The organism is Candidatus Azobacteroides pseudotrichonymphae genomovar. CFP2 (assembly GCF_000010645.1).
GTDB lineage: Bacteria > Bacteroidota > Bacteroidia > Bacteroidales > Azobacteroidaceae > Azobacteroides > Azobacteroides pseudotrichonymphae.
Map to the genome: position 1 here is coordinate 1 of NC_011565.1, position 461,373 is coordinate 461,373.

The window sequence follows — 461,373 nt, forward strand, 5'->3', positions numbered from 1 at the left end:
ATGGAATCACATATCAGAATATGGCATCAATGCTTAAAGATAATAGAGGATAATATTACAGAAAATACTTTCCATACATGGTTTTCACCTATAGTCCCATTAAAATACGAGGATAACAATTTTACGATTCAAACCCCGAACCAATTCTTTTATGAATATTTAGAAGAGAAATATGCTAAACTTATTCTTCAGTCTTTATTTCAAGTAACAGGCAAACAAATAATTCTAACCTATCAAATTATTATTAATAATGATTTCGATAGGAATAAGAAGAAATACACTACATCACAAAGAGATTGCTCTACATCTTTTAATGAAAGTCAGAAAACAACATTGATTAAAGATTGGAATTCCAATCTGAACAATCGTCAAACATTTCGCAATTTTTTTGAAAGTGATAATAACAAAGTAGCATATGTTATTGCACAAAAAGTCGCTCAAGAACCTGGAAAAGATTTCAATCCTTATTTCATTTATGGAGGACCAGGAGTAGGAAAAACACATTTGTGCCATGCTATCGGGAATAAAGTAACAGAATTCCACTTCCAAAAAAGAGTAATTTATATTCCTGCTCATTTATTTCAAATTCAATATACAGATTCTATACGCAAACATGAACCCAATGAGTTTATTCATTTCTACCAAGGAATAGATATTTTGATATTGGACGATATTCATGAGTTATCAGGCAAAGAGAAAACCTTACAAGCATATTTTCATATTTTTAACCATCTTCACCAATTAGGAAGACAAATTATTCTAACAGCAGATAAAATTCCTGCAGAAATAATAGGGTTAGAAGAGCGCCTTACTAGCCGACTCAAATGGGGATTAACCATAGAACTACAAAAGCCAGATTTAGAGTTAAGAAAAAAAATTCTCAATTACAGAATAAGACAAAGAAGATTGAGTGTTCCTGAAGAAGTTATTGATTATATCGCAGAAAATGTACCTGAGAATGCAAGAGATTTAGAAGGAATCGTTACTTCGCTTATTGCATATTCATTGGTTGATAATTGTGAGATAAATTTAGAATCAGCTCAAAAAATCGTGGGTAAAATTGTTCGAAAAAAAAAGAAACAAATTACATTAGAGAAAATTCAAAATATAGTAAGCTCTTACTTCAAAGTAAATATTGACCAAATTCATTCCAAATCTCGAAAGCGAGAAATTGTACAAGCACGCCAAATAGCGATGTTTTTATCAAAAAAACATACAGATCATTCTTATTCCCTTATTGGGGAACAGATAGGGAAACGTGATCGCACAACAGTATTACATGCATGTAAGTCTGTTCAAAATAATTTGGATCTCAGTAAAAGATTTCGTTCAACAATGAGAGATATTGAAGTCTTTTTATTGAATTAAAGGAATATCCTATTTGTATAATGTTAAGGGAAGTTGTTGAAAACTCAAATTTTGTTTCCATTTGTCGACAAATTGGTTGAATTACCAAGTAATTTACCATACCCTATATGGCCACTTATTCCCTCGTCTCTATTAACGAGTAGTAGTGTTTGCTTTTCTCAAAAAAAAAATGGAACACCTTATCCTAATTGTAAAACTAAAATTACTCTCTAACTCACCAGAATAGTTTTTATTTTATTTTCTTGATATAAAGAAAATCCCACTCAACAAAAATAATTATATTGCCATAACAAAAGAGTAATTTTCTCTTTTCTCTCAATAAAGATTTTTTAAAATAATTATATGAATATTCAAGAGTTAATTCAAAAAGATTTAAAACGTTTATATGCTAGAGAAATTCCTGAATCTTCTATACAATTACAAAAGACAAAAAAGGAATTCGAAGGAAATTTGACATTGATTATTTTTCCTCTATTGAAGATATCAAAAAAGGATATAGAACAAACAGCAATGGAAATTGGAGAATACTTGCTCAAAAATCAATCTATTATTATTGGATACAATGCAATCAAAGGATTTCTAAATCTTACGCTTTCATCAACATATTGGATTAATTCTTTAAATACTATACATAGAACGAAAAATTATGGTATGAAAAAAATCACAAACAACTCTCCATTAATAATGATAGAATATTCATCTCCTAATACCAATAAACCACTCCATTTAGGCCATATCCGTAATATCTTATTAGGATATAGTATTTCCGAAATATTGAAAGCAACCGGGAATCAAATAGTCAAAACAAATATTGTAAATGATCGAGGAATTCATATTTGCAAATCTATGTTAGCATGGAAAAAATGGGGAAATGGAGAAACTCCAAATTCTTCTGGGAAAAAAGGGGACCATTTAATTGGAGAATATTACGTCAAATTTAACCAAGAGTATAAAAAGGAAATATTAACAATGGAAGCTTCCGGATTAACTCCAAAAGAAGCAGAAGAAAAATCATTACTAATGTTTGAAGCTCGTGAAATGCTCCGAAAATGGGAAACTGGGGATCCAGAAACTATACATCTATGGAAAATAACAAACAACTGGGTGCATATCGGTTTCAAAGAAACATACAAAACTTTAGGTGTCGATTTCGATAAAATTTATTATGAATCACAAACCTATTTAGAAGGGAAAAAGAAAATATTAGAAGGATTTGAAAAAGGGATTTTTTACAAAAAAGAAGACGGCTCAATTTGGGCAAATCTAGCCTCTAATGGATTAGGCGAAAAATTGTTACTTCGTTCTGATGGTACTTCTGTCTATATAACTCAAGACATTGGAACAGCAAAATTAAGATTTGATGATTATTCTATTAACAAAATGATTTACATAGCAGGTAATGAGCAAAATTATCACTTTCAAGCACTTTCTCTATTACTAGATAAATTAGGATTTGAATTTAGTAAAAACTTAATACACTTTTCTTATGGAATGGTTGAACTTCCGGAAGGGAAAATGAAATCTCGAGAAGGTACAGTTGTAGATGCAGATGACCTAATTGAAGAAATGATACAAACAGCAAAAGAAATTTCTAATAAACTGGGAAAATTAGGCAAATGTACTGATAAAGAAACAAACGAAGTATATAAAATCATAAGTATGGGAGCTTTAAAATATTTCATACTAAAAGTAGATCCACGTAAAAATATGACTTTTAACCCAAAGGAATCCATAGACTTTAATGGTAATACAGGACCATTCATCCAATACACCTATGCACGTATTAAGTCTATTTTAAAAAAATCAAATATTAAAATACAGTGTATTAAATCTATATCGACAAATATTTTTCTCAATGAAAAAGAAAAAAATATTATTCAATTACTATCAGATTTTCCAACCATTGTTCAAGAAGCAGCTGATAACTTCGATCCTTCCATAATCGCCAACTATACCTTTTGCATAGCAAAAGAATACAATCAATTTTATCACAACTATTCAATATTAAAAGAAGAAAATGAAGACATACAAAAATTCCGTTTGATACTGTCTTATAATACAAGCAAAATCATTAAGATGAGCTTCAAGCTATTAGGAATCAATGTCCCTGAAAGAATGTAGTGCAAAATCAAAAAAAGATAATTTCAAATTATTCATTCATAGAAAGTAGAAATTCTTCATTATTTAATGTATTTTCCATCTTTCCTTTCACAAATTCTATGGCTTCCATGCTATTCATATCTGACAGATATTTACGTAAAATCCACATACGATTGATAGTATCATTATCTTGCAATAAATCATCACGGCGAGTACTGGAAGCTAAAATATCTACAGCCGGGTAAATACGCTTGTTAGATAATTTACGATCCAATTGTAATTCCATATTACCTGTCCCTTTAAATTCTTCAAAAATTACATCATCCATTTTAGAGCCTGTTTCCGTTAGAGCAGTGGCAATAATTGTCAATGAACCACCATTTTCAATCTTGCGAGCAGCTCCAAAAAATCGTTTGGGTCTTTGTAAAGCATTGGCATCTACCCCACCCGATAATACTCTCCCAGAAGCTGGTTGTATTGTATTATATGCTCGTGCCAGGCGTGTAATAGAATCTAACAAAATAACCACATCATGTCTACACTCCACCATTCTTTTGGCTTTATTTAAAACAATTTCAGCAATTTTTACATGACGTTCTGCTGGTTCATCAAATGTAGAAGCAATAACTTCAGCATCCACACTTCGCTGCATATCAGTTACTTCCTCGGGACGTTCGTCAATCAACAACACAATCATATAAACTTCAGGATGGTTCCACGCAATAGAATTAGCAATATTTTTCAAAAGAATAGTCTTACCTGTTTTAGGTTGTGCCACTATAAGACCTCGTTGTCCTTTACCTATCGGAGTAAACAAATCCACTACACGAGATGAAAGCTTATCCGTAACTTTAGGACTTATACTACGAACTAAATTAAATTTTTCTTCGGGAAATAAAGGAACAAGATGATCAAATGGCAAACGATCTCGCACTTTTTCTGGACACAACCCATTGATTAATTCTATCTTAATCAATGCAAAAAACTTTTCTCCTTCCCGAGGTGGTCGAACAGATCCAGCTACTACATCTCCTGTTTTTAACCCAAATAATCGAATCTGCCCTGACGAAAGATATATATCATCTGGTGATGAAAAATAATTATAATCTGCCGAACGTAGAAATCCATAACCCTCCTGACCAACTTCTAATACGCCCGAACCTTGTAACATATTTTCCAAATCAGAATTTACATTGTTACTCTGACTAACAATATTGCTATTTTGTAACTGATCCTGATTTAGATTATTTTTTGAATATAAAACTGGTTGCTGATTTTGTTCAGAGAGAGACAAAACTTGTTCCGTTTTATTTTCTACCTTATATTTAGCTACGTTTGAAACATTTTGCTCTTGTTTTTTACCAAATTGTTCTTTTTTTATTCGTTTTGATCCAACATTTGTCTCTCTATTGAGAGATGTAATAATCGGTATATTTTTATCTATTCCCCTCAATTTAGAATTAGACTGACTTACCTTATCAAACCTCTTTTGCTTATTGTTTTTCTCCGTCAATCCTGAATTGTCCATTGTCGTATTATTCTCTCCAGATTTCACTTCAATATTTTCAACTGTTTTCTCCATTTGAAATTTTCGTGGACGCCCCCGCTTTCTTCTTTCATCGGACGCCGTTATTGAAACAGTTTGTGTAGCTGCATTAATAAGAGCTTGTTGATCTAAAATCTGATAAATAAGTTCAATATCCTCTAATTTATCAATACCTTTTAATCCAAGTTCTTTTGCTACAAGAATTAAATCGTCCCGATTCATTTTTTGCAAAAAAAGAATATTATAATGTTGCATATAAAAATAATTATGAAATGAAATAAAATAATACAAACAAAAGTTTTTCTTAAAAAAATATCAATTATATATAAACATATATAACCTAATATTAGACCATAAATTTTCCCTTTACTCTCTTTAATAATTATTGTTCCAAAGACTCAAAAATAATCACCCTTCTTGTTGTTGAACTTACCCGATAACGATTATCTATTCGTTTTCCAACAATCCAAACTATATCATCTCTTGAACAAAGCAACCATGTATTTTTTTTTTCCAGCTTGCTAAATTTGTGGTTATTAAAATAATCGCTTAATTTTTGAAAGTTTCGCATTCCAAAAGGAACAAACCTATCTCCTCTTTCCCATTTTCGCAATTGTAATGGAAATTGCAATTTTTTTACGTCCAAAAAAGCAATATTGGGATTGCATTTTATTTGAAAATTATCTCCTCCTATGTCCTTATAACGCATTCTTATTGGTAACGGAACTATCATTTCTCGATCATCTTTATCTATTTCATAAATTTTATTTTTACTGCTTTCCTCACGAGGAATAAGTAAAAACCGCTCTCTATCTTTTATCAAGATATACTGCAATGAGTAAAATTCTTTACTTGACAAACTTTTCATTGCACGGGTTATATTGTATATAACATCCCGACCGAAGCCATAAGTTTTTAAAATTTCAAATAATATCGATTCAGGAGAGGGAAATTTCTGCAATTCAATAATATTTATCATCCCTATATCCGGATTAAATACTTTATTTCTTGCTTCTTCAATGTGAGAATCATAAATCTTTATAACTTCTGCCAAATTTTCTATCGTATGAAGTAACACCTGTTCAACAGACGGATTCAATGTTTTTAATAAAGGAAGCAATTTAAAACGGATTTTATTTCGTATATGCTTTTCCTCAAAATTACTTGAATCGTCTACATAGACTATCCGGTTATCTTTAGCAAATTGCACTATTTCTTGTCTTGTAATGTCTAATAGTGGACGAATTATCTTTCCATGCTTTGGTCTGATCCCCTTCAGACCTCTAATACCAGTCCCACGCACTAAATTTAAAAGTAAAGTTTCTATATTATCTCCTTTATGATGAGCTACAGCAATTACCTCCGCATTTTGTTCTTGACGTAAATATTCGAACCATTTATAACGTAGGACACGAGCTGCCATTTCTATGGATATCTTGTTTCGTTGAGCAAGATATTGAGTATTAAAGTCTTTTTTAAAAAAAACCAGATTCATAGAAGAAGCTAATAAAGCAGCATGCTTTTCATCTCTACATGATTCATCTCCTCTTAAATGAAAATTACAATGAGCCGCTTGACATTTATAGCCTAGATGATGCAAAATATAAAGTAAAACAGACGAGTCGACGCCTCCACTCACCCCAACAACAATCTTCGCCTGACATTGCGGCAACAAACCATTTTTATGGATATATTGTGCAACTTTCTTTATTAATACATCATTCAAACTAAAACAGGAGATTGTATTTTTTTAAACTATTCCATAGTAGTCTCTACCATGATTTTATCATATTCCTTTAACCCAGTACCTGCAGGAATCAAACGACCACAAATTACATTCTCTTTCATACCTACCAATTTATCTACTTTCCCCTTAATGGCAGCTTCATTCAATACTTTAGCTGTTTCTTGGAAAGAGGCAGCTGAAATAAAACTAGATGTTTGTAAGGAAGCTCGTGTAATTCCTTGTAAAATCTGCATTACCGTGGCTGGGATAGAATCACGTACCTCTATCAATCTTAGATCTCGTCTTTTTAAAATAGAATTTTCTTCACGTAGTTTACGCATTGTTATTATTTGTCCTTGCTTTACATTGGAAGAATCACCAACATTAACAACGACTTTTTTATCCCAAATATGATCATTTTCTTCACTTACTTCGTCTCTATCCACTAATTGTCTTGCTACAAATTTCGTATCGCCAGCTTCTATAATTTCAACTTTACGCATCATCTGACGAACAATTACTTCAAAATGTTTATCATTGATTTTCACGCCTTGTAAACGATACACATCTTGAATTTCATTCACAATATACTCCTGCACAGCTGTCGGTCCATTAACTGCCAAAATATCCGACGGAGCGATAATTCCATCAGACAAAGGCATTCCGGCACGAATGTAATCATTCTCTTGAACAAGAATCTGCTTAGACAACGAAACAAGATAAGTCCTATAATCCCCATTCTTAGAAGTTACTATTACTTCACGACTTCCCCGTTTAACTTTACCAAAAGAAATTTCTCCATCAATTTCAGATACAACTGCCGGATTAGAAGGATTACGAGCTTCAAACAATTCAGTCACACGAGGAAGCCCACCCGTAATATCACCTGTTTTCCCAACAGTACGAGGAATTTTAACAAGTACTTCTCCTACTCGTATTACATCTTTTTCTTCTTTTGTAATATGAGCACCTAAAGGTAAATTATATATTCTCCTTATTTCACCATTTTCATCCAAAATATGAATAACAGGAATTTTTGTTTTATCACGCGATTCTATAATAACTTTTTCTTTTAAACCAGTCTGTTCATCATATTCATTCTTATACGTGATATTTTCAATCACATTTTCCAAATGAAATCTACCAGCTACCTCTGACACAATACTCGCATTGAAAGCATCCCATTCAAAAAGCAAATCCCCTTTTTTAATTTCATCTCTATCATTGAAAAATAGCTTGGAGGCATAAGGAATATTATATGTTGCCAAAACAATCTTTGTTCGAGTATCTATAATACGCATTTCAGCAAGACGACTAACAACTATTAAATGCCTATTGTTTATTTCATCAACCACTTCTACCGTACGAAGTTCATCAATCTCTAAGATACCATCATATTTAGAAACTACACTACTTTCAGTAGCAATATTAGACGCAATACCACCCACATGAAAAGTACGTAAAGTTAATTGTGTTCCGGGTTCTCCAATAGATTGAGCAGCAATAACTCCTACTGCTTCTCCAATTTGAACTATACTACCAGTTGCCAAATTACGTCCATAACATTTTACACAAACACCTTTTTTGGACTCGCAAGTTAATACAGAACGTATCTCAACACGTTCTATAGACGAATTTTGAATAGCCAACGCTTTGTCTTCTGAAATCTCCTCGCCTGCATAAACAATGATTTTTCTACTCTCTGGATGTTGAACATCACATACAGAAACACGTCCCAAGATACGTTCATAAAGAGAAACTACTACATCCTCATTTTTTCTCAATTCAGTTGCAATTAACCCACGCAATGTCCCACAATCTTCTTCATTAATAATTACATTATGAGATACATCTACCAAACGACGAGTTAAATATCCTGCATCCGCAGTTTTTAAAGCCGTATCTGCCAAACCTTTACGTGCACCATGAGTAGAAATAAAATATTCCAGTACGGATAATCCCTCTTTAAAATTAGAAAGAATCGGATTTTCAATAATCTGTCCTCCTCCCATTACACTTTTCTGTGGTTTTGCCATTAGACCACGCATACCAGACAATTGACGAATCTGTTCTTTACTCCCTCGTGCTCCCGATTCCAACATCATAAAAACAGGATTAAACCCTTGATCATCTTCTCTCAATTGTTTCATTAGAGCATCGGATAATCGAGAATTAACATGCGTCCATGTATCAATAATTTGATTATAACGTTCATTGTACGTGATTATCCCCATATTATAGTTAGCCAGGATTTCCTCTATTTCTTTATAGCCTTCTTGTACAAATGTTTCTTTTTCTTTTGGAACAATAACATTGTCCAAATTGAATGACAAACATCCTTTAAAAGCCATCATATAACCTAAATCCTTAATGTCATCAAGAAATTGAGCAGTACGTGACACCCCACAAGTTTTAATCACATCACTAATAACACTTCTCAAGGATTTTTTAGATAATTCTTCATTGACAAAACCTACAGCTTTCGGGACAAACCCATTAACTATCACACGACCTACAGAAGTCTCAATTATATGATTAATAGGGGTTCCATTCTCATCAATATCATCTACATAAACTTTAACAAATGCATGAATATCTACTTTTCCCTCATTATAAGCAATTATCGCCTCCTCTGTACCATAGAATTTTAAACCTTCTCCCTTAGCACCTCTACGCATCTTAGTAATATAAAATAATCCTAAAACCATATCTTGAGAAGGAATGGTAATAGGAGTACCATTAGCTGGATTCAATATATTATGAGAAGCTAGCATTAACATCTGTGCTTCTAAAATAGCCTCGTTTCCCAAAGGGAGATGGACAGCCATCTGATCGCCATCAAAATCAGCATTAAAAGCCGTACAAGAGAGTGGATGCAATTGAATAGCTTTACCCTCTATCAACTTAGGTTGAAATGCTTGAATGCTCAAACGATGTAGAGTTGGAGCGCGATTTAATAATACAGGATGACCCTTCATTACATACTCCAATATATCCCAAATAATTGGGTCCCTCCCATCTACAAGTTTTTTTGCTGATTTTACTGTTTTAACAACACCACGGTCCATCAATTTACGGATAATAAACGGTTTATAAAGTTCAGCAGCTATACCTTTGGGCAATCCACATTCATGCATTTTTAATTCAGGCCCAACAACAATTACTGAACGAGCAGAATAATCTACACGCTTACCCAATAGGTTCTGCCTGAAACGACCTTGCTTCCCTTTCAAACTATCAGATAATGATTTTAATGGACGATTAGCATCAGTCTTAACTGCACTTGATTTACGCGAATTATCGAATAACGAATCCACTGCTTCTTGCAACATACGTTTTTCATTTCGCAAAATTACATCAGGTGCATCTATATCAATTAACCGTTTCAAACGATTGTTACGAATAATTACTCTACGATATAAGTCATTCACATCAGAAGCAGCAAAACGTCCACCATCTAATGGAATCAAGGGGCGCAATTCAGGCGGAATAACTGGAATCACCCCAATAACCATCCATTCTGGCCGATTCTTATTTTTAGAAGAGCGAAAAGATTCAATTACTTGTAAACGTTTCAATGCATCAATTTTCCTTTGTTGCGAAGTATCATTATCAATCTTATGACGTAATTCGTAAGAAAGGGAATCTAATTCCAAACGAGACAAAAGATCATAAATTGCCTCTCCTCCCATTTTTGCAATGAATTTATCTGGATTAATATCATCCAATCGCTGATTCTCTACCGGAAGACCATCCAAAACTTCTAAATATTCTTCTTCCGAAAGCAAATCACAAACTTTCTTATCCGTAATCCCTGGTTGAATTACAACAAAACGTTCATAATAAATAATTGCATCCAATTTTTTCGACGACAACCCTAGCAAATAACCTATTTTATTTGGTAATGAACGAAAATACCAAATATGAACTACAGGAACAACTAATTGAATATGACCCATTCGTTCTCGACGTACTCTTTTTTCAGTCACTTCCACTCCACAACGGTCACATACAACACCTTTATAACGAATGCGTTTGTATTTACCACAATGACATTCGTAATCCTTTATTGGGCCAAAAATACGTTCGCAAAATAATCCATCACGTTCGGGCCTATAAGTGCGATAATTAATCGTTTCTGGCTTTAATACTTCACCACTAGATTGTGCCAATATATTGTCAGAAGAGGCCAAACTAATAAATATTCTAGTAAAGCTCTTCACCTTATTTTCTTTTCTGAAAGCCATATATATTTTTCAATAAAGAAATTAAAATAGACCAGTTAATTTTTTTTAGGGAAAACTCCGAAATTTATTGATTTTATTCTATTTTTTACTCTAAAATAATATTCAAAGCCAAACCTCTCATCTCATATAATAATACATTCAATGATTCAGGGATACCTGGATCCGGTATAGGATTCCCCTTTACGATTGCTTCATAAGTCATTGCACGACCTATTACATCATCAGATTTAATAGTAAGTATTTCTTGCAAAATAAAAGAAGCACCAAATGCTTCAAGTGCCCATACTTCCATCTCTCCAAAACGCTGTCCACCAACTTGTGCTTTACCTCCCAATGGCTGCTGTGTGATTAAAGAATAAGGACCTACAGAACGAGCATGCATTTTATCATCTACCATGTGTCCTAATTTTAACATATAAATAACACCAACAGTCGCCGGTTGATCAAAACGTTCTCCTGTTCCCCCATCGTAAAGATAAGTTTTACCATAACGAGGAAGTCCAGCTTTATCTGTCCATTTATCTAAATCCTTTAACGAAGCGCCATCAAAAATAGGTGTTGCAAATCTTACCCCCAATTTTTCGCCGGACCAACCCAATACAGTTTCAAAAATTTGACCCAAATTCATACGGGAAGGCACACCCAATGGATTCAACACAATATCTATAATTGTTCCATCCTCTAAAAATGGCATATCCTCATCCCGTACAATGCGAGAAACGATACCCTTATTCCCGTGACGACCAGCCATTTTATCACCCACCTGTAATTTGCGCTTCTTAGCAACATATACTTTCGCCATCTGAAGAACTCCAGAAGGCAATTCATCACCAATTGCACAGTTAAATTCTTTTCTTTTTAATTCGGCACTCAGTTGCTTATATTTTTTTATATAATTAGCAATTAAATTGCTAATCATAGTATTCTTTCGAGAATCAGCTGTCCATTTAGAAATCTGAACGGAAGTATAATCTATTTTTCTTAAATCCCCTTCAGAAAACTTAGCACCTTTAGAAATCAATTCTATGCCCATAAAATCTTTTACTCCCTGAGAAATCTCATCTTTAACTAGGGATAAAAGCTTTTTAACTAAAATAGATTCAAGTTCATTTACTTTTATCTCATATTCCTTGTTTAATTGAATAAGATTTGATTTGCTATCCTGTCTCGATTTATCTCTTTTAATAGCTCTAGAAAAGAGATTCCTTTCAATAACTATTCCATTCAACGACGGAGAGGCCTTCAACGAAACATCTTTTACATCTCCCGCTTTTTCCCCAAAAATAGCTCGAAGAAGCTTCTCTTCCGGCGAAGGATCAGATTCGCCTTTAGGAGTAACCTTACCAATCAATATATCTCCCGGTTCTATTCTTGCTCCCAAACGAACAATACCATTTTCATCCAAATTTCTCGTTGCCTCTTCGCTTACATTAGGGATATCACTAGTTAATTCTTCTGCCCCACGTTTGGTTTCACGTACATCCAATATATATTCGTCTATATGAATAGAAGTAAAAATATCTTCGCGTACTACTCTTTCACTAATTATTATAGCATCTTCGAAATTATATCCCTTCCAAGGCATAAACGCTACTTTTAAATTCTTCCCTAACGCTAATTCTCCATTTTCACTGGCATAACCCTCAGTCAAAATTTGACCTCTTTCCACTCTATCTCCTTTTTTAACAATAGGATGTAAATCTATCGAAGTATTTTGATTTGTTTTTTTATACTTAGGAATAGCATAAGTTTTCACTGCCGATTCAAAACTGACAAACTCCTCCTCCTCGGTTCGATCATATTTAATATCAATCCTTGTTGAATCAACAAACACCACCTCTCCTGCACCTTCTGACATAATCTGTGTACGAGAATCACTTATAATCCGGCCTTCTAATCCAGTTCCTACAATCGGAACCTCAGAATTTAGCAATGGAACTGCTTGTCTCATCATATTAGAACCCATTAATGCACGATTGGCATCATTATGCTCTAAAAAAGGAATCAATGCAGCCGCAATAGAAGCGATCTGCGTGGGAGATACATCCATTAATTCGACTTCACTCGGAGTTACCACTGGATAATCTGCATCCTTACGGGCTTTAATACGATCATCGACAAATGTTCCATCATCATTTACTAGAGCGTCCCCCTGTGCAATGATTTTCCCTTCCTCTTCTTCTGCTACTAAATAAACAATTCCTCCAGAAGAATTATCAACCTTCGAATTACTTACTTTGCGATAAGGAGTTTCAACAAAACCCATATTACTAATTTTTGCATACACACAAAGAGAAGAAATCAAACCAATATTTGGACCTTCCGGAGTCTCAATCGGACACAAACGCCCATAATGCGTATAATGCACATCTCGCACTTCAAATCCAGCACGTTCACGCGACAAGCCACCAGGTCCCAAAGCTGACATACGACGTTTATGTGTAATTTCTGCTAATGGATTAGTTTGATCCATAAATTGAGACAAAGCATTCGTTCCAAAAAATGTGTTTATAACAGAAGAAACAGTCTTTGCATTAATCAAATCAATTGGAGTAAACACCTCATTATCTCGCACATTCATACGTTCACGGACAATACGTGCCATACGTGCTAAAGCAACGCCAAATTGATTAGACAATTGTTCCCCGACAGTACGAACACGCCGATTGCTCAAATGGTCAATATCATCCACGTCAGCCTTTGAATTAGCTAACTCAATCAAATATTTAATGATTTCGGTAACATCTTCTTTCGTAAGAACCCTTACATCTATAGGCAATGATAAATTCAACTTTTTATTGATCCGATAACGCCCTACTTCGCCCAAATCATACCTTTTATTTGAAAAAAACAAATTTTGAACAGTTTCTCTTGCACTAATGTCATCAGTAGGATCCATGTTACGAAGTTGACGATATATATATATTACAGCATCTTGTTCTGAATTACTCGGATCCTTCAACAAAGTATTGTATATAATCGCATAATCAGAAAGATTCTTATCTTCACGATGTAACAAAATTATTTTAGCTCCACATTCTATAATTTTATCTATGTAAATCTCTTGTAATATCATTTCGCGATCTATAACAACTTCATTTCGCTCAATAGAAACCACCTCACCAGTATCTTCATCTACAAAATCTTCTACCCAAACTTTTAATACGCGAGCGGCTAGTTTTCGTCCAATCACCTTTTTCAAATTATCTTCACTTACATCGATTTCTTCTGCTATATCGAATATATCTAAAATATCCTTATCGCGCCCAAAGCCAATAGCTCTCAAAAGTGTCGTAATAGGCAATTTCTTTCTACGGTCAATATAAGCATACATTACATTATTTATATCTGTCGCAAATTCAATCCACGAACCTTTAGTGGGAATAATACGTGCTGAATATAATTTTGTGCCATTTGAATGTAAACTTTGCCCAAAAAACACACCCGCAGAACGATGTAATTGAGAAACTACAACACGCTCCGCTCCATTGATAACAAAAGTCCCTTTCTCCGTCATATAAGGAATTGTACCCAAATACACATCTTGAATAACAGTATCAAAATCCTCATGATCACTATCAGTACAATACAGCTTTAATCTAGCTTTTAAGGGGACACTATAAGTCAATCCTTTTTCTATACATTCTTTAAAAGAATAACGCGGAGAATCGATATAATAATCCAAAAAATCAAGTACAAAACTATTACGAATATCTGTAATAGGAAAATTTTCTTTACATATCTTATACAATCCCTCATTTTTTCTTTTTTCTAAAGGAGTATCCAATTGCAAGAAGTCCTGGAAAGATTTTAATTGTACTTCTAAAAAATCCGGATATTCAACAGGTCTTTTTATTGACCCAAAGCTAATTCTTTGATCGTTTTTTTTCATCTACAGAAAACAACAGTAAAACAATCATCCAAAAATTGGACAACTAACATAATAAAAAACTACTCTCCCAAATTTACTATCTCATAACTCTCAGCCACATCTCTCTTGCAAACAAAAAGCACATATTGGACACAACAACCAATATTGTTTGGACAATTCAAAAATTTTTCAACTATTTAGTTTACCTAATATCGATTTCCGCTCCTGCTTCCTCCAAAGATTTTTTCAATGTTTCAGCTTCATTTCTTGTAATACCTTCCTTCAACGGAGCAGGTGCATTATCTACAATACCCTTTGCTTCTTTCAAGCCAAGTCCTGTTAGTTCTTTCACTAATTTAACAATTGCTAACTTATTAGTACCCACTCCCTTAAGAATTAAATCGAAAGATGTTTTTTCTTCTCTTACCTCAACAACACTAGTGCTAACACCTGTAGCAACTGAGCTAGACGTAGCTAGCTCAATCCCATACTCGGTTTTAAGAATTTCAGTAAGTTCACTTACTTCCTTTATAGTCAAATTTACTAATTGCTCAGCAAAAGCTTTTAAATCTGCCATATTGTATAATCTTTAATTTATTTTTTAATTGTCTATAAATTTTATAACCCAAAATCTTCTCTAGCCATTTCCTTTTTTTTCAAAAAAGTTTTTAAAATCCTATGAATAGTCTGTCTCCCAAAATCAAGAGTTAAAACAATTTTTTTAGCAGATGATTGCAATAAAGTGATAACATCACCAACGAGTTCATCTTTGCTTTTAACAGAAACAAGCAAATCTAAATTTTCAGACCCCAAATAGAACTCTTCCTGAACATAAGCTGCTTTCAATTTAAGAACACCCATTCCTTCAGAAAATGTTTTTATCAATCTTGCAGGCCTATTGGCACTATTAGAAAACATAATTGCCGTATTCCCTTTCAATGCAGCATCTAATATAGAGAAATCTTCTTCCATTCGTTCCCATGCTCTTTTCAAGAGAGTGTTCTTTACAACCACTAACTTAATCCCTTGCTTATTACACTCTCTTCTTAAACTACTTGTAATTGATGCATTCAACATAGCAACATCCACTAAGTAGAAATTTAAGTACTCTCCTATAATGGTAGCGATTTGTTTAATAACAACAATTTTATCTTTCTTTCTCATAAATGACACTTTTAATCTCCATCCACTGATTTAGAATCAACTCTAAGGCTTGGACTCATTGTACTCGAAAGATAAACACTTTTAATATATATCCCTCTTACAACAGCTGGTCTTACTTTAAGTAAAGTAGCCATAAACTCTTTAGCATTATCACAAATTTGTTCAGGAGTAAATGATATTCTACCAATAGAAGTATGAACAATACCCCCTTTATCTACTCTAAAATCAATTTTCCCCTGTTTCACTTCTTTTACAGCAGTACTCACATCATTAGCAACTGTACCACTTTTAGGATTAGGCATTAAGCCACGCGGACCCAGTATTTTACCCAAAATACCAACTCTACCCATAACAGAGGGATGAGCAATAATTACATCAACATCTGTCCATCCATTCTTAATCTTTTCTATATATTCGTTAAGTCCAACATAGTCGGCACCCGCATTCCTTGCAAAACCCTCTTGATCAGGAGTCACCAGTGCAAGAACCCTAACTCGCTTACCCAGACCGTGTGGCAATGAAACTACTCCTCTTATCATCTGATTGGCCTTACGAGGATCAATACCTAAACGAACATCCATATCTACAGAAGCATCAAACATCGTGGTTGTAATTTCCTTAATTACAACAGATGCTTCCTTAAAAGTATACATCCTCCCCACTTCAATCTTACTTAAAACTAATTTTTGATTTTTTGTAAGTTTACCCATAAAATCTCCCTTAAGAGTTTAATTGTTTTTCAGAGAAATCTCTTTTAACGTGTATCCCCATGCTTTTTGCCGTACCTATAACCATCTGTATAGCTTTTTCGACAGAAAAGCAATTCAAATCAGCCATTTTATATTCTGCGATAGCTTTGACTTGTTCCCATGTAATTTCAGCTATTTTTTTACGGTTTGGTTCTGCAGAACCACTTTTCAATTTAACTATTTCTAACAACTGAACAGCTACTGGTGGATTTTTTATGACAAAATCAAAAGATTTATCAACATAATAGGTAACTACGACAGGTAACAGTTTCCCTATTCTATCTTGAGTTTTAGCATTAAATTGCTTACAAAACTCCATAATATTAACACCTTTAGAACCCAACGCAGGTCCCACGGGGGGAGAAGGATTTGCTGCCCCCCCCCTAATCTGCAGTCTTAATTTTCCAGCAACTTCTTTTGCCATCACTTAAATATTTTCCAAAATCAACGTATGACCTAGATTGAGTAAAGAACTTAATTCCTCACTCAATCTACAAACAACCTTAAACAAAACCAAAAAGATTTCTAGATTACTATCTAATCTATACTTTTTGAAAAAGTATAAACCCTACACAACAAACCTCCATCTATAACCCACACAACTCACCCTCTACATGAAAATTTCCTCCAAATTCGAAAGTTTATCCTCAAAAATATAAATCTCATAAACTATTCCTTCTCCACCTGTAAATATCCTAATTCTAAGGGACTTTTTCGTCCAAAGATCTTAACCATCACTTTAAGCCTCTTCTTATCAGGATGAACCTCCTCTATTTCACCATAAAACCCCGTAAAAGGGCCAAAAGTGATTTTGACAGTTTCTCCCACGTTATAATTCACATCAAATTCTTCAGTTCGGTTTTGCATTTCATCTACTTGCCCCAAAATCCGACTTACTTCAACAGGACGCAAAGGCACAGGCCTATTCCCTCCCAAAAAACCAGATACAAAATTAATACTTTTTATAAAGTGAACTACTTCACTCTTCAGCACAGCTTCAATAACAACATACCCTGGAAGGAAAGCACGCTCTTTCCTATAGTTTTTCCCTCTAATATTCCGGACTACCCTTTCTGTCGGAACAATGACTTGCAGAATGCAATCCCGCAAATTACTGTTTTTTCTGATCTCTGATTCAAGACATTCTTTTACCTTGCTTTCCTTACCATTTACAGCCCGTAAAACATAGAATCTCCTTTCCATCCCCGATATTATCTATACCTATTTCTTACTTTATTTATACAAAACCCTTGATCCTTGGTATATGTACGTACAACATCCTAAAAATTAAAAAAACAATACCAATTCTATATAAAAGATAAAAGCTTTATTTAATATTTTTATAAAAGAACATCATAACATTTTCAAAACTAAAATCAATTAGAAACACCACTAATGCCATAACAAGAGAAGCCATCATAACAACAATTGTACTATTAGACAACTCCTGCTTCGTAGGCCAAGAAACCTTATACATAAGGTCATCATAAATCTCTTTTACATTCCTAAATATAATTATCAACCATTTTTCTCCATACATTATTACCATCGGCTTTATTATTCATACATAATACATACAAGATTAGTTGATTGCACGGGGCGAGAGACTCGAACTCCCGACGCTCGGTTTTGGAGACCGATACTCTACCAACTGAGCTAGCCCCGTATAACTACAATAGAATTATAACAGCACCATCCCACTCTTTACTATGATGTAATAATAGTTTTTTGAGTTATCAAACTTATTTTCTACTCTATAATTTCAGTAATTTGCCCTGCACCTACAGTACGCCCTCCTTCGCGGATAGCAAACCGAAGTCCCTCATTACACGCAACAGGATAAATTAATTCAATAGTTATCGTGACATTATCTCCCGGCATTACCATTTCAGTGCCTTCTGGAAGAGTAATTTCACCTGTCACATCTAATGTGCGAACATAGAATTGAGGACGATACTTATTATGAAATGGAGTATGACGCCCACCTTCCTCTTTCTTCAAAATATATACTTCCGCCTTTACTTTAGTATGAGGCTTTACCTTATTCGGATGAGTAATAACCATACCCCGCTTCACTTCATCCTTATCTACACCGCGAAGTAATAACCCCACATTGTCTCCTGCTTGACCTTCATCTAAAATCTTACGAAACATTTCTACCCCTGTAACCACCGATTTTTTGCCATTAGCATCTAAACCGATAATTTGAACTTCATCTCCTGTCCTAACAAGACCTGTTTCAATACGCCCCGTAGCAACTGTGCCACGACCTGTAATAGAAAACACATCCTCAACAGGCATAAGAAATGACTTATCGATATCGCGCTGAGGCAATGGTATCCAATTATCTATGGCATCCATCAGTTCCATGATTTTAGCCTCCCACTTTGGATCTCCGTTTGCTCCACCCAAAGCAGACCCTCGTATAATAGGAGTATTGGTACCATCAAACTGATAAAAATCAAGTAACTCCCGCATTTCCATTTCAACCAATTCCAACATTTCAGGATCGTCTACAATATCCACCTTATTCATAAAAACAACTAACTTCGGAACATTTACTTGACGGGCCAAAAGAATATGTTCGCGAGTTTGAGGCATAGGACCATCAGTTGCAGCAACCACAATAATAGCACCATCCATTTGAGCCGCACCTGTTACCATGTTTTTAACATAGTCAGCGTGACCCGGACAATCCACATGAGCATAATGTCGAGTTTCTGTCTCATACTCTACATGAGCAGTATTAATAGTGATACCCCTTTCTTTTTCCTCAGGAGCATTATCAATCTGATCAAATGATTTCACTTCCGAAAGACCCTTTTTTGCTAAAACTGCAGTAATGGCAGCAGTTAAGGTTGTCTTACCATGATCTACATGACCAATTGTCCCAATATTAACATGTGGTTTTGACCGATTAAATTTTTCTTTTGCCATAATTTATTTACGTGTATATAATATTCTAAAATAGTTCTAAAACTATAGAATTCGATCTTAGATCTTAATTATTTCGAGCCAGTGCCGAGATTTGAACCCGGGACCTCTTCCTTACCAAGGAAGCGCTCTACCGCTGAGCTACACAGGCGAAGTTAAGAAGAAAAAATAAATATGCAAATATATCATTCAACTTTTTCTTCACATGAAGAACTTTTGTAACAAAAAATTTGTAACAAAAAAAAGGAAGAGGAGAAGCACAAAACACAATTTTCACAATAACAAATTATGAACTTATCATTACCAATAATAACCTATAACAATCAATCCTCTCAAAAACTTAATCTCAAGACTACAACCATATAAATAATTATATGATCAAACTATAATTTTTATGAAAATCTTAAAATGTTCCCTAAAAACTACGAATATTTCCCTAATCTTTTATCAATGCAAACGCGAAACACTAACCGTAGTAATTATCATAACCGTAGTAATTATCATTTGAAAATGATAATTATGCCTTTCGTTTGCGAAGAAGAAAAACTCTCTGGCTCCTATATGGATCCTCCCTAAAATATCTCCTCCTATGACAAATTTATTCAATTAGCATTTGAATTGGCAATTCAAATGCTAATTATCCTACAAAGCAAATCTTGCGACTTCTTGAGCATACTATGAAATAAAACACATATGCTGATAGAAAAAACCAAAAGCAAGAATTTGCCTTTTATATCGCGTTCTTAGTAAGAACTAATATAAAAAAGTAGTTTTTCTAATAGCACAATCTTGTTACGCTCAAATTACCTGTAAGAGATGATCAAAGTCCATACGCATGGTACATGGATTTCACCAAAGTATTGGTGAATTGTTTTCTTCCCATGATATACACACCCCACCCCCAATGGGCAATGTTACACATTCACTTTGTCGCAAATCGAAGAAAGTAAAGCACATATCCTAATATGTGCCAACAGAATATCCATAACTGCGTCGTACAATTGTACAAGAATTGTTCCCATAATGCAAATTTAAACAACAGTAATCTCTTATTTACAACATAATTCTTTACCACGGAAAGAGTCATCAAAACGTCCATCGTCATAAACTAAATGTCCATTAACAAAGGTTTTAACTACTTTATGAGAAAAAGTCTCCCCTTCTAAGGGTGACCATCTACATTTATACAATAAATTCTCTTTAGCAACTGTCCAACGATATTTAGGATCCACCAATACCAAATCAGCATAATATCCTTTACGGATATAACCTCTATCTCTCAAATTGAACAATCGTGCTGGAGCATGGGACATCTTTTCCACTATAAGTGGCAAAGTAAAAACATTTTGCCGACACAATTCAAGCATCAAAATCAAAGCATGCTGAACCATCGGGGCACCAGGAGCAGCTTGGAAACATCCTCCCTGTTTTTCTTCCCAAGTATGTGGAGAATGATCTGTCGCTATTATATCTATTTTCCCATCTATAAGAGCTTGCCTCAATGCCTCACGGTCAGCAAAAGTTTTAATTGACGGGTTCCATTTTATACGATTACCCAAACGAGAATAATCTTTATCTGAAAACCACAAATGATGAACACAAACTTCTGCTGTAATTCGTTTTTCTTGTAAAGGTTCCAATGTTAATAATTCAATTTCCCGAGCAGTAGATAAATGAAGCAAATGCAAATGAGAACAATATTTCTTCGCCAACCGAACAGCTTCACTTGAAGAAATATAACAAGCTTTCGCACTACGTATCTTTGGATGAAAAGAAATCCCTAAACATTTTCCAAACTTCCTTATGTATTTCGCCCTGTTAGTTTGTATAACCGTTTCGCTCTCACAATGGGTAGCAATGATATGGTTGGACAAAGTAAAAATTCGTTCTAAAGCTAATGGATTATCTACTAGCATATTCCCACTAGATGAACCCATAAACACTTTTACGCCTATCGCACGATTAGCTCCTGGTCGGATAAGTTCCTCAAAATTATCATTCGTAGCACCTATAAAAAAAGAATAATTAGATAAACTATCCTGTGATGCTTTTTTAAACTTATCATTCAAATCCTTGACCGTAATTGTTTGAGGCAGAGTATTAGGCATATCCATAAATGAAGTAATTCCTCCAGCTACTGCTGCGTGCGATTCACTGTAAATATCCCCTTTGTGAGTTAAACCAGGTTCACGAAAATGAACCTGATCATCAATAACTCCTGGAAGTAATAAAAGATCTGAAGCATCAATAACTGTCGTTGTATTTTGTAAATCATCTTTATTTTCCCGTTCCATAGATAAGTAATAAGGAACAATGTTTTTTATTCTTTCTCCTTTTATCCATACTGACCCTTTATAAACAGTACCCTCGTTAACAATATTTGCATTCCATATGAGAATCATTACTTATCAATGATCTTTTTTTGAGGGTATTTATGAAAAATGCTATATAATTTAAGCCAGATGACGCCAAAGAAAGCTTCATTGAATACGCTTCCATTCATTTTAGATATACCCTCTGTGCGATTAATAAAAATAATAGGAATTTCCTTTAGTCTAAACCCACTTTTCCAAGCAACATATTTCATTTCTATTTGAAAAGCATAGCCTTTAAATCGAATCTTATCAAGAGGAATTGTTTCCAACACTTCCCTACGATAACATTTAAACCCTGCAGTAGTATCGTTTATTTTTAATCCAGAAATAAACTGTACATATTTAGATGCTATGTAAGAAAGTAAAACTCTCGAAACAGGCCAATTTATGACATTTACACCTGATACGTAACGAGAACCAATAGCAACATCTACCTCATCTTCTGAACATGCTCTGTACAATCTAAGTAAATCATCAGGATTATGGGAAAAATCTGCATCCATCTCAAAAATATAATCATAATCACGTTGCAGAACCCACTTAAATCCATTAACATAAGCTGTTCCCAAGCCCTGTCTCCCTAATCTCTCTATCAAATGCAAACGAAAAGAAAACTCTACCTGTAAGATTTTTACAATTGCAGCAGTAGCATCAGGAGAACAATCATCTATTACCAAAATATCAAAAGACTTGGACAAAGAAAAAATCCGACGAATAATCTTTTCAATATTTTCTTTCTCATTATAAGTAGGAATAATAACAATACTATCACTCATAGTAGTTTTCTGTAATATCTATGCACAGAAGAATTTGGTAATAAATCAGGATGAAATAAGCTTATCATTTCCTTTAATATCCAATCAGGATGGAGTAATAGCTCTTGATAATAAGATTTTTTCAAAGTATTACAAACGTAGATGTTTCGACTTTTATAAGCATCAAATAAAGCATAATTTGGACACTTTTTGAATAATTGCTCGTAAGTAAGTTCTTGGGGACTATAATATTTAATTAACCAATAGTCTGCTTTTTCAGCTTTACTCAAAACCGTTTCAAAAGATAATGATACAGATCCAGTATTAGGATCATCTTTTAAAATATAGTTTGCACCAGCATCATATAACATGTGAGCTAAATAACTTTTACCTCCAGGCATATACCAAATGTTACCATATTTCATTTCTGTGAAAACAGCAGGACGAAAAACAACATTTGTCACCAATTTTTTGAGCTCATTATATGAATGCATAATCTCAAAAAATAGAGAATCAGCAAATTCTTTTTTATCAAACAATAACCCGATAAAACGAATCCATTCGGCTTGACCCAAAGGATGATTCTCCATATAATCAGTACAACAAATAACAGGAATATTTAATTTATCCAACACATCAGTCTTAGTGTTGATAGGATTGATAAAAATTACTTCCGGGTTAATAAACATCAATTTCTCTATATTAGGATTAACCGAAAAACCAATATCTTGTATTGTCCCAGAACTAATTCCTTCAGTCACAAACGGAAGATTGATATACTGCGGCTCCGTTACACCTATCAAAACATCCAAAACACCCAAAGCATCAAATATTCCACAAATAGCAGATGAAAAACAAACTGCTCGTTTCACAGGCGTGCGAATTAAGACTCCTTCGGGAAGCGATTTGGGAAGTTTTTTTGACCGAGGAACCAAAACATATTTTTGCAAAAAACGTGTCTTATTCCAAGGATTTTGAATTCTCACAAGTGTATAACTGGCATATGTTTCTATTTTAAATGTTCGTGCATAACAAACACTACCATTTGAGAAATTTTTTCCTGTACTTAAACTGTTATTTTCTCCACAAGAAAATAGAAACACCCACCACAACAATAGAGAGAAGTTGTTTATACGCATTTCCTTTCCTAGCTATTATATTAGGGAACTCTTAGGAGACAGTATCGTCATCGCATCCACTCTTGCCTTCCTATGTCAAAAAAATTGTGTGGACTTGGAGGGATTCGAACCCTCGTCCAAACGAGGAACCAATTTGATTTCTACATGTTTATCCCTATTTTATTTTTTGGACTCAGCACAGGACTAAGGAATCCCTCAATTGTTGAGCCTATCCTTTTTAATTCATCTGAAGCACAAGGATTACTCCAAACTATCTCCGATATTGGACAGCACCACTTTTTCAGATTGCTTCGAAGACAGAGCTTCTGAGTGATGTCTCGTTCCGGTCTCCTTGAGACGGAATAAAGCTTAGACCTACTATAACTTCTGCTAAGCAGCAAGAGCGTAAAAATTTTCGCCAGTTAATATAATTATCATCCGAGATTAAAGTGCCGAACAACGACGCACTACATGCTTACAAATCATTTCTACCCGATGTCAAAGCCAGTCAAGCCCATAATTCTCATAGAGTACGAAGATATAAAAATATTGTTTTTATAAAAAAAAAAATTAATTTCGCGCAACTGCAGTTTATAAGCAGCAAAAAAATATTTTTCTTATTTAGAAGATAAGAAGTCCAATCTTCTATTTTTTCCTTTTACTTTGCATTACAAACAATAGATTCTTATGAACAATTATGAAGCTGTTTTTATTTTGACTCCTGTTTTATCCGATGAACAAGTGAAGGAAACTGTTAATAAATTCAAAGATATTCTCATTGCTGAGGAAGCAGAAATCATAAATGAAGAAAATTGGGGCTTACGTAAACTAAGTTATCCAATTCAAAGAAAGACAACTGGATTTTATTTCTTATTAGAATTTAAATCGGATTCTACCATTATTTCTAAATTGGAAACACAATTTCGGCGCGATGAAAAAGTACTCCGTTTCTTAACTTTCCGTCAAAACAAAGTCTTTATGGAATACGCACTTAAAAGAAGAAACAAACTCAAAGAAACTAAGTAAAGAAACTTAATATTATGGCAACATACAACAATAATTCAGAAATCCGTTACTTAACACCTCAAGTTTCCGATACGAAAAACAGAAAGAAATATTGTCGTTTTAAAAAAAATGGCATTAAGTTCATCGATTACAAAGATCCTGAATTTTTAAAAAAATTCTTAAATGAGCAAGGCAAAATTCTCCCTAGGCGTATTACAGGCACCTCGGCAAAGTTTCAGCACCGTGTTGCTCAAGCAGTGAAACGTGCTCGTCACTTAGCACTGCTTCCGTATGTAACTGATTTGATGAAATGAACAAAAATAAAGGAAAAACTTATGCAAGTAATTCTATTAGAAAATGTTGATAAGCTTGGTTACAAAGATGATATTGTCACTGTAAAAAATGGTTATGGAAGAAATTTTTTGATCCCTAAAAAAAAGGCCATTTTCGCTTCTAAAACAGCAAAGAAAGTATTAGCTGAAAACCTTCGCCAACAAGTTCGCAAATTGGAAAAAATCAAAAAAGACGCCCAGACATTAGCAAATAAATTAATGAATATTTCTCTTACCATTGGAGCAAAAACAAGCTCCAACGGCATAATTTTTGGATCGATTACTAACATCCAAATCGCAGATGAACTGGCAAAAAAAGGGGTTCAAATCGAACGAAAACTAATCTCTATCAAAGAGCATATAAAAGAAATCGGCTCTTACAAAGCTACTCTAAGACTTCACAAAGATATTGTAATAGACATACCTTTCGAAGTAATAGCAGAATAACAAAACAATCCTTAAATTTGGACTACGGAAATTCAATAAGTGTTTCTCTACTACTCCCGTTTGAGTATCCGATTCAACGCTTATGCTTACTTGCATAAGCAAGCCCCTACATGACATGAAACAGGGACAACGAAAGTGGTAAACCTCTCTATACCTCACTCAAAAACCCACTGATTGATTTGCAATAAATTAACCAGTAGATTGAATAAAAAGTACCTCTCTCATCACGCCAGATATAAATACATACCGGGGACTATCCTTACACAGGGTCTATTTTAAAACAAAAAAATCCCACTCTAAACCAATCACACCATTTTTTAACAAAATTTTTAGTTTAAAATTCGTTCTGCTACATCAATAGCTGCTTTTAAAGCTCCTAACTTATTATTCACTTCCTGTAATTCGGACTCATCACTAGATTGTGAAACAATTCCAGCTCCAGCTTGGTAATACAATACATTATTTTTGCTGAGAAAGGAACGAATTGTAATTGCCTGATTTAAATCCCCGTTTAATCCAATATACCCTATACACCCACCATAAACTCCTCTCCTATATGGTTCTATATCACTTATCAGTTCTATTGCTCTAATTTTAGGTGCCCCAGAGAGTGTTCCTGCTGGGAAGGTATCGGCAAACACTTTAATAGTATTGATACCTTTTTCTACACATCCCACTACTCTAGAACCTAAATGAATTACATGAGAATAATATTGCACTTTTTTATAGAAATCTAAATACACATTGCGAGTATTTTTACTCAAATCATTACGGGCCAAATCTACTAGCATGACATGTTCAGCATTTTCTTTTGGATCTTCCAACAAATCTTGAGCCAACCGTTCATCTTTTTCGTCGTTTCCAGTACGACGAAAAGTCCCTGCAATAGGATCTATATAAGCTCTCCCTTTCGTTATTCGGCAATGAGTTTCGGGACTAGAACCAAAAATACGAAACGAACCAAAATCAAAATAAAACAAATAAGGTGAAGGATTAATAGAACGCAAAGCACGATACACCTTAAAATCATCACCTAAAAAAGTCTGAGAAAAACAACGAGAAAGTACTATTTGAAATACATCACCTCTTTTACAATGTTTAATACCCCTCCGTACCATTTCTTTATAAACATCATCAGTAATTATAGAAATTTCATTGCCTTTAGTGGTAAAATTATAAGAAGCATAGTTACGATTACTCAAAATGGCTAACACTTCATCCATCTTGCTTTTTTCTCCCTTGATAATATTTTCTACAATAGTCATTTCATTTTTAAAATGATTAATGACAAGAATGTACCGATAGAAAATATAAATTATGTCAGGAACATTTTCTACAATCATTTTCTTTTCTTCCACATAAACATCTTCAAAATATTTTATAGCATCAAAGGCCGTATATCCGAAAAAACCATTATACTTTACGACATTTTCATTATCGCTTATCTTAAAGGAAGAAATAAACTGGTTCAATTGCTCAACAACAGGAGACGACTCATCTATCGTAATGACAGATACAGACTGATTTGGATAAGTCATCTTAACTTTGCTATCTTTTATTTCAAAACGAGCTATCGGATTAAATCCAATAAAAGAAACAGAATTTTCATTTCCATGGAAATCCGAAGATTCCAATAATACCGATTCAGGAAAAATATCTCTTATTTTCAAGTAGATACTAACCGGAGTTTGTAAATCCGCCAAAACTGTTCTGCATCGTGTATTGACAATAGTCATAATTCTAAGTATACTACGAATTAGTAGTGAAATTCTTATTTTTGAATGACACATGAACACAAAAGGGACATAATTCAATGATGTCTACAATAGTCATAATCAATCATATAAGCCACCCACGCTTCATTCATTCCAGAAAATATTTGCATAGAAACGATACCCTTTCATTTGCTTGTGGAGATCTTTCGTTCTTCATACTCGATTTGTTTTGGATGCGGAAAATTCTCATCAAAATCAACTAAAAGTTCATATAGCTACTTGGTTATATATGCCCTTTCATTGTCATTAAATACAAATGATTTTCCTTTGCCATGAAACAGCCATTACAAATCATTTTTTCCTATTTTTATAACGATTCATAAACTTATCTACACGTCCAGCTGTATCCACCAATTTTTGCTTCCCCGTATAAAATGGATGAGAAGTATTAGAAATTTCCAGTTTAATCAAAGGATAAACAATACCTTCTATTTTAATAGTTTCTTTTGTATCGATCGTACTGCGTACAATAAATGTATCATTGTTAGATACATCTTTGAATGCAACCGGACGATAATTGGTCGGATGAATCCCTATTTTCATTTTTTATAATTATATTCTCCTACTTTTGTACTTTTTCACAAAAGTACAAACATACTTCTAATAAGCCTACAAATATTTAAATATATTTTTTGAGTATTTAGGTAATGTTTAGAAGTCAGAAATATTTATGCAAAAAACACCATGATACCTATAGACATTATAAAAAAATATTACGAAGAAAAAAGTGAACTTTATGATATTCTGGTTACACATAGTCTATCGGTAACCAATAAGGCTCTTGAAATAATACAAATACATTCTGAATGGAAAATAGACAAAGCATTTATTCTAGAAGCATCTTTACTACACGATATAGGAATTTACCTGACAAATGCTCCTGCTATACAGTGCTTTGGCAATTTTCCTTATATCTGTCATGGTTATTTAGGATCAAAAATTCTTCAAAAAGAAAATCTCCATAGGCACGCTTTAGTTTGCGAAAGACATACAGGGACAGGATTGACAAAAGAAGACATAATACGAAACAATATTCCTCTTCATCACAAAAATTCATTACCGGAAACATTAGAAGAAAAGCTTATCTGTTTTGCTGATAAATTTTATTCCAAAACCCAATTATGCAGAATAAAAACAATAGACCAAATAAAAAAATCACTCTCAAAACATGGAAGAGATTCTGTCCTACGATTTGAAGATATGCTAAAATTATTTTTAGGATAAATGGTTACTAAAATCCACAATTCCCTCATCCCTCAAAAGATGATAATAATTAATTTTTTACTATAAAACTACTTCTATCTTGCAATAATAACTGAGTGATTTTTTATTTTGACTTAAAAAATTTTTTTTGATAAATCAATATTTCATTCAATCCTTTCAACACTAAATGTTTATCCACGAATAAAGTGCCTTTTAATCGTTTCTCGAAATAAATAGTATTGCCTCCTGTAAGAAAAGTTAAAGCATTTTCTTTCTTTTCATATTCTTCTATATATGACCCTAATTCATGTACTATACCTTCCATTACACCACTTCGTATAGCTGTCTCCGTATCGTAGCCTCGAATTGGTATATTCCCATTCTCACTTATCAGTGGCAATGAGTTGGTGAAATAATGCAAAGCATTCAACCTCATAGCAGGTCCTAGTGAAATATTCCCTCCTTTATATATTCCCTTTCTATTAACAAAATCAATCGTAATCGCCGTACCAATATCTATTATCAGAAGATTATTGTTGAGTTTTTGATACCAAGCTCCTACTGCTGCAGCTAATCGGTCTGTCCCCAGAGTTCGTGGTGTTTGATAATCTATTGATAGGGGAAGAGGCAGATTATTTTTAAACTCATAAAAGTAGGATAAGCTCTCTCTAAGTAAAGAGAGTAAAGATTCACTTACTTCTCGTGTACTGCACAATATACCTGCTTGTGGTTGATAAGTTTTTAGAATAGAATAAAACCATTCCTGTTTTACTTCCTTTGTTTGGAAGGTTTTTATTACTGCTTTCCCCTCAAATAGTCCTATTTTAAGTATTGTATTCCCTTGATCAATAACTATGTACATAATTCGAATCGTATTTATACTATGTATAAAATTAATAAAATTAAAATGTTGTTTGCATTTGTCTGGTGATTTAATTCTTTAAAAAATATACTATTGTGTGTAATTTTGCTTAAAAAATGGAAATCGATTTAAGATTTAAGATTAAAAAAGTGAGATATTTTATCTTCTTCCTTTTATGTGTATCAACACTTTATACCTCTAAAGCTAGTAAAACAGACGATTTACAAGTGAGTTTGTTGACTGTTATGCCTTATAGTAATAAAGTATATACTATTTACGGACACAGTGTTTTGCGAATCCATAATTTGAAACAGAATACGGATATTGTTTTTAATTGGGGAACTTTTGGTTTTGATACCCGTTACTTTTTATATCATTTTCTCAAAGGAGAAATTAGTTATTCTCTTAGTAAAACTGACTACTATCAATTTCTTCAATGTTACGATCTATTAAAAACTACTATAATAGAACAAATCTTATATCTCTCACCCGAAAGTAAAGAATATCTTTTACAAATGCTTTCTGTTAATTTACATCCCAAAAATCGAGCATATCATTACAATTTTTTGAAAGACAATTGTACTACTCATATCCGAAATTCTATCGAAAAAACAATAGGGGCTCCTTTAGATATTGCCGATAATACTCATTTAAAGACTATTCGCCAATTGATACATTCCTATACTTATCCTTATCCTTGGATGACCTTTGGTATTGATCTATTAGTTGGAAGCGAAGCGGATAAACCTATCCGCAAACGAGAATCACTATTCCTCCCTATGCAATTAAAAAAAGTAGTAGATAATTTTACATATAATTCGGGTGATTCCCTTGTTGTTTCATCTCTTCTAATTTCACAATCTAATGATAGAAAAAACATTCGTTCATCATTCTGGCATTCTCCAATACAAATTGGTTGGCTAATTTTGTGTATATACGGAACTATGATTAGTGCAACAACTATAGGTATTTGCAAATACCAAAAGTCAAGAATTGCTTCTGATATATTCAGAATTACAAAAGTATGTTTTGCATTTCTATTTCTCTCAGCTGCTGGAGTCGGAAGTTTAATCCTGTTTCTTGTTTTGTTTTCTTATCATCCTTGTACATCCTCTAATTGGAATCTATTTTGGGTACATCCATTCCATTTTATTGCTTTTATTGGTTTTTTTGTTAAAAAACCTTCCTATTGGAAAACTATATATCTGTATCACTGGTTCAATCTAGTATTATTATTTGCATTATTATTAGGATTAAGGAAATCTTGGTTACCACAAAATTTAAATCCGGCTATAGTCCCCTATGCACTTTGTTTGATGTTAGCATCTTTGTCTTATTTGATATACAAATACAAAAAAATGTTGAAGTAAGTAATAGAGAGGGTTCAAACGATTGATAAATAAATTCAAGAAGTTATACATTTATACGGCGATGAAAATTATATGTGATTTTTCCTTAATAGAAGAATCAACTACTGCAACGGTGGGTTTCTTTGATGGAGTCCATCTTGGACATCGATATCTTATCAAACTATTAAAAGAATATGCAAAGAAGTCAAAATTAAAAACTGCAATTATTACTTTTCCAATTCACCCATGCAAAATATTACAAAAAGACTATCAACCCTTTCTTCTTAATACTTTTGAAGAAAAAGTTAGACGGCTATCTCTTACTGAAATTGATTATTGTTATGTTATTAACTTTACTCAAGAGTTCTCAAAAATCACCGCACAAGATTTTATACAACAAATATTACATAAACAATTGCGAATAAAAGAGCTTTTGGTTGGATATGATAATAGATTCGGAAAGGGAAGAATATACGGATATAAACAATATGTACAATATGGGAAAAGCTGTGGAATGTCAGTAAGACAAATAGACAAATTACCTGAAAAAGAAGATATTCATAATAGTTCCACTTCTATTCGTCAATTGCTTATGGAAGGCAAAGTAAAAAAAGCAGCCGATAAGCTGTCTTATTACTATTCTTTGGAAGGTAAAGTGGTACAGGGTAACCAATTGGGAAGAACCATTGATTACCCCACTGCCAATATTTCTCTATACGACAAAGAAAAAGTTATTCCTTGCAAAGGAATATACGCTACTTATGTATTCATTAAAGGAGACAAACATATTGGAATGACTTATATTGGTAAGAGACCAACTATTACCTTCGATGAGGATAATAGAATCGAAGTAAATATTTTTGATTTTGATAAAAATATTTACGGCAAAAGAATTCGAATAGAATTCTTACAATTTATCCGTCCTGATATTTACTTTCATAATTTGAAAGAACTACAAAAACAATTGGGAAAAGACAAAGCAAAGGTGAAAAAAATTATTCCCCTTACCTGGTAAAAAATAACTTTTATGAAAAAACTCACATTGGCGAAAGTTTTTTTCTATCTAACCCAATTCTCTACTCTCTTACAATTTACCTATTCTTTCATAACTTGAACTTGAAGGATTTAAAGGATTTATTCCCCCTATTTCATCCATCTCTTTGTTATTTCTCCTCAATTTTTATCAATTGAATTTCATCGGCCAATCTCGTTAAAATCGCAAAAAAATTACTGATAAATATAATCCAACTATATCTGAATGACATTTTTACATTACACACTTCATTGAAAATATTTCTTTGCACAACTAGAACTAGTTAACCAATAAAAATACTAAACATCAATATTAGCGTAAATAGCATTATCTTCGATAAACTCACGGCGAGGAGTTACATCTTCACCCATAAGTATAGCAAACACTCGATCCGCTTCTGCTGCATTTTCAATGGTAACTCGTTTTAATGTACGAACCTCAGGATTCATTGTAGTATCCCATAATTGCTGAGCATTCATTTCTCCTAACCCTTTATATCGTTGTGTATGAACCTGTTTTTCATCTCCCCTAGCATATTTATCTATAAATGCCTGACGTTGTTGGTCTGTCCAACAATATTCCTCTACTTTCCCTTTCTTCAAAAGATAAAGTGGAGGAGTGGCAATATAGACATATCCCTTTTCAATCATTAGACGCATATGTCGAAAAAAAAATGTAAGAATCAATGTGGCAATATGACTTCCATCTACATCAGCATCAGTCATAATAACCACTTTGTGATATCTTAATTTGTCTATATTCAATCCTTTACTGTCTTCGGTTGTTCCAATAGTAACTCCTAAAGCAGTAAAAATGTTGCGAATTTCCGAATTTTCCAACACTTTATAAGGCATAGCTTTTTCTACATTCAATATTTTACCTCTCAATGGCAAGATTGCCTGATATTTTCTTTCTCGTCCTTGCTTAGCAGTACCTCCGGCAGAATCTCCTTCTACAAGAAATATTTCACATTTTTCTGGATTTCTATCTGAACAGTCTGCCAATTTTCCAGGCAATCCACCTCCTGCGAGAGGAGATTTGCGTTGAACCATCTCTCTTGCATTACGAGCAGCATGACGTGCCATCGCAGCCAAAACAACCTTGTCTACAATAGTTTTTGCTTCCTTCGGGTGTTCTTCTAAATAAACACTCAACGCTGTGCCTACAGCTTGATCTACAGCTCCAATCGCCTCATTGTTCCCTAATTTGGTCTTAGTTTGTCCCTCAAATTGAGGTTCTTGTACTTTGATAGATATTACTGCTGTCAACCCCTCACGAAAATCATCTGGACTTATTTCAATCTTTATCTTTTCCAATAATTTGGAATCTACAGCATATTTTTTCAATGTACGAGTTAATGCTCGACGGAATCCTGCCACGTGTGTTCCATGCTCTATAGTATTGATATTATTGACATAAGAAGAAATACTTTCGTTATAAGAAGTATTATAAGTCATTGCTATTTCTACCGGAATACCTTGCTTTTCGGTAATAATATGAATAATATCATTGCCAATTAAAGGCTGTTTAGCAGAATCAATAAATCTAACAAATTCACTCAATCCTTCTGATGAGTAGAAAATTTCATGTTTAAAAGTACCGTTAACAAATGAAACACGTTTATCTGTCAACTCCAACCTTACACCTGCATTAAGAAATGACAGTTCACGTAAACGGCTTGCTAAAATATCATACTTATATTCTGTAACAATAAATATAGAACTATCCGGTTTGAAAGTGATAGTAGTACCTCTATCATTCGTCTCTCCAATAATTGTTAGTTCATTGGTAACTTTCCCACAAGAAAACTCTTGAGCATATATCTTTCCATCACGCCGAACTTCCGCTCTCAAGTAAGCTGACAGGGCATTTACACAAGAAACTCCCACTCCGTGCAAACCACCAGAAACTTTGTAAGAATTCTTATCGAATTTACCTCCTGCATGTAATACAGTAAGCACGACTTCTAATGCCGACCTTTTTTCTTTTTCATGAAAATCAACTGGAATACCACGTCCGTCATCTTTAACCGTAACTGAATTATCATCATTGATAAATACCTGTATATTTTTGCAATAACCAGCTAAAGTTTCGTCAATTGAATTATCCACTACTTCATATACTAAATGATGCAATCCTTTTTGACCAATATCACCAATATACATTGCCGGTCTTTTTCGGACAGCTTCTATCCCCTCCAGTACTTGAATGTTATCTGCTTTATACTCCCCCAATCTCCATCCCCCCTTTCTTACACTATTATTTTGTTTAAATCCTTATCTTTACTTATATGTCTCTCTTTACTTATATGTCTCTATGATATCAAATATCAAACTCTACTTTTCGCTATCTGCATTTCCGCTATCTGCAGAAATACGAATAATTTAACTCGATTCCAATTTAGCTAATTTTTTACCTAAAAATTTTGTGATTATCATTAATTTTTATTTTAAATTCGTATTTAATTAATTGTTAATGATCTTAAATCTTATACAAGATGGCTTACGTTATTACAGAAGATTGTATTGCTTGCGGTACTTGTATCGATGAATGTCCAGTTGAAGCTATCTCGGAAGGAGATATTTATTCAATTGATGCGAATAATTGCACTGAATGTGGTTCATGTGCTAGTGTTTGCCCTTCTGAAGCAATTACTAAAGGATAATTTTCCTTGAAAAGATTCTTAAAAAGAAGAGGTACTGTCCAATATCTAAATATATAAAAGATATCTCTTCTTTTATTCTCTCTTAAATTCCAAATAGTTTGTTAGTTTGTCTTACTGTTTACTGTCTAACCGAAGTTGATTTGTTGGTTCTTTTCTGCTCGGTGTGCTTTGCAACACGTATTCATAAATAAATTATGAATAAATATGGCTTGAGTTAGTAAAAAACAAACGTTTGATACTACTATATTTAATTATGATTTAATCATGAACTATAATTTTATAGGTAAAATAACCATAGGATTATCATGGATTTGGGAAAAATTGATAAAAATGCAAGAATTTATGATTAAATATTTCTTGTCTCGCTGAATTTTTGAAAAGTTACTAATCTCTGTTTACAACAATTGCTTGAACATTGCTCTTTATCCGAAGTACGCAAATAAACAAAGTAAGAAAAAACATCTATAATTTACCTTGTGGATATCAAACAAAGATTTTACTTTTACATAACTTTGTCCTGGTTAGCTTAATAGGGAGTGGTTTTTGGTTTAGGTGGTTTTGCTGTTTGATTTCTTTTTGCAAAAGAAAGAACGGAGTGAAGACAATTTTGATACTCAGTTTAATCAACAAAAATCTGTAAATCTGTAATAAAGAAAAAATAACATTAACTGAAAGTATGTATATGTTGTATACAGTTTCGTTCGTTATTCCAAATTCTAAACAATAAGAGTTTTTTAATTAAAAAGTTATGAAAAACTACTTGTTTTATCATTCGATTTAGTTCTACCAAATATGTAAGTTACAATGTAAGTTACATTGTTGAGTCTTATTTATACATATTGATAGAATGGGAACCGTAGTTCTTCGCAGTGATTTAAATAAAAAAAAGAGATGCTTTATCAAAAAAGTATCTAAAAGTGTAGAATTATAAAGAAATTATGTGATTATGCTGTCACAGACAGATATTAAACAAATTGAAAGTAGGGGTATATCCATTCGTCAAATTAACGAACAATTAGAATATTTCTATAAAGGATTCCCTTGTTTATCTATTGTTGAATCGGCTTCTACAAATAAAGGAATAAAGTCCTTATCTGATAAAGAACAGCAAATCTATATAAACAAGTGGTTTTCTTATCTAGATCAGGACAAAATAATAGTCAAATTTGTCCCTGCTTCTGGGGCTGCTAGTAGGATGTTTAAAGATTTATTTGAATTCCTTTCAGCTAACTATACTGTTCCAACTACCAATTTTGAACAGATCTTTTTTTCCAAAATTCATCGATTCGCTTTTTATAAAGATTTAGATCAAATTTGTATTACTAATGAAAAAAAATCTATCAATAAGCTGATAGCCGACAACAATTACAAAACGATAGTTGAAAATCTGCTTCTTGAACGGGGACTCAATTATGGTCAGCTTCCTAAAGGGTTAATACTGTTTCATACTAATCCAAATGGTTACCGTACGGCAATGGAAGAACACTTAGTAGAAGGTGCTTTCTACGCAGGTAACAAAGTTAGGGAAGTAAGAATACATTTTACTATCTCACCCGAATACAGATCTTGTTTTGAATCTTTCCTTAAAGAAAAAATTGATATTTATACTCGCCTATTTAACGTGAAATATCATGTAGATTTTAGTGAGCAAAACCCATCTACCGATACTTTAGCTTTGGACAAGGAAAACCGCCCTTTTCGTGATAAAAATAATTTAGTATTCCGTCCAGGTGGACATGGAGCATTAATAGAAAATTTAAACAATATTATTGCTGACATAGTTTTTATAAAAAATATAGATAATGTTGTCCCTGATTCTTTTAAAGCAAAAACCATTCGATATAAACAATTGCTTGCAGGTGTGCTAGTGACTTATCAAGAAAGAATATTCGATTATCTAAATCTGATTGATTCTGGAAAATATATACATGAAAACTTGTTGGAAATGTTACTTTTTCTCCAAAACGACCTATGTATCAAAAATCCGGAAATCAAACATTTGGAAGATGGAGAACTAGTATTGTATATCAAATCTAAATTAAATCGCCCCTTACGAGTTTGTGGAATGGTACGCAATGAGGGAGAACCTGGAGGCGGTCCATTTTTGACAGTCAATCCAGACGGTACAACTTCTTTACAAATATTAGAAAGTTCTCAAATCGATTTGAAAGATCCTGAAAAAAGAGCTTTATTCAAAAATGGGACACACTTCAATTCCGTAGACTTAGTTTGTACTCTAAAAAATTACAAGGGAGAGAAATTTGACTTATTCAAACATGTAAATAAGAACACCGGATTTATCTCTTTAAAATCAAAAAATGGGAAACAGCTCAAAGCATTAGAACTACCGGGTCTATGGAATGGAGCTATGTCAGATTGGAATACAATATTTGTAGAGGTACCGATAGAAACTTTCAATCCTGTAAAAACAGTTAATGACTTATTGCGTCCGGAACATCAATAAAGCTTTTTTTATTCTCTCATATGTCGCTTCTAATACAGGTACTAAAGGTAAACGAAGTTTATTTTCAATAAAACCCATCACATTTAACATACCTTTCACCCCTGCAGGATTACCTTCTATAAATAATAACTCAAACAGTTCTGCAAATTGGCCATGAATAATACGAGCATTATCGCTATCTCCATTTAAAGCAAGACGTATCATTTTTCCAAATTCTTTAGGAAAAACATTCCCGATAACAGAAATTACACCCACCGCTCCTATCCCTATTAAAGATAATGAAAGTTCATCATCCCCAGAAAGCACCTGAAAGCCGCTAGGTTTATTTTCGATAATTACACCTATCTGATCTATATTCCCGGAAGCTTCTTTTATAGCAACTATATTCTCAAAATCATTAGCAAGAAGTAAACTGGTTTCAGCGGTCATATTTACACCTGTTCTACTAGGGACATTATAAAGGATGATTGGCAAAGACGTAGCTTGTGCAATATATTTAAAATGTTGGTATATCCCGTCCTGAGTAGGTTTATTGTAATACGGAACTACTGAAAGAATAGCATCAATTTTACCGAAATCTTCTGTATTAAGCTTATGAATTACAGCTTGTGTATTATTTCCCCCTACACCTACAACGATAGGAATACGTTCTCTAACTATAGAGACAACCAATCGAACAATTTCTTTTTGTTCCTCATAAGAAAGTGTAGGAGTTTCTGCTGTTGTACCCAAAACAATCAAATAATCGATACCATTCTGCAACTGGTAGTCCACTAAGTAAGACAAAGCCGGATAGTCGACAGTACCATCACATTTAAACGGAGTAATAAGAGCTACTCCCATTCCTCGAAGAACAATTTGCCTCATTCAGTTAAAAAAATGAACAATAAGCAAAGTTAAAATATTTTAAATACAAAATCGATTACATTAGAACCAAATTCTCTATCTTTTATGCTCAAAAACCGGACTAAATAAAAATTGTTTTGCTAATAAATACTGTATATATTTGCACATACAGTTATCCTTCAAATCATAAGTTTTATTTAAATCTGTTATCATACAGATATTACCACATCTTTCTTTCAAAAAAGCAGTTTCTCCTTTTATCTCTTCTACTTAAATAAAAAAATGAGGAGAAATTAAAATAATAATAGATTTTGTTTATGATTATGATCCTTTAACACCATACAAAACACAAATATCATATGAACTTGACAATTCATGGCAGAAAAACAGAATACAGACCGACCTATAATCCTAATTTATTAGAAATTTTTTCTAACAAGCATCCTGAAAACGATTATTGGATGAAATTTAACTGTCCAGAATTTACTAGTATATGTCCTATTACAGGACAACCGAATTTTGCGACAATTACTATAGGATAGGACACATCCCCAACACCAAAATGGTAGAGAGCAAAAGCTTGGAATTGTATTTACTTAGCTTTCACAATCGTGGGGCCTTTCATTGGGACTGTGCAAATATGATAATATGATTATGAAAGATTTGATTGTATCAATGTCGCCTAAATACACTGAAGTCGCCGGATTACTCACTCCATGCGATTGGATTAGCATCTTTCCTTATCCCAACTATGGGAAACCAAAAAGTGAATCTGAACAATTGGCAAAAACAAGACTTTTTTCTCACAATGGTATAAAACAATAAAATTTGTTCATTTATTTTACCTTTTTTTGAAAACTTTACAAATGAAGACCACAAATAAAAATATTAATTTATAAAAGTCTGAATTCTTTTATAACTTTTGCAAGAGAGTTTCTCAAAAAATAGTGACATATTCCCTTTTTCTTTGCTGTAAAATTTATTACTCAGGTACTTCTCTAGAAGATATGAGTATAGATAGAGTATGGGAAAAAAGGGCAACCAATAAAATTAAAGTAAGATGCCCGCTCTATTGGGAGAGGATATTCAACATTTTGATCAATTAAAAATTGTGATAATGGCTTACTATTATTACATTATGCTGTTATTACATTAGTTTTACATAAACGTCACAAAAAAGCACGACGATGTTTTGGTTAAATCTGTTGGTCAGTTAATGTAATGGATTATGTGTTCCGTATGAACATTTACCAATGTCATAAATAAATGAAGTACAACTCTCTAGAGAGAGAGAGCTGCTTTGATCTGTGTAGAAAAAGAGAAGGGGGGGGGGGGAGATATAGGCTTTTAATGACTATGAGGACATAAGCACAAAGGTAAGTGCATAACGGAGAGTATGTTAGGGAACATATATGGAACGAAAAGATTTCTCCCTCTTGAAATTTTTTATCACAATCAAAGCTAATGAGATGCGTGTTTCTTGGCAAGGCTAACAATAAATGCCATTTGAAAAGTGGTGATGAACCAATGCTTTAGAAGCAATGTTAGTTAGTTAGTTAGTCAGTCAGGTAGCATAATAAAAATTAGAAAAACAATCAAACAAAAAATAATTATGAACAAGGACACGAAATTCATCTTCATCCGGTTTCCTATCAGCCCTTACTTTTGCGAATCAGTTACTCTCCAACCATCATGGCCGATTAATATACTCTCATAAAGATTATGGGAAGAAAAAGAAGAAAACTATAAATCCAATTGTAGTATGCTACTAATTACAATCCCAAATTCCCAAATTAAAGAAAGAAAATTTTTTGATATTACGGGTATTATGAAAGATGTGTATAAACGATAATCGTCATAATTTTCTATATCAATAAATAGCGAATTAAAATAATTTATCTCTCAAAAAATATATTAAAATAAAAACCATGTTGCGAATTGCAATTCAAACAAAAGGTCGGATGCACGAAAAAACAGCTGTTTTACTCAATGAAGTCGGTATTAGACTCCCAGCAGCAAAAAGAACATTGTTGATACAATCAAATACATTTCCGGCAGAGATTCTTTTCCTTAGAGACGACGATATTCCCCAAGCAGTTGCTAACGGAGTAGCTGATGTGGGAATTGTTGGTGAAAACGAATTCCATGAAAAAAAACAAGAAGCAATCGTAATAAAACAATTAGGATTTAGTCATTGTCGTCTTTCATTAGCTATTCCCAAAGAAGAAGAATATCCAGGCTTACACTGGTTTTTTAAAAAAAAAATAGCAACCTCTTACCCAAAAATTTTATCGGCTTTTTTAAAAAAAAATGCTATTGAAGCAGATATCCATTTTATAAATGGATCAGTAGAAATTTCGCCTGGAATAGGATTATCTGATGCAATATTTGATATTGTCAGTTCAGGAAGTACTTTGATCAGTAATCATTTAAAAGAAGTTGAGATAGTAATGTATTCTGAAGCAATACTGATTAGCAACAAAAAGCTGGATGAAAAGAAGAATAAAATACTACAGGAATTGATCTTCCGCATAGATGCTGTTCAAACTGCCAATGATAAAAAATACATTCTTTTAAACGCTCCGAATGATAGTTTGCAAGAAATATTTCAAATTCTTCCCGGTATGAAAAGTCCAACAATTTTTCCTTTAGCCAAAAAGGGATGGAGTTCCATTCATTCCGTAATTAGTGAGAAACAATCTTGGGAAATTATTAATAAGCTAAAAAATGCCGGTGCTGAAGGAATCCTTATTGTCCCTATTGAAAAAATGATTTTATAATCTCTATCATCGATGAAAATATTAAAACACCCTCATAAAAAACAATGGGATAGAATCATCCACCGTCCCTTAACCGATAATACTCAATTATTCAAAGTTGTACAAGATATTTTGAACGATATAAAACAACGAGGAGATAAAGCAATAAAAGAATATGAACTAAAATTTGATAATGTACAACTTGATAAATTAGAAGTTTCAGTGGAAGAAAAAAATCTCGCCGAACAGTCAATTCCTGACCAACTCAGACGAGCTATTCTTACTTCAAAAAAGAATATAGAAAAATTTCATTCTGCACAAAAAATTCTTCTGCCAAAAATAGAAACATCTGCAGGCATAGTTTGTTGGCAAAAGGTAACTCCTATTGAAAAAGTGGGTTTATATGTTCCTGGCGGAACAGCTCCACTTTTTTCTACTGTTTTAATGTTAGCTATCCCAGCAAAAATAGCTTGTTGCAAAGAAATTATTCTTTGTACTCCACCCAATTCCGATGGGAATATTCACCCTGCAATTCTTTTTGCAGCAAAAGAAACAAAAGTGGATAGAATATTTAAAATAGGAGGCATTCAAGCAATCGGTGCAATGGCTTATGGGACACACTCTATTCCTCAAGTTTATAAAATATTAGGACCAGGTAATCAGTATGTAACCGCTGCCAAGCAATTAGTTTCTCTCAATGGAATTGCTATTGACATGCCAGCAGGTCCTTCTGAAATAGAAGTTATTGCAGATGAAACAGCCAATCCTATTTTTGTCGCTGCTGATCTACTATCGCAAGCAGAACACGGTGTAGACAGTCAGGCTATTTTGTTAACTCTCTCTGAAAAATTTGCAAAACAAGTTCTTTGGGAACTTACCCAACAACTACAAACACTTCCTCGCAAAACAATAGCCCAAAAAGCATTACTAAACAGCAAAATTATTATTCTCCAAAATCAGCAAGAAATTATAGAATTAACTAATCAATATGCTCCAGAACATTTAATCATTGAAACTAGTAATTATAAAGATCTGGCGGAACAAATTATCAATGCTGGCTCTGTATTTTTAGGACACTATACTCCCGAAAGTGCAGGAGATTATGTTTCTGGCACTAATCATACTCTTCCAACCAACAGTTATGCCAAATCTTATAGTGGAGTTAATCTTGATAGTTTTACAAAAAAAATAACCTTTCAAGAAATCACTAAAGAAGGAATAAAACAATCAGCCCCTACAATAGAAATCATGGCAGAAAACGAACAATTGCAAGCACATAAAAATGCAGTAACTTTCAGAAAATTAACTATCGATAATATTTAATTAATTTTTTAAATATTATCCATCAAAAAAATATAATATACCTTTTGCTATATAAATTATGGAACTAGAATCTTTAATTAGAAAGAACATTCTTAATCTTATCCCATATTCTTGTGCAAGGAGTGAATTCAATGGAGAGGCTTCTGTCTATTTGGATGCTAACGAAAATCCATATAACCGACCATACAACCGCTATCCTGACCCTTTACAACGATCCCTCAAAGAAAAAATAGCAAAGCTTAAAAAGATACAGCCTTGTCAAATTATGATAGGTAATGGTAGCGATGAACCCATAGATTTAGTCTTCCGCATTTTTTGTGAACCTCAACAAAATAATGTGGTCTCTATTGATCCTACTTATGGAATGTATCAAGTTGCCGCAAATATTAATCACATAGAATACAAAAAAGTTTTGTTAGACGAAAATTATCAGTTAAATGCTGAGAGACTTTTAAATGCAACTGACAAATACACAAAAGTGATCTTCCTTTGCTCACCCAATAATCCAAGTGGAAATTTGTTAAATAAATTGGAAATAATGAAAGTTATTTCTTTTTTTCAGGGAATTGTAGTTATAGATGAAGCATATATTGACTTTTCCAACCACGCTTCTTGGTTAGTCAATCTGGATAAATATCCAAATCTGATTGTTTTACAAACTTTTTCAAAAGCATGGGGAATGGCTTCTGCTCGTTGTGGATTAGCTTTTGCTTCCAAAAAGATTATTAATTTTTTCAATAAGATAAAGTATCCCTATAATATTAATTTTTTCACTCAAAATTTCATCAGTAAGTGCTTAAATAAAGAAAATAAAAAAAACGAATGGGTAAAAATGATTTTGTCACAACGACAATTACTTACCAAAACATTGCAAACATTAAATAATATTGTTGAAAAAGTTTATCATTCCGATACCAATTTTCTTTTAGTAAAAGTAAAAAATGCCACTAATACATATAACGAATTAATACAAAAAGGTATTATCGTTCGTAACCGTAATTCCATTTCACTATGCAACAATTGTCTACGAATTACGGTGGGTACTGAGAATGAAAACAGAAAGTTAATCGAAGCATTAAAAAAATCAAATGAAAAAAAGAGTTTTATTTATAGATAGAGATGGGACTCTAATTATAGAGCCACCTATAACTTTCCAAGTAAATAATTTGGAAGAATTAGAATTTCTTCCAGGCGTGATTCGTAATTTATACTTTATTCGCAAACATTTAAATTTTGAACTTGTAATGGTCACTAACCAAGATGGTTTAGGAACACCGATCTATCCACAAAACAATTTTGATATAGTTCAAAAGAAAATGTTGAATATTTTTCAAAATGAAGGAATTTTTTTTGATAATATTTTTATTGATAAATCTTTTCCGCAAGATAATTTATCAACTCGCAAGCCCAATACAGCAATGCTCACCCAATACTTCTCCGATGACTATGATCTAAGAAGTTCATATGTTATTGGTGATCGCTTAACAGATATAGAATTAGCTAAAAACTTAGGATGTAAAGCTATTTTGTTAAGTCCCAAAACAAATTTCATTCCAAATACTGCTCTAATAACAATTAATTGGGACAAAATCAGCGAATTTCTGGTTGTTGGAGAAAGAAAAGCTATTGTTCAACGAACAACTAAAGAAACAAACATTCATGTGGAAATCAACATAGACGGGAAAGGTAAAACTGATATTTCTACAGGACTTGGTTTTTTTAACCATCTACTGGCACAAATTGGTAAACATTCTGGCATAGATCTGATTGTGAAAATGAAAGGTGATCTAAATGTGGATGAACATCATACAATAGAAGATACAGGTATTGCTTTGGGAAGTGCTTTATCTCAAGTCTTAACCGATAAACGAGGAATAGAAAGATATGGTTTTTGCTTGCCAATGGATGATTGTTTATGTTTGGCTGCCGTAGATTTTGGAGGCCGTGCTTGGTTTGTATGGGAAACAGAATTCCATAGAGAAAAAATAGGAGATATGCCAACAGAAATGTTTCCCCATTTTTTCAAATCTCTGAGTGATGCAGCTAAAATAAACTTGATTATCAAAGCAAAAGGACAAAATGAACATCATAAAATAGAAGGAATATTCAAATCTTTTGCTCGTGCTATCAAAATGGCTATACGACGTGACATTTTCAATTATGAATTACCAAGTACAAAAGGCATATTATAAAATTCTGCCAGTATTTTATCTCCTTATTTTTGAAAAATTATTATTCATTTCTTATCTTTGCACTCAGAATTTCTTCTCATGACAAAAGAGGAAAGTGAACTACTATCTGTTTTTGAAAGTCATTTACGCCGATTAATGTTTCTCTGCGATGAATTGAAAGTTCAGAAAAAAACTTTGCAAGAGTTATGTGAGAAATTAGAACAAGAAAACAAAACATGGAGGAACAAGTATGATAATCTTAAAATGGCACGAATTATTTCTGTAAAACAGGATGATTTTGAAGGTGCTAAAAACAAATTGGCACAATTGATAAAAAAAGTTGATAAATGTATTGCACTGTTAAACACATAAAATAGCTTGTGGAAGAGGATTTTTTCAAAATACAATTAAAGTTACTCGACAAATATTATCCTTACACTTGTAAACGTTCTGAAGAAGAAGATATAAGAAAAGCAGCGGCAAATCTTACCGAAAAGTTTTTAACCTATAGTTCTCGTTACACTTCTTTAGAAAAAGTTGATTTGCTCACTCTGATAGGTTTTCACTTTGCTTTAGAAGTTTTGAATAATAAGAATCAACAGGATAAATCGCCAATTTTTAATAAAATTGAGCAACTAAATAAAGAATTGGAGGAATACATGAAGATTCCTGAATGATTTTTTTTTAAAGCATTTTTCGCACCAATTATCTGTTTAAGTTTTGATTCATCTTAAAAGCGAGTTGGTGTTTTTAATAAAAAAGTTTAGACAAATATTTGAATATATGACATCAACAATAATATTTATATCAATAGCAGCAGTGTTCCTTGTAATGGGAGGATATTCTGCATGGTGGAAAATTAATTCAATATGTGAGATAAGAAATAAAAAAATATTTAATGAAGCAAAAAAGGAATTGGAGTCAGCTAAAAAAATTGAGATTTTAGAAATGAAAGAGAAATTTAGTTCTATGAAAGCTAATATAGAGCGTCAAGTAAACGAACGCAATGCTAAACTCCAACTGCATGAAGTTGATTTGAAACAAAGGGAATCAATTGTTAAAAAAAAACAAGAAGAACTTTACAAGAAAAATAATGAACTAGAAGTTATTCGTGAAAATCTGGCCAGTCAATTAGAAATTATAGGAAAGAAAAAACAAGAAATGGATAAAATCCATAGGATGGAGATAGAACGATTGGAATCTCTTTCTGGACTATCCGCAGAAGAAGTCAGAGAACGTTTAGCACAATCTTTAAAAGAAGAAGCAAAAACTGCTGCTGCCGCTTACATCAATGAAACAATAGAGGAAGCTAAAATGACAGCGAATAAAGAAGCTAAAAAGATTGTTATTCAATCCATACAACGAATAGCAACAGAGACTGCTATTGAAAATTCAGTTACTGTTTTCCAAATTGATTCGGATGAAATAAAGGGGAGAATCATAGGTCGCGAAGGACGAAATATACGTACATTAGAAGCATCTACAGGTGTAGAAATTATTGTAGACGATACACCTGAAGCAATCGTTCTCACTGGGTTCGACCCAGTGAGGCGAGAAGTTGCTCGCTTAGCATTACATCACTTAATCCAAGATGGACGTATTCATCCAGCGCGTATAGAAGAGACAGTAGAAAAAATGCGTAAGCAAGTAGAGGACGAAATAATAGAAATTGGCAAACGTACAACTATTGATTTAGGTATTCACGGATTACATCCTGAATTGATTCGTATGATAGGTCGTATGAAATATCGCTCTTCCTATGGACAAAATCTATTGCAACACTCCCGTGAGACAGCCAATCTATGCGCAATTATGGCGTCAGAACTAAAGTTAAACCCTAAGAGGGCTAAAAGAGCAGGATTGCTACACGACATTGGCAAAGTTCCAGACGACGAACCCGAGCTTCCACATGCTTTACTAGGCATGAAACTCGCCGAGAAATACAAAGAAAAATCTGATATATGCAATGCAATTGGTGCCCATCATGATGAAATAGAAATGGAAACTTTATTAGCTCCAATTGTTCAAGTTTGTGATGCAATTTCCGGTTCAAGACCAGGAGCAAGAAGAGAAATTATAGAATCCTACATTAAAAGGTTAAATGATTTGGAACAACTAGCACTTTCTTACCCTGGTGTAGTCAAAACTTATGCTATTCAAGCTGGCAGAGAATTACGAGTCATTGTAGGAGCAGACCAAATTAACGACGTCGAAACTGAAAAATTATCTAATGAAATAGCACGTAAAATACAAGATGAGATAACTTATCCAGGACAAGTAAAAATCACAGTCATACGAGAAACTAGAGCTGTAGCATTTGCCAAATAATAATGTATAATACATTAAGAAAAGAATTATTTTTTGTTATCCTCTTTAAAATTATGAATGTTGCAATTGTAAAATACAATGCAGGTAATATTTATTCAATCCATTATGCACTCAAACGTCTGGGAGTTGAACCAATTATTACCGCTGAAAAAGAATTATTGCAAAAGGCTGATAAAATAGTTTTTCCCGGACAAGGAGAGGCAGTTAAGACCATGCAATATCTGAAAAGACATCGTTTGAACGAATTAATAAAAGAACTAAAGCAACCTGTTTTAGGTATTTGCATCGGCATGCAACTAATGTGTCGTTGCTCTGAAGAAGGAAATGTAAATTGCTTAGGCATTTTCGATACTCCAGTATTGAAATTTCAGCCTGAAAAACACGAAGACAAAATCCCACATATGGGGTGGAATACACTCACAAATCTTAAAAATTACCTATACGAAGGAATTAAAGAAGAATCATTCGTTTATTTTGTGCATAGTTTTTATGTCCCTGCAAGTAAATATACAATTGCAATAACAAATTACATACAGCCTTTCAGTGCGTCTTTGCAAAAAGACAACTTTTATGCAACCCAGTTTCATCCAGAAAAAAGTGGAAAGGTTGGCGAAAAAATATTAAGTAATTTCCTTTCTTTATAAAAAATCCTCATTTGCTTACTTTTTACTTTAATTGTACAAAATTATGATAGAAATCATTCTCGCTATCGATATTATAGAAGGCAAAGCTGTTCGCTTAACACAGGGCGATTATAAACAAAAAAAAATTTACAATCAAGATCCTTTGGAAGTAGCTAAAAAATTTGAAGACTATGGAATTCGCCGGCTTCACTTAGTAGATCTAGATGGTGCAAAAGCTAATTTTATAGTTAATTATAAAATACTTGAAAGAATAGCTTCTCATACATCTCTTATTATTGATTTTAGTGGAGGATTAAAATCAGATTCCGACTTGAAAATTGCTTTCAATAGTGGAGCAAAAATGGTCACAGGAGGTAGCATTGCTGTAAAAAATCCGAAAATTTTTAAAAACTGGATCAATAAATTTGGAGCAAACTGTATCCTACTAGGAGCTGATTGCAGAAATAATAAAATTGCAGTAAATGGTTGGACGGAAGAAACTAATGAAGAAATACTCCCATTTATTAAAAAATGGCGTAAATATGGCATTACAAAAGTTATCTGTACAGATATAAGCAAAGATGGAATGCTAAAAGGCACAAGCACAGAGCTGTATAAAACCATTAAAAAAGAAGATACAAGCATATATTTAATAGCTAGTGGAGGAGTAAGTTGTATCTATGACATAGACATGTTACAAGAAGCTGGATTATCTGGCGTAATTATTGGAAAAGCTATCTACGAAAGCAAAATACAATTGAAAGAACTAAAAAAATATGCTTGCTAAAAGAATTATTCCTTGTCTTGATGTAAAGGATGGGAAAACTGTCAAAGGAATTAATTTTATTAATTTTCGTGATGCAGGTGATGCTGTTGAATTAGGAAGGCAATATAGTAAACAAGGTGCTGACGAATTAGTTTATTTGGACATCATTGCTTCACATGAAGAACGTAAAACCTTTATTGAATTAGTAAAAAAGGTAGCAGCAAATATTAATATCCCTTTTACTGTAGGTGGAGGCATTAATGAAATGCAAGATGTAGACAGGTTGCTAAATGCTGGTGCTGACAAAATATCAGTAAACTCTGCCGCTTTACGTAATCCATCTTTAATTGAAGACATTGCAAAAAATTTTGGCAGTCAAGTGTGTGTGGTGGCTATTGATGCCAAACTTGAAGCCGATGGACAATGGCTTTGTTACCTAAATGGCGGACGTATTCCCACAAACCAATATTTATTTAAATGGGCTAATGAAGTAGAAAGTCGCGGTGCAGGTGAAATACTATTCACCAGTATTACACATGATGGAGTAAAAAATGGTTATGCCAATGAAGTTCTTTCTGCTCTCACAGGCTCATTACATATTCCCATTATTGCCTCTGGCGGAGCTGGTAAACAAGAACATTTTCGAGATGCTTTTATCATTGGAAAGGCCGATGCTGCTCTTGCTGCAAGTGTCTTTCATTTTGGAGAAATGAATATTAAAGTACTAAAAAACTACCTCTGGAGGAAAGGCATTTCCATAAGAAATTAGCAATAGTAATAAGAATTATAAAAATCTATTTATATAATTCTTTCGCTTCTAACTACAATATTTCATTCAATTCTTATTCTGCTTTTGGGTTTTTTGTTCCACATAATTGGAGCAAAAATAAATTTTCAATTAGTACAATCCAGAATATTGTCTAGATTTTTTTCGCAAATCCGAGCAGCATTGACAATACTAGAAAACAAATTCACCAAATTCATTTTCTATCTTATCTCTATCCATCTAGTTTATTTCATTTTCTAATTTAGATCCTCCTAACTTTCTTCCAAATATCATCTTCTATCCCAATCTAAACACCAGCATTACCACTGGTATTACCTTAAATATAGTAAGCTTTTACTAAAAAAAAATAAAAGAAAGGAGAGAAATACCTCTAAGTATTGTATGTTGAACACCTCCCTCTTAAGCCTAAATTGTTCCCAATTCTGCGATACTTATATAGCACCACCAATTTCATACTTCTAAAAATATGTAAACACCTAAAAAAACTTTTTGAAAAACGATTGACATGTATTTGCATACATCAAATTGTTATTTCCCTTCTGAAATCTTTGAGTAAAAAATAATCTACAAAAGTGTATCGCTAATGTTCTTTTTTATTTCCAAAATATCATCGAATATTGACTTAGTGATTGATCTTTTCCTTAATGGAAGCCTACACTCGCTGTAAAATATTCGAAATTATTTCAGTATTGGATTGATAGAATATCAAAAAATTAAATTTTCAAATATTTCATGACACAACATTATATAATGTTATTTTACGATAACCTCTCAAATATGCCTCTCCTTCAATTTTATAAATTCATCCCATATCGTTTTGACTCATTAGCAACGATCAAACTTCCATTTCTCTGAAAAATAGACATATTAAGAACATTTCTATAAGGGATATACCTTTTAAGGTACTACTATTCCCAAGACATTTTTGTAACCTAGCTCTTAGGTTCCCACAGGTGTATTTGCTCTCATTTTACTTTTTTCAAAATTTAATAACTGTTCATACATAAATTCGCTTAAAGCTTCATTTAATATTATTTTTTAGTCAATAAAAGCCTTGATTTTTACTTTCGTTACATTTTAATATCACTATTTATCATAAATTTTTCTATTTCTATAAAAAAAAGGAAAGTCTTCATAAATTTGATGCCATTATGCGAATAGATATTATTAGTGTATTACCTAAAATTATAGAAAGTCCCTTCAAACACTCTATTTTAAAAAGGGCCCAGGAAAAAAGATTAGTTGAAATATATATTCATTCCCTTAGAGAATACTCAACAGACAAACATCACCGAGTGGATGATTATCCCTTTGGAGGAGGATCTGGTATGGTTTTACAATGCGAACCTATTGATCGTGCCATCTCTTCATTACAATTACAAAGAAATTACGATGAAATAATTTATACTTCTCCTGACGGTGAAACTTTCAATCAACAAATAGCCAATGATCTCTCCATATGTTACAACTTAATCATTCTTTGCGGTCATTATAAGGGCATAGACTATCGTATTCGTGAACATCTAATTACACGAGAAATTTCTATCGGCGATTATGTTTTAACCGGTGGAGAACTAGCAGCGGTTGTAATATGTGATACTATCGTTCGATTAATCCCAGGTGTAATTAATGACGAACAATCAGCTCTCTCTGACTCTTTTCAAGACAATCTATTAGCTCCACCCATTTACACTCGCCCTTCTAATTATAAAGGTTGGATCGTTCCCGATATTTTACTTTCAGGACATAAAGCCAAAATCAAAGATTGGGAATTACAACAATCTATTGATAGAACCAAACGTCTGCGTCCAGATTTATAGTTTTTACTATTTCTTAAAATCAAATAACATATAATACGATTTATCACAAGATAAGAAATACATCCTAATTAACCTTTCACTTATTTTCCCATAAACAGTGTAGTGCTATTATGCAATTTTCCATCAATCACAAAGTAAATCCTCAATAACCATTCTTATACTCTTAAAATTATTAAACCTTAAATCCGATCAAAGTATAATTATTATTTTAACTTCTTTTCGTACCTTTAAAAAAGGATCCTCATAGGAGAAGGCTATAGGTACAATCCCAAACGTTACAATATTTAAGTTTCATGAAAGAAAAACTGACGAATAATACTTTTCAAGTTAATGAGAAGGGCTACTATGGTAAATTTGGTGGTGCTTTCATTCCTGAAATTCTTCACGAAAACATAAATAGATTACAAAAAGCATACAAATCCATCATAGAAAGTCAAGAATTCATAGAACAATATTACAAACTTTTGCATGACTATGCAGGTCGACCCTCACCCCTATATTTTGCAAAACGATTATCAGATAAACACAAGTGCCGTATTTATATAAAAAGAGAGGATCTCAACCATACAGGTTCACATAAAATTAACAATACTCTCGGACAAATTTTATTGTCTCGCAAAATGGGTAAAACCCGAATAATAGCAGAGACAGGAGCAGGCCAGCACGGTGTAGCTTCAGCTACAGTATGTGCATTGATGGATATGAAGTGTGTTGTATACATGGGCAAAACTGATATAAATAGACAAAATCTAAATGTACGGAAAATGGAAATGTTAGGTGCAACAGTCATACCGGTTACAAGCGGCAACATGACACTAAAAGATGCAACTAATGAGGCCATACGCGATTGGTGTTCCAATCCTGATGACACACATTATATTATTGGTTCAACAGTAGGGCCACACCCATACCCTGATATGGTAGCACGTTTTCAATCGATTATAAGTAAAGAAATTAAATCACAATTACCAGAAAAAGAAAATCGTAACTACCCTGATTATCTCATTGCATGTATCGGTGGAGGAAGCAATGCAGCAGGTACAATCTATGAATATCTGTATGACAATCGTGTAAAGATTATTCTTGCTGAAGCAGCTGGTCAAGGAATACATTCTGGGCACTCTGCTGCTACTATTCACCTGGGCAAAATTGGAATAATACATGGTTCTAAAACATTAATAATGCAAACAAGCGATGGCCAAATAGAAGAGCCATATTCTATTTCCGCAGGATTAGATTATCCAGGAATTGGTCCTATGCATGCCCATATAGCAAAGCAAGGACGTAGCGAAATACTAGCCATCGATGATAATGAAGCTCTATCGGCAGCTATGGAACTAACACGTTTGGAAGGAATCATCCCAGCATTGGAATCTGCTCATGCTTTGGGTATTTTCCAAAAAAAGCAATTCAAAACAAATGATGTTATTGTCGTTTGTCTATCTGGAAGAGGTGATAAGGATATGGAGACTTATTATAAATAGATAATATATAAACAATTTCTTCTTTTAACCCTAAACAAAACATGTATTCCAAAGATGATAATACAATAATAAAAGGACAAATAACACCTAATGCGGATAGATTAGAAGCTCTACGAATAGCAACAGACAAAATAGAAAAGAATTTTGGCAAAGGTTCTATTATGAAAATGGGAGATAATGCAATAGAAGAAATATCAGTTATTCCGACAGGATCTATATCATTAAATATTGCATTAGGTGTAGGCGGGTATCCTCGTGGTAGAATTATTGAAATTTATGGTCCAGAATCATCTGGAAAAACGACTTTGGCTATTCATGCCATTGCTGAAGCACAAAAAACCGGAGGTATTGCAGCTTTTATAGATGCAGAACATGCTTTTGATCGTTTTTATGCAGAAAAACTAGGTGTAGATATTAATAATCTTTGGATATCTCAGCCAGATTCTGGTGAACAAGCACTAGAAATAGGCGAACAATTGATTCGCTCTTCAGCAATAGATATTATCGTTATTGATTCTGTTGCCGCATTAACTCCTAAAGCTGAATTGGAGGGAGAAATGGGAGAATCCAAAATGGGATTACAGGCTCGTCTGATGTCTCAAGCATTGCGGAAGTTAACTTCAACTATTAGTAAAACTAATACTACTTGTATCTTTATTAACCAATTACGCGATAAAATTGGGGTAATATTCGGTAATCCTGAAACAACTACAGGAGGGAATGCATTAAAATTTTATTCTTCCGTTCGTCTTGATATTCGTAAGGCTTCAGCCATCAAAGACGGAGATGAAGTAAAAGGTAATCAAACAAAAGTAAAGGTGGTAAAAAATAAAGTAGCTCCACCTTTTCGTAAAGCTGAGTTTGATATTATGTTTAAAGAAGGTATTTCCAAAACTGGCGAATTAATAGATCTAGGTACAGAGTGGGAAATTATCAAAAAAAGTGGTAGTTGGTATAGTTATAATGACGTTAAGCTTGGGCAAGGACGTGAAGCCTCTAAAGACTACCTAAAGAATAAGCCAGAGTTAATGGAAAAAATTGAAATACAAATTATTGAAAAATCAAAATCAAATAACGAAAAGATTGCTAATTCTAAATACCCGCCCGTAATATAATGCAAGAAGTACAAAATTGCTTTGATAATATTATTCAATCAATTGAACAGTATAAATTGAAGCCGGCTTTCGATTTACTTGAAGAGCTAATTTCTAGAGTCCAAGACTGGCAATTACAAGAGCAGTTAAACTCATTGAAAAATACTTACAAGAGTATGCTGTATTATTTAGCAAAAAACATTAAAGACTGTGAAAGAGAAAAAATACATCAGACTTTACTACGTTCCCTGTACCAAATAGCAGACATTGCATTATGGCAAATTAAATCTGCTAACGACAATTCTCTATTTTATGAACAAAGAAGAACTTACTATTTTAGTGTATCTGAAACATCTGAAGAACTCATCAATGCACTAAAAAACATATCCGAAAACAATCTCTTATTAAACCCATACAAGGATGAAAAAGAAAAAGTATTAGAGAAAGAAAATCTAAATTGCAAAATCTTTCGAAAAGTTTGGTTGAGTAACCACTGGACAATAGAAGAGAAAAGTAGATGGACAAAAATTATATATCAGTCTTATGAAAAAACAATTTCTTGTCTTATTGTTACTGCTCTTACCCTCAATCTTTTAGAAACATTTGACGAGAAAAAAGCTATTTTATTACTGGAAGCTGCTCAAAATGAGTATAATGGAATCAGTGAACGTGCTTTAGTGGGCATTGTTTTATTTCTTCGGAAATATAATTATCGCCTGCATCTATACACAGAAATAACTGAACGCCTAAACAATTTGGCAGAAAATCCAAAATTTATAAGGAAAATTCGCCACACTCTTCTTCAGTTCATCTCAAGTAAAGAAACAGAAAAAATTACCCGAAAAATAACTGACGAATTGATTCCGGAAATAATACAAAAAGTAGGAACAAAAGTTGGCAATAAACTTAGAATATCAAGCTCTTTAAATGAGAATGAAATAGAGGATAAAAACCCTGAATGGCATAATTTGATTGAGACATCAAATATAGGAGAAAAATTACAAGAAATCTCTGAATGGCAAATAGAGGGTGCGGATGTAATGCATTCGTCATTTATCCATCTAAAAAATTATCCTTTTTTTAAAGAGATTAGCAATTGGTTTATTCCCTTTACTACTCCAAGTGAGGCCATTGATAATCAAAAGTTAATGCGGTTGGTTAATATTTTAAAGACATCTACATTTTTGTGCAATTCGGATAAATATTCTTTCTATCTGAGTGTTTCTCAAATGCCTGAAAATGCTCGCAAAATAATGATTAAACAATTTGCTTCCGAAACAACAAATACTATGAGAGAAGATTCTTTCAACATATCTCAAACAATAAATCACTTTACAAAGCAGTATGTACAAGATTTATACCGATTTTATAAACTTTATCCCCAAAAGCAAAATTTTGAAGATATTTTCGAAATCCAACCGGAATTCTACAAAGTTCCCATTATCTATCAATTAATTGGGAATGAGCAAAACTTATCTGCTATTGGAGAATACTATTTTAATAAAAACTTCTTTGAAGAAGCAGCAGACATTTACGATAAACTTTTACAAATTAATCCTAATAATGATGTTCTATATCAAAAGAAAGGTTATTGTTTACAAATGATGGGACAACTCCATGAATCTCTAAATACTTATCAAAAGGCTGAATTATTAAATGCCAATCATTCGTGGACAATTAAAAAATTGGCATATTTATATCGTATATTAAAAAATCCAAAGGAAGCACTGTATTTTTATAAAAAAGCACAACAATTAAATCCTGAAAACTTATCTATCCAACTAAATATAGGACATTGTTATTTAGAAATAGGAGAATTTGAACAAGCTTTAAAGTATTATTTCAAAGTAGAATATCTAACAGAAAATAAAGAAAGGATATGGAGGTATATCGCATGGTGTTCACTCTTAACTAATCGTTACCAACAGGCAATAAATTTTTTTAATAAAATTATAGAAAAAAACCCAACTATGACAGATTACCTCAATGCTGGACACGCACAACTGGCAATAGAAAATATTGAAGAGGCAATTCGCTCATATAAGCTAGCAATCGAAAAAGGGAATTATTCTTATGAAGAATTTGCGAGAATTTTTTCCCAGGATGTCCCTCAGTTAATCAAAGTTGGAATAAAAGAGAAAAACATCTATCTCATAATAGATACCTGTTACCTATTATAACTATTTTTAGTAGCAGGGGAACCATAACCTGATTTGGTTTCGCTTACACGAAATGAGATCCGATAGCTCAGCTGGATAGAGCAACAGCCTTCTAAGCTGTGGGACGTGGGTTCGAATCCCTCTCGGATCACTATGATTGCTCTTAAAAACTTCTTAATTAAGATCTTAAAAGTCTTTCTTTATTTAAAAAATAAAGAATTTAGCAATCTTTATTCTACACTTTCAGTCATCATAGAGTCAATAATAATTCTCCCACAATGTTCACAGGGAATTATTTTCTTTCTCATTTTGATTTCCATTTGTCTTTGTGGTGGTATTTTATTAAAACACCCACCACAAGCACCACGCTGAATATGAACAACCGCCAGTCCATTTTTCGCTCTTTTACGAATACGCTCAAAAGACATTAATATACGATGATCATCAATAATCATTTCAATCTGCTTAGCCTTTTCCATTAATTGTTCTTCTTGAATCTTCGTTTCAGAAATGATTTTATTTAGTTCCTCTTTCTTAAAATTCAGGTTTACTTGTTGTTCTTCACAGAGTTGTTTACTCTTTTTAATTTCCTCTTCAATAAACTTAATTTTTTCCGTAAACTCTCGAATGTATTTTTCAGCCAACTGCATATCTAACTCTTGACCTGCAATTTCTTTGGAAAGGCTATCATATTCACGATTGTTACGTACATTGTCTATTTGCTGCATATATTTTGCTATTAAAGCATTAGCATTAATAATCCTAATCTTCTCTTGACTAATTTTCTTTTCAAAATCAAGCAAAGATTTTTGAAAATTCTCAATACGAAGATGAAGACCAGCTACCTCATCTTCCAAGTCTTGTACCTCAAAAGGGAGTTCTCCACGCAATGTCCTTATTTTATCTATTTCCGATAACACCAATTGAAGACGATAAAGACTTACCAATTTATCTTCGATAAATAACTTGTCATTATTCCCTGAACTCATTATTGAAGCATCTACCTCTACACCACATTTAGATCCTTTTTTTTTACTCTTCAAATATTTACCATTTGATACTACCATAACTACATATAATTTACAGGGTTTGTATCTGTATCTGAAAGATACAGCGCAATATTAGGTATTTTTTTCGATATAATATCGAAAAAAATACCTTTCGCGCAATATTCTGATTCATAATGCCCTATAATTGCCAACAAAATTTTGTTTTCCACTTCGTAAAAATCGTTATATTTAGCTTCTCCCGTTAAAAAAACATCAGCTTTGCAAGCGATAGCATCTTGTATCAAAAAGGCACCACTACCTCCACAAAGAGCAACTTTACGAATAGTTTTTCCTATAAAAGAGGAATATTCTAAAGTTTTTAAATGAAAAATAGCTTTTATTTTTTTTAAAAATGATTTTTCGTTCTCTTCAGTAATTAATTCACCAATCACACCCGTCCCCGCACCATCCCAAGAATTAAGTAATGGATAAAAATCATAAACTGGTTCTTCATACGGATGCGACGCCAATAAAGCATTCAATACCTCTCTCTTTTTTAAGGAAGGAAAAACAGTTTCCATTCGAATTTCTTTTTCTACATGAAATTTTCCACATTCTCCCACAAATGGATGAGAATTTTCCCCTGCTCGAAAAGTTCCCTCGCCGATAGAATTAAAACTACAAAAATCATAATCGCCAATATTTCCTGCTCCAGCATCAAACAAAGCATTTCTAACCGTTTCTACTTGTTTCAATGGAACAAAAGTAACCAATTTCAACAATTCTCCCCTTCTATGCCTTAATACTTTAATATTCCGCAGTCCAATTTTTTCTGCTAAACGAAAATTAAGTCCCCCTACAGCATTATCTAAATTTGTATGGGCAGAATAAATAGTTATATCATTTTTGCAAGCTTTTACGATACATCGTTCTACATAGGTTTGTCCTACAATCTTTTTCAAGGGATTAAACAAAAGTGGATGGTGAGAAATAATCAAGTTACAAGTTTGTTCAATAGCCTCATCTATCACTTTCTCTGTTATATCCAGACATAAAAGAATACCTTTTACTTCCCCAAAAACATTACCGATTTGTAATCCGGAATTATCAAAACTATCCTGCAATTCCAAAGGAGCAAATGTTTCAATAAATTTTATTATTTCAAATATTTTCACCCTTCATATTTTTACTGAAATAATCACAGAACTCTTTTAATCCACAATTATAACAGTGGGGTTTTCGAGCAATGCAAATATATCGTCCATGTAAAATTAGCCAATGATGAGCTTTTGTCCAGAGTTTTTTTGGTATATGTTTGGTTAATACATACTCAGTTTGTATTGGCGTTTGAGTATGATTAGTTAATCCAATTCGATTGGAAACACGAAATACATGAGTATCTACTGCAATTGCTGGAATACCAAACGCAATGGAAGCAACTACATTTGCAGTTTTCCGTCCCACACCCGGTAATTTCATTAGTTCTTTTATATTGGAAGGTACTTGCCCCGCATAGCTAGCAACTAACATTTTTGCCATTGCTAACAAAAACTTTGACTTATTCTTGGGATAAGAAATACTCTTGATATATTCATATATTACGTCTTCGTTAGAAGAAGCCAATATTTCTGGTGTAGGAAAAGCATTAAACAGTGTCGGAGTAATTAAGTTAACACGCTTATCTGTACATTGTGCAGCTAATACCACAGCTATTAATAATTGGAAAGGATCTGTATAACACAACTCCGTTTCAGCTCGAGACATATTCTTTTCAAACCAATCAATTACCTTGGCACATCGTTCTTTTATCCCCATTACATAGTACTTTCTATACAGCCATTTCGAACTGTCTTAAAAATCTTATATCGTTCTCAGAAAACAAACGAAGATCTTTTACCTGATATTTGAGACTAGTAATTCGTTCAACTCCCATTCCTAATGCATACCCAGAATAGGTCTTGCTATCAATATTACAATTGTCCAAGACATTAGGATCTATCATTCCACAGCCTAAAATTTCCACCCATCCAGTAAATTTACAAAATGAACAACCTTTCCCTCTACATAAATTACACATAATATCCATCTCTGCACTTGGTTCTGTAAATGGGAAAAAAGAAGGACGCAAACGGGTGTTTATCCCCGAATCAAACATCTCCTTAGCAAAAAACACTAAAACTTGCCTTAAATCGGCAAAAGAAACATTTCTATTGATATAAAACGCTTCCACTTGATGAAAAAAACAATGAGCACGAGCAGATATGGCCTCATTACGATAAACCCTTCCTGGACAAAGGATACGAATAGGTGGCTGTGTTTTTTCCATTGTTCGTATCTGAACCGACGACGTATGAGTCCTTAACAAAATATTTTTATCATATTTGATAAAAAACGTATCTTGCATGTCTCGAGCGGGATGATCGAAGGCAAAATTTAAAGCAGAAAAAACATGCCAATCATCTTCTATCTCAGGACCTTCTGCTATTGAGAATCCTAGCTTAAAAAAAATATTGCAAATTCTCTTTTGTACAATAGAAATTGGATGACGGGTACCTACCCGATAGGGATAAGCTGTTCTTGTCAAATCAATTAAATTTTCAGATAAATCTTGACATCCAAGAGTTTCTTTTAACTGATCTATTTTAGTTTGTATTTTTACTTTTAACGAATTTAACTTCTGGCCAATTTCGCGTTTTTGATTAGCCTCAACATTACGAAAACCACTCATCAAAGAAGCAATTTCTCCTTTTTTCCCTAAAAAACGAATACGTAAAGTTTCTAATTCTTTACTGTTATTAACGTTCAAATTATCAATTTCATCCCAAAGGGTTTCTATTTTACCAATCATAAACTTTACAATAACATTTACCTTTTAGTTAGTGCCTCCCCTCCACCAATACTCTTTTGCCTAGAGCCTCAATATTATTCAAATTTTGAATTACCCGTTGTTTATCTGTCTTTTTCACTTCAAAAAAAGTAAATTTTCTCATCAAATCTATTTTCCCAACATTAACCTTACGTCCTGATATATTATCATTTAATAACCCAATTAATTTTGATGGGATTAAACCATCTACTCTGCCAAGATTAATAAATAACCACATATACCCTTCTGAAGGCAAATTCCTATTATCCTTTTTAAAAGTACAAATAGTTTTTGCTTCCAGACGACGTTTGTTTCTTATATCTTTCTCTTTTGGGATTTTTATTTCATTCACATCTTGATAATAATCTATCAAACGATTAAACTCATTTGAAATAATACGCTTAACGATATCTTCTTTACTCAACCAATCCAATTTATAGTAAATAGAAGGAAAAATATCTTTTATTTCTCCTTCATTCACTTCAACTCCTTCCAATTTATCTATAAAATGGAAAAGTCTCTTTTTACAAATTTCTTTCCCAGACGGAATAATCCCTTTTTCAAATGTTTTATTAATGCATCTTTCTATTGCTCTTATTTTAAATTTTTCCTTTAAATGGATAATTGCAATAGAAGTCCCTGTTTTCCCAGCTCTTCCTGTACGTCCACTCCGATGTATATAAGATTCTATATCGCTAGGTAGCCCATAATTAATAATATGACTTAACCCATCTACATCTAGCCCACGCGACGCCACATCAGTCGCTACTAAAAGCTGAATATTATGTAAACGAAATTTTTGCATTATATAATCTCGTTGGGATTGCGATAAATCACCATGTAAAGCATCAACATTATACCCGTCTCTTATTAAAAAATTAGCTATTTCCTGTGTCTCATTTTTTGTGCGACAAAACACAATACCATAAATATTAGGGTGATAATCCACTAATCTTTTCAACAAAAAATACCTATCTGAAACAGATACCATGTAGTATACATGTCGCACAGTTCTTCCTCCTGAATTCTTTTTTCCAATGACAATTTCGTGCGGATTACGCATATATTTTTTTGTAATCCAAGAAATTTCTAGCGGCATTGTTGCTGAAAAAAGAAGCATATTTCTATCTTCAGGAATATGACGTAATATCTCATCAATGCTTTCAGAAAATCCCACACTCAACATTTCATCTGCTTCATCCAAGACAACATTTCTCACATACTGCAAATCTACCGCTCCACGCTTAATCAAATCTATTAAACGCCCCGATGTAGCCACAACAATATGAACACCTCCCCGCAATGCTTTTATCTGACTTTCAATATTTGAACCGCCGTATATAGGCAATATTTTTAGTTTTTTCAAATATTTAGAATAATTATTAATGTCATTAGCTATTTGTAAACACAATTCCCGTGTTGGACAAAGAACTACTGCTTGAGGGTGTTCATGATGTATTTGGATTTGCTGAAGAATAGGGAGTCCAAACGCTGCAGTTTTACCTGTTCCTGTTTCTGCTAATGCAATAACCTCGTTGCCTTTACCAAGTAAATATGGTATTACCTTTTCTTGTATTGGCATAGGATTTTCATACCCTATTTCTGTAATTGCTTTCAGTATATCGGGGATGATGCCTAACTCTTCAAAAGTTTTCAAAACAAATAATTACTATTCATAGGATTATAAAAGTAGAAAAATTAATCGAATTCTATAGAATGTTAAATTTCTTCAACTAAGAAAACATAATACATAATTTTTTGTTATGCTATATTTTATAGTAAACAATTGACAATTTTTAGTTAGCGTTTCATAAGCTGTAAAATTGGTACATTCACCAATTACTGGCTCAAAAGGATTAATATGAAATTGTGTTTTAAATTCTACTTTTCCCCCCCCAAAAAATTTGCACAAAGTTTCCTTTGCTGACCAATGTAAAAGCATATGAACAAGCGGATTTTTTTGAGAAAGATTATTTTTTTCCATTTTATTCATAAATCGGTCTTGTATCTTTTCTATACGAGACGATATATATTCAATATCAATGGATACCGGCTTTTCTTCATTTAATATAACTGCCGCATATCCTCTCGTATGACTAATTCCTATATAAAATTGCTTATCCCTAAAATAGGGCTTCCCAGAATTTGTATAAATAATTTCTTTCTCTTCTCCTATAAGCTTTTTCAACAAAACTCGAGTAGCAAGCCATTCCTGCTTACGCATCTCTCTCATTCGTCGAAGCTTTCGACAATACCAATCCCAATTCTCCAATTCAGCAAGCAATTCATTAGACATTTTATCTATAGAAATGACTCCAATCCGGCACTTGCTATTATCAGTAGGCATTATATGTATCATATAATTAAAATTCAAAAATAAAAAAAATAAATAGAGAAAAATCTTAGCAAAGATAAAAAGAAAATCATTTTTAATCAATGTTTTATATTTTTGTAGGTTGGATACTGAGATCTAGATTTGACATTATTTAGAATAAATAATAGCTTTATGACCGGCTTTGCGAAAGCCATGGCATTATTTTGATCTTTGAAATTTTTCCATAATTTACGTAGTACAAGCTTCGAGGTATTTCTTTCGAAATAATTAAGGAATATCCGGAGGGGATTTTTTGTCGAATATCGTTTAGTTGATAAGGAGCATGAGAATTAAAAGTAAAAAAATTAACAAAGAAGAGTTTGATCCTGGCTCAGGATGAACGCTAGCGATAGGCTTAACACATGCAAGTCGAGGGGTAACAGATCTTCGGATGCTGACGACCGGCGAACGGGTGAGTAACACGTATGCAACTTACCCATAACTCGGGAATAGCCCAAAGAAATTTGGATTAATACCCAATAATACAGGCGTACCGCATGGTATTCTTCGTTAAAGAATAATCGGTTATGGATAGGCATGCGTTCTATTAGGTAGTTGGTGAGGTAACGGCTCACCAAGCCGACGATGGATAGGGGAACTGAGAGGTTGTCCCCCCACACTGGTACTGAGACACGGACCAGACTCCTACGGGAGGCAGCAGTGAGGAATATTGGTCAATGGACGAAAGTCTGAACCAGCCAAATCGCGTGAAGGAAGAAGGTATTATGTATCGTAAACTTCTTTTGTAAGAGAGTAAAGTGCACTACGTGTAGTGTATTGCAAGTACCTTACGAATAAGCATCGGCTAATTCCGTGCCAGCAGCCGCGGTAATACGGAAGATGCAAGTGTTATCCGGATTTATTGGGTTTAAAGGGTGCGTAGGTGGTCTAATAAGTCAGTGGTGAAATCTCTTTGCTTAACAAGGAAATTGCCATTGAAACTGTTAGACTTGAGAATGGACGAGGTAGGCGGAATTCGTAGTGTAGCGGTGAAATGCATAGATATTACGAAGAACTCCAATAGTGTAGACTGCTTACCAGACCATATCTGACACTAAGGCACGAAAGTGTGGGTATCAAACAGGATTAGATACCCTGGTAGTCCACACAGTAAACGATGAATACTAACTGTTTGCGATATACAGCAAGTGGTCGAGCGAAAGCGTTAAGTATTCCACCTGGGAAGTATGCCGGCAACGGTGAAACTCAAAGGAATTGACGGGGGCCCGCACAAGCGGAGGAACATGTGGTTTAATTCGATAATACGCGAGGAACCTTACCCGGGCTCGAACGATATTTGAATACATCCGAAAAGATGTAGCTAGCAATAGCAAATACCGAGGTGCTGCATGGTTGTCGTCAGCTCGTGCCGTGAGGTGTCGACTTAAGTGTCATAACGAGCGCAACCCTTACCGATAGTTACCATCAGATAATGCTGGGGACTCTATTGGGACTGCCACCGTAAGGTGTGAGGAAGGAGAGGATGACGTCAAATCAGCACGGCCCTTATGTCCGGGGCGACACACGTGTTACAATGGGAGAAACAAAGGGTCGCTACCTGGCAACAGGATGCTAATCTCGAAAATCTCTCTCAGTTCGGATTGGAGTCTGCAACTCGACTCCATGAAGCTGGATTCGCTAGTAATCGCACATCAGCCATGGTGCGGTGAATACGTTCCCGGGCCTTGTACACACCGCCCGTCAAGCCATGGAAGCTGGAAGTACCTGAAGTATGTAACTGAAAAGAGCGTCCTAAGGTAAAATCAGTAACTGGGGCTAAGTCGTAACAAGGTAGCCGTACCGGAAGGTGTGGCTGGAACACCTCCTTTCTGGAGCAAGTTATCAACATAACAAAAACAATACAGAGGATCTCCATTTGTACTACAAATTATGGAACTTTCTATAGCAATTGAAAACAAGTATCTTAAAAAAAACCAGTGAAGCAAAACTACAAAACCCAAAAATAGTCCTATAGCTCAGTCGGTTAGAGCACTTCTCTGATAAGGAAGGGGTCGGCAGTTCAACTCTGTCTGGGACTACTGCCAAAAAGGGGAATTAGCTCAGTGTAGGTTTGGTGTCTATATATTCGGTATTTATATAATATAATAAACAATACTATCAATTTTTATTGTCTTTCGATTTGATTTGGATAGAGAATATCTCTCTTTCACTATAGTAACTTGCAATGGATGTGCTAACAAAGTTTTGTAGTTAACGTACAAATCCATCAACGGAATATGCGGGAATTACGGGATAAACACAGTGAAAAATCTCTTCTGTGTCGCGACAGTATCATCTCCGTAATGATTTACAAACTGATTTCTTCCTTGTAATCAAGAGCTCATCGTAACAATTATAATAAACACGTTTTGTATCCATCACAAAACGTAAATCTACAATACTCCTGCCGATTAATACACAAAATTCTTTCGTACTATTACTAATAATTGATCAGAAAAATTATATGAATTTAAGTTTTTACCAAAAGATTATTAACGATTGTTAGCGACAATTCCCACTCATCCACTCTCCCAGATAATAATATTTGCTAACAAAAGAAAGATATGTACTCTTACAATTTTATTTTTAGAAAAAACCTACCTTTTTTCTCTGAAATTTCATATTGCATTTTTAATTTGCTTTTTAATAAACGTTTCCACCTAATATTCATATCTAAATCATCATCACTAAATTTTCCAATCTCTACTTAACCGTTATAAAAGCCCTTCTGGTATAAATACAGACATCTTCCCCCCGCAAATTAAAATACAATTTTGAACACTCTATACCTATTTGAACTATAAAACACATATATCTTTAACAACTCAATATGAATGATACACATAAATCAACTTACACTATATGAAAAAAGCTAAAACCGATAGTATTTCTCATTCCATATGATGACATTATGACAAGCACTGGAAAAAATGGCTAAATGAAGCATTCTTCGCGAATGTCCATTTTTTTTAGGTGAAGGGGGGACAACAAGAACTACACTAATCACTTATTCTTTTTAGAGCGCTTTTATTGGAACACTCCATTACTCTAGCTCTCTATAGAGAGCTATTAATAACAAGTTAGAGGAGTAAACTTTAAAAAATCATGCAAGTCTTAAATATTTTTTCGTTACATCCACTATTTTCAATGAAAATGCTTCTGCGTATTAAAACCTATTCAATAATAGAAATCCTCTGGAATTAACTTTAAATCTCAAAAAAAATTAAATAAAAACGAAACAACACATCAACAAATTCTTCACAAAACTTTTTTTTGTAGTCCATAGGGGAATCGAACCCCTCTTTCAAGAATGAAAATCTTGCGTCCTGACCGATAGACGAATGGACCCCACTCAAATCCTAATGTATAAAAATAATGTTTATTTTTCAGATTTTCAAAATACACTCTATCTTTTCCAAAATTCTTCGCTTGCAATTTGTTAAATTTACCCTTAACAAACCCAACATAAGATGCTATATAAAACAAAAGCTATCACTCTATATAATATCAATTACAACGATAATTATTCCATCGTCCATGTTCTTACTGAAGAATTTGGTCCTGTATCTTATCTAACAGCCAAATTTAAAAAGCAAAAAACACATTTGTCCAAATCATTTTTTCATCCTTTATCCCTAGTAGAATTGGAAGTAGAACACAAAAATTTACGAGAAATTCAATACATCAAAGAAGCGAAAACTTATATCCCACTAGTCTCTCTCTTAAACAATCCTATAAAAAGTAGCATCTGCATCTTTTTAGCTGAATTTATCAGTAAGGCATTGAAGGAAAAACAATCAGACAAACTATTATTTAACTATATTCTCCAGTCTATCCAAGTTTTAGAATTTATAGAAAAAAACTATTCAAATTTTCATTTAGTATTCACAATTCGCTTAAGTCAGTTTCTCGGATTTTATCCCAATAATACAGACTATAGTAAAGGAATGTATTTTGATATGCAGAATGGCATTTTTGTACAACAACAACCTCCTCATACCCACTTCGTCCATTCAGATGATAGTTGGATAGTTGCCAAGCTATTACAAATGAATTATGAAAATATGTTTCATTTCCAATTTACCAGAAATGAAAGAAAAAAGATTATTTCCCAAATTTTAGAATACTATTACCTACATTTAGGTGGATTTTCGAAAATAAAATCCTTGGCAATCCTCCATTCGGTTTTTGACTGATTCTTTTGCAAAATGCCACCTTTATGCAAAGAAGCACTGGTATTGCCTCTGTAGTTCAATGGACAGAACAAAAGTTTCCTAAACTTTAGATTTGGGTTCGATCCCCGACAGAGGTACATGTGCTCCATATCCTCAACTTCCAACTCTTCGATCGATAATTCCTATTTTCTCCTCAATAAGAGTTAATGAAGATTTGAGATTAACAATCTTATTTTGTATCTCCCGAATAAGTGTATCACCCTTTTTTGAAGATGCAGACACAAACCCAATATTGTTTTCATAGGTTTGAATATCGTTTTTTATTCTTGAGTGTTTTCGAATCAATTGATCTAGCTCTCCTAAGGATTTATTCTTAGTACTCCCCCCTGTACTCACAGCCAATATTGTATTCAAATCAGATCCATACGATTGCAATTCTTTTTCAGATTTACTTGCTTTCAAACGTTCAAAAAAACTATCGATTGCTTCGCAATATTTATCATAAATTTTCCTTTTTTCACCAAAAGGGACAAATCCTACATTATTAAAATGCATTATATGTTCACGAAACAGAGTCAGCACCTCACCTATCGGAAGAGAAACATCAATAGTTTGAATATTAGATATAATTTCTTTCTTATTTTTTAAATTCACCACTTCTTCCTTCCTTCGAGAAAGGAAATAAGCATTCTTACGTTCAAAAAAACAATCACAAGCATCGACAAAACGAACCCATATTTCCTTCGAATGTTTATGAGCTACACTTCCTACAGATCTCCATTCCTTTTGAAGAGCAATTAACTTGTCCGTTGTTTCCTTCCATGCTTGGCTGTCTTTCAATGATTCAGCCTCTATACAAAGTGCTTCCTTCTTTTTCAAATTAGCACTTAAAGTTGCATTCATCCCCTCAAGAAAACTATTTTTTGCACGAAAAAAATTATCACACGCCACGTTAAAACGATCCAACAATTGTCTTATATGTTGTCTACGCACAAAACCAATTGACTTCCATTTGTTTTGAATTTCCAAAACACATTTAGTTTGTTTATCCCATTCTTTAAACGAGACTAGTACAGAATAATCTATATTTTCCACTTCTTCACAAAGAACGGTTTTCTCTTTCAATTTTTTTTGCTCACATTCCTTTAATTTTTCAAAATGTTGTTGGTATTTTTGATTGATAACAGACATTGCCCGTTTAAAACATTCCCAAACATCTTTACGACATTCACGAGCAACAGGGCCTATTTCTTTCCATTTATGATAGAATCGATGCATTTGATGAAAAGCAGAAATCACATCAGGTTCCCTATCTAAATGCTCTACTGCTGCACAAAGTTCTTGCTTCAATTCTAAATTTTTTTTAAAATCATAATCTCGCATCACATCGTTAAGCTTGACTAAATCATAAAACTGATTACTAAAATAGCGATACTCCTTCCACAAAGCATTCGTGAAATTTTGCGGTACTCGTGCAATCTCCTTCCACTGGTACTGCAATTCTTTAAATTCATCAAATATTTCACGAAAATTCCTTTGTTTATCTTGATCAGCAATAAGCCTCTTGATTCCTTCTATAATATTTCTTCCATCAACAAGATCTTGTTTTTTATCTTTCTTAATCCCGACAGCCAACCTTTTTTTTTTATCACGAAATCTAACTAATAGCTCTCTTAGTTTTTCTTCAATTGTATCTTTTTCTTTTTGAAATTCTTCAGTTCCATTCCCTGCCATCTCAGTTCCATTCCCTGCCATCATAAATACTTTTATAGATGCCTCTGCTTCAATCTTTTTTAATTTGTAGAATGCTTGCTTTAAAATTTCTACTTTATTTCTAACAAAATTATCTACTGGTTGTTCTATAACAAGAGCTAACTGTTCAACTATTTCTTCCTTTTTATTCAATTTACTTATAGCCATAGAAAACTTTTCTATACTATTTTCTTGTCCTATTTCGATAATAGACTTACCAACATTTTTTATTGTAGAAATAGCGTAGTTTCCTTCATCCATTGTATCTTTATTTAAAGTATTTACTTCGCACAGGACTCGCAGAATATATGCCAACTTAAAACAGGTACAGCAAATTGCCACTGCAATTTGCAAAGTTATATTTTTTCGCAAAAAAATTATATCGAAACAAAAAATCTCAACAATGAATCTATTTTAAATTAAAATAGCTATGGATTAGATAAGTAATAAATACAGTTTCAAAACCTCTCGATTGCAACTTATAGCCTTCAAAAACAGATAAAAGAAAAATTGAAAAACTATTATATGAATAGTTTAGTTTTAAACTAAATAAAGTAGTATGTTTGCAACAAAATAAGAGAAGAGAGAGGATTCCTCTCTCTCTTTTATTTTGTAAAATATGTTTATAAAAACAACAAATCGTAGAAAATCTCTTGAAAAATACCAATAAAAGGAGCGATTTAAAATAAAAACATTGAAAATTAATTATAAAAGAAATCCGAACGTAATTATAACCTGACTCAATTCTTAGATACTTTACTTATGGTGAAAAAAAAAGTGAAACCAAACATGATTGAAGCGTTTGCAAACTTCAAATCAAATAAGAATATAGATAGAACAACTTTAATCAGTGTATTGGAAGAAACATTTCGCAATGCTATCAACAAAATGTTTGGTTCAGACAAAAACTATAATATTATTGTCAATCCGGACAAAGGTGATTTTGAAATTTGGAGAAATAGAGAAGTGGTTCCAGATGACAAATTAGAAAACCCTAACTTGCAAATAACATTATCGGAAGCTCGAAAGATAGATCCTGATTACGAAAGTGGCGAGGAAATAAGCGATGCTGTAAACTTTTCTTCCTTTGGAAGACGTACAGTTTTAAATCTTCGTCAAATATTAACCTCCAAAATACTAGAATTACAAAACAATTCGCTTTATAACAAATATAAAGACAAAATAGGGCACATTGTTACCGGAGAAGTGTATCAAATTTGGAAAAAAGAAATACTCCTATTAGATGACGAAGGGAATGAATTAATCCTCCCAAAGTCAGAACAAATCCCCAATGATTTTTTTCGTAAAAACGAATCTTGTCGTGCAGTAGTACTAAGAGTAGATAATAATTATAGTAATCCAAAAATAATTCTTTCCCGTACATCTAATTCATTTATGCAACAATTATTTGAACTAGAAGTTCCCGAAATTCAAGACGGATTAATTACCATTAAGCATATAGCTCGAATACCTGGCGAAAGAGCTAAGATCGCCGTTGAATCATACAATGAACGTATTGACCCTATAGGTACATGTGTAGGAATGAAAGGTATGCGTATTCATGGGATTGTTCGTGAACTACGTAATGAAAATATAGATATAATCAATTATACATCAAATATTTCTTTATTTATCCAAAGAGCATTAAGCCCCGCCAAAATTTCTTCTATTAAAATCCATGAAAAAGAGAAAAAAGCGGAAGTTTTTCTTCGTCCTGAGGAAGTTTCATTAGCAATAGGGAAAAGTGGATTAAACATTAAATTAGCTAGTATCCTAACAGGATATACTATTGATGTGTTTCGTGAAGGAGAAAATGATGATGAAGATATTTATCTAGATGAATTTAAAGATGAAATAGAAGAATGGATAATTGAAGCATTAAAAAACATTGGTTGTTATACTGCTAAAAGCGTTTTGACAAAAAACAAAGAAGAAATCGTACGTCAAACCGATTTAGAAGAAAATACGGTAGATGAGATTTTAAAGATACTCAAGACCGAATTTGAAGAAGAATAATTAATTATGGCTATTAGACTTAATAAAGTAACAAAACTTCTGAATGTAGGACTTTCAACAATAGTCAAATTTCTACAAAGTAGAGGTTATTTACGAGAAGAAAATCCAAATACAAAAATTAGTCCTGAAGAATATGAAATCCTTAACCAAGAATTTCATAAAGATAAACATGTGAAACTTGATTCAGAAAAACTTAGTAAAGAACGTTTTCAAAAGGAAAACTATGATAAAGATAAACTGAAACAAATAGAAGAAATAAAAATGGGAATCCCTAGATCAAATGAATTTCAGTTACTTTTAACAAGTAAATTGGACCTTGACACTTTGCCACAAGACAAATCACAAACTACTATTGAGATCAAAAAAACTATTAAAACGTCTGAAATCAAAGAAATTAAACGTGAAAATAAAACTGACATTCTTAAAGAAAGAAAACAAATTGAAGAAATAAAAAATTCTTATTTGAACAAACAACAAAAGAAATCCAATTTGCTCAGCTCTACGGACTCGACAATCAATTTTACCATTACTGGCAAAATCGATTTAACAACTATCAACAATGCTACCCGTCCTAAACGAAAAACAAAAGAAGAAAAACAAAAAGAAAGAGAAGAACGAAATAAAAAAATAGTCAATATTAAAACAGAGAAAACAACTCAAGTAAATGCAGGGAAAAAATCAATCGCTTCCACACAAACAAACATAGAAATACTTAAAAGGAAAAAACGGAACCGAATCAAACATGAAAAAGTAAACATTGAACAACAAAATATTTCTACAATTCCTAATCCTAAAAACAAACACTTTAAATTTCACAAACCGACATATAAAAATGAAGTAAGTGAAGAAGATGTTCAAAAACAAATCAAAGAAACTTTAGCAAAACTAACCAATAGTAGTCTGAAGAAAGGAACAAAATATCGTAAAGAAAAACGAGATACACTATTGCAGTTAAAGAATGAGCAGTATAAGATAAAGACACAAGAAAATAAAACAATCAAAATCACAGAATTTGTCACTGCTAACGATTTATCGAAAATGATGAACGTACCTGTAGTTCAGGTTATTTCTACTTGTATGTCCATTGGTATTATGGTATCCATTAATCAACGTTTGGATTCTGAAACAATCGACATTGTTGCCGATGAATTCGGATACAAAACAGAATATGTAAGTGCGGAAGCTATTGAAACCATTATTGATGATGAAAACGAAAATCAAGAAAAAGAATTAGTATTGCGCCCACCTATCGTAACAATAATGGGTCACGTAGATCATGGTAAAACATCCCTGCTTGACAACATCCGCAACACTAATGTTATTGCAGGCGAAGCTGGAGGTATTACTCAACATATCGGTGCTTATAACGTAAAATTAGATGATGGTCGTAAAATTACATTTCTGGATACCCCCGGACACGAAGCATTTACAGCTATGCGAGCTCGAGGAGCCAAAATAACCGATATTGCTATCATTATTATTGCATCTGATGATAATATAATGCCCCAAACAATTGAAGCAATTAACCATGCTGTAGCTGCAGGAGTTCCTATCATATTTGCTATTAACAAAATAGATAAACATGGAGCAAACCCTGAGAAAATCAAGGAAACACTTGCCTCCATGAATTATTTAGTAGAAGATTGGGGAGGGAAATATCAATCTCAGGATATTTCTGCAAAAAAAGGTATCGGAATACAAGAATTATTAGAAAAAGTATTATTGGAAGCAGAACTTTTGGATTTAAAAGCTAATCCTAAGAGATATGCCATAGGTTCGATTATAGAATCTTCCTTAGACAAGGGAAGGGGTTACATAGCAACTATGCTGATACAGAACGGTACACTCAAATTAGGAGATATTGTTTTAGCAGGAATATATTTTGGTCGTGTAAAAGCAATGTTCAATGAAAGAAATCTAAAAATAAAAGAAGCGGGTCCTTCCCAAGCAGTACTAGTTTTGGGATTAAATGGTGCCCCTCAGGCAGGTGACACCATACGAGTAGTGAAAACTGAACAAGAAGCCAGAGAAATTGCCGCAAAACGGGAACAATTGCAACGAGAACAAAGTTTGCGTACCCAAAAATTACTAACGTTAGACGATATCAGTCGACGTATTGCTGTCAAAAATTTTCATAAACTGAATATAATTGTCAAAGGAGACGTAGATGGTTCCGTAGAAGCTCTTTCCGATTCGTTAATTAGACTTTCTACTGAACAAATTCAAATAAATGTTATACACAAAGGAGTAGGACAAATATCTGAATCAGATGTCATTTTAGCCACCGCTTCCAATGCTTTCATTATTGGATTTCAGGTTCGTCCTTCTCTATTAACACGCAAATTGGCAGAAAAAGAAGGAGTGGAAATTCGTTTATATTCAATTATTTATAATGCTATAGAAGAAGTAAAATCTGCTATGGAAGGTATGCTTATTCCTAAAACTAAGGAGGAAATTACCTCTAATGTAGAAATACGAGAAGTATATAAGATTACTAAAGTAGGTTCCGTTGCTGGTTGTATAGTCAAAGAAGGAAAAATTAAACAAGGAGACAAAATTCGCTTAATACGTAATGGAGTTGTAATTTACACCGGCGAATTAGGCTCATTAAAACGTTATAAGGACTATGCAAAAGAAGTTACACAAGGGTGCGAATGTGGACTCAATATTCACAATTTTAACGATATTAAAGTAGGTGATATTATTGAAACATTCGAAAATATAGAGACAAAACAAAAACTATAAACCTAGAAAATATTACAAATATGCAAAAATGACAAAAATAGCTTTTACTTGCTCACAATGTGGTAATAATTCTCCAAAATGGATAGGTAAATGTCCTATTTGCAATAAATGGAATACCTATAAAGAAAAATTTGTCAATAAACCTGTTTCTACTCAAAATTTATCAGAGTCGTCTTATCTCAATAGATTTCAATCTAATCCACTGTTATTAAAAAATATTCAAAAAGATAATGAGATCCGAATGAATATGATAGATCAAGAATTCAATCGTGTTCTAGGAGAAGGATTGGTCCCTGGCTCATTAGTTTTGATTGGAGGGGAACCCGGCATTGGTAAATCTACTTTTGTTTTACAAACAATATTAAAATTAAAATACAAAACATTATATATATCAGGTGAAGAAAGTACAAAGCAATTGAAATTAAGAGCAGAAAGATTAAATATAGAAAATGAAAACTGTTTTATCGTATGTGAAACTAATTTGGAGACTATTCTTGATCATATCAATCATATACGACCTAATCTAGTAGTAATTGATTCCATTCAAACGCTCTTTACAGAACGAATTAAATCCAGTCCTGGAACTATATCCCAGATTCGAGAAAATGCATCTATCTTATTGACATTTGCAAAAAAAAACGATATCTCTTTTTTACTTATTGGACATATAAATAAAGAAGGAAATATTGCAGGACCCAAAATATTAGAACACATTGTAGATACAGTTTTGCAATTTGAAGGGGACAAAAGCCATATGTATCGTATTTTACGAAACATAAAAAACCGTTTCGGAAATACTGCAGAACTAGGAATTTACGAAATGAGACAAAATGGATTACGAGAAGTCAGTAACCCCTCAGAATTATTATTAAGTCAAAATTACGAAGGGCTAAGTGGAATAGCTATTGCTGCTGTTATAGAAGGTATAAGAGCATTTCTAATTGAAACACAAGCATTAGTGAGTAAAGCTGCGTACGGAGGAGTACCTCAAAGAAGTTCTACGGGTTTTGATATCTATCGAATGAATATGCTATTAGCTGTTTTAGAAAAAAAAGTTGGATTTAAATTAAGCCAAAAAGACGTATTTTTAAACATTGTCGGTGGATTACGCATCATTGACCCCGCAATAGACTTATCAGTAGTGTCTGCTATTCTTTCATCAAATTTAGATATATCTATCAAACAAGAAACATGTATGTGTGGGGAAATTGGACTATCAGGCGAAATTCGTCCCGTCAGCCGAATCGAATCAAGAATATCCGAAGCAGAAAAACTCGGATTTCAAAGAATAATCATACCAACAAATAACCTTAAAGAATTTAATTGTAAGCAATTAAACATCACCATCAAACCCGTAAAAAAAGTAGAAGAAGCATTCAAAGAATTATTCAAGTAAAAATCCATTAATCTCTTTCCCAAAGATTTTTCATCTGTTTTTGCATTCTCAATTCCTTTGGATTTTTTTGAGCAAACCAAAACTTTTTATCTTTAATCTCCTGAGGTAAAAAATCTTGTTGAACAAAATTATTTTCATAATCATGAGCATATTTGTAACCATTCCCATAATTTAAGTCTTTCATCAATTGAGTCGATGCATTTCGCAAATGCGAAGGAACAAAAAGACTACCTGAACGAGTAACTTCTTCCAAAGCATTTTCTATTGCTTCATAAGCTGAATTACTTTTTGGACAAGTTGCCAAATAAATTGTCGTTTCGGCTAAAACAATCCTACTTTCAGGCATTCCAATTTTATTAACAGCATCAAAACAAGCATTAGCCAATAATAAAGCAAAAGGATTAGCAAGTCCAATGTCTTCCGAAGCAGTGATAATCAAACGGCGAGCAATAAATTTGGGATCTTCGCCTCCAGCAATCATTCTCGCCAACCAGTAAACAGCAGCATCCGGATCGCTTCCTCTAATAGACTTAATAAATGCAGAAATAATATCATAATGTATCTCTTTCCCTTTATCATAAGCCACAAAATTTTCTTGCAAATAGTTTCCAACTATAGAATTAGTAATAATAATACTAGATTCTTCTACTCTACCCTTTTCTACCTCAACAACTAATTCCAGAATATTCAACAACTTACGAGCATCTCCATTTGCAAAATGTAACAATGCTGTAGTCTCAGCTACTTCTATCCTATATTTCCGCAATTGGTTATCTTCTTTCAAAGCTTTATGCATCAATGCAAGCAAATCTTCATTTTGAAGATTCTTCAATACATATACTTGACAACGAGAAAGTAATGGACGAATAACCTCAAAAGAAGGATTTTCAGTTGTTGCCCCAATCAAAATAATAGTCCTATCTTCTACAGCAGTCAAAAGGAAATCCTGCTGAGATTTACTAAAACGATGTATTTCATCAATAAAAAGAATAGGACGAACCCCATTAAAAAATCGAACATCCTTCGCCTTATCGATAACTTTTCCTATGTCTTTTAATCCAGAATTAACGGCACTTAACATAAAAAATGGAATATTCATTTGATTAGAAATAATCCGTGCCAAAGTTGTTTTACCTACGCCAGGTGGTCCCCATAGAATAAATGATGAAATATATTCTCCTTCTATCATTCTTCGTAGAATACTTCCCTCCCCAACTAAATGTTTTTGTCCAAAAAAATCGTTAAGAGATTGAGGACGCATTCGTTCAGCTAAAGATCTATTCATTACTTGAGCCATACGAAAATAAGTATAAAATAGGCACATAATATTTCTATTATAATAAGAGTATACAAACTCCCCATAAAAGTCCTATACAAACTATCTATAAAATTCTTTTGTATTTCCACAACATACCTTTTAGTATCTCCCATAAAATCACTAACTATTTATTTTTTATTCAAATGTATCAATCCATAAATCATTCGAGCCATTTTTATCAGAGAGCCTTCTTTTTTTTAATTCCTTGTACATAGGCAAAAAAATACAACAAGTAGAAAGAGTAAAATAAATTATACAGATGACAAAAACAATTTTTACAGAAAAGTTTCTCCATACTTCAAATACTTAGTGAATAATTTCCTCGACCTAAAGATAAAGAATAATCAAGAAACATCAATTTTACTAAAAAAGTAAAAATAAACTGTATTTTTGTTCCAACATAGAGATATACTATGCAATTTTTAGAATTAAAAGAGATGGTCTTCCATGCCCACCATGGAGTAATGGAACAAGAAAGAAAAGTAGGCAATACATACGTCCTTGATTTGAAAATCCACTTTGACTTTTATAAAGCTGTTAATACCGATAATCTAAATGATAGTATCAATTACATTTCTATCTATGAACTAGTAAAAAAAGAAATGGCTGTTCCTTCTCATTTGATCGAAAATATAGCTGGTAGAATCATTCGCCGTATTCAAATAGATTTTCCGAAAATAAAACAGATAGAATTACGCTTAGCAAAAAAAAATCCTCCTTTTGGAGGAGGAGATATCAAGGAAGTTGCTGTATTTATCAGAAAATAATATCTGACATCTAACACTTTCGGGTTTCTGATTTCAAAATATTTTTCACATTTTTTATCTTTATACTATCATGATTGATAATTGTTCATCAATTCACAAACATCTACTAATTTTTTTCTTATTTCAGTCTTACAGATTTTAAAGAAAATGAGTTTTTAATTTAATTGAATTTCCTCCTATTTAAAGAAAGTAAATAGCATATACAATGGCCAATCCAGCTATTTCATAGAATAGCTAAGGTCTTACAAAGAATGATTACCAAAATCAATCATACTCTATATGGCACATATCACTTTTAATCTTTTTAAGAAAACTTATATAAATAATTTCTAAACAGCTATTTGTTATCAGTAGGATAGAGGAAGAAAATACTGAAAACATCATTTATACACTCAAAAGTAAATAGTGCGTTTCCACTGAGATAAACTAATACTTTCCATTTTTTTATCCTTTTATCCCGCACCTACAATTAACTACTATAAACTCCTCTTGATTTGTACAAATCATTTCTGCGTCAGAAATACTTCCTTTTTTCGAAATGACTTTAACTTTTCTATAATTTCCAAAATCTATTGCTACTTCATATATTTCAAGTTCCTATCACTACGCAAACATGTTTTTGTAATAACAAAAACTAGTTTTCAACTATTTATTTTTGTAATACTCCAAAGCTTATTGTTTCAATATACTCATAAATGGCACTTAAAAATCCAATAACAAAAATTCCTATCGTGCAAATCACCATACTAATCCGATTATAATTATCTATTCCGATCTTTTCTAATACAACTTCCCCTCTTTTTTCTATAAACATCGCTTTAACAATAAGCAAATAATAATAGAGAGACATCACAGTATTCAACAAAGCAATAAAAACTAAAATATATTGTTTTTGCTCAGCTGCTGCCATAAAAATAAAAAATTTACTAAAAAATCCAGCAAAAGGAGGAATACCTCCCAATGAAAATACAGCTAACATCATTACAAAAGCCAATCCAGGATTAGATCGATATAAACCATTAAAAGATACTATTCGTGTATCTCCATTTGTTTGGTATTCTACAGAAGCAATTACTCCAAAAGCTGCCAAATTAGAGAATAAATAAACAAGCGTATAAAAAATAGTAGATGTCATTCCTTGTGCCGTTCCAGCAATAATCCCCAAAAGAATATATCCCGCTTGAGAAATAGAAGAAAAAGCAAAAAATCGCTTAATATTTTGCTGACGAATAGCAAATAAATTACCCAAGACAATTGTGGCAAGCAATAACCAACACAAAATATTATTCCAAATCAGTTCAATTCGTCCAAATACCTTGTACAATACAAAAATCAGAGCAAATGTTGCTGCTCCTTTTGAAACTACAGACAAATAAGCTGTAACACTAGTAGGAGCCCCTTCGTATACATCCGCCGTCCATAAATGGAAAGGCACTAAAGATAATTTAAAACCCAAACCACCAAAGAAAAATACAAATCCTAATTTCACCAAGGGTGAACTAACAATATTCAAAGCTATATCAGAATAATAAAAGCTTCCCAAACTTCCATATAAGAAAGACAACCCAAACAACATGACTCCTGAAGATAAAGCCGATGTCAAAATATACTTTACAGCCGCCTCTGCCGATTTTTCTTGATATTTATCAAATGCAACCAAACAAGCCAAAGGCAAAGAAGCTGTCTCCATGCCAATATATAACATTACGAAATTTTCAGCAGAAATCATAAAATACATTCCTAACAATGAAATCAACATAATAACATAGAATTCTCCTTGCCTAAGAAGCATTTTTTCTGATGATAGCCATTTATTGGCTTGTAAAAAAACAAGAAATGTAGCTACATTGAGAATACTTTTCATAAAAAAAGTGAGCTGAGAGCTGATATGAATTCCTCCAAAAGCTTCACCGTACATTGTAAAATAAGGGGGAAACTCACTAATAATTACAATAGCAAACCCAACAATTGCTATATTTTGAAAATATTTTTTCCATTCTTTGGAACAAAAAGTATCATATAAAAACAAGATCACTAACAAAGCGATTAATTTTAGCTCTTGCTCTATGCATAAAAAGTTACTAAAATCCATGATAGATTATCATTTAGTAAGTTTAACCTTTGATTAAAAAGTTAGTTTTGCAACAATAGACCCCAAACTATTACTAACTATTTCAGATACCCCTAATGGATACATACCAATAAAAGAAATAGCAATAATCAAACAGATTATAGACACCTTTTCATACCACACTGCATCTGATAAACCAATATGATGTCGATTTTGAATAGTTCCGTAAAAAACTTTGCCTATCGTCCGAAGGATATAAACAGCAGTAATTACAATAGAACAACAAGTAATAACTGTCAATATTCTATGAAATAAATCCGAATGCTGAAATGAACCGACAAAAATAGTTATTTCTGCCACAAATCCACTCAATCCAGGAAGTCCTAATGAAGCTAAACCAGCAATTACGTAACACGCTGATACAAACGGCATAATCTTCATCAAACCTCCCATCTCTCGAATATCACGAGTATGTGTCTGACCATAAATTAATCCAATCAAAGCAAAAAATAATGCAGTCATCAAACCATGAGATAACATTTGCATAATTGCACCAGTCATAGCTGTCCGATTCATCATTAAAATAGCAAACAATACTAGTCCACAATGACTTACAGAAGAATATGCATTGATATATTTCAAATCTGTTTGAACAATTGCACTAAAAGCTCCATAAACAACACTAATACCAGTCAATACTAAAAATATCCAACCTAATTTGTAAGCAGCTTCTGGCATCAGATAAATAGCCACACGCAAACACCCATACCCTCCAAGCTTCATTAATACCCCCGCATGGAGCATAGAAACTGCAGTTGGTGCGGAAGCATGACCATCCGGTGACCATGTATGAAAAGGGAACAAAGCTCCCAAAACTCCAAATCCTAGAAAAGTAGCAGGGAAAAACCAGAGTTGATACTCTATTGGAATATGCAGTTTTACTATTTCCAAAATATTCATTGTTGTTGCTCCAGACGAATAATAAATACCGATAATTCCTACCATCAGAAATGCTGAACCTCCCATTAACATTAAGGTTAATTTCATCGCCGAATATTCTTTTCTCCCTGTTCCCCACAACCCTATCAATAAATACATAGGGATCAAAGCAACTTCATAAAACAAAACCATAGAGAATAAATCAATGGAAATAAAAAATCCAAATACTCCAACCGATAATAAACAATACCATAGGAAATATTCTTGTGCCATATTAACATTCCAAGAAGAAAAAACTCCTGCAAACACAATAAGAACAGAAAGCACTAACATTACCATGGATATTCCATCTACGCCTACCGTATAGGAAATATTTAAAGGAGCATACCATTTAATACTCGATACAAACAACATTTCAGCATCAGAAACAGCTCTCTCTCGAAAAAACAAAACCGCTAATGCAGCAACTGACACGGCTAAAGCAGATACACCAGTCACCATTACAATTCGAAAAGATTTTATTCCTTTACACAAAAACAACGCAATAATCATCAGTACTGGAATAACTACAAATAAAGACAAAATATTCATTATAACTTATTATTAAATATTCGTATGCAAAATTTCAAAAAATCTCCTATTACTCCTATTAATTTATTGATACATAGTTTCTCGAAATTTTCATATGAATCAATGGAAGTAAAATATACACAAAACATCTTACCACTCAAATTTTTTCCACTAAAATACTATCTATATTTAACAATTCTAATCCATCATAGATCAATAGTTCGCCTTCTATCAATTCCAAATCAATTCCGAACACTTCTCTTTAATAATCAATACCGATCTAAAAAACTCTTTATTATGATGTGTCATTAATACTTTTCATCATTCTCAGTATATTTTTTTATACATAAGCATTTTTCCATAGGAAATTACAATTCAAAACATACACTTTTCTCAAGAGAGGAACCCTACATCTATTTTATAGATCTAAGATGGTAATTCGAATATAAATTCCCACAACCTCTTTCTTCCATTTTTACATTCCATTGGTTTAAATTTAATCTACTCTTTGATGAAAAATATTTCATACTTGCCATTTTTATCTGATACAAAGACAAAGTATACGACTTAACAACCTTGAGATGATATACTTTCTTGAGGCTTTTACAACTCTCTCCCAACCCAATTATGTTACTGATTCTATAATGCATCTTCCATGGATATTGAAACATCAACTTCAAAACTATTATTTGAAATACAAAATTTTCCAATACAATGTTTTTTATTAAAAAAAAATGAATACTTACAATTTTCACAAATAAAAAACATTGATTATTCATTAGATCGAATAACTTCAATGTTATAACCACTTATATTACTATAAGTGGTATTGATAATTGGTATTGAAAAGATTACACTATTTTACTTCTCATTACACAACGATAAATCCATTTATTAAATATTCCCCATAGCCCATATTTGCAAAATATGGTTCTCTCATTTCGCAAATTCTATAATGATATCAAATCAATTTCTTTGATATCATTAATAAAATGAGATTGTCTAAGTTTATAACTTACTTTATCAAATTCAGCAATTTTTTTACTATTAATTCCCCTTTCTTAAATCTAAAAAATAAAAATACCTACCCCTTATCTTGTTTAGTATCATAAATAATATCAAGTCTTGATAAATTTTCAGCATCAAACCCACTTCACAAAAAACGTCTCCAGTAACACATATTTAATATAAAACATGATATTCCATTATCAGTAAATAACTTAGCTAACAAACAAATGGGTTTCAAATGCGACTTTTACTATTGCCCTTTCAATAGGTTAATTCAATTTCTTATTGATATCATGTGATGGTGATTTAATTTCTTTGCCTTCTCAAAGTCAAAATAACACTTTCTTAGTCTAATCTAATAGGATAAAAAAATATGTTCATGAACTGGAAAGATACCTAAAGATACCTATAGAAAAACAAGAAGAGCTCACATAAGATTACCTTCCAGATAATCTTATTCACTTAAGATCCATCATTGTTCCTAAATACCTATCGCAATTCTTTCAGACAACATTAACAATTATTTGTACTAAAAATATTTTCCCTTAGATTTTACTAAACTTATGTTCCTTGCAATTTTGAAATTGAAATCTATTTTTCTTGTACAGCCCACTCCCATACAAAAAAAATCCTTTTATCCCAACAATATAATAACATCACTAATATTCAGATAAAACGAACCCCAATGAATCTCTATTGATATTTTCATTAGAAAGTTCTTTATTCCTTTTAAAGGATCAATCTTTATAATTTAATTCCTATACTATCAAGTATAAAACCAATTTCATATTTATATCAAGAGTTACTCAAATAAAAAGAAGTTTTTATTTACAAAAAAAAACCCCATATCGTTATCAATGTTAAACCTGAAATAAATATCCACATATAAAATTGTACATGACCAGACTGCAATCCTTTTACAGATAATGAAAATCTCTGTATTGTCCAGGCTAAACCATTCATACTCCAGTCAATGATATGACGATCAAACCATTTGACAGATTCACAAATAAATTGAAAAATCACCCTTTTTGTCATCCACATCCAAATTTCATCCCAATAAAATTTGTGTAATATCAATTTATAAAGAACACCACAAAATTGAGCAATTTTAGCAGGTCTACCACTATCTTTCAAATACAAAAATGCTGCTATTCCAATACCAAACACAGCTATCATAACACTCATAGAAGCAACTGTCCAATTAATATGCGTATGCAACGAAATATTATCACTGCTAACAAAATTAGCAAACGGTATTAAACCACCAAATACAGAAAAAACACTTAATATAACTAAGGGGAATATCATCAAAAATGGTGATTCATGCGATGCATGATATATATCATACTTTTTCTCACCATTCCAAAAAATACAGAAATACAAACGAAACATATAAAATGCTGTCAATCCAGCAACAACCCACAATATCCAAAAGATAATCGGTTGATAATGAAGCGTGGCCACTAATACCTCATCTTTACTATAAAAACCAGAAAAAGGAGGAATACCCGCAATAGCTAAACAAGCTATTAAAAAAGTAATATTGGTTATAGGCATATACTTATGTAAACCACACATATTATTCATTTCATTACTATTCACCACATGGATTACTGAACCAGCTCCCAAAAATAATAAAGCTTTAAAAAAAGCATGAGTAAAAAGATGAAACATAGAAGCCGTATAACCCAAACCTTCATATCCACCATATTTCGATACACCCAAAGCAGCCATCATATAGGAAATTTGCGAAATAGTTGAAAATGCTAATACACGTTTTATATCAGTTTGAACAACAGCAATAATTGCTGTAAAAAAAGATGTAAAAGCTCCTACGAAAGCTATCATTTTTAACACACTGGGAGCGGCAAAAAAATAAACAGGAAACAATCTCGTAATCAAATACACACCTGCCACTACCATTGTTGCTGCATGAATTAAAGCCGAAACAGGAGTTGGACCCTCCATTGCATCAGGCAACCAAATATGTAATGGGAACATTGCCGATTTACCAGCTCCACCCATAAAAATTAAAGCTAAAGCCCAAACAGAAACAGATAATCCCAAGAATGTTCTGCCTGCTGTAGAAGCAGTTACCAATACAGCATTATTAGCTGTCAATGCTCTGAAATCAAATGTCCTCGTATAATAAGAAAGAATTAATATGCCTATCAAAAAACCCAAATCAGCAAAACGAGTAACAATAAATGCTTTTTTACTTGCAGCTACTGCTGAAGGCTTGATATAATAAAACCCTATCAACAAATAAGAACTTACCCCTACCAATTCCCAAAAAATGTACATTTGAAAAATATTGGTAGCCACTACCAAACCCAACATTGAAAAACTAAATAATGAAAGAAAAGCATAATATCGTTGAAATCCAATTTCACCTTTCATATAACCCAAACTATAAATATGGACCATCAATGACACAGTTGTAATCACTACTAACATCATTACGGAAATAGGGTCTAATAAGACTCCTAAATTAATGTGCATTTCCCCCATAAAATGAAGCCACTGAAAATCCAACGGAACAATTTCTTTCCATACTCCTTCCCCTTTTTTCCCTATTCGAAAAAAGTACTGATAAGCCATCACATAAGCTGTAAAAGTACAAATACTCATTCCTCCTGTTCCAATAATTCCAGATATATTCGACTTTAAGTTCGTTCCCAACAATCCTAATACAAAAAAAAGGACAAAAGGAACTATTATAATTAACAAACTGGACATGATATTTACTCGCTTTTTATTTTATACATAACACTAACTTACATATTTCATTATTATAAATTCCTCATTGAAATATGTAGCGTTACATGCTAATTTATATCTTAATGGTAAATAAGAACACAATCTTCAGAAGATATAAAAAATAAATATCTCCTCTTAATTAACTTTAATCTCTTACTCAATATTAACTTTTCTATTTTTATCTCATATAAATTCGATAGAGATCAAACTAACAAGATTAATGCTCCTCTATTCATAGAATAACTTATTTAAGATATTCAATTTTCCCCTCTTTATTCAATCTATTCCAGTCAACCTCCCGAATATAACCATACCACCAATCACCATGGACATCCTTATTGGAAAGCATCAACCAATCTCTTTGCTTGTAATCCCATCCCTCAATGTAAAATGTCGTAGATTGACCCGAGGACTCAAACGTATAAAACTTTTTCTTGCTAGAAGCAAAATTGTATGAGTGCTCAACAATATCAACCCAATTATCATAATATGGATCCTGCCATCTACATTCCCCATTGAAGCTAATTATAGTTTGCCTAAAACCTTCTTTATTCATCGAATAACAAAAAAAGCCCATAGTCAATAATAATAACGTCATCAAACTTTTCATTTATCTACCTCCTTACTTATTATAATTTTTTCGTTTAAGTTCCTTTAGTACATTTATCTACACCTACCACTGAATTATCTATAAATCGTATATTTTTTATATAAATCAATCCTCTGTATCAGTAACTTCTTTAAGAAAGAAGACTATTATAAATCTCTATCTCCAAAATAGTTGATAAAAAATAACATTCCCCATTGCTTGACATGTCTATAAAAACATCTAATCACACCCACCATACCCATAATCCAACAACACTCGCCTTCCAATCCACATCTTAACACAATATCAGCGAAGCAATAATTCAAGGCACACAAAAAAAATCACAAAACCATATATGAGACATATAATTTGAATTCAAATAACCCCCCTATCCCAAGTTTATCATCCTCCTAAACTAGGAACTACAATCAAGTAATTATTATATTATGCTTTTTTAAACAGGGATATCTTTATTTACATTTTTGCTACCAAACAATGCATAATAAAATAGATACACAAGACCAGCAAGAGGTAGACAATAAGAAATCATATAGTTCTTATCAGTAAGATCTACAATTCCATTCTGTATCAATGGAATAATACCACCACCCATTACCATCATCATATAAATACCCGAAGCTGTAGTAACGTACTTTCCTAACCCTTCAATAGCCAAATTAAAAATACTTCCCCACATCACCGATGTACAAAAGCCCACTAATACGAGAAATAATGCACTAATAGGTACTCCTTGCAAACCAAAAGCAGAACCAGTAAAAACAGGCATTTTAATCTTTTCTGAATCAGCTATAGAAATAGCTGTTAAAATCAAAAAAATAGCAATACCAGAAGCAACTGCTAATAATGTTTTACTGGAAACTTTATTAGCAATACTCGTCCCAAATAAACGTCCAATTAACATCAAAAACCAGTAAGTACCTGCAACTGTCCCTGCAGCAGCAGGTGGTAACGAACCTCCTTCTCGAGACTCTAAAAAGAATTTCATAGTACCTGGTATTCCGACTTCAATACCTACATATACAAATATCCCTACTGCTCCTAACACAAAATGACGGAATGACCATGCACTATACTTTGAAGATATATCTCCCACTTTTTTATCAATAGCAGGTTCCGGAATATCAACAGTATACAAAACAACGCCTACAAATGCAAAAACACTCATGCCAATAAATAAAACTGGATTTACATTAGAAAATGTAGTCCCTTTAGTTATTTCGCCAATCAGAGCCCCTACTAATATCGGAGCAAGCGTTGCCAAACAAGAATTACAAACACCTCCTGCTTGCAGAAGAGTACTTCCTTTTTTTCCACCGCCTCCCATTTCATTCAACATCGGATTGGCAACTGTATTCAACATACACATAGAAAAGCCAGCTACAAATGCACCCAGGAGATAGATAATAAAACCCAAATTCCCATTAGTTTTACCAGAAACAAATTGGATGCTTATACCCAAAAAGCCAACTATAATAGCACAAAGAGCCGTTTTTTTATAACCAACCTTTTCTAACAATTTTCCGGCTGGAATACCTATAAATGCATAAGCAGCAAAATTCATAAGATTTCCCAACATCCCCAAAAAGTTTGAATTTTCGTATTGATTTTTCCAAATAGTTCCTACCGGAGCTGCCAAATTAGTTACAAAGCCAATCATTCCTAAAAGAGTAATCATCATAATAATAGCAATCACATTGCTATTTTTCTTTTCCGTTGACATGACAAATCTTAGATTAAAAGTTAAAAACTAAAATAGTATATAAACAAAAAAACAAGAGAAAAATCTTCCCTTCTCTCAATCTCTTTATTCCTTCATAATAGGTATTGGAAGTACATTTTCATTTTGTTCTTGTTGTTGAGGAATAGTTTCCAGAATATCCTCCTTGATAATAGAATCTTCTAAAGGGCTCTGATGTGACATAATCACCGATGCAAGAATACATAATACAATAAATGAACCCGCCAACCACCATGTAATTTTTTCAAATAAATCCGTAGTTTTACGAACACCCATTACCTGATTGGCAGAAGTAAATCCAGATGCCAATCCACCCCCCTTGGAATTTTGTACAACAACAACAAATATCAACAAAATAGCAACAATTACAACAAGAACTACAACAAAAGTGCACATAATCTACATTTATAACGAATGAATACTCTTTCCAAGAGTGTAATCTGTACACTTGTACAGTTTTACAAACAAAAATTTTTACGGATAACGCAAATAAAATCTTTCAATTACAGACTTGATTGGATTTAAAGAAAACACACTAAATACCCAAAACTTTCTCACATTTTTTTCCATTTAAAATAAGCCTAACTAATTTCTTCAAAGAAGAAATTAGCACCCTCTTTAATTACCTAAATAATAAAATCTAAATAACAAAGAGAAAAACTTATTACTTGAAACACTTTCGCCCTTTAGTACTCAAATTCATACCCATACCCACTATTTTTTCGAAGTCTTTTCTCCAAAAAGAACACTTATTACAATACCTTAATAACACAAAGCAACTTCCATAAAAGAAGAAGACAATAACCCATCATAATTCCGCACTCCATTAAAATGATCACACTCTCTCTTAGAGAGAGACCAGCTCGCACAAATTGCACAAAATTACAAATAATGGAAAATTTTTTCTAACTGATTGTTTCTTGAACCTTTGATTAGAATATGATATCCCTCGACAGATGTCATTCTCAAATATTCTAAACAATCTTCTGTTTGACGGAACAACTTCCATCCGGAACAAGGCAACAAACATTCCTCGAAATTTCTTCCTATCAAAAATACCTTATCCACCTTTGATCCCCAAAGACTATTCAATACTTTTTGATGTTCTTCCTTGCTATAGCTACCCAATTCTCCCATCTCGCCCAAGATAACCATTTTTGGCGAGATACGCAATTTATAAAAATTATCTAATGCAACTCGCATGCTATCAGGATTAGCATTATAAGCATCTACGATTAAATTATTCTTCTTAGTTTTACAATTTTGCGAACGATTATTAATTGGAATATAGTTAGCTATAACAACATTAATTCTATAATCTTCCACACCAAAATAATTGGCAACACAGATAGATGCCAAAATATTTTCAAGATTATAACCACCCACAAAATGAGTAACAATTTTGTTCTTATTACTGTTCTTACTCCATTCCAAAACTAAAGTTGGATCAAATCCAATCATTCGTCCATAAACAAAAGCTTTAGAAGTAGTACCATAGTAAATTACAGAAAATGAATTATACCACTCTTTTAATATTAAATTATCTAAATTGGCAAAAACCACCCCCCCTTTATCACGAATAAAATCATATAACTCTGTCTTTGCCTTAACGACTCCATCAAGAGAGCCAAATCCTTCTAAATGAGCTTTACCTACATTAGTAATTATACCGTAATCAGGTTCTGCGATCTGACAAAGCATTCGTATTTCATTTACATGACTTGCTCCCATCTCAATAACTGCAAATTGATGTTCTGAATTTAACCGTAATAAAGTCAAAGGAACTCCGATATAATTATTCAAATTTTCTTGAGTATAAAGAGTTTTATATTTAGAAGACAAAACCGTTGCTATCAACTCTTTAGTAGTCGTTTTCCCATTCGTCCCAGTTATAGCAATTATTTTTGCATTCATTAGTTTGCGATGATAATTTGCCAAAGACTGTAAAGTTTGAAGAACATTTCCCACTTTAATAATTCGTTCATTTTCCGGCAAATCATTTCTATCACCTACTGCATAAATTGCTCCTGACATAAGAGCTTCCATAATGTAATCATTACCATCAAATTTTTCTCCTCTCAAAGCAAAAAAAAGAGAATTAGTCGGACAAATACGACTATTTGTTGTAATAATTGGATATTGTCTAAATATCTGATACAATAATTCTATATTCACTCTTGAGTTAGATGTTAAATCGGATTCAAACCAAATATTTATAACAAAATTTTTAATTCATAAATTATCTATTTCATTAGAATGAAATAGATATCTGCATATATTATATATCCATTACTTATCATGACAAGTATACAAAAAATTTATTTTCGAACTATGATAACAAATAGCAAACAAATAATCGACAAAAAAGTTATGGGCATTTTGAATGTTACACCCGATTCATTTTTTGTTAAAAGTAGAAAACAAGTTGAAAAAGAAATAGTGGAAAGAGTAATTCAGATTGTGGAAGAAGGAGCATATATTATTGATGTGGGAGGATATTCTTCTCGTCCTAATGCTTTATTCGTCAGTGAGGAAGAAGAAACAAAACGTCTACAGTTTAGTTTAAAAATTCTTTTTCGAGAACTGCCCAATGCCATAGTTTCAATTGATACTTTTCGTTCCAAAATAGTAAGAAAGTGTACGGAAAAATTTAGAATTTCCATTATAAACGATATTTCAGCAGGTGAGTTAGATACAAAAATGCCTGAAGTTGTAGCCGAACTAAAAGTTATCTATCTTATTATGCATATGAGAGGAACTCCACAAACCATGATGAAGTGTACTCAATACAATTATTTATTACCAGAAATTTTATCATATTTCGAAAAAAAAATCAATTTTTTGCATCAAAAGGGGATATATGACATTTGGATAGACCCAGGATTTGGTTTTAGTAAAACAACTAGCCAAAATTATGAAATTCTAAGCCAATTAAATCTATTCAGCATATTTAATCTACCTATTGTAGCAGGTCTTTCACGTAAAACAATGATACGAGAGACAATAGGTGTTACAACGGAAAATGCTTTAAATGGTACAACAGCATTAAACATGTTTGCACTGACACAAGGAGTTAACATTTTGAGAGTTCATGATGTAAAAGAAGCTGTCCAAACAATTCAATTATACAACCAAATACAACAATATGATTAATCCAAAAAATATAAAAGATGTAGTAGACATTATTTTAGTTGTTTTTTTTACTTACAAAACTTATCATTCAATAAAAAAAACAGGAGCTATTACTATTTTTACAGGAGTCTTAGCTTTCGTTATCCTTTGGATATTGGTATCTCAAATATTACAAATGCACTTCATGGGTAGTATTTTAGATAAATTCATCAACGTTGGAGTTATTCTATTGACTATTGTTTTTCAAAAAGAAATTCGAGAATTCCTTCAAAATTTGGGTTCTAATAGAGGGATAAAAATTTTGGTTAAATTATTCAAACCTTCAAGCGTACAAAATGATATTTCTTACATTAAATCAATTGCAGGGGCTTTAGCTAACTTAGCAAAAAGAAAAGAAGGAGCATTAATTGCTATTCAACAAGATATATTATTAAGTTCCTTCATAAAAACCGGAGAAAATATAGACGCTAATATCAATACTCTTTTGATAGAAAACATATTTTTTAAAAATAGCCCCTTACACGATGGAGCAATAATCATTGCAGGGGAAAGAATCATCTCTGCAGCATGCATTTTACCTGTTTCTCAAAATCAAGATATTCCTTCCTCCTATGGGTTACGTCATCGATCAGCATTGGGGCTAAGTGAACAAACTGATGCTAAAATCATTATTATTTCCGAAGAAACTGGAAAAATTTCTTTAGCTCACAAAGGACACTTATATACTGACATATCAACAGAAGAATTGCAAGAAATGCTAATAAGAGTTAGTAATTAAAAAAATATCTTTTGTCATTCAATTGTACAAACTATCATTCATCTCTGCGGTACACAAAAATCACTAAACTGCTGAGGAATAGTAAATTGTTCATATTGAGAATAGCCCAATGTCGTATCAGCAAACACTTTCTTAAGAAAAATACCTACAATAGGCAGTGCTGCCCTTGCACCTTGCCCTTCACCCATTGTATTAAAATGAATGGAACGTTCTTCTCCTCCAACCCAACACCCTCCTATTATAGAAGGTGTAAATCCTACAAACCAACAGTCGGAATTATTTTGAGTTGTCCCTGTTTTGCCCCCCATAGGGGCCATAGTATATTTGCGGATTCCTCCAGCCGTACCTCCATCCACTACACTTCGCAACATACTCAGCATTTTATAACTCGCCTGTTCACTAATTACCTCATGAAATCTTGGAACAAAAGTAGATATTACACTTCCATTCTTATCCTCAATACGAGTAACAAACATTGGCTTAACACAAACTCCTCCATTAACAAAAACAGAATATCCTGAAACCATTTGTTCTACAGAAACTTCACAAGGACCCAAACACAGGGATACTACCGCATCAATAGGTTCAGTTAAACCATAAGAAAGCAATATCCGTTTAAACAAATAAGGAGATAATTGTTTCATTAAATAAGCAGAAACCCAATTGTCAGAATGTTGTAAGCCCCAGCGGAGACTAACTTTTTCTCCTCTCATTAAATTATTAGTATTTCTTGGTGACCATACTTCGCCTGTCTCCGTGACTAAATCCTGCGGTTCATGATCTATTTCATCACAGGGAGTAAATCCATTTTCCATGGCCAACGAATACAAATAAGGTTTAATAGTTGAGCCAACTTGTCTTTTACCCATACTCACCATATTATATTGAAAATATTTATAATCAATACCTCCCACATAAGCCTTTACTGCCCCTGAATGAGTATCCATTGCCATAAAACCTGTACGAAGAAAAGACTTCATATAACGAATAGAATCCATTAAAGACATAACTGTATCTCTCATTCCTTGCCATGAAAAAACTTGCATTTCTATTGGTGTATTAAAAATAGTTTTAATTTCCTTTTCCGACATATTTTCCTTCGTTAACATCCAATACCTACTAGTCTGCTTCATAGAACGTTCCAAAATGGCATTTATCATACCCCTGCTCAACAAATGAGAATAAGGTGCCGTTGAACTACTTTTTTTCTCCTTAAAAAAAGCAGGTTGCAAAAAATCTCCTATATGTTCACTAACAGCTTGCTCTGCATAAATTTGCATACGTGAATCCAAAGTAGTATATATTTTCAAACCATCGGTATAAAGGTCATAGGATGAACCATCCGATTTTTTATTTTTATTACACCAACCATATAATGGGTTAGTCTCCCATGCTATAGAGTCCTCTACATATTTATAAGTATTGTCAGGATTATAATCCTTCCTATCTGGTTTTTTTGCTGTCATCAATAGACGCAAATGTTCTCTGAAATAAGGAGCAATTCCCTCTTTATGATCTATCCTATGAAAATCAGTAACCAAAGGTAAAGCCATCAATGAATCACATTCTTCTCGAGATATATAGCCATTTTTTCGCATTAAATTCAAAACTACATTACGTCTCCTTTGCGTTTTTTGTACGTGTCTCAAAGGATTAAAATAAGAAGGATTTTTACACATTCCTATTAAAGTAGCAGCTTCTTCTATAGAAATATTTTGAGGTAACTTTCCAAAATAAACATAACAAGCCGTTTGAATACCAACAGCATTATAAAGAAAATCAAATTTGTTAAGGTACATATTGATTATCTCTTCCTTCGTGTAAAAACGCTCCAATTGAATAGCAATCATCCATTCAATTGGCTTTTGATAAAGACGTTCTAAAAAACTTTTTGCATGTTTAGAATAAAGCTGTTTTGCTAATTGTTGAGAAATAGTACTACCACCTCCACTATTTTTTTGAAACAAAATTCCTCGCTTTACTATTGATCTCAACAATGCATAAAAATCAATACCAGAATGTTTTATAAAACGGGAATCCTCAGTAACAATCAGTGCTTGAATTATAGCAGGTGAAAGTTTTTTATAATCCACATAAATTCTATTCTCTTCGCTTTGAGCATACATCCCCATAATTTGCATATCAGCCGAAATAACTTGGGTAGCATACTTATTAATAGGATTCTCCAAATCTTGCATTGAAGGCATATATCCTATCCATCCCTTAAGAATCAACAGAAAAAAAATAATAATAGAAAAAATCAATATTCCAAATGTTATCCAAAACCATTTAATTTTTTTTTCTACTTTACTTTCACTATAATTTTGTTCCATTCCTAAATCTTACCAATTTTCTGAATTACATCTTTATTCACTACAATGTACAAGGGATTGCTATTTATTTCTTAAAATGAAATCTCTTAAATCCACAAAAAGGCCTGCAAACAATATATTCGCAAACCTTTCACAGCGTATAAAACCTATAACACGGCAAACTTATTATTCCCCTTTCGCCTCTTCAATAGTTTTAGTCATAGCATTATCCTCCTGGATAATATTATTTCTCTCATTTATATCCCTCTTATGAGGGGAACTTCTTCTGGAGCGACGTATTTTATTAGTTGCGCCACCATGCGCAGTCTTCAACATTAATTCATTATAATCCACCAACTCAATAAAACACGTAGCAGCATTGTCACCCAAACGATTACCTATTTTAATAATACGAGTATACCCACCCGGTCTATCTCCGATTTTCCGTGCTATTTCTCTAAATAATTCGGATACAGCATATTTATCACACAATTTCCGAAAAACTAAACGCCTAGAATGAGTCGTATCATTCCTCGATCGTGTTAATATCGGTTCCACATATTTGCAAAATTCTTTCGCTTTGGCAAGAGTTGTAAAAATCCTTTTATGTTTAATCAACGAAACAGCCATATTAGAAAGTAACGCTTTCCGATGAGAATGAGTACGACCCAAATGGTTAATGTGCCTATTATGCCTCATTGCTACCCAAATTTATATTTTTCTATGTCCATACCAAATGTTAAATTCAATTTTGCTAACAACTCATCTAATTCGACTAGCGACTTCTTACCAAAATTACGGAATTTCATTAAATCACTTTTTTGATACTTTACAAGATCCTCCAATGTTTCTATTGCCTCTGCTTTCAAACAATTGAGGGCACGAACAGAAAGTTCCATATCTGATAATTTAGATTTCAATAGCTGTCGTATGCGTAAGACATCTTCATCAAAATCTTTAACTGTTTCAATCTCATCCTTTTCTAATCGAATTCTCCCTTCAGAAAATAATTCCAAATGTTGGATCAAAATGTCAGAAGCTGATTTTAAAGCAATTTTAGGACAAACAGAACCATCAGTCATAATTTCAATCGTCAATTTTTCATAATCTGTCTTTTGCTCCACACGAAAAGACTCAACATTATACTTTACATTTACTATCGGTGTAAAAACAGAATCAATAGCTATCTGGTTTACATCATCACTATCTCTATAGTTCTCTTCTGATGGAACATACCCTCGCCCTTTTCTAATTGTCAACTCTATATTAAGATTAGCACTTTTATCCAAATGAGCTATTATAAAATCAGAATTCACTACTTCGAATCCACTTAAACGTTTACTAATATCATCTGCCTTGAATTTATCAGTTTCTGAAATAGTAAGGACCACTCTCTCATATTCAAAATCTTTGTTTATCCGTTTAAACCTCACTTGTTTAAGTTTAAGAATTATGTTCGTAACATCTTCTACAACTCCTGGTACAACAGCAAATTCATTACTCACACCTTCAATCTTAATTGAAGTGATGGCATAACCTTCTAAAGATGATAAAAGAACACGACGAAGAGAATTACCAATAGTGATCCCATAACCTGATTCCAATGGATGGAATTCAAATTTTCCATACTTATCACCGGATTCTACCTCTATTACTCTATCAGGTTTTTGAAACATTAATATCGCCATGAAAACATTGATTATTTAGAATACAACTCTACTATTAACTGCTCCTTAATATTTTCAGGAATATCCATTCTTTCAGGAATATATAAATACCTTGCACTCATAGAAGATTTATCATATTCGATCCATGAGTATTTATTATGATTCGCTCTTATAAGATTATCTAAAATAATTTCCAATGATTTAGCTCTCTCACGTACCCCTATAATTTGTCCTGGTTTTACTAAATACGAAGGTATATTAACCACGTTATTATCGATTGTAATATGCTTATGAGAAACTAACTGACGTGCTTCCGCCCTCGTCTTTGCCAATCCCATACGATAAACCAAATTATCTAAACGGGACTCTAACAACTGAAGAAGGACTACACCTGTGATGCCTCTTGACCGAGAGGCTTTCTCAAAAAAACCACGGAATTGATTTTCTAACACACCATAAATATACTTCGCCTTCTGCTTCTCCCGTAACTGAATACCATATTCAGAAGTTTTTTTCTTTCTTCTACTCGAAGAACTATTCCTTATGCTAAAAGCCTTATCTGGTCCGAAAATAAGCTCACCAAATCTACATGCAATCTTTGTTTTTGGTCCAATATATCTTGCCATTATTCTGTGAAATATTTTTTTTAAACCCTTCTTCCTTTAGGAGGACGGCATCCATTATGCGGAAGTGGAGTAACATCTATAATTTCAGTCACTTCAATCCCCACATTATGTACCATCCGAATAGCAGACTCGCGTCCATTGCCAGGACCTTTCACATAAGCTTTTACTTTTCTCATTCCTAAATCATAAGCCACCTTGGCACAATCTTGTGCCGCCATCTGAGCTGCATAAGGAGTATTTTTTTTAGAACTTCTAAATCCCATTTTGCCAGAAGAAGACCAAGAAATAACTTGCCCTTCATCATTTGTAATCGTAACAATAATATTATTAAATGAGGAATGAATATGTAATTGCCCCTTAACATCCACTTTTACTACCCTTTTTTTTGTCGCAACTGTCCTCTTTGCCATTTTTCCTTTTTTCGAATTGAATTTTATTTATTTTGTTACCCTCTTCTTATTAGCAACAGTTTTCCTTTTCCCTTTGCGTGTACGAGCATTATTTTTAGTGCTTTGACCTCTTAAAGGCAACCCTATACGATGACGTATACCACGATAACAACCTATATCCATCAAACGTTTTATATTCAATTGGATTTCAGAACGAAGATCTCCTTCCACTTTAAAATTACGACTAATAATTTCACGTACTGCCGCCACCTGGACATCTGTCCAATCTTTAATTCTGGTATCTCTATCAATACCCGCCTCTGTTAGGATTTTACTAGACAAACCACACCCTATACCATAAATATAAGTCAACGCTATCTCACCTCTTTTATTTTGAGGCAGATCCACACCTAGTATTCTTACTGCCATTAGCTTAGAAATCTTGCAAAAATTAAAAAACTACCCCTGACGCTGTTTAAAACTAGGGTTTTTCTTATCCAATACATACAAGCATCCCTTTCTACGTACAATTTTAGAATCAACACCACGCTTTTTGATTGATGCCCTTACTTTCATAAAAAGTACTTTTTATTTATATCGAAATGAAATTCTCCCCTTAGATAAATCATAAGGAGACATTTCTACTTTTACCTTATCACCTGGCAATATTTTAATATAATGCATACGCATTTTCCCAGAAATATGGGCTTCAATTTCATGCCCATTCTCCAACTCAACACGAAATATTGCATTAGACAATGCCTCCACGACAACCCCATCATGCTCTATTGCTGATTGTTTAGTCATATATCAAAACATTCTAGCTCAAATATAAACATAAATTTTCTATTTATACTTTAAAATCTCTTCTATAAAATCAAATGTAGACAAAATATCTGCTTTCTCGTGTCGAATAGCTACTGTATGTTCAAAATGAGCTGAAGGTTTGCGATCCACTGTACGGACGGTCCAACCATCCCTCTCAAAATTTATATTCCTTGAACCTAAACTAACCATTGGTTCTATTGCAATACACATTCCTGCTTTCAATAAGCACCCCCTGCCTTTCTTTCCGTAATTAGGAACTTCTGGCGATTCATGCATTTCTCTCCCTATCCCATGCCCTACCAATTCTCTAACGATACTATACCCTGCCTTCTCACAATAAGTTTGAATTGCATACCCTAAATCTCCCAACCTTTTCCCATTAACAGCATAATTAATACCGACATATAAAGATTCCTTCGTTATTTGCAGTAATTTCTTTATTTTTGGATCTACTTCTCCAACCTCAAAAGTATAAGCCGAATCACCACAATAACCATTTATTTTCACTCCGCAATCAACCGACACAATATCACCATTTTTTAACGAGTAATTCCCTGGAATACCATGAACTACATTTTCATTCACCGAAACACACAATGCATTAGGGAAACCCTTATACCCTTTAAACAACGGTATTCCCCCATGATCACAAATGAACTCATCTGCTATCTTGTCTAATTGGAGCGTAATCACCCCGGGAGTAATATTTTTAGCTACTTCAGCAAGCACCAGACTTACTAATAGACTAGCCACACGCATTAATTCGATTTCTTCATCTGTTTTTAGACAAACCATACCTCCACCTATTCACAAATAATCCAAGCTATAAAAAATAAATCTCAATAAAACTGACCTGTTCGCCCTTTAACCCTTCCAGAATGTAATAAACCATCGTAATGACGACTTAACAGACGACTTTCCACCTGTTGTAGTGTATCCAAAACTACACCTACCAAAATTAATAAAGAAGTTCCTCCAAAGAAAGAAGCAAATCCCTGCTGTATCCCAAACATTTTTGCAAAAGCAGGCATAATTGCTACCAAGGCAAGAAACAAAGAACCAGGGAAAGTCAATTTTGACATAACACTATCGATATGCTCTGCTGTTTTCTTCCCTGGTTTAATCCCAGGGACAAACCCATTACTACGCTTCAAATCTTCAGCTATTTGTTTAGGATTAATTGTAATAGCCGTATAGAGCCAAGTAAACACAATAATTAACACTACATCAATAAAATTATACCAAAAACCACTAATATTACTCAAAGAAGTAAATATTCTTACCAGCCAATTATTTGTATTTTTATTTGAACCAAACCCTATTAAAGAAATAGGAATAAACATGATAGCTTGAGCAAAAATAATTGGCATCACATTTGCTGCATTTACTTTCAAAGGAATATACTGCCTCACTCCACCATATTGACGATTACCTATCATTTGTCTAGCGTATTGAACAGGTATTTTTCTTGTACCCTGTACTAAAAGAATAGCACCTGCAATAACAACCAATAAAATAACAATCTCAAGTAAAAACACCACTAATCCTCCGGACGCTTCACTTAGTTTTGATATAATTTCTTGAGTTAAAGCCTGTGGCAAACGAGCAACAATACCAATCATAATAATAAAAGAGATACCATTCCCAATTCCTTTATCAGTAATTCGCTCACCTAACCACAATACAAACATAGAACCTGCAGCAAGTATAATAGTAGAAGAAATAGTAAACCACATACCCCCTGGGACAATAGATCCTACAGATCGCATCTGTACATTTAAATTAATAAGATACGTAGGTGCTTGTAATATCAAAACCAATAGTGTCAAATAACGAGTATATTGATTTATCTTCCGTCTTCCACTTTCTCCTTCTCGTTGAAGTTTCTGAAAATAAGGCACTACAATTGCTAGCAATTGTATCACAATTGATGCTGATATATAAGGCATAATTCCCAGTGCCACAATAGAAGCATTAGAAAACGCACCTCCTGAAAACATATCTAATAAGCTCATTAAACCACCTTGTGCCTGAGCTCTTAATCCACCTAAAGAAGTAGATGTAACACCAGGAAGCGTAACAACTGATAGAAAACGATATACCATAACCAAAATAAAAGTCACAAAAATACGAACCTTTAAATCTTCTATTTTCCAAATATTCTTTATTATTTCGACTACTCTCATTGTTTCAAAGTTCGAATAACAGTCCCTCCTACTTTCAGAATCGCTTTCTCTGCCTTTTCAGAAAAGGCATGGGCAGTAACTTCAACCACAGAAGTAATAATCCCACCAGCAAGAATTTTTACCAATCGATTTGCAGAAACAATTCCTGCATCTACCAAATCATCAATACCAATTTTAGCCAAACAACGTGTGTCTATTAATGACTGAATAACACTAAGATTAACTGCTTTATATTCTACACGATTGATACTTTTAAAACCAAATTTCGGCAAACGCCTCTGAATAGGCATTTGCCCACCTTCAAATCCTATCTTTTTAGAATAACCAGACCTCGACTTTTGTCCCTTATGACCTCTTGTAGAAGTTCCACCACAACCAGAACCTTGCCCTCTACCAACTCTCTTACAAGTCTTTGTGGAACCTTTAACTGGTTTCAAACTGGATAAATTCATGATTTTATCGATAACAAAAAAATAAACTCACAATTACAAATCACTAATGCCTATGCCTAAGTAAATACCTAAGTATATAATACAAAAAAACACCATCCTTCTTAGATTCCAATATTATAAAAAAAATCAAACATCTATTCCCTCTCCCTTCGAACATTCAAACATCCAATTCAGCTATCACCGCCTCCATATTCTCCCCATATAATTCTCCTAAATTATCCATTGAATACTCTTCTTACCGATATACCTCTATCTTGAGCAATCATAGCCGGATCTCTTAATTCACTCAAAGCAGCGATAGTTGCTTTTACCATATTATGAGAGTTAGATGAACCCTTAGACTTTGCTAAAACATCAGTTATTCCAGCACTTTCCAATACCGCACGCATCGCTCCTCCTGCTTTCACTCCTGTACCATGAGCAGCTGGCCTAATTAATACCCGAGCACCACCGAACTTAGATAATTGCTCATGTGGAATTGTGCCTTTATAAATAGGTATTCTAATTAAATTCTTCTTTGCTACCATCACACCTTTAGCGATTGCAGCAGTTACTTCACCTGCTTTCCCCAATCCCCAACCAACAATACCATTTTCATCCCCCACTACAACAATAGCTGCAAAACTAAATGTACGCCCTCCTTTAGTAACCTTAGTTACACGCTTAACTGCAACTAATCTCTCTTTTAATTCCAAATCTGAAGTCGTTCTTACCCTGTTACTAGTCATTACTACTCATTTTCTAATTAAAACTTAAGTCCTTCCTCACGGGCAGCATCTGCCAATTCTTTTACTCTACCATGATACAAATACCCATTTCTATCAAAAACTACCGATCGAATACCCACTTCTTTAGCCTTTTGAGCCACCAATACTCCTGTTCTATAGGCAATTTTTTTCTTAGAAACTTTTTCTGTAATTCCAAGAGATGACGCAACTACTAAAGTATTACCCGTTGAATCATCGATCAACTGCGAATAAATCTGCCTGTTGCTTCTAAATACGGTCAAACGCGGACGTTCAGCAGTACCAAAAATATACTTACGAATACGTTTTTTTATTTTAATCCTCCTTAATCCCTTTGCAGTCATAGTATTTCAACTTCTAAAATTTTTACTTGCCAGCTGATTTTCCCGACTTTCTGCGAATTAATTCACCTACAAAACGAATTCCCTTACCCTTATAAGGCTCTACTCTACGAAAAGAACGTATCTTTGCACACACTTGCCCAAGCAATTGCTTGTCCGCCGACTCTAAAATAATGAGCGAGTTTTTATTACGTTCACTTTTAGTTTCAACTTTAATTTCAGGAGGCAATTGCAAATAAATGTTATGTGAGTATCCCAATGCAAAATCTAACAAATTCCCAGTGTTTGTAACACGATACCCTACCCCTACTAGTTCCAACTCTTTTCTATAACCTTTTGAAACACCAATTACCATGTTATTAATTAAAGAACGATACAATCCATGCAAAGCACAATTTTTCTTTTCATTATCTAGCCTATGTACCATTACCTTATCCTCTCCTATTTCAACTCTAATGACCGGATGATTTATCTCTTGATACAATTCTGCTTCTGGACCCTTTACTATGATCGCATTCCCCTTTTGTATTACAGTTACTCTCTCCGGTATCACTATAGGAAGTATTCCTATTCTTGACATACTATCTTCATCAATAAATATAACATAAAACCTCACCGCCGATTTTCAAATCGCGTGCCTCTTTATCTGTCATTACCCCTTTTGAAGTAGATAATATAGCTATACCTAAACCATTCAATACACGAGACATTTTTCTATAACTCGTATACTTACGCAATCCTGGTTTAGATATTCGCTTTAACACTTTAATTGCATTTACTTTATTTATATTACTATACTTCATAGCAATTTTGATTTTACCCTGATGCTTATCTTCTATAAATCTATAATCCCAAATGTAACCCTTGTTACAAAGGATTTTCGTAATCTCTTTTTTCAAATTTGACGCAGGAATTTCTACTATTTTATGTTTGGCTTTAATAGCATTCCGCAATCTTGTTAGATAATCTGCAATCGGATCTGTCATATGAACTTAATCGAAGTTAACTTAACTTTATCAAAAAACATTCAAATATAAAATATATATACAGGGATACCTTTCATTTTTCTTAAAATTCCACAGAAAAAGAAACCACACAACTCCCCCCCCCTTGTTACCAGCTTGCTTTTCTAACGCCCGGCACTAATCCCATAGAAGCCATTTCTCTCAATTGAATGCGAGAGATGCCAAATTGACGAATATACCCTTTAGAACGCCCTGTAATTCTGCAACGATTATGCAAACGTACAGGAGATGCATTTTTAGGTAGAGCTTGTAAAGAATCATAATTACCTTCCTTTTTTAATCGAACTCTCTTATCTACATACTTAGCAACTAATCTTGCCCGTTTCAACTCACGAGCCTTCATTGATTCTTTAGCCATAATATCCCCTTTCTTAAACTTTCTTTATATTCCTAAACGGTAAACTAAATTCCCTCAACAAAGCATAACCTTCCATATTTGTTTTTGCAGAAGTAACAAATGTAATATTCATTCCCATTATTTTAATAATATTATCAATATTTATCTCAGGAAAAATAATTTGTTCACGAATACCAATCGTACAATTACCTCCTCCATCAAATTTACTCTCTATTCCTTTAAAATCACGAATACGAGGCAAAGCTATACGCATCAAACGTTCAAGAAATTCATACATTCGTTCACGGCGCAAAGTAACCTTCACTCCAATAGGCATTCTTCTACGAAGTTTAAAGTTAGATATATCTTTCTTTGAAAGAGTTACCACTGCTTTTTGACCCGTAATAGAAGTCAATTCTTGAATAGAAACATCAATAAGTTTTTTATCAACTACAGCATCTCCTAGTCCCTGATTGACCACTATTTTCTGTAACACAGGCACCTGCATCACAGAAGAGTAATTAAATTCTTTAATTAAAGCCGGTATAATTCTTTCTTGATATTCTTTCTTCAAGTTAGCCATATCAGTATTCATTATTTAATTTCATCCCCTGACTTTTTAGAAAAACGAATTAACATTCCTCTTTCACCTAATTTACGACCAATACGCACAGGTTTTCCAGTTTTAGGATCTAAAACATTCAAATTTGAAATATGAATAGAAGCTTCTTTCTTCTCAAATCCCCCCTGAGGATTTTTTGCACTTGGCTTAATAGTCTTAGAAATAATATTAACCCCCTCTACCAAAGCACGTTGCTTACCAAGAAACACTTTTAATACACACCCTATCTTACCCTTATAGTCACCAGCATTTACATAGACTGTATCGCCTTTTTTAATATGTAATTTGTTCATTTTTATCACACTTTTTGTAAACAAAAATTCTACAACACCTCCGGAGCCAAAGACACAATTTTCATATTTACAGTACGAAGTTCACGAGCGACAGGACCAAAAATACGACTACCTCTTATCTCCCCCGTACTATTCAAAAGCACACAAGCATTGTCATCAAAACGAATATAAGAACCATCTTCACGACGAATTTCCTTTTTTACACGTACAATAATCGCTTTAGATACTATACCCTTTTTTATATCGCTAGACGGAACAACAGTCTTAACTGTTACAACAATTATATCTCCCACAGAAGCATAACGCCTTCGCGTTCCTCCCAACACTCGAATACAAAGTACTTCCTTTGCTCCAGAATTGTCAGTTACTATAAGTCTAGATTCCTGCTGTATCATAATCACTTAGCTCTTGAAACTATTTTTACCAATCTCCATCTTTTGATTTTGCTCAGAGGACGAGTTTCCATAATTTTCACAATATCACCAACACTACATTCACTTTTCTCATCATGAACATGAAACTTTTTTGTTTTATTTATAAACTTTCCATATATAGGATGTTTCTCCTTCCATTTCACAGCAACAGTAACAGACTTGTCCATTTTATTACTAAAAACAACCCCTATCTTCTCTTTCCTTAAATTTCTATTTTTCATTTATCTTGTCATTAATTTCTCTTTGACGCATCTCAGTCTTCATACGTGCAATCTCTCTACGTGACTGAGTAATTACTGCCGAATTACTTAATGGAGAAATACTATGACTAATTTTTCTTTGCTCATATATTTTCGTTTCAACCTTCAATCTCTCCCTTAATTCAGTAGTAGTTAAATCTCTAATTTCTGTAAACTTCATATCTTAACTTCTCTGTAATATCTGTAATATCTTTCATTCTTTCGGTATAAAATCATTTCCCAGCACCTATTATTCTTATCACATCCGACATCATCTATCAGATATCAGAATTCTAAAACAGGTATTCTAATCAAAATACTCACCTATCCAAATATCTGTTAGGAATCTATAACCATACTTAGGAATCTATAACCATACTTAGGAATCTATAACCATACTTCTTCTTACTGCGTACCAAACTCTTTTTTTATATATGGCAAAAAATCACCTAAGTCCCTTCTTATAAGAAACATTACTACCAACAGCAATCTACATGAATTCATTCTTCTGTCATCTTGGATATTTACAAATATAATAACAACAAAGCTATGTATTACTACAATGATTGTTGTTATATCGCTATGTAGACTACATATTTTACTATTTTAAAATATTAAAATCATAATCATGTCTTACAATAAATTTTGTCGTAACTGGAAGCTTTTGAGCAGCCAATCTCAAAGCTTCCTTCGCAACATCAAATACTACCCCTTCAACCTCAAAAAGAATTCTTCCTGGTGTAACCGGCACAACAAATCCCTCAGGAGACCCTTTACCTTTACCCATACGCACTTCAGCTGGCTTTTTAGTAATAGGTTTATCGGGGAAAATTCTAACCCATACTTGACCTTGACGCTGCATACAACGAGTCACAGCAATACGCGCAGCCTCTATTTGCTGTCCTGTAATCCATTTTGCTTGCAATGTTTTTATCCCAAAAGAACCAAAAGATAGCCTATTACCACGCTGTGCATTACCTTTCATTCGCCCCTTTTGTGATCTCCTAAATTTTGTTTTTTTCGGCTGTAACATTTTCTTTTTCGCTACGTAGATTGTGAATCTACTATTTTCTAATGAAAAAAACTATAATCTTATATATTTTATATATTACTCATTCTTTTTTATGCCATTCCTTTTCCTTCTTTTGACACTTTTATCCCCACTACCTTCATACCTATTCATCCCTCTTTGGCTAGCAAATTGAACAACAAAATCCTGTTTACTATACACTTCACCACGACAAATCCAAACTTTCACACCTAACAAACCAACTTTAGTCAAAGCTTCACTCAAAGCATAGTCAATATTCGCACGCAACGTATGCAATGGAATTCTTCCTTCTTTATACATTTCTGAACGAGCTATTTCAACACCATTCAGACGACCAGAAATTTGTACCTTAATTCCCTCTGCTCCCATTCGCATTGCAGCAGCAATAGCTACTTTTATTACATGACGATAAGCTATCTTAGCCTCTAATTGACGAGCAATATTACTCGCCACAATTGCCGCATCTAATTCAGGCTTTTTTATCTCAAAAATATTTATTTGAACCTCTTTAGAAGTAATTCTTTTCAATTCTTCCTTCAATTTATCTACTTCCTGACCACCTTTACCAATAATAACACCTGGACGTGCGGTACACACAACCACAGTAACTAATTTTAATGTACGTTCAATAACAATACGAGATACACTCGCCTTAGCAAGACGAGTATTTAAATATTTACGAATTTTACTATCCTCATATAAAATATCTCCATAATTATCACCTCCACACCAATTAGAATCCCACCCACGAATGATTCCCAAACGATTACTTATCGGATTTATTTTTTGTCCCATTTAAGTCCCTAATTTTGTATTTCATTTTTCGTATTTACAAATATAACTACATGGCTAAAACGCTTACGAACGCGATGCGCCCTCCCCTGAGGAGCAGGACGAATCCTCTTCAGGATAGTAGACACATCAACATTAACCATTGTTATAAACAACTCCCCGTTTTCTGCTTGTCGTCCAGTTTTTTGCTCCCAATTAGAAATGGCCAATTTAAGTAACTTCTCTAAGAATAAAGAAATTTTTTTATTGGAAAATCTCAAAATACCTAAAGCTTTAAACACCTCAATCCCACGAATCATATCTGCCACAAGGCGTACCTTACGAGCAGAGACAGGTATATGCCGCAACCTTGCGAAATACATTGTTCTTCGACTTTCCTTTCTTTTTTCTGCCGATATTCTCTTTCTAACACCCATGAAATTATTTACTTTTTCTTATTACCCGCATGACCACGAAATTGACGTGTAGGAGAAAATTCCCCCAATTTATGTCCAACCATATTTTCCGTAATATAAACAGGAATAAATTTATTCCCATTGTGGACTGCAATAGTACATCCTACAAAATCAGGAGAAATCATTGATGCCCTTGCCCAAGTCTTCACAACAGACTTCTTCTTTGATTCATTCATTAACAGAATCTTCTTCTCTAACTTAACATTAATATAAGGACCTTTTCTCAAAGAACGACTCATAATCCACCGATTTTAAAACTCACTAGGTTACTTTTTCTTACTTTCAATAATATATCTAGAGGAATACTTTTTCAAATTTCTTGTTTTTAATCCCTTTGCATACAAACCTTTACGAGATCTTGGATGCCCTCCAGAAGCACGTCCCTCCCCTCCCCCCATTGGATGATCAACGGGGTTCATTGCTACACCACGAACATGTGGGCAGTGTCCTAGCCATCTTATCCTCCCAGCTTTTCCCGACTTTTCCAAAGCATGTTCAGAATTACTTACACTGCCAATACTCGCTCTACATAAAGCGAGTACTTTCCGTGTTTCTCCCGAAGGCATCCTAACAATTACATAATTACCCTCTCTAGAAACAACCTGAGCAAAAACTCCTGCAGAACGCACCATTTTAGCACCCTGCCCCGGACGCAACTCAATATTGTGGATTATTGTTCCCAAAGGAATATCAGCTAACGGAAGTGAATTCCCAACTTCGGGAGGAGCCTCTTTCCCCGAAACTATTAATTGATTTACTTTCAATCCATTTGGGGCAACAATATACACCTTCTCTCCATCAGCATAGTACAACAAAGCAATACGAGCAGAACGATTAGGATCATATTCTATAGACTTTACTCTTGCAGGAATACCATCTTTATTTCTCTTAAAATCAATTAAACGAAATCTACGTTTATGCCCTCCTCCAATATGTCTAACTGTCCTATGACCCTCAGCATTACGCCCACCTGACTTACATTTACCAAAAACAAGAGACTTTTCAGGTATAGTAGCCGTGATTTCGCTAAACATGCCAACAATTCTGTGCCTTTGCCCCGGTGTTACCGGCTTCAACTTACGAATCCCCATTCCCTATTTAATATTACCACTAAAAAAGTCTATTGTTTCTCCCTTACTCAATATCACAATTGCCTTTTTAAGAGCGACCCTTTTCCCCTTCATAACCTTCAATTTGTTATACCTCGACTTTCTTTTACCGTCATAATTCATCGTATTCACTCTTAAAACTGAAACATCATAAAGCCCGCTCACTGCTGTTCTGATTTCTAACTTATCAGCGCTAGGAGAAACATAGAACCCTACACAATTTGATTTTTTATCTGTAATCTGAGTTTGTTTTTCTGTTATGATAGGTTTAATAATTATTCCCATTACTATCTTCGACTAAAGTTAAAAATTATTAATGGCAACTACAGAACTTTCTAAAATTACCAAACGGTTCACATCCAAAATTTCATAAGTGTTTAAATTGGAAACGGTAGTCACTTTTACTTTTGATATATTTCTCGCTGATAAAAAAATATTATCATCTTTCTCCGGAAGAATAACAAGTAATTTGCTATTAGCTATTTGTATTTTCAAATTCTTAGCCAAATCTAAGAATTCTTTTGTCTTCGGAGTTTCAAAAGAAAAATCTTCAACAACGATAACGCCCCCCTCACGCATTCTACAAGATAAAACAGATCTGCGTGCCATTTTTTTTTCTTTCTTATTTAGTTTAAAACTATAATCCCTCGGTTTAGGACCAAATACCCTAGCTCCTCCCACTAAAACAGGAGAATTGATATCACCACGACGAGCCCCTCCACTACCTTTCTGACGTCCTAATTTACGAGTACTACCTGACATCTCACTCCTCTCCTTGGATTTAGCCGTACCTTGACGTTTATTAGCAAGATACCGCCTTACATCCAGATAAACAATATAATCATTTGGTTCAACTCTAAAAACACTATCTTCCAATATTACTTTTCTTCCTGTTTCCTCACCCTTAATATTAAAAATATTTACCTCCATCACTTCTTAACTATTAAAATTGAACCTTTTGAACCCGGAACTGATCCCTTGACTATCAATAAATTATATTTAGATATTAACTCTATTACTTCAAGATTTTGTATAGTTACTTTTGTATTCCCCATTTGACCTGCCATACGTGTACCCTTAAATACTTTTGCGGGATAAGAACATGCTCCAATAGAACCTGGATGTCTCTGACGATCACTTTGTCCTAAAGTTGCTTCACCCACTCCTCTAAAACCATGCCGCTTTACAACCCCTTGGAACCCTTTCCCCTTCGATATGCCAACTACATCTACATAAATTCCTTTATTAAAAAAGTCAACAGTTATAACATCTCCTTCTTTATATTTCCCTTGTTCTTTAAACTCGGCTAAATATCTTTTAAAAGATACTCCTGCTCTTTTAAAATGTCCCCGTTCTGGCTTTGTAGTATGTTTTTCTTTCTTGTCTTCAAATCCTACCTGTACGGCTTCATAGCCATCCTTATCAACCGTTTTGACTTGAGTAACAACACAAGGACCTACTTCCATAACAGTACATGGAAGATTCTTCCCTTCAACACTAAAAATAGATGTCATCCCAATTTTTTTCCCAATTAATCCAGGCATATCTTTTACTTAAAACTTACATTAATTAATTAATTAATTCTTATTGCTCATCCCCTTTACGCATTTCAAACCAATATTCAAAGCTCACATTTTACAGTTCCACTAATACCTCCAAAACTTAAATTTACACCTTTATTTCAACCTCCACACCACTGGGTAAATCCAGTTTCATTAATGCATCTACCACCTTAGTATTAGAAGCATAAATATCAATCAGTCGTTTATATGAAGCCAATTCAAATTGCTCACGAGATTTTTTATTCACAAAAGTTGCACGATTCACCGTAAAGATCCTCCTATGAGTAGGAAGAGGAATAGGGCCACTTACATCATCAGCTATACTCTTTACAGCTTTCACAATTTTCTCAGCAGACCTATCTATTAAATTATAATCATAAGATTTTAACCTAATCCTAATTTTGTGGCTCGCACTCATCACTTTTTGCTTTCAAATATTAACTTAATAACTAAAGAACTGGTTTTTCTTCTCTCTTTTCTACTACTTTTATCCCTACAAAGATAGAGAATTCTCACCCAATAACCTTAAACTTATCTATCTAATGTCTTTCTTAATACGTACATGCTACATGCGAGACTTGTCTCTTTTCTTTGTTATACCCCATCTATAACAAAGAACATTTCATCATTTTAAATTTGATTTTGCATACAATATCCGCTCAAAACACATTTCATCGTCTAAAATACAAGCTTTATTTCAATAAAGCCAAAAACGAACACATCTCTCCATCTGCCGGAGATAAATAAATTCTAAAACTAGGAACTCTCCAATTCATTTCTATAACCTCTTTTTTTATTACTTTGTTTTCCTCCAATCTATGATATTAACCATACTCCAAAATTTTCTAAAAAATTTCACTTAAAATTTCACTTAATTAAATCCACTCTCCCTTTTATTTTTATCAATATTTCCCTTGCAATGGTAGCAGAAACTTCTTCATAATGCGAAAAAGACAAATTACTTGTAGCACGACCTGAGGTAATAGTACGTAAAGTTGTCACATAACCAAACATTTCCGACAAGGGAGCATGTGCCTTTATAATCCTTATTCCAACACGACTAGTATCCATAGTTTCTACCCGTCCACGTCGTTTATTCAAATCACCAATTACATCACCCATATTTTCTTCTGGAGTAACCACCTCAATCCTCATAATCGGCTCTTTTAAAACCGGACTAGCCTTCTCTACAGCATTCTTAAATGCTTGAATAGCACACACTTCAAAAGACAATTGATCAGAATCCACAGCATGATAGGAACCATCAATAACTGTCACCTTTAATTTATCCACTGCATAGCCTGCTAAAATACCATTCTTCATTGCTCGCAAAAAACCCTTATGAATAGAAGGAATATACTCCTTTGGAATATTTCCACCTTTAACCTCACTTATAAATTGAAAATCGCCCTCAAAATCCGAATCAACTGGCTCAATACGAACGATCATATCAGCAAACTTACCACGACCACCCGTTTGCTTTTTATATACTTCACGCCATTCTACTGACTTAGTAATAGCTTCTTTATAAGACACCTGAGGGGGACCTTGATTGGAGTCAACTTTAAATTCTCGTTTTAATCTATCAATAATTATTTCTAAATGAAGTTCACCCATGCCTGAAATAATTATTTGTCCCGTTTCCTCATTTGTTTTAACAGTAAAAGTTGGATCTTCTTCTGCTAACTTGGCGAGTCCCAATTCCAATTTATCTAAATCTTTTTGTGTTTTAGGCTCAACTGCAATACTAATTACAGGTTCTGGAAAATCCATTTTTTCCAAAATAATCGGATAATTTTCACTACACAAAGTATCTCCTGTGCGAATATCCTTAAAACCCACTCCAGCCCCAATATCACCACATCCAATATACTCCCTCGGATTTTGCTTATTAGAATGCATTTGAAATAATCGAGAAATACGTTCCTTTTTTCCAGAACGAGTATTATAAACATAAGAACCAGCCTCTAATTCTCCTGAATATACACGAAAAAAACAAAGCCGACCTACATAAGGATCTGTCGCAATTTTAAATACTAAAGCACACAAAGGATCCGAAGCACTTGGCTTACGAGCTACTATTTTATCCAAATTATCAGGATGAACACCTTTAATTGCAACCGTATCTACTGGGCTTGGAAGATAGGCACATACTGCATCCAATAAAGCCTGTACACCTTTATTTCTAAAAGAAGATCCACAAATCATTGGATTAATTTGCATAGCCAACGTTCCTTTACGAATAACCCCACGAATTTCATCTTCAGTAATTGCATCCGGATCATCAAAATATTTCTCCATCAAAGCATCATCTACTTCTGCTAAGATCTCAAGCATTTTATTCCTCCCATTTTCAGCTTCTGACATAATCTCTGTAGGAATCTTTTCAATGGAATAAGACGCACCCATAGCTTCATCATACCAATACAAAGCTTTCATTCGTACTAAATCTATGATTCCGCAAAACCTCTCCTCCGCACCAATAGGGATCTGAACAGGACAAGGATTAGCTCCCAAGATCTCTTTCATTTGTCGCATTACTTCAAAAAAATTTGCACCAGAACGGTCCATTTTGTTCACATAACAAATCCTTGGCACACGATACTTATCTGCCTGGTACCACACAGTTTCCGATTGAGGTTCAACTCCCCCTACTGCACAAAAAGTAACAACTGCGCCATCTAAGACACGTAAAGAACGCTCTACTTCCACAGTAAAATCCACATGTCCTGGAGTATCAATCAAATTAATCTTATATATACTATCACTATATTTCCATTTAGCTGTTGTTGCAGCAGAAGTGATTGTAATACCACGCTCCTGCTCTTGTTCCATCCAGTCCATAGTAGCAGCTCCATCATGAACCTCTCCAATCTTATGAGTAATGCCTGTATAAAAAAGTATCCGCTCTGATGTAGTAGTCTTCCCCGCATCAATATGTGCCATAATACCAATGTTGCGAGTATACTTTAGTTGGTCGTCCACACCTCTTGCCATTAAAATCCCTATTTTTTATAATATAAACTGACTATCAAAATCTAAAATATGCAAACGCTCTGTTAGCTTCTGCCATTTTACGCATATCTTCCTTTTTCTTATACGCACCACCTTGACTATTAAAAGCATCCACAATCTCAGCTGATAACTTATCCGCCATTGATTTACCATCTCTTTTCCGAGCAAAAAAAATCATATTTTTCATTGAAATAGTCTCTTTTCTCTCCGGATAAATTTCTGTAGGTACCTGAAAAGTAGCACCACCAACTCGTCTAGACTTCACTTCAACAAGTGGAGTTATATTATTCAATGCATGCTCCCAGATTTCAAGAGAAGATTTTTGTTCATCAGACAGTTTAGCTCTCACTTTTTCCAGAGCAGAATAAAAAATATTAAAAGCCATGCTTTTCTTACCATCATACATTAAATGATTAACAAATTTCGTTACTCTTTGGCTGCCAAATACAGCATCCGAAAGTATTTGTCTTTTTTTAGGCTTTGCCTTTCTCATCTTTCTCAAAAATTTTATCTACAATGATTCTAAACAGTTTAAATATATCTTCAACAAACTTCCTTTTCTAAGTTCATTCAATTTCATTTCTTATTTTTAGTTGGTACTGCCTTAGTTTTTCCTGTTCCCGTTTTCGGGAACTTTGCTCCATATTTAGAGCGCCTCTGCATACGCCCACTCACACCTGCTGTATCTAAGGCTCCACGTACAATATGATAACGCACACCTGGAAGGTCCTTTACTCTTCCTCCTCTTACCAACACAATAGAATGTTCTTGCAAATTATGCCCTTCACCTGGAATATATACATTAACCTCCTTAGAATTAGTCAAACGCACACGTGCAACTTTACGCATAGCAGAATTAGGTTTTTTAGGAGTTGTAGTATACACTCTTACACAAACCCCTCTCTTCTGTGGACATGAATCCAATGCGGGCGCTTTCCCCTTTTTTAAGAAAGTTGCTCTTCCCTTCCTTACTAACTGCTGAATTGTAGGCATAATCAACTATATTTTTCTATTTCTATAACTCTAACTCTCCCAATTCTCCCGAATAATAGATTCCTCAGACCAACTAATTTACACATAAAAAGTATAAAACTAAAATGATTATTAATAAGTCAAAGACTTTTTTTTACAAAAAAACATTCTAAAAACAATTTTGTTAGGTAACAATGAAAATTTTTAAAACTCTTATAGAGATATAATATAAAATGTTGATATATAGATTATTCACTAAATCGATTACCTTATCCTCACTATATTATCTGAATAAATTTTTAAAAAATCACCCTGAATTGTCTATTCTTGTATATTATGTTTTGTACGTTTTTTTTGCGATCTACATCACAAAATGAATATATATATATATATATATATATCCTATATATAAGTGATGATAAAGATTAATCTACTTTCATATTACTTTCATATTACTTTCATAAACTTTCTTCATTAAGCTTGTTATTTACAACGTATCAGATTCTCATACATCTTTTCACCTATAATCTCCTTAACTTCGTTAAAGTCACCACGTTCAAAACGAATTCTCGCCTTTCGTAAACAAATATTCTTCTTGCCTTTTTTCGCATATTACGGCTCATTTTCTCTCAAAGCTATTATATTATTCTAAATAATAGGCAATATCATCCGTTCACTCGCCAAAATCGTATTAGGAAATATTTTTTGAGCTTCTTTTAATAAAAATGTTTCATCAGGATATCTAGCAGAAAAATGACCCAACATAAGTTTTTTTACATTAGCAGCCCTAGCTATCAAAGATGCTTGCTGAGCTGAAGAATGATAAGTTTCTTTGGCACGGGCTAAATCTTTATTACTATAAGTCGCCTCATGATAAAGCAAATCTACACCAGTTATCAACGGAATAATCTCTTCATAATACACTGTATCCGAACAATAAGCATATCTACAAGAAAAACTCGCCAACTTTGACAAACATGAACTAGAAACTGTTTGACTACCAGAAGTAACAAAATTACCTCTCTGCATATTGTTATCAAACAAATAGATAGGTTTTTCTTCAAATAAAAAACCAACAGTAGGCACTCTATGTTTCAGAGGAATCGTAAACACTCTCAACACTTGATCCTCAAAAATCAACCCACTACAAGTAGGATCAAAAGGATGAAACACTACCTGAAATGGCAATTCCTTAAAGAAATATTTTATTAAAGGCTGAAATAAACATTTAGTATCTGGATGAGAATAAATGCATAAATCAACTGTACGCCCTAATAACACAAACATTGATACTAACCCTAGTAATCCAAAACAATGATCACCATGCAAATGAGAAATAAAAATATGATTAAGTCGTTGAAACTTCAAATTCATTGCACGAAATTGCAACTGACTCCCTTCTCCGCAATCGATCATATATAATTCTCCATTCAAATTAACTATTTGAGAGCTTAAAGAATGCCTAGTAGCAGGAAGAGCTGATCCACAACCCAATATATTCACTTCAAACTGTCTCATGATTGCTTTATGTCTATCAACTTATGAAATTGCAAGCTTACAATGCTCAATTTTGGAAAAAATTTGATTTGTTCTACAACAATAATTTATACTAGTTACTGTAGCAACTACACTTCTCATAAAAAAGTTTAGGACTTAATAAAAATAATGTCTGAATAATGTCTAGCTATGGACAAAAATTTTTACTTTTCGAAATAGACAACTGATGGATTTTACATTAACAGCTAAACTCAACCAATGATCCTCAAAACATTACACTTTATTTGATCCAAAAAATTTAATATGTGGAAGAGAAGCCGAAAATAAAAATTGATGAACAAATATAAAATGAATACATCAAAGCTTTACCTTATTATTTTTTTGTCTCATGTAATCTTTGAATTTGACGCTCAATAACCTCATCTTCAATTTTTTCAAACAACAAATCAAAAGGATTAAGCTGATGTCCAGCTTCTAATAAATTCATTTCTCCAAATTGAGACCATTTTAAATTACCCTTGCGAATAAAACGACAAATTTTATCTACTGTAAAAGGTAAAAAAGGTTCAAATACAATAGTAAGATTGACTATCATTTGTAAAGCCACATTCAATACAGTAGCTGTACGAAATATGTCTTTTCTTGCAGTTTTCCATGCTTCAGTATCCGTCAAATACTTATTCCCAATACGGACCAAACTCATAGCTTCCTTCAAAGCATCACGAAAATGATACTGCCCTAAATAATTTTCCAAAATTATTTTTGATCGAAAAAATTTTTCTAAAACATTTCGATCATAATCCCTTAATTCACCGAGCTTAGGAACTTTTCCTTCAAAATATTTGTGAGTAAGCACTAAAACTCTATTAACAAAATTTCCAAGTATAGCAACTAATTCATTGTTATTACGTGCCTGAAAATCCCTCCATGTAAAATCGCCATCTTTAGTTTCAGGTGCATTAGCTATCAAAACATAACGTAAAACATCTTGTTGTCCAGGAAATTCTTCCAAATATTCATGTAGCCAAACTGCCCAATTACGGGAAGTAGATATTTTTTCTCCTTCCAAATTTAAAAATTCATTAGCGGGCACATTATCTGGCAATATATACCCTTCATGAGCTTTCAACATAACCGGAAAGATAATACAATGAAATACAATATTATCTTTCCCAATAAAATGTACAAGCTTAGTACTGGGGTCTTTCCACCATTTCTTCCAATCGTTTGGAGAATATTCTATAGTATTAGAAATATAACCTATAGGGGCATCAAACCAAACATATAATACTTTGCCCTCAGCACCTTTTATTGGAACAGGAATTCCCCAATCAAGGTCTCTGCTTACAGCACGATGGAACAATCCTGTTTCTAACCAAGATTTGCACTGCCCAACAACGTTAGTTTTCCATTCTCTATGTTCTTCCAAAATCCATTTTTTTAGCCATTCTGTATATTCGTCCAAAGGCAAATACCAATGTTTAGTCTCTCTTACCTTGGGTAGGGTATTTGTGATAACAGATTTTGGATCAAGTAAATCCATGGCGTTAATAAAAGCTCCACATGATTCGCATTGATCCCCATATGCCTGTTTATATCCACACAAATAACACGTTCCAGAAATATAACGATCTGCAAGAAATAATTTGGCATGTGTATCATAATATTGTCCTGTAATTTTCTCTACTAATTTTCCCTTATCATATAAATGGCGAAAAAATTCCGATGCTGTCTGATGATGTATTAATGAGGATGTTCGGGAATAAATATCAAAGGTAATCCCAAAATCTTCAAAAGATTTTTTAATAAGATGATGATAACGATCCACAACTTTCTGTGGGGTACTACCTTCTTCTCTAGCTTTCAAGGCAATTGGCACACCGTGTTCATCCGAACCCCCTATAAACAAAACTTCTTCCCCTCGTAGTCGCAAATAACGAGCATAAATATCCGCCGGGATATAAACACCTGCTAAGTGTCCAATATGAACAGGACCATTAGCATATGGCAAAGCAGAAGTGATCAAAAACCTTTTGTAATTTTCCATTTCATACTACATTTAGCTATACTTGTGGTTTCATAAATGTTCTTACATTATGAAACTACGAGTATAATATAAAGAAAAGACTTCTCTGTGCTAATTTAGAAGAAATACTTAATAATTAGATAGCTTCAACAAAACATATTGACCTAGATTTTTATGAGGGACGAATTATTCTCATCTATCCAAATGTAATATTTTGTATATTGCATTGCGGTGTATAAAGTAGTAGAAAAACTCTAATTTTTTTGTATCACTTTACTGAAAAGGATGATATATATGATCCCGATACTTTTAAATCACCCCACCCCCCCTCTATCAGGTCTGGATCCTGCTTCTCCTTTACATAGAGTCATTCGTCTGCCAACAGACCGAAATTATTGTGGTATTTAATCCAGAAAGCATGGATTATAGCATATAATTATAATTTATCTGATTTATAAAATCAAGCCAATAAATATAAAAATGGTAAAATGGTAAAAGAAATAAAGGAGCTTACACCCAAAAGTGTAAGCTCCTCTCGATGGTATAATGACTTAGTTATTAAGGCCGATTTAGCGGAAAATTCTGCCGTACGGGGTTGTATGGTAATTAAGCCATATGGCTACGCCATATGGGAAAAAATTCAGAGGCAATTGGATGAGATGTTTAAGGAAACAGGACATGTAAATGCTTATTTCCCTTTGTTTATTCCCAAGTCTTTTCTAAACAGAGAAGCCAGCCATATAGAAGGTTTTGCCAAAGAATGTGCCATAGTAACTCATTATAGATTAAAAAATGATCCAATAGGGAAAGGAATAATTGTTGATTCGGAAGCTAAACTTGAAGAAGAGTTAATTATACGTCCTACTTCTGAAAGTATTATTTGGAATACTTATAAAAAATGGATTCATTCCTATCGCGATTTACCTATTTTAATAAATCAATGGGCAAATGTAGTCCGTTGGGAGATGCGTACTCGGCTGTTTTTGAGGACAGCAGAATTCCTCTGGCAAGAAGGACATACCGCTCACACTTCTAAAGAAGAAGCTATTGAAGAAACCTTGAAAATACTGGATATATATGCCAATTTTGTAGAACAATACATGGCTATTCCAGTAACTAAAGGAGTTAAAACTCCTTGTGAACGATTTGCAGGAGCAACCGATACATATTGCATTGAAACCTTAATGCAAGATGGGAAAGCACTTCAAGCAGGAACTTCTCATTTTTTAGGACAAAACTTTGCAAAAGCTTTTGATGTTCAATTCCTTAATAAAAAAGGGAAAAGAGAATATGTATGGGCTACCTCTTGGGGTGTTTCAACTCGCTTAATGGGAGCATTAATTATGATGCATTCAGATGACAACGGTTTGGTATTACCTCCAAAACTTGCTCCTTGCCAAATAGTTATTATTCCTGTCTCCAAAGACAGAACAAGTTTAGAAGATATAAATGAAAAAGCAACAAACATTATCAATGATTTTAAAAACTTAGATATTAATGTAAAATATGATAATACTGACAATAAAAAACCTGGATGGAAATTTGCTGAATACGAATTAAAAGGTATTCCCATTCGTTTGACTTTAGGTACTCGCGATTTAGAAAATGGAACAATTGAGGTGTCTCGTAGAGACACATTAACCAAAGAAACTATTTCAATTAATAATATCACCGACTATGCAAATAATCTTTTGAACGATATTCAACAAAATATTTACCAAAAAGCATTAGACTACCGTTCAGCAAATACTGTTTATGTAGATAATTATGATGAATTCAAAGAAAGAATAGAAGAAGGTGGATTTATTATGGCTCATTGGGATGGAACTGCTAAAACTGAAGAACAAATTAAAAAAGAAACTAAGGCAACCATCCGTTGTATTCCTCTAAATGGGGATATTACACCAGGGATAGACATGTTAACCGGAATGCCATCTAAACAACGAGTCATCTTTGCAAGAGCATATTAAAGGTATAGACAAATCATACTTGTTCAATGAGTAAATAATACGAAATATTTATATTTATATATTACTCCTGATTATTAAAATAATTTAAGTCCTTCCCTCATATAAAAACTCTACCGTTAGCAACCGGAACAACAGATCCGATTTCTGTTGATAAAAGTTCCCCTGTATAAACGAAACGCTCAAAAGCTTCATTCAGCAATCATCTGTAGCAACCCTTTCCATACAATTCTACTCAACTGATATCTCGATATCCCACTTCTCCTTCTGGTTTTATTTTGCTCTGACAATAAATCAAAAATGAATAGATCTATTTTTCAAGAAAAAAAATAAAATTAGCACTTTCAATATTTCATTTCCTCATGAGCTTGATTTCGCAAAGAAATTTCCCCATTCCCATATTGAGAAGATAAAAATCAACTTCCCTATCTACTTTCCTATCTTTATCTCTCACAAATATTCTCTCACCATAATTCTCATTTAGGATTCAATACATCTTACAAAGTATTTCATCAGTACCTTCCTCAAATGCTTTACCTACAGTACTCCGATAACTGCCCAAAGAAGCATATGCATGACAAATAAAGTATTGATCATAATCAATATGTCTCATTGACTGTAAGTCAACGCAACGATAGACTTTTACATATATTACTGATAGAGGTTTAATAGTTAAATCACTATCAATCTTTTCACGGGACAATTCTTTGTTATTTATAGATCTTTTCCCTATACCAGTCGACAACATCTCCTCCTCCAACCTAAATCAAACAAGTTACCTGGAGAGAACGGTGACACGTTATAAAAATCCTCTTCGGAAAGTCTGGAAACTATTGTGAAATAATTCTCATCCCTTATTGTGCTTTTCTCAATATCTTTTACCATTTGTAGACTCAATGTCATCTGTCTATTCACTCGTTAAAGGTTTCCACTATTACAAATAACGTTTTGTTATCTCAACGCCGTCCTTCACAATGCCCTACTTCACCCATACAAATCATAATGATGAATGTTCCAGTCAGGCAGCATTGTTCATTCTCTTTCTATAAACCATCAGGTATTCTATTGCCATGTTAGCTCTGTAAGCCATCGGCTTACGATATAATCTGGATCTGCCGATACAATTCTTCACACTACACTCCAACTTTTCTAAAATATTATTATCAATAAACTCACATCCTATTTTCACAAGTATGCAGTGCAGATCAAACGGTATCGAATACCATTCGCTAGAATGAGTCCAACTAATTCGCAGTACAATCCACAGGAGAGGTATTGATAATAAGAAAACCTCCCTTCTTTCGTTATGCAACGAGAGTCTTTCAAAAACTGAACAAAAAAATAAGGGTGTGACTAATAGTTTGGATAAACAGAATAGTCTCTTGAATTGTAACTAAGACAAAAAAGTAAAAGTTAAATGAATTGATCTCTTCTCCTAAATGCTGAAGTATATCCGGAACATCACATAGTACTCTCTCCACATTGAAGAGTTAGAAATTTACCAAAGTGCATGTGGTTCGAATCTTTATCCTGATGATAAAGTACAAAAGAAGAACTCTTTCTCAATAAACTACTTAATCATCTCATGCTATATGATTTCACCAACCTTTTAATTAATACCTCATTATTCCCCATTGTGTCTTTCTTAAATACAAGCCAAATGACAAATGAACTGACATACATTTTTCAGGATCTCTATTCTGAAGAATCGATCCTTTCCCTGTTGAAAGAAGAGATAGATTTGAATCTGTCAATAACGGAACAGGATTTTTCTACTTCCGGGATAGACATGATCTGTTATTCGTCTCCTTGTAATTTAGACAACTAGACTAGATATCACTTCTTAGCCAGGGAGTGAACCTATTTCTTATTTATGGAATAGTCATAGATCAGTCATTCGTTGTGGGATCGAATAACATCACTGTATGATTTTTTACCGATTAGATCAAAAAGAGAAGCTCCACAACAACAGTCCAATTGCAGTAAAGGAACTCACTGTTCTTCATGGTTCAACCATAACAGAGATATAAACCTTTCGCTACAAGAAAAAAGGGAGAGGAACAACCGTGTGTGAAGTTCTTTCATACCAATTAATAGGTAGATAAATAAATGATTTTTTCATCAAACGAGAGATAACCATCGCGAGAGATAACCATCGTGTGAAAACGAAAACCGACTCCATCCATGCTCCTTTTCTTTTTAGGATAGGAGGTCTTGCCGAAGATTAGAGTGGTCTTCCCTTTTTAAATTTCATCTTAATAATGAATAAGGAATTTATCATGTTTAGTTCAACTTTTTTTTGTATATAGAGTCTAATCTAGACGTAAGGATCAATCTAAAATTACATAATTAACTGGTTTATATTAAGTTACATATAATTTTGGGTGAAATAAAAATACATATTTAACGAATTTAGGTAGTGTTTTTTATCTATTTCGTATTTTGTGTAAGATCTTGAAAAAGAGGATTGTACGAATAAAGAATTGTTGAATATATTGGAGCAATGGAGTAAAAGGATTTCTCCAAAAGAAATACATGAATGTGATCATCCGAAAGAAGAGTATTTCATTGAAAGTATTCAGTCGTTTGATACTGGCTTGCGTAAATGTATACGTGTGATTCAGGCTATATCAAAAATGGGAGAAAGAAAAATATCCTTGTTGTACAAGAGAGTACTAGTTGGTTTTGTGAAATGCTTAAAGGACTGGATCGATACAGTTATCTCGTTGATTCCAGATTTTCGTATGCAGGGAATATGAATATCATTTCCCCTTCCTTATCGACTTGCAACTGCAAGTTATGATTTTTCTCACCCGAGATGCTTGTACTTGAATAGATTATAAAATATTTTCGGGGTCAAACAACATGGGGAATAATAAACCAAACAGTCTGATTGACAGAGATTATTTGTTTAGAAATGTGTGGATATCACTACACTCTCTCATCCTTCTTACTGGACAATAAGGATGAGAATTACAAACAGACTAGGTGAGCTCTTTCGTAATTTGCAGAAAGAGACGATTGAATACGAAGATGGGAAAGGGAAATTAGGTGCTAGTATTTATTTTTTCTCACAAGGTCAGAAATAGATAGATATAAACGTACTGTAACTCTTCGGGCAAAATCGGAAATCCTATGGAATTTTTGCTGGATTTTACAGGTATAAAAAGAGCTGTAGCAAGTGGAAAAGTACCGTATTTTTCTATTCTCAAAAATGTGTCTTCCATACATTGGCTTATACTTCTGGCATGGCAGAAGAAACCACCTTTAATATATAAGTAGAAAGTCTTTTAAAGACTTATGCCTAAGTCAGGGACAAGTATAAACATACAAACAGCCGAGAGAATTTTTTATTCGTGTAATTGAGCCGACAAGGAGAGAGCTTGACGAGAAACCTTACACAGTTTTACCTTATAATCCAGCATCTGAGAAGGTGAGAAGGAACGAAAACTTCTTCCCCGAAGAAAACAAAAGAAAGACTATGGGACTCACTTTATTTATTCTAAGTAATCAAAAGTAAGATACTTATATGTATGTTAATCTATGTAATTCAAAGTGTCAATCATTGATGTAGATAGCTTTTTATTCTCCTTTCTAATAAAATTTTAAGTATACTAACTTTATTACATTCTCTTTTTATCTGTTCACTTTTTAATCTTATCCACAATTTCCTTGAATGCTCCAGCGTGATTCATAGCAAGATCAGCGAGTACTTTACGATTAATCTCAATACTATTTCTGTGGAGCCCTCTCATAAATTCGGAGTAAGACAACCCCTCCAAACGAGCTGCAGCATTGATACGTTGGACCCATAAAGAACGAAAAATTCGTTTTTTAGTTCTTCTATCGCGGAAAGCATAAGTTAAACCTTTTTCCCAAGTGTTTTTAGCAACTGTCAACACATTCTTCCTTGCACCATAATAACCTTTTGTTAATTTAAAAATCCTTTTCCTTTTAGCTCTTGAAGCTACATGATTAACTGATCTAGGCATAATAAATCAAAATATTAAAAAATTAGCTATTAATAAACCTTTTGGAAAATTACTTAACTCTTAATAGCCTCTTCACATTATTTACATCAGATCGATCAAGAATAGAAAAATGCGTCAGCCTTCTCTTTTGCTTTTTAGTTTTCTTTGTAAGAATATGACTTTTATAAGCGTGTTTCCTTTTAATTTTTCCTGTTCCCGTGAGAGCGAATCTTTTTTTTGCACCGGAATTAGTTCTCATTTTCGGCATTTGTATTCTATACTTTAAACTTATAAATTTATAATAATTTGAAAATCAAACAAATATATAGAGCAGCAATCTTTAAAAGAAACGAAAAATTTTCTCATTATTTTTCTGATCTATTTTTTGATTCACCTCTTCAATCTCCTAGAGATAATCTCTACTTTTTTGGGAGCAAGTGTGATAATCATCTTTTTCCCCTCTAAAATAGGCAATTGTTCTACCTTACCATAATCTTCCAAATCGTTAGCAAATCGAAGCAACAATATTTCTCCTTGCTCTTTGAAAAGAATTGAACGTCCTCTGAAAAATACATAAGCTTTAACCTTATTCCCTTCTTCAAGAAAACTTTTAGCATGCTTTAGTTTGAAACTGTAATCATGTTCATCAGTTTGCGGACCAAAACGAATTTCTTTTACAACAATTTTTGACAATTTGACTTTCTGCTCTTTCTGATGCTTTTTTTGTTGAAAAATAAATTTTTGATAATCAAATATTTTACAAACAGGAGGAACAGCAGTGGGTGATATCTCAATTAGATCCAACTCTAACTCACCTGCCATTCTCAATGCTTCCGAAATCGGATAAATCCTTTGTTCAACATTATTTCCTACAACACGAACCTCTTCCGACCTAATTTCCTCGTTAATCCTATACTGGTCTTTTAACTTATCTTTTCTCATCAAGATAAATTGTAATATAAATTATAAATTATAAATTATAAATTATCATTGCCACTGACTCATTTGCCTCTCTACTTCCTTCTTAAGAAATTCAGCGAATTCAGTAACTTTCATAATGCCTATATTCTCTTTCCCATGCTTTCTTACAGAAATTTCACTATTTCTTCTTTCTTTTTCCCCTATTATTAATAAATAAGGGATTTTTTTTAATTCATTGTCCCGAATTTTTCTTCCTACTTTTTCATTTCTTTTATCAATAGTAACACGAATATCTCGTTTATGAAATTCTTTTGCAATTTCTTCCGCATACTGATTATAGTTTTCACTAACAGGTAGAATAACCACCTGATCAGAAACTAGCCACAATGGAAATTTACCACCAGTGTGTTCAATCATTACTGCAACAAATCGTTCCATAGAACCAAATGGTGCTCGATGAATCATTACAGGACGATGTTTTTGATTGTCAGCTCCCACATATTCCAATTCAAAACGTTCAGGTAAATTATAATCCACCTGAATAGTCCCCAATTGCCAATTTCTACCCAAAGCATCTTTTACCATAAAGTCAAGCTTTGGACCATAAAAAGCAGCTTCTCCTAATTTTATTTTTGCCTTAATTTTTTTTTCCTGACAAACTTCAATAATTGCCCCTTCTGAATTTTTCCAGTTTTCTTCCGATCCAATATATTTTATCCTATTATTAAGATCTCGCAAAGAAATTTGTACCTCGTAATCGTTAAAATTCAAAGCACAAAAAATAACACGAACGATATCTATCACCTTAATGAGTTCTTCCTTTACTTGCTCAGGAGAACAAAAAATATGTGCATCATCCTGTGTAAATCCTCTTACACGGGTCAATCCTTGTAATTCACCACTTCGCTCATAACGGTAAACCGTTCCAAATTCAGCTAAACGAAGAGGCAATTCTTTATAAGAACGTAGAAAAGCTTTATAAATTTCACAATGATGAGGACAATTCATCGGTTTTAATAAAAATTCTTCTCCCAATTCAGGTGTATGAATTGGCTGAAAAGAATCCTTCCCATACTTAGCATAATGCCCAGAGGCTATATATAACGTTTTATTGCCAATATGGGGAGTTATCACCTGTTGATAACCATATTTTTTTTGTATCCGTTTCAAAAAATCTTCTAACCTCAAACGCAATTGTGTCCCTTTAGGCAACCATAAAGGAAGTCCCCGTCCTACTTTGTGAGAAAACGTAAATAGTTCCATTTCCTTACCTATCCGACGATGATCGCGTTTTTTTGCCTTTTCCATTAGAGCAAGATATTCGCTTAATTCTTCCTTTTTAGGAAAAGAAATGCCATAAATGCGTGTCAGCTGCTTCCGACTTTCGTCTCCTTTCCAATAAGCTCTTGCAACAGAAGTCAATTTAATGGCCTTAATATAAGACGTATTTGGCAAATGTGGCCCTCTACACAAATCAGTAAAATTACCTTGCGTATAAACAGTAATTTTACCGTCTTCCAATTTACTGATTAATTCAATTTTATAAGTTTCCCCTTTTTTACCAAATAGTTCTAATGCATTTTGTTTAGTAACATTTTGACGAGATATGGATAATTTTTTACTTGCAAGCTCTTGCATTTTCTTTTCTATAGTTACCAAATCAACATCCTTAATAACAACCCCGTCTCCTAAATCTACATCATAATAAAAACCATTTTCAATAGCTGGCCCCATACCAAAATGAATATTTGGATAAAGTTCCTGCAAAGATTCTGCTAACAAATGTGCTGATGAATGCCAAAAGGTACGTTTCCCTTCAAAATCTTCCCATTTATATAACTTCACACTGGCGTTTTCATTAATAGGCCGAGATAAATCCCACATCTCACCATTAACGTTCGCAGAAAGAATTTCTTCTGCCAAACGACAACTAATACTTTCAGCTATTTGCATTGGAGTTGTTCCAATAGCATAATTACGTGCAGAAGTGTTAGGAAATGTTATTTTTATCATTATAAAAAGTAATACAATTCTCTTTCCACAAAGATAGTAATTGTTCCGAAACAAAGCTATTTTGGATATTTTTTTACAAAAAAAAAGACATCAACATAATCTAAATAAAGTAAAATTCAAAGTCTGTCCAATTTTTTCATCTAGATCATATAATCAACCAAATACCAAGATTACCCCCTCCCACTCTATCTCCCATATTTCCAACCGCATAGTTGGGTCCAAGCGGACTGAGTAGTGATTGTTGCATCTATTTCCCGAGCAATTTATTATACATCATATTACTTTCTATTATTTCAACAGCTTTTTTTAAAACATTATTCCCATCGTTAATCACCTGATAATATTCATATATATTCCAGAGATCACGTGCTATTAATGCTTTAACCTGAAGTTTTATTAACGATTTTGACTTTTCAAATTGCTTAATATCCTCAGCAGTTAACAACATAGTAGAATCCTTCCTCTTTTTATTCTTTAATCTTCTTTTATAATCTTTATCTCCAAAAAAACCGAGAGAAGAAACCCTTGCATTTAACATATCTGGATTTTCTTTCCTAAACATTTCTAACAAATTATGCAACATAACATCAGATATATAAAATCGTGACTTGTATGCATCAAAATTTTTATACCTATTGTGAAGAAGAATTCGGTTTTTATCCATAAAATTCATAACGAATTTATTGATAACTCCCGAAGCCATTAATGAACGATATATATCCGTATAACAACTTGTATCAATAGGAACAAAATAATCAGGCATGATGCCCCCCTTCCCATAAACTACCCTTCTATTTATTAATGTATTATATTTCGACGAATCAGAAAAATGAATACTATCAGCAATCATCATTTCCCCACGATTATAACGATCAATTAAATCATCTTCATAAGATTCTTTGTCTACTTTCTCATAAGGTTTTTGAATAGAACGCCCTGTTGGGGTGTAATAGCGTGCCGTAGTTAATCTTATCATTGAACCATCAGGGAAAGTGATTGGACATTGTACTAGCCCTTTACCAAAAGACCTTCTACCAATAATAACTGCACGATCCCAATCTTGCAAAGCACCAGAAACAATTTCGCTTGCTGAAGCTGTAAACTCATTGACGAGAACAACAACTCTACCATTCATAAAAGACCCTTTTGCTGTGGCATAAACATCTTCTCGTCTTCGATGAGCTCCTTCAGTATATACAATTAAATTATTTTCCCTCAAGAATTCATTAGTAATATCTATTGCTGCCTGGAGATACCCACCCCCATTATCTTGTAGGTCCAAAATCAAATTTTTCAATCCTTTTACTTTCAATTCTTTTAAGGCCGTTTTAAATTCATTATAAGTGCCAGCACCGAAACAATTTAGTTTAATATAACCAGTTTTCTTATCTACCATATAAGAGGTATCTAAACTGTAAATGGGAATTTTATCACGAACAACTTTACATACAATTGGATTAGAATTACCAGTACGTGTAATTTTCAAACTGACAACCGTTCCCTTAGGTCCACGTAGACATTTCATAATATCCGTATTTTTCATACCTACCCCTGCAATTAAGCTGCCATCTACAGCAATAATACGGTCTCCCGCCATAATACCTGCTTTTTCAGAAGGACCTCCAGAAATAACTTGAACAACATATAAGGTATCAGTCAATATATTGAATTGAATACCTATTCCCTCAAAATTACCTTGTAAAGATTCATCCACTTCTTTAACCTCTTTTGATGTCATATAGTTGGAATGAGGATCAAGTTTTTGTATTAAAGAAATAATAGCATATTCAATTAATCTATCATTATTGATTGTATCTACATATAAACTTTCAATAGCTTTAATGGTCATTTCTATTTTTTGTAGGGACAAATCTTTTTGTTCTTGTCTATAAGAACAGGAAACAAAACAAAAAGAGAAAAAACATAAAAGAATTTTTTTTTTCATTCTAAAATATTTAGAAGGAATCCATCAGCTTGGAATAAATTCAGATACATCCTTTCCATAGGCTAACAACTCTCTTACAATAGTAGAGCTAATATGTGTGTGTTCTGGCTCGGTGAACAAAACAAACGTCTCAATACCAGATATTTTTCTATTAACATCTGCTATATTTTTCTCATATTCAAAGTCATAAATGGAACGAATACCTCTCAGGATAAATTGTGCCCCTACTGATTTAGCAAAATCTACAGTCAGACAATCATAATATTTTGTTTTTATTCTATGATCTTGCCCAAAAAGCTTACTGATAGCTTCAATGCGCTGATTTAAAGAAAAAAAAGTCTTTTTATGTGGATTTATTCCAATGGCTACAATAATTTCGTCCACCAATTGCAATCCACGCTCTACTAAAGACAAATGCCCAATTGTGAATGGATCAAATGTACCAGGGAAAACAGCAGTTTTTTTCATATTGAAAATTTATTCAATATTAGGTTTTATTATTTTCCCATTTTCATAAATATAAAAACCCTTCCCATTGCGTATTCCTAGTTGCTGTGTGCGATACATTCTCCATAAAAGTGGGGAAGGCTTGTATTTTTTATCTCCATATTCATTAAACATACTTTCCATAAGTGGAACTATTTTTTCTATACCAATTGCATCCGCAGTCTTAAAAAGACCAATTCTCATGCCATAAACAATTTCTGTCAAACGATCTATATTCACCATAGAAGAAACATTTTCTAGCACCATTTGACATGCTTCATTTAGCATAACTACCATTAGACGCAAACTAACCAATCCATTACTTTCGCTTACTTCGATCGTTTCATACTGTATTAATTTAGCAAACAAAAGTATTTTGTTATATACCTCTTCAGAGGTATATATCCCCTTTACAACTTCTAATATTCGTGCATCAGTATGAGCAATAGGAAAATGTAAACTCACACAACGTCCCTTATGTATCAATTCCGAAGCAAGCTCACTAATAATAACGGTTATGGCATTAGTAGCAATAATAGCTTCAGGAGAAACAACTCGTTCTATTTCTTTAAAAGCCTCTTTTCGTAATTTTGTACTTCTTTCGCCAGTTTCAGTGTTGTAACGAATACATTCTATAACAAAATCACAATCTCTTAAATCATTATAATTGGTTGAACCTTTGATTCGTCCTAAAATAGCTCGCTTTTCAATTGATGTCAACCCCCAGTTTTCTATTTTGTTATCTAGCCCTTCGCTAATCCTTTCGAAAGCAAAATCAATCCTTTCTTGACAAACTTCTACAAAAATCACTTCTAAGCCAGCAGATGAGGTCAAACGAATAATGTTTCGCCCATCTCTACCAGCCCCTACCACTCCTATTTTAGAAAACAGCGATTTCCGTTTTTCTTTTAACGAAAGACCAAAGGGTTCAATAGGTTCTACTATTATTTTTGACATAAATTTAAGTTTTAGATAACTTTTCAAGATCCGCTTATAAAAGGAATCATTTCATAATAGCTTGGTTAGCACAAATAGCTATCATAGTATATATATCCTCTACCGAGCAACCACGCGAGAGATCATTAACAGGAGCAGCTATTCCTTGCAGAATAGGACCTATAGCTTGAATATTTCCTAATCGTTGCACTAATTTATAAGCAATATTTCCACATTCCAAATTAGGAAATACCAATACATTAGCTTTTCCTGCCACTAAGCTTCCTGGAGCTTTGCTTTGTCCAATGAAGGGTACTAATGCTGCATCCGCTTGTAATTCTCCGTCTATTATCAACTCGGGAGAAATCGATTTAGCAATGCAAACAGCTTCATTTATTTTATCCACTAATTCATGTGAAGCACTTCCCTTCGTAGAAAAACTCAATAAAGCAACAATTGGTTCTATACCTATAAGAGTTTTTGCAGTTATTGCAGTAGAAACTGCTATTTCTGCCAATTCTTTTGCATTGGGATTAGGGACTACGGCACAGTCAGCAAAAATCAATACACCATTAGCTCCATATTCTTCATTCTGTGAAAGCATCAAAAAAGCACCCGAAACAACATTAATACCTGGAGTGGTCTTAATAATTTGTAAAGCTGGACGCAAAACGTCACTGGTAGTATTTTGTGCACCAGCAATTTCTCCATCAGCATCTCCGTTTTTAATCATCAAACAACCTAAGTATAAAGGATTTTCTACTAATTTTTGAGCTTCTACAATAGTCATTCCTCTATTTTTTCTTAATTCCATCAATAAAACAGCATAAGCGTTCTTTCTCTCGTTCTTAATAGGATCTACAATTACTGCTTGAAGCACATTTCTCAATCCATATTTAATAGTAAGAGCTTTAATTTCTGCTATATTTCCAAGCAAAATGATATCAGCTATCTTATCAGCAATGGCTCTATCCGCAGCTCTCAATGTACGCTCTTCCGTACCTTCTGAAAGAACAATCCTCTGCCTCCTATTTCTAGCTTTAGTTATAATTTGATGCATTAAATTCATAATCAATTATATTTAATCAATTATATTGTTTTTGTACACTTTTGACTGGTACATACATTTCACTCTTAATTTTTATTAAAATTCAACAACAATCGGACAATGATCAGAAATTTCTATTTCTTGCAGCAGCGATGCTGATTTCAATTGACTTTGCAAATTTCTAGTAATAATATGATAATCTATACGCCACCCCAAATTCTTGGCTCTTGCATTAGAACGATAGCTCCACCAGCTATATTGGTTCTTATCTTGATTGAACTCACGAAATGAATCAACAAATCCACAACGAATGAAATAATCAAACCATGCTCTTTCTTCCGGTAAAAAGCCAGAAACACCCATATGTCGTTCGGGATAATTAATATCTCTATCTTGCCGACAAATGTTGTAATCTCCACAAACAAGGAGATACGGACGCTCTCTTTGTAGATTTAAAAGATATGTTGTAAACGTATCCAAAAATTCCATTTTAATCGCTTGTCTCACCTTGCCTGTTGTACCTGAAGGAACATATACACAAATAATTGTTAGATTATTAAAATCTGCACGAATAACTCTCCCTTCATTATCAAATGAATACTTATTCATCCCGAATGAATAAGTATTTGGACAAGTTTTACTAAATATCGCAACTCCACTGTAGCCTTTTCTTCGAGCAGAATGAACTAATTGATAATTGTACCCTAGGGATTGGAACGATAATATATCGATTTGTTCTCGCTGTGCTTTAATTTCTTGTACACAAAATATATCAGGGCTTTCTTTATCAAGCCATTCAATCAGTCCTTTATTTATTGCTGACCGTATTCCATTTACATTAAAAGAAATAATTTTCATAATTATTCCAAGTAAGTATAGCCATATAATCCTGAACGATAGTTAGAAAGAAATTCCCTCCCTTCCTCTACTGTTATTTTTCCTTCTTTCATCGATGCAGTGACCCATGTTTCAACGGTACGCACTAACCTTTTTGTATTATATTGCACATATTCTAACACATCAGCAACCCTTTCTCCATCAATAATTTGCTCTATTTGATAATCGTTTTTGTTAACTGACACATGCACAGCATTTGTTTCTCCAAACAAATTATGTAAATCGCCCAATATTTCTTGATAAGCTCCCACTAAAAATACACCAATGTAATAGGAATCTTTTTTACTTATTGGGTGTACTGGTAAATGATAAGTAGATAATTTCATGTTAATGAAATTATCTATTTTCCCATCTGAATCACAAGTCATATCTTGCAAGGTAGCTGTACGACTAGGCTTTTCACCTAACCGATCAATTGGAACAATTGGGAATACTTGATCTATTGCCCACGAATCAGGTAAGGAACGAAATAATGAGAAATTGCAAAAATATTTGTCAGGTAATATTCTAGACACTTTGCGAAGTTCCTCTGGTGCGTGCTTCATATTAAGGGTCATTTGTTGCACTTCGCGTGCAATTGACCAGTAGAGCTTTTCTATCTGTGCACGGGTAGTAAGATCCAGCATTCCCAAGCTGAACAAATTAAGCGATTCTTCCCGTATTTGTTGAGCGTCATGCCAAGTTTCTATTAAACGAGGATGATTCATTTCATCCCATAATTTGTATAATTCCTGCACCAATTCATGAGTATTTTTGGGTAACTTTTCGTCTTCTTTCCATTCAGGGAGTATAGCAGTTTCCAGTACTTGAAATATTAAAACAGAATGATGTGCTGTAAGAGATCTCCCACACTCAGTGATGATATTTGGTTGTGGAATACTATTTTTCATACAAACATCTACCAATGTAGAAATTGAGTCATTAACGTACTCTTGAATAGAATAATTCATTGAACTTTCACTTCGATCATTACGAGTCCCATCATAATCTACTCCTAATCCGCCTCCAATATCCACAAACTCAATTTCATAACCTATACTTCTTAATTGAACATAAAATTGTGAAGCTTCACGCAAGGCATTCTTAATTCGACGGATTTTGGTTACCTGGCTACCAATATGAAAATGTATCAATTTCAGACAATCTTTTAACTTATTTTTGTTCATAAAATCAATAGCTTCCAATAGTTCGCTAGAAGAAAGTCCAAACTTGCTCCCATCGCCTCCCGATTCCTCCCATTTGCCACTTCCGCTACTTGCAAGTTTAATCCGTATCCCGATATTGGGATAAATTTTCACTTTTTTTGCTAACTCAGCAATTAACTTTAATTCGTTTAACTTCTCCACAACTATAAAGATATTCTTGCCCATTTTTTGGGCCAATAAAGCTAATCGAATATAATTTTCATCTTTGTAACCATTACAAACAATTAGAGAATCTGAACAAGTATTAATCGCCAACACAGCATGTAATTCTGGTTTTGAACCTGCCTCCAACCCAATGTTGAATTTCTTGCCGTGATTCACAATTTCCTCTACTACTTGCCTCATTTGATTTACTTTGATAGGATAGATAATAAAATTTTGGGCAGTATAGTTATACTCTTTAGCAGAAGTTTTAAAACACCCAGAAATCTTTTCAATTCGATTGTCTAATATATCCGGAAAGCGCACTAACAAAGGAGCATCTACATCTCGAAGAGTTAATTCGTCTATCAATTCTTTTAAATCAACTACTGCACAATCTTTCTTTGGCGAAACTATGATATGTCCCTTATCATTAACAGAAAAATAACCTAATCCCCAGCCATGTATATTGTACAATTCCATAGAATCTTCTATTCTCCACTTTCTCATTGTCAAATTAAGATTTTTCAAGTCTAGAAATCACACGAAATTAATAAATAAATCAAGAAGGAAAGCAAATGACTTTTGTATTTTTGCAACTTTATTAACTTGAAACAGTAAAAAAATGTTTTTGAAAAAAAACTTTAATGGAAATAGGAATGAAACAAAAATATGTTATTATAGTTGCTGGCGGAAATGGCCTTCGAATGAAGGCAACTATTCCTAAACAGTTTCTTCTATTAAAAGGGAAACCAATACTAATGCATACAATAGAAGCATTTTATCGTTATGATACTGATATACATATTATACTAGTATTATCAGAAAAACAAAAAACATATTGGACTTCTCTCTGCCAACAGTATAATTTTAAGATAGATCACCATACAATTGAAGGAGGTATAACCCGATTTTACTCAGTAAAAAATGGATTGTTTTCAGTGAAAAAAAATTGCCTAGTGGCTGTCCATGATGGAGTGCGTCCTTTAGTTAGGGAAAAATTGATAGATAATGCTTTTAAAATGGCCCAAAAGGCATTAGCCGTTTATCCAGCAATTCCAATAACAGACTCTCTAAGAGAAATTACAAATAGAAACAATAGAACAGTGAATCGTTCCGAATTTTATTTGGTCCAAACACCCCAAGTTTTTTTATCAGATATATTAATCAATGCTTATGAAGCTACGTCTTCTGATAATTTTACAGATGATATTTCTGTAGTAGAATCAGGAAAAATATGCACACCAACGATGATTAAAGGTAGTAAAAGTAATATCAAAATTACTACACCTATCGATTTATCAATTGCAGAAGCATTGATTGATTGATTGATTGATTGATTAAAGATGGATATAAGTAGACAAAGCATAATGCAATTACAGTGCACAAAGCCTGATAAAGTAAAAGTCCTTAAGGAGGAGATTAATGTTTTCTCATGGAAGGACCTACTCTATTATTTTCCATATAGATATACAGACAGAAGTAAAATTCATAAGATTAGTGAAATTGATGGAAGAAGCATGCCTTTTATTCAGTTAAAAGGCAAGATATTTAGATATGAGTATTTAGGAGAAGGTAAATCTCGTAGGCTCAGTGCTGTCTTCGATGATGGAACAGGCGTAATAGAACTAATATGGTTCAGATCCTTAACATGGATCACTAAAATGTATAAACTAGGAAGAGAGTATATCTTATTTGGCAAGCCTAGTACTTTTAGGCTTTCTACTCCTTCTGGTTCTTCTTTAGAACGTATTTCAATTATCCATCCTGAATTAGAAGAAGAAAATAAATTTTATGAAGGAGTGATAGGTATACAGGGAGAATATAGTACAACAGAAAAGATGAAAAAAGTCTCCCTGCATTCACGTACTATAAAACAAATGATAATAGAAATACTGGAAAATATCAAAGAGCCTCTTTCAGAAACGCTAAGCAGAGAAATAATTAATGAATATAAGTTAATCTCACTAGATGAAGCCATACGTAATATTCATTTCCCAAAATCAAATGATCTTCTTCAAGAAGCACAATACCGTCTAAAATTTGAGGAACTCTTCTATTTACAGCTCAGTATCCTTTCTGCTGCTAAACACAGAGAGAAGCATATAGATGGGTTCAGATTTAAAGAGATAGGAGAGAATTTCTACTTTTTAAAAAACAATCTTCCTTTCGAACTAACTACAGCACAAAAAAGGGTAGTCAACGAAATTTGGAAGAATATGAATACAGGAAAACAAATGAATCGTCTGTTGCAGGGAGATGTAGGAAGTGGGAAAACACTGATAGCATTATTATCCATACTCCTTGCAACCGATAATGGTTTTCAAGGAGCGATCATGGTGCCTACAGAGGTCTTGGCAATACAGCATTACGAAACAATTAGTCGGATGCTGAATGGATCAGCTATAAAAGTATCCTTGCTAACCGGGTCGACAAAGAACAAGCTACGGGAAGAGATGCTCCCCAAAGTGAAAAGTGGAGAAATACAGATACTTATTGGCACTCATGCTTTGATTGAAGACAGCGTTGAATTTAATAATCTTGGATTAGTCGTAGTGGATGAACAGCATCGTTTTGGAGTAACACAGCGTGCTAAACTATGGAATAAGAACTCTAATCCTCCTCATGTATTAGTTATGACTGCAACTCCTATTCCTCGTACGCTGGCAATGACAATCTATGGAGATCTGGATGTATCCATTATTGATGAACTACCCCCAGGAAGAAAACCAGTAGATACCTATCACAGGTATGATGAAAAGAGAGATAAAATCTACGAATATGTGCGAAAGGAAATACAAAAAGGCAAGCAGGTTTACATTGTTTATCCTCTAATAGAGGAGAATGAAAAAATAGATCTGACTAATCTACAGGATGGATTTCAAGCAGTAAGCAAGGTATTTCCTGAATATAATATTTGTATGGTTCACGGGCAAATGAAGCCAGAGGAGAAAAAGCAGGAGATGCAAAAATTCCTCTCTGGTGAAGCACAGATAATGGTTGCTACAACGGTCATAGAAGTAGGAATAGATGTCAGGAATGCTTCTGTGATGATTATAAAAAATGCCGAACGTTTTGGGTTGTCTCAACTGCATCAATTACGTGGGAGAGTAGGACGTAGTACAGAACAGGCCGTATGTATTCTAATGACCAATCATGAGCTATCTGAAGATGCACGAAAACGTATTACTATCATGACTAACTTCAACAATGGATTTATTATTGCTGAAGAAGATTTAAAACTGCGTGGGCCGGGAAGTTTAAACGGAATAAAACAAAGTGGATTCGATTCCAATTTAAAAATAGCTAGACTATCACAAGACGGGGATATACTAGATTATACAAGAAATCTAGCCCGTAGAATATTAGATGATGATCCTAATTTGGAAAAACCTCAAAACATCCTGCTGAAACAGCATTTGAATAAATGGAACATAGAAAATAAAGCTGAGTGGCTTAGTATTAGCTGATAATATAATACTTAAAAATGATAATACTTGAAAACATAAAAACATAAACAATATTTAGAAATTAATCTTACCTTTAGCAACTACCTTCGTCCCTCTCAGGTGGGACTGTAACGCAATACAGTAATTTTTATGAAGCAAACATTTCAGCCTTCTAATAGAAAGAGAAAAAATAAACATGGATTTCGCAGTAGAATGAAAACAATCAATGGACGTAGAATACTGGCTTCGCGCAGGGCGAAAGGACGGAAAAAACTGACCGTATCTGACGAATATAACGGTTAACTCCAAAAGGAAAGCAAACTAAATTTAAGGTTGCTTCTTTCTTAACTTTTCGTAAATTCCGAGTATTGGCCAGAGTTCCAGAAGTTCCAGAGTTATTGAAATCATGAGATTTTTTTCAAATACCTATGTAAAACATGGACTGCTAACAATAGCAGCCTTGCTTTTTATTATTTTTTTTCTGACAAAAGGATTAGATAATTATACAAGACATGGTCAACAAGTTGAAATCCCCGATGTGAAAGGGTGGCAAGTAAGAGAAATAGAAGAAATTTTCAAACAAAAAAAATTGCATTATATCATAGCAGATTCTCTTTTTATAAAAGACAATATTCCAGGTAGTGTCTTGAAAACCGTCCCCCCTATAGGGACCAATGTGAAACCTGGCAGAACAATTGCTCTTATAATTAATTCTTATAATGACGTATTGCTATCTGTTCCAACAGTACAAGACATGTCTCGGCGACAAGCTCAATCATTACTCCAATCCGTAGGATATAAATATGTACAAACAAAAATAGTATCAGGTCCATATAAAGATTTGGTTATAGGATTGGAAAACGAAAGAGGAGATAAACTAAATCCGGGCGACTGCATAGCAGCTAATACTCATTTATTCATTTTGGTGAGTTCTGGTACAAAAGAAATACTATCTTTAGATACTACAGTAGTTGTAGATAACGAACCAGAAGAATCTTGGTATTAAGAGAGAAGACCTTAATCTGCATCGTTCAATCTTATGGGAAATAAATTAAATGAACATTTTCGTTTTGTCGCCAACAAAGAACAAGGTTTTTTAAGAGTAGATAAATTTTTAGTCGACAAAATTATAGGTACTTCTCGCAATCGTATTCAACAAGCTGCTAATGTAGGTTCTATTTGTGCCAACAACCACCCAATAAAATCTAATTACAAAGTAAAACCCGGGGATATAATAACCATTGTAATGAATCAGCCTCATAGAGAGGTGGAAATTGCTCCAGAAAATATCCCTCTAAACATTGTTTATGAAGACGATGACGTAATAGTAGTAGATAAGCCTGCCGAATTAGTTGTACATCCAGGTCATGATAATTATACTGGGACATTAGTTAATGCTATTGCTGGATATTATTCATCAACCACTAGTAGTATAATACAATCTACTTTTTATAATGAAGATTTCCGATCAGGACTAGTACATAGAATAGACAAGGGTACTTCTGGCTTATTAGTTTTTGCTAAAAATCTTAATGCTAAAACAAATTTAGATATGCAATTTTTTCGTAAAACTATTCGGAGAAATTATTGGGCGGTAGTGTGGGGCAATGTAAAAAAAGAAGAAGAGACTATAAAGTGTAATATCGGACGCAATTTGCATAATAGAATGTTAATGGATGTTTTTCCAAATAATAACCATGGTAAACCAGCAATTACACATTATAAGGTACTAGAGAGATTTGAATATGTAACTTTGATTGAATGTAGTCTAGAAACTGGACGTACTCACCAAATTCGTGTTCATATGAAATATATTGGTCACGTATTATTTAACGATAGACGTTATGGAGGTAATGAAATACTAAAAGGTAATCATCATACAAAATATAAGCAGTTTGTTCAAAATTGTTTCGCTATATGCCAACGTCAGGCTTTACATGCTCGAGTATTAGGATTCACCCATCCCAAAACAGGTAAAGAAATCCTTTTAGAAAGTCCTTTACCAAAAGACATGATACTATTGATTGAAAGGTGGAGAAACTTTTCTAAAAATTTGAATAAACCATGAAAAATGTAGCAATAGTTTCCGGAGGGTATTCCTCCGAATGTGTGATTTCTTTGAAAAGTGCAGAAGAAGTTTATTTATCCATAGATAAAACAAGATATAATCCATACATCGTTTTGATTACAAGAAATGGATGGACTGTACAAGGAGGAAATAAAACAGAGTTTCCTATTAACAAAAATGATTTCAGCTTTATTTATAAAGGAAAACAAATACGATTCGATTTCGCATATATCATTATTCATGGTACACCCGGAGAAGATGGATTATTACAAGGATATTTAGATATATTGAACATCCCTTATTCATGTTGCGGGGTTCTGTCAGCTTCTATCACGTTCAATAAATATTTTTGCAATAATTATTTAAGAGGATTTGGAGTAGAAACAGCAAAATCCATTCTCCTAAAACAAAGAGAACAAATAATATCACCCGAAAGAATAATTGATAAACTTGGATTGCCTCTTATTGTTAAACCAAACGATGGTGGATCAAGTTTTGGAGTAACGAAAGTAACAAATATTACTCAAATACAGTTAGCCATTCGTAATGCATTCAATGAGGGAGAGGGAGTACTTATCGAAAGTTTTATACCAGGAACAGAAATAACATGTGGTTACTATAAAACAAAAAATAAACAAGTTACTTTGCCAATTACAGAAATAATAAGTAAAAATGATTTTTTCGACTTTGAAGCTAAATATAATCCTGGTATGGTAGAAGAGATTACTCCTGCACGAATATCCAAAAAATTAACTGATGAGATACAAACACTAACGGCACATATCTATGACTGGGTAGGAGCAAAAGGAATTATTCGTATAGATTACATTATCTCTCCAAAAAAAGAAATAAAAATGTTAGAAGTAAATACAATTCCAGGCATGACTGCTACAAGTTTTATTCCTCAGCAAATACGTGCTGCTGGATTAAATCTCAAAGAGATACTGACTGAAATTATAGAATCTATATAATAAAAGAGAAACACATAGTGAATAAATTTGATGATATATGTTCTTATTGTGATGAAGAGGTACCTCTTGCAATTAATCGTTTAGTAAACAATCCACACTTTAGAAAAATCACAAAAGTTATTTTTCCTCAAAAAAGTTGGGAAGAAATAGAAATTTTAATGAGAGGTTGTAGAACAATAAGAGAATTTCAATATAACATCATTATAAAAACCGCTTACGATATAATTAGTAGAACAGCAAAAAATGTAAGTAGTTACGGTATAGAAAATCTACGAAAAGATGAACCTTGTACCTTCATATCCAACCATAGAGATATTGTCTTAGATGCAAGTATTCTTTGCATCCTTCTTATCCAAGGGAACTACGAAACAGTAGAAATAGCTATTGGTGATAATTTGTTAGTACACTCATGGATTGAAGATATAGTACGGTTAAATAAAAGTTTTATTGTTAAACGTACTCCAGATTTTCACCAAGTGATGGAAGTAGTTACTCATCTTTCCCAATATGTTCATTTCGTTATTAAGGAAAAGAAAGAATCCATCTGGATTGCACAGCGAGAAGGCAGAGCTAAAAATGCTGATGATAGAACACAAGAGGCAATTTTAAAGATGCTTATGAAAGATAATACCCTTCCTTTAGAAGAAAGTATTAGAGAATTAAATTTAATCCCACTTTCTCTATCATATGAATATGATCCTTGTGATTTTTTAAAAGCTAAAGAAGCCCAACAAAAACGAGATAATTCTAAGTTTAAAAAAACACAAGAAGATGATTTTATGAACATGGAAACAGGATTGTTTGGATATAAAGGAAATATTCATTTCCAATTGGGAAGGCCGATTAATTCTCTTTTAGAAAAAGCAGATTTTCAAAAATCTAAAGACGAATTGACATCAAAATTAGCTTCTTTAATTGATACAGAAATATTTTTAAATTACAAATTCTTTCCCATCAATTATATTGCTTATGACCGACTTTGGGGTAAAGAGAATCATTTTGTAAAAAAATATACAAACAAAGACATAAAAATTTTTGAAGCGTATTTGGCTCAACAATTAGAAAAAATAGATTTGAAAAACAAAGATGTTCTTTTCTTAAAAGAAAAGATATTAGAAATATACGCTTATCCGGTAAAAAATCATATAACAACGAAACAAAAAAGGAAATGAGGAATTATGGTTTTTTTAGAATTGGGGCAGCTATTCCCCAATTAAAGGTAGCTGATTGCGAGTTTAACGCTCAACAGGTGGCAAAACATATAACTGAAGCCAATGATCAAGAAGTCCAAGTAGTCTGCTTTCCTGAATTATCTATTTCCTCTTATACTTGTGGAGATTTGTTTTTACAAAGGACTCTAATTGAAGGGGCAGAAAAAGTCTTAGTAGAGTTACTGCATAACATGCAGAACTTACCTATTTGCTTCATTGTTGGTACTCCCATAGAATATAATTCTAAATTATATAATTGTGCTGTTGTTTGTCAACATGGGAAAATAAAAGGGATTGTCCCTAAAGTGTATCTTCCTAATTATTCTGAATTTTATGAAAAACGCTGGTTTGAATCTTATTCGAATGATGAATCTACAATCATTACTTATGCTGACAACACTGTCTTGTTTGGAACAAACCTATTGTTTAGCTTAGATTTGGATTTAATAAAATTCTCCATAGAAATTTGTGAAGATCTCTGGTCGGTCATCCCTCCTTCTTCTTATCATGCTATAGCTGGAGCACAGTTAATTTTCAATTTGTCAGCAAGTGATGAATTAATAGGAAAACAACAATATGTAAAATCTTTAATTAGTCAACAATCGGCACGTTGCCATACTGCTTATGTATACACTTCAGCTGGATTTGGAGAGTCCACTACCGATTTAGTATATTCTGGTAATGCTTATGTCTATGAAAACGGTAAATTGTTAATAGAATCCAACCGTTTTCAGTTCCATGAACAATTGATCGTTTGTGAAATTGATTATGATTTATTGAACTCAGAAAGGAGAAAAAATACAAGTTTTATTGGACAACCTACTACCAATAATTACAAACATATAGCTATTCATCAATATCCAACCATAAATTCTCCTAAACTCAAACGAACTATAAATTCAACTCCATTTATTCCTTTATCAAAAAATCACAATGAAAGTTGCAAAGAAATTTTTTCAATTCAAATATCTGGATTGGCCAAGAGAATAATACACACAAATGCTCAATCTTTAATTATTGGAGTATCTGGAGGATTAGATTCTACTCTAGCTTTATTAGTTTGTGTCAAAACAATAGATAAATTAGGGTTATCTCGGAAAATGGTTTGTGGAGTAACTATGCCATGTTTTGGAACATCATCTCGAACATATTTAAATGCTCTGTCTTTAATGACATCCTTAGAAATTAGAATTAGAAAGATCGATATTACTAAAGCTTGTAACCAACATTTCAAAGATATAGGACACGGTGATGATATTCATGATTTAACTTATGAAAATGTACAAGCACGCGAACGTACCCAAATTTTAATGGATTTAGCAAATCAATTGAATGGTATTGTAATAGGAACAAGCGATATGTCGGAATTAGCATTAGGATGGACTACTTATAATGGTGACCACATGTCGATGTATGGAATAAATGCGGGGATTCCAAAGACTTTAGTTTGCTATTTAGTTAAATGGATAGCTGCTACTCAATTGAATGAATCTGATAAAATAGTATTATCAGACATAATCAGTACTCCTATCAGCCCAGAATTGTTACCTATCGATAACAAAAAACAACAGATAGCTCAATCTACTGAAGATATATTAGGACCTTACGAATTGCATGATTTTTTTCTATATCATATATTACGTCACGGATTTACACCTAGTAAAATATATTTTCTTGCAAAACATGCTTTTACCGATACATATTCAGAAGATTTTATTCTAAAGTGGATGAGAGTTTTTTATAAACGATTCTTTAGTAATCAATTCAAACGTAATTGTATACCTGATGGACCCAAAATAGGTTCGGTAAACTTATCACCGCGAGGTGACTGGAGAATGCCAAGTGACGCAACTGTGGATCTCTGGCTAAAGGAAATGGAATAAACATTTTTATTCCATTTTTATTCACTAAATAAGTCTTTTATAAAATCCGGATGGAATCACCAATATGCAACCTGACAGTGGATTTTATTCCATTAACTTCGCAAAGCCTATCGACAGTCGTATTGTATTTTCTAGCAATTGCACTCAACGTATCGCCACTTGAAACTCGATAATAGCGGAGCTTTCCCCCTCCTCTATAACATGCATATCTTGAAATAGATCCATCAATATAATTCTCTCCTGATTTACCTTTTCTATAAACATATATATCATCTTTGAGTGCAAGCTCATCAAAATCGATTATCTCAGCCGGATTAATAGCACTTCCTAGAAGACGAATCTCAAAATGAAGATGAGAACCATAAGAACGTCCCGTATTGCCTCCTAAACCTATTGGTTCTCCGGCTTTTACATTTTGATTCTGTTTTACCAGAAATTGAGAGAGGTGCCCATAAACCGTCTCTAATCCGTTGGGGTGTCTCAATACAAGATAATAACCATAACCTTTTGGATCATATTTTCTTATCCTTACTTCCCCCTCAAATGCTGCACGAACAGTATCCCCTACCTGGAGTTTGACATCAGTCCCGTAATGAAAATATTTTCCACGAAATCCATAAGGAGAAGTCACTTTCCCTTCTACAGGAATTACAAAACTTGAAATATCTATAACAAGTGAATCTGGAACAGGAATATTTTCATATGCTTTCAAAAATTCAGTGTTCCAACTTTCTTCATACAATTCGCCTGCAGGATGCTGTTCTATGCCATCTTCTTGAAAAGATATAAGACCACTACTTAAGACAGGAGTAGCTATTCCTGCACTCAACTTTCTCTCCGAAGAACTTCTTGCATGTATTTCCACTACAGGAAATAAAAACAGGATTATTCCTACTAAATATAAATCGATAACAAATACTTTAGCCAAACTCCCCATCTGCTACATATTATATCTCGACTCTTTACATTTCATCACTAGCATACAAAGTTGATAACAGTACTGGATTATATACATACAGCTCTTTTTCATCAAAAAATCTTTTCAATTCGACATTCGCTACTTCGACAGAATCTGATGCATGAACAACATTTTCCTGCATACTCATGCTATAATCTCCCCGTATTGTACCAGGCAAAGCATCACGGGAATTAGTAACACCGACAATTGTTCTTACAACTTTCACTGCATCGACGCCCTCCCAACAACAAATTACCACAGGGCAAATTTTCATCGAATTTTTCAATCGCTGAAAGAATAATTTCTTCTGTAAATGCATATAATGCTCGCTTAGTATTTTGTCAGTCAACCAAACCATCTTCATACCTATAAGCACTAATCCTTTTTTTTCAAAACGACTAATTACTTCACCTACTAATCCACGCTGTATAGCGCTTGGTTTAAGAATGACAAGTGTTCTCTCCACAGCCATTGTAAATTTTATTGTTCCCCTATGAAGAACAAATAAACTACTTTTTTTTGAAAAAACAAAGTATTTAACATCAACAAAACTAACAGATAAAATAACAAGAAGAAAAAACGAACGATAAATCCAATTACACTATTATTTGGTTTAACAATTTGTACCAAATTCACTCTTAGCCCAATTGGAAATATTATCCATTATCTCAAAAAGTGAAGATACTGTTATTGCCTGAAGCATAGCTATTTTCGTTAATTTAAAATTGGACATTTTCTTAAAAAGTGGACTTGCAACAATGTGTCTCCGACTATTCAAAATACCCTGTCTTTCACCCAATTGAGATACACTTTGCAAAATTTGCTGTTTCAATACAGATAAATAGTATTCAAACGACTTTTTAGGTGCAAGATCATTATATTTCAAATAATATTTTACTTCTTGAAAAATCCAAGGAGCACCAATTGATGCTCTTCCTATCATAACTGCATCTACTCCATAGCGATTAAATGCTTGCTCACACTGTTGAGGAGATACAATGTCACCATTACCACAAATGGGAATGTACATACGGGGATTATTTTTTACTGCTCCAATTAAATTCCAATCAGCTTTACCTGAATACATTTGTGAACCAGTTCGTCCATGAATAGTTAGCAAAGCAATGCCCGTATCCTGCAATCTTTCTGCCAAATCAACAATAATTTTACTATTTTCATCCCACCCCAAACGAGTTTTTACCGTTATAGGAATATTTACAGAATGAACTACTTGTTGTGTTATTTCAATCATTTTTTTTGGAACACGAAGCATTCCTGCACCAGCATTTCTTCTGACTATTTTTTTTACCGGACATCCGAAATTCAAATCTAAAAAATCAGGCTGCATTTCTTCGCAAATGCGTGCAGCCTCAACCATTGTATCTTTGTCTTGCCCATAAATTTGCACTGCAATGGGATGTTCAGAATTAATAATCTTCAATTTCCCTTGAATTTTGTCTACATGACGAATTAAAGCATCTGCCGAAATAAATTCTGTATAGACCATATCTGCCCCGAATGATTTACAAAGAGACCGAAAATAAACATTTGTAACGCCCTCCATAGGAGCAAGAAATACAAGTCTATTAGAAGAAGATTGAAAATCAAAAGGTAAAGAATAATTATATCTTGACATATACTCTTTTAACTCGTTGAGAAATAGATGTTAATATTTCGTAAGGAATGGTTTGGAGCTTTTTAGCTAAAAAATTAATAGTTATATGTTTACCGAAAATCTCAACCTCATCTCCTTCCACAATTTTTTTGTTTGTAATGTCCGTAATATCTATAATGCAACTATCCATACAAATATTTCCGATAATAGGACACAAGTGTCCACCAATGAAAACTTGACAGCAACGGTTTCCTAAATGACGATTTAATCCATCGGCATAACCAACTGGAAGGCAAGCGACGAACGAGTCTCTATCTAATATACCGTTACGATTATATCCTACAGTTTCTCCTTTTTTTATTTCTCGTATTTGCAATATACGAGTTTTAAGTACTGCAACGGGTTTTACACCATATGGCCTATCTTTCCCCATAGTATGCGAAAAAGTACAAACAGAAATTCCATATAATCCGATTCCCAAACGTACCATATCAAATTGGGCATCAGGAAAACGTTCTATACCAGCAGAATTAAGAATATGTCGTTGACATTGATAACCTAACAATTGTTCCAATTGCTTAGACAAATAAATAAATAATTTTATCTGTTGATTAGTAAAATAATCCAGAAAGGGATCTGCAGTTGCAGCAAGATGAGAAAATATAGACTGTACAAAAACATTATTTTGATTTTTAAGAATTTTAGCTACATCCGGAATTTCCTCGGGATTAAACCCAAAACGATGCATCCCAGTGTCTATTTTTAGATGGATTGGATAGTGTAGAATATCTTGCTTTTTTGTTTCAACAATAGTTGCATCGAGTATATTTTGGTTATATATACATGGATGAAGGTTGTATTGGAATATTTTGTTTAATGAATATTTTTCAGTATTCATCACCAATATAGGTAAATGAATCCCCTTTTTTCGAAGATAGACCCCCTCATCTGCCAAGGCGACTGCCAAAATGTCGGCTCCATTATTTTGTAAGGTTTTTGATAATTCGTAGGACCCTATTCCATACCCATTAGCTTTGACCATACAAATGATTTTCGTATCACGTTTCAATAAAGAGCGAAAATAATTGAAATTATCAATTATAGCCTTAAGATTAACTTCAAGTATAGTATAATCATCTATCTTCTCTCTGCAAAGCATAATCTTATTCTACTCTTTTTCTTTCATCGCACTCCAGACAAGTGCAAACGTCGCTACGAGACAAGAAAGATATTAATAACTTTGTTATACTGGTAATGCAAATTTTGATTCATGATTTTCGTACTATCAATCAAAGATAAACCAACCACTAAAAAACTACTTCTTCTGCATAATGTAATGTTTCGATAAAAACAAAGTAAAATAGTAAAATATTACTTTTGTGAACCCGAAAATTATTGAACTAAAGTTTTTTCATTAGCAATAAGCTAATATGTCGATATATCATAGGTGTCTGCTAAATTTTTAGCATTCCTAAAGACAATAATGCACCAACTTTACTACGTTTATCTAGCTCCCAAATAAAGAATTAACAAATTCCCTTTTTCTAAAAATTTGCAAGTCTTCCAATCTTTCTCCAATTCCAATATATTTTACTGGAACTTGCAATTGGTTTGAAATACCTACAACTACGCCCCCTTTTGCTGTTCCATCCAATTTAGTAATTGCTAAGGATGTTATTTCAGTTGCTTTAGAAAATTTTTCTGCCTGATTGTATGCATTTTGTCCAGTTGAACTATCCAATACTAATAATATTTCATGAGGAGCATAAGGAATTATTTTTTTTATAACATTTTTGATCTTAGTTAATTCATTCATCAAACCAATCTTGTTATGAAGGCGTCCAGCCGTATCAATGATAACTATATCAGCATTGTTGGCAATTGCTGATGTTAATGTATCATGAACTACAGAAGCAGGATCAGCACCCATTCTCTGTTTCACAATAGGGACACCAACACGTTCACTCCAAACATTTAATTGTTCCACAGCGGCAGCTCGAAATGTATCAGCAGCTCCCAAAAAAATTCTTTTATCTTTCTTTTTAAAATGATAAGCTAATTTGCCAATAGTAGTCGTTTTCCCCACGCCATTAACACCTACTACCATGATGACATAAGGTTTTTTACTATCGGGAATTACAAAGTCTTCCACTTCCTCCACATCATTGTCCTGTAGCATAGAAACAATTTCTTCTATGAGAATAGGTGTTAATTCATCAATATTAGCATATCTACCTCGTATGGTTCTATTTTCTATCCTCTCAATAATTTGCAATGTTGTCTTGACACCCATATCTGAATCTATTAATATTTCTTCCAGATTATCAAGTAACTCTCTATCTATTTTGGATTTACCAGCAACGGATCTTGCTATCTTTCTAAATAGACTTTCTCTGGTTTTTAATAGACCCTCAGCCAAACTTTTTTTCTTTTCCTTGTCTTTTGGGAAAAAACTTAAAAAACTCATGAATATAATTGCATAATGCTTTGTTAAAGAAGTCATAGAAAATCCATTCACTTCCTTTTCAAATCTAAGATCGAAAAATGACTTTTAACGCAAATTCCAATAATCAAGTATAAAAATATTCTGACCTATAATTCATATTTATTTGAAAAAATCTTTTACAGCTTCGTTCGGAATTATTTCTTCCTTAAAAATATATGCCCCTGTTTTAGAAGATTTAAGCATTTTAATCACTTTCGAATAAGAACGGCCTTCAGTTTTTTCACGATATCCTGCAATAGTTTTTTTTGCCATAATCCTTATTTTTTATTTGATCTCTTTATGAAGAGTCATCTTTTTTAAGATGGGATTGTATTTTTTAAGTTCCAATCTAGTTGTTGTGTTTTTTTTATTCTTCGTAGTAATATAACGAGAAGTACCTGGCAAACCACTTTCTTTATGTTCTGCACACTCCAAAACTACTTGTACTCTGTTCCCCTTTACCTTTTTTGCCATTTCTATTGTATAATTAAATAACCTTTCTTAGACGCCTGTTTAATAGCCGCATCTAACCCAATTTTATTTATCGTTCGTAAACCATTAGCAGAGATATTAAGTTTTATCCAGCAATCCTTTTCTACCCAATAGAATCTTTTAGAAAAAAAATTAACATTAAATTTTCTTCTCGTTTTATGGTTAGAATGGGCAACACTATTCCCCTTCATCGATTTTTTCCTTGTAATTTGACAAATTCTTGACATACATTAATACAATTTTTCAACATAAATTGACTTACACACCACCCCGCGTGCAAAGATACGTATTTTTCTATTCAAAAATTTATTACGCCCAATTCCATAGATCATAAATAATAACAAAAATAATTGTGAGAAATCTTTTTCAACAATTCATCAAGCAATTTGATCCGTATGTAATCGGAATAAGTTTCAATAATTAATCATAACAATACATGGGATGATTTGACACTTTATAATATGTTTCAAATAGCATTTTCATATATAAACACAAATATCTTTCTCTAATTAATTAGTCAATTATCTTTTTCTTTTTAGTGTACTACAAACTAAAAAAGCTTAATTATATTACGATATATGCAACTTTCTCATCTTGATGAATTTAGATGGAATAAATCAATGAAATGGGATTAGCGATAAAGCAATCTTTTCCATCAACCACTTGGGTGTAGAAGTAGCTCCGCAAATACCTACTGATTTGATTCCATTGAACCATTCAGATTGAATATCTTTTTCATCAGAAATAAGATAAGTATTCAAATTAGCTCTTCTGCACTCGTTGAATAATATCGTACCATTAGAACTATTATCCCCTGCTACAAATAGTAGAAGATTGTGTTGTACAGCAAACTTACGAATATGATTTATCCGATTCACCATCTGGTGACAAATTGTATTGAACGAAGAGAATATTATTGGATGAATTATTTTATTTTCTATTTCTTTAACAATCTCTTTAAAATCATCCACAAACATAGTAGTTTGCGAAAACAGATAAATATTTTTAGCAAAATCTATCTGTTGAATGTCATTTTTACTTTCAATTACAATTGCATTCCCATTGGTTTGTCCTACAAGAGCACTCACTTCAGCATGTTTGGACCTACCAAATAGCACAATCTGTGATTTTGTGTTGGCAAACGATTGATATATCTTCTGAATCTTTTTTTGTAGTTGTAATACAACTGGGCAAGTAGCATCTATAATATGAATACTATTTTGATTGGCTACTTCGTAAGTAGAAGGTGGTTCACCATGTGCACGAAATAATACTTTTTTATTGTATATCCTACCTAATTCTTCGTGATTAATAATTTTTAGTCCTTTCTTTTGTAGCCTAACTACTTCCTGACTATTATGAACAATATCACCCAGACAATACAATTCATCATTAGTTATCAATTCTTTTTCAGCTCTTTGAATCGCACTCATTACTCCAAAACAAAATCCAGAATCACAGTCTATCTCAATTGTTTTCATTTTATCAACGATTGTGCTAACAAAATAAGTAGAATATATAGAAACCATTTATATTTGTTTTTTCAATAATAAACACCTGGTTTATTATCATTTGGTTTTATTACATAATTGTGTCTCCCAAGTCACTAATTTCATTTCCTGGATCTTATGAATAATATAGTAGCAATTGTTGGTCGTCCCAATGTAGGTAAATCAACCTTATTTAACCGTTTGACGCAAAGTCACCAAGCTATTGTGGATGAGGAGGAAGGTACAACTCGAGACCGCCAATACAGTAAGGTAGAATGGTGTGGTCAAATTTTTTCTATCATTGACACAGGAGGATGGGTGTTGAATTCCGATGACATTTTTGAAGAAGAAATCAATAAACAAGTTCAAATTGCCATTGAAGAAGCTGATATTATTTTATTTTTAGTAGACGTTATTCATGGAACAACTGATTTAGACCAACAAATAGCTGCTCTACTTCGCAGAGAAAAAAAACTAGTTATTCTTGTCTCCAATAAGGCTGATAACTATAAACTTTATGCTCAATCAGCAGAGTTTTATGCACTTGGATTAGGCGATCCCTACAATGTATCTGCAATTAATGGTTCGGGGACAGGAGAATTATTAGACTACCTTATTTCTAATTTTACTAAAAAAGTCGATAATAAACCAGAAATCACAATTCCGGCTATTGCAATTGTCGGAAAACCTAATGTTGGCAAATCTTCTCTCATTAATGCCCTTACAAATGAAGAACGAAATATTGTTACAAACATTGCAGGAACTACTCGAGATTCAATTTATACACTTTATGATAAATTTGGATTGAAGTTTTATCTAGTAGATACCGCCGGAATCTGCAAGAAAAAAAAGGTAGAAGAAAATTCCGAATACTACTCCATCATACGAGCCATTCGTTCTATTGAAAGTTCGGACATTTGTATCTTGCTAATTGATGCTACACAATGTATTATGGCCCAAGATATCAATATTTTTTCTATAATACAAAAAAATGAGAAAGGCCTAATAATAGTAGTCAATAAATGGGATTTGATTCAAAACAAAAACCCAAAGACTATATACACTTTTGAAAACGCCATTCGTCAACGAACTGCTCCTTTTACAGATGTTCCCATTATTTTTTCTTCAGCACAAACTAAAAAACGAATATATAAAATATTACAGGTTGCCAAAGAAGTCTATGATATTCGTCAAATTAAAATTCCTACATCTCAATTGAATAGGATTTTGCTTCCAATAATAGCAAAAACACCACCTCCCATTAATAAAGGTAAAGTAGTACGAATAAAATATGTTACGCAGCTTACAAATACAATTATTCCAAGCTTTGTTTTCTTTTGCAATCTTCCTAAATGGATAAAAACTCCTTACAAACGATTTCTCGAAAACCAAATGCGAAAAAATTGGAAACTAACTGGAACTCCTATTAATATTTTTATGCGAGAAAAATAGATAGACTGTCTATTGGAATGTCTGCGAGTAGTGACTTAGTTCAAAAAGAGATAGCTCCTCCTCCTTATCATAATTCGAATAAGACCCTACTGCTTAAGATATTAATTTATGCAGGATTTTATGATAACTAATCATTTTTTTGATAAAACAATAATATGAGGCAGGTGTTTAAATAAAAAAATCTATCTAAGGGGATATTAATATAATCTTATCTATTTATTATATTGATTTAGTTTTTATCTACAGAAAAGATTTGCTGAACAATATAGCTTGTTTAGAATTAGACAATAAAAGTGTCATGAATTTTAATTTTCAATGAATAATTCCTCCAGATAACACTTTTATTATATTTATCTTTACTCATTTACTTGTGTGAAAAACAATTCGAAACAGAAATGGTATGTGGTCTGGGAAGGAATTGAACCAGGCATTTATGAAACATGGAATGAGTGTAAAAAACAAATAGATAGATTTAATAGACCATTATATAAATCTTTCTTTTCATGTGAAGAAGCTGAAGAAGCATATAAGTCTGATCCCAAACTTTATATAAGAAGAAAGATATGCAAGAAAAAAGATACACTAAATGAAATTGACTACCATAGTTTGTCTGTAGACGCAGCTTGTAGTGGCAACCCGGGAAATATGGAATATCGAGGTGTTTACACAAAAACAAAAGAAGAAGTGTTTCATTCAGGACCATTCCAAGAAGGGACTAATAATATAGGGGAATTTCTCGCAATTGTACATGGTTTGATATGGCTCAAACAACAAAAATTTTCTATGCCTATTTATTCCGATAGTAAAATCGCTATCATATGGGTTCAAAATAAAAAATGTCGAACTAAATTAGAGCTTTGTAAAAATAATAAACCAATCTTTGATCTGATTGAAAGAGCGGAAAAATGGTTGAAAAATAACAGCTATATAACTCGTATCCTTAAATGGAATACTAAAAAATGGGGCGAGATTTTTGCAGATTTTAATAGGAAAAAATAATACCTTATCACAAATAAGAGTTTGAAAAGATTTGAAAACATATATTTTTGTATATCATACAGTAAAATATTCATTTTTTTACGAATATGGCACCAGATCTAATGTGCTTTGTGCAGATCGGGCTCTATGAGAGAAATAATTATTTTTAATTGTTGTTAAGTTAAGTTAAGTTAAGTTAAGTTAAGTTAAGTTAAGTTAAACCTAAAGCAGAGATTCAATCTTAAGAATTACAAACAAACAGATAGCAATTAAAATTCCTTTTGAGCCTAATTGTAGATTACACTCTGTTTATACCTAGCATTACAGGAGTACGGGATTTTTTCATAACTGCAGATATTTATGTAAATTCAGAAACTGTCTAAGTATTATGGATAATAAACAGGTTTTTAAAAGTTCGAAGATGGATTGAGATATTGATGCGATCATTCAAGGCCTTACCGTTAAACGTTAATTACAATTGGATACTATTCAGTAAAAAATCTTTTGCCTAAGATTCTATTTAATTAAATAAAAGTCATTTTTGTATATAGAAGTTATTTTACCGTTACCTCTAAATGGTACATTCACTTACTTTGTGCCTACTGAAATGGAATCACAAATTATGATTGGCAGCTTAGTGGTGGTTGGCTTTGGAGAGTACAACAAATATCACCGTGGATTAGTTTTATGTATTGAACAAATTCTACCTTCGACTATCAATGTAGAAAAGATAAAGCCAATACTATCAGTGGAAAGTTCTCGACCTGCTATTCGACAATCACAACTACGTTTCTGGCAATGGATTTCGAATTATTATTTATGTACTTTAGGTAATGTTTTTAAAACAGCACTACCTTCATCTTTTCATATGAAAGAAAAACAATCGGAAAGATGCAAAATAATACCACAACCATTCTCTAAATTGAATGAACTGCAGAAAAAGATATTTGACCAAATTGTGGAAAACTTTCAAAAAAAAGATGTATGTCTTTTACATAAAAATATTTCTTTGGGAGAAATAGAAATTTATATTCATCTTATCGAAAGAACTTTGAAACAAAACAGGCAAGTATTGTATCTTTTACCAGAAATTGCTTTAACAAGACAAATCACTAACCATTTAAAACAGTTCTTTGGTGAACAACTAGATGTTTACCATTCAAAAGTAAATTTGAATAAACGAATGGAAATTTGGAATAATCTTTTAAGTGACAAGCAATATCAGATTATATTAGGAGTTCATTCTTCCATATTTTTACCCTTTAAAAATTTAGGACTAATCATTATAGATGAAGAACATGACTCAAGCTATAAACAACAAAAAATTGCTCCTTATTATCATGCTCGCAATGCAGCTATTGTTTTAGCAACTATACACAATTCTAAAGTAATTCTGGGAAGTGCTACTCCTTCAATAGAATCGTTCTATAATGTTCAAATAGATAAATATAGTTATATCAATTCAAATGAATATTTAAAGAAAACCAAACCATTACCTATTATTTCAATAGATGTAAAAGAATTGAAACGGAAAAGGAAAATGAAAACTATCTTTTCTCCCTTGCTCATAGAACACATGAAACAAAAATTAAAAAATGGGGAACAGGTGATTTTATTCCAAAATCGGCGAGGCTTTGCACCATGTATTTTTTGCAAAGCTTGTAATTGGACTCCTAAATGTCATTTTTGCGATATTAATCTTACTTATCATAAAGAGAGTGATCGACTAACTTGCCATTATTGTGGAAGGAACTATTTATTACCTAACAAATGCTTTAGGTGTGGTAATCTTAATTTACAATCAATCGGTTATGGAACAGAAAAGGTAGAAGAAGAAGTCCAGGTACTTTTCCCTGGTGCATCAGTTGCTCGCATGGATCTTGATACGACTAAGGTGAAGAAATCTTTAAAAAAAACTATTTCCAATTTCGAAAGTGGACAAATACAAATTCTAATCGGAACACAAATAATTTATAAAGGATTGAATATAAATAAAGTTGGCTTAATTGGTATACTTGATGTTGATACTTTAATGAATTTTCCGGATTTTAGAGCATATGAACGAACCTACCAACTAATATTGCAAATGGTAGAAAAGGTGAAAAGACAGCGAACTCAAGGCGAACTCATACTCCAAACTTCTCATCCAAATCATCCATTGATTAAAATAGTTTTACAACAAAACTATAAAGGAATGTATGATATGCAAATAGAAGAACGAATACTATTTAAATACCCACCATTTTCTCGATTAATACATATTCTGCTTTATCACAAAAGGGAAGAATTACTTTGCAAAGTATCTGACAAGTATGTTCATTTATTGCAAGAAAAACTAGGAGATAGAGTAGTGGGTCATGACAAACCTATAGTGGGAAAAATAAAAGGTCTTTATATTCGGAAAATACTTTTGAAAATTGAAGTCAACGCTTCATCGATTGCTTTGCGTAAGATACTAGAAGGAATTCACACAAAAATACTTAAGACAGCAGGCCTTAGGCGTGTTATCATCCATTATGATGTGGATCCTATATAAGAAAAGGGGTATCGGATTAAAACTAAAATCATCTATATGGATTAGATAAAAAACCATCTAAATTTAAGATAACTCTTTAAGAAAGAATTGACTATCCATCTATGATGATGGTCAATTCGTCCATTCCGATTCAAGAATCTTACACTTTTAAGAATTTTCAGAAAGTAATGTTTTTCATACAAACAAAAAATGATAATCTGACTCTTAAATAAGAATAAAAATTTATTGCTTTTTAAAGCAAGTAAATAAGGAGAAACCACGAAGTCTAAACTATCTATACTCTTATAACTACTGTTAGTAAAATTTGATTAAATCTTACTCGTATTTTTATTTGTTTATTTATTAAACAAATTCATTGTTATTTCTGATCCAGAAAGACAAAAACTATAGACTATTTCTATTGCCTTCTCAATTCTCTCGGAGAGATGTTTTTTCTCTTCTTTTGTGAAATTATCTAGTACATAATTAATTTGACAACCCGATGGAAAATTATTACCGATACCAAAACGCAAACGATTGTAATACTTTGTTCTCAAAGTATATTGAATATTCTTTAATCCATTGTGTCCGCCATCACTACCTTTAGTTTTGAGACGTAAAGAACCAAATGGCAAAGACAGGTCGTCTACCAGTATAAGTAAATTTTCTGAATATATATTTTCTTTTTGTAGCCAGTAACGAATGGCATTCCCACTTAAATTCATGTAAGTAGAAGGCTTAAGTAAAAAAAGACATTTGTTTTTCAATTTTAATGATGCTATAGCACCATAACACTTGTCTGTAAAAACAACACTGGATGCTTTAGCTAAAGCATCTAATATCATAAAACCAATGTTATGACGACTATTTTCATATTTTTGTCCAACATTACCTAGCCCTGCAACTAAATATTTCATACGCTTACTGGGAAACAGTACTACGAGCGGTACGAGTTAATTTAACAGACGCTACCACATTATCTTTTGCATTTAACAGTTCTAAGTTATCGAAAGACAACTTTCCCACTTGAATAGTTTTACCCAATTCTAAATTTTCCACATTAATTACCAATCTTTCAGGAAAATCTTTATAAAACCCTTTGACTTTCAATTTCCGCATTTCACTACAAAGTTTTCCGCCTGCTTTTATCCCTTCTGCTAAACCTTCCAATACGACTGGTATCTCAATAATCACAGGTTTATTTTTAAATATTCGTAAAAAATCCACATGCAATATTTCATCATTCACCGGATGAAATTGTATCTCCTTCAAAATAGAAAGATACAACTTCTCTTCAATGCACAAATTTACAATAAATACATCGGGAGTGTATACCAACTTACGAAGATTTTCTCTAAAAACATTAAAATGTATTACATTTTCATTACCACCATATAACACACATGGAATCAACGATTCTTTACGATACGCTTTTACCGCTTTTTTACCAAGAAAATCCCTCCTAAATCCTTTTAATTGAAATGTTTTCATTGCCTAATTATTTTGTATTACTAAAAATTGAGACTATATCGTTCCGGACAGAGTGCATCTCAACGTGACAAGGCCATCATATAATATAACTATTTTCTTAACTCATAAGTTAGTACACCTTGAAACTTCTTAAATGCCTCCTTCTATGTAATTTCCTTACTCATTAATAACAAAAAATATTATCGCTGATTTAGGTATATCCCCGCCTTGAAAAAAACAACATGTCCTTAATTCGCTCTTATCTTAGTATGTCTATTCAGACATGGTTTTTTAGAAGATTTGCACAAGAATATAAGATTACCAAAAAGATTAGGTCCAACTTCCATTTTTTTATCTATCTTTGATCAAAGAGTTAATCTTCCTGGCCTTCTTCCATTCTAATTCTATCAGATAATTTGGCACTATGCTCACCCACTTCCCTTCTCATCTCTCTCTACCTTCCCCCCTTCCAAAGAACCCTCTTTCTTTACAGACATATAAAAAATCCGAAATATCCACATCCCACCCATATTTGCCCTTCTCACTTCCCGAAGCACTCTCTCTAGCACTCTCTCTCAAAATATTAGCAATATTACTCAATACAAATTGTTATTATGTCACCTTTCTTCTCAACAAATCCTCCTTCAATATTTACTGATACACTTTCCCCAGATATCTGATAAATTATATACCCTTTGTTCAAAGTAGAAATAATAGGAGCGTGCCTATCAAGGACCGTAAATGCCCCATTTATCCCAGGTAAAGTAACAAGCTCAACTTTCCCTTCATAAAGGATTTTCTCAGGAGACAGAATATTTAATATCATAAAATACTACGTTAATGCAGTTAATTTCTTTCCCTTTTCAATAGCATCCTCAATAGTTCCGACATTAAGAAATGCCTGTTCAGGAAGATAATCTACGTCTCCATTCATAAGCATATTAAATCCTTTGATAGTATCTTCTCTTGAAACCATTACACCTGGAATACCAGAAAATGCCTCTGCCATAAAGAAAGGTTGAGATAAGAAGCGTTGTACACGACGAGCACGATTTACAACAAGCTTATCTTCCTCTGACAATTCCTCCATACCCAAGATAGCAATAATATCCTGTAATTCTTTATAACGTTGAAGCAACTGTTTTACTTTTTGAGCAGTATCATAATGTTCTTGTCCTAAGACATTTGGATCTAAAATACGTGATACGGAATTCAAGGGATCTACTGCTGGATAAATTCCCAATTCGAATATTTTTCTATCCAACACAGTAGTTGCATCAAGAAAAGTAAACGTAGTAGCCGGTGCAGGGTCTGTTAAATCATCTGCTGGCACATACACCGCCTGAATAGAGGTAATCGATCCATTTTTGGTTGAAGTAATACGTTCTTGCATTTTACCCATTTCTGTTGCCAATGTCGGCTGATATCCAACTGCCGAAGGCATGCGCCCCAAAAGAGCTGATACTTCAGAACCAGCTTGTGTAAAACGAAAAATATTATCTATAAAAAACAATACATCATGTCCATCACTTCCTGATTGATCACGAAAAGCCTCAGCAATAGTCAAACCAGATAAAACTACCGAAGAACGAGCACCGGGGGGTTCATTCATTTGACCAAAAACTAAAGTTGCCTGCGATTTCTTCAATTCTTCATAATCTATTTTGGATAAATCCCATTCTCCCAACCTCATCCCTTCTTCGAATTCTTTCCCATAACGAATAACTCCCGACTCTATCATTTCACGAAGTAAATCGTTCCCCTCTCGCGTACGTTCTCCTACTCCAGCAAATACGGAAAATCCGTTGTGTTTTTTAGCAATATTGTTGATTAACTCCATTATCAATACAGTTTTCCCTACTCCAGCACCACCAAACAACCCAATTTTCCCTCCTTTCAAGTAAGGTGCAAGCAAATCTATCACTTTAATCCCAGTGAAAAGGACTTCGACAGAAGTAGAAAGATCTTTAAACTTAGGCGGATCGCAATGAATGGATTTTGTATTTTCATAAGACAGACACTTCATGCCATCAATAGTTTCACCAATGACATTCAGAAGTCGCCCTTTTACTTGATTCCCTATAGGCATCGATATGGGCCTACCTAAATTAACAGCTTTCATCCCACGTGAAATACCATCAGTAGAATCCATAGCTACCGCACGAACCGTATCCTCACCAATATGCTGCTGTACTTCAACAATTAACACCTTACCATTAGAGTGAGTTATTTGCAATGCATCATTAATCTTAGGTAGACCACCACTTGTGTATCGATAAGAAACATCGACAACAGAACCTATTACTTGCGAAATATATCCAAAGTTTTCAGGCATAGTACACAATTAGTACAAGAGTCAGAACAGGCAAAGGTAATGAACATCATGATGAAAATAAAAATAATCTATAAATTTTATAAAGAACTTAAAAAAAAAAGTGCTATCCACAAAATCAACAGAATATACCTCAATTAATAAGTTTATTTTGTACATTTCGACATGATTGCTTTTCCAAATGCTAAAATCAATTTGGGTCTCCATGTAATTGCACGAAGATCAGATGGTTACCACGATATAGAAACAATTTTTTGTCCCATTGATTTGTGCGATATTTTAGAAATTGTTTCTGCAACTCAAACAAAATTCATCCAAAGTGGAATACCAATGGACTGCAAAGTATCAAATAATCTGGTAATGAAAGCATACCAATTATTGAAAAAACATTATAACCTACCAGAAATAACAATTCATCTTCGCAAAAACATTCCTATAGGAGCAGGACTCGGAGGAGGAAGTAGTGATGCGTCTTTTATGCTTTACTTATTAAGTAATCTTGCTAATTTGTGTCTATCTATTGAAGAATTAGAAGCTTACGCAAAACAATTAGGGTCAGATTGTCCATTCTTTATTCGAAATAAACCAGTATTTGCCAAAGGAATAGGAAACATCTTTACCCCAATAGAGTTAGATCTCAAAAAATATAATCTGGCCTTAGTAACTACGAATATTCACATTTCAACATCAGAAGCATATACTAATATAGTAGTATCTCATACACCTAGGGAATCTCTTACGGATATTATTCATTATCCAGTAGATAAATGGAAAAATCGTTTAGTTAATGATTTTGAAGAAGACATATTCCCCCTTTATCCTGAAATAAGAGAAATAAAACAAGAACTATACAATCAAGGTGCCATTTACGCAAGTATGTCTGGATCAGGATCTTCAGTTTATGGGTTATTTAAAAAACCTTACCGTCCGATAGGAACATTCAATTTTTCCATTCATAATTTTATCTAACTTATTGCGGATCATTTGTTTACGAATACCTACAATATAATTGGTAAAAAGAATACCATTCAAATGATCATACTCATGCTGAATAACACGTGCTGGATAATCCACAAAAATATCGTCTTGTAATTGAAGATTTTCATTAAAATATTTTATTCTTATTTTATCATTCCGTATTACTTTTTCGCAAATATTTGGAATTGAAAGACAACCCTCTTGTATAGAAATCTTGTTGCCAATCCTTTCTATTACTTGCGGGTTGATAAAGACCTTTTTAAAATTGTTATAATCGATGCCTCTCCCTGCATAGAGACTCAAATCTACTATGAAGACTCGGTATTCAACCCCAATTTGGGGTGCGGCGATACCGACTCCTTCCGCATTGTACATGGTTTCAAACATATTGTTTAATAAATCTCCTAAACGAGGATAATCCAAAGGAATATCCTGTGTCTTTTTATTCAGCATAGGATGACCGTATAAGTAAATTGGAAGTATCATTTCCTCAAAAATTCCAAATAAGTTTGTAATAAGATAGCTGCACTCAATCTATCTACTAATCCCTTATCTTGTCTTTTTATTTTTTTCACCCCTCCCTCAATCATTATCCGATGAGCTAAAACAGAAGTGAATCGTTCATCTACCATTTGCACATCAATAGATGGGATTACTCTTCGCAAGTTTCTTTTGAATTTTTCTACTCTTGGCATATTTTCTGAAGGAGTATAATCCATTTGTCTAGGTTCCCCTAGTACAAATAATTCTATATCATAATTTTCAGTACAATTTTTAAGATACATAACCGCTTTACGACTCAATACAGTAACAAAAGAACTCACGATCATCTTCAAAGGATCAGAAATTGCAAAACCTGTTCGTTTCTCTCCATAATCAATTGCGACTATTCGACCCATAGTTACCAATAGGACTCCCTTTTCTATAAAAAAAATCAATATTAATACTTCAATAAATAAACAGCATTTGGTAACATACTTAAATAATCGGAATTTTTCGCTTGAAACTCTGACGTAGAGAAATCAATGTTTCTGTAGAGATAACACCTGGAATCTCTTGTATCCGACTGTTTAACAATTCCATAAACTGCTCGTTATCTTTTGCGTACAATTTTATTAACATAGTGTAAGGACCTGTTGTAAAATGACATTCTACTACTTCAGGAATTTTTTCCAACTCAGGAAACACATCTTTATACATAGATCCACGCTCTAATTTTACTCCAATAAAAGCACAAGTACTATAGCCCAAAAGTTGGGGGTCAATTTGATAGCTAGAACTGACAATCAATTTCAATTTCATCATTTTTTGAATATGCTGATGAACAGCCGCTCTAGACACCTCACAGATTTCTGCTACATCTCTGAATGAGATACGTGCATTCTGGGAAATAACTTTCAGAATTTTTTTATCTAATTCCTCAATTTTTCCCATTGCTTTTAGTCTTTTTTACAATCTCACGTAATTCTACTTCAAAAATAAGAGTGGAATATGGAACAATAATATCTCCTTTGTATTGGTCCCCGTAAGCAAGATAATAAGGAATATAGAAAATATATTTAGAACCTACACTCATCAATCGAATGCCTTCTTTCCAACCTTCAATCACTTCTTTATTATTTAATGAAAATTCTACTGGTTCACCACTTTCAATAGAACTATCAAAAACTTCACCTTTAATATTCGTTCCACGATAATCTATCCTCACCACATCATTAATCATCGGCTTCCGCCCTTCTTTTTCTTTTATCACTTTGTATTGTAACCCACTAGACAATACAATAACCCCCTTGTTAGACTTATTTTTCTCAAGAAAATCCAAATTTTCTCTTCTTATATTCCTATACCGTTTCTCAGTACTATTTTTCCTTATACTCTCAATGGTATTCACAGAATATGTTCGAGCTTCTTCTTTAGTAAAAAGAGTACTACTATCATTTTTAACAGTGGAAATATAACCAGCCAACAAATTCTCCCTACTCATGGTTTGCGTAGAGTCATCACCAAATAATCGTTCATTAAAATATGGTATAAACAACGTCCCTATTTGATACCCAATCATTTTACCAACTACAAAAGCATTTTCTTTTTTATTTTTAGAGTTTATTCGAAAACCTTCCTGAAAACCTCTGATAAAATCAGTTCTATTTGTTTCATCTAATTTCAATTGAGTAAATATATCCTTCACTTGATAGGCATACAAGACTCCTTGGGCATAAGAAACCGAATCAATATTAGTCCTCAGATTTACTTTTGTAATTTGCTTTTTACAAAAAAATAATGCAAATGCCAAGATAACCAATAACAAAAAAAATAAAGAACAAAAAATAGCCAGAAGTTTCTTTTTATTATTAACTAAGACAGCCAAATGTCCAATCGTGTAAAAATAGATATTTAATAACTTTCTCATCTTCAAATCACTTTATATAGTTATGTTTATATAGTTATGTAAATTAAGAACAAAATTCCACTTACAAAGAAAACTCCCCTAAAAAAATGTAAACTGTTTACGAAACCAATTAAACAATAACTCAACATTTCACAAAATCTATAATAAAAAGTTATCTGTTGATAACAGTCAAAATATAACTCTGAAAAGATCCTTAAAATAAGATTTAAAAATTTTATCGTATTTGTAATTCGCCATACGAGACATATCTATACAAGGCACAACCCGCCATTCTGATCTGACAACAGGATCCTATCTCAAGACTTGTCATAAATCTTGACAAGTTTTCTAGTCAACACGACGTATAATAAATCTCCTAAAACCACTCTTGAATAAGAAACCTAAATATAATATCAATATGATACATACATCCTTAATATGTCATTAAAGTTTCTTAAATAGAATAATCACCTTTATTTACCATTTATAGATAAAAAAAATTGTAAGTAAAAATAGTTCCTTACTTATTTTTTTGCAAAAAAATGGAAGTATAATTTTCTACATATCCATCCAAGTTTTTTAACTTAAAACAGTGAACTAACTCGGTAAATTACGAAGCTAATAATCCAAGCCAATAAAGTTGTATAGCCCACAGCAAATAATGCCCATTCCCATTTCCCCGACTCGTTCTTAATAGATGCAATAGTTGCAATACAGGGGAAGTATAACAAAACAAAAAATAATAAACTCAATGTTTTCGATGGAGAAAATACTGGATTACCATTTGTATCCAATTCCATTTGCAAACATTGTTTTAATGAAGAATTCCCATTTTTAGCATTAGTATAAAGAATTCCTAAAGTACTTATTATAATTTCTTTAGCTGGTATTCCAGAAATAAGACAAGTAGCGATTTTCCAATCAAATCCCAAGGGTCTAACTAAGGGTTCAATGAAACAACCAATGCAACCAATAAAAGAATTTCGTTTTTGTTCTTCATTTTGTTGCATTCGAATATATGAAATTTGCTCTTCACTCCCAGCTTGCAAAACAAGTTTAGTTATCTTCCTTTCATAATATTGATTCCTTTTTTCATTTTGCGGATAATATTCTAAAAACCAAATCACAATCGCAGCAATCAAAATAATTCCACCCATCTTTCTCAAATACTGAGAAATCCTACTCCATACATGGCGTCGTATTGCATTCCATGTAGGTAAACGATAAGGAGGAAGTTCCATTACAAATGGTAAATTTTCATCCTTTATTAAAAACTTTTTAAACAAGAGAGACATTAATACAACCAAAAGTATCCCAGTAACATATAATAAAAAAAGTATCAATCCACCATAATTACGTGAAAAAGCACCTATTAAAAGAATATAAATTGGCAAACGTGCCGAACAAGATATTAACGGATTAATCAACATAGTGATCAAGCGTGTACTGTAACCTTCTATTACTCTAGTATTCATAATAGCTGGAACATTACATCCAAATCCCATGACAAGTGGAATAAATGATTTACCGTGCAACCCTATTTTATGCATCAATTTATCCATAATAAAGGCAGCACGTGCCATATAACCCGTATCTTCCATGAGAGATATAAAAAGATATAGAATAATAATATTTGGAAGAAATAAAATAACATTACCAACTCCTCCAATAATTCCATTGACGAGCAACTCTTTCAAAGCCCCATCCATCATATAGATCTCAACATATTCATCCATTCTGTTTATTATCCACTCAATCCATTTCATCGGATATCTACCAAAGGAAAAGGTACATTCAAACATAATGAACATTAACATAAAAAATATAGGATAACTCCAAAACTTATGCATAACTATCCTATCTATGAGATGAGTTAGCCTCAGTCGATCATTTTTCCCTTTTTGATACGTTTCCTTTAATGCGCCTCGTATAAATCCATAACGAGCATTTGCAAAAACTGTTTCAGTATTTTCTCTAAAATCATTTTCAATATATTGAGCACGAATATCGCGTTCAGCTAATATCTCATTTATATTAGGGGAATGTTGAATAGTCATTTCTGCAATTTTGTCATATTCCAACAACTGAATACTCAAATAACGACGTGAAATATCTCTACCTAAAATATCTTCTTTACAAATTACATCTTTGATATGCTGAATTTCTGTTTCTATCTCTGTACCATAATTAATATGAATATGCCGAGCAATAGAACTTTTCCCTTCATAGATTTCTATGACTTTATCAAAAAGTTCTTTGATACCTCTCCCTAACCTGGCAACAGTCGGAACAATCGGACACCCTATCATTTCTGCTAGATGTTCGTGATCAAATATATCTCCAGATTTTTTCAATTCATCATACATATTCAAAGCAATAACCATAGAAGCATCTATATCTATCAATTGAGTAGTTAAATAAAGATTTCGTTTCAAATTAGACGCTGCTACTACATTGATAATAACATCCGGAGGAGATTCAAAAATCTGTTTACGAACACATACCTCCTCGGGAGAACAAGTTGATAATGAATACGTTCCTGGCAAATCCACAAGATTGAATATATAATCTTTATATTTGATCCTTCCTTCTTTAGCGTTAACTGTAACGCCACTGTAATTACCAACACGCTCGTGCTTCCCTGCTGCTACATTAAACAGCGAAGTTTTACCAGAATTGGGATTGCCAACTAATAGCACATTAATTATATGCCTTTGCTCACTTGCTATTTTCAATAATTTATCAGAATCTGTAACTAAAGAATGGTAGAAGCTCCTTCTGTATCCATCATATACTTTATCAAAATGATGATGTCTTTCTTGCGAATATATATTGATTTCTCCTTCTGTGACTACCTCTATTAATTCAGCTTCACTCTCTCTGAGAGAAACTTCATAATCCATCACTTTGTATTGCGTTGGGTCTTGTAATGGTGCTTTAACAATCGTTTCTACCTCCTGTCCATACACAAACCCCATTTCCATAATTCGTTTCCGGAAATATCCACGCCCACGAACTTTAACGATAATTCCCTTTTGTCCAGGAAGTAAATCTGATAATCTCATATCGATAAATGTAAACAAATCCCATTAAATATAACTATATATGAATAGGTTCTCTTATTAATCATGGTTATCACTTTTGCAGTAATTACTAATTCCCCCACCAGAAATGATAAAATCATTAAAAACACCGAATCTCATTAAAAAACTATATCAACATTCTAAAATTCCATTTTCATGATATTGAAAAATATTAACGATATCAGAGATTCTTATCCTAATATTATACTTAAGCCTGTTGTAAGCGGAAAAGGAACTCAAATTACTATATATTAAGTTCTCCTTTATTAGTTTGAATAAGTCTCTTGAATCATTCTATAGTCTTTTTTGAAGACTAACATACTGATAGTATGTTAATTTATAACACAAAAAAAACTTAGACAAAGCTCTCTTCTATATTTTTATAGAGAAAAATGACATCCACACATTTTGAAAAGGGAATAATTCCTCCAAGTATGCCATCAAAAAAGCAATCATTTTCTTATCTTTTTAGTATTTCTTTTAAGAAAATCTTTCCAACTAACGTATCGAGTTTCCGAAACAGGACAAGGGCCTTGAAAAAAATGACATAATGCTGTAGCTAAACCATCAGTAGCATCCAAAGAGAGATATTCATCTAACTGAGTCCTATCTTTTGAAAGTCTTAAATAATTTCGCAATATACCTGCTACTTGTTCCTTTGAGGCTCGTCCATTACCAGTAACTGCCATTTTTATTTTAAGAGGAGTATATTCATAGACAGAGATACTACGAGACATGGCTGCTGCTATTACCACTCCTTGAACTCGTCCCAATTTAAGCATACTCTGTACATTTTGTCCCAAAAAAGGAGATTCGATTGCTAATTCGTTAGGAAAAAACTCATCTATCAATTCAAGAATTTTATTAAAAATATGAAGAAGACGTTTATAGTGGCTTTCACTTTTATTCAATTTAAAAACTTCCATTTTTAGCAAAAAAGGGTTACCCTCAGATATTCGAATTAAGCCATATCCCATCACAGAAGTACCCGGATCTACACCCAAAATAATCCTCTCTTCTCTCATAGTTTCATTAATTGGTCCCATATTTATACAATCTTGTGCCATATAATACTTTACCAATTATTATATAATTATATTTTCTATCTAATTTTATCAAAACTTTTAATATTAACTTTTAATACTAAAATAAATTCAAAAGTAATTTAGCTTTCAGTAGTATTTATGTACAGAGGCCACACATTCATGCTATCCAACTCCCTTACGGAGCCGTGAAACTGGAATATTTAACTGTTCACGGTACTTGGCCACCGTTCGACGGGCAATATTATAACCTTTCTTTTTCAACAAATTCGCCAAAACATCATCAGTAAATGGATTTTTTTTATCCTCAGTTTTTATAAAAAATTTCAAGATAGCTTTAATTTCACGAGTAGATATTTCCTCTCCCTCCTCATTTATCATAGCTTCAGAAAAGAAAAATCGTAATGGATAAATACCCCAATCACTCTGAATATATTTGTTAATAGTTGCTCTTGAAACAGTAGAAATATCATAACCACACAGTTGGGAAACATCCTTTAATTTCATTGGTTTCAACGCCTGCTCTTCTCCAGTCAAAAAAAAATCTTGCTGCAATTCAATAATAGCAAGCATTGTATTATACAAAGTAGTATTACGCTGTTTGATTGCATCTATGAACCATTGAGCTGAATTTATTTTTTTTTTGACAAAAGCAACCACTTCTCTCTTTTTTAAACTTTTGTTGCCAACATTATTCGATAATATCTCACTATATCCTTCATTTACTTTCAAAGTAGGCATATTTCTTTTTGCCATTGTGAAAATTAATTTTCCATCTATTATTTCTACAATAAAATCAGGTATAATATGTGCCAATTTAGATTCCATGCTGCTTTCACAAATATTCCCGGGTTTAGGATTTAAAAGAGCAACTTCTCTAATCACATCTTTTAAATTCTCCTTGGATATATTGTATATCTTACAAAGACTATCGTAATGCTTTTTCGCAAAAATTGCAAAATGTTTTTCCAAAATATCTATTACTAGACAACGTATTGGTGTTATCTTTTTTCTACGCAACTGCAAAAGCAAACACTCCTGCAAATCCCCCGCACCTATACCTGGTGGATCTAATCCTTGAATAGATTCCAAAACTTTCTTAATCTCGGATATAGATACATCATGCCCATACTGAAAAGATATATCATCGGATAAGGTCTGAAAGCTCTGGCGAATGTATCCATTATCATCCATATTGCCAATTATATATTGGCCTATTTTAATTTCTTCTTCAGATAATTCTTTTAGTTTTAACTGATTAAGAAGATATTCATGAAATGATTCGGGTTCTGCATAAACCATCTCCCACCGATTAAGAGAACCATTTTGTTGAAATTTATAACTATGTACATTATCTTCTCTTAAAGAACCTCCCAAAAATGTATCTGATTTATTCAATCTCTCTATTTGTAAACCATATTCATCAGGTTCTGGAATTTCTTCTAATACTGGATTTTCTTCCAACTCTTCATTAATTCTATTTTCTACCTCTAAAGTAGTAAGTTCCAACAGTTTCGTCTGTTGTATTTGTTGTGGAGAAAATTTTTGTTGCTGTTTATACGAAAGTTGTTGTTTAATCATTCAGTCTCCATATTTCAGTATGTATTTTATCAAAAATACAGCAAGTATCTCTTTTATATAAGGTAAAAATATAAAAAATCCTTTACTTTTGTCTCTTATCCATTTCATCATGATGAATAGCTTCTACGAAATCTTGAAACAGTATTGGGGATACGATTTTTTCCGTCCCCTACAAGAAGAAATTATTACATCCATCTATAAGAAGAATGATACACTTGGTTTGATGCCAACCGCTGGAGGAAAATCATTAACTTTTCAAGTGCCAACCTTAAATGCAGAAGGAATTTGTATCGTTGTTACTCCTCTTATTTCTTTAATGAAAGATCAAGTAGATACTTTGAGACAAAAAGGCATTAAAGCCGCAATGATTCATTCAGGAATGAACCAACAAGAAATAATGGTTATTCTCGAAAACTGCACCTTCAGTAATTATAAGTTTCTCTACGTTTCTCCTGAACGTGTGAATACGAAATTATTTCTAGCCAAATTGCAAAATATAAATATCTATATGATTGCAATAGATGAATCTCATTGTATTTCGCAATGGGGATACGACTTTCGACCCTCATATTTACAAATTGTGAAATTACGGGATTTATTTCCAGATATTCCTGTTTTGGCTTTAACAGCTACAGCTACTCCTGAAGTAATTGATGACATCCAAGAAAAATTACATTTTAAGAAAAAAAATGTCTTTCGTGGCAATCTTGAAAGAAAAAACATCACTTATGTAGTTCGCCGAACAGAAGACAAATTTTTTGAAATTGTCAAAATTCTCAAAAAAATTTCTGGAAGTGGAATTGTCTACGTACGAAGTCGTAAAAAAACTAAAGAAATTACAATAGAATTACAACGACAAGGTATTGTAGCCGATTTTTTTCATTCAGGACTAACTACTGAAGAAAAAATAAGAAAACAAAATAATTGGAAATCTGGACAATGCCAAGTGATCGTTTGTACAAACGCCTTCGGCATGGGTATAGACAAACCGGACGTAAAAATAGTGATTCATTTTGAACTACCTTCTTCTTTGGAAGAATATTTTCAAGAAACTGGAAGGGCAGGTAGAGATGGGAGAAAATCCTATGCAGTGGCCTTATTTTCTAATAAAGATGAATCTTTATTGAAAAAACGAGTTAAAGATGAATTTCCAGAAAAAGAATTTATAAAAGACGTATATGAAAAGCTAGCCTATTTTTACGAAATAGGAATAGGTATGGGTATCAATACAAAGCACAACTTTGTTATAGAACAGTTTTGTAGTGCCTATCATTACAACATAACTCATGTAGATAACGCACTGAAAATTTTAGCCATGTCAAAATATATAGAATACACAAAGGAAACTGACAAACAGTCCAAATTAATCTTTAAAATTGATAGAAACGAATTATATAATATAGAAAAATCAAATAGCACATTAGATAATATAATACGGGTTCTACTTCGTTCCTATACCGGACTTTTTACAAATTATGCCTATATCAATGAAAAATTACTCTCTCAAAGGGCAAATATAACACTTCACGAATTGTATGAAAGTTTAACATTACTTTCTTTACAGAATGTTGTTCATTATGTGCCAATAAAAAAAGTACCAACAATTTATTTTTTACAAGATAGAGAGGAATCAAAATATTTGAAAATTCCTTCATATGCCTATGAAGAACGTTTGGATCGTTTGAAAAAAAAAATAGATGATATAATCACTTATAGTACATCCACAAACATTTGTCGAAGCAAATTCTTGCTCAATTTTTTTGGAGAAAAAGAAGCCACTAATTGCGGGCAGTGTGATGTATGTCTATCCAGAAAACAATAACTTTTTAGAAAGACAATATTTTACTTCCAATCCCTAAAATAAAGCATTTAAACAATCCCTTCATGAAAATGGGAAATAATTCTAATATTTGGAAAATAGCAGCTCATATTAGTACACTCTTCTCAATGCACTAAACTAATATGAATTTTTGCAACTATTATAAAATTGGAAAGCTTCAATTCATCCATTGCTTCTATCAACATCATGTTCGCATTTTCTCACAGAGACTATTGAATCGTTAGATGCAATCGAGAATTCCATTTTCCATTATTTGATAATTATTCATCCATTATTTTCTAAATCTCCCTAATATTTTCTTCTTACATGAGCCTGAGCCATGCACTTCAATTCCCAGTTATATACACTATAAATTCTCAGTCATCACAAATATCGCTTTATTTATTTTTTAATAAAAAAACTGATGATTCTCTTGTTGTTCCTGTAAATTCCGTAAAAGAGTGCTGGAATATTTTTTTATGTACAAGTAGTTCAAAATAGACCTTTAACACGTCTGAAAACCGATTCCTCTTACGCGAATATCCCAACAATAAGCTTAAAAAAAAATTCCATAGTACAAAAACGGAAGCTATTACCTATTAAGAGATAATAGCTTATAGAAATACATAATTAAATGCTATTATAATCCCAACTTACACCTCAGACGGGATTCAGAAAAATATAATATAATATTGAATTCTTACAATGATATTCGCATCATTATAATTTTTCAACATTGTACAGATTTAAAAAAAGTAATAGGGGAACTCCTCGTACAAAGATTTTGTCATACCTTCCATTCTTTCTTTCCTATACATAGATGAAACATCTGTTTTAGATAAAATCAAAGACTAGTTTATTGTACCGATTGCTGAAATCCACGTACTACTACTCTCTCCAATCACTACCCATTCGCTGTATCTCTCCAAAAACACTACATTATTCTTGTAGATTTCCAGCAAATAGAAAGGAAATTTAACTGCTTTGAATTCAAAGTTTTGTATTGCACAACTGCCAACAATAACAAAATTTTTATTCTTAAAATCCTATGAATTTCGATTCTTTCTGAGAATAGAAATAAATTTCATTAGCCGTTTTCCCCTTCGCGCTCATCCTCTTACCCAGTACACTATTAAATACAAGAGGAAGGACATGACCCTATTGTAATTAATACTATCTTTTACAAAAAGAATTTCATTCTTTCACATTCAAATCCTCTAAAAATTCTATTTCCTTTGGATCATAGGGAGTTGCTTGATACACATAGTAATTCAACCAGTTCTTAAATAGAAGATTAGCATGTGCTACCCAACTAACCAAAACATCCTTGGTAGAATCATTATCTTTGTAGTAATTTTTGGGTATTTCAGTTTGAATACCTTTATCTAAATCCCGCTGATATTCGTTGTGCAATGTATTTGGGGCATACTCTGCATGACCTGTCATAAATATTTCACGACCACAACGAGCTGAAACAATATGTACACCTGATTCTTTGGATTCTACAAGCAATTTCAGTCTAGGAACTTTAAGTATATCTTCTTTACGTATCTCTGTATAGCGACTATGTGGAACATAAAATTCAGAATCGAACCCACGAAAAAGCGGAACATTACTTCCATTAGTCGTATGTTGAAATACACCAAACATTTTTTTAGCTAATGAATATTTGGGAATCCCATAAAAATGATACAGTCCAGCTTGTGCTGCCCAACAAATATACAATGTAGATGTAACATGTTTAGACGCCCAGTCAAATATTTTCTGCAACTCTTCCCAATAAGTAACCTCTTCGAAGTTCATCAATTCAAGTGGAGCACCAGTAATAATCATACCGTCGTAATTTTCTTCACAGATATCTTCAAAATTTTTATAGAAAGCCATTAAATGTTCTAAAGAAGTATTTTTGCTTTGATGCTCCTTCATCTTAACAAAAACAACATTTACCTGTAATGGACTATCGGAAAGTAGACGGACAAAATCAGTCTCTGTTGCAATTTTAACGGGCATTAGATTCAAAAGCACAATTTTTAATGGACGAATGTCTTGTGCAGATGCTCTTAAGTCGTCCATTACAAAAATACTTTCTCGTTTAAGAATCTCTATTGCTGGCAAATGGCGAGGGAGATTTAAAGGCATATGTTCTAAATTCTTAAATACTAAACCAATTCTTTGAATAAAGAATTAAGGGAATTTTTATTCTTACTCCAAAGCACTTCAACCAAGATTTTACATCTTCTGTCTTGCTTCACCGAAATTATAAACCAACTTTCTGCTCATTTAGGTTTACTACAAAAACATCTACCACTCACGAAGTCTAAGTTTAGACCACATACAAACTTCAAATTACTACGAAATAAGCTCAATATTACGCTTGATAAACCTATTCAATGCTTCTCCTTTCAACAATCCATTAGACAATAATGCTAAATCTACCAATTGACCAACAATACTTTTAGTATTCTCTTTATCAGCGTCTATCTTTTTTACCAATGGAGAGTCTAAGTTAACAGTCATGGTATAAGAAATAGGCATACCGCCATAAAAATTCATACCTGACTGCATTCCTGCCATCTCTTTCATACGCCGCATAAATTCATTTTGAGTAATCGTTATGGGAGTAGTTTTTTCACCTAAATGCTCAAATCCTATAACAAAATCAGCGTTCTCCACTGAAGGTATGGCCGACTTAAACGTTTCAACTAGTATCTTACGTTCCTCCTCTGTCAATTTGACTTCTTTATTTTCACTTTTCTTAATCAGATTGTCAATTACATCAGCATCAACACGGACAAAACGAGTTTTTTCTAACTTTCGCTCTAATGTATTCATAAAATGATTATCCAATTGTCCATCCATTACCAATACATTATAAGCTTTTTCTTTAGCTACATCAACATAAGCGTATTGTTCTTGCTGATTAGTTGTATAAAGATAAATGATGGTTTTATCTTTATCTGTTTGATTCCCCTCTATCAACGTTTTGTATTCGTCCAAAGTAAAAAATTTTTTATCTGTATTTTCTAATAAAACAAACTTCATTGCTCGTTCACAAAATTTTTCATCCGTAATCATACCATAATGAATGAAAACTCTCAGACTACTCCATTTTTCCTCGAATTGCAGGCGACTATTTTTAAAAATATCATCTAAGCGGTCAGAAACTTTCTTTGTGATATAGGTAGAAATTTTTTTTACATTGCTATCAGACTGTAAATAAGAACGAGATACGTTTAAAGGAATATCTGGAGAATCAATTACACCATGCAATAAAGTTAAAAATTCTGGAACAATACCTTCTACCGAATCAGTTACATATACCTGGTTGCAATATAACTGAATTTTATTTTTTTGCAAATCTATACCGCTTTTTACTTTAGGGAAATATAATATCCCCGTCAAATTGAATGGATAATCAACATTTAGATGAATCCAAAACAGCGGAATTTCCCCAAATGGATAGAGCTCTTGATAAAATTTGGTATAATCTTCATCAGTAAGTTCGGAAGGTTTACGAACCCATAAAGGATTAGTATTATTAATAATATTATCTTCTTCCAATTCTATTGATTTGCCATCTTTCCATTCTATTTTTTTGCCAAATACAATAGGGATGGGCAGAAAACGACAATATTTCTTCAATAACGAATCAATCCGATTTTTTTCAAGAAACTCTTTGCCTTCTTCATCCATATGAAGAATGACATCTGTACCACGTGTTTCCTTTTGAACTTCAATTAAAGTGTATTCTGGCGAACCATCACATTCCCATTTCACCGCTGAAATACCTTCTTTCCATGATTTAGTAATAATTTCCACTTTCTTCGAAACCATAAAAGACGAATAGAAACCCAATCCAAAATGCCCTATAATAGAGTTTATATTATCTTTATATTTACTCAAAAAATCACTGGCTCCAGAAAAAGCAATTTGATTAATATATTTTTCTATTTCGTCGGCAGTTAATCCAACTCCCCTATCAGAAACAGTCAACGTTCCTTCCTTTTCATCTATACTAATCCGGATATTCAAATTACCCAAATCACCCTTCACTTCTTCGACAGATACTAATGTTTTCAATTTTTGGGTCGCATCTACAGCATTAGAAACTAATTCACGCAGAAATATTTCATGGTCACTATAAAGAAATTTTTTAATAATAGGGAAAATATTTTCGGTTGTTACCCCAATATGGCCGGTTTGTTTTTGCGTAATCATAAAATCCTCAATTTTATTTACAATTCATTATTATTTTCTTACTCTCTTCATCAAAACCAACAGCAACAATATCTCCTTCCTTTACTTTGGATTTGATTATCATATCAGCTAATTCATCTTCCAAATATCGTTGAATCGCCCTTTTCAGGGGTCTTGCACCAAGCTGCACATCATACGCCTGCAAAGCAATGAACTCTTTAACTCTATTCCCAATATTTAATTTATATCCCAATGTTTCTACCCGTTTATAAAACTCCTTCAATTCAAGTTCAACAACTTGACAAATGGCCTTTTCGTCCAATGAATCAAATAATATAATATCATCTATACGATTCAGAAATTCAGGAGTAAATGTTTTATTCAAGGCTTTTTGAATCACACTTTGTGAATGTTTTCGATCCCCAATTTCTGTACCAATTGTAAATCCAATACCACGTCCAAAATCTTTTAATTGACGACTTCCTACATTGGAAGTCATTATTAAAACAGTATTTTTAAAATCAATCCGGCGTCCCAAACTATCAGTTAAGCGACCTTCATCCATTACCTGCAACAGCAGGTTAAAAACATCGGCATGTGCCTTTTCTATTTCATCAAAAAGAATAACTGAATAAGGGCGACGTCTTACTTTTTCCGTCAATTGTCCTCCCTCTTCGTATCCGACATAACCTGGAGGAGCTCCGACCAAACGCGAAACTGTGAACTTCTCTCTGAACTCAGACATATCGACTCTAATCAAAGCATCTGTTGAATCAAATAAATATTCTGCTATTTTTTTTGCCAAATACGTTTTCCCTACACCTGTCGGCCCAAGAAACATAAAACTACCAATAGGTTTATTAGGATCCTTCAACCCTATACGATTGCGTTGAATAGCCCTTACTGTTTTTTGAACAGCTTCGTCCTGACCAATAATAACAGATCTAAGGACGGATCCCATTTCCAATAACTTTTGATTTTCTGCTTTTGTAATACTTTGTATCGGAATTCCACTCATCATAGCGACTACTTCAGCTACTTTCTCGCCATCCACTATTTGGCGATTTTCCTGCAACTCTGTCTCCCAATGGGATTTAGCAACTTCTAACTCAAGCGACAAACATCTCTCCTCATCACGAAAACCTGCAGCTACCTCAAAGTTCTGAGATTTTACCGCTTGTAATTTACGTCCTTTAAGTATTTCTATACGTGTTTCCAATTCTTCTATATTCTTCGGGACTACAATATTGGAAATATGCGTTTTCGCCCCGACTTCATCCATAGCATCAATAGCTTTATCAGGAAAATTACGATCATTAATATAACGTTCAGTTAATCTTACACACGTATCTAAAGCTTCATCAGTGTAAATTACACTATGATGATCCTCATATTGATGTTTGATATTTTCCAAGATTCGACGTGTTTCTTGTGCCGTTGTCGGTTCAACCATTATTTTTTGAAAACGTCTTTCCAATGCCCCATCTTTCTCTATATTACGATATTCATCTAAAGTAGTTGCCCCAATACATTGAATTTCACCCCTTGCTAAAGCAGGTTTTAAAATATTAGCAGCATCCATCGTCCCTGCAACACTACCCGTTCCAATAATTGTGTGAATCTCGTCAATAAACAAAATAATATTCGGATTTTTAGAAAGTTCATTCAATATAGCTTTTATTCTTTCTTCAAATTGCCCACGATACTTGGTCCCAGCTACTACAGCGGTCATATCTAAATTGATTACTCGTTTATTAAACAACACACGCGATACCTTCCGTTGTACAATACGTGAAGCCAACCCTTCCACAATTGCAGATTTACCAACACCAGGCTCGCCAATAAGCACTGGATTATTTTTCTTCCTACGGCTCAAAATTTGTGATAATCGCTCAATTTCAACTTCTCTGCCAATGACAATATCCAAACATCCTTCCTCAGATGCTTTAGTCAAATCTATACCAAAACTGTCAATTACAGGAGTATCGTTCGTTTTAGTATCATTGGTTGTATCGCTTCCTCTGAAAGTTTTTTTTCTTATATTCGAAGGATAAGCTTCATCATCATCATCTTCATCATCATCAAACATGGCCCCCATTTGTGGCAATGATTGTTTTTCAATACTCACTTTTTTTTTGCCCCAATTCATGCCATTACAGCTTTTTTTATTGTCTTTCAAAAAAAATTTATTCATAATTCCATTTAAGATTAATATCTTCCAAAAATTTAATTCGGGCAAATAACATGCCATCTACAAAATTATATTCAAAATGACAGTAGTAAATGACAGTAGTACAAGAAATCGTTTAAATCCTTACCAATCTTGAAAAGATTGATTATTTTCGCATTAAAAATATGACTTAACTGTTTAAAATTTCACAATATTAATAAATATGAATTTAAAACTAACATACCTTTCTTTTCCAATTCTAGTATTGTTTGTTCCTTGGAGAGAATACAACAAAATTTTGAAGAACACTGATATAACGCTTAAATATGAAACTGCAAAAAAATACTTTGATGACAAAAAATATAATCAGGCTATCATTTTGCTTGAAGGGGCAGCACCTCTGATGAAACATACTGCATATGAAAAAGAGTCCTTGTATCTTTTAGCTCAATCTTTTTATAAAAAAAAGGATTATGCATCCGCTTCTAGATATTTTCAAAGTTATTATACCTCGTTCCCCAAAGGAGAGTATACTGAATCTGCTCATTTTTATTCCGCATACAGTTTGTATTTGGCATCTCCTTCAGCCCGCTTTGACCAATCAGACACATACAAAGCCATACAGCAACTACAAGATTTTTTAAAATATTACTCACAAAGCAATAAAAAAGAAATAGTAAAATATGCTTTATCCGAATTACAAGAAAAATTAGCACTTAAAGAACTAATGGCTATACGTTTGTACTATGATTTAGGGAATTACCTTTTATATCCTTTCCCAGGGGGTAATTATCTTTCGTGCATCATTACCGCTCAAAATGCTTTAAAATCTTACCCTTTTTCAAAGTATAGAGAAGACTTTATATACTATATTTTTATGGCTAGATACAAAATAGCACTACAAAGTATAAAAAAAGAGGAAAAAGATTTTCAGTATTGTGATATGACCAATGAATATTATTCTTACATTGATGAATATCCATCAGGTAAACATCTGAGAGAAGTCCAACAATTATACCATGATATGGTTAAACATCATGGTATGGTTAACCATTTTAAGTACTAAAACGAATCTTGGATTTATGAGTCATAAAAAAACTAAAGTGCCGAATAATACAGTTATTCGTGACATGCGGATACTTTCAGAGAAAACAGGAAATGTATATAAAAGTATCCGCATTATTGGCAAACGAGCCAATCAAATTACCCTAGAGTTAAAAAAAAAATTAGAAGAAAAATTGCAAGAATTTTCCTCTTATTCTGATATCTCATCAGAGGTATTTGAAAATAAAGAGCGGATAGAAATTTCTCGTTTCTTTGAACGCCGCCCCAAATCGACATTGCTTGCTACCCAGGAATTTTTAGAAAATAAACTCCATTTTCTTCTTCCTAAAGATGAAATAGAAAGGGGGCTATGGAACGACCTTCCAATAGGAACAAAGTATTTTGTACATCTGGCAGATATTGAAAAATGTGAACCATTGATCAAAACAAGTGAAAACGATCCTACCCAAGATAAGATTAAGGAAGTTTGGCAATTAAAAGAAAAAATAAAATGAATAGAATAATTTAATGTAAGTCTATCAAATAGAAATAGTTAAAAATAAAACAGTACAACTACTAAATTGGGAATTGGACGAGATAAGAAAGAGAATAATACTGTAAATGGGGAATATCGCCCAGCAATATCGGCAAGGCCGATGCTAGTCTATTAACTAGAGAAGACTTTTCATTCGCGTCTGCATTTCTTGCTTCTCATACACTCTAATACTTGCATATTAATGTTTTTGACTACCCTATGCGGAATGCTGATCTATCAAAAGGGATAAAATTGTGAATAGATAATAAAGCGAATAAAGCGTTCCGAAAATTAGCCACAACTTACTGTAATTATGTGTATGTGCATTTTTTCCCTTCCTCCTAATAATATTGTACTGTACAGAGCAGTACATAGAGGTGATTCTCAACATAAAAACTAATGGAACTAAATCCATAAATCAACAACGTTTTATGAATAACGATTTAGATAACAATCTAAGAGTATCCATCATATTCTAATAAATGCTACAGTCACTTCGCTAAAAGAAACAAGCTTTGATGACAGTATTTACTGCATAAGTTTATATGCTTTTTCAGAAAGAACAGAACAAAATAAAATAGAACAAAATAAATAGAATAAATAAATGATACAACGAATTCAGACAGTTTGGCTTATTCTGGTTAGTATCCTTTTATCCGTGGCAACATATATTGTGGATGTCCATTCTTCTACATTTACATTATCTAAAATACTACTTATAATTGGGAATGGACTAATAGTAATAATATCCATTGTTGCGATTTTTCTCTACAGGAAAAGATTATTACAGATAAGGATTTGTTATTTTATCCTTATTTCGTTGCTTCTTTCTTTTTTCACTCTTTTACATGATCTATGGTGGGCAACTATATTTCCTACAGTTGCCATTTTAGGAAATATATGTGCTATTCGAGCAATTCAAAAAGATGAAAATTTGACTAGCTCCTCAAACCGGTTAAGGTAACTAGAAAAGTGAAAGGTAAAATAATATATCCGGTAAATCGACATACTGGTTTATTGATTATTGGTATTCTAATAATTGTTTTCCTCTTTTTTTGCAATCTTTTTTGTGGTTCAGTATCTATTCCCATTCCAGCAGTATTAAACATTCTTCTAGGTAAAAAAGAAGAATATTCTGCATGGACAAACATAGTTTTACAATCACGTCTGCCTCAGGCAATAACGGCCTTATTAGCCGGTTCATCATTAGCCGTTGTAGGACTAATGCTTCAAACTTTATTCCGAAACTCGTTAGTTGGTCCCGATATTTTGGGTATAAGCAATGGAGCTGATTTGGGAGTTGCCATAGTCTTGCTGTATTGCAAAAGAATTAGTTCAGATTTTTCGTTGAGATTTAACTTATCTACAGTTGCAGCTGCTTTTATTGGTGCTTTAGGAATACTGACATTGATTCTATACTTTTCAGTTAAAATAAAAGATAATATTATGGTTCTCATTATTGGAATAATGATGAGTTACTTGACTTCTTCTGGAATTTCTATACTGAATTCATTTGCTTCCTCAGAAAGTATTCGCTCGTATATATTATGGGGGCTAGGTAGTTTTTCGGATGTTCCAATTAATGAATTGCCTTTTTTTAGTATTAGTATTTTGATCGGGTTATTATCCGCCATTTTACTAATAAAGTCATTGAACATACTATTATTAGGTGAATACTATGCAATTAATTTAGGGATTAACATAAAAAAAATACGTGTCCTAATTCTCCTTATTACAGGCTTCTTAATTGCCACAATAACTGCTTTTTGTGGTCCGATTAATTTTATAGGATTAATTGTTCCGCATGTCGCCCGAATCACTTTGAAGAAATCCAACCTACAATTGTTGCTCCCTGCAACAATTCTTTTAGGTTCTGCTATGGCACTCTTTTGCAATTTGGTGACTATCATTCCTTTTAATAACAATTTGCTTCCCTTAAATGCAGTTACACCACTACTTGGAGTACCTATCACGATATACGTTATATGTAATAAAAAAATCTATATTCCAAATTGATATTATTTTTGTTTAAATTTGAACGGGATGGAAATATTTACTTCGTACTTCGAGGGTTCCTTGGCCGAGTGGTTAGGCGTCGGTCTGCAAAACCGTTTACGGCGGTTCAAATCCGCCAGGAGCCTCTTCTCGTTCTGTCATAAAGTATTGAATACTAGATAACGTATTGTTAAAAACATCATCAATAGGAATTTATGTTAGGTGAGATTCGATTTTACTGAAAAAGCATAAAGCAACTTGATCTGCCTGCTACCAAAGCCAGTTAATTCATAGATAAAAAACAAGAAGAGTAATATGAAAAAAATATTATTATCGTTTGTACTACTGACAAGTATTGTATTAAATAAATCAATGGCTCAACATAGACCTAATTCTGCACAAGAAAGCGATAATTAACATATTGATTTAGATGTTTAATTGTAATTGGCAAGATAACACCGTAAGTTACGGTGCATTAGGCGATGGAATTGTAAATATTTAAGATGATTTCAGTTTGGGTATTCAAATTGGCAATGATATAGAGAACACAAAGGAGGCTTGCGTAGGTTATATCACAGAGGTATGGGTTGGAGGGGGGCGTATTCCCATTACAAAAACAACTCACTTGAATATTGGTGCTAACGCTAAAATTAAAAAGATACGATAACTCATGATTCCCTTTTTGGACTCTCTTAATAAAGAGAAAAACTGGAGAACATTTCTGCATTAACTAATTAAAGAGAAATGTTCTCCAGTTTTTTCATGTTTCTCCTGTAATAGGAAACCAATACAATTGGATGACTTTCCCTCGTCAGAAGGGAAGTTTAATATTACTAAAAATGATAGAGGTGCAAAATTTTCTGCGAGCACAGCGAACGACTTCAGACTATATTCCAACAAAACATCTGCGAAAATTCAATTGGCAATAAAAGATTGGAGTATATAGGGCCTATACAACAATAATCATATTCAATAGTGATAGTTTTTTTTATTTTCTACAAGTGCAACTACTAAACTCTATAGTAATTCCATCACTGCAAAATATAAGCAAGACGTCAAATTTAAAAAACCGTATAACCTTCATGTGTTAGTATCTGACGAATTTAAAATTACAAAGGCGCTAAAGGCTATGAAATTAAAAACCGAAGTAGGTTACAAAGTCTCGGGACTGATATGCACTCTTGCCATTAATTGTAGTAATACTATCTAAATAGATTCACTACTTGCTATGATTCTTTTAGTAGAAAAGTAATTATTTTGTATCACAATCAGCAAGAAGATCAGGATAATTAATAATTGCATCATTTCATAAAAAAAGATTACATTCATGGTTTATTGAAAAAGATAAGTTTAGAGTTGAATAATATTCAAATGCAAAACAAAGGGCTTGTTAAATTTCTTGTTGTTGCACTCACCCTGATAAGTATATTTTACCTATCGTTTTCGTTTGTAACGAACAAATACTACAAACGAGCAAGAAAATATTCTGGTGGAATTCCAAGTTTGGAAAATCAATATCTTGATTCATTAGCCAATGAAAAAATCTGGCTAGGATACTCTCTCGAAAAATGCCGAGCTATGGAAATAAATCTAGGACTTGACTTAAAAGGAGGTATGAACATAATTATGGAGATAGCTTCAGCTGATATATTAAAATCTCTTTCTGATAATAACCCAGATTTGATTTTTAATCAAGCACTCGACAGAGCTACTGAGTTACAAAGTAAAAAGGGAAAAGATTTTGTATCTGCCTTTGCTCTTGCGTACAAAGAATTAGACCCAAATGCGAAGCTGTCTGTAATTTTTAGCACATATGAATTAAAGGGAAAAATTTGTTTACAGAGTACGAATGAGGAAGTCATAGCCGTTTTAAGAAATGAATTGAGGATCGCCTATGAAAATTCGTTTAATGTTTTGCGTAGCCGTATTGATAAATTCGGAGTAGTCGCACCTAATATTCAACGAATGGCTAAAGAGGGATTAATTTCTATAGAACTTCCAGGTGTAAAAGATCCAAACCGTGTACGTGACTTATTACAAGGAACTGCTAATCTTGAATTTTGGGAAACTTATTCAGAATCGGAAATTCATCAAACTCTTATTTTCGCCAATAATATCATTAGAGACTCCATACAGCTTGCACATCAGTATTTTAACAAAACAGCAGTAAATAATAATTCAGCCACTATGGGGTTTTCACCTCAAACAACTGTAAAAGCCAAATCAAAAGCATCCGAAGATTTACAATATCCCTTATTTACATCATTGAGACTAAATCCAAATCAACCACATCAAACCTGTGTTGTAGCTTCTGTAAAACGAAATGAAAAGCCAAATATTGACGCTTTTTTAGGAAACTCTAAAGTAAAAGCTTTGCTAGATGCCAATCGCATTAGTTTGAAATGGACAATAAAGCCCCGATCGGAAGAAAACGGTGTGTATGATCTAATTGCACTAAAAGTTAGTTATATTGACAATAGGCCTAAACCTATATTAAGTGGAGATGTCATTCAGGATGCTAGCGATCATTTCGGGCAAACTTCCCATTATGCTGAGGTAAGTATGACTATGAAAAGTGAAGCTGCTAAAGTTTGGGCAAGACTAACAAAGGATAATCTTGGTAAAGCAATAGCAATTGTTTTAGACGATGCTGTTTATTCATTCCCAACTGTTAGTAGTGAAATTAACGATGGGACTTCCCGAATCACAGGTAATTTTACTGCTGAACAAGCCAAAGATTTAGCTAATGTACTGAAATCTGGAAAAATGTCTGCTCGTGCTAAAATAGTACAAGAAGAGATTGTTGGACCTTCATTGGGACAACAGGCTATTAAGCTAGGTTTCATTTCGTTTATCATTGCATTAACTATTTTGATACTTTATCTAATACTTATATATGGTTTAGGACCTGGGTTAATTGCTAGTAGTGCATTGGTGATCAATCTGTTTTTCTCTTTGGGAGTCATGGCTTCATTTCATGTTGTATTAACTCTTTCTGGTATTGCTGGTATTGTATTAGCGCTTGCCTTAGCTGTAGATGCGAATGTGTTGATTTATGAACGAATTAAAGAAGAAATGCGGGGAGGTAGTAAAATAAGGAAAGCAGTAGAAGAGGGATATAGGAAAGCCTTTCCTGCTATTTTTGATGCTAATCTTACTTCTCTTATTACCGGTATTATTCTTTTGATTTGTGGCACAGGACCTATCCAGGGTTTCGCCTTTACATTGATTATAGGAATAGGAGTATCATTTTTTACAGCAGTTTTCCTAACTCGTTTGACCTATGAAACTTTCTTATCTAAAGGAAAATTACAAAACTTTACATTTATAACTAAACTGTCCAAAAATTTTCTTGTAAGTCCAAATTTTAATTTTCTGAAAAATTTAAGATTGCTATATATCGTTCTGTCTGTTATTGCTACTATGTCTTTTGTTTCATTTCTGTTTAGGGGACTAAATAAAGGAATTGATTACACTGGTGGTCGTAATTATGTAATTAGATTTAAACAACCGATTAATACTGCTCAAGTACAGGAATTATTAAATCCATATTTTGAAAATCATACACCGAGTGTTATTACAATTGGGACAGCCAATCAAGTGAGAATTTCTACTAATTATATGATCGAATCCAATGACCTTTGTACAGATAGTATTATTCAATATAAACTTTATGAAGGTCTGAAACTTTTGTTGCCTGTAGGAACTACTTATGATCAATTCATAAATAATGGTTATGTCCAAAGTCTACAAAAAGTGGGGCCAAGTATTGCCGATGATCTGAAACAAAAAGCAATTTGGGCTGTTGGACTGGCAGTACTTGCAATCGGATTATACGTTCTATTACGGTTTAGGGATATTTCCTATTCGGTTGGTTCTATTGCTGCTCTAACATTCGATACTCTATTCATCTTAGGTACGTATTCTTTACTATGGGGGATTGTACCATTTTCTCTGGAAGTAGATCAAACGTTTATAGGTGCGATCCTGACGGTAGTTGGATATTCCATCAATGACAAAGTAGTTATCTTCGACCGTGTACGTGAATACATTTTTTTTCATCCGAAAAAGAATAAATTTGAGATTTTCAATGCTTCGCTTAATTCTACTTTAGATAGAACATTCAATACTTCTATGAGTACTTTATTAGTACTATTGATTATTTTCTTCTTTGGGGGGGAATCTATCCGCAGTTTTTCTTTTGCAATGATATTAGGAGTAGTTATTGGAACACTTTCTTCATTGTTTATTGCAGCACCAATAGCGTACGAAATACAAATAAGAAAGAAGAAAAAAAAATAATACCCAACGCCAGATTTTTTATATTTCAATGCTATCTTCTTCGAGAAGAAATTTTGTCCTTTGGATACTCACGAAATATTATTACCCTTGCTATGTTTTCTTGAAAACATGAATAGTTTATTTTTATGGTAAATTGATCTTCTGTCGCTTCATTAAGTGTTCCTTCCCACCAATAATTTAATAGTCTGTTTTGTAAGGGATAAGCCAGATTAGTAGATGAAATAGACACGTTAGGAGTAAGATTGAAAATGGATATTTGTTGCTTAGGATAACTTTCAAGGGTTGTTGTTTTTTCTATAGAGACAAAAATACCATGATCAGTCAATAGCTGTATTTCCATATTTCTTACAAATCTGGTCAATAAGGCAATATTCCCCAAAGTATGGTCTTCCCTTTTTCCAGTAGCACCTACAATTGTAATTTCGTTCCATACTTGTTTTTTACAACAAAAGTCTAATGCTTTAGTCAAATCATTCGTTTCTTGAGAGGAATCTTCGATAATTTGAAGAGAGAAATGCTTTTTTATTTCATCGGAAATGCTATCCATATCTCCAATAATAAAATCCGGTTGTAACCCATATTCTAAAAGATGTTGTGTGGCTCCATCGCAACAAATGATCTTTTCTGCTTTTTTCAAAAAAGATAGAGGAAGCTCGTGCGTAGGGAAATCCCCATTGGCAAGTACCACCCATTTGGGTTTTCGTAAAAGAGGCATCATCATAGTCCTTTAACCGCTTGTTTTCTCCAAAAAATATATCCAAAAATGGCAAAAACAGTATAAACAACATACAAAAAAGCACTTGGATACATCTCTTTGTAAAGATACAATATGACGCTACAAACATCAGAAATTATCCATAATAACCAAGACTCTACAATTTTTCTTACAGTCATCCATATAATAACGACGCTCAATGTAGTAATAAATGTTTCCAATACAGAAAAAAACGATATCCTACCTATTATAAATAGGATAAAGAAAAAGACTATCACCCCACTAGCAATTCCAACTGGAATTAGCTTCAGTAACATTTTTTTTGTTATCAAACAAAATGAGTGATCCTGGTTGTTTTTGGTTTTAATAAATTTCCAACAATACAATCCATAAAACGACATGACAGCATTATAAAAACATAACCCTGCCAAAGCATATAATTCTTTAGTAAAATTGATATAAACATAAAAAAGAGAACTAATGATACTGATAATCCAAACCGTCCATTTACACATAATCCCCAAATAAAGCGTAACGAGTGTAAGAACAACACCCACTAACTCTACCCAATTCTCGATAAACCACAAAACAATACCCCAGTTTATGATTTCATAAATCATAGTTTAAGTTGGCTACAATTATTTATTAATTGAATTGACTAATTAAAGAATCACGAACTCGACAAAAGTATACTTTTTTTGTAAAAATTATGAAATAAAAACAATAAATACCTCCTTTGTTGATATTTACAACTATTGCTAATCACGATTTTTTTGATATTTTTTTTGAAAATATTGTATTTCTATTTACATTCCGGCAAAAAGTTGGCGATCACTACGAATCTAATAATTAATAATTAATTAAAATCAAAAAAGTCATGAAAAAACTTAAATTATTGCTTATATTATTCCTAATTTTGTTCGCTATAAAAGGGGTTAGTCAAAGTGGAAAAGAAAGTGTAAGAGCAGAAATTACTGATAATATCAGTAAGTCTGGAGAATTAAAAATTGGTGAATATCAAAATTGTCCTTGCCAAAAAAGCTTTGACTTTTTTATGGAAACAGCTTATAAAAACTTGAATAAATACGATCCTTACTGGATTGCAAAGCCCGTTGGTATTGAAGATGCTCTTAAAACAATCTTACCAATTTTGCTAGCGAATGCTGACTGGGTTACAAAGCCAGTCGGCATTGAGAGTGTCCTTAAAACAATCTTCATTAAAGGGAGGCTTGACAAGGAAAGTATAGCGGAAAATGACCTCATATGGACATTAAAATACAAAAAATAAAAAATATCCAGATCCCGATTCTAATTAAATTTCTGTTAATTTTATTTTATACTGCGATGGGGTTCCTATCACGGTGTATATATAAGATACATATCTAACAATGGAAGACGACAAAAGAGAAAAATCGCAAGGCGAAGTCAAAAAAGAAGGTGGTAAAGAGAAAGTAATCTTGATTCCTGCAAGACTTTTCGATATCATAAAAGAATTGTGCAAAGATGACAACAAGATGACACAAGCAAAAATTATTCAAATTCTCTATGCCTATTTTGATTTGGGATGGTTCTTTGATATCCTGAAAATTCTTGAAAAAGAAGGGTCTGTATCATTCAACTTCTCACAAAAAGAAATTGCAGAAACATTAGAGAAAGAGTTCATGTTAATAAAAAACTAAGTAAAAAATGGTCCGATAAACGCTATAATGATAAAAATCAAGATGCGAGTAAGTTCCAATTTTTTCAGTCAAGCATTTTTTAAAAAAATGGAAATCCGCGGTATATATATTATTGCGAGGATGTTCGTAACATCAGAAAATTACGATAGTATAAGGTTCTAAATTATTCTGAATCAGGATATTTTGAATAAAATCAATTATATATGTTGCATTTGCTATGTTAAATAAACATAGGTGCTTCATGAGCTGTTCAGTGTTCATGGTGTCAAATAATGCTAAGGTTAGTCAAAAACCTTGCACTCTCCGATGGCTCAATCAAATATGACAAGTTTTTACTTGGCTTTTAAAGCCTTTACTAAAAACTCATAGGGAAGAGGGAAGGAAGAAAGGAATAATGGTATGCCTTCCTCGACCCAATCTGTACATATTTTTCGCATCTCTCGCTCCGCAGTCCCCATGAACAAACGATAACCTCTATGTAGGTGTGTGAAATATCCTTATAGGATTTCTTCTTTTACCGTACGTAATTTAACTCAGGATAATAAATAAATTCAAAACATCTTTGCAAATATTCTAATAACATTACCGTGAATCGTTATTTTATTTATCTTGCTTACAATGGTAGAAATTATTGTGGTTGGCAAATACAACCTAACGGCATAACTGTGCAACAAAGGATTCAACAATGTTTGAGTATTTTGTTGCGTAAATCTGTCACTATTATTGGAGCAGGACGAACAGATGCAGGAGTTCATGCCAATTTAATGACAGCTCATTTTGATTGGGAAGAGATATTGTCTACAACTAGCCTAACTAAACGATTAAACGGAATCCTTCCTTGTGATATTCTTATTTATAAAATTATTCCAGTCAAAAAGAATGCTCATGCTCGTTTTGATGCTATTTCTCGGAAATATAAATATTATATCACTTATCAAAAAAATCCATTTCGTAATGAACAACTTTTCAGATTAAAACAACCATTGAATAAACATTTGATGAATGAAGCATCTAATATTCTATCGGAATATTCCGATTTTACAAGTTTTTGCAAACTACATTCTAATACTAGGACCAATGTTTGTCGAATAAGTAAAGCTGAATGGAACACAGTACAGGGCATAGATATTTTTACAATAAAAGCAGACCGTTTCCTCCGAAATATGGTACGCTCCATCGTAGGAACAATGATTGATATAGGGAAAAATAAGCTATCTATAACGGATTTTAGAAAAATTATTGAAAGTAAAAATCACATTATGCTGAAATCTTCTGTTCCTGCTCATGCATTGTTCCTGACCGATATTGAATACCCTAACTGGATTTTTAAAAATTAAAATTTCAGATGAAAAAAAAATATATTCGGAAAATATTATTGGGAATAATCAGTTTACTAACAACAGTATCCTTGCACTCTGAAACGGTTAAAGATGTTTTTTTATCTATGCCCGAATCTATGCTTTTGTCCCTGAATTCTTCCAATCGGAAGGATTTAGTAGATTTGTACGATGCTCATACACAATCTGTTATATTGAATGCTTTTAAAGATACAGTTATTTTAGAAAATCTAACAAAAAATTATCTTTTGTTGAAGATGAACAATTATTCTTTGCAATTAATTGTTCTTCCAATGATTAATGATTCAAAACTTTATTGTATTATCCATACTATTTGTAATTCAGTGTGTGATAGTCGTATTGAATTTTATTCTATTTCATGGAAACAATTGCAAGCAAGCTTATTCATTACTCCAGTTGCTGAGCCTTATTTCATTGATAGAAATTCAGATAATATTACTCTGGATATTTCTTTTATCCAATTTACATATGATCCTGAAACTTTATTATTACAACAGTTTTACAACACGCCAGAATGTATGAGTGTAGAAAATCGACAAAAAATACAGCCTTTTATTAGAAAAAAAGTTAAAACATATAAATGGAATGGTATCCGATTTGAATAAACACATATCTCTTTGGTGTTGATTACCAATCAGCAAAAATAAAACTTCATTAGGATGAGAAGGTATATCCAACAAATTCTTCTCATTGTAACCTTACTCTTATTGTAACCTTAATAGGTTCGTAATTTGAACCTAATAGCTCTTCTAATCATTAGAAATATTTCTATATCATAAACTCCTTATTCAGAACATTTATTCTTTTGTAATTTTAAGAAAAACAAGTCTTTTATATTTGAAATCTCTTTGTATAAATTTATTCATATTAAACATTATTAGATCTCTTTTGTAATATTTTTGCTACATACTGACTTTATCTGATAAATTTAAAATTCCGATTTTATTCTTCATAAATAAATCGAAGCTTATCCTGTGTTATTTATTTTATATGTTCAGAAGTATGAAATGAATGAATGAATGAATGAATGAAAATCTTGTATTAAGACTTTTCTCCAGTTCTTATAATTTAGTGCCTTTCTTTATAGTTATTTAAACCCCAAATTGGAAATGTAGAATACTCACATTGGCTATTTCATTTTTTTATATAAATAAAATAGTAAGGGATAAAGATTATTAATTATGAGTGAGTCAAATCAATTAATATGTATTTGGTATGCTAGATATAGTGAATGTAAAAGAATTAATGAGGAGAATAAGATTAAAGAACAGGGTTAAACTAGTTAAAAAGAGATTAAGAAGATGAGAAAAAAGACAGGTATTTAATAACGATTAAATATTTGAAGATATAGGATATAATAAACAAAACGAGTGTAATGAAATATTTGAAGTTTACAATGCATTTATAAACGGAAGACTTCAACTAGCATAGTAATCAATTATACAATTTTTTACAAACCAGAAGTTTATCGGTTAATACTATTAATTGATTGTAATTTGATAATTACACTTTTCCTTAAAAGATAAAGAGTAGAAATTTTTATTGCTGTATGGATTAGAAATGGATATCAGAGATATATAATAGTTTATTAGACAATCAGTATTCTAACATAATAGATTATAAAAGAATAATCTATGTCTAATGTATAAAATAATAACTACGTTATACAGTTTATACAAGAGAGAACCTGTTGAGTAAAAACCAATATACAAGCTAATTGTTCTGATATTTTACCAAAACATATCTATATTCTATATTCAAATGTCAAAGTAGAAAAACTTGCTAAAAGCTTATAGTTGTCTTTTTTAATCACTCAAGAAAATAGTTTATTAATCCTAAAAACGTCAGAAATAAGTAAAGAACTGTCAACATGACTCAAAAAATAAAAATCATTTCGTTGCAAGATATAATTATAAATTTTTCGCTACTATCCATTTGTAAAAGCTGAAATAAGTAAAAATAATGTACTGCATGGTTGGTAAAAATTAGTGATAATTTTTCTTAGTATTTCAAATACTACAACTAGGAACACCTAATATTTAAGTAAATCCACTTGAAGTATTTATCTTTTCCTTGCCCGTATATAGTCATACCTTTCTGTAGAAAAACAAGTATTGCATTATAGAACAAAGCATCCATTGATGGATTAAAGATGTTTCTTATAAAATGCATTGGATTTTTTATTAAAATCAGTCATAAAACCAGTCCGGATGTAATGTAGTGACTCAAGTGTACGTACAAGGGACGTATCAACAACAAATACTTGTCCATCTTTTTTAGCAAACACTTAATAGTTTATCGTTTGACAAAAAATATTTTCCATATGCACTTCGTAATCAGCAATTGTTTTGGTCTGATAGGTTTAAAGCACCTGATCCTATGGCGTAAAGTTAATTCGTCCACTATAACATTCTTTTTCCTAAATTATCAAAAGTTATCAGTTGTAAAATGTAAACTGGCAATCGGTCAGCAACTGAACCTTTGACATGAGCATAAAAATTGGTTAGTATGTTTTCCTATCTTGTTCTTTTCCTATCTTCCTTAAAATAAGGAAGCCAAAGTAAATGTCTACAGTATTCCAAAATATCGTTGAAAGTCAGATTTGGATCATTCCATACAAATTTCATTAAATATCCTTTGAATATTTGTTCTATTTTTTGTATTGTTAAAATTGTATCATTGTTTAAATGATTATAATCAATTTGCCATCTTTTCACCGTTTAGCATTTCTTATCAAGCAAATCCAAATGCATAAGTATCTTTGATACTAAAAGCTAAAGTGTAATTTTTTGGAATTTTCGGTTCAGAACAAAAAAATCAATAACTGTATTTGTATTTTTTCAGAATACTAAACTGATTTATATAACTTGCGTATCATTGAAAACAAATAAACCATTAGCTGGAATGGAATAAAATTGATATAACAATTAAAATCATTATATCAACAGTCAACTGAATTGCAAGTTGTCGAAAATCAAAGGAATACTCTTCTTCGAAGAGTATCAAATATAAAATAAGGTTGAAAAAAGTCAAAAAGCACTTTCTTTAATTAAAGGTATATTAAACAGATGAACCCTTTCATCAAACAAGTAGGAATATCTATTTCTTAAAATTAACCTTTCTTCTTTTTTTAATCCTGCCCAACTTCTGTGCCTGAAGAATAATTAAAAATCACGTCAGACTCCCACGTCTAACTTTTCCAGACTTCGAAACATGGACTCTTCTATTACAAACGGAAACTGTGCAAACTCAGGCCTCCTAGGGACGATGCCGATTTAATCTCCATCGGTGTTCCCTTCCTTCTTATAACGAATATTGAACGCTTCTCTTAAGAATACCTCCTCATTTACCCATATTTACCTACTATGCTAGTAGTAGAAACTAACAACCTAATAGTTAAATTTGTTTAATTAAGGCTATTAGTTTCTATATTAAAAAAAGACAACAGTCGGCTTAAATTGTTTCGCTTCTTCAAAATCCATTAAGGCATAAGAAATAACAATAATAATATCACCAGGCTGGCCTTTTCGTGCTGCTGCTCCATTCAAACAAACCATACCCGAACCTCGTTTCCCTTTAATAACATAGGTTTCTAGCCTTTCACCGTTATTATTATTGACAACTTGCACTTTTTCTCCTTCAATAAGATTGGAAGCATCCATTAAATCTTCATCAATAGAAATACTACCTATATAATTTAGATTTGTTTCTGTTATTCTAAGTCTATGTAATTTCGATTTTAGAATCTGAATTAACATACTATTATTGTAAATAATGTAAAATAAGGGTACGAATGTAAGAAAATTTAGATAGAACTTAGAACAGTAATGCAATATCTAAAACTTCTCGTATATCATTTACATAATGAAATACCAGCCCTGTTAGGTAGATATCATTGATCTCTTCCACATGTTTTTGGTTTTCTTTACTCAAAACAATTTCTTTGATGCCAGCACGTTTGGCCGCCAATATTTTTTCCTTTATTCCACCCACAGGGAGAACTTTGCCTCGTAAAGTCATTTCGCCAGTCATTGCTAAATGAGATTTGACCTTTCGTCCAGTAAAAGCTGAAACCAAGGCTGTAGTCATGGTAATTCCTGCACTAGGACCATCTTTAGGAATAGCCCCCTCAGGAATATGGATATGAATATTCCAGTTTTCCAGAGTCTCAGGTATATCCAATTGGGAGGCATGCGTTTTGATGTATTCTAATGCTAGAATAGCTGATTCTTTCATTACATCACCAAGGTTTCCAGTCAATGACAATTTCGCATCTTTCCCTTTGCTCAAACCAGCTTCAATAAATAATATTTCACCTCCAGCAGCTGTCCATGCCAATCCTGTAACTACCCCTGCATACTCATTACTCTCATATTTATCTTTAGAATATTCTACAACTCCAAGATATTCAAACAGGTTTTTTATTGCTAGTTTTCTAGGATAATCGATATTCTCAGCAATTGTTCGAGCAACTTTCCTCAAAATTTTGGCAATTTTTTTGTTTAACTCTCTAACTCCTGATTCGTGTGTGTAAAACTCAATGATAGCTTCCATTGTTTTTCTTGGAATATCGAATAGAAACTTACTAATACCGTGGTTTTCTAACTGCATTGGAAGAAGATGTTTTAAGGCAATTTCTACTTTTTCTTCCATGATATAGCCACTTACATTGATTAATTCCATTCGATCTAACAATGGTGGAGATACAGTAGATAATGAGTTTGCTGTAGCAATGAACAAAACTTTGGATAAATCAAAATCAATACCGAGGTAGTTGTCATGGAAAGCAAAATTTTGTTCCGGATCTAGAACTTCTAACAATGCTGCACTAGGATCGCCTTTGTAATCATTCCCTACTTTATCTATTTCATCTAGAATGATCACTGGATTGGATGACCCTGCTTTCTGAATAGCTTGAATAATTCGCCCAGGCATAGCTCCAATATAAGTTCTACGATGTCCTCTTATCTCTGCTTCATCATGTAATCCCCCCAATGACATACGGAAATATTTTCTACCTAAAGCATTTGCAATAGACTTTCCTAAGGAAGTTTTGCCAACTCCAGGCGGACCATATAAACAAATAATGGGAGATTTCATATCCCCTTTCAGCTTTAAAACTGCTAAATGTTCAATTATACGATCTTTTACTTTTTCTAAACCGAAATGGTCTTTATCTAATATCTTTTTTGCTCGAGCAAGATTGAAATTATCTTTAGTATAGGCATTCCATGGTAAGGATAGAATGTTGTGAACATAATTCATCTGTGTAGAATAATCTGGAGAATTTGGATGCAAAAGCCCTAATTTTTTCAATTCCTTATCAAATACTATACGCTGTTCAGAGGTGAAATGGATTTTTGTAGCCTTTTCTTTAATTTCTTTAATTTCAATATCGTGAATATTTCCACCCAAAGCTTCTTGAATATTTTTCATTTCTTGCTGAAGGAAATATTCTTTCTGCTGCCTGTTAATATCCATCTGTGTTTTTTTACGAATAGACTCCTTTATTTCTACTAATTGTGATTCTTGTTCTAATAAAGAAAGAAGTTTATTATAACGTTCTTTCAGGTCATCACAAGCAAGGATTTCTTGTTTTTTCTTCATGCTTGACTCAACCGTAATGAAAGCTAAATTTGCTAAATAATCATAATCTTTTGATTGTTTCAAAGAATTTACTACAAAATCGGGTATGCCTATTTTAGAAGTTAAAATATGTAACAACTTATTTTTCACAACTTTCTGCTGTTCCCTGAATTCTTTATCTGATTTAGAAGGATAAATAGTTTTTAAAATAGAAAACTTCCCTTTTAAATAAGGATCCTCCATTGTAATTTCTTCTAAATGTACACGATGTACTCCCATCAATAAAATTGTAATACCCTCGCTTACTTCTTTTATCACATTAATGATCTGAACCACCAGTCCTACTGAATACAAATCATTGAATTTCGGATCATCTATATTAGTATCTTTCTGACAAAAAACACCTACTATTCCTTTTGCCTTCTGAACATCTTGTACTAATTTCAACGATTTAGAGCGAGCTACACTAATTGGAGTAGGTACGCCCGGGAAAAATATCATATTCTTTATAGGCAAGATGGGATTTTCCTTTATTAAATCTTCAGGGTCAATAGCTTTTCTCTCAACGATTATGTTCATTGGTGGTGCAATTATCTCTTCCATTTTGCTATTTATCTTTTCGTTGGTACCAATTTACCAAAAGGATTTTTGTATCAAATTACGAATATTGACTCCTCTAACAAGAGAACTTCTCAAAGTTACACAAAACTTTTTGAAGTATGCATTTCGAGGTTAAAATGCTATATGTCTTCAGCAAAACAGTTTATTTTGTATTTTTGATGCACCAAAGAATATAAGCTAATGGCATATTGGGAAGATATTTTTAAAAAGTTAGTTTCTCATTGCAAAGAGTATGGGTTTGTATTTCCTTCATCAGAAATCTATGATGGATTGGGGGCTGTTTATGACTATGGCCAAAATGGAGTCGAATTGAAAAATAACATCAAACAATATTGGTGGGATAGTATGACCTTACTTAATGAAAATGTAGTCGGCATTGATGCTGCTATTTTTATGCATCCTACAATATGGAAAGCTTCTGGACATGTAGATGCTTTCAATGACCTTTTGATAGATAATAAAGATTCTAAAAGAAGGTATAGAGTCGATTTACTGATTGAGGAGCAAATAGCCAAATATGATAATAAAATCAGTAAAGAGATAGAAAGAGCTGCTAAATGTTTTGGAGATGCTTTTGATAAGCAGAAATTTTGCAAAACCAATCCTTTTGTGTTGGAAAATATAGGTAAGAAAGAGGCATTGTGTACTCGTTTTGCCCAAGCCTCAAGTAAGAATAACTTGGAAGAGTTACATCAAATTATTACCGATTATGGAATTGTTTGTCCAATTTCTGGTACTAACAACTGGACAAATGTACGTCGATTCAATCTGATGTTTTCAACGAAAATAGGTTCTACTGCGGATGCAAAAATGGAAATTTATCTACGACCAGAAACGGCCCAAGGTATTTTTGCAAACTTTTTGAATGTTCAAAAAAGTGGACGTATGAAAATCCCTTTTGGTATTGCACAAATCGGTAAAGCATTTCGTAATGAGATTGTTACTAGGCAATTTATTTTCCGTATGCGTGAATTTGAGCAGATGGAAATGCAGTTTTTTGTTCGTCCAGGCGAAGAATTTCAATGGTTTGAAAGGTGGAAACAAATACGCATGAAATGGCACAAAGCATTGGGGTTAGGAAATCATAAATATCGTTTTCATGACCATAATAGGTTGGCACATTACGCAAATGCTGCCACTGATATTGAATTTGAAATGCCATTTGGATTTAAAGAAGTAGAGGGAATACATTCCCGCACTGATTTTGATTTGAATAACCATGAGAAATATTCCGGTAAAAAAATTCGGTTTTTTGATCCTAATATTAATAAATCATATGTACCTTATGTTATAGAAACATCAATCGGTTTAGACCGTATATTTTTGAGTATTTTAGCAGGTTCTTATTGTAAAGAAATTTTGAAAGGGAAAGATTCTCGAGTAGTTTTGAAACTTCCCCCTGCACTTGCACCCGTTAAGCTAGCTATTTTACCTTTGGTGAGAAAAGATGGTTTTCCGGAGAAAGCACGAGAAATTATGGATCAACTGAAAGTTAGCTTTCGTTGTCAATATGATGAAAAAGATTCAATAGGGAAACGCTACCGTCGTCAAGACGCTATTGGTACTCCTTATTGTGCTACTATAGACCAGAATACATTAGATCACGATCAACTAACTATTCGTTCTCGTGATACAATGGAACAAGAACATATTTCCATTGACTGGTTACAAAAAGTTATCGCTGACAAGGTAAATATAAAAAGTCTACTAAAACAAATAATGAAATAAATTAATGGGAGAAATGAAAATGGATATAATTAAAAATCTATATGGAAATCTGATAGATATTTTTATAGATCAGATATCCTACTATTTACTACATTCAACTTGCTGAGTTTGACTTTAGAAAGTCAAATGATAACAGATAAAATCAGTTCCTATTATATGAAACTATTCCAATTGTATTTTCCACATTAAATGTTCTTGAACCTTTTATTGGAATCTATTTGGAATTTGGATGTTGGATGTTGAGTAGAAGAGAACCTTGTTTCGAAAACAAACGCTGAATTATCTATGTTAAATGAAATCGTTGTAATATTAAAAGAAAGCAAAACTGGTATCATATACTCATAGTACTTCATCTCGAAAATACTCATCACAAATAAATTGATATACTTCTAAATAAGCAACGAAAATAAAAATCCATTTATTTGAATAAATTTTATTGATTAATGATTATTCAGATGATATTTCAGCTGTAAGAAGAAAAATATTGGAGAAATATCTGTTCAACTGATAAATATTTTGTCGTTACTAGAAAAGCTATTATTTAGCCTTCTCCTATCAACAGTATATATCTATATAGCTATATAGATATATAGTTTCTGAATATTTCATCTCTATAATACTCGTTTTCAAATTAACTTGTATACTCTCTCTGACATAAAAAATAGTGACTTAAAACTAGCAAAAAAATTGATAAGTTTTTAAAGGAAAGTTTTTTGCTAAAAACAATTCATATGAGAAAACACTTGATGATAATAAACATAACCTACTATAGTAGATGTCAAAACCATAAATAACAATTACTCCTAAAGGATGGAATTCAAAATTATAACTTATGAGAAATAAATTGAGCAAAACAAGTGTTAAGAGAAATGTTCCAAGGAACATACTCCACTAGTTTAGATAACTAACAAATTAGATCCCATAGTTTTTGAAGACGCATGACTATATTTAAATACTGTGGGATATAAACAATCGTAGTTTCGCATACATCTGAATCTCATACTTATTTTCAATTTAAATTCAATTTAAAAAATATCCAAAATTCTATCTAAAATAGGTTTAATTAACAAATACAATAAAGCAACAATATAAGTGATATATTTCTAGATTTATATGTGAGATATTGTAGAAATATGCTCTTTTCGAAAAAAAAAGTCTATATATACAAGGTATATCTCTTATGCTCATAAGAGAGAATAGTGTATGAAATTTTGATAAACTATAAAAAAGATTCTTTTACATTCATGATTTTATACGTACATTCTCTTTGAAAGTTATGGAAGTGTGGGTGAGTGGCTGAAACCAACAGTTTGCTAAACTGTCGTACAGGTAACTGTACCACGAGTTCGAATCTCGTCGCTTCCGCTCTGACAAGAATATCAAGGATAGTTTTTTTACTTCTAAGTATAATTGTGGATAAAAAGAATTGTTTTAATGTAAAAAAAATGAAAATATTAGTATTGAATTGCGGGAGTTCGTCTATTAAATACAAATTGTTTGATATGAAAGCTAAATCTATTTTAGCACAAGGAGGTGTTGAAAAGATTGGGTTAACTGGTTCTTTCTTAAAGTTGACACTCCCTAATGGGAAAAAAGTTATTCTTGAAGGAGAAATATTGGAACACCGTACGGGAGTTGAATATATTTTAGGGGTTATTACAAGTGAAAAATATGGATGTATCCGATCGCTTTCTGAAATAGATGCAGTGGGACATCGTGTAGTGCATGGAGGTGAAAAATTCAATTCTAGTGTCTTAATAGATGATGAAGTTATAAGAAAAATTACAGAATGTATTGATTTAGCACCATTACATAACCCACCTAATTTGAACGGCATTTATGCTGTGGTAGAATTAATGCCCTCTACTCCACAAGTAGGAGTTTTTGATACGGCTTTTCACCAAACAATGCCTGATTTTGCCTATATGTATGGTTTACCCTACTCTTTGTACGAAAAATATGCCATTCGGCGCTATGGATTTCATGGGACAAGTCATCGATATGTCTCAAAAAGAGCTTGTGAAATGCTATATATGTCTTACGAAAGACAACGAATTATTTCCTGTCACATAGGAAACGGAGCTTCCGTCACAGCAATAAAAAATGGCATATCTGTTGACACTTCTATGGGTATGACACCAGTAGAAGGTTTATTAATGGGTACTCGTTGTGGAGATATAGATGCAGGAATTCTTACCTATATTATGGAAAAGGAAAATATAGGGACATCAGCTATATCTACAATTATTAATAAATGTAGTGGCGTTTTGGGAACTTCTGGTATATCTTCTGATATGAGAGAAATAGATGATGCTATTGAAATAGGGAATAAAAAAGCTATATTGACTTCGGATATTTACACTTATAAAATTAAAAAATATATTGGGGCTTATACAGTTGCTTTAGAAGGGATAGACATTCTAGTCTTTACAGGAGGCGTAGGCGAAAATCAATTTAGAATTCGTCAAAAAATTTGCGATGGATTGGAATTTATAGGAATAAAAATAGATGAAGCAACGAATCATATACGAGGGAAAGAAACTATCATTAGTACAACCGATTCTAAAGTTAAAGTGGTGGTCGTCCCTACTGACGAGGAATTCATGATTGCTTTAGATACATTGAGTTTGTTGAGTTAATAAAATTAATTTATATATCTATGAATTATTTTGCAAAATTAGTAGAAAAACGAAGGAGTATAAGAGATTATAATACTAAAAAGAGAATATTGTCTCCCGAAGTGAAAAAACAAATTATAAAAGTTGCTTTGATGTCTCCCACGTCAAAAAACAGTCGCCCATGGCAATTTATTTTGGTAGAGAACGAGGAAATGTTGAAAAATTTGTCAGCTTGTAAAGCATCTGGAGCGGCATTCATTGCGAATTGTGCTTTAGCAATTATAGTTTTGAGTGATCCTTCACAAAGTGAAGCATATATCGAAGATGCAGCAATTGCTGCATCTTATATTCAACTTCAAGTAGAAGACTTGAAGTTGGGAAGTTGTTGGATACATGTCAGGGAACGCAAAACGGCAAATGGCCATAGTTCCGAACAATATATTAGAAATTTACTAAATATCCCTTTGCATTTATGTGTAGAATGCATCATTTCTATTGGATATAAAGCCAAAGAAATCAAATCACATGATGAAGAAAAATTGCAGTGGGAAAAGCTCCACATTGGTAATTGGTGAAGTATTTTGTGTGTTTTTATTTTATTAAAAATGTAATGACAATAAATATGCGTTCCCTTTTAAAAAATCAGTCACGGGCATTCTCTTTTTTCCTGCCAGTTGAACGTTTCTCAATCTAATAAAACCATCTTTTGTACGCACATCTATATATACTTTTTTATCCGAGACTATAGTACCAACAGGTAAAGAATAATCATGACAATCGGCTTTTTCAGTTTCAAATATCTTAAAAGGGAATGTCATTCCTTTGACACAAGTTAGCTCTGTCCATGCACCTGGGTAAGGCGATAGTCCTCGTATAAAATTATGTATTTCTCGAGTTGTTTTATTCCAATCAATTTTGCAAACTTCCCTAAAAATTTTGGGAGCTATTTTTAATTTTTGCTTACCTAAATTTGTCTCATCTTGCGAAATTAATTTCACTGTACCACTCAAAATATCATTTGTTGTTTTGACAACGAGCTTTGCTCCAAGGTACATCAACTCATCATGAATAGTTCCAGCATTATCGGTTTCCTTAATAGGAATACACTCTTGAGCAATAATTTTTCCTGTATCAATTTCATAATCGAGAAAAAAAGTTGTAACACCAGTCTCCTTCTCTCCATTAATAATGGCCCAATTAATAGGTGCAGCACCTCGATATTGAGGTAATAAAGATGCATGTAAATTGAATGTCCCTAAACTAGGCATATTCCAAACAACTTCTGGAAGCAAACGAAATGAAACTACAACTTGTAAATCAGTATTCCATGCTTTTAAACTTTTTAAAAAATCTGGATCTTTCAACTTTTTAGGTTGAAGTAATGGTATCTCATGAGATAAAGCATATTGTTTAATTGGAGAAAATTGTGGTATACTTTGATGCTTTCCTATAGATTTATCTGGAATAGTGACCACACCAACTACATTGTATCCTTCCCCAATTAGGGCATCTAAGCTTGCAACAGCGAAATCAGGCGTACCCATGAATACAATTCGTGCTTTACTTGCAGTCATACTTATTATTTATAATAAGTCTTTTAATTTATAGCAAACCATCTTAGGTTTTGCTATACTATAAATAATATCGGTTACTTTCCGAAAAGATCATCTTTTTTTGGGAAAAAAACACAATTCAGACAATCTGCACAACGATTATTTTTTACTTTTTTATTTGAAAAGCTCTTGAATAATTTTTTTAATATACAAAGCACAACTACTATTCCAATTCCTATCACTGTTAATGACTGTATCATACAGTTGAAAAAAATATTTTAATTAAAAAAAGCAGATTTAATGTTTGCTGTGAATTCTAAAAGAGGATATAACAACATTCAGACCAAAAAGAATTAAAAAAAATGGCAGCTACTTACTCTCCCGCAATCGCAGTACCATCAGCACAATCGGGCTTAACTTCTCTGTTCGGAATGGGAAGAGGTGGACCCCCGACGTTTTAACCACCAAGATCTTTAATTGTATATACGATTAACATATGTGATAAAACAAGAATTAAGATAGGACTGAACTTAGTTATTTTTGCATAATCAAAAATAAATCAGATAAGCATTCGGGTAATTAGTACTGCTCGGCTATGATGTTACCATCTTTACACCTACAGCCTATCTACGTCGTAGTCTCCGACGACCCTAATGGAAATCTAATCTTGGAGATGGCTTCGTACTTAGATGCTTTCAGCACTTATCTTATATCCAGACATAGCTACCCAGCGATGCTTCTGGCGAAACAACTGGTATACCAGCGGTCTGTCCGACACGGTCCTCTCGTACTAGTGTCAGCTCTCCTCAAATTTCCCACGCCCACAACAGATAGAGACCGAACTGTCTCACGACGTTCTGAACCCAGCTCGCGTGCCACTTTAATGGGCGAACAGCCCAACCCTTGGGACCTTCTCCAGCCCCAGGATGTGACGAGCCGACATCGAGGTGCCAAACCATTCCGTCGATATGAGCTCTTGGGAATGATCAGCCTGTTATCCCCGGAGTACCTTTTATCCTTTGAGCGATGGCCCTTCCATGCGGAACCACCGGATCACTATGCTCTAGTTTCCTACCTGATCGACCTGTCTGTCTCTCAGTCAAGCGTGCTTATGCCATTACACTCTACGAACGGTTACCAATCGTTCTGAGCACACCTTTAGAAGCCTCCGTTACACTTTTGGAGGCGACCACCCCAGTCAAACTACCCACCATACAATGTCCTTGCTATTGCAAGTTAGGATTCAAACAATCCAAGGGCCGTATTTCAACGTCGACTCCACTGACACTAGCGTGCCTGCTTCACAGTCTCCGGCCTATCCTACACATCAATTATACAAATCCAATGTAAAGCTATAGTAAAGGTTCACGGGGTCTTTTCGTCCCGTTGCGGGTAATCGGCATCTTCACCGATACTACAATTTCACCGAGCTCATGGTTGAGACAGTGAGAAGATCGTTACACCATTCGTGCAGGTCGGAACTTACCCGACAAGGAATTTCGCTACCTTAGGACCGTTATAGTTACGGCCGCCGTTTACCGGGGCTTCAATTCAATGCTTCTCTTCCGATAACATCTCCTTTTAACCTTCCGGCACCGGGCAGGTGTCAGGCTGTATACTTCATCTTTCAATTTCGCACAGCCATGTGTTTTTGCTAAACAGTCGCCTTCTCCTATTCTCTGCAACCTACTTTTCAATAGGCGTCCTTTCTCCCGAAGTTACAGGACCATTTTGCCTAATTCCTTAACCATGAATCACTCGAGCGCCTTAGTATATTCTACTCAATCACCTGTGTCGGTTTACAGTACGAGTACCTAAACAATTAACAGTAGCAGTTTTTCTTGGAAGTATGATTACCTTCTTATCCGTTTGTGCATGCACTCACGGTACTATCAGGTTCGACTCTTACAGCGGATTTGCCTACTGTAATCCACATCTACACCCTTCAACCAGCTATTCCGTCAGCTGGCAGAAGTTTCACTCCTTCGTCTCTGCTTCCCTCATTTAAGCAGTACCGGAATATTAACCGGTTCATCCATCGGTTTCACCTTTCGGCTTACCCTTAGGTCCCGACTTACCCTGATCCGATTAACGTTGATCAGGAAACCTTAATCTTTCGGCGTGCAGGTTTCTCACCTGCATTATCGTTACTTATACCTACATTTGCTTTTCCAATCGCTCCAGCACCAGTCACCCAACACCTTCTACGCAATTGGAATGCTCCCCTACCAATTACAGTTAAAACTGCAATTCCACAACTTCGGTAATATACTTATGCCCGATTATTATCCACGCCCAATCACTCAACTAGTGAGCTGTTACGCACTCTTTAAATGAATGGCTGCTTCCAAGCCAACATCCTAGCTGTCTATGTAATTAGACTTCGTTAAATACAACTAAGCATATATTTAGGGACCTTAGTCGATGGTCTGGATTCTTCTCCTCTCGGACATGGACCTTAGCACCCATGCCCTCACTCCTGATCTATATTTATACGCATTCGGAGTTTATCTAGACTTGATAGGCGATGAAACCCTCGCATCTAATCAGTCGCTCTACCTCATATAAACAATTAATCAAGGCTGCACCTAAATGCATTTCGGGGAGTACGAGCTATCTCCGAGTTTGATTAGCCTTTCACCCCTACCCTTAAGTCATCCGAAAATTTTTCAACATTCACCGGTTCGATCCTCCAATTAGTATTACCTAACCTTCAATCTGCTCAAGGGTAGATCACTCGGTTTCGCGTCTACTCCTGCTGACTAATACGCCCTTATTCAGACTCGCTTTCGCTTCGGCTACATATCTTAAATACTTAACCTTGCCAACAAAAGTAACTCGTAGGTTCATTATGCAAAAGGCACGCCGTCACATAACATAATTATGCTCCGACCGCTTGTAGGCAGACGGTTTCAGAATCTATTTCACTCCTTTATTCAAGGTTCTTTTCACCTTTCCCTCGCGGTACTAGTCCACTATCGGTCTCTCGGGAGTATTTAGCCTTACGGGATGGTCCCCGCCAATTCACACAAGATTTCTCGTGTCCCGTGTTACTCAGGATACTACTAAGCTTCATCGCTAAGTCGTATACAGGATTATCACCTTCTATGATATATCTTTCCAGATATTTCTACTTTAACGACATCTTGCCCCATTATGTAGTCCTATAACCCTGGTCATGCCTAAACACAACCAGTTTGGGCTCTTACGCTTTCGCTCGCCACTACTTACGTAATCACTATTGTTTTCTCTTCCTCCAGGTACTTAGATGTTTCAGTTCCCCGGGTTTGCTTCCCTTTCGAGATGTCAGACAATAACGCCTGACAGGTTGCCCCATTCGGATATCTGAGGTTCAATCAGTTATTTGCACCTAACCCCAGCTTTTCGCAGCTTATCACGTCCTTCTTCGCCTCCGAGAGCCAAGGCATCCACCGCCTGCCCTTATTTACTTATCTTTCTTCTATTTCTTCGCCTAGGTCTTACTGTCAAATTTCATTGTATTTTACAGACATATACACCAATCCCACAATACCTCAAAATCTTCAAACACAATAAAAACTCAAAATAAAGCCCTAACCTTTTCCTCATAATCCTCGCTTTATCAATATGTCAAAGAACTTTCTAAAACAACATTACCCAATGACTCACCATTGCATCGTAATGACGTGGCCAAAGGTAGATAAAATACCTTTTAATAAATCAAAAAAATGATAAAAATTATACTATAATCCAGTGTTTCCTATAGCAACCAACTGATAATTAGCAATTAATTAATGGGAATAAACTAAATACGTAAGAAAATATTCACGATTTACCAAATTTACTATTGCTATATTATAAGCAGAACACTCACTTTAAGGGAAAACTCATTTATCATTTATATTACTATCGTAATTTCTTTGAAAAGAATATGAAAAAACAATAATACAACCTCTAATGGGTATTAAATATTTTTGTATCCTCCAGGTTTTATAAACTATTTATTCTCATTCCATACCATACTCTTTAATTTTTCTATATAACGTTCTCTCTGATATTCCAAGTTCCTGAGCAGCATTACGACGATTTCCCTTATTTCTTTTTAATACTTTTATTATCATTTCTTTTTCAATCTTTTCCAAAGAAAAAGCTTGTTCAGGTTCTTTCTCTTCGGAAATTTCATCAGCATACTGATACCGCAATTCTTTTTGTACGACAGGAATATATTCTTTATTATCTATCACTGGATAAGAAGATATCCCATGCGACTGCTGTGAAGATTGAACTCTGGTACTTACATTGTTTAATAATTCAGAAATATTTCTCTTCAATTCATTAATTTCTCTTCGCATATCAAATAAAATTTGATACAAAATCTCGCGTTCATTAGTGAATGACTTTGAATCAAAACTAGAAGAAATAATTGCAGGCAGCTGCTCCATATCAGAAGAAACAAGATAAGTTTTTAAATGTTCTTCATCTATTTCTCTTTCCCTCTCAAAAATAGACATCCGTTCTGTAATATTTTTCAATTCACGAATATTACCCGTCCAACGATACTCCATCAAAATTTCCTTCGCCTTATCTGTCAAATTTATTACAGGCATCCGATATTTCTCTGCAAAATCACTCGCAAACTTACGAAAAAGCAAATAAATATCATTTTGTCTTTCTCTCAAGGAGGGAATTTTGATGGGAATAGTATTCAAACGATAGTATAAATCTTCCCTGAATCTTCCTTTTTTGATTGCCCTCAACAAATCTACATTCGTAGCAGCAATAATACGAACATCTGTTTTCTGCACTTTAGATGAACCTACTTTGATAAATTCACCATACTCTAATACACGTAATAGACGAACCTGGGTAGCTATTGGCAATTCACCCACTTCATCTAAAAATATTGTTCCTTGGTTGGCCACTTCAAAATATCCTTTTCTCTCAGCTAAAGCTCCTGTAAACGAACCTTTTTCGTGACCGAACAATTCAGAATCAATAGTTCCTTCTGGAATTGCTCCACAATTGACCACAATATATGGTCCATGCTTTCGCATGCTATTTTGATGAATAATTTGTGGAAAAACTTCTTTACCTACTCCACTCTCTCCTGTAATTAATACAGTCAAATCTACAGGAGCAATCAACAAAGCTTTCTCTATTTCACAATTAAATAAAGAACTATTGCCAATAATGCCAAATCGCTGTTTAACCTGCTGAACTTCTGTGATTGCCATTATTAGATGATAATAATAATTTTCTCTTTATTAATTATTCTTCTACGCATGTCTGATAAATATTACAAAAGACAAATTAAAATTCGGACTACAACAATCTTATTCTACACTATTATTTCAATTAGTTTTTGTCTGCTTCATTTTTTTCTACAAAAACCACTAGCTTTTCTTTAACCAAAAGATTATACCATGATAATATTTTCTTTATATGGGATGGATAAACAAGTCTTTTGTCATAATCAGGAAGTATCCTGCTAAAATAACTATTTAATACTTCGTTATCCGAATCAATCATTTTAGAGTCAATCTCATGACCCTCTTCTTTTTCACTAATTTTCGATAAAATAGATGAAAGTGGAACTTCATTGGACTCTGTATATACAGTGATTTTATCCAACGGGGTCACCTTATCTTGCATAAATACAGGCATTTTTTTGTGTGTCAGCAAAGATTCTACAATAAATATATTTTTCCCTTTCGAAACTAATCTGAAAAGTCCAGGCTTACCAGAAACGAACAAAATTTCTTCCAACATAAAGTTGTAGATTATATTTGTTTTCATTACGATAATGAATTAACATCTTTGCAATTTTGCAATCAAATTTTCTATTTGAGACAAAACAGCTTGCTGGTTATCATTGACAATAGTATAATCAGCCTTGTGAATTCTTTCTCTATCAAGGCATTGATTGTTTATTCGATTTAAAATAACTCTCTTATCTAATCCCTCCCTCTTTTGCACTCGCTGGATTCTTAATTCTATAGGTGCAAAAATATTAATGCTCACATCTACCCATTTATCAAAGCCAGATTCAAACAAAACTGCTGTTTCAATTCCTATAAATAACTTTTCTGTATGTTGTTCCTTCCATTTAAGGAAATTAAACAACACTTTAGGATGAATCACTGAATTAACAAATTTCAAGTACTCAGGTTTACTGAAAACTAACAAAGCAAGCATGGTTCTATCTAGTAAACCCTCTTTATAAATCGTTTCTCCAAATTTATCAGACAATTGTTCCCTTACAGTTTGAGATGAATTGCTTATTTCCTTAGAAGCAAGATCAGTATTATAAACAGGAATTCCCATTGTTTCAAATACCCTGGCAACAACTGATTTCCCACTCCCAATACCTCCAGTTATACCCAATATCCTCATAGGATTACCAAAATTCGAGATATGTATACATACTTGTTAAAAACAATCCACATTTTCCCAAAAAAATATGATTGACTGGAAATTATTTATCGTATTAACAGAATTAGAAAAAATTGCATCATCTCTCTTCATCTCTCTTTCGAAGTAGATTCCTCATTCTGAAAGGAATTTTGATTTTTATAGATATAATTTTGATATTACATTGTCATCCATTCTATACAATCTCATTGAGAAATGTATTGGTAAATAGTATTCCTAAGGAATAGGACACTCTCGTACCAAGAATATTTTTCATTAGAAGTTATTATAACAGTTTTTCTTATTTAAATATAAATTCCATCCCATCCGTTTCTTCCATCTCGTTCTGTCCTTTTTTTATCTCTGTATAATTTGTTCGATTTTCATCTTCGTACCCCTGCAATACAAAGAACCAATTCGTCTTCATCTCCGTTTCCCACGACAGTCCTAGCATTATGTGTCCTGAAAAATAAAGCAAGCATTATCACTTTGTGATATCAATTCATTTATGTTATCTTTATCATCGATGATTTTATTATCCCAATAAAATCATCCTTTAGTACATTCCTCTATTATTTATAGAATTTATTTATAGAATTTAGTATTTAGAATAGAATTTACTATTTACTATTTACTATTTACTATTTACTAACCAGTGTAAGATGAGTCAAACTAAGTAACAATTTATTCCAATGCCTTCATAAAATCATAATTTTTTTACACGCAAAATGTATTGGTTTTCTACTAAATAAAATCCACAAGACAAAATTTCTTTTGTTCCCTTATCTGCTCTTACATCTTAAAAAAGCGTTTTAACACTTTTTTAAGATAATGTTTCTTTAATTGCGATTTTTCGACACCTTGAGAAGATTTTCCATACTTCTCCATTTGTCGGAATGGATCTGAAGCTATTTCGTATGAGCCATCTGATTAGCAGGCTTGACAGATGCAACATCATTACAAGCAAATACTGAAAGTTTATCTACTTCAACTTTTACCATTTCAGCAATTTCAATTATACAAGATGTATCATTGACCTTCTTCAATTTACCATGTATCCCTCCCGATATCACTACCTTATCTCCTTCTTTCAATGAGGCTCTTTGTTCTTCGACTCTTTTTCTCTGTTTCTGTTGCGGACGAATCATAAAAAAATACATGATTATAAATATCAAAACAATCATTATTAACCCACTATAACTACTTCCAACCGAAGTCGCTTGCAATAGAATATATATTAACGCCATACCGTTATAATAATAATTTTAAATTTTACCGAAGATAATTATTATTATCGAAATAATGAAAATTAATACATTTGTATAAAATAACTTTTTTATGAAGGCACGGGTTCGTTTCGCCCCTAGTCCTACAGGGCCACTACATATCGGAAGTATTCGGACAGCTTTATACAATTATTTATTTGCTAAAAAGTATCATGGTGATTTCATCCTACGAATTGAGGATACTGACTCTACACGGTTTATCCCTGGTGCAGAAGAGTATATCATTGAAACATTCAAATGGTTAGGAATCACCTTTGATGAAGGTCCGTATCGACAATCAGAACGAAAAGCAATATATAAAGAATATGTGGATGAATTATTAAACAAAAATTTGGCTTACATCGCTTTTGATACGCCCGAAGAATTAGAAGCTAAACGACGCAATATCCCTAATTTTCAATACGATGCTATTACCCGCATGACAATGAATAATTCACTGACTTTGTCTAAAGAAGAAACAAAGAAAAGAATTGCTAATAGCAATCAATACGTAGTACGCATCAAGATTGATCCTAACCAAACAATCATAGTGAATGACTTAATCCGAGGGGAAATGAGTATCAGTTCCTCTACTTTGGACGATAAAGTACTTTATAAATCGTCTGACAACCTTCCAACTTATCATTTGGCAAATATTGTAGATGATCATTTGATGAAAATTACTCATGTTATTCGGGGTGAAGAATGGTTATCCTCCACCCCACTCCATATCATTCTCTATCAATATTTTGGATGGGGAGAAAAAATGCCTGTGTTTGCCCATTTACCCTTATTATTAAAGCCCGATGGGAAAGGGAAATTAAGTAAAAGAGATGGTGAACGTTTTGGATTCCCCATATTCCCTCTGCAATGGACAGATTCCAAAACTGGAAAAAGTATTTCTGGATACCGCGAAGATGGCTATTTACCTGAAGCCCTTATCAATTTTTTAGCCTTGTTAGGCTGGAATCCAGGTAGTGAACAAGAATTTTTTTCTATTGACGAACTATCAGTATTGTTTTCGCTGAAAAAGTGTAGTAAAAATGGAGCGAAGTTTGACTATAAAAAAGTCGAATGGTTCAATCACCAGTATATTCAGAAAAAATCTGATAAAGAAATAGCCGAATTATTTTTCCATTTTTATTCTAAAAAGCTTGAAAAACAAGACTTCAAAAAAATAACAGAAGTAATTGGAATGGTTAAAGGACGTATAAGCTCTATCAGAGACCTTTGGTATGAAACAGCTTTCTTTTTCGTTGCGCCTAACACTTATGATGAAAAGATTGTCCAAAAACGATGGAGAGCAGAAAGTCCTATACAACTGACAGAATTATCTGAATTACTAGCAACCATTACTAATTTTTCTTTACAAATTGTAGAAAAAACTATAAGGGGCTGGATTAATAATAAAGGTTATCATCCAAGCAATATCATGAATGCTTGTAGACTGGCTCTGGTAGGCACTGCAAAGGGACCGGGTATTTTCCATATCATAGAAATATTAGGGAAAGAAGAAGTTATCATAAGGATAAAAAAAGCTATTCAAGTATTACGCTAATGATTTATAATGATCAGATATGCGATGCATTTCTTCATATTAAAATATAGATACATAGAAAGATTTATCGATTTTTTTTGAAAGTATAAAGAGTAGATATACTAGAAAGTTAGGTATAAAAAATGACACGATGAGTACATTCTGAATCGTATTTTTTATTTCTAGGAGTTGATTTACTATTACTTAATTTTTTTATCAATTTTTGTTAAATCACAAAAAAAGAAAAACACCACTACGATAGTATTGATGAATGCTATTTACAGAATAGAGAGTTTCATAGAAAAGTTTATAGCTTTATATATAAAGTATAAAGCGGTAGCTAAGATTGGGCCGCGTAAGCAGGCAATATACGTGGAAGAATAAGAAGAATAAACATCTCTCTAATGTTTTACACGAAAAAATACAAGTTATCCAAACAAAATTTTTAGCTACGAAACATTTTTTAAAAAAAATATTATTATATCTTTGCTCTGTGATGAGATTAATTAGTATTATTTATGTAATAACAACTAAATTTTAAATTAAAAAAATGAAAACGAAATGGATTTGTGTTGTTTGTGGCTATGTTCATGAAGGAGAGGAAGTCCCTGAATTTTGCCCGCAATGTGGGCAGCCCCGAGATAAGTTCGAAAAAATGGAAGAAAAAGATGGGAGACTACAGTTCGTAGATGAACACTGTTTGGGTATTGCAAAAGGCGTGGATGTTGAAATCTTAAAGGGACTGAAAGCTCATTTTACAGGAGAATGTACGGAAGTGGGTATGTATCTAGCAATGAGTCGCCAAGCTGATCGTGAAGGTCTTCCAGAAATCGCAGAAGCATACAAGCGTGTTGCATGGGAAGAGGCTGAACATGCTGCGAAGTTTGCTGAGTTGTTGGGGGAAGTAGTTGTGAATACAAAGGAGAATTTGAAAAAGCGGATGGAGGCCGAAAAAGGAGCTTGTGCAGATAAAAAACGTATTGCTACCTTGGCAAAACAACATAATTTGGATGCTATCCACGATACTGTACATGAAATGGCAAGAGACGAAGCTCGTCATGGACGAGTATTCGAAGGATTGTATCATCGTTATTTCCATTAATGAAGTGTGACGCGATGTTCTTCGAACAGTCTGGGAAATGATCCCAGACTGTTTTGATGGTTTCTATAAAATTCTATAAAATAGGAAGCTAGGATTTCTAAATAAATATGAGAATATATTTACTATTATATGGTGGAAGCCTTATTTTTTTTTATCATCCCCCGGTTTTTTATTAGCCCAAGGCTACAATAAAGATTGTTTAGACTATATAGATAATTATCATAATATGGCAATTGAACTGATGTGCAAATATAAAATCCCAGCAAGTATTGTCTTAGCTCAAGGATTGTTGGAAAGTGGAGCTGGAGGAAGCCAATTGGCTAAAGAAGCTAATAACCATTTTGGCATTAAATGCCACTCAGACTGGATAGGCGAATGTTATTTTCTTTCCGATGAAGAAAATGGATGTTTTAGAAAATATGAAAAAGTTGAAGATTCATTTGAGGACTATTCATCTTTTTTGTACAAAGAACGCTATTCTTCATTGTTCATGTTGGATATACGCGACTATACAGGTTGGGCAAGAAAGCTGCAGAGCTGTGGTTATGCTACAGATAAATTTTATGCTGATAAACTAATCAAACTGATAGTAGATTACAAACTCTATCAATTTGATGAAATTGAGAAAAGTACAGAATAAAACGAAATACAAAAACCTCTTTCCCAATTACAATGAGTTTTCTATGCGTTGTAATCGGAAGATAAATGGATGCTTATAACTTATAAAGAGATATCCATGTGATGGTATGTAAAAAGTACAAATGTTAAAAATGGTTGGATATTACATAATGAAGTCACCTCTCCGTTAATATACAAGATATAAGAGAGAAATATAAATATAAGAGATAACGGATATGTTTTTATTTAGAAAATAAAAAGTGAAAGGCTGTAAACTTCCCTGTTTTAGGTGTTTTTTTCAAAAAGAAAAGCAGTGGACTGCTTGTTAAGTTAACCCCAATATCCAGAAAAATATAACAGGATCTTTAACAAAAGAAAGAGATGTTTTTACTGTATTTCTGTAGAAATGGGAAGGGGTATTTTGCAGTTACGACATACTAAATAAAAGAACGAGTCTTTATAAAAAGAAGATTATTTGATCAAGTTGGAAACAAAGTATATTTTCATCACGGGAGGTGTGATTTCATCCTTAGGCAAAGGAATTGTTGCAGCATCGATAGGTAAACTTTTGCAAGGAAGAGGATATAAAGTTACAATACAAAAATTTGACCCATATATCAATATTGACCCAGGTACACTCAATCCTTATGAACATGGCGAATGTTATGTAACCGGCGATGGCTGTGAGACAGATTTAGATTTGGGACATTATGAGCGCTTTTTGAATATACCAACAAGTAGAGCAAATAATGTTACTGCGGGTTGTGTTTATCAAAATGTAATCAATAGAGAACGAAAAGGCGATTTTTTAGGCAAAACTGTTCAAGTTGTTCCACATATCACAGATGAAATCAAACGTAATGTCATGATATTAGGAAAAACAGGTGAATATAATTTTGTAATTACAGAAATTGGAGGAACAGTGGGTGATATTGAATCATTACCCTTTATAGAAAGTGTACGCCAATTAGTATGGGAATTAGGGAAAAATTGTTTATGTATTCATTTAACCTATGTGCCTTATATTGCTGCATCTAGAGAATTGAAAACAAAACCAACTCAACATTCTGTCAAATCGCTTCAAGAGCAAGGGGTCCAACCGAGTATTCTTATACTTCGCACTGAGAAAAAATTAGCCAACAATATTTGTCGCAAAGTAGCGTTATTTTGTAATGTGGATGAGAATGCTGTTATTCAATCATATGACGTTCCTAGTATTTACGAGGTGCCAATTATGTTAGCTGAACAAAAGCTGGACAAAATTATTCTTCGAAAAGTAAAAATGTCTGATGAAGGGGAACCGGATTTGACATTTTGGAAGCATTTTCTTGAAAATATGAGAATGGTGGAGCAAACTGTAACAATAGGAGTTATAGGTAAATATGCTGAACTGCCTGATGCTTACAAGTCTATTAATGAATCCCTGCTTCAGGCAGCTACTTATCATAAATACAAGTTAAACTTGCTTTTTATCCATTCCGAAAAAATTAATGAATCCAATGTAAGTAAACAATTATTAAATATAAATGGGATAATAATTGCTCCAGGCTTTGGACGACGTGGTATTGAAGGAAAACTTACTGCATTGAAATACGCACGAGAAAACAATAAACCTACTTTTGGAATCTGTTTAGGAATGCAATGTATGATTATTGAATTTGCACGGAATGTATTAGGGTTAGCCGATGCTAATTCTAGTGAAATGGATACGACTACTTCGAACAAAGTAATAGATTTGATGGAAGAACAAAAACAGTTAACAATTATGGGTGGTTCCATGCGATTAGGGACTTACGAATGTAGATTGGAAAAGGGTTCAAAAGTTATAAAAATTTATAAGGCTGACCAAGTAAGAGAACGTCATCGTCATCGTTATGAATTCAATGGTGCATATAAAGAAATTTTTGAAAAAAACGGAATGAAATGTAGTGGGACTAATCCTGACACTAATTTAGTGGAGATAGTAGAAATTCCTCGATTAAAGTGGTATATAGGGACACAATTTCATCCGGAATATAATAGTACAGTGGTAAATCCCAATCCTTTATTTATGAGCTTCATAAGAGCTTCTATTTCTTCAACTCTTTGAGAGTTTTATATACATTTTTATGGAGATATGAATAACAACTCCATATGGTTTTTCTATAAAGGCCTTCATTTTTCGTAATTTAGCCGAATAGGGACTTTGCCCTATATATATTAATACAAATATATTATATGGATAAAAATACTATTATTGGATTTATACTTATCTTTTGGGTGCTCTTTGGATTTGCTTATTTAAACCATAATCGTCCGATTCAAGAGCAACTGGAAAAAAATCCTCCTATGTCGGCAAATAGTGTGAAAAAAGAATTTTCTAATCCTATAAGTGAAATTCAGTCAAGTGATATTTATGGAAATTTTGCCGCCTCAACAAAGGGAACAGAAACATTCGTGACTATACAGAATGCTTTGATGGAAATCAAATTGAGTACTAAAGGTGGCCGTATCTATTCGGTACGACTAAAAAAATATACAAACTACAAGAATGAACCGTTATATTTGTTTGAAGGGGATGAGTCTGCATTTAATATTATTTTCATTTCTTCAAACAATAAAGTACTTAATTCGGAGGATTTTTACTTTGAAATAGTTTCTAATTCCGAATTAGAAACTATTCTACGACTAAACGCAGGAAAGAATAGATACATAGATTTTGTTTATACTCTTCATCCCGATGATTACATGGTGGACTGGAAACTTGTATCACATAATATCCAAACGGAACTTTCACATTCTATGCATACATTGAATATTCAATGGATGCAAAAAATAAGGCAACAGGAAAAAGGTCGAAAATTTGAAGAACGTTACGCCAGATTAACTTATAAATTTTTAACTGATGATATAGAACAATTGCGAGAGACTAAAGATGATGTCAGAAACGTTCCTAACAAATTAAAATGGATAGGATATAAAGATCAATTCTTTTCCTCTGTGTTTATTGTCCATAGTAATTTTGAATCAGCAAAATTGGATTCAAAATATCTAACATATGGAGCATATATAAAAGAATATAGCACTTCGACAAGTATTCCATATAATATTGCAAATATAGAACCAATAAAATTTAACTTTTATTTTGGTCCGAATGACTATTCCCTACTAAAAAGTTATGACAAAACAAAATTGAAGGAACAAAATCTCGAACTAGAGAAACTTGTTCCACTAGGATGGAGTCTCTTTCGCGCGATTAATAAATGCCTTATTATTCCCATATTCAATTGGTTAACAAACGGAGAAAATGTTAATTTGGGATTGGCAATCTTGATTTTAACATTGATTATCAAAATTGCTCTTTTCCCATTAACTTATAAGTCGTTTATATCTTCTGCAAAAATGCGTGTACTTAAACCACAAGTAGAAAATATCAATATTAAATATTCGGGGCAAGAAAAGGCCTTGATCAGACAGCAAAAAACAATGGAATTATATCGCCAAGTAGGTGTCAATCCCATGACAGGTTGTTTCCCAATACTATTGCAAATGCCTTTTCTGATTGCTTTGTTTATGTTCTTCCCCTCAGCTATTGGATTAAGACATCAAAGTTTCCTCTGGGCAAATGATTTATCTACTTATGATACATTGATTCAATGGAGCACAGATATACCTTTTATTCCTCGATTTTTGGGTAATCATATTAGTTTATTTTGCTTGTTAATGTCACTAGCTACAATTTTGAATACAAGATATAATACAATGTATCAACAAAATATTGGACAAGAACAATTCCCGGGAATGAAGTTAACGATGTATTTTATGCCAGTAGTAATGTTTTTCTTTCTCAATTCATATCCTGCAGGATTAAATTATTATTATTTGATTTCTACGTTGATAACCATCATGCAAACAATCATTTTTCGCGGATTAGTTAACGAACTAAATCTACTTGCTAAATTAGAGGCTAACAAAAAAAAATCAAAACTTGTTAAGAAAAAATTTGGTTTTATGGATCGTTTAGAAGAATTTCAACGAAAACAACAAGAATTATTAAAAAAGAAAAGAAAAAGGTGATTTTTCGTTTGTCTCTTTCTAAGAAGATTTTTAACTTTCCTTTCTGTCTCTTACTTCCATTGAGGGATTCGAGAATAATATTTTTCTTTTGATTTGAAGATTCATTGAGTCTCAAGTCTGATATAATAAAAAAACAAATAAGACTAACATTTATCTGTTTCTGTTTGTCATTCGAATAGCTTCTATTTAAGAAATAAATCAAAATAATAAAAAAGATACTATTCAAAGACAAGGTAATTGATTATAAAGTAAATATCAAATGAATCAGTGGAATAAAAATCTATTAAAAAATAAGAACAATACAATCTCTAAAAAGCACTACACTAATGCTAATAAAAAGTTATTAGACCAATAATTCAGAGCTAAGTTAATAACTTTCAATTATGAAAAAACAAGTAGTAAATGCCTCTGCATACCTCGTTCTGATTGGGAAAGAATTAGGGAAAAACAGAATATTAAATTGACTAGACGCTCACTTTGTCTTCACAAGACACAATTTACTTGTGAAAAGATTACATTTACGAAAAAATGTAAAAAAAATTACATCTACAAACTCATGGACAGAAATATCTATTTGCCTTATTTGGTAACTATTGATAAAATCATCCAAGAAGCACCAGGAATAAAAACTTTTCGTTTAAAATTTAACGATGAAAAGGAAAGGAATAAATTTTCTTTCAAGACAGGGCAATTTGCTGAATACTCTGTATTTGGAGAAGGAGAAGTAACTTTTTGCATTGCCTCACCTCATACCAGAAAAGATTACATAGAATGTACTTTCCGACAAGTAGGCAGAGTAACAACAGCATTGGCAAATTTAGAAGAAGGAGCAATTATCGGGACTAGAGGGCCTTATGGAAATGTATTCCCCATAGATGAATGGAAGGGCAAAAATTTAGTATTCATTGCTGGAGGGATTGCTTTACCTCCCATACGTAGTGTCATTTGGACGTGCTTAGACAATCGAGCAGACTATAATGATATCAGCATCTTTTATGGTGCAAAAACAGCGGGTGACTATGTTTATAAATACGAATTGGAAAAATGGAAAAACCGTGTAGATATTCATTTATACTTAACCGTAGATCCAGGAGGAGAAACACTAACATGGCAAGAAAATATTGGATTCATTCCATCTATTGTTGAAAAAATATCCCCTTGTTCCAAAAATACCATTGCCATTGTTTGCGGACCTCCCATTATGATTAAAAATACTTTCTCAGTACTGAAAGAATTAGATTTTTCCAATGATAATATCTTCACAACACTTGAAAATCGCATGAAATGTGGTTTTGGTAAATGTGGGAGGTGTAATGTGGGTAAATTTTATGTCTGTAAAGATGGTCCAGTTTTTACAGCAGCGCAACTGGCAACATTGCCTGATGAGTACTAAATAGCAACACACAAAATTACATGTATGAATAAACAAATGATAAAGATTGGCATCAGTTGTGATAATACTAATGCCAAACAAATAATCCAAACTTTTAGTGAGGTTCGAATATTCGAACTCTGTGTCCCTATTATCTATGATTATTCCACAGTATTATCCTATTATCGTAAAATAAGAAGATTACCTATTCGTACTACTAATATTCATAACGCTAATAAATCAATAAAAAATAGCCTCAATATTATTGATATAAGTAATAAAGCCCTACCTATGACAGTAGGGAAAACAAATATTAAAAGTAATACAGCTATTGGAGAATCCTTCTATAGAGGCTTATCTGATCTAAAAGTAGGAGAAATTGATGTTTTTGTTACTTCCTCAACATCAACTGATTCAATTCAACAAATTGAATCGGAATTACTCGACGAGAAAAAAAGTTTACCAATACTAACCAATGACTATTTTCGCATTGCTGAAATATCCAATTCAACTCCTATTAATATTGATATACTTACAGAAAAAATAAAAAATCTACATTCAACCCTTCTCCACGATTTTATGGTTACTTTCCCGCGGATAGCCATTGTTTCTGAGAACTCTCCAGCAGAAATTATCACCGATGCCACTCAAATCGCTTTCCGAGAAGGAATATTCTGCTTTAGTACTTTTAATCCCGAATCTTTTTTTAATTCAGATATATACAAAAAGTTTGACGCCGCACTCATAATAAATTGTATGTCTACCAATTTTATTTTTCAATCAATTCAACCTGTCAGTGAACAAACAAACGCCATCCTTATAAGCAATATGCCCTATGTTGTAGCTATTGCTAATAGCACATCATTAACTCCGTCTATCTACTTAGCTATAGATGTATATCGCAATCGGAAAAATAAATCAGACGGGGATACAACAAATTCCTTGAAGAAAGTTCGTATCCCATCTACAAAAAAGAAATTTGAATATAAAAAAAAATCATCATTCCCGCTACTTCGACAATCCTAATCTGGCACTTTACAAAAAATGCGAACAACTGAAGATACTTGTGCATTTTATCCAATACTATGCAAAACAGCCTCCATCATTCCTGAAATCTCACCAAGGGCTTTCATTCTACCTAAAAAAGAATAGCCAGGATTATACTCTTTACCTATATCCGTCAACATTAATGGTCCATGATCTACACGCATAGGAAGATTCTGATATTTTTTAAATATCTCTATTACTCTCAAAAGATTTCCTCTTCCTTCCAAAGGAGAGGCTTCTACAAAATCGCCGTTAGGTAAAACATTTGTACTTCGCAAGTGTACAAAATGTGTTCGAGAGGCAAACTTTTTCGCTAAATTCACAACGTCATTGTGACGACCCGCACTCAAACTCCCTGCACAAAAAGTAAGCCCATTATGAAAATTATCTACTGCATTTAAAAACCAAGCAATATCTTCCTCATTAGTAATAATACGAGGTAACCCAAAAACAGGAAAAGGAGGATCATCTGGATGAATACAAAGATTAACTCCATATTCCTCTGCTACAGGGATCACTTGCTGAAGAAAATATTTCAAATTTTCTCTCAATTGATTCTTGCCAATATCCTTGTAATATACTAACAATCGATTGAAAATAGCTACCGGATTTTGGTCTCCCTCCTTAATATTACCATTAACAAATCCTTGTGTTTTAACAATAATATTTTCTATTAACTCTTCTTTTTCTTTTGTGCTAATAATCGTAGCAAGGTGATGTACTTTCTCCAAAGTTTCAGACGAATAATCACGATCAGCCTTTACTCTTTTTAATATATGAATATCAAAATAAGCAAAACGGACAAGATCAAAATATAAAGAATACGTACCATTATCTTGTTTTCGTGCCAAATCAGTACGAATCCAATCAATAACAGGCATAAAGTTGTAACAAACGGTGCGGACACCTGCCTTACCTAAATTCGCCAAACTGACTTTATAATTCTCGATCAATTGATTCCTATTTCTTCCAGCATATTTAATACTTTCAGACACAGGAAGACTCTCTACAACTGACCACCTCAGACCACTATTTTCAATATAGCATTTTAAATCATTAATCGATTTTCCTGACCAAACCTCACCATTAGGGATATGGTGTAAAGCTGTTACAATACCTTCTACACCTATTTGTCTTAAATCAGAAAGCGTAATACTGTCATTTTTCCCAAACCACCTCCACGTTTTTTCAAAGATCATGTTTAAATATACATTTAAATTCAAATAAAAAAAACTTTTCCCATCTTCTTTTACTTCGCAAGTATAAAATCTTCAAAATAATTTACTGTCAAAATAATTTACTGTCAAACTATCAATTTTACCCTGAAATTAAAAACCCCTTATAAATTATGATTTGTTATTTTATATATTTACAAACAAAGAGGTAAATAGGCATGAATTTTGCCAACCTAAAAAAATGTATTGTTTAATACCTTTTTTCTCAAAAAAGGTATTATTAAAAATAGCATACAACCTGATATTCTCAAAATCGTAAGCAAAAGCAATGTAGAATTGCACTATTAAAAAACAAATTCATTTATAAGAATTTATTATGAATCTTTTACACAAAATTTTTTGCCAGTAAATAGTAACTTAAACAATCATTAAGAAAATCAATAAAGCATCTCCGTTTCAGTAGTCAAAAAGAAGTAAGGGTTCGGAAAGCCAACAAAGAAAGTTGTAATGATTAGCCCTTTTCTTAAACTAAAACTCGTAGAATAAAATGTGTTTTAGAAACACAAGGATATATCTTTTAATTAAAAAAATACAGTTTTATGAAAGTTAAATCAAAAAAACATAAACTAATGAAACGTATTATTTTACTTTTTTCGCTCGTGCTCCCTTTTGCAACGATGTGCCAACAAAAAAAGGATACAGAACAAAAAATCGTAAAAGTTGCTGCTGCTGCTAACCTCCGTTATGTATTGGAAAAAATCAAAAAACAATATGAATCAGAATATCCTTCTTCAAGAATCGATATTTCCTTTGGTTCATCAGGAACATTCACACAACAAATTCTAAATGGTGCTGATTATGATTTTTTTATGGCTGCCGACATGAGCTATCCTAAAAAAATAGTTGAAAATGGCCATGCATATGGAGATGTTGAAACATATATCTATGGGAAACTCGCTTTATGGAGTTTAAATTTAGATGTATCTGAATGGTTGAAAAGTATACTGTCCCCACAAGTAAAAAAGATAGCAATAGCCAATCCTAAAGGTGCCCCTTATGGGGAGAGTACGGTAAAATTTTTGGAAACCCAGGGATTGTACAAAAAAATAAGCAATAAAATTGTATGGGGAAACGATATCGGTCAAACAGCACAATTTGCCTTCTCTGGCAATGCCGAATTAGGATTCATCGCTCTATCACTTGTATTTTCCCCTGACTTGCAAGGCAAAGGACATTTCTATGTATTTCCAGAAGATATATGTCCACCACAAGAGCAAGGATGTGTACTCATAAAAAAATCACAAGAGGTGACACAATTTAAAAACTATATTATGAGTCACAAATGTGATAGTTTATGGGTTAAATTCGGGTATGGATTAGTAAAAAAGTAATAGAATTTTTCCAGTAATTTTTTACACTAACATAGATTTATTTTAGATAGATTTATTTTAGAAAAACTCTAATTGTTAATAAGGTACAGAAATCTCTCTCTTTTACCATAGAACAAAGTCATAGATCCAAACTGTGTATCGGAGTGTGTAATACACAAAATTCCTCTATTTTTTCTAGGGTAAAATGTTTTAACCCTATTTAACATGAACATCTATATTTTCACTTCTGGCATAATGACACAAATGAATAGCAAATTGAAACATAGTAAATCCATCTTTATAGTAATTTGCTAAGAAAATCAAAAGCTACTTCTCTTTCTTTTCCCCTATTAGTAAACCAAAAGTACTAGTAATCCAATATAATACAGTATTTACTGAAAAACGCCCCACCTGAAAATAAATTAATGAAAAGAGAGGTAGGATATTTCATGAATTTCTCCAAAACAACACCTTGCAAAAAGTACTATTATTTGACAAACAATAACCTATTGATGAACTAGATTGCCCTTTAAGGATTATACCCAGAATAAGAATAGTTAGTTATTTAGCTTTTATCTCTTTGGATAATTACTGAAAATTAACTTCACTATCAATGATTGCTATTACCAATTTATCCACAAAATGGCGATAATAAGGATCTACAATATCATCTTCCAAACAATAAAATGTTGCGGATCATAACGATCATGATGATGAGTTCACAAAATTTGCAACAATCTCCACTGGCAACCAATGAACAAACAACAACTTACCCCATAAAATAATGTAACCATAATTCAACAAATTACTAGAGAGAATAATTTCTCTCCCTATCTCTCTTAAAACTTTCAATTTCGGGAAATAAACAATCCAGTAATAAACTACAGTTCAATCTTCAAAACTATCACCATCTCCATTTTTTTTTACATCGTCCACCCATTTTTTGAATATTTTTAGATGACGAATCTCACATTGTACAAATGTACGCAAACTTAATTAATTATCTTCACATGAAGAGTTCATTGCCATAACCATTTTTTCCCAATGAGAGTGAAGTCTCAATTTATGAGACAAAAAATTTCACTTACACTGTATTATTCATACCCAATAAATAGCAAATATTCTTTATATCCCCAAATGGACATTCAATTGCTACCACACGTGATTAAAGCATAGTTGTTGGTAATAATAAAAAAAGCTTCAATCAACCAAATGTTTGATGAAAAAACCAATATCTTTAATCAGAATCATTTTGATGTATTCCACTTTGAACGAACTATGAAAAGAATCGTTCTTCTCAATTTCGTTCGGGTAAACTTGATAAACAATTTCCAGTTCTTTAGATTAAAAAAAGCTAGATTTTCGAAATAGAAGGTTGTTTTCTTAATCATAATGTTACTTTTTTTTTTGATCCTCCTAATGAAATAATTTGCCTTATACAATTGATACGAACTTTGATAATATTCTCAGTTGAACGAGGAGTCAGAATACGCTTCCATGCAATTTATTTTAGCAGAGAAATTTTCAACCTTTTGTTTCCTGACAAAAGTTGGGACAATTAAAACAATGGTTTTCTGTATTATGAATTAAATAAGTTGATTTTTTTTGGACAAAAACTTGCTTTCCCATCTGGAAATACAAGTATTCATTTTGCTTTATCATAAACAAAAACCTCCAACCTTCCGACTTTCTATAACCCAGTATCAACTATTGGCAACCCAATAGTTCTCCCGATAAACATAGCAATATGATGATTATTGCCAGTACAGACAAAATCAACGGGCTGTTTTTTTCTGTTTTTTGTCCAAAATCTCCAGCCTCTTTCTATCTTTCTTTCCATTCAAAGATTCGAATTTGGAAACTCCCGTAATAATGGATACATGCTTGATCGAAATTCCTTTCTCCATTATTTAACCAAATTGAGGTTTCATCTAAATAAATAGTTTTTTTTACTAAACTACCCTCTCATGTAAATGCTTTCTTTAGATCATTATTTATATCAATAATGCTTTTTGATAAGAAAAATTAGTAACAGTTGCAATCTTAGCAACATCGAATTTTGCATTAACAGATTCTTTCCTTACACCATATTGATTTCGGCTTCTATAAATAGTTCCTTCATGCAATTGTCCAAGTGATGTTTACTATAAATTTTTACTTTGTCTCAAAACTTTTTTGTAACATCGACATTCTGTCAAAACACTTTGTTTTTGGCTTTGATAGAAATCAAAACGTTTTCCAAATGCTTTTTTTGTCTCTAACCTAAATTCTTGTAAAGGAATTGAAAAAACGTACTATCTCATCTTTGCAATATTTTTATTTAATAGAATAGACGTTAGAATTCTTTTTATACTGAGCATTCCTATTGTCAAAATATTGAGTATAAACACATCTCTGGTAAAAGCAACAAGTCAAAGAATCCACTGTATGATGCTCCGATGATAATTTCTTTTCGTCCAGTCATACGCAATTTATCTGTAATAGAAGCAGTTGTTGCTAACAACTTCATAGTAAACTGCCCTCTAATATAATTCTTGTTTTTTTTACAATGATACGGAGTATCACTAATATCCCTTTCAATAAATTAGTAGGAATATTTTTTCCCTTCATTTTAAGATTGCCAAACTTTGATTTTGAGATATTCCCTAATTTAAATAACCTTTCAATTCTTTTAAATTTTTATTAAAACCTTGCACCCAATACCTATTTTCTATGGAATTGCATGCTGTTCAATTCTCTTTTTCGATATTGATACTTCAGAGTTCCAAAGTTTTATTGGGAAAAAAATCATTGAACAATCGTGACTGAGGAATAACATATACTTTATAACAAACTCTTTATTAAAAATTAAAAATGTTTTTAGAGAAATATGAGTATTAGAATACAAGATTTTATAACTAGTATTTTTCAATTCTTCATACAGTTTATAACTGATAATATCCTTCCTCCTAGAGAGGAGGAATATTTATTCCAAATTCATTTTGCAATGTTTCCCTATTACTTCATTCTTACGAGTGATTTATCTAACATTTTCAGTTAATTTTTTCTTGCTCTTTTACAATTTTCTACAACTCTCGGGTAAATTCAATGCAAATTCCATCAAATTTTCCTCATTCATTAATAATAGAATTGAAATACATTGAACCATTTGATTCAAAATCTTTTCAGCGATAGGATTTCACAAACTCTTTTTTAAAAAAATTTCTAATTTACCCTTCAAAATTTTGTTGGCAATTTCTTCTTTTGACTAATGAAATTTTAGAATACTTGTATCCTACATGTTCACATGCTACATCATATTTTTCACTTTCTCCCAGAAAGTAAAAATTTTCGAGTTAAAAATCTAAGATTTCCTATTTATTCCATTTTTTTTTAACATCTTCAATCTTTTCTATTACTTCTCTAGCAGAGAATATGAAAAATTACATTCTTCATATCCGCTCAATTCAACAATCATTTGATAAACTTTAAATAGTTTAAATTGTGTTTTATTTCAATTTAAATCTTTGAAATTCAAATCCCAATCTTTGTACTTCTGCTTAAACAAAACTTTTAATACTTTAAATCCCAACAATTCGTCTTTTATTGACAACTCTGAAAATAGTTTTTCCTTTTATTCCTGCCGTAATTCTACAAGTTTTTTTTCTTTACCATTTTTCTTTGAAATTTTTACATTGTTTAAAATATGCCAAATTTTAAATTCCTGAAATAAAGGTGAAGAAAGAGGAATTATACGATAATCAATAGTTTTAACTTTCTTTCACTACCAATTTCCACCTCAATTGACTTGCCTCAAATTTGAAAAAATTAATTAATCCCTTTGACTTTTTAATTTTTTTTAATAAAAAATAACTTCATCACGGTTTTTTGTTTTTAACTCTTCTGTTAATTCTTTATGAAATTTCGCCTGATTTTTCCAATTCGTATCAAACTCATCCAAATAATCTTCTCTGTAAAACCATAATATTTCTCAGGATACTATACTATTTACATTTAATAGATTCCATTAGGCATTCCCATATTGTTTGCTTTTTATAAAATATAACTCTTTACTTTGATCCCCGATTACCCATAAATATCTGCTGCATCCATTAATTTTCTGAAAAAGAATTGCCAGCTCTCCTAACCCCCTTTTTGCTCAAAATCCGATCTCCTCTCCAAAGAAAACCTTCTTTTTCAATTTCATCACCTTTTATATTCATTTCTACTCCAACAATACCAAACAGTTTTTCACAAACAACCCATGTCTCTTTTTTATTTTTATTTTGAAAGATCCTCTTCAATTCATCTATCAAAATCTTAGAATAAAATTGTTTTTAAAAATTCTAAATTTTATCAAATTCTACTTGCAAATCCGAACAGTAGAAATCGGAAAGAATACTTTTCTCCCTCAACCCGCAAAAGCATGCTACACAACTGTCCAAGAATACAGTTTCCCCATCATAAAGCCTCTTTTGCAACTTCCATCCTACCCAATCAATTGTCCTTTCATCTTGAAATTTTGCCTCCTTACTAGCCCTCGTTTTTTATTAATCATCAGCAACACACAAGTAAATTCCTACAATAAAATTACCTCGACAACAACTTTTGCTCTCAATTGACAACTTTGAAAAGTTGCGTCTTGCTACGTTTAAATAAATTTGATAGTTCTATCAGCATTAGTAGTGACACATTTCCCATTTTTTAAATTTGCTGATTCATCTATAGTCAAGAAATATTAACCTTCACTCCCAATTTAATAATAAAAAATTTCTCATTAATCATTTTTAGATTCTTCCACTAAAACCAACCAATGCTGATTGCATCCAAATCCAAATCTAATATTCTTCTCATAAAGCCAATAGTGTTTAAAACAAGGAATTAAGAATATCTTTGTTTTTCAAAAATTAATTCGTACACCATAGATAATTGATTGCTTTTGAAGCAACTCACAATAAAGATTATTTCGTTGTGAAAACATTCAAAGCAACAGTTATCAGCTGTCGCTTTCTTTATTTAACCTTCCACGCACTTCATTTAAAAACGTTTTCATTGCTTGAACATCCTTATTTTCAATAATTTGAAATAGAAAAGAAAGTTTTTTTTGGATTCGTTCTAACTGCTTAGACGTATGTGGATTAAAAAGAATTTCTGTTAGCAAATAATCGTCTTCTGACAACAGTCTATGTGCAATATCCATATGTTTTCTAAAAGTCGTCCCGGGTGCTTCTTGACGTTTCATCACTGAAGTAAAAATGAGTGTAGAAGCAAAAGGAATAGACAAAGAATAAGCTACTGTTTTATCGTGCTCTTCGAAAGAATATTCACAGATATTCAATTTTAAAGAATTATATAAATTACGAAAAAATACCTTCCCAAGATGACCAGACTCAGAAATAATAATAGCATTTTCGGAAGATAAATTACTTAAATTAGCAAAAGTAGGACCAAACATTGGGTGAGTAGAAACAAAGGGATGCCCTGAATTTTCGTAAAATTCCTTCAACCCTGTTTTTACAGACGCAATATCCGAAATAATGCAACTATCCGTCAAGTAAGGTAAAATCTGTTCGAACGCCCTAACAGTGTATTGAACAGTTGCTGCATTAATTAGAATTTCTGGTTTAAAATGGGCTATTTCTTCTATATGACTTATCCGAATACAATTGTAAGTAAATCGCAAACGTTCAGGATCCACATCAAAAATAGCAACTTCATGGTCGAAACTTAATACATCGGCAAAAAAAGCTCCCATCTTTCCCGCCCCCACAATTTGAATTTTCATACAAAATCTTTAAAGAATTACCTATTGATTTACTATTTCTATCTGTTGACGAACAGATTCTTCGTGAATAGCTTCAAGAATTTTTTTTAAAAAACCGAGTTCCATACCCATTTCTTCAGCTTGGATACTACGCTTTATTAAAATTTCATCGTAACGACTCGTCTGTAAAACGGGCATATTATGTTCTTTTTTGTATTGTCCTATTTCTTTAGAAATACGCATCCGTTTGGCTAAAACAGATAATAACTCAGCATCTATTTCGTCGATTTGCTGACGAAGCTCAGTCAAACTTTCAGTTGTTTGTTTGGTATCTCTAATAACCAATAGATTTAAAATATAAGACAAAACATCGGGTGTAATCTGCTGGTCCTTATCACTCCATGCTTCGTCCGGATTGCAATGTGCTTCTATGATCAAACCATCGCAATTTAAATCCATAGCTTGCTGGGAAAGTGAAGCAATTAGCTCTCGTTTCCCCCCTATATGACTTGGATCTACAATCAATGGAAGGTTAGGGATACGTCTTTTCAATTCAATAGGAATATGCCACTGCGGAAGATTTCTATACAATTTCTTATCATAAGAACTGAAACCTCTATGAATAACCCCAATTTTCCGAACACCAGCATTATAAATTCGTTCGATTGCTCCTATCCACAATTCCAAATCAGGATTTACCGGATTTTTTATTAAAACAGGACCTTCGAAACCTACAAGTTTTAAAGCATTTGCAATTTCCTGTACGGCAAATGGATTGGCAGAAGTTCTTGCTCCTATCCACAAAATGTCTATATCATGTTCTACTGCTTCAACCACATGATTATGATTAGCTACTTCAGTAGTAACATACATTCCAGTTTCTTTTTTTACCCTATTTAACCAAATAAGACCTTCCATACCAACTCCCTCAAATCCTCCCGGTTTAGTCCGCGGTTTCCAAATTCCAGCTCTGAATATTTTGATACCCTTACTCGCCAATCCCCGAGCCGTTATTATTACCTGTTCTTCCGTTTCTGCACTACAAGGACCGGCAATAATTAATGGTCTTCGTCCATTAATACCAGACAATAAAATTGATTGTAAATCCATAAACCTACTTTTTTATCAAAAATTTTCTTACTCGATACAATGCTTCCTCTAACCTTTCTTCTTTGCAACAAAGCGATATACGCATATAACGATTACCATTACTCCCAAAAATAAAACCTGGGGTAATAAAAACATTCATTTGACACAAAACCTTATCCGATAACTCACCACTGTCTTTATATTCATCTGGAATTTTTCCCCAAAGAAACATTCCAGATTGCTGTGAGTCGAAAGTGCAATTCAATGCATCCATAATTCTTTCTGCAATTTTCCGCCTACGCTTATATATTATATTTATATTGGAATACCACTCACTGGTTGCTCGAAGTGATTGTACAGCTGCCAACATCATCGGTTTGAACTGCCCACTATCTACATTACTCTTAACTTTTAAAACCCATTGTACAAACAATGAATTAGAAGCTAACATAGCAATACGCCAACCCGGCATATTATGAGATTTGCTTAAGGAATTCAATTCTATACAAATATCTTTTGCCCCTTCGATTTCCAAAATACTCAAAGGAGATTCATTCAAAATGAAGCTATAGGGATTATCATTACAAATAACAATCCCATATTTTTTACCAAAGCTAACCAGTTTTTGAAATAACTGTCTTGAAGCTGAGACACCCGTAGGCATATTGGGATAGTTTACCCACATTAATTTTACTTTGGATAAATCTATCTTTTCCAAAAAACCAAAATCAGGTTGCCAATTATTTGTTTCCAGCAAATCGTAACTAATTACATCTGCTTCCACTAAATTACCTACTGACCTATAAGCCAAATAGCCCGGATTGGGAACTAACACAGCATCCCCTGGATCAAGAAATGCCAACGAAACATGTAAAATCCCCTCTTTCGAACCAATCAAAGGCTGTATTTCGGTTTTTGGATTCAAATTCACACGATAATGTTGCCTGTACCAAGTAGCAAAGGCTTGACGTAGTTCAAGTATTCCAACATATGGCTGATAACCATGTGAATCTGCCTGCCGTGCGGAATGGCATAAAACATCAATCGTTTCTTTCGATGGAGTCAAGTCTGGATTACCTACCCCCAAATTGATTACATCTTTCCCTCGAGCATTCATATCAGTTATTTCCTTTAACTTTTCGGAAAAATAATATTCACTTACAGTACTCAATCGACGGGCAGGTATTATTTCTTTTCCCATTTCGCAGCTTTTATTCAACCATTTTATTTTCTTTATATTCTCCCAATACCTTAAAGTCATTCGTCAATGGACGAACGGCATCTACACTTTGTTTATAGCTTAAGATATTATCAAAAATGATATCAATATAGAAAAGATATTCCCATTCTTTTCCAATAATTGGTAAAGATTGTATCCGAGTCAAATTCACATCATAAAAAGAAAAAATAGTTAATACTTTAGATAAACTCCCATGTGTATGAGGCAAGGTAAAGACAACAGAGGCCTTATTATTAACTTCTGAAAGTGTCCAATCTTCAGCAAGCCATTTATTGACTAATAACAAAAAGCGTGTAAAATTATGTTTATTAATCTCTATCCCCTCCTCCAATATTTTCAATCCATACAACTCTGCCGCATATTTACTACAAATAGCAGCATGTCCTCTCCAATTATTTTCTGCTATTAATTTAGCACTCAATGCAGTATCTTCATTTTCTAATATCTTTACTCGAGGCATTGTTCTCAAAAAATCACTACACTGCATTAAAGCAATCGGATGAGACTCTATTTCTTTAATACTATCTAACGATTCACTTGAAAGTGCAGCAAGAACATGAGATATATGTATCTTCTGCTCACCGACTACAAAAAGGTCACTTTCCCGTATCAACTCGTGATTCTGCAATAAACTACCAGCAATAGTATTCTCAATAGCCATAATACCAACTATATTTGGATCTTTCTTTACGGCTGCAATAATATCTTCAAACAAAGTACAAGCAAGTATTTCTATTTTTTCTCCTCTCTGCTCCTCAAAGTATTTACGAGCAGCTATTTCATGATATGCACCAGCTATTCCCTGAATGGCAACTGTTTTCATTAATTAGTTTACAACTATATAAAAATCTAATTTATATAAATAAAACAAAAAAGATAGAAATTTATTCCTTTAATAAATTCTTTCTCGAATTACCGATTTTGAATAAAAAAAGAGAAGAACACTTATAAAAAACAGTTTTTTATTTCTTTTTCTAAATCTCCTTTTTACTTGAATTAATTTGGAGTCATTAATGTGTTTAAGGTAATCTTTCTAGATATTCCATCTATATTTTTTCAAATTATGGAACTCTCTCCTTTCTTTTTTCTTTATAAGAATACCTTATTCTTTTCCAATCCAATACGAACAAGCTTATCTACATATACACATTTTAAATTATCCCTACTAATAACAAAAATCCAAGAAGAGTAACCTCTATCCTATATTTTTCAAGTTCTTGTCTAACCAAACAACAATTTTTGAAAAGAAAAAAATCTTTCGTCCTTAAAACCATAATTTTAGATTTACCAGTTTATTGAAATAAAAGAAGTTCCTTCATTTGTATTTCTACCTGAAAATCAAACTCTGAAATGAGAAATAAAACATTATTGAGAGTAATTTTATACACAGCACTTAAGCTCTCCTCCACTAAATTTACCTTCTATTTCCAAAAACACTACCTTCTTAAAATCAATTTCACTTCTGATTCTTTCATCTGAAAAACTAACAAAAACTCCGTTTTGATTTAATTTAATCTTCCAATCAATTGGAACACACAGAGTTACATAACTAAAAACAGATATAATTTTAATACGCACCGTATCTTCTTCAGACAATCTAACTTGTTCAAAATTCAACTCAATATTACTAAAAATAGTTTCTATTTCTATGTTTTTCAAACTGCTGTATGCCCATTTCTCTTTGGAATGAGAAAAAGTATAATTTCGACGAACAAACCATTCTTCACTTGTTACAGTTTCTACAAAAGTTTTCTTATCAGAACATCTATAATATCTACATTTCTTTTTTGCTATAGCATGAATTATTAAACCCATACCAATAATAATCAGTGTTATGGGAAGTATCGTTAAATTTTTGTCAAATACAAAATTCTCCAAAACATTAGGAAGCGAAAAACAAAGACCTATCAGTATTAAAATAACCCCTGATGTTAGTTTTCTATTCGCTATTAAAATAATACCAATAGTAATCAACAAAACTTGCCAAGAAAACACTATATGACGAACGCAAGGGAGTAAAAATCCCATATTGTCTACCAATAAGAAAATCCCCAACGTAACAACAATAATTCCAAATGTCATTATTTTCTTCATAATAATTTTATTTTTTAGCTTATTATTTTCTCAATACCTCTCAAATAAAATTCTCTCCCTTGGGAATAAATCGATCCTGAATCATATGAATTTAAAATTTACATAATTAAATAAAATTATAGAGTTATTATAGAGTTCCTAAAATGTAACTTAACAAGTTGAAGTTGAAGGGAGCAGAACAAATAACCTATCCAAGAGCTCTTGCTCTTATACAGCAAAAAAGCAAACGAACAAAAACACAATTCCAATTCTTCTTTTAATCAGTACCCATAATGGATAATCTAAAGATAGAAAGAAATATAAAGTATAAAATTGTTGGCTTAAATAACTTCATATACTTCACCGATATAAAAAATAGTATTGTCAAACCCCAATTTCATTCTACATACAAAACAAAGCAATAAATTTTTAAGTGAGAGAGATCTGACAACCAAGAAATAATCTTCTCGAAAATAATAAAAATCAATAAAGTATTCACATTTACTCCGTTATCACGAGCAAACAAGTACTACTCTTTATTCAATTTTATCTTTTTTTATTTGATTTCATCTTTTGCATAAAATCTGGCAAATGCTAATGCTAATGAAATATATTTTACTAAAAACAACTTATTGCACAGCAATACCAACAAGTACCGGTAAATAACACACTACAACCTTTTCCGTGTTTGCATTCTCCATAGAATGTCCCTTATCGAGAGCCCTCATATACCAACAAAAAGAAAATCTGCATCGAAAACAGAGGCTGTTCTAAATAAAACATAAAAAAGACTACCTTTCTCCAATAAACTACCATTAAAATTTGTTCGATCAAACAAATCCCACTGTTTTTTTAACTTATAACTTCCATTTCCTACATTTGTTCTTTTAAATCGTAGAATATCAACTCCCATTTGTCTCATTTGTTGGCTTATTTGTTAGTTTATCCGCCAAATTTTTGTCAGACGGTTCATTATTGAATCTTCCATTATTAAAATGTTAATACTCTTCACAACTAATCAATAACTACAACAACTAATCATCACAGCTGTCAACTTTCCTCCGAATCTCCGAAACAACATTCGTTCTACGCATCCCTGATATCTCCGTTTCCCTTCTCAGAGAGAAGGGGAATGACAAACAAAAACGACGACCTACACGGATCCCCCCCCCCGTAGGCCTCCTTCCCAGTTACATTGAGGAAGAAATCCCTTGTGTCACGTGATCATGATACTTATCATTTAAGGAGATAAGGAGAGAGAAATAAGGAGATAAGGAGAGAGAAAGAAAAAGAGATTCATATACAATTATGAAAGATATATGAATTTCTTTTACTGAAAATCAAACTCACACTAATTTCTCCTCTATCTTCTGATTTAGCTACAGTATACTGACTTCATGCTTTTCCCTTTGTAAAAAGCATAAAATCAATCTCCATCTAACCAGATAGTTCTCCTATTCCACACAACACTACAACCTAAAATAGGGGACTCCCCCCACCACCACCAATAGGATTTAAACAAGCCCTTGCTATCTTATTAAACTTGGTATAGGTGCTATAATAACACTATTTCGATACCCAATTCCATTCAGGAATACATTCATTACCAAATTTTTCATGGTTATTTTATCGTATTAAAAAATTCCATATTGTAAAAATATACTCAGAAAAGAAAACCCTACAAAAAGGGAAAGAAAAGTAGGTAAGAAAAATAAAACAAACATAAGAGCAAAACTTCCTTTCGATACACATTTATTATTAAATATCTTGTTCTAATCATATATATGTAAAGTAACATAACCTTTAAGCCTTCCCTGCCGAGCCCAAAACATGCACCACTTTATGTTTATATAATGCCTTCAATAATTCGCGAGCTGGACCTAAATATTGACGAGGGTCAAACCATTCAGGATGCATATTAAGTGTACTACGAATAGCAGCAGTCATTGCTAAACGGCCATCAGAATCTATATTAATTTTACAAACGGCTGATTTAGCAGCACAACGTAATTGTTCTTCAGGAATACCGATAGCATCTTTTAGTTTCCCGCCATTATTATTGATGACAGCTACCTGCTCCTGAGGGACAGAAGACGCTCCATGCAATACTATTGGAAAATCCGGTATGCGTTCTTCTATAGCTTCCAAAATGTCAAAACGTAGAGGAGGTGGGATTAAAACACCTTCAGCACTACGAATACATTGCTCAGGCTTAAATTTATTAGCACCGTGAGAAGTTCCGATAGAAATAGCCAAAGAATCCACACCAGTCTTAGAAACAAAATCTTCAACTTCTTCTGGCTGAGTATAAGTATGGTGCTCAGCCACTACATCATCCTCTATCCCTGCTAAAACACCTAATTCACCTTCTACACTAATATCATATCGATGAGCATATTCTACTACTTTTCGAGTCAATATCACATTCTCATTATAGGAATGATGAGAGCCATCAATCATTACTGATGAAAAACCAAAATCAATACAACTCTTACACAATTCAAATGTATCTCCATGATCCAAATGAAGGACAATAGGGATATTTTTTCCAAGTTCTTTAGCATACCCCACTGCACCTTGTGCCAAATAACGCAAAATAGTTTGATTAGCATACTTCCGAGCGCCGCTTGACACTTGAAGTATCACCGGAGAATTCTCCTCCACACAAGCTTGAATAATTGCTTGCATTTGCTCCATATTATTGAAGTTAAACGCAGGTATTGCATATTTTCCTTTAATTGCTTTTTTAAAAATTTCACGGCTATTTACTAAACCTAACTCTTTGTAACTTACCATAAATCCTACTATACTTTATTAATTACTACTATACTTTTTAATCAAGACAAGGGACTAAAACTACTTCACACTCTAGCGCGAAGGTAAAATACTTTTGTTAAAAAACAAAGGTAAAATAAAAAGCAACACCTGAAAATATCCAAAGTACGAGCTAAAGCTCAAATATTATTATTTGTTTTTAACAAAAACAAACCATTGCTCTCACAAATTAAGGAGAAAAATAGAAACTGAAATCAGTCTACCATTACTACTAGATACGTATTTCAATGATTTTTGGTAAAAAATAAATATAAAGATCAATTGTAATAATTATCCCAATCAACTGTATCGTTTCTAACGCATTTTAAGGTGTCTCTTCATTTTTATAGAATAAAAAAAAGGATCTAAAAAGATTACTCACATGAATAACCATAAAATCTATTCTTCCTCACTTCAAACGAATATCAGATAACCCTTATTTTTTTATTAAGTATCCTTCAATATGGAAAGGATCTCTGTATTATCTGCAATAGATATTTAGTATTCATTTTAATGAAGTATAATTTTTTCCTTCAGCTTCACATAAAAACCGAAATTAAAAAAAAGTTTCAGATATATATTTTCTATAAATAAGAAAGATCTAATAAATTAGGAGAAGTACCGGAGTACAACCTGTTGGGATCAACTTGTCAGCAAAACCAAACATAAAGGGAATATTACACCTCTGCAACTCTCCACAACATCCCAAAAGTCATACTATTAAGTAGTAGTAGTACCATCCCAAATCTACTGGCTCCAATAGTGAAAGAATCTAAAAATGGAATACTTTGAGCAAACTATATCTCACTTCCTGTGAAGTGGACCAAAGAAAATCTTCTATATGTTATTGCATGCTTTTGCATGCAATTAATGTACTTATATACTTACCACCCAAGTAAGTATTGTCTTTTCCAGCCTCCCCTCTCTCCCCAACCTCTGATACTCTCTTCCTATATAGGTCTAGTAAAGGACGACTACTCTATCATAGTAAGATATTGCCATTTAAAGATACGAATCACTCTACTCAGTATCCCCCCCCCCTTCTCACAATGTTCCATCATCCATTGACTGAAGTTGCCTAGATTTAGTATACCTAAAAGTATACTAATCTCATACATCTCACAGTTAGTATGTCCCCCTCCAACAGATACAGGATCCCCAAAATCGAAAAGCTTAAGATGATTCCTCCCCTCCATCGTACATATGGGAAAATCCCAATAACAAAAATAAATTCTCCAAAACAACTAGGTTAAAACAAGTGATACATATTCTTTCTTACAGAAAGAATATGTATGACAAGCTTATTACAGTATGTCTGAAAACATAAAACTTTACACCCCCAACTCATTTAAAATAACCGATGACACCAATTTGGGAACCGTAAAATACGGATACTTGTAATCCTGATGCCGGTTCTAATTTTTTAGTATTAAATTGAGTCAAATAACAAATTCTGAGACTAGTGATATTGAAATTTATGCTCATTCTTCAGAATGGCATAAACATATCGACATGAAACGAATAAAACCTGCAATTACTTGCAATTAATAGAATTTGTAGATATATCCGAAATCAAAGATAAATCTGATAAAATTTCCCCAATGGAAAATTTAAATTTAAATTAAGGAAAACTTTCCTCACTTATTAAATAATGACTATCTCATCCTTTCCTTGACAAGAATAATGGGAAAACTCCCATTGTTTGAACAAGCTGTTTTACTTCAAAAAAAGACAACACAAAAATGAGTCCTTTAAAATTAAGGGATGTCAAAAATATCATTTTTTATTAACAAAGTTTATAATTATGATTTCTTTCCTCTACTAAGAAAGATGTTCCCTCTTTTTCGCTTCGGATTTTTTTCAATTATTTCCATTGCATCATCATAGGAGATTATTTCAGGCACAATTCCCCTGGGAATTTTATAATTATTTTTCTTGTATGCGATATATGCCCCAAAACGGCCATTTAATACTTTTAAATCATTATTTTCAGAAAAAAATTTAATTATCTTGTTCGCATCCCGCTCTTTTTTCTCCTTGATTAGTTTTTCGGCTTCTTCGATGGTAATATGATACGGATCATATTCTTTTGGTATAGAAATAAATGCATTATCAAATTTCATATAAGGACCAAAACGTCCAATTGTAACTATTACAGGTTTGTTTGCTACTATCCCTACCGTACGAGGTAAATCAAATAAGGCCAGTGCTTCTTCTAATGTAATACTTTCTATAGATTGCCCTTGAACGAGTGAAGCAAATTGAGGTTTTTCTTCATCTTCTGCTGAACCAATTTGTACAAAAGAACCAAAACGTCCAATTTTAACTGAAATAAGCTTTCCATTTTTATCTGTACCTAATATTCGCTCACCTACTTTGCATCCTATTTGAGTAAAAGATACTTTTTCTACTATAGGATGGAACAAATTATAGAATTTGTGTAATAATTCTATCCATCCAATTTGTCCTTCCGCTATTTTGTCAAATTCTTTTTCCAAATCAGCAGTAAAATTGTATTCTAAAACAATTGGGAAATGTTCAATAAGAAAATCATTAACTATAATTCCAGAGTCAGAGGGAATCAATTTATTTTTATCTGCACCTACTATTTCTGTTTTTGTTTGCTTGGAAACAATTTTATTTTTTAATGTGAGTGTAGTGAATAGCTTCTGTTTTCCTTCTTTCGCCCCTTTAATTACATAACCTCGTTGCTGAATAGTTGAAATGATTGGAGCATAAGTAGAAGGGCGACCAATACCTAATTTTTCCAATTTACGCACCAAACTTGCCTCTGTATATCTAAGAGGTTGTCGAGTAAGGTGTTCAGAAGCCGTTGCTTCAGTTAAATTTAATATTTCATTCAATTGCATAGGAGGAAGGACAGCTTCTGCATTTTTACTATCGATACTTTCTGTATGTGCTCTAAAAAAACCATCAAATTTGACAACTTCACCTTGCAAATGAAATTTATCTATTGCATTATTACTAATTCCTATGGTTACCATTGTCTTCTCCAACTCAGCATCTGCCATTTGGGAAGCAATAGTTCTCTCCCAAATTAATTGATACAATCGTTGTTCTTGTACTGTCCCTGCAACCATCCGATTACTTATATAAGTAGGACGAATAGCTTCGTGTGCTTCTTGTGCTCCTTTGATTTTTGTTTGATATTGACGAATTTTTACATATCTATCCCCAAATTTATCAATTATCTCTTTCTGGACATCATTTAATGCCAAAGAGGAAAGATTCAACGAATCGGTTCGCATATAAGTGATTAATCCAGAGTCATACAATTTCTGAGCAATAGACATTGTTTGTGATATACTAAATCCTGCTTTGTTAGCAGCTTCTTGTTGCAAAGTAGAAGTAATGAAAGGGGGAGTTGGTGATTTTTTACTAGAACGAATATTGATATCATCTATAGTGAAAATTGCATCTTTGAGAGTCTCCAAAAACGCTTTAGCACCTTCTTCTGTTTTAAAATGTTTATTTAACTCCGACTGAACAATTATTTTGTTATTAGGTAAATAAAATAAAGCTCGGATACGAAAAAATGACTCCGTGATAAAATTGTTAATCTCCCTCTCCCTTTCAACAATCAATCTCACAGCAACTGATTGAACACGCCCAGCCGATAACGAAGGCATAATCTTTTTCCATAAAATGGGAGATAATTCAAATCCTACAATTCTATCTAAGACACGCCGGGCCTGTTGAGCATTTACCAAACGTAAATCAATATGACGAGGATGCTCTATAGCATTCAAAATTGCATTTTTAGTAATCTCATGAAAAACAATCCGTCTCGAATTACTTTCCTGTAATCCCAACACAATATACAAATGCCATGCTATTGCTTCTCCTTCCCTATCTTCATCCGAAGCAAGCCACACAGTTTCTACTGCTTTCGTTGCTTTTCTCAACTGCTTAACCACTTCGACTTTATCAGGAGAAATAACATATTCAGGTTTGAAATCATTGTTTATATCTATACTTAACCCTTTATTTTTCAAATCACGGATATGTCCATAACTTGGCAAAACTTTATAGTCACTACCTAAAAACTTCTCAATAGTTTTAGCTTTAGCTGGGGATTCTACGATCACAAGGTTTTTTTGCATTTTTTTATTTTCATTCTCTCAACAGGCGAATTTAGAAAACTTCTATACAAAATTACAGACTACACGACTGATAGTTGTATTAAGAAGCTTTTTTATACAATTCTGCTTTACTAAAAAAACGCTGTAAAAATCAATTACAGCGTTTTTTGCTACAACTCAAGTTTTCAAAATCAATCTTTCTAGGAAATAGAAATTGATTTCGTTTCTTCGGCAACCTGTCTTACTCTTCTAGGAATTTCGATAGCCAAAATACCATTTTCATACGAAGCAGCAATGGATTCCTTATCTATATCATCAGGCAAAGTAAGAGTTTTTACAAATTGAGTATAACCAAATTCTTTACGTAAATAACGTTCTTGCTTTTCTTCAGATTCATTCTTCTTTTCGACTGAAATGACCAATTGATTTTCTTTGCTTATATCAACTTTGATATCTTCTTTTGCTATTCCAGGTGCAGCTAATTCTACACGAAACCCATTCCCTCTTTCCAAAATATTCAATGCTGGAGAAGTTATCGTCCGCTGACTATACAAACTATCATTAAACCAATCGTTTAACAAAATTTCAGGTAACCACGCTTGCGTTCTTCTAATTGGTAACATCGTTTTGCCCTCCTATTTTTTTTAGTTAAACATATACGCTTCTATCCGATGGATGTACAATTTTTGTGCCGTTTTAGAAATGTAGAAAATGTATGACAAACAGACATATAGTCTAACTTATTTCTATAATAAATACGTAATTGATTATTATGTCAATAATAATCAATTATTTTTAATATAATACAAAACACTTATCAGTATCAAAAACAGTAAAAAAGATTTTTTTGAATACAAAAACTAAAAACTTTTTTTTGTAAGACGCAATAGTTGTATTCGCACTGCTACCCATTGCAAAAAATGAAGATCTAAACATAAATTGATCAAGCTTACTATCTATTGAATTGATTTAGCACTTATGAAAAGGATAGGTAATATTTATTACCCGCCAAACAAATAATTGAAACTCCAGGCAATATCTATTTCTTATTCAAGAAATAAAAATAACTATTAGAACAAATCTCATACATTTCAAAAAAATAATTTATGCAATACATTGTCCAGAAGTACTAGATCAAACATAAAAAGAAACTTTCTTATAAAAAAATTACTCCACTTTGTATAAACAAAATATAAGTTGCCTGATCATTTAAAACTACTTGCGTAGATACCCCCCTGTCCTTCTTCTACTTACGTAGAGAATTTCCTGAATTATGAAAAAATATCAGTATAGTAGAGATATAAAATGCAAATAATTACGAAAAAAACAGCTGAACATATCGTGAAAGATATTGCCGGAATTTGTCATAAAAAACTTATTGCAAGTGAGTTGACGTATGAAATAAATATTTGTTTACAACAAGTCCTAGTTTTGAAAAACAATTTATCCATAGCAATTGACTTTAGTATATGGATTAGATAGAATCTATCTGTCAAAACATCCACAATATCTATGTATAAGTGATAAGTAAATAGGGGAGATGGATTGGAAAAACACCTGTGCATCGTAAAATTTTTGTAGACCTTATTTTAGAAGAACAATCGTTAGTCACTTGACTTTCAATAGTCAAGTAATAAACAAGTGAATTTGATAGCGACAAAACATACCAATTCCAACGGGAAGTTATTATCTCTCCTATTTGATTCAAAAATAAATGAAATCATACGAAGGACACCAGATGGTATATAGGACATTATTTATTTTTTTGTCCAGAAGTTTACAACCTTTACAGGTTGTTAGTACTAGATTAGTGTTATCTTTTTTACTTTTTTATAAAATCTCGTAACAAAACAATTAATAAATTAAACCTAAGTGGTTGTTGTTTGATTATTAAAGAGGTCATATTGGTTGTCAGGAATTCTTTTAGTTCTTTGTTCTTTTATTTCGAAGCTCACAATGCTGAGAAGTGTCACACGGATCCATCCTCCAGCCGATAATACTAGATAATACTAATAATACTATCGTAACACAATGGCATTTCGTTTTTAACAATTTCTAATATACCTAATATCGATTTGCCAACGCCAACATTCAGCTTTTGAAAGTCACATCAAGGGAATATGGATAATGAACTGGGAGAAGTCCATAGCTAAATTTAATGAAATATTTACATAACGAATAAACTAACTCTACAATCGGGATATCCACCATAGTCGGATTGTGACACACTAATTACAACATTGCGTATTCCTAGCAAACGAGCAATAATTACCGAGAAGGTTAAGAAAAACATATTCCTCCTAGAACAAACGTATTGGGACAAGAATCGGCAGTCTTTCCTTTTCCCCATACATTAACTGTACTACAAAATTTTCAACTAATCTATCAATAATAGTCGAGTCCAGAGTTTGAAATAGAACATTGAATTTTTATCGCAATTTTTCGAGCAACTTCTATTTTCTAACGAATGTCATTGTCTATATTTAATACATAAAGCACCTAACTTCCTTGAAAACATTTAATGCAAAAAAAAGACAGGTAGCTGAATCTTGCCCTCCTGAATGGAGAACAAGCAATGTTTCGTTTTTTTACCATTCATTTTCGAACTCGAGTATTATCTGTATAGCCATAGCTCTGGATTAAGTTTGGTCTGTTCTTTCCAAAGCTCAAAGTGTAGGATCGTTAAATTACCATTTTCTTTATCTGTATATATTTTCCCAATACATTGTCCAATTTTTAGTTTGTCTCCTTGTTTAACAAAAACTTGTTCCAGATAAGAATAAAGGGTCAAATAATTCCCATGCCTCACAATGACAGATACTTGATATCCAGGAAGAATAAAGATTCGTGTAACTATTCCATCAAAAACGGCTCTAGCACTATTCTCTTGAGTAGTTTTAATATCTATTCCATTGCTATTGTAATGAATATTTTCCATATTACCATATCGGTGCTGTCCAAATCGGCTAACAATACAATAACTCCCTTTAAGAGGGAAAGGGAGTTTCCCCTTGTTTTTGGCAAAATCAGTAGATAAAGTTTGTTCTTCTTTTGTCATTGCATAGCCATCTGCAGTTTCACTTTTTCGTTTAACACTGCCCCTAGCTGCTGCTTTTTTTGTAGCAGCTAGCTCTTCTTTGATAATCCTTGCAATCTCTCTTTCCAATACTTCAGCTTGTCTTTTCTTTTTGTCTATTTCAGCTTGAAGTTTCTTTGTATTCTTCTTTAAGTTTTCTATTTCAGCCCCTTTTATTCTTTCTTGTATTCGTAATTTTTCTTCTTCATTCTTTTTAATATTTACCAAATTGGTTTTTGTTTGTACATCATACTTCAGAACTTGTTTTTCGGCAATTACCTTATTTTGTTGTATGATGATTTCTTCTCCTTGTGCTCTTCTCCATTTACCATATTCTTTCATATATAATGCTCGATGGAAAGATTGAACAATATTACTTGCAGACAGAATAAAAAATAATTGATCTTGATTATTTTTTTCTTGATACACTATTTGAATAGCAATTGCATAGTTTCTTTTTTTCAAATGGAGATTTCTTTCTAATTGAGCAATTTGTATTTCTTTGTCTTGAATTTTTTTATTAAAAACACCTATTTCATTCCCCAAAATTTTTACTAATTGTTCCCTTGTATTCACTTGCTTAACCAGCAGATCAACTCTACGTTGAACATCCCCTATTGATTTATGATTTTCATTCAAAAACTTATTTGTATTCTTTATCTCTATCAAAAGCATTTTGCGTTGTTTTTCCAATTCTTTGACCTTACTTGCAGAGTGAACTGAAAAGACACAACCAAACAACAATAAAAACAATAAAATAGTAACCCATTGAACTTGAACTTTCATAACAAATTCCCAATTAGCCGAAGGATTTGCTGTAATTCAGCTTGCCTGTAATTGTTGGGTATATTGCAATCAATAGTAAAATTTTTATCAAACTCGACTGATTTGAAAAACAAATTCAACTTATAATTTCCATTGAATATCAATTGAATAGACATCGGAAAAAATCTTCTATCTCTTCTATCAGAATCAATTTCCCAATCAGCATATCTACATTGTAATTGATTTTCCCCCTTATTTATAGTAGTGGATTGAATACGATTTGTATAATCTATAACAAATTTGTATACCTCGTTAAATTTGTCTACATGAACTATTTCCACTGAAAATTGTTCTCTTTTTATCTCGAAATCAGGATAATCCTGCACTAAAATTTCTTTTTTACCAGGCATAAATAATCTATTGCTTAATAAAGATTCTAACACTTTGTAGTAATCAAAGAAACCCTCAATTTTTATAATATCTTGCATACTCTCTCGAAAACACTGCTTATGCAAGCGGTCAAGAATTAGTATTTCATTCGAAGTAACTAATATTCTATAAGACTCGCCTCCAAATAAAGGAACGCGTAAAGATAGTTGTATTGCCTTATCTTTTACAATTCTTAGTTGTGCATTCGCTGATATTTCTTTTCCCTCACCTAATTGAACAATAAATTTTAAATTGGCAGAGAATGTATCATATTGAGGTTCGAATTGTATAATATTATCTAACTGCTCTTTATTAGTTACTTGTGACAAAACAATTAAGGTAGTATCTTTTTCGCTTAAACAAAAATCTTTTCCAATAAAGACTAATAATAGGATTAGGATAATGCGTTGAAATTCATTTTGTACCTTCATAGTAATAGGTCTTATCCGTAATTTTCTTTTTGAGAATACTTGTATCTCCATTACTTGCTTCTTTCAAACAAAGAGCTTCCTGCCATTTGGAAACAGCTTCATCAATATCTCCAGTCTTGTAAAGAATATCTCCATAATGTTCCAAGATTTCACTATTTACCACAGTATCTTTGGAAATAGCATTTTTAATATAAAATTTTGCCAAAGAATAATCCCCTGCTTGAAAAAATATCCAAGCATAAGTGTCTATGTAAGTTATATTGTCAGGTTGCAATTGAACAACTACAGCTGCCATTTCTTTAGCTTTATCCAAATTTTCTTTTGTCAATGAAAGACGGTAAGCATAATTATTCAATACTACAATATTTTTATCATTATACTTAATGGCCTGTTCATAAAAAACAAAGGATTTTTCTTTATTCCCCAATTGATAATACAAGTCCCCTATTTGCCCCAAAAAAGTAGATAATAGTATATCATCTGTTGAAATTATTTTCAATCCTTCCAAATAAATATCTAAAGCATTTTGATAAGCTTTTTTAATAGAGTAAGCTATTCCTTCATATAAATAAAATTCAGGAACATCAGGGAAATGGATTAAAGCATTTTCGCAAATAGAAATAATTTCATCAGAATTTTCCTCTTGCAGAGCAATATTCAATAGTTGAATCCATGCTTCAAAATCCTCTGGCATGGCTTCAATGACAGCTTGAAACTGAAATTTAGCTTCTTTTTTTTTGCCTTGCAGAAACAAAAATTTTCCGTACATACGGTTTAATTCCTTATCCTGTGGATATTGTTCCATTAAAGTTTCAAAAAGAACATTGGCTGCTTCTTTATCTTGTTTATTTTCACACAGATTTTCAATATACTTTCCAAGAATGTTTAATTTAGTCCCTAAGTCTAATGTTGGAGCCTCTAATGCCCTTTCTATTTTATGTATAGCGGATCCTACTTTTCCTTTAGTTGCATAATAATTAGACATCGCAACAAAATAATAAAGATTATTAGGATCCATTATTTTAGACCTTTCATAATATAACAATGCCTCCTCTATTTCATTTTCATCCAGATAAAAGTCACCTATAAATATCTGATATTTAGCTTCTGTAGGAAATTTTTCTGCTAAATATTTTAAAGCCCTCAATGCCTGCTTTTTTTTGCCAATTAATTTATAGAGTTGACTTTTTTTTAAAGCAATATCTTCATTTATCCCTATACTATTTTCAATCTTGTTTAGTACTCTAATAGCTTTATTTACATTTTGTTGTTTGACATATAAATCGCTTAAACAATAGTATAATTCTAGATTTTGAGGATTTCCTTTTATCAACTCTTCATATAAAATAATTGCCAAATTGTTGTTTCCTAATTCCCGACTCAAATTAGCCAAAGCTAATTTATACTCAAAATTATTAGGAGTGTAAAAAGTTGCTTTTCGTAAGGCATTTAAAGCGAGTTGTTCTTTGTTTAAAAACAAATAGTATTTAGATAATTCATACAAAACAACAGAAGATGTAGAATCAATCCTCAAAAGATATTGAAAAGAATTAAAAGCTTGATTATGTTCACTTTTTTGTTTAAAACGGATAGCATTCAAAAAGAAATAATCAAACTTAAAACGATTTTCATATGGCAACTCTCCCGCAAAAAGACAAGTACAAAATAGCAATGGCATTAACATATAAAATATATGGTATACAGAGACTACTGCTTTTCTCCTCATACTTTCTTTTTGCAAAAAAAACTATACCCCTGTATGTCCAAATCCACCATTCCCACGAATTGTTTGATCCAATTTTTTCACTTCATCCCACTCTACTTGCTCGTATTTAGATACTATCATTTGACAAATACGTTCTCCATCTATTATTTTGAAAGACTTTTTAGAGTGATTAATAACTATTATCCTTATTTCCCCCCGATAATCAGAATCGATCGTCCCTGGCGAATTAACTAAAGAGATGCCATATTTAATGGCAAGACCACTTCTTGGACGAATTTGGGCTTCATAACCTACAGGCAATTCAATAAATAACCCTGTAGGTACTAATGTCCTTTCTCCTCTTTCTAATATAATTGGCTCGTCAATATTGGCCCTTATGTCCAATCCTGCTGAATGTGGAGTCTCATATTCGGGGAGAGGATATTTTGATTTATTGACAATTTTTATTTTCATTTTTTATAATTTTTTCACCACAAAATTAAAAAATTAGTAACACAATTACTCCCCTCAATATAGATTACAACTTTTTCTTTTGTATTTTTATTTGGGTTATTTTACTGCTTTTTATAAGCATACAATGTATTTAATCTCCCTCACTATAGGGTATCATAGAACGATAATATACGGACACTATAATCTTCCAATACTAAAATACAATCCAAACTATATACATTATTAGAAATAATAAAAACGATCGACAAAAATAATTAGTTATAGAACATTAATCTGTATTACAATACATTCCTTATAGGATTAGGAATAATAGGAATAAAATATGTATTCATCAAACTTTAAACGAACTTTTGTTAAAACTGAAAGACTTTCTCTACAAAAAGAAGTAAACTATCTGTTTGAACAAGGCCTATCTTTTAACATTTATCCTTTGCGTATTGTCTATTTAGAAAAGCAGACAAAGGGGAAAATTCCTGTATCCATCTTGATTAGTGTCTCGAAAAAACGTTTAAGACATTCCTTTAAACGAAACCGCATAAAAAGGTTAATACGTGAATCTTATAGATTAACCAAAAATAGACTTTGGGAATACCTTTTTATAAAAAATAAAGGGTTATCACTTGCTTTTATTTATACAGGGGATGAATTGCATAGCTATGCTCAAATAAAAACAGTAATGGATAAGATTTTGGATACTTTAATAGAAAAAATGCTATGAAAAAAACACTAAAAGGAATAAGTGTTTTCACAACACTTTTACTCATTCAATTTTATCGTTTGTGTATTTCTCCCCTGTTGCTTTCTTCTTGCAGATATATTCCCACTTGTTCCGAATATGCTACGATCGCTATGAAAAAATATGGAATTCTCAAAGGAGGTTGGCTAACATTAAAAAGAATTTGTCGCTGTCACCCTTGGGGAAAACATGGACATGACCCTGTTCAATGATCAAATATATAGAGTAAATCTCAGACGTTCAGTTATAGCCCTCTACAAATCAAAATAACAATCACTAATATTCATGAAATCAATAATAATCAAATAATACAACCGTTCTCTATACTTAAAAACTTTTCACTATTAAAGATTATTGCTATATAAATATAAAATTGTACCTTGTGCGGAGTTTGTTGTTGTGTTAACAACACATTCAAATTTTGATTAGATCAAAAAAATGGTCTTCAGAATAACGAAAAATCAATTTTAATGTGCGGGGTATTTTTCTGTAATTTCATCTCCCGTCTATATCATAGCCGTTTTACGAAAAATGGCAGTGAGGAGAGATCCATAGATAGAAAAAAAATTAAGTCCTCAGAAAGAAAATTTAGAAACACCTAAACTGAGAGGGATCCAACCGTAATTAATTTTTACTTTAAAAATTGGGCTATTTATGGACGACGTGCCGGGTTATATAAAACAAGTATATTAATTGCTCCGTAAGGATTTGTATCTCCTTACAGAGCTTGAATTTGCAAGGAGAGATTTTACATGGAAGAGTTTAAATTACATTTTCTTGAGTTAATCAAACTCAAGGATTGGAAGACCTTAAAACAAGAACTTAATAAGTTTGAACCACTTCAAATAGCTGAGATAATAGAAAACTTGGAGAAAAATGATGGAATAGTTCTTTTCCGTCTTCTACCAAGAGAATTAGCTAAAGAAGCTTTTCAGCATCTTTCTCACGAAGAGCAAGAAGACATTATCGAAGGTCTTATTGCGAATACCGATCAAATTACTAATTTGCTCAATGACCTTGATCCAGATGATCGCACGGCATTTTTTGAAGAATTACCTGGCGAAATAAGTTGGAGATTGGTTCAAATGTTATCATTGAAAGAATGTGCTATTACAACTCGCCTTTTGGGTTATCCTGAGGAAAGTATTGGAAGATTGATGACTCCCGAATATGTAGCTATTAAGCCTCACTATACTGTTCAACAAGCTTTAGATCATATTCGTCGTTTTGGTAAAGATTCTGAAACACTCAACGTTATTTACATTATTGACGACCATCGCCGTCTCATAGATGACATACGAATAAAAGAACTAATATTAGCACAACCTACTGAGACGGTAGAAAACCTGACTGATAACCGTTTCATTGCTTTAAATGCTTATGATGACCAGGAAGTGGCTATTCAAATATTTCAAGATTACGACCGTGTAGCTTTACCAGTGACAGATACCAATGGCACATTGCTCGGAATCGTTACGATAGACGATGTCATGGATGTTGCTGAAAAAGAAAATACAGAGGATTTTCAAAAATTTGGAGGGACACAGGAACTTGATTTGTCTTATACCAAAACTTCTCTTTTCGAATTAGTCAAAAAACGTGCAAGATGGCTCGTCTTCCTTTTTTTTAGCGAAATGTTAACAACAAGTGCTATGAGTTATTTCAATGTAGAAATATCAAAAGCTGTCGTATTAGCACTATTTGTACCTTTAATTATTTCAAGCGGAGGGAATTCAGGTTCACAAGCTGCCAGTCTTATTATACGATCGTTAGCTCTAGAAGAGTTAGGCTTGAAAAATTGGTGGTATGTAATGAAAAAGGAAATATTATCTGGATTACTTTTGGGTTCTTTATTAGGACTAATTGGCTTTTCTCGCGTATTTCTTTGGCAAGAAATAGGCATTTACAATTATGGAAAATATTGGGTTTGGATAGGATTATCTGTTGCGATATCATTAATTTTTGTTGTCTTATGGGGGACGTTGTCCGGTTCCATGATTCCATTTATATTAAAACGTTGCGGCTTCGATCCTGCTACAGCTAGTGCCCCTTTCGTAGCAACATTAGTGGATGTAACTGGCTTAATTATTTACTTTTCAGTAGCTGTGATATTGCTGACAGGCAAACTTCTTTAAGAGTTCCAAAAAACTTTTTACCAGGTTAATTTCGTTCTAAAACAAACAAAGCAAGTAATCTTTCATAAAATTTTACGTAATTTCTTGATGTAATTTTCTAAAGCAGTGACCATTGAAGGAGCCTCTGGAGTAGGTGCTTCTATAGCTAAACGCAAACCCGCTTGCTCAACCGCTTGAGCAGTTGCCGATCCAAAAGCTCCTATGGCAACATCATTTCGCTTAAAGTCAGGAAAATTTTTTAGCAGTGAATTAATTCCTGCAGGAGCAAAGAACAATAATAAATCATAATCAAATTTTTCATCTTGGTTGAAATCATTACTTACTGTTCGATACATAACTGCTGTGCTACATTTAATATTTTTTTTATTTAACAGGCTTGACAATCCATTCCCGTGTACATTCGATACAGGAATTAAAAAATTTTCTTTATCATATTTGCAAATCGCAATTATCAAATCTTCTAATGTAGCCAATTCTGAAAAAAATATTTTTCGTTTACGATATACAATGTATTTTTGCAAATAAACCGCTATAGTTTCACTCAAACAGAAATATTTTAATGATTCTGGTATTTGAAATCGTAGTTCCCTACATAAGCGAAAGTAATGATCTATAGCTATTTTAGCTGTAAAAACAATAGCCGTATAATCCTGAATATTTATTTTTTGTCTTCTAAATTCTCTCAAAGATATAGGTTCTATTTTAATAAAAGGTTTGAAATCAATTTGTAAATCATACTTTTTTGCTATTTCATAATAAGGAGATTTCCCTGTCGCAGGCTTAGGCTGAGAAACTAAAACCTTCTTTATCTTTAAAGACATAACAATACCTTTCTATACACTCGTAAAGTGTATTACTATTTTATAAAAAAAACATAAAGGAGTCACCACCTGGACGTAAAGGTACAAAATAAAGTAATGTAAAACACTTTTTTTATGAAAAAATACTACATAAGACTTATTTAGTATTAATATTTCTGTGACAAACAAACACCATAGAGTAAAATAAAAACAAAAATAATAAACACTTTCTAAAAAAAACATCAATAAAACAGGAACAAATAAACATAATCCACATAATGAAAAGGCAGAAAAAAAATAATTACTCCATAGGAGTACATCTTTTTTTTGAAAAAAGATATGACCCATCAAAATATTGAGTAGGAACTTATATAGAATGTAAGTAGTAGTACATAAAGAAATAACTCCTAAATCTATAAATAATTGAATATTGGTTTCGAATTTTAAACTAGAAAAGTGAAGGAGTGTACAATAAATAGCAATTGAAAAAAGAATAATTGTTGGTATGAACCAAAATATTTTACGGACTATTTCATCACCAATTCCTTCATAAAATATATTTTGCTTACCCTTTGCGAGGGAAAAATCATTCAACATCGCAAAAAATAGCCTACTCCTTGTTAATAATTTCACATAAACAAAAAAGCAGGATAAGAAAAGTATAAATATCCAATTTTGGGCTTTAGGAAGCTCAGAGATTAATTCTTCCTTCATTAATTCTTCCTTTTCATTGTAACATCTTTTTGACTGTTAGAAACAACCATTCTGCAAAAAAAATCAAGACTTTGTATGCTTCTAGGTAAAGCACGATCATAACAATAATAGATAAACCCTTAGCCGAACATTTCCACTTTTCACAAGTTTATACTCAATATCACAATCTTTTTCTAACATACTTTAATTTCTCCTTTACCTATACACAATAGATACCAAAAGAGTATTCCTATACCACTGTACATATACATAGGAGAACAATAAATAGAATATGACGCCCCACCTCAGCCATTTTTAATGCGCAATACTTCTAAAAAACTGTCTTTCACTTTTGCATAGTAAGACCTCTAATTTGTTCTTTTTCTTTTTCACTTTTATAGGTTCGCAATTAGAAAAACATATGTAGAGTACAAATGACTATATATGTCTATATAGCTTGTAGAATAAACTTTTGTCACAATATTGTAATCTTCTCTTACACATGCCTGTCTTATACAACAAGGTTAAGGTCCACCGGGTCTCTACCGTTACTAAGAGATAAAATAGCAAAACTGTTAATAAGTATCTTCATTATTCGAGATTATGATCTCTCTTACTCTTTCCGAATTCAGATTTCACTGCTTTCTCTTCCTCAAAAAACCATTTTATATTTGGCGATTTCAATTGACCGGAAAGTAGAATGATAAAATTGATAGGAACATTATTATGCATAAAATCCGAAATAGAATAGGATGCTTTAACATCTAAGTCTGCTGTTAGAGGATTGCCAAAAAAGGACACAGAACTACCCTTTACAATTTCGAAATTTCTGCTAATTATTGGGTAAAAATCGAGATTAAATTTACCTCTTTCGATTGTATACTTTCCAAATACCTCCAACAGTTTCTTTGTACTATATCGAATTTGCAAATTACCATTTCCAATTGAACTTATTTCGTTACTCAACAAAGGGTTAGTTATTATTTTCAAAACAGCATCACTGTCTATCTTAGCTATTAGATCAAGATAGATTCCAGTTTTTAAAAAATTAATTGTACCTTCTTTTAGATTGTTTTCAACTTTCTTCCCTTGCTTTTTTTTAGAATCACAATCAGCAATATCAGATGTTTTTGCAAGGTCAAATGCAAGAGTTGTATTTTTGTTGTTGCACAACAAAGCTTCTATAGATAGAAATTTCCCATTACTACTCAGTGTAGCCGTTCCAGTGACAAATGCTTTGCCATAAAATAAAGGATTAATATCAGAAGTAGCATCAAAAACCAATAGATTCTTACATGAGAAATCACTTGCAAATCGGAAATTGCTAAACGCGTTGTACTTAATAACAACATTAACAATCGCTTTATTCCCAAATTTATCATAAACCATTGCATTCCCAATAGATATTTCATTGGGAGTACATTTTATCCAATCACCAAAAGTATAATAAGTATTAAGACATTTAATTCCAAAAATTCCATTATCCACCAATACATCACCTTCAAGCTTCAGATTACTTAAATCACCAAACAAACGTAATTTCCCAGTTAATCGTCCAGAAAAATCAGATAATACATTACTTAAATACTTATACAGAAAAGCAATTTCTGTATTGTGGACATCAAAAAGAATGGAATTTTCTTTCTTCATCGGATGAATAAATCCATCTATATCAATAAAACTATTGTCTCCATTGACAATTTTTCCATTCAATTCTATACCTTGCTTATTTCTATCCCATTTCCCATGCAATGTCAAATCTCCCATGGGGACATTATTGAAAACAAATTGATGAACATCTATGTTAGTAAATAATTGCCAAGTATGGAAAACATCTTTTACTGTAATATATCCAGTAGCAATACCTCCAAAATCAATTGCTCTAATGAATAATGATTTGAAAGCATGACCTATATCTACTTTTGTAAAGGAGACATGTAATACATCGCCTTTATTTTTAGACATGCTTCCACCTATAGAATACATACCCTTTATTTCTCCATTGAGAATATTCGAATGTAGCAACAGTTGTTTCTTATTTTCTCCCAACGCTATGGCATCGACAGAAATATAATCTACAGAATAAACACATCTGTCAGTAGAAAATTTCAATCTGTGCAATGCTATATTTCCAGTAAAATTATCTATACAATTACCTATTAAATTAGCATCAAGTACAAATGAAAGTTTTGAATTTTTATAATTTGTATTTGAATACAAATTATAAAATGATATATTTGAAACACTCGTCGAAAAATTCAATTTAGAATTCTTCCCTTTCAATAAAAAAAAACCATTGGTAACGATTTGTCCACCATAGCTATCAGCTTTCAACGAACCCCTAAAACTATTAGAAGTAAAATTGCCTGATAAACAAACATTCTCCAAACAAAAGGATTTATAATTAAATTCTTTGATTGACGCTTCAATATTTCCTTTCCAATCTTTCCAATAATTATTGAAAGTACTATTTAAATTCATGGATAATCGAACTGAGCCAAAATTGTTGTTATTGATTAGCCTGCATATGTTAAGCCTAAAAGTAGAAACTTTACCAAATAAAAAACTAGTTGTCCCTTTTTTCCAAAATTGAATTCTGGCTTGTAAATTTCCCACTTCAGAATTAATATCAACATTTGTATTTAATCTGTTTATATTGCCTGATATCTTTCCATTGAAAGAAATCTTTCCCAATCTTTCCACTAATAGAGAGGAATTGGCTCTTTTGGAATTAAAGTAACTCGCTATTTTTTGAATTTTCAATGGAGTAATAAAGGAATTTTTAACATTAGCATATATGCTTGCCTGACAAGGATCATTCAAATGGAAGATTTCCATATCAGCATTGACGACCATGTTATCTTCTTTAACCGCTAACCCCGTTAGTTTAAAATTATTTAGATTGCCTACAAATTTACCCATTATTTCTAATTGACTTTGAAAATAAGAAGATACTGGAATAAAAGAACAAACATCTTTCAAATTAATTTGTGAAGGTTCTAATTGAAAATTGAAATGTGTTTTAGCTGTAAAAATTCTCGAATGCGAATGGTTATAATCAGTTATAATTTTTTTTAATACAAGATGAGATTCAGGGAGTCTTAAATCAAATTGATTAACCCGCATGTTATTACTATCTATTACCAGATCAAAACTCAGTCGTTTTACCCGAAATCCAGACTTCTCTGTAAAACTCAATCTCTCTATGTCTGCTTTCAATATCATATCATTAAATTCATATAATTGAATGGCTGCTACTATACCACTCAAATGTATATCATTCGAATTAAACTTGCCTGGAGTAGACTCTTTATCTTTCACTCTATAATAAAAATTTCCTCTTTTTAAAGAAAAATTTCGCATACTTAATTCAATTTTTCTCATTCTTTTCACAAAAGCATCGATGATATATTGAACATTTAAAGGTGAATCAACAGATTCTCTTGTTAAATTGAAAGTAAAAGCATCTATTTGAGTAGAATTGATACGAATCTGATGTTGAAAGAGAGAAAAAAAATCAAAACCTGAGACTATTTTTTTAGCAGAAAAAAAAATATTACCAGATTCATCTTCCAAATACACATCTTTTAAAATTAATTTATCAAAAAACTGGAATTCAACTTTGTCAATATTGACCTTTGTCCCTATTTGTTCTTCCAAATATTTGGATAATACGTTGGATGTTGTTTTTTGAAAACAAGGAATTTGAAACAAAACAACGGGCAAGATATAAAATATTCCTACTGGGAGTAAAACAAACCAAATAGCATACTTAATTGCTTTCATAATAAAGGCTACCATAAAGATAGGAGAAATTCATTTTGACAAATCAGAATATCTGATTCACTTGTGCTTTTTTATATAAAAGCATTACTTTTACCACTTGTAAGGCACTTGGTAGTTTAAGTGTTACTAACAACATATCACTATATAACTCAAAATAATTTTTGAACTCTATAAAGGTAAATATTTTCATTAATCATTAATCCTAGTATTTTGGATCCATGAAAACAAAAAAATTGGACGGTTTGAAGAAAGAAGATTTTGAAAAAATAGTAGATGATAAATCTGTGCAATTATTCATTTTGACAAGTAGAAATGGCATTGAGATGTCCGTAACTAATTACGGTGCAAGAATTGTATCTCTCAATGTACCTGACAAAAAAAGTAAATGGATAGATATAGTATTAGGGAAAAAAAACATAAATGATTATTTGAATGACCAAGAACCTTATTTTGGGGCAACTTGTGGAAGAACAGCTAATCGTATAGCCAATGGGAATTTTATTCTAAATGATAAAAAATATAATTTAGCAGTAAATAACGGGATCAACAACTTACATGGTGGAATAAAAGGATTTCACGCTGTAGTGTGGGATGCTTATCAACAAGATGCACAAACACTTGAATTAACATACCTTTCCAAAGACGGAGAAGAAGGTTTTCCCGGGAACTTAAAGGTAAAAGTTATCTATAAGTTAATAAACACAAATACGGTTGAAATAACTTATGAAGCCATAACAGACAAAACAACAATTCTTAATCTAACTAATCATTCGTATTTCAACCTCTCTGGAGAAGGGAATCCATCAATTGATAACCATAAGCTACATATTAATGCAGATACTTTTCTGCCAATAAATGATGTTTCTATTCCACTAGGGAAACCAGAAAAAGTCAGTGATACACCCTTTGATTTTCGTCTCATGAATACAATAGGGAAACATATAGAAGAGAACCACATCCAGTTGATTTATGGCAATGGATATGATCATAATTTTATTATTAACAGAGTAGATAATGATAACAATCTAGTCTATGCAGCAAAAGTTTTATCTCCCGATACTGGAATTACAATGGAAGTTTATACTACAGAGCCTGGTATTCAATTCTATACAGGAAATTATCTAGATGGCAGTTTTATTGGGAAAAATGGTCATATCTATCCCAAACGTTCTGCATTTTGTTTGGAAACACAGCATTATCCCGATAGCATTCATTTCCCAGAATATCCACCTGTGATATTGCTTCCTAATGAAGTATTCCTATCTAAAACTGAATATCGGTTTACTATATAAAAGAAGACTTAAGTATATAATTATAGAATATGCTTGATTGCAAAATAATTGACAAAATCTTTGCATTTTTGGAAAAAATTAATACCGCTGAATGTGAAATGCTAGAATTAATAGATCCTCGTACTAAATATAGAAAGGAAAAATTGCTGAAAGGAGTTCGTACTACGGGTTCATTGTATCTGACTGTTTAAACGGCAGTTTTGATAGTTCGATAAAAGGTCCTGACTAAATTAGGAACTAATATTCATTGGATGGGCTGTAATATTTTTCAACACGAAACCGTGTTGTTGAGATAATTACTAACAAAAGAATTCCAGTTTTTGAATGGAAAGGAGAAACAGTGGGTGAATGTAGTGTTGGTGTGTGTGTTGATCAGTCTTTGCGTCTTTCAAAAAAAAGGTCCCCAATCTAATTGGGGATGATGATAGAAATGCATATTGTTTGTCCATTGGAGATAATTAGAAGGAATATGATTTATCTTTCCCTAAAACAAAAAAAACAATCACGAAAAACAGATTATATTGAATACACCTCATACATTGAAAGAAAATAGTAGCATTGGAATCGTACAATTGCTTCCCTAAAAAGCGTTTCTTCAGAAGCACCAACTGACACAATTATCAATTGTATCAAAAAATACAAAGGAAAATTACTCGTTCCAACCGTCAATGATTCAATAACAAAATTTAAATTTGACAATGTGTATGATTCCCATGAGGCATTAGTCACTAGTTATAGTTAATAGTCCTAAATATCCTAAATGTCCTACAGATATATAATGATTGCAAGAAAAATTACAACTATTTTGTATTACAGAACTTTGGGAAAGTTATGCCTCTCTATGTATGCCTATACGTATAAGTAACAATGATAGGAAAAGCTGTAAAAAAAGACAATATTTTATCACAGATGCAGATAATTAGACTGGATGGTCAATACACAGCATTTAGAAATGATGAAAGATCGAATCTATTATTTGTAATAAATAACATTCTGTCTGATAACGAAATACAAACAAAATGGTGGACTTCCCTGGGTCAAACATATCAATATTAGACCACAAATAGGTAAATATACTTTTCCAGACGGAATTCAATCTTCCTTTTGACAAAAGGATGTTGGACCAGTTTTGGTGCACTACATGGCATTATTCTCTTGTAATGAGTAATTCGTTTACCAATCAAGTATCCGCACAAATAGACCTTTGGAAAAACAATCACTAACGAATTATTCATCGTTTCCCTAATCATTTGAATGGAGGAAAGTAGCCCCGCGTTTATTTTTGACCAATGTTGGTTGTAGAATTAACCAAATTTAACCCCAAAATAAGCACCTTATATAGGGGGTGGATTTCTCGATGACCCGTACATAAATCTGAATATTACAGGTATTAAAATAATTAATAAAAAAAATGCAAAAATCTACATCGTGGTAGTCCATATGATATTAGTAGATTGGCTTTAATGAAAAAAGAAAAAAGTTATACTAACCTAGTCATTTGAACAAGTAGACGAATATTAAATCTAATCACAATCAAAAAAACTGTTTTTGACTTTTTTGAATAAATGAAGTTCCTGAACAATGTCTCTTTATCTGCAGTAAAGGTAGGTAGAACCGCTGCTAATGATATTTATAGAGGACAGTTCATATGCAAAAAAACAGCAAATACGAAATAATGTAATTTATGCATCTCTTACACAAAAAATACTGTAAAAAATTGTTGTTTGTAGGATCTATTTGTATTTATCCGAAAGGAGCTAGTCCCTCCCCCTATTTCTGAAAATTGTCCACTAATTTATTTCTCTGTTAGAATTTTGAAGATAAATACTATGTTTAGTAAAACACATGCAAATTTTTTAATTCTAATGGTCAATTATGAGTATTATCCAAAGCATTAAGTTTAAAAAAAATGAAGATTTTCTAGATGAGATCCACTTAAAAAACTAACTACAAGTTTTAATCAATGAAAAACTTTTTTGAAAAATGCTCTATTTGAACTTGAAATATACAAAATACATATAGAAAACAAAACTAGAAGTTATCTACCTACTTTAAAAACCTTTATTCAAAAGCAAAATCTATTCCTTCGGATACAAAAAATAATCTAGAGTTATAATAAGTATACTCCATTTGCGGTACAGAAAATTTTGCTCATCAAGAGCAGCAATTGGACAGAGTTAGTTGCAATGGACAGACGAAAAAATAGAAATAAAAAGAGAAAGAATTTTGGACTCCCCAATAGCAGTCTTATTAAATTACGAAAATCAAGAGTTGGCAAAACTCACAAGTTCAAATTACAAAAAATTGAGATAGAGAGAATTCAAAAAACAATTTAGTCAGCAAACGATATACAAATATTTTATCTTTGATAATCAAGAAATTATAAAAAGAAGATTGACTTATTTTATCTATCAATTATAGCCATATGGAATAATAAATAAAAAGAAATAATCCTCTCCTATTTCCTTAAAAATGAATCTAAATTCACTTGTCAATAAATATGACAAAGAAATTTTTAAGAAAGGAGATTCTGTTGTTTTTAGACAGTATTCGAAAACAATAAAAAAATAAAAAAGGTCTTTCCCATACAAGTAGAAAAATGAGAAAAGTAAAACTCATTATTGGAAATTTCAAAAAGAAAACGAGAACTGGAAAATACGTCACAGTAATATATTTTTTTACAGAATATTAATGATGTGTCAACATAAGCTATTTACACCTGAGAAAGTGATAAATGACAAATATGTAATATGGGAATTGTTGATATGATTAAAAATCATTAATACTATTAAAAGATAAAAAGCAAAAAATCAGAATAGAATCTCTAATCTATTCTTTTTCTGAAAGTGAGAAAAAGAAAAACATTAATACCCATTCCAAAGAGCATTCAAGTATATAAATGAACTTCTGTACAAAGATTTACTGCCGATTGTACTAAAAGATCAGCTTCTATTTGACTTGACGCTTCCGCATAAATACGTAATATTGGCTCCGTATTTGATTTTCTAAAATGTATCCAACAATTGTTTGGGAAGTCAATTTTTATTCCATCTATTTCGTTCAGCGGATAAATTTCGTATTTTTTTTTAATGAAATTTAACAACATATCACTATCAGGGGTTAAATCTATATGTCGTTTTACCATATAGTAATCAGGATAACTTGCACGAAGCTCGCTTACTTTTTTACTAGATTTGGCTAAATAAGTTAGAAATAAGGCAATTCCCACCAAAGCGTCCCGTCCATAATGTGATGTGGGATAAATTATTCCTCCATTACCTTCACCACCAATGACCGCATTGGTTTCTTTCATTTTTTTTACTACATTTACCTCGCCCACGGAAGATGCCGTGTAAATACAACCATGTTGTTCTGTAACATCACGTAAAGCACGGGTAGAGCTTATATTGGAAACCGTATTCCCCGGTGTTTGAGATAAAACATAGCTTGCTATCGAGACTAACGTATATTCTTCTCCAAACATATCGCCCGTTTCTGTAACAATCGCAAGACGATCTACATCCGGATCAACGGCAAATCCGATGGATGCTTTTTCCTGTTTCACTATTTCTGCAATTTCACCTAGGTTCTGAGGAAGAGGCTCAGGATTATGGGCAAAGAAACCTGTCGGATTAGCATTTATACAAATAATTTGATTAACCCCCAAAGCCCTTAACAATTGGGGGATAATAATTCCTCCCACTGAATTAACCGCATCAATTACCACCTTGAAATTGGCTCTTTGAATAGCATCTGTATCTACCAATTTCAAAGCTAAAATATGATCTATGTGTTTTTTTGCATATAAATTATCTGTTGTTGTTTTACCAAGTTTATCTATCGATACAAAAGAAAAAGATTTATTTTCTGCAATTTGTAAAAGCTCATCCCATTCGATAGTATTAAGCAATTCTCCTCTCTCGTTTAATAACTTTAAAGCATTCCACTGTTCAGAATTGTGAGAAGCTGTAAGAATGATTCCTCCAGATGCTTTCCCTAACACTACTGCTAATTCAGCAGTAGGAGTTGTAGCTAAACCAATATCTACTACATCTAATCCCATTCCCACCAATGTACTAATTACCAAATTACGCATCATAGTACCCGAAACACGAGCGTCACGTCCTAAAATAATCTTTTGAGAAAAAACACTTTTAGATCGAATCAAAGAGGCATAAGCTGCGGTAAATTTCACAACATCCAACGGGGAAAGACTGTCACCTGTTTTACCACCAATAGTACCCCGAATCCCCGATATAGATTTAATTAAAGGCATTATAAAATCCAACTAAATTTTTGCATACTAAAATCCATAAAATATATTGCTTTCCCATAGTAACAAAAACTATTATCCATATAGTTTTTGTTATACATTCTGATGACAACAACCGTACCAGTTTATATATTGGTTTGCAATACAAAGGTATTGTATTCTATTTTCTTACTAATAAGTACCTATACTTAGGCAATTTTTTTTCGAATAATACAATCGCATCTTCCAATTTACCGTTAAATTCTCCTCCTGAAGCATTTAAATGACCCCCTCCATTAAATACTTCAGCAGCAAATCGATTACTTGGAAATTTCCCCTTTGAACGGAAAGAAACTTTCACTTTGTTATCCTCCTCTCGAATAAATACCGAAAAAACAACTTCTTTTATACTTAGAGGAATATTAACAAATCCTTCTGTATCTCCTTTTTTCCATAAAAATTGATTTTGCTCTTCGCATGAAAGCGTAATCAAAGAAGTGTGATATTTTTCAAAAATTTTCATTTTTTGATATAAAATATAACCTTGTAAACGAATTCGACTTTCTGAATAATTATTATATACTTTATTATAAATAGCATCTTTGTCAATCCCTTTCCCTAATAATTCTTTTATAATACGGTAAATTTGCGGTCTATTAGAATTGTAAGTGAAAGCACCAGTATCAGTCATCATCCCTGTATAGATACATTCAGCAAAATTCTTATCCATATATTCAGACATATCCATTCGACAAATAAAACTAAAAATCAATTCACTAGTGGAAGAAAACTCATGATAAGAAATATTAAGATCACAAAAATCTCCTGGTAAGGGATGATGATCTATCAATATTTTTTTTGCAACAGATTTTTCTATCCACGGAGCTAATCGCTCTACCCTGCAAAGAACATTAAAGTCTAAGCAAAAAATCAAATCAGCTGTCCGAATAAATTGCTGTGCAATACGTTCTTCCAGTTCACTAATTACAATATTTTTTGCTCCACTCATCCATCTAAGAAAAGTAGGAAAATTATTAGGCACAATTATATTAACAGATTTCCCCAATTGAAGGAGGAAATGGCATAAGGCTAATGAAGAACCTATTGCATCTCCATCAGGAGAAATATGAGTAACAATAACAATCTTACATGACTGATCTATAATTTTTTTAGCCATTTGAATACTCCTCTCCGCAACGATTTTATCAAACACCATGTGTTAGTACAGTCCTAAACTTTCTCCAATCAAGGGAAGCTTATTTAACATTCTAGTTGTAAAAAAACTCAACATATTTGCTTAGAGCAAACATAAACAAAAGTACCTTAAAAAGGTAAAATGAAAACATAGAAAATGAAATAAGAAACAATACTTTAGTAAAAAAAGCTATCATGCACCAATTAAGAATAACTGAAAATTGATAAGAATAATAAATTGAAGAAGATAATACCCCAATTTAGGTAACAGTGGAAATACAAAACAAATCCCAGAAATATTTAATCAACGAATTTTCTGGTGTATACAACTCTACCAACCCAGATTAATCTATATAATAGATGCTACAGATACAAAACTTAATTGAAATCCTATATTCCATTAAATAACAGTAAGTTAAAAGTAAAATAAAAATACCATAAGATCACAGTATTTAAAATATGAAATAAATGATTTATAGCAGAAAGTATTCTCAATTTTCCAAATACACAATACCAGAGCACTTTCTAACTACAGAAAGCGAAAGAAAAGCCAGTTATAAAAACAAAACTTCAAGTCAAAGGAAATGTAATCACAATTGCTCAACAATTTTTCCCCTGAGAAAATTTCTAACAAACGGGAGTAGAAAATACATCATTCCAAACAAAATTGGAAAATAAATTCCACTTATAACAAGAATATGGGATACTCCAATATCAGTGAACGATTGAAAAAAGTCTTGGCTTAATCCCATCCTTGAATCAAAAACATTAAAACAGGTTACAATAGTGTATAATAAGGTGGAAAAAATCTAAAAAAAATGCCATTAGCAAAACCTTTTTACAAAAAGATTTACGTCTTCGGTTTTGTTATAGACTCATCTGTTGATTTCTTTTCTTAGAAATATTTTGTTAGTTCTATATGCTAATATAACTTCGCCAATGACAATCTGGTAGGAAAAATACCCAGTGTAAATACAAATATGAGAAATCCAATGCCGAACAAGAAATGATAAACATACTGATTACTTATTCTCAAAACATAAAATAAAAACTATAGAAACAATAAAAGGGAAAAATCAATAAAAAAATTTCAAATAGAATATCTATTTAAGATTTGAGCAACACTTTCTGAAAAAAATAAAAGAAAACAAAAAAAGGCACTTGATGAAAAAAGTTCACACACTAATTGACCATATTCAATTCACAAACCCTTCATTTGCTTTATCATTTCAATAGGATTTTTCGCTTCGAAAATAAAACTACCAACAACTAATATATTTGCTCCTGCTTCCAACATCATTTTCCCTGTCTTAATATCTATGCCGCCGTCTACTTCAATAGAAGTATTTAATTCTTTTTTATTAATTAAATTTTTTAAACGACTCACTTTACTATAAGAATTTGGAATAAATTTTTGCCCTCCAAAACCCGGATTAACCGATAAGATTAACACTCTATCCAATTCTTCTAAAACATCAGTTAACACCTCTATTGGAGTATGTGGATTGAGTGCCACTCCAACTTTCATCCCATTTTCCTTAATTTGCATAATTATCTTATGAAGATGAGTACAGGTTTCATAATGGATTGTTAATGTTTGTATTCCAAAATCACGAAATAGTCCAATAAATTTTTGTGGTTCAACAATCATCAAATGAGCATCCAAAGGTTTGAAAGATATCCTTGATAGGTGTTTAACTTGCTGAAGTCCAATAGAAATATTAGGCACAAAAACGCCATCCATTATATCCAAATGCAAACGATCAGCCATACTACCATTAAGTATTTCTATTTCTTCCTCCAAATGAAGAAAATTTGCTGATAATAAAGAGGGAGCAAGAATAAATGACACTCTATTTAGAATTTAAGACGGTATAAATAAAAACAATGACTACAAAAATTTATTTATAAAACAAAAATTTTAGGCTGTAGATTTTTTAAGAATTATATCCATTTCTCTGCAAAAAAGAGAAGCCTTTACATTTTCATTTTCTTTTAAAGAAATCATTTGTCTTCAGAGTTTGTTTTTTTCACTCCCGCAAATACTTCTCGTAAGAAAATTTTGTCTGTTCTGATTTTCCTCCAAGTCATTTGCGAAGCATGTTGCTGAGATTCTCGTTTAGAATAACCGATACCTATACCAGCAATGTGGTTATTAAGTAAAGCTTGAATTTGAAAAACTACATTCCGATTGTTATCAGTAAAATTTTCTAATGTCTGAAATTGTAGTAATATTTTATGCTTTTGACACCATTCAAAGAGCTTAGATTTAAAATTGACCTCTTCTCTTACTAATGTATCAATGTCTATATACGGATTGATAATTCGTTTTTCAACGAACTCTTTAGTTTTTAGATATCCTTTATCCAAATAAATAGCACCAATAAACGCTTCTAGAGTATTCCCCATTATATGCTTATGATTTTTAACCTTAGCAGAAATCATAATTAAATGATTTATACCCAACTGGTAAGCAATCTTATCCAAAGTATCCCTTTTCACAATTTTAGAACGAGTATTAGTAAGAAATCCTTCGTCATTTGTCGGAAATTTTTTGTAGAGAATAACAGCTATTATTGCATTGAAAATTGCATCGCCTAAAAATTCCAATCGCTCATTGTTTTGATAACAACCATTTTCATCTCTTTTAGAGGAGGATTTGTGCAACAAAGCCTTTTCATAAATAGAAAAATTTTTAGGAGGGAAACCGAGCATCCTATACAAGGCGAAGTAAGACTCTTTTTTTTTGCTAAAAAAGGCTCCTATCGTATTAAGAATATTTCTAAACACTTTTACCTAAAAAATTCTTAACAATAATACAAGCGTTATGTCCTCCAAAACCAAAAGTATTGGAAAGCGCTATTTTAACACTCCGCTTTTCTGCTTTATTAAAAGTAAAGTTTAGTTTATGATCAATTTCATTGTCGTCATCATCTGAATCATGATTAATTGTTGGAGGAACAATACCATTTTGAATAGCCAATATACACACCATCGCTTCAACAGCACCAGTAGCTCCTAACATGTGCCCCGTCATAGATTTAGTAGAACTAATGTTCAATCTGTAAGCTTCTTCTCCAAAGACTCTTTTAATTGCCTTTACTTCCGAAATATCACCTACCGGCGTAGAAGTTCCATGAACATTAATATAATCAATACTATTTGGAGTCAAATGAGCATCTGCCAAAGCATTCTGCATCACCAATTGAGCACCCAATCCATCTGGATGAGACGCCGTTAAGTGATAAGCATCCCCTGAAGCACCTCCACCTATAACTTCGGCATAAATTTTCGCTCCTCTGGCCAATGCATGTTCCATTTCTTCTAAAATAATACATGCCCCTCCTTCACCTATTACAAAACCATCACGACTAGCACTGAATGGTCTTGAGGCAGTTTTTGGAGATCCATTTCGTACAGACAAAGCATTCATGGCATTGAACCCACCTACTCCTGCAGGAGTAATAGAAGCTTCTGCTCCACCTGATATAATGACTTCAGCTTTACCCAATCGAATTGTATCAAAAGCAGTTATCAAACCGGTAGTAGATGTGGCACACGCTGAAACAGTACCGAAATTAGGTCCTCTAAATCCATAAATCATCGAAATATGACCCGATGCAATATCACTTATCATTTTTGGGATAAAGAACGGACTAATCCTTGGCCCTAGAGATTCATGTAGGTAATAATTTGCCACCTCTTGTTCAAATGTTGATATCCCTCCAATACCCGATGAAAATATAACTCCTACCCTATTACAATCAATTAATTCATTATCCAACAAAGAATCTGCGATAGCCTCTCTTGCAGCAATTACTGCAAATTGTGCATAACGATCCAGTTTTCTTTCTTCTTTGCGATTAAAGTATTTGCCAGGATTGAAATCTTTCACTTCACAAGCAAAACGAGTCTTGAATTTGGATGCATTAAACAAAGTAATATCTCCCGCTCCACTTATTCCATTGATAAGAGATTGCCATGTAGTTTGTACATCAAACCCCAACGGGGTTATAGCCCCTAAGCCTGTTACTACCACTCTTTTTAATTCCATGAATCACTTGAAATTAAATTGGATACTTTTTCTATATCCAAATTAAACTTTCGGCAAAGGAAAGAATTCTTTTTGAAAGAAAAAAATAATTAAAAATGTATTTGATTTTTTTATCGAGAAAAAACTTTTTTTAAGGTCCTTAAAATTTATAAAGTAAGTGAAATCGTTTTTTATAAAGATGATAGAACAAAAGAAAACACAAACAATAGAGATTTAACAAATCGGATTCATCGATCAATTTTAAAAATGGAATAACGATATCTCCGAGGGTAGGAAAGGTTAGTAAAAATGATAAAACTGATAAAGAAAGATGCCAGAACCCTATAGCAAAAAACAGTGATGATAAAAATAACGCTCGCATAATCTGAAGTATTGTATCCAATCACATATTACATTCGATTTTAAAAAATGTTAAAAATATTAATACCTCTGGGAATTTGCGAAAGCTACTTTCCTCTCCAATAGCATTACCACAAATAACTAAAGACAAATCTTAACACAGTGGAACAGAAGAAGCCAATACCTTCGCTTCTTGCTGGTTTTGTAATGCTAAAAACTATTCTTTCAATGAAGTCGATTTGAAAATTAATTAGGCAGGCAAGAGATAAAGTACCACAACAGTAAAATAAAGTATATCTGCAAATAGATTTTTGACATAAAAACCTGGCTCCTCCATACTGTTTATTTCTCTTCTGAATCTTCTTTTCGTGTGTTCTGGGAGATCAAAACACGCCATAGTGTCCTGGCAATTAAACCCACACCTCCTACAATTGAAATGGGATAACCCAACACTGTAAGACAGATCAGCTCTACCCCAAATTCAAACTTTTATAGAAAAAGTCCATTACAACCACAAAATACTGTAGCTATAATAGAAATTCACCTAAAATCTCATGATATTTTCAAAATAGTACGGAGTCTATACAAGAAAAATCTCAATTGAATTCAATACCAACATTGCTGATTCATTTCCTTCTCTACTATCAAAGAATAGTAAAGCAAAAAATAATGTCTTATCAAGATGAACTTGCCTTATTTATTCAGACAATTAATCAGCAATAAATTGAATTGCACTTACCAGTGCAAAACTTAGCAATCGAGCAATAACGATTCGCAACTGCATAGGCTTCAAAAAATTATTGAAGAAGTTCACAAATATAATAATTTGTTATTCCCATACATTTCCTGCCATTAAAAATTCTCTAAGAGTCTTCTCCTTTTTCATATCCTTTACTTCTTTAATCTGTTTTTCTATTTCATAGTCATAGACCAGTGCCTCTACATTACGAATAATACCCAGTGCGACAGGTAATTCGCTCCCGTCCATTAAAGCTAATTTCAGATGTAAACTTGGGTCAGAATTAGTTGCATCATGGATTAAAACATCATCCATGGAATAGTTGTTTTTACCAATAGTTACAGCTTTTAAGTCAAATCCCTCCCGAACAATTCCTTTATTATTGTTTTTCCCAAATATCATTTTTGCTCCATGACGGAGAAAAATAGTTTTGTCAGAAAAATTCTCTCGGCTAACTATACTCTCATTAATACCGTTATTAAAAATCACACAGTTGAGAATAAATTCGACAACGGTTGTTCCTTTATGCTGAGCAGCAGCAATTAAAATCTCTGGTGCGTTCTTTATATCGGAATCGATAGTACGGGCAAAAAAACACCCACGTGCACCTATTGCTAATTCAGCTGGACGAAAAGGATCTTCTACTGTTCCGTAGGGAGAAGATTTGGAGACGAAACCACGATCAGAAGTAGGCGAATATTGTCCTTTAGTCAATCCATAAATTTTATTATTCATCAATAAAATATTAATATCCACGTTACGGCGAATAGTATGAATAAAATGATTCCCTCCAATTGCTAAACAATCACCGTCTCCAGTTGCCAACCAAACTGATAAACTGGGATTAGCCACTTTTACACCTGTAGCAACAGCAGCACCACGCCCGTGAATAGTATGAAATCCATAAGTATTCATATAATAAGGCAGACGAGATGAACAACCAATTCCAGAAATAACAACTGTACTATGAGGAGCAATATTCAATTTTGCCATTGCTTTGTGAAGACTACTTAGTACACCATAATCACCACATCCAGGACACCAACGCACCTGTTGAGAATTTTTGAAATCTGTAGCTTCGTATGTCATGATAAGTTATATTTAATTTTTACATTATAAAGAAACAATTCGAAACCAAAAAACTTTATGTGACACGATAAAGTCACAAACTTTATTGAACTATTTCTTTGCTAGAATAACTGGCTTATCTCCTCTACTAAACGATTAGTATTGAGAGGCTGTCCATCCACCTGATTATATTGATATGGTTGGATACCATTTATTTTAGAACGTAAGTAACCAGCTAATTGTCCTGAATTTTGTTCAACGACCAATACTTTTTTATATTTTTTTAAAATCTCTCTTGTATTGATAGGAAAAGGACAAATAAATTTGAAATGCGCAAAGGCAATTTTTCTCCCGGAATTACGAACCTTTGTGACTGCTTCTAATAGATGCCCATAAGTTCCTCCCCATCCTACGACCAATACCTCCGCATCGATATCCCCTATTACTTCTTGTAATGGAAGATTTTGAGCAATTTTATCTATTTTTGAATAACGGATCTTCACCATTTTTTGATGATTGGCAGCATCAGTTGAAATAATACCTGTATTGCTATCCTTTTCTAAACCACCGATGCGATGAGAAAAGCCTTCCATGCCAGGGATTGCCCAATAACGTACATCGTTCATTGAGTCGCGATGATATGGATGCCAATTCTTTTGTTCCTTACTTACATAAGGAGGTCGAATATTTGGATATTCAGCTAAATCAGGAATACGCCACGCACTGCTTCCATTAGCAATATAACCATCAGTTAGTAATATAACTGGAGTAAGATGTTCCAGGGCAAGTTTGCATGCCCAAAATGCTGCATCGAAACAGTCCGTTGGTGATAGTGCTGCCATAACTACAACAGGAGACTCACCATTACGCCCATATAACGCTTGCATTAAATCAGTCTGTTCACTTTTAGTAGGCAAGCCTGTAGAGGGTCCACCTCGTTGGACATCTATTACTACTAACGGTATTTCAGCCATCACTGCCAAACCAATAGCTTCACTCTTTAAAGCTAATCCCGGACCTGAAGTACTTGTCACTGCCAGATTTCCAGCAAAAGAGGCCCCGATAGCTGTACAAACAGCCGCAATTTCATCTTCGGTTTGCATTACTTTTACGTTTAACTCTTTTCGAGCAGCAAGTTCTTGCATAATATCTGTTGCCGGCGTAATTGGATATGAGCCTAAAAACAAAGGCAAACCAGATTTCTCCGATGCAGCAATTAACCCATAAGCAGTCGCTCGGTTTCCATTTATGTCAGTATAAAATCCTTTTTTATGATTAGTAGTTTCTATTCGATAGGTAGAAACTGAACTATGAACATTATACCCATAATTATATCCGGCTACCAGTACCCGTTTATTAACTTGCAATATAGAAGGTTTTTTCTTAAACTTTTCAGATAAAAATCTGTCAACAATTTCCAACGGACGATTGAACAACCAGCAAACTAATCCCAAAGCAAAAATGTTTCGACTCTTTATACATTGTTTATTGTCTGCAATACCAGACAAACAATCTTTGCACATTTGTAAAATAGGTGCGGCAATAACCTGTACTGAATTCAAACCTAATTCTTTAAAAGGGTCATTGCTGACAAATAAGGCTCGTTGCAAATCAACGGTTTGAAATGAGTTTTTATCTATGATAACTACTGAATTAGGGTAAATGGACTGCGCATTTACTTTTAATGCAGCAGGGTTCATTGCAATCAAGACATCGGCTTTATCACCAGGAGTATATACATCAACTCCTAATTGTATCTGGTAACCAGATACTCCGGAAAGACTTCCACGAGGAGCTCTTATCTCAGCTGGAAAATCAGGAAACGTAATGATTTCATTACCTAGATAGGCAGACAAATTGGAAAAAATTGTTCCTGCCAATTGCATACCATCCCCCGAGTCACCAGAAAATCGAATAACTACATTTTCTAATTCTTTAATTTTTATTTCATTCATATTCTCATATTCTCAAAAATATAGGTTTTATATTTTTGGCATTAAATTCTCTATAATATCATTCATCGTCATTTTTTTTATAAAAAAAACAATAGATGCCTGATTGTAAAATAATTCCCGTTTTACCAGATTGTTGATAACGAAGTATTTTATTTCCTCTGGACTTTTATCTTTGATGAGCGGACGAGCACATTTCATATTAATCAAACGTTCTGTCAGCAATTCTATTGTAGCTTTCAGATAAACAGTAGTACCTGAAGCATTCATTAATTCCATATTATGAAAAAAACAAGGAGTACCCCCTCCGGTCGAAATAACAATATTTTCCCATTTCTGAATAATTTCTTGTAAAATCTTTTGCTCTATTCTCCGGAATTTTTCTTCTCCTTCCCCTGCAAATATATCAGTTATTTCTTTTTTATAACGATTTTTTATGAAAAAATCCGTATCTATAAAAGATAGATTCAATTTTTCTGCCAAAATTTTACCAATAGTAGTTTTTCCAGCTCCCATGTAACCGATCAAGAATATTCGCCTCATCTTTCTTTAATTCGTGAAAAAACAAACATATAGATTTCTCGAAAAAAATCAATCCTTTTATCAAAAATTTAGGTAACAAAGAAAAGCAAATAATAGACAATACATTACTTATACATTCTTATGATATAAGAATTCAAATAAAAAATGATGAGTTAAATAATAAAGTTATTCTTAACTTCGCACGTGTAATTGTGCGTGTTATAATAACATATGTTTTTGAAAAAGCATGAAAAATATTTTTAGTGTAGAGGGGAAAGTTGCTGTTATTACAGGAGCTGGAGGAGTTTTAGGTGGAAGTATTACAAAGAGTTTGTCAGAAGCAGGGACAAAAATTGTAATGTTGGATATTCGTAAGGAAAATTTGGATTGTAAGGTTGCCGAATTGCAATCGTTTGATAAAGAAGCTATCGGATTTGTTTGTGATGTTTTAAGTGCAGAAAGTCTCCGCAAAACTGCTGCCAAAATTGTAAAAAAATGGGGAAAGATAGATATTTTGATTAACTGTGCTGGTGGAAATATTCCAGGGGCTACCCTTTCTTCTAGTCAGACAATTTTTGATATGAAAGTTGAAGACTGGGAGAGGGTCGTTGCGTTAAATCAGAACGGAACGGTTTATCCTTGTTTAATTTTTGGCAAAGTGATGTCTGAACAAAAGGAAGGGAGTATAATCAATATTTCTTCTATGGCAACTTACAATGCAATAACCCGTGTTCCTGGCTATTCAGTTGCTAAAACAGGGATTAATATCTTTACTCAATGGCTAGCCACTGAATTGGCTAGAAAATTTGGAGAGGGTATTCGAGTAAATGCTATTGCTCCAGGTTTTTTTATTGGAGATCAAAATCGTGCTGTATTGATTAATTCCGATGGGACCTTAACAGAAAGAAGTAAAAAAATATTAGCGAAAACTCCTATGGGACGTTTTGGTGATATTAGCGAATTGAATGGTGCTGTACAGTTTTTATGCTCACCGGCAGCAAGATTTATTACAGGAACTATTCTTCCAATTGATGGGGGATTTAGTGCTTTTAGTGGTGTTTGAAGTAATGCTACTTTTCATATATAAATTAATATACCCTATAATATTATAGTTCCCTTTAGCTCATTTTTTATCCCTTTTATGAGATTGTCTAATCTCTAGAGGGTGGAGATTCTTTAGTAGAGAGTGAGTCTTGATTTATAATTTTCTTAATTCACGATTAATGTTAATTAAATAAAGCGTAAAAGACCAATGAACTATGTCCTGTAGTGTAAGGGTAGCACACCAGATTCTGACTCTGATAGTATGGGTTCAAATCCTATCGGGACAGCTAACTATTTCCATTTAGAGTACAGATTCTCCTCTCAATGCCTTTAGTGAATTTTTTTCCGAAATGGATAAATCTTCCCAATCTTATAAATCGATCACTTCTTAAATTAGAGACTTATTATCTATATATTTTCGCTTACTAAAATTATCGGTGTAAATAACTAGTTAAATGGGCTATAATATTAGAATAAAAAAAGAAAAATCATTTTATTTTGTTATGTCCTTTTACCATGTCCCCCTTGATGTGTCCTGTCTAACATATAGACAGATAAAATCTTGTGGACTAAATTTTATTTTTGAGATTATACTTTGAAAATCATTTTAACTTGAAACAATCCTATTTTGTAAAAAAACAACAAACTGCTTCTGCTTAAGCAGAAGCAGAAAGGGGGACAAATTTCATCCAAGAATGTATTTTACTCCTCAATTCCCAATTTATATTTGATAAAATGCAAAGCTTTTAATGAATTGACTAAATGTTGTCCCCAATACTTTTTAAAGTTTTCTATACACAGTATCAAAGAGTCGTTCATTGTCTCTTTATGTCCATTTTTGAAAACAGCAATAAAATTCCCTAAATCTTGATAGATATCAGCCAAATCTTCTGATATTTTCGCATTAAAAGGAGGATCACCAGATTGAATATCTATATGAAAAGTTTCTAAATACCAATTGTCATTACCTAGCAATTTACTAATACCATTTTCTACCTGAGAATAAAAATTTTCGTCCACCTTATTTTTTAAATTTGATTCATAGTTTTCCTGAATTTCAGGAATAATAGATACTTTGAGATACAAAAGAGGCAAAACTTTTGTCATGTTATTAACAAAAGTTTTTTTATCAGCTTCTTTTGTCTTTTCTACAAGCATACAATATTCCAGGGCTATGCGAGCAAAATCTATCGTATATTTCGAATATATAATGTCTTGCATCTACTTAGAGTAAATTTTCTTTTGTTAATTAGATTTTTTTTCAAATGTACCTTCTTTTCGTTTATTTATTTTTATCTCACCTGCTATGAGAACCAAGTGAGTGTACAAAAATATTTTTGAAACTTATAGAGCGGTTTTAGGAACAAAAAATATACATCTATGCGAGATGTATATCTCTCACCTAATTGACAAACATACCAAGTAGATACAAAGTTTATGTAAAAACACTATGTGAATAAATGCCAATAGAATACATATTCAGGCACACAGTCAGGTATACAGGAGAATACCTATTTTTTACATATACATGCTTTGAAGACATCAAAAATGTTGGATACACATAAAGAATTAATGCTGAAACTACGTTTGGAAATCATTTAAATGATTAAACAACAATGAAAAACTACTCACACTTTTATTCCAGTGCTGCCCATTTCCATTTTGTAATATTACAATAACTCATCTAGTGGAAATACTCTATAATAATAATAATAATAGAGTATTTCCTGCTATTTATTTTTATTAATGGATATCTTTTAATTTTAGAAAAAGTAAGAGTGTGCATTACATATTACAAATAAATAGTAAAAAAAATAATTAGTAACATTACTACGTTAGTATTTTGGCAAATACAAACCCAACAATATGGACTAGAGCTGCCAACAAAAAAAAGTGAAATAGAGAATCCCCCCGCTGAAAGAAAATATTAATTAATATAGTAAAGTGAAAAAATTTTTGGATTTACTACTTACAAAATATTTATTCATTGTTTTGTTTATATTGTCTCAATGTTTCAATAAGTCCTAGCAACAATGATATGAAAACGAAAGCTATAGATAGGAAACTAAAATAATTTTTTATAAAATGCAATTGACTAAAAAAATAACCGATATATAGAAATAACATCGCCCAAAAAACGCCTCCTATTGTATTATAGATAAAAAAATGAGTATAATTCATTTGTCCCATCCCTGCTACAAAAGGAGCAAATGTTCTCACTATTGGCACAAAACGTGCAAGAACAATAGTTTTCCCTCCGTATTTTTCGTAAAAATCATGTGTTTTTTTTAGAAAACTTTGTCTAAAAAAAAGCGAATTAGGATTGCGAAAAAGTTTTTTACCAAAAAACTTTCCTACCAAATAATTACAAGTATCACCTAAAATGGATGCAATAGAGATCAACAATAGCATTACATGAACATTAAGACAGTTTGTCTCTTCAAAAGCCAGTGCACCTAGTGCAAACAATAAAGAATCTCCAGGCAGAAAAGGAATTACTACTAACCCTGTTTCACAGAAAACAATCAAAAATGAGATAATATATATCCAATATCCATATTGTTTAGTCCATTCTATCAAATGCTTGTTGATGTGGATAGTAAAATCAAAAAAACAGTTGAAAATATCCATTGTATATTCACTTCTTGAAAGATATAGGAGCAAAATCTAATTGACGTTTCTCCAAATTACTATGTATTACTCTTATTTGTAAAGGATCGCCTAAACAGTAAATATGTTTTTTTGTTTTACCTATCAATCTGTAAGTCTTTTCATCTAATTCGTAAAAATCATCATCCAAATAGCGCATTGGAATCAATCCCTCACATCCATTCCCTAATTCCACATACAATCCCCACTCTGTTACATTTGATATCACACCATCAAACGTATTTCCTACCTTGGTAGACATAAATTCTACCTGTTTAGCTTTAATAGAAGCTCTTTCAGCTTGAATAGCAATTGATTCTTGTTCAGAACAATGTTTGCAAAGCCTTTCTAAAGATTTTTTAGAAACCGAGTATTTCCTATTTAAATATTTTTCCAACAGTCGGTGAACTATCATATCAGGGTAACGACGAATAGGTGATGTAAAATGAGTATAATATTTGAATGCTAATCCGTAATGTCCAACATTTTCAGTTGTATAAATGGCCTTTTCCATCGTTCGAAGAGCAATAGTTTCGATTAAATTTTGTTCTCTTGTTCCTTGTACTTGCTTAAATAGAGAGCTAATATTTTTGGACGTTTCATTATTTATTCTCTTAATATTCAATTTATATCCAAAACTTCGAACTAGCTGTTTAAGATTTTTTATTTTTTCTATATCTGGCAAACCATGTACTCTATAAACAAATGGTTTCGCCCTTTTATTTTTAGGTACTTTCCCAACTATTTCAGCAATTGTTTTATTAGCCAATAGCATAAACTCTTCCACTAATTGATTCGCTTCGTTATTTTTTTTTAAATAAATATCTAAAGGATTCCCTTCTCTATCCAAATCGAATTGAATCTCTCTTTGGACAAAATCAATCGAACCATTTGAAAATCTCTTCTCTCGTAAGATTTTAGCTAGACAATTTAAAGTAAAAACAGAACTATTTAATGAGCAATCCTCATAATTTGTAGCAAAACTTCTTTCTATTATTTCTTGAGCTTCCTCATAAGTGAAACGATGATCGGAACGTATAATGGTTCGCCGAATACGGTAGTTGTGGATTTTAGCTTTCCCATCCATTTCGAAAATAACAGAAAAACACAGCTTATCCTCGTTCGGGCGCAACGAACAAACTTCATTGCATAGCGACTCTGGAAGCATTGGTATAACCTTATCTACCAAATATATGGAAGTCCCTCTTTTCAATGCCTCTTTATCTATACTGCTATCAGGCTTTATGTAGTGAGTTACATCAGCTATATGTACACCTATTTCATAAAAATTGTTGGATAGTTTTTTAATGGATAAAGCATCATCAAAATCTTTAGCATTTTGCGGATCAATTGTAAAAGTAAGTGTTTCTCGAAAATCTTCACGATTGCTGATCTCCGTTAGAGTAATATGATTCGGAATTTTTTGTGCTGCTTTTTCTGCTTCTTCGGGATATTTACATGGTAAATTGTATTCATCTTGAATAGATGGTATTGTGCTTTTAGTGTTCTTCAACTGATATTTACTTTTATCTATTTTAACTAAAATTTTTTTTTTGCAAAGTATTTCCAAAACGCGGACGATTATTAAGCTATTAGTTTGTGAAGTTGGATCAATCCTATAACTAATTTGTTGACAATCAAATATTTCTCTTGGGAAAGCTTTAAAAAGATTTAGTATTCTTTGAAAGATCTTTTCTTCTTTTAGTTGTTTGAAAAATTTTATTTGGCGCTTATATTTTTTTTTTATCATAAAATTTATTGGAAGAGTTTCATGAAATCCGACATATAGTTTTACTTTCTTTGATATTGTGTTATGACTAATCCTGTTCTCAACAAATTTTTATCTCCCTATATTTTTTATCTCATCAAATTGAAATAAAATAATGGCAAGAGAGCCCCCCCTTTTGCCATTTTAAAAAACGAATATTTAGGTGGTACCACCTAGAATCGAACTAGGGACACACGGATTTTCAGTCCGTTGCTCTACCAACTGAGCTATGGCACCTCCATCTTACAGTTATAAGTTATAAAGGTAGATATTCTCTCTCTATATACAAGTTTTAAGATATTTTCAAAAAATTACCAAATCCATTTAATCCCTTTGTTTGGATAAAGAGCGGGTTTGAACTCACTTGCTGTTATTTACAAACAGAAAAGAAAAGATTTGTTCGTTACGAACAAAGTCTCAAAAACTATAGATAGTAATAAAAAAATCACCTCTATAAAATAACTTTTTTATCCAAAACTTATTTTATCCATAGCTCCAATATTATTTTAGTGCTTTTGTACTTTGAGTCTGATAATCAGACTAAGACAGTCCATAAAATAGAATTTCGATGAAGATACGAAAACTAAAAAATGGATAGACAGATAGACCTCATCATACAGAGCGGATTTTACAAACCAAAGAACATATATGTGTATCACATATTGATATAAGGAATGGAAAAACTACTAAAAAGTATACAGATCTGTTGTAATAACAGCTTGTTCCCCATCCATTTACACATAATGAAACAGAAATCTCTGAACGATTAAGATCGTTTTGAAAACGAAAGATGATCTCGTAAAATTAATGAAATCGAAACACAGAAGCATTCTATACTATAAACATCCAAAGCAAGGATTGTTAATGTTAGGTTTATTTCTATGGATGAACACTGCAAAATATTGTTTCAATATTGAAACAATAATTAAATAATTCCCCTCGTCTATATGAAAACCTTCTGATTCTTAAGAATCAAGGATAATAGTGATTATTTCATAATCATTTTGTTTTATGACATAATTCAACTCCTGCTTTTTAAGCAACGAATTTACCCTTTTGAACCCCAAAGCTGTAATAATGTAAAAAATCGAAGACAGAAAAAAAATCACAAACCTTCTTACAAGAATCATTATTTATAATTATATTCGCTTACTTGCTAAGTCGGAGTGGGACGATTCGAACGTCCGACCACGCGTCCCCCAGACGCGTACTCTAAACCGGACTGAGCTACACCCCGATATTGTTAAGTGTAAGTTTTTTACAAAAAAAATATTTACGTTAAAAAATTAAAAAGCTATCAAATTAATTAGTAAAGTTATGAAAACAAATGGGAAAGTAATATTAGGTTTTATATTAATAAGTCTCATGAGTTCAGGCATAACAATTGGACTCTATTCTCATTTAAATAAGGACGAAGATAATATTTCTAAGTCAGTGGGATTTAATCAAAAAGGAGTTCATCCCGCAGGTTACAATGTGTCAGCAGAGAATTCAGACTTTACTTTAGCTGCCGAACAGAGTATAAATGCAGTAGTACATATCAAATCAACTACTAAGCCTGTCCAAAAAAATAATATCCAAGAATATTTTAATCCTTTTGAATACTTCTTTGGAGGACAAATTCCTCAATATAAAATACAACCTAAAGTAGTAGGTTTTGGTTCTGGCGTTATTATTTCCACCGACGGATATATTGTAACCAACAATCATGTAATAGATGAAGCATCTGAAATTGAAATAATCACCAACAATAATGAAACTTATAGAGCTAAAATAATAGGTAAAGATGAATCCACCGATATTGCCTTGTTGAAAATTGAGGGGAAAGATTTTCCTGTAATTCCTTTCGGGGATTCTGATGCTTTAAAAATAGGGGAATGGGTGCTAGCTGTAGGTAATCCTTTTAACTTGACAAGCACCGTGACTGCAGGAATTGTAAGTGCAAAAGGCCGAGGGAATATTTTTTCAGGATATACTTACCAACAAGACATTGCCCGCTCGCGGGATAAAATAGAATCATTTATCCAGACAGATGCTGCAGTAAACCCAGGGAATAGTGGGGGAGCGTTAGTAAATACAAAAGGTGAACTAGTTGGAATAAATACTGCCATTTACTCGGAAACTGGGAATTTTATCGGATACTCATTTGCTATACCTATCAACTTGGTAAAAAAGGTAATTTTCGATATCAAGAAATATGGTGTAGTACAAAGAGCTTTAATAGGAGTAAAGGTAGAAGAATTATCTACTTTAAAAGAAATAGACCCTGAAACTTATAACAAATTAAAAGTTCACGAAGGTGTTTACGTGGCAGAATTTACCTCTAATAGTTCTGCTAAAAAAGCAGGGATGCAAAAAGGAGATGTAATTACAGCAATTAATGGAACAAAGGTCAAAGACTACCATGAGTTAAGAGCAGAATTGAGCCGTTATAACCCTGGTAATATTATTGAAGTCCAAGTTTATAGAAATAAAGATATAAAAGTATGTAAAGTAGAATTAAAGAATGATCAAGGAACAACGTCTATTATTAAAGAAAAGGCCGTTACAGAAATTTTAGGAGCAACTTTTAAAGAATTATCCCCAGAACTAAAAAGAAAAATAGGTATTAATTACGGAGTGGAAATAAGCAAAGTTACAAATGGTAAACTAAAAGAAAACGGTATTAGAGAGGGATTTATTATTCTTACAGCCAACGATACGAAACTTACTTCTCCAGAAACTTTAATTAGAATTGTAGAATCGTTGCTAAAACAAGATCCAGATGAAAGAGGGCTTTATATCAAGGGATTCTATCCAAATGATAGAATAAGATTCTACGCTATTGATATGAATGTTCAATAGAAAATTTTATATCAACTATTTATTTCGTAATAAATTTTATTGAATGAGACAGCTAAAAATAACTAAGTCTATTACTAATCGCGAAAGTGCTTCTTTAGATAAGTTTCTTCAAGAAATTAGCCACGAAGAACTACTTAGTATAGAAAAAGAGATTGAATTGGCGCGACGCAGTCGATTAGGAGATCGTTCAGCTTTAGACAAGCTAGTACGTGCTAATCTTCGTTTTGTAGTATCTGTGGCTAAACAATATCAAAATCAAGGATTAAGTCTTCCTGACTTGATCAATGAAGGGAACCTGGGATTAATTAAAGCCGCTGAAAAATTTGACGAAACACGAGGATTCAAATTCATTTCATACGCTGTTTGGTGGATTAGGCAATCCATTCTACAAGCTTTAGCCGAACAATCAAGGATTGTACGATTACCTTTAAATCGTGTCGGTTCGTTGAATAAAATCTCCAAAGCTCTTTCTAAATTTGAACAAAAACATGAACGAAAGCCTTCTTCCGAAGAGTTAGCTCAAGAATTAGAACTTCCGGAAGACAAGGTATCAGAAACATTAAGGATATCCAATCGACATATTTCAATAGATGCTCCATTCGCAGATGGCGAAGAAAATAGTCTATTAGATGTACTTACTAATGACGATACTCCAGCTGCTTACCACGGATTAATACACGAATCACTTTCTCAAGAAATCAATAATGCTCTATTGATATTAAACGATAGAGAAAAAGAAATTATTAAGATGTCTTTCGGTATTGGACAGCAAGAAATGAATTTAGAAGAAATCGGCGATGCATTCAACTTAACACGAGAGCGTGTAAGACAAATTAAAGAAAAAGCAATTAAGAAATTAAAACAAAACAATAGAAATAATGGCTTAAAAAATTATTTGGGTTAAATACTCCAACTTCAAAAAATATCAACCAATCACAAATAAAGCTTATATCAATTTCCTTACCATCATTTGTAACCAGAAAATGCCTTCTCAACAGGTAAAATAAAAGACATATTGGAATATGCAACACGGATGCGTATTCCAATACGCGTATTCCGATAACAGTTTACTGGATCTTGAAACTCATAAAGTTACTTAATTTCCATTTACACTTATATACGCACCGATGCGTACCCAATTACAAAATACAAACAGTAATTAATTCTACCCGGACACAAACTCCCCTTTCCAGAAGGAAAGAGAATCTAAACCTTTATACGGTATTAGAACCCGCACTGAGATCAAAATACAATCCTTCTTTCCCACCCTTCCTTTTACTTGACTTGTAATAAAAAATCACTTAACCAATCAGTTAAAGGAATATTTGCAATACAGATTCCTTCCTTCTTTTTTTCTATAGAAAAAAACACTTCTTTATTATGTTGGTATTCGCGTCCGATAAAATGATCGCCATACAAAAAACAATCCAACTATTAAAAATGGAATAGTAATATATATAGAAATATTTCCTCCCGTCTCTTTCATTTTAATACATATCTCAGTAGCTAATAACCCAAACAAAGTTGAAAACTTAATAATTGGATTTAAGGATACTGAAGAAGTATCTTTAAATGGGTCTCCTACTGTATCCCCCACTACTACCGCCTCATGTAAAGGAGTGTTTTTTTCTTTTAATTCTACTTCCACAATTTTCTTCGCATTATCCCAACTGCCACCAGCATTCGCCATATAAATTGCCTGAAACAAGCCAATTATAGCAATAGAAATCAAATATGAAACGAAAAAATTAGCATCAATAAACGCAAAAGCCAATGTTAATGACATTAACGCAATGAAAATATTCCACATCCCTTTTTGGGCATACTGAGTACAAATTTTCACTACTGACTTGGAATCTTCGATATTAGCCTCTTTTTTGTCCATATTAAAAGTCTCTTTAATAAACATCACGGCACGATAAGCACCCGTAGTAACAGCTTGCATAGAAGCACCACTGAACCAAAAAACAACAGCACCACCACAAATTAATCCGAGAACCACAGGAGCATCTGTCAATGACAAATTCAGCAACCCTACTTTTTCCAACAATAGAATAATAGAAAATATCATCGTAGTAGCTCCTATTACTGCTGTACCTATTAACACAGGCTTTGCTGTTGCCTTGAACGTATTCCCTGCAGAATCATTAGATTCCAAATAATATTTACCCTTTTTAAAATCAGGCTTAAAACCATAATCTTTTTCGATAGACTTTTCTATATTTGGTATCTGTTCTATTTGGGAGAGTTCAAAAATAGACTGAGCGTTGTCTGTCACTGGCCCATAGCTATCTACGGCGATAGTTACTGGTCCCATGCATAGGGACCCAAAAGCTACTAACCCAAAAGCAAAAATTGTAGCATGAGGACCTAATGTCTCGCTTAATCCTGTCAGAGTAGTAAAATAAGCAGCAGCCATTAAAACTACGATTAATAATCCTGTCCAAAAAGCACTGAAATAACCTGCCACGATACCAGAAAGGATATTTAATGAGGCCCCCCCCTCACGTGACGCAGAAACGATTTCTTTTACATGAGTAGACTTAGAACTTGTAAATAATTTCGTAAACTCCGGAATAAGAAGAGCCGCTAACGTCCCACAACTGATGATAATGGCTAGTTTCCACCATAAAGTTGTGTCCTTCATATCACCCAATAACAGATGACTCATAAAAAAACTTGCAGAAATACATAATATAGAAGAAGTAACGATCAATCTCATCAATGGCGATTCAAAATCAAAATCTTCCCTATTTTCATATAGTTTTTTGGAAATCCATTGGTTAATAAAAAATGAACATCCAGACAAGAAATCCATCAAAAAACGCATACCAAATATCCACACAATTAATTTTGCTTGTATGTCTACCTCACGAACTGCTAAAGCAATGAATGTAATAAGAGATACACCTGTCACCCCGTAAGTTTCAAAGCCATCAGCAGTGGGTCCAACACTATCACCCGCATTATCACCGGTACAGTCAGCTATTACACCAGGATTACGCGGATCATCTTCTTTTACTTTAAAAACAACTTTCATCAAATCTGAACCTATATCAGCAATTTTAGTAAAAATTCCTCCTGCAATTCGCAACGCACTAGCTCCTAAGGATTCTCCAATAGCAAAACCCAAGAAACAAATCCCTACAATATCGCGAGGAACAAACAAAAGGATAATTACCATTAATACTAATTCAAGCGAAATAAGAAACAAACCCACACTCATTCCTGCCTTCAATGGGATATTGACTACATCTAACGGCCTCCCTCTAAGCGAAGCAAAAGCGGTTCGTGCATTAGCATAAGTATTAACCCGAATACCATACCATGCAACCATATATGAACCCGCCATACCAACAATAGAAAATAACAATACTTGCAACACAACGGCAAATGATTGTCCAAGCAATCCTAAAAAGTAAATAAACAAAACAACACCCACCAACGCAAATAGCATTAAAAGGAATTTACCTTGTTGAAATAAATAAGTTCTACAAGTAGTATAGATTGTAGAAGCCACTCTAAGCATAGAATCGTGCGATGGTAATTGTTTTACTTGCTTAAATAATAAGAGACTAAAACCTAACGTCCCCATAATAATTAAAGCACCGTAGAACAGAAAACTCCATGAAGTAACAGTCTCTCCAAAAAAACAAAAGGTTCCCTCGTGAAGATCTGGTATTGCCAAGTTCACATCGCTTGCGTACACAGATAAATTGCTTTTAAATAAAGCAACCATTAATAATAGAAATATATTCCTTGCTTTTTCCATAATAACGAGATAGATAATTTTATACAAAAAAAGTAGATTTTTTAAATCTATATAGCATCATTTACTATGATTTTGTCAGAAAACATTGCAAAATATAAAAAAAATATCACAATAACAAAAGATCATATATGTTTACGTTGTAACTTCTCACAAAGAGAACAACAGCTATCAGAAAAATTTCAGTGAAAATTTAAAAGAAATTTAAAAATCAAGGTATTTCATCATCAGTTATACTGATTGGTTCAATGAACATTGTTTATTAGTTCCTCTATGCATATGATGTGAGTTTAAGATTATATGTGTACACTTCCATATTTTCAATAAAATGTAAAAATTTTACATACAAAGTATGGCTAATGATTTTGCAAAAAATGCTTGCATTTAAACATTTAAAAGGGAATAATCATCTTTTATTAAGATAGTTATCTCCCTTTTTATTTTGGAGTATATAAAAAACTCGCATGGTCATTTAACTTTGCTACTCTGACTTAGAGCTATTCAATAGAAATTAAGAAATAAGAAATAGGAGAATGAAGTAACTAAAATGAAAAGAGCAACAAGTTCATCCCTATCGTCTTCTATATTCTTATAGATAAATGTTTATTCATTTAAGTTCTGTTATATCCTCTCCTTCTTTGATGTGTTTACTCTGGAATAAGTCTTGTTATTTATTTCGCCGATATGGAACTCTTGTCCATTAGCTTCGTCAGCAGTCTAAATTTCTTCCATCTTTCGACAACGTTTTGACCTCTATCAGATAAACGGAGTCTTTCAAAGGATCACATTTTTGTTCTATCAGTTCTTCTACTTCGTCCAAGTTACTAACTTCCTGTTTATCTTTCTCGGTGTTTTGCTGGGTATTCTCCAATGAAGTTAGTCAAAGGGGTATTTGAAAATTTAACAGGGTTATATATTCACTTAGACATTCTGTATGTCATAACAAGCAGTATCGTTTTTCAAGAAAAACGATATAAGATAAGAAATGACTCCACCATCAAACAATAATACCGAAAAGAAAGTATAGAAAATAATCTTTCCATAATCCTATTTTCCTAGAATAGTTAAAAAACTTTCCTATCTACAAGAGGTATATATCCATCATTTTAGCCTCCGGAATAACCTTTTTTCCGTAAATTCCTCCTGAGATATTTTTAAGTCCAAACAAACCAGCAACCCTTATCCTGTTTGATGAATATTAATATCAATTAAGGTGGACAAAGATCTTTACAGTAGAATTGAGATTAGTCGATTTTTGAGTTACATCACCCCTCTTTTCCCCTGTGTAGTTTTCTCACTCTTTAATACAACAGAGTAAGTGTAAATTATACAATAAACAGCCAGGATTTGCTTGTCTGTAATTTTATTTCGCTATTTTCATTGAATATCAGTCGTTCCAATTAATTAATACTATTAGTGATGGGAATAGGAATAATAAAAGAAAGATATTGAAAGGAGGTCCGACAAAGATTACATATTGTTGAAGATTGACGCAAACCAGTTGCCTATTGATACAAGTTTGAATTGGGAATCTACAATAGATATAGAAAGATCCTACACATATACCAAAGAAGAGATGAATGTTCGTTTTGAAAAAACTGAAAATGATTCACTTGAAGAGGAATGTATCCCTTGTAACGAAGCGTTTATGGAAAAACTGGATTAGATGATAGAAAATATGGAAATAAGAGAAAGAAAAAAAGTAAGGTGAATGGACGAAAATCTATGATAAGGGCAATTCTCCATCTTGTATAAAGTAAATGTAAAGTAAAGAGGATAGAGCGTATGATAAAAGAGATGGCTATCAAAATCTCTAAAGTTAGGGGATTGATAAAAATCTGAACGGTTGAAATATTACAGTCGGGATGTAAGGATAGATAATCTCACCAGATTGATAAGACACTTGGGATGCCTGTTCTATAAACGAGTCTATAAACGAGAAAGAAAAGACTTGTTACATTTGCGGCTCTCCGTAGTAACTGCTCTACGGCAAGTAAAGAGAAAGATTATGAGACGACCGACTGACTTGCTGAAAAAGGTATTGACAAATATAACAGCGGAGGAGGCAAAAGATAAATATATCTCTTCTATCCTTAATGATACCCATAACGACAACCAATTTAAAAACTCCTTTTACCCAAGAGAGATTGAGAGACTTCGTAAATTATGAGTACAATAGTACTCCTATCAAACACTAAAAACTCCTATCAAACACTAAAATTAGAAGAGGATAGTATTTATCACTGCTGATGGGTAGAGAGAGTAGGGTGTTTAGCATATATGCACATATCAATTCTTTGCTGCTATCAGCGATAGAAATCGCAAGAAAGAGCCCTACAACATGCTTCTATATAAAAACAAAAATATAGAATCAAAGATGAAAGAGATACCTAACTATGTCTCTAATGACGTAAAAGGTCCCTGTTACATACGATGGGAAAAATGGATTTAGACCCCATATAATAAGACAGATTTTCTTGATGCCTTAGCTAATGTAGAAGAATAGACTAGATTTTTATATAACAAAGAAGCTCGGCGCGCTCATGCCTACATAACAAGCATGAGACGCAAGAAAGAATATGAATAGAAAGTAAGAAAGCTAAAAGATCATGAACCATTCAAACCCAGCTATCATGATAGTCCATTAGAAACCCCCATCATATGGGACTACATGGGATTTTGAATGCATGTGCCAAATGTACTCAGAAAAGGGAAGTGACACAGTTCTTTAACCGTAGTAAAGGAATAAAAGTAAATTAAAATAAAAGTAAATTAACAAGACTATGAGACTGAAAATAATTTTGTATTATGTAATGTTTACCTTCCTTACTTTCAGTTCTTTCGTGTGTAAATCACGTAAATTAAATGAGAAATGGCTCATTTAATTGGACACACATATGACCCAAAGTTCTATTATAAGAGATAAGGAAGATCTATTTTATCTCAACTCCATGGCAATATTTACGAATAATAAGGTCCCATAACCGTACACAATTTACATTACTCCCAATTGATCTCACTGTTCTAGTATTATTCGAGTCTATGGTCTTAAAAGTGTTCCTACGAATTAAAAATCTATCTAAATGAATAAAACAATACATGATATTTTGGACAAAATATTCTCATATCACCTTCCCTTTTTATTTTAGTTGGAATAATATCGCCGTCATTATTTACATTCTGTTCAAATGGCTTGCATCGTTTTTCGAAATATGCATAATTTACTACAGGATTAATCATTGGGAAAATACGCAAAAGAAACGTGAATAATTCCAGCATCCTAGAAACAATTATGAAGAGGCAAAGTTAGTATACAAAAAAATCCAAAGAAGAAGAAAGCTTTCCAAATTACGCCTTAAAACATGTCAAAAGAAGTTCAGATAGAAATGCAACCAATCCAATTATATCAAAATCTATTTCTTTATTAACTTTCTCATATTATTTTTGATTAATGACAGTCAAACTATTTGACACCTCATACTGCATTTTGTTGTATAGACAAACGCGTCAGATATCACTTTCAATGCACACCCACCATCTATTCCTTTTCAATAGACTTTCGCTTCGTGTTCCTGTTTCAATCAATAATCGCAGCCTTGCTCTAAACTAATACATTTTGTCCAGTAAATAATTTTTTTTACCCTTGCATTCATCACTCCTTTTCACAATTTCCAACATACAACGAAGCTTCGTCTAATGCTTTTGGTCACATTGTATGACCAAAAGAACATTAGGCGTAATAAGCAACACAAACGTTAACTAATATGGGTTGTTAATCTTTTGTTGTCCATTGATTGTGTAATCTGATTTACAGCATGGAAATTGTAATTTCCATACAAAAGAGTAGAATCTTTTATGTCAGAAAGATCTTTAACTCCCTTTTTATACCAGTTGGCACTATTATTGTCGTCTATGTTAGAATCCATTCTATATGAATCGTACATTATTAAATCCGCATACGGAACATAAACCAACACAAAATCAGTCCTCGACTGATGACTACCTGACGATACTCCACATAGCATAAAGAGAAGTATAACTAATGCTAATAATCTCTGCTAATAATCTCTTCGTTTTCATTTTTTATTTGGGAATTTCATTTTTAATCTTTTTTACATCTATTAGACATAATTCCAAGCTACCATGTAAAACAAGCTACCATGTAAAAGGACAATTTTTCAAAGAAAAAACGAATTAAATCAAAAACCTTTTTACCAATTATTTTATTTTTTGGATACGATTAAAAAACCGTAATATTTAAGCATTTTTTATTTTTTTAACAAAAAATTCTTAAGCGACTGGATAAAGTTATCCATATTGTCCATATACTCTAAAATCAATTTTTGTCTGGATTTATATACATATAATAGCTGTTGTTCGTTCATTTTCAACAAAAATGGGTAATTAGAAAGATCTGTATTTGGTACAACTTTTACTTTTATTTCATTATCATTTGATATAACAGTGAACTTAGTAATTATTTCAACAGGCATAGTAACTTTATTAGGAACCCTAACTAATATTTGTTGCCACATTGGGGATGATTTAGTCGCAAAATCAAAATTACAACGATATTTCCCAATAATTATACCTTCCTCTTTGTCTCTAAATTCCACAGCATTATTTGAATTTGCAAAGAATCCAACCGCCCAGTCATTCACTATTGTATACAGTTTATTAGCTGGTGTATTAGGAACTTCTATTGTTTTTTCTATGGTTAAATTACCTACTGGAATAAGCTCGTCTTCAATTTCAGTGCAACTACATAGCGCAACCATACCAAACAGCAGGATCATCGATAATTTTTTCATGGTTTTTGATTTTTCAGCAAGTATACGGATTAATCACCAATTATCAATAATAAAACCTTTTTCATACACAAATATATCATATCTATTTTCTCTCTATATAATCAATGACCGGTTCCGTGTTTGTCATATTCTGGTAGTAACATTGGTATTGGACATAATATATGCTCATTCAAATATATCTCGTTCATATATATGTTGATAACATTTAGCAAATAATTGTTGTGTGACCATCCCCTTGAAATCGACTTGTACATTCTTTCGCTTTAATCGTTTTTGTCCTTTTTCCAAGCCATACTAGAATAGCGCAGGTTGCAATCAATAATAATGCAATCAATCCAATTGTTACTAGAATCTCTTTATTTGTCAGTTTTCTCATATCATTACTATATGCATTTTCATTATGTGCATTGAATGGATTTTTGTTTCTAACAATGCTTTTGATTTGTTAAAACACGATTCCCTGATTTTTTTGCTTAAAAAAATATTTATTCTATGACCCATTAGAGATGATTCCAAGTAATTCCAAGTTCCGGCCGAAAACGGATCTTAGTTCAAAACGAACTAAGTTGACATTTTGTTAATTTACCCTTCGTATAATTTCGCCAAACATAAAAAAACTTCTATGTTAAATAGAAGCATAACTTATGCTAATTATCAATCAATCAATCAATCAATCAGCATTTTAGTCTTTAAATCGCATAGATTCGAGCAGAATGGAAAGAAAAATCAATAAAAGGCAGTTTTGACGATAGAATAAATATTAGTCATTCAATACAGCAATCTGAAACAAAATAAAAACAGCATAGACAAATAAAACAACAACCGTAACTCCAGTAACTCTTTTCAGAAACGTTAGTTCGGAGTATGCAATCAGTCCTTTTCTTTCCGCAAAAGGAAGGAAACGATAGATGCATTCAAGAACAAAAATTATAAAGACAACATGGAGAAAAGGGTGGATTTGATACCATCCGAAAAAGGTTTCTCCCTCAGCCCAACAATAAAGTTTTCTAAGCAGACAGATTAAGAAGGAGAAGAATAGAATAAAAAGGTGAAAAAAAACAGGCGGGTTCTTTAGGTAAGTAAGCATTTTTTTCATAAAAATCAAGACTTTAATGAGCTACCCTACATAAAGCAGAAGTAGTGTTAATTTGCGTTTTTTCTATTATTCCAAATTCACCCGTACTTTTTTCTTCTGAGAAATTACGAAAAGCCAACACACTCCCGTAACTGATCCATTCTTTGTCCATTACACCTCTCTCTCGTAGAGAGCAAACACATTGTATTCAAAAAGTACTTCATGTATTCGTTTGCTGCTATAGAGATCCATAATCCACCCCTTTTTTAACAAAAGGTTTGCCCAGAAATGGACATTAACGATGATGACACTCCGATCTCAACTCTCTTCTTATGGGTGAAAAAAGAATTGAGAGGTTCCCCGTTTTTTCACTGCTTTAGCTCAAAATCCGTTTACTGCAAACAGAATACAGAATGGAGAACAATACCAAAAAAAATTAATTCTGTTCATTTCTCAAAAAATTAAAATTTATCGTATATCAATCCCCTTCACTTCGGACTATGGAAGCCAAATATTAGAACATAAAAAACTGCAAGCACAGTTGAACATAGAAAGGCAATATACTAACTATATTCTGAATTGACAACAGTTACTTCCATTCCTCCAGATCTCAATTCATAATACCTTCGTATAATCATAGTTCTACTTCAGTTTAATCTTTGCATTGGTCTACCGAACACAATGTTAACCACATTACGCGGTCAAAATATTCTCTTTCCTGCAGGGATATTGTCCATTATAGCAGTGGATATTGTCTCATGCTCGGCATCACTGTTACATCTGGACAGGCTATTCTAATTTTACGCGCTAACTTCCCACTTTCATAGTAAGTAAAGTAGGTAGATAGAGAGCATAATGGTTCAGTTATCTTTTCATGATAAGTTAATCTTTATGTTTAACGTATCAGGCTGTTAATACGGAAAGCCATGTAATACATTTTTATTTCAAAGCCATTGCCATTTTTCTTACTCCCAAACTGGAGTAGGAACTACAACTTTTACCCGAAACAAATAATGAACAACAGGATTAAGGTTAATAGTTTTTTTGCTTCGTATTCAAAACCAACCATTATTTCGTGGTGTATACTCTAGTTTTGTCTCATTTCTTAACATCACTTTCTGGATATCTTCGTGTAGATCTTATCCATCTTCTCCTGCAAGTCTTCCCTATAATGTCCAAGATTTCTATGCAAATCCCACAGTCCATGTCTGTCTTCTCCTGTTTCTTTCATTTTCTCATGAACCGCCTCCAAGAAACTGGAAAACAGTTCTTGATAATTTAATTCAGTCATAGTAATAGTTCTCATAAAAGTTTAAAGATAATCATTTTCTTATTCTACTGTATTTCACAATTAACATTAGGAATAATAGGCATAAGTCAAATGTCATAAATGCTTTAAGAAACTTATCACAAACTACTTTCTCCTTCTTTTATGAAAAATAATTTTGTGAAAAAAATCTCATACAGATTGCCTATATGCAAGAGTATTAGGACATAAAGACTTTCTACCGCACTGAAATGTTTTGTTATGATATACCATCTATATCCTGAGCAGACAACAAGGTATAATAGATCTGAATATCAAAGAAAGCATATTATGGAAAGCATGTATGATGTGTTTAGCCAATAAAAATTATTAATACCTATGAAGCTTTTACGTAATCAGTACGGGATTGTTTATAGACAAATTTTGGGAAAAGTATATGAAAAGTTTATGAGAATACTCAAATTCTACAAGATTAATAAGTGGATAAATAACTTGGAGAAAGATGGTTATTCCAATTATTCTATTTAGGATTTATGTAGACTTCACTAATGAATTATTCTTACTCTTGAACTACCTAAATATCGTATTGCTTGGCTTTGGTTTTTCCTTAAAAAGGAAAAAATGTACGAGATCGGCTCGTGAAAATTTACTTTCAAAGCAAATGATGAAATTTATTTGTTTGGAGAGTAAAATTACTAGCACTATAAAGCTAACACAAACTCCGTAATAGTGAATCAAATAAAAAATAGACACACTTTACTGTATCTCAACACTTAGCAAAAACAAAGGCTAATACCCCTGTTCTCTCTCCGCTGCAACTCTTACGGGAGTTTTTTTATCAAAAAAGCCGTATAAAACACAGGAGATACAAGGCAATCGCTCTCTATCGCTCCCAATGTCCCAATAAATAAACAACCAAAAATCTTTTCCTACCGGTTGTAATGATAGTGTTTTTTTTACTTTCCCATCTTCAATTTTCCTAGCAATTTTCTTCATCTCTTTTAAACATCTAAACATCCTTCTTCTGTTAGATTATTATTAATACCAGATATCCCATCATACATCCAACGATCTCCTCTATAAAATTATAGTTCCCCACTAATTTGCTGTTCATTTTTATCAGCCATTACTACTCCATCATTCGGATAAAAAGTGTATTATAAATTAATATGGAGAGTTACCTGGATGGAGGTTAGTGTTTATTAAAAAACAAACTTCATATAGGCAATCATGATAGTAATCACTTTTCAATCCGCAATTAACTTGGCAATTGCGATCAATGTCAAATTCCTTTTTTATTTTCCATATTCATTCGAAAAATATTATACAACGCTCTGTACTACTATTTTTTTTCACAAAGACACAGATGCCATTATAAATAGCAGAATCAGACAATAGAAAAGAAACAATGGCTTTTTTATATTAAAAAATTGTTAATTGTCCTTTCATTTACCCCCACAGAGTAGTCACAGAGAGAAATAAGAGAAACGCTCTCAATGCATCCATCTATAATATATTATAAATCATTCATTTAATTCTTCTTATGTATAATGTTTTCTTCCTCCTTCAAAGCTGCCAAGCCCCCTAAAGGGTTAGTTACATTCTTTTCGTATTTGTCACAAATACTAGCTGTCATCAAAATCTATTCTAAGTTCCCCTTTTCTGACTTTCCTTAGTACTTTTCTTCTTTGTATCTGATATCCACACAAGCGTTATCTGTACAATACCTGCAATGGATGCTATACAAAGAATAAACCAGAGTGTTGTATGTCTTTCACTAACAGCTATATCAATCAGAAAGCCAAAACATCCCAATAGCCCAAGCAATATAATCAGTCTTCTAATCAGTCTCTTCATGGCGGATTTTACACGTAATGTAAATAAAAGAGCCGACATAATTACCAATTGTTCCTCCAATTTAAATACTTTAAATACACCATTCTGTATTTCTCAAAGACCGACTGGATAACTCTTCCTTATATTTTTTCTCGAATTTATGATTCGATGTATAACTCTATGAAAGTAATATTTTGTAGTAAACTGTACACTTCACTACATATTGTAATTATTTACAGCCTTTCCCTAAGTGTGAGGACCACACTTAAGTCAAATTTTACTACCAATTGCTACTTTTATAGATACATCTATATATAGAAATAGATTTTCTTTTCTTTTTGGTATATCGAAAAATTAGTAGTTGTTAGATTGGTAGTTGTTGTCCTTCATCATGAGAAGGAAATTGATAGAAGATAAGGTTATGGAAAAGGTTGATACCAGTACTATAGACTAACTTTCTCTAACTTCCAAAGAGGATTTCACTTCCTATAAAAGAAACGCACTTGAGAAGTGTATTAAAATGCATTAAAACAATGCCGTTTATAATTGGGATACACACTTATTTTTTACCATTTATAGTAGTAAATCTTAAGGAAAATAGAAATAATACCACAATATTTGTATTAAATTTGTATTGCTACTTGCAGGATGAATTTCGTAGGATGGACAGTAGCCTTTGTAAATATTTACAAATAAAAAATTGTGAAGATAGTTAAGTGTGCACTATTAGGATTGATATGCCTTACGCTTACGTCAGGGAAATATGGAAATATACCAACAAATGGTCAAATCGGAATAGTAATAGTCAATTCAGAAGGGGAAACGATAGAACAGAGCGATATAGTCTATAGTATCGATAAGTATACTTATAGCACAGAAAATAATGGGGAGTTCGTTTTTCGTATTCCAGACATATATGTAACAAATAGTGAAAGTTATCAGGCAATAAAAAATTGGATAGAATGGGTAGAAGAAGAAAAAGGAATCGATGTATGTGAGAAGATCACAGAAGTTTCCAATAAAGAATATCCCGATATTGGTAGAGATGCCTGTTTCGTATTTAAGCAAGCTAATATATCCATAGATAAAAACGGGTTATATGAAAGCATAGAAAAGAATATTAGAATATTAACTGTTATATTATGAGGATAATCTAGTATTCACATGTATTTGCATTACACAAAACCAATTACGAAATATGAATATGAACAACAATAAGAACAAGATGAAAAAAGTCGTTGATTTGGGAGGAGAAAGAAGAAAGGCTTCCAACAGTTGATGATATGTTGGTGCAAACATATGGGAAGGAAATGGACACCAACAAGAGAGGCATTTTAATAGGAAAGCAGATGCTTACTATCAAAGTACTATTGTAGTAATGGGTGTGTGAGGACGTGTGGAGATAAAGTCGGGACTAAAAAACAGAACGTGTTAGTTGTAGGAGAAAAATAAAACAGAAAAAAGTTTCAGCACTGTTTAGAAACATTACTATCTCTTCTCTCAGTTTGTTCCATAAGGATTTCCATTTATTGGCTAGTTGTTGTTTCCTTACACAGACAGAACATTTCCTACAGGGGACACAAGTTTTATTTATTTGTTTTACCTTTATTTGTCGATATACAAAAAATGTTGGCTTGATTAGCTGTAAAGCTGGATTTTTTTTTGAAAAAATGCATTTCAGAAAGTATAAATATGAAAGACCTGTATGTTACAGTACATAAAAATCATATTCATTATTCTAATGAAAAAATTATTAACCCTTATTTTATTCTCTGTGATTTGTTTCTGAGCTGTAGATAGAATCATTACATTGATATTTGGTGATGAAACGAAAGTTCCATTACTATCCATATCATATTGTCTCAAGGTTTCAAACTCAGTTTTTATCCAATGAAAACTGTGAAACATGATATCACCTCCATGATCCTGTAGATTGGAGTAGGTATCATTGGTGGATTGGTGAGTTGGGGCTGGGTAAGTGTGATTACCAGAAGTTGAAGAAAAAATAGAACTAGGGCTGGTAAAGGAGAATAAGATTAGAAACTTTATAGTCAGATATCTAGGCAAAAAAGAGATAGATGTTCTAGTAAAAAAGGTCGTGGATTATCGTTTTCTCGCAAAAAAACAGATAAACTCCTGATATACGATATATTGTTTAGAACAATGAAACGATTTTTAACATTGATATTTTTATCCGTGTTTGTTATAGGATTATAAGCCCCCAAAGCATTGAATTATCTAATCATTAATTAATTCATAAACTGATTGAATAATAGATGCAGCCGAAAGTAATTAGGGTGTCAAAAAGACGTACCTGCTAGAGAAAGTGATCCTTCTGTGATGGTTCTTTCCTGTTCCCACGTAACGTTTTTTCTTGTTCCTTACTACTCTAAGTGAATAAAGACTTCTGAAAATCAACGCAATTCGTTTGAAAATCAATAAAATTCAGTACCTTTGTAACCCAGTATAGTACATACTGATTCGTGCAAAATCAAGACTTATAAATATGCTAGTAACAAGACTATATTAAGAAGACTTGTAAAACTTTCCGTGAAAAGGGCATTTCATTCGATGGAATGAACAATTTTCCTAAGATCTTCCGTCGCATAAGTTCTCCTGAAAAACAATATGCTCTATTACAGAGTGTGCTTTGGGGTCATAACTCCTGCCTAAAAGTCGAATACTTAAAATCTACACAAATACACCCTCTATTCCATCTAATTTAAAGTGTGATGAATGGTTCTCTATCAGCAAGGGGGCTAGAAAGGTCTATGCATTATGGAAAAAAGATTACTATAGCTGATGATTTTATGATATAAACAAAGAGTGAAAAACAAGGGTAAATAAGATCAACTATATATACGTTACGTAGGACCTGAAACTAATACATTACGATGGAAGGCCATATTTTATTATGTCAAAGGCATCTACTTTTATCAAAGTAGATATCCCATTTATCATCATCTATCAAATTGTGGAGTATATGAGGAGTGTTGGGATAGAGAATTATGCTTCAACTTCTCTTGTGGGGTCCTTTCAGCTCTCCATCATAATACCGGAGCAATAGTTGTTTCTGCATTACTGGCTTCACTGAAGCTTTATGGATGGATTTACTGTTGGAATAGACGGTACGCCATTTGTCAGTGGATGAAAGGAAAGTTCAAACAAAAAAACAAACATCTACTTTGAGCCACCACAAAACTATGATTCAAACATGGGACTAATCATCGATTGATGTTCATTTCCGATATATGCCCATAGTATAGATTATAGGTGATTTGAATAGTTATCTATTTTATTAGGATGTATCCACATTGTCTTCTTGTAGGCTATTCCTTTTATTTAAAATTCGATTCACTTCCTTCTCATATTGTCAATATTCGCTTTGAAAGCTTCATATTTCGTATCGTTATTGTCATATATTCGTTTGGAAAGCTCCATATGACTGAGCAATGGTATTGATGTTTTGTTGGAGAAAAGTGTTCCAAAAACTATAATAGAGAAGACTAATAGGATTTTGTATTTCACGTTAATATTTTTATTTATTGCAAGTAAAAGTATAACAAATTAAGATTTTAATTAATTGGACACTCCGAGTTAATAATACTGTTCATTAGGAGTTTCTCCGATATCTTTGGCTAATGCTTTTGTTTCTTATCAGCCGAGAAGATACCATTGCCTATCCATTGCCGATCTTATTCCTCTCCCGTATCCTAATCTTTTTTTAGATAGTTACATTTCTCTTTGATCTCTTTTAGGGTCTCCGTCATGAAATCGTGAAAATTTCTTGTTTTTTCTTTCCTTTCACGCAAGCTACTGGCAAAAGTTATTCGTATAAGTACAAGCATACATGAGATTGCACAGAAACAGCCAGCGAAGGTCACAGCAAAAATCTCTAAATGGTTCATAGTAGTTTTAATGATTAATTTATTATTTATTCTCGATTGTAGTATGATTATAAATTGAGGAGTTGTATAATTTTGTAGTCGTGAGCCTTATTTTTTCCATTTATCTTCTCATTCATCAGTCTGAATTGCTCTGATCTGAGCTTGTTCATTAGAAGATTAGCTTTGATAGTATTCTTTTAGCTACAATGCCCTTGTGTATGGCTTTCTCATTTGCTTTCAAAGTACCTTTGTATTTTTTGTAGGAATGTGCTTTATACGGTCCTGCTTTCCCTATAAGGAAAGCAGGACTGTTACCAGAAGGGGGTTCGATGTCCGCTCCGCAATGCTAAGAGATAGGAAGTCCTTCAGATTGATTTATTTTCCTTCTAATAATTTCTGTTTTATCTCTTCAATATACATTGCAAGAAAACTTTCTTGACTATTTTTTTCGTCTCTCCGGTACTTTTCTATACGCTAGAAACTATATCGCCGGTGCTAATCCTTGTGTTACTTTGTTTTTGCATAATGAATTGTTGCGATGCTACAGATAATAGTTAGTAGACCTAGTCCCCACAGAGTCCAATTCAGTTTTATGGCATCTTTGGCAGATTCAATATCACAGTGTATACTGTTCAGTTCTTTATAGATCAAAGCTAGAGTGGCTTGAGAATCTTGCGAATTATCTTTTACAAGACTTTTTTCTGTAGCGTTCATCTGATCAGGGGAGGATGAACTAACGGATGGAAAAGTTGCTTCCATACCTAGAATGAGCGATAGCAACAAAAAGATTTTCTTCATTTATACTTAAGATTTAATTATAGTGGAATAGCTATTTATCTAAAAACTATTTATCTAAAAAAAACAAGAAGAACAGAAAAGAGTTTGCTGACTTTCCTGCGAACGAAACGAAAAGATAAAATATTATCTCATTAAAATGTTTGCATGGAGATGATAAAAATACTTGCATTGTATTGAGGGATAGAACAATGCAATATTCAGATCACCTTGATAAGTTTTTTAATCGATTACTATTTGCGATATATTGCTCTGTCTATATTCAACCCATGCTTTCTTCTGTGTCCCTCCTCTGTTTACTGGAGTATATCCCTTGGCGTTCAAGCCAGAGACAATATTATTTATAATGGCAACAGCATCGATAGCTCTCTGAGATATCCCTCCTATATCCTTACAAATAATCCTCACATTGCCATCGGTATGGTTACAGGCATCAGAACAGGTTGCTGTATCATTATTATCGCTGACGCTGAAATAATAACCATCCGTTCCTCCATATAGATCAGTTAGATAGATATTAATACTATTATAATACCCGGACGAATTTTATCTGAATATCCGTTGCTTTTACTCCACAGCATGCTATGCTGAAGAGAAGTAGTAGCGTGATTCTTAGTTTTTTCATGTTCATAGTTATATTATGATGTGTCCTATTATAATATCTGGCGTATCATCTACTCTGCTGGATTTTCACACTTTACGTCGTGGAACCAGTTCTCTTTTATTACCATAAGCTATTTATTTATTTATTTATAAAGTTATATGTTATCTATGTCTTAGAGGAGGATAAATCTCTCTTCCATTCGCTTCGTGTATAGAAGGACTATTCTATCTATCAATCCACACACAGTCCTTTTCTGTTATGCCCGGATAGTCATCTGTTCCTTTGGTAAAATAACACGAATCGGGTACAGGTTCTATTTTATACCTAGTTCCATCTGGGAGATCTTCCCAGGGGACTTGTATGTAGTTATCTTCATAAGCAGCATGTTGTGCTTTCACAATGAAGGGATTAACAAATGGTATTCCCCAGAAATTCATAACTGTCATCAAGATAAGCATTAATTTTTTCATATTCATCTACCTGAATAATGTGAGTAATGAGAACTATGGGAATAGTGCGAAGAGTGAGAGGAATGTGAAGGACTCCAATTGTCTTGTGCATCACCTCCCATCCTTAGGATAATATTATTTGTAGTTTCTTTCTTCATTGCTTTAGCCTTATTCCCTTTGAATAGGAACCCGCTAATAGCAAAAGCTGCACAAACTACATAATACAGAATTCTTTTAGACTTCATGATCGTTAGTGTTTATTAGTTATAAAATCGATTAGACATTCGTCTACTCTGAAGTTAGCACAGGCTCTGCATCTGCTATTTTTTAGATGCTTCTCTAATTTAACTCCTTCCATTATTACATGACTTAGTCATGGTCCATAGACATGTGTTTCAGTGATACCGGTTTGGTTGTACTTCACCCCTGCTTTACTCTTGCTCTCCCTCCTTTGTCTGTTGGTACGGTATAGATGCTGTAGGTAACATCTACAACGTTCTCTACCTATTGCACACAGTCCAGATGATAACTTTGAGTAACGCTAGCTATGTCCTTGCACATGTAACTGAACTGTTCCATCATCGCGGGTGTGAGCGTAGAACGAAACACAATCTTTATTTTCATTCAAAGAAGAAGATCACTGATAATAGTGATAGTGTCTTTTTCATAGTATACTAAATCTAAACATTAGGGCTGCAGATCCCGTAATATAGATAACAGAGAGCAACACCTACTAAAATTTTAGTACGTTTAGCATCTTTCTCATTTCTCTTTCTCTGGTACAGGTATTGGGTTCCTTCATAAAATGACAGATCAAGCCTTTCACTAGGTATCTAGTAGATTTATAGGTACCATAAATAGCCACGTATGTTCTACACCAATAGTATGTCTCCTGCAATACTTTTGGCATACCACCATCCATCATAATATGTAGGAAGCTCGCTTTTTTCTCATTTGAGTTATATAGCGGACTAGATTTTGCTATTAACGGAACAGTCATCACTATGATCAATGAAGTTAAGATGTACTTTTCATAATTTAAATGATCTCTCTAGATTAATTTTTGTGCTGCTAAATTCGTACAAATCTCAAGGGAGGTATATACACACCCCCTCTATCTCCATTTTTTATATCTGGACAATCACTCTTCTCCTTTGATGAACCAATATGTCTGTAGGCTTCTTCGTCTGTCTTAATAATGAACGCACCATCAGCAAATCAGAAAGATTTTCCCATGGGATCCGTACAAGCCCCTCTTGTGCTCTTAATTCTTCAACTACCAAGTGATAAGCAAAGCCACCCAAAACGAACAGGGTTATTATTAGTGACGATATAGTTTCTTCATAATATGTGAAATTCAAACATCAAGGCAACTGCTGCTCCCATATATACGACAGGGAGCAACACCCACCAAAATTTTAGTACATTTAGTATCTTTCTTATTCTCATTAGTCTACTTGGAGGGGTTAGATTGTCTGGTTTATCCCAATATATACACTGTAGATGCTATGTCCTTGATTGCCTGCCATACTTCAGCATTGGCAAAAAAGACACCACAAGACAGCACGGCTGTTAAGAGCAGCTTCTTGGCTTTCGCCGATACAGACATATTCATAGCTCTAGAATTTAACGAATGTTTTACTTTCAATTGCACTTACAAGGATCGTCCTTACATGGAACTTCTTTAGGGCATTTTTCTTTCTCCATAATAAATTTATATTCTTTCTTATATTATGCTATGTTAAATTTATCTAACACAGATCTCTCTGTTCTTCAAATATATATATCTTCATCGAATTTTTTCATAACATGCTAAATAGTTTAGATTTTTATGTAGAGAGGAACAGAAGCAATTCTGTCCCTCTCTTTTTTGTTATTCATGTCATTCAATCCCATTATAATCAATGTTTTATACTATGCTTTGTTAAAGCATTTTTTCACCATGGACAAAAGAAAGATAAATAGGAAAAAAGATTCAATTGATTTTAAATTATTGGTAGATATTGGCAAAAGAATGGTTGCTGTTCAAGGCAAGGTCTTCGATAAACAGGATCTGGAAGATCTAAAGAAGATATATTGTCAAAAGCAGGGAATTCTTTTCCCTCCTGAAGAAAATGAATGGAATAATGCCATATGCTGGCTCATAGAAAAAGAGTTAATCAAACGTGGTCGTCATGACTTAAAAAGAAAGAAGAAAGTCCCTCAAACAGATGCACAAGCCTGAAGTTATTCCTTTTCTAATCAGAGGAGATTTGCGTATTCCATTGGACAGACAGAGGAAGTGGCTTGGTAAGTTTAGGGAAAAACTTCATCACAATACAAAGTATACTCATTAATCCAAATAATAACGAACATGGAAACAGATGTTATGGAAATAAATACTACAACACAAGATATAGCTACAGATCAGGAAGAGTAGAAAAAACTGTTCCATTTATCATATAGATTATCATATAGAGTTCGAACATATTGGTCACAGAATATAGAAAATCAAATTCAATATCGTAAGCGATGAGACAAAGAAGAACGATTCTTATTACTGGCTTAGGATATTATGATAGTTGTACAAAAGTACGCTTGAGACAATAAAATAAAGATCATGGAATTGTATCAGGAGGAAATATCATATTGTATTGTACCATAATAATAATAATAATATCATATATTTTGACTACATTGCGCGAAACAAAATACACTAGCTCTGTTGCTAGATTGCTATAGCAAAACAGGTGCATTGAATGGATGCGAGGAAGCATTTCATATATACAGATTAAGTCAAAAACTGATTTTATAGTTCTCTTTGTGTGTAAAATTAATCTAATTTGGGAAAATGAAAACGCAGTTTCGGAGTGAAGCCGAAAAGTTTGACAGTAATTACAAACACATGCTCGATATGTTGTATGCCGGACAGTGCAAAGATACACAGTTTATGGTATATAAATGTGAGATCAATAAAAGGGGTAAAGTATTAAATCCTACACAGAAGCCAGAACGAATATTGACAGGCTTGGATGAACTGACAGATTTTGGTGAGCATTTGGCTATGGAAATATTGAAGAATGAATTTGATGGTATCTTTGATTCAATGCTTCGGAAAGCCAGACAGAACTTGTATATAAAAGCAATAGAGTATTCAGCATTCATCGCAGACGGAATAAAAGATTTCAGTGCATTTATTACTCTCGGATTTTACCGTTTTATTGTAACTAAACTGGACAGTATGCTGGAGGAAACAAGCGACGAAATTGAAATTATTGAGGGTGAAAAGCAGAAAGCAGACTTAAGAGATTTGAGACACTTTTATAGCGAGCAGCGGAATGTGTTTGCTAATAAACTAAATATTCTATCTTTAGCAGGTAATTATTAAAGATGCCTGCGTTGAACACAGTAGGTCTTTGATTTCAGGAAGCAATCGTTGCTCTTTTTTTTGACGGAGGTAAAATCAAATCCAATTTATTCTATGTAAATCGTAAAATTCCACACAGTCAGGGCAAGTGGTGTTCAAGACTTGAAAACAGCATGGAAAGAATACGCAAAAGAAATAAAGGGATTCAGTTGTAGATTGTTGAGAACCTTGAGTTATTGAATGCACAGGGATAACTTATTGAAAGTTGGTTTTTCTATTAACGGATACATCAGGGCAAGACCGGAATCACAGATATACACCTGTATAGAGAAGAATGACTATAAATTGTAGTGATTATTCTGGAATGGAATGGATAAAATTATCCAAATTGCCATTCCCTGGCAGAGTGTTGCTAGTCAGAGTAAATAATAGATCCTTATTCAGAGAAACAACAATACTAATTTCCTAATATCATTAGTTTATTTTATTCAAATCCCGACAACAGGTTGGGACATTCTGTATTTCAGAATGTAAAATCTTTAAAATCGCAAAATTATAATCTGCAGTAGGAAAAAAATAAAAGTCCCCCTTGTTTTGAAATTCTCATAGCCTTAATAGTAAGGCTTTACTATGGCTTATAATTTCTTCTAACAAAGACATGTCCTTGTACAAAATTTTGGTCATCGACTTTTATTGAACACCTAGATAGAAACGATAAATTGGAGAAAATTCCAATTATTTGAAATACAGTATATTATTTCCTTTTAATTTCTTACTTTTACGCGAGTATACACTTGGGAAAAGAACTGAAATCTGCACGAAGAAATATTCGTCAGTCCACTCAAAGCTGATACATCTACCAATTCTGGAATCCGTGCTGTCATCTAGCTAAGTGTATAAATTATTTTGCTACTTTCATAGCTTCTTGTAATTTCTCTTTCTCTCTATAAATTAAAGTTATTGTATGGAATATCTCAAACATGAATGTGGAATTGCTTTGATTCGTTTATTAAAGCCAATAGAATATTACGTTGAAAAATACGGAATTTGGCAATATGGATTGAACAAACTTTATCTTTTGATGGAAAAACAGCATAATCGTGGGCAAGAAGGTGCAGGTATTGGTTGCATAAATGTTTCCGCTAAGCCCGGGACCGAATATATTTTTAGAGAAAGAGCTATAGGGAGCAATGCAATAAAAGAGATTTTTCAAAATGCATACAAGGCTATAGATAAATCCCCTTCAAATCTTCCTTACGAAGAAATCCCTTTCTGTGGAGAGCTTTATATGGGACATTTACGATATAGTACTACAGGACATTCGGGTATCTCATATATTCATCCCTTTTTAAGACGCAATAATAGACGTTCGGGAAGTTTAATGTTGTGTGGTAATTTCAATCTTACCAATTTAGATGAGGTGTTTGAAGATTTAATTTCTAAAGGACAACATCCTTGTCTTTATTCCGATACTTTAATGATGTTGGAGATAATAGGAAGCTATCTTGATTATCAAATACAAGTTTTATATGAAAAATTTAAGTCTGAAAAGGAAATCAATAAAAAGATTGCTGATAGTATAGATTTAGGATGTGTATTACGAAATACAGTAAAAAAATGGGATGGTGGATATGTTGTTTGCGGAGCAACCGGCAATATTGATATGTTTGCCTTTCGCGACCCCCAAGGTATCCGTTCTGCCTTCTATTATAAAGATAATGAAATAATAATAATTGCTTCGGAAAGACCTGTTATTCAAACTGTTATGAATTTAAAAGTAGAAGATGTACAAGAACTCCTTCCAGGACAAGCTTTCATTGTTAGACGAAATGGACAGGTCTATTTTGAACAAATTCAACAGGTTTCGAATGTACGTCCTTGTTCTTTTGAACGCATCTATTTCTCTCGTGGGTCAGATAAAGATATATATCAAGAACGAAAAATGTTAGGTAAATTGCTTTTAAATCCTATTCTTAAAGCAATAGATAATGATTTGAAAAATACGGTTTTTTCGTTTATCCCAAATACAGCAGAAATTGCTTTTTATGGTATGATGGAAAGTTTTGATGCTTATCTTAATAAGCAAAAAAAACAAGAAGTAAAAAACATCCACAAGATAACAGACGAAAATTTAGATAAAATTTTATCTACAAAAATTCGCCAAGAAAAAGTGGCGATTAAAGATATCAAGTTACGAACTTTCATTACTGAGGGCGATAATAGAGATAGTTTGGCGGCCCATGTTTATGATATTACTTATGGATCAATCCATCCTCAAAAAGATAATTTGGTTGTTATAGATGATAGTATTGTTCGTGGTACCACATTAAAGCAAAGTATTATCAATATACTTGACAGATTAGAACCAAAAAAAATTGTGATAGTGTCTTCTTCTCCACAAGTACGTTACCCCGATTGCTATGGCATAGACATGAGTCGTATGGATGAATTTGTAGCTTTTAGAGCAGCTATTGCGTTGTTAAAAGAACGAGGTATGCATCATATCATAGATGAGACTTATCAAAAATGCAAGGAACAACTCTTTTTATCTGAAAAACAAATTGTTAACTATGTAAAAGACATTTATCTTCCTTTTGATTATGAAGAGATAGCCAGTAAAATTACTGAACTTCTTAGACCAGAAGGTATAAAGGCCGAAGTTATCATTGTTTACCAAACTCTAGACAGTTTGCATCAAGCTTGTCCAAATCATAATGGTGATTGGTATTTTTCAGGAAATTATCCTACACCCGGTGGCAATAGATTTGTCATTCGTTCATTTATCGATTACTATGAAAAAAAAGAATCAATTCAATAGACAATAATTTTAGATAAATCTTTTTATTTCATATTAGACTAAAGGATATGATCTCTGCATCGTATCCCTTAATGCAAACATGATAAGGCTTGTCTCTTTGCAAATCTAAGGAACGTATTTCATTCGTTAGCAATTCTTTACTCCCATAGATAGTTCCTACTATTCCAAAATAATCCATAGCATGCGAAGGAATAAAAACATCAGTTTCTACTTTTTCTCCGTCAAAATTAACAACTATCAGTAGCAATTCGTCTTGATTGCAACGCAAGTAAGCATATTGTCTGGTGAGATGGTTATTGACATACATTAAATCGAAGAATTTACCATTATTAATGGCTTTGTTTTTATTGCATAATTGCAATACTTTAGTATAGTATCTCCGTAATCTTTCCTGTTCTTCAGATGGTTTACGTCGAAATACAGACAAACTCCAATAATCAAAGATTGTGGTTCTTCCATCTATCCGACTAAATCCTTCACTATCCATCCCTTTTTCGCCTAATTCTTGTCCGAAATAGATCATAAAAGGATTTGTATTGAGAGTAGCAGCTACAACTGAAGCTGGACGACCCTTGCGAGCATCGCCAGCGAAAAAATCAGAGGCAATGCGCTGTTCATCATGATTCTCCAAAAAATTCAGCATATTAGTTTGTATTCCACCTAATGCTTGCCAAGCATTAGTAATGTTTTTTGTTGGCTTTCCTTCAGTAATAATTCCACGAAGAACGTCGTACATTCCCACTTTATCATAGAGATAATCAAAATGTCCTTGACATAGATAATCATTATAATTACCAGGATTGTATATTTCAGCAATGAAAATTATATGAGGGAAATCTTTTTTTATTTTTGGAATCACCCAAGCCCAAAACTCAACTGGTATCATTTCTACCATATCACAACGGAATCCATCAATACCTTTTCTTGCCCAAAATAGCAGAACACTTAACATTTTATGCCATGTAGAGGGGACTGTATCAAAATGTTTTGTTCTCCCATTCAGATAATCTATTCCATAGTTTAGTTTAATAGTATCATACCAATCATTGCAACTTGGAGTTGAAGAAAAACAATCATTCCCAGTTACCTTTGCAGGAAATTCACCATAAAAATTACCTTGGTCATCATAAAGAGAAAATTGAGGACCAAAAGGTTGATCCAAGAGATAATAGAAATTGTTATGAGGATGAAAAGAATATGCCAATGCATCATATTTACCAAAATCAGGGTATTCTTTAATTTTTGCATCAGAAAAGTATTGTCTTGCCACATGATTTGGAACAAAATCTATGATAACTCGCAAATCTGCCCGATGAGTACGTTGTACAAGCGTTTCAAACTCTTCCATTCTTCTATATACATTTTCTGCTAAATCAGGAGAAACATCATAATAATCCCTGATAGCATACGGCGAACCTGCTTTCCCTTTTACTATAGTAGGATGACTATTCTTAATGCCGTATTTACTATAATCTGTCTGCGTCGCATGCTCTATGACACCGGTATACCAAATGTAATTGAAACCCTCATTACGAATCTTTTGTAAACAAGAATCAGTGAAATAATTAAATTTACCGCATCCATTTTCTTCAATATTTCCATTTTGCACAGGATTAGGATTTATATTTCCATAGAGTCTGACTAAGACTTGATAAATGAGAATTTTCATAGAAGAAAAAAGCTTATTTATATATTTCTGCGAAGATACTGTTTTTTGATATTTTTTTTTAAAGATTTAAAGATGGTGGAAACTTTAATTTAGGAGGAGGAAAAACTTATTATGTTTTTACTCTCCTACCAATCCCTACTGTGTATGACGAATGGAAATCCATTCCCATTCGAAGAGAGTTACTGAAAAGTGGTACAAAACTTTTAAAGTTTAAAATAGAGGATGTATTAGCAATACAGAGTATGGTTCTTAAAAGGTTAAAGACTTCAATGTATATGTTACGTTACCACGTATTCGTTTAATTAGAGAAGAATGTATTCAAACTCAACAAGAAATATAAAGTATTGGAATACTTCTAAGATAAAAGTTCACATTTTTCGTCCGATTTATTTTCCGATTTATTTTATGAATTGAACAATTGAAAAAGTCTAAATGTGATGAATTCTTAGCCAACCGACGAAAACAATGACAATTTCAACATAATTTCACGATAGAAATTATTTAATTGGGATTAAGTAAGGTTTACTAATGTAACGATACTTTGCATTTTTTATAAAAAATGCAAGGTATGATATATATATGTATATCCATATTTCCTGTGAATTGAAAGAGAATACCTATGAAACTACCATACAAACATATAAAGAAGATATAAAGAAACTTTTATAAAATGTTGAAATACAGAATATTATATCAGACACATAATAAAGCTAAAAAATATTTACAATATGCACTAAACCTTTATTTTTTGATAAAGTTTTACTCTAATCTTTCTTTTTTCTACTTTTAAAAAAATGTTAAAAAAGATTATACATATTGGTATCGTGTTTCTTTTGATAGTTTATTTTATTTTTATAGTTATTTTCATAAATCCAAATCTAAATAGAGAGAAGTGTACTAAAGTAGTAGTAGATATAGCAGGGAATGATACTGTTTCATACGTGAGTACAATGCAAGTGTATTCTTTTCTTAAAGAAAAGAAACTGGATCCTATCAAGAAAAACATGTTAGAGATAAATACTAAAACTATTGAAAAAACTTTGGAAAAACATGGATTTATAAAGAAAGCGGAAGTATATAAGACTATTAGTTCTGCGATACGAATAAAAATATATCAACGGATACCTATTCTACGAATTATTTCGAATAATATTGATTACTATATAGATAGCGATCGAAAGATAATATCTATCCCAGTTGGTTTTGCCGTTTGTGTACCGCTAGCAAGTGGAATTTTTGATGAAAAATTCGCTATAGAAAAGTTGTATCCATTGGCAGTTTTTCTACAGAAAAATGAGTTTTGGAATGCTCAAATAGAACAGATATATGTAAATAACGATTTGGAAATAGAGTTAATCCCTCGTTTAGGAAATTATCGAATTGTATTAGGAGAAATGAAAAATTTTGAAAATAAACTCGACAATTTAATTTTTTTTTATAAAAAAGTATTGAATGTACTGGGATGGAATCGCTATTCTATTATCAATTTAAAATATAGGAATCAAATAGTATGCACGAAAAATTAAATAATACAGGACACTCTCATTATGTTGTAGCGTTGGATTTGGGAACTTCCAAGCTACTTGCTATGGCAGCACGAAAAACCCATGAAGGTATTTCAATTTTGGATTCAAAACAGATTCCTTCAGGCACATGTATTCGCCGTGGTTGTGTTTACAAAATTGATGATACTGCCAATATAGTTCGGAAAATAGTAAATGGCCTAAGTCACAGTTTAAATTCAGGTATAAAAAAGGTATATGTGGGTATTGGCGGACAGTCATTGAGAGCAGAATATTACTCAGTAAAAAAAGAGATAAATGGATTAGTCACCAGTGATATTCTTCTACATCTTGAAGACGAATGCCGCAAGCATATGTCAGAATTAATAGAGGTATTGGAAATCGTCTTTTCAGAATATTTTTTAGATGGAAAGTTAGAAACAAACCCTAAGAATATGTATTGTAAAGAAATAGAAACAAAATACCAATTGATATTAGGTCGTCCCTCGCTAAAAAATCTTTTGAAAAAGAGTATAGAAGGAAAGGCAGGAATAGAAATTGCAGGTTTTTTTATTTCTCCATTAGCTACTGCTGAAGCAGTGCTTACCAGTAAAGATAAGAGAAGAGGATGTGCTTTAATAGAATTTGGTGCTGGAATAACTTATCTTTCTATTTATAGAGAAGAACGATTAAAATATTTGGTTACTATTCCTTTGGGAGGCAGTGTTATTACTAAAGATCTTTGTTGTTTGGGTATTGTAGAATCTGAAGCTGAAACATTGAAAATCAATGATGGGAATGCTTTGATAGACTATTCTAAAAAAGAACAGTTAGTAGATACGATTATTGAAGCAAGAGTCAATGAGATAGTTACTAACATCGTTGAACAAATAAAACAGTCTGGATGCTTACCTATGTTAGATGAAGGTATAATTATTACGGGTGGAGCTTCTCTATTAAAGAATTTGGATAAATTACTATCTCAACAAATAGGAAAACAAGTTCGTCGAGCAAATATTAAAAATCATGCACATGCTTGTATCTTAGGGTTATTAGCTTTGAGTAAAGATAATTGTGCCAAAGAAACGTGTGAAGAATCATCACTATTGCAAGAAGGAAAACAACAAAAACTCATTTCTCCGCCTAAACGTAAAGAGAGTTTATTTGGCAAATTGTCAAGAACAATTTTTGATGATTAAAATATATGCATGTAATATAAATTTGAGAAAATTATGGAAGATGTTTTAATGGGTTTTGATTTTCCTATAGAACAGCCTGCAATAATTAAAGTAATAGGCGTTGGTGGTGGTGGTGGAAATGCTGTTACTCATATGTATAAAGAAGGCATTCGGGATGTAACTTTTGCTTTGTGTAACACTGATAACCAAGCATTAATAGAAAGTGAAGTCCCTGTTAAAATTCAATTAGGAAAAAATATTACTAAAGGGTTAGGAGCAGGTAATAATCCTTGTATAGCGAAGCAAGCTGCCGAAGAAAGTATTTCGGATATAAATAAACTGTTGAGTGATGGGACTCAAATGGTGTTTGTCACTGCTGGAATGGGAGGTGGAACTGGTACTGGAGCTGCTCCTATTATTGCTAAGACAGCAAAAGAGATGGATATTCTCACTGTGGGTATCGTGACAATTCCTTTTTTATTTGAAAGAATGCCTAAAATACTCCAAGCATTAAAAGGTGTGGAAGAATTGCGTAATAATGTAGACGCTTTATTAGTCCTCAACAACGAAAGATTGCTAGACATTCACAGTAAAATGAGTGTTCGCGATGCATTTAAGAAAGCCGACAGTACTTTAACTACAGCAGCACGAGGTATCGCTGAAGTTATAACTATTCCAGGACACATCAATCTTGATTTTGCCGATGTAAAAGCGACATTGAAAAATGGAGGAGTAGCTGTTATGAGTAATGGATTTGGAACAGGTGAAAATCGTGTAAGTAAGGCTTGTGAAGATGCCTTAAATTCCCCTTTACTTAATAATACCGATATATTTCGTGCAATAAAAATTTTATTCAATTTTTATTGTAGCTCCGCAAAAGAATTGCAAATGAATGAAATGAATGAGGTTACTGATTTTATGAGTAGATTTGACAAAAGAATTGAGGTAATCTGGGGATATTCTATAGATGATACGTTAAATGATCAAGTAAAGGTAACCATATTGGCTACAGGTTTTGGTAAAGAAAGTATCCCGATGATAGATATGCTTTCCGCAGAAATGGAAGCAAAAAATATTGAGGAAATACAATTAATAGATGAATATTATGGCAAAGGGATCGCCCGTAGCCTAGGTAGAAAAGCGATACCTAAGCCATTTGTATTCAAATCAGTGGAACAAATGGCAGATGATGAAATCATAGAAGCATTGATTAAGTATCCAGCATATAATCGAAGCTCTGCCTTAATGTTTGAAATTGCTCGAAAAGCAGAAGATCACCATACCTCTATTATAAACTAATATTTGTTTTGTTCTTTTACTTGTTCGCTGGTTTTACCAAAACGTCTTTCCCTTCTTTGGAAATTATAAATGGCTTCGTAAAAATTTTCTTCTCTAAATTCTGGCCAGCAAATAGGAGTAAAATAAAGTTCTGTATATGCCAATTGCCATAGTAGATAATTACTAAGGCGGTACTCTCCTCCTGTCCGGATTAATAAATCGGGGGATGGGATATTATTCGTTGCTAAGAAAGCTGAGAATATTTTTTCATCAATGTTTTCAGGGTCTAATTCTCCGCCCTTTACCTTATAAGCTATATTTCTAACAGCTTCAGTTATTTCCCAATGAGATGAATAACTAAGAGCTAATGTTAGTGTTAATCCACTATTTTGAGCAGTTTTTTCAATACAAATACCTAGACTATCACGGGTTATTTGCGACAAGCGTTTAGTATCTCCGATTACTTGAAGACGAATATTGTTTTTTACTAAATCGTTTGTTCCATGGTGAACGGTCTTTACAATCAAATCCATCAAAGCACTGATTTCTTCAATGGGACGATCCCAATTTTCAGTGGAAAAAGTATAAATAGTCAAGTATTCAATACCAATTTTACTAGATACCTCTACAATTTTGCGGATAGAAATAATTCCTTCTTGGTGACCTTGAAGACGGTTCATACCATTTTTTAGAGCCCATCTCCCATTCCCGTCCATGATAATAGCAATATGTTGTGGAAGTCTGATTGTATCGATCAGTTCTTTCATTAGTTTATTAGACATTTTGCTTTTAATATAAATCTTCGTGTAAGGAAATAAAAAAATATTGTATTAATTCCTCACATTGGTTTAGTTATTATGATAATTTTTTATATTTCGTTCATGTTTAGAGAAGGTGTACCACTCCGTCTTTCTCGAATTTTAATCTGTCAGGGCATATAATGAAAACTAAGTATCTAAATAATAGAATTATCACTATTTCATAAACCAAAGATCCATATGTTAAAGGTAAAAACATTTTTTCAAAAAAAATGAGTGTTTTTAGACTTGTAAAAATAACTATAATACAAGCTTTGCAATATATACAAGAACGGTTGCATGGTTTATATCCTGTTGAAGAAGCTTACTCATTGAGTTGGTTAGTTCTCAAATTTGTTTGTCAGAAAGACAAACAAACTCTTTTGCAAAATGCAAATGAACGATTGCCAATAAACAAAATAATTCATATTGAAATAATAATTAATGATCTAAAGCGTTTTCGTCCAATACAATACATATTAGGTGAAACAGAATTTTATGGTATACAATTGGTAGTAAATGAGAATGTTTTAATTCCAAGACCAGAAACCGAAGAATTGGTAGATTTAATAATTAAAAAGATCGCGTTACATAATTTTTCTCATTGTACTATCCTTGATATTGGGACAGGCTCAGGTTGTATTGCTCTTGCATTGGCAAAATATTTGCCGGATACAAAAATTTATGCCTTAGATATTTCGGGAAAAGCTCTGGAAGTTGCACGTCAAAACGCCCAAATGAATGAAATGAAAGTAATTTTTTTTCAACAAGATATTTTTTCCCCTCTCACTCAGTTTTGTCCAACATCTTTTTCTGTTATTGTTAGTAATCCTCCTTACATTACTATTTCAGAAAAAAAAAATTTATTACCCAATATATTGCATTATGAACCACATCAAGCCCTTTTTGTTCCCAAAGAATTTCCATTAATCTTTTACGATCGTATTGCCGATATAGGGAAGCAGTATTTAACTGCTAATGGACTTCTTTTTTTTGAGACCCATGCATTTTTCGGACAAACTGTTTCTTCTATGCTTCAAAAGAAAGGATATCAAAACGTAGAGTTATTCAAAGATATTTCCGGCAAAGACCGTATGGTATGTGCAAAGAGCAGTACAGATAAAATTAAAAAAGGACAAGATTGACTGAAATTTAATTATTTATTATATTTCTATTATTAGTTCCATTAAAAACAATAAGCAATGTTTAAAATTATGAAAACTATTGTTTAGACGAGGGTTCTTCTATAAAGAAGAACTTATTGATTCTGCTTTTCTATGGAAAGAAAAGAAGTTAAGAAATATACAGAGCAAGAGTTAAGAATAGAAAATTTTTTCTCTGTATGTTTTATTTGATATTACTATAATAAACTTATTGAAATTTGAAATGAAAATACGTTTTTTGGGGACAGGTACCTCTACGGGAAACCCTGAAGTTGGTTGTAATTGTGTAGTATGTCTGTCTGAAGACAAAAAAGATAAACGATTTCGCTCGTCAGTATTAGTAGAAATAGAAAGTAGATACATTCTGATTGATTGCGGTCCGGATTTCTATAGGCAAATATTAGAAACTTTTAAAAAAAAAACATTTGATCGATTGGACGGTGTTTTAATTACTCATGAACACTACGATCATGTAGGAGGACTTGACGATTTGCGTTGTTTTACCAGAAATAGACGGATAGTGAATATCTATACTGATTACTACACGTCTATCAAATTAAAGGAGCGTTTGCCGTATATTTTTAATTATAATGAACAACAGTACCCAGGTATTCCTAATTTGAGAATACATTCTATCAAAAAAAATGAATCTTTTTTTGATATATCAGGAATAAAAATCATTCCAATTAACTTATTACATGGAAGAAAACCAATATTAGGCTATCGTATAGATAAGTTTGCTTACTTAACAGACTTAAAAACTATTCCAGATTCAGAATTTGAGAAATTGAAAGGATTGTCTGTATTGGTTATTAATGCATTACGTGAAAAGTCACATGCTACACACGCTAACATAAAGGAAGCATTAAAATATATCGATATCATTAAACCTGATCAAGCATATCTCACACATATATGTCACGATTTTGGACTGCATGAAGATGTCCAAAAAAAACTACCCCCAGCTATCCGCATAGCTTACGACGAATTGGAAATATCTATTTAAACATAGGAGAACATCTCACATTATTATTGCAATAATTGATATATTTTTTATATTCAAAGTCTTCAAAGATAGAAAAGGAAAATGTTTGCTTTAATAACAAGATTTGGAATCTTATTCATTAATTCTCTTGACTCAATTCTTTATCGAAGCATGTTACAAACACATGTATTTTTCTTTCTTCAATTATCATTTATATCACTTATTCTTTTTTTGTTTTGTTTACTAAAACTCAATATTTAGTACCCACGTATAGCTTTAATACCCGGTAGTTGTTTCCCTTCTATAAATTCAAGTAAAGCACCACCACCCGTAGATACATAACTTACCTTATCCGCAATTTTAAGTTTATTGACACAAGAAACAGAGTCCCCACCTCCTACCAATGAAAACGCTCCTTTTTGAGTAGCACGCACAATAGCATCTCCTACAGCACGGGAGCCTTTGCAAAAATTATCAAACTCAAATACGCCGGTAGGCCCATTCCAAAGAATTGTTTTAGAGTTTTCTATTATTTTAGTAAAGATTTTTTCTGTTTCGTTACCAATGTCCAATCCCATCCAACCATCTGGGATTTTGTCTACTGCAACTATCTGTGTATGAGCTTCATTACTAAAACTATCGGCAATCCTAGCATCTACTGCCAATACCAAACGAACCTTAGCGTCTTTTGCTTTTTGAATTAAGTCTGAAGCCAATTCTAATTTATCATTTTCACAAATAGAGTCTCCAATTTTACCTCCCATTACTTTGGCAAAAGTATAGGTCATTCCTCCTGTGAGAATTAAATTATCTACTTTATTGAGTAGGTTTTCGATAATATCGATCTTGGACGAAACTTTAGATCCCCCCATAATAGCAGTAAAAGGACGAACGGTATCTTTCAATATTTTCTCTACAGAGCTGATTTCTTTCTGCATTAAATAACCAAAAAGTTTATGTTCACTATTAAAGTAATCTGCCATAATAGCTGTAGATGCATGGGAACGATGAGCCGTACCAAAAGCATCATTTACATAAACTGTAGCATAAGATGCTAACTGTCTCGCCATATTCCTTTGGTTGTTTTTTTCGATTTGCTTGGCAATAATTTTCTCTTCTTCTGATATATTATCTACTAATTCACGAGGTTTACCTTCTTCAGAAGCATGAAAACGGAGATTCTCCAGTAGTAAAGCTTGTCCGGGCTGTAAAGAAGCTGCTTTTTCAGACGCCTTCTTACCCAAACAATCTTCGACAAAATCTATTTTAGTCCCTAATAATTCAGAGACTCGCTGCAAAATATGTCTCAGAGAATATTTGGGATTTATTCCTTTGGGCCTTCCTAAATGAGAACCAATAATTAAACTACCTCCATCAGCAATAACCTTTTTCAAGGTAGGCATTGCGGCACGAATACGAGTATCATCAGTAATTGTAAAGTTTTCATCTAATGGCACATTAAAATCCACACGAACAAAAACCTTGTGTCCAACAAAAGGGAAATTGTCAATTTTTTTCATTAATTAATTCTGTTAACCTAGTTTGATTTGAAGAATATTTTGATTAATCTGATATAAACAAATTTTAATTCTACGTATACTTGCTTGTACTTTTCCTTCTACTAAGTCGATTTTACTTAGTATAGCCCCCACCTATTTGACTACTCGACTATTTGACTAGAAACATTTCGATACCTTATAATCATAATTTTGCCAGTACAAAATCAATAATTCCCCTCCACACCTCTCAAGAGCACTATACAGAAAACAAACTCACTATTCTCCACTACATACATATACCCATATGTATAATTTTTACATAAAATTTGTAACGAAGTCTGTCTAGACTTTCAAATCCCCTTACAATGTATTTTTTCAAATTCTCGCATAACGGAAACTAATGCTTTTATTGATTCTTTGGGAAGTGCATTATAAATAGAAGCACGAAAACCACCCACCGAACGGTGCCCTTTGATACCAACCATACCTTTGGACGAAGCAAACTGTTGAAAAGCACTTTCCAAATTTTTATATTCATCATTCATAATAAAACATACGTTCATCAAAGAACGGTCTTCTGTAGCAGCTATACCTTTAAACAAACGATTTCGGTCAATTTCTTCGTATAAAAATGTCGCTTTTTCTTTATTTTTTTTGTACACCTCCTCTACTCCTCCTAAAGTTTTCAACCATTTTAAAGTCTGCAAGGAAGCATAAATAGGAACAACGGGCGGAGTATTAAACATAGATTCATTCTTAATATGTATACGATAATCTAACATAGATGGTATTGGACGACTTACATTCCCTAAAAGACTATCTTTTACAATCACAAAGGTAACACCTGCAGGACCTAGATTTTTTTGAGCTCCCCCATATATAAGACCGTATTTGGATATATTTATTGGACGAGAAAAAATATCAGACGACATATCAGCTACCAGTGGTACAGACGATTCAATATCGTGATGTATTTCTGTCCCAAAAATAGTATTGTTAGTCGTGATATGAAAATAATCGGAATCGGAAGGGACAATATAATTTTTAGGGATATAGGAAAAATTAGCTTCTCTTGAGGAAGCGACTTCGATAATTTCTCCAAACAATCGAGCCTCTTTAATAGCTTTACTTGCCCACGCACCAGAATTGAGATAAGCTGCTTTAGTTTCCAACAAGTTGTATGGGACCATGCAAAACTGCAAACTTGCCCCTCCTCCCAAAAACAAAACAGAATAGCCCTCAGGAATACTCAATAGTTCTTTAAACAGAACTATCGTTTCATTTATCATCAATTGAAAATCTTTACTGCGATGGCTAATTTCCATCAGCGATAAACCCGAATTAGAAAAATTTGTAATTGCTCTTGCTGTATTATTTACAGTCTCCTGAGGCAGTATAGAAGGACCTGGATTAAAATTGTACTTCTTCATAAAGATTTTTTAGAATATTACTTTTTATAAGTATAGGATGACACAAAAGTATAATTTTTTACTAAACTACTCAGTATTTTTAAATTTATCGAATAAATAAACGAATGCTTAAAAAATATATTGAGATAGTATTGGTTTTTTATATGAAAGATCCGTTCTTGCTATTTTTCTTTTTCAAAGAAATCCCATTTCTAGTCTCGCTTCCTCACTCATCATCTCTTGGTTCCATTTAGGTTCAAAAACAATTTTCACTTCTACAGAGGTAACTTCTGGAATAGATTCTATTTTTATTTTTATATCCTCTACAATAAAATCGGCAACAGGGCAGGCTGGGGAAGTCAAACTCATAGTGATAGTTACATTCTTGTTATCATCAATATTTACATCATAAACCAACCCTAAATCGTAAATATTTACTTGAATTTCAGGGTCACAAATTGTTCTGAGCGTCGTCACTATCTGTTTTTCCAATTCCATTAATAGAATTTCATAAAAAAAGTTGATATAAGCAAATGTAAGGATTTATTACCTATAATCAATGCCTATTTAGATTGTAAGAAAATCAAACAATAATATTACTAAGGATCTATGTTGAGATTACCCTTCTTTTTCAAATTCCTTATCCTTATATGTAAAATGCTGAAATGATTATTTGGAGATTTGTGAAAAATATTAAAATTGACCAGATAGTAAATTCTCTGTTTTTTTAAACAGAGTCATATTTCTTCAAGTATTTCGCAACCAAAATTCTATTTATTTAAAGTTTAAAACAAAAGAGATGAAAAAAGTGCCAAGGCTTGGAATTAAAAATAATTGTTTTTTAGATTATTTTTTAGATTATACAAAGGATCAGTAAATTTAAAATTAAAAGGGTTGGAATAAAATTTTAGTCTCTTTGCAATATTTGTAATTGGCTTACATCCAGTTTAGTTATATGTTTTTAATAAAAAACAATGAATTCATTTCTTTTCCACATATGATATGTTACTGCTTTGCCTCCACAAGAAAATGATTTAAACTAAATGCTTCCTATTCCAGCAAATAAATCAAGAACCATATCGTTTTCAAAATCAAAACGAGACTTTTGTATATTTCAAAATGTGTACTTTGTCACATTGACAAAAATAAACTTATTAAACATGTGTATAATTTATCGTGATAATTAACAATTACTTATGAGAAAAAGGAAGTGAAAGGTATTATTATAGATGGATTAAAATTACATATTCAGATCTTAGCCCATTTTTAAGATATACTAACAAAATGAGAAGATAGACAACAAAAGAATGGAGTTTTCTCTTTTTTGAAGGGAAAAGAAAGAATGGTTGCTTCAATCCCGTTCAACCTAGACAGTAGCATTACTTCTATGGAATGCCAGAACGAACAAAATGATTTTTAATGCTCCAATATGTATGAGAGAAAGTAAAACTAGACAGTTCTTTATTTGGCCAATACAAATCCAAACAAGTAACTTCCCTGCACCGTACAATAAGATAATCTTTGATTATATCATGAACAAAACTTCTGCACAATGGTCAATAGATGATTGCTACCTCACACCAAAAAGTATACCGTAATTATCAATGATATTTAGTCACATTTCCACTACATCTATATTAAGACGTAGCTATTATTACATCAAAGTTCAAAAGAGTTGTCTAGTTTTAGGAGGAACTGATAATTAGAGATAATCTCTACCGCACTCTACCGCAAATTTTAGCTTTTTCGGTTTTGAGTTTGTTCAATAGATTGTTCTTGGAATCTTCTCTGCGTGCTTCGATTCCCATATTCAACACTCCTCCCATCGCTTTTCATCACCATTCTTGTATAATTCATAGAAATGAACTAAAGTATGTGATGAATTCCAGCTAGTAAAAGTGAAGCCGGATACTCCCACTCAAAAAATTCAATGTTTGATCCGTGATGACAAAAAAAATCCTCTTCACCACCCACAGAGAGGCCTCAGTAGAGGTGTTAGTCCATAGGACAGACAATCCCAGCCTGTGCTAGCTTTTGTACATTTTTTTTGATTCTTCTTTCTCTACAATAAATACTCTGTCTAAAATTAATTCTGTGAATTACGTAGACACACACGATAGTTCTGAGGTGTCATACCGAGAGCATTATCTATTCCCCTCCAGTAATGTTCTCCATCCTTGTCTTTATTTGAGGTAATAGAAAATATAATCATTCATTGGCAAGTTTCCCGTAAACTATTACCAACTTATATAGTATCCCTTCTCTGAAACAAATCGTGACTTAATGAATTTCACCGATTAACATAAGCGATTCAGATAGTGGAGCTTCTCCTTCTATCCAATGGAAACATAAAGTTCTTCAATGAGAAGAGTGTAAATAACAATGCAACTAAGATTAGTTTTTTCATAGTTTAGTTTAGTTTAGTTTAGTTTAGTTTTACAATTGATTTACTTTTATATATATCTCTTCAACCTTAACTTTCGAATAAAGTTCAAGCGATAGAACAACTCTATCTGTAATTATCAAAAAATTGATTCCGAATATACTATTTATGTTATTCAACATAACATAATACGTTATTTCTAATGTATTCACAAAACATAAGGTAATCACAGAGAGAAATCTATGTCTGGTACAGCTTTTACTTCCACTCTATTGTTCTCGTTCTCTTGTTCTCTATATTAAAAAATTTAACATGTATTTCAACTGAATGTCTGACTTCCTTTCTGAACCTGTCCTGTACTTGATTGATTGATTGTATTCTACAAAATGCATCGTATCCTTCTTCGACTGGTAATGAGAGTGACACATCAACATAAATATCTCCCCTCAGAAATTACCGGTGTCTTTAAACTTCGTTTCTGTATTCTCACTCTTGAACTTATGGTAGATTTTAGTTCCATTCTCACACATATCACACACAAACAGCCCGGAATACAGCAATGGATCACTTTTCTCTTTGCTCAAAGAAAAGAGGGAGGGAGCAGTAGCAACATTCCAACTTTCTTCATCGTTTCCTAACATTTGATAATGGGATATATAAAGAACTTGCGCTAACGACACATTTAAAATTAATAGATACCCCTCATGTAGCTTGTACTCCCCATTGTCCTTTGTCAAGGCAAATATTCAATCTTATACGGAAAAGTTTGCCCCATGGAAAGACTATCGGTACGAAATAGTCCCAAAAGGGAAGATTAGACCTGTTAACCATAGCTACTTTGGATATATCAACCACTTTCATCAAGACACTGACATTTATATGAATATGGGAAAGATGAAAATACAACTCGCAGAACTCGCAATGCCCTGCCCTTTACTTCAAAAAGTAAAGGGCAGGAAACACTAGTACAAGTACAAGCACTAGCTTTAGTGTGATAAAAACAATTTAATACATTTTTATTTTTCTAAATTCCTATACATTGCCACTTTACATCTCATTATCCTGCTCGAAAAACAGCCTTGATAAACGAACTTATAAATGGCACACTTGCATGTGAATTGTTCAATTACCACCTTGTAATACTTGATAGATTTAATTCTGCTTTCTACTATTGCCTGATAAAGACAATCATATTTTCTTTCTTATATCTTCTCCCCATAATAGTTTTTTTCGCAAGGTATTGTAAAAATTTTGATTAAATCTTTTGACAACTTTAATGGTAAAATCTGATTTTTTTGCCTGAAATTCGCTACCAGATGGAAAGATTTCTGAACGTCCATCTAAAGAAACCAAAAAATTTTTACTGCGAGATTCTACTATAAATCGTATTTCATAATCTTCAGGAATAACTAAAGGACGTACATTCAGAGAATGAGGGGCAACTGGACTTAAAACAAAATTATGAGCTTGTGGTATGATAATTGGACCATTTACGCTTAAATTATATGCTGTAGAACCACTTGGAGTTGCTAACAATAAACCATCTGCCAAATATTCAGTTAAAAATATATCATTTAGATAAGTACAAATAGAAATCATAGATGAAGTATCCCGTTTTAAAATAGCAATTTCATTTAAAGCACAGTTGTATTGTTCACGAAATTGTGGTGAAGTTTCTATTTGTAATAGGCTTCGTTCTTCTATACGATATTTTCCCTGAAAAATTTCATCTATTGTTTCAGTAATTTCAGATGTATTTATATCGGCAAGAAATCCTAAATGACCTGTATTTATTCCCAAAATTGGAATATTTCTATGGCCCACCCAAGCCACTGTCCTCAAAAAAGTTCCATCACCACCTAAACTGAAAACCATATCGAACAGAAACATCTCCCGATGAACAAAGCCTTCTATTTTGGGTGTAAAAGCAAAATATTTGGATAAGTAATTATAAAAAAACTCATCTATCCAAATTTTCGCTCCTAGTTCTGATAAATAGTCAAAAAGACTTTTAATAAAGCTTTGTTTACTTGTCTGATAATCGCCTCCAAATATTCCTATTTTCATAGCAATGAAAACATCTTTTTATCGTAAATTGCTATTGGTAACAAAGAACAAACTTCAACTCAAGGATAAAAGTCGTTTGCTTTAACCTAATATTTATTTAGATTTGTAAATCTATGTTTTATTTTGTATGAATTATAGTTGTAATGCCAATTATTTTTAGATGCAACGAATAAAGTTAAAACACATAATTCTCGAGATGAATTTTCAAAAGAAAATGTGGACTATAGTTTTATGCAGCTTGTATTTTGTTGAAGAGATTAGTATTTGAACATATGAATATGCATAATTCAGCAGTTAAGGGGCGTCTAAAACAAACTCAAAAACTATTGAAGGAGAGTGAAATCAAGTAGAAGATAGTGACACTTTAGGTATGTATTAAAATGAAAGATAACGTACAAGCTTTTATTTTCTTGGCAGAGGGCTTTGAAGAAATAGAGGCCATTAGTGTCATAGACATCATTCGTCGTAGTGAAATGAAAATAACAACCGTATCTATTACTGATAAAAATATAGTTACGGGGTCGCATAATGTTTCAATTGTAGCCGATAAATTATTTTCTGAAACCGATTTTTCTTACGGAGAAATATTAATACTCCCAGGAGGGATACCTGGCTCAGGGAATTTAAATGCTCATGAGGGGTTAAAAAAACTTCTCAAACAATATAATGCAGAGGGGAAGAAAATTGCAGCAATATGTGCAGCACCCTCGGTGTTAGGTGGGTTGCATCTACTACAAGGGAGAAAAGCAACGATTTATCCAGGATTTGAAGATAACCTATTAGGGGCGATTTATGTCGAAGATGGCGTAGTAAAAGATGACAATATCATTACCGGAAGAGGTCCGGCATTTGCCCTTGATTTTGCTTTGTCTATTATATCTGAATTGAAAGGTCAAAAAAAAGCAGAGGAAATTGCTATGAGTATATTGCTAAAATGCTAGGAATAGAAATGATTCTCCAATAGAATTAAGTGTGCACTGTCAGTTACGATTCAAAAATCCACTACTGCAATATTATACTATATCTAGTTCTATGAACGAACGAAAATCCGTGTATAAAACGAAGAATTTCAATTTAAGAAGCCCCGTTTACCTTAAAATTAATTAATCCTTTCGATCTACAATCTTCAATTTCATAGAAATCAGTAATAATTTTAGGAGTATTTTTTGGAGAAAAATTGATGTGCTAATTTCTCGAAAAATATAGCGAATGCATTTAATAGTAATTTGATTCAAACAATTATTTAGATTTTCAATTTTTACAAAAAATTTATTCTAAAAAATTTAGAATAAAAGCATAAGCATTTATAAGATTCTGAGGCGAAAAACGAACATTAGTAGAACTATCAGAAGGTAATAAGTTTGCATATATGCCTATTGGATGTAGACGCAAATTCGTGTAAAGTGTAAAAGCCCTTAATTCTAATTGTAAATATTCTACCAGGAAAACTGCAATTTTTGTTTCAACAGTAACTTTTAACAAATCGTTGGCAATAGGATTTTTGATATTGGAATCAAAAGTTTTTATTATTTTCCAACTAGTTAATACATCCTGTAAAGCTATACAATGTTGGATAAGTAAAACGCGTTTATCATTAATTGTTTTGCGGTATAGATTCAGAAAAAAAATAGATGCTAATAGCTTCTAAAACAATTTTGAAGATGCTAATAATAAAAATTATTTTCACTAATAAAATTATTTTCACGAGATACAGGAGAAAGCATTGTACCTGACAATAAGTATCTTACTTCCAATTTCGTAAATTGGCTCGAAGGGGTGATTTATCAATCATCATATCTTTTTACAATAATGGGGAATAAAATCTTACCTTTGCATAAAATTTGTGGTTCTGAAAAATTCCATTTTACAAGATCTTTACAAAGTGCACCCTGGAATAAAGCAAACCATACTTTCATTTGAAAATGAAAGCAATATTTATTTAAAAGGCTTATTAGGAAGTGCAAAAAGTTTGATTTGTTGTTGCATATTCAAAAAAATAAGAAATCGGAATTTACTTTGTGTATTAAACGACTTAGAGGAGGCGGGCTATTTTTATCACGATTGTTGCCAAGTTTTAGGAGAAAAAGACGTATTGTTCTTCCCCTCTCAGTTTAGGCGAAATATTCGGTATGGACAAAAAAATGCAGCAAATGAAATACTACGCATAGAAGTTTTAAGTCGGTTGAATAATGGGGGACAACCATGTATCATTGTTTCTTATCCAGATGCACTTGCAGAGAAAGTAGTTGATCCCAATAAATTAAAAAGCAATACATTAACAATAAACATTCATGAAAAAATAGATGTTTTATTTGTTATGGATGTGTTGAATTCCTACCATTTTGAACAGGTTGATTATGTATATGAACCTGGTCAATATGCAGTGAGAGGTTCTATTGTCGATGTATTTTCTTTTTCTAACGAATATCCTTATCGAATAGATTTTTTTGGAGATGAAATAGAAAGTATTCGTAGTTTTAACATTGAAACTCAATTATCTAAAGATAAACTAAATTCTATTTCTATTATTTCAGCGAATTCAGGCAATTCAAATACAACATTATTTTCTTATCTCCCTATAACAACAGGATTAATATTAAAAAAAGAGGATTGGATTTATGAAAGATTTCATTCTCTGTGGAATGAAATGCCCATATTAACTAACGAGGAAACTTTTTCATCTGTAGAACAGATGAAAAAGTTTCTAATTCCAGAAAAAACTATTCGGTCATTAATAACAAGCTATAAAAAAATTCATTTAGAGACTTCTTCTCACAGAAAAAAAGATACAATCATTGAGTTTTCTACTGAATTGCAAGTTTTTTACCATAAAAATTTTGATTTAGTATCTTCTTATTTGAAAGAAAAATTGCAGGAAAGCTATACTCTCTATATATTGAGTAGTAGTGAAAAACAAATCAAACGTATTAAATCCATTTTTGAAGATAGAGGAGATGTCATTCCATTTATACCCGTTCTCAATACACTTCATGCTGGATTTATAGATAAAACTTTGCGAATTTGCTTATTCACTGACCATCAATTATTTGATCGTTTTCATAAATATAATTTAAAATCAGAAAAAGTCCATTTAGGTAAAATCGCCCTGTCTTTGAAAGAATTACAACAGTTCCAAGTGGGAGATTATTTAGTGCATATAGACCATGGTATAGGTAAGTTTGGAGGATTAATTCGAACAGAAACTAATGGAAAAATGCAGGAAGTTGTCAAAATGACTTTTCTTAACGAAGATACTATTTTCACCAGTATCCACAATCTACATAAAATTTTCAAGTATAAAGGGAAAGATAATGAACCTCCACGATTGAATAGGTTAGGTTCAAGGGTATGGGAGAATTTAAAAGAAAAAACAAAAAAGAAAGTTAAAGATATTGCTAAAGATCTTATTCAACTTTATTCAAAAAGAAGAGAAGAAAAAGGTTTTGCTTTTTCTTCTGATACTTATCTACAAAAAGAATTAGAAGCTTCTTTCTTTTACGAAAATACTCCAGACCAAGCAAAAGTAAACATGGAGATTAAAAAAGATATGGAAAACATTAGACCAATGGACCGTTTGGTTTGTGGTGATGTTGGATTTGGCAAAACTGAACTAGCTATCCGTGCTGCATTCAAAGCAGTAACAGATAGTAAACAAGTAGCAGTTTTAGTCCCTACTACACTTTTAGCTTTTCAACACTACAATACTTTTAAGGAAAGATTATCCAATTTCCCTGTAACAATAAATTACATTTCAAGAGCAAGAACTACTAAGGATAGTAAAACTATTATCAAAAAATTGAAAGAAGGAACAATTGATATCTTAATAGGAACACATAGAATAGTTAGTAAAGATGTACAATTCAAAGATTTAGGATTATTGATTATAGATGAAGAACAAAAATTTGGAGTAGAGGTAAAAGAAAAATTGAAACAAATGAAAACCAACATCGATTCGCTTACTTTAACAGCTACTCCTATTCCTCGTACGTTACAATTTAGTTTAATGGGAGCAAGAGATATATCTAACATATCTACTCCACCACCTAATCGATATCCAATTCATACAGAATTGCATCGCTTCGAAAAAAATATTATCCGTGAAGCTATCAATTTTGAAATGAGTCGTAACGGTCAGATTTTTATTATCAATAATCGTATTTCCAATTTAGGGGACCTAAAAGATTTGGTAAAAAAAGAGATTCCAGATGGAAGAATTGCTATTGGACACGGGCAAATGGAATCTACTAAATTGGAACAAATTATCACTGATTTTGTCAATTATGAATATGATATTTTGATTTCAACTTCTATCATTGAAAATGGTATTGATATTCCAAATGCTAATACGATTATTATAAATAATGCACAAAATTTTGGATTAAGTGATTTACATCAATTGCGAGGCCGCGTAGGACGAGGTAACCGTAAAGCATTCTGTTATCTACTTTGCCCTCCCCTTTCCAATTTAACGCCCAAAACTGTAAGGCGTTTGCATGCCATTGAAGGTTTTTCAGAACTAGGAAGTGGAATTCATATCGCCATGCAAGATCTAGACATTCGTGGAGCAGGGGATATACTTGGAGCTGAACAAAGCGGATTTATTGCCGATTTAGGTTACGAAACCTATCAAAAAATATTATCCGAAGCTATTCAAGAATTAAAAAATGAAAAATTTAGTAATCTTTATAAAGACGAAAATCAAATCGATACAGGCGAAAATTATGTTATGGAAACTAATTTAGAGAGCGACTTAGAAATATATTTTCCTACATCCTATGTTCCCAATGATTCTGAACGTATTCTACTCTACCGTGAATTAGATACAATAGAAGAAGAACATATGGAACAATTTCGTATCAAGCTGCAAGATAGATTTGGTAAAATTCCTGCTAAAGTAGAAGAATTAATACTAATTGTACGACTTCGCAGGATGGCCAAAAAATCAGGTATAGAAAAAATAGTACTCAAAGATGGTAAAATGATATTGTATTTAGTCAAAAATTTCGATTCTCCATATTATCAAAGTAAATCATTTGACCAAATTTTGGAATTTGCTAAGACTAATTATAAATACTGTAATATTTTAGAAAAAAATAATCGCCGAATGTTGAGTATTCAAAATATCAGTACAGTAGAAAAAGCAGTAAAGATTTTGGAAGAAATCAAGAAGTGAATATGGACTACGAACAAACCGTTGAGTACATTTACAACACTTCTCCTATGTTTCAACAAATAGGAGGTAATGCTTACAAGAAAGGAATGGAAAATTCTTTCCTAATCGATAAATACCTGAATCATCCACACACTAAATATAAAACTATCCATATAGCAGGAACGAATGGGAAAGGGTCTACTTCTCATCTATTAGCATCCGTTTTGCAAGAATCCAATTATAAAGTAGGACTTTACACCTCACCACATCTATTAGATTTCAGAGAAAGAATAAAAATAAATGGTAGTTCTATAAACAAGAATTTTGTAATTAATTTTATCGCTAAATACAAATTTTTCTTTGAATCCATCCAACCTTCATTTTTTGAATTAACAACAGCTATGGCTTTTTCCTATTTTGCAGAACAGGCAATAGATGTTGCTGTTATTGAAGTTGGGTTAGGTGGAAAATTAGATTGTACCAATCTAATTACTCCTGTCTTAAGTATCATTACTAATATCAGTTTTGACCATACTAATTTATTAGGAAATACCCTAACCCAAATTGCGAAAGAAAAAGCAGGAATAATTAAACCTAATATTCCTGTAATTATTGGCAAAGCAGAGGAGAAGGTAAAAAAAGTATTTCTAGATTTAAAGCGTAAAGCGCAAAATACAAAATTTATATTTGCACAAGAAGAAAACTTTATTCTTTCTTCTAAACTCTTGCTCTCTGGATATTGGCAATTAAATACAAAAGAATACCCTAATTTGATCAATGAACTAGGAGGGTATGCTCAAATACAAAATGCAGTAACAACTCTATGCGCTATCAAGATTCTGAAAAGAGATGTTCTAAACATACCGCCCCAAGCTGTATATAGAGGATTTCGTTATGTGACAGCAAACACCGGAATCAAAGGACGTTGGCAAATATTACAATACGCTCCAAAAATTCTGTTGGACATAGGACACAATATTGGAGGATTAGAATATGTTGTACAACAATTAGAATCAGAAAAATATGACAAACTTCATATTATCTTTGGTATAGTTAGTGATAAAGATATTTTATCTATTCTCCAAATTCTACCTAAAAATGCTATTTACTACTTTACACAGGCAAATATTCCTCGCGCGTTGAATGCACAAACATTAATGAACTATGCCAAATCTTTCGGTTTAAGAGGAAGAAATTATTCCACAGTTACTCATGCATTTGCCTCTGCAAAACTTTCTGCCACGAAAGAAGATGTTATTTTTATAGGTGGAAGTACATTTGTTGTTGCTGATGCATTATTAGCTGTTCAAAATTTTCAGTAAATTCTAAAACAAATTATACAGTTGTGCCAAGGGAAGTTTTTTTGCCGGCTTTACGGAAATAAGTACACCATCTATTGATACCTCAAATGTTTTTGAATCAATATCAATACAAGGCATATAATTATTCAACTTCAAGTCATTCTTTGAAATCACACGACAACCTTTTACAACAGTTAACATTTTATTAAGTCCATATCCTTTGATAGCTTCGATTGAAGCTTCACTGATAAACAAACAAGAGGTCGCAGAAGCTGCATTCCCAAATGCACCATACATAGGACGAGAAATATAAGGTTCTGGAGTAGGAATAGAAGCATTAGGATCACCCATCTGTGCATAGGCTATCATTCCTCCTTTTATAACTATATCAGGTTTCGTTCCAAAAAATTCAGGTCGCCAAAGAACAAGATCTGCCAATTTCCCCTTTTCAACAGAACCAACTATGTGAGATAATCCATGTGCAAGAGCAGCATTAATTGTATACTTAGCAATATATCTTCTTACGCGATAATTATCATTTCCTGTCATTTGGTCTTCTGAAAGGAACCCTCGTATTTCTTTCATACGTGAGGCAATTTGCCATGTACGGCAAATTACTTCCCCTATACGACCCATAGCCTGGGAGTCAGAAGTAAAAATAGAAATAGCCCCCATGTCATGCAAGAAATCCTCTGCTCCAATCGTTTGCTGACGAATACGACTCTGAGCAAAAGAAATATCCTCAGGATTATTGAAGTCAAGATGGTGACATACCATTAACATATCCAGATGTTCATCTATTGTATTCAAACTATAGGGATTAGTTGGAGTAGTAGAAGAAGGAAGAATATTCGCATATTCACAAGCCTTCATAATATCTGGGGCATGTCCACCACCAGCACCTTCAACATGATAAGCATGTATTGTTCTTCCATCGATAGCACAAAGAGTGTCCTCAATATAACCACATTCATTGATGGAATCTGTATGAATACAGATCTGTACATCATATTCATCAGCAACTTTAAGACTTGTATCAATAACGGAAGGAGTAGACCCCCAATCCTCGTGAAGCTTCAAACCTAACGCTCCTGCTTTTATTTGGCCTTCAAGAGCTTTTGATTTACTAGAGTTACCTTTTCCAAGAAAACCAAAATTAATAGGAATATTATCGGTTGCTTCCATCATTTTACGAAGATACCAACCTGGAGTACAAGTAGTAGCATAAGTACCTGTAGCAGGTCCTGTTCCTCCTCCCACAAAAGTTGTAATACCAGAAGCCAAAGCTTCATCCGCTTGCTGAGGACTGATATAATGAACATGGGTATCAATAGCTCCTGCCGTCAAAATTCGTCCCTCCCCAGAAACAACCTCAGTAATCGTGCCAATAATAAGAGTAGGAGAAACTCCAGGTTGAATATGAGGGTTCCCCGCTTTACCAATGCCTTTTATTTTTCCATTTTTAATTCCTATATCAGCTTTATATATGCCCTTGTAATCAATAATCAAAGCATTGGTTATCACCATATCCAATACTTCCTCATCACAAAAACCCGATGCTTGTCCCATACCATCACGAATAACTTTACCACCACCAAAGACACATTCTTCCCCATAAGTAGTATAATCCTTTTCTACTTGTATTTTCAAATTTGTATCACCTAAAGTTACTATATCACCCGTAGTAATACCATACATAGAAGAATACAATTTTCTGTTTATCTGTGCCATAAAATTATCCCTTTTACGTATCCAAAATGAAACCTTGCTCTTTCATAGTAAGAGTTATTTCTTTTTGCTTGTGTTCAAACGAACCATTTACTAACCCACTCCCTCCCCATATTTGTTTATCACCAGCAATTTCTACTAATTCCACATTTTTAGTTTCTCCAGGAGGAAATAGAATGGTTGTCCCAGCAGGAATATTCAATCGAAAACCAATAGATGCTGAACGATCAAATAATAAAGCTTTATTAGTTTCTTCAAAACTACAATGTGAACCAACCTGTATGGAACGTGTCCCTGTATTAGTAACACAAAGTGTAATTGTGCGACGATTAGTATTGTAAAAAATAGGTTCATCCTTTGTTTCTATAAATCCAGGAATAACACCCATACTATTATCTGATTCTACTCTTTTAGAAGATTTAATTAAACCTGAACCATAAAGAGCAAATATTGAAGAAACAGTCTCATAACAAATGGGATGATGAATAGATACTAATTTAGTCCCATCTGTAAAAGTCCCTTCCACTTGAACTTGTATTAGCATTTCAGCTACACCAGGTAACACATCACCTTTGCCTAATATCTCTTTTCCCAATTTCGTTAATTCTGCAAGATTATGTCCATCACGAATTAGTTCAAGCAATTGACCAGATAAGAGAGCTACCGCTTCGGGATAATTCAATTTCAATCCTCTTGCATATCTTTTCTGTGCTACTACACAAGCAATATGCAACATTAATTTCTCTACATCTCTTGGAGTAAGTCTCATAGCATTATATAGATAAATATATTTTTAATTCTTCAAAGTCGACATCCATTTTGTCTATGTGTTTAACAATTTTTCCTCTATCCATAATATAATAATAGCTGGAGATACTACGAGCAAAATCAAGCTTTTGCTCTACTAATAAAACACTTAATCCCTGATCAACAAGATGATTCAGTACTTCAGTTATTTCTTGAATAACAGAAGGTTGTATCCCTTCTGTTGGTTCGTCAAGAATAAGTAAATTAGGTTTTCCTACTAAAGCACGTGCAATAGCCAATTGTTGCTGCTGACCTCCACTAATATTTCCACCCAATCGGTTACGAAAATCTTCCAATATAGGGAAAAGCCCATATATCTCTTCCTCATCAAAAGAATGAATAGAATCGTTCCGTGCTTCTGTCCCTATAAATATGTTCTCATAAACAGTGAGTTTAGAAAAAATTTCTCTACCCTGCGGGACGTAGCCAATGCCCTTTCTAGCTCTTTTATATGTAGGAAGATATTGTATTTCTTCGCCATTAAAAATAATGGGATCTTTAGTTTTAACTAAACCCATAATAGTACGTAAAAAGGTTGTTTTTCCTACGCCATTGCGTCCCATAATAGTGGTCACTTTTCCCCTCTGAACTTGCACATCCACCCCCCAAAGAATTCGACTTTCACCATAAGCAGCCCGAACATTTTTTGTTTCCAATATAATATTACTCACTATTTCGTTCATTTTCTTATTCTCGCAGTCTGAGCAGAATTAGGAGAACTTAAATAACACTCAATGACTTTCTGATTATTTTTTACTTCTTTAAAAGAACCTTCAATAAGAACTTCTCCATGCACAAGGACAGTTACTTTTTCTCGAGCTATTTGCTCCACAAAATGCATATCATGCTCAATAACAATTATACCGCTATCTTCAGCCAACTCACAAAGTAATTCACCAGTCTTAGTAGCTTCAAAGTCGGACATCCCCGCAGTTGGTTCATCTATAAGCATCAATTCAGGATCTTGTAAAAGGACAATGGCTATCTCCAGCCACTGTTTTTTACCATGCGAAAGTAAAGCTGCCGAATAGTGAAGCTCATCTTCCAAACTAACACGTTCAGCCACTTCATGTATCCTGTCCAATTGTTCACTTGTAAGTTTGAAAAACAAAGAAGAATAAAACCCTTTTTTACCTTTCAATCCTATCATCAAGTTTTCAAATACAGTAAGCCCCTCAAAAATGGAGGGCTTTTGAAATTTACGTCCTATACCCATACGGGTAATTTCTATATCAGACTTACCTATAAGCTCTATTCCATTGAACAAGGCACTACCGCCATTGGGTTCTGTCTTTCCGCACAACACATCCATAAAAGTAGACTTTCCAGCACCATTAGGTCCAATAATAACCCGCAATTCCTTATCTTTCAGTTCAAAACTATTCAAATTCAAAGCCTCTAGCCCTCCAAAAGATACATTTAGATTAGATACTGATAACACGGTGGTCGTTTATTTTAAAATTGATATTTCCTTTCGTATATAAGTGCTTATTTTATCCATTAACCCTACAATTCCATTTTTCATGTAAAGAACTGTAATTAAATACAATACGCCAAGTATATAAGGCCACATTTCTGGCATCAACGAAGTAAAAAAGCTATAGATACAATTAACTGCTAAAGCCCCTACAACAGCTCCCTTCAAGCTACCTCTTCCACCAAAAGCTACCCATATTAACATTTCTATAGAAGCTTTCACGTCCATACGACCAGGGGTAATAATTCCTGTTTGAGGAAGATAAAGCATGCCCGCAATAGCCGCCATAATCGCTCCCATAACAAAAACAGTAGTTTGATATTGTACTACTTTGTAGCCTATAAATCTTAATCGTGACTCACTATCACGTATACCAACAAGAATTTTACCAAATTTAGAAATAACTATTTTTTTAGATAAGAGAAATATCAACGCAAGTACTAATACTGTAATTATATAAAGTCCTCTTTTCACACTATCAGAATATAGATCAAAATCAAGTATATAACGAAAATGAGTTAACCCGTTGGAACCTCCTAGCATAGTTTCATTGCGAGAAAAAAATAAATGCATTGCTAAGGCAAGAGCTTGGGTAATAATAGCAAAAAATACCCCCTTTATCCGACGACGAAAAATAAAATAACTAAACAAAAAAGCAAAGATACTTGTAACCAAAAGTCCACAAAACAATGCTCCTAAAAATGTCTGAAAAGGAAACCAAAAAGCAGGTAGTACATTTACCTGATTCCATGACATAAAATCAGGCACTAATTGCCCATGAGGCAAATTAATTACTGTCATATACATCCCCATTCCATAAGCTCCAAGACAAAAGAAAAAAGCATGACACATCGTCATAATACCTGTATATCCCCATATAAGGTCTATGCCAATAGATGCAATGGCAAAACAACAATAACGCCCCCAAAGAGTCAATGTATTAATTTCGATCAATTCTAATACATTCGCTATAGGCATTAGGATAAGAAAAACAAGCAAGAACAATATATAATACAACTTATCTTTCATAACCGATTGTTAATCATCATCTATTCTACTTTTGTCAGAAAAAAATCCTTCAGGTTTATATTGCAAATATATGATAATCAATACCAATATAAATACTTTTCCATAAACTGCTTCAAATCCAATTTCAAATACTTTAGAAAAAATACCAATGCCAAGTCCTGATACTATACAACCTAACAATTTACCTACTCCTCCAGTTACCACTACCAAAAATGAATCTACAATATAAGTTTGTCCCATATTGGGAACAATATTACCTATTAGGGTAACGGCACATCCCGCAATACCGGCCAAACCTGAACCCAACATAAAAGTAATCATATCTATCCTTTGTGTAGATATACCCACACAAGCACTAATGTTACGATTTTGTGTAACTGAACGAATTTGAATGCCTAATCTTGTCTTTTGAAAAAGAATATACATAAGAATAAACACAACAATACTTACTAGTATAATAAATAGGCGATTATAGGGGAGTATAAGTCCCTTAATAATTTCAAAGCCTCCAGATAAAATTGCAGGAGTTTTTATAGAGATCAGGTCTCCGAAAATATTTCTTGCTATCTGTATAAGTATTAAACTTATTCCCCACGTAGCAAGCAAACTTTCTAGGGGACGACTATATAGGTACCGTATAATTAGCCTTTCAATGACTAAACCAGCAAGAGCTGATGATAAAAAAGATATAGGCAATGAAACAAAAAAAGCAATGCCCTCCCATTCAGGAGGTAGAAAAGCAATAAATAACTGCTGGATACAATAAGTAGTATAAGACCCTATCATAACAAACTCTCCATGACTCATATTGATGATACCTGCCAATCCATATATAACAGACAACCCTAACGCTTCCAATATAAGAACACTACCTAAGCTCAACCCACTAAATACATCCTGTATGATATTAATCATCCTGTGATATTTTATGATATTTTAGAAAAAAGCGAATCTACACCCTCATTTACAATGTTAGACCTCATTATGACACCAATTATTACACAAGGACTACTTAGCAAATTCACAAAAAGGCTCGGGACTTATTAATTCCTCTGTTTCCCAAATAACCTTAAATTGTCCATCAGGTAGTATTTTCGCTATTAAAACTTTTTTCGCTAAATGATGATTACACTTGTGCATTCTAACCAAACCTGCAGGAGATAATATCTCCAGATTAGAGAGAGCGTTTTTAACAGCTTCTACATCAAAAGAACCCGCTTTTTCTACCGCTTTTTTCCATAACTCCAAACTTGTATATGACCAACAAATAGGATCATCTGTCACCCGATTTCTTCCCCCAGACAGATTATGTCGAAAACAATAGTTTTTGAAATTCTGTACAAATTTAATATTCTCCTCACTATTGATGGATTGATAATAATTCCACGCTGCTAAATGTCCGGTAAGAAATTCACTATCCATTGCTCGTAACTCGTCTTCAGCAACAGAAAATGCCATAATAGGACAAACAGATGCACTTAGTCCCTGATTAGCAAACTCTTTGTAAAAAGGAACATTGCTGTCTCCATTAATCGTACTTAATACAACAGTTTTACCAGCTAAACTAAATCGCTTAATTTTTGAAACAATAGTTTGATAATCTTGGTGGTGAAAAGGAGTGTATTCCTCAATAATATTTTCAACAGGAACTCCCTTCGCCAACAGGAAGTTCTTAAGAATTCTATTAGCTGTACGCGGAAATATATAATCTGTTCCCAACAAATAGAATTTTCTGTAACCTCCTCCTGCTTCACTCATTAAATACTCGGCAGCAGGGATAAGTTGCTGATTCGGAGTTCCCCCTGTGTAAATAACATTAGGTGAACATTCTTGACCTTCATACTGTACAGGATAAAAAAGCAATCCATTGTACTCCTCAAAAATTGGCAATACTGATTTGCGGGATACAGAGGTCCAACAGCCAAAAACAGCCACTACTTTATCCTTACTTAACAGTTCCCTTGACTTTTCGGCAAACAAATCCCAATCAGAAGCAGGATCCACAATTTTTGGAACAATAGTTTTTCCTAAAACACCACCCGAAGCATTGATCTCATCAATTCCCATCATGAGCACATCACGTAAAGAAACCTCAGAAATAGCCATAGTACCACTAAGAGAATGTAATATCCCTATTTTCACAGTTTTTTTATCCACATCATTTTTTTTCTTTGACAAACACCCTGTTCCCCCTATAACGATAAACACACAAATTATTTTCAATAACAATTGCTTCATCTTTTTGACACTATTTTGGACAATAACTCCTTTTCTCCATGAATTTCTCATATTGAACTATCACTTTTGAAATCAAAATTCATAAAATCCTACATACTTAATTTTTTTTTTACTCTTCTGAATTCAATTTCTCTATATGATTATTATTTATATGATTATTATTTTAAATATTTCTGTAAATTCAAAATTCGCAATTATAGATCCCACCACTATTTATGGTTTCGGGACTAAAGGTATAATACATTTTGTACATCACAAATTTTTGATAGGTGGATTTCCTTATCAGATTCATCACTGAATTTTGGATGTATATAAGGTTAAAAAAAAATGAAATCTTATGATTAAAATAAAATCGATTACATTATCTTAATTCGATCTCTGAATAATTCAAACTTATATTATTATAATTTAGAGTGTTACAGAAAGTTTCTCTTTCAATATAAACCAAAATAGATTATGAAGAGATTACATTGACAACCTATTAAGTCAATAATTTTTCAAAATTTCAAAAAAATATTAATTGACCTAATATTTAGTTAAATATCTTATGAAAAGGGGTTCATTCACGAACATTTTGTATAAAATACTTCACCACGCAAATATTTACCCACTTGACTAAGAAGGAATAGGAGATAGTGCAAAGTTACTATCTGAAATAGTAAATGATGTAGATAACTGCCAGTTGTAAGAGTTTTTCGTTGGGGAATTTTTACATGGGAGTAGTATCAAGAAATACGAACATTATTAGAGAAGGGAAACAACATTACTCCTACATGTTATCAAGAGCATGTAAGAGTTTTTCAAGCAGTTGCATCCTGCACATTAATCCACGGGTAGAAAAGGTTAGAGAAAATTACGAATGCATATCGCCAATTGGATGTTCTCGCTGTATAGTTTTCTGTATAGCTTCCTATACAGCGAGAACATCCAAGATTCACCGCAATGATTTTATTCGATTTGAATAAGGACGAGAAAGTTTTCGAGGAAGTTTAAATAAATAAAACTAATGTATCAAACGAAAATACCATTCCCTATTCCTAATTCTTATAAATGTATAAGAAAAGGATATTTGAGATGGTATTCTATTGAAAATAAAGATTGCTGCCTTTATAAACCATATGTCAAAGGCGACAAAATTGTGGTTGAAGAAATTCAAAACAATAGTATCTTTATAAGATATATGGGTAAAAGTTACATTTTGTCATCAGTACATAAACAAAGATTCTGTGAGATGTTCAAACCTTATAAAGGTTGTCCTTAATACCTATGGAAATGAATATACAAACGATAAGACAATAAACTAAATGCCATGAGAACCATGTTCGACTCAAAGTTTTACAAAAAATCAAGGATTTCTCTGTAAATCAATTCAAGGAGAAAAGTTATTGCTAATAGTTGACACTATTTTTTTTACTAAAATGTTGGTCTGGGGTCGTCTTTGGGGACTATTCCGTCCTGAGTTAGAAACGTATAGTTATTATATTTTTAGCCACATGCTGAAAAAAAAGTAGTCCCCCGAACTTAAGAAAAGACTTTTTAGAAATAGTTAAAAAAGCTCAAAAATCATTTCTCTAAAATTATATATGCACGCATCTGATTAGGATAAATCAAAATCGACAACAAAAAAAGATCTAGATTGATAAATTATGTCAATAGTAGTAAGTGGTGTTCGTCCAACGGGCAATTTGCATTTGGGGAATTATTATGGTGCAATAACCAATTTTCTTAAAATGCAAGAAAGAAATGAATGTTATTTTTTTATTGCTGATCTGCATTCATTGACTACTCATCCCGATCCTAAAATGTTACACACAAATGTAAGAAATATTCTCTCTGAATATCTTGCTTGTGGAATAGATCCTGAAAAAGCAGCTATTTATATGCAAAGTGATATTCCCGAAATCGTACAATTATACCTTCTGCTTAATATGCTTGCTCCTATTGCAGAATTGAAGAAAACTGTATCATTTAAAGATAAGATTAGGAAGAATCCTGAAAATATTAATGCTGGCTTATTCACTTACCCTGTTTTAATGGCGGCCGATATCTTAATCTTTAACGCAAATTACGTTCCAGTAGGAAAAGACCAAGAGCAACATTTGGAGCTTACTCGTAATTATGCTAGTCGTTTCAATCATAGATACAATGTAAACTATTTTAATCAACCTACAGCATATATTTTTGACAAAGAACTAATCGAAATCCCAGGATTGAATGGAAGTGGAAAAATGGGAAAATCTGAAAGTAATTGTATCTATTTAGTTGATAACCCCCAAATAATTGAAAAGAAAGTAAGAAGTGCTTTAACTGATAACGGTCCAGTAGGAGAAAACACACCTAAGCCTGATTATATAGAAAATCTTTTTACTCTTTTAAGAGCAGTCTCAACACCTGAGGTGGTCTCTTACTACGAAAATCTTTGGATAGTAGGAGCTACCAAATGGTATAGTAACTTAAAAAAACAATTAGCAGAAGATATTATCAAATTAACTATTCCCATCCGTCAACGTGTTAATGATATTCGTAATGATGATACTTATCTACGTAAAGTAACTCAAGAAGGAGCAGAAAAAGCCAAAGAAACTGCTAGAAAAACACTAAAAGAAGTAAAGCAATTGATGGGGTTCAAATCTTTTTAAGATCGACTTTTAGTTTTTACTAAAGATCTCTGTACTTTTGAAAAAGAAAAATAATCCTTTAACATTAAAGAGACAAAATGCCATGAAAACATTTATGGATGACAATTTCATTCTCCAAACAGAAATAGCTCGCCAACTTTATCACGAAAATGCTAAATCTCTTCCCATAATAGATTACCATTGTCATCTTTCACCTGAAATGATAGCTGATGACCGACAATTTGACAATTTAGGTCAAATTTGGCTAGAAGGAGACCATTATAAATGGCGAGCTATGCGTACAAATGGAATAGATGAGCGTTACATTACAGGAGAAAGTACTTCTGACTTTGAAAAGTTTGAAAAATGGGCTGAAACAGTCCCTTATACTATGCGAAATCCACTTTATCATTGGACACACTTGGAGTTAAAAACAGTATTTGGAATTAATAAGCTCTTGAACCCTAAAAGTGCTTTAGAGATCTATGAACATTGTACAGATCTACTTCGAACTCCAGCGTTTAGCACTCGCAATTTGATGGAACGCTACAACGTAGAAGTAATTTGTACTACTGACGACCCAATAGATTCGTTAGAGCATCATATCAAGTTAAAAAATGAAGGATTTAAAATTAAGGTTTTGCCTACATGGCGACCGGATAAAACTATGGAAGTAGAAAATCCATCTGACTACCGCAAGTATGTAGAAAAATTATCTACTGTTTCAGGGATTGCAATCAATTGTTTCGAGCATTTGTTAGAAGCATTAAAAGTGCGTCATGATTTTTTCGATTCCGTAGGATGCAAATTATCTGATCATGGATTAGAAATGTTCTACGCTGAGGATTATACTTTATCTAGTATCAACACAATTTTCAACAAAGTATATGACAAAGGTAATAAATTGAATAATGACGAGATAGTAAGATTCAAATCTTGTATGCTCATAGAACTAGCAAAAATGGACTGGGAAAAAAATTGGGCACAGCAGTTTCATTATGGGGCACTTCGTAACAATAATACCAAGATGTTTATGCAGATAGGGGCTGATAGTGGCTATGATTCCATAGGAGATTGGAATACAGCGAGATCCATGTCTAAATTTTTAAACTGTTTAGATAAACAAAACAAGCTAACACGGACGATCTTATATAATCTCAATCCTAATGACAATGAAATGATTGCAACAATGGTTGGCAATTTTCAAGATGGCTCAATAGCTGGGAAAATACAGTTTGGAGCAGGATGGTGGTTCTTAGACCAAAAGATGGGAATGGAAGCACAAATGAATTCTTTGTCTGTACTTGGGCTTTTGAGTCACTTTGTAGGAATGTTGACGGATTCACGCAGTTTTCTCTCTTATACTCGCCACGAATACTTCCGACGAATACTTTGCAACTTGGTAGGAAATGATGTGGAACAAGGACTATTACCTGTCTCTGAATTGTCATTTCTCGGTCAATTGGTTGAAAATATCTCTTATTACAATGCAAAAAAATATTTCGGATTTTAGATTTCAGAATCAGTGTTTTGTAAAATCATTCTAATCAAAATTATTATACATAGACATATAGATGAAAATCAACAATATTTTTAGTGTTTTTACTCCAAAAAATACAAAATTTTTCTTCTTGTTAAACGAAACAGCTATAATTTTGGATCAAGCAGGAGACCTTTTAATTAAATTATTTTCTCCTATGGACAAAGATAAAATCGGAGAAAGAAATAAAATTTGCAAATTAATCAAAGGAGAAGAATTGAAGGGTGACCGAGTGACTCACCAAATTTTCAAGACTTTAAATGAAACTTTTATCGTACCTTTCGATAGAGAAGATATCAGTACTCTCGCTGATGAAATGGACAATGCAATTGATACAATAAATCGTTCAGCACATAAAGTATTGATGTACGTTCCAGAACAATTGCCAAATTCCACTTTGCTTTTGGCAAAAATTATAAAAAAAGAAACATCCGAAATTAAAGCTGCCATAGGTAAATTGTCTAGTCTAAAAACAGATGGACAATTAATTCGCAAAAGTTACAAAGCAATTAAAGCAATGGAAAAAGAAGCAGACATGGTATATGAAAAAGGAATTGTAGATCTATTCCACAGTAAAATACGGACATTTGAAATAATGAAACTAAAAGAAATCATTCAGGAACTAGAAAAATCTACTAACAAAATCAATGATGTAGGCAAGGTTATAAAAAATATTTTTATTAAGTATACTTGAATGAATCTCCTTTTTTAACATACATAAAGGAATTATGAAAATCATGATTTGTAAATATTCTCTTTCCTAAATGACTTTATTTGTTATTATCATAATTTTGTCGCTTGTTTTTGACTTCGTCAATGGTTTTCATGATGCTGCGAATTCAATCGCCACGATTGTATCCACACGTGTCTTAACTCCATTTCAAGCTGTGCTATGGGCTGCTTCATTCAATTTTATTGCATTCTTTGTTGCTAAATACATAATAGGAGGATTTGGTATTGCTCAAACTGTAGCCAAATCGGTATTAGAAGAATTTGTTACACTACCCATTATTTTATCCGGTTTAATTGCTGCAATTATTTGGAATTTACTTACATGGATATTGGGGATCCCATCATCGTCATCTCATACATTGATTGGAGGTTTTACGGGGGCATCTATTTGTGGAGCAGGATTTCAATCTATACATGCCGGTGTAATTATTAAAATTATATCTTTCATTGTATTAGCTCCTTTGATAGGAATGATAATATCCTTTGTTATTACGGTTGGAGTATTATGGATCTCCCAAAAAACAAATACAAAAAAAACAAAAAATATATTTAAAAAATTACAATTACTTTCTTCAGGATTATTTAGCTTAGGACATGGATTAAACGACTCTCAAAAAATAATTGGAATTATTGCTACAGCTATGATTGCCATTAAACAAATAAACTCTGTTCAATCCGTACCTGATTGGGTACCTTTAGCTTGTTTTATTTCTATCGGACTCGGAACTATGATGGGAGGCTGGCGTATTGTAAAAACAATGGGGACAAAAATTACTAAAGTAACAGCATTAGAAGGAGTATGTGCCGAGACAGCTGGTGCTTTAACTTTGTTTATTACCGAAATACTAAAAATTCCTGTAAGTACCACTCATACAATAACAGGAGCAATTATGGGTGTAGGTACAGTAAAAAGGTTATCAGCTGTACGGTGGAATGTTACAATAAATTTACTTTGGGCATGGATACTTACTATACCAACAAGTGCTTTGCTGGCCAGTATAGTTTATTTATTAATTCAACTCTTTGGAATAGTATAAAATAATATTTAGTATTTAGCTATATAATGAACTATAAAAAAATATTAAGTACTGATATCCTCCGCTACACAGGAATAAGTATTGTCCGATGCTATCAGTGTGGCAAATGTTCGGCTGGTTGTCCTATGTCCGAAAATATGGATTTCACCCCTAACGTGATAATGCGCATGCTTCAAACAGAAGAAAAAGACACAGATGAACAAATTCTCGGGTCCCAATCGATATGGTTATGTACCTCATGTGAAATGTGTGTTTCTCGTTGCCCGATGGAAATCAATATTCCAAAAATAATGGATTATTTACGACAGCATTCTCTAAAAAAAGGGTTGCAAAATAAAAAAGCAAAACGAAATATTATCCCTTTCCACTGTTCGTTTTTGGATTCTATCAAACATACGGGACGTCTTAATGAAATAGGTTTGATTATGAGATATAAAATAAAGACACTCAACCTCTTACAAGATTTAGATATCGCTTTTCGTATGTTAATAAAGGGAAAGTTACCTCTGTTACCTGAAATGGTAAAGAAAAAGAAACAATTATCAACCATTTTCAAAGAAACTAAAAAATGATGCAGATAGGATTTTATCCAGGCTGTTCTCTGAAAGGAACTTCCTCCGAATATGCTCAATCTACACTTGCTTTGGCAAAAATATTTAATTTTCAATTAGTAGAAATTGAAGAATGGAATTGTTGTGGAGCAACTGCCGCCCATAATCTCAACTATAAACTTGCTGCGGCTTTACCTGCAAGAATATTAGCTTTAGCAGAAAAACAAGGATTGACAGAAATTTTAGTTCCCTGTGCAGCTTGTTGTAATCGTTTGATTACTACACAATACGAACTCAAAACTAATAAAACCTTAAGAGGTCAACTATCTCAAATGCTCCAAATGCCTATCAACAGTAATATTAAAATACTAAACATAATACAATTTATTGAAAAGTATATCGCTGAGAAAATAGAAGAAAAAATTGTCAACTCTTTTCAATATCCTGTAGTCTGTTACTATGGATGCTTACTGATCCGTCCACATGGTATTTTAAAATTCGACCGTTTGGAAGATCCCCAATCAATGGATAATCTGATGAGAAGAATAGGGGCAGCTTCTCTTAATTGGGGATACAAGACGGAATGCTGTGGAGCAGGATTCTCTGTTTCCCGTACTGATATCGTTGCCAAACTATGTGGAAAAATCATAAAAGATGCAATAGATAGAAAGGCTCAAGCAATTATCACTGCCTGCCCAATGTGTCAATCCAATTTAGATATACGTCGTTCGCATATTGATGCTTTTTTACACACAAAAACAAATATTCCAGTAATCTATATTACGCAAGCAATTGGATTAGCAATCGGAATAAAGAAAAAAGATTTGGGGTTAAGTAAATTTTTTGTAGAACCAACGTTTGTTTAATCTATTTTATGACAATGCAAAAAATCATACATTGTGCAATTCTAATTTTAGATCACCTGTTCGGTTATCCTAATAAATACGGAAATGTCTCAAGTTGAAAATTATTTAAAGAAGTTTTACAACAGTTGAAGTAATCAGTGGAATTCCCATACATTTTTATCATTCGTCCAATTTATAATGGTAAAAAAAGGAGTTCCAGATAGCCAAAAAATCTGTCAAAAACTTTAATAACAAATAAAAGTATGCATACGTTTACCTGCAAACTCAACCCAGTTGAGCAGACTCCTCCAAAATTGATAATTATTATCAGGAACTATTATAAGTAATTAGCTACAAAGCTATTGTAGAAATTTTAAATAAAAACAAAAAGGAATAATTAACAAAAAGGTGAGAATAATATCATCTGTAATTAAATGTTTTAAGATAAAAATCTATGTCAAAAATTGGAGTGTTTGTGTGTCATTGTGGTGAAAACATTGCTTCTACAGTAGACTGTGAGAAAGTGGCAACATTAGCTGCTCAATTACCGAGTGTAGTCTTCAGCATCGACTATAAATATATGTGTTCTGATCCTGGACAAAACAAAATCAAAGAGGCAATCAAAAAACATAATCTTACGGGTATAGTTGTCTCTGCTTGTTCTCCAAGGATGCATGAGTCAACTTTTCGTAAAGCCTGTTTTGAAGCAGGATTAAACCCTTACCTCTGTGAAATAGCAAATATTCGTGAACATTGTTCATGGGTACATGAACAAGAGGAAAACACCACACAAAAATCATTCCATTTAATACGGGGACTAGTAGAAAAAGTAAAAAGTAATCATCCTTTACAGCCCATTAAAATCCCAGTAAACAAAACAGCAATTGTCATTGGCGGTGGGATTGCTGGCATACAAGCATCATTAGATATTGCTAATGGAGGATATCAAGTTGTTTTAGTTGAACGAGAACCCTCTATAGGGGGACACATGGCACAACTTTCAGAAACATTTCCAACATTAGACTGCTCACAATGTATTCTTACTCCCCGTATGGTGGAGGTTGCTCAACATTCAAATATTGCACTTTATACCTATTCCGAAATAGAAAACATCGACGGTTTCATCGGAAACTTTAATGTAAAAATACGCAAAAAAGCCAAAAGTGTAAATGAGAAAATTTGCACGGGATGTGGAATTTGTTGTATTAAATGCCCAAGTAAAAAAAATCCTAGTAAATTCGAACAAGGTTTAAGCTATAGAACAGCTATTTACATCCCTTTTCCACAAGCTGTTCCTAATAAGCCAATTATAGACCGTAACGATTGTAGATTTTTCCAAACAGGGAGATGTAAAGTTTGTCAGAAGTTTTGTCCTACTGGAGCAATTGATTTTGAGCAAAAAGATGAAATAATTGAAATAAAAGCAGGTGCAATCGTAATTGCAACAGGTTTTGAAATAAAAAAGACCGACTTTTTCCCTGAATATGGATATGGAAAATATAAAGATATCATTGATGGGATGCAGTTCGAACGATTAGCTTCTGCATCAGGCCCGACTAAAGGTGAGATTCGTCGTCCATCAGATGGTAAAATTCCAAAGAAAATAGTTTTCGTTACTTGTGCTGGTTCGAGAGATCCTGCAAAAGGAATACCTTATTGCTCTAAAATATGCTGTATGTATACAGCTAAGCATGCAATGTTATATAAACATAAAGTACATGAAGGGATGTCCTATATATTTTATATGGATATTCGTGCGGCAGGGAAAAATTATGATGAATTTACCAGACGAGTTATAGAAAAAGAAGAAGCTAAATATATTCGTGGGCGCGTCTCTAGTATTTACGAAAAAAACGAAAAATTGATCGTCAAAGGTGCAGATACCTTATTAAATGGTAAACCTGTCGAAATAGAAGTGGATATGGTAGTACTGGCTACCGCAGTTATATCATGCAATGATTCTGAAGCTTTGGCTCAAAAACTTCACATTTCCTACGATTCATATAAATTCTTCGCAGAAGCACATCCTAAATTGAAGCCTGTGGAAACCAACACTGCTGGAATTTTTCTTGCAGGGTCCTGTCAGGCACCCAAAGACATTCCTGAATCGGTAGCAGCTGCTTCTGCAGCCGCAGCTAAAGTATTGTGTTTATTTTTCAATAATGAACTGATACGTGAACCGATAGTAGCTAAAATTAATCGAGTACCTCCCCCTTTGTATTCAACTTGTATGGGCTGTGAACTTTGTATAAAAATATGTCCCTATCAAGCAATAGATAAAGAAAGAATAAAAAACCATAATGGGCAAGTCATAAAAACTGTTGTTCACATCAATCCTGGACTTTGTCAAGGATGTGGTACATGCGTAGCATTTTGTAAATCTAAATCTATTGATTTAGAAGGATATTCTAACAAGCAAATTTACGAAGAAGTATTGGCTTTATTGAATGAATATTGACAGCCATCATCTAAAAAGAAGTTCGATATTATAGTCTTATGATAATTGGATTATACAGTACAGATGATACAATAAATGTAAATATTTAGTTGATGAATATTTTTTGTGTAAAGTTTTTTTGAAAAAAATTGTCTTCGACAGAAAAAACTATCAAAACAAAAACGAATAAATCTAAGTGTAATCACAAAGTAATCGAAGAAATCGTATGGCATAATTACATGCGTATACTTTATATAAACAATAAAAATATGAAAAACAGCAATTTTGAACCCGAAATAGTAGCTTTTGTTTGCAATTGGTGTACTTATGCTGGTGCAGATCTTACGGGGACAAGCCGAATTAAATATCCCTCAAATGTAAAAATAATCCGTTTCCCTTGTACAGGGCGAATTGACTTTATGTTTCTATTAAAGGCTTTTTCTAACGGAGCTGACGGAATTATTATTTCTGGATGTCATCCAAATGATTGCCATTACACATCAGGTAATTTGCATGCACGTCGCCGTTGGATAATTTTTCGGACACTTCTTGACTTTATGGGAATTGATATTCATCGAATCACTTTTTCATGGGTTTCTGCTGCTGAAGGTGCTAAATGGGCGGAAATTGTTAATCAAACAACCAATAAAATTAAAGGATTAGGTCCCTATAAACTATACAAAAAAATCGCTAACGAAACTTGGGAAAATACATTTTATGGATAAAATAAATAAAATTGCTACTAAATTACTCGCAACAGGGAAAGTACAAATAATCATTGGCTACACAGAAGGAAGTAAAGGAAGAATTCGCCCTTTTTTTGCCAGAAATGAAGAAGAATGTAGAAAATTAATCTTTGATGAGCGCTGCGTCCAGAATTTAGCTGTTTTTCTTTACAAAAAAGAGGTGTCTCAAAAAGGACAACAGGCTATTGTATCTAATGTTCATACTTTAAGAGGAATTATTCGGTTAGCTGCTGAAAAACAAATCAAAGAAGGTGACCTAATTGCAATTGCAGTTTCCGATAAAGAACAATTTCTTGAAGTTCATACCCTTGAAGCTATAGAAAACTATTTATCTGATCGAACTTTCCAGTTAAATGAATCAGATGAAATCTTATTGGATAAACTAAATGCGATGAATCCATTAGAACGTTGGATTTTCTGGCAAAATGAAATGAAGAATTGCATTCGATGCTATGCCTGTCGTCAAGCATGCCCACTTTGCTATTGTTCTCAATGTGTAGTAGAAATAAATCAACCACAGTGGATTCCAGTATTCGCCAATAAAATTGGTAATACAGAGTGGCACATTATGCGAGCAATGCATCTTGCAGGACGCTGTGTTGAATGTGGACAATGTGGAAGAGTTTGTCCTGAAAATATCCCTATTCATCTTTTGCCAATACGATTAGCAAGAGAAATAAAAGCCCTTTACGGTTCTACTACGGGAATAAGTAAGGACGAAAATTGTGAAATATCTACATATAAATATGAGGATAGAGAAAACTTTTTTGAATGAAAAAATATATATAATATGTCAACCAAACTATTACGAGAAAAATCATATTTCAAATGGGTAAAACGACTATTAGATAATCAAAAAACATATGGAGCTGTTTCTCAAGGGAAGCGAATATCCTACCAATGCATTACTTCGCCTGAAGAATTAGCAAAAGATTTCGTTGTCCCAAATATGTCGGCAAAGTCATTTGTTTTTCCCCCTATAGAAAATCTATTTGCTTTTATCAAAAAAAAAGACAAAGTAGATATCAGAGATATAAATTTAGATGCTTTTTCGAAAAAGACGATAATAGGAGTTCGTCCCTGTGACGCTATAGGCATTAAAAATTTAAGAGCCATTTTTAAGTGGTCCCCAGAAGATCCTATCTTCAGGAAACGATTAGAGAAGATAACTATTATTAGTTATGCTTGTAATAAAAATGACGATTATTGCTTTTGTACCTCCATGGGCGGGGGCCCTGGTAATACGCAAGGAAGTGATATTTTACTCACTCAAGTAGACACAGGAGATTATATTACAGAAATCATAACAACTAAAGGAGAATTTGCAGTATCTACTGCCCCAGAGCTATTTGAAGAAATTAAAACAGATTTACAAAAAGAAAAATATTTAGCAAAAGTACCTATTCGTGTCAATGACACTCACTTAAAAGAAAAGATCAACAGAGCATCTGATTCATCTGTATTTGATGAATATGCTATGCGGTGTATAGGTTGTAACATCTGTGCATTTGTTTGTCCCGTTTGTACTTGCTTTGATATTCAAGATGAGAGTAAAGGGAACAAAGGACATCGTTTACGATGCTGGGATAGTTGTGGAAACAAATTATTTACTCTTCAAGCTTCAGGACATAACCCCCGTTATACGCAAGGGATGCGTTGGAAACAACGATTAATGCACAAATTCTCATATATGCCGGAACGGATTCAAGTAAGAGGTTGTGTAGGATGCGGGCGTTGCTCGAGATATTGTCCAGTAGATATGGATATAAGTGAACACTTAACAACTATTGTTAATTAAAACACTTCTATTTCAGTTTAAAAATATGAATTCCGTCTCATCTCTGCTTTGTCCAAAAGCAAACCTCGCTCGCGAATTGTAAGTACAGACTACTATGTTTTGGTATTCTCTGTAAGATTTAACTGTTTTCCAGCTTGGAACCACTGATCGACAGCAAAATAAGAACATATCATCAAAATTGCTATGCTTTGACGATATTCGTCAAGCAGCCCTGAACCTGATGAGTTTTTTCATAAAATTCCACATACCACATAACAAACGTTCGTTCCCACGAACGCAAACATTGTCACTTTTCGATTATCGTTTCCTGTTCCTAATCTACAAAAAATCTTTCCCCTTTCCCATTGATACTCAAACATATTATGCCAATAATGAACACATAACTAATACTTTTTTTCATAACATGAAGTAAACTCCTACATATCACATTACGTAAGAACGAATAGTCTTCTCTATTTCTTTATTGAAAATTGGTATTATACAAAATTTTTTTTTACCGTTTTCATTACACACACCTACCGTAAATTCTGCCTAAAATGAGAGGAAACTATCTTTACTCACTTTAGCAAATCATCACTATCCTTCTTCTAAATATTGAAATGATTAAGCAAACAAAAAACGAAAAATATGTGTTCCTCTCTATTACCTTGCTTGTAACCTCCCCCTACTAAGCTTACTCAACACATTTTCAAAGCTTTATATCCATAAAAAGCCTTGTCTCCTAATTCTTCTTCTATGCGAAGCAATTGGTTATATTTTGCCATACGGTCAGAACGGCTCAATGAACCTGTTTTAATTTGTCCAGAATTAGTTGCTACAGCAATATCAGCAATTGTAGAATCTTCTGTTTCACCAGAACGATGAGAAACTACCGAATTATAGTTTGCACGATGAGCCATCTCGATAGAATCCAATGTTTCGGTTAAGGAACCAATTTGATTAACTTTAACAAGAATAGAATTAGCACATCCCTGTTCAATACCCTTTTTCAAAAATTCTACATTAGTAACAAATAAATCATCTCCTACCAACTGAACTTTATTCCCAATTTTACTAGTAAGCAATTTCCAACCATCCCAATCATTTTCACTCATACCGTCTTCAATAGAATCAATTGGATATTTACTAACTAATTCAGACAAATATTCGACTTGTTGAATAGAGGTTCTTCTAGCACCTATAGTACCTTCAAACTTGGTATAATCATAAATACCATTTTTATAAAATTCGGACGAGGCACAATCCAATCCAATAGTTATATCCTCAACTGGTTTATAACCTGCATTGTCAATTGCTTGAATAATAGATTCCAAAGCATCTTCTGTGCCTTTCAAAGTAGGAGCAAATCCACCCTCATCACCTACTGCAGTACTCAATCCTCTATCGTGCAATACTTTCTTCAAAGCATGAAATACTTCCACACCCATACGCAACCCCTCTCTAAAAGAGGAAGCTCCTATAGGACGAATCATAAATTCTTGAAATGCAATAGGAGCATCGGAATGACTTCCACCATTGATGATATTCATCATTGGAATGGGTAAAATATAAGTATTTACTCCCCCAATATATCTATACAACGGTATCTGTAAATATTCAGCAGCAGCACGAGCTACGGCTAACGAAACGCCCAATATGGCATTAGCTCCTAATTTTGATTTTGTAGATGTTCCATCTAACGATAGCATAACCTTATCTATCCCTCGTTGATCAAAGACATTACGACTAAGTAAGGCAGGAGCGATAATTTTATTAATATTACTTACTGCTTTCAGAACGCCTTTGCCCAAAAAACGTTGTTTATCTCCGTCTCGCAATTCCAAAGCTTCATTCTTACCTGTAGAAGCCCCCGAAGGAACAGATGCACGACCAATGAACCCCGATTCTAAATGCACATCTACCTCTATTGTAGGATTTCCTCTAGAATCCAGAATTTCCCTACCAATAACTTTTACAATCTTCATAATCCAATTATCATTATTAAAGTAAAATATTTACCCAATTTTGTATTTAACGAACAACAAACATACAGGTCTTTTCTATTGTAATAGAAAAAGACAAACAACAAATTAGTAATTGTCCTTACGACAATCACTAATCACAGATCCTCCACTTATCTTCCAAAAGTAAAATTCAAAGTAAAATTCAATGTAACCTAATGTTGTCAAAGTCATTATCACATAATGACTGTAATATTTTCAAACTTTCCTATACTACTACTTCATACGTGAAATCTCTAAGATTTTCTACTTTATCTCTTCATATTCAATGTATTCTCCCTTGTCCGAACCTTTTCCCTTTTGGGAAAAAAGTTTTATAACCTGAAATTTTGATTGCGAATATCTTTTACCCCGTAAATAAAATAATCCATTGAAAAGTATGTGAAATACACAAAACCCTAATACCAAAAGAAGGCTCACGAAAAGAAAAAACACAATAATCAAAAATCTGAACATTCTTTTATAAAATTCATTGAAATACATCCTCCGACAATCCCAAAAATTAATTTCACTTTACGTTTACAAAACAGCCAACATTCCGGGTTAAAGGTAACACTTTTTCGCCCAAAAAATACAAGCCTACACAACTAGACAAAAAATGTGTATTTTCGCATTTTCGAAGTTCACACAACCCATCATGAATAATAAGAATCAAAAATTCCCCGAATATAAAGAGCTAAATTTGGCAAAAATTAATCAAGAGATGTTACAATATTGGGAAACATATGATACATTTCATCGCAGTATAAAAATCAGAAAAGGAGGTCCTTCATTTGTCTTTTATGAAGGACCTCCTTCTGCAAATGGTATACCTGGTATCCATCATGTTATGGCACGAAGTATCAAAGACGTCTTTTGCCGCTACAAAACTATGAAAGGTTTTCAAGTAAAACGAAGAGCTGGCTGGGATACACATGGGTTACCCGTAGAATTAGGAGTAGAAAAAGCCCTGAACATTACAAAAGAAGATATCGAAAAAAAAATTCCTATAGAAGAATACAACACGGCTTGCCGAAAAACTGTAATGAAACATACCAAAGAATGGGAAGATTTGACACGCAAAATGGGTTATTGGATAGACATGAATAATCCATACATTACCTATGATAATCAATACATCGAAACACTTTGGTGGTTACTAAAAGAACTTTATAAAAAAGGATTGTTATACAAGGGATACACTATTCAACCTTATTCCCCTGCAGCAGGGACTGGATTAAGTACACATGAATTAAATCAGCCAGGATGTTACCGAGACATAAAAGACACGACGTGTATAGCTCAATTCAAAATCATAAATCCGTTGGCAGAAATGTCAGCCTTTGGTGATGCTTTCTTTTTAGCATGGACAACTACTCCTTGGACTTTGCCATCAAATACTGCCCTATGCATAGGTATAAACATCGAATATATAGCTGTTCAGTCCTACAATCCATATACTGGGCTGCCACTTACTGCTGTAATAGCAAAAGATTTGCTTTTTACTCATTTCGATAACAAGGCATTGAATATACCTCTAGAAGCATATCGTTATGGAGATAAACTGATTCCTTTCAAAATAACTGGCTCATGGAAAGGATCGGAATTGGTAGGGATGAAATATGAACAATTGATACCTTGGATAAGTCCTGAAAAAGAGGCATTCCGTATCATTGCTGGTGACTTTGTAGCTACTGATAGCGGTACAGGAATTGTTCACATCGCACCTACGTTTGGTACAGATGATTATAAAGTAGCAAAAGCTAATGATATTCCTCTTTTAATGGTGATGGACAAAAATGGAATTTATCGTCCAATGGTAGATAGTACAGGTAGATTCTTTCGTTTGGAAGATTTGGATAAAGATTTTATAGAAAAAAAAATCAATATTTCACTTTATAGTGAATTTGCTGGTAGATTTGTAAAAAATGCCTATGACGATAATTTAATAAATTCGGACACGAATCTCGATATTGATATTTGTGTCATGTTGAAACAACAAAATCGTGCATTCAAAATAGAAAAACACATTCATAGTTATCCATATTGCTGGCGTACTGATAAACCAGTACTTTATTATCCATTAGATAGCTGGTTTATTCGAACAACAGCTGTTAAGGACCGAATGATCGAACTAAACAATACTATTAATTGGAAGCCTCAGTCCATTGGACAAGGACGATTCAGCAAGTGGTTAGAAAATCTTCAAGATTGGAACTTATCCCGTTCTCGCTATTGGGGAACACCTCTTCCCATCTGGTGTACTGAAGATGGAACAGAAGAAAAATGTATTGGCTCAATCAAAGAACTAATGGAAGAAATCCAAAAAGCAATTGAAGCTGGATTGATGGCAGAAAATTCTTATCAAGATTTTAAATATATTGACTTACATCGTCCATATGTAGATAAGATTGTATTGATTTCCGAATCTGGTAAACCTATGAGACGAGAAACAGATTTGATCGATGTTTGGTTTGATTCAGGAGCAATGCCATATGCTCAATTGCATTATCCGTTTGACAATACTGAATTGATAGATAATGGTTTTTTCTTCCCAGCCGATTTCATTTCTGAAGGTACAGATCAAACTCGGGGTTGGTTTTTTACTCTACATGCAATCAGTGTAATGGTTAAGGATTCAGTAGCATTCCGTAATGTAATATCGAGTGGATTAGTATTAGATAAGAACGGGAACAAAATGTCAAAACGTTTAGGCAATACAATTGACCCATTTGAAATTATTGCAACTTATGGGTCGGATCCATTACGCTGGTATATGATTACCAATTCATTACCTTGGGATAATCTGAAATTTAATACAAAAGGAATAGAAGAAGTGCGCCGTAAATTTTTCGATACATTACATAATACCTATTCTTTCTTTGCTTTATATGCCAATGTAGACAATTTTAACTACTGGAAATCCGAAATTCCTTTAGAAAAACGCCCAGAAATAGACCGTTGGATTCTTTCACTTCTGAATTCACTCATAAAAGAAGTAGATGAACAGTTATCGACATACGAACCCACTCATGCTGCTCGTTCTATCAAAAATTTTGTTAATGACAACTTGAGTAATTGGTATGTTCGTCTCAATCGCAAACGCTTTTGGAAAAGCGGTAAACTAGACACAGATAAACTCTCTGCTTATCAAACACTTTATATTTGTTTAAAAACTATCTCTCAACTAATATCACCAATTGCTCCATTTTATGCAGATAAATTATATATCGATTTGGTTCAAAAAACTCAAATTTCTGTCCACCTGTCCGATTTTCCTGTTGCGAATGAAGTATTAATAGACAAATTTTTAGAAGAAAAAATGCAAATAGCTCAAGATATTTCTTCTATGGTGTTGGCATTACGTAGAAAGGTTAACATTAAGGTACGTCAGCCATTGTCGTCCATCATTGTTGCAGTTTTAAATAGTCGACAAAAGGAATCAGTAGAAGCTGTACAAACATTGATATTGAATGAAACAAACGTAGAAGAAATCAGATATGTAGGTAGCACAGAAGGTATTTTAATAAAGAAGATTAAGCTTGATTTTAGAAGGATAGGACCCCGCTACGGCAAGATAGCGAAAGATTTAAAAAAATCCATTTCAAACATATCGCAAGAGTCTATTTCTCAATTGGAACAAATTGGAAAAATTTCTGTTCAGGTATCTGGACAACCAATAGAAATCAGTCTCGAAGATGTAAAAATTGTATCCGAAGATATACCGGGGTGGTTAGTAGCCAATAATGGTAAATGGACAGTAGCATTGGATATTACTATTACCGATAAATTGAAAAAAGTAGGTATTGCTCGCGAATTAGTTAATCGTATTCAAAAAATTCGCAAAACTAATGGATATAAAATTACAGATAGAATTAATTTAACTATTCAATCTGATAGACGCACAAATGAGGCAATAAAAGAAAATAAACAATATATTGCTACTCAAACACTTGCCAATAGTATTATAATATCGGATAATCTAATTAAGAAAATTAAATTAGACCTAGGAGATATCAACTTGTTAGTTGATATAACAAAAGATTCAGAGTAACTAGATTCAGAATAACCAAATGAATTCTAAAATCAAAATTGGTAATTTTAAATAAAAACCCTATTTTCGAGACAATTTAACTCAAATGGAATATGAGTAAGGGGAAAAGATATTCGGATGAAGAACTTGAAGAATTTAGAACTCTAATATTGGAAAAATTAACAATAGCAGAACAAGACTACAATTTGTTGAAGTCTACTCTAGTAGATAGAGATGGAAATGATACTATCGACTCGTCTCCCGTATACAAAACTTTGGAAGAAGGCGGTGCTGCTCTCTCCAGAGAAGAAACTAATCGCTTAGCACAAAGACAATTACAATTTATGCAAAGTCTAAAAGCTGCCTTGAAACGTATAGAAAATAAAACTTATGGCATATGTCGTATTACGGGGGAACTCATTCCTAAGAAAAGACTACGTGCTGTACCTCACTCAACATTAAGCATTGAAGCGAAAAAAAAGAAAGAGTAAGGGAATGAAAATGTCGAAAGGATTTTGGGCAATTGTACTCATAACATTTATTCTTTTAGAAGACCAAGCTATCAAGATTTGGATAAAAACTCATGTGCCCCTATATAAGGATATATATATCACCCATTGGTTTCATATATGCTTTATAGAAAATAATGGTATGGCTATGGGAATAGAAATAACAGCAAAGCTATTTTTATCCATTTTTCGTATCATTGTTTCCACTGGAATTGCTTGTTATCTTTATGGATTGGTGAAAAGAAATTTCGAATTGGGATATATTCTTTGCATATCCATGATTTTTGCCGGAGCGATTGGAAATATTATAGATAGCATTTTTTATGGGGTTATTTTTAGCAATAGTACTTCTCAAATTGTATCCACTCTTTTCCCATTTAAAGGATATGCAACATGGTTGCATGGAAAAGTAGTAGATATGTTTTATATGCCTTTTTTTAAATTTTCTCTACCTACATGGATACCCTTTGTAGGAGGAGATGAATTTATATTTTTCCGTTATATCTTTAATCTAGCAGATGTTTCCGTTTGCACAGGAATTGCTATTTTGTTGTGTTTCTACCGAAACACATTTTACACGAGTTTCGAAAAAAACTTATCATAATAAATATGAAAACTAATCTTTTATTTTTAGTCTGAAGCGAAAAGTGCGGTGCAAAAAAATAATAGAATTGTCAAGGTATATTCCGCATTTCTATTTTACGGTAGTGCTGACGACGCTTACGAAAATTTTTCATGGAATTATTATCGTGAAGACAAAAAAGTCCAATTTTGATAATAGTGAAGATATAGCGAATTCCAACAATAGGGGAACTGGAAAAGTCCTGATAGATCAGAAAATAAAATGACAACTAGAAATCATTTGTTAATTTGTTATGAGAAGTATAAAATTTTGCTAGTATTACTATCGGGTTCTATCGCACAAGCACTTGATTGAGTAAACTTACCATCGGTGTCATTACCTAATGAGAGGATTGCATGTCCAGATATGTGAGCCAACCGGTTTAGGTTTAGCTGTAGCTTCAATAAAAAGTTGATTGTTATGATGGTTCTAGGACAGCACACTAGTCTTTATATCGAATGATATGGACACATGGAAAATAAACATCACGCATTTTGAAATAGATCAAATTATGGAAGAGTTTAATCATGCAATAGTTATTTGTCGAGATTTATTTGAAAGGAAGCTTAAGGATTATGGTGCTTCGTGGCGTCTCATGCGACCACAATCAGTTACCGACCAGATCCTCATCAAGACAAAACGTATTCGTAATTTAGAAATGAAAAACTGTTCCATAGTAGATGAGACCATGGAAGATGATCTGATGGCAATTGCCAATTATGGAATAATTGGTTTAATTCAACTGAATCTTGGATTTTCCTCTATAGTGGATATGGACAATGACCAAATAATGAAGCTGTATGATGAACATATAAAAGAAACAGAAAAGTTAATGCAAGCAAAGAACCACGATTATGATGATGCATGGGAAAGTATGCGTACCAGTAGCTATGTGGACTTTATTCTGACGAAGATTTTCCGTATCAAACAAATTGAACAAAATGGAGGAAAAGCTTCTTCAAGTGAAGGGATAGATAGAAATTATATGGACATCATTAACTATGCTCTCTTTGCACTCATATTAACGAATAGGAGCAAATAAGGGAGGTGTGTGAGAATTATAAATTGTCTGAACGGAAAACTCCTACATGCACGTATTGGACAAAAAATGAGGATAGGCATAGTTAAGTATGCAGTTTTCGTTCCATCAATATCACAATAAAGTTTTTAATTTGTACATTCAAAAATAACTGATGATATAAGTAAAAAGCGTTAAACATTTTTAATTTTTCAGTTAAAAAAGAGTAATCTCAAAATTCCAGATTTATAAAAATCAACTCTTTAGAAAAAAATCATTAAATAATCACATATTAATTTTTATTTTTGACAATCAAAAAAATCTTATGTTCAAAAATCATCCTATAGGATTATATACCCTGGCGCTAACGAATACTTGCGAACGCTTTGGACATTATACCATGCTTGCTGTTTTTACATTGTTTCTTCAAGTAAAATTTGGACTTACAGCTTCCTATACTGCAACTATACTAGGTGTTTTTCTAGGTGTCGTTTATTTTACTCCTCTACTTGGAGGAATTATAGCTGATAAATGGTGGGGCTACAGAAAGACAATTAAAATTGGAATTTTTATTATGTTCAGCGGATATTTCCTGCTTGCTTTCTGTATTAAATTTCTTAGTCAAGACGTACTATACGTAGTGTTTCTTGCACTTTTAACAATCTCAATTGGCATAGGTTTTTTTAAAGGAAATCTTCAAGTATTAGTGGGTAATCTCTATGATGCTTCTGAACAACAAAATCAACGAGATAATGCTTTCAGCATCTACTATATGGCGCTTAATATCGGTACTCTTTTCGCTCCCACTGTTGCTGAAAAAATAACAAACTTCGTTCTTGTCAAAAGCGGATTATTTTATAATGCAAAAATTCCGGCTTTAACCCATCAATTTTTAGATGGAACGATTGATATCCAAGGCAAAGCTGAATTAATCAAATTGGCAGCAATGCAGCAAATTGGAATAACAGACTTAACTAGTTTCAGTAGATTTTATATAAGCAAATTATCAGAATCGTACGACTATGTATTTTGGATGGCTTGTCTCATTCATATTGCTCTAATGCTTATTTATCTTTTTTTTAGAAAAACTTATGAACCAGTTGATTGTCATCCACAACAATTGATCTTCAATTCCGAAAAAAAAACAGAAGTTCTACCTACTCAACAACAAATTAAAGAAAGAATCATTGCACTTATACAGGTTTATTTTATAGTCATATTTTTTTGGATGTCGTTTGACCAAAACTGGCTTACATTGACTTTTTTTGCACGAGATTATACAGCACAGCTCGTAACAGGTCTAAATCGTATTGAATTCGACGTAATTAGTCTATCATTAATCGCATTAGCGATATATAGTTTATTTGGTATTTTTCAATGCAAAGGTAAAAGAGTGAAATGGGTTCCTGTAGGTATACTAATGGTATCAATTACCTTAATTTTTATTAAATATTATTGTATACCGCCGGCTATTAAAATTTATCCAGAACTTTTTCAACAATTTAATCCGTTCTTTGTAATAGCACTGACCCCTGTTTTTGTATACCTATTTTGTTATTTAGCCAAAAAAAAGAAGGAACCTTCCGCTCCTTGTAAAATAGGAATAGGCATGATGATCGCTTCATTGGGATACATAATTCTCGCTATAGGTTCTGTTGGTTTGGCAACTCCTATTGAATTAAAAAGTTTGGGAGGAGTAAGTAATCAACTAGTATCACCCAATTGGTTAATAGTAACCTATCTCACTCTTACTGCTGCCGAATTATTGCTAAGCCCAATAGGTATTTCTCTTGTATCAAAAATAGCCCCACCTCAATATAAAGGGATGATGATGGGAGGTTGGTTTGTTTCTACGGCTATTGGAGGCTATTTAGTTTCTCTTATTGGTTATTTATGGAATAATATGCAATTATGGAAAGTCTGGGGGATACTTGTAATTTGCTGTTTGATATCAGCTCTATACACATTCTCCATTATGAAAAGATTAGAAAAAATATCTAAATGATTTTGAGATGGAATTAGTTTTTGCAAAAAAATGAGATTTGTCCCTTATTTACAAATCATGATATTCTGGTATTACTTTCATAAAAACATATTTCCCCCGCTCATCTACATTACAGCAATAGTGCTGTAATCCATTGCTAACAATTAACCAAGATACTTTCAAACTCATATTATAACGAACAATCTGCTCAATACATTTTTGGGTAAGTGTTATGACAGGTGATTTATATTCGACAACCATTCGAGCTTGGAATAAATAGTCGTATAGAATTGTATCGCATCTACGATTCATTTTCCCAAACTTAATACAAATCTCATTTGCTAACAAACCTTCAGGATAATGCTTGTAATGGATAAAATAATTAACAAAATGTTGCCGTACCCATTCTTCTGGTGTTAAACGAACATATTGTTTTCTCAAACGATCAAAAACATATTCCTTATTCCATTGTTTTCTTATTTTTAAATCGGCAAGAGGAAGGTTCAAATCATACATATTTTTTAAACTTCGTTCTATAGTTCCAAACCAATTTTTATTTAATTTTAATCGAAATACAAATTTATAGAAACATAAAGTTTACAATTAATGACAAAAAATACAAGCTTCAAAACAATAGAAAATGCTATACGGGCAAAACAATTCATGCCTATATACCTATTTCAAGGAGAAGAAAGTTATTACACAGATCTACTAACTAATTTATTGATACAATCAGTTTTGGACGAAGTAGAAAAAGATCTTAACCAAACCATTGTTTATGGGTCAGAAACAAATGTCCCAAGTATTATTAATATTTGCCGAAAATATCCCATGATGGCAAAACGACAACTAATAGTTATAAAAGAAGCACAAGCATTGAAAAATATAAACGATTTAATTCACTATGTCAAACAGCCACTTTCCTCTACAATACTCGTCATCAACTATAAATATGGAAAATTGGAAGGAAGAAAAAAACTCGTTGACGAGATAGCTAAAGTAGGTATTATTTTTGAATCTAAGAAAATAATCAATAGTAAAATCCCTGATTTTATTATTGATTATTTAAAGGGAAAACAAATTGAAATAAATTTTCAAATAGCAAAAATTATAACCGATCATTTAGGAAATGATTTGAGTAAAATAGTTAAAGAACTAGATAAGCTTTCTATTGTTATACCCATTGATCAAAAGAGAATTACAGCCGATTTGATAGAAAAAAATATTGGTATCAGCAAAGATTTCAACAATTTCGAGTTGCAAAATGCTGTTGCCGTGAGAGATATATTAAAAGTCAATCGAATTGCTTTTTATTTTGAACAAAATCCCAGGAATAACCCTCTAATACTCACTTTAAATGTATTGTTTGGATTCTTTGTCAATCTTATGATTTGTCAATACGAAAAAGACCAATCCCAAAAACACCTTATGCAGGTTTTGGGATTTAAATGGAATTTTCAAATAGCTAATTATATACAAGCAATAAAACATTACAAACCAACTAAAACAATGAATAATATATCTCTCATTCGACAATATGATGCCAAGGCAAAAGGAGTGAAAAATTTTTCTGTAAATCAAGGAAAATTACTGGTAGAACTCCTTTATAAATTGATGCATTAAAACCACAAAAAAAAATAGATTTACTTCTTTTTTTAAAATATACAAAATGACCTATAACGCCATTGAATAAAAGGAAAAAATCCTTTCATAGATATAAGAATTAATATTCTTCGCAAAAAATGTAAAATGAGAAAAATTCAAAAAATTAGGGTAAAGCTAAAACTTAAAAATAGCAAACAATAAACAGTAATTTTATTATTTATACTATAGCTTAGTTTTAATCAATTACTTATGTTAGTACTTTTAACAAAGTACCAAGTGTAAGTATTACAGTTGTAACCAACACAAATACAATAGATTAGTTTTAATCTACTTGTCTCAATAACTAAAGGGTTTTATCAAAGCTCTTTAATAAATAAAAAACAAATGCAAAGAGACCTTTCACTTTAGCTTTCCTTTAAAGAAAAATGAGTCATTTTTGAGGTTCTTAGTTTTTATTAAAACAAACATGCTTTTTATATAGAATTAATTGCTTATTCCTTTTCACAAGATTTGATACCAGAGCATCAATGGTACCATTTTTTGTTTTGTTACATTGAAACCCTTTTCTATTTATCTTTATTTACCCACCTTGAAATAGAAGTTAAATCTCTATGAAAAAGGATAAACTGCTTTACCAACCATTATATTCCAAATTCATGGAAACTGATTTAACTCATATACTCACAAAAAATATAACAGCATGATTATATCAGATAATATCAGTATTGGTTCAAGAACACTACGGAAGTATAAGACTTCTACACAGAATTATCAATAAATAATTACCTTGTTGTGAACTGCAACCAATATAAAAAATACCAGTATAGTTTTCGGTACTTCTTGAAAAGGCTGATGAAAGTAGAACCTTAAACATAATAGTTTGTAACTGTACAAATATCCATATCGATAGTCACAAATCAATAAATATTCCGATATCTTAGCAACTTTCCGAAAATAAAATATATTTTCTATTCAGAGGTACAGAAGAAATGAAAAAGCTTTTTATTCACAATAGATAAAGAGAACTAATAGAAGCATTATTACAAACACGAATAATTGCAGTTGCAAATAATTCAGATATGGAAATAATTTTTACCTTTTTGCTTTTTTGAGAATAAGGGATAGTATCGGTAAAAATAATACCTGTTAATGCAGAATGATCTATACGAATAGAAGCAGGGTCAGACATCACTGGATGTGAAGCAATAGCCCTAACAGAATTAGCACCTTCTGCTATCATTAAATCGGCAGCTTTAGTAATCGTCCCGGCAGTATCTACCATATCATCTATCAAAATCACATCCATCCCTTTTATGTCTCCAATAATCTTCATATCTGATACTTCATTAGCTTTTTTACGCAATTTATAACAGATAACCATTGGTACATCTAGATGCTTAGCATAGGAATTAGCTCTTTTTGTTCCACCAACATCAGGAGTAGCAATAGTCGGATTTGCCAAATTCCATGTTTTAATTTCATCTATCAATATAGTAGAAGCATATAAGTGATCTACTGGTACATTGAAAAACCCTTGTATTTGATCAGCATGTAAATCCATTGTAATTAATCGGTTAATTCCAGCCACACTTAATAAATCAGCGACCAACTTAGCCCCAACAGCAACACGTGGCTTGTCCTTTCTATCTTGGCGTGCCCAACCAAAATAAGGAACAACAGCTATAATAGATTTTGCTGATGCTCTTTTAGCCGCATCAATCATCAAAAGGAGTTCCATTAAATTATCTGTCCCTGGAAAAGTAGATTGGATAAGAAATACATGAAATCCACGAATAGATTCCTCATAGGAAATAGCAAATTCACCATCAGCAAAATGCTCAATATTCATTTGCCCAAGAGGGCAATTTAAATTCTTACAAATTTTTTCCGCTAGATAGCGGGATTTTGTTCCCGAAAATACTTTATAGGAAATTTTCGTATCCATAAAAAATATTAGTTAGATTTTATTTGTTATAATTCACTTTCCAACTATTGTTACCCAACCAAATTTGTCTTCTTCATCTCCATATTGAATTGCTTTTAATTTATTATATAATTTTATACTAATAGGCCCAGGTTTTCCGTCTTTGGAAAAGATATATGATTGATTTTTATCTACGTCATCTATTCTATAGATAGGACTAATGACAGCTGCCGTACCACACATGCCTGCTTCTTCTAATGTTATTAATTCTTCAATCGGAATTTGTCTTCGTTCAACTTTCATACCTATAGAATCAGCAAGTTGCATCAGACTTTTATTCGTAATAGAAGATAAAATAGAACTCGATTTAGGGGTGATATATGTATTGCTTTTTATTCCAAAAAAATTAGCAGGCCCACATTCATCAATATATTTTTTCTCTTTGGCATCCAAGTACAACACAGCAGAATAACCTTTTTCATAAGCAATTTCTCCTGCTACTAAACTAGCAGCATAATTTCCTCCTACTTTATAAGCACCTGTCCCCAAAGGAGCAGCACGATCATATGCCCGAAAGATTCCTACTGAAGTAGCCTTAAATCCTTCTTTAAAATAAGGCCCAACAGGCATGACAAACACTACAAAAAGATACTCACTTGCTGCCTTTACCCCTACTTGTGCCGACATACCAATTAACAGTGGACGAATATATAAAGCAGCTCCACTTTCATAAGGAGGGACAAAGCGCTCATTTTTGTTTATCACTGTTATTATTGCCTTTTCAAACATATCAACTGGAAACTCTGGCATTAAAATTCCTCGTGCAGAAAATTGCATACGCAAAGCGTTTTCACGCATACGGAAAATACGAATTTTTTTATCTTTTCCTCTAAATGCCTTTAATCCTTCAAAAACTTCTTGTCCATAGTGCAAACAAGTGGCTGACATATGCATAGGTATTTGTTCCGAATTTGTAATCTCCAAATCACTCCATTTACCTTCACAATAATATGACCTTACATTGTAATCAGCTTTTACATAACCAAAAGACAACTCTGTCCAATTGATATTTCTCATATTATTACATTCTTCATATCTTAAACGTACCCTTCTCTTTTTTCTATTCTCGGATAGACAAACGCAAACTAAAACGTTTCGTATTACAAAGGTAATGTTTCACGTGTGATTTTATTATTATCTTTATAAAAATGTAAAATACATTTATGAGTGTCATTGATTTATTAAATAACGATTTCGAAACAAAATTTTCCTTCGAAATTTTACCTCCGCTAAAAGGCAATAATTTTTCTAAAGTGTGCGACATTATAGATAAACTACGTGAATTTATTCCGAAATATATCAATATTACTACACATCATAGTGAAAATATTTTCAAAGAAAATAATAATGGAACACTGACAAAAATTAATGTTCGCAAGCGTCCTGGTACAGTAGCTATAGCTGCTGCTATCCAGAATAAATATCATATTCCCGCTGTTCCCCATATTATCTGTAAAGGATTCACAAGAGAAGAAATAGAATATGCTTTGATTGATTTACAATATCTTGGTGTGACCGATCTATTACTCTTGCGAGGAGACGTCAATAAATTGGAGCAAGACAAAATTGATTCTAATAAAAGTCATGAACATACAACTGAATTGATTAAACAAGTAAATAACTTTAATCGAGGAATTGATTTATTGGGGAACCGTTTTGAAGAACCGGAAACACCTTTTTCTTTTGGTGTAGCTTGTTATCCAGAAAAACATGAAGAAGCTCCAAATATGGAATCAGATATCGCTTTCTTAAAACAGAAAATTGCTTTAGGTGCTGAATATATTGTTACCCAAATGTTTTTTGACAACCAGAAATATTTCGAATTTATATCTCGTTGCCATAGGGAAAATATTGCTATTCCTATCATTCCAGGAATCAAACCTATTATTTCACTTGACCAACTGACTGTTTTACCAAAAATATTTCGCATAGACCTTCCTGAAATATTGACAAACGAATTACGAAAATGTAAAACCAACGAATCAATCCAACAATTAGGTGTAGAATGGGGTATCCTCCAGTGCAAAGAACTAATCAATTCAGGTGTTCCAAGCTTGCATTTTTACACCTTTATGGCCACCGATAGTGTCCAAAAGATAGTAAAAGAAATATATTAGTCTATGTTTTTTAGAAATATTGTTGGGCAAACAATAATCAAGCAGCGATTAATTCAATCAGTAAAAGATGGTTTTATCCCTCATGCACAGCTGATCACCGGTAATCAGGGGACAGGTACACTTATTTTAGCTTTAGCATATATCCGTTATCTATATTGTACTAATCGGCAAGAAAAAGATGCATGTGGAACTTGCCCAAGTTGTCAGAAATTTGACAAACTTGTTCATCCTGATCTACATTTCATTTTTCCTATCATCAATAAAAAGAGAAGAGAAGATAAAAAAGAAGCTCTCTGCCATGATTTTCTCCCCGAATGGAGAAACTTTGTATTAACAACACCCTACGCAGATTTTACTTCTTGGCTCATAAACATTGGTGAAGAAAATGCTCAAGGTTTAATTTATGCAAGAGAAAGTGATGATATTATGCGTAAACTACGCTTCAAAGCTTATGAGGCTGATTATAAATCTGTGATTATTTGGTTACCGGAAAAAATGCACGAGACAGCAGCGAGTAGGTTACTAAAATTGCTTGAAGAACCTCCAGAAAAAACAGTTTTTCTTTTAGTATCTGAGGAACCTGACAAGATAATTGCAACCATTTGTTCAAGGATGCAAGTTATGGCTGTTCCACCTATTGCTGATCAAGATTTATTTCAAACTTTACAAGAAAAATATGATATTCCAGACCAAGATATTTGGCATGCAATACGTTTAGCAGAAGGAAGTTATGAAAAAGCAACAAAGATCTTATCCTCTGTAGAGGATAACGAGTCTTATTTGAATTTGTTTACAACAATTATGCGTAATTCATGGCAAAAAAACATCTTAAGTATAAAAGTAGAAACGGATAAATTTACTTCAATGAGTCGTGCTCAACAAAAAAAATTTCTAATGTATGCTCAACAAATGATAAGAGAAAATTTCCTTTATCGCTTGAATGAATTGAAAATAAACTTTATGAATCATAAAGAAAATGAATTTGCAATCAAATTTCATCCTTATGTAAATGAAACAAATGTCATTAAGTTTATGGAGGAGTTTTCTTTAGCAGAGCAACATATAGAATCCAATATCAATCCTCGTATGGTTTTTTTCGATTTATCAATGAAAATAATAGCATTATTAAATAATAACTAACATAACTAATAATTATGGAATATTGTTTGTACAGTGGACAATGCTGCATTACATCAAAGGGTTGCTGCGAAAAGCAATGTAGCAAACTTAATACATATGACTATTTGTGTGATATCCCAGAATCTCAACAAAATACTAACTATATAGAGGTTCAATTTAAAAATGCAAGAAAAGGATATTACTTTAATAGTGAAAAGATAAAATTTAAAAAAGGAGATTTAGTTGTTGTAGAATCTACCATAGGATATGATATTGGTACTGTTACCTTAACTAGTCAATTAGTCTTATTGCAAATGAAAAAACGTTGTCGTCCAAATACCGAAATAAAAAGAGTTCTCCGACAGGCTAACATGGTCGATATCGAAAAATTCAAAGAAGCCAAAGATAGAGAATATTTGACAACAATCCGTTCTCGAGAGCTTGCAAAACATTTAGAGTTACAGATGAAAATCAGTTACGTAGAATATCAAGGAGATGGAAGCAAAGCCACTTTTTACTATATAGCTGAAGAAAGAATAGATTTTCGTCAATTAATCAAAGATTTAGCTGCAGCTTTTCATATTCGTGTAGAGATGAGACAAATTGGAGTTCGTCAAGAAGCTGGTCAAATTGGAGGAATAGGTTCATGTGGACGAGAACTCTGTTGTTCAGGATGGATGCACAAGTTTGTATCAGTTTCCACAAGCGTTGCACAATTACAAGATATTTCTATTAATACACAAAAATTAGCTGGACAATGCACCAAATTAAGATGTTGTCTCAATTACGAAGTAGATACTTACATAAAAGCTCAAAAACATTTTCCCTCTCGTGAAATTCCATTAGAAACACGATCTGATTTATATTACTGTATCAAAGTGGATCTTCTTAAAAATCAAATGTACTACTCGAGCAATGTTAATAATACAACTAATGTAATTGCCATTTCTCCAGAAAAAGCTTTTGAAATAATCCATATGAATAAAAAAGGACACAAACCTTCAACTCTGGAAACAGAACAAAACAAACAATCCTCTAATTCATGTCAAGATGTTCTGAGAGGCAATCTTACCCGTTTCGATTCTTTTAGAAAAGAAAAGTGAGATAGATCTTATGAGTAAGGTACACAGATAAGACAAATTGCAAATAAATGACTAAAAATAAACAGAATTCTCTCCTTTTTTCTTTACAAGAAATTATACAAAATAACAAAGTGATACTGCTATTCTTATTTCCATCTCTTTTAACTTCTTGTACTTTCAATGAAATATTTTATGAATTCTATTCGTTTCCTTATTCAAAATGGGATAAGAAAACAGCTATACAATTTGAAGTTCCAGTAAAAGATATTTCCATATTCTATGATGTATTTTTTGAATTAAGACATACTAATACTTATCATTTTCGCAACTTGTGGTTAGTTGCAAACTACAGGATTCTTAATAAGAATAGTCGACAAGACACTATTTGCATTGAACTAGCAAATAGATTCGGTGAATGGTACGGAAGTGGCATACATTTGCGTTCTTATGTTTTCCCTTATCAATTAAATGTTCAGTATCCTGATACAGGAACATACATATATTCCATTCACCATGGAATGCAAGAAAATCCATTAAGGGGAATTTCAGATTTCGGCTTGAGAGTAGTAAAAAAACAGTCTAACAAAAAATAAGATAAATAATATATGAACAATTTTAGATTTTGTAGTCCGACAGAATTTATATTTGGCAAAAACACTATTTGCAAAGTAGCACAACTAGTTAAGCAATATGGAGGTTCTAAAGTCTTAATCCATTACGGCAATAAATCGGCTAAGAAAAGTGGTTTATTAACTCAAATAGAAAACTGTTTTCAAAATGAATTTATTGAGTATGTCAAATTAGGAGGAGTACAACCCAATCCAATAGATGAATTAGTTTACAAAGGAATAGAATTAGGCCGAAAAGAAAAAGTAAATTTTATTTTAGCGATCGGAGGCGGAAGTGTTATTGATTCAGCTAAAGCAATTGCCGCTGGAATTCTTTACAACGGCGATTTTTGGAATTTCTTTGAAGGAATTGTAACAATTAATCATGCATTACCTATTGCTACTGTCCTTACACTTCCTGCAGCAGGAAGTGAAGGTTCTCCTAATACTGTTATTACCAAAACAGATGGAATGTTGAAAAGGGGAATAGGTAGTTCATTTATTCGTCCAGTTTTTTCCATCATGGACCCGGTTCTAACTTTTACACTCCCAACATGCCAAACGGTTTATGGTATTGCTGATATGATGGCACATGTCATGGAACGTTATTTTACACAAACACAAGGTGTTGATATCACTGATCGTATGTGCGAATCTATTTTACTTTCTATCATTCACTCAGCAAAAACTCTTATAAGAGAACCAGAAAATTATGACGCTCGCGCCAATATCATGTGGGCAAGTACAATTGCCCACAACGGAATTTGTGGAGTGGGACGCGAAGAAGATTGGGCTACTCATGCCTTAGAACATGAATTAAGTGCCTTATATAATATAGCACACGGAGCTGGTCTTGCCGTTATGTTCCCTGCATGGATGCAGTATGTCTATACAGCAGGAATTGACCGTTTTGTACAATTTGCAACCCGTGTATGGAATATTGAAAATATTGGCAGCAAAAAGGAAATAGCTCTAAAAGGAATACATGCTTTAAAAGATTTCTTTTCGTCTATTAAGCTACCTATCAATTTCGAGCAATTGGGAGCACAAAAATCAGACATCGACAAATTGATAGATACGTTAAAAATTAATACAAAAGGAAAGCTAGGTAATTTTCTTCTACTAGATATGAACGACGCAAGGGCAATCTATGAAATTGCTGCGAAAAGGTGAAATTTTTGTAGACTTCATTTGATTTGCAAAAAATAATTACCTTTATATCCCTATCCTAATGATAGGAGCGAGGTGTAGCGCAGTCCGGTTAGCGCACCTGCTTTGGGAGCAGGGGGACGCAGGTTCGAATCCTGCTACCTCGACAAGTTTTAAGATATTAAAATTTACATTAACCGAATATGGAATCTGGAAACACGATTTGTGCAATAGCAACTCCTCCCGGTCAGGGAGGAGTTGCTATAATAAGGATTTCAGGTAAAGAAGCTCTTGCTATTGCAAGTAGAATTTATACACCCAAAGCAAAGAATATTACCACTATTGAAGATCAAGCTGCCTACACCTCAAGTTTTGGTATTATACATAAAGAAAATGAGATTTTAGATAAAGTTGTCGTATTTGTATTTCGCTCTCCTCACTCTTTTACAGGAGAAGATACAGTAGAAATAACATGTCATGGCTCAATATATATTCAACAGGAAATAATTAAATTGTTACTTGACAATGGATGCCATTTAGCTAGGCCTGGCGAATTTACTCAAAAAGCTTTCTTGAATGGTAAAATGGATTTATCTCAAGCGGAGTCCGTTATCGATTTAATTTCTTCTTCTTCTGCAGCAGCTCATCGTTTAGCATTTAACCAAATGCGAGGAGGCTTTGGTAAAAAATTAAAAAATCTTCGTTTTCAATTACTCAGATTTGTATCTCTAATTGAATTGGAACTGGACTTTGAAGAAGATGTAGAATTTGTAGATCGTGTAAAATTACTGGATTCAGTTCTTTCTATTAAAGATACTTTGTCACATCTAATTCAATCTTTTAGCTTGGGAAATGCTATTAAAAATGGAATTCCAGTAGTAATTATAGGTGAGACTAATGTTGGTAAATCAACTTTACTTAATCATTTATTAAACGAAGAAAAAGCCATTGTCTCGGAGATTCATGGTACAACACGAGATATAATAGAAGATGTTATAAATATCAGTGGCATTGCTTTTCGATTTATAGATACAGCAGGTATTCGTAATACGAAAAACGAGATAGAATTACTGGGCATTGAACGAACTTACCAAAAAATAAAAAAGGCATCTATCGTTATTTGGATGATTGATGCTACAAAATTCAATAAAGAAATAAAACACATTGCCGACCGTATTAGTCCATTAATAATGGACAAAAAATTAATCGTCATATTTAATAAAATTGATAAACTAAATCATAGTAAACAGTTTTTTTTAAAAAAAAAACTTCCTCATATCTCTGCTGAGTATATTTGTTTATCTGCCAAGTACAAAAGAAATACGGATATTTTAGAAAAAACTTTACTGGAAGCTGCAAAGCTTTCAAGCTTAAACTATAATGACATAATCGTCACTAATATGAGACATTATGAAGCTTTAAGATCGGCATTGGGAGCTCTTCAAAGGATAGAAGAGGGATTAAAAACAAATGTTTCTTACGAACTTATTTCACAAGATATTCGTGAATGCACACATTACCTTGGTGAAATAACTGGTGAAATTTCAACAGATGAAATATTAGAAAATATATTTAAAAACTTCTGTATTGGTAAATGACAATAATTGCAATTCAATTATCAATATTAACTAATTGAGTATCAATATTAACTAATTGAGTTGTTGCTTATGGTTGCAACCATAAGCAAACATCAGTTAAGTTAAGTTTAGTTTTTTTGCATTTGAACATCAAAAGATGCTGTAACATGTGTAACGTAGTAAAAAATTTACTAAAAAAATAATCTGGAATTTTCAGATCATTTGATAATTTTTTTGTAGGACTTTTTACCAAATTGCCAGATTCTGTGGATATCCTTATAATAAGGATTAGATAAAGTTAATCATTTCCTGTTTTCTTTGCAAATGCTCTTCTTGTTCGCTATAGAAGAAAAGTAGAAATTTCTGCCCTTTCATATCATTAACTAATGGAATATAGCCTTACTTACACCGAAATCTTCACAATATGAAGAGGAAATGCCATTAATAACATTTGATTTGATTCCATTCGATTATACTTCTAAATTCAGAAAAATCATTTTCTCTAAAAGTTTCCAACCTATCATTCAATTTTAGAGTGAAAATGATTGAATCTTCTTTTTGCTAGTTTCATTTTTTTTACGACCTGTGAAAATTTGATTGCGATTATCTTCAGGGTTATTCGCGAATAAATTTCGTTTTTGGTCTGCCGTTTCTATGTATTTAATCATTTTTTTAGGTCTTTTATTTTTTTCTCTTCCTAATTCTTCAAATAATTTTATGTTTAACGATTGAGAATTCAAGATAAATCCACATTTTTTTTACTTTGTAGTAAGTAATTTTTCTAATTATGCATTTCTAATTATGCATTGCCTCCCTCCTATAAAATCTGCTTCTATAACTCTGAGTTGATTTTCTTTCAAATCGGTTTTTTATTATTTCATTTTGTCCATACAATCACTTTTTCACAAAGTTTAAAACTTTTTGGTATTTCTCTATTGAAGGTTTGTTATCATTTGAAGGTTTGTTATCATTCTGTGAATGATTCAGACATTTTTTTATTTCTCTTTCGGATTGTAAAGCGCAACAAAATAAATACAAGATATATTTTGGTCCACACCCTTTCTTTTTTCTACTAATTCCCCAATAATAATGAGTAAGTGAATGCAGAATTTGCTTACTCAATTATAAAGTATAATATTTAGTTTGCCGATGCCTATTTCTAACTCATTTGCCAAAACAATACATTTCCATTAATTATCCTTCAATTCGTTTTCAACGTCAATCCAATAATCCACACTAAACCTGCACTACAAAGTATTGAAAGATAGCTATAGATATAATTAGGTTTAACAATTTCAAATATATTTTTTGTATCAAAACAAACCCAGTTTAAAGTATATACAAAACTATGGTAATTTTTGAGATCTCCCCTAATCAAATTAATTTTCCGCCTTCAGCTTTTTTTATAAAAAACAATTTGAAATTTTCGTACATCAGATTTTAACAATAAACAATGATATAACTTTACCATTTGATTGACAATATCTTACTCAACTCATTTGGTGACAATGGAAGTAGTTAGAAGTATAGGAACATCCCTTCATAAAAGTTTTACAAAATTTATGATACATTCGAATGTAGGTTTAGATTCTACCTAAAAACAAAACACTAACGTGCTGTATCAACACAAGCTACTATTGATAAATTTATTTTTGACGAGATGCTCCAAATCATTCATGGTTTTTCTGCATTGAAAAATCAATACAAAGAGTCTTCATTTTCTCTTGTTTCGCATCATCCCATTAGGATGAGTATTTTTTACTATTATTTTGTTTGCTATTAATACATTATACAGAAACTCCAAACAATTGTAATTTATTTATTTAGTCACGCATAATGCTAATCAAAGACAGAAAATATCACTGAAATTCTTAAAAAGAAGTGGAACAGGAAGCTAAAACCTATTTTTTTAATCGACAAAACCTTCAACCATTAAGAATTTTTTCAACGGCTCTCTATTATTGATCATAAAACTTCAACAGTTAAAAAGTCTTTTGCAATAACGTTTCCTCCTCCTTTCTATTCATAACTATGTAAATAAATTTATTTTGTAGTTCACTTATTTTACATTTATCCCCGTTAATTATTTTGTGTATTATTTAAGCATATATGAACTTTTTTTGTTAAAACAAAACTTCTAACATAAACAACATAAACACACTCTTGTACAACTATTTTAAAATTCAGTAAATAAACAATATCTAAAGATTCATATGTAAAAATACATGTAGCGAGAGGGGGATACGATCCCCCGCCCTCATGATTATGAATCATGCGCTCTAACCAACTGAGCTACCTCGCCTCAAATCCTCATACAAAAGTAAGGCAATATTTTTATATCCACTGCCCAAAAGTCAATACAAATGCTATAGAGAAATTTTAAAAAATTCAATTCCTATTCTTTTCTTGATTTTTTATATCTCTGTCGTTAATCCACAACGATAATTTATACTTGAATCTAACTTCTATAATATTTGAAAAAGTATAAGATTACCCAAATTTCTTTTGCGAATGGGACGGATTATTATCAGTAAATCAAATTCCCTATTTTTTTTTAGATATAGATGAATTCTCTGAATAATTGAAATCTTTTTTCTTAAAAAGAGAATTTGCAAAAGTGAGAAAAATAATTCATTATGCATTAACATAGCATTCAGATGATGAAAAATTAACCCATGATGTAATGTTTTCGTTAGAAGATTTCTACAAATGGAATAATTTATTTATTCATACCTACCTAACACTACAAAGACATTCAGGATCTTAAAGATAGACGAATATTAAGTTAATTGCTCTCATTCATTTGGAAATGGAAAAGGATGGCTTTTGTCTATAAAAAATGAAATACAAATACAAGAGAGATATAGTAATTCTTTCTAACATTTATATAACAATAGGAGAAAATCTGATTAAAAAGACCTTTTAAATTCTGCTATAAGATATAATTAACGAGGGGATTGCTATTTTGGGTTCTACTATTAACTCCTATTAGTTGTTACTTCAATCTTATTTTTTTTGAAACAGATTTTTTTGAAACAGAAAGAAAAAGTGTTGGAAACAATTAGTCAGATTAAACAATTAAATAATACATCATATGGAAAAATATGGAGTTGTTTAGGAAAAGCTTATTTTGCTTTACTTGAAACAAGTAGAGCTATTGAAGACTTTAAATTTGTCCAATTATTAGGTTATTGTACGCAATACAATTATTTGAATCCGATAATTAAATATCAATCTATCAAATACTTTGTAGGATCTCTAACAGAAATTAAAAAATATTTACGATTGTTTCAACAACATTACATAGCAAATATCCTCGCTGTTATCATTTGTTCTTACGTAGTAAAATGGAAAGAAGAACTTGTTTATATAAACGCTGCTTTAGAGGTAGTTTCCAAAATGAATTCCATTTTTTTGTACAAAAGTTATTTTTTTCTTAATCTTGGAGATTAAAAAAAGTAATGTCAGTATTGAAAAAAGATATTAAACGAACAAGGGTATACAAAGAGATTTAAAAAAAAAAATGGAAAAATTACAAAAACAATATCCTAATTTTTGTTAAATTGTTTTTAACAATAAAAGGTCATGACAAAAATACAAGGGAAAGTTTTGATAGATACCAATCGCTGTAAAGGATGTGGTCTATGCATAGTAGAATGTCCATTGAGAGTGATAGCCTTAGGGGAAAAAATCAATACTAAAGGTTATAACTATGCTCAAATAGAGAAACCGAGTGAATGCATCGGCTGTGCAAACTGCGGATACGTATGTCCTGATAGTTGCATAACGGTTTATAGAGCTAAGAAAAGATGAAGAAGTTAGCAACTCCAAACAACAATCTTGTTTGCAATTTTTTTTATCGATAATAAAAAACTACAATTATTTCATGGATATTAAAACCTTAAAAATAAGTGATTCTGTTCAATGGATTGGAGTATTAGATAAAAATATCAGAACTTTTGATATTATTATGGAAACGAAATACGGCACAACCTATAATTCTTATTTTATTAACGCACAAAAAAAAGCTATTGTAGAAACAGTTAAAATCACTTCTTGGGAAACTTATGAAACCAAAATGAGGCAAGTATGTAATCCTCTCGAAATAGAATATATCATTATCAATCATACAGAGCCAGATCATGTAGGTAATTTGCAAAAAACTTTGCAAATTTGTTCGAACGCCAAAGTAGTAGGCTCTCAGGTAACAATTAAATTTTTACAAAATCAGATGGGATACAATTTTCCTCAATTAGCTGTAAAAGATAATGATGTTATTGACTTGGGAAATAGGCATTTGACTATTATCAGTACTCCTAATTTACATTGGCCAGATAGTACTTATACCTATTTACAGGAGGAACAAATTCTTTTCACTTGCGATTCTTTCGGAGCTCATTTTTGTCACGAAGAAATGTATGACGACTTGGTAGGATATTACAATGATGCTTTTCAATATTATTTTGATGTGATATTAAAACCTTTCAGTTCTTATTTTTTAAGAGCCATTGATAAAATAAGAAGTCTACCAATAAAGACTATATGTACTGGTCATGGTCCTATTTTAAGGACTTATTGGAGGCAAATTGTAAAAAAAACAGAACAATTATGCTTGGAATATCTTAGTAACTATCCGGTCAAAAATCGAGTATTGATTGCTTTTGTTTCAGCATATGGATTTACTAAAACCATTGCAGAAAAAATCAAAGAGGGATTGGAAGAAGTAAAAGAGATTGAAATAGATTTTTGTAATATTGAAAAAATGGACACTGTTACGCTTTCAGATAAAGTAGCCAAAGCATCTGCCTATCTATTGGGATCACCAACCATCAACCATAATATGCTACCTCAGTTATACCAACTGTTTACCTGTATGAATCCGATTCGCGAAAAAAATAAACCAGCAAGTTGTTTCGGTTCTTACGGATGGAGTGGAGAAACCAATCACATTCTAATCTCCAATATTAATAATATGAAGATGAAATTTTTCGGAGAAACATTTTTTATAAAATTTAAGCCCCAAGAAAATGACTTCGAAAAAATTAAAAATTTTGGCAAAAAATTCGGACTTTTTGTTCGCAGTTAATATTTTTTAAAAAAATCAAGAAAATAATAATTATTTATGTTTGATAACATCAGAATTTTTTTTTCAGAAAAAGAAATAATAACTACCCATAATTACATCAGTTATGAACTGATGTTTCCAAGTAAAATTTTATTGTTGAAATTGTGAACGCATATCCATTGTTTTTTTACTAAAAGTTTATAACAGTATTGAAGATAATATTTATATCGAAAAAATATTCTTCGCACTATAACAAAAATAAAATGCTTTGCTATTCTTCTAAAAACTTCATAAAAGAAAAACCAAAGCAACTCTTTTAAAGAATGGAAGAAATAAAATTATTAAAAGGTAATGAGGCGATTGCTTATGCTGCCATTCGTTATGGCGTGGATGGATATTTTGGTTATCCTATTACTCCTCAATCGGAAATAATGGAAACATTGATGGAAGAAAAACCGTGGAAAACCACAGGAATGGTTGTTCTCCAAGCTGAAAGTGAAATTGCCTCTATCAGCATGGTCTACGGGGGTGCTGCTTGTGGGAAAAAGGTAATGACTTCATCTTCTAGTCCGGGGATTAGTCTAAAACAAGAAGGAATATCTTATATGGCAGGTGCTGAATTACCAGGATTAATTATAAATGTAATGCGTGGGGGACCCGGATTGGGAACCATTCAACCAAGTCAAGCCGATTATTTTCAAACAGTAAAGGGAGGTGGACATGGTGATTATAAATCAATTGTTTTGGCACCAGCTTCTGTTCAGGAAATGGCAGATCATGTAACACTAGGTTTTGACTTGGCATTTAAGTATAAAAATCCAGCAATAATTCTTACTGATGGAGTAATTGGACAAATGATGGAAAAGGTGATTTTACCTCCACAACGTATCCGAAAAACAGAAGAAGAAATCAGAAAAGAATATCCTTGGGCAACTTTAGGTAAGCCAGATTCACGTAAATCCAACATCATTACTTCCGTAGAATTAAACTCATTTCTCATGGAGCAAAGAAATCTCCGCTTTCAAGCAAAATATAGATCTATTGAAAAAAATGAAGTCTTATATGAAGAATTATTCTGCGAAGATGCCGATTATTTAATTGTTGCCTTCGGTTCTGCTGCCCGAATTAGCCAAAAAACAATAGAAATAGCTCGAAAAGAAGGAATCAAAGCAGGACTTTTTCGTCCAATTACTTTATACCCTTTCCCAATGAGAGAACTAAACCTTTATAAGGATAAAGTAAAAAATATTTTAGTTGTAGAACTAAATGCTGGTCAAATGATTGAGGATGTAAAATTAGCTGTAGAATGTCAAGTACCGGTTAAACACTATGGACGTTTGGGAGGAACTATTCCCACTTCACAAGAAGTATTGAAAGAATTGAAAAAACAAAATTAATGAATGGTATAATAAAGCCAGAAAATTTGGTTTATGACAAACCTCACCTAATGAATAATAATACAACACACTACTGTCCGGGATGTTGTCATGGTGTTGTGCATAAATTAGTGGCAGAAGTAATTGACAAAATGAGTTTAACTGAACGTGCCATTGGTATAGCACCAGTAGGCTGTGGTGTTTTTATTTATAATTATATAGATATTGATTGGATAAGTGCTGCACATGGTCGTGCTCCTGCAGTTGCAACTGCTGTTAAAAGATTAAATTCCAATAAGATGGTTTTTACTTATCAAGGAGATGGAGATCTAGCAGCTATAGGTATAGCAGAAACTATTCATGCCTGTAATCGTGGAGAAAACATTGCTATCATTTTTGTCAATAATGCTATTTATGGCATGACAGGGGGACAAATGGCTCCTACTACCATACTTAAAATGTTAACAACTACTTGTCCTGATGGACGAGATGCAACCTTAAATGGTTATCCATTAAAAATAGCAGATTTACTAGCTCAAATAGAAGGAACTTGTTTGGTTAGCCGTGAAGCCGTTTTCTCAGCAGAAGTTATCAAAAAAGCACAAAAAACACTTTATAAAGCGTTTAAAAACGCAATAGAAGAGAAAGGAACTTCAATTATAGAATTTGTCTCTATTTGTGCCTCAGGTTGGAAAATGGATCCTATTCAAGCCAACAAATGGATGATAAAAAATATGTTGCCTATATATCCATTGGGCACTATAAAAAATAAATAAATTATATGCAACATGAAATAATTATAGCCGGATTTGGTGGACAAGGCATCCTTTCTATGGGAAAAATATTAGCCTACGCAGGACTATTAGAAGGGAAAGAAGTAACATGGTTTCCATCTTATGGCCCTGAACAACGAGGAGGTACTGCTAATGTAACAGTTATATTGAGCGATGAACGAATATCTTCACCAGTTTTGAATGAATACAATATTGCTATTATATTAAATCAGCTTTCTCTGGAAAAATTTGAACAGACATTAAAAGCTGGTGGAGTACTTCTATATGATAAATATAGAATTACGCAGCTACCAACACGTAAGAATATTCGAATATTCGAAACGGATGCTACAAATACTTCTATCAAAGAAGGAAGTACAAAAGTACTTAACATGATTGTATTAGGAGGAATTATTAAAATAACTCAGATAGTAAAAATAGAAAGCATAATAGATAGCCTTAAAAAATCCCTTCCTGAACGCAATCACAAATTTCTACCTATGAATCAACGTGCTTTTTTTAAAGGAATGGATTTGATCAAAGAGATGAAGTAATAAAATGAAATTCTTTTATCCAAAAATTCGATAAAGTTTATTCCCAAGATTTAGAGAAAAAAAATTAGAAGAATTCTCTTTTTATTTTTTTACATTAAAATTTTACTCTCTCCAAACCGATTAGCATTTATGTGCGAACTTCTTGTTTGAAGACATATCTTATAGAATTTTTTTTAGTGAAATACATCTTAAATTGAAATAAAGTAAGTATTTAAATATGTTGGTCTTTGATATACCATGTTATCTGTTATGAAAAAATTATTGGAATAAAATGAAGAGAATAGACCCGATAGTTTTAAGCCTGTCTCCATATAAGAAAAGACATTTCCAGTCTTACACTCTAACTATAGAAAAGTATAAAACTCTTTTCCATGCATAGAGCACACATACTGCCCGCATTGTATAATGTCTCCAGTCTAATCTGACAAGAGAGGAAGTTGGATAAGAATTTTTTCAGTTAGCGAAGACTTGAACTACGATGTAAGGATTTCTACCAGTTTATTACTGTTTCCAGCAGTAATAAAGAAGAGTTGTTAAAACAACCTTTATCCAATTAAAAAAACAGAACGGTACAGTTATGAAAATAATAAAATTAGGAATTGAAACTGTAACACCCAAATACGGACGGAGTTTAGAATAAAATCAAGCAAAGCGTAAGTAACACTTACTAGTAAATAATAAATTTTGACAAAAAAACACTATGAAAGAATTAATTATAATCTTACTATTCCATATACTCTTATAGAATAATGTAAACCACATTGTTCTTTATCATAGTACCGATGATAAACATTGAATTTAACAATTCAATTCTGGTATATAGTTTCATTTTATGAAAATAAATACAATGACGAAATAAATATATAGAGCAGAAACGAAGATATACCTATAATGTTCGGTGTCCTTGTTTCATTGCCTTAAGCAAGAATTTATGTTTTACGGATAAGGGGAAAATTGAAGAAATTATTCACATAACATCATACGTGAATAATGAAAATAATACAAATATGTTAGACAAGGTAGTTAGCAAAGAAAAAAATTAATACTATCCATAAACAGATGGCAAAATTGTATTAAACTATATTAGCATTAAACAATGCAAAACTGTAAATAGGTATTCTTATCAGTTCCCTGATGAGTTATGGTTAAAACTCTAAATTTTTAATTAAAAAGAAAAGAAAGTATAGGCTTATTTTACATATAATGAAAATAAAAAATAATAGAAAAACCTTGTATCATAGAAATATTGAATGAGATGCTTAAAATTCTTCGCATAAGAATAACAGAGGGCTAAACCAAGGTCATGAAAAACATGATAATACACCATTACAGTATATCAAACCTTATACACATGTTACAAGGTATATTAACTGATAGAAAATTACTTGACAAAAGCAGTAAAAGCAAAAAAGGGAATTGGCAAATATAATTATTAATTATAATGTGAAAACATATGAGAATAATACAGACTATTATAATTTATATTTGGATATAAACAGAAATTGGAATTTATATACTTGTCCAGTAGACATATAAATGAAAGGGAGGAAATTTAATTGAATAAATATTTTTATAAAAATTATTATTTAGGAATAACAGCAACAATTCAAGCGATACCATAAAAGAAATATTATAAGGTAGATAGATGTATCTGGTATTGCATTTAATTTCAATAAAAGGCAGTATATATTTTAATACTTAGTGATAGTTTGTACTTTTTATTTATAGGCATGAGGTAACAAGCTACTTACTAATGTATAAATAGATTGAAGATATACGAGATTCTTGTTGAGGGACAAAAAAATATTGACGTATTGGACGAATGGATATGAGGGGATAAACATTGTTTGATTTCAAAATCAATTCTTTTCAAGGAAAAAATAGATAATGCCAAATTGAAATAGATATAGGCATCACACACTGTACACTTATTAAGAGGAAAAAGAACGACTTCCTATATCTATAGGCATAAATCTGTTTAAATAGTATTTTCCATCTTCAAAAATATAAGTTTGCTAAGGCAAAAATTACATAACTCTGTTTGCCTTAGCAAACAAAAAAAATAACAATTACTGTTGAAAATAATACAAAATATATACTAGATAGCACAAAAATCGAGAAAGAAACTAATATACACTTCTCTTGGGAAGACAAATTTGAATATATCATCAATCTTTACAAACTATTAAAACAAAATGAACCTTATGTTACCCAAATAATACAATTTCAATGAAAGTAAAAAGACACTATACCAGTGTTACAATATATTTAGACATAATAAAAAATGTTAGATAACATGATGTATTTAACGAAGAAAGCCAGGTAGATTCAATCTATCCATTGTTCATAGATAATTTGAATTTACAAAACATTTTATATCATGGAATATTTAAATAGACATTAATACCCCTATTTATTAAAGAATGACAGATAGGAAAATCCACAAATTTCCTGATAAATGTTAAAAAAGAATGAAATTATTGAAGTAATGGGAAAGTCTTTAAAAAATAGGACTGATTACTATGGTAACACATGATCCAGAAAACTTCAACCATTTCATCATGTATGAAATAGATATTTGAATAGATCAAAGAATAAATATTCTCCAAAAACTCGTATATTTTTTCTATTAGTTTTTTACTAATAACTTTTCTATTTCTATGCTCATATCCGGTTGTTCTTCAATCTAACTAGTGTATTATACAATACACTGGACCACAGACCTATGTATAACGTTTTTCCTTCCTTTCTGCAAAGGAAATTGCAAACTACCCCCACTCAACCCCATTAAAAGAGTGAATTGTAGTTCTTTAGATTCATCCACAAAGAACTAATTTTCCTTAAAATCCATTCTGAGTTTCTCTTTCTTACTTTTATCAATATTTTTTTACCACGTATATCCCACGATGAATAAGCCCCCCCTATTTTATCTACATTTATCTACTGATTTTACATTCCTGTTTCCTGTAAAGTTTTCCGAAGGGACGCCTTCGTTTCTACCGAGTCTACTTTGCTTTCAATCAAAGTAGACTCGGTAGAAACGATATATGTAACTTCTGTCTTCAGTTTCGTTGTTTCGCCTATTAGCAACACTTCCCTGACACGCGGTTTGATATATGAATATAAATTCATACTAATAAGATTTAGTTATAAATATATGGACACACTGTAATCAAAATTTTCTCCTCTCAATAAACTTCCCTCTACAATGAAAAAATAAAGATATTAAGTATAAGTTTTTTATAACTGTTGAGAGTTTACAATAAACAAGTATATATGATTATATCATACCAAATCACACTACATGCCAACATGATTTAATAGCCACAAGTATTGAATCTTCTTTTCATCTTCTTAATAATACCAATAATACATTAATATCATTAGGAGAAACACCTGGTATACGACTTGCTTGAGCAATTGTTTCCGGATCTATACTTATTAACTTCTGTTTTGCTTCTGTAGAAAGAGACTGAACAGTAGAATAATCTATTCTACCACGAATCTTTATATTTTCCAACCTGTTAATTTTTTCTGCAACAATTTTCTCACGAGCAATATATCCTTCATATTTTATGAGAATTTCCACTGCTTCTATTATTTCTTCTTTACAATCAGAAATTTTGTCTATTTGTTCTCTAACAATAGGTATTAAAAAAGAAATAATATTAATTGTTAATTGAGGGCGAAGTAATAAATCTGTCAATTTTACTTTATTTCGTAAGGGACTCGTCCCTATTGCTTCTAAAGCAGAATTGACTTGCTTTGGATCTACAGAATACAGACGAATGAAATCAATAATATTATCTATCCTTTTTTTCTTTTCCACTAAAGCATTATATCTACTCTTGTCAGCCAATCCTATCTGATAGGATTTTTCTGTTAAACGTACATCTGCATTATCTTGACGTAATAAAATTCTATACTCTGCACGGGAAGTAAACATACGATAAGGTTCATCTACGCCTTTAGTGACTAAATCGTCTATTAAAACTCCAATATAAGCTTCATTGCGAGCCAAAATAAATGATTTTTCATTATGAACATTTATATGAGCATTTATTCCAGCAATTAGTCCTTGTGCTCCTGCTTCTTCATAGCCAGTAGTACCATTGATTTGTCCAGCAAAAAACAAATTTTTAATCAGCTTTGTCTCTAAAGAATGATTTAATTGTGTAGGATGGAAAAAATCATATTCAATAGCATAACCCGGACGATAAATTCGTGCATTTCTAAATGCCGGTATTTTTTTTAAAGCCAACAATTGAATAAAAATAGGAAGAGAAGAAGAAAAACCATTTAAATAATATTCTTGTGTATTTATGCCCTCCGGTTCCAAAAACAGTGGATGTTGTTCTTTATAAGAAAAAGTAACAATCTTTGTTTCAATACTTGGACAATATCTAGGACCAATACCTTTGATTTTTCCATTGTATAATGGACTTTCACTTAATCCATCTTGCAATACTCCATGACAAGCCTTATTAGTATGTGATGTCCAACAACTAAGTTGTTTCATCGGACGACGAATAAAATCCAAATAAGAAAATTTATGAAAATCCACTTCTCCTTTCTGTTCTTCCATCAGAGAAAAATCGATACTACGGCCATCTATTCGGACAGGTGTTCCAGTTTTCATACGACTTTTCTTAAAACCAAGTTCAACCAACTGTTCTGTTATCCCAAACGAAGCAGGTTCTGACATCCTTCCACCACTAATTTTACTCTTACCAATATATAAAAGTCCATTTAGAAAAGTTCCAACGGCCAACACAATAGCTCTAGCTTGAAATTCAACATCTAAAATAGTTTTAACGCCAATAGCAATACCATTTCTAATAATTAAACTAGTAACAGTATCCTGCCAAATAAACAAATTTGGAATACTATCTAATACTTCTCTCCATTTTTTAACAAATTCTACACGATCGTTCTGAGTGCGAGGACTCCACATAGCAGGCCCTTTTGAACGATTTAACATACGAAACTGAATAGAAGTTTGATCAGCAATAAGTCCCATCTGTCCTCCTAAGGCATCTATTTCACGAATAATCTGCCCTTTAGCTATACCACCTACCGCTGGATTACAACTCATTTGGGCAATTCTATTCATATCCATTGTTATTAAAAGCGTTTTTGAACCTAAATTAGCGGCAGCAGATGCAGCTTCACAACCAGCATGACCTGCACCAATAACAATCACATCATAACCAAATGTCATGATCGAATTTTTTCCAAAGCCCTATTTTCACCTTCCCGCATTACTTTAATATCCTTGATTAATTTATCATTAAATCCACATAAATGTAATATCCCATGAATAATTACACGGTATAACTCTTCAAAATAATTCACATTATACTTCATTGAGTTATATTTTATCATATCCAAAGCAATAAATAAATCTCCCGAAATTATATCTCCTTTAGAATAATCAAAAGTAATTATATCGGTATAACAATCATGATTTAAATAAAAATTATTTATTCTCAGTATTTCATCATTGGAACAAAAAATACAAGTAATATCTCCTGCTCTTTTATTATAATCGATAAGTATTTGTTTTATCCAACGAGTTGTAATTTTCCGATTAATTGAAGGAAATTTACTATCCAAAGTAGTATACAATACCGCCATAAAAACATAGCTTTAACTGCAAAAAATACTTAAATAAGATTTTCATTCAAAAACTTATTATCAATGTGCTTCCAGCCAATTCTTTCCTATACCACAATTTACCACAAGTGGAACTTTTAAATGGGTTGCATGCTCCATCTCATAAACAACAATTTGTTTTACTTTATCCAATTCATCAATAAAAACATTGAAATTTAACTCGTCATGTACTTGTATAATCATTTTAGACTGTAAATCATTGTCTATTAATCGTCTATGAATTCTATTCATTGCTACTTTGATAATATCAGCGGCTGAACCCTGTATCGGAGCATTAATAGAATTCCGTTCAGCATATTTTCTTACGACTGAATTTCGTGAATTAATATCTGGTAAAAAACGCTTGCGGCGAAAAATAGTCTCTACATAACCGTCTTTTCTTGCAATAGCAATACTTCTATCTATGTAATTTTTTATATCTGGAAAAATCATAAAATATTTGTTTATCAATTCTTTAGCTATAAAACGCGAAACTTGCAGTTGTTCTGCCAAACCAAATACAGATATACCATAAATAATACCAAAATTGGTAATTTTTGCTTTCCTTCTCATATCACAGGTTATTTCAGCTAATGGAACACCAAAAATAATAGACGCAATCGCCGAATGAATATCTTGTCCATTTCGAAAAGCTTCTAACATATTTTTATCCTCACTCAAATGTGCCATAATACGTAATTCTATCTGAGAATAATCAGCTGATAAAAACAAACAATTATCATCAGGAATAAATACTCGTCTGATTTCCTTTCCTTCCTTATCTCTAATCGGTATATTTTGAAGGTTAGGACTATTAGAACTTAGTCTTCCAGTCGCTGTAGTTGCCTGATTATAAGTTGTATGAATTTTTTTATCTATAAAACTAACTAAAGTAGGAAGGGTATCTATATAAGTCGTAAGTAATTTCTTTGATTTACGATATTTTAATATTTCCCCCACAATTGGGTGTTTTTTTTTCAAATTTTCCAAAATACCTTCACTAGTAGCATATTGTCCTGATTTAGTTTTCTTGGAATTTTCAATAATCTTTAAGTGATCAAATAGAATTTCTCCAACCATTTTTGGAGAATTGACATTAAATATTTTCCCTGATATTTGAAATATTATTTTTTCTATACTCTCCAAATATCTATTCAAGACTACTGAATAATCTTTAAGGGCAGAAATATCTAATTTTACGCCAAATTCTTCCATATCAGATAAAACAAATACTAAAGGTAATTCTATCCTATAAAACAAATTTGAAAAATTACTTTTTCTTATTATCGGTTCAAAAATGTTTTTCAATTTCAACACAATATCGGCATTCTCACAAGCATAGTCTGCTAAAAGGCTTAAAGGTACTTGTCTCACAGACAATTGACTTTCCTTTTTACTACCAATTAATTCTTCTGTATTAATAATTCTATAATTAAGATAGGTTTTTGCCAAAAAATCCAAATTATGTAAATATTCCGGATTAATTAAATAATGAGCTATCAGTATATCAAATATTGGATAATTCATTCGTATTCCATACTTCTTCAAAACATTAATATCATATTTTAAATTTTGTCCAACTTTCAAAATAGTATCACTCTCAAAAATTTCTTTGAATAATTGAACAGTTGGTATTATGTCCCTTTTTCTTCCAAAAAAAGGAAGAAAATATGCTTCTCCTTCCTGAAGAGTAAATGCTATCCCAACTAATTCAGCAGATAAAGGATCTATTTCAATAGCTTCCGTAGTTTTTATATTAAAAGAAAAAAAATTCTGAATTTTAATTTTATTAATTAAATCACCTATATCAGACTGTTTATCAATTACACGATATTTATGAAGAACAGTGCTCAAATTATCAAAATTTGATAACACAGTTTCAGTCTTTTCATTATTTTTTTCTACAAACTTATCCGTAAAAAGTAAAGATGACGAAAATTGCTTCTTTATAGACAAAACGCTTCTTTTTTCTCCAAAAAATCGTGACACTAATTGATGAAATTCTAATTTTTCAAATATTTTTTTTAATACAGGTTTATCTATATCTTCTCTTATCAATTCATTTGGATTGAAATTGATAGGAACATCTGTTTTTATTGTTGCCAAAAACTTAGAAAAAAGTATAGTTTCTTTATTTCTCTCAATTTTCGTTTTTAATATTCCATTCAAAAAATGGACGTTTTTTAACAAATTTTCTATACTTCCAAATCTAGCAATTAACTTCTTAGCAGTTATCTCTCCAATTCCAGGACAGCCTGGAATATTATCTGAACTATCGCCCATTAAACCCAAAAAATCTATCATTTGAATTGGGGAAATAAAACCATACTTTTCTTTAATTTCTTTCACACCTAATATTTCAAATCCGTCTTTTCTATATCTAGGCTTATAAATAAAAATGTGTTCGTCTACCAATTGTCCATAATCTTTATCTGGAGTCATCATAAAAATTTCATAATCTCTAGAAGTTTTTTTAGCAACTGTTCCTATAACATCATCTGCTTCATAACCTGAAACTTCTAAAATTGGAATATGATATGCGGATACAATATCCTTAATAATTGGTATTGACAATCTTATTGTTTCTGGTGTTTCTTCTCTCTGAGCTTTATATTGTTTAAATACCTGATGACGAAATGTGGGTTCAATCGGATCAAACGCAACACCAATATGAGTAGGATTCTCTCTCCTTAATATATTATCCAATGTATTAACAAAACCAAAAATAGCAGAAGTATTGAATCCTTTAGAATTTATAAGAGGCATTTTAATAAATGAGTAATAAGCGCGATAAATTAAAGCATAGGCATCCAGTAAAAACAATTTCATATAAAAACTTTATCTAAAAATATTAAAGAAAATAAAGGTAAGTATATTACTTTTACGTTTTGTAAATGTTAATTAAATGTTAATCATATGCCTCATGTTACAATTCATAACAAAACCTGTACAGAAAGAACTAGATGCTTTTGACAAACTCTATACAAACATTTTGCATGTTCCGATAAGTGAATTCCAATACATGTTGAATTTTATTTTAAAAAAAAAAGGAAAGCGAATTCGTCCAATTATCTTAATCTTATCTGCTAAGCTCTGCGGAGAGCCTACTATTAAAACCATAGAATATGCCGTAATTTTAGAGTTGTTACATGTCGCAACTTTAATACATGATGATGTAGTAGATAATGCAGTTCTTCGTCGAGGAAATCCGTCCGTTATGGCAAAATTTGGTAATCAGGCAGCCGTTTTGTTAGGCGATTATATTCTTTCTAAAGCAATTAAACAAGGCATTGAAACAAAAAATTTTGCCATCCTACAAGTATTAACTCATTTAGCACAAAATTTATGTGAAGGTGAACTAACACAATTGATTTTTTCTTCAAAAAAAATTATTGATGAAAATCACTATTTCGAAATTATACGAAAAAAAACAGCTATCTTATTTTCTGTTTGCTCAAAAATAGGTGCCTTATCCGTTAATGCAGATGTTAAGAAAAATAAAACTTTGCAATTAATTGGAGAATATTTGGGCATCTGTTTCCAAATAAGAGATGATTTATTAGATTACTTAGACTCGGAAAAAATAGGCAAACCTACAAAAAATGACATTAAGGAGGGAAAGATCACTTTACCTCTTATCTATGCATTAAAAACAGCTCCAAAAGCTAAATCGAAACCCATGATGTTAATTATAAAAAAACAAGATTTTTCATCTGAAAATGTTCAGCAACTCATCAACTTTACCAAAGAGCAAAAAGGTATAGAATATGCACAAGAAAAAATGCTAAAAATAAAAACAAATATAATTGAATTATTAAACTATTTTCCTCATTCAGAAGCAAAGAAATCTATGCTTAGATTAGTAGACTACATTATTGAAAGAAAAAAATAACATAACAAATTAAAGTAATTAATGGCATTAAAATGTGGTATAGTAGGATTACCAAATGTGGGAAAATCCACTCTTTTCAATTGTCTTTCTAACACAAAAGCACAAGCAGCAAATTTTCCTTTTTGTACGATAAAACCAAATTTATGTACAATTATTGTTCCTGACGAACGATTAAATAAATTAGAAGAATTAGTAAAACCACAAAAAGTTATTCCTGCAACAGTAGAAATTGTAGACATTGCCGGATTACTCAAAGGAGCCAGTAGAGGCGAAGGATTAGGCAATAAATTTCTTGCCAAAATTCGTGAAACAGATGCTATAATACATATTTTACGTTGCTTTGATGATGACAATGTAATTCATGTAAATGAAACTGTCAACCCAATACGAGATAAAGAAATTATTGATTATGAACTACAAATAAAAGATTTGGAAACAATAGAATTACGTTTTTCTAAAATAGAAAAACAAATTCAAGATAGAAGATATAAACAAGCTAAACTAGAATGGGAAGTACTACTAAAATATAAAGAAGCTTTAGAAAATGGTAAGTCTGCACGAACGGTTCAATTTGACACAAAAGAAAAACTGATGATAGCAAAGAACCTTTTTTTATTGACAAGCAAACCAATTCTCTATGTATGCAATGTTGATGAATCTGCTGCTGCTCTAGGAAACAAATATACAAGAAAGATAAATGAAATTCTTCAAAAAGAAGGAGCAGAATTATTGATAGTAGCAGCTAAAGTAGAATCAGAAATTGCAGAAATTAAAGACTATAAAGAACGTCTATATTTCTTAAAAGAATTAGGATTAATGGAATCTGGAGCAAACAGACTAATCAAATCCGCTTACAAACTATTACATCTAGAAACTTTTCTGACGGTAGGAAAACAAGAAGTCCATGCATGGACTTTCCTCACGGGAAGTAGAGCTCCTCAATGTGCAGGAATTATTCATAGTGATTTTGAAAAAGGGTTCATCCGTGCTGAAGTAATTAAATACAGCGATTTTATAACATTAGGTTCAGAATATGCATGCAGAGAAGCTGGAAAAATAAAAATTGAAGGAAAAGAATATACAGTACAGGACGGTGATATAATGCATTTCCTATTTCATGTTTAATTTCGTTTAATTTCGTTTAATTTCGTTTAATTTCATGTTAATAACTTTTTAATTAAAAAATAATAGTACATATCTGTGGGTGATATTTTGTTTCTAAATCTATCTTTCAAAAACTTGTTCTCTACTTATAATACTATTTGTTCAACAACAAAAAACTGAAATTTTAATAGAATATTTTATTCGTATAGAATGAAAATTCTAAAAGATAAATTTTTCATTTTAAAGTTGTTATGAACGTTATTCATACTATATTCATAGTAATAAATAAAAAGTTTTTAACTTTTTATACCTTCTAACAGAAAATATGTTTATATATTATTATTTATAATATATTTTTAAATTAGAATTGAATAAAAATAAATACAATGATTAATAACCTTTCCTTAATTCAATCTATCTGTGATCTGAAAAGAAAGAAAAACGCAATTATTTTATCTCATTATTACCAAAACAATTCTATTCAAGAAATTGCCGACTACGTAGGTGATAGTTTGGCTTTAGCACGTTTAGCTTCGCAAACAAATGCTGATGTAATTATACTTTGTGGGGTACATTTTATGGCTGAAACAGCTAAAATACTTAGCCCCAAAAAACGTGTATTCATTCCTGATATAAATGCAAGATGTTCATTAGCAGACTCTTGTCCTCTAAGTGAATTCAAAGAATTCATAAAACAATATCCATACCATTTAATCGTTTCTTATATAAATACTTCTGTGGAGATTAAAGTCTTAACGGATATAGTGGTTACTTCTGGAAATGCTTGTAAGATTATAGAGAGCTTTCCAAAAAATGTAAAATTGATTTTTGCCCCCGATAGAAATCTTGGTAATTATATAAATAGTATTACTGGGCGAGATATGATTATATGGAATGGAGCTTGCCATGTACATGAACAATTTTCTTTGGAAAAAATATTAAATCTAAAACAAAAATACCCTAATGCCTTAGTATTGGCACATCCTGAATGCAAATCAGCTATTTTGAAAATAGCTGATTATATTGCTTCTACTGCTGGTTTATTGAACTATGTTTCTCAGTCAAAAAGAAATAAGTTTATTGTAGCTACTGAATCTGGGATTTTGCATAAAATGAAAATGATTAATCCTGATAAGTTTTTTATTCCTGCTCCTCCCAACGACAGTACTTGCGCTTGTAATGAGTGTAGTTTTATGCGCCTAAATACATTGGAAAAATTGCACAATTGTTTAAAGTATGAGGAACCAGAGATAATTATTGATAGAGAAACAATTAAAAAAGCCGCTGAGCCTATTAATAAAATGCTGAAGTTGTCAGACAAATTGGGATTGTAAAAATCTCGCGATTTAATCAGATTTCAATCTGAATCAACTCGAAGATTTTCTGTTAAAAACAATATAAAAATAGAAAATATCCCATACATTTACTTTTTTAGAAAAAAATGAGCATCAAAAATAAGTTTATAAATGTTTTATTCTCTTTTTTAGAGAAAGTTTTTGGGATTCATTTAATGAACTATATGATTTGTCCTGAAGAAAAAAAAACTATAAAAGTTGATAGTTTTGGGCATCGTGGTATAAGTGTACGTCATTTGAATCTGAGAATTAATGGCAATCATATTTTGAAAGATATAAGTGTGGATTTTCCGGATAGAAAAATTACTTGTATCATTGGCCACTCAGGTTGTGGTAAATCAACCTTACTAAAAACACTTAATCGTCTTAATGACAACATAGCAGGTGTAGAAATAGATGGACATGTCTATGTGGATGGAGAAGATCTTTTTGGGAAAGATGTAGAAGTTACACATATACGAAAAAAAATTGGTTTAATAGCTCAACGTCCTACACCTTTACCTATGTCTATATTTGACAATGTTGCGTACGGTTGTAGAATTCATGGTATTCGTAAAAAAAATGAATTAAAAGAAATTGTCGAAACTAATTTGCGTTTGGTTGGTATGTGGGATGAGGTAAAAGATCGCTTGAAAGAATCAGCGTCTTCTTTGTCTATTGGGCAACAACAACGTTTGTGTTTAGCAAGAGGTTTGGCAGTTCAGCCAGAGTTTATTTTGGGAGATGAGTCTACTTCGGCATTGGATCCTATTTCCAGTCGTTTAGTAGAAGATTTGTTTGTTGAACTTAAAAAGAAGTATGGTATTATCTTAGTAACCCATACTTTAAGACAAGCGTTAAAGATGGCTGATTTTGTAATTTTTGTTTATATGGGAAAAATTATTGAAATGGGTTCTGCTAAAGATTTGCTTGAACATCCGAAAGAAGAGTTAACCAAACAATATTTATCAGGTATATTCAGTTAGCTTAAAGTTTTATTATTCAATCTAATATGATTTTCTCTAATATGATTTTCTTTTTTTTATTGAAATAAAAACTGTATTTAACAATGATGTACAGATTACCAGACACATTAAGTGAAGATATTCAACGTTTTGGAGTATTATCTGTGGACTATCGGGAGAAGAAGATAGGATCAGTGGAGTTTAAATCTTTTCGAGTACCAATGGGTGTCTATGAACAACGAGAAAATGAGGTGTATATGTCTCGTATTCGAACAACCGGAGGTGTGATTTATCCCAAACAGTTCTTGAGGATAATAGATATTGCTTTGAGGCATCATTCAGATTTATTACATATTACAACACGCCAAGAAATCCAGATACAAAATCTGAAATTGGAAGAAATACAACCAATATTTTATGAATTACAAGAGATAGGATTAACCACTAAAGGTGGTGGAGGAAATACTATACGTAATATATTGGTTTCTTATAATAGTGGAATTACCAATGATGAAGTTTTTGATACTACTCCTTATGCAATAGAATTAACAACTAGGTTAATAGCCGAATCAGATTCCTATTTGCTTCCTCGTAAGATGAAGATTGCTTTTTCATCATCTGATAAGCAGGTAGATTATGCTGCAATTAACGATTTGGGATTTGTTGCAAAGATTCAGGATGGACAAAAAGGTTTTGGAGTTTATGTAGGTGGAGGTGCTGGTTCTAAACCAGCAGTTGGATGGTTAGTATTTAATTTTATTCCGGAAAGTGAACTGTTTATTGTGAGTGAAGCTGTCAAGAAGATGTTCTCTGAACATGGTAACCGAAAAAATAGAAATAGAGCGAGAATTCGTTATATTTTCTATAATTTAGGAGAAATTGAGACTATTCGTCTTATAAGAGAATATTATGAAACATTGAAAAAAACAATTCCTTTATTTCTTCTGAAAGAAGAACATAAAGAAAAGTTAGCTATTGAATATAGCAAATCTGATCCTAGTAATGATATAGTACTTCTTGACGAAAACTATGAAATTTGGAAGAAAAGATATGTGATTGAGCAGAGACAAATTGGATATATGTCAGTGTTGCTTCCTTTTGCATTAGGTAATCTTTTGTTGAAGAATAAAAAATTTATAGAAAATTTAAAGAAGCTTTTGAATTTTGTTTCTCAATTTGGACAAGATACAATTCGTTTTACGACTACGCAAAATGTTCAGTTGCGAAATATCCCAGGTAGTGCATTACCAGAATTATATTTACTGATTAAAAATATATTACCAGAGGTTCAAGAACCTTTATTAGTAAATAATATTATTTCTTGTACTGGAGCAGATACTTGCCGTTTGGGAATTTGTTTGTCGAAAGGGTTAACTGTCGCTATTAGCGATAAAATAAAAAACACAAGGGCAGAGTGGGACAAATTGGCTACTGTGCGTATTCATATATCAGGATGTCCTAATTCTTGTGGTCAACAGCTTTGGGCAGATATAGGATTTTCAGGAAAAGCATTGAGAAACAATAGACTATATCCTGGCTATCAAGTATATTTAGCATCTAATAGGAGTGATAATCCTCGTTTAGCTGAATTAGTTGGTAGTATTGCTGCACGCGATATACCAGAATACGTTGTTCGTTTGTTAATTTCTTATTTGGAAGTTAGATTAAAGTATAAGAACTTAACTTCTTATTTGGAAAATGAAGGAAAAGAAACGGCAATCCGGTTGTTGAATGATTATCAGAAAATACCATCTTTTGAAGATGATAAAAGTTATTACTTCGATTGGGGGGCAAGTATTCCATTTAATATTATCAATCGGAAGAAAACAGAATGTTCTTCGGGATTGTTTGATATGATTAATGTTGATTTGAATCATATTAATGATGCTAAAAAAAATATTGAGACAGAAAAAGATGAACAAAAGATAAATAAGTATTTGTACGATATTATTTATTTTTCTTCACATATGTTGTTAATAACAAGGGGTGTAGAACCAAAGACAACAGAGGATGTATTCAATTTATTTCTTCAGTATTTTCTTGATAAGAAATTAGTTGAAAATAAATACTATGGTCTTTTGGAACAAGCAAGAGATAATAAACAATCGAATTTTGTAATTCATAAGGGAAATATTTACTCTCTTTCAGATGCTGTTGTAGAATTATATAGAAACATGGATGACTCTTTACATTTTAAAAATGTAGAATTGGTGGTATCTGAAATGGAAAAAATAAAAGAAGTTTCATATAAAAATAGATTCAAAGATTTGCGTGGTGTTATTTGTCCGATGAACTTTGTACAAGTCAAGATACAATTGGCATCGATGCAATCTGGTGAAAAATTGGAAATATGGTTGGATGATAGTCATCTTAGTGTCATTATTTCAATACAAAATGAAGGACATCAAATATTAGAACAAGACCGTATAGAAAATTATTGGAAGGTAATTATTAAAAAGAAATAAGGTTTTGAAATTTTAGAATGAATGAAGGGAGGGAAAAAATATTCATTTTGCTAATTTGCTAATGAATGACGAAAGTGATGGATTATATTATAGTATTTAGTTATTATGTGATTCAAGAAGAAAATGTTTAGAACATAAAGATTTTCTAAAAAATAGTTTTATAGTCTTGTGTTTTATAAAAAAAAAGCGATGAAAGATGAATTTTACATCTGAACAAATAGAACGTTATAGCCGTCATATTCTTTTGCAGGATGTAGGTTTAGAAGGGCAAGAAAAAATAGGTGATAGTAAAGTACTTGTGATTGGTGTTGGAGGATTGGGAGCACCTGTTCTTTTTTATTTGGCTGCTGCAGGAATTGGTACTTTGGGAATTATTGACAGAGAAGTAGTAGATTTAAGTAATTTACAAAGGCAAATTATTCATTTTGCTTCTGATGTAGGTAAAATAAAGGTGCAATCAGCGAAAGAAAAGATTAAACAAATTAATCCAAGTGTAAAAGTTGTTACTTATCAGGAATCTTTCAATGTGAATAATGCTTTTGATGTTATCAAGGACTATGATTTCATTGTAGATGGAACAGATAATTTTCCAACTAAATTTTTAATAAATGATGCCTGTGTTTTAGCAGGAAAACCATTTTCGCATGGAGGTATTCTTCAGTTCGAAGGACAGACATTAACATATCTTCCCGGAACGATGTGTTATCGATGTGTGTTTCATAGTCCACCACCTTCTAATTCTATTCCTACTTGCTCGCAGGCAGGTGTTTTGGGTACTATTGCAGGAATATTAGGAACAATACAGGCAACAGAGGTGTTGAAGTTTCTTATCGGTACAGGAGAGCTATTAACTAACCGTTTACTTACTTTTAATGCTAAAAGCATGATTTTCCGGACTATAAAAATAAATAAAAATAGAGAATGTCTTATTTGCGGAAGTTATCCCAGTATCACAAATTTAGCAGAATCTGAACGAATTGTTTGCGAGTTAGAGAATAAATAGATACTTCTTAAGATGATGGCATAAGATTCATTTGGTGCAATTACATTAGGTGAGATCGGATAATTGATAAATCAATATAAATAGTTTCAGACATTGTAGTTTCAGACATTGGAAGAGTGAAAGGAAGATTTTTATAGTGATAATATTTTTAGAGAGTATTTTTTATTTCTACTGTTAATTTTGGTAATGCAAATGATAGTAACCTTGTATGAATAATATAGGAAAAACGAATTTTGATTGTTATTTTTCGAGTTTGATTTACAAATGTTTTATTGAAGTATGGCATTCTTGTTAAAAGATATTTTATGGCTTTTGTTTAATATATGATGACAGATGAATAATATTTTTTTTATAAAAAAACATTCTCTTTTGATTGTAAGTTTTTTGTTTCTTACATTTATGTCTTGTGGACAAAAAAAACATTTAGATTCAACGACAGGTGATACCTTATCAGGTAAGGTTCGAATATCAGGATCCTTTGCTCTTTATCCAATGATGGTAAAATGGGCAGAAACATTTAAAATTTTACATCCTGATGTGAGTTTTGATATTTCTGGTGGTGGTGCTGGTAAAGGCATGACTGACGTCCTTAACGAAATGGTAGATGTAGGTATGGTTTCTCGCGAGATTTATTCACAAGAAGTAGAAAATGGGGCTTTTTGTATTCTTGTGGCAAAAGACGCTGTTGTTCCTATTGTCAATGTAGCTAATCCTGAATTGAAGGCTATATTATCAATTGGTTTGAGAAAAGAAATTGCACGGAAATTGTGGAATGAAAAAATCAAAACATGGGGAGCTGTATTGGGTACTTCAAGTAAAACTTGTGTGCATGTATTTACTCGTTCTGATGCCTGTGGTGCTGCTGAAACATGGGCTTCATGGTTTAATGCTAGACAAGAGGATTTGAAGGCAACTTCTATTTTTGGTGATCCTGGTATTGCAGATGCGATACAGAAAGACAAATTCGGTATTGGTTATAATAATATTAGTTATGCTTATAATCGGAAAACTAAAAAACTCAATGAAGGATTAGCAATTATTCCTTTGGATGTAAATGGAAATGGCAAGATAGACCCTGAAGAAAGTTTCTATGAAACAATGGAATCATTAATTACTGCAATTAACGATGGACGATATCCTTCTCCCCCCGCTCGTTATCTTTATTTAGTAACCAAAGGTAAGCCTACTAGTCCTGCTTTAATTTCTTTTCTTAAATATATTCTTTCTGAAGGACAGAAATATGAAGTTGAAACAGGGTATATTGGTCTTAGTCAAAATGAGTTAGACAAAGAGATTGAAAAAATCAAATAGTTAATAATGTATTCAATAAATTTATTTTCTATTATCAACTACCAAAAATATCATATACTTTCATATTTTTAAAAAATTAGTTATGCTTGGTAGAATTTTTAAAGATAAAATTGCAAAAAAGGTAATGCAAGGCTTGACTTTTTTTGCATTTCTACTTTTAGTAATGATGGGTGTAGGATTATATTACAAATCAGTATCTATTATAAAAGCAAATTCGATATGGCAATTATTATCTAGTTCTGAGTGGAGTCCTTTAACTGGTCATTTTGGTTTTTATTCATTCATTCTTGGTACAGTATATGTGACGTTATTGGCAGTAGGTATTTCTGTGCCCATTAGTCTGTTGATGGCTTTGTTTTTGACTCAAAATGCCAAGTCATGGATAAAAAAAATTGTTTTTCCGGTATTGGATATTTTAGCTGCAATTCCGTCTGTTATTTATGGTGTATGGGGGATACTAATTATTGTTCCTTTTATTGCCAATGTTTTGGGTCCTTATTTTGTTGATTATACTAGTGGATATACAGTTTTGGCTGGAGGTGTTGTACTTAGTGTAATGCTTGTTCCTTTGTTAGTTAGTTTATTTGTTGAAATTTTTTCTACTATACCAGAGAGTTATAAAGATGCTTCTGCTTCTTTAGGTGCTACACGTTGGCAAACATCTCGTAGTGTAATTTTACGTAAATCCTCTTCAGGAATCATTGCTTCAGTTATGCTTGCCATATCAAAAGCTTTTGGTGAAACGATAGCCGTACTTATGGTTTGTGGTAGTGTTGTGAAAAATCCCAAGTCATTATTTGATTCGTGTTATCCTTTGTCAGTATTAATTGCAAATAATTTTGGTGAAATGATGTCGGTACCGATGTATGAATCGGCATTGATGTTTGCTGCATTAATAATGTTTATCATCATATTTATTTTTAATGTTATATCTCGTTTGGCTCTCCAACGTATAGAAAGATCACTTAGATTATGAAACTGAAATTTATAGAAGAAAAGTTTTTTAATGGATTAATGGTGATATCTACAATGATTGTATTTGCTTTTGTTGGAAGTATCATTTGGATAATTTTGACTAGAGGGTTGCCTGCTTTGTCGTGGGATATGATAACTAAGTTACCTAGTGGTGGATTTTATTTAGATGGTGGAGGTGGTATTTTAAATGCTATTGTTGGTTCATTGCTGATTGTATCAGGCTCTACTATAGTGGGTTTAGTTGTTAGTGTTCATGTTATTTTTTACATAAATGTTTTTTTACCCAAAGATTCAAAGTTATCTTATTTTATACGTCTTTCGTTTGATGTTCTCTATGGCATTCCTTCTATCGTTTATGGAGCTTTCGCTTTTATTATTATGACGTTTTTTGGATTGAAAGCATCCTTATTAGGTGGTATTTTGGTTATAACACTTTTAGTTATTCCAATATTTGTTCGATCAATGGACGAAGTGGCTAAATCTGTATCAAAGGATTTATTAGATTCAATTTATTCTCTTGGAGCTACCAAATCGGAAGCAGGCATGATAATAGGACGTCAAATTGCTCCTGGAATTATTACTGCTACACTTCTTTCTATAGGACGTGCCATAGGTGATACTGCTGGGGTAATGTTTACAGCTGGTTTTACGGATAATATTCCAGTGGTTCCTTGGAGAGATCAAGCCGCTACACTTCCTTTATCAGTTTTCTTTCAATTAAGTAGTCCTATTCCTGAAGTTCGGGAGCATGCTTATGCTGCAGCTTTACTACTTACAATTATTGTTTTATTATTAAGCCTCAGTGGGAGGCTTGCAGTTGGTAGGTTGTCAAGGAATAAGATAAATTAGGAAAATGTATTATTTCTAATTTTCGTAAGTGAATAATTTTTGAATATAATTTCATTTTTTTTAAAATGTGTTGTGAAACTGGTAGATACTACAAATAACATTTTGCTTTATAGATGTATGGATACTTCTAAGTTTTCAAAAGGAAATTTAAGGGTTATTAGTAGGAACAGTCCTCTTTCATTGCTTCAAGTGAAGGAAGTCTTCTCATTTTTTCCGAATATTGATTATCAGTTAATAACTATAGAATCGTTTGGAGATAAGAATAAACATGTTGCCTTGTTTGATATATCTAATGTATCTTCTTTTTTTCTAGAAGAAGAAAGCATTTCAGATTTTTTTACGCGTGAATTGGATGAGGCATTGATTTATAATAAAGCAGATATTGCTGTTCATTCAGCCAAAGATTTGCCTTATCCTTTACCATATGATTTAGAGTTATTTGCTCTATTTCAAGCAATGGATAAGTCTGATTCTTTGATTAGTAGAAATAATTTGACATTAGAACAGTTACCCCCAAGAGCAAGGGTTGGTACGAGTTCTCAAAAAAGAAAAACCGAATTGTTGAAGATTCGTCCTGATTTGGAAGTTGTAAGTATTCGTGGAAATATTGAGGAACGCATAGCTAAGATGGATAATGGTTTTATAGATGCTTTAATTGTAGCTACTTGTGCATTAATACGATTAGGGATGGAAGCTCGCATAGCTTGTATACTTCCATTTGAAACCCATTCCTTGCAAGGGAATTTAGCTATTGTTGGACGGAAAAATGACAAGAATGTTAAAAATTTGTTTTGTATACAAGATATACGGAAAAGATATGGGAAAGTAAGTTTAGTTGGATTTGGACCTGGTGATCCTGATCTGTTGACTATTGGAGGATATAAGGCTTTGTTATCAGCTGATATTATTTTTTACGATGATTTATTAAATCAAGAGTTTCTTTCTCGATTTTTGGTAGAAAAAGTGTATGTAGGTAAAAGAAAAGAAGTTCACCGATTTCATCAAGGTGAGATTAATGAATTTCTTTACCGGGAAGCAATTTCAGGAAAGAGAGTAGTGAGATTAAAGGGGGGGGATCCAATGATTTTTGCACATGGGCGTGAAGAGATTGATTTTTTACAGAGTCGTTTTGTAGAGGTAAATATTATTCCAGGTATTTCTTCTGGGATTGCTATGTCTTCTTATACACATATTCCGTTGACATATAGAGGATTAGCATCTTCTGTTGCTTTTGTAACTGGACATTCAGAAGAAAATATACAAGTTCCCACTACCGATACTTTGGTTTATTATATGAGTGGTGCTAACCTGTCTGTGATTGCAAGAAAATTGATAGCTGTAGGGCGTAGGGAAGATTTGCCTGTCGCTTTGATTTATAGTGTTTCGTTACCAAATCAGAAAATTTGGTATTCTTCATTGAAAGAACTACAGTATTCAATTATTAAATACCCTACTCCTATTTTATTGATAATAGGTGAAGTAGTTTCATTTGAAAAAAAAGAAACATGTAAAAGTCAAGTATTATTAACAGGGACTTCCAATGAAACTAGTATTCGTTATGTAAATGCAATTCATACTCCTTTAATTAAGATAAATAAGATAGAAAATAATAAACGTTTATATACTTCTATAAAAGAGATAAGTGTTTTTGATTGGATTATTTTTACTAGTCGTTATGGTGTCTATTATTTTTTTGAATCATTAAACGAAATGAAGTTAGATATGAAAGTTTTATCTGCTGTTTATATAGCTTCGGTTGGGAAAGCAACCTCTTTGGAATTAAATAAACATGGATTTTATGCTGACATAGAATCAGAAAGTGAATCGGCAGAGGGGTTGATTAATTATTTCAAAGTTATGCGATTAACAAGAAAGCGGATATTGCTTCCTCGTTCGAATAGAGGCCTGAAATATCTTTCTGAATTATTGGAACAACTTGGGAATGAAGTAATAGATATTCCAGTATATACTAATGAAATAAATGATAAAGCAGAGAAAGTAGATTTGTCTTTTTTTCAAAAAATTGTTTTTTCTTCTCCTTCTGGAGTAAATGCTTTCATACAACTTTACAGAATGTTACCTTCTGGAATTCAAATGATTGCAAAAGGAAAAACTACGTTTAGTTCATTGTTTAGTTTTTTTAAAATAGATTCTATCCGAAATTGATTAGCAATGAAACGATTTAGGCAATATAGGTTAAATGAAAAAGTACGTGATTTTTATGCTGAGGTAGATATTGTTGTTTCTGATTTCATCTATCCTTATTTTGTAGTACATGGAGAAAAAATTAAAGATGAAATACCCTCGATGGAGGGTGTATTTCGATTTTCGGTAGATGAATTAATTAAAGATATCTCAAAAATTATTTGTTTAGGAATTGATAAAATTTTATTGTTTGGTATAATTTCTAATGAAGAAAAAGATGAAATAGGAAGTATGGGAATATTATCTGATAGTGTTATTTGTCAAGCTGTGAGATCAATCAAGAAACAGTTTCCACAGATAATAATTTTTACTGATATATGTCTTTGTGGGTATACTTCTCATGGACATTGTGGATTAATAAATAATAGTGATATAGATAACGATATGACATTGCCTTTGTTGGCAGAAATGGCATATCAACATGCTATTGCAGGAGCAGATTTTGTAGCACCATCAGCTATGATGGATGGTCAGGTGGCTTCTATTCGACAACGATTAAAAGAAGAAAAACTTTCTACAAAAATATTGAGTTATTCTGCCAAATATGCTTCATCTTTTTATGGACCATTTCGCGATGCAGCTTGTTCTTTTCCTTCTTTTGGTAGTAGAAAAACCCACCAAATGGATTTTCGAACTATTGGACAAGGATTAGATGAAGTGGCTTCTGATATTGAAGAAGGTGTTGATTGGATTATGGTTAAACCAGCAATACCATATCTTGATATGGTGCAACGAATATCGGTTCATTTTCCAAATTATCCCTTAGTTGTCTATCAAGTTTCAGGTGAATATGCTATGTTGAAACAAGGAGCTAAAGCGGGTCTTTTTGATGAAAAGCAGATTTTTTTTGAAAGTTTGGTAGCTATTAAGCGTGCGGGAGCAAAATATATAATATCTTATTATGCTAAAGAATTTATAATAAATGAAAAATAAATTAACTCATCTGGAAGAATTGGAATCGGAATCGGTTTATGTAATTAGAGAAGTGGCTGCACAGTTTGAGAAGCCAGTGTTATTATTTTCTGGTGGGAAAGACTCAATTATTATGGCACATTTATCTTACAAAGCATTTTATCCATCGGCTATTCCCTTTCCTTTTTTACATATAGATACAGGACATAATTTTGAAGAAACAATTGTTTATCGTGATAGTTTGATTAAGAAGTTATGTGTAAAGTTATTTGTTGGTTCTGTTCAAGAGGATATTGATTTGGGTTGTGTTAGAGAGGAGATTGGATATGGTGCTAGCCGTAATAAATTGCAAACAGTGGCTTTATTAAAAGCTATGGAAAAAAATAAATTTGATGCTGCTTTGGGGGGAGCTCGAAGAGATGAAGAAAAAGTTCGAGCGAAAGAGCGTTTTTTTTCACATCGTGATGAATTTGGGCAATGGGATCCTAAAAATCAACGTCCTGAATTATGGGATATTTTTAATGGAAAAAAACACTTAGGCGAACATTTTCGTGTATTCCCTTTAAGTAATTGGACAGAAATGGATATTTGGCAATACATTTTGAAAGAAAATATTGAATTACCAAGCCTTTACTTTACACATGAGCGTGAAGTTTTTGAACGAGATGGTATGTGGTTTGCTTATTATCCTTTTGTGAAACTGAAGCCTGATGAAAAACTTATTTGTAAGTATGTTCGTTGTAGGACAATTGGAGATGTTACTTGTACTGGACTTTCCCTTTCTAGGGCTCACACTATAGAAGAGATTATTGATGAAATAGCCTCTTCTCGAGTTACTGAACGAGGTGCACGTTCCGATGATAGACGTTCAGAGGCTTCAATGGAGGATAGAAAAAAAACTGGATATTTTTGAAAAAAAAACTTTTATAAAAAAAAAAGATGGTTACAAGTGAATATTCCAATATGGAGCTATTACGATTTACTACGGCAGGTAGTGTGGATGATGGGAAAAGTACGTTGATTGGACGTTTACTCTATGATAGTAAGTCTATTTTTAAAGATCAATTGGATTCCGTTAAAGCAATTAGTGAACGTTTAGGTAATAGTAAAGTCAATTTGGCATTATTGACTGATGGATTGCGTTCTGAACGAGAACAGGGTATTACTATTGATGTTGCTTATCGTTATTTTTCCACTCCTATACGAAAATTTATTATTGCTGATACTCCAGGGCATATAGAATATACACGTAATATGGTAACCGGTGCTTCTACCGCTACTGCTGCTGTTATTCTCGTAGATGCTCGTAATGGAGTTGTGGAACAAACTAAACGTCATTCTTATATAGCTTCGCTATTACAGATACCAGATGTAATTTTAGCTGTTAATAAAATGGATTTGGTTAGTTTTTCCGAAGGAATATTTAATAAAATAATAGAAGAATATTCATTTATTGTTCAAAAGTTGAATTTGAGAAAAATATATTATATACCTATTTCAGCTCTTGATGGGGATAATGTAGTAAAGTACTCTAAAAGGATGCTTTGGTATAAAGGTGATACGCTTTTGCATTTGTTAGAAACAATTCCATTAAAGGAGAATATCAGTAGTTTACCAGCTCGTTTTCCTATACAATATGTTATTCGTCCGCAAACTAAACAATTTCATGATTATAGAGCATATGCTGGAAGAGTTGCTTCAGGAACATTTAAAGTAGGAGATTTGATAACTGTTTTGCCTTCTTATACTCAATCTATTATAAAAGCTATAGATGATGTAAAAAAATCTTTGAAGGAAGTTTTTTCTCTTCAGTCGGTAGCAATTCGTTTAAATGATGATATTGATGCAAGTAGAGGAGATATGATTGTAAAGAGAGATGATTTGCCCATAGTTGATGTAAATATTTCACTTATGGTTTGTTGGCTTAATCGCCGTCCATTGAGTATTGGAACTAAATATGTTATTAGACATACTACTGATGAAGTATTAGGAGTGATCAAGGAAGTAAGCTATAAAGTAGATATCAGTACAATGGAGAATATAGCTGATGAAAAAATTGTAAGAATGAACGATATAGCACAAATTTCTATTAGAACTTCTAAGCCGTTGAAATACGATCTTTATTTTAACAATCGTGTTACTGGAAGTTTGATATTTATTGATGGAAATACATTTGAAACTGTCGGAGCTGGAATGATAATAAAGTAATCATAATCAAAATGCATGAAGATATAGATTTATTGAATAGCTGTTTTGTAGATAAATCACCGGAGGATTTATTGACTTTTTTTTTAAAAAAATATAAAGGCCGTATAGGCTTAGCTTCTAGCTTGGGATTAGAGGATCAAGTATTAACAGATATGATTTTGAAAATAGATTCTGAAACTACTATTTTTTCAATTGATACTGGAAGGTTGTTTCCGGAGACTTACTTATTAATTGATAATATTAATAGTGTATATAATATTAAGTTGGATATATATATGCCAAAAAGTGAAGATGTTGAGGCTTATATTAAAAAAAATGGTGTTAATGGTTTTTATGAAAGTCTAGATAAACGCAAAGAATGTTGTAGGATAAGAAAAATAGAACCACTTTTGCGGGCCTTATCTGCTTTGGATGTTTGGATTTGTGGACTTCGTAGAGAACAATCGGTAACGCGTAGTAATATTCGAATGGTAGAATGGGATGAAGTCAATAAGCTGATTAAAGTAAATCCGTTAGTAAATTGGAAAGAACAGGAAATATGGAGTTATATAGAGATTAATCAAGTGCCGTATAATGTACTTCAAAAAAGAGGTTTTCCCAGTGTTGGTTGTCAACCGTGTACTCGTGCCATTAAAAAAGGTGAGGATATTCGTGCAGGTCGTTGGTGGTGGGAAAGTTCTGAGCACAAGGAATGTGGATTACATAAAAGATGAGTATTTTTTTACCTATTTCTATTAATATTACTGGAAAGCATATTTTGATTGTGGGGGGAGGAAAAATAGCTTTTCATAAAGCTACTATCTTAAGCCTATTCACTAATAGAATCATTGTTGTTTCTCCTAAATTTTGTTCAGAATTTGAGTTATCATCTTTTAAGAAAAAAAGGAAAGAATATGAGTCAAAAGATTTGGAAAATGTTTTTTTGGTTTATATATGTACAGAAAAGGAATCATTAAATATGATAATAAAAGTTGATTGCGAGAATCACAATATTTTGACAAATGTATGTGATAATCCCAGTTTATGTGATTTTATTTCTCCTGCTATTTATAAAAATGATAATGTTACTATCGCTATATCTTCTAATGCAGAAAACGTTTGGCAATCTATTATTATTCGAGATCAAATTAAATTTTTAATAGAGAGAAATATTTTGAAAATCAATTAATTAAAATTTGGGAGTAGTAGTTTTACTTTAATTTTTGAGTAAATTTGTACTTTCGTAGCTTTGGTTTCTTGCTTGAAGTTATTGGGTAATAATTTACGATGCAAAATTTATAAAAAAACAGTGGATACTTTAAGTTATAAGACTGTTTCTGCAAATTCTGCAACTCTTAATAAAGAATGGGTTGTTGTAGATGCCAATGGACAGCGTCTAGGACGCTTGGCTTCTAAGGTAGCAAAACTCCTTAGGGGTAAATATAAACCCAACTTTACTCCTCATGTAGATTGCGGAGACAATGTAATTATTATCAATACTAACAAAATTGTTTTAACTGGTAAAAAGTGGACTGATCGTGTATACTTTTCTTATACAGGTTATCCTGGCGGGCAGAGAAAGGCTACTCCGACAGATTTATTGAAAAAGGGTAGTGATTGTTTATTGAGAAAAGTAGTAAAAGGAATGCTTCCTAAAAATCGTTTGGGTGCAAAGATTCTTAAACATCTTTATATATATGATGGGATTGAACATAAACATGAAGCTCAACAACCTAGAACGATTGATGTTGATTTACTTAAATAATTATAATTAATGGAAATAGTAAACGCTTTAGGAAGGAGGAAAACTGCTGTAGCTCGTGTTTATGTTAGAGAAGGTTCGGGAAAAATTTTGATTAATCAACGTAGTCTTGAATCTTATTTTCCTTCTTCAATACTTCGATATGTTGTAAAACAGCCTTTAAATAAACTTGGTGTCTCTGAACAATATGATATTACAATTAATTTGAAGGGAGGAGGTTACAAGGGGCAGTCAGAGGCAATACGTTTGGGTATTGCTAGAGCATTGATAAAAATAAATTCAAAAGATAAACCACTTTTAAGAAGTGAAGGTTTTGTAACGCGAGATTCGCGTAAGGTGGAACGGAAAAAGCCAGGAAGGCCTAAAGCTAGAAAGAAGTTCCAGTTTTCAAAACGTTAGTGAAGGAAAAAACGAATAGAGATTAAATAATGTTAAGAGTTTCGTTCGAGCAGCTATTGGAGGCGGGGGTACATTTCGGACACTTAAAAAGGAAATGGAATCCGGCAATGGCTCCTTACATTTTCATGGAACGTAAGGGTATCCATATTATTGATTTGCATAAGACTATTTTAAAAATAGATGAAGCGTCATCGGCTATTAAGCAAATTATCAGATCTGGACGTAAAATATTGTTTGTAGCTACTAAAAAACAAGCAAAGCAAGTAGTTGCTGATAAAGTATCCTTTGTAGGAATGCCTTATGTTACTGAACATTGGGCCGGTGGTATGTTAACTAATTTTCCTACGATTCGCAAAGCTATTCAGAAAATGACAGTTATTGATAGAATGGCTCATGATGGGACGTTTGACCTTTTATCTAAAAGAGAAAGATTGCAGATTACTCGTCAGCGTGCTAAACTGGAAAAAAATTTGGGTTCGATCGCGGATTTAAAACGTTTGCCTTCTGCATTGTTTGTGGTAGATGTAATGAAAGAGCGTATTGCTGTTTCAGAGGCTAAACGTTTAGATATCCCTGTATTTGCAATAGTAGATACTAACTCTAATCCTAATGGTATAGATTTTATTATTCCAGCTAATGATGATGCCACTAGTTCCATAGAGGTGATTTTAAATGCTATTTGTGATGCAATTATTGAGGGAAAAGAAGAAAGGATGATGGATACTTCTATAAATAATGAAAACAAGGAAAAGACGGTTTCTGTTTTTCGTAAAAGAACGAAAATAGAAGGTAGAAGTAAGAAGGATTCTTTAAGTTGATATATAAAAGAATGGTATGGCAGTTACAAAGTTAGATGTTCAATATCTGAGAAAAATGACTGGAGCAGGTGTAATGGATTGTAGAAATGCACTTAGAGAAGCGGAAGGTAATTACGATAAGGCAGTGGAGGTAATTCGTAAAAAGGGTAAAGTAATAGCTTCTAAACGTGAAAGCCGTGAAGCTTCTGAAGGTTGTGTTCTTGCTTCTTCGAAGCAAGGTTTTGCTTCTATTGTAGCTGTGAAGTGTGAGACAGATTTTGTAGCGAAGGGAGAGGATTTTGTTGATATGGTGAGAAAGATTCTAAGTGTGACCTTAGAAAATAAACCTAGAACTATAGAAGATTTGAATGATCTATTTATAGATGGACGTAGAATTTGCGAATGGATAACGGAGCGTAGTGGAATAAGTGGTGAAAAAATGGAATTGGGGATTTATGAATATTTAGAGGCTCCTTATACAGTAGCGTACGTTCATCCTGGTAATAAATTAGCTGTTATTGTTGGGTTCAACCAAGTAATAGTAAAGACTCAAGTAGCTAGAGATGTAGCCATGCAAATAGCAGCTATGAATCCTATAAGTGTAGATAAGAATTCTATTCCAGCAAAGATTGTAGAAAGAGAAGAGAAAATAGCTCGCGAAAAAGCAATAGAACAAGGTAAACCTGAAGCAATTTTGGATCGGATAGTAAATGGGGCTTTAAATAAATATTATAAAGAGTATACGTTGCTGTTGCAAAATTTTGTGAAAGATCCAAAAATTACTATCGATGATTATCTAAAAGGGCAAAGTAGAGATTTGACTGTTATTGAGTTTCGGCGTATTAATCTGAATATGGAATGACTACTTTGTATGATGTAAGACACGAATAAGTGGGTTATATATAAACTTGACTTGAAGGCCGTTTTATCTGAAATGGTCTTTTTAGTGTTCTCATATGAATTTGACAAATTGTCAGTTATTTTTTTGGCATGGTCTTTGCAAGACTTACTAAAGGTAAAAAAGTAGAATAATTAACTTAAAATAATTTAGAATTATGAGTATTAATATTAAGCCATTAGCAGATAGAGTATTGGTAAAGCCTGCTGCTGCTGAAGAAAAAACAGTTGGAGGAATTATTATTCCTGATTCTGCAAAAGAAAAACCGTTAAAAGGTGAGGTAATCGCAGTAGGTAATGGTTCTAAGGACGAACAAATGGTTCTAAAAAAGGGAGATGAAATTCTTTATGGTAAATATTCCGGAACAGAGATAGAATTGGACGGAATGCAATATTTGATTATGCGTCAGTCTGATGTATTAGCTATTATTTAATAAAATAATTATTAACAGTTAAAAAAAATTAATTATTATGGCAAAAGATATCAAATTTAACCTCGATGCTCGTGACTTGCTTAAAAAGGGGGTTGATGAGTTGGCAGATGCAGTGAAAGTGACTTTAGGTCCTAAGGGACGAAATGTAATTATCGACAAAAAATTTGGTGCTCCTCAAATCACAAAAGATGGAGTGACTGTGGCAAAGGAAATAGAACTTTCAGACCATTTTCAGAATATGGGTGCTCAATTAGTAAAAGAAGTTGCTTCCAAGACTAATGATAATGCGGGTGATGGTACAACCACAGCTACTGTTTTGGCACAGTCTATCATTAATGTAGGAATGAAGAATGTGGCTGCTGGTGCAAATCCAATGGATTTGAAGCGTGGTATTGATAAAGCTGTTGCTAAAGTAGTAGAATCGTTAAAAAAGCAATCACGGGCTGTTGGGGATGATTTTGGTAAAATCGAAAATGTAGCTAAAATATCTGCTAATGGAGATGAGACTATTGGTTCTTTGATTGCTGAAGCTATGAAAAAAGTAAAAAAGGAAGGCGTTATTACTATAGAAGAATCTAAAGGTATTGAGACTTATGTGGACGTGGTGGAAGGTATGCAGTTTGATCGTGGTTATATTTCATCTTATTTTGTAACTAACACGGATAAAATGGAAGCTGATTTGGAGAATCCTTATATTCTTATTCATGATAAGAAGATCTCTGTATTGAAAGATATTCTTCCAATTTTGGAGAAGACCATTCAAACAGGCCGTCCAATGTTGATTATAGCAGAAGATATTGAGTCGGAAGCTTTGGCTACTTTAGTTGTTAATCGTTTGCGTGGTTCTTTGAAAGTTTGCGCAGTGAAAGCTCCGGGCTTCGGTGATCGTCGAAAGGAAATGTTAGAGGATATTGCAGTTTTGACTGGTGGAGTGGTAATCTCTGAAGAAAAGGGCTTAAAACTGGAAGGCGTGACTATCGATATGCTAGGCACTGCTGAAAAAGTTACTATAAGTAAAGATAATACGGTAATTGTAAATGGAGCGGGTGAAAAGAGTGCCATTTCTGCTCGTGTAAGCCAAATAAAAACACAAATAGAAAAGACGACTTCTGATTATGACAGTGAAAAATTGCAAGAGCGTTTGGCTAAGTTGGCAGGTGGGGTTGCTGTGCTTTATGTAGGTGCTCCTTCGGAAGTAGAGATGAAAGAAAAGAAAGATCGTGTAGATGATGCGTTGAGTGCAACCCGTGCGGCTATAGAAGAAGGAACTGTACCAGGTGGTGGAGTTGCTTATGTACGTGCTATTTCTATTTTGGAAGGATTTAAAGGTATAAATGAAGATGAAACTACGGGGATAGAGATTGTAAAGCGTGCTATTGAAGAACCTCTTCGCCAAATTGTTGAGAATGCGGGGAAGGAAGGGGCTGTTATTGCTCAAAGGGTTAAAGAAGAAAAAGATGATTTTGGGTATAATGCACGTACCGGTATATATGAAGATTTATATGTTGCAGGTGTAATTGACCCAACAAAAGTAGCCCGAGTAGCTTTGGAAAACGCTGCTTCTATCGCTGGGATGCTTTTAACTACTGAATGCGTAATTACTGAAGTAAAAGAGGAAAATCCTGCTCCTGCAATGCCCCCAATGGGAGGTGGAGGAATGATGTAATGATGTAATTTTATTACAGGATTTCAAAATATTCAAAAGAAGAGGTGATTCTCAAATAGGAGGATTTGCCTCTTCTTTTTTTGATCAATATTTTATATACAAGTTGTTAATACGATGATTCTGTCAACTTTGTTTGTAACAAAATGAGAGTATTTATATTTCTTTCGTGATTTGAATATTAGTGATAAGTAAATGTTTTTATGTTGATAGTAATTATTTTTTCTACTTTTGTGAAGTACAGAGACAATTTAATCGAAAAATAGAAAAATAAAATATAGTAGTATTTGAATGGCAACTACAGCTGATTTTAAAAGTGGTATGTGTCTTAATTTGGAAGGTCGATACTATTATATAGTAGAGTTTTTGCATGTGAAACCAGGTAAAGGTCCAGCCTTTGTGCGTACAAAACTTAAAAGTGTGACTACTGGCCGGGTAATTGAAAAAACGTTTAATGCTGGGGTAAAAATAGATGAAGTTCGGATAGAACGTCGTTTATATCTGTTTCTTTATCAGGATGATATGATTTATCATTTTATGCAAAATGAGACATTCGAACAAGTATTTGTTGAACGAAATAATATTGTGGGTGTAGATTTTTTGAAGGAAGGTGATATGGTAGAAATAGTTGTCCATGCAGATTCTGAGACTATTTTATTCGCAGAGATTCCTATTCATGCAGTTTTGACAGTTATTTATACTGAACCAGGTATTAAGGGAGATACGGCTACTAATGCGACTAAACTTGCTACAATAGAAACTGGAGCTTCCATACGTGTCCCCCTTTTCATTAATAAAGGAGATAAAATAAAAGTAGATACACGCAATGGTTCTTATGTAGAAAGGGTAAAATAGATTTATTTTTCCCTTTGCAAGGTGGATGTAAATTTGTCTAATTCTTTTGTCCAATATTTTTCTGAATGTTGTACCCAAATGCGGAATTCAATATTTTCTTTGTGTTTTGGGATGTAGTCTATTAGTTTTTTTAGATCAAAATAATTGGATATTATTCCTGCTCCTGCAAGGAATGCCTCATAGGCATTACAAGATTGTTCTATATGGGTAGGTACCATTAATATGGGTTTGCCTAGATACATGGCTTCACAAATAGATTCAAAACCGGCAGTAGTAGCATAAGCCTTACATCTTGTCATATATTTGATAAATAATTTGTCGTTTAAAGTGTGAAAAGTTAAAAACTTGTTTATAATAGTTTTTTTAGGGGTATTTTTTTTATCCCAAAAAAAATGTAGATGTACGTAGGGATATTTTTTCTGATATTCAATAATTTCATTGGCAAGGTTGTCGTTTAGTATATAACCGTGTAAATAATCGCATTTTGTTGGAAAGCATTGGAATATTTCTTCTCTTAATAAGGGAGGAACAATGATAATCCGGCTTTTTGGTGGATTTTTTCTTTTTTTTATAGATAGTGCGAATAGGACGGATGATTTTATACAAGTGAGTTGAGTGAAAAATCTTAACAATGTTAATTCTAATTTGTTCCCTGATGGGAATTTATATTCGGGGTGTAATAAAAGATATTGATGAGCTATACTTACATAAGGAGTCTTAATAGGAAATATAGCATAGGTTAAACCAACTATTATTTCGTAGAAATTGATTACAACATCCACATTTAATCTTTTAATTTTATTGCGAATGAAATAGATACTTATAAAGTAAGTAGGTAATTTGAATAGGTTATAAATTGTACTGGATAGAATATTTGCTTTTTTATGTTTCGTACTTGGTAAAAAATTAGGGCTATTAAAATATTCTATTGGAACATTTATTCTTTTTGTAAAGAAATCTGGCAATTCTCTACGTTTGCTTTTTCCTATGAGTGCAGAAACTACTTTATGTCCATTTTTATTTAATATGTCTTTTAAGGCTATAGATTGCATTAGGTGTCCTCTACCTTCTCCTTGAATTATAAAAAGAAATTTCATTCAGATTTTTTTAACTTAAATACTGATTACTAAAAACTAAGAAATTTTTATAACGCTTTGTGGATTCATACATTAGCAATAACGTTTTCTATAAAAATTTTGCAAAATTTTGAAATGTAATTCTGCAAATTTAATGCTATTGAGAGACTATAGGGGCTATGAAAGAGTTTCTTTCTATATTGAGAATTTTACGAAAAGAAAGAATAAGAGATTTTTTCTTTCGGGAAGAGATGAATGACTGATTTTCCAGTTTGTTTCTATTGATTACTGAAACGAAATAGTAAGTGAAAATGTATAATTTATTCATTAATTAAATTTAAATTAAATTTGGGAGAAAGAATGTGAGAGATGTATTTGATACATGTAAATGATATAATTTTGAAATTATATACATTGAAAAATACAGGATGCTGATTATTTTTGTGTGTATTTATTGAACTATGGGAAAAGAAACGGAGACTAACAATTTTTTTAGTACAAAGAAGGAGGTCAGTGATTTTTTTTTAAAAACAGGTTGGTTTTTAGGAAAATATTTCAAACGAATTTTTATAATTATGGTAGTAATTATTGTAATTGTAGTGAGTTCTATTATTTTTTATGAGAGCTACCTTATTTCTCGTGAGAAGAGTGCGGAAATTGCTTTTTTCTCTGGTCAGAACTATTTTAGCAATCAACAATGGGGAATTGCTTTGAATGGAGATAGTACTAATTACATTGGTTTTTTAGGTATAATAGAAGAGTTTAGAGGAACTAAATCTGCTAACTTGGCAAAAGCTTATGCAGGAATTTGCCAATATCAACTGGGGAATTATAAAGAATCTCTTAAAATTTTAAAGAGTTATAGTAATAAAGACCAGTTATTTGCTTCACAAATAATTGGAGCTATTGGTGATTGCGAAGTTAATTTGGGCAATATAAAAGAAGGAATCGTTTTTTTTCAAAAAGCAGCAATTAAAGCTTGTAGCTCATCGTTAAGTCCTATTTATCTAAAAAAAGCTGCTATTGCTTATGAAAGTTTGAAAGATTATAAATCAGCTTTAGAGATTTATAAAACTATTAAGATTAATTACCCCCAATTTTTAGAAACTAATGCTATTGAAAAAAATATTGAGAGGGCAAAAGCAAAGCTTTGATATTTTGTACTAAACTCGCCTTTCGAGTGCATATAAGATATTATAAGTGATTTTGTAAGTGGAGTTTCTTTCGTATTCTTTTCATGATTTGTTAGTAAGTAAGTTAATGCACTTTTTCAAGCTTACTTCCCAATTAGGGATTACAATATCAAAAGCTTTTTTTATTTTCTTTTTGTTTAAGGCACTGTAAAATGGACGTTTTGCTCGAATAGGATATTGTTCTGTTGTAATTGGACGTATTTTACAATTTTTCGTTTCAGAAAGTTGTAAGATTTTCTTTGCAAAGTCGAACCATGAGACAATACCTTCATTACTATAGTGAAAGATACCTGAGTGGAAATTTTTTGTTTTTTTTAAAAAAGTAATGAGTACTAGGATAGTATTTGCTAAGTCAGGTGCAAAAGTGGGTGTTCCTATTTGATCGCAAACGACGTTTATTTCTGATTTTTCTTTTATTAAACGGAGTATTTTTTTTACAAAATTGTATCCGTAAATAGAATATAGCCAGGAAGTTCTTATAATTATGCTTTCTGGACAATTTTTCATTAGAGTATTTTCCCCTTCAAGTTTACTTTTTCCATAAACTGATTGTGGATTGGTAATATCTGTTTCTATGTAGGGAGTATTTTTTACACCATCAAATACGTAATTAGTAGAAATATGGATAATTTTTGCTTTTCCTCTGGCTGCTGCCTCTACTATGTTTTTTACTGCATCACGGTTGATTAAATAGCACAAATCTATTTCTTCTTCTGCTTTATCTACGGCAGTGTAGGCAGCACAGTTAATGATGTAGTCTATTTTGTGTTTTTTTACAAAATGAATAACCTCTTTTTTATTTGTTAAATCTAATGTATCAATGTCAGTTGGAATAAAGTTAAATTCAGAATGTTGAGTAAATACTTTTGTCAGTTCGCATCCCAATTGTCCTTTTGCTCCTGTGACTAGAACAGTTTTTGTCATTGACAATTTATATTCATTGTTCTTAACTAATTCTTTATATGAACTAGTCTCTTTATTTAAATACTAAGACAAACAAATAAAAGCAAGAGGTTAGTATGTTTGTGGTAGGATAATAGTGGAATAAATTACTGTCCTCATGGGAGGAACCTACATAGGAAGCATGATATTTGGTTTGGTTTGTCATAAAAGAAAGACAATAAAAAAAACTTTTTAAAATATTATTATATTCAGATAACAATAGAAAGTTTTTACCAAAATTTGATATTCTATATGTCTCTTAATTCAATCTGTAAAGATTCTCTTCTAAATTAATTAATTGCGTCGGTAACCAAAATACTTTTTGAAACATACCCATAGCTTCATCATAAAAGTTTTTTATCAAAATCATTTTTCCTGTCTTCTTTAAAAGACACACATACTTTTGGAATCAAAGAAAGGGTTACCTTCCGACAACCCTTTCTTCATTTTAACCTTAAAATTTAGTACCATGAAAACACTATGCAAATATAGATATTTATGCTGAAAAACATAAAATTTTATAAACTTTTATTGACGTTGATTATCAATATTGTGTATAATAACATAGGTTGACCGAAATTAGTCAAATACAAGTAAACTTCTTTTGCAAGAGAAGTTCTTTATAGATTTTTGATTAAATATATTCAAGTAATCTAAAGCTGAATATCTTTGTGAATCAAGACTATTGATGTTTTTCCAATTTGGTTAGTTTTTAATTTTTAGATTTTTTGAAAAAAATATTTTATGAGGTGATATATTGATAATTATATCAAAAAAATACATATGAAAAGAATTGTTTTATTAGCTTCTGGATATGGCTCCAATGTAGAAAATATTATTTGTTATTTCGCTAACAACAGAAATTTAGAGTTTCCACTTATATTAAGCAATAAAAAAGATGCTTATGTACACAAAAGGGCAATGTTGTTAAATATTCCTTCTTATACAATTAATAAATCTGGTTTTGAAAACGGTCAAGCACTCCGATTGTTGAAGGAATTTAAGATTGATTTCATTGTTCTGGCAGGTTTTTTATTAAGAGTTCCCGAAAATCTTTTGAGAGCTTATCCAAATAAAATCATCAATATTCATCCTTCCCTGCTTCCAAAATTTGGAGGGAGAGGGATGTATGGTTTAAATGTACATAAAGCAGTTGTGGAAAATAAAGAAACAGAATCAGGAATTACCATTCATTATGTTAATGAAAATTATGATGAAGGGAAAATTATTTTTCAAGCTAAATGTGAAGTCTCCCCTACGGATTCATCAGAGGATATTGCTGCGAAAGTTCATGCGTTAGAATATGAACATTTTCCTAAAATAATAGAACAGATAACGCGAGATATCCCATGATTTAGAATTTAAATATTTTAAATTTCACGCGTACTCTCTTCCTTTCCTTTATTTCATATTTGATAGAATAAAGAATAGATGAGAAATATTGCGTCAGTTTTCTGTTCTATTTCTGGTTCATTGAAATAAATGGTGAAAGTACTCCCTATCGAAGTCAAGTAAAATGCCGTTACCTAGAGAGTAAATGAAAATTCTTGAAAAAATCCAATATAACATCCCAAAATAGCAATTAAAACCTTCTAAAAATATACGAGAGAATAAGTTTATTTCTCTTGTTCCAAGGGAGTGAAAATCATTCAATATCTTTTTTATTTTTTACAAGAAGAGCACCATATATAGGTTGATTAATCATGAAAATATCATTAATATATATGCATATTGCTATCGGAAAAGAAGGAGGGGAGTTTTCATATAGAAGAAATTAGATAAACAGTGCCTTCTATACTTCGTTTAGATGAATAAAAACATAAAAGAGAATTGACATTTGTTCCCAAATTTTTGCCAATCCGATACATAGAGATGAACCCTCTAACTGGACATTTCTGAAATCAGTCTATGAAACATACTACAAATGGTTATCAACGAGAAGTGATAGTGATAATATTATAAGATTTTTTAGAAAAAATATCTAGATTCCAGTATAAAAATAAAATGGGAATTCATATTCCTCCATTGAAACCAAGTAAGTGATTTATGTTCTCTACATATTCAAAAGAATTGTCTACAAAAAAAGCTAATTTAGGTATATGTCTGATTTGTTTACCAATACGTAATCCTAAATTGTATCGAATAGCACTTTTACCTTGTTCGATACTTTGCGTAATTTTTCCGATTTTATCAGACGGGTAGATACTTAAAAAAATTTTTGCTACACTCAAATCTGAACTTATCCTTACCGTTGTTACCGATATTATAGTCAATTGTCTCATTTGTTGAGTTTGTAAGCGAAATAATTCATTAATTTCTTTTTGTACAAGACGTTCTATTTTTTGTAATTTTCTTTTCCCCATAAATCGAAGTCTTTTTATTTTCTAATAAAGTTGGATCTTTTTGACTTGGTTCATTTCCACATACCATAAATACATTTCCATGTTAAAATGACTCGTTTTTCTTGTTACTAACAAATTGGCATATTGTCGTAGTTGTTTTTCGTGAGAAGAATGAGGTGTTTCAAATTTATAGTCTATTATAATCGTTTTATTACCAGCAATTAAAAATCGGTCAGGACGCTTGTTGATTACAATTCCATTTTCTTCAGCAATAATTGAATATTTTCTGTATACTTTATAGCGACTATTAAACCAATCTTCTACTCCTGACAATTGAATGGATCTGCGTATTTTTTCTATATAAATTCTCCCTTCATTAGGCTGAATCAAGCTCTGTATAATTCCATCGTTTACTTTTTTTTCAATGTCTTCTAAATAATTAATCTGTATAAGAAAATAATGTATAATGTTATCATATGTAAAATACATATCTTTACCAGTCATTAGTTGTTGAAATTGATTAGATTGTTTGAATGTAATTTTCTCTTGTTGAAAATTTACAGGTGAAAATTTTATTTCTTTCATTAAGGGTATTTTCTTTAAAGGATTATCTGTCGCTACTTTTTTCTCTTCTTTCAATAAAAAAATCTCTCCCATTCTAAAATGACAATTTTCTTCGTCCCAATTACCATTGAGTTTTTTTACAGACAATTGTAATAGATCAGATACTCTTTTTATTTCTTTTATTTTTTTTTTGTACCTAGTTAATATAATTAAATTGCATTCTGCTCGTGTAAAAGCTACATATAAAAGATTTAAATTATCTACATATGACCGTATTGTTTCCTCTTCATATTCTGTAGCGAAATCGGTATATTTCATTTCTTTTTTGTAAGTGATAGGAAAAAAAGGCAAATCTTTTATGTTCTTTGGTGATTTGCACCAGAGAAAAGGATTTTTTTCCGGAGAAAATTTCCAATCGCAGTAGGGGATAATCACTGTGTGAAATTGTAGTCCTTTTGACTTGTGAATTGTCATAGCTTTTATTCCTTCTACTCCCATTCCAGTTGGAACAGTTTTATCTTGTCCTTCTTTTTCCCAATGCTCAAGAAAATGATGAATTGTTGCTGGAGACTCTTTCAAATATTGACTAAGATAATCATAGAAAACAAACAAATAAGCTGCCTGTCCCGGTAATTGTTCTAATTCAAATTGTTTGCAAATGTACCCGATAAGTTCAAACAACGGCATAGATAATAATGAGTCAATTATTAGATCTTGTACATCTAATCCTCCTATTTTCAATAAATAGATTAATTGATTTTTATAATATATTTCATTATCCTGCCTACTGATTATTCTGAGAGATGCAATAATAATTCTTACGGCAAGTGAACTTTTTAAGCTAAAAGCTTCATTGGAAACAATTGTTAAATAATGCTTTTCTGCCATTTTTGGATAATTATTTCGTTTTTCTAAAAAAAAAGCAGCAAGTATGTTTATTGTTTTTTTCTTTCGAACAAGCAAACAAATATCTTTAGCCGGAATACCATTATTGTATAATTTTTTGAGTTGTTCCAAAACTGCTTCTTTCATCATTTGATCCACATATTGCACATCCTCCTTATTGTCTTTAATAAATTGAATAAAGATATGTCCTTCTTTTTCACTACTTTTTTTAGTTTTTTGTTTAACTTTTTCGACTTCATATATAGAAAAAACTGCATTTTTTAGCATATTCGCTGCTAGAGGGAAGAATGAATTATTAAAATCAATAATATGTTTTTCACTCCTCCAATTGTACAATAAAGGTTTTTCTTCAGTACCTAATTCCTTTACTGCTCTTTTAAATATTTTCCAGTCTCCATTACGCCAACGGTAAATTGATTGCTTTTCATCTCCTACTATCAAACTAAATGTATTTTGTGCAAGTATTTCATTCAATAAAACACGAAAATTTTCCCACTGTAATTGGCTAGTATCTTGAAATTCATCAATCATTACGTGTTTAATTTGAACACCTATTTTTTCGTAGATAAATGGAGCATCAGTATCATCAATCATTTGATGAAGAAAAATATTAGTATCTGATAACATAAACCGATTTTGCTCATGATTTTGTTCTTCAATTTCCTTTATAACCTTTCCTATTAAACCCAATTGATAGAGATTATCTTTTATCATTTGTGCCGTACGTGTTTTTCGCAATGCCTCAAGAATACAATTAAGTGTGGGTATTAATTTGTATTCTGCTAGCTTGGCTATATCTTCTTTTTTTTTATGATTTTTAGTAGTCCATGCATCTTTGTCTGTGCAGCACTTTTCTATAGTTTTACTTTCTTCTGGATAGTCCCCATCTGCTAACTTCTGAAGAAAAATGATAGGATTGCCTTTTCTTATAAAATCATTTTCATTAAGCTGATGTTTTGATAATAAAATTTTGATTTCTTGTACAGTATTTTTAAAAAAGGTTTGACAATCTTTCTGTATTTGATCTTGACTTTTTATCAATCTACTAAAAAACAAGGTAGTATTTGGCAAATACTTTTTTTTTGTTTGAAAAAATTCATTGTAAATGCATTCTCCAAATATTTCCATGGATTTTTCTATTCTCCAATTCTTTCCCTCATTAATTAAATGTTCTACATATATTGTTAACCATTTAATTAATTTATTATCATGGCTTGACTTCTCTATTACGTTATGAATAGATTCTCGTATTACTCGTTGAGTATTTGTTTCCAAACTAAAATGATTACTGTATCCTAATTCTCTTACTAAACTACGAATTATACATTGGAAGAAACTGTCAATTGTTGTTATGTTTAATCGGCTATAATTGTGAATAATAGTTTGAAAAGCTGTTTTAGCTCTCATATTGATTAATTTTTCATCCCAATGTAATCCTTCTTCCTCCCATAAGATTTGCAAGGAAGAACGAAATCTCTTTGAATCATTTGTATTCAATGCCAATCCATATAGCTCCGACAATATGCGTTCTTTCATTTCGTTCGTAGCATCTTTTGTAAAACTAACTGCTAAAATATATTGAAAATAATCGCTAAAATCGGAAATCAACAAACATTTAATATACTCTAACACTAAAGTATAAGTTTTACCAGAACCAGCTGATGCTCTATATATTTTTATTTTTGACATATAATCTATTATCTTGCATTTGTGCAAAGTACAAATTTGAAAGTGGAATTGCAAGAGTATGAATTAATTACCGTATTGGGACCTACAGCTTCTGGGAAAACGGCTTTTGCCACTCGGTTGGCTAATGAATTGAACAGTGAAATAATTAGTGCCGATTCTCGTCAAGTATATCGTAATATGACTATTGGTACAGGAAAAGATTTAGACAATTATATCATTGAAGGAAAATTTATTCCTTATCATCTCATTGATATTTGTCAAGCTGGTGAAAAATACAATGTTTTCAGATTCCAACATGATTTTCACGAAATTTTTACTAAAATTAAAAAGAAAGGGAAGTTACCGATTTTATGCGGAGGAACAGGTTTGTATATAGAATCCGTTCTGAAAGGGTATAAATTGTTAGATGTTCCAGAAAACCTTATTTTAAGGTCAAATTTAAAAGATAAAAGTGTTGATGAATTGAAAAAAATATTAAAATCATACAAAAATCTTCATAATCAAACAGATACAGACTCCGTACGAAAAATTATACGAGCTATAGAAATAGAAACATGTTATCCTACACAAAAAAACAACCCAATAAATAGTTATTCTTCTATTAAGAGTCTAATTATTGGAGTTAATATTGACCGTGAATTAAGAAGAAATAGAATAAGCCTTCGCCTAAAAAAACGATTAGAGGAAGGAATGATAGAAGAAGTCAAAAACTTGTTGGAAACAGAACTCTCTCCCGACCAACTAATATATTACGGTTTGGAATACAAATATATTACCCTTTACCTTATTGGACAGCTTTCTTATTCAGAAATGTATCAACAACTAGAAATTGCTATTCACCAGTATGCCAAACGACAAATGACATGGTTTAGAGGTATGGAACGTAGAGGTTTTAAAATACATTGGATAGATGTTTACGAAATGAATCATTTAAATGAAATCTTTAATCGAATACACTTTTAAATTTACTAAAGATTTTTTCTCTCACAGAGCTTGTTGGCTTAAAATTAGAAGCATTTTCTATTGCAGAAAGAATTTCCTTTTGTCTTTCGGTCAAATGTTCAGGAACATAGACAGTGATATTGATTAATAAATCACCTCTTCCGTATTTATTAACTGAAGGTAATCCCTTGTTTTTCAATCTAAGTATTTTACCTGGCTGAGTTCCTGGCTCTACTCTTATTTTTGCTTTGCCATCCAATGTGGGAACTTCTACCATACAACCTACTGATGCTTGGTAGAAAGTTAATATTAAATTATAAATAATATTTTGTTGATCTCGTATCAACTCAGGATGAGCTTCTTCCTCAATTACCACTAATAGATTACCGTTAACTCCTCCGCGACGAGGAGCATTACCTTTTTCTTGTATCGAAAGTTGCATGCCTTCCATCACTCCTGCAGGAATATTAATAACAATTATGTCCTCATCTAGCACAATCCCTTCACCATAACAATATGGACATTTTTTAGTAATTATTCTTCCCTCTCCATGGCACTCTGGACAAACAGAGGAAGTCTGCATCTGTCCAAAGCCAATATTCATAACTCTTGTTACATGTCCCTTTCCTTTACAAATAGAGCATGCATGATAAGATCGATTATTTTCTGCTCCATTTCCTTTGCAATAAGAACAGGCAACATATTTCTTTACCTTAAGTTTTTTTTCAATACCTGTAACTATTTCTTTAAGTGTTAATTTTACTTTTATTCTCAAATCTGAACCTCGATTAACTCCCTTTGCATTACTTCCAAAACCAAATCCATCAGAAAATCCACCAAAAATATCCCCAAAACGAGAAAAAATATCTTCCATAGAAAACCCTTCTCCGTCAAAGCCTCCTGTAGAGTTACCTACTCCTGCGTGCCCCAATTGATCGTACCGATTTCTTTTGTTTACATCGCTTAAAATTTCATACGCTTCAGCGGCTTCTTTGAATCTCTCTTCAGCATCCTTACTTCCAGGGTTTTTATCTGGATGATATTGAATAGCCTTTTTTCTATATGCTTTTTTAATCTCATCCACTGATGCTGTTTTGGAAACGCCTAAAATATCATAATAATCTCTTTTTGTTGTGGCTGCCATGTTTCTTTATTTATATTTTTTTTCTAATTAGCCACTATTACTTTTGCGTGGCGAATAACCTTATCGTTCAGAGTATATCCCGTTTGTAAATTATCTATAATTTTACCTTTTTGTTCTTCACTTTCTGCAGGAACAGTAGCGACAGCTTCAAATAAATCAGCTTCAAATTTTTCACCAACTGAATCGATAGCTTTTATTCCGTTTTTTTGAAGAAAAGAAAGGAATTTGCGATAAATCAAGCCTATTCCTTCCTTTATAGTATCTACTTCTTTGACTTCTTCTATTGTCTTTAAGGCTCTCTCAAAATCATCTATTATGGGGAGAAGTCCGATAAATATTTTTTCTCCCCCATTTCTAATTAAATCTGCTTTTTCTCTAATGGTACGCTTCTGATAATTATCATATTCTGCCATTAAACGAAGATGAGCATCTTTTTTAGTTTCGACTTCGACACTTTTGAGTTCAATCTCGGCACGCATCCTCTCCATTTCTTGCTTATGCTCAGTCCTTATTTGTTCAAGATCCTGTTCGTACTCTTTCTTTTTTATCTCTATCTCTATCTGTTTTTGTTCGTTAGAATAATTTTGTACAAGTTCTTTTATTTTCTCTGCCACATTGTCAACTATTTCTGTATTTTTTGTCAGAATCTGTTCTGGTGCAGACAAGTTTTCTCCTGTCTTGTCAGCGAATCCTTCTCCCTCCTGAATATCTTTTTCTAAACCTTTATCATTCATAAACTCACATTTTATATTATTTATCGAAATAAAAGACAAACTCTTATGATAAGAAGAGCCTCCACAATAACCATGGGATGGCAAATATCTTGCCAAATTTGAATCAGTAAAAAGCAGTTTCCCCTTTTAAGTTATAGTAGTACAAACTAAAAAGTGCTTAAGTAAATATTTTAGTAGATGTAGATAGTATTCTTTGTTTTGTGATCTCTTTAGTGATTGACAAGATCAGATTTCACGTCTTTCTGTTAGCCACTTTCATTTTCAATTTATCAGGATGCTTTTTTATATGAATTTTAATTGGATTTTCTCTCTAAGAAAAAATTAGTTGGATGAAAAAATATGAAGTTTTCTTATAACCGTATTTTGGGGAAGGTATACTACCTTCCCCAAATTTCATTGGATAATTTTCAGTTCTGAAAAGCAAGCAAGTAAGCAAAAAATTATCAGATACTTATCTTATTAAGATATATTCTGATTAACATTATTGTAGGCTGTTCTGTTAGTTTTTATTTTAAAGTGATTTAAAATTTGATGACAACTAATTTCAATCCGACTTGTCTCAGCCGGCAATGACATTCACACCACTCTTTTTTTTTACTTTTATTCATTTGCTTAGTTTCCACTCAAAGCCATTTTTTGTATCTTTAACCTCGAATCCCAAGACGGTTAATTCATCGCGTATTTTATCAGCAAATATCCAGTTTTTTTCTTGCTTAGCTTGCACTCTTATTTGTAGTAGAAGATCTACTGCTTTTGCAAAAGAATTATAGGAGGTGTTTTTATATTTTAATTCGTCTTTAATTCCTAACAGATTAAATAAAAATAATTGAAAGAAATCCTTTAATTGTTGAATATCTTCTGTAGTCAATTGTGTTTGTTTTGCTAATGCCGAATTGACTATTCGCGTAGCCTCAAAAAGATAAGAAATAATAATCGGTGTATTTAAATCGTCGTTCATTGCCTCAATGCTTTTATTTCTTAATCCTTCGATATTGACAGTAGAGTTTGTTGTTTGAGCTGTCAATTGCTTAATATTATTGTTGGCTTCCAAAAGTCGAGAAAGTCCTTTTTTAGATGCTTGTAGTGCCTTATTGCTAAAATCAATTGTATTTCTATAGTGTGATTGTAAGATAAAAAATCGAACTGTCATAGGATTATACGATTGAATTAATAAAGGATTCGTACCATTAAATAGTTGTTCTAAGTTGATAAAATTGTTTGATGACTTACCCATTTTTTGTCCATTGACGGTAACCATATTGTTGTGCATCCAATATTTTACTCCTTCGTATCCCGTAGATGCCACTTTTTGTGCAATCTCACATTCATGATGTGGAAAAATTAAATCCATGCCTCCACCGTGAATATCAAACAAATTACCTAAGTATTTTCTACTCATAGTTGTACATTCCAAATGCCACCCAGGAAATCCATTACTCCATGGACTTATCCATTGCATAATATGCTTGGACGAAGCTTTTTTCCATAATGCGAAATCGATTGGATTGCGTTTCCCTTCTTGACCATCTAACTTACGGGTGGTATTTAGCATATCTGCTATGTTCTGACCAGATAGTTTACCGTAATTGTATTTTTTATTATATTTTTCTACATCAAAATAAACAGAGCCTTTACTTTCGTAAGCGTACCCTTTTTCCAAAATCTCTTTTATTAATTGTATTTGTTCAATGATATGGGCACTAGCATGAGGTTCTATACTTGGAGGTAGTACATTTAGAGCATCCATTGTTTTATGATAAAGGTTAAGATAGTGTTGAACTACTTCCATTGGTTCTAGGTCCTCCAACCGAGCTTTTCTTGCGATTTTATCTTCTCCCAAATCAGAATCACTTGTTAAGTGCCCTACATCAGTAATATTGCGTACATACCGCACCTTATAGTTTAAGTGCATTAAATAACGAAATAAAATGTCAAAAGTAATTGCTGGACGAGCATGTCCTAAATGTGGATCTCCGTATACTGTTGGGCCACAAACATAAAGTCCAACACGTTTGGGATATAGTGATTGAAATAATTCTTTCCTTCCTGTCAACGTATTATAAATAAATAATTGGTTCTTCATAATTTTTTTGAAAAGAAAACAAATGTAAAAAACACGGTATGACAAAGATAAGACAATATTAAAATAGTTAAAGGAAAGACTAAATATTAATATTTATGAATAATGGTCCAACACAATTGGACTGGGAAAGGAGGAATGAATAATTGCAACTGGGTATTTGAAAAATAATGGTTATCAAATTCGTAATGTCACAATTGGTATATATAAAGGGCATTTGAAATTGAGTAAATAATAGTGAAAGCAAAAAACATGTAAAAAGAACTCTTTGGAAGCATCCAAAAATACTGTTCATTATGTCAATAATCAATAAAATAACTTCTTCTCAGAAGATTATGTTAAGAATTTCGGCATTTGATTTACCAAATCCAGTTTGATATTATCGATATCAATTGTAATGAAACAATTTGGTTCTAAAATGGAACACATAGAAGATATATTTACCAGCGTAAATAACATTACGCTCTTAAAATATATTTAATCCAATTAACAAGAAGTATTGAAATACAATATTATCTTAGTGGCTAGATGTGTTGGGGGATAGGAGAAATTATATCAAAGTGTATATGAAATGAATACTATCAAGATTAAAATTACTTCTTCTACCAATCTTTTTCTCAAAGAGCTATCCAAAAAACAATCTTTGAAAGAATGGACAATTGTTGTTGCTGAATCACAAACTGCTGGACGTGGACAAAGGGGAAATTGTTGGGAATCTGAACCAACTAAAAATATTATTTGTAGTATTCTTTTGTATCCTAATTTTCTATCGATTCAACAACAGTTCTTACTATCTGAAGTTGTTGTTATTGGTATCAAAGATGTACTAGATACATATGTACAGAAAGGCATTGCAATTAAATGGCCTAATGATGTTTTTTTTGAAAAACGGAAACTCGCAGGTATATTAATCGAGAACGAATTGATTGGTCAAAAAATTTCTTGTTCCATTATTGGTATTGGATTAAATGTTAATCAACAAGTATTTAAAAGCGAGGCTCCTAATCCAGTTTCTTTGAAACAAATAATAGGTATAGAAATGAATACTAATATATTGTTGGAACAAATTGTGTCGCAAATTCAATATTGGTATAAAAAATTAAAATCTGGTCAAAGAAAATTGATTTCGCAAGTTTATCATGATTCCCTTTATTGTAAAGAGGGATTTCATTTCTATAAAGATAAAAATGAAATCTTCCAAGCAAGAATACGAATGGTTACTGAAGAAGGCTTGCTTTGTTTAATGACCAAGTCAAAGGAAGAACGCTATTACTCTTTTAAAGAAATCTCTCTATTATAGGTTACAAAATTTTTGATAACTGAGAATTTTTTGTATAAAATACTCATGGACTCTTACATCTTCAGTAAGTTCTGGATGAAAAGAAGCAGCAAGGAAGTTATCTTGTTCAGCGAAAAGAATTCTACTTTCATGACTTAGTAATATGTTGACCCCTTTATCTGCTTTATCTATATAGGGAGCACGAATGAATATCGTTGGGTAGGGAATGTTGCCCAATATGGGTATGGGCATTTTTGTTTCAAAGCTAGCCAATTGTCTTCCAAAAGCATTACGTTTTACATAAGTATCCATCAACCCTAATCGGTATTGTTCACTCTTTGCAATATTTTTAGACAACAAAATCAATCCCGAACAAGTTCCAAAAATTGGCAATTTTTTGTGTCCCAATTCAACAATTGGAGTTAAAAGACCATACCTTACCAATAGCTTGCTGATTGTTGTACTTTCCCCTCCCGGGAGAATCAATCCATCTATTCCTATTAAATCCCGTGGATACAATATATCCACCGTTTTATGTCCCAATTTATGCACAATCCTGCAGTGTTCTCTCACTGCACCTTGCAAAGCTAAAATTCCTATTTTCATCGTTTCACCATCCACGTCCAGCCAATCTGTCTTTATCATCTATTTGAGCAATACTTTGACCTCTCATTGCTTCCCCAAGGCCTTTGGATACTTCAACAAGAAGATGAGCATCTTTGTAATGAGCTACTGCTTCTACAATAGATTTAGCTCTTTGGGCAGGATTATCTGACTTGAATATACCTGAACCAACAAATACTCCATCACATCCTAATTCCATCATCAAAGCGGCGTCAGCTGGTGTAACAACTCCTCCAGCTGCAAAATTAACTGTAGGAAGATGTCCTAATGTTTTTACCTGCAATACTAACTCGTATGGCGCTCCAAATCCTTTGGCTATTGTCATTAACTCCATTTGTGTAGTACTACTCATTACTCGTCGAATATCTTCATTTATTTTTCGTATATGGCGGACAGCTTCAACTATATCACCAGTTCCGGCTTCACCTTTTGTACGTATCATTGATGCTCCTTCTCCGATACGCCTTAATGCCTCACCTAAATTGCGTGCACCACATACAAATGGGACTTTGAAATCGCTTTTTAGAATATGGTAGGATTCATCTGCAGGAGTTAATACTTCACTTTCATCAATAAAATCGATATCCAAGGCTTCTAATATGCGTGCTTCTGCAATATGTCCAATGCGAACTTTGGCCATAACTGGTATGGATACTATTTGCTGAATGCTAACAATCACTTCCGGGTCAGACATACGTGCTACTCCTCCTTGAGAACGGATATCGGAAGGGACACGTTCCAATGCCATAACTGCCACTGCTCCTGCTTCTTCTGCAATTTTCGCTTGCTCTGGGTTAACAACATCCATAATTACTCCACCTTTTAGCATTTCTGCTAAACCTCTTTTTACAGTAACTGTTCCAGTTTCTTTTTTTATTTTCATTTTTATCAGAGTTATAAAACTTGTTTCTGAGGTCTATAATTATCTGCAATAATAGTGATTTTCTAAAGATTTTCTAGAAGAAGGTAATGAAAATTTCAATAATCTAAGATTATGTAATTAATGATGTGTAATAAGGAGCCATTGGGGTGGCTTATTTACATAGTAGCTTTGCATTAACACTAAATTTAATCGACCCCCGGTACAATCTTTTGCATAGAAAAGATACTTGATATATGAAAAGATACCGTACCTTCACACGGTAAATATGAAAAGTTATCTTCCAGATTTTATGTCAAAAGTACTTGTTATCGGAGCAGGAGGTGTAGGGACCGTTGTTGCACACAAAATAGCTCAAAATTGTGAGATTTTTAGCGAAGTGATGCTTGCCAGCCGTACTCTTTCAAAGGCCAAAGTTATTAGTGATGCCATTGGTACAAAGTATAAAAGTTGTAAAATACAAATAGTACAAATAGATGCTAATAAACTTTCTGAGCTAATAACTCTTTTTAGAAGTTTTAAGCCAGAATTAGTAATTAACGTGGCTCTTCCTTATCAAAATCTAACCATTATGGATGCTTGTATCGCTTGTGGAGTTAATTACTTAGACACAGCTAATTATGAGCCGGAAAATGAAGCTAAATTTGAGTACAAATGGCAATGGGCTTACCAAGATAAGTTTAAGCAGGCTGGATTGACTGCCATATTAGGTTGTGGGTTTGATCCTGGGACAACAAACGTATTCACTGCTTATGCAGTTAAGCATCACTTTGGAGAGATACATTATCTAGATATTGTAGATTGTAATGCTGGGGATCATGGGAAAGCATTTGCTACAAATTTTAATTCTGAAATTAACATACGCGAAATTACGCAAAAGGGAAAATATTGGGAGAATGGACAGTGGATTGTTACTGAACCGCATGAAATTCATAAAGTATTGAATTACCCAAATATAGGAAAAAAGGAATCTTATGTCATTTACCATGAAGAGCTAGAATCATTAGTCAAGCATTTCCCAACTCTTAAACGAGCTCGGTTTTGGATGACTTTTGGGCAAGAATATTTGACTCACTTGCGGGTCATTAAAAATATTGGTATGGCACGTATAGATTCGGTCCTCTATAACGGCATAGAGATTGTTCCAATCCAATTCTTGAAAGCTGTACTTCCCGACCCTGGTCTTTTAGGAAAAGACTATACAGGAGAAACAAGTATAGGTTGTCGAATCCGAGGGTTGGATAAGAGAGGGAAGGGACAAACTTACTATGTTTATAATAACTGTCGACACCAAGACTCATATAAAGAAACAGGTACACAAAGTGTGAGTTATACTACTGGTGTTTCAGCATCTATTGGGGCTATTTTGTTCATGAAAAATATTTGGAGTAAACCAGGTGTATTTAATGTGGAAGAATTCGACCCTGACCCGTTCATGGAGCAACTTCCAAAACAAGGACTTGCTTGGTACGAAATATTTAATGAAAATCTTGAGGTATAATTAATTTTTTTTTGTTTGGAATGTTGTTAAACCAGTATTTATGTTGTTGAACAAGCAAATCTTGAGGTTAAATTTAATTAATTTGTTTAACTTAGCTCATATGTTTTAACTTTGCATAAAGAGCGTTGGTTTATAGATTTTTTGTTTTTGTAAATATCTACGTTTTTGTAAATATCTACTCAAAAATTTTATTTTTTGAGTGCTGGATTAGTATATTTGTCAGATGTTAACCTGGGTGGATTATGTTTTGTAAGTTTTAGTTTTTATTAAGTTAATATTAAGTTAAGTTTTACTTCATTATGGTAAAAGTAAGCGTAATTGGTGCGGGAAATGTAGGAGCTACGTGTGCAAATGTGCTTGCATTTAATAGAATTGCCTCTACGATAGTTATGCTTGATGTAAAAGAGGGTATAGCAGAAGGGAAAGTGATTGATATGTTGCAGGCAGCGCAAACGTTAGGTTTTGAAACGAATATAATTAGTTCGACAAATAATTATGAATTGACTGCAGAATCGGATGTTATTGTTGTTACTTCAGGAATACCACGTGGGCCTGGTATGACGCGTGAAGAATTAATAGGTACAAATGCTAATATTGTAAAGAGTGTTGTTTCTCAATGTTTGGTTTATTCCCCCAATGCTGTATTTGTCATTATTTCCAATCCAGTGGATACAATGACTTATCTCGTATCGAGATTTACTGGAATTTTGAAAAGTAAGGTGATAGGTATGGGTGGGGTTTTAGATAGTTCTCGTTTCAAATATTATTTGAGAATTGCTTTGAAAGCTAATCCCTCTCAAATAGAGGGGATGGTTATTGGTGGACATGGGGATACGACAATGATTCCCTTGAAACGTCTGGCAACCTATAACGGAATCCCGGTTACTGAGTTGTTGTCTGTTGATGTTTTGAACAAAGTAGTTGCAGATACGATGGTTGGAGGTGCTACATTGACTGGTTTATTGGGAACTTCTGCATGGTATGCTCCGGGAGCTGCAGGAGCATATGTGGTGGAATCTATAGTAAAGGATTATAAGCGGATAATTCCTTCATGTGTTCTTTTAGAGGGAGAGTATGGGCAAGAGAATATTTGTATTGGAGTTCCTGTTGTAGTTGGTCGTTGGGGTGTTGAAAAGATAATAGATGTCGGACTGAATGTAGAAGAAAAGGCATTGTTTGAAAAAAGTGTGGAAGCCATTCGTAGGGTAAATAATATATTGTGAAAGAAGAAAAAATTTTGTAAAGGATTTTTTGTTAGGGTACAAATATAATTAAGATGATGATGCAACAAAATAGTATTTTGATAAAGAAAAAAAAAAAGAAATGTATATGGAAAATATTGTTTTTTCCAAAGTGATTCCTGCTGGAAAGCGAATTTATTATTTGGATGTAAGGCAAACTCGTAGAGGTGATATGTTTCTTACGTTGACAGAAAGCAAAAAAATCATAGAAAATTCTGAATCTAATGTTTTTCGTTTCGAGAAACAGAAGTTGTTCCTATATCAAGAAGATTTTAATAAATTCATGGAGGGTCTTGATGAGACAATTTCTTTTATTAGAAAAAAGGAGCGTGATAAATATACATCTTCCTTATGAAGGAAGATGTATATGGATATTATCAGGATTGGTGATATGTATTGGCATATCAGTCAATACACGCGGGAGAATACATTCTTTGAAAAGGTAGACAGATAAACTTATTGGAGTAAAAATAGAGTACGAAAAAAAGTTTGTTCCCTTATTTTTTTGTTTAATACCGTTGTATTTTGTAGGAGGTTTTTTACCGATAAGGGGAAAAAGTCGGTGGGGATGTGTGTATGTGGGATACAATCGGAGCATGGGGTTTTATGCGTATTTAAAATTTATTTGATTATTATTTATTGGTTGTTGGTTCTATATTATTTGCTGTCTTGGAGAAGTTGCGAAAATCGTAAGTGTATTATAAGGAAAAGATTTTGAACGGTGAGATTTGGTTAAAATTTTGTTACAAAGCAAAGTTTATACTTTTAAAGTGCTGAGTTTTTTGTTATTTTTGAACGCAAAAAAATGCAAAGGCGTTGTTGTGTATACAATGGCGTATCAATCATTGGGAAAGACTGTCGTAGATTTTAGGAAAAAAGGAATATGAGCGACGGTTCCTGTTAGGCAGATAGCAGGACAAAAGTAAAGCTTCAGTTATTTCTACAGCGTTATACTCTTTACGGAAAGAGAGTGTGATTTTATAGAGACTAAAAATAAAGACCAAATAACGATGCAGTTTATGTCGCCTTTTCTATTATCATATTTTTATTATAACTACGCAGCAATTTTTTAAGCAAAAGGGGAAAGTGAATTTAATTTAGAGAATTTAATCGGGGAAGGTTCTTTTTTGTTGCATATGGATTAATTAATGTTTTTGTTAAATGAGATTAGGGAGCGTTAGCACCTATAAACGAGAATCAAATAAAAGGCGGCATTATTAATGGAAATAAAGTGCTAATATTAATTACTCTTAGGGGAAAGGCTTCAATCAAGTTAGTTATACTAGCAGGCGTTGTATAATATTAATAATTGTTAACATATATTGTTCAGGAAATATAGCTTAATACGTATTTTATTGATCGTTAATCGATTACTATTAAGAGTGGTAAAAAAAAATAGGCATTTGTAAAGAAAATTGTTCTTTTCTCCATTTATTTTAAATTTGCTTTAAAAGCAGTAAGAATGAGTAAACAAAGTGCCGTACTTTTTGATTTGGATGGAGTAATAATTGATACTGAATTACAGTATAGTATGTTTTGGAAAACAATAGAAAAAAAATACCAACTAGGGATAGAAAATTTTGAACAATTGATCAAAGGGATGGTGTTTTCTGACATTTTATCGCAACACTTTTCTCATTTACCGAAAGAACAACAAAAAGAAATAGAAAGGGAGAGTCACGTTTTTGATATACAGTTGGAAATAAAGCTTATTCCGGATGTATTAGATTTTCTTTCCGAATTAAAAAATGTTAATATCCTTGTGGGTCTGGTAACAAGTTCGAATAATGCAAAGCTTATTCCCTTTTTCCAAAAGTTACCCATAAAACATTTGTTTAATACTGTCGTTTCAGCTGACCGCATTGATTTTGGCAAACCCCATCCAATGTGTTATTTGTTGGCGGCAAAAGATTTAGGAATCGATCCTTCAAACTGTATTGTATTTGAGGATTCTCGTAATGGAATTAAGGCTGGTAATGCTGCGGGAATGCAAGTAATTGGTTTATCTACTACGCTTTCTGCTGAAAGTATCCAGAATGATTGCATAAAGGTAATATCTGACTTTCGAAGTTTTCATCTTCCTTTTTAGTTATAAACTAAGTATTAGTCAGTATACTCATTTATGTGACTCCGTACTGTTGATTAGTATATGAAAAAGTTTCTTAAGTTCTCTTCGGGAAAAAATATCTGATTAACGGTGGATTTATGGTTAAATTTGGCTACATGAGATTTTGAAAAATAGAAAATAATTTCAGGTTCTACGTATATATAGGTGTATTTAGGAAGTGTACTCTCTCCATTAAAATGGATTTTAGTTCATCTCGACATGAATATCTTCAATGAATTAAAGAAAAAGAGAAATAGAGGAAAGATTGATTGAAAGGTTACGTGATTTCGATGATTATACTTTTCGGATTGATATTCACGACAGAAATGTGCTTAATCGTAACTTTTGGTGAAAAGTCGAAGAACTTAGTTATGTTAACTTAGTTATGTTAAATTAACGAGTTTGGAGTTTGGTCGTTTTCTTAAAAAAATAAATAAATTTGAAGTGATCAACCTGTTTCGAATTAATATAGATAGTGATCTATCAATGTTCGTGATGTGATTTTGTCCATTCGTGGTTTCCCTAATGACCAAAATGGGGCTTGAATCATCGGATATGGCTCGTGTCATGTAACAATTTATCGGCTATAAAAATCATCAAGGCACAGGTAATGGGATGTACGCAAATGCATTGCTATGTACAATTCAGTTTTTATTGGTTAGCAACCAAACCAAATAATTTACTATTTGCTAATAGTAATAATTAATATTTTAGTTTTAACGCTGATGGGCAATTATTACCAGTTTAAATCAGTTAGCTATCCATGATAACGAAAACGAAGGAGTCACTCATTTAGATGATTTTAATGAAAAGTTTCTTATTAAATCTACTCTGGACGAAATGATCGATTGTTACATGGTACTCTTAGCAAGAGAACAGAAAGTCTTTTCCAAATTTACATGGTAAAGGTTATAGTAGAACTGTGTGTAGTAAAACCGAGATAATAGTTACGTGTGATATATAATTAGGAGTTGTAAAACTATCACTTAATTCAAGGTATTTACGCCTCTTAAAAGACAGTCTTGACATAATTAGTTATAATACAGAGGGGAAGTGCCTATTTGTTGTTGGTTTTAAAGATTTATGCCGTCCAAACTCGTGACGGAGTCCAATAAAAGTTTCGAGAGGGTTGTGTTGAAGAGAATACTGATACAAAAATGCTTGTCGAGTATATATTTTCTGATGATTATTCGTACAAAGTAGTTGTAACAACTATTCAAAGAAATGGTTTAGCACGCGATGGTCATAAAAAAATATAAACAGCACTCACTTAGAAAAACTAAGAGACAAACGTATTTTTTTTATTTTTGACGAATACCATCGAAGATTTTCCTCAATGCACACTTATTTGGATTTATAGGTACGCCAAATTGTCGATGATAATACTTATGTACACAAAAGTTGATGAACAATGGGCTCTTCCTATAAAAGCACAGAAAATAATATATTTTAGAAATAGTTTTACGCTTATACCATTACTCATGTGGTTGATGATCGGAATGTACTGTGTTTCGTGTCGATTATTTTAATCCAGAAGGCAAACCAACCTTCGCCGTATCCGTAAGCGAAGAGAGCATTCTACATAGAAGAAAAACTATGTTTATTAAACACGATGATGTACACGTGGCGTATGTTGATTCAATTCACACCATCTATCAATAGTGTCATTGAATAATATTATGATTTGTTCAAGGAAGTACAGTTTCAACGGCAAGCTGAAGATGAGGACTTTTGTCTGTCAAATAATTGCTTGGCTTGTGTGTTCTCCCCTCCTGCCAAAGGCAGAAAAAGACATGTTGCAAATCTAGGAAGAGAGACTCTATTCAAGGGAATAGTAGACGATGAACAAGCCCCTATAGAAAGGCTAAAAGCTATCATTGTTGATTACAACAAACAGTACAACACCAATTATATAGTTATAAACTATATATAAATGAGCTCGACTCGAGCTACTAAAATGTGCAAGTTTATAAAAAATTATAAATTATAAATACAATAATACCAACTACTTGTGTAAGAACACAAATTGATATTTTAACTATAGGAAACATGCTACCTATAAGATTTTGGCTCCAAATACATAAACTATCTCTATAGGTTGATAAAAACCTTGAATACCATGGTTTGATTCAGTATTTCACGTATTAATTGTATCTACACACGACACTAAGCCGATATACTTTGATCTTCGAATGTAACCAAAAAGGCAGTAGATGATGCTATTGATTTGTTTATGGGAAAGAACATAAGTCATGTTTGAATAAAACACATCTATTCTTGACAAATTTATGAATTTTTATAGCAATTGGCATTGCACTCCCGAATAAGAAAATGATCTCAAGAACTACGCGATTTATTAACCATTTTAGAGAGATAACGATGTAGCTAAAAACTCGACTCGATCAATATATCTTGCTTTAAGCAAAGAAGAGGCACCTACTATAGAAAAAGATTACTGCTTAAAGAATAGCTGCTTGAATTTAGGGGAATGTATTTGGAAATGGCAAAGTGACTGAAAGAGATCAACAGGATAAGAATAAAAAGAAGCCAATCTAGAAGTACAACAATTGGATTTCGGATTTGTATTATATTTCTATTTCTTCTTCAAGAGTTAATTACGACTATATTATGAGGTTGATTGTTAAATTATACTCAGTACAAACTATCGAAATAGGAGATGGGATTCGAGAACAGCTTATTAATTCGCTTGGTTCAGTTGCCAATCTTTTTACAAATTTATCAGTTTCGAAAAGAGAGGGAATAGTCATTTCCACGCCGTGTCCCAATGGAAAAAACAGAAGGGAATGATTCCCACATGCTGAAATATTAATTGCTATTGTTAGCATAGTACCTCTGGAAGGAGAAATTGACATAATGGAAACAGTCAGTTAGTTAGCTAAGCTTGGAAGACAGGAGACTGGAACAAAAGCTAGACCGAATAAGTTTTTGAAAAAACTTAGCTTGAAACGAGAGTACAAGGATCAAAAGCTTGCTAAGGGCCATCAGGAGTCAAGCTATTTATTTTCAGTACCCAGAGCCGGGATCGAACCGGCATGGAAGCAAATCCACTGGTGTTTGAGACCAGCGCGTCTACCGATTCCGCCATCTGGGCTTTCCCGAAAGAAGTGACGAAGTTAGAAATACTTTTCCTGTCTACAAAAAATCCTTATTATTTATTTACTTTTGTAGCCAAATCATTTCCGTTAAATCTAGATGAAAACTATCAACCAGACACAGGACGAAATCATTGAGGAATTTTCCGTTTTCGAAGACTGGCAGGATAAATATACTTTACTGATTGAAATGGGAAACGAATTACCTGTGCTGCAGGCTCAATACAAAACAATAAATAATTTGATAGAAGGATGTCAGAGCCGTGTATGGCTCGCCGCTGAAAGAATTAATGATAAAATAATCTATCAAGGCGACAGCGACGCGATCATTGTAAGGGGGATCGTTTCCCTGTTAATTCGTGTTTTTTCCCATCACACTCCGGATGAAATTCTGGATACAAATCTGTATTTCGTCGATGTGATCGGATTAAAAGCTCACCTTTCCCCTACTCGCTCTAATGGTTTAGTTGCAATGTTAAAACAAATGAAGCTCTATGCCTTAGCTTTCAAGAATATTTGTTGATAAATGAGAAAATTGAAAATTACCGAGCTCAACCGTATTAGTAAAGAAGATTTTAAAGAAGTTAAAAAAAATCCTTTAGTTGTAGTATTAGATAACATACGTAGTCTCAATAATGTAGGTTCAGTATTTCGTACGTGTGATGCTTTCCGCGTAGAAACCGTTTATCTGTGTGGAATTACTGCAATTCCTCCCAACGTTGAGATTCATAAAACGGCATTAGGTGCGGAGGATTCGGTCAATTGGAAATATTCACCTATTACTCTGAGAATTGTAGAAGAACTTCATCAGAAAGGCTATCAAATCATAGCTGTGGAACAAGCGGAAGAAAGCATTATGCTTGATGAATTTCAATCAAAATATTCCAAACAAGCTATTATATTAGGCAATGAAGTACACGGAATAGATCAAGAAGTAATGAATCAATGCGATGCATGTATTGAAATACCTCAGTTCGGAACAAAGCATTCACTCAATGTATCAATAACAGCAGGGATTGTAATATGGGAAATTACAAAGAATTCTTTTATAAGAAAAAATGGTTTTTAGCTTTATTAAAAGGATCCTTATCATTAAAAGGATACTTATCTTTACATATTCAAGGGTAGGTGTTGTTAGGTCGCTTGTTATATGCGTATTTATGTTCACATATACAAAAAAACTAGTCTACTAGTAGTCTAACAGACGTACTGCGATATTATCGCAGATATATACAAAAAATAGCTTTTAAAGCACTTATGTACACTTTGATGTTGTAGGGATTTTGATTACATTTAAAGTTCGTCAGTTGATATTATTAGTAGTTTGTCTTGTGGTAAAATCAGAAGTAGAGGGGGATGGCATTCAGCCAAGGGGTCTCTCCCCATTTGCTTGCAAAGAAAAAAGATATCTTAGATGTGTTTTTTCATTTGTTGAAGCCCATTTAGTTTTTCATATGTTCTGATAGTTGTATCAGAATACAGATATGTGTGTAGACAAAGTCTTTTTATGTCTCGAACTAATTTATTGTTCTTTTTGTTTTGTTTTTTTTTGTTTCTAAAAGGCTGGCATAAATAAACCAATCAGCATCATTATTCGTGCTATATTTTTAGTTTTAAAAAAAAGGAGAAATATCATTTTGAAAAGGCACATTTTATTGCTTTTGTAACTGTATTGGGAACAGTCTAGCAAAACTAAATAGGAAACACTAACGGTACCTCATACAACAGAGATAAATAAAAAAATACTTTTGTATTCTTTAAAGAAAAAATTACATACATATATACATATGAAAATACAGTTACGTAGCCATGAGAGTACTTATGGACGCAAAATGGCAGGAACACGTGCTTTGTGGAAAGCTAACGGAATGAAGGTAGAACAGTTTAATAAGCCCATCATTGCTATTGTTAATTCCTTTACACAATTTGTACCTGGGCACGCACATTTGCACGAAGTAGGCCAATTTGTCAAATCAGAGATAGAGAAACAAGGATGTTTTGCGGCTGAATTTAATACCATTGCTATCGATGACGGTATTGCAATGGGACATAATGGAATGTTATATTCTTTGCCTTCACGTGATTTGATAGCTGACAGTGTGGAGTATATGATACAAGCACACAAAGCTGATGCTATGGTCTGTATTAGCAACTGCGATAAGATTACACCAGGGATGCTAATGGCTTCTATGCGACTAAATATCCCTACTGTTTTTGTATCTGGCGGTCCGATGGAAGCTGGAAATTTGAATGGAAATAGGTTAGATTTAATTGAGGTTATGGTGCAAAGTGCTGACGCCTTTGTAAGCGATGAACAAGTTCGTCAAGTGGAATTGAATGCTTGTCCTACATGTGGTTCGTGTTCTGGGATGTTTACTGCCAATTCCATGAATTGCTTGAACGAAGCAATTGGCTTAGCATTACCTGGCAATGGAACCATTGTGGCTACCCATACTCGCCGAAAACAACTTTTTGCAGATGCAGCCAGCTTAATAGTCAAAAATACTTATAAATACTATGAAAAAGGAAATGAGAACGTTCTCCCTCTGAGTATTGCGACTCGTGAATCTTTCTTAAATGCTATGACGTTAGATATCGCTATGGGTGGATCTACTAATACAATTTTACATCTTTTAGCTATTGCTCATGAAGCAGGAGTAGACTTTACAATGCAAGATATAGATACTCTTTCTCGTAAGACGCCTTGTCTTTGCAAAATTTCACCCAATGCCAGTAAATATTACATTCAAGATGTAAATCGTGCAGGGGGTATTATAGGTATTCTATCAGAATTACATAAAAGTAAATTGATAGATGTTTCCGCTAAACGAGTAGATGGTTTGACTGTAGCAGAAGCTATTCGTCAATTTGACATCTGTAGTACAGATGTCACAAAAGAGGCATTGAATAAGTATAAATCTGCTCCTGGGAATAGGTTTAATCTTGTCATGGCATCTCAGCAAAATGATTACGATACATTGGATACTGATCGAATGAATGGATGTATCCGCAGTACAAAGTACGCTTATAGTGAAGATGGAGGGTTAGCTATATTAAAAGGTAATATAGCAATGGATGGATGTGTAGTAAAAACTGCTGGTATAGATGAAAATATTTTTCTATTTTCAGGACCTGCTAAGGTATTTGATTCTCAAGAATCTGCTTGTAGAGGAATTTTAGAGGGAAAAATTGTTAGTGGAGATGTAGTAGTGATTATTTACGAAGGTCCTAAAGGTGGTCCTGGAATGCAAGAAATGCTATATCCTACTTCTTATATTAAATCACGTCATTTAGGTAAAGGATGTGCTTTAATTACCGATGGTCGTTTTTCAGGGGGGACATCTGGCTTATCTATTGGACATATATCGCCAGAAGCTGCTGCAAGTGGGAATATTGGGTTAGTTAGAAATAACGATATAATCGCTATTAATATTCCTGAAAGAACAATCAATGTATTATTGTCAGAAGAAGAATTAGCAAAAAGGAGAAAGGAGGAATTACAACGTGGAGATGCAGCCTTTACTCCACCAAATCGGAAGAGAATAGTTCCAAAAACATTGAGAGCATACGCCTCAATGGTTAGTTCGGCAGATAAAGGGGCTGTACGGATCATCTAAAAGAGTTTCTTGTTGTTATTATTATGTCTTCAATGAAGACTTGAGATATTAAATAATAAGGAATTCACCTTTTATTACACATAAGTAAAAGGTGAGTATCAGTCTTGTAGGGGAATTATCACAAGATTATTGTCTCTATGCGAAAAAAACGATTGATATAGATTTTATTTGTGTAATTCTTTGTATTCCTTTTGGATTTAAAACTTTATTTCATAAGGAGAGTTTTAAAGCAATAGAAATAACGCTTCTATTGCAGTGAATTTCCATGAAGTGTTACTATCAATACACGGATGAAATCGTTCATATGAAATTAGGGGTAGGGGAATAAGAAAATATTCGGATAAAAGGATAATTGACTTCTATTTCGTTTTTTATCTAAAATTTGGAATAAGATTTCCAGAGAAATATTTATTAGTGAATAAAACTTCTTTTGTGAAGAAAGGTTGGGTAGTAAAGTTGTGTGTTTTATCAAGAGATCTATTTGTTAAAATACAGATCCAATATCTGTTTCGCAGCCATAAAAGAGCTAATTTTAGAATTCAATACTTGTTGCTCTTTAATTGCTAATTCTTTTCCAACATTGGCAGATTGGTAAAAATGACTTTTCAATTGTTCGTTGATGCTTTCATACATCCAATATTTTGCTTGTTCATTTCTCTTAAAATTAAAATAGCCGCTTGCCTTAGTAAAAGTTATATATCGATAGATTGTATCCCAGATTTCAGTGATGCCAGTTTTATAATGACCTGAATAAGTCATCACTTTTGGAATCCATCCGGAAAGAGGTAAAGGGAACAAGTGTAAAGCATTACGATATTGAGCGGCTGCTAAATTGGCTTTTTCAATATTATTGCCATCGGCTTTATTAACAACTACTCCGTCCGCCATTTCCATAATTCCCCGTTTAATACCTTGCAATTCATCGCCTGTACCTGCCACTTGTATTAAAAGGAAGAAATCTACCATAGAATGAACAGCTGTTTCAGATTGTCCTACTCCAACTGTTTCTACGAAAATCGTATCGAAGCCAGCAGCTTCGCATAGAATAATTGTTTCTCTTGTTTTTCTTGCCACACCGCCTAAAGAACCAGCCGATGGCGAAGGGCGAATGAAAACATTTGTTTCGCGAGAAATTTCTTCCATCCTTGTTTTATCCCCTAGGATGCTACCTTTGGATCGCTCACTACTGGGATCTATTGCCAAAACAGCCAATTTCTTATTTCTATCATGAACTAGGTGTATACCGAAAGCATCGATGGATGTTGATTTTCCTGCTCCCGGCACACCAGTAATTCCAATTCGGATGGAAGAGCCTGAGTAAGGCAAGCATTTTTCAACTATTTCTTGAGCAATTTTTTGATGTTCGCTTTTCCCGCTTTCTATCAAAGTTACAGCTTGGCTTAGGATAGTAATATTTCCCTTTAGTATTTGTTCAGTATATTCACTAGAGGTATACTGTAAGCGTTTTTTCTTGATTTGGAAGTAAGGGTTAGTTATTGGGGGTGAAATGATTCCTTTCTTGACAGTCAAACCTTTGTATTGCTTGTCGTTTTCTAGGTGATATTGCATGAATTAGAAATAAATTTTCATTGAAACAAAAGTAACAAATAATTTTGTGTGATTAAACGAATTGTTTTGTTTCAGATCATAGAATGCCATAATAGAATGGCATATAGGGAATAGAAATTTGTAGGAGACAAATAAAACAATTATATTTGTCTCTCATAGAGACTAAAAGTTGCTTGAGATATGGTTGGAAATAAATATCTGTCAATTCTTGGTTTTTGATTTATAATCTTAACTTTTTTAGTTTTTGTTAGATGAAAGAAATTGGTTTATATCATCCAGATTATGAACATGATGCGTGTGGTGTTGGATTATTGGTTGATATTCATGGTAACAAATCTCATGATATTGTTGAGAAGGGGTTACAGATATTAGAACATATGCTTCATCGGGGTGCAGAAGGTGCTGACTGTAATACTGGTGATGGGGCAGGAATAACTTTGCAAATTCCACATGAATTTATTTTACTTCAGGGAGTTCCAGTCCCTGAGAAAGGGAAATATGGTACGGGATTAGTATTCCTCCCTAGGAGTAAGAGTCAGGCTTCTCTTTGTATGGATGTATTGCAAAATGTTGTAGAGCAGGAAGGTCTAAGGTTACTTGCTATACGTGATGTTCCTGTTAATGGTGATATTTTGGGAGAAATTTCCTGTTCTAATGAACCAACTATCAAACAAATTTTTATTGTTGGTGAAGATTGTCCAGAAATATTGGAAAGGAAATTATATGTTGCTCGTCGAAAAGTAGAAAATAAGATTTGTAAATCTTCCTTGGACGATAAGGGAAGTTTTTATGTTGTAAGTCTTTCCACTCAACGTATTACATATAAGGGGATGCTTTCTTCTACTCAGTTGAGAGACTACTTTTCGGATTTAACTAATCCATATTTTACGAGTGGGTTGGCATTAGTACATTCGCGTTTTAGTACGAATACTTTTCCTAGTTGGAATTTAGCACAGCCTTTTCGTTTATTAGGTCATAATGGTGAAATTAATACTATTCGTGGTAATCGTTATTGGATGGAGGCTCGGGAAAGTGTAATGCGGGTTCCCGAATTGGGAAATGTAGAAGATATTTTTCCGGTGATTCAATCTGAAATGTCGGATAGTGCTTCATTGGATAATGTACTTGAGTTCTTAGTAATGTCTGGAAAATCTTTTCCACATGCTTGGTCTATGTTAATCCCTGAAAGTTGGAATAATAAAAATCCAATTTCCGATGAATTGAAGGCATTCTATGAATATCATAGTATCATTATGGAGCCATGGGATGGCCCTGCAACACTATTGTTCACTGACGGACGCTATGCGGGAGGGATATTGGATAGAAATGGACTTCGTCCAGCTCGTTATTTGATTACTAAAAATGGGATTATGGTTGTAGCTTCTGAGGCGGGGGTATTGCCCTTCGAGCCGATTGAGATTAAAGAAAAAGGCCGTTTGCAGCCGGGTAAAATGTTGATGATAGATACGCTTGATGGTAAGATTTATTATGATTCTGAATTAAAAGCAGAATTGGCAAATGCACATCCATATAGGGACTGGATGGATAGAAATCGCATTATACTAGATAAAATATATTCGGGGAGGACAGTTGAATATGGAGTTGATAATTTATTAGTGTATCTAAAAGCCTTTGGTTATACAAAAGAGGATATAGATAAAATTATTATTCCGATGGCAATTGAAGGAAAAGAACCCATTGGTTCGATGGGCAATGATGTCCCATTGGCAGTGTTGTCTGATAAGCCGCAACGCTTATTTAACTATTTTCGTCAATTGTTTGCTCAAGTAACTAATCCTCCTATTGACCCTATTCGGGAGGAGTTGGTAATGTCCTTGTCTTTATATGTAGGTTGCCAGGATGTAAATATTTTATTGCCAACTCCAGAACTGAGTAAAATGGTGAAATTACAAAGTCCGGTGATCGATAATCGAGATTTAGATATTTTGATGCATTTGGGTTATAAGGGGTTTAGATCCTTGTTACTTCCAATGTTATTCAAAGTAAAAGGAGGCAAAAAAGAAGTTGTGCAGTCATTATCTGATGCGTTGAGTAGTCTTTGTCAACAAGCTGAAAAAGCAGTAGACGACGGTTATCATTATATCGTTTTGAGTGATAAAGAAATTAGTAGAGACAGATCAGCTATTCCTTCTTTGTTAGCGGTTTCTGCAGTTCACCATCATTTAATTAACAAACGTAAACGAATGCAAATTGCTATTGTAGTGGAAACTGCAGAAGCTCGAGAAGTGAATCATTTTGCCTTGCTGTGTGGGTTTGGAGCTACTGCTGTTAATCCTTATATGGCATTTGCTATTTTGTATGAAAAGGTAAGGACTCATGAAATCCAATTGGATTATCATACGGCAGAGAAAAATTATGTTAAATCTATCAATAAAGGGTTGTTGAAAGTGCTCTCCAAGATGGGTATTTCTACTTTGCGTTCGTACCGGGGGTCGCAGATTTTTGAAGCTGTTGGGATTAGTCAAAAAGTATTGGATTCTTATTTTGAGGGTATGAAATCGCGAATAGAAGGAATAGATTTGTCTGATATTGCTCAAGATGCTGTGTTGTTTCATTTGAGTGCTTTTGAAGAAAAAAAGCAAAAGATGACAAATTCGAAATTGTCTGTTGTTTATCAATTGGATAATAATGGTTTTTATTCATTTCGGAAAGGAGGAGAATGTCATGCGTGGAATCCAGAAACTATTTCTAAACTGCAAATGGCTACTCGTACAGGGGACTACAAAAAATTTAAGGAATATACAAATATTGCAGACAATAAGTCTCCTCGGATATTTATCCGTGATTTTATGACTTATAAACGAAATCCAATAAATATTTCTGAAGTTGAACCAGTGGAAACTATTACGAGGCGATTTGTTACGGGGGCAATGTCATTCGGTTCTATTAGTAAGGAAGCCCATGAATCCATGGCTATTGCCTTGAATATGTTGAATGGAAAGAGCAATACTGGTGAGGGTGGAGAAGATCCTATTCGTTTCAAGGTTGGGAAAGATGGATTGAATCGTCGTTCAGCGATTAAGCAGATAGCATCGGGGCGTTTTGGTGTTACAACTGAATATTTGATTAATGCTGATGAATTGCAAATTAAGATTGCACAGGGGGCGAAACCGGGGGAGGGAGGACAACTCCCTGGTTTTAAAATAGATAAAATCATAGCTAAAACTCGTCATTCTATACCAGGTATTACATTGATTTCACCACCCCCTCATCACGACATTTATTCTATTGAAGATTTGGCGCAATTGATTTTTGATCTGAAAAATGTTAATACTCATGCTCGTATTTCTGTAAAACTAGTAGCAGAAATTGGAGTGGGGACTATTGCTGCTGGTGTAGTAAAGGCTAAGGCTGATTCAATTGTTATTGCTGGTTCGGATGGAGGAACTGGTGCGAGTCCGATGAGTTCTATTAAGCATGCTGGTGTTTCGTGGGAATTGGGTTTGTCGGAAACACAACAAACATTGGTTATTAATAATCTTCGTGGTTTTGTTCGTTTGCAGGTAGATGGTCAGTTGAAAACAGGTAAAGACATCATCATTGCATCTCTTTTGGGTGCTGAAGAGTACGGTTTTGCTACTAGTGCTTTGATTGTTTTAGGATGCGTAATGATGCGTAAATGTCATTTGAACACTTGTCCGGTTGGGATTGCTACACAAAACGAAGTGTTGCGAAAACGGTTTAAAGGTAGATATGAATATTTAATTCATTTTTTTACTTTTTTGGCAGAGGAGGTTAGAGAACATTTGGCTCAGATGGGTTATCGTAGTTTAAATGAAATTATTGGGCGTTCAGACTTGATCGAACTTCAATACTTAAATACAAATTCAAAAATAAAGAAATTAAATTTTTCTAAACTAATAGAGTTTATTAAAAATGGTAATGATATTAGTTGTACTAAACAACAAGATCATAAGATTAAATGTGTATTAGATAGAGAAATTATTAGCGAGGCCAAACAAGCAATTGAAAAATCGCTTCCAGTTGAAATGAATATGGTTATTGGAAATACTGATCGTGCCGTTGGTGCTATGCTTTCGGGTGAAATAGCCCAAAGATATGGGAATGCTGGCTTACAGGACAATACTATTATAGTTAATTTTAAGGGTTCAGCGGGACAAAGTTTTGGGGCGTTTCTTGTAGCTGGAATATCATTCTATTTGGAAGGTGAAGCGAATGATTATTTGGGCAAGGGATTGTCTGGTGGTAAAATTTCTTTAGTTCCACCTAAAACTGTTTCTTTCCTTCCAGAGGAAAATATTATTGGAGGGAATACTTTGTTATATGGAGCTACGTCTGGTGAAGTATACATCAACGGGCAAGTAGGTGAGCGTTTTTGTGTAAGAAATTCTGGAGCTATTGCTGTAGTGGAGGGTGTAGGGGATCATTGTTGCGAGTATATGACAGGTGGTAGGACAGTTGTATTAGGCAAAACAGGGAAAAATTTTGCTGCTGGTATGAGTGGTGGTTTAGCTTATGTATTGGATATAAACGGCAAATTTGATTATTTTTGCAATATGGAGATGGTGGAATTAACGTTAGTAGAAGATAAATCAGATAGTCTAGAATTGTATGGATTAGTTAAAAAACATTTTTTCCATACCCAAAGTCCTTTTGCTAAGCGCATTCTTAATAATTGGGAAGGATATTTGAAACATTTTATTAAAATAACTCCAATTGAGTATAAGAAAGTATTACAAGAAGAAAAAATGGAGGCAATAAGAAAAAGAATAGAGCTGGTAGAATCAGACTACTAAATTATAAAAGATTACTAATTGTAAAGGAGAATTGAGAAGGTTTTGTATCTTTTCCATTTTCCATTTTCGAAAATTATGGGTAACTCAAGGGCATTTTTGACAATAAATAGGAAAGAGGCTGGTTATCGACCAATACTAGAACGGATTAATGATTTTGGGGAGGTTGAGCAAACACTTAATAGTGAAGATAGGGTATTGCAAGCTTCTCGTTGTATGGAGTGTGGTGTGCCGTTCTGTCATTGGGCATGTCCAATTGGGAATTCGGTTCCAGAATGGCAGGATTTGTTATATAAAGGTAGGTGGCAAGAAGCGTACAATGTACTTATTTCTACGGATAGTTTTCCGGAATTTACAGGACGTATTTGTCCTGCGTTGTGTGAAAAGAGTTGTGTGTTGAATTTGGAAAATCAGCCATTAACTATTCGAGAGAATGAAGTTGCTATAGTTGAATATGCTTTTTCGGAAGGATATGTAGTTCCAAGAGTTCCATTATATCGTAGTGGTAAGAGGGTAGCTATTATTGGTTCTGGTCCAGCAGGATTGGCTGTGGCTGATATGTTAAATCAGAAAGGGCATATGGTTGTTGTTTATGAAAAAGATGAGTATGTGGGGGGATTATTGCGTTTGGGTATTCCTGATTTCAAATTGAATAAAGAAATTGTTGAACGGCGTTTGAATATTTTAAAAATGGAGGGGATTGAATTTAAAACACGGGTAGAGGTAGGAAAGGATATTTTGGTGAATAAATTATTATCTGAATATGACGCTATATGTTTGGCTGTGGGATCGGGAGTGCCTCGTGATTTGCCTATTAAGGGAAGAAATTTGAAAGGTATTCATTTTGCTTTAGATTTTTTGAAACAACAAAATCGTGTTGTAAGTGGACAAATAATTTCTTCTGCTGAACATATTTCAGCTAAGGGGAAAAATGTATTAGTTATTGGGGGTGGAGATACAGGTTCAGATTGTGTGGGGACATCTGTTCGTCAAAAGGCAGCAAAGGTTACGCAAATAGAAATTTTACCAATGCCCCCTGAAGGTGTTAATGCGGAAACACCTTGGCCTACTTATCCGAATATTTTGAAAATATCTAGTTCTCATGAGGAAGGCTGTGAACGTCGGTGGTCGTTGGTATCTAAACAATTTCTTGGCGAAGAAGACAAAGTCACAGGAGTGAAAGTTGTTGAAGTAGAGTGGATAAAAAATTCTAAAGGGTGTTTAACTATGAAAGAAACAGGTAAAGTAGAGATTATATCTGCTGAATTGGTGTTGTTGTCTATGGGTTTTACTCAACCTGTCCATGAAGGATTGTTGGATGATTTAGGAGTTAGGTATGACATTAAAGGGAATGTGGAGGCTATTAAGCCTAGTGAATCTTCTGTTCGGAAAGTGTTTGTTGCAGGTGATGTAACGAGTGGTGCGAGTTTGGTAGTACGTGCCATTGATTCTGGAAGGAAAGCCGCTGAGGCAATAAATATCTTTCTAAGATAGAATTCGTCATCTTGAATTAAGAGATAAAGAATTAATTGGTAAATTTTTAGTTTTTATGTGTGGGATAGTTGGAGTTTTTGATTTGAAACAGCCTGTGGATAAGTTGCGTCCGCAGGTATTAGCAATGGCTAAAAAAGTTCGACATAGAGGCCCAGATTGGTCGGGAATCTATTGTGGGGAGAAAGCTATTTTAGCACATGAGAGATTGGCAGTTGTAGATCCCCAATCGGGAAGACAGCCTTTATATTCTCCAGATGATAAAGTTATTTTAGCTGTGAATGGAGAAATATATAATCATTATGATATCAGGAAACACCAGACAAATTATGAATTTAAAACAAAATCTGATTGCGAGGTAATACTTAGTTCGTATAAAGAGAAAGGTGTAGATTTTTTGGAAGATTTGAATGGTATTTTTGCTTTTGCTTTGTATGATGAAGAAAATAATTCTTATCTAATTGCTCGCGATCATATTGGGATTGTCCCTTTGTATATGGGGTGGGATCTACATGGCACATTTTATGTAGCTTCTGAATTGAAAGCGTTAGAAGGCTATTGTGCTAAGATAGAAATATTTCCTCCAGGACATTATTTTTATTCAGAACATGGGAATAAACGTTCTAAGTTTGCGAAGTGGTACAAACGAGATTGGATGGATTATGAGAGTGTAAAATGTGAGTCTTTGCTGGATGATAGGGGGGGGGATAGTTGTTTGCTTATTGATAATCTTCGTAAAGCTTTGGAAGATTCTGTAAAACGTCAATTGATGACAGATGTTCCTTATGGCGTTTTGCTTTCGGGTGGTTTGGATTCTTCTATTGTTTCAGCAATAGCGAAGAAGTATGCTTCGAAAAGGGTTGAAAGTGGTAATAATAATGAGGAAGCGTGGTGGCCTCAATTACATTCCTTTGCTATAGGCTTGGAGGGCTCTCCTGATTTGGCTGCAGCTCAAAAAGTGGCTGATTATATCGGAACAATTCATCACGAAGTTCATTTCACTATTCAAGAAGGATTAGATGCTGTGCGTGATGTTATTTATCACATAGAAACATATGACGTTACAACTGTTCGTGCTTCCACTCCTATGTATTTGTTAGCACGAGTTATTCGTTCGATGGGTATAAAAATGGTACTTTCGGGAGAAGGGGCTGATGAGATATTTGGAGGATATCTTTATTTTCATAAAGCACCAAGCGCAAGGGCTTTACATGAAGAAACTGTTCGTAAGGTGGATAAATTGCATTTATATGATTGTTTACGTGCCAACAAATCGTTAGCAGCTTGGGGTGTGGAAGGGCGTGTCCCTTTTCTTGACAAAGAATTTATAGATGTAGCTATGCGATTGAACCCTGAAAATAAATTGAGTGGATTGAAAGACAGAGTAGAAAAATGGATTCTTCGTAAGGCTTTTGAAAATTTATTACCAGAGAGTGTTGCATGGCGACAAAAAGAACAGTTTTCAGATGGAGTTGGATATAATTGGATAGATAAATTGAAAGAGGTTGCTTCTTCACAAGTAACGGATAAGCAGTTTGTACACGCAGAGACACGTTTTCCTATTAATCCTCCTATGACGAAAGAAGAGTATTATTATCGTACGGTTTTTGAAGAATTTTTCCCTTCCGAATCAGCCGCGAAAACTGTACCATCTGTTCCTTCAGTAGCTTGTAGTACACCAATTGCAATTGAGTGGGACAGTTCTTTTAAAAATATAATTGACCCTTCGGGCAGGGTAATAAAAACTGTGCATAATGAGGCTTATTGTTGAATATCGTTGACGCAGATTTGTTTCGAGGTCTTTTCATTAAAATTAGGCATAAGTGATTATTTTTCTTTTGAGTCAGAAAGAAATTAAAATTGATATTGTGAGGGCTAGAAGCTACGTTTCGTATATCATAAGTTTTTTAACTTCTTTATGCCATTATGTTCTCCAGCTATCCAAAGTATGTCTCCTTTTTCAAAAGGAATAGTTAGGTCAAGTTTAAGAGTGGAGGTATTGTTTCGTTCAATTCCAACTAAAAGGCAATGGTATTTTTCTTGTATTTGTGAAGAAAGAATGGTTTGTCCAATTAATTGTGAATCGGAACGAACTTCAAATTGTTGTAAAACAATATCAGTGTTTAGTTTTTCTTCGTTATCATATTGAGGGTACATTTGGGTACTTTCTTCTTCTAATTTTGTTTGGAATACTTCCATTTGTTTATCTGTGCCAAAAACAATCAAATGGTCTTTGGGATAAAGACGTTCTTGTCCGCGAGGGATATTGATTTTTTGATTTCCACGAAGAATAATTACTACATTAACACCAAAATGTTGTCGAAAATTTAGTTCTTTTAGGGTTTTTCCAACAACGGAATAGTTGTATTCTACTTTGAAATCAGATAAGTGTAGGTCTTGTTCCATTAGATTGTTTGTGAAATCTTTACTGATAGCTATTGTTTTTGATTCTTTATATTTCTCTTTGGCATTTAAATTATCTATAAAGCGACGCTCAAGTGTATTGGAATGTTTCTGGAGTTTTTTTGAGGTTAAAAATGTTGTTAGTATAGCTAATGTTATTATAAAAGCATTTATAGAATGTAACTTTAGAAGTCGTATCAAAATACACATGATTAAACCCATACAAATGATGATTTGGAGTGCAGTAGTGAAAGTTAATCTTATTTTATTTTCTTCGTTTTCATTCCAAAGTTGTATAAATTCTGGAGAATTTCTATCTCGAAAAATAATCATCCACAAAAAAGGAGAAATAAGAAGGATAGCAAGACTACTACAAAGAAGGTTTCCTTTAAATCCAGGTAAGTAATTTTGAATAATTAAATTTCCATATTTCAATAAAAAAAAAACAATGGTAAAAGCAAGAAAGAAATATATCCCTGTCGTCATTGCCATATTGTTTAATAGTTTTCGCCATAAATTTTCGTCTTTGATTAGACTACTGTCAAATAAATTTTTATTGAAATGATGTACCCATTTAGGGGGTAACTTTTCTTTTAGAAAATTGTAAGTAATAGGTGCTAATTTCATTGTGAAAGGTGTAACAAAAATTGTCACAATAGAAGTAGCTACGACTACTTGATAAAGAGACTGTTCAATAACACCCAAACTAAGTCCTAAAGATCCTATGATATAGGAAAATTCACCGATTTGAGCTAAAGAAAAACCTGTAAATACTGCTGTCTTTAAATTTTGACCGGATAGGAGAGTCCCTATTGTTGCGAACAATATTTGTCCCATAATAACAATTAAACTAACAATTCCTATCGATGTAATGTTATGTATTCCCGTAAATGTATTTATGTTAACAAGCATACCTACTGAGACGAAAAATAACACTCCAAAAAAATTTTTGATTGGCAATAATATACGTTCTATACGTTCTCCTTCGATCGTTTCAGCGAGAATAGAACCCATGACAAATGCTCCTAAGGCCGATGAATATCCAGCTTTAGTGGCAAGAAAGACCATTCCCAAACAAAGAGCTACAGCAAGTATTAATAATACTTCATCATTGAGAAAACGTTTAGTTTTTTGTAATGTCAATGGAATAAAATAAATACCTAATACGAACCAAAATAACAAAAATGTACTTAGCTTAGTTAAGCCAAGTATTAATTCTTGCCCTTCAAATTTTCGACTAATTGCAATGGTAGAAAACAAAACCATTAATACAATAGCTATCAAATCCTCTATTACTAAAATACCCCAGACGATTTCTGTAAACTTCTTTTTGTTAAGGTGATAATCATCAAATATTTTAATGATTATCATTGTAGATGACATACAAAGCATAGCACCAAGGAATAGGCTTGTTATATGGGACCAACCGAAACACGATCCAGCCAGATAGCCTAATCCCATCATTGATATTACAATGGTAACAGATGCAACACTAGCACTTAGTCCAACTTTTTTCAATTTTTTGAAACTGAATTCTAGTCCTAATCCAAATAAAAGGAAAATAATACCAATATCTGCCCATACTTTAATATGGGTATACATTTCCTGCTTATTGTGAATAAACAGTGATAAAATGATACCCACAGTTATATAAGCTAGCACAACAGGTTGGTTCAGCCATTTGAAGAGCAAAGAAAAGATACTTGTAATTGCGAGAATAAATGCTAAATCTGTAATAAGAGGATGCAACTCTGGCATATATTCGACTTTGATATAAAACAAATGTATAATAAAAATGATTAAGTTAATTCTTAGAGAGTGAGTATTTCTCTACAATATAAAGATTAAGATTTTTTTGTATCTGCCATTTTTGTATATCTCCTATTAAAACATATAAAAAAGGTTCAAATAATTTTTAATTTTGTAAAAATTGAAGAGTTAATGAATTTTGAGCTTGTTTCTAATTTTCGCCCTGCTGGCGACCAGCCCCAAGCTATTCATTCTTTAGTAAGTAGAGTTAAACAAGGAGTGTCTTATCAGACTTTGTTAGGAGTAACGGGGTCGGGTAAGACTTTTACGATGGCAAATGTAATTGCACAAATTGGCCATCCCGCATTAATATTGAGTCATAATAAGACACTTGCAGCACAACTTTTCAAAGACTTTAAAGAATTTTTCCCGCATAATGCTGTTGAATATTTTGTTTCATATTATGATTTTTATCAACCAGAAGCTTATCTTCCTATCTCAAACACTTATATAGAAAAGGATTTTGGAATTAATGCAGAAATAGAACGTATGCGAATTGCTTCTGTTTCTGCATTATTATCAGGACGGCAAGATGTAGTCATTGTTTCATCTATTTCTTGTTTGTATGGCATGGGAAATCCGGAAGATTATAGGGAAAATATTGTTTCAATTAAGCGAGGAATGACTATGCTACAAACGATTTTTTTGCGTAAACTAGTTACTGGTATGTATTCTCGTAATCAGATTGATTTTACAAATGGTCGCTTTCGGGTAATGGGAGATACAGTGGATGTGTTTCCTGCTTATAGTGATATGGCTTTGCGTGTGATTTTTTATGGAGATGAAATAGAGAAGATTTGTACTTTTAATCCTGTTAATGGACAGGTATTGGAAATATTTGAGCAATATGATATTTATCCTGCTGGTCTTTTTACTACTACCCAAGATCGTGTAGTGGTAGCTGTACGGCAAATTGAGGCTGATTTGAATCAGCATATTTGTTTTCTTAATGGATTGGGGAAAATTCAAGAAGCTCGTCGTTTGCATGAACGTGTAAGATTTGACATAGAAATGATTAGACAATTGGGTTATTGTTCTGGGATAGAAAATTATTCTCGTTATTTTGATGGGAGACAACAAGGGGATCGTCCTTTTTGCCTGATAGATTATTTCCCTGGGAATTTTTTAATGATTATAGACGAGAGTCACGTAACTATTCCACAAATACGAGCAATGTATGAGGGTGATCAATCTAGAAAGATGAATTTGGTAGAGTACGGATTTCGGCTCCCAGCAGCTTTGGATAATAGGCCCCTTACGTTTGACGAATTTGAATCTATTACTCCACAAAAAATATTTATTAGTGCTACACCTGCTGAATACGAATTACGAATGTGTGAAGGTATAATAATTGAGCAAGTTGTTCGTCCTACAGGGTTGTTGGATCCGATAATTGAAGTACGTTCAACACTTCATCAAATAGATGATTTAATGGAAGAAATTAGACAACGATTGGAGAAGAATGAACGTACTTTAGTAACTACTCTAACAAAACGTATGGCAGAGGAATTGAATTCATATTTTGTGAATTTAAATATTCAGGCAGCTTATATTCATTCGGATATAAAAGCTCTCGAACGGGTTGGAATTATAGATGAGTTTCGACGTGGTGTTTTTGATGTCTTAATTGGTGTAAATCTTTTGCGGGAGGGATTGGATTTGCCTGAAGTATCTTTGGTCGCTGTTTTGGATGCTGATAAGGAAGGTTTTTTGCGTTCTTATCGTTCTTTGACACAAATAGCTGGGCGTGCTGCACGCAATATTAATGGTAAGGTAATCTTTTATGCAGATAAAATGACCAAGAGTATGCGGAATACTATAGACGATACTAATAAACGAAGAGAAAAGCAATTACTTTATAATAAAAGAAATAGAATCATTCCAAAACAGGTACAAAAATCAGTATCAACATCTTCTTTAGTGTTACATACAAATACTAAACTAAATATTAAATTCGCATTTAATATAGAAACAGTTTTTAAAGAGGCCTCAACAATGAGTCATATTCAGCTCGAAAAGGCTATTAACCAAATTCGTAAAATGATGTTGTTTGCTTCTAAACAATTCGAATTTTTAGAGGCTGCTCATTATCGAGATGAATTGATAAAATTGGAAAATTTAATGAAAAGCCGTTTCCCTAATAAGAAATAGATTATTTATAATTTGATAAAATCAAAATATAAAACAGTGAGTAATACTAATCCAATCTTTCTTGGTTAGTTCTGAATTTGATGTGTGTTTTTTGAAATGAAAAATTGTTGTAGTATGACTTTTTCTTCCTTTTTGATTTGTAGTAAATCCTAGAGCTTTGTTTTAGTGTTCTTTGTTTGAGGAATAGTAGATGCGGAGTTTCTCCAAAAATCGAGTTTCTTTTTTTTACTAAAAGAATATTTCTTCTGTGATTTCACAAGGAGAGAAAATAAATTTCTCTATGAAAATGTCAATAATTAACGTGATGAGTAATAAAATTCATTGGGGTTTTCGCTTGGAAAAATAAAAAGTCTTTCCAAGACACAAATTTATCTATAATATTTCTCTGTCTGTTATTAGGCAGCATTGTTGGTTAGTTTATCCAAATCTTTGTTATGAGTTACGATTACAAAAGCTCGATTTAATTCGTTTCTCAAATAGAAAATAGAAAATAGAAAAACAAAAAACTGATGAAGTTTTTTATTGATATTTATCGAATGCAATAATTATAAAAAGCCTATTAACTAATAGCACAAGCAAAAGTAACTTTTGTCTTTCTCCTCTACCAAGAGAAGAAAGGTTTATGTTTAAATCTATTGGATAACTTTAAAAAATCTAATAACTCTTTGCTTTTTTATTTCCTGAATTTTTATTTCCCCAATAACCAACATTTCCGTTTTTGTAGAAAAAAATTATCAAGTCTGGTCTTTATCTAAAATTTATCATGACTTGAAGATTCCGTTTTCTTTCCGAACTACTTGTACCCACGATTGAGACAATCTCCCTCTCCTTTTCTGTAGCTTTCAACACAAAAGAAAACAATATCTAAAATAGATAGTAAAAATAGTTTTTAACATACCCTCCTATAAGCTTTTGGCGGTTTAATTGAGCATGAGACTAGGATTTTCTTTTATTAAATATTCCGCAATTTGTACTGCATTTAGTGCGGCGCCTTTCTTAATTTGGTCTCCTACACACCAAAAAGACAAGCCATTAGGGTTAGAAATATCTTTTCGAATACGTCCTATATAAATAGAGTCCGTATCCGATGCAAATAAGGGCATTGGGTATTTTTTGTTTTCTGGTTCATCTTGAACAACAATTCCTTCTGCCTTTTTTAAAGCATTTAGGGCTTCTTCTACTAATATTGGACGTTCAGTTTCTATCCAAATAGCTTCGGAGTGAGCTCTCAAAATAGGGACACGTACGCACATTGCACTTACATTTACATCGGAATGCATAATTTTTCTGGTTTCATCGTGCATTTTCATTTCTTCTTTTGTATAACCATTGTCCGTAAAAATATCTATATGAGGAATTAAATTGTATGCTAATTGATAAAAAAATCTATTAACCTTTGCCTTTTTTCCATTAGCAAGTTGTTTATGTTGTTCAAGTAGTTCTTGCATGGCAGCAGCACCAGCACCAGATGCTGATTGGTACGTAGCTACATGTATTCGTTTGATATGGGAGATGTCTTCTAATGGTTTTAAAGCTACTACCATTTGAATGGTAGAGCAATTAGGATTGGCAATGATTCCTTTTAAGCAGTTTTTTGCATCTTTTGCATTAACTTCTGGAACAACTAAAGGAACATTGTTATCCATTCGGAATGCACTTGAATTATCTATCATTATTGTGCCATATTTGGTAATTGTTTCAGCGAACTTTATGGAGGTTTCTGCCCCAGCAGAGATAAAAGCAATATTCACATCTTTGAAAAAGTCATTGTGTTTCAATTCATGTACACTTTGAAAAGTGCTACGAAATTTATAAACATTTCCTTTGCTTCGGGATGAACCAAAAAGTATCAGTTCATCTACTGGAAAATTTCTTTCTTCTAATACACGTAGAAACTCTTGTCCCACTGCTCCGCTTACTCCGACAATGGCTATTTTCATTAGTTGTCATTTAAAGTTTTGCAAACTTAGTAATAATAAACAAAAATGAGTAGTTTTCTGTACTAATTATTTTCAGAGATTATGTCTTTAATTTGAGGGATATGTTTTGTTTGTATATCCTCTTCCTATATTGAAATATAGCTTATAGAGCGTAATTCATTAGAATAAAAAATTTCTTTTGTTCTTTTTTGTAGAAAGCATCCCACAAGCAGCTGAAATATCTTCTCCTCTGGAAGAACGAATAGTACAGATAATCTTTTTAGAATTTAAGTAATTGCGAAAAGCAATCATATTTTTTAAATCGGAAGCAGGCAAAACAGTATCCTGTTGAGGATGATATTTAATCAAATTTACTCGGCAGGGAATACCTTTCAGTAGCCTGAATAGAGCCGAAGCGTGTTTTATATCATCATTTAATCTCCCGAATGTAATATATTCAAAAGAGACTCTTCGCTGGAAGCGAAAATTGTATTGTTGGATTAAACCAATAATTTTCTTTATTGGATATTTTTTTTCTATTGGTATCCACGACATACGCTCGGCATGAAAAGGAGAATGTACGCTAATAGCTAAACGTACTTTGGTTTCTTCTAAAAGCCGTTTTAATTCTGGAATAATGCCTACTGTGGAAATCGTAATTCGTTTAGGACTCCAAGCAAAACCATAATTAGCTGTCAATATTTCTAAAGATTTTAATAAAACTTCTATATTGTCTAATGGTTCGCCCATTCCCATAAAAACCAAATTGGTCAAAGAAGCACTTTCAGGAATAGAAATAATTTGGTTAATTATATCACCAGTAGTTAGTTGTCCTTCAAACCCTTGTCTCCCAGTCGTGCAGAATAGACAATGCATTTTGCAACCTATTTGAGAAGAGACGCAAAGTGTTGCTCTTGCTTTTTCAGGGATATAAACCGATTCTATAAAATGTCTATTGTTGATAGAGAATAGATATTTGATCGCTCCATCCATAGATTTTTGCTTATACAAGTATTCTTTTTTCCCTATATAGTAATGTTCATTTAATTGTTTGCGATGTAGTAATGAGATATTTGTCATTTCTTCAATAGAAGATACTCTCCTCTTGTACAACCAATTAGCAATTTGTTTGGCTGTAAACGTAGGCATATTACATTTGACAATCAAATGTTTGAGTTCGTCTTGTGTATTTCCTAGTAAAGGTTTTTTAGAAGAAACGATTGAAATAATTGTCTATTTTTATATTTTCTCTTAAAAATTCAGGAGATTGGATGATTTGACATATCCAACGCATGTTTTGTATTTGTGCCTGTTTTAGAAAACACTTAGTATCATAAGGTTCTTTGCTAATGTTCTTGTTAGTAATATAAAGAACGTATATCTTATTTTTACCTGCATATGGTCCTGAAATCTGATTTATAGGCGCCTCTGGTACTTTGACATTTAGTATGGGTTCTTTTCCGATACCGGATATGTAAGAGGTAGCGAAATTTACAGATTGAACTGATTGTGGAGTGGTGTTCATTGCCTCTGCATATTGTTTTAAGGTATTTAATTTTTTTACTTTGAGATCAGAAATTAACTTCAGTGCTTTTTTTTCATTAATCAAGTTTCTTTTTAGAACACTAGAAATGGATTTCAATGGTCGAAAGCCTTCTCGCAGGTGTTCTTTAATGGCAACTACTGCGAAGTATTCGCTATTTTGGCATTCGAAAATATCGGAGATGGCTCCTTTCTTGTTATTAAATATCCATTGCACAATTTGTCGTGTATTTTGAATATGGTTAATATTAATTTGGTCTTTAGATATTTCTACATCTGTTTGAATACTAAAACCTGAAGATTTTGCATTTTCTCTTAAATCTGCTATTGAATGATTGGAGGAAATAAACTGAATAAATCTGTTGTATAAGCGTGTTTTCGTTTCTTGACTTGGAACAACTTGTATTTGAATATTAGCAATCTTATACTTCTTTATAGGTTTTGTTTTTTCTAATACTTGTACTAAAAATATACCTATATTGGATTTTATAACAACCGGCTCATTGATTTTTGCTGTCAATATTTTATCCTTGAATTGAATATCTAATCGAGATATTAATTGAGATTCAGTCATCCAACCCAATTCTCCAGTTGTTTTTCCTTTAGAAAGAGTTGATGCCATATCTGAAAAAGGGGTACCCTTTTTAACAACTTGAATTAGACTATCACTTAAATGTTTGAGTTTAATTTCTTCCATGGAAGAAGGTATCATCACTGCGTTCAATTTGATAGAGTCTGGTGCGGTTTTCATTCCTTCAAACTTATACAAATTGAAAGTTTGATTTACTAATATAGGTATTCCTACTGTACCAACTGCATGGTTTTTCTCTATAAGGAATTTCTGACTTTCATTTAAATTGTTGTAAGTTATGTAAGCATTCGTATAGAGAATATCTGGATTACTTTGAATAATCTCTGCAATATTTTTAGAAGATTCCAATTGTTTTTTTAGCTCTTTGAGTTTATTTTCTATCATTTGGTAATCTTTTTTTGAAGGGACTATATTCAATGCTATAAAATCCACTAATGCCCCTTCTTTTTGTCTATAAAGATTTTTACATTCATTGTATCGTTTTTGGATCTCGATATCCGACACATTTACCTCTCTATCGGGAATAGAATTATAGGATTGTGCAACGTAATCAAAATCAACGTTTATTTTTTTTTCTTCGTAAAATGCCCTTGCTTCTAAGACATTAGTAAGGATGGAATAGGTAAAGAGTGTATTAAATTTTTTCTTCAATTGTTCTTTGATGATTTGTTTTTCTATTGCTAACCAAGCTTTTTTTATGGACATCAACCGGGAAGATTGTTCTGTAGAATAATCTTCATTTTCTATATTTTGGAGAAAATGTAATAAAGCTGTTTTATCAAATTTTTTAGTTTTTGGATTTCGGAAACTTGGTATTTGTTGCAGAAGTGGAGAAATATTATCTCCCATTACTAAATCTTTATATTCTTCTTTACTAACTACTAATCCCAACTTTTTAGCTTCTTTGAAAAGAAGGATATCATCTATCATTTCATTCAATATCATTTGTTTGATTTGGTACTGCTCGTCATCTGTTAATGGTTGATTATTATTATTTCTAATAGCATTATTAATATAATCTTCTACTCTTGTTTGGTAATCTTGACAATTAATAGCCTCCCCGTTTATTACTACAATGTTTTCCTTCTTTTGATTGATAAAAGCGGATCCCGAGCGAAGAAAATCTCCTATAATAAAAGAGAATAAAGCAACGCCAACAACCATCACTAGTAATAGCGATTTATTCCTGATTTTTTTTAATATCGTCATTGAATATGCTTAGCAAGTACTTCTCAGCTTGACGAATGTATAAAAATTATAACTGACAATCATAATTTTTTTTGCAAAGAGTATTAATTTCTGGTTTTTAAAGTCTGTGGATGATTGTTAGGCCGTCTCGTATAGGTAGGATAACTTTTTCTACTCTTTTGTCTTGTTTAACTTTTTCGTTGAATGCTAGAATACCAATAGTTTGATTGTCATTTGGATGTGGTTTCCCTAATATTTTTCTATTCCATAAAGTGTTATCTGCGAGGATAATGCCATTTGCATTAACTTTGTCGAATATTAAATCGTAATATTCATTATATAAACGCTTATCTGCATCAATAAAAACCATATCAAACATTCCATTTATTTGTGGAATAATTTCTAAAGCATCACCAATGTACAAATATATATTTTTTTTGAAGGATGATTGATTGAATTGTTGCATGATGAAGTCTTCCATTTCATCGTTTTTTTCAATCGTGTGTATTTCTCCACTTTCTGGAAGAGCCTCTGCCAAACACAAAGTGGCATATCCTGTATGAGTCCCTATCTCTAGAATTTTTTTGGGCCTACACATACGCGCAAGCATTTTCAGGATACGTCCTTGTAGATGTCCGGAGAGCATACGCGGATTCAATAAGCGGACATGGGCCTCTCTATATAGTCGGGCAAGTAATTCACTTTCTTTGTCAATGTGGTTTAATATGTAATCCTCTAATGAATTCACATTCCCATTATTGCTTCAATTGCCAGACGATAGGATTCAATTCCAAAGCCACTGATTACTCCCTTACAAGCATTTGCTATCAATGATTGGTGCCGAAATGCTTCCCTTGCGTAGACATTTGATATATGTACTTCTATAACAGGTGTATTAATTGCTTTAATTGCATCGTAAATAGCGATGGAAGTATGTGTATAGCCTCCCGCATTCAGTATGATTCCATTACAAGAGGGACCTGCTTCATGTATTTTGTTAATGATTTCTCCTTCTATATTTGATTGGTAATAGTCAAAAATTATATAAGGATATTTATTTTTTAAATTTTCTAAGTGAGACTCAAAAGGTAGGCTACCATATACATCCGGTTCACGTTTTCCAAGCAAATTAAGATTTGGACCATTGATGATTTGTATTTTCATATTGTTTCTCAAACAGATATTTATATTTTTATATAGAAAAAACATACAAATATAGCTTTATTTTATCAGAGATGGATAATTCTTCTTTAATTAAGTCTTACCGTATGTATTTATTATTAGAAAAAGCACTTTCTCACAATTCGGTAAATGCTTATATGTCTGATTTGGAGAAATTATTAAAATATCTTGATAGTATTGGTAAAGATCTTTTGAATGTGGAGTTGAGTGATTTGCAGAAAATGTTTACAACGTTGTGTGAAATGGGAATACATCCTCGTTCACAAGCTCGGATTATTTCTGGAATAAAATCGTTTTATTATTTTCTTGAATTGGAAGATCAAATTACCAATAATCCAACTGAATATTTGGAATCTCCTAAGGTTGGAAGAAAACTCCCTGAATTTCTCACCGTAAATGAAATAAATAGTATTATTGCGACTATTGACTTGTCAAAGCCAAATGGACAACGTAATAGAGCCATTATAGAAACACTATATAGTTGTGGGTTACGTATTTCGGAATTAGTTAAGTTGTCTTTTTCTGATTTTTTCCCAGATGAAGGTTTTTTGAAAATAAATGGAAAAGGAAATAAACAACGTATTGTCCCCATTTCAAATTCTGCTATCAAAGAAATTCAATTATATCTAATTGATAGACAACGTTCATCCATAGAAAAGGAATTTGAGAATATTATTTTCTTAAATCGACGAGGTACAAGACTTTCCAGGGTAATGGTTTTTTATTTAGTAAAGGGTTGTACTGTTCAGGCAGGGATTAAGAAAAATGTTAGTCCTCATACCTTTCGGCATTCTTTTGCCACGCATCTCCTTGAAGGGGGAGCAAATCTACGTGCTATACAAGCAATGCTGGGGCATGAAAATATTACGACTACTGAGATTTATACTCATCTTGAAATACATTTTCTGCGAAGTGAAATAATTGAGCATCATCCGCGTAATCGATTTTTATAGTTTTGGAATTTACCTTTACATAAATAGTTTGGAAATAAGTAAGTATTTTAGCATCCTACGTCTTTTTTATCGGAGGATAAAGGATTATTTTTTGTAATTTCACCTTTAATGAAAATGTTGTTTTATAATTGGTAATATGAAATTATTAAATGTTTATCCTCGCTGGAATATTGAGCCAGTTAAAGCTCAGGGATGTAAAATTTATGATAGAGACGGAGTTGAATATTTAGATTTTTATGGTGGTCATGCTGTTATTTCTATTGGACATTCTCATCCTGAATATGTAAGGAGAATTAAACAACAGATAGATAAGATAGGGTTTTATTCTAATTCAGTACTTATTTCGTTGCAGGATGAATATGCTGAAAAATTAGGAAATGTTTCAGCGTATCCAGACTATTCTTTATTTATGGTTAATTCTGGAGCTGAAGCTAATGAGAATGCTTTAAAGCTAGCTGCTTTTCATAATAGAAGAAAAAAAGTTGTTGCTTTTCGAAAATCCTTTCATGGTCGGACTTCTGCTACTGTTAGAGTAACAGATATTTCTCGGTATTGGTCGTCTATTGATGGAGTATCAGAAGTAGTTTTTTTATCCTTGGGTGATACGGATAGTCTTAAGGAGGAATTGGGGCAAGGCGATGTTTCTTCTGTAATTATAGAGGGTATTCAGGGTGTTGGTGGGGTAATAGTTCCTAATATTAAATTTTTTCAGGATTTGCGTATTGTTTGTGATCAAACTGATACGGTTTTGATATTAGATGAAATACAATCTGGGTTTGGACGCTCGGGGCGTTTTTTTGCACATCAATATGCAGGTATTCGCCCTGATTTGATTACTGTTGCCAAGGGTATGGGGAATGGGTTTCCTGTTTCTGGAGTATTGGTTTCTCCTAAATTTGCAGCTGTTATGGGACAGTTAGGTACTACTTTTGGTGGCAATCATTTGGCTTGTATGGCGGGCATTGCTGTTTTGGATGTAATGGAGAAAGAAAATCTAGTAATGAATTCTGACAGGGTTGGCCGGTATTTAATGGACAAGCTAAAAAAACTTCCTAAGGTAAAAGAGGTTCGAGGGTTGGGATTGATGATTGGAATTGAATTTGAAGAGCCTATTGAGCCTTTGCGGGATAAATTATTATTTGAACAGAAAGTATTTACCGGTGCTACTGGAGCGCATGTCTTTCGTTTATTACCCCCTTTGTGTTTAAATAAAGAATTAGCAGACGAATTTTTGGATCGTTTTTGTCGGGTTTTGTTAAGATAAATTTTAATATAATTAGAATGGATTGTTATTATGAGAATAAGAATAACTGTTATTGGAGGTGGAAATATGGGAAGTGCTATAGTGCGCGGATTGGTTCATGGGAGTGTATTTCGGGCTGAGGATATTACTGTTGTTGATATCTCTGTATGTTCTTTAAATTCTTTGCAAGAATTTAATTCATCTATTCGTATATCATTGGCAAATTATGATAGCGTGAGAGAATCAGATGTTGTTCTTTTGGCAGTAAAACCATGGCTGGTTAATAAAGTAATTGAAGATATCAAGGAAACAATGAATTATTCTCAACAAATTCTAATTTCAATAGCTGCGAGTGTAAATATAGCGGATATTAATCGGATGCTAAAGAAATCTAAGGGAGAAGATTTGCCAGCCGTTTTTCGTGTAATACCTAATACAGCAATTGCTGTAAAAAGAAGTATGACATTGATAGCCTCTTGTAATGCTTCTTCTAAACAGGAAGAGTTAGTACTAAGAATATTTAGTGAATTGGGAAATGCTGTTTTATTAGATGAGGAAAAAATATCGGCTGGATTAGCTATAACTTCATGCGGTATTGCTTATTGTTTTCGATATATCCGTGCTGTCGTTTCTGCAGGAGTTGAATTGGGATTTTATCCGATGGAGGTGCAAGAATTGGCAGTAAAAACAATGCTTGGAGCAGCTGTTTTATTGGACGAAAATAAGCAGCCTACTGAAGTAGAAATAGATAAAGTAACTACCCCTGGAGGACTTACCATTAAAGGATTAAATCAGTTAGAATCAAAAGGATTTTCCAGTGCTGTTATTCAGGCTGTAAAGGCTAGTGTTGCTGAATCTTAAGAGTATATTACATATACATATATATAGGATTCCTCTTTCATGTATTGATTACTTATCAGTACACGAATTTGCCTAACGAACAATTAAGAGCAAGAGAGGATGTGGAATCCCCTGTTGGCTATTCCAATTATGTATTCCATTCCCCACTCTCTCCCCTTCCTATCCCGTTTTCTTCTCTTCTCTGTTATGAGTAAGTTTCAGCGAAAAATTAAGACCTATGTGAATTTGTTATTAACAATAACAATCAAGCTATAAGCTTAACTTGTGTTAAGCCTCTTACTTGTCTTCTTTGTTACACCACTTATTTTGATTTGAAAGTATCTTGGTAAGATTGTTCTTAATCCATTCAATTTCACGATTTAATGTAGTCTTGAATGCATCAAATTGTTCACGATGTTCGTGAAACTTTCCGACCTTGATATAATGCCAGATGATCATCCCGCATATGGTACCAAGAAAACTTCCGAAAAATGTTGTTGTCATAATTAATTTTTATTATTAGTTTTTTCATTTGTTACAACATACTCTCTATTAAGAGTTGTAAACCATTCTACGAGTAAATTTAATACAAATACCACAGGAGAATGATTTTTACTTTTCATGTTTGAATCATTGTTGGTAAAAAGTGAAAAGGAGACAAAAGGACAATGAACGTAAACTTTGAACAACTCTACCCCCTATTAAAAGGCTATCCATTTTACCATATCATACACAAGTAATTTCCATTTCAGTCAAACGCTACTGTTTTATGCAGCAGCATTATACGACACACCGATACACCAAAATACCCCAACGATACATCCCTATGTATCGTATACACAAATGTTCTCAACAGACTCAAAAAAACACTGTTAGTAAATCCTTCGCCCTTACCATTACATTAATAAATGGCAATACGCACATTCATTCGAAAAAAACCTACCTTGGGATCTCTTCTTTCTCTCTTTCTCAGGGTTTGAGACTTTTCTTCCAAACCAGAAGGAGAGAAGGTAGATAAAAAACTCAATAAAAAGACTGTTATAAAATTAAAATTAACATATTTTATATGTTAATGCGTTCAACTTATTGATTATCAATTAAAGATATTTTCTTATTGATTTATTTTTCAGCAAATTCTGAATGCAATTTTCTTGTGTTTAGTGTTTTAAAAAAAAATCTATTCATTATTCTTACATCTTACAGTGTAACCTATTTATTGTGTGTTAAATATATTGATTTTCGCTAGTATTTAGTATACTACATTAGTATTTAGTATACTGCATTATCGTGAGACCTTTCAGCAACTCTTCCTTAAGGAATTATAATTAACAATTAGAGTTTTTACTACCTTTAACAGTATCTTATTAAGATAAGATAACAACAAATTAATCTAAAATAAATAAATGCTATGAGTGCACTTTATGTAGTTGGTGTGGATATGGGAGCCACTAATACAGCTTTTGGAATAGTAGATGCACGAGGAACTATTCTTTTTCAAGATAATATTCCTACAGGAAACTACTCTACAGGAGAGGAGTATGCTAAAGTTTTAAGCACTGCTATTAAGGGACTAGTAACCAAAAACAATTTGAATGGTGAAATTAAAGCTATCGGTATTGGTGCACCAAATGGTAATATGCATGCAGGTGCTATTGAAAATGCCGTTAATATTTCTTGGGCAAATGGGATTGTTGTTCCTTTAGCAAAAATGATTACTGAAGAAACTGATTTACCATGTAGGTTGACTAATGATGCTAATGCTGCAGCATTTGGTGAAATGGTCTATGGAGTAGCCAAGGGAATGAAGGATTTTATTATGATTACTTTAGGTACAGGTGTAGGAAGTGGAATCGTTGCCAATGGAAGTTTGGTCATTGGTCATGATGGTATGGCGGGTGAATTAGGGCATATGATAGTGGTTAGACGTAATGGTCGTCCTTGTGGATGTGGTCGCAATGGTTGTTTAGAAGCATACGCTTCAGCCACAGGAGTGGCGAGAACTGCACGAGAGTATTTGGAATTAAATCCTGGTAGATATTCCTTATTAAGAGAAATTGTTCATCGTCCTCTTACCTCCAAAGACGTATTTGAAGCAGCAGAAAAGAGAGATGAATTAGCCATTGAAGTTTTTAATTTTACAGGGAAAATTCTGGGAGAAACATTTTGTGATTTTATTACTTTTTCTAGTCCACAGGCTATAATATTGTTTGGAGGATTATCTCATGCAAGTGATTATTTATTAGACCCTTTGCAAAAGGCAATTGATGACAACGTGATGAAAGCATTTGCTGGTAAAACGAGAATACTCCTTTCTCAACTTAAAGGAGCGGAAGCAGCCATATTGGGAGCAAGTGCTTTGGCATGGGAATAGTCCAGATTTTTAAAGAGATAAGAGGAGAAATATTTGAAATATGGGAGTTTTTTGTTACAAAATCGATTTTTATAATAGCTACTTCGCTTTTGGCGATGTATTTACTATAAGAAGATGAAGGGTCAATAAAAAATGAAAAGAAGGACGGTAAGAAATATACAAATGATTGAAACCAGATTTGTGTAAAATTTTGCCAATAAAGGCTAAGCCTATTATGAGGGCGAGGTTGCTTGTTTTCCTAAGCTAATTCTCGATGGATTTTGTAATGTAGTTTTCAGCGAGCTTTTGACTTTATCAAAATAAATAGTACAATTTGCGAGGAGAGTTAATGGTGCTTCATGAGATATGAACATACTTTCGATAAAGCAAATTGGATTAAAGTAGATAGGAAAGTTTTGAATAAATATGTTAATAAAGGCTATTGGGTAGCTGGGATAACTGCTGATAGGGGATGATGAAAAGATATTTGAGCTTAATAACTTAGGAGTGAAAAATGGTTTTTTGCGCGTCTAGACTCTATTTCTTGATTTTGGAAGAGAAATACCTTGAAAATAAGAAAACATTTTGTCTTTTGTTTTTACAGATTATTATTGATTCTTACCATGCTAGGCGAAAACTCAATTCTACATGCTAGGAGTAAATTTGTAGAAAATCGTCGTGGTTGTCTGAAGCTATTACGATATTGATGAGTGTCAGTAGAAATACTTGGACTAATGGGTTACAAGAGTTGTTTTTCTATGTCAACTGCAGGGTTTCGTGTGTACATTCCTAGCAACCTTCACCTAATTCTGGGTTGTATAGAGAGGGAAATAATGAGTTTGAATAAGTACTAATTTTGGTATTGTAATAGATAGAATAATCTTTTCAGTCAATCAATATGGATAATTATAACATACGTTCTAATCAACTTAGTGAGAATGAAAAAGAATTTGAAAATGTTTTGCGTCCTTTGTTTTTCAAAGATTTTGGTGGACAAGATAAGATTATTGAGAATTTAAAGATATTTGTTCAAGCCGCACGATTACGTGGGGATGCCCTTGACCATGTTTTGCTGCATGGTCCTCCTGGATTAGGGAAAACTACTTTATCCAGTATTATTGCTAATGAATTGAATGTAGGGTTTAAAGTTACTTCCGGTCCTGTATTAGATAAGCCAGGTGATTTGGCTGGAATACTCACTTCTTTGGGGAAAAATGATGTTCTTTTTATTGATGAAATTCATCGTTTAAGTCCATTGATAGAAGAATATTTGTATTCTGCAATGGAAGACTATCGAATAGATATTATGATAGATAGGGGGGCTAGTGCTCGTTCCATTCAGATTGAAATTGAACCTTTTACTTTGGTAGGAGCAACTACTCGAAGCGGTTTATTAACTTCTCCATTAAGAACGCGTTTTGGTATTAATTTGCATTTAGAATATTACGATGTAGAGGCACTTACATCCATTGTTAAGCGTTCGGCAACTATTTTAAATGTTCTTTGTGATGATAGTGCTGCTTTTGAAATTGCTTCTAGAAGTAGAGGAACTCCACGTATTTGCAATGCGTTATTGAGACGTGTTCGTGATTTTGCACAAGTGAAAGGCAATGGGAAAATTGAGAAATCCATTGCGTGTTTTGCTTTAGAAGCTTTGAATATTGATAAATATGGATTGGATGAAATTGATAATAAAATCTTATTGACTATTATGGATAAATTTAATGGTGGCCCAGTTGGGCTAACTACTATTTCGATTGCTTTGGGCGAAGATCCTGGTACTATTGAAGAAGTCTACGAGCCTTTTTTAGTTAAGGAAGGCTTTATTAAACGCACCCCTCGTGGGCGAGAAGTTACTCCATTGGCGTATATGCATTTTGGACGTCCCATTTCTGAAAAACAGGGAATACTTTTTTAATTTATAATTATGCATGGAGTAAGATCCTTAGCAAAGGATAGTTTCATTTATGGAGGAAGTGCCATAGCATCAAAAATGATGAATTGGTTACTTACTGTTCTTTTTACTCATACGCTTGCCAAGAGCGATTTTGGTATAATGACTAATCTTTATGCATATGCAGCATTGATTATTGTTGTTCTTACTTTTGGAATGGAAACTGGCTTTTTTCGTTTTGCAAATCAAACCGATAAATATTTACCTGCCACAGTTTATTCTACTACTCTTATTTCCGTTAGTATTATTGTATTGGTGTTTTTAATCTGCTTTTTGAGTTTTTTCTCTTTTTTAAGAACCTATTTATGGAGTAGCAAAATACCTGGGATATATATTCGTATAGTTATTGTTGTATTGAGTATGGATGCTTTCAGTGCTATTCCATTTGCCTATTTGCGTTATAAAAAAAGAGTTTTGAAATTTGGAATTTTGAAATTGCTAAATGTAGTGCTTTATACATTTTTTTGTATTTTATTTCTTGTGATTTGTCCGCAGATAAATAAACACAGTCCTTCTCTGATTACATGGTTTTGGAAAGATAATTTTCGGTTGGGATATGTTTTCATTGCCAATTTGTTGGCAACTTTTATTGAAATACTTTGTCTTTTGCCTGAATTAATTGGATTTAAGTATAGGTTTGATGTATCTTTGGCAAAAGGGATGTTTCATTATTGCTTTCCTTTAGTAATTATGGGGATTGCTGGAGTAAGTAATCATGTAGTGGATAAGTTAATGTTTCCTGCATTTTATTCCGGTAGTTTGCCAATGTTTGATGAATTGGGTGTTTATAGTGCTTGTTTTAAGATAGCACTTATAATGATGATGTTTACCCAAGCATTTCGTTATGCATATGAACCTTTCTTTTTTGAAAAAAGCAAGGAAAAAGATGCTAAACAATTGTATGCTGATGTAATGAAGTATTTTATCATTTTTGGGTTGTTGGTTTTTTTAGGAGTTGTGTTGTATCTTGACATAATTAAATATTTAATTGCTCCTGAATATTTTGGAGCTTTGAGAATTGTTCCTATTGTTTTGTGGGGGGAGTTATTTTTTGCTGTTTATTTTAACCTTTCAGTATGGTATAAACTAGTGGATAAAACGTATTGGGGAGCTATTTTTTCCACTATTGCTTTTGTCATACTCATTGTTGTCAATATTTTTTTTATTCCTATTTATAGCTATAGGGCCTGTGCATGGGCAGGATTTACAGGAGATGGATTTATTATGCTTCTTTCGTATTTTATTGGACAGAAATACTATCCTATCCGATATGATTTAAAATCTATCGGTTTTTATACTTGTCTTGCATTGGGTTTATATGCTGTGTCGTATTTTGTCCCCATATATAATTGTTGGTTCCATCTTGCATTCAACACAATTTTGATAATTATTTATCTAATTGTCGTTATAAAAAGAGATCTTCTTTTAAAGAATATATCTTTTGTCAATTATTTTGTTTAATATTTGATATAAATTCGCTTTGGGCTTCTGATTCTAAAGTCTAAAGCAAAGTCTAATGATATGCCTCGTGACATTTTAATGTCTTGTTTTATTTATGGATTCATTAGCTCAGTAGGTAGAGCACATCCCTTTTAAGGATGGGGTCCTGGGTTCGAGCCCCAGATGGATCACTAAGAAATAAAGTGATGTTTTTTAATGTATTGATTTTAGATTGTTCATCATTGACAATGATGATAAACAAGCAACAAAAAGAAGCATTTTTATAAAATTTTATGTTTTTTCTCAATATAAAAATTGTATTAAATTTCTACCAATTGTATATCGATTCCGATCTGAATTCATAAGAAACAACGTCCCCTTGGGAATTTAAAATGTTAGGTCTTAACTTCGGAGTTAAGATTCCCTTTTTTTGTGTAATATCTGAGAAGGATGAGTGGAAATTGATGTTTTCCTGAAATTGATTAATAGCAATAAAAGAACTTGCAATTGCAGGAGGAATAAATAAATAAGGTTGTAGGCTTTTGTATCTCTATTTTCGTTCAGAGATATACATGGATGGATGGGAAAGTTTAGGTTATTAGGGTGTATTTAGATGGGTCAATCTGTTTTTTAATCTGAGTTAAGGTGACTTTTGTTTCAAACAAATGATACACAAGAGTAGAATTTGTGGGTTTATATGTCTTACTTGGCATATACAAGATAAGTATATTGTATTAGGATGATTTTGTAACCTCTAAGTTGCAAAAGGAGAAATACATCGCTCTTTAATGAAAAACGACCTAAGTATAGGTATATAAACGCTTGTTTTCGTGGAAAACAGATGTATGTAATTACATCACTGCCTTTTCCCAAACATTGTATGATGGAATGTCTTAATTTGATTAGCTGTTGGTTTAGTTTACATAATGCTAAGCCAATTGTATGTAGTTGATGTCTTACTTAGTGCTAATACTTATAAATAATGAGTTTATTTATTTTTTTGATTACTACTGAAACTGTTAACTGTTAACTGTTGACTGAGAGAATATTGTATAAAAAACTATCAGATTTAAATAACAGAAATAAAAACTTGCATATGTAATATTTGACTGAATTAGAATTGATATTCTATCAACTTATTTTAGGACAAGACAAAAAATCTGTGCAAATAACACTCTTAGGAACATTGTTATTGGATATACAGTAGCATACGCGGCGGCCTGTGCTTGAACGGGGACAATACTGTTATCAAACTCTAATGGAGGCATAGACATAGAACCGGAAATAAAACCACATATTTTTAGGTAATTTATTTTTAGTAACCTAGCGATAATACCAACGACTAAAATAGGTATGAGTGTTATTGCAATACCGTATAGCATCCATTGCCAACCTCCGTTTTGAATAGTTTTTACAAACTTTTCGCCTGACAGTAAACCTACACAGGAAGGAAATAGAATAATACCCAATTCACGCATAAAAAGATTAGCACCTGGGGTCATGTAGAAATTTAATTTGCTAATATGTCCTTTGTATCCTAACAGTATTGCTACTAGAAGGGGACCGCCAGCTAATCCGAGTTTGGCAGGTGCTGGAATTCCAGGAATGAAAACTGGAAGGCTTCCTAGTAAAATACCTACAAATATTCCGAGGAAAATTGAAATTATATTGGGTTTGGCTAATTCGTTGATAGAATTACCTAGTTCTTTTTTTACATCATTTAAGATTTCTTGTTTTCCAACAATCCGAATCGTATCACCTAGCTCCAATGTAGTATTCAACGTTGGCAGAATTTTTATCCCTGACCGGTATATACGGGTTATATTTGCCGGATAGCGGCGGTATATCCCGATTTGTTCAATTGTTTTACCTGAAAGTTTTTGATTGGTGAGCAATACGTTTATTATACTCAGAGGACCAGGTATGCCTTCTTTGCTTTTGACAATTTTGGATTTCCCTATTTTAATCTCCAGATTATTTATAAGATTTTGTGATGAAACACCACAAATAATGTCTCCCTCTTGAAGGATTTCCGCATCGGTAGCTATGAAAGACTCTCCATTACGTATAATACGGGAAATAGCTAATTCCTTATCAATAATATGCTTGATATAATCAATATTTTTCCCGAGTAGATTGTGGTTGGATACTGTAATTTCCACACTTTGCAAATTCATCTTGGCCTTATCTGATGTTTTAGTGTAATTTTCAATTTCAGCATTGACGTCAATCTTGAAAAATAATCGAATCAATAGCATAGTGATGATGATTCCTAAAATACCAAAAGGATAAGCAATAGCATAGGCCATACCTGTTTCGGAAACAATGATGTCCCCTGCTCCTTGTTCCGCTAGTACTTGTTGAGCTGCACCAAGACTAGGAGTATTAGTTACGGCACCGCATAAAGTGCCGACAATAACTGCAGATGATAGGTCCGTAAAATAGTAAATCAAACATGCTATTCCGAAGCCTCCCAACACCACACCAATAGCCAAAAGGTTTAATATCAGTCCGTCTTTTTTGAATGAAGTAAAGAAGCGAGGTCCCATGCTTAATCCAATGCTGTAAACAAACAATACTAGTCCGAAATCGCGGATAAAATATAGTATATGTGAATCTATTGGGACTCCGAAATGAGAAATAAATATGCCACTGAACAATACTCCTGCAATACCCAGTTTAATCCCCTTAATCTCAAGTTTTCCGAGTATTACGCCGGTGAAAGCAGTCAGGCATAAGTATAACATAGTGGATGCACTACTTTGTTTAGTGAAAAAATCATACATAAGATTCATACATTTTATAATGGGATTTTACGTGCTTTTTTAGGAGGATTTGATTGGATTTTGTTTTTTGCCATTTTTCTCTAATGACCTGTATTAGTTTTATACGTGTATGGTTAGGTAGGATAATTTCGTTGGTACATTCCAGCTCCTCACTTTTATGAGGATAAGGATTTGCAAAGTTTTTACAATATTTGTCAATTGCTTTTCTTTTGGTTTCTTTGTCTGTTCGACGATATAGGATATTTACAGCTCCTTCTTCCTCAATTACCGTAAATTCAGCTGTAGAATAAGCTAAATTAATATCAATTCCAATTCCTGTTTCTTTGCTCGATATAACAATATAATCACATCTGTCATATACTTTGCGGGTTATAAATATTATTTTAGAAATGGTTACTTCTGAGTGAGCATATAGTATTTTTATGACATGGCGTACGATGCCATTATATTCCTGTACTTCCCCTGAAGGAAATCCAGGTGCATCTTCACTAAGTGATTTGTACTGCTTCTGTATTCGTTCAGCTTCCTTACTTATTTTTTTTAACTTATTTTTATTACCAAGCAATTGGCATAATTCTTCATATATCATAATTTACTTTTGGGCTATTCTCATTTAAATCCAGACGAATCAATAGTTGACTTGAATTTACTACTTTACACCTTCAGCTACTAATATTTCCTGTAACCACACATTCACTTGTTACTGTTGTAACAGTTTGCATTTTCATTGCCTCAATTACAATTCTAGTATCACCTGCTTGTAATCAGCATTATCAATGCGATGTTTTCTGTATTTTTATTTTTAATATCCATTCTGTTTTTTAGTTTTTTTGCATACTTTTCTATAAAGTTGGTATTATATTTTTATCTCGATGAATGCGGGAGCATCAATAATATTTTTTTGGATAATTGATATTGTTTTTTACATCGTTTTACATCGGCGATTCTATATTCGTGTACAATAATTATATCAGAAGTTTGATGGCATATGGTCTGTTTTTCTTCCCATATTATTAGTGTTTATTGATCATTAGATCATAGTTTGTGGTTATTTTGTGTAACCATTTGTACAAATGGTTATCTATGCGAATACCAATTTTCCATTTAGACTGATGAATCCTTTAAATTGTGCCTAGGCGAAAGAATGAAATTCATTTCTGTATTGTTGACACAAATATATAGTTCATATAGTATGTTCATATTGTTTCACTTCTTCTTGTTTTATGAATAAAATTTGTTCTTCGGCAATTTTTTTATCCCTTTGCCAAGTTGATACCTAATACTTCTTCAGTGCCTTGGGATGTTTTACTTGTAAACGAATATTCATTTCCCAAAAGAAGAAATTCTGATTTTTATTGGCTAAAAATTCAATGCTTCTTGCACCAATGTAATCTACGGTTCGGATTGCTCCTACCGTTTCCTTACCCATTTTTTGACATAGTTCGGACCTAATGAAAGGTGACGGACTTTCTTCTGTTATTTTCTGACTTTTGTGTTGTATGGAATAGTATTCCTGTTCATACAAATGGGTAACATTACCATATTTATCACTAAATATCTGAAACTCAATATGATGTAGTTTTTCTGCAAATTTTTCGATATAAACTATATCATCTTCGAATGATGAAAAGAATTTAGGCTTGGAATTTAAGTAGTAGGCCTCTTTTAGTTCTTTTGAAGAATATTTTTTTGTAAAATGTTTCTTTTGTTCTTGTATGAACGAGATAAAGCGTGAAGAGATATTTTCGACAATTAAACTAGTATCCAATACGTAACTGATCATAATAGTAAGAAAAATTGTTTGTGGGAATTAGGCTACTAATATCTATTTTTTGTTGTATCTCCCAGTTCTTCTCTTGAAGAATTCGTTTGTCTATTTGCAGAAATTTGCAGCAATTTATATCGA

The 461,373-nt window shown here is 32.7% G+C and carries 363 protein-coding genes, 15 tRNA genes, 3 rRNA genes, 1 other RNA gene and 3 pseudogenes; 174 read left to right on the plus strand and 211 right to left on the minus strand.

Features of this window, described 5'->3' with window-relative positions:
* Both dnaA and argS read left to right on the plus strand, forming a co-directional pair.
* Positions 1 to 1,368 (plus strand): chromosomal replication initiator protein DnaA, encoded by a 1,368-nt coding sequence (dnaA, locus tag CFPG_RS00005; RefSeq protein ID WP_012573025.1) that lies wholly within the window; start codon positions 1 to 3, stop codon positions 1,366 to 1,368.
* Between the two features lie 342 nt (positions 1,369 to 1,710).
* A complete protein-coding gene (gene argS, locus CFPG_RS00010; RefSeq protein ID WP_012573026.1) occupies positions 1,711 to 3,489 on the plus strand; it encodes an arginine--tRNA ligase in 1,779 nt (592 codons plus the stop codon).
* 28 nt (positions 3,490 to 3,517) lie between these two features.
* On the opposite strand, the gene rho is transcribed toward argS, so the two are convergent.
* From rho to CFPG_RS00075, 13 genes are all read right to left on the minus strand, one after another.
* A complete protein-coding gene (rho, locus tag CFPG_RS00015; RefSeq protein WP_012573027.1) occupies positions 3,518 to 5,269 on the minus strand; it encodes a transcription termination factor Rho in 1,752 nt (583 codons plus the stop codon).
* A gap of 127 nt (positions 5,270 to 5,396) precedes the next feature.
* A complete protein-coding gene (tilS, locus tag CFPG_RS00020) occupies positions 5,397 to 6,740 on the minus strand; it encodes a tRNA lysidine(34) synthetase TilS (protein ID WP_012573028.1) in 1,344 nt (447 codons plus the stop codon).
* 29 nt (positions 6,741 to 6,769) lie between these two features.
* Positions 6,770 to 10,987: a DNA-directed RNA polymerase subunit beta' gene (gene rpoC, locus CFPG_RS00025; protein ID WP_012573029.1), complete on the minus strand. Its 4,218-nt coding sequence runs from the start codon at positions 10,985 to 10,987 to the stop codon at positions 6,770 to 6,772.
* Positions 10,988 to 11,072: 85 nt separating this feature from the next.
* Positions 11,073 to 14,879, minus strand: coding sequence for a DNA-directed RNA polymerase subunit beta (rpoB, locus tag CFPG_RS00030; RefSeq protein WP_012573030.1), 3,807 nt, complete (start codon positions 14,877 to 14,879; stop codon positions 11,073 to 11,075).
* A 181-nt stretch (positions 14,880 to 15,060) separates the two neighbouring features.
* Entirely contained in the window at positions 15,061 to 15,435 is a 375-nt protein-coding gene (rplL, locus tag CFPG_RS00035; protein ID WP_012573031.1) for a 50S ribosomal protein L7/L12, read from the minus strand.
* Between the two features lie 41 nt (positions 15,436 to 15,476).
* Entirely contained in the window at positions 15,477 to 16,022 is a 546-nt protein-coding gene (rplJ, locus tag CFPG_RS00040) for a 50S ribosomal protein L10 (protein ID WP_012573032.1), read from the minus strand.
* A gap of 11 nt (positions 16,023 to 16,033) precedes the next feature.
* Positions 16,034 to 16,732: a 50S ribosomal protein L1 gene (gene rplA / locus CFPG_RS00045; protein ID WP_012573033.1), complete on the minus strand. Its 699-nt coding sequence runs from the start codon at positions 16,730 to 16,732 to the stop codon at positions 16,034 to 16,036.
* 10 nt (positions 16,733 to 16,742) lie between these two features.
* Entirely contained in the window at positions 16,743 to 17,195 is a 453-nt protein-coding gene (rplK, locus tag CFPG_RS00050) for a 50S ribosomal protein L11 (protein WP_012573034.1), read from the minus strand.
* A gap of 245 nt (positions 17,196 to 17,440) precedes the next feature.
* Complete coding sequence (nusG, locus tag CFPG_RS00055) at positions 17,441 to 17,983, minus strand: transcription termination/antitermination protein NusG (RefSeq protein WP_041572341.1); 543 nt, start codon at positions 17,981 to 17,983, stop codon at positions 17,441 to 17,443.
* A gap of 115 nt (positions 17,984 to 18,098) precedes the next feature.
* A complete protein-coding gene (gene secE, locus CFPG_RS00060; RefSeq protein WP_012573036.1) occupies positions 18,099 to 18,320 on the minus strand; it encodes a preprotein translocase subunit SecE in 222 nt (73 codons plus the stop codon).
* Between the two features lie 44 nt (positions 18,321 to 18,364).
* Positions 18,365 to 18,437, minus strand: a tRNA-Trp gene (locus CFPG_RS00065).
* Between the two features lie 83 nt (positions 18,438 to 18,520).
* Positions 18,521 to 19,708 (minus strand): elongation factor Tu, encoded by a 1,188-nt coding sequence (gene tuf, locus CFPG_RS00070; RefSeq protein WP_012573037.1) that lies wholly within the window; start codon positions 19,706 to 19,708, stop codon positions 18,521 to 18,523.
* Between the two features lie 76 nt (positions 19,709 to 19,784).
* Positions 19,785 to 19,856, minus strand: a tRNA-Thr gene (locus CFPG_RS00075).
* Positions 19,857 to 20,113: 257 nt separating this feature from the next.
* Between CFPG_RS00075 and CFPG_RS05410 the strand changes: the two genes are divergently transcribed.
* A complete protein-coding gene (locus CFPG_RS05410) occupies positions 20,114 to 20,281 on the plus strand; it encodes a hypothetical protein (protein WP_265348013.1) in 168 nt (55 codons plus the stop codon).
* A gap of 473 nt (positions 20,282 to 20,754) precedes the next feature.
* Here the strand turns inward: CFPG_RS05410 and CFPG_RS00080 are convergent, their stop codons facing one another.
* The 4 genes from CFPG_RS00080 to ssrA all read right to left on the minus strand — a co-directional run bounded on the left by CFPG_RS00080 (position 20,755) and on the right by ssrA (position 24,469).
* The gene (locus CFPG_RS00080) at positions 20,755 to 22,107 is read right to left on the minus strand and encodes a dihydroorotase (RefSeq protein WP_012573038.1); all 1,353 of its coding nucleotides are present in this window, start codon (positions 22,105 to 22,107) and stop codon (positions 20,755 to 20,757) included.
* Positions 22,107 to 22,856, minus strand: a complete 750-nt coding sequence (locus CFPG_RS00085; protein ID WP_012573039.1) for a polyprenol monophosphomannose synthase — start codon at positions 22,854 to 22,856, stop codon at positions 22,107 to 22,109. Before CFPG_RS00085 ends, CFPG_RS00080 begins: the two co-directional genes overlap by 1 nt.
* Complete coding sequence (locus CFPG_RS00090) at positions 22,853 to 23,974, minus strand: ABC transporter substrate-binding protein (RefSeq protein WP_012573040.1); 1,122 nt, start codon at positions 23,972 to 23,974, stop codon at positions 22,853 to 22,855. The genes CFPG_RS00085 and CFPG_RS00090 overlap by 4 nt, the downstream gene beginning before the upstream one ends.
* 86 nt (positions 23,975 to 24,060) lie before the next feature.
* Positions 24,061 to 24,469, minus strand: a transfer-messenger RNA (tmRNA) gene (gene ssrA, locus CFPG_RS05255).
* 171 nt (positions 24,470 to 24,640) lie between these two features.
* Between ssrA and rpsF the strand changes: the two genes are divergently transcribed.
* The 3 genes from rpsF to rplI are packed head-to-tail and all read left to right on the plus strand — an operon-like array spanning position 24,641 to position 25,737.
* Positions 24,641 to 24,979 carry a 30S ribosomal protein S6 gene (gene rpsF, locus CFPG_RS00095; protein ID WP_012573041.1) on the plus strand — a complete coding sequence of 113 codons (339 nt, stop codon included), beginning with the start codon at positions 24,641 to 24,643 and terminating at the stop codon, positions 24,977 to 24,979.
* Positions 24,980 to 24,993: 14 nt separating this feature from the next.
* Complete coding sequence (rpsR, locus tag CFPG_RS00100; RefSeq protein WP_012573042.1) at positions 24,994 to 25,272, plus strand: 30S ribosomal protein S18; 279 nt, start codon at positions 24,994 to 24,996, stop codon at positions 25,270 to 25,272.
* Positions 25,273 to 25,293: 21 nt separating this feature from the next.
* Entirely contained in the window at positions 25,294 to 25,737 is a 444-nt protein-coding gene (rplI, locus tag CFPG_RS00105) for a 50S ribosomal protein L9 (RefSeq protein ID WP_012573043.1), read from the plus strand.
* Between the two features lie 329 nt (positions 25,738 to 26,066).
* Here rplI and CFPG_RS00110 read toward each other — a convergent pair whose 3' ends face one another.
* Positions 26,067 to 27,473: an anthranilate synthase component I family protein gene (locus CFPG_RS00110; RefSeq protein WP_012573044.1), complete on the minus strand. Its 1,407-nt coding sequence runs from the start codon at positions 27,471 to 27,473 to the stop codon at positions 26,067 to 26,069.
* A gap of 330 nt (positions 27,474 to 27,803) precedes the next feature.
* Positions 27,804 to 28,055 carry a type B 50S ribosomal protein L31 gene (locus tag CFPG_RS00115; RefSeq protein ID WP_012573045.1) on the minus strand — a complete coding sequence of 84 codons (252 nt, stop codon included), beginning with the start codon at positions 28,053 to 28,055 and terminating at the stop codon, positions 27,804 to 27,806.
* 141 nt (positions 28,056 to 28,196) lie between these two features.
* On the opposite strand from CFPG_RS00115, the gene CFPG_RS00120 reads away from it, so the two are divergent.
* On the plus strand, positions 28,197 to 28,736 hold the full coding sequence (locus CFPG_RS00120) for an HD domain-containing protein (RefSeq protein ID WP_012573046.1): 540 nt from the start codon (positions 28,197 to 28,199) through the stop codon (positions 28,734 to 28,736).
* A gap of 103 nt (positions 28,737 to 28,839) precedes the next feature.
* Here the strand turns inward: CFPG_RS00120 and CFPG_RS00125 are convergent, their stop codons facing one another.
* Entirely contained in the window at positions 28,840 to 29,577 is a 738-nt protein-coding gene (locus CFPG_RS00125; protein WP_012573047.1) for a type III pantothenate kinase, read from the minus strand.
* A 116-nt stretch (positions 29,578 to 29,693) separates the two neighbouring features.
* Between CFPG_RS00125 and CFPG_RS00130 the strand changes: the two genes are divergently transcribed.
* Positions 29,694 to 30,947 (plus strand): DUF4105 domain-containing protein, encoded by a 1,254-nt coding sequence (locus tag CFPG_RS00130; protein ID WP_012573048.1) that lies wholly within the window; start codon positions 29,694 to 29,696, stop codon positions 30,945 to 30,947.
* A 61-nt stretch (positions 30,948 to 31,008) separates the two neighbouring features.
* Positions 31,009 to 31,941 (plus strand): bifunctional riboflavin kinase/FAD synthetase, encoded by a 933-nt coding sequence (locus tag CFPG_RS00135; RefSeq protein ID WP_012573049.1) that lies wholly within the window; start codon positions 31,009 to 31,011, stop codon positions 31,939 to 31,941.
* A gap of 317 nt (positions 31,942 to 32,258) precedes the next feature.
* Here CFPG_RS00135 and gyrB read toward each other — a convergent pair whose 3' ends face one another.
* Complete coding sequence (gene gyrB, locus CFPG_RS00140) at positions 32,259 to 34,193, minus strand: DNA topoisomerase (ATP-hydrolyzing) subunit B (protein WP_012573050.1); 1,935 nt, start codon at positions 34,191 to 34,193, stop codon at positions 32,259 to 32,261.
* Positions 34,194 to 34,456: 263 nt separating this feature from the next.
* Between gyrB and CFPG_RS00145 the strand changes: the two genes are divergently transcribed.
* Together CFPG_RS00145 and CFPG_RS00150 are read left to right on the plus strand one after the other, a co-directional pair.
* Positions 34,457 to 34,624, plus strand: a complete 168-nt coding sequence (locus CFPG_RS00145; RefSeq protein WP_012573051.1) for a DUF362 domain-containing protein — start codon at positions 34,457 to 34,459, stop codon at positions 34,622 to 34,624.
* A gap of 946 nt (positions 34,625 to 35,570) precedes the next feature.
* Positions 35,571 to 37,088 carry a DUF4301 family protein gene (locus CFPG_RS00150; RefSeq protein ID WP_012573052.1) on the plus strand — a complete coding sequence of 506 codons (1,518 nt, stop codon included), beginning with the start codon at positions 35,571 to 35,573 and terminating at the stop codon, positions 37,086 to 37,088.
* Here the strand turns inward: CFPG_RS00150 and dapA are convergent.
* Entirely contained in the window at positions 37,065 to 37,955 is an 891-nt protein-coding gene (dapA, locus tag CFPG_RS00155) for a 4-hydroxy-tetrahydrodipicolinate synthase (protein WP_012573053.1), read from the minus strand. The genes CFPG_RS00150 and dapA overlap by 24 nt on opposite strands.
* Before the next feature lie 338 nt (positions 37,956 to 38,293).
* On the opposite strand from dapA, the pseudogene queF reads away from it, so the two are divergent.
* From queF to CFPG_RS00235, 16 genes and pseudogenes are all read left to right on the plus strand, one after another.
* A pseudogene (queF, locus tag CFPG_RS00160) lies at positions 38,294 to 38,759 on the plus strand (preQ(1) synthase).
* A gap of 1,103 nt (positions 38,760 to 39,862) precedes the next feature.
* A complete protein-coding gene (hisG, locus tag CFPG_RS00165) occupies positions 39,863 to 40,714 on the plus strand; it encodes an ATP phosphoribosyltransferase (protein WP_012573054.1) in 852 nt (283 codons plus the stop codon).
* 12 nt (positions 40,715 to 40,726) lie between these two features.
* Positions 40,727 to 42,016, plus strand: coding sequence for a histidinol dehydrogenase (hisD, locus tag CFPG_RS00170; RefSeq protein ID WP_012573055.1), 1,290 nt, complete (start codon positions 40,727 to 40,729; stop codon positions 42,014 to 42,016).
* 55 nt (positions 42,017 to 42,071) lie between these two features.
* Positions 42,072 to 43,133 carry a histidinol-phosphate transaminase gene (hisC, locus tag CFPG_RS00175; RefSeq protein ID WP_265348046.1) on the plus strand — a complete coding sequence of 354 codons (1,062 nt, stop codon included), beginning with the start codon at positions 42,072 to 42,074 and terminating at the stop codon, positions 43,131 to 43,133.
* Positions 43,105 to 44,208: a bifunctional histidinol-phosphatase/imidazoleglycerol-phosphate dehydratase HisB gene (gene hisB, locus CFPG_RS00180; protein ID WP_012573057.1), complete on the plus strand. Its 1,104-nt coding sequence runs from the start codon at positions 43,105 to 43,107 to the stop codon at positions 44,206 to 44,208. Before hisC ends, hisB begins: the two co-directional genes overlap by 29 nt.
* Positions 44,209 to 44,286: 78 nt before the next feature.
* Positions 44,287 to 44,559: a hypothetical protein gene (locus CFPG_RS00185; RefSeq protein WP_012573058.1), complete on the plus strand. Its 273-nt coding sequence runs from the start codon at positions 44,287 to 44,289 to the stop codon at positions 44,557 to 44,559.
* A gap of 8 nt (positions 44,560 to 44,567) precedes the next feature.
* Positions 44,568 to 44,864: a cell division protein ZapA gene (locus CFPG_RS00190; protein WP_012573059.1), complete on the plus strand. Its 297-nt coding sequence runs from the start codon at positions 44,568 to 44,570 to the stop codon at positions 44,862 to 44,864.
* A 106-nt stretch (positions 44,865 to 44,970) separates the two neighbouring features.
* Positions 44,971 to 46,515 (plus strand): ribonuclease Y, encoded by a 1,545-nt coding sequence (gene rny / locus CFPG_RS00195; protein ID WP_012573060.1) that lies wholly within the window; start codon positions 44,971 to 44,973, stop codon positions 46,513 to 46,515.
* 53 nt (positions 46,516 to 46,568) lie between these two features.
* Positions 46,569 to 47,159 (plus strand): imidazole glycerol phosphate synthase subunit HisH, encoded by a 591-nt coding sequence (gene hisH, locus CFPG_RS00200; RefSeq protein ID WP_012573061.1) that lies wholly within the window; start codon positions 46,569 to 46,571, stop codon positions 47,157 to 47,159.
* 43 nt (positions 47,160 to 47,202) lie between these two features.
* On the plus strand, positions 47,203 to 47,925 hold the full coding sequence (gene hisA, locus CFPG_RS00205; RefSeq protein WP_012573062.1) for a 1-(5-phosphoribosyl)-5-[(5-phosphoribosylamino)methylideneamino]imidazole-4-carboxamide isomerase: 723 nt from the start codon (positions 47,203 to 47,205) through the stop codon (positions 47,923 to 47,925).
* Complete coding sequence (gene hisF / locus CFPG_RS00210) at positions 47,915 to 48,673, plus strand: imidazole glycerol phosphate synthase subunit HisF (RefSeq protein WP_012573063.1); 759 nt, start codon at positions 47,915 to 47,917, stop codon at positions 48,671 to 48,673. Before hisA ends, hisF begins: the two co-directional genes overlap by 11 nt.
* Before the next feature lie 1,169 nt (positions 48,674 to 49,842).
* Positions 49,843 to 50,511, plus strand: a complete 669-nt coding sequence (gene trmD, locus CFPG_RS00215; RefSeq protein ID WP_012573064.1) for a tRNA (guanosine(37)-N1)-methyltransferase TrmD — start codon at positions 49,843 to 49,845, stop codon at positions 50,509 to 50,511.
* Positions 50,512 to 50,804: 293 nt separating this feature from the next.
* Entirely contained in the window at positions 50,805 to 51,995 is a 1,191-nt protein-coding gene (gene trpB, locus CFPG_RS00220; protein WP_012573065.1) for a tryptophan synthase subunit beta, read from the plus strand.
* A 41-nt stretch (positions 51,996 to 52,036) separates the two neighbouring features.
* Complete coding sequence (gene recA, locus CFPG_RS00225) at positions 52,037 to 53,110, plus strand: recombinase RecA (protein ID WP_012573066.1); 1,074 nt, start codon at positions 52,037 to 52,039, stop codon at positions 53,108 to 53,110.
* Positions 53,110 to 55,269: a tetratricopeptide repeat protein gene (locus CFPG_RS00230; protein ID WP_012573067.1), complete on the plus strand. Its 2,160-nt coding sequence runs from the start codon at positions 53,110 to 53,112 to the stop codon at positions 55,267 to 55,269. The genes recA and CFPG_RS00230 overlap by 1 nt, the downstream gene beginning before the upstream one ends.
* A gap of 56 nt (positions 55,270 to 55,325) precedes the next feature.
* Positions 55,326 to 55,399: transfer RNA gene (locus CFPG_RS00235), tRNA-Arg, on the plus strand.
* 79 nt (positions 55,400 to 55,478) lie between these two features.
* On the opposite strand, the gene CFPG_RS00240 is transcribed toward CFPG_RS00235, so the two are convergent.
* The 6 genes from CFPG_RS00240 to CFPG_RS00265 form a co-directional block, all read right to left on the minus strand.
* A complete protein-coding gene (locus tag CFPG_RS00240) occupies positions 55,479 to 56,237 on the minus strand; it encodes a zinc ribbon domain-containing protein (RefSeq protein WP_012573068.1) in 759 nt (252 codons plus the stop codon).
* Between the two features lie 80 nt (positions 56,238 to 56,317).
* Positions 56,318 to 57,412, minus strand: a complete 1,095-nt coding sequence (locus tag CFPG_RS00245) for a Nif3-like dinuclear metal center hexameric protein (protein WP_012573069.1) — start codon at positions 57,410 to 57,412, stop codon at positions 56,318 to 56,320.
* Positions 57,399 to 58,052: an endonuclease III gene (nth, locus tag CFPG_RS00250; protein ID WP_012573070.1), complete on the minus strand. Its 654-nt coding sequence runs from the start codon at positions 58,050 to 58,052 to the stop codon at positions 57,399 to 57,401. Before nth ends, CFPG_RS00245 begins: the two co-directional genes overlap by 14 nt.
* A gap of 13 nt (positions 58,053 to 58,065) precedes the next feature.
* A complete protein-coding gene (pheS, locus tag CFPG_RS00255; RefSeq protein ID WP_012573071.1) occupies positions 58,066 to 59,085 on the minus strand; it encodes a phenylalanine--tRNA ligase subunit alpha in 1,020 nt (339 codons plus the stop codon).
* Positions 59,086 to 59,113: 28 nt separating this feature from the next.
* Positions 59,114 to 60,760, minus strand: coding sequence for a DEAD/DEAH box helicase (locus CFPG_RS00260; protein ID WP_012573072.1), 1,647 nt, complete (start codon positions 60,758 to 60,760; stop codon positions 59,114 to 59,116).
* Between the two features lie 72 nt (positions 60,761 to 60,832).
* A complete protein-coding gene (locus CFPG_RS00265) occupies positions 60,833 to 61,462 on the minus strand; it encodes a 4'-phosphopantetheinyl transferase family protein (protein WP_012573073.1) in 630 nt (209 codons plus the stop codon).
* Positions 61,463 to 61,785: 323 nt separating this feature from the next.
* Between CFPG_RS00265 and CFPG_RS00270 the strand changes: the two genes are divergently transcribed.
* A 16S ribosomal RNA gene (locus tag CFPG_RS00270) occupies positions 61,786 to 63,306 on the plus strand.
* 136 nt (positions 63,307 to 63,442) lie between these two features.
* Positions 63,443 to 63,516: transfer RNA gene (locus tag CFPG_RS00275), tRNA-Ile, on the plus strand.
* Positions 63,517 to 64,753: 1,237 nt separating this feature from the next.
* Here CFPG_RS00275 and CFPG_RS00280 read toward each other — a convergent pair.
* Positions 64,754 to 64,825: transfer RNA gene (locus CFPG_RS00280), tRNA-Glu, on the minus strand.
* Between the two features lie 122 nt (positions 64,826 to 64,947).
* On the opposite strand from CFPG_RS00280, the gene CFPG_RS00285 reads away from it, so the two are divergent.
* The gene (locus tag CFPG_RS00285) at positions 64,948 to 65,673 is read left to right on the plus strand and encodes a DNA repair protein RecO (protein WP_012573074.1); all 726 of its coding nucleotides are present in this window, start codon (positions 64,948 to 64,950) and stop codon (positions 65,671 to 65,673) included.
* A 44-nt stretch (positions 65,674 to 65,717) separates the two neighbouring features.
* A tRNA-Arg gene (locus CFPG_RS00290) sits at positions 65,718 to 65,789 on the plus strand.
* Positions 65,790 to 65,805: 16 nt separating this feature from the next.
* On the opposite strand, the gene CFPG_RS00295 is transcribed toward CFPG_RS00290, so the two are convergent.
* The gene (locus CFPG_RS00295) at positions 65,806 to 67,665 is read right to left on the minus strand and encodes a DUF349 domain-containing protein (protein ID WP_050720660.1); all 1,860 of its coding nucleotides are present in this window, start codon (positions 67,663 to 67,665) and stop codon (positions 65,806 to 65,808) included.
* Between the two features lie 501 nt (positions 67,666 to 68,166).
* Here CFPG_RS00295 and nusA point away from each other — a divergent pair.
* Genes nusA through radA form a run of 3 tightly spaced genes read left to right on the plus strand, consistent with a single transcriptional unit; the run spans position 68,167 to position 73,561 of the window.
* Positions 68,167 to 69,420: a transcription termination factor NusA gene (nusA, locus tag CFPG_RS00300; RefSeq protein ID WP_012573076.1), complete on the plus strand. Its 1,254-nt coding sequence runs from the start codon at positions 68,167 to 68,169 to the stop codon at positions 69,418 to 69,420.
* Between the two features lie 6 nt (positions 69,421 to 69,426).
* Positions 69,427 to 72,165, plus strand: coding sequence for a translation initiation factor IF-2 (infB, locus tag CFPG_RS00305; RefSeq protein ID WP_012573077.1), 2,739 nt, complete (start codon positions 69,427 to 69,429; stop codon positions 72,163 to 72,165).
* 28 nt (positions 72,166 to 72,193) lie between these two features.
* The gene (gene radA, locus CFPG_RS00310; protein ID WP_012573078.1) at positions 72,194 to 73,561 is read left to right on the plus strand and encodes a DNA repair protein RadA; all 1,368 of its coding nucleotides are present in this window, start codon (positions 72,194 to 72,196) and stop codon (positions 73,559 to 73,561) included.
* A 7-nt stretch (positions 73,562 to 73,568) separates the two neighbouring features.
* Here the strand turns inward: radA and CFPG_RS00315 are convergent, their stop codons facing one another.
* Positions 73,569 to 74,885: a replication-associated recombination protein A gene (locus CFPG_RS00315; RefSeq protein WP_012573079.1), complete on the minus strand. Its 1,317-nt coding sequence runs from the start codon at positions 74,883 to 74,885 to the stop codon at positions 73,569 to 73,571.
* A gap of 407 nt (positions 74,886 to 75,292) precedes the next feature.
* Here CFPG_RS00315 and folB point away from each other — a divergent pair, with 407 nt between their 5' ends.
* On the plus strand, positions 75,293 to 75,646 hold the full coding sequence (folB, locus tag CFPG_RS00320) for a dihydroneopterin aldolase (RefSeq protein WP_012573080.1): 354 nt from the start codon (positions 75,293 to 75,295) through the stop codon (positions 75,644 to 75,646).
* Positions 75,647 to 76,295: 649 nt separating this feature from the next.
* On the opposite strand, the gene CFPG_RS00325 is transcribed toward folB, so the two are convergent.
* The 7 genes from CFPG_RS00325 to murF form a co-directional block, all read right to left on the minus strand.
* A complete protein-coding gene (locus CFPG_RS00325) occupies positions 76,296 to 77,738 on the minus strand; it encodes an NADH-quinone oxidoreductase subunit N (protein ID WP_012573081.1) in 1,443 nt (480 codons plus the stop codon).
* A 33-nt stretch (positions 77,739 to 77,771) separates the two neighbouring features.
* Positions 77,772 to 79,247 carry a complex I subunit 4 family protein gene (locus CFPG_RS00330; RefSeq protein ID WP_012573082.1) on the minus strand — a complete coding sequence of 492 codons (1,476 nt, stop codon included), beginning with the start codon at positions 79,245 to 79,247 and terminating at the stop codon, positions 77,772 to 77,774.
* Between the two features lie 1,815 nt (positions 79,248 to 81,062).
* The gene (nuoL, locus tag CFPG_RS00340; protein WP_012573084.1) at positions 81,063 to 82,976 is read right to left on the minus strand and encodes an NADH-quinone oxidoreductase subunit L; all 1,914 of its coding nucleotides are present in this window, start codon (positions 82,974 to 82,976) and stop codon (positions 81,063 to 81,065) included.
* Between the two features lie 265 nt (positions 82,977 to 83,241).
* Positions 83,242 to 83,595, minus strand: coding sequence for a hypothetical protein (locus tag CFPG_RS00345; RefSeq protein ID WP_012573085.1), 354 nt, complete (start codon positions 83,593 to 83,595; stop codon positions 83,242 to 83,244).
* A gap of 445 nt (positions 83,596 to 84,040) precedes the next feature.
* Complete coding sequence (locus CFPG_RS00350) at positions 84,041 to 85,327, minus strand: MFS transporter (RefSeq protein ID WP_012573086.1); 1,287 nt, start codon at positions 85,325 to 85,327, stop codon at positions 84,041 to 84,043.
* 84 nt (positions 85,328 to 85,411) lie between these two features.
* Entirely contained in the window at positions 85,412 to 85,741 is a 330-nt protein-coding gene (secG, locus tag CFPG_RS05140) for a preprotein translocase subunit SecG (protein ID WP_012573087.1), read from the minus strand.
* 486 nt (positions 85,742 to 86,227) lie between these two features.
* A complete protein-coding gene (gene murF / locus CFPG_RS00360) occupies positions 86,228 to 87,520 on the minus strand; it encodes a UDP-N-acetylmuramoyl-tripeptide--D-alanyl-D-alanine ligase (protein ID WP_012573088.1) in 1,293 nt (430 codons plus the stop codon).
* Positions 87,521 to 87,676: 156 nt separating this feature from the next.
* Here murF and folP point away from each other — a divergent pair, with 156 nt between their 5' ends.
* On the plus strand, positions 87,677 to 88,498 hold the full coding sequence (gene folP / locus CFPG_RS00365; RefSeq protein WP_012573089.1) for a dihydropteroate synthase: 822 nt from the start codon (positions 87,677 to 87,679) through the stop codon (positions 88,496 to 88,498).
* A complete protein-coding gene (gene cdaA, locus CFPG_RS00370; RefSeq protein ID WP_012573090.1) occupies positions 88,491 to 89,255 on the plus strand; it encodes a diadenylate cyclase CdaA in 765 nt (254 codons plus the stop codon). Before folP ends, cdaA begins: the two co-directional genes overlap by 8 nt.
* A 38-nt stretch (positions 89,256 to 89,293) precedes the next feature.
* Here the strand turns inward: cdaA and CFPG_RS00375 are convergent, their stop codons facing one another.
* The 35 genes from CFPG_RS00375 to metG form a co-directional block, all read right to left on the minus strand.
* Positions 89,294 to 91,588, minus strand: a complete 2,295-nt coding sequence (locus CFPG_RS00375) for a transglycosylase domain-containing protein (RefSeq protein ID WP_012573091.1) — start codon at positions 91,586 to 91,588, stop codon at positions 89,294 to 89,296.
* Between the two features lie 165 nt (positions 91,589 to 91,753).
* Positions 91,754 to 92,266 carry a 50S ribosomal protein L17 gene (rplQ, locus tag CFPG_RS00380; RefSeq protein WP_012573092.1) on the minus strand — a complete coding sequence of 171 codons (513 nt, stop codon included), beginning with the start codon at positions 92,264 to 92,266 and terminating at the stop codon, positions 91,754 to 91,756.
* A gap of 2 nt (positions 92,267 to 92,268) precedes the next feature.
* Positions 92,269 to 93,255 carry a DNA-directed RNA polymerase subunit alpha gene (locus tag CFPG_RS00385; protein WP_012573093.1) on the minus strand — a complete coding sequence of 329 codons (987 nt, stop codon included), beginning with the start codon at positions 93,253 to 93,255 and terminating at the stop codon, positions 92,269 to 92,271.
* Positions 93,256 to 93,266: 11 nt separating this feature from the next.
* Positions 93,267 to 93,860: a 30S ribosomal protein S4 gene (rpsD, locus tag CFPG_RS00390; protein ID WP_012573094.1), complete on the minus strand. Its 594-nt coding sequence runs from the start codon at positions 93,858 to 93,860 to the stop codon at positions 93,267 to 93,269.
* A 20-nt stretch (positions 93,861 to 93,880) separates the two neighbouring features.
* Entirely contained in the window at positions 93,881 to 94,270 is a 390-nt protein-coding gene (gene rpsK / locus CFPG_RS00395) for a 30S ribosomal protein S11 (protein ID WP_012573095.1), read from the minus strand.
* 27 nt (positions 94,271 to 94,297) lie between these two features.
* Complete coding sequence (gene rpsM / locus CFPG_RS00400; RefSeq protein ID WP_012573096.1) at positions 94,298 to 94,678, minus strand: 30S ribosomal protein S13; 381 nt, start codon at positions 94,676 to 94,678, stop codon at positions 94,298 to 94,300.
* A gap of 30 nt (positions 94,679 to 94,708) precedes the next feature.
* On the minus strand, positions 94,709 to 94,825 hold the full coding sequence (gene rpmJ / locus CFPG_RS00405) for a 50S ribosomal protein L36 (RefSeq protein ID WP_041572343.1): 117 nt from the start codon (positions 94,823 to 94,825) through the stop codon (positions 94,709 to 94,711).
* A 12-nt stretch (positions 94,826 to 94,837) separates the two neighbouring features.
* Positions 94,838 to 95,056 carry a translation initiation factor IF-1 gene (gene infA / locus CFPG_RS00410; RefSeq protein ID WP_012573097.1) on the minus strand — a complete coding sequence of 73 codons (219 nt, stop codon included), beginning with the start codon at positions 95,054 to 95,056 and terminating at the stop codon, positions 94,838 to 94,840.
* 39 nt (positions 95,057 to 95,095) lie between these two features.
* On the minus strand, positions 95,096 to 95,872 hold the full coding sequence (gene map / locus CFPG_RS00415) for a type I methionyl aminopeptidase (RefSeq protein ID WP_012573098.1): 777 nt from the start codon (positions 95,870 to 95,872) through the stop codon (positions 95,096 to 95,098).
* A gap of 44 nt (positions 95,873 to 95,916) precedes the next feature.
* Entirely contained in the window at positions 95,917 to 97,263 is a 1,347-nt protein-coding gene (gene secY, locus CFPG_RS00420) for a preprotein translocase subunit SecY (protein ID WP_012573099.1), read from the minus strand.
* On the minus strand, positions 97,260 to 97,715 hold the full coding sequence (gene rplO, locus CFPG_RS00425; protein ID WP_012573100.1) for a 50S ribosomal protein L15: 456 nt from the start codon (positions 97,713 to 97,715) through the stop codon (positions 97,260 to 97,262). The genes secY and rplO overlap by 4 nt, the downstream gene beginning before the upstream one ends.
* 215 nt (positions 97,716 to 97,930) lie before the next feature.
* Positions 97,931 to 98,443 (minus strand): 30S ribosomal protein S5, encoded by a 513-nt coding sequence (rpsE, locus tag CFPG_RS00430; RefSeq protein WP_012573101.1) that lies wholly within the window; start codon positions 98,441 to 98,443, stop codon positions 97,931 to 97,933.
* 17 nt (positions 98,444 to 98,460) lie between these two features.
* On the minus strand, positions 98,461 to 98,805 hold the full coding sequence (rplR, locus tag CFPG_RS00435) for a 50S ribosomal protein L18 (protein WP_012573102.1): 345 nt from the start codon (positions 98,803 to 98,805) through the stop codon (positions 98,461 to 98,463).
* A 22-nt stretch (positions 98,806 to 98,827) separates the two neighbouring features.
* Positions 98,828 to 99,382, minus strand: coding sequence for a 50S ribosomal protein L6 (gene rplF / locus CFPG_RS00440; RefSeq protein ID WP_012573103.1), 555 nt, complete (start codon positions 99,380 to 99,382; stop codon positions 98,828 to 98,830).
* A gap of 10 nt (positions 99,383 to 99,392) precedes the next feature.
* The gene (rpsH, locus tag CFPG_RS00445) at positions 99,393 to 99,788 is read right to left on the minus strand and encodes a 30S ribosomal protein S8 (RefSeq protein WP_012573104.1); all 396 of its coding nucleotides are present in this window, start codon (positions 99,786 to 99,788) and stop codon (positions 99,393 to 99,395) included.
* 127 nt (positions 99,789 to 99,915) lie between these two features.
* Positions 99,916 to 100,185 carry a 30S ribosomal protein S14 gene (rpsN, locus tag CFPG_RS00450; protein ID WP_012573105.1) on the minus strand — a complete coding sequence of 90 codons (270 nt, stop codon included), beginning with the start codon at positions 100,183 to 100,185 and terminating at the stop codon, positions 99,916 to 99,918.
* Positions 100,186 to 100,198: 13 nt separating this feature from the next.
* Complete coding sequence (rplE, locus tag CFPG_RS00455; protein ID WP_012573106.1) at positions 100,199 to 100,759, minus strand: 50S ribosomal protein L5; 561 nt, start codon at positions 100,757 to 100,759, stop codon at positions 100,199 to 100,201.
* Positions 100,759 to 101,079: a 50S ribosomal protein L24 gene (rplX, locus tag CFPG_RS00460; RefSeq protein WP_012573107.1), complete on the minus strand. Its 321-nt coding sequence runs from the start codon at positions 101,077 to 101,079 to the stop codon at positions 100,759 to 100,761. The genes rplE and rplX overlap by 1 nt, the downstream gene beginning before the upstream one ends.
* Positions 101,080 to 101,108: 29 nt before the next feature.
* Positions 101,109 to 101,474 (minus strand): 50S ribosomal protein L14, encoded by a 366-nt coding sequence (gene rplN / locus CFPG_RS00465; protein WP_012573108.1) that lies wholly within the window; start codon positions 101,472 to 101,474, stop codon positions 101,109 to 101,111.
* Between the two features lie 2 nt (positions 101,475 to 101,476).
* On the minus strand, positions 101,477 to 101,734 hold the full coding sequence (gene rpsQ, locus CFPG_RS00470) for a 30S ribosomal protein S17 (RefSeq protein WP_012573109.1): 258 nt from the start codon (positions 101,732 to 101,734) through the stop codon (positions 101,477 to 101,479).
* The gene (gene rpmC, locus CFPG_RS00475; RefSeq protein WP_012573110.1) at positions 101,724 to 101,933 is read right to left on the minus strand and encodes a 50S ribosomal protein L29; all 210 of its coding nucleotides are present in this window, start codon (positions 101,931 to 101,933) and stop codon (positions 101,724 to 101,726) included. Before rpmC ends, rpsQ begins: the two co-directional genes overlap by 11 nt.
* A 420-nt stretch (positions 101,934 to 102,353) precedes the next feature.
* Complete coding sequence (rplP, locus tag CFPG_RS00480; RefSeq protein WP_012573111.1) at positions 102,354 to 102,785, minus strand: 50S ribosomal protein L16; 432 nt, start codon at positions 102,783 to 102,785, stop codon at positions 102,354 to 102,356.
* Between the two features lie 75 nt (positions 102,786 to 102,860).
* Positions 102,861 to 103,598, minus strand: a complete 738-nt coding sequence (gene rpsC, locus CFPG_RS00485) for a 30S ribosomal protein S3 (RefSeq protein ID WP_012573112.1) — start codon at positions 103,596 to 103,598, stop codon at positions 102,861 to 102,863.
* A gap of 8 nt (positions 103,599 to 103,606) precedes the next feature.
* The gene (gene rplV, locus CFPG_RS00490) at positions 103,607 to 104,011 is read right to left on the minus strand and encodes a 50S ribosomal protein L22 (RefSeq protein WP_012573113.1); all 405 of its coding nucleotides are present in this window, start codon (positions 104,009 to 104,011) and stop codon (positions 103,607 to 103,609) included.
* Positions 104,012 to 104,019: 8 nt separating this feature from the next.
* Positions 104,020 to 104,289, minus strand: a complete 270-nt coding sequence (rpsS, locus tag CFPG_RS00495) for a 30S ribosomal protein S19 (RefSeq protein WP_012573114.1) — start codon at positions 104,287 to 104,289, stop codon at positions 104,020 to 104,022.
* 27 nt (positions 104,290 to 104,316) lie between these two features.
* On the minus strand, positions 104,317 to 105,141 hold the full coding sequence (gene rplB, locus CFPG_RS00500; protein WP_012573115.1) for a 50S ribosomal protein L2: 825 nt from the start codon (positions 105,139 to 105,141) through the stop codon (positions 104,317 to 104,319).
* 3 nt (positions 105,142 to 105,144) lie between these two features.
* Entirely contained in the window at positions 105,145 to 105,444 is a 300-nt protein-coding gene (gene rplW / locus CFPG_RS00505) for a 50S ribosomal protein L23 (RefSeq protein ID WP_012573116.1), read from the minus strand.
* 18 nt (positions 105,445 to 105,462) lie between these two features.
* Positions 105,463 to 106,089 carry a 50S ribosomal protein L4 gene (rplD, locus tag CFPG_RS00510; protein ID WP_012573117.1) on the minus strand — a complete coding sequence of 209 codons (627 nt, stop codon included), beginning with the start codon at positions 106,087 to 106,089 and terminating at the stop codon, positions 105,463 to 105,465.
* Positions 106,089 to 106,703, minus strand: a complete 615-nt coding sequence (gene rplC / locus CFPG_RS00515) for a 50S ribosomal protein L3 (RefSeq protein ID WP_012573118.1) — start codon at positions 106,701 to 106,703, stop codon at positions 106,089 to 106,091. The genes rplD and rplC overlap by 1 nt, the downstream gene beginning before the upstream one ends.
* Positions 106,704 to 106,827: 124 nt before the next feature.
* A complete protein-coding gene (gene rpsJ / locus CFPG_RS00520; protein ID WP_012573119.1) occupies positions 106,828 to 107,139 on the minus strand; it encodes a 30S ribosomal protein S10 in 312 nt (103 codons plus the stop codon).
* Positions 107,140 to 107,588: 449 nt separating this feature from the next.
* A complete protein-coding gene (fusA, locus tag CFPG_RS00525) occupies positions 107,589 to 109,718 on the minus strand; it encodes an elongation factor G (RefSeq protein ID WP_012573120.1) in 2,130 nt (709 codons plus the stop codon).
* A 34-nt stretch (positions 109,719 to 109,752) separates the two neighbouring features.
* On the minus strand, positions 109,753 to 110,229 hold the full coding sequence (gene rpsG / locus CFPG_RS00530; RefSeq protein ID WP_012573121.1) for a 30S ribosomal protein S7: 477 nt from the start codon (positions 110,227 to 110,229) through the stop codon (positions 109,753 to 109,755).
* Positions 110,230 to 110,312: 83 nt separating this feature from the next.
* Positions 110,313 to 110,729, minus strand: a complete 417-nt coding sequence (rpsL, locus tag CFPG_RS00535; protein WP_012573122.1) for a 30S ribosomal protein S12 — start codon at positions 110,727 to 110,729, stop codon at positions 110,313 to 110,315.
* A 627-nt stretch (positions 110,730 to 111,356) separates the two neighbouring features.
* Positions 111,357 to 112,226, minus strand: coding sequence for a ribonuclease Z (locus tag CFPG_RS00540; protein WP_012573123.1), 870 nt, complete (start codon positions 112,224 to 112,226; stop codon positions 111,357 to 111,359).
* Between the two features lie 352 nt (positions 112,227 to 112,578).
* Positions 112,579 to 114,252 (minus strand): methionine--tRNA ligase, encoded by a 1,674-nt coding sequence (gene metG / locus CFPG_RS00545; RefSeq protein ID WP_012573124.1) that lies wholly within the window; start codon positions 114,250 to 114,252, stop codon positions 112,579 to 112,581.
* Positions 114,253 to 114,719: 467 nt separating this feature from the next.
* On the opposite strand from metG, the gene proS reads away from it, so the two are divergent.
* Positions 114,720 to 116,201, plus strand: a complete 1,482-nt coding sequence (gene proS, locus CFPG_RS00550) for a proline--tRNA ligase (protein WP_012573125.1) — start codon at positions 114,720 to 114,722, stop codon at positions 116,199 to 116,201.
* Positions 116,202 to 116,685: 484 nt separating this feature from the next.
* On the opposite strand, the gene CFPG_RS00555 is transcribed toward proS, so the two are convergent.
* Positions 116,686 to 116,946, minus strand: a complete 261-nt coding sequence (locus CFPG_RS00555; protein ID WP_041572344.1) for a hypothetical protein — start codon at positions 116,944 to 116,946, stop codon at positions 116,686 to 116,688.
* Positions 116,947 to 118,684: 1,738 nt separating this feature from the next.
* Here CFPG_RS00555 and CFPG_RS00560 point away from each other — a divergent pair.
* A complete protein-coding gene (locus tag CFPG_RS00560; protein ID WP_265348014.1) occupies positions 118,685 to 118,957 on the plus strand; it encodes a hypothetical protein in 273 nt (90 codons plus the stop codon).
* A gap of 207 nt (positions 118,958 to 119,164) precedes the next feature.
* Positions 119,165 to 119,287 carry a hypothetical protein gene (locus CFPG_RS05415; RefSeq protein ID WP_265348015.1) on the plus strand — a complete coding sequence of 41 codons (123 nt, stop codon included), beginning with the start codon at positions 119,165 to 119,167 and terminating at the stop codon, positions 119,285 to 119,287.
* 555 nt (positions 119,288 to 119,842) lie between these two features.
* Here the strand turns inward: CFPG_RS05415 and rplT are convergent.
* The 10 genes from rplT to speA all read right to left on the minus strand — a co-directional run bounded on the left by rplT (position 119,843) and on the right by speA (position 130,271).
* The gene (gene rplT / locus CFPG_RS00565) at positions 119,843 to 120,190 is read right to left on the minus strand and encodes a 50S ribosomal protein L20 (RefSeq protein ID WP_012573126.1); all 348 of its coding nucleotides are present in this window, start codon (positions 120,188 to 120,190) and stop codon (positions 119,843 to 119,845) included.
* Between the two features lie 49 nt (positions 120,191 to 120,239).
* Positions 120,240 to 120,437, minus strand: a complete 198-nt coding sequence (gene rpmI, locus CFPG_RS00570; protein WP_041572346.1) for a 50S ribosomal protein L35 — start codon at positions 120,435 to 120,437, stop codon at positions 120,240 to 120,242.
* 122 nt (positions 120,438 to 120,559) lie between these two features.
* Positions 120,560 to 121,111 carry a translation initiation factor IF-3 gene (gene infC, locus CFPG_RS00575; protein ID WP_012573127.1) on the minus strand — a complete coding sequence of 184 codons (552 nt, stop codon included), beginning with the start codon at positions 121,109 to 121,111 and terminating at the stop codon, positions 120,560 to 120,562.
* Between the two features lie 45 nt (positions 121,112 to 121,156).
* Positions 121,157 to 123,103: a threonine--tRNA ligase gene (gene thrS / locus CFPG_RS00580; protein ID WP_012573128.1), complete on the minus strand. Its 1,947-nt coding sequence runs from the start codon at positions 123,101 to 123,103 to the stop codon at positions 121,157 to 121,159.
* Positions 123,104 to 123,350: 247 nt separating this feature from the next.
* Positions 123,351 to 125,048 (minus strand): S41 family peptidase, encoded by a 1,698-nt coding sequence (locus CFPG_RS00585; protein ID WP_012573129.1) that lies wholly within the window; start codon positions 125,046 to 125,048, stop codon positions 123,351 to 123,353.
* A 24-nt stretch (positions 125,049 to 125,072) separates the two neighbouring features.
* Complete coding sequence (gene coaD, locus CFPG_RS05420) at positions 125,073 to 125,516, minus strand: pantetheine-phosphate adenylyltransferase (RefSeq protein ID WP_012573130.1); 444 nt, start codon at positions 125,514 to 125,516, stop codon at positions 125,073 to 125,075.
* 9 nt (positions 125,517 to 125,525) lie between these two features.
* Positions 125,526 to 126,491 carry a 3-hydroxyacyl-CoA dehydrogenase family protein gene (locus CFPG_RS00595; RefSeq protein WP_012573131.1) on the minus strand — a complete coding sequence of 322 codons (966 nt, stop codon included), beginning with the start codon at positions 126,489 to 126,491 and terminating at the stop codon, positions 125,526 to 125,528.
* 46 nt (positions 126,492 to 126,537) lie between these two features.
* Positions 126,538 to 127,539, minus strand: a complete 1,002-nt coding sequence (gene pta / locus CFPG_RS00600) for a phosphate acetyltransferase (RefSeq protein ID WP_012573132.1) — start codon at positions 127,537 to 127,539, stop codon at positions 126,538 to 126,540.
* Between the two features lie 75 nt (positions 127,540 to 127,614).
* Positions 127,615 to 128,376, minus strand: coding sequence for an exodeoxyribonuclease III (locus tag CFPG_RS00605; protein ID WP_012573133.1), 762 nt, complete (start codon positions 128,374 to 128,376; stop codon positions 127,615 to 127,617).
* 2 nt (positions 128,377 to 128,378) lie between these two features.
* Entirely contained in the window at positions 128,379 to 130,271 is a 1,893-nt protein-coding gene (speA, locus tag CFPG_RS00610; RefSeq protein WP_012573134.1) for a biosynthetic arginine decarboxylase, read from the minus strand.
* A gap of 149 nt (positions 130,272 to 130,420) precedes the next feature.
* Between speA and CFPG_RS00615 the strand changes: the two genes are divergently transcribed.
* The 8 genes from CFPG_RS00615 to CFPG_RS00645 all read left to right on the plus strand — a co-directional run bounded on the left by CFPG_RS00615 (position 130,421) and on the right by CFPG_RS00645 (position 139,343).
* On the plus strand, positions 130,421 to 131,089 hold the full coding sequence (locus CFPG_RS00615; RefSeq protein WP_012573135.1) for a 2-C-methyl-D-erythritol 4-phosphate cytidylyltransferase: 669 nt from the start codon (positions 130,421 to 130,423) through the stop codon (positions 131,087 to 131,089).
* 18 nt (positions 131,090 to 131,107) lie between these two features.
* A complete protein-coding gene (gene recG / locus CFPG_RS00620; protein WP_012573136.1) occupies positions 131,108 to 133,231 on the plus strand; it encodes an ATP-dependent DNA helicase RecG in 2,124 nt (707 codons plus the stop codon).
* Positions 133,232 to 133,360: 129 nt separating this feature from the next.
* The gene (gene rpmH, locus CFPG_RS05270) at positions 133,361 to 133,513 is read left to right on the plus strand and encodes a 50S ribosomal protein L34 (protein ID WP_012573137.1); all 153 of its coding nucleotides are present in this window, start codon (positions 133,361 to 133,363) and stop codon (positions 133,511 to 133,513) included.
* Positions 133,514 to 133,616: 103 nt separating this feature from the next.
* Positions 133,617 to 134,216 (plus strand): PASTA domain-containing protein, encoded by a 600-nt coding sequence (locus CFPG_RS00625; RefSeq protein ID WP_012573138.1) that lies wholly within the window; start codon positions 133,617 to 133,619, stop codon positions 134,214 to 134,216.
* Between the two features lie 33 nt (positions 134,217 to 134,249).
* Positions 134,250 to 135,278: an RluA family pseudouridine synthase gene (locus tag CFPG_RS00630; protein WP_012573139.1), complete on the plus strand. Its 1,029-nt coding sequence runs from the start codon at positions 134,250 to 134,252 to the stop codon at positions 135,276 to 135,278.
* Positions 135,275 to 136,249 carry a D-alanine--D-alanine ligase gene (locus CFPG_RS00635; RefSeq protein ID WP_012573140.1) on the plus strand — a complete coding sequence of 325 codons (975 nt, stop codon included), beginning with the start codon at positions 135,275 to 135,277 and terminating at the stop codon, positions 136,247 to 136,249. Before CFPG_RS00630 ends, CFPG_RS00635 begins: the two co-directional genes overlap by 4 nt.
* A gap of 17 nt (positions 136,250 to 136,266) precedes the next feature.
* Positions 136,267 to 137,421 carry a 1-acyl-sn-glycerol-3-phosphate acyltransferase gene (locus CFPG_RS00640; protein ID WP_012573141.1) on the plus strand — a complete coding sequence of 385 codons (1,155 nt, stop codon included), beginning with the start codon at positions 136,267 to 136,269 and terminating at the stop codon, positions 137,419 to 137,421.
* Entirely contained in the window at positions 137,418 to 139,343 is a 1,926-nt protein-coding gene (locus CFPG_RS00645) for an NAD(+) synthase (protein WP_012573142.1), read from the plus strand. Before CFPG_RS00640 ends, CFPG_RS00645 begins: the two co-directional genes overlap by 4 nt.
* Before the next feature lie 37 nt (positions 139,344 to 139,380).
* Here CFPG_RS00645 and CFPG_RS05145 read toward each other — a convergent pair whose 3' ends face one another.
* From CFPG_RS05145 to CFPG_RS00685, 9 genes are all read right to left on the minus strand, one after another.
* Entirely contained in the window at positions 139,381 to 140,280 is a 900-nt protein-coding gene (locus CFPG_RS05145) for a M23 family metallopeptidase (RefSeq protein WP_012573143.1), read from the minus strand.
* Positions 140,281 to 140,305: 25 nt separating this feature from the next.
* A complete protein-coding gene (gene ndk / locus CFPG_RS00655; protein ID WP_012573144.1) occupies positions 140,306 to 140,773 on the minus strand; it encodes a nucleoside-diphosphate kinase in 468 nt (155 codons plus the stop codon).
* Positions 140,774 to 140,914: 141 nt separating this feature from the next.
* Positions 140,915 to 141,937, minus strand: a complete 1,023-nt coding sequence (gene dusB / locus CFPG_RS00660) for a tRNA dihydrouridine synthase DusB (RefSeq protein WP_012573145.1) — start codon at positions 141,935 to 141,937, stop codon at positions 140,915 to 140,917.
* The gene (alr, locus tag CFPG_RS00665) at positions 141,924 to 143,075 is read right to left on the minus strand and encodes an alanine racemase (RefSeq protein ID WP_012573146.1); all 1,152 of its coding nucleotides are present in this window, start codon (positions 143,073 to 143,075) and stop codon (positions 141,924 to 141,926) included. The genes dusB and alr overlap by 14 nt, the downstream gene beginning before the upstream one ends.
* A gap of 348 nt (positions 143,076 to 143,423) precedes the next feature.
* On the minus strand, positions 143,424 to 144,383 hold the full coding sequence (ftsY, locus tag CFPG_RS00670) for a signal recognition particle-docking protein FtsY (RefSeq protein WP_012573147.1): 960 nt from the start codon (positions 144,381 to 144,383) through the stop codon (positions 143,424 to 143,426).
* Between the two features lie 138 nt (positions 144,384 to 144,521).
* Entirely contained in the window at positions 144,522 to 144,674 is a 153-nt protein-coding gene (locus CFPG_RS05275) for a DUF4295 domain-containing protein (protein WP_012573148.1), read from the minus strand.
* A 12-nt stretch (positions 144,675 to 144,686) separates the two neighbouring features.
* A complete protein-coding gene (gene rpmG / locus CFPG_RS00675) occupies positions 144,687 to 144,875 on the minus strand; it encodes a 50S ribosomal protein L33 (RefSeq protein ID WP_012573149.1) in 189 nt (62 codons plus the stop codon).
* A gap of 2 nt (positions 144,876 to 144,877) precedes the next feature.
* Positions 144,878 to 145,120: a 50S ribosomal protein L28 gene (gene rpmB / locus CFPG_RS00680; RefSeq protein WP_012573150.1), complete on the minus strand. Its 243-nt coding sequence runs from the start codon at positions 145,118 to 145,120 to the stop codon at positions 144,878 to 144,880.
* Between the two features lie 390 nt (positions 145,121 to 145,510).
* Positions 145,511 to 146,374: a 4-hydroxy-3-methylbut-2-enyl diphosphate reductase gene (locus CFPG_RS00685; RefSeq protein WP_012573151.1), complete on the minus strand. Its 864-nt coding sequence runs from the start codon at positions 146,372 to 146,374 to the stop codon at positions 145,511 to 145,513.
* A gap of 147 nt (positions 146,375 to 146,521) precedes the next feature.
* On the opposite strand from CFPG_RS00685, the gene der reads away from it, so the two are divergent.
* The 3 genes from der to priA all read left to right on the plus strand — a co-directional run bounded on the left by der (position 146,522) and on the right by priA (position 151,349).
* Positions 146,522 to 147,835: a ribosome biogenesis GTPase Der gene (gene der / locus CFPG_RS00690; protein WP_012573152.1), complete on the plus strand. Its 1,314-nt coding sequence runs from the start codon at positions 146,522 to 146,524 to the stop codon at positions 147,833 to 147,835.
* Positions 147,836 to 148,237: 402 nt separating this feature from the next.
* The gene (locus CFPG_RS00695) at positions 148,238 to 148,834 is read left to right on the plus strand and encodes a viroplasmin family protein (RefSeq protein WP_012573153.1); all 597 of its coding nucleotides are present in this window, start codon (positions 148,238 to 148,240) and stop codon (positions 148,832 to 148,834) included.
* Positions 148,835 to 149,354: 520 nt separating this feature from the next.
* Complete coding sequence (priA, locus tag CFPG_RS00700; protein ID WP_012573154.1) at positions 149,355 to 151,349, plus strand: replication restart helicase PriA; 1,995 nt, start codon at positions 149,355 to 149,357, stop codon at positions 151,347 to 151,349.
* Positions 151,350 to 151,684: 335 nt separating this feature from the next.
* On the opposite strand, the gene pth is transcribed toward priA, so the two are convergent.
* The 5 genes from pth to atpD form a co-directional block, all read right to left on the minus strand.
* Positions 151,685 to 152,245, minus strand: coding sequence for an aminoacyl-tRNA hydrolase (gene pth, locus CFPG_RS00705; protein ID WP_012573155.1), 561 nt, complete (start codon positions 152,243 to 152,245; stop codon positions 151,685 to 151,687).
* Between the two features lie 4 nt (positions 152,246 to 152,249).
* A complete protein-coding gene (locus CFPG_RS00710; RefSeq protein WP_012573156.1) occupies positions 152,250 to 152,819 on the minus strand; it encodes a 50S ribosomal protein L25/general stress protein Ctc in 570 nt (189 codons plus the stop codon).
* A gap of 423 nt (positions 152,820 to 153,242) precedes the next feature.
* Positions 153,243 to 153,398: a hypothetical protein gene (locus CFPG_RS05425; RefSeq protein ID WP_265348016.1), complete on the minus strand. Its 156-nt coding sequence runs from the start codon at positions 153,396 to 153,398 to the stop codon at positions 153,243 to 153,245.
* The gene (locus CFPG_RS00715) at positions 153,391 to 153,624 is read right to left on the minus strand and encodes a F0F1 ATP synthase subunit epsilon (protein ID WP_012573157.1); all 234 of its coding nucleotides are present in this window, start codon (positions 153,622 to 153,624) and stop codon (positions 153,391 to 153,393) included. The genes CFPG_RS05425 and CFPG_RS00715 overlap by 8 nt, the downstream gene beginning before the upstream one ends.
* Before the next feature lie 6 nt (positions 153,625 to 153,630).
* The gene (gene atpD, locus CFPG_RS00720) at positions 153,631 to 155,133 is read right to left on the minus strand and encodes a F0F1 ATP synthase subunit beta (protein WP_012573158.1); all 1,503 of its coding nucleotides are present in this window, start codon (positions 155,131 to 155,133) and stop codon (positions 153,631 to 153,633) included.
* Between the two features lie 162 nt (positions 155,134 to 155,295).
* Here atpD and ispE point away from each other — a divergent pair, with 162 nt between their 5' ends.
* Positions 155,296 to 156,099: a 4-(cytidine 5'-diphospho)-2-C-methyl-D-erythritol kinase gene (gene ispE / locus CFPG_RS00725; protein WP_012573159.1), complete on the plus strand. Its 804-nt coding sequence runs from the start codon at positions 155,296 to 155,298 to the stop codon at positions 156,097 to 156,099.
* Here the strand turns inward: ispE and def are convergent.
* The 7 genes from def to rpoN all read right to left on the minus strand — a co-directional run bounded on the left by def (position 156,037) and on the right by rpoN (position 164,204).
* Entirely contained in the window at positions 156,037 to 156,594 is a 558-nt protein-coding gene (gene def / locus CFPG_RS00730) for a peptide deformylase (protein WP_041572350.1), read from the minus strand. The two genes, ispE and def, sit on opposite strands and share 63 nt — an antisense overlap.
* Positions 156,591 to 157,007, minus strand: coding sequence for a Holliday junction resolvase RuvX (gene ruvX / locus CFPG_RS00735; RefSeq protein ID WP_012573160.1), 417 nt, complete (start codon positions 157,005 to 157,007; stop codon positions 156,591 to 156,593). The genes def and ruvX overlap by 4 nt, the downstream gene beginning before the upstream one ends.
* Positions 157,008 to 157,086: 79 nt before the next feature.
* Positions 157,087 to 157,542 (minus strand): Lrp/AsnC family transcriptional regulator, encoded by a 456-nt coding sequence (locus tag CFPG_RS00740; RefSeq protein WP_012573161.1) that lies wholly within the window; start codon positions 157,540 to 157,542, stop codon positions 157,087 to 157,089.
* Positions 157,529 to 158,518 carry an FKBP-type peptidyl-prolyl cis-trans isomerase gene (locus tag CFPG_RS00745; protein WP_012573162.1) on the minus strand — a complete coding sequence of 330 codons (990 nt, stop codon included), beginning with the start codon at positions 158,516 to 158,518 and terminating at the stop codon, positions 157,529 to 157,531. The genes CFPG_RS00740 and CFPG_RS00745 overlap by 14 nt, the downstream gene beginning before the upstream one ends.
* Positions 158,519 to 159,081: 563 nt before the next feature.
* Positions 159,082 to 161,562 (minus strand): ferrous iron transport protein B, encoded by a 2,481-nt coding sequence (gene feoB / locus CFPG_RS00750; RefSeq protein ID WP_012573163.1) that lies wholly within the window; start codon positions 161,560 to 161,562, stop codon positions 159,082 to 159,084.
* Between the two features lie 470 nt (positions 161,563 to 162,032).
* Complete coding sequence (gene ruvC, locus CFPG_RS00755) at positions 162,033 to 162,605, minus strand: crossover junction endodeoxyribonuclease RuvC (protein WP_012573164.1); 573 nt, start codon at positions 162,603 to 162,605, stop codon at positions 162,033 to 162,035.
* A gap of 183 nt (positions 162,606 to 162,788) precedes the next feature.
* On the minus strand, positions 162,789 to 164,204 hold the full coding sequence (rpoN, locus tag CFPG_RS00760) for an RNA polymerase factor sigma-54 (RefSeq protein WP_012573165.1): 1,416 nt from the start codon (positions 164,202 to 164,204) through the stop codon (positions 162,789 to 162,791).
* A gap of 133 nt (positions 164,205 to 164,337) precedes the next feature.
* On the opposite strand from rpoN, the gene CFPG_RS00765 reads away from it, so the two are divergent.
* Positions 164,338 to 166,026 (plus strand): RecQ family ATP-dependent DNA helicase, encoded by a 1,689-nt coding sequence (locus CFPG_RS00765; RefSeq protein ID WP_265348017.1) that lies wholly within the window; start codon positions 164,338 to 164,340, stop codon positions 166,024 to 166,026.
* Between the two features lie 1,191 nt (positions 166,027 to 167,217).
* Here CFPG_RS00765 and metA read toward each other — a convergent pair.
* The 3 genes from metA to CFPG_RS00780 all read right to left on the minus strand — a co-directional run bounded on the left by metA (position 167,218) and on the right by CFPG_RS00780 (position 172,414).
* Positions 167,218 to 168,162 carry a homoserine O-acetyltransferase MetA gene (gene metA / locus CFPG_RS00770; RefSeq protein ID WP_012573167.1) on the minus strand — a complete coding sequence of 315 codons (945 nt, stop codon included), beginning with the start codon at positions 168,160 to 168,162 and terminating at the stop codon, positions 167,218 to 167,220.
* A 210-nt stretch (positions 168,163 to 168,372) separates the two neighbouring features.
* Positions 168,373 to 170,241, minus strand: coding sequence for a molecular chaperone HtpG (gene htpG / locus CFPG_RS00775; protein WP_012573168.1), 1,869 nt, complete (start codon positions 170,239 to 170,241; stop codon positions 168,373 to 168,375).
* A 13-nt stretch (positions 170,242 to 170,254) separates the two neighbouring features.
* A complete protein-coding gene (locus tag CFPG_RS00780) occupies positions 170,255 to 172,414 on the minus strand; it encodes an ATP-dependent Clp protease ATP-binding subunit (RefSeq protein WP_407637772.1) in 2,160 nt (719 codons plus the stop codon).
* 199 nt (positions 172,415 to 172,613) lie between these two features.
* Here CFPG_RS00780 and CFPG_RS00785 point away from each other — a divergent pair, with 199 nt between their 5' ends.
* The 7 genes and pseudogenes from CFPG_RS00785 to secDF all read left to right on the plus strand — a co-directional run bounded on the left by CFPG_RS00785 (position 172,614) and on the right by secDF (position 180,266).
* Positions 172,614 to 173,456 (plus strand): outer membrane protein assembly factor BamD, encoded by an 843-nt coding sequence (locus tag CFPG_RS00785; RefSeq protein WP_012573170.1) that lies wholly within the window; start codon positions 172,614 to 172,616, stop codon positions 173,454 to 173,456.
* Positions 173,457 to 173,472: 16 nt separating this feature from the next.
* Positions 173,473 to 173,790, plus strand: a pseudogene (locus CFPG_RS05430) (DNA-directed RNA polymerase subunit omega); the annotation flags it as partial.
* 783 nt (positions 173,791 to 174,573) lie between these two features.
* A complete protein-coding gene (locus CFPG_RS00795) occupies positions 174,574 to 174,933 on the plus strand; it encodes a DUF4293 family protein (protein ID WP_041572351.1) in 360 nt (119 codons plus the stop codon).
* 8 nt (positions 174,934 to 174,941) lie between these two features.
* On the plus strand, positions 174,942 to 175,985 hold the full coding sequence (locus CFPG_RS00800; protein WP_012573172.1) for an iron ABC transporter permease: 1,044 nt from the start codon (positions 174,942 to 174,944) through the stop codon (positions 175,983 to 175,985).
* Positions 175,986 to 176,039: 54 nt separating this feature from the next.
* Positions 176,040 to 176,110 (plus strand) — tRNA-Cys (locus tag CFPG_RS00805).
* 368 nt (positions 176,111 to 176,478) lie between these two features.
* Positions 176,479 to 176,631 carry a hypothetical protein gene (locus CFPG_RS05435; RefSeq protein WP_265348018.1) on the plus strand — a complete coding sequence of 51 codons (153 nt, stop codon included), beginning with the start codon at positions 176,479 to 176,481 and terminating at the stop codon, positions 176,629 to 176,631.
* Between the two features lie 704 nt (positions 176,632 to 177,335).
* Positions 177,336 to 180,266, plus strand: coding sequence for a protein translocase subunit SecDF (gene secDF, locus CFPG_RS00810; RefSeq protein ID WP_012573173.1), 2,931 nt, complete (start codon positions 177,336 to 177,338; stop codon positions 180,264 to 180,266).
* Between the two features lie 31 nt (positions 180,267 to 180,297).
* Here secDF and CFPG_RS00815 read toward each other — a convergent pair whose 3' ends face one another.
* Together CFPG_RS00815 and pnuC are read right to left on the minus strand one after the other, a co-directional pair.
* Positions 180,298 to 180,987 carry a thiamine diphosphokinase gene (locus tag CFPG_RS00815; protein WP_050720662.1) on the minus strand — a complete coding sequence of 230 codons (690 nt, stop codon included), beginning with the start codon at positions 180,985 to 180,987 and terminating at the stop codon, positions 180,298 to 180,300.
* A complete protein-coding gene (gene pnuC, locus CFPG_RS05150; RefSeq protein WP_012573175.1) occupies positions 180,984 to 181,601 on the minus strand; it encodes a nicotinamide riboside transporter PnuC in 618 nt (205 codons plus the stop codon). The genes CFPG_RS00815 and pnuC overlap by 4 nt, the downstream gene beginning before the upstream one ends.
* A gap of 257 nt (positions 181,602 to 181,858) precedes the next feature.
* Here pnuC and CFPG_RS00825 point away from each other — a divergent pair, with 257 nt between their 5' ends.
* From CFPG_RS00825 to CFPG_RS00840, 4 genes are all read left to right on the plus strand, one after another.
* Complete coding sequence (locus tag CFPG_RS00825; protein WP_012573176.1) at positions 181,859 to 182,269, plus strand: hypothetical protein; 411 nt, start codon at positions 181,859 to 181,861, stop codon at positions 182,267 to 182,269.
* A 100-nt stretch (positions 182,270 to 182,369) separates the two neighbouring features.
* Positions 182,370 to 182,660 carry a hypothetical protein gene (locus CFPG_RS00830; RefSeq protein ID WP_041572352.1) on the plus strand — a complete coding sequence of 97 codons (291 nt, stop codon included), beginning with the start codon at positions 182,370 to 182,372 and terminating at the stop codon, positions 182,658 to 182,660.
* Positions 182,661 to 183,247: 587 nt separating this feature from the next.
* The gene (gene truA / locus CFPG_RS00835) at positions 183,248 to 183,997 is read left to right on the plus strand and encodes a tRNA pseudouridine(38-40) synthase TruA (RefSeq protein ID WP_012573177.1); all 750 of its coding nucleotides are present in this window, start codon (positions 183,248 to 183,250) and stop codon (positions 183,995 to 183,997) included.
* Positions 183,998 to 184,005: 8 nt separating this feature from the next.
* Positions 184,006 to 184,623, plus strand: a complete 618-nt coding sequence (locus CFPG_RS00840; protein ID WP_012573178.1) for a DUF3256 family protein — start codon at positions 184,006 to 184,008, stop codon at positions 184,621 to 184,623.
* Between the two features lie 2,826 nt (positions 184,624 to 187,449).
* On the opposite strand, the gene panD is transcribed toward CFPG_RS00840, so the two are convergent.
* Both panD and lon read right to left on the minus strand, forming a co-directional pair.
* The gene (gene panD, locus CFPG_RS00850) at positions 187,450 to 187,776 is read right to left on the minus strand and encodes an aspartate 1-decarboxylase (protein WP_012573179.1); all 327 of its coding nucleotides are present in this window, start codon (positions 187,774 to 187,776) and stop codon (positions 187,450 to 187,452) included.
* A gap of 58 nt (positions 187,777 to 187,834) precedes the next feature.
* Complete coding sequence (gene lon, locus CFPG_RS00855) at positions 187,835 to 190,183, minus strand: endopeptidase La (protein WP_265348051.1); 2,349 nt, start codon at positions 190,181 to 190,183, stop codon at positions 187,835 to 187,837.
* A 222-nt stretch (positions 190,184 to 190,405) separates the two neighbouring features.
* Between lon and CFPG_RS00860 the strand changes: the two genes are divergently transcribed.
* The 4 genes from CFPG_RS00860 to CFPG_RS00875 all read left to right on the plus strand — a co-directional run bounded on the left by CFPG_RS00860 (position 190,406) and on the right by CFPG_RS00875 (position 195,146).
* Entirely contained in the window at positions 190,406 to 191,953 is a 1,548-nt protein-coding gene (locus tag CFPG_RS00860) for a glycine--tRNA ligase (RefSeq protein WP_012573181.1), read from the plus strand.
* Between the two features lie 1,278 nt (positions 191,954 to 193,231).
* Positions 193,232 to 193,318, plus strand: a tRNA-Ser gene (locus CFPG_RS00865).
* An 80-nt stretch (positions 193,319 to 193,398) separates the two neighbouring features.
* Positions 193,399 to 194,592, plus strand: coding sequence for an acetate kinase (locus CFPG_RS00870; protein ID WP_012573182.1), 1,194 nt, complete (start codon positions 193,399 to 193,401; stop codon positions 194,590 to 194,592).
* A gap of 20 nt (positions 194,593 to 194,612) precedes the next feature.
* Positions 194,613 to 195,146 carry a nitroreductase family protein gene (locus CFPG_RS00875; RefSeq protein WP_012573183.1) on the plus strand — a complete coding sequence of 178 codons (534 nt, stop codon included), beginning with the start codon at positions 194,613 to 194,615 and terminating at the stop codon, positions 195,144 to 195,146.
* A 24-nt stretch (positions 195,147 to 195,170) separates the two neighbouring features.
* Here CFPG_RS00875 and fmt read toward each other — a convergent pair whose 3' ends face one another.
* The 8 genes from fmt to yajC form a co-directional block, all read right to left on the minus strand.
* Positions 195,171 to 196,145 carry a methionyl-tRNA formyltransferase gene (fmt, locus tag CFPG_RS00880; RefSeq protein WP_012573184.1) on the minus strand — a complete coding sequence of 325 codons (975 nt, stop codon included), beginning with the start codon at positions 196,143 to 196,145 and terminating at the stop codon, positions 195,171 to 195,173.
* Positions 196,146 to 196,484: 339 nt separating this feature from the next.
* Positions 196,485 to 196,593 (minus strand): 5S ribosomal RNA (rrf, locus tag CFPG_RS00885).
* A 90-nt stretch (positions 196,594 to 196,683) separates the two neighbouring features.
* A 23S ribosomal RNA gene (locus tag CFPG_RS00890) occupies positions 196,684 to 199,579 on the minus strand.
* A gap of 531 nt (positions 199,580 to 200,110) precedes the next feature.
* Positions 200,111 to 201,337, minus strand: coding sequence for a sigma-54 interaction domain-containing protein (locus CFPG_RS00895; RefSeq protein ID WP_012573185.1), 1,227 nt, complete (start codon positions 201,335 to 201,337; stop codon positions 200,111 to 200,113).
* 121 nt (positions 201,338 to 201,458) lie between these two features.
* Positions 201,459 to 201,899, minus strand: coding sequence for a DUF5606 family protein (locus tag CFPG_RS00900; protein ID WP_265348019.1), 441 nt, complete (start codon positions 201,897 to 201,899; stop codon positions 201,459 to 201,461).
* Between the two features lie 12 nt (positions 201,900 to 201,911).
* Positions 201,912 to 202,496: a dephospho-CoA kinase gene (gene coaE, locus CFPG_RS00905; RefSeq protein ID WP_012573187.1), complete on the minus strand. Its 585-nt coding sequence runs from the start codon at positions 202,494 to 202,496 to the stop codon at positions 201,912 to 201,914.
* A gap of 319 nt (positions 202,497 to 202,815) precedes the next feature.
* Complete coding sequence (locus CFPG_RS05440) at positions 202,816 to 202,941, minus strand: hypothetical protein (RefSeq protein WP_265348020.1); 126 nt, start codon at positions 202,939 to 202,941, stop codon at positions 202,816 to 202,818.
* 481 nt (positions 202,942 to 203,422) lie between these two features.
* Positions 203,423 to 203,761: a preprotein translocase subunit YajC gene (yajC, locus tag CFPG_RS00910; RefSeq protein WP_012573188.1), complete on the minus strand. Its 339-nt coding sequence runs from the start codon at positions 203,759 to 203,761 to the stop codon at positions 203,423 to 203,425.
* A 91-nt stretch (positions 203,762 to 203,852) separates the two neighbouring features.
* Between yajC and gltX the strand changes: the two genes are divergently transcribed.
* From gltX to CFPG_RS00945, 7 genes are all read left to right on the plus strand, one after another.
* Positions 203,853 to 205,337, plus strand: a complete 1,485-nt coding sequence (gene gltX, locus CFPG_RS00915) for a glutamate--tRNA ligase (protein ID WP_012573189.1) — start codon at positions 203,853 to 203,855, stop codon at positions 205,335 to 205,337.
* 529 nt (positions 205,338 to 205,866) lie between these two features.
* Positions 205,867 to 206,418, plus strand: coding sequence for an NADH peroxidase (locus tag CFPG_RS00920; RefSeq protein ID WP_012573190.1), 552 nt, complete (start codon positions 205,867 to 205,869; stop codon positions 206,416 to 206,418).
* 226 nt (positions 206,419 to 206,644) lie between these two features.
* Positions 206,645 to 207,058 carry a glycoside hydrolase family 73 protein gene (locus CFPG_RS00925; protein WP_050720663.1) on the plus strand — a complete coding sequence of 138 codons (414 nt, stop codon included), beginning with the start codon at positions 206,645 to 206,647 and terminating at the stop codon, positions 207,056 to 207,058.
* A gap of 462 nt (positions 207,059 to 207,520) precedes the next feature.
* Positions 207,521 to 209,125, plus strand: coding sequence for a CTP synthase (locus CFPG_RS00930; RefSeq protein WP_041572490.1), 1,605 nt, complete (start codon positions 207,521 to 207,523; stop codon positions 209,123 to 209,125).
* Positions 209,126 to 209,253: 128 nt separating this feature from the next.
* Positions 209,254 to 211,092: a membrane protein insertase YidC gene (yidC, locus tag CFPG_RS00935; protein WP_012573192.1), complete on the plus strand. Its 1,839-nt coding sequence runs from the start codon at positions 209,254 to 209,256 to the stop codon at positions 211,090 to 211,092.
* Between the two features lie 556 nt (positions 211,093 to 211,648).
* Positions 211,649 to 212,485, plus strand: coding sequence for an FAD/NAD(P)-binding protein (locus CFPG_RS00940; RefSeq protein ID WP_012573193.1), 837 nt, complete (start codon positions 211,649 to 211,651; stop codon positions 212,483 to 212,485).
* Between the two features lie 24 nt (positions 212,486 to 212,509).
* Positions 212,510 to 213,490 carry a 4-hydroxythreonine-4-phosphate dehydrogenase PdxA gene (locus tag CFPG_RS00945; RefSeq protein ID WP_012573194.1) on the plus strand — a complete coding sequence of 327 codons (981 nt, stop codon included), beginning with the start codon at positions 212,510 to 212,512 and terminating at the stop codon, positions 213,488 to 213,490.
* 47 nt (positions 213,491 to 213,537) lie between these two features.
* Here CFPG_RS00945 and uxuA read toward each other — a convergent pair whose 3' ends face one another.
* Positions 213,538 to 214,710 (minus strand): mannonate dehydratase, encoded by a 1,173-nt coding sequence (uxuA, locus tag CFPG_RS00950; RefSeq protein ID WP_012573195.1) that lies wholly within the window; start codon positions 214,708 to 214,710, stop codon positions 213,538 to 213,540.
* A gap of 575 nt (positions 214,711 to 215,285) precedes the next feature.
* Between uxuA and modA the strand changes: the two genes are divergently transcribed.
* Positions 215,286 to 216,077 (plus strand): molybdate ABC transporter substrate-binding protein, encoded by a 792-nt coding sequence (gene modA / locus CFPG_RS00955; protein ID WP_012573196.1) that lies wholly within the window; start codon positions 215,286 to 215,288, stop codon positions 216,075 to 216,077.
* Positions 216,078 to 217,746: 1,669 nt separating this feature from the next.
* Here modA and CFPG_RS05445 read toward each other — a convergent pair.
* From CFPG_RS05445 to dut, 18 genes are all read right to left on the minus strand, one after another.
* Complete coding sequence (locus CFPG_RS05445) at positions 217,747 to 217,896, minus strand: hypothetical protein (RefSeq protein WP_265348021.1); 150 nt, start codon at positions 217,894 to 217,896, stop codon at positions 217,747 to 217,749.
* Between the two features lie 2,251 nt (positions 217,897 to 220,147).
* Positions 220,148 to 220,339, minus strand: a complete 192-nt coding sequence (locus CFPG_RS00960) for a hypothetical protein (protein WP_265348022.1) — start codon at positions 220,337 to 220,339, stop codon at positions 220,148 to 220,150.
* Between the two features lie 692 nt (positions 220,340 to 221,031).
* Positions 221,032 to 221,820 carry a prephenate dehydrogenase gene (locus CFPG_RS00965; protein ID WP_012573197.1) on the minus strand — a complete coding sequence of 263 codons (789 nt, stop codon included), beginning with the start codon at positions 221,818 to 221,820 and terminating at the stop codon, positions 221,032 to 221,034.
* Positions 221,821 to 221,841: 21 nt separating this feature from the next.
* Positions 221,842 to 222,909, minus strand: coding sequence for a bifunctional 3-deoxy-7-phosphoheptulonate synthase/chorismate mutase type II (locus CFPG_RS00970; protein WP_012573198.1), 1,068 nt, complete (start codon positions 222,907 to 222,909; stop codon positions 221,842 to 221,844).
* A gap of 4 nt (positions 222,910 to 222,913) precedes the next feature.
* Positions 222,914 to 224,089: a pyridoxal phosphate-dependent aminotransferase gene (locus CFPG_RS00975; protein WP_012573199.1), complete on the minus strand. Its 1,176-nt coding sequence runs from the start codon at positions 224,087 to 224,089 to the stop codon at positions 222,914 to 222,916.
* A 10-nt stretch (positions 224,090 to 224,099) separates the two neighbouring features.
* Positions 224,100 to 224,951, minus strand: coding sequence for a prephenate dehydratase (locus tag CFPG_RS00980; RefSeq protein ID WP_012573200.1), 852 nt, complete (start codon positions 224,949 to 224,951; stop codon positions 224,100 to 224,102).
* Positions 224,952 to 225,508: 557 nt separating this feature from the next.
* A complete protein-coding gene (locus CFPG_RS00985) occupies positions 225,509 to 226,222 on the minus strand; it encodes a LiaF transmembrane domain-containing protein (RefSeq protein WP_012573201.1) in 714 nt (237 codons plus the stop codon).
* Between the two features lie 703 nt (positions 226,223 to 226,925).
* A complete protein-coding gene (locus CFPG_RS00990; RefSeq protein WP_041572355.1) occupies positions 226,926 to 227,123 on the minus strand; it encodes a hypothetical protein in 198 nt (65 codons plus the stop codon).
* Positions 227,124 to 228,004: 881 nt separating this feature from the next.
* Positions 228,005 to 228,997 (minus strand): class II fructose-bisphosphate aldolase, encoded by a 993-nt coding sequence (locus CFPG_RS00995; RefSeq protein ID WP_012573202.1) that lies wholly within the window; start codon positions 228,995 to 228,997, stop codon positions 228,005 to 228,007.
* A gap of 992 nt (positions 228,998 to 229,989) precedes the next feature.
* On the minus strand, positions 229,990 to 230,211 hold the full coding sequence (locus tag CFPG_RS01000; protein WP_041572356.1) for a hypothetical protein: 222 nt from the start codon (positions 230,209 to 230,211) through the stop codon (positions 229,990 to 229,992).
* Between the two features lie 606 nt (positions 230,212 to 230,817).
* Positions 230,818 to 233,139, minus strand: coding sequence for a type I DNA topoisomerase (topA, locus tag CFPG_RS01005; RefSeq protein WP_012573203.1), 2,322 nt, complete (start codon positions 233,137 to 233,139; stop codon positions 230,818 to 230,820).
* A 179-nt stretch (positions 233,140 to 233,318) separates the two neighbouring features.
* On the minus strand, positions 233,319 to 233,741 hold the full coding sequence (locus CFPG_RS01010; protein WP_012573204.1) for an Hsp20/alpha crystallin family protein: 423 nt from the start codon (positions 233,739 to 233,741) through the stop codon (positions 233,319 to 233,321).
* A gap of 1,544 nt (positions 233,742 to 235,285) precedes the next feature.
* On the minus strand, positions 235,286 to 235,468 hold the full coding sequence (locus CFPG_RS05765; protein WP_083754402.1) for a 7-cyano-7-deazaguanine synthase: 183 nt from the start codon (positions 235,466 to 235,468) through the stop codon (positions 235,286 to 235,288).
* Positions 235,469 to 235,601: 133 nt separating this feature from the next.
* Positions 235,602 to 235,694: a 7-cyano-7-deazaguanine synthase gene (locus CFPG_RS05770; protein WP_407637774.1), complete on the minus strand. Its 93-nt coding sequence runs from the start codon at positions 235,692 to 235,694 to the stop codon at positions 235,602 to 235,604.
* A gap of 38 nt (positions 235,695 to 235,732) precedes the next feature.
* Positions 235,733 to 236,980: a murein hydrolase activator EnvC family protein gene (locus tag CFPG_RS01015; protein ID WP_012573205.1), complete on the minus strand. Its 1,248-nt coding sequence runs from the start codon at positions 236,978 to 236,980 to the stop codon at positions 235,733 to 235,735.
* Positions 236,977 to 237,819 carry a DUF4292 domain-containing protein gene (locus CFPG_RS01020; protein ID WP_012573206.1) on the minus strand — a complete coding sequence of 281 codons (843 nt, stop codon included), beginning with the start codon at positions 237,817 to 237,819 and terminating at the stop codon, positions 236,977 to 236,979. The genes CFPG_RS01015 and CFPG_RS01020 overlap by 4 nt, the downstream gene beginning before the upstream one ends.
* Positions 237,803 to 239,545 carry a tetratricopeptide repeat protein gene (locus tag CFPG_RS01025; protein ID WP_012573207.1) on the minus strand — a complete coding sequence of 581 codons (1,743 nt, stop codon included), beginning with the start codon at positions 239,543 to 239,545 and terminating at the stop codon, positions 237,803 to 237,805. Before CFPG_RS01025 ends, CFPG_RS01020 begins: the two co-directional genes overlap by 17 nt.
* A 21-nt stretch (positions 239,546 to 239,566) precedes the next feature.
* Positions 239,567 to 239,998, minus strand: coding sequence for a dUTP diphosphatase (dut, locus tag CFPG_RS01030; protein ID WP_012573208.1), 432 nt, complete (start codon positions 239,996 to 239,998; stop codon positions 239,567 to 239,569).
* A gap of 322 nt (positions 239,999 to 240,320) precedes the next feature.
* Here dut and rnpA point away from each other — a divergent pair, with 322 nt between their 5' ends.
* From rnpA to mgtE, 3 genes are all read left to right on the plus strand, one after another.
* Positions 240,321 to 240,716 carry a ribonuclease P protein component gene (gene rnpA / locus CFPG_RS01035; protein ID WP_012573209.1) on the plus strand — a complete coding sequence of 132 codons (396 nt, stop codon included), beginning with the start codon at positions 240,321 to 240,323 and terminating at the stop codon, positions 240,714 to 240,716.
* Positions 240,713 to 240,946, plus strand: a complete 234-nt coding sequence (gene yidD / locus CFPG_RS01040; RefSeq protein WP_012573210.1) for a membrane protein insertion efficiency factor YidD — start codon at positions 240,713 to 240,715, stop codon at positions 240,944 to 240,946. Before rnpA ends, yidD begins: the two co-directional genes overlap by 4 nt.
* Positions 240,947 to 241,486: 540 nt before the next feature.
* Positions 241,487 to 242,869 (plus strand): magnesium transporter, encoded by a 1,383-nt coding sequence (gene mgtE / locus CFPG_RS01045; RefSeq protein ID WP_012573211.1) that lies wholly within the window; start codon positions 241,487 to 241,489, stop codon positions 242,867 to 242,869.
* 62 nt (positions 242,870 to 242,931) lie between these two features.
* Here the strand turns inward: mgtE and CFPG_RS01050 are convergent, their stop codons facing one another.
* The 3 genes from CFPG_RS01050 to CFPG_RS01060 form a co-directional block, all read right to left on the minus strand.
* The gene (locus CFPG_RS01050) at positions 242,932 to 243,690 is read right to left on the minus strand and encodes a uroporphyrinogen-III synthase (protein ID WP_012573212.1); all 759 of its coding nucleotides are present in this window, start codon (positions 243,688 to 243,690) and stop codon (positions 242,932 to 242,934) included.
* 12 nt (positions 243,691 to 243,702) lie between these two features.
* Complete coding sequence (locus tag CFPG_RS05775) at positions 243,703 to 244,383, minus strand: DUF4271 domain-containing protein (RefSeq protein ID WP_012573213.1); 681 nt, start codon at positions 244,381 to 244,383, stop codon at positions 243,703 to 243,705.
* Positions 244,384 to 244,953: 570 nt separating this feature from the next.
* Positions 244,954 to 248,148, minus strand: coding sequence for a translocation/assembly module TamB domain-containing protein (locus tag CFPG_RS01060; protein WP_265348023.1), 3,195 nt, complete (start codon positions 248,146 to 248,148; stop codon positions 244,954 to 244,956).
* Between the two features lie 218 nt (positions 248,149 to 248,366).
* Here CFPG_RS01060 and CFPG_RS01065 point away from each other — a divergent pair, with 218 nt between their 5' ends.
* The 3 genes from CFPG_RS01065 to CFPG_RS05780 all read left to right on the plus strand — a co-directional run bounded on the left by CFPG_RS01065 (position 248,367) and on the right by CFPG_RS05780 (position 250,663).
* The gene (locus tag CFPG_RS01065; protein ID WP_012573215.1) at positions 248,367 to 249,440 is read left to right on the plus strand and encodes an aldose epimerase family protein; all 1,074 of its coding nucleotides are present in this window, start codon (positions 248,367 to 248,369) and stop codon (positions 249,438 to 249,440) included.
* A gap of 68 nt (positions 249,441 to 249,508) precedes the next feature.
* The gene (locus tag CFPG_RS05450; protein ID WP_265348024.1) at positions 249,509 to 249,631 is read left to right on the plus strand and encodes an adenosylhomocysteinase; all 123 of its coding nucleotides are present in this window, start codon (positions 249,509 to 249,511) and stop codon (positions 249,629 to 249,631) included.
* A gap of 924 nt (positions 249,632 to 250,555) precedes the next feature.
* Positions 250,556 to 250,663 carry an adenosylhomocysteinase gene (locus tag CFPG_RS05780; protein ID WP_407637775.1) on the plus strand — a complete coding sequence of 36 codons (108 nt, stop codon included), beginning with the start codon at positions 250,556 to 250,558 and terminating at the stop codon, positions 250,661 to 250,663.
* A gap of 1,664 nt (positions 250,664 to 252,327) precedes the next feature.
* Here CFPG_RS05780 and glmM read toward each other — a convergent pair.
* The 9 genes from glmM to CFPG_RS01110 form a co-directional block, all read right to left on the minus strand.
* The gene (glmM, locus tag CFPG_RS01075; RefSeq protein ID WP_012573216.1) at positions 252,328 to 253,716 is read right to left on the minus strand and encodes a phosphoglucosamine mutase; all 1,389 of its coding nucleotides are present in this window, start codon (positions 253,714 to 253,716) and stop codon (positions 252,328 to 252,330) included.
* A gap of 157 nt (positions 253,717 to 253,873) precedes the next feature.
* The gene (locus CFPG_RS01080; RefSeq protein ID WP_265348053.1) at positions 253,874 to 254,905 is read right to left on the minus strand and encodes a DHH family phosphoesterase; all 1,032 of its coding nucleotides are present in this window, start codon (positions 254,903 to 254,905) and stop codon (positions 253,874 to 253,876) included.
* Positions 254,906 to 255,476: 571 nt separating this feature from the next.
* Positions 255,477 to 255,638 carry a ComEC/Rec2 family competence protein gene (locus CFPG_RS05785; protein ID WP_407637776.1) on the minus strand — a complete coding sequence of 54 codons (162 nt, stop codon included), beginning with the start codon at positions 255,636 to 255,638 and terminating at the stop codon, positions 255,477 to 255,479.
* Positions 255,639 to 256,087: 449 nt separating this feature from the next.
* A complete protein-coding gene (gene rpe, locus CFPG_RS01085; RefSeq protein ID WP_012573218.1) occupies positions 256,088 to 256,738 on the minus strand; it encodes a ribulose-phosphate 3-epimerase in 651 nt (216 codons plus the stop codon).
* Between the two features lie 152 nt (positions 256,739 to 256,890).
* On the minus strand, positions 256,891 to 257,601 hold the full coding sequence (rnc, locus tag CFPG_RS01090) for a ribonuclease III (protein WP_265348025.1): 711 nt from the start codon (positions 257,599 to 257,601) through the stop codon (positions 256,891 to 256,893).
* 67 nt (positions 257,602 to 257,668) lie between these two features.
* Positions 257,669 to 258,940 (minus strand): beta-ketoacyl-ACP synthase II, encoded by a 1,272-nt coding sequence (fabF, locus tag CFPG_RS01095; protein WP_012573220.1) that lies wholly within the window; start codon positions 258,938 to 258,940, stop codon positions 257,669 to 257,671.
* Positions 258,941 to 260,108: 1,168 nt separating this feature from the next.
* Positions 260,109 to 261,107 (minus strand): 2-oxoacid:ferredoxin oxidoreductase subunit beta, encoded by a 999-nt coding sequence (locus CFPG_RS01100; protein WP_012573221.1) that lies wholly within the window; start codon positions 261,105 to 261,107, stop codon positions 260,109 to 260,111.
* Between the two features lie 101 nt (positions 261,108 to 261,208).
* Positions 261,209 to 263,041, minus strand: a complete 1,833-nt coding sequence (locus tag CFPG_RS01105) for a 2-oxoacid:acceptor oxidoreductase subunit alpha (protein ID WP_012573222.1) — start codon at positions 263,039 to 263,041, stop codon at positions 261,209 to 261,211.
* Positions 263,042 to 263,068: 27 nt separating this feature from the next.
* Complete coding sequence (locus CFPG_RS01110; protein WP_012573223.1) at positions 263,069 to 263,581, minus strand: shikimate kinase; 513 nt, start codon at positions 263,579 to 263,581, stop codon at positions 263,069 to 263,071.
* 226 nt (positions 263,582 to 263,807) lie between these two features.
* On the opposite strand from CFPG_RS01110, the gene CFPG_RS01115 reads away from it, so the two are divergent.
* Positions 263,808 to 264,623, plus strand: coding sequence for an SDR family oxidoreductase (locus tag CFPG_RS01115; RefSeq protein WP_012573224.1), 816 nt, complete (start codon positions 263,808 to 263,810; stop codon positions 264,621 to 264,623).
* 197 nt (positions 264,624 to 264,820) lie between these two features.
* A tRNA-Gln gene (locus CFPG_RS01120) sits at positions 264,821 to 264,891 on the plus strand.
* Positions 264,892 to 265,306: 415 nt separating this feature from the next.
* On the opposite strand, the gene CFPG_RS01125 is transcribed toward CFPG_RS01120, so the two are convergent.
* The 5 genes from CFPG_RS01125 to CFPG_RS01145 all read right to left on the minus strand — a co-directional run bounded on the left by CFPG_RS01125 (position 265,307) and on the right by CFPG_RS01145 (position 270,258).
* Positions 265,307 to 265,825, minus strand: a complete 519-nt coding sequence (locus CFPG_RS01125; protein WP_012573225.1) for a DUF5063 domain-containing protein — start codon at positions 265,823 to 265,825, stop codon at positions 265,307 to 265,309.
* 759 nt (positions 265,826 to 266,584) lie between these two features.
* Positions 266,585 to 267,235: a DedA family protein gene (locus tag CFPG_RS01130; RefSeq protein WP_012573226.1), complete on the minus strand. Its 651-nt coding sequence runs from the start codon at positions 267,233 to 267,235 to the stop codon at positions 266,585 to 266,587.
* Between the two features lie 7 nt (positions 267,236 to 267,242).
* Positions 267,243 to 269,003 (minus strand): ribonuclease R, encoded by a 1,761-nt coding sequence (rnr, locus tag CFPG_RS01135; RefSeq protein ID WP_012573227.1) that lies wholly within the window; start codon positions 269,001 to 269,003, stop codon positions 267,243 to 267,245.
* 182 nt (positions 269,004 to 269,185) lie between these two features.
* Positions 269,186 to 269,258, minus strand: a tRNA-Phe gene (locus CFPG_RS01140).
* 924 nt (positions 269,259 to 270,182) lie between these two features.
* Positions 270,183 to 270,258, minus strand: a tRNA-Pro gene (locus CFPG_RS01145).
* A gap of 80 nt (positions 270,259 to 270,338) precedes the next feature.
* Between CFPG_RS01145 and CFPG_RS01150 the strand changes: the two genes are divergently transcribed.
* Entirely contained in the window at positions 270,339 to 271,865 is a 1,527-nt protein-coding gene (locus tag CFPG_RS01150) for a Do family serine endopeptidase (RefSeq protein ID WP_012573228.1), read from the plus strand.
* Positions 271,866 to 271,908: 43 nt separating this feature from the next.
* Entirely contained in the window at positions 271,909 to 272,769 is an 861-nt protein-coding gene (locus CFPG_RS01155) for a sigma-70 family RNA polymerase sigma factor (protein WP_012573229.1), read from the plus strand.
* A 474-nt stretch (positions 272,770 to 273,243) separates the two neighbouring features.
* Here CFPG_RS01155 and CFPG_RS01160 read toward each other — a convergent pair whose 3' ends face one another.
* Entirely contained in the window at positions 273,244 to 275,637 is a 2,394-nt protein-coding gene (locus tag CFPG_RS01160) for a sodium-translocating pyrophosphatase (protein ID WP_012573230.1), read from the minus strand.
* Positions 275,638 to 277,114: 1,477 nt separating this feature from the next.
* Here CFPG_RS01160 and CFPG_RS01165 point away from each other — a divergent pair.
* Positions 277,115 to 277,300 (plus strand): hypothetical protein, encoded by a 186-nt coding sequence (locus CFPG_RS01165; protein WP_265348027.1) that lies wholly within the window; start codon positions 277,115 to 277,117, stop codon positions 277,298 to 277,300.
* Between the two features lie 342 nt (positions 277,301 to 277,642).
* On the plus strand, positions 277,643 to 277,804 hold the full coding sequence (locus tag CFPG_RS05460; RefSeq protein WP_265348028.1) for a hypothetical protein: 162 nt from the start codon (positions 277,643 to 277,645) through the stop codon (positions 277,802 to 277,804).
* A gap of 1,585 nt (positions 277,805 to 279,389) precedes the next feature.
* Here the strand turns inward: CFPG_RS05460 and CFPG_RS01175 are convergent.
* The 6 genes from CFPG_RS01175 to CFPG_RS01200 form a co-directional block, all read right to left on the minus strand.
* A complete protein-coding gene (locus CFPG_RS01175) occupies positions 279,390 to 279,659 on the minus strand; it encodes a hypothetical protein (protein WP_041572360.1) in 270 nt (89 codons plus the stop codon).
* 243 nt (positions 279,660 to 279,902) lie between these two features.
* Positions 279,903 to 280,445 (minus strand): DUF4468 domain-containing protein, encoded by a 543-nt coding sequence (locus tag CFPG_RS01180; protein ID WP_012573231.1) that lies wholly within the window; start codon positions 280,443 to 280,445, stop codon positions 279,903 to 279,905.
* A 1,109-nt stretch (positions 280,446 to 281,554) separates the two neighbouring features.
* Positions 281,555 to 281,692: a hypothetical protein gene (locus CFPG_RS05465; protein WP_265348029.1), complete on the minus strand. Its 138-nt coding sequence runs from the start codon at positions 281,690 to 281,692 to the stop codon at positions 281,555 to 281,557.
* A 939-nt stretch (positions 281,693 to 282,631) separates the two neighbouring features.
* The gene (locus CFPG_RS01190) at positions 282,632 to 282,826 is read right to left on the minus strand and encodes a hypothetical protein (RefSeq protein ID WP_041572362.1); all 195 of its coding nucleotides are present in this window, start codon (positions 282,824 to 282,826) and stop codon (positions 282,632 to 282,634) included.
* Between the two features lie 750 nt (positions 282,827 to 283,576).
* On the minus strand, positions 283,577 to 283,783 hold the full coding sequence (locus CFPG_RS01195; RefSeq protein ID WP_041572363.1) for a hypothetical protein: 207 nt from the start codon (positions 283,781 to 283,783) through the stop codon (positions 283,577 to 283,579).
* Positions 283,784 to 284,434: 651 nt separating this feature from the next.
* Positions 284,435 to 284,683 (minus strand): hypothetical protein, encoded by a 249-nt coding sequence (locus CFPG_RS01200; protein WP_265348030.1) that lies wholly within the window; start codon positions 284,681 to 284,683, stop codon positions 284,435 to 284,437.
* A 642-nt stretch (positions 284,684 to 285,325) separates the two neighbouring features.
* On the opposite strand from CFPG_RS01200, the gene CFPG_RS01205 reads away from it, so the two are divergent.
* On the plus strand, positions 285,326 to 285,769 hold the full coding sequence (locus CFPG_RS01205; protein ID WP_012573233.1) for a hypothetical protein: 444 nt from the start codon (positions 285,326 to 285,328) through the stop codon (positions 285,767 to 285,769).
* 3,248 nt (positions 285,770 to 289,017) lie between these two features.
* On the opposite strand, the gene CFPG_RS01210 is transcribed toward CFPG_RS01205, so the two are convergent.
* The 5 genes from CFPG_RS01210 to CFPG_RS05475 form a co-directional block, all read right to left on the minus strand.
* Positions 289,018 to 289,308: a hypothetical protein gene (locus CFPG_RS01210; RefSeq protein ID WP_265347995.1), complete on the minus strand. Its 291-nt coding sequence runs from the start codon at positions 289,306 to 289,308 to the stop codon at positions 289,018 to 289,020.
* A 219-nt stretch (positions 289,309 to 289,527) separates the two neighbouring features.
* Positions 289,528 to 289,713: a hypothetical protein gene (locus CFPG_RS05470; RefSeq protein WP_041572367.1), complete on the minus strand. Its 186-nt coding sequence runs from the start codon at positions 289,711 to 289,713 to the stop codon at positions 289,528 to 289,530.
* 420 nt (positions 289,714 to 290,133) lie between these two features.
* Positions 290,134 to 290,379, minus strand: coding sequence for a hypothetical protein (locus CFPG_RS01220; protein ID WP_265348031.1), 246 nt, complete (start codon positions 290,377 to 290,379; stop codon positions 290,134 to 290,136).
* 2 nt (positions 290,380 to 290,381) lie between these two features.
* Positions 290,382 to 290,603: a hypothetical protein gene (locus CFPG_RS01225; RefSeq protein ID WP_041572369.1), complete on the minus strand. Its 222-nt coding sequence runs from the start codon at positions 290,601 to 290,603 to the stop codon at positions 290,382 to 290,384.
* Between the two features lie 1,235 nt (positions 290,604 to 291,838).
* Positions 291,839 to 291,973: a hypothetical protein gene (locus CFPG_RS05475; RefSeq protein WP_265348032.1), complete on the minus strand. Its 135-nt coding sequence runs from the start codon at positions 291,971 to 291,973 to the stop codon at positions 291,839 to 291,841.
* Between the two features lie 327 nt (positions 291,974 to 292,300).
* On the opposite strand from CFPG_RS05475, the gene CFPG_RS05480 reads away from it, so the two are divergent.
* The 3 genes from CFPG_RS05480 to CFPG_RS01245 all read left to right on the plus strand — a co-directional run bounded on the left by CFPG_RS05480 (position 292,301) and on the right by CFPG_RS01245 (position 296,522).
* Entirely contained in the window at positions 292,301 to 292,582 is a 282-nt protein-coding gene (locus tag CFPG_RS05480; RefSeq protein ID WP_041572373.1) for a hypothetical protein, read from the plus strand.
* A gap of 606 nt (positions 292,583 to 293,188) precedes the next feature.
* The gene (locus CFPG_RS01240) at positions 293,189 to 293,725 is read left to right on the plus strand and encodes a hypothetical protein (RefSeq protein WP_012573235.1); all 537 of its coding nucleotides are present in this window, start codon (positions 293,189 to 293,191) and stop codon (positions 293,723 to 293,725) included.
* Positions 293,726 to 294,668: 943 nt separating this feature from the next.
* Positions 294,669 to 296,522, plus strand: a complete 1,854-nt coding sequence (locus CFPG_RS01245) for an amidophosphoribosyltransferase (RefSeq protein WP_012573236.1) — start codon at positions 294,669 to 294,671, stop codon at positions 296,520 to 296,522.
* A gap of 28 nt (positions 296,523 to 296,550) precedes the next feature.
* Here the strand turns inward: CFPG_RS01245 and CFPG_RS01250 are convergent, their stop codons facing one another.
* A complete protein-coding gene (locus CFPG_RS01250) occupies positions 296,551 to 298,191 on the minus strand; it encodes an alpha-amylase family glycosyl hydrolase (protein ID WP_012573237.1) in 1,641 nt (546 codons plus the stop codon).
* 794 nt (positions 298,192 to 298,985) lie between these two features.
* Here CFPG_RS01250 and CFPG_RS01255 point away from each other — a divergent pair.
* From CFPG_RS01255 to ftsZ, 3 genes are read left to right on the plus strand one after another with little or no spacing between them, the layout of a single operon-like run.
* Positions 298,986 to 299,717 (plus strand): cell division protein FtsQ/DivIB, encoded by a 732-nt coding sequence (locus tag CFPG_RS01255; protein WP_012573238.1) that lies wholly within the window; start codon positions 298,986 to 298,988, stop codon positions 299,715 to 299,717.
* Positions 299,702 to 300,892 carry a cell division protein FtsA gene (locus CFPG_RS01260; RefSeq protein WP_012573239.1) on the plus strand — a complete coding sequence of 397 codons (1,191 nt, stop codon included), beginning with the start codon at positions 299,702 to 299,704 and terminating at the stop codon, positions 300,890 to 300,892. The genes CFPG_RS01255 and CFPG_RS01260 overlap by 16 nt, the downstream gene beginning before the upstream one ends.
* 30 nt (positions 300,893 to 300,922) lie before the next feature.
* Entirely contained in the window at positions 300,923 to 302,170 is a 1,248-nt protein-coding gene (gene ftsZ / locus CFPG_RS01265) for a cell division protein FtsZ (protein WP_050720664.1), read from the plus strand.
* Here ftsZ and CFPG_RS01270 read toward each other — a convergent pair.
* Positions 302,167 to 302,931, minus strand: coding sequence for an isoprenyl transferase (locus tag CFPG_RS01270; RefSeq protein WP_012573241.1), 765 nt, complete (start codon positions 302,929 to 302,931; stop codon positions 302,167 to 302,169). The genes ftsZ and CFPG_RS01270 overlap by 4 nt on opposite strands.
* Positions 302,932 to 303,179: 248 nt before the next feature.
* On the opposite strand from CFPG_RS01270, the gene prmC reads away from it, so the two are divergent.
* Both prmC and CFPG_RS01280 read left to right on the plus strand, forming a co-directional pair.
* Positions 303,180 to 304,091, plus strand: coding sequence for a peptide chain release factor N(5)-glutamine methyltransferase (gene prmC, locus CFPG_RS01275; RefSeq protein ID WP_012573242.1), 912 nt, complete (start codon positions 303,180 to 303,182; stop codon positions 304,089 to 304,091).
* Between the two features lie 241 nt (positions 304,092 to 304,332).
* Entirely contained in the window at positions 304,333 to 305,115 is a 783-nt protein-coding gene (locus CFPG_RS01280; RefSeq protein ID WP_012573243.1) for an MBL fold metallo-hydrolase, read from the plus strand.
* Positions 305,116 to 305,351: 236 nt separating this feature from the next.
* On the opposite strand, the gene CFPG_RS01285 is transcribed toward CFPG_RS01280, so the two are convergent.
* The 4 genes from CFPG_RS01285 to CFPG_RS01305 all read right to left on the minus strand — a co-directional run bounded on the left by CFPG_RS01285 (position 305,352) and on the right by CFPG_RS01305 (position 312,452).
* Positions 305,352 to 306,614, minus strand: a complete 1,263-nt coding sequence (locus tag CFPG_RS01285) for a phosphoglycerate kinase (protein WP_012573244.1) — start codon at positions 306,612 to 306,614, stop codon at positions 305,352 to 305,354.
* Positions 306,615 to 306,943: 329 nt separating this feature from the next.
* Positions 306,944 to 308,023 carry a 3-phosphoserine/phosphohydroxythreonine transaminase gene (serC, locus tag CFPG_RS01290; RefSeq protein ID WP_012573245.1) on the minus strand — a complete coding sequence of 360 codons (1,080 nt, stop codon included), beginning with the start codon at positions 308,021 to 308,023 and terminating at the stop codon, positions 306,944 to 306,946.
* 174 nt (positions 308,024 to 308,197) lie between these two features.
* Entirely contained in the window at positions 308,198 to 308,500 is a 303-nt protein-coding gene (locus CFPG_RS01295) for a metal-sulfur cluster assembly factor (RefSeq protein ID WP_012573246.1), read from the minus strand.
* Between the two features lie 3,073 nt (positions 308,501 to 311,573).
* On the minus strand, positions 311,574 to 312,452 hold the full coding sequence (locus CFPG_RS01305) for an NAD kinase (RefSeq protein WP_012573247.1): 879 nt from the start codon (positions 312,450 to 312,452) through the stop codon (positions 311,574 to 311,576).
* 380 nt (positions 312,453 to 312,832) lie between these two features.
* On the opposite strand from CFPG_RS01305, the gene CFPG_RS01310 reads away from it, so the two are divergent.
* From CFPG_RS01310 to CFPG_RS01325, 3 genes are all read left to right on the plus strand, one after another.
* Positions 312,833 to 313,393, plus strand: a complete 561-nt coding sequence (locus CFPG_RS01310) for a DJ-1 family glyoxalase III (protein ID WP_012573248.1) — start codon at positions 312,833 to 312,835, stop codon at positions 313,391 to 313,393.
* 902 nt (positions 313,394 to 314,295) lie between these two features.
* Positions 314,296 to 317,625: a transcription-repair coupling factor gene (mfd, locus tag CFPG_RS01320; protein ID WP_012573249.1), complete on the plus strand. Its 3,330-nt coding sequence runs from the start codon at positions 314,296 to 314,298 to the stop codon at positions 317,623 to 317,625.
* Positions 317,626 to 317,627: 2 nt separating this feature from the next.
* Positions 317,628 to 318,926: a bifunctional folylpolyglutamate synthase/dihydrofolate synthase gene (locus CFPG_RS01325; protein ID WP_012573250.1), complete on the plus strand. Its 1,299-nt coding sequence runs from the start codon at positions 317,628 to 317,630 to the stop codon at positions 318,924 to 318,926.
* A 3-nt stretch (positions 318,927 to 318,929) separates the two neighbouring features.
* On the opposite strand, the gene ureC is transcribed toward CFPG_RS01325, so the two are convergent.
* The 7 genes from ureC to urtA form a co-directional block, all read right to left on the minus strand.
* Positions 318,930 to 320,636 (minus strand): urease subunit alpha, encoded by a 1,707-nt coding sequence (ureC, locus tag CFPG_RS01330; RefSeq protein ID WP_012573251.1) that lies wholly within the window; start codon positions 320,634 to 320,636, stop codon positions 318,930 to 318,932.
* Positions 320,637 to 320,649: 13 nt separating this feature from the next.
* Positions 320,650 to 321,402: an urease subunit gamma gene (locus tag CFPG_RS01335; protein WP_012573252.1), complete on the minus strand. Its 753-nt coding sequence runs from the start codon at positions 321,400 to 321,402 to the stop codon at positions 320,650 to 320,652.
* 4 nt (positions 321,403 to 321,406) lie between these two features.
* A complete protein-coding gene (gene urtE, locus CFPG_RS01340; protein ID WP_265348034.1) occupies positions 321,407 to 322,123 on the minus strand; it encodes an urea ABC transporter ATP-binding subunit UrtE in 717 nt (238 codons plus the stop codon).
* Positions 322,120 to 322,881, minus strand: coding sequence for an urea ABC transporter ATP-binding protein UrtD (gene urtD / locus CFPG_RS01345; protein WP_012573254.1), 762 nt, complete (start codon positions 322,879 to 322,881; stop codon positions 322,120 to 322,122). The genes urtE and urtD overlap by 4 nt, the downstream gene beginning before the upstream one ends.
* 9 nt (positions 322,882 to 322,890) lie before the next feature.
* Positions 322,891 to 323,946, minus strand: coding sequence for an urea ABC transporter permease subunit UrtC (gene urtC, locus CFPG_RS01350; protein WP_012573255.1), 1,056 nt, complete (start codon positions 323,944 to 323,946; stop codon positions 322,891 to 322,893).
* Between the two features lie 9 nt (positions 323,947 to 323,955).
* Positions 323,956 to 324,861, minus strand: coding sequence for an urea ABC transporter permease subunit UrtB (gene urtB / locus CFPG_RS01355; protein WP_012573256.1), 906 nt, complete (start codon positions 324,859 to 324,861; stop codon positions 323,956 to 323,958).
* Between the two features lie 93 nt (positions 324,862 to 324,954).
* The gene (urtA, locus tag CFPG_RS01360; RefSeq protein WP_012573257.1) at positions 324,955 to 326,235 is read right to left on the minus strand and encodes an urea ABC transporter substrate-binding protein; all 1,281 of its coding nucleotides are present in this window, start codon (positions 326,233 to 326,235) and stop codon (positions 324,955 to 324,957) included.
* Positions 326,236 to 327,830: 1,595 nt separating this feature from the next.
* On the opposite strand from urtA, the gene trpS reads away from it, so the two are divergent.
* The 10 genes from trpS (at position 327,831) to CFPG_RS01415 (ending at position 338,488) form a co-directional block, all read left to right on the plus strand.
* The gene (gene trpS / locus CFPG_RS01370; protein WP_012573258.1) at positions 327,831 to 328,823 is read left to right on the plus strand and encodes a tryptophan--tRNA ligase; all 993 of its coding nucleotides are present in this window, start codon (positions 327,831 to 327,833) and stop codon (positions 328,821 to 328,823) included.
* A gap of 82 nt (positions 328,824 to 328,905) precedes the next feature.
* On the plus strand, positions 328,906 to 330,315 hold the full coding sequence (gene uxaC / locus CFPG_RS01375; protein WP_012573259.1) for a glucuronate isomerase: 1,410 nt from the start codon (positions 328,906 to 328,908) through the stop codon (positions 330,313 to 330,315).
* A gap of 61 nt (positions 330,316 to 330,376) precedes the next feature.
* Complete coding sequence (locus CFPG_RS01380; protein WP_012573260.1) at positions 330,377 to 331,036, plus strand: DUF47 domain-containing protein; 660 nt, start codon at positions 330,377 to 330,379, stop codon at positions 331,034 to 331,036.
* A 70-nt stretch (positions 331,037 to 331,106) separates the two neighbouring features.
* The gene (locus CFPG_RS01385) at positions 331,107 to 332,111 is read left to right on the plus strand and encodes an inorganic phosphate transporter (RefSeq protein ID WP_012573261.1); all 1,005 of its coding nucleotides are present in this window, start codon (positions 331,107 to 331,109) and stop codon (positions 332,109 to 332,111) included.
* A gap of 26 nt (positions 332,112 to 332,137) precedes the next feature.
* Positions 332,138 to 332,683, plus strand: a complete 546-nt coding sequence (locus CFPG_RS01390; RefSeq protein WP_012573262.1) for a 4Fe-4S dicluster domain-containing protein — start codon at positions 332,138 to 332,140, stop codon at positions 332,681 to 332,683.
* Complete coding sequence (locus tag CFPG_RS01395; protein ID WP_265348035.1) at positions 332,680 to 333,528, plus strand: CoB--CoM heterodisulfide reductase iron-sulfur subunit B family protein; 849 nt, start codon at positions 332,680 to 332,682, stop codon at positions 333,526 to 333,528. Before CFPG_RS01390 ends, CFPG_RS01395 begins: the two co-directional genes overlap by 4 nt.
* Before the next feature lie 433 nt (positions 333,529 to 333,961).
* Positions 333,962 to 335,965 (plus strand): CoB--CoM heterodisulfide reductase iron-sulfur subunit A family protein, encoded by a 2,004-nt coding sequence (locus tag CFPG_RS01400; RefSeq protein WP_012573264.1) that lies wholly within the window; start codon positions 333,962 to 333,964, stop codon positions 335,963 to 335,965.
* Between the two features lie 248 nt (positions 335,966 to 336,213).
* On the plus strand, positions 336,214 to 336,669 hold the full coding sequence (locus CFPG_RS01405; RefSeq protein WP_041572501.1) for a hydrogenase iron-sulfur subunit: 456 nt from the start codon (positions 336,214 to 336,216) through the stop codon (positions 336,667 to 336,669).
* Positions 336,662 to 337,465: a 4Fe-4S dicluster domain-containing protein gene (locus tag CFPG_RS01410; RefSeq protein WP_012573266.1), complete on the plus strand. Its 804-nt coding sequence runs from the start codon at positions 336,662 to 336,664 to the stop codon at positions 337,463 to 337,465. Before CFPG_RS01405 ends, CFPG_RS01410 begins: the two co-directional genes overlap by 8 nt.
* 15 nt (positions 337,466 to 337,480) lie before the next feature.
* The gene (locus CFPG_RS01415) at positions 337,481 to 338,488 is read left to right on the plus strand and encodes a 4Fe-4S dicluster domain-containing protein (protein WP_012573267.1); all 1,008 of its coding nucleotides are present in this window, start codon (positions 337,481 to 337,483) and stop codon (positions 338,486 to 338,488) included.
* A 677-nt stretch (positions 338,489 to 339,165) separates the two neighbouring features.
* Here CFPG_RS01415 and eno read toward each other — a convergent pair.
* Complete coding sequence (gene eno, locus CFPG_RS01420) at positions 339,166 to 340,452, minus strand: phosphopyruvate hydratase (RefSeq protein WP_012573268.1); 1,287 nt, start codon at positions 340,450 to 340,452, stop codon at positions 339,166 to 339,168.
* 673 nt (positions 340,453 to 341,125) lie between these two features.
* Between eno and ileS the strand changes: the two genes are divergently transcribed.
* The 5 genes from ileS (at position 341,126) to CFPG_RS01450 (ending at position 348,654) form a co-directional block, all read left to right on the plus strand.
* A complete protein-coding gene (gene ileS / locus CFPG_RS01430; RefSeq protein ID WP_012573269.1) occupies positions 341,126 to 344,521 on the plus strand; it encodes an isoleucine--tRNA ligase in 3,396 nt (1,131 codons plus the stop codon).
* Between the two features lie 92 nt (positions 344,522 to 344,613).
* The gene (locus CFPG_RS01435; RefSeq protein ID WP_012573270.1) at positions 344,614 to 344,991 is read left to right on the plus strand and encodes a TraR/DksA family transcriptional regulator; all 378 of its coding nucleotides are present in this window, start codon (positions 344,614 to 344,616) and stop codon (positions 344,989 to 344,991) included.
* A 4-nt stretch (positions 344,992 to 344,995) separates the two neighbouring features.
* Positions 344,996 to 345,613, plus strand: a complete 618-nt coding sequence (locus CFPG_RS01440) for a lipoprotein signal peptidase (RefSeq protein ID WP_012573271.1) — start codon at positions 344,996 to 344,998, stop codon at positions 345,611 to 345,613.
* Positions 345,614 to 346,142: 529 nt separating this feature from the next.
* The gene (locus tag CFPG_RS01445) at positions 346,143 to 346,673 is read left to right on the plus strand and encodes a DUF1599 domain-containing protein (RefSeq protein ID WP_041572381.1); all 531 of its coding nucleotides are present in this window, start codon (positions 346,143 to 346,145) and stop codon (positions 346,671 to 346,673) included.
* A 301-nt stretch (positions 346,674 to 346,974) separates the two neighbouring features.
* Positions 346,975 to 348,654, plus strand: a complete 1,680-nt coding sequence (locus CFPG_RS01450) for a peptide MFS transporter (RefSeq protein ID WP_012573273.1) — start codon at positions 346,975 to 346,977, stop codon at positions 348,652 to 348,654.
* A 48-nt stretch (positions 348,655 to 348,702) separates the two neighbouring features.
* On the opposite strand, the gene CFPG_RS01455 is transcribed toward CFPG_RS01450, so the two are convergent.
* Positions 348,703 to 349,149: a type I restriction enzyme HsdR N-terminal domain-containing protein gene (locus CFPG_RS01455; protein WP_012573274.1), complete on the minus strand. Its 447-nt coding sequence runs from the start codon at positions 349,147 to 349,149 to the stop codon at positions 348,703 to 348,705.
* 90 nt (positions 349,150 to 349,239) lie between these two features.
* Here CFPG_RS01455 and holA point away from each other — a divergent pair, with 90 nt between their 5' ends.
* On the plus strand, positions 349,240 to 350,256 hold the full coding sequence (gene holA / locus CFPG_RS01460; protein ID WP_012573275.1) for a DNA polymerase III subunit delta: 1,017 nt from the start codon (positions 349,240 to 349,242) through the stop codon (positions 350,254 to 350,256).
* Positions 350,257 to 351,244: 988 nt separating this feature from the next.
* Here holA and CFPG_RS01465 read toward each other — a convergent pair.
* Together CFPG_RS01465 and CFPG_RS01470 are read right to left on the minus strand one after the other, a co-directional pair.
* Positions 351,245 to 352,183 carry a ribose-phosphate pyrophosphokinase gene (locus CFPG_RS01465; RefSeq protein WP_012573276.1) on the minus strand — a complete coding sequence of 313 codons (939 nt, stop codon included), beginning with the start codon at positions 352,181 to 352,183 and terminating at the stop codon, positions 351,245 to 351,247.
* Between the two features lie 33 nt (positions 352,184 to 352,216).
* Positions 352,217 to 353,239, minus strand: a complete 1,023-nt coding sequence (locus CFPG_RS01470; RefSeq protein WP_012573277.1) for a branched-chain amino acid aminotransferase — start codon at positions 353,237 to 353,239, stop codon at positions 352,217 to 352,219.
* Between the two features lie 146 nt (positions 353,240 to 353,385).
* Between CFPG_RS01470 and CFPG_RS01475 the strand changes: the two genes are divergently transcribed.
* The 7 genes from CFPG_RS01475 (at position 353,386) to mnmE (ending at position 359,895) form a co-directional block, all read left to right on the plus strand.
* Positions 353,386 to 354,339: a methylenetetrahydrofolate reductase gene (locus tag CFPG_RS01475; RefSeq protein ID WP_012573278.1), complete on the plus strand. Its 954-nt coding sequence runs from the start codon at positions 353,386 to 353,388 to the stop codon at positions 354,337 to 354,339.
* Positions 354,340 to 354,342: 3 nt separating this feature from the next.
* Positions 354,343 to 355,479: an ATP-binding protein gene (locus CFPG_RS01480; protein WP_012573279.1), complete on the plus strand. Its 1,137-nt coding sequence runs from the start codon at positions 354,343 to 354,345 to the stop codon at positions 355,477 to 355,479.
* A 14-nt stretch (positions 355,480 to 355,493) separates the two neighbouring features.
* Positions 355,494 to 356,561 (plus strand): PSP1 domain-containing protein, encoded by a 1,068-nt coding sequence (locus tag CFPG_RS01485; RefSeq protein ID WP_012573280.1) that lies wholly within the window; start codon positions 355,494 to 355,496, stop codon positions 356,559 to 356,561.
* A 47-nt stretch (positions 356,562 to 356,608) separates the two neighbouring features.
* Positions 356,609 to 357,133, plus strand: coding sequence for a gliding motility lipoprotein GldH (locus CFPG_RS05155; RefSeq protein ID WP_012573281.1), 525 nt, complete (start codon positions 356,609 to 356,611; stop codon positions 357,131 to 357,133).
* A 12-nt stretch (positions 357,134 to 357,145) separates the two neighbouring features.
* A complete protein-coding gene (locus tag CFPG_RS01495) occupies positions 357,146 to 358,321 on the plus strand; it encodes an iron-containing alcohol dehydrogenase (protein WP_012573282.1) in 1,176 nt (391 codons plus the stop codon).
* 68 nt (positions 358,322 to 358,389) lie between these two features.
* A tRNA-Pro gene (locus CFPG_RS01500) sits at positions 358,390 to 358,464 on the plus strand.
* A 36-nt stretch (positions 358,465 to 358,500) separates the two neighbouring features.
* Positions 358,501 to 359,895, plus strand: coding sequence for a tRNA uridine-5-carboxymethylaminomethyl(34) synthesis GTPase MnmE (mnmE, locus tag CFPG_RS01505; protein WP_012573283.1), 1,395 nt, complete (start codon positions 358,501 to 358,503; stop codon positions 359,893 to 359,895).
* A gap of 2,207 nt (positions 359,896 to 362,102) precedes the next feature.
* On the opposite strand, the gene CFPG_RS01515 is transcribed toward mnmE, so the two are convergent.
* Positions 362,103 to 362,176, minus strand: a tRNA-Met gene (locus tag CFPG_RS01515).
* A gap of 713 nt (positions 362,177 to 362,889) precedes the next feature.
* Here CFPG_RS01515 and CFPG_RS01520 point away from each other — a divergent pair.
* The 6 genes from CFPG_RS01520 (at position 362,890) to CFPG_RS01545 (ending at position 367,642) form a co-directional block, all read left to right on the plus strand.
* Positions 362,890 to 363,327: a hypothetical protein gene (locus tag CFPG_RS01520; RefSeq protein WP_012573284.1), complete on the plus strand. Its 438-nt coding sequence runs from the start codon at positions 362,890 to 362,892 to the stop codon at positions 363,325 to 363,327.
* A gap of 132 nt (positions 363,328 to 363,459) precedes the next feature.
* Positions 363,460 to 363,687: a 4Fe-4S dicluster domain-containing protein gene (locus CFPG_RS01525; protein ID WP_012573285.1), complete on the plus strand. Its 228-nt coding sequence runs from the start codon at positions 363,460 to 363,462 to the stop codon at positions 363,685 to 363,687.
* A 73-nt stretch (positions 363,688 to 363,760) separates the two neighbouring features.
* Positions 363,761 to 364,960 (plus strand): FprA family A-type flavoprotein, encoded by a 1,200-nt coding sequence (locus tag CFPG_RS01530; RefSeq protein WP_012573286.1) that lies wholly within the window; start codon positions 363,761 to 363,763, stop codon positions 364,958 to 364,960.
* 302 nt (positions 364,961 to 365,262) lie between these two features.
* The gene (locus tag CFPG_RS01535; protein ID WP_012573287.1) at positions 365,263 to 366,336 is read left to right on the plus strand and encodes a 3-methyl-2-oxobutanoate dehydrogenase subunit VorB; all 1,074 of its coding nucleotides are present in this window, start codon (positions 365,263 to 365,265) and stop codon (positions 366,334 to 366,336) included.
* Positions 366,336 to 367,091 (plus strand): thiamine pyrophosphate-dependent enzyme, encoded by a 756-nt coding sequence (locus tag CFPG_RS01540; RefSeq protein WP_012573288.1) that lies wholly within the window; start codon positions 366,336 to 366,338, stop codon positions 367,089 to 367,091. The genes CFPG_RS01535 and CFPG_RS01540 overlap by 1 nt, the downstream gene beginning before the upstream one ends.
* Before the next feature lie 5 nt (positions 367,092 to 367,096).
* Complete coding sequence (locus tag CFPG_RS01545; protein WP_012573289.1) at positions 367,097 to 367,642, plus strand: 2-oxoacid:acceptor oxidoreductase family protein; 546 nt, start codon at positions 367,097 to 367,099, stop codon at positions 367,640 to 367,642.
* Between the two features lie 2,949 nt (positions 367,643 to 370,591).
* Here the strand turns inward: CFPG_RS01545 and CFPG_RS05485 are convergent.
* From CFPG_RS05485 to polA, 4 genes are all read right to left on the minus strand, one after another.
* Positions 370,592 to 370,774, minus strand: a complete 183-nt coding sequence (locus tag CFPG_RS05485) for a hypothetical protein (RefSeq protein ID WP_265348036.1) — start codon at positions 370,772 to 370,774, stop codon at positions 370,592 to 370,594.
* Between the two features lie 214 nt (positions 370,775 to 370,988).
* Positions 370,989 to 372,863, minus strand: coding sequence for a tRNA uridine-5-carboxymethylaminomethyl(34) synthesis enzyme MnmG (gene mnmG, locus CFPG_RS01550; RefSeq protein WP_012573290.1), 1,875 nt, complete (start codon positions 372,861 to 372,863; stop codon positions 370,989 to 370,991).
* Complete coding sequence (gene ybeY / locus CFPG_RS01555; protein WP_012573291.1) at positions 372,860 to 373,279, minus strand: rRNA maturation RNase YbeY; 420 nt, start codon at positions 373,277 to 373,279, stop codon at positions 372,860 to 372,862. The genes mnmG and ybeY overlap by 4 nt, the downstream gene beginning before the upstream one ends.
* Before the next feature lie 60 nt (positions 373,280 to 373,339).
* Positions 373,340 to 376,126 (minus strand): DNA polymerase I, encoded by a 2,787-nt coding sequence (gene polA, locus CFPG_RS01560; protein ID WP_012573292.1) that lies wholly within the window; start codon positions 376,124 to 376,126, stop codon positions 373,340 to 373,342.
* Between the two features lie 94 nt (positions 376,127 to 376,220).
* On the opposite strand from polA, the gene CFPG_RS01565 reads away from it, so the two are divergent.
* The 22 genes from CFPG_RS01565 (at position 376,221) to efp (ending at position 399,306) form a co-directional block, all read left to right on the plus strand.
* On the plus strand, positions 376,221 to 377,189 hold the full coding sequence (locus tag CFPG_RS01565) for a polyprenyl synthetase family protein (RefSeq protein ID WP_041572383.1): 969 nt from the start codon (positions 376,221 to 376,223) through the stop codon (positions 377,187 to 377,189).
* A 21-nt stretch (positions 377,190 to 377,210) separates the two neighbouring features.
* Complete coding sequence (gene ychF / locus CFPG_RS01570) at positions 377,211 to 378,314, plus strand: redox-regulated ATPase YchF (protein WP_012573294.1); 1,104 nt, start codon at positions 377,211 to 377,213, stop codon at positions 378,312 to 378,314.
* A gap of 365 nt (positions 378,315 to 378,679) precedes the next feature.
* Positions 378,680 to 379,627, plus strand: a complete 948-nt coding sequence (gene nadA / locus CFPG_RS01575; protein WP_012573295.1) for a quinolinate synthase NadA — start codon at positions 378,680 to 378,682, stop codon at positions 379,625 to 379,627.
* 107 nt (positions 379,628 to 379,734) lie between these two features.
* Positions 379,735 to 380,613: a phosphate ABC transporter ATP-binding protein gene (locus CFPG_RS01580; RefSeq protein WP_265348037.1), complete on the plus strand. Its 879-nt coding sequence runs from the start codon at positions 379,735 to 379,737 to the stop codon at positions 380,611 to 380,613.
* 83 nt (positions 380,614 to 380,696) lie between these two features.
* Positions 380,697 to 383,057, plus strand: coding sequence for a sulfurtransferase TusA family protein (locus CFPG_RS01585; RefSeq protein WP_012573297.1), 2,361 nt, complete (start codon positions 380,697 to 380,699; stop codon positions 383,055 to 383,057).
* Positions 383,058 to 383,253: 196 nt separating this feature from the next.
* Positions 383,254 to 384,060, plus strand: a complete 807-nt coding sequence (locus CFPG_RS01590) for a HesA/MoeB/ThiF family protein (protein WP_012573298.1) — start codon at positions 383,254 to 383,256, stop codon at positions 384,058 to 384,060.
* A 333-nt stretch (positions 384,061 to 384,393) separates the two neighbouring features.
* Complete coding sequence (locus CFPG_RS01595) at positions 384,394 to 385,371, plus strand: PstS family phosphate ABC transporter substrate-binding protein (protein WP_012573299.1); 978 nt, start codon at positions 384,394 to 384,396, stop codon at positions 385,369 to 385,371.
* A gap of 82 nt (positions 385,372 to 385,453) precedes the next feature.
* Complete coding sequence (gene pstC, locus CFPG_RS01600) at positions 385,454 to 386,347, plus strand: phosphate ABC transporter permease subunit PstC (protein ID WP_012573300.1); 894 nt, start codon at positions 385,454 to 385,456, stop codon at positions 386,345 to 386,347.
* On the plus strand, positions 386,344 to 387,195 hold the full coding sequence (locus CFPG_RS01605) for a PstA family ABC transporter permease (protein WP_012573301.1): 852 nt from the start codon (positions 386,344 to 386,346) through the stop codon (positions 387,193 to 387,195). The genes pstC and CFPG_RS01605 overlap by 4 nt, the downstream gene beginning before the upstream one ends.
* Positions 387,196 to 387,312: 117 nt before the next feature.
* Entirely contained in the window at positions 387,313 to 389,361 is a 2,049-nt protein-coding gene (cobA, locus tag CFPG_RS05265) for a uroporphyrinogen-III C-methyltransferase (RefSeq protein WP_012573302.1), read from the plus strand.
* Between the two features lie 6 nt (positions 389,362 to 389,367).
* Complete coding sequence (gene hemB, locus CFPG_RS01615) at positions 389,368 to 390,333, plus strand: porphobilinogen synthase (protein ID WP_012573303.1); 966 nt, start codon at positions 389,368 to 389,370, stop codon at positions 390,331 to 390,333.
* Entirely contained in the window at positions 390,323 to 391,225 is a 903-nt protein-coding gene (gene cysD / locus CFPG_RS01620; RefSeq protein ID WP_012573304.1) for a sulfate adenylyltransferase subunit CysD, read from the plus strand. Before hemB ends, cysD begins: the two co-directional genes overlap by 11 nt.
* Before the next feature lie 26 nt (positions 391,226 to 391,251).
* Positions 391,252 to 392,520, plus strand: coding sequence for a sulfate adenylyltransferase subunit 1 (locus CFPG_RS01625; protein WP_012573305.1), 1,269 nt, complete (start codon positions 391,252 to 391,254; stop codon positions 392,518 to 392,520).
* An 11-nt stretch (positions 392,521 to 392,531) separates the two neighbouring features.
* Positions 392,532 to 393,233 carry a phosphoadenylyl-sulfate reductase gene (locus CFPG_RS01630; protein ID WP_012573306.1) on the plus strand — a complete coding sequence of 234 codons (702 nt, stop codon included), beginning with the start codon at positions 392,532 to 392,534 and terminating at the stop codon, positions 393,231 to 393,233.
* Entirely contained in the window at positions 393,230 to 393,688 is a 459-nt protein-coding gene (locus CFPG_RS01635; protein WP_012573307.1) for a precorrin-2 dehydrogenase/sirohydrochlorin ferrochelatase family protein, read from the plus strand. The genes CFPG_RS01630 and CFPG_RS01635 overlap by 4 nt, the downstream gene beginning before the upstream one ends.
* A 120-nt stretch (positions 393,689 to 393,808) precedes the next feature.
* Positions 393,809 to 394,264 (plus strand): 50S ribosomal protein L13, encoded by a 456-nt coding sequence (gene rplM / locus CFPG_RS01640; protein WP_012573308.1) that lies wholly within the window; start codon positions 393,809 to 393,811, stop codon positions 394,262 to 394,264.
* 9 nt (positions 394,265 to 394,273) lie between these two features.
* On the plus strand, positions 394,274 to 394,660 hold the full coding sequence (rpsI, locus tag CFPG_RS01645) for a 30S ribosomal protein S9 (protein WP_012573309.1): 387 nt from the start codon (positions 394,274 to 394,276) through the stop codon (positions 394,658 to 394,660).
* A gap of 29 nt (positions 394,661 to 394,689) precedes the next feature.
* A complete protein-coding gene (gene rpsB, locus CFPG_RS01650) occupies positions 394,690 to 395,478 on the plus strand; it encodes a 30S ribosomal protein S2 (RefSeq protein ID WP_012573310.1) in 789 nt (262 codons plus the stop codon).
* A gap of 16 nt (positions 395,479 to 395,494) precedes the next feature.
* Complete coding sequence (gene tsf / locus CFPG_RS01655) at positions 395,495 to 396,319, plus strand: translation elongation factor Ts (RefSeq protein WP_012573311.1); 825 nt, start codon at positions 395,495 to 395,497, stop codon at positions 396,317 to 396,319.
* A 199-nt stretch (positions 396,320 to 396,518) separates the two neighbouring features.
* Positions 396,519 to 396,788, plus strand: a complete 270-nt coding sequence (locus CFPG_RS01660; RefSeq protein ID WP_041572507.1) for a co-chaperone GroES — start codon at positions 396,519 to 396,521, stop codon at positions 396,786 to 396,788.
* A gap of 37 nt (positions 396,789 to 396,825) precedes the next feature.
* Positions 396,826 to 398,454 carry a chaperonin GroEL gene (groL, locus tag CFPG_RS01665; protein ID WP_012573313.1) on the plus strand — a complete coding sequence of 543 codons (1,629 nt, stop codon included), beginning with the start codon at positions 396,826 to 396,828 and terminating at the stop codon, positions 398,452 to 398,454.
* Between the two features lie 288 nt (positions 398,455 to 398,742).
* Positions 398,743 to 399,306, plus strand: coding sequence for an elongation factor P (efp, locus tag CFPG_RS01670; RefSeq protein ID WP_012573314.1), 564 nt, complete (start codon positions 398,743 to 398,745; stop codon positions 399,304 to 399,306).
* A gap of 2 nt (positions 399,307 to 399,308) precedes the next feature.
* Here efp and CFPG_RS01675 read toward each other — a convergent pair whose 3' ends face one another.
* Positions 399,309 to 400,403, minus strand: coding sequence for a glycosyltransferase family protein (locus CFPG_RS01675; protein WP_012573315.1), 1,095 nt, complete (start codon positions 400,401 to 400,403; stop codon positions 399,309 to 399,311).
* Positions 400,404 to 400,843: 440 nt separating this feature from the next.
* Between CFPG_RS01675 and CFPG_RS01680 the strand changes: the two genes are divergently transcribed.
* The gene (locus tag CFPG_RS01680) at positions 400,844 to 401,536 is read left to right on the plus strand and encodes a tetratricopeptide repeat protein (RefSeq protein WP_012573316.1); all 693 of its coding nucleotides are present in this window, start codon (positions 400,844 to 400,846) and stop codon (positions 401,534 to 401,536) included.
* Between the two features lie 81 nt (positions 401,537 to 401,617).
* On the opposite strand, the gene rfbD is transcribed toward CFPG_RS01680, so the two are convergent.
* Entirely contained in the window at positions 401,618 to 402,499 is an 882-nt protein-coding gene (gene rfbD, locus CFPG_RS01685) for a dTDP-4-dehydrorhamnose reductase (protein ID WP_012573317.1), read from the minus strand.
* An 801-nt stretch (positions 402,500 to 403,300) separates the two neighbouring features.
* Here rfbD and CFPG_RS01690 point away from each other — a divergent pair.
* Positions 403,301 to 403,870, plus strand: coding sequence for a phosphoribosylglycinamide formyltransferase (locus CFPG_RS01690; protein WP_012573318.1), 570 nt, complete (start codon positions 403,301 to 403,303; stop codon positions 403,868 to 403,870).
* A gap of 659 nt (positions 403,871 to 404,529) precedes the next feature.
* Here CFPG_RS01690 and rbfA read toward each other — a convergent pair.
* Positions 404,530 to 404,880, minus strand: coding sequence for a 30S ribosome-binding factor RbfA (gene rbfA / locus CFPG_RS01695; RefSeq protein WP_012573319.1), 351 nt, complete (start codon positions 404,878 to 404,880; stop codon positions 404,530 to 404,532).
* A gap of 21 nt (positions 404,881 to 404,901) precedes the next feature.
* Positions 404,902 to 408,018 (minus strand): UvrD-helicase domain-containing protein, encoded by a 3,117-nt coding sequence (locus tag CFPG_RS01700; RefSeq protein ID WP_012573320.1) that lies wholly within the window; start codon positions 408,016 to 408,018, stop codon positions 404,902 to 404,904.
* A 48-nt stretch (positions 408,019 to 408,066) separates the two neighbouring features.
* On the opposite strand from CFPG_RS01700, the gene miaA reads away from it, so the two are divergent.
* Positions 408,067 to 408,981 carry a tRNA (adenosine(37)-N6)-dimethylallyltransferase MiaA gene (miaA, locus tag CFPG_RS01705; RefSeq protein WP_050720684.1) on the plus strand — a complete coding sequence of 305 codons (915 nt, stop codon included), beginning with the start codon at positions 408,067 to 408,069 and terminating at the stop codon, positions 408,979 to 408,981.
* Here the strand turns inward: miaA and dnaJ are convergent.
* From dnaJ to cysS, 3 genes are all read right to left on the minus strand, one after another.
* Positions 408,962 to 410,104, minus strand: coding sequence for a molecular chaperone DnaJ (gene dnaJ, locus CFPG_RS01710; RefSeq protein ID WP_012573322.1), 1,143 nt, complete (start codon positions 410,102 to 410,104; stop codon positions 408,962 to 408,964). The two genes, miaA and dnaJ, sit on opposite strands and share 20 nt — an antisense overlap.
* A gap of 23 nt (positions 410,105 to 410,127) precedes the next feature.
* Positions 410,128 to 410,838 carry a nucleotide exchange factor GrpE gene (locus tag CFPG_RS01715; protein ID WP_083754404.1) on the minus strand — a complete coding sequence of 237 codons (711 nt, stop codon included), beginning with the start codon at positions 410,836 to 410,838 and terminating at the stop codon, positions 410,128 to 410,130.
* A gap of 604 nt (positions 410,839 to 411,442) precedes the next feature.
* Positions 411,443 to 412,921 (minus strand): cysteine--tRNA ligase, encoded by a 1,479-nt coding sequence (gene cysS, locus CFPG_RS01720; protein ID WP_012573324.1) that lies wholly within the window; start codon positions 412,919 to 412,921, stop codon positions 411,443 to 411,445.
* 568 nt (positions 412,922 to 413,489) lie between these two features.
* Here cysS and CFPG_RS01725 point away from each other — a divergent pair.
* Positions 413,490 to 414,218, plus strand: a complete 729-nt coding sequence (locus CFPG_RS01725; protein ID WP_012573325.1) for a biotin--[acetyl-CoA-carboxylase] ligase — start codon at positions 413,490 to 413,492, stop codon at positions 414,216 to 414,218.
* Here CFPG_RS01725 and pdxT read toward each other — a convergent pair.
* Both pdxT and pdxS read right to left on the minus strand, forming a co-directional pair.
* Complete coding sequence (pdxT, locus tag CFPG_RS01730; protein ID WP_265348038.1) at positions 414,213 to 414,842, minus strand: pyridoxal 5'-phosphate synthase glutaminase subunit PdxT; 630 nt, start codon at positions 414,840 to 414,842, stop codon at positions 414,213 to 414,215. The two genes, CFPG_RS01725 and pdxT, sit on opposite strands and share 6 nt — an antisense overlap.
* Positions 414,808 to 415,704, minus strand: coding sequence for a pyridoxal 5'-phosphate synthase lyase subunit PdxS (gene pdxS / locus CFPG_RS01735; protein ID WP_012573327.1), 897 nt, complete (start codon positions 415,702 to 415,704; stop codon positions 414,808 to 414,810). Before pdxS ends, pdxT begins: the two co-directional genes overlap by 35 nt.
* Before the next feature lie 289 nt (positions 415,705 to 415,993).
* Here pdxS and CFPG_RS01740 point away from each other — a divergent pair, with 289 nt between their 5' ends.
* The 5 genes from CFPG_RS01740 to CFPG_RS05490 all read left to right on the plus strand — a co-directional run bounded on the left by CFPG_RS01740 (position 415,994) and on the right by CFPG_RS05490 (position 423,358).
* Positions 415,994 to 417,202, plus strand: a complete 1,209-nt coding sequence (locus CFPG_RS01740) for a saccharopine dehydrogenase family protein (protein WP_012573328.1) — start codon at positions 415,994 to 415,996, stop codon at positions 417,200 to 417,202.
* Between the two features lie 299 nt (positions 417,203 to 417,501).
* Entirely contained in the window at positions 417,502 to 418,425 is a 924-nt protein-coding gene (locus tag CFPG_RS01745; RefSeq protein WP_012573329.1) for a malate dehydrogenase, read from the plus strand.
* Between the two features lie 106 nt (positions 418,426 to 418,531).
* Positions 418,532 to 418,798, plus strand: a complete 267-nt coding sequence (locus tag CFPG_RS01750; protein WP_012573330.1) for a DUF3276 family protein — start codon at positions 418,532 to 418,534, stop codon at positions 418,796 to 418,798.
* Between the two features lie 1,107 nt (positions 418,799 to 419,905).
* A complete protein-coding gene (locus tag CFPG_RS01755; protein WP_012573331.1) occupies positions 419,906 to 420,532 on the plus strand; it encodes an HAD family hydrolase in 627 nt (208 codons plus the stop codon).
* Between the two features lie 2,646 nt (positions 420,533 to 423,178).
* A complete protein-coding gene (locus CFPG_RS05490) occupies positions 423,179 to 423,358 on the plus strand; it encodes a hypothetical protein (RefSeq protein WP_265348039.1) in 180 nt (59 codons plus the stop codon).
* A 220-nt stretch (positions 423,359 to 423,578) separates the two neighbouring features.
* Here CFPG_RS05490 and CFPG_RS01765 read toward each other — a convergent pair.
* A tRNA-Leu gene (locus CFPG_RS01765) sits at positions 423,579 to 423,662 on the minus strand.
* Between the two features lie 101 nt (positions 423,663 to 423,763).
* On the opposite strand from CFPG_RS01765, the gene CFPG_RS01770 reads away from it, so the two are divergent.
* The 3 genes from CFPG_RS01770 (at position 423,764) to ilvD (ending at position 427,280) form a co-directional block, all read left to right on the plus strand.
* The gene (locus CFPG_RS01770) at positions 423,764 to 424,186 is read left to right on the plus strand and encodes a SufE family protein (RefSeq protein WP_012573332.1); all 423 of its coding nucleotides are present in this window, start codon (positions 423,764 to 423,766) and stop codon (positions 424,184 to 424,186) included.
* Positions 424,187 to 424,189: 3 nt separating this feature from the next.
* Complete coding sequence (locus tag CFPG_RS01775; RefSeq protein WP_012573333.1) at positions 424,190 to 424,732, plus strand: RNA methyltransferase; 543 nt, start codon at positions 424,190 to 424,192, stop codon at positions 424,730 to 424,732.
* A gap of 718 nt (positions 424,733 to 425,450) precedes the next feature.
* Complete coding sequence (gene ilvD, locus CFPG_RS01780; protein ID WP_012573334.1) at positions 425,451 to 427,280, plus strand: dihydroxy-acid dehydratase; 1,830 nt, start codon at positions 425,451 to 425,453, stop codon at positions 427,278 to 427,280.
* 477 nt (positions 427,281 to 427,757) lie between these two features.
* Here the strand turns inward: ilvD and meaB are convergent, their stop codons facing one another.
* The gene (gene meaB / locus CFPG_RS01785; RefSeq protein WP_012573335.1) at positions 427,758 to 428,849 is read right to left on the minus strand and encodes a methylmalonyl Co-A mutase-associated GTPase MeaB; all 1,092 of its coding nucleotides are present in this window, start codon (positions 428,847 to 428,849) and stop codon (positions 427,758 to 427,760) included.
* A gap of 251 nt (positions 428,850 to 429,100) precedes the next feature.
* Here meaB and gltB point away from each other — a divergent pair, with 251 nt between their 5' ends.
* From gltB to asnB, 3 genes are all read left to right on the plus strand, one after another.
* A complete protein-coding gene (gltB, locus tag CFPG_RS01790) occupies positions 429,101 to 433,627 on the plus strand; it encodes a glutamate synthase large subunit (protein WP_012573336.1) in 4,527 nt (1,508 codons plus the stop codon).
* A 75-nt stretch (positions 433,628 to 433,702) separates the two neighbouring features.
* Positions 433,703 to 435,118 (plus strand): glutamate synthase subunit beta, encoded by a 1,416-nt coding sequence (locus CFPG_RS01795; RefSeq protein ID WP_012573337.1) that lies wholly within the window; start codon positions 433,703 to 433,705, stop codon positions 435,116 to 435,118.
* A gap of 55 nt (positions 435,119 to 435,173) precedes the next feature.
* Complete coding sequence (asnB, locus tag CFPG_RS01800) at positions 435,174 to 436,886, plus strand: asparagine synthase B (protein WP_012573338.1); 1,713 nt, start codon at positions 435,174 to 435,176, stop codon at positions 436,884 to 436,886.
* 125 nt (positions 436,887 to 437,011) lie between these two features.
* Here the strand turns inward: asnB and CFPG_RS01805 are convergent, their stop codons facing one another.
* On the minus strand, positions 437,012 to 439,276 hold the full coding sequence (locus CFPG_RS01805) for a cation:proton antiporter (RefSeq protein ID WP_012573339.1): 2,265 nt from the start codon (positions 439,274 to 439,276) through the stop codon (positions 437,012 to 437,014).
* 183 nt (positions 439,277 to 439,459) lie between these two features.
* On the opposite strand from CFPG_RS01805, the gene uvrB reads away from it, so the two are divergent.
* Positions 439,460 to 441,478 carry an excinuclease ABC subunit UvrB gene (gene uvrB, locus CFPG_RS01810; RefSeq protein ID WP_012573340.1) on the plus strand — a complete coding sequence of 673 codons (2,019 nt, stop codon included), beginning with the start codon at positions 439,460 to 439,462 and terminating at the stop codon, positions 441,476 to 441,478.
* Between the two features lie 920 nt (positions 441,479 to 442,398).
* Here the strand turns inward: uvrB and CFPG_RS01815 are convergent.
* The 5 genes from CFPG_RS01815 to aroQ all read right to left on the minus strand — a co-directional run bounded on the left by CFPG_RS01815 (position 442,399) and on the right by aroQ (position 447,883).
* Entirely contained in the window at positions 442,399 to 443,418 is a 1,020-nt protein-coding gene (locus tag CFPG_RS01815) for an aspartate-semialdehyde dehydrogenase (RefSeq protein WP_012573341.1), read from the minus strand.
* Between the two features lie 159 nt (positions 443,419 to 443,577).
* Positions 443,578 to 444,546: a 23S rRNA (adenine(2503)-C(2))-methyltransferase RlmN gene (gene rlmN, locus CFPG_RS01820; protein WP_012573342.1), complete on the minus strand. Its 969-nt coding sequence runs from the start codon at positions 444,544 to 444,546 to the stop codon at positions 443,578 to 443,580.
* 58 nt (positions 444,547 to 444,604) lie between these two features.
* Positions 444,605 to 446,740, minus strand: coding sequence for a peptidylprolyl isomerase (locus CFPG_RS01825; protein ID WP_012573343.1), 2,136 nt, complete (start codon positions 446,738 to 446,740; stop codon positions 444,605 to 444,607).
* 97 nt (positions 446,741 to 446,837) lie between these two features.
* On the minus strand, positions 446,838 to 447,467 hold the full coding sequence (locus CFPG_RS01830) for an O-methyltransferase (RefSeq protein WP_012573344.1): 630 nt from the start codon (positions 447,465 to 447,467) through the stop codon (positions 446,838 to 446,840).
* A complete protein-coding gene (aroQ, locus tag CFPG_RS01835; protein ID WP_012573345.1) occupies positions 447,464 to 447,883 on the minus strand; it encodes a type II 3-dehydroquinate dehydratase in 420 nt (139 codons plus the stop codon). The genes CFPG_RS01830 and aroQ overlap by 4 nt, the downstream gene beginning before the upstream one ends.
* 71 nt (positions 447,884 to 447,954) lie before the next feature.
* Here aroQ and xerD point away from each other — a divergent pair, with 71 nt between their 5' ends.
* The 7 genes from xerD to CFPG_RS01875 all read left to right on the plus strand — a co-directional run bounded on the left by xerD (position 447,955) and on the right by CFPG_RS01875 (position 456,872).
* A complete protein-coding gene (gene xerD / locus CFPG_RS01840) occupies positions 447,955 to 448,854 on the plus strand; it encodes a site-specific tyrosine recombinase XerD (RefSeq protein WP_012573346.1) in 900 nt (299 codons plus the stop codon).
* Positions 448,855 to 448,990: 136 nt separating this feature from the next.
* Entirely contained in the window at positions 448,991 to 450,118 is a 1,128-nt protein-coding gene (locus CFPG_RS01845) for an aspartate aminotransferase family protein (protein ID WP_012573347.1), read from the plus strand.
* A 30-nt stretch (positions 450,119 to 450,148) separates the two neighbouring features.
* Positions 450,149 to 450,958 carry a pyrroline-5-carboxylate reductase gene (gene proC / locus CFPG_RS01850; RefSeq protein WP_012573348.1) on the plus strand — a complete coding sequence of 270 codons (810 nt, stop codon included), beginning with the start codon at positions 450,149 to 450,151 and terminating at the stop codon, positions 450,956 to 450,958.
* Between the two features lie 1,387 nt (positions 450,959 to 452,345).
* On the plus strand, positions 452,346 to 453,308 hold the full coding sequence (locus CFPG_RS01860; RefSeq protein ID WP_012573349.1) for an ROK family protein: 963 nt from the start codon (positions 452,346 to 452,348) through the stop codon (positions 453,306 to 453,308).
* An 877-nt stretch (positions 453,309 to 454,185) separates the two neighbouring features.
* A complete protein-coding gene (gene ruvB / locus CFPG_RS01865) occupies positions 454,186 to 455,205 on the plus strand; it encodes a Holliday junction branch migration DNA helicase RuvB (protein ID WP_012573350.1) in 1,020 nt (339 codons plus the stop codon).
* Between the two features lie 9 nt (positions 455,206 to 455,214).
* Positions 455,215 to 456,702, plus strand: coding sequence for a lipopolysaccharide biosynthesis protein (locus CFPG_RS01870; RefSeq protein WP_012573351.1), 1,488 nt, complete (start codon positions 455,215 to 455,217; stop codon positions 456,700 to 456,702).
* A gap of 97 nt (positions 456,703 to 456,799) precedes the next feature.
* Positions 456,800 to 456,872 (plus strand) — tRNA-Lys (locus CFPG_RS01875).
* A gap of 945 nt (positions 456,873 to 457,817) precedes the next feature.
* On the opposite strand, the gene CFPG_RS01880 is transcribed toward CFPG_RS01875, so the two are convergent.
* From CFPG_RS01880 to CFPG_RS05160, 4 genes and pseudogenes are all read right to left on the minus strand, one after another.
* Positions 457,818 to 459,467 (minus strand): putative transporter, encoded by a 1,650-nt coding sequence (locus CFPG_RS01880; protein WP_012573352.1) that lies wholly within the window; start codon positions 459,465 to 459,467, stop codon positions 457,818 to 457,820.
* The gene (locus tag CFPG_RS01885; protein ID WP_041572391.1) at positions 459,460 to 460,056 is read right to left on the minus strand and encodes a carboxyl transferase domain-containing protein; all 597 of its coding nucleotides are present in this window, start codon (positions 460,054 to 460,056) and stop codon (positions 459,460 to 459,462) included. The genes CFPG_RS01880 and CFPG_RS01885 overlap by 8 nt, the downstream gene beginning before the upstream one ends.
* Positions 460,046 to 460,231, minus strand: a pseudogene (locus tag CFPG_RS05790) (biotin/lipoyl-containing protein); the annotation flags it as partial. The pseudogene CFPG_RS05790 and the gene CFPG_RS01885, both read right to left, overlap by 11 nt.
* A gap of 512 nt (positions 460,232 to 460,743) precedes the next feature.
* The gene (locus CFPG_RS05160) at positions 460,744 to 461,250 is read right to left on the minus strand and encodes a hypothetical protein (RefSeq protein ID WP_050720667.1); all 507 of its coding nucleotides are present in this window, start codon (positions 461,248 to 461,250) and stop codon (positions 460,744 to 460,746) included.
* Between the last annotated feature and the right edge of the window lie 123 nt (positions 461,251 to 461,373).

Coding starts and splice junctions, on each gene's coding strand:
- nth (WP_012573070.1), bottom strand. CDS start 58,052: ATGGGGATAAAAGAACGATGTGCCAAGGTAATTGATTGGTTTGAAAAG.
- yidC (WP_012573192.1), top strand. CDS start 209,254: ATGGATAAAAATACTATTATTGGATTTATACTTATCTTTTGGGTGCTC.
- xerD (WP_012573346.1), top strand. CDS start 447,955: ATGGATAATTCTTCTTTAATTAAGTCTTACCGTATGTATTTATTATTA.
- rplO (WP_012573100.1), bottom strand. CDS start 97,715: ATGAATTTATCCAGTTTGAAACCAGTTAAAGGTTCCACAAAGACTTGT.
- rpsR (WP_012573042.1), top strand. CDS start 24,994: ATGGCAACATACAACAATAATTCAGAAATCCGTTACTTAACACCTCAA.
- rplF (WP_012573103.1), bottom strand. CDS start 99,382: ATGTCAAGAATAGGAATACTTCCTATAGTGATACCGGAGAGAGTAACT.
- rpsI (WP_012573309.1), top strand. CDS start 394,274: ATGGAAATAGTAAACGCTTTAGGAAGGAGGAAAACTGCTGTAGCTCGT.
- CFPG_RS01565 (WP_041572383.1), top strand. CDS start 376,221: ATGTTACAATTCATAACAAAACCTGTACAGAAAGAACTAGATGCTTTT.
- rplK (WP_012573034.1), bottom strand. CDS start 17,195: ATGGCAAAAGAAGTTGCTGGAAAATTAAGACTGCAGATTAGGGGGGGG.
- secG (WP_012573087.1), bottom strand. CDS start 85,741: ATGTGCACTTTTGTTGTAGTTCTTGTTGTAATTGTTGCTATTTTGTTG.
- CFPG_RS01700 (WP_012573320.1), bottom strand. CDS start 408,018: ATGTCAAAAATAAAAATATATAGAGCATCAGCTGGTTCTGGTAAAACT.
- pdxT (WP_265348038.1), bottom strand. CDS start 414,842: ATGATAAAGACAGATTGGCTGGACGTGGATGGTGAAACGATGAAAATA.
- ileS (WP_012573269.1), top strand. CDS start 341,126: ATGAATAATAAGAATCAAAAATTCCCCGAATATAAAGAGCTAAATTTG.
- CFPG_RS05475 (WP_265348032.1), bottom strand. CDS start 291,973: ATGAATATGTCTGTATCGGCGAAAGCCAAGAAGCTGCTCTTAACAGCC.
- CFPG_RS01495 (WP_012573282.1), top strand. CDS start 357,146: ATGAACAATTTTAGATTTTGTAGTCCGACAGAATTTATATTTGGCAAA.
- urtE (WP_265348034.1), bottom strand. CDS start 322,123: ATGAACGAAATAGTGAGTAATATTATATTGGAAACAAAAAATGTTCGG.
- CFPG_RS05775 (WP_012573213.1), bottom strand. CDS start 244,383: ATGAAGGAAGAATTAATCTCTGAGCTTCCTAAAGCCCAAAATTGGATA.
- ybeY (WP_012573291.1), bottom strand. CDS start 373,279: ATGGCGGTATTGTATACTACTTTGGATAGTAAATTTCCTTCAATTAAT.
- rho (WP_012573027.1), bottom strand. CDS start 5,269: ATGCAACATTATAATATTCTTTTTTTGCAAAAAATGAATCGGGACGAT.
- CFPG_RS01750 (WP_012573330.1), top strand. CDS start 418,532: ATGGAAAATATTGTTTTTTCCAAAGTGATTCCTGCTGGAAAGCGAATT.
- der (WP_012573152.1), top strand. CDS start 146,522: ATGAATAATATAGTAGCAATTGTTGGTCGTCCCAATGTAGGTAAATCA.
- rpsQ (WP_012573109.1), bottom strand. CDS start 101,734: ATGAAAAATAGAAATTTAAGGAAAGAGAAGATAGGGGTTGTTTTTAGT.
- CFPG_RS01270 (WP_012573241.1), bottom strand. CDS start 302,931: ATGTCTAATAAACTAATGAAAGAACTGATCGATACAATCAGACTTCCA.
- CFPG_RS01105 (WP_012573222.1), bottom strand. CDS start 263,041: ATGAATGAAATAAAAATTAAAGAATTAGAAAATGTAGTTATTCGATTT.
- dapA (WP_012573053.1), bottom strand. CDS start 37,955: ATGAGGCAAATTGTTCTTCGAGGAATGGGAGTAGCTCTTATTACTCCG.
- pth (WP_012573155.1), bottom strand. CDS start 152,245: ATGAAATATTTAGTTGCAGGGCTAGGTAATGTTGGACAAAAATATGAA.
- CFPG_RS01180 (WP_012573231.1), bottom strand. CDS start 280,445: ATGAAAAAATTATCGATGATCCTGCTGTTTGGTATGGTTGCGCTATGT.
- dnaA (WP_012573025.1), top strand. CDS start 1: ATGGAATCACATATCAGAATATGGCATCAATGCTTAAAGATAATAGAG.
- CFPG_RS01305 (WP_012573247.1), bottom strand. CDS start 312,452: ATGAAAATAGGAATATTTGGAGGCGATTATCAGACAAGTAAACAAAGC.
- CFPG_RS01410 (WP_012573266.1), top strand. CDS start 336,662: ATGGATAAAATAAATAAAATTGCTACTAAATTACTCGCAACAGGGAAA.
- CFPG_RS01250 (WP_012573237.1), bottom strand. CDS start 298,191: ATGAAAATTCTCATTTATCAAGTCTTAGTCAGACTCTATGGAAATATA.
- proC (WP_012573348.1), top strand. CDS start 450,149: ATGAGAATAAGAATAACTGTTATTGGAGGTGGAAATATGGGAAGTGCT.
- rpsE (WP_012573101.1), bottom strand. CDS start 98,443: ATGACTAGTAACAGGGTAAGAACGACTTCAGATTTGGAATTAAAAGAG.
- ilvD (WP_012573334.1), top strand. CDS start 425,451: ATGAAAATACAGTTACGTAGCCATGAGAGTACTTATGGACGCAAAATG.
- CFPG_RS01400 (WP_012573264.1), top strand. CDS start 333,962: ATGTCAAAAATTGGAGTGTTTGTGTGTCATTGTGGTGAAAACATTGCT.
- def (WP_041572350.1), bottom strand. CDS start 156,594: ATGATACTTCCAATTTACTTATACGGTCATCCTATGCTGAATAAAAAG.
- urtA (WP_012573257.1), bottom strand. CDS start 326,235: ATGAGAAATTCATGGAGAAAAGGAGTTATTGTCCAAAATAGTGTCAAA.
- glmM (WP_012573216.1), bottom strand. CDS start 253,716: ATGCCTTTAATTAAATCTATATCGGGGATTCGGGGTACTATTGGTGGT.
- CFPG_RS01470 (WP_012573277.1), bottom strand. CDS start 353,239: ATGAGAAATATCAATTGGACAGAGTTGTCTTTTGGTTATGTAAAAGCT.
- lon (WP_265348051.1), bottom strand. CDS start 190,183: ATGAACATAATCGTTGAGAGAAAAGCTATTGACCCTGAAGATTTAATA.
- pta (WP_012573132.1), bottom strand. CDS start 127,539: ATGAATTTAATGCATCAAATTATAACTAAAGCTAGAAATAGGAGGCAG.
- CFPG_RS01110 (WP_012573223.1), bottom strand. CDS start 263,581: ATGAGGCGAATATTCTTGATCGGTTACATGGGAGCTGGAAAAACTACT.
- CFPG_RS01210 (WP_265347995.1), bottom strand. CDS start 289,308: ATGAAGAAAATCTTTTTGTTGCTATCGCTCATTCTAGGTATGGAAGCA.
- CFPG_RS00780 (WP_407637772.1), bottom strand. CDS start 172,414: ATGAATAAATTTTTTTTGAAAGACAATAAAAAAAGCTGTAATGGCATG.
- CFPG_RS01295 (WP_012573246.1), bottom strand. CDS start 308,500: ATGGAATTGGAAAAACAGATAGTGACGACGCTCAGAACAATTTGTGAC.
- nusA (WP_012573076.1), top strand. CDS start 68,167: ATGGTGAAAAAAAAAGTGAAACCAAACATGATTGAAGCGTTTGCAAAC.
- CFPG_RS00385 (WP_012573093.1), bottom strand. CDS start 93,255: ATGGCGATATTAATGTTTCAAAAACCTGATAGAGTAATAGAGGTAGAA.
- CFPG_RS01455 (WP_012573274.1), bottom strand. CDS start 349,149: ATGTATGATTTGAACCTTCCTCTTGCCGATTTAAAAATAAGAAAACAA.
- efp (WP_012573314.1), top strand. CDS start 398,743: ATGGCAACTACAGCTGATTTTAAAAGTGGTATGTGTCTTAATTTGGAA.
- rplQ (WP_012573092.1), bottom strand. CDS start 92,266: ATGAGGCATAATAGGCACATTAACCATTTGGGTCGTACTCATTCTCAT.
- CFPG_RS00185 (WP_012573058.1), top strand. CDS start 44,287: ATGACAAAAGAGGAAAGTGAACTACTATCTGTTTTTGAAAGTCATTTA.
- rnr (WP_012573227.1), bottom strand. CDS start 269,003: ATGATAAAAAAAAAATATAAGCGCCAAATAAAATTTTTCAAACAACTA.
- ruvX (WP_012573160.1), bottom strand. CDS start 157,007: ATGGGTCGAATAGTCGCAATTGATTATGGAGAGAAACGAACAGGTTTT.
- rpsS (WP_012573114.1), bottom strand. CDS start 104,289: ATGAGTCGTTCTTTGAGAAAAGGTCCTTATATTAATGTTAAGTTAGAG.
- CFPG_RS01530 (WP_012573286.1), top strand. CDS start 363,761: ATGGATATTAAAACCTTAAAAATAAGTGATTCTGTTCAATGGATTGGA.
- rpoN (WP_012573165.1), bottom strand. CDS start 164,204: ATGATTAAACAACAACTTTCGTATAAACAGCAACAAAAATTTTCTCCA.
- rplJ (WP_012573032.1), bottom strand. CDS start 16,022: ATGAGAAAGAAAGATAAAATTGTTGTTATTAAACAAATCGCTACCATT.
- CFPG_RS01595 (WP_012573299.1), top strand. CDS start 384,394: ATGAATAATATTTTTTTTATAAAAAAACATTCTCTTTTGATTGTAAGT.
- CFPG_RS00230 (WP_012573067.1), top strand. CDS start 53,110: ATGCAAGAAGTACAAAATTGCTTTGATAATATTATTCAATCAATTGAA.
- CFPG_RS01465 (WP_012573276.1), bottom strand. CDS start 352,183: ATGGATACGAAAATTTCCTATAAAGTATTTTCGGGAACAAAATCCCGC.
- CFPG_RS00875 (WP_012573183.1), top strand. CDS start 194,613: ATGAATTATTTTGCAAAATTAGTAGAAAAACGAAGGAGTATAAGAGAT.
- CFPG_RS05490 (WP_265348039.1), top strand. CDS start 423,179: ATGAGGTTGATTGTTAAATTATACTCAGTACAAACTATCGAAATAGGA.
- CFPG_RS00145 (WP_012573051.1), top strand. CDS start 34,457: ATGGCTTACGTTATTACAGAAGATTGTATTGCTTGCGGTACTTGTATC.
- CFPG_RS01380 (WP_012573260.1), top strand. CDS start 330,377: ATGAAAATCAACAATATTTTTAGTGTTTTTACTCCAAAAAATACAAAA.
- trpS (WP_012573258.1), top strand. CDS start 327,831: ATGTCAATAGTAGTAAGTGGTGTTCGTCCAACGGGCAATTTGCATTTG.
- gltB (WP_012573336.1), top strand. CDS start 429,101: ATGAAAGAAATTGGTTTATATCATCCAGATTATGAACATGATGCGTGT.
- hisA (WP_012573062.1), top strand. CDS start 47,203: ATGATAGAAATCATTCTCGCTATCGATATTATAGAAGGCAAAGCTGTT.
- hisF (WP_012573063.1), top strand. CDS start 47,915: ATGCTTGCTAAAAGAATTATTCCTTGTCTTGATGTAAAGGATGGGAAA.
- rplD (WP_012573117.1), bottom strand. CDS start 106,089: ATGGAGGTAAATATTTTTAATATTAAGGGTGAGGAAACAGGAAGAAAA.
- CFPG_RS01015 (WP_012573205.1), bottom strand. CDS start 236,980: ATGAAAGTTCAAGTTCAATGGGTTACTATTTTATTGTTTTTATTGTTG.
- rpmJ (WP_041572343.1), bottom strand. CDS start 94,825: ATGAAAGTAAGGGCATCAATCAAAAAGCGTGGTGTTGATTCTAAAATT.
- CFPG_RS01415 (WP_012573267.1), top strand. CDS start 337,481: ATGTCAACCAAACTATTACGAGAAAAATCATATTTCAAATGGGTAAAA.
- CFPG_RS00265 (WP_012573073.1), bottom strand. CDS start 61,462: ATGATACATATAATGCCTACTGATAATAGCAAGTGCCGGATTGGAGTC.
- htpG (WP_012573168.1), bottom strand. CDS start 170,241: ATGATTACGCAAAAACAAACCGGCCATATTGGGGTAACAACCGAAAAT.
- prmC (WP_012573242.1), top strand. CDS start 303,180: ATGAGTGTTTTTAGACTTGTAAAAATAACTATAATACAAGCTTTGCAA.
- CFPG_RS01815 (WP_012573341.1), bottom strand. CDS start 443,418: ATGAAAATAGCCATTGTCGGAGTAAGCGGAGCAGTGGGACAAGAGTTT.
- CFPG_RS01000 (WP_041572356.1), bottom strand. CDS start 230,211: ATGGAGGGGAGGAATCATCTTAAGCTTTTCGATTTTGGGGATCCTGTA.
- CFPG_RS00135 (WP_012573049.1), top strand. CDS start 31,009: ATGAAAATTATATGTGATTTTTCCTTAATAGAAGAATCAACTACTGCA.
- CFPG_RS01860 (WP_012573349.1), top strand. CDS start 452,346: ATGAGTGCACTTTATGTAGTTGGTGTGGATATGGGAGCCACTAATACA.
- CFPG_RS01635 (WP_012573307.1), top strand. CDS start 393,230: ATGAGTATTTTTTTACCTATTTCTATTAATATTACTGGAAAGCATATT.
- CFPG_RS00295 (WP_050720660.1), bottom strand. CDS start 67,665: ATGGATGAAGGAAACTACGCTATTTCTACAATAAAAAATGTTGGTAAG.
- CFPG_RS01200 (WP_265348030.1), bottom strand. CDS start 284,683: ATGTCGGCTCTTTTATTTACATTACGTGTAAAATCCGCCATGAAGAGA.
- CFPG_RS00895 (WP_012573185.1), bottom strand. CDS start 201,337: ATGGCAATCACAGAAGTTCAGCAGGTTAAACAGCGATTTGGCATTATT.
- folB (WP_012573080.1), top strand. CDS start 75,293: ATGCAATTTTTAGAATTAAAAGAGATGGTCTTCCATGCCCACCATGGA.
- rfbD (WP_012573317.1), bottom strand. CDS start 402,499: ATGACAAAAACTGTTCTAGTCACAGGAGCAAAAGGACAATTGGGATGC.
- mgtE (WP_012573211.1), top strand. CDS start 241,487: ATGGAAGAGTTTAAATTACATTTTCTTGAGTTAATCAAACTCAAGGAT.
- CFPG_RS00315 (WP_012573079.1), bottom strand. CDS start 74,885: ATGTGCCTATTTTATACTTATTTTCGTATGGCTCAAGTAATGAATAGA.
- rpsF (WP_012573041.1), top strand. CDS start 24,641: ATGAACAATTATGAAGCTGTTTTTATTTTGACTCCTGTTTTATCCGAT.
- serC (WP_012573245.1), bottom strand. CDS start 308,023: ATGAAGAAGTACAATTTTAATCCAGGTCCTTCTATACTGCCTCAGGAG.
- infA (WP_012573097.1), bottom strand. CDS start 95,056: ATGACTAAACAATCAGCAATAGAGCATGATGGGGTTGTCGTGGAGGCA.
- rpsC (WP_012573112.1), bottom strand. CDS start 103,598: ATGGGACAAAAAATAAATCCGATAAGTAATCGTTTGGGAATCATTCGT.
- CFPG_RS05440 (WP_265348020.1), bottom strand. CDS start 202,941: ATGAAGACGAATTGGTTCTTTGTATTGCAGGGGTACGAAGATGAAAAT.
- CFPG_RS00115 (WP_012573045.1), bottom strand. CDS start 28,055: ATGAAAATAGGGATTCATCCGACCAATTATCGTCCGGTTGCATTCAAA.
- CFPG_RS01025 (WP_012573207.1), bottom strand. CDS start 239,545: ATGAGGAGAAAAGCAGTAGTCTCTGTATACCATATATTTTATATGTTA.
- CFPG_RS01155 (WP_012573229.1), top strand. CDS start 271,909: ATGAGACAGCTAAAAATAACTAAGTCTATTACTAATCGCGAAAGTGCT.
- CFPG_RS00085 (WP_012573039.1), bottom strand. CDS start 22,856: ATGAGTGATAGTATTGTTATTATTCCTACTTATAATGAGAAAGAAAAT.
- fmt (WP_012573184.1), bottom strand. CDS start 196,145: ATGACTGCAAGTAAAGCACGAATTGTATTCATGGGTACGCCTGATTTC.
- CFPG_RS00945 (WP_012573194.1), top strand. CDS start 212,510: ATGAATAAACAAATGATAAAGATTGGCATCAGTTGTGATAATACTAAT.
- CFPG_RS01240 (WP_012573235.1), top strand. CDS start 293,189: ATGAAAACGCAGTTTCGGAGTGAAGCCGAAAAGTTTGACAGTAATTAC.
- CFPG_RS00815 (WP_050720662.1), bottom strand. CDS start 180,987: ATGATGATGCCTCTTTTACGAAAACCCAAATGGGTGGTACTTGCCAAT.
- CFPG_RS01690 (WP_012573318.1), top strand. CDS start 403,301: ATGAAAAGAATTGTTTTATTAGCTTCTGGATATGGCTCCAATGTAGAA.
- CFPG_RS00635 (WP_012573140.1), top strand. CDS start 135,275: ATGAAAAATGTAGCAATAGTTTCCGGAGGGTATTCCTCCGAATGTGTG.
- CFPG_RS01845 (WP_012573347.1), top strand. CDS start 448,991: ATGAAATTATTAAATGTTTATCCTCGCTGGAATATTGAGCCAGTTAAA.
- rny (WP_012573060.1), top strand. CDS start 44,971: ATGACATCAACAATAATATTTATATCAATAGCAGCAGTGTTCCTTGTA.
- rplB (WP_012573115.1), bottom strand. CDS start 105,141: ATGGGGATTCGTAAGTTGAAGCCGGTAACACCGGGGCAAAGGCACAGA.
- dut (WP_012573208.1), bottom strand. CDS start 239,998: ATGAAAATAAAAATTGTCAATAAATCAAAATATCCTCTCCCCGAATAT.
- yidD (WP_012573210.1), top strand. CDS start 240,713: ATGAAAAAAACACTAAAAGGAATAAGTGTTTTCACAACACTTTTACTC.
- CFPG_RS00615 (WP_012573135.1), top strand. CDS start 130,421: ATGAAACAAAAATATGTTATTATAGTTGCTGGCGGAAATGGCCTTCGA.
- CFPG_RS01175 (WP_041572360.1), bottom strand. CDS start 279,659: ATGCTATGTGGAGTATCGTCAGGTAGTCATCAGTCGAGGACTGATTTT.
- CFPG_RS01745 (WP_012573329.1), top strand. CDS start 417,502: ATGGTAAAAGTAAGCGTAATTGGTGCGGGAAATGTAGGAGCTACGTGT.
- rpmB (WP_012573150.1), bottom strand. CDS start 145,120: ATGTCAAGAATTTGTCAAATTACAAGGAAAAAATCGATGAAGGGGAAT.
- CFPG_RS01335 (WP_012573252.1), bottom strand. CDS start 321,402: ATGAGACTTACTCCAAGAGATGTAGAGAAATTAATGTTGCATATTGCT.
- ndk (WP_012573144.1), bottom strand. CDS start 140,773: ATGGCTGTGGAGAGAACACTTGTCATTCTTAAACCAAGCGCTATACAG.
- CFPG_RS01880 (WP_012573352.1), bottom strand. CDS start 459,467: ATGTATGATTTTTTCACTAAACAAAGTAGTGCATCCACTATGTTATAC.
- rplP (WP_012573111.1), bottom strand. CDS start 102,785: ATGTTACAGCCGAAAAAAACAAAATTTAGGAGATCACAAAAGGGGCGA.
- dnaJ (WP_012573322.1), bottom strand. CDS start 410,104: ATGGCAGCCACAACAAAAAGAGATTATTATGATATTTTAGGCGTTTCC.
- CFPG_RS00900 (WP_265348019.1), bottom strand. CDS start 201,899: ATGAAAACAAATATAATCTACAACTTTATGTTGGAAGAAATTTTGTTC.
- CFPG_RS01870 (WP_012573351.1), top strand. CDS start 455,215: ATGCATGGAGTAAGATCCTTAGCAAAGGATAGTTTCATTTATGGAGGA.
- CFPG_RS00985 (WP_012573201.1), bottom strand. CDS start 226,222: ATGAAGAAAATAATGACATTTGGAATTATTGTTGTTACGTTGGGGATT.
- urtB (WP_012573256.1), bottom strand. CDS start 324,861: ATGATTAATATCATACAGGATGTATTTAGTGGGTTGAGCTTAGGTAGT.
- rplR (WP_012573102.1), bottom strand. CDS start 98,805: ATGACTGCAAAGGGATTAAGGAGGATTAAAATAAAAAAACGTATTCGT.
- fusA (WP_012573120.1), bottom strand. CDS start 109,718: ATGGCAAGAGGTGTGGACGACCAACTAAAGTATACTCGCAACATTGGT.
- CFPG_RS00785 (WP_012573170.1), top strand. CDS start 172,614: ATGAATTTAAAACTAACATACCTTTCTTTTCCAATTCTAGTATTGTTT.
- cysD (WP_012573304.1), top strand. CDS start 390,323: ATGAAAAATAAATTAACTCATCTGGAAGAATTGGAATCGGAATCGGTT.
- CFPG_RS01675 (WP_012573315.1), bottom strand. CDS start 400,403: ATGAAATTTCTTTTTATAATTCAAGGAGAAGGTAGAGGACACCTAATG.
- rpoB (WP_012573030.1), bottom strand. CDS start 14,879: ATGAAAAAAAACGATCAAAGAATTAGCTTTGGGTCAATAAAAAGACCT.
- CFPG_RS01540 (WP_012573288.1), top strand. CDS start 366,336: ATGAATGGTATAATAAAGCCAGAAAATTTGGTTTATGACAAACCTCAC.
- alr (WP_012573146.1), bottom strand. CDS start 143,075: ATGCTTTGCAGAGAGAAGATAGATGATTATACTATACTTGAAGTTAAT.
- CFPG_RS01625 (WP_012573305.1), top strand. CDS start 391,252: ATGGTTACAAGTGAATATTCCAATATGGAGCTATTACGATTTACTACG.
- CFPG_RS01440 (WP_012573271.1), top strand. CDS start 344,996: ATGAAAATGTCGAAAGGATTTTGGGCAATTGTACTCATAACATTTATT.
- proS (WP_012573125.1), top strand. CDS start 114,720: ATGGTAAAAGAAATAAAGGAGCTTACACCCAAAAGTGTAAGCTCCTCT.
- hemB (WP_012573303.1), top strand. CDS start 389,368: ATGAAACGATTTAGGCAATATAGGTTAAATGAAAAAGTACGTGATTTT.
- map (WP_012573098.1), bottom strand. CDS start 95,872: ATGGTTTGTCTAAAAACAGATGAAGAAATCGAATTAATGCGTGTGGCT.
- CFPG_RS01770 (WP_012573332.1), top strand. CDS start 423,764: ATGAAAACTATCAACCAGACACAGGACGAAATCATTGAGGAATTTTCC.
- infB (WP_012573077.1), top strand. CDS start 69,427: ATGGCTATTAGACTTAATAAAGTAACAAAACTTCTGAATGTAGGACTT.
- CFPG_RS05460 (WP_265348028.1), top strand. CDS start 277,643: ATGAGACGACCGACTGACTTGCTGAAAAAGGTATTGACAAATATAACA.
- tuf (WP_012573037.1), bottom strand. CDS start 19,708: ATGGCAAAAGAAAAATTTAATCGGTCAAAACCACATGTTAATATTGGG.
- CFPG_RS01195 (WP_041572363.1), bottom strand. CDS start 283,783: ATGAAGAAAATTGCTAGGAAAATTGAAGATGGGAAAGTAAAAAAAACA.
- pstC (WP_012573300.1), top strand. CDS start 385,454: ATGCTTGGTAGAATTTTTAAAGATAAAATTGCAAAAAAGGTAATGCAA.
- rnc (WP_265348025.1), bottom strand. CDS start 257,601: ATGCTCGGTTTCCCTCCTAAAAATTTTTCTATTTATGAAAAGGCTTTG.
- CFPG_RS05145 (WP_012573143.1), bottom strand. CDS start 140,280: ATGGGGAGTTTGGCTAAAGTATTTGTTATCGATTTATATTTAGTAGGA.
- yajC (WP_012573188.1), bottom strand. CDS start 203,761: ATGGCGTTAATATATATTCTATTGCAAGCGACTTCGGTTGGAAGTAGT.
- CFPG_RS05410 (WP_265348013.1), top strand. CDS start 20,114: ATGTTCCCTAAAAACTACGAATATTTCCCTAATCTTTTATCAATGCAA.
- asnB (WP_012573338.1), top strand. CDS start 435,174: ATGTGTGGGATAGTTGGAGTTTTTGATTTGAAACAGCCTGTGGATAAG.
- groL (WP_012573313.1), top strand. CDS start 396,826: ATGGCAAAAGATATCAAATTTAACCTCGATGCTCGTGACTTGCTTAAA.
- CFPG_RS05275 (WP_012573148.1), bottom strand. CDS start 144,674: ATGGCAAAAAAAACTATTGCAGGATATCGTGAAAAAACTGAAGGCCGT.
- topA (WP_012573203.1), bottom strand. CDS start 233,139: ATGCAAAAAAACCTTGTGATCGTAGAATCCCCAGCTAAAGCTAAAACT.
- CFPG_RS01065 (WP_012573215.1), top strand. CDS start 248,367: ATGAAAACAAAAAAATTGGACGGTTTGAAGAAAGAAGATTTTGAAAAA.
- CFPG_RS00345 (WP_012573085.1), bottom strand. CDS start 83,595: ATGACGTTATTATTATTGACTATGGGCTTTTTTTGTTATTCGATGAAT.
- CFPG_RS01190 (WP_041572362.1), bottom strand. CDS start 282,826: ATGAGAACTATTACTATGACTGAATTAAATTATCAAGAACTGTTTTCC.
- CFPG_RS00555 (WP_041572344.1), bottom strand. CDS start 116,946: ATGTTGTCGACTGGTATAGGGAAAAGATCTATAAATAACAAAGAATTG.
- CFPG_RS00150 (WP_012573052.1), top strand. CDS start 35,571: ATGCTGTCACAGACAGATATTAAACAAATTGAAAGTAGGGGTATATCC.
- CFPG_RS01160 (WP_012573230.1), bottom strand. CDS start 275,637: ATGGAAAAAGCAAGGAATATATTTCTATTATTAATGGTTGCTTTATTT.
- mnmG (WP_012573290.1), bottom strand. CDS start 372,863: ATGACATTTGGTTATGATGTGATTGTTATTGGTGCAGGTCATGCTGGT.
- CFPG_RS00965 (WP_012573197.1), bottom strand. CDS start 221,820: ATGAAAATTCAAATTGTGGGGGCGGGAAAGATGGGAGCTTTTTTTGCC.
- CFPG_RS00685 (WP_012573151.1), bottom strand. CDS start 146,374: ATGAAAACAATTGAGATAGACTGTGATTCTGGATTTTGTTTTGGAGTA.
- rpsK (WP_012573095.1), bottom strand. CDS start 94,270: ATGGCAAAGAGGACAGTTGCGACAAAAAAAAGGGTAGTAAAAGTGGAT.
- CFPG_RS00920 (WP_012573190.1), top strand. CDS start 205,867: ATGAAAACGAAATGGATTTGTGTTGTTTGTGGCTATGTTCATGAAGGA.
- CFPG_RS01445 (WP_041572381.1), top strand. CDS start 346,143: ATGGAAGAGTTTAATCATGCAATAGTTATTTGTCGAGATTTATTTGAA.
- rplN (WP_012573108.1), bottom strand. CDS start 101,474: ATGATACAGCAGGAATCTAGACTTATAGTAACTGACAATTCTGGAGCA.
- metG (WP_012573124.1), bottom strand. CDS start 114,252: ATGGAAAATTACAAAAGGTTTTTGATCACTTCTGCTTTGCCATATGCT.
- holA (WP_012573275.1), top strand. CDS start 349,240: ATGACAAAAAATACAAGCTTCAAAACAATAGAAAATGCTATACGGGCA.
- thrS (WP_012573128.1), bottom strand. CDS start 123,103: ATGATAAAAATAACATTTCCTAACACTTCTGCACGTAATTATGCTATT.
- CFPG_RS01280 (WP_012573243.1), top strand. CDS start 304,333: ATGAAAATACGTTTTTTGGGGACAGGTACCTCTACGGGAAACCCTGAA.
- cobA (WP_012573302.1), top strand. CDS start 387,313: ATGGATACTTCTAAGTTTTCAAAAGGAAATTTAAGGGTTATTAGTAGG.
- ruvC (WP_012573164.1), bottom strand. CDS start 162,605: ATGAGAGAAGAGAGGATTATTTTGGGTGTAGATCCGGGTACTTCTGTG.
- eno (WP_012573268.1), bottom strand. CDS start 340,452: ATGAAGATTGTAAAAGTTATTGGTAGGGAAATTCTGGATTCTAGAGGA.
- CFPG_RS01405 (WP_041572501.1), top strand. CDS start 336,214: ATGAAAAACAGCAATTTTGAACCCGAAATAGTAGCTTTTGTTTGCAAT.
- urtC (WP_012573255.1), bottom strand. CDS start 323,946: ATGAAAGATAAGTTGTATTATATATTGTTCTTGCTTGTTTTTCTTATC.
- CFPG_RS05780 (WP_407637775.1), top strand. CDS start 250,556: ATGTTGGACCAGTTTTGGTGCACTACATGGCATTATTCTCTTGTAATG.
- CFPG_RS01715 (WP_083754404.1), bottom strand. CDS start 410,838: ATGAATGATAAAGGTTTAGAAAAAGATATTCAGGAGGGAGAAGGATTC.
- CFPG_RS00975 (WP_012573199.1), bottom strand. CDS start 224,089: ATGGGAAAAGAAATAATACCTGCCCGTCGATTGAGTACTGTAAGTGAA.
- CFPG_RS01605 (WP_012573301.1), top strand. CDS start 386,344: ATGAAACTGAAATTTATAGAAGAAAAGTTTTTTAATGGATTAATGGTG.
- aroQ (WP_012573345.1), bottom strand. CDS start 447,883: ATGAAAATACAAATCATCAATGGTCCAAATCTTAATTTGCTTGGAAAA.
- rplA (WP_012573033.1), bottom strand. CDS start 16,732: ATGGGTAAACTTACAAAAAATCAAAAATTAGTTTTAAGTAAGATTGAA.
- pdxS (WP_012573327.1), bottom strand. CDS start 415,704: ATGAAAATAAAAAAAGAAACTGGAACAGTTACTGTAAAAAGAGGTTTA.
- CFPG_RS01020 (WP_012573206.1), bottom strand. CDS start 237,819: ATGAAGGTACAAAATGAATTTCAACGCATTATCCTAATCCTATTATTA.
- CFPG_RS05785 (WP_407637776.1), bottom strand. CDS start 255,638: ATGGGATTAAGCCAAGACTTTTTTCAATCGTTCACTGATATTGGAGTA.
- rpmG (WP_012573149.1), bottom strand. CDS start 144,875: ATGGCAAAAAAGGTAAAGGGGAACAGAGTACAAGTAGTTTTGGAGTGT.
- CFPG_RS01580 (WP_265348037.1), top strand. CDS start 379,735: ATGAGCATCAAAAATAAGTTTATAAATGTTTTATTCTCTTTTTTAGAG.
- CFPG_RS01325 (WP_012573250.1), top strand. CDS start 317,628: ATGGACTACGAACAAACCGTTGAGTACATTTACAACACTTCTCCTATG.
- CFPG_RS01475 (WP_012573278.1), top strand. CDS start 353,386: ATGAGTGTCATTGATTTATTAAATAACGATTTCGAAACAAAATTTTCC.
- rplC (WP_012573118.1), bottom strand. CDS start 106,703: ATGCCTGGATTAATTGGGAAAAAAATTGGGATGACATCTATTTTTAGT.
- CFPG_RS01545 (WP_012573289.1), top strand. CDS start 367,097: ATGCAACATGAAATAATTATAGCCGGATTTGGTGGACAAGGCATCCTT.
- CFPG_RS01245 (WP_012573236.1), top strand. CDS start 294,669: ATGGAATATCTCAAACATGAATGTGGAATTGCTTTGATTCGTTTATTA.
- ychF (WP_012573294.1), top strand. CDS start 377,211: ATGGCATTAAAATGTGGTATAGTAGGATTACCAAATGTGGGAAAATCC.
- rpsG (WP_012573121.1), bottom strand. CDS start 110,229: ATGAGAAAGGCAAAGCCTAAAAAAAGACAAATACTTTCGGATGCTGTA.
- CFPG_RS00090 (WP_012573040.1), bottom strand. CDS start 23,974: ATGCGTATAAACAACTTCTCTCTATTGTTGTGGTGGGTGTTTCTATTT.
- CFPG_RS00330 (WP_012573082.1), bottom strand. CDS start 79,247: ATGAATATTTTGTCTTTATTTGTAGTTATTCCAGTACTGATGATTATT.
- nadA (WP_012573295.1), top strand. CDS start 378,680: ATGATTAATAACCTTTCCTTAATTCAATCTATCTGTGATCTGAAAAGA.
- modA (WP_012573196.1), top strand. CDS start 215,286: ATGAAAGTTAAATCAAAAAAACATAAACTAATGAAACGTATTATTTTA.
- rbfA (WP_012573319.1), bottom strand. CDS start 404,880: ATGGGGAAAAGAAAATTACAAAAAATAGAACGTCTTGTACAAAAAGAA.
- rnpA (WP_012573209.1), top strand. CDS start 240,321: ATGTATTCATCAAACTTTAAACGAACTTTTGTTAAAACTGAAAGACTT.
- CFPG_RS00840 (WP_012573178.1), top strand. CDS start 184,006: ATGAAAAAAAAATATATTCGGAAAATATTATTGGGAATAATCAGTTTA.
- CFPG_RS01150 (WP_012573228.1), top strand. CDS start 270,339: ATGAAAACAAATGGGAAAGTAATATTAGGTTTTATATTAATAAGTCTC.
- meaB (WP_012573335.1), bottom strand. CDS start 428,849: ATGCAATATCACCTAGAAAACGACAAGCAATACAAAGGTTTGACTGTC.
- CFPG_RS01885 (WP_041572391.1), bottom strand. CDS start 460,056: ATGATATATGAAGAATTATGCCAATTGCTTGGTAATAAAAATAAGTTA.
- feoB (WP_012573163.1), bottom strand. CDS start 161,562: ATGAGATTATCAGATTTACTTCCTGGACAAAAGGGAATTATCGTTAAA.
- CFPG_RS05155 (WP_012573281.1), top strand. CDS start 356,609: ATGACTAAAAATAAACAGAATTCTCTCCTTTTTTCTTTACAAGAAATT.
- CFPG_RS00825 (WP_012573176.1), top strand. CDS start 181,859: ATGAAAAAACTTAAATTATTGCTTATATTATTCCTAATTTTGTTCGCT.
- CFPG_RS05485 (WP_265348036.1), bottom strand. CDS start 370,774: ATGAATTTATATTCATATATCAAACCGCGTGTCAGGGAAGTGTTGCTA.
- CFPG_RS01050 (WP_012573212.1), bottom strand. CDS start 243,690: ATGTCTTTAAAGATAAAGAAGGTTTTAGTTTCTCAGCCTAAGCCTGCG.
- rplE (WP_012573106.1), bottom strand. CDS start 100,759: ATGAATACTGATATGGCTAACTTGAAGAAAGAATATCAAGAAAGAATT.
- rlmN (WP_012573342.1), bottom strand. CDS start 444,546: ATGCCTACGTTTACAGCCAAACAAATTGCTAATTGGTTGTACAAGAGG.
- infC (WP_012573127.1), bottom strand. CDS start 121,111: ATGAGAAAAGATAAGTTAAAAGACCAGTATAGGATTAACGAGGAAATT.
- CFPG_RS01795 (WP_012573337.1), top strand. CDS start 433,703: ATGGGTAACTCAAGGGCATTTTTGACAATAAATAGGAAAGAGGCTGGT.
- CFPG_RS01255 (WP_012573238.1), top strand. CDS start 298,986: ATGTTAAAAAAGATTATACATATTGGTATCGTGTTTCTTTTGATAGTT.
- cdaA (WP_012573090.1), top strand. CDS start 88,491: ATGATTAATCCAAAAAATATAAAAGATGTAGTAGACATTATTTTAGTT.
- CFPG_RS01450 (WP_012573273.1), top strand. CDS start 346,975: ATGTTCAAAAATCATCCTATAGGATTATATACCCTGGCGCTAACGAAT.
- CFPG_RS05445 (WP_265348021.1), bottom strand. CDS start 217,896: ATGGAAAGAAAGATAGAAAGAGGCTGGAGATTTTGGACAAAAAACAGA.
- rpsD (WP_012573094.1), bottom strand. CDS start 93,860: ATGGCAAGATATATTGGACCAAAAACAAAGATTGCATGTAGATTTGGT.
- CFPG_RS00995 (WP_012573202.1), bottom strand. CDS start 228,997: ATGGTAAGTTACAAAGAGTTAGGTTTAGTAAATAGCCGTGAAATTTTT.
- gltX (WP_012573189.1), top strand. CDS start 203,853: ATGAAGGCACGGGTTCGTTTCGCCCCTAGTCCTACAGGGCCACTACAT.
- uxuA (WP_012573195.1), bottom strand. CDS start 214,710: ATGATCTTTGAAAAAACGTGGAGGTGGTTTGGGAAAAATGACAGTATT.
- CFPG_RS01130 (WP_012573226.1), bottom strand. CDS start 267,235: ATGGATATTTTCAACTGTTTTTTTGATTTTACTATCCACATCAACAAG.
- CFPG_RS00625 (WP_012573138.1), top strand. CDS start 133,617: ATGAGATTTTTTTCAAATACCTATGTAAAACATGGACTGCTAACAATA.
- CFPG_RS01775 (WP_012573333.1), top strand. CDS start 424,190: ATGAGAAAATTGAAAATTACCGAGCTCAACCGTATTAGTAAAGAAGAT.
- folP (WP_012573089.1), top strand. CDS start 87,677: ATGATAACAAATAGCAAACAAATAATCGACAAAAAAGTTATGGGCATT.
- CFPG_RS00080 (WP_012573038.1), bottom strand. CDS start 22,107: ATGATTCTCATATGGAATGCAAATATTGTTAACGAGGGTACTGTTTAT.
- coaE (WP_012573187.1), bottom strand. CDS start 202,496: ATGAGGATATTGGGTATAACTGGAGGTATTGGGAGTGGGAAATCAGTT.
- hisH (WP_012573061.1), top strand. CDS start 46,569: ATGAATGTTGCAATTGTAAAATACAATGCAGGTAATATTTATTCAATC.
- CFPG_RS01485 (WP_012573280.1), top strand. CDS start 355,494: ATGGAATATTGTTTGTACAGTGGACAATGCTGCATTACATCAAAGGGT.
- metA (WP_012573167.1), bottom strand. CDS start 168,162: ATGCCTTTAAATCTCCCTCGCCATTTGCCAGCAATAGAGATTCTTAAA.
- CFPG_RS05465 (WP_265348029.1), bottom strand. CDS start 281,692: ATGGACAAAGAATGGATCAGTTACGGGAGTGTGTTGGCTTTTCGTAAT.
- CFPG_RS00925 (WP_050720663.1), top strand. CDS start 206,645: ATGGCAATTGAACTGATGTGCAAATATAAAATCCCAGCAAGTATTGTC.
- CFPG_RS01060 (WP_265348023.1), bottom strand. CDS start 248,148: ATGAAAGCAATTAAGTATGCTATTTGGTTTGTTTTACTCCCAGTAGGA.
- CFPG_RS05480 (WP_041572373.1), top strand. CDS start 292,301: ATGGACAAAAGAAAGATAAATAGGAAAAAAGATTCAATTGATTTTAAA.
- CFPG_RS01525 (WP_012573285.1), top strand. CDS start 363,460: ATGACAAAAATACAAGGGAAAGTTTTGATAGATACCAATCGCTGTAAA.
- CFPG_RS00110 (WP_012573044.1), bottom strand. CDS start 27,473: ATGACTATTGTCAATACACGATGCAGAACAGTTTTGGCGGATTTACAA.
- CFPG_RS05415 (WP_265348015.1), top strand. CDS start 119,165: ATGAGAATTACAAACAGACTAGGTGAGCTCTTTCGTAATTTGCAGAAA.
- rpsB (WP_012573310.1), top strand. CDS start 394,690: ATGTTAAGAGTTTCGTTCGAGCAGCTATTGGAGGCGGGGGTACATTTC.
- cysS (WP_012573324.1), bottom strand. CDS start 412,921: ATGAAGAACCAATTATTTATTTATAATACGTTGACAGGAAGGAAAGAA.
- CFPG_RS00540 (WP_012573123.1), bottom strand. CDS start 112,226: ATGAGACAGTTTGAAGTGAATATATTGGGTTGTGGATCAGCTCTTCCT.
- CFPG_RS00350 (WP_012573086.1), bottom strand. CDS start 85,327: ATGTCAACGGAAAAGAAAAATAGCAATGTGATTGCTATTATTATGATG.
- CFPG_RS01220 (WP_265348031.1), bottom strand. CDS start 290,379: ATGAAAAAATTAATGCTTATCTTGATGACAGTTATGAATTTCTGGGGA.
- CFPG_RS00715 (WP_012573157.1), bottom strand. CDS start 153,624: ATGATATTAAATATTCTGTCTCCTGAGAAAATCCTTTATGAAGGGAAA.
- hisB (WP_012573057.1), top strand. CDS start 43,105: ATGAAAAAAAGAGTTTTATTTATAGATAGAGATGGGACTCTAATTATA.
- CFPG_RS00740 (WP_012573161.1), bottom strand. CDS start 157,542: ATGGGAAAAATTGAGGAATTAGATAAAAAAATTCTGAAAGTTATTTCC.
- CFPG_RS01585 (WP_012573297.1), top strand. CDS start 380,697: ATGATGTACAGATTACCAGACACATTAAGTGAAGATATTCAACGTTTT.
- uxaC (WP_012573259.1), top strand. CDS start 328,906: ATGAAAACATTTATGGATGACAATTTCATTCTCCAAACAGAAATAGCT.
- CFPG_RS01010 (WP_012573204.1), bottom strand. CDS start 233,741: ATGTTACCAATTAGAAGAACGCAAGCGTGGTTACCTGAAATTTTGTTA.
- CFPG_RS00585 (WP_012573129.1), bottom strand. CDS start 125,048: ATGAAAAAAAAAATTCTTTTATGTTTTTTCTCTTTTTGTTTTGTTTCC.
- rplL (WP_012573031.1), bottom strand. CDS start 15,435: ATGGCAGATTTAAAAGCTTTTGCTGAGCAATTAGTAAATTTGACTATA.
- CFPG_RS00375 (WP_012573091.1), bottom strand. CDS start 91,588: ATGGAACAAAATTATAGTGAAAGTAAAGTAGAAAAAAAAATTAAATGG.
- atpD (WP_012573158.1), bottom strand. CDS start 155,133: ATGCCTGAAAACTTTGGATATATTTCGCAAGTAATAGGTTCTGTTGTC.
- CFPG_RS01310 (WP_012573248.1), top strand. CDS start 312,833: ATGAAAGATAACGTACAAGCTTTTATTTTCTTGGCAGAGGGCTTTGAA.
- CFPG_RS00830 (WP_041572352.1), top strand. CDS start 182,370: ATGGAAGACGACAAAAGAGAAAAATCGCAAGGCGAAGTCAAAAAAGAA.
- CFPG_RS00710 (WP_012573156.1), bottom strand. CDS start 152,819: ATGAAAACATTTCAATTAAAAGGATTTAGGAGGGATTTTCTTGGTAAA.
- rpsL (WP_012573122.1), bottom strand. CDS start 110,729: ATGCCTACAATTCAGCAGTTAGTAAGGAAGGGAAGAGCAACTTTCTTA.
- CFPG_RS00795 (WP_041572351.1), top strand. CDS start 174,574: ATGATACAACGAATTCAGACAGTTTGGCTTATTCTGGTTAGTATCCTT.
- CFPG_RS00285 (WP_012573074.1), top strand. CDS start 64,948: ATGCTATATAAAACAAAAGCTATCACTCTATATAATATCAATTACAAC.
- nuoL (WP_012573084.1), bottom strand. CDS start 82,976: ATGTCCAGTTTGTTAATTATAATAGTTCCTTTTGTCCTTTTTTTTGTA.
- rpsJ (WP_012573119.1), bottom strand. CDS start 107,139: ATGAGTGCGAGCCACAAAATTAGGATTAGGTTAAAATCTTATGATTAT.
- uvrB (WP_012573340.1), top strand. CDS start 439,460: ATGAATTTTGAGCTTGTTTCTAATTTTCGCCCTGCTGGCGACCAGCCC.
- CFPG_RS00970 (WP_012573198.1), bottom strand. CDS start 222,909: ATGGATTTACAATCAATTTTATTGTCTGGTATTAATGGACGAAGACCA.
- CFPG_RS00120 (WP_012573046.1), top strand. CDS start 28,197: ATGATACCTATAGACATTATAAAAAAATATTACGAAGAAAAAAGTGAA.
- CFPG_RS01260 (WP_012573239.1), top strand. CDS start 299,702: ATGCACGAAAAATTAAATAATACAGGACACTCTCATTATGTTGTAGCG.
- ispE (WP_012573159.1), top strand. CDS start 155,296: ATGATTGCTTTTCCAAATGCTAAAATCAATTTGGGTCTCCATGTAATT.
- CFPG_RS00595 (WP_012573131.1), bottom strand. CDS start 126,491: ATGTCAAAAATAATAGTAGAACCTATTGAACCCTTTGGTCTTTCGTTA.
- CFPG_RS01390 (WP_012573262.1), top strand. CDS start 332,138: ATGAACTATAAAAAAATATTAAGTACTGATATCCTCCGCTACACAGGA.
- hisG (WP_012573054.1), top strand. CDS start 39,863: ATGTTGCGAATTGCAATTCAAACAAAAGGTCGGATGCACGAAAAAACA.
- CFPG_RS01385 (WP_012573261.1), top strand. CDS start 331,107: ATGACTTTATTTGTTATTATCATAATTTTGTCGCTTGTTTTTGACTTC.
- CFPG_RS01755 (WP_012573331.1), top strand. CDS start 419,906: ATGAGTAAACAAAGTGCCGTACTTTTTGATTTGGATGGAGTAATAATT.
- CFPG_RS01125 (WP_012573225.1), bottom strand. CDS start 265,825: ATGCAAGACATTATATATTCGAAATATACGATAGATTTTGCTCGCATA.
- CFPG_RS05160 (WP_050720667.1), bottom strand. CDS start 461,250: ATGATCAGTTACGTATTGGATACTAGTTTAATTGTCGAAAATATCTCT.
- coaD (WP_012573130.1), bottom strand. CDS start 125,516: ATGAAAAAAACTGCTGTTTTCCCTGGTACATTTGATCCATTCACAATT.
- rpsH (WP_012573104.1), bottom strand. CDS start 99,788: ATGACAGATCCGATTGCAGATTATCTAACAAGATTGCGGAATGCTATT.
- CFPG_RS01100 (WP_012573221.1), bottom strand. CDS start 261,107: ATGACATACGAAGCTACAGATTTCAAAAATTCTCAACAGGTGCGTTGG.
- recG (WP_012573136.1), top strand. CDS start 131,108: ATGGATATAAGTAGACAAAGCATAATGCAATTACAGTGCACAAAGCCT.
- tsf (WP_012573311.1), top strand. CDS start 395,495: ATGGCAGTTACAAAGTTAGATGTTCAATATCTGAGAAAAATGACTGGA.
- fabF (WP_012573220.1), bottom strand. CDS start 258,940: ATGGAATTAAAAAGAGTGGTAGTAACAGGCTTAGGGGCTATAACCCCG.
- rplV (WP_012573113.1), bottom strand. CDS start 104,011: ATGGGTGTTAGAAAGAGAATATCGGCAGAAAAAAGAAAGGAAAGTCGA.
- CFPG_RS00860 (WP_012573181.1), top strand. CDS start 190,406: ATGGCATATTGGGAAGATATTTTTAAAAAGTTAGTTTCTCATTGCAAA.
- CFPG_RS00605 (WP_012573133.1), bottom strand. CDS start 128,376: ATGAAAATTATTTCTTTTAATGTAAATGGAATACGGTCAGCAATAAAT.
- CFPG_RS01825 (WP_012573343.1), bottom strand. CDS start 446,740: ATGACGATATTAAAAAAAATCAGGAATAAATCGCTATTACTAGTGATG.
- mnmE (WP_012573283.1), top strand. CDS start 358,501: ATGGAATCTGGAAACACGATTTGTGCAATAGCAACTCCTCCCGGTCAG.
- CFPG_RS00325 (WP_012573081.1), bottom strand. CDS start 77,738: ATGGATTTTAGTAACTTTTTATGCATAGAGCAAGAGCTAAAATTAATC.
- CFPG_RS00125 (WP_012573047.1), bottom strand. CDS start 29,577: ATGTACATAGTTATTGATCAAGGGAATACAATACTTAAAATAGGACTA.
- CFPG_RS00630 (WP_012573139.1), top strand. CDS start 134,250: ATGGGAAATAAATTAAATGAACATTTTCGTTTTGTCGCCAACAAAGAA.
- rpoC (WP_012573029.1), bottom strand. CDS start 10,987: ATGGCTTTCAGAAAAGAAAATAAGGTGAAGAGCTTTACTAGAATATTT.
- CFPG_RS01680 (WP_012573316.1), top strand. CDS start 400,844: ATGGGAAAAGAAACGGAGACTAACAATTTTTTTAGTACAAAGAAGGAG.
- rpmH (WP_012573137.1), top strand. CDS start 133,361: ATGAAGCAAACATTTCAGCCTTCTAATAGAAAGAGAAAAAATAAACAT.
- CFPG_RS01725 (WP_012573325.1), top strand. CDS start 413,490: ATGAATACTATCAAGATTAAAATTACTTCTTCTACCAATCTTTTTCTC.
- CFPG_RS01225 (WP_041572369.1), bottom strand. CDS start 290,603: ATGAAGTCTAAAAGAATTCTGTATTATGTAGTTTGTGCAGCTTTTGCT.
- ftsY (WP_012573147.1), bottom strand. CDS start 144,383: ATGAGTTTTTTAAGTTTTTTCCCAAAAGACAAGGAAAAGAAAAAAAGT.
- CFPG_RS00990 (WP_041572355.1), bottom strand. CDS start 227,123: ATGAGACAAATGGGAGTTGATATTCTACGATTTAAAAGAACAAATGTA.
- radA (WP_012573078.1), top strand. CDS start 72,194: ATGACAAAAATAGCTTTTACTTGCTCACAATGTGGTAATAATTCTCCA.
- CFPG_RS00940 (WP_012573193.1), top strand. CDS start 211,649: ATGGACAGAAATATCTATTTGCCTTATTTGGTAACTATTGATAAAATC.
- CFPG_RS05765 (WP_083754402.1), bottom strand. CDS start 235,468: ATGGGGAAAAGGAAAGACTGCCGATTCTTGTCCCAATACGTTTGTTCT.
- secY (WP_012573099.1), bottom strand. CDS start 97,263: ATGAGAGTAGTCGAAATAATAAAGAATATTTGGAAAATAGAAGATTTA.
- dusB (WP_012573145.1), bottom strand. CDS start 141,937: ATGTCAAGATATAATTATTCTTTACCTTTTGATTTTCAATCTTCTTCT.
- CFPG_RS01285 (WP_012573244.1), bottom strand. CDS start 306,614: ATGAAAAAAATTGACAATTTCCCTTTTGTTGGACACAAGGTTTTTGTT.
- recA (WP_012573066.1), top strand. CDS start 52,037: ATGTATTCCAAAGATGATAATACAATAATAAAAGGACAAATAACACCT.
- pnuC (WP_012573175.1), bottom strand. CDS start 181,601: ATGATTTATGAAATCATAAACTGGGGTATTGTTTTGTGGTTTATCGAG.
- CFPG_RS01590 (WP_012573298.1), top strand. CDS start 383,254: ATGAATTTTACATCTGAACAAATAGAACGTTATAGCCGTCATATTCTT.
- hisD (WP_012573055.1), top strand. CDS start 40,727: ATGAAAATATTAAAACACCCTCATAAAAAACAATGGGATAGAATCATC.
- rpmI (WP_041572346.1), bottom strand. CDS start 120,437: ATGCCGAAAATGAGAACTAATTCCGGTGCAAAAAAAAGATTCGCTCTC.
- rplI (WP_012573043.1), top strand. CDS start 25,294: ATGCAAGTAATTCTATTAGAAAATGTTGATAAGCTTGGTTACAAAGAT.
- rpmC (WP_012573110.1), bottom strand. CDS start 101,933: ATGAAGTTTACAGAAATTAGAGATTTAACTACTACTGAATTAAGGGAG.
- secDF (WP_012573173.1), top strand. CDS start 177,336: ATGCAAAACAAAGGGCTTGTTAAATTTCTTGTTGTTGCACTCACCCTG.
- rpsN (WP_012573105.1), bottom strand. CDS start 100,185: ATGGCTAAAGAATCAATGAAGGCTCGTGAGTTGAAACGGGCAAGATTA.
- CFPG_RS00645 (WP_012573142.1), top strand. CDS start 137,418: ATGAGGAATTATGGTTTTTTTAGAATTGGGGCAGCTATTCCCCAATTA.
- argS (WP_012573026.1), top strand. CDS start 1,711: ATGAATATTCAAGAGTTAATTCAAAAAGATTTAAAACGTTTATATGCT.
- secE (WP_012573036.1), bottom strand. CDS start 18,320: ATGGTAATAATGTATGGAGAAAAATGGTTGATAATTATATTTAGGAAT.
- speA (WP_012573134.1), bottom strand. CDS start 130,271: ATGAGAAAGTGGAGAATAGAAGATTCTATGGAATTGTACAATATACAT.
- rpsM (WP_012573096.1), bottom strand. CDS start 94,678: ATGGCAGTAAGAATACTAGGTGTGGATCTGCCTCAAAATAAAAGAGGT.
- CFPG_RS00240 (WP_012573068.1), bottom strand. CDS start 56,237: ATGAGTTCAGGGAATAATGACAAGTTATTTATCGAAGATAAATTGGTA.
- CFPG_RS01535 (WP_012573287.1), top strand. CDS start 365,263: ATGGAAGAAATAAAATTATTAAAAGGTAATGAGGCGATTGCTTATGCT.
- pheS (WP_012573071.1), bottom strand. CDS start 59,085: ATGATTGGTAAAATAGAAACCCTTTGGGATGAAATTGATAATTTGAAC.
- rplT (WP_012573126.1), bottom strand. CDS start 120,190: ATGCCTAGATCAGTTAATCATGTAGCTTCAAGAGCTAAAAGGAAAAGG.
- ureC (WP_012573251.1), bottom strand. CDS start 320,636: ATGGCACAGATAAACAGAAAATTGTATTCTTCTATGTATGGTATTACT.
- ruvB (WP_012573350.1), top strand. CDS start 454,186: ATGGATAATTATAACATACGTTCTAATCAACTTAGTGAGAATGAAAAA.
- trmD (WP_012573064.1), top strand. CDS start 49,843: ATGCGAATAGATATTATTAGTGTATTACCTAAAATTATAGAAAGTCCC.
- rplW (WP_012573116.1), bottom strand. CDS start 105,444: ATGGGAATAATTATTAAACCTATCATAACAGAAAAACAAACTCAGATT.
- CFPG_RS00745 (WP_012573162.1), bottom strand. CDS start 158,518: ATGAGAAAGTTATTAAATATCTATTTTTACACGATTGGACATTTGGCT.
- rplX (WP_012573107.1), bottom strand. CDS start 101,079: ATGAACAAATTACATATTAAAAAAGGCGATACAGTCTATGTAAATGCT.
- CFPG_RS00130 (WP_012573048.1), top strand. CDS start 29,694: ATGGAAATCGATTTAAGATTTAAGATTAAAAAAGTGAGATATTTTATC.
- trpB (WP_012573065.1), top strand. CDS start 50,805: ATGAAAGAAAAACTGACGAATAATACTTTTCAAGTTAATGAGAAGGGC.
- CFPG_RS00980 (WP_012573200.1), bottom strand. CDS start 224,951: ATGAAAACAGTTGCCATTCAGGGAATAGCTGGTGCATATCATGAAATA.
- CFPG_RS01740 (WP_012573328.1), top strand. CDS start 415,994: ATGTCAAAAGTACTTGTTATCGGAGCAGGAGGTGTAGGGACCGTTGTT.
- CFPG_RS01480 (WP_012573279.1), top strand. CDS start 354,343: ATGTTTTTTAGAAATATTGTTGGGCAAACAATAATCAAGCAGCGATTA.
- CFPG_RS01435 (WP_012573270.1), top strand. CDS start 344,614: ATGAGTAAGGGGAAAAGATATTCGGATGAAGAACTTGAAGAATTTAGA.
- polA (WP_012573292.1), bottom strand. CDS start 376,126: ATGAAATTGTTTTTACTGGATGCCTATGCTTTAATTTATCGCGCTTAT.
- CFPG_RS01805 (WP_012573339.1), bottom strand. CDS start 439,276: ATGCCAGAGTTGCATCCTCTTATTACAGATTTAGCATTTATTCTCGCA.
- CFPG_RS00870 (WP_012573182.1), top strand. CDS start 193,399: ATGAAAATATTAGTATTGAATTGCGGGAGTTCGTCTATTAAATACAAA.
- CFPG_RS01630 (WP_012573306.1), top strand. CDS start 392,532: ATGCATGAAGATATAGATTTATTGAATAGCTGTTTTGTAGATAAATCA.
- CFPG_RS01115 (WP_012573224.1), top strand. CDS start 263,808: ATGAAAAATATTTTTAGTGTAGAGGGGAAAGTTGCTGTTATTACAGGA.
- panD (WP_012573179.1), bottom strand. CDS start 187,776: ATGTTAATTCAGATTCTAAAATCGAAATTACATAGACTTAGAATAACA.
- CFPG_RS01395 (WP_265348035.1), top strand. CDS start 332,680: ATGATGCAGATAGGATTTTATCCAGGCTGTTCTCTGAAAGGAACTTCC.